Below are 456,859 nucleotides of genomic sequence, written 5' to 3' on the forward strand. Positions count from 1 at the left end.
GGATGGTGTGTTCGCGCTGGGGATTGTATTCCGCCGAACACAGGTACATCACCGTCGAATCATCTTGCAGCGCAAGGAAACCATGCGCCAACCCCTCGGAGATGTAGATGGTGCGCCGGTCCTTATCGTCCAGCAGGACCGAGTCCCATTCACCGAAAGTCGGCGAACCCAACCGGATATCGACGACGACATCGAATACCGCTCCCCGCACACAGGTGACGTACTTGGCCTGACTCGGCGGCAGCTGGGCGAAGTGCAGGCCACGCAGGACTCCGGCCGACGACACCGAACAGTTGGCCTGCCGCACGTCCAGGCCATGGCCGGCAAAGCCGCGAAAACCCTTGTCGGTCAACCATTCGAAGAACATCCCGCGCGCGTCGCCGTGGATGGTCGGGGTGATCTCCCAGGCCCCCGGGACGCCGAGTTCGCGTACCTTCATCTCACTGACCACGCTGGGCGTAGCGGGCCTCGGCGGCGTCCTTCAGGGGGCGCCACCATGATTCATGGTCCCGGTACCAGTCGATGGTGGCCCGCAAGCCGTCTTCGAAGTCGGTGTGCTTTGGCGCCCAACCCAATTCGTTGTTGAGCAGCGACGGGTCGATGGCGTACCGCAGATCGTGGCCGACGCGGTCGGTGACGTGGTCGAAGTCGTCGGGATCGCGGCCCATCATGCGCAGAATTGTGCGCAGCACGCTCAGATTGTCGCGCTCACCCTCGGAACTGATCAGGTAGGTCTGCCCGATTTTGCCTTTTTCCAGGATCACGCGCACCGCGCTGTTGTGGTCCTCGACGTGGATCCAGTCGCGGACGTTGGCGCCGGCGCCGTAGAGCTTGCACCGCCGGCCGGTCAGCACATTGGTGATCTGACGCGGGATGAACTTCTCGATGTGCTGGTACGGGCCGTAGTTGTTGGAGCAATTGGACAGCGTCGCCCGCACCCCGTAGGACCGCACCCACGCCCGCACCAGCATGTCGCTGCCGGCCTTGGTCGCCGAATAAGGGCTCGACGGGTTGTAGGGCGTTGCCTCGGTGAACCGCTGCGAATCGCCCAGTTCCAGGTCGCCGTAGACCTCGTCGGTGGAGATGTGGTGCAACCGAACCCCGTGGTGCCGAACGGCTTCCAGGATGGTGAACGTTCCCACCACGTTGGTGTGCAGGAACGGCTCCGGGTTGTCCAGAGCATTGTCCACGTGGGATTCGGCGGCGAAATGCACGACGGCGTCGGACTCGGCCACCAACTGCGTCATCAGTTCGGTGTCGCAGATGTCGCCCTCGACGAACCTGATCGAATCCTCGACGTCGGCCAGCGATTCCCGCCGTCCGGCGTAGGTGAGCGCGTCGATCACCGTCACCGAGTCTTCGGGGTGTTCGCGCACCGTGCTGTGCACGAAGTTCGCGCCGATGAAGCCCGCCCCTCCGGTGACCAGCAGTCGCATGGGCACAACCCTAACGGCTGAGGCCCAGTGGTCCTGCCAATTCGCCGAGCACCGGGACCAGCTTCTCGGGGCGTGACGCACCCAGCACCTGGATGGCAACGTGGTCGGCGCCCGCGTCCAGGTGCTCGGTGAGCCGGCGCGCGATGTCCTCGGCAGTGCCGTATGCGACCAGGGCATCGATCAGCCGGTCGCTGCCGGGCTTGCGGACGTCGTCCTCGGTGAACCCCAGCCGCAGCCAGTTGTTCTCGTAGTTGCTCAGGCCCAGGTAGAAGTCGACGAACTTACGGCCGACCGCGCGGGCCTCCTCGGCCTCCGTGGTCAGCACCACCTTGTGCTCGGGTGCCAGGAACACCGAGTTGCCGAGCAGGTGGCGGGCCTTGCCGGTGTGCGTCGGCGTGGTCAGGTACGGGTGAGCTCCCGCACTGCGCTCCGCGGCCAGTTTGAGCACCCGGGGACCCAGCGCGGCCAGCACCCGCCGGCTGGTCGGCACCAGGTCCTTGTCCAGATCGTCGAGATAGGACACCAGCGCGTCGTAGGGCTTCTGGTATTGCTCCGTGTGCTCCGGGTGACCCACCCCGACACCGAGCAGAAACCGCCCCGGGTGCGCGGCTTCGATGCGTTGATACGACGCCGCGACTTCGTCGGCCGGCGCCGACCAGATGTTCACGATCCCGGTGGCCAATTGCAGTGAATCGGTCTGCGCCAGCGCGGGTTCGACCCACGCGAGGTCGGCATCCGGCGATCCGCCGACCCACACCGCGCCGTAACCCAGCGATTCGATGTCGGCCGCCAGCCCCGGGTCCAGCGAGCGGCTGCCCAGCCATACGCCGTACCGGCCCAGGTCAGGTTTGAGGGAAACCGAGTCAGTCATCTGAGCTCCTATACCCGTTTACCGGTACCCGTTATAGCCCGAGCGCGGTGGCCAGTTCGGCCAGCACCGGTACCGGGTCTCGGGCCAGCACCTGGACCGGAACGTGGTCCGCGCCCGCGTCGAGGTGCTCGCGCAGCCGCGCCGCGACGGCGTCGGTGGTTCCGTACGCGACGACGGCGTCGACCAGGCGGTCACTGCCCGGTTTGGCGACGTCATCGTCGGTGAAGCCGAGCCGCTTCCAGTTGTTCAGATAGTTGGCGAGGTTGAGATAGATGCCGAGCGCCTTGCGGCCCACCGCCCGCGCCTGCTCCGGATCGGTGGTCAGCACGACCTTGTGCTCGGGCGCCAGAAAGGCCTGCGGGCCGATCAGCTCGCGCGCCCGGGCGGTGTGCTCGGGGGTGGTCAGATACGGGTGCGCGCCAGCGCTGCGCCGGGCGGACAACTTGAGAACCTGCGGGCCCAGCGCGGCCACCACCCGCCGGTTCTTGGGCACACCGAACTCGTCGAGCTGGTCCAGGTACTCCACCAACGCGTCGTAGGGCTTGCGGTACTCGGTGTGCGCCTCCGGATGACCGACGCCGATCCCCAGCAGGAAACGACCGGGGTAAGCCTTGTCGATCCGGTGGAACGACTCGGCGACCGGCGCTGCGGCTGCCGTCCAGATGTTGACGATCCCGGTGGCCACCTGCAACGTGTTGGTCGCTTCCAGAATCGGCTCCACCCAGTCCAGTTCGGCGGGCGGGGAGCCGCCCACCCAGACCGCGCCGTAGCCGAGGGCTTCGATCTCCCTGGCTTGCTGGGGCGTGACGCCGCGTCCGAACGAGCCGAACCGGCCAAGATCAGGTTTTCCTACAGCAGAATCGGTCATGGTTGCTCCAACCCCCGGGGTGACCTGGCCTATTCCGGGTGTCGGGGCTGCTACGGCGTTTTGCGTCGGGGGCAGCGAAGCGGGTATCGTTGCCCGACGGTGCGGCGTTCGTGCCGGCTCTTGGCGTGCCCAGTCCTGAATTCTGCGGAGTACTTCGCGGAATTTCCATCACCGGCTCACGTTTTGAAGTCAGGACGCCTGCTGCGCCGAACCAGGTGCACGGAAACGAAAAGTAGAGGATCGCCGAAAAGTAATGGCTAAGAAGGACGGCGCCATCGAGGTCGAGGGCCGCGTGGTCGAGCCGCTGCCCAATGCGATGTTTCGCATTGAGCTGGAGAACGGCCATAAAGTACTCGCCCACATCAGCGGCAAGATGCGGCAGCACTACATCCGCATCCTGCCGGAGGACCGGGTGGTAGTGGAGTTGTCTCCCTACGACCTGTCCCGCGGCCGCATTGTGTACCGGTACAAGTAGCAGCGCAAACACCCAGAGAAGAACAGGACCGAGACTGCCGTGAAGGTGAACCCGAGCGTCAAGCCGATCTGTGACAAGTGCAGGGTGATCCGTCGGCACGGACGGGTCATGGTGATCTGCCAGGATCCCCGGCACAAGCAGCGGCAGGGCTGATCAACAGCAGGGCCCGCCTGCCCTACACAACTGAATGCTGACCTCCCAGCACCACTGAGCGGATACGCCGCACAGGACACGCCCGGACGGAGGCCGGGCCCCGCGCACAAGCGGGAACGGACTGGGATAAGACCTCCGCCTAGAAAAAAGAGGAAACGCCACCTATGGCTCGACTAGTAGGCGTCGATCTGCCGCGTGACAAGCGGATGGAGATCGCGCTGACCTATATCTTCGGCATCGGCCGTACCCGCTCGAACGAGATTCTGGCGGCCACCGGCATCGACAAGGACTTGCGCACCAAGGACCTCACCGATGACCAGCTGACTCATCTGCGCGACTACATCGAAGCGAACCTGAAGGTCGAGGGCGACCTGCGCCGCGAGGTGCAGGCCGACATTCGTCGCAAGATCGAGATCGGCTGCTACCAGGGGCTGCGGCACCGCCGCGGCCTGCCGGTACGCGGCCAGCGGACCAAGACCAACGCGCGGACCCGTAAAGGCCCCAAGCGCACCATCGCAGGCAAGAAGAAGGCCAGGTAGTACAGATGCCACCAGCGAAAAAGGGGCAAGCAGGCTCCGCCAAGAAGGGCCAGAAGACCCGCCGCAGGGAAAAGAAGAACGTCCCGCACGGCGCCGCCCACATCAAGAGCACCTTCAACAACACGATCGTGACGATCACCGACCCCCAGGGCAATGTCATCGCCTGGGCGTCTTCGGGTCACGTCGGGTTCAAGGGATCGCGGAAGTCGACGCCGTTCGCCGCCCAGCTGGCCGCGGAGAACGCCGCGCGCAAGGCGCAGGAGCACGGCGTGCGCAAGGTCGACGTGTTCGTCAAGGGCCCGGGCTCCGGCCGGGAGACCGCGATCCGTTCGCTGCAGGCCGCGGGCTTGGAGGTGGGCGCCATCTCCGACGTCACCCCGCAGCCGCACAACGGTGTCCGCCCGCCCAAGCGTCGGCGCGTCTAGGTCTAGGAGGACATACCAATGGCTCGTTACACCGGACCCATCACCCGCAAGTCGCGTCGCCTGGGCACCGACCTCGTCGGCGGCGACCAGTCCTTCGAGAAGCGTCCCTACCCGCCCGGTCAGCACGGCCGCGCCCGGGTCAAGGAGAGCGAATACCGTCAGCAGCTGCAGGAGAAGCAGAAGGCGCGCTTCACCTACGGCGTGATGGAGAAGCAGTTCCGCCGCTACTACGAAGAGGCCGTGCGCCACACCGGCAAGACCGGTGAGGAGCTGCTGAGGATCCTGGAGAGTCGGCTCGACAACGTCGTCTACCGCGCCGGGCTGGCCCGGACCCGGCGGATGGCCCGTCAGCTGGTCACCCACGGTCACTTCACCGTCAACGGGGTCCGCGTCGACGTCCCCAGCTACCGGGTGTCGCAGTACGACATCATCGACGTGCGGGACCAGTCGCTGAACACCGTGCCGTTCCAGATCGCGCGGGAGACCGCGGGCGACCGCCCGATCCCGAGCTGGCTGCAGGTGGTGGGGGAGCGGCAGCGCATCCTGATCCACCAGCTGCCCGAGCGCGCCCAGATCGACGTCCCGCTCACCGAGCAGCTGATCGTCGAGTACTACTCGAAGTAAGACTTCCGGGCCGGCAACCGCCGGAGCGGAATACCTAACGGCATCAAATAGCGGGTGCCGAGAAGGAGAAGAAGAAATACCATGCTGATCTCTCAGCGCCCAACCCTGTCGGAGGAAATCCTCACCGACAACCGGTCCCAGTTCGTCATCGAACCGCTGGAGCCGGGATTCGGCTACACCCTTGGCAATTCGCTGCGTCGCACGCTGCTGTCGTCGATCCCCGGCGCGGCTGTCACCAGCATCCGCATCGACGGCGTCCTGCACGAATTCACCACCGTCCCCGGCGTCAAGGAAGACGTCACCGACATCATCCTGAACCTCAAGAGCCTGGTCGTGTCCTCCGAGGAGGACGAGCCGGTCACCATGTACCTGCGCAAGCAGGGCCCGGGTGAAGTCACCGCGGGCGACATCGTCCCCCCGGCCGGTGTCACGGTGCACAACCCCTCGATGCACATCGCGACGCTGAACGACAAGGGCAAGCTCGAGGTCGAGCTGGTGGTCGAGCGGGGCCGCGGCTACGTGCCGGCCGTGCAGAACCGGGCCTCGGGTGCCGAAATCGGCCGTATCCCAGTCGATTCCATCTACTCGCCGGTGCTCAAGGTGACTTACAAGGTGGACGCCACCCGTGTCGAGCAGCGCACCGACTTCGACAAGCTGATCCTGGACGTCGAGACCAAGAGTTCGATCACGCCGCGCGACGCGCTGGCGTCGGCCGGCAAGACGCTGGTCGAATTGTTCGGCCTGGCACGCGAACTCAACGTCGAGGCCGAGGGCATCGAGATCGGGCCGTCGCCGGCCGAGGCCGACCACATCGCCTCGTTCGCGCTGCCGATCGACGACCTGGACCTGACCGTGCGGTCCTACAACTGCCTCAAGCGCGAGGGCGTGCACACCGTCGGCGAACTGGTCTCGCGCACCGAGTCCGACCTGCTCGACATCCGCAACTTCGGTCAGAAGTCCATCGACGAGGTGAAGGTCAAGCTGCACCAGCTGGGTCTGTCGCTCAAGGACAGCCCGCCCAGCTTCGACCCGTCGGAGGTCGCCGGTTACGACGTCGCCACCGGCACCTGGTCCACCGAGGCCGCCTACGACGACCAGGACTACGCGGAAACCGAACAGCTCTAAGCCATTCCGTCCCGGTCCTACCTGATACGGGGACCGGCCCCACATAGGAGAAGTCGCAATGCCCAAGCCCACCAAGGGTCCTCGCCTCGGCGGGTCGTCGTCGCATCAGAAGGCGATTCTGGCCAACCTGGCCACGTCGTTGTTCGAGCACGGCCGGATCAAAACCACCGAGCCCAAGGCGCGGGCGCTGCGGCCCTACGCGGAGAAGCTGATCACCCACGCCAAGAAGGGCAGCTTGCACAATCGGCGTGAGGTTATGAAGAAGATCCGCGACAAGGACGTCGTGCACACCTTGTTCGCCGAGATCGGACCCTTCTTCTCCGATCGCGAGGGCGGCTACACCCGCATCATCAAGGTCGAGCCGCGCAAGGGTGACAACGCTCCGATGGCGGTGATCGAGCTGGTGCGGGAGAAGACCGTCACTTCGGAGGCCGACCGGGCGCGCCGGGTAGCCGCCCAGCAGGCCAAGACCCAGAAGGACGCACCGCCGGCAGCCACCGAAACGGCGGCCGCGGCGCCGCAGGCCGCGGTCGAGCCGGAGGCCGTCGAGGAATCGGCCGCCGCTGACGAGGCGGCCACGGAGGCCGCCCCCGAGACCGCTGCGGCAGCGCCGCAGGCGAGTGTCGAAGAGTCCGACGAGGTCGGAGAGTCCGAAGAGGCCGAAGGGGCCGCCGAGAATTAGCGAGTCCGTCCGTCTGCGGCTCGACATCGCCTACGACGGAACAGATTTCGCGGGCTGGGCGGCACAAGCCGAGCAACGCACGGTCGCCGGCGTCCTCGATGAGGCGCTGGCGACCGTGTTTCGCTGTCCGATCCAGGTTCGCGCGGCAGGACGCACCGACGCCGGCGTGCATGCCACCGGGCAGGTGGCCCACCTCGACGTGCCCGCCGATGCCGTGCCCAACGCCTACTCGCGAAACACGCGCCCGGAGGATCCGGAGTTTCTACCGCTGGTGCGCCGGCTCGCCAGATTCCTGCCCGCAGATGTTCGGGTGCTCCATATCGCCCGTGCGCCAGCGGGTTTCGACGCCCGATTCTCGGCGCTGCGCCGCCATTACGCCTACCGGCTGTCGACCGCGCCCTACGGGGTGGTGCCGCAGCTGGCGCGTTTCGTCACCGCCTGGCCGCGCGAGCTGGACCTCGACGCGATGACCGTCGCAGCACGAAACATGTTGGGACTGCACGACTTCGCAGCGTTCTGCCGTCATCGCGAAGGCGCCACCACCATCCGCGAGCTGCAAAGACTGGACTGGTCGCGAGATGGGGACCTGATCACCGCGCAGGTCAGTGCCGACGCGTTCTGCTGGTCGATGGTGCGCTCGCTGGTGGGCGCGCTGCTGGCCGTCGGTGAGCACCGGCGCACACCGCAATGGTGTGTTGAACTGCTCACCGCGACAACCAGATCCAGTGACTTCGCGGCTGCGCCGCCGCAAGGGCTGACGCTGGTCGCGGTGGACTACCCGCCGGACGACCAGCTCGCGGCCCGCAACCTGATCACCCGCGACATCCGGTCCCGAAGCTAAAGCTTGCCCGCAACAAACCCGGCGGCCTGATCCACCAGGCCGGAATCGATGTACGACGGCTGCAGGTGTGACGGCCAGTTCGTGCCCTTGCCGCAGATAGGGTCGCCCTGCGCGCACTGGTCGATCGTCTTGCCCGCGTAGGCCGGAGCAACTCCGTGGGTGCCGTTGCCGAACAACGCGACCGCCGCGACGTGCTGATCCACCCCCGGCGGGATGCGGCCCCAGGTGGCCAGGTCGGCCACCTCGGCGCCCAGGGAATACCCGCCGAGCACCTCGCGGGTGTTCGGGCAGCCTTTCGCCATCGATTGGACGTGCTGGCTCATATCGTTGGCGCCACTGTCGACGGAGATGTTGGCCGGATAGTTGACTCCATACACCCCGATGGGCAAGCTTGTCTTGCCCCGCAGCGAACTGACCAGAGCGTCGCCGACGGCACCGACCCCGGGTGGCTCCTCGCGGCCGCGGGCGAACACCACCTCGACACCCGGGCACGACGCGGCCACCGCGGGTGCCGCGGCGATCATCGGTGTGAACGACAGCAACGGGAAAATCGCAAAACCGGTCAAGCGAGCAAACGGATCGAGCCTCATGATCCGATGTTACGGATTGACGCGAAATCGGCCAGCAGAGTTAGCCGGCGGCCTTATACGACGGGGGCCTGCGGGATCGATCCCGGCGATCCCGGCGACCCCGGCGTCTGGGGCGTCTGGGGCGTCTGGGGCACCGATCCCGGGTACTGGGGGAACTGCGGAACCGCAGGCACCGACCCCGGCAGCTGGGGTGAGTAGCCGGGAATCTGCCCGGGCAGGTGCGGGGTAGCCCCAGCCGTCAGTCTCTGGGCGACGAAGGTGGCCCCCAGGGTGGTGTACGTCGGGACGTAGCCCTCGGTGTGCCCGCTCCACTCGTTGCCGGAGCCGGCGTGGCAGATCGGGTCCATCGGGTTGCAGTAGTCGACAGCCTTGGCGCCCAGCAGCGCGCTCTTGTTCGGCAACGATCCGCCGGCACGGTCGGCGACGTCACCGAAGGTCACCACCGCCACGACATTGTCGACGTACTGCGGCGGCAGCGAGCTACCCCAGCTGATGCCGCCGATCGGAACGCCGGCAACGATGTCCATCACCGACGCGCCCTGCGAGTATCCGCCCAACACGATCTTGGTGTTCGGGCACGACGACACCGTCGCCTTGACATGGGAAATCACGTCGTTTGCCCCGTCGCCGCCATGCAACTGCAGCTTGCTGGCGGCGTAGTTGACCCCATAAGTCCCGATGTTCAACCCGCTGGTCTGCGCGCGGAGCGAGTCGACGAAGGCGTCGCCCACCCGGCCCATACCCGTGGGCTCGTTGGTGCCGCGGGCGAAAACCACCTCGGCGTCCGGGCAGTCGGCGGCTGAGGCCACCGGCAGGGCAGCACCCGGGATGAGCGCGACAGCGCCCGCCACTGCGGCGGCCAGAGCTAGGGTGCCGGTGCCGGCCCGACCGGCCGTCCGGATGAATTGCAGAAGCACGTCGAGATTTTACCCGCGGCCGGGCCGGGCAAAACCTTTCGCAGCTGTGGATGAACGGTGAATCCGGGCTGGGCGCAGGCCCTACCGTTGCGGGTGATTCGGGCAAGTCTGGGGAGATTCAGTGCCGCGCCAAGCGTCCACCTGGCTGCATACCAGCGGCCACCGGTTCCTGCTGCGGCGCATCGAGAGCGCATTGCTGGGCGAGGATCCGGGGTCGATCAGCGAGCCCCCGCGCGCACCCGCGGCGGCGCTGGCACTCGGATGCGTCCTGGCGGTCGCTGCGCTGCTGGGATGCGCGTGCCTGGCGTTGCTGCGGCCACAGCCCGGGCTCGGCGACGTGCGACTGGTGATGGGCCGGCAATCCGGAGCCTTGTATGTGCGGCTCGCCGACACGTGGCATCCGGTGCTGAACCTGGCGTCGGCTCGGTTGATCCTGGCGGCCGCGGCCGACCCGGTACCGGTGCGCGAGTCCGAGCTCGAGCACACCAAACGTGGCGCGCTGCTGGGGATTCCGGGTGCACCGCAGTTCATCCCCGCGCCGTTGCCGGAGCGCGGGTCGACCTGGACGATCTGCGACAGTGACCCCGGACCGGAGACCACGGTGATCATCGGAACCGCGACCGATGCATCCGTGCGTCGTCTGGACCCCGGACACGCCGCCGTGGTCAGCACCGGCCCGGGCTCGCCGACTTTTCTGCTCTACCGGGGCCTGCGCGCGGCGGTAGATCTGGCCGATCCGGCCGTCCGGCAGGTGCTGGGACTGGCGGAGCCGGCACCGCAACGCGCTTCGCAGTCGTTGCTGAACGCGATCCCCGAGGCCCCACCCATCGCCGCGCCGCGCATCCCCGGCGCAGGTGCGCCGGCGGGACCCTGGCTGCCCGACCTGAAAATCGGCAGTGTGCTGCGAATCACACGTGCATCGGGTGACGAATATTACGTCGTGCTTGCCGACGGGGTGCAGCGCATCGGCCGCGTCGCCGCCGACCTGCTGCGCATCATCGACTCGCACCGCAGCACGCAGCCCGTCGCCGTGGCGCCCGACGTGATCCGGGGGGTTCCAGTGGTGCACACGCTGCCGGTCGCCGGCATTGCCGAACAGGCGCCCAGCGGCTACTCCACCGACGCCACAGTGTGTGCGGCATGGACGCCCGGACCGTCCGGTGCCGCGGACGTCGGGCTGCTGACCGGCGCCGGCCCGCCGGTCGGCCAGGCTTTCAAGCTGGCGCAGGCCGACGGCCGCGGCCCTGCCGTCGACGCCGTCCATCTCCCGCCGGGCCGAAGTGTCTACGTGGCGGCGCAGAGCCTCACCGGAACCGGCGCCCGGGTCGCGACCCGCTATCTCGTGACCGACACCGGGGTGCGGTTCGCGATCCACGACGACGACGCCGCTCGCGCCCTCGGGCTGCCGGCCACGACCGCCGCCGCGCCGTGGCCGATCCTTGCCGCGCTGCCGTGCGGGCCGGAATTGAGTCGGGAAAAGGCCTTAGTCGCCCACGACGCGATTGTCGCCGGAGCGCGCTGACCGCGTACCTCTCAGCGCGGTGGAGCAGACCGCCGCCAGCAACACCAGCAGGCAGATCCCGGCGCCACCGAACGCGGTGCCGCGTGAGCGGTCGACCGACGGGTCGCGACGGCCGGCGGGCGGCGCCGGCACCTCGACCGACGGCGGCTTCGACTCGTGGGAGGCCGGGCCGGCCGCCCCGGTGGTGTCCGTGCCGATAGCGGCGAGCGCGTCGACCGTGCCGTGGCCCACCACCGGATCCCAGCCGCCGGGCGGATGGTGAGCGGTCGACTCGATGCGCTGCATCACCTGACGCGCGGTGAGCGCCGGGAACCGGGCCCGAATCAGCGCGGCCAGCCCGCTGACAACCGGTGCGGCGTAGCTGGTTCCCGACAGGGGCGCCGATTCGTTGTCCGCGTTGACCGTCTCGTCGGTGACCGGGCTCAGCGAGGTGACCTCCTCGCCGGTCGCCGCGACGTCCACCCACGGCCCGGGCAGGGTGAACGCTGAAGGGGCGCCGCGGGAATCGACCGATCCGACCGTCAGCACGTAGTCGTCGTACCACGCCGGGCTCACCACCACCGAGACGGTCTCACGGGTGACACCGGGCGCCTGGGGCGGGCATTGGCCGGGCCCGCCGGTGTTGCCGGCCGCGGCCACCACGACGATGTTCTTGACGTCGACCGCGTACGCCAGGGCAGCCCCGAGGGCGCGGTCGTCGAGATTGTCGGTGACCGCGACGCACGCGACCGGCGAGATGTTGATGACGGTGGCGCCCAGATCGGCGGCGGTACGCACCGCCCTGGCCAGGGTTTGGACGTCCCCGACACCGGTACCCGAGCCGACCGGACCGAATTTGGCGCTCGATTGCCGGATGCTGATCAGCGTGACGTCGGGCGCCACGCCGCCGAACTTGTCGACGCCGGGAGCGGTGGTGGCAGCGATGATTCCGGCCACCAGCGTGCCGTGGGCGTCGCAGTCCTGGGTGCCGTCGCCGGTGGACACATAGTCGCCGCCGCCCACCAGGTTCTGCAGCCGCGGGTGCCGGCGGACGCCGGTGTCGACGACCGCCACCCGTTGCCCGGCGCCGCGGGTGAACTGCCAGATCCGCGGCAGATCGAGGTCGGCGAGTTGGCTGGGCGGCCCGGTCCTGGCCGGGTCGTCGATGGCTGCGGCGCACACCTCGCGCTGCACGGTGCGCTGCGGGGGCGCCGGGGAAGTTGCTGCGGGCAGCAGCTTTTCGTCGACCGGAGGCGGTGTCACCGCGGATGCCGGCGCGGCACAATTGGCAGCCGCAAACGCCATCGCCACGGAGATGCACGCCGCCCGGTACGGCCTCACGGCTGCAGGCTCAGGGCGCGGACCGCGCTGAACGCACCACACGTCCAGCACGCCAGCGGTACCGCGGCGGCCAGTGCGATACAGCCCAACACGTCGACGCCACGACGCGTGATGGGTGAGGGTGCGAATGTGGGAGCGAGGAAGCCCACATACAGTGCGGCCGCGGTCAGGGTCACCGTCAGTGCCACCAGCCATGGGCCGCACCGGGGCGCACCGGCCACGGCGAGGGCCAATGTTGTTGTGCTGGTGGCAATTGCGGCCACCAGGAAGACGAGCGATCTGCGCCGGTCGGTTCGCGCATGCAGCAGCAGCGCAGCGCCGGTGAGTGCGGCCAGCGGGATGGCGCGATGAGCGGTGCATGCGGCCGTCGTGGCGCCCAGCGCCGCGACCGCTGCGAAGCCGGCGCGCAGGCTGGTCAACCAATTCTCGGCCCGTCGCGTTCGGTCGGCCAGCTCTGCTGCGCTGCGGGCCGGGCCGGGCGACAGGCCGGCCAACATCATGGACATCCGCGGCGCCATCTCGATCAGTCCCAGGCAGGCGACGGCGGTCACCGACGCGGTCACGTCAAGCCGAGTCCCGGTGAGAACCGCCGCCAGTGCGGCCAGCGCCACGACGATGGCCGCACCCGCCAGGGCGGTCAAAGTGACTACACCGCAGCGCGCTAGGCGCAGCGCCAGCACAGCGGTGACTGCCGTGGCCATCGCCGCCAGCAACACGGCGGGAGCACCCGGGACGCCGGGCACCGCCAGCAGACCGGCTACGGCGGCGAACGTCGTGGCGAGAATCGCCAATGTCAGTTCTGCGATCGGATCATGAAACACATTGCGAAACAGAGCAATAGCGAACAGGGCGGCCAGAGCGGCGGTGGCTGCGGCAAGTACGGTGCCGTTGGACTCCGTCGCGACGGTGAACGCATTGCGGACCATGACCAGCGCGCCGGTAACGGTGAATGCGACGGCGGTTAGGGCGCCACCGACCCGGTTCACCGGCAGGCCAGTTGTGGTCTTGAGGCCGGCTGCCACCGCCTCGGCGTCGTCGTCGTGACGAGGTGCCGGCGGCGGAGTGCTCTGTTCGGCGAGGACCAGGACAGCGCCGTCGCGGATATCGTTCTGCGCCAGCGTCGTCGAACCCGGTAACGGAGCGCAGCCGACGCGGGAGAGCCGGTGGCGGCCCAGGGTGGGGCCGCCCAGGACGTCGAGGATCGACGGAATGAGCTCGGCGACGGGCATGGTGGCGGGCAGCGTCAGGTCAGTGCTGGTACCCCCGCAGTGAACGGTGACACGACATGGTGATGCGCTCATCGCTGACATGCTAACCAGGCTGCGGTGAAACGGCTTTCGGTCGTCCACAGGTGACTTGCGGCGGATCCGCGTGGTTGCCTAGCGTCGTCGAACTGTGCGTGCGGTCGTCGAAATCGCCCCGCCACCGGAGCTTCCGCGTTCGGAGCCCGCGGGCCTGTTGGCGTTGTTGTTGCCGATGGTCATGTCGGCCACCATGCTGGGCGTCACCGCCGCGGCGTTCTGGAGCGGTGCGCCGGTGGCGCGCAACCCTACCTTTCTCGCGTTTCCGACGATGATGTCGGTGTCGATGGTGGTGACGGCGCTGACCGGCCGCGGCCGTCGGCGGGGTACGGCGGTCAACGCCGACCGGCGACGATACTTCGATTACCTCAGCGCAGTGCGTCGTGAGGTCACTGAAATCGCTTCGGCGCAATATGATTCGGTGATTCGTTCGCACCCCGATCCCGACGAGTTGTGGACCCTGGCCGGCGGCGGTCGCATGTGGGAGCGGCGACCGGACGACCCGCTCTTCTGCGTGGTGCGTATCGGTGTCGGAACCGTTCCACTCGCCACCCCCGTGGTGGCTGCCCAGGGTCCGGCCGAGCAGCGGTGCGACCCGGTCAGCGTCGAGGCACTGCGCCGGTTTCTCGATGTCCATTCCTCGCTAGAAGCTCCCGTCGTGATCCGGTTGGATGCCACGGTGACGATCGACGGCGCGGCGCCGCGAGTGCGCGGGCTGCTGCGGGCGATCGTGTGCGAGCTGGCGGTGCTGCATTCGCCGGATCATCTGGCGATCGGCAGCGTGGTCAGCGAGTCGCGCGCACACCATTGGCAATGGCTGAAATGGCTGCCACACCGCCAGCATCCGAACGCAGGCACGGCCGCACCGCGCCGCACGGTGCTGATCGTCGACACCCCCGAGCCCGACGTGCCCGTGCCGGACGGCGGCACGGTGCTGCGGGTCGGCGCAGACGGCCCCGTGCTGCGCGTGCACCATCCCGGCGGGGTCGATGTGTTGACTGCCCCGGATCGGCTGGACGAGGCCGAGGCGGTGGCCTGCGCACGCCGGCTGGCGGCCCACTCCGGAACGTCGATACAGCCGGGTGACACTGCGTGGGTGAGCCTGGTCGGCATCGACGATATCGGCGGGTTCAACCCGAACTCGCTGTGGCACAACGGGATATCGCCGCTACGCGTCCCGATCGGCAGCACCGTCGACGGTCGGCCGGTGACACTCGACATCCGAGAGGCCGCCGAGCAGGGGATGGGACCGCACGGACTGTGTGTCGGCGCCACCGGCTCGGGCAAGTCGGAGCTGTTGCGCACCATCGCCCTGGGCATGATGGCGCGCAATTCGCCCGAAGTCCTCAACCTGCTACTGATCGACTTCAAAGGCGGCGCAACGTTCCTCGACTTCGCCGACTCGGCGCACGTGGCCGCCGTGGTCACCAACCTGGCCGACGAAGCGCCACTGGTCGCCCGGATGCGTGATGCCCTGGCCGGTGAGATGAACCGGCGGCAGCAACTACTGCGTAAGTCGGGTAGTGCCAGTGTTGCGGCCCACACCAAATCGCCTGCCGCCAAACCTCTTCCCGCCCTGTTCGTAATCGTCGACGAGTTCTCCGAGCTGCTCAGCCAGCATCCGGACTTCGCCGACACCTTCGTCGCGCTGGGACGACTGGGCCGCTCGCTGGGGATACACCTACTGCTGGCCAGTCAGCGGCTCGACGAAGGCCGGCTGCGGGGACTCGAGTCACACCTGTCCTACCGAATCTGTCTGAAAACGCTGTCGGCCAGCGAATCGCGAACCGTTCTGGGTACTCTCGACGCCTACGAGCTGCCGGCGGCGCCGGGCGCGGGCTATCTGCGGGTCGCCAACGGCGAGCCGATCCGCTTTCAGGCCGCATGCGTTTCGGGCCCACCACCACCTGAGCGGCCCGGCGTTGCCCAGCCGATCGAGGTACGGCGATTCACCGCGGCGTCCGACGAGGCGGTGACATGCGAGCGCCCGAGTACGTCCGTGTTGGGAATGATGTTGAGTCGGCTGTCGGGTCACGGGCCGCCGGCGCACCCGGTGTGGTTACCGCCGCTGCACGCGGCACCCTCCCTTGGTTCGCTGTTGAGGGGTTGCACGTCAAACCGATTGGCGGTTCCGATCGGTCTCGTCGACCTGCCATACGACCAGTCGCGGGTCCCGCTGATGGTCGAATTGTCCGGTGCCGCAGGCAACGTCGCCGTAGTCGGCGCACCGCAGTCGGGCAAGTCGACCGCACTGTGCACTCTCGTCACCGCCTTGGCAGCCACGCGGGACGCCGGACAGGCGCAGTTCTATTGCCTGGACTTCGGTGGCGGGATGCTTTCGTCGCTGCTCGACCTGCCGCACGTGGGTGCGGTCGCCGACCGCGGCCACCCAGAACTGGTCTGGCGGATGATCGCCGAACTGGAGTCGCAGCTGCACGCCCGCGCGGCCACCTTCCGGGATCACCCGACGGCGCGGCAATCCGTCGCCGATGTGTTCCTGGTCGTGGACGGTTGGGCGGCCCTGCGGCAGGAATTCGAGGAGATTGAGGAAACCGTCACGGCGATTGCGGGTCAAGGTCTTTCGTACGGTGTGCACGTAGTGCTGACGGCTTCGCGCTGGGCCGAACTGCGGCCCGCGTTGAAGGATCAGCTCGGCACCCGGATCGAGCTGCGACTGGGCGATCCGGCCGATTCCGAGTTCGACCGCAGCCAGGCCCGAAATGTGCCCGCCCACCGGCCGGGACGTGGACTGACCCACGACGGTGCGCACGTGATCGTCGCGCTGCCCGGGCTGGACGGGTTCGAGTTGCGCCGGGGTACCACGGTAGCGCCCCCGATACCGCTGCTGCCCAACATATTCGGCTACGACGCGATGGCTGCCGGGGATACGCGGGGGATCCTGCTCGGGCTCGAAGAGCGTTCATTACAACCTCTCGCGGTCGATTTCGAGCGAAACCGGCACCTGCTGATCCTGGGCGACAACGGCTGCGGAAAGACCTCCGCGCTGCGGACTCTGTGCCGGGAAATACTGCGTACCAACACCGCAGCGCAGGCGCAGCTGTTCTTGGTGGACTTCCGGCGTACGTTGCTCGGGGTGGTGGACACCGAACACCTCGGTAGCCATGCCATGTCGCCGGCGTCGCTGGGAACGATGTTGCCGGTCCTGGTCGACGCACTGCGCGCCCGGATGCCCGGAGCGGATGTCACGCAGGCACAGCTGCGGAGTCGATCGTGGTGGACCGGACCGGCAATCTACCTCGTGGTCGACGACTACGACCTGGCGGCCGGTGCCGCGTCGGGAAACCAGTTGAGCGAGCTACTCGAATACCTGCCGTATGCAACCGATCTCGGCCTGCATGTGATCGCCGCACGGCGCAGCGGCGGCGCGGCACGCGCCTTGTTCGAACCGCTGCTCGCGACGCTGCGCGACCTGGGCTGCATGACGCTGATGATGAGCGGTCGCCCCGATGACGGGCCGCTGCTCGGGCCGAAACCGCCGGTGCCGCTGCCGCCGGGCCGCGGCATCCTGACCACCCGTCCCGGCGTAGCGCAGCGGGTGCAGGTGGCCTGGAGCCCGCCCGGATGACCGCTCACCGTGCCGTCATCGCCGCCGGCCCTGCGGCGGTCCACCGATTATGTTGCGACGCAGACGAAATCAGCGCGGTCGCGGTGGCGGCGCTGCAGGCGATCGACGACCCGGTCGGGCTGCTGGACGAAGTGCCGGTGGCCGTCGACGCGCTGTGGTCGGCGGCGTTACGCTCCTTGGCCGAGGGGCACCTCGACGAGGTGGTCGTCGTGTATCCGTCGTGGTGGTCGGCGTCGCGAATCGGTGTGATCGACACGGCTGCAGGCACTTTGGGCGGCGTTGTATCGATTCGTCCCCGATCGTGGTTGTTCGCGACGGCGACGCGGGGCGAGACCGAACCCATGGTGACGGTGGAGATCGCCGAACGGCTGGTGGCGGTCACCGGCTCTGAAGTCGTCGCGGTGCCGCGCGCAGACGACCGGGTGGTCGAACAGGTGGCGGCCGCCGTCGCCACCGAGTCGGGACGGGTGCTGATCGATGCGCCAAGGCTGGTCGCCGGGGCGGCGCAGCTGGCAACCTCGATCGCAGCAGCGATCGGCCCCGGGACGGTCGTCCACCTCGACGACGTGCGGCTGGCCCGGCTGGTCGCGACAGCCGCCCACCCGTCGTCGCCCGCCCCGGTGGGCTCCGGACGGCGGCGCCGCACCGGGACCCGGCTGATCGGCGCCGCGCTCGTCGCAACCGGGCTGGCGCTGGCGGTCCCCACGGCGGTCGGTGAGGGACCGCGCCGGGTGCCGGTCGCCGCGCCGGTCCCGACCACGGTTCTGGTCGAGGGCAGGGTGGCGCTGACCGTTCCCGCCGGCTGGGTTGCCCGTCGAGTGCTCTCGGGATCGGGGTCGGCGCGAGTACAGCTCACCTCACCGACGGATCCCGAAGTGGCATTGCACGTCACCCAGTCACCGACACCCGGCGAAACGCTGAGCGGAACCGCCGAGCGGTTGCGGCGAGCAATCGACGGCGAGGCGGCCGGGGTGTTCGTCGACTTCGATGCCGCGGCCGTCAGCGCCGGCCGGCCCGCGGTGACCTATCGCGAAGTCCGAGCCGCCCACGACGTGCGCTGGACTGTCTTCGTCGACGGGTCGCTACGGATCAGCATCGGCTGCCAGAGCCCCACCGATGCCCCGGCCGCGGTGCGCGACGCCTGCGAGCAGGCCGTGCGGTCCGCGCACGCAGTCAGCTGAGAAATCCGCGATTTCGGATGGAACCATAGCGGCCCTGCGGCAGTCGAACTCAGTGAGCGAAAGGAGACACATGTGAGCTCACCAACGGGTACCGATTCGCTGAGTACCGACTTCGACCTGATGCGCTCGGTCGCAGCCACCACCGACGCCCGCAACGACGAGATCCGGTCGATGCTGCATGCCTTCATCGGCCGGGTGGGCAGCGTGCCCCCGTCGGTCTGGGGCGGAGCCGCCGCCGCGCGGTTCAAAGAAGTGGTGGATCGCTGGAAAGCCGAGTCGACGCGGCTGTACCACGTGCTGCACGAGATCGCCGAGACCATCCGCTATAACGAGACGGCGCTGCGCGAGGCCGGCCAGCAGCACGCGCACCGCATCGCCACGGCCGGCGGTGAGCTGTGATCTCGTACGATTTCGCCGCCATCGAGCACTCCGTTCGCCAGGACATCCACGCCACCTCGGCGCGTCTGAACACCGCCATCGAGGAGCTCAGGTCGCAGATTGCGCCGCTGCAGCAGCTGTGGACCCGCGAAGCGGCCGCCGCCTACCAGGCCGAACAGCTCAGATGGCAGCAGGCGGTTACCGCGCTCAACCAGATCCTGGTGGAGCTGGGCAATGCGGTCCGAGACGGCGCCGCCGAGGTGGCCGCCACGGACCGCCGGGCGGCCGGCAGCTGGGGGCGCTTTTGACCTGCGGGGATACCGATCGGTAAGCTGCTCGGTTGGCGTGCGGTGCCTACGGGCATGGGGCTCGGGTCAACGTCGGTCGCCGAGACCAACCCAATCGCACATGCCTTGACCGGCCCCCGGTTCACACCGGGATCCACCCTGAGAGAAGAAGGTAAGCGCTGTGCCCACATACGCGCCCAAGGCGGGTGACACCACCAGGTCGTGGTACGTCATCGACGCCACGGACGTCGTGCTTGGCCGCCTTGCCGTCGCAGCTGCCACCCTGCTGCGCGGCAAGCACAAGCCCACGTTCGCGCCCAACGTCGATGGCGGTGACTTCGTCATCGTCATCAACGCCGACAAGGTCGCCATCAGCGGCGACAAACTGCAGAGCAAGATGGCTTACAGCCACTCGGGGTATCCCGGCGGTCTGCGCAAGCGCAGCATCGGCGAGCTCATGCAAAAGCACCCCGACCGCGTGGTGGAGAAGGCGATCGTCGGCATGCTGCCCAAGAACAAGCTGAGTCGTCAGATCCAGAAGAAGCTGCGGGTCTATGCCGGCCCGGAGCATCCCCACACCGCTCAGCAGCCGGTTCCGTTCGAGATCAAGCAGGTGGCGCAATGACCGAGACCAGTGTGGAGGCCACCGAAGTGGTGGAAGCCGCGATCGAGGCCGCGCCCGTCGGCGAATCGTTCGTCTTCGAACGTCCCATCCAGACCGTGGGCCGCCGCAAGGAGGCCGTGGTGCGGGTTCGCCTGGTGCCCGGCACCGGCAAGTTCGACCTCAACGGCCGCAGCCTCGAGGACTACTTCCCGAACAAGGTGCACCAGCAGCTCATCAAGGCCCCGCTGGTCACCGTCGAGCGGGTGGACAACTACGACATCTACGCGCTGCTGCACGGCGGCGGGCCGTCCGGCCAGGCCGGTGCGCTGCGGCTGGGCATTGCCCGGGCGTTGATCGTGGCCAATCCGGAGGACCGGCCGGCGCTGAAGAAGGCCGGCTTCCTGACCCGTGACCCGCGCGCCACCGAGCGCAAGAAGTACGGACTCAAGAAGGCCCGCAAGGCACCTCAGTACAGCAAGCGCTGATCAGCCGTCACTGTTGAGCTGCGAGCGGGTCTCGCCCGGCGTGTCTGCCGACTGGCGTACTCGCTCGCAGCTCACAGTGGGTATGTGCAACACCGCCAACTGTGAGAGGTTTGACCTATGGGTCGACTATTCGGCACCGACGGCGTCCGTGGCGTCGCCAATCGCGAGCTGACCGCCGAACTGGCGCTCGCTCTGGGCGCCGCGGCGGCCCGGCACTTGGCGAGTTCCACCGGACCCGGCCGCCGCGTGGCCGTGATCGGGCGCGATCCGCGGGCCAGCGGCGAAATGCTGGAAGCCGCGGTCATCGCCGGGCTGACCAGCCAGGGCGTCGACGCGCTGCGGGTCGGTGTGCTCCCGACGCCCGCGGTCGCCTACCTGACCGGCGCATATGATGCCGATTTCGGTGTGATGATCTCCGCCTCGCACAACCCGATGCCCGACAACGGCATCAAGATCTTCGGCCCCGGCGGCCACAAACTCGACGACGATACCGAGGACCAGATCGAGAACCTGGTCGCGGGCGGGCCGGGCCTGCGCCCGGTCGGCGCGGGGATCGGCCGGGTCGTCGACGCGCAGGACGCGGCCGACCGCTACCTGCGCCACGTCGGCAAGGCAAGCACCAGCCGCCTCGACGGCCTGACCGTCGTCGTCGACTGCGCCCACGGCGCCGCGTCCACGGCGGCCCCCAGTGCCTACCGTGCGGCCGGGGCGCGTGTCATCGCGATCAACGCCGACCCCAACGGGCTCAACATCAACGACGGCTGCGGGTCCACGCACCTCGAATCGCTGCGCGCCGCGGTCACCGCGCACCGCGCCGACCTCGGCCTGGCGCACGACGGCGACGCCGACCGTTGTCTGGCCGTCGACGCCGACGGCGTACTCGTCGACGGCGACACCATCATGGTGGTCCTGGCGCTGGCCATGAAAGAAGCCGGCGAGCTGGCCTCCGACACATTGGTGGCGACGGTGATGAGCAACCTCGGGCTGCATCTGGCCATGCGCGCAGCAGGCGTGACGGTGCGCACCACCGGCGTCGGCGACCGCTACGTCCTGGAAGAACTGCGGGCCGGCGACTTCAGCCTGGGCGGTGAGCAGTCCGGCCACATCGTGATGCCGGCACTGGGCTCCACCGGCGACGGCATCGTCACCGGGCTGCGGTTGATGACCCGGATGGTGCAGACCGGCTCGTCGCTGGCAACCCTCGCCTCGGCGATGCGGACGTTGCCGCAGGTGCTGATCAACGTCGAGGTCGCGGACAAGGCCGCCGCTGCGGCCGCGCCCGCGGTTCAGTCGGCGGTGGCGCGGGCCGAGGCCGAGCTGGGTGACACCGGACGAATCCTGTTGCGGCCGTCCGGAACCGAGCCGCTGATCAGGGTGATGGTCGAAGCGGCCGACGAAGAGATCGCCCAGCGGCTGGCTGCGAGCGTGGCCGACGCGGTCAGCTCCGCCGGCTGAACAAATTTTTCTGAAATCGGTTGGAACCGCGCAGCCGTCCGTGCCGTCGAAACAGGTATGGGACATGAAAGTTCGTTCGGCGGCGCTGCGGTGGATGTGGCGGCGGTACGCGGTGTGGCCGACCGGATCGCCGAGGCCGCCGAGATGGTTGACCGCGCGGTGGCAAACCATCTGTCGCGGTTGACATTCGGTGCTTCGCGGGCGGGCCGGAACCATACGGTACGCGGCGACGCGCTGCGGGCCCGGCTGGACGGGCTGACAGCGGAGCTGTCGCAGTGGTCGCGGGCGGCGGCCGAGACGGCGGCAGCGCTGCGGGCAGGCGCTGACCGGTACACCGATGCCGACCTGTATGCCGCGGCGCGGATCGCCTGATCGTGGCCGAACGTTACGACGTCGCCGGACGGCTCGCTGAAGGGGTATCGGCGGTCGAGCACACCCAGAGCTATGTGCGCGCCAGTCAACTGGTCGGCTACGAGCACCCCGACCTGACCGCTCATCTCGGGCAGCTCCGCGATTGGTACGACAGCGAAGACGGGCTCGACCTGCGCGCCCTGGATGCCGACTGCGCGCAACTGCGGGCTGCGGGCACCGTCGCCATCGAGGCGTTGCGGCTGCAACGCGCCCAGTTGGCTGGGTTGGCGACGGCGTGGGCTGGGCCGGGGGCAGACGCCGCGGTCGCGTTCCTGCAGCGGCACTGCGACGTTGCCACGGTGCTGGTCGACGAAGTGCGTGCGGCTGCGCAGCGGTGCGAGTCGCTGCGCGACAACCTGTGGCGGTTGGTCGACGAGAAGGTGACGACCGTGACACGGATCGACGACAGCACGCTGGCGCAGCGACCGGTGTGGCTGGCCGCCGCGGCCGCGGTGACGGCCGGCGCCGGGAACCTCGAAGCGGCGCGGCAGGTGGTGGTCGAACAGGTAAAGCCGTACGTGGACAACGTCGTTCGTGGCGAATGGGTCGTGGCTATGCGGTCCGCGCGATCCGGTGTCGACGCGTGTTACGACATGGTCGTCGATCGAATGGCCGCCGCCGTGCCGGTTTATTTCGAGCTTCCGGGCGATCTGGGGCCGACGAGCTCCGCGCGGCGACCGGATGCGCCGCGTCCTGCGTCGGCGGCGCCCGCGATCTCCACGATGGGTCCTGTGCCCGCGACGGCTGCATCCGCGCCGGCTGCGGTGCCGCCGGCGCCGAATCCGGCTGTTGCGCAGCCGGATTCGGGCACCACCCCCGGCGGGGGCGGCGAGCCGAGCGGCCTCGGTGAGCTCGGCGGGATGGGCGGCCCCGCCGGCCTCGGTGAGCTCGGCGGGATGAGCGGCCCCGCCGGCCTCGGTGAGCTCGGCGGGATGAGCGGCCTGGGCGGGATCGGCGCGGTGGTCAGCGGCATCATCGAGGAGCTGGGCGGCCTGCTGAGTTCGGGCCTCGGCGAACTCGACGAGGCATCGGCGCCCATCGACCCGGCTGACAGCGCGGATACACCCGAAGAAGACGCTGAACTCCAGCACGAATCGGAGCCGCGGCACGAAGTTCAGGAACCGGCCGCGGTGCAGGCGCTCGCATCGCCGGGTGCTGCCGCCACAGCGGCTGAGCCGCAGGGGAGTTCGCCGCCGACGCCGGCTGGACAACCGACGGCCGCGCAGCCTGCCGCCACCCCGCCGCCGGCGAGCGCACCGCAGACGACCGAGCCCCCGCCACGCGGATCGACACCCTGCGAAATCGCCGCAGACGAACTCCCACAGGCCGGGCAGTAGCCGTGGCCGTCTCAGCCGGGCAGCAGTTGCAGCAGCTCCTCGACATAACGCACCGCCTCGCCGGATTCCTTCGTAAGAGGCCTGACCAGCAGCGTGGTGACTCCCGCGGCGGCGAAGACGGCCAGCCGCTCGGCGATGAAACCCCGCGGGCCCACCAGCGACATCCCACGGACCAATTCGTCGGGAACCGCTTCGACAGCCTCACGCTTGCGGCCGCTGAGGTAAAGCTCCTGGATCCGGTCCGCGACCTCGCCGAACCCGTAGCGGGTCGCCACATTATGGTAGAAATTGCGACCCTTGGCGCCCATCCCGCCGATATAGAGAGCCAATTGTGGCTTCGCCCAAGACAATCGGTCATCGACATCGTCGCCGATCGCCAGCGACGTACCGACCATCACGTCCAGCGGACCCAAGGCGGGATCGCGTTTTGCGGTGCCGGCCGCCAGCGCCTCACCCCACACCTGCGCGGCCTTCTCCGGGTAATAGAACACCGGCTGCCAGCCGTCGGCGATCTCCGCCGTGAGTTCGACGTTCTTAGGTCCGAGCGCCGCAATCGATATCGGAATACGTTCGCGCACTGGGTGATTGATAAGTTTCAGCGCCTTGCCCAGCCCGGTTCCACGATCGGCCGGCAGCGGGATCTGATAGTGCTTGCCGACATACTCCACCCGTTCCCGGCGCCACACCTGGCGGCAGATCTCCACGATCTCCCGGGTGCGGCCCAATGGAGAGTCGAACTCCACGCCGTGGAAGCCCTCCATCACCTGCGGTCCGGAGGTCCCTATCCCGAGCTGGAAGCGGCCGTCGGAGACGTAATCCAGGCCGGCGGCCGTCATCGCCAGCAGCGTGGGAGTGCGGATGAAGATCGGCAACACCCCGGACGCCAGTTCGACGGTGCTGGTCTTGGCCGCCAGGTAGCCCAACTGGCTGATGGCGTCGAAGGCATACGCTTCAGCCACCACGACGACGTCGATACCCGCCTTCTCCAGTTCGACCACGCGGTCGACGGCCTCGTGAAACCCGCCCGAGTAGTCCAGGGCAATCCCGATTCGCATCAACGACACTTACCACGCGGGGCGCAGCTCACTTCAGCAGCGCGACAATCTTCTCCTCCGGAGTTACCGGCGGCGCCTCGGGGTCCACCGGAGCGGTCTTAGGCAACGCCACGTCGGGGTCGGCGAAATCGCGGTAGGTCTTGTCGCGGCCCAGGGTGCTGAGCAGATACCCGGTCAGCAGCGCTCGAACCGCCCGCTGCGTCTTGCGGTCCGAGCCGGCCAGCCCGACCGCCTTGGCCAACCGTCGGCCCTCCACCAGGCCGCCGCCTTCCGCCTTCTTGACGATGCGCAACGTAGCCGCGTCCCACGCCTGCGACAACGCCAGGGCGTTGGAGTTCAATGTCTTGGGGTCGTCCGGCGCGGTCAGGATCAGACCCGGTACGCGCAACGTCGCGGCGGGCTGCTCGGCCGGGGGAGAGGTCACGGTCGGAAAGAGCGCCACCACGGCCGCCGGCTTGTGCGGCATACCGGCCGCGGCAAACACCGCGGCCGAGCCCCCGAAACCGTGACCGACCAGACCGAGCTTGGTGGGGTGCACGCTGATCTTTCCCGGCCCCAACCGCACCCCGGCGACGATGTCGAGGGCCACACCGAGGTCGAACGCGAAGTTCATCACCGACGGCGCCAAGCCGCGCTGGGTGTCCGGCGCGCCGACCACGATCCCCCACGACGCCAAGTGCTCCAGCAGCCCCGCGTATTGCGCGCTGCCGGTGAGCCAGTCGTGGCCGAACGCGATGGCAGGCAGGTTCAGCCCGGATGCCGGGGTGTACACCACCCCCGGGAGTCCGGCAAAGGCCAGGTCGCCGCGCAAAACGCGGTGCGGACCAGGGCGGCTGAGGGCGGCGAAGAGCTTGCGGGTGCGGGCCACCCGTCGACGTTAGCGGTGGGCCGACGGATGGGTCCAGTGGGTCCAGGTCGCGCCGTCCCAGTAGCGCTGCGTGGCCTGTCCGGTCGGGTCCGGGTGCCACCCGGGCGGGCAGCCGGCCGGCGCGACGTGGGCAATCTCACGACTGGACTGCGCCCGCACCCGCTTGATGGCGCTCAAGTTCGAGAACGGCGCAATCCAGTTGAACAGCAGAATCGACGCGGGGCTCCACCAGCCGGCGCACAGGTTCTGGGTCTGGGTGCGCCGGTACGCGGCCTCGCACTGTTCCAGCGTCCCCGTGACGGTGGTAGTGCGCTGTTGCCAGAAGATCAGCGCGCCGATGTGCTCGATCAGGCGCAGCTGAAACAGGCGCCCCGGATGCGGATATCCGCCCAGGTCGGTTCCGCGCGGGCGGTCGTGCGGGGACACCTGCACTACCCTGGTCAGAATGTGCGGAATCGTCGGCTACGTCGGGCAGCGGCCTGCCTGCGATGTCGTCATGAATGCGCTGCGCCGGATGGAATACCGCGGCTACGACTCGTCGGGCATCGCGCTGGTCGACGGAAAAGGCCGGCTCACCGTCCGCCGCCGGGCCGGTCAGCTGGCCAATCTGGAAGCCGCGATCACCGAGATGTCAGCCTCGGAGCTGGCCGGCACCGCCGGGTTGGGCCACACCCGCTGGGCCACCCACGGCCGCCCCACCGACCGCAACGCGCACCCGCATCGCGACGCCGCCGGACGCATCGCCGTCGTGCACAACGGCATCATCGAGAACTTCGCCGCCCTGCGCCAGGAGCTGGAGGCCACCGGTGTGGAGTTCGCCAGCGACACCGACACCGAGGTCGCGGTGCACCTGGTGGCACAGGCCTTCCATCAAGGCCCGACCGCCGGCGACTTCGTGGCCTCGGTGCTGTGCGTGCTGCGCCGGCTCGAAGGACACTTCACCCTGGTCTTCGCCAACGCCGACGATCCCGGCACCATCGTGGCCGCCCGCCGGTCGACCCCGCTGGTGGTGGGGATCGGCGACGGCGAAATGTTCGTCGGGTCCGACGTGGCCGCCTTCATCGAACACACCCGTCAGGCCGTCGAACTGGGCCAGGACCAGGCCGTGGTGATCACCGCCGACGGCTACCGGATCACCGACTTCCACGGCAACGACGACGCAGCCAACGCCCGCGAGTTCCATATCGATTGGGACCTGGCCGCCGCCGAGAAGGGCGGCTACGAGTACTTCATGCTCAAAGAGATCGCCGAGCAACCGACCGCGGTGGCCGACACGCTGCTCGGCCACTTCGTGGACAACCGGATCGTGCTCGACGAACAGCGATTGTCCGATCAGGAACTGCGCGAGATCGACAAGGTGTTCGTGGTCGCCTGCGGTACCGCCTACCACTCCGGGCTGCTCGCCAAGTACGCGATCGAGCACTGGACGCGGCTGCCCGTCGAAGTGGAGCTGGCCAGCGAATTCCGCTACCGCGATCCGGTTCTGGACCGCAGCACGCTGGTGGTGGCGATCTCCCAGTCCGGGGAGACCGCCGACACGCTGGAAGCGGTGCGCCACGCCAAGGAGCAGAAGGCCAAGGTGCTCGCGGTCTGCAACACCAATGGCTCGCAGATCCCGCGGGAATGCGATGCGGTGCTCTACACCCGCGCCGGCCCCGAGATCGGCGTCGCGTCGACCAAGACGTTCCTGGCGCAGGTCGCGGCCAACTACCTGGTCGGCCTGGCGCTGGCGCAGGCACGCGGCACCAAGTACCCCGACGAGGTGGAGCGGGAGTACCGCGAGCTGGAAGCGATGCCGGACCTGGTGGCCCGGGTGATCGCAGCGACCGACCCGGTGGCCGAACTGGCCTACCGCTTCGCCAAGTCCTCGACGGTGCTGTTCCTGGGCCGCCACGTCGGCTACCCGGTGGCGTTGGAAGGCGCACTCAAGCTCAAGGAACTGGCCTACATGCACGCCGAGGGGTTCGCGGCCGGTGAGCTCAAGCACGGACCCATCGCGCTGATCGAAGACGACCTGCCCGTCATCGTCGTGATGCCCTCACCAAAGGGCTCGGCCACGTTGCATGCCAAGTTGCTGTCCAACATCCGCGAGATCCAGGCGCGCGGCGCGGTGACCATCGTGATCGCCGAGGAGGGCGACGACACGGTCCGCCCGTACGCCGATCACTTGATCGAAATACCTTCGGTGTCAACGCTTTTGCAGCCGCTGCTGTCGACGATCCCGCTGCAGGTGTTTGCCGCGTCGGTGGCTCAGGCCCGCGGCTACGATGTCGACAAGCCGCGAAATCTGGCAAAGTCCGTCACCGTCGAATAGGCGCGAACAGCCGTCGGGGAGGCACATGAGGCGGGGCATCATCGGTGTTGCGATCTTTGTCGCGGCATACGTAGGTCTGATCACGTTGTACGCCGTCACCGGCATGGGCCCGCCGCACCCGGTCAGCCAAGCGGGACCGGCCGCCGACGGCACCACGGTGACCGTGGACGTCGAAGGGATCCAGCCGTATAAGAGCGTGCTGGTGGCCAACCTGACCGTCGCGCCGGGGCCGGCGCTGCTGGATCCGCAGACCGGCGCCCTCAAGGACGACCTCACTGTCTCGGTCACCTCCGCGACGACGCCGACCACCCGCTCCTGGCCGAAGGGCACCCAGCCGGGCGTCTTCCCGGTATCGCTGAACATCAACGGTGACGTGTCGGACTGGCCGCTGGACAGCTATCGTTCCGGGCCCGTCTCGGTGGACCTGTTCCGCGGCGCCGGACGGCCGCCTGAACGCCAGTCGGTGACATTCGTCGACCGGTTGCCGGGCTGGAAGGTCGAAGTGTCCGACGGCGAGGCGCAGGCGCCCTACCGGGTGCAGGTGGAGCGCTCGCCGAGCACGATAGCGCTCGCCGTCGTCCTGCTCGCGGTGTTGCTCACCCTCGCTGCGGTGGCGCTGTACGTCTCCGTTCAGACGGTGCGCGGCCTGCGTAAATTCCAGCCGCCGATGACGACCTGGTTCGCGGCCATGCTGTTCGCGGTGATGCCGCTGCGCAACGCGCTACCCGACTCCCCGCCGTTCGGGGCCTGGATCGACGTCACGATCGTGGTGTGGGTGATCGTGGCGCTGGTGACCGCGATGACGCTCTATGTCTCCTGTTGGTGGCGGCATCTGGCCCCCGGCTACGACGAGCCGGCGAAATCCGTCGTGGAGCGGCCGCCGGCGGAACGCGAATAAGCTGAACCCGTGGTGAACAAAGCTGCGTCGGCACGGCTGCGCGTCCTGGTGATGGCCGTCTGGCGCTATGTCACCAGCGCCCCGCTGACCTACGGCTGGCTACTTGTGTTGGCGGTCACCACGATCGTGCAGCACGTGCTCACCCACCGCCAACTGCACTCGGTGCTCCTGCACCGGTTCACCAACATCCACGCCCTGGCCACTGATCCGCTGCAGGTGCTGTTCTCCAGCCTGTTCTGGATCGACGGCAAGAGCCTGGAACCCTATCTGCTGCTGTTCACCCTGTTCCTCGCCCCGGCCGAACGCTGGTTGGGCCAGTTGCGTTGGCTCACAGTGGGATTGAGCGCACATATCCTGGCCACCTACATCAGCGAAGGACTGCTCTACATCGCGATCGAACTGCACAACGCCTCCGAGCGGTCGGTGCGCGCACACGACATCGGGGTCAGCTACTTCCTGGTCGGGGTGATGGGGGTGCTGACTTATCACATCGCGCGGCCCTGGCGGTGGGGCTATCTCGCGGTGCTGCTGCTCATCTTCGGCTTCCCGGTGCTCATCATGGACCGCATCGAGCTCAGTTTCACCGCGATCGGCCACTTCGCGTCGCTGCTGATCGGCCTGGCCTTCTACCCGATGACCAAGGAGCGCAAGCGCGCGCAGCTGAGCCCGGACAAAATCAGGGACAGGTATCGGCGTCTGCGCGCCACGGCGTCCAAGTGACCCGTCCACCGCGCCTACCGTTCCGAAGCCGCGGCGCGGCTGTGCGGGTCGGCCGCGACACGTAATGTTGGGGAGCGCGGGGCAGGGAACGACGGGAGCGAACGGCTGATGCGGCATTACTACTCGGCAGACGCGATCCGCGAGGCCGAAGCGCCGCTGCTGGCCAGCCTTCCCGACGGCGCCCTGATGCGCCGAGCCGCTTTCGGTCTGGCCACCGAGATCCTGCGCGAGCTGACCGCCCGCACGGGCGGGGTCGCCGGCCGGCGGGTCTGTGCGGTCGTCGGTTCGGGTGACAACGGCGGGGACGCGCTGTGGGCGGCGACCTTCGTGCGCCGCCGCGGGGCGGCCGCCGACGCCGTGTTGCTCAACCCGGACCACACCCATCGCAACGGGCTGGCGGCGTTCCGCAAAGCCGGCGGCCGGGTCGTCGAAAAGGTCGATGCGGCAACCGATCTCGTCATCGACGGGGTGGTGGGCATCTCCGGGTCCGGTCCGCTGCGGCCGGCGGCGGCCGAGGTGTTCGAGCAGGCTGCCGGAATACCGGTGCTGGCCGTCGACATCCCCAGCGGCATCGACGTCGCGACCGGCGCGATCACCGGACCCGCTGTGCACGCCGCGGCAACGGTCACCTTCGGCGGACTCAAGCCCGTGCATGCGCTGGCCGACTGCGGCCGCGTCGCACTCATCGACATCGGTCTGGACCTGCCACCCACCGACCTGCTGGGATTCGAGGCCGCCGATGTCCTGGCGCGCTGGCCGGTGCCGGGCACTCGCGACGACAAGTACACCCAGGGCGTCACCGGCGTGCTGGCGGGCTCCTCGACCTATCCGGGGGCTGCGGTGCTGTGCACGGGCGCGGCAGTGGCCACCCACTCGGGCATGGTCCGCTACGCCGGCACCGCCAAAGACCAGGTGCTGGCGCACTGGCCGGAGGTGATCGCATCGCCCACCCCGGCGGCCGCCGGTCGAGTGCAGGCCTGGGTGGTGGGGCCGGGTCTGGGCACCGACGACAACGCTGCCGCCGCGTTGTGGTTCGCCCTCGAAAGCGACCTGCCGGTGCTGGTGGACGCCGACGGTCTCACCATGCTGGCCGCCCATCCCGATCTGCTCGAAAACCGCAGCGCGCCGACCGTCCTGACGCCGCATGCCGGCGAGTTCGCCCGGCTCGCGGGGGCGCCGCCGGGCGACGACCGGGTCACCGCGGTGCGCAGACTCGCGGACGCGTTCGGGGCCACCGTGCTGCTCAAGGGCAACGTCACCGTCATCGCCGACCCGGGCGGTTCAGCGTATCTGAACCCGGCCGGCCAGTCCTGGGCGGCGACCGCCGGCTCGGGGGACGTGCTGTCCGGCATGATCGGTGCGCTGCTGGCCTCGGGTCTGCCGCCCGCCGAGGCCGCCGCGGCCGCCGCGTTCGTGCACGCCCGGGCGGCCGGGCTGGCGGCGGCCAACCCCGGACCCGGCGAGGCGCCCACGTCGGCGTCGCGCATCCTGCATCACATCCGGGCCGCAGTGGCCTCCCTCTAGCCCCGAAAGGACCCACCGTGTCCCACAGCCATCCGACAGCGGACACCCATTCCCTGGCGCCCGCCTACACCAGCCGGTTGTTCACTGCGCCGGTGCCGGCGCTGCGGCTGCCCGAGGAGTCGATGGACCCCGAAGCGGCCTACCGGTTCATCCACGACGAGTTGATGCTGGACGGTAGCTCGCGGTTGAACCTGGCCACCTTCGTCACCACCTGGATGGACCCCGAGGCCGGCAAGCTGATGGCCGAGACCTTCGACAAGAACATGATCGACAAGGACGAATACCCGGCGACCGCGGCGATCGAGCAGCGCTGCGTGTGCATGGTGGCCGACCTGTTCCACGCCGAGAACCTCAGCGACTCCGACCCCGCCAGTGCCTGCGGCGTGTCGACGATCGGCTCCAGTGAGGCGGTGATGCTGGGCGGCCTGGCCATGAAATGGCGGTGGCGTCAGCGGGTCGGCAAAGACTGGCGGGGCCGCACGCCCAACCTGGTGATGGGCTCCAACGTGCAGGTGGTGTGGGAGAAGTTCTGCCGCTACTTCGATGTCGAGCCGATCTACCTGCCGATGGAGGAAGGGCGTTATGTCATCACCCCCGAGCAGGTGGTCGACGCCGTCAACGAGGACACCATCGGGGTGGTGGCGATCCTGGGCACCACCTACACCGGCGAACTCGAACCCGTCGCGGAGATCTGCGCGGCGCTGGACAGCCTCGCAGCAAGCGGCGGGGTGGACATTCCGGTGCACGTGGACGCCGCCAGCGGGGGATTCGTGGTGCCGTTCCTGCACCCCGAGCTCAAATGGGACTTCCGGCTGCCGCGGGTGGTGTCGATCAACGTCAGCGGCCACAAGTACGGCCTGACCTATCCCGGTATCGGTTTCGTGGTGTGGCGCAGCTCCGAATACCTGCCCGAGGATCTGATCTTCCGGGTCAACTATCTCGGCGGCGACATGCCGACCTTCACGCTGAACTTCTCCCGGCCCGGCAACCAGGTGGTCGGTCAGTATTACAACTTCCTGCGGCTGGGCCGCGAGGGCTATACCCAGGTGATGCAGTCGCTGTCGGCGACGGCGCGCTGGCTCGGCGAGCAGCTGCGCACCGGCGAGCACTGCGAGCTCATCTCCGACGGCTCGGCGATCCCGGTGGTCAGCTTCCGGCTGGCCAAGGACCGCGGCTACACCGAGTTCGACGTCTCCCACGAGCTGCGCGGCTACGGATGGCAGGTGCCCGCCTACACCATGCCGGAGAACGCCACGAACGTCTCCGTGTTGCGCATCGTGGTGCGCGAGGGCCTGTCCGCCGACCTGGCCCGCGCACTGCACGACGACGCGCGCAAGGCGCTGGCGTCGCTGGACAAGCTCAAGCCGGGCGGGCACTACGACGCGGAGCACTTCGCGCACTGAGCGATCCGGCGCACCGGGGTCTGGGACAATGGCTGGCGTGTCTGTTACCCCGGGCGTCCTGGCCGAAGCCGTCATCGACCTGGGCGCCATCGAACACAACGTACGGCTGCTGTGTGAGCACGCCGGCAGCGCGCAGGTCATGGCCGTGGTCAAGGCCGACGGCTACGGCCACGGCGCCACCCAGGTCGCCTACGCGGCGCTGGCCGCCGGCGCCACCGAGTTCGGGGTGGCCACCGTCGACGAGGCGCTCGCGCTGAGGGCCGACAACATCGTCGACCCGATCTTGGCCTGGCTGCATCCGCCCGGCTTCGACTTCGCACCGGCGTTGCACGGCGATGTCGAGATCGCGGTCTCTTCCGCGCGTCAACTCGACGAACTGCTCGACGCGGTGCACCGGACCGGCATCAGGGCGACCGTGACGGTCAAGGTCGACACCGGGCTGAACCGCAACGGTGTGTCCGCGGCGGAATACCCGGCGCTGCTGACCGCCCTGCAGAAGGCTGCTGCCGAGCACGCGGTCCGGCTGCGCGGCCTGATGTCACACATGGTGTTCGCCGACGCCCCCGACGAAGCCATCAACGACCTGCAGGCCCGACGGTTCCGCGACATGCTGGCCTACGCCCGCGACCAGGGCGTGCAGTTCGAGGTGGCGCACCTGTCGAACTCCTCGGCCACCATGGTCCGTCCGGATCTGGCGTTCGACCTGGTGCGTCCGGGTATCGCGGTGTACGGGCTGAGCCCGGTGCCCGACCGGGGCGACATGGGCCTGGTGCCGGCGATGACGCTGAAATGCCCGGTGGCACTGGTGAAGTCGGTCAAAGCGGGGGACGGCGTGTCGTACGGGCACACCTGGACCGCCGAACGCGACACCAGCGTGGCACTGCTACCCATCGGCTACGCCGACGGCGTGATCCGGGCATTGGGCAATCGGCTCGAGGTGTCGATCAACGGCCGGCGCCGGCCCGGGGTGGGCCGGATCTGCATGGACCAGTTCGTCGTCGACCTCGGTCCCGGGCGGCCCGACGTGGCCGAGGGCGACGAGGCGATCCTGTTCGGGCCCGGCACGCACGGCGAGCCCACCGCGCAGGATTGGGCCGACCTGGTCGGCACCATCCACTACGAGGTCGTCACCGGCATCCGCGGTCGCATCGCCAGGACCTACCGCGAGGCGCGAGGTTGAGTGCTGAGGAAACCCAGAAGCGGCAGAAGGCTTGGCTGGCGGGTGGCGCCGGGCTGACGGCCGTCGCCACTCTGGTCGGAGCCTCGGCGCGGCGGTCGATGGCCGATCGCGCCCGCGGCGCCGAAGACCCCTACGCCGGCGAGGACTTCGACCGGCTGGACTGCGACCGCAGCCTGGTGGTGACCACCGCCGACGGGGTACCGCTGGCGGTGCGCGAGTCCGGGCCCGAAGATGCGCCGCTGACGCTGGTGTTCGCGCACGGGTTCTGTCTTCGCATGGGCGCGTTCCACTTTCAGCGAATGCGGCTGGGCGAGCAATGGGGTCCCCGGGTGCGGATGGTGTTCTACGACCAACGCGGCCACGGCCAATCCGGTGAAGCCGCACCGGAGACCTACAACTTGACCCAACTCGGCCAGGATCTGGAAGCCGTGCTGCGGGCGAGGGTGCCACGCGGGCCGATCGTGCTGGTCGGGCATTCCATGGGCGGCATGACGGTGCTCTCGCACGCCCGGCAGTTTCCCGACCAGTACGGCCGCCGGATCGTGGGTGTGGCGCTGATCTCCACCGCCGCCGAGGGAGTGACCCGCTCGCCGTTGGGCGAGGTGCTGACCAATCCGGCGATGAAGGCGGTGCGTTTCGCCGCGCGGTCGGCCCCCCGGCTGTTGCATCGCGGGCGCAGGGCATCTCGGGCGCTGATCGGCCCGATCCTGCGGGCCGCGTCCTACAGCGACCTGGAGGTCAGTCGCACCCTGGACGCGTTCTCCCAGCGCATGATGAACAGCACTCCGATCGCGACGATGGTCGGTTTCCTGCGGGCCCTCGAGGTACACGACGAGACGGCCGGGCTGTGGACGTTGCTGAAGGTGCCGGTTCTGGTGGCCTGCGGTGACCATGATCTGCTCACCCCGGATGAATATTCGCGCAAGATCGCGGCCTCGTTGCCGCGCTCGGAACTGGTGATCGTCGAGGGTGCAAGTCATCTGGCCTTACTGGACAAGCCCGACGCCATCAACGACGGGCTGGCCCGGCTGGTCGAGCGGGCGTTGCCGGGCAAGCTGACGCTGCGGTACCGGCGGTTGCGGGAACGGATGCGACGACGTGGCTGAATTATCAAGTGGCACAGCCACCTTGGAGCGTCCCGAGGACACCGTCGCGCTGGGAGTCCGGCTGGGCCGGGAGCTGCGCGCCGGGGACGTGGTGGTGCTGTCCGGCCCACTCGGCGCGGGAAAGACCGTGTTGGCCAAGGGAATTGCCGAGGCGATGGAGGTCGAGGGCCCGATCACGTCGCCGACCTACGTGCTGGCCCGGGTGCACCCGGCGCGTGCGGCCGGCCGGCCGGCGATGATCCACGTCGACGTCTACCGGCTGTTGGACGTGGGGGGAGTCGACCTGATGGGCGAGATCGACTCCTTGGACCTGGACACCGATCTGCAGGACGCGGTTGTGGTGGTCGAGTGGGGTGAGGGACTGGTGGAACGCCTCGCCGAGCGGCACCTGGACATCCGGCTGGAACGGGTCAGCCACTCCGACGTGCGGATCGCCACCTGGCAGTGGACCGGCCCCTGAGCGGGCCTGCTGGTCAGATGCCGAGTTCCTGCTCGAGTTGCGGCCAATAGCGGGACCCGTCCGGGCTCAGGAACATCCAGTCGTGGATTTCGCTGTTGACCAGAGCGAAGTTGACCGCAGCGCCTTGGGTCACCGCCTCGTGCTGCAGGACGAGCGCGTCCGGTGAAACCTCGTCCAGCGAGCCCGAGTACACGTAGGTCGGTGGCAGGCCCTTGAGCGACCCGTACAGCGGACTCACCTCGTAGTTGTTCTCGGGCAGGGTGCCCGCCCACACTTTGCCGATGTTCTGCGCCGCGCTGCCGAGCGGAGGGAGATACGGATCATTGACGTACGCGATGTTCGGGTTGGCGTTCGACAGGTCCAGCCAGGGCGACAGCAGCACCATCGACGCCGGAACGGGTTGGTTGTTGGCAACGAGGTACTCCACCGACGCGAGTGCCAGGGTGCCGCCCGCGGAATCCCCCAGCGCACTGACTTTCGCAGCCCCGTGCGCGGCGATTTCCGACGAGATCAGCCCGGCCATCGCCGGCACCACTACTCCGGCGGTGCCACCCTGCTGCATCAGCGGGTAAATCGGCACTTCGATCGCCGCGCCGGTCTGGTAGGCCATCAGCGAGTAGTCGATCCAGTGAAAGATCGTGGGCGGCAGGATGAATGCGCCGCCGTGAATGGCGACCACGTAGTCTCCGTCGGGATGCGCGGGCGCGATCTGCACGACGCTGATCCCGTCGTAGGTGGTCTGCTGGACTGTCTCACCCAGCAGCAGCGACAGGATCTTCGGCGGACTGTTGCCCAGGATCAGCGACAGGCCCGGGGCGTTGCTGGCGAGCACCGCCAGCAGCGGCGATTGCGGGTTGCCCCATTGGTCGTAGACGCCGGTGCCGGTCAGCAGAGCTTTGACCGGATACAACGCGGCGGTTTCGATCCTCGATGCCAGCGACGGCGTGCCGGTGAACGCCGGGTTGAGCGAGGCCGGGACGGGTGTGACCGGTGGCGATCCGAAGATGTCGGTGGCCAGCGTATCCGCTAACGCCGTCAAATTGACGGCCTCGGCGCCGGCGTAAGAGCCCGCACTGGCCCGCAACGTCTGCACGAACAGGTCGTGAAACGCGGCCGCCTGCGCGCTGAGCGTCTGAAAGCCTTGACCGTGCGCGGAGAACACCGCCGCGATCGCCGCCGATACCTCGTCCTCGGCGGCGGCGAGCACCGAGCTGATCGAGGCGGCGACCGCCGCCCTGACCTCGCCGAGCCACGAGCCGAGATCCGCCAGATCCGTTGCCGCCGTTGCCACTAACTCCGGTGCCGCGATGACGTACGACATGGGCTGATCGGTCCCTATGTCATCCCGTTGTTCCCGGAGATGCCGAGCAGCAGGCCGCCGGTGCCGCCCGCGCCGGGTGTGCCGGGGTTGCCGCCGGGAGCGGTGCCCAGACCGGCGTTGCCGCCGTTGCCGCCGGCCCCCAACAGCACATCGTTGCCGCCGTTGCCGCCGTTGCCCCCGTTCGACAGGCCGTTGCCGCCGGCACCTCCGGCCCCGCCGGTGCCCAGGAACAGAACGCCGGACTGGCCGCCCGTCCCGCCGTTCCCTTGATACTCGCCGTTGCCACCATCGCCGCCGGACCCGCCGGGCCCCGACAGCACGCCGGCATTGCCGCTCGGCCCGCCGGCCCCCGCCGCCCCCGCTGGCCCCGCCGGCGCCGCCCGCGCCGCCGCCGTTGGCGATCAGGACCGCACTGCCACCGGCCCCGCCGTGGCCGCCAGTGGTCGCGCCGAACCCGCCGGCCCGCCGGCCCCGCCGGCACCTTGCAGCAGGCCCGCATTGCCGCCGGCTCCGCCGGCTCCGCCGTAACCCGTCGCGGCGACGCTGAGCGCGCCGTCCCCCCCGGCGCCGCCATTACCGGAGAGCAGACCAGCATTGCCGCCGGCGCCACCGGCACCCCCGCTGATTCCGCCGAATCCGCCGGCCCCGCCGTGCCCGCCGCCGGCGCCGATCAGGCCTCCGGTGCCGCCGGCGCCGCCCATACCCCCCGTCCCGCCGGCAAGAGCAACGCCGCCGCCCCCGCCGGCGCCGCCGGCACCCAACAACCCGCCGGTTCCCCCGGGCCCGCCGGCGCCGGCGATCCCGCCGGCACTCTCAGTGAATCCACCTGCGCCGCCGGCCCCGCCGTTGCCGGACAGCAACCCGCCGGCCCCCCCGGCCCCGCCGGCCGCGCCGTTGCCGGGAAATGCGCTACCACCGGCCCCGCCCGCACCGCCGGCGCCCAGCAGTCCAGCTGCCCCGCCGGCGCCGCCCGCCTGGTTCGACACACCGGAGCCGCCGGCACCGCCGTCGCCCATCAGCCATCCGCCCGCCGCGCCCTCGAGTCCGGTGCCCGGGAGTGCGTTGCTGCCGTTACCGATCAACGGACGCCCGGTGAGGGCGTCGACGGGGACATTCACGATGTCGAACACCGGCTGCAGCGGTGACGCGGTGCCGTTGTGGCCGGTGTCCCCGATGCCGGCGCCGAACCCGCCGTTGCCTCCGTTGCCGGCGGTGCCGATCAAAGCGGCAGCGCCGCCGCTGCCGCCGGTAGCACCGGTTGCAAACCGGCTCTCACCTCCGGCGCCGCCGGCGCCGCCGTCGCCTAGCAAGAGTCCCGCGTGGCCACCGGCCCCGCCGGCCCCGCCGGCCTCGACGCCTAATCCGCCTGCTCCGCCGGCGCCGCCATAGCCGAACAGGACGGCGTTGCCGCCGATCCCGCCGGACCCGCCGCCTGCGGGGCCGTTGCTGTCCGAGCTGCCGCCGGCCCCGCCCGCTCCGCCGCTGCCGAACAGGCCGGCGTTGCCGCCGGCTCCGCCGCTGCCGCCGCTAGCTGTCGTGCTCGCACCGAATCCACCCGCACCGCCGGCCCCGCCGGTGCCCGCGAGCAGGCCCGCATTGCCACCAGCTCCGCCGGCGCCTCCCGCTGTCTCGCCGAATCCGCCGGTGCCGCCGTCCCCGCCCGGTCCGATCAACAGCCCGGCATTGCCCCCCGCCCCGCCGGCACCCCCGATACCGCCACCGCCGAATCCGCCGGCTCCGCCGTTTCCGCCGCCCGCACCGAACAACCCGCTGAGCAATCCGCCGGTCCCGCCTGTCCCACCAGCCCCGCCGTTGCCCTGTAACGAGTACCCGCCGGCACCGCCGGCCCCGCCGGCGCTGAACAGCAGGCCTCCGTTGCCGCCGTGTCCGCCGACTCCGCCGGTGCCCATCCCGGAGCTGCCGCCGGCCCCACCGGCCCCGCCGTAACCCAACAATGGGTCGCCGGAATTGCCGCCGGCCCCGCCCGCCCCGCCGTTGCCAGTCAACGAACTGCCGCCGGTGCCACCGGCGCCGCCGTAGCCGAGCAACCCGGACGCGCCGCCGTTGCCGCCGGCCTGGCCCGTGCCTGGCGCGCCGGAGCCGCCGGCGCCGCCGTTGCCCAGCAGCCAGCCGCCCGGGGCGCCATTTTGTCCCGTCCCCGGGGCCCCGTTGGCGCCGTTTCCGATCAGCGGGCGTCCGGTGAGTGCCAAGAAAGGCGCATTGATCAGTCCCAACAAGTCTGCTTCGACGCTCTGCGCCGGAGCCGCCGCCAACGCCGTCAAATTGGTTGCCTCGGCGCTGGCGTAGGAACTTGCGCTTGCTTGCAACGTCTGCACGAACAGGTCGTGAAATGTGGTTGCCTGTGCGCTGAGCGCCTGAAAGCCCTGACCGTGCGCGGAGAACAGCGCCGCGATCGCCGCCGACACCTCGTCCTCGGCGGCCGCCAGTACCGAGGTGGTCGAACCCGCCGCCGCCGCTCTGGCCTCGCTCAGCACGGAACTGATAGCCGCCAGATCGGTTGCCGCTGTTGAGACCAACTCGGGAGTCGCTATGAGATATGACATGGCGATCCACCCCTCATCCATCAGGCTCGGATGCCTGGTCGCGCTGAAGACCATGCGTGAGTGCGTAATTCAGCCTCACATTGATTGAAGCGGCGGTCAGCAGTAGAGGTATACGTAAAATGGGGGCGAGCAGCGCAACTGGATACTTAACGTGGTCGGGGCAGCAGGGCGGCCAGTTCGTCGCGGCTGGTGGTTCCGGTCTTCGACATCGCCCGGTAGATGTGGCTCTCGACGGTCCGTACCGAAAGACCCAGGCGCCCGGCAATTTCCCGGCTGGACAATCCCTTACCGATCAGCATCACGATCTGGCATTCGCGCTCGGTCAACGCCAGCGGTTCGACGGCCTGTCGAAGCGCCGCGGTGTTGGCGCCGCATCGCTGGGCCAGTGCCGCGGCGCGTGTCGAGCAACTCAGCACCGATCCTCGAAGGCCTTGCCGGCGGTAGGCCACGACGGCATGAGCGGCCGCGTCGAGAGCCGCGACCAGATCACCGAGCAGCTCGAATTCTTCAGACGCCGAAGCTAATTGGGCCGCATCGCCGGCGCACAGAGCTTCGGCGAACTGCGCGGCGACGCCGACCCGGGGCCCCTCGACGATTTGCTCCAGTTCCCGCAGCCGAGCAGCGCCGGAATGGTCACCCAACTGGGTGGCGGTTTGCCGGCACAGCACTTCGGCGGCGAATTGCCCTTGGGCGCAGGCTCTTTGGGCCGCGTCCAAGGCTATGCCAATTGCCGTGCCGATTGCGCCCTCGCCCGCGGCCAGGCAGGCTCGGGCCAGGCTGTGTTCGTAGTCCAGCGACCGAAAGGCACGGTGCACCTTGTCGAGTGCGGCAAGTACGGCGGCGGCCTCATCGGTACGCCCGCGCAGCGCCAGTGCGGTCGCGTGTGGGATGTGGTAGCGATACCCCCAGCCCGAAGCGTGGGTGCCGGACATTCCCTCCGCCGCCCGTTCCAGGAAATCACTTGCGGAACAAAGATCGCCTGCGGCCAGCGCGGCCCGGCCCGCCACGGCCGCGCCCAGCAGTTGAGCCACTCCCGGCAGGTCTGCCGCCTGCCGCTGCACACGTTCGGCCAGCGCGGTGGCATCGCCGACCCGCCCCGCCAACACCAGCGCGCTGAGGTGCGAATCGGCGATGTTGAATCGCATCTGCGGAGCGTCGAAAGAGCGTGTCGCAGTGCGGTATCCCGCTTCCGCGGTGTCCACCGCCGTGGCGACGCGTCCGGCGTCCGCGGCGATAGTCGACAGAGCCCACGCAATTTCCGCGCCGACGACGGCGGGCAGGTCGTCGAGCACAAGCTTCTTCGAGGCCCGCAACGCCGTCCGGGGGTGGTCGGTGGCGAACCAGTAAACCGTGCGGAAGGCGTCGATGTAGCTGTGGGATCGCGGTGGTGTGGTGCGCGAGGCATCGTCGATGATTTTCTTGGCGCGGGCGGGATCGCATAGCGCCCACAGCGCGTTGCTCGCGCGAAGGAACGCCAATCTCGCGCGGTCACCGTCGCTCAGCTGGCCGACGTCGATCTCAGTGAGCACCGCGTCTGCCTCCTCGCCTCGGCCGAGCCACGAAAGAGCATGCGCGCGAACAAAATTCGTTTCGGGCCCGGCTCCGAGGTGCAGGGCCGCCGTCGCGAGCCGATCGGCCAGGGGCAGATCTGCCAGCCAAACGGCGCCGTGGGCCGCCTTGACGAGCAGGTTCTCGTCGGGAGGGAGGTCGGAGTCCAGAGTCAGCGTCGCGCGCCGCACGACGACCTGGATGTCGTCACGCTGGTCGGATTCGGCGAGCGCGGCGGCGACCAGCCCGCGCAGCCGGCGCAACAGGGTGGGTGGCGCGCTGCTGCGGCGGACCTCCCCATAGAGCGGATGGGCCACCCGGACCTGCACACCGGCAGCGCCCGGCTCGAGCGTGATCAGACCGCGGGTGTCGGCTTCCTCGACCGCAGCCGGGTCGGTGAAGCTGCGCAGCGCCGCCAACTCGACAGGTTCGCCGACGGCAAGCGCGTCGATCACGTCGCCGACCGCGCCAGGAAGGTCTCCGATGCGGGATCCGATCAGCTCCACCAGGCCGGGCGGCAGCACCGGGTCGCCGACCCACTGCCAGTGGCCGTGTTGATCCACCAGCCGGCCGTCAGCGACCTCCTGCTCGACGATGTTCTGCAGATACAGGACGTTGCCGCGGGTGAGCCGCCACAGCCGCCCCGCGGCATCCGGGTCCACCGATCCGCCTAATGTCGCGGCCAGCAGTGTGGTCGTGGCACGCTGCGACAGCGGCTGCAGGTCAAGCCGCTCGAAGTGGCCGCCCTGCCAAATCTCCTGCACCGCTGCGGGAATGGGTTCGCCGTCGCGAACGGTGAGCAACGCTTTGGCCGTGCCGCGCTGGACGATCTGGTGCACCACGAAGATCGACAGATCATCGAGCAGATGGACGTCGTCGACGCACAGCACCACCGTTGCGGTATCGCTGGCCGCGGTGGTCAGCGAGTCGATCACCCCGCGGATCAATTGCATGGTGTCGGTGACACCGGACGGGGCCCACGTGGTGAAAGCGCCCAGCGGAATCGCCCGAGCCGAAGAGGTGCCGACCGTCCATCGGCCTTGGCATCCACGCGCTTCGGCAACGGCCAAGGCGTCGCGGGCAAGCCGGCTCTTACCCACACCCGCCGCCGCGTGCACGACGATCCCGGACGCATCCGGACCCGAGAGGGCGGCCTGGATGGCTGCCATCTCCTCCGAGCGGCCAACCAACGGCCACCGCAATCGCACCTGAAAAGCCTACGTCCGATCAGCGGAGGCGCCGACGCTCATCTGGCGTCGGCCAACGGTGACACGATAGAGCCGTGAACGACAGCAGTCTGCCGCGGGACATGACGCAAGCCGCCGTGACGTGCGCGTCGTGCGGATCAGACCTGCCGCCGCGCTCGAAGTACTGCAACAGGTGTGGGGTGGCGGTCGCGATCGCCTCGCCCCCGGCCGAGTACAAGCAGGTGACCGTGCTGTTCGCCGACGTCGTGCGCTGGATGGATATCGCGGGCGTCGTCGGACCGGAGCGGCTACGCGAAATCATGGCCGAACTCGCCGACCGTTGTGCGGCGGTGGTGCAGCGATACGGCAGCACTGTGGCCCAGTGGACCGGCGACGGGATCATGGCGGTGTTCGGGGCGCCGGTGGCTTTGGAAGACCACGCCATTCGAGCCTGTCGGGCCGCCCTGGACATCCAGCGGGAGGTCGAGCGGCTCGCCGTCAGCGTGCACGAGCGGGACGGAGTGAAATTGCAGCTGCGGGTGGGTGTGAACTCCGGTGAGGTGGTCGCCGGTGGGATCGGCGCAGGGCGGTTCGGCTATGCCGCCGTCGGTGAGCAGGTAGGTGTTGCGCAGCGGATGGAGTCGGTGGCCCCGCCGGGTGCGGTGATGCTGAGCGCGTCGACGGCGCGACTGGTGGCGGGCACGGCCTGGGTGGGCGAACTCGAACACGTTCGGATCAAGCGCGCCAGGCAGCCGGTGCCCGCCCACCAGCTGCTGGGCATCCGTGACGAGCCACTGGCCGCGCGGCGTACTGAGTCGAAACTGGTCGGCCGGCGCTCGGAGATGGCGCAGTTCGCGGCATTGTTGGACCGGGCCATCCACGGGACGGGCGCGGTCGTCGGCATAGTGGGGTCAGCGGGCATCGGCAAGAGCCGCCTGACGCGCGAGGTGAGCGCGGCGGCAGCGACCCGCGGGGTCGAGGTGTTCACCACCTGCTGCGACGCGCACGCGAGCGACATCCCGTTCTGGGTCGTGGCGCGGTTGCTGCGCACCGCCACCGGCATCAACGGCCTCGACGATGCGGCCGCCCGGACCCGAGTCCGGGCACTGGTACCCGACGCGGCCGCCGCGGATGTGCTGCTGTTGGAGGACTTGCTGGGCATCGCCGACCCGGAGGTGGGGCTGGCCAAGGTCGATCCGGATGCTCGGCGACGGCGGTTGACCGCGCTGGTCAATGCCGCGTCGCTGACCCGGCATACCCCCGCCGTCTTCGTCGTCGAAGACGTGCACTGGATCGACGGGGTCAGCGAGTCCCTGCTCGCCGACTTTTTCGCGGTGATTCCCCAGACGCACTTGCTGGTGCTGGTCACCTACCGCCCCGAATATCGCGGCGTATTGAGCCGGCTCCCCGAGGCGCAGCACATCGCTCTGGCACCGCTGGGCGAGCCGGAGACCGCGGCACTGGTCAGGGATCAGCTGGGGCCGAGCCCGTCGGTCGACGAGATGGCCACCATGATTGCCGAGCGGGCCGCCGGCAACCCGTTTTTCGTCGAGGAGATGGTGCGCGATCTGGCCGAACGTGGTGTGCTGACCGGCACCCGCGGACGGTACGTCTGCCAGGTGGAGCACGCCGATGCGGGTGTGCCCGCGACCCTGCAGGCCACCATCGCCGCCCGCATCGACCGGCTGGGCCCAGCCGCCAAGCAGACGCTGAACGCCGCCGCGGTGATCGGCATGCGGTTCGATGCAGAGCAGTTGGCGTTGCTACCCGGCGAGACCGAGCTGGCGGAGTTGGTCGCAGCCGAGCTCGTCGACCAGGTGCGTTTCGCCCCGACCGTCGAATACGCCTTCCACCACCCGCTGATTCGGGCCGTGGCCTACCAGACGCAGCTGAAGTCCGACCGCGCCGAACTGCACCGCAGGCTGGCAACCGCGATCGCAGAACGCCACCCCGATTCGCTGGACGAGAACGCGGCGCTGATCGCCGGGCACTTCGAGGCCGCCGATGACCTGCCCGCCGCTTTCGGCTGGCTGATGCGCGCCGGAGCGTGGGCGCAATCCCGCGATATCCGGGCGGCTCGCACCAGCTGGTTGCGCGCGCGAGCGGTCGCCGACCGGTTGCCCGACGATGCCCCGGGCCGGGCGTCGATGCGCATCGCCCCGCGGACTCTGCTGTGCCTGAACACCGCTCGCGTCGCCGGCAGCGTCGCCGACACCGGCTTCGACGAACTGCGCGACCTCTGCCGCGCCGCCGGCGACACCACCTCGGAGGCGATCGGGATGGCCGGCTTGATGACGACCCTGATCTTCCACAACTGTTACCGGGAAGCGGCGCGGCTTGCGTCCGATTGCAGCCGGCTACTGGAGTCGATCGTCGATCCGCCGCTGGCGATCCTGACCTTCGCGAGCAATCCGATGTGGCAGGCCGGTCGGCCCGCCGAAGGTCTGCGCATGGCGCAGCGTGTCATCGACCTGGCCGGCGGCGACGCCACCAAGGGCGCTCTGGGCCCCATCGGGTCGCCGTTGGCGATGGCCATCCTGGTGCGTGGCTGCTGCCGATATTGCCTTGGCCTCGCGGGCTGGCGGGATGACCTCGACCAGGCGGTCGCGGTGGCCCGCGACGTCGAACCGGCGTTGCTGATCATCCCGGTGGTGTTCAAGTACCGCTTCGCCGTGCACGCGGGGGTGTTACTCCCCGACGCGGCGGCTGACCGGGACACCGCCGAAGCGATGAAGTGGGCCGAGCATTCCGGCGACGACTTCGTGGTGGATGGCGCCCGGGTGAGCCGGGGGCTTTTCCTGATCAATCAGGGGGGTTCGCAACGTGCGGCGGGGTTCGCGCTGCTTGCCCAGTTTCGGGAAGCCAACGTGCGGCATGGGTACGCGACGAAGGTGGTGCGAACCGTCGACACCGAGATTGCCAAGGAGAAAGCCCGAAACGGCGACGTCGAGGGCGCCATCGAGCTGGCACGCGCAGTCGTGGACTACACGTTCGACGCGGGCGACGCGCTGTCCCTCGGGGAGGCTGTCCGGGTCCTGGTGGAAGCGCTGCTGCAGCGCGGCACCAGCGCCGACGTCCAGGAGGCACAAGCCACGATCGAGCGGCTGGCGGCCGAGCCGACCGATCCGGGATTCGTTTTGTTCGAGGTCCCGCTGTTGCGCCTGCGGGCGCTGCTGGCGGCCGCGCACGGCGACGCCGAGGCGTACCGAGGCTTCCGGGATCGTTATCGTGACACGGCGAAAACGCTTGGCTTCGAAGGGCACATCGCGCTGGCCGAGATGATGCCATGACGATTCTGGCTCTGGACACCTCCACTCCCGCCGTCACTGCCGGGCTGGTGCGGATCGAGCACGCCGGCTTCCACGTCCTGGCCGAGCGGGTGACCGTCGACCCCCGCGCGCACGCCGAGCGGCTGACGCCGAATGTGGTTGCGGCACTTGCCGATACGGGACTGGCCATGAGCGACTTGGACGCCGTTGTAGTGGGTTGCGGTCCCGGCCCGTTCACCGGGCTGCGCGTTGGCATGGCCACCGCCGCCGCCTACGGGCACGCCCTGGGCGTCCCCGTGCACGGGGTGTGCAGCCTGGACGCCATCGGCGTGCTCACCACCGGCGAGACGCTGGTGGTCACCGACGCCCGCCGCCGCGAGGTTTACTGGGCGCGCTACCGCGACGGCGTCCGGACTAACGGGCCCGCGGTGGGTGCCGCGGCCGACGTCGACCCAGGGCCGTCGGTGGCAGTGGCCGGTTCCCCGGAGCACGCCGCACTGTTCGGACTGCCGGTCATCGAGCCGGTCTACCCGACACCGGCCGGGCTGGTGCGCGCGGTGGATGACTGGTCGGCGGAGCCGGCTCGGCTGGTACCGCTGTACCTGCGCCGTCCGGATGCCAAACCCCCGGCGGCGCGAGCATGACGGACGTCGTGCTGGGACCGTTGACCCGTGCGGACGCACGTCGCTGCGCCGAGCTGGAGGCGCTGCTGTTCGAGGGCGACGACCCCTGGCCGGCTGTGGCGTTCGAGCGGGAGCTGGCCAGCAAGACCAACCACTACGTCGCCGCGCGCAGCGGCGAGACGCTGGTCGGCTACGCCGGCATCACCCGGCTGGGCCGCGTGCCGCCCTTCGAGTACGAGGTGCACACCATCGGGGTGGACCCGGCGTTTCAGGGGCAGGGAATCGGCCGCAGGCTGCTTGACGAGCTGCTCGCCTTCGCCGAGGGCGGCGTGGTCTATCTGGAGGTCCGCACTGACAACGAGCCCGCGATCGGGTTGTATCGCAGTGTGGGGTTCGAACAGGTCGGGCTGCGCAAGCGGTACTACCGGGTCAGCGGCGCCGACGCCTACACCATGCGCAGGGAGGCTCTCTAGATGACGACGATCCTGGCCATCGAATCCTCCTGTGACGAAACAGGAGTCGGCATCGCGCGGCTGGGTCCCGACGGCACCGTGGAGTTGCTGGCCGACGAGGTCGCCTCCAGCGTCGACGAGCATGTGCGGTTCGGCGGGGTAGTGCCCGAGATCGCCTCCCGGGCGCATCTGGAGGCTCTCGGACCGGCGATGCGCCGCGCGCTCGAGACAGCCGGCTTGGCCAAGCCCGATATCGTCGCGGCGACGATAGGGCCCGGGCTGGCCGGCGCGCTGTTGGTGGGAGTTGCTGCGGCCAAGGCCTACTCGGCGGCCTGGGGGGTGCCGTTCTACGCCGTCAACCACCTGGGCGGGCACCTGGCCGCCGACGTCTACGAGCAGGGGCCGCTGCCCGAGTGCGTCGCGCTGCTGGTGTCCGGCGGGCACACCCACCTGCTGCACGTGCGGTCCCTGGGCGAGCCGATCGTCGAACTGGGCAGCACGGTCGACGACGCGGCCGGCGAGGCCTACGACAAGGTGGCGCGGCTGCTGGGCCTGGGCTATCCGGGGGGTCGGGTGCTCGACGAACTGGCCCGGACGGGTGACCGGGACGCCGTCGTATTTCCGCGCGGCATGACCGGACCGCGTGATGACCCCTATGCGTTCAGCTTCTCGGGCCTCAAGACGGCGGTCGCGCGATATGTCGAGTCCAATCCCGACTTTGTGGCCGCCGACGTAGCAGCCGGGTTCCAGGAGGCCGTCGCCGACGTGCTGACCCGCAAAGCGGTGCGTGCGGCGGGCGAGCTCGAAGTGTCGACGCTGCTGATCGCCGGGGGAGTGGCCGCCAACTCACGAGTTCGGGAACTGGCCACCGAGCGCTGCGCCGACGCCGGTTTGACGCTGCGGATCCCGCGGCCCCGGCTCTGTACCGACAACGGGGCGATGATCGCGGCGTTCGCGGCGCATCTGGTGGCTGCGGGGGCGCCGCCGTCGCCGCTGGATGCGCCCAGCGACCCGGGAATGCCCGTCTTGCTGGGCCAGATTCTGTGAGCGCTCAGATGCGGGGCGTCCGCGCGACCGTGCCGTAACCGGTTTGCTGGGTGACGATCAGCAGGTTGTCGCCGGTCGACCAGGCTCGGGTGAACGTGGTCATCGGGATCACCTCGTTGCGGCCGTTCGGAGTGCCGCTGTCGTTGAGGTGGACGACGTTTTTGGCGGTGTCCACCCCGGTGACGACGACGGCGTGGTCGGCTGCGGTGCGTTGCCCCTGACCGGCGGGATAGTTCCAAATGGTTTCGGCGTTGAGCGCCGCGATGACCTTGTGTCCGCCGGCCAGGTCGGCCTCGATGCCCTGCATCGTGTTGCCGGTCGTCAGCTGGGACTGGATGCCGTAGTGCTGCAGCAGCAGCACCATGTCCTGCGGTGACGTGCCGTCGAAGGAGTAGACACCGCCGCGGTGGGATTGGCTGGGAGTGAAGATGCCGCGCAATTCGATGCCGAGCTGACTTGGCTCGCGGCCGGTGAGCTGGCCGACCACGTCGGCCACAGCCATCAGGCCACAGTCTTGCTGGTGCTGGTAGCGCCAGTAGGCGGCGGCTGTTTGCGGGTCGCCGTACATCTGGCCGTTCGGATCGGCGTGGGCCGTCCCTGCGGCTCCGATGAATGCCACCAGGAGGGCCGCAGCGACAGCTGTGCCGAACTCGATACGCTTCGCGCGAAGGATTCCAGCGTGCACCTTCTTGATTATCCATCGTCGGCTGTGTGCACGATGTGAAGTTGAGTGCGCATCGAGTCGCCCTTCGCGCGCAGCTGGCGGGTGCTTTCGCCAACGGCGAACGACACCACCCGAAAGAAGCACCGGCCCGCCCTTGAGTGCTAGCACTCTCATGTATAGAGTGCTAGGTGGCAATCGGACAGCCCCTGTGCCGGCACCCGCGACGACGGCGCAAGGACAACGGACGAAGGCCGAATCACCTGGTAATTCGGACGGTTCGGGCACTCCCCGGACCGGCCGCCAACTCCGGTCGGGGCGCACGCCTCGGACCCGATTCAACTAGTGGAGGGCTCCAATCGTGGCGAAGGTGAACATCAAGCCACTCGAGGACAAGATTCTCGTACAGGCCAACGAGGCCGAGACCACGACCGCGTCCGGTCTGGTCATTCCTGACACCGCCAAGGAGAAGCCCCAGGAGGGCACCGTCGTCGCAGTCGGTCCCGGGCGTTGGGACGAGGACGGCGAGAAGCGGATTCCGCTCGACGTCTCCGAGGGTGACACCGTCATCTACAGCAAGTACGGCGGCACCGAAATCAAGTACGGCGGCGAGGAATACCTGATCCTGTCGGCACGCGACGTGCTGGCTGTCGTCAACAAGTAAGACACCGTGTCCGCCCCGGGGATCCCCGTGCTCAGGCACGGGCGGTTTCCGGGGCGGCATGCGTTGGGACGCAAGGCTGAAGACCAATGTGCCCGGAAGGACCCTGAATGAGCAAACTTATCGAGTTCGACGCGACCGCGCGTCGTGCCATGGAGGCGGGCGTGAACAAGCTCGCCGACGCGGTCAAGGTGACGCTGGGACCCGGCGGCCGGCACGTGGTGCTGGCCAAGGCGTTCGGCGGGCCGCAGGTGACCAACGACGGCGTCACCGTCGCCAGGGAGATCGACCTGGAAGACCCGTTCGAAAACCTGGGCGCCCAGCTGGTGAAGTCGGTGGCCACCAAGACCAACGACGTCGCCGGCGACGGCACCACCACCGCGACGGTGCTGGCCCAGGCGCTGGTCAAGGGCGGCCTGCGGCTGGTTGCCGCCGGCGCCAACCCGATCGCCCTGGGCTCGGGCATCAGCAAGGCCGCCGACGCGGTGTCCGAGGCGCTGCTGGCCGCGGCCACCCCGGTGTCGGGCAAGGACGCGATCGCTCAGGTGGCGACCGTGTCCTCGCGCGACGAGCAGATCGGCGAACTGGTCGGTGAGGCGATGACCAAGGTCGGCGCCGACGGTGTGGTCAGTGTCGAGGAATCGTCCACGCTGAACACCGAGCTGGAATTCACCGAGGGCGTCGGCTTCGACAAGGGCTTCCTGTCGGCGTACTTCGTCACCGACTTCGACGCCCAGGAGGCCGTGCTGGAAGACCCGCTGATCCTGTTGCACCAGGACAAGATCAGCTCGTTGCCCGACCTGCTGCCGCTGCTGGAGAAGGTGGCCGAGGCGGGTAAGCCGCTGTTGATCGTCGCCGAGGACGTCGAGGGTGAGGCGCTGGCCACGCTGGTGGTCAACTCCATCCGCAAGACGCTGAAGGCCGTGGCGGTCAAGGCGCCGTTCTTCGGCGACCGCCGCAAGGCGTTCCTGCAGGACCTGGCGATCGTGACCGGCGCCGAGGTGATCAACCCCGACACCGGGCTGGTGCTGCGTGAGGCGGGCCTCGACGTGCTGGGCACCGCCCGGCGGGTGGTGGTCAGCAAGGACGACACCATCATCGTCGACGGCGGCGGGTCCAAGGACGCGGTCGCCAACCGGGTCAAGCAACTGCGGGCCGAGATCGAGGCCAGCGACTCCGAGTGGGACCGGGAGAAGCTCAGCGAGCGGTTGGCCAAGCTGGCCGGCGGTGTGGCGGTCGTGAAGGTGGGGGCCGCCACCGAGACCGCGCTCAAGGAGCGCAAGGAAAGCGTCGAGGACGCGGTGGCGGCGGCCAAGGCCGCGGTCGAGGAAGGCATCGTCTCCGGCGGTGGCTCCGCGCTGATCCAGGCCCGGCACGTGCTGAAGTCGCTGCGCGAGGGGCTCAGCGGCGACGAGCAGTTGGGTGTCGACGTGTTCTCCGACGCGCTGGCCGCGCCGCTGTACTGGATTGCCACCAACGCCGGGCTCGACGGCGCGGTCGCGGTCAACAAGGTCAGCGAGCTGCCCACCGGGCACGGCCTCAACGCGGCCAGCCGCACCTACGGTGACCTGGCCGCCGACGGGATCGTCGACCCGGTCAAGGTGACCCGCTCGGCGGTGCTCAACGCCTCCTCGGTGGCGCGGATGGTGCTGACCACGGAAACGGCGGTCGTCGACAAGCCGGCCGAGGCCGCGGATGACCACGGCCATGGTCACCACCACCACTGAGTAAGCGCTCGCGAAAACACCCCCGGTCTCAGGGCCGGGGGTGTTTCGCGTATCGGGCACCTACAACATGACAAAAGCTTGTCGCTGAAGCTCTCAGCCAAGGCCGACGTCGGACGTGTGGCGGTCACGGTGACGCCGTAGCCACCGGCGCCGCCGGCACCGCGGCAGGGTCGAGGCCTGCAGCCACCTCCAATTCCCGGACGAGCGGCAACACCTTCTCGCCAAATGCCTCAAGTTCTTCCTGGAAGTGCAGGAATCCGGTCAGGATCAGGTCGACGCCCAGTTTGCGGTAGGCGACGATGCGTTCAGCGACTTGCTCGGCGGTGCCGATCAGCTGGGTACGGAAGCCATCGTTGTACTGCACCAGGTCCTCGAAACTCGAATCGGCCCACATGCCGCGGTGGTCGGCGGTGGCTGCGCCGGCTTGGCGCACCGCGTTCGCGAATCCCGCTACGGCGGTCACATCGGCTTTGGCGACGATCTCTCGTAGAACTTCGCGCGCTTCGGCCTCGGTGTCGCGCACGATGACGAACCCGTTGAGGCCGAATCGGGGAGCTTCGGAACGTCCTGCCAACGCCGCGATCTCGCGCAACTCCCCGATCTGCTCGGCCACGCCGTCAAAGTCCTTCCCATTGGAGAAATACCAATCGGCATAGCGCCCGCCGTTGCCACGGGCCGCGGTGGAGTTGCCGCCCTGAAAGATCTCCGGATGCAGTCGGCCGGGCAGCGAGACGGGCTTGGGCTGCATGCTGAAGTCGCGCAGCCGATAGAAATCGCCGGCCAGGTTGGCCCGATCCTGCGTCCACAGTGCCTTCAGAGCCTGTATGAATTCGGCGCTACGACGGTAGCGCTCGTCGTGTTCGAGCCACGGCTCACCCAGCCCGGTGAACTCGTGTTTGAACCAGCCGCTGACGATGTTGACGGCGACCCGACCACCCGAGAGGTGGTCGGCGGTGGCCGCCCACTTGGCCAGCACCCCGGGCTGCCACAGCCCCGGGTGTACCGCGGCGATCACCTTCAGTCGCCGGGTGGCCAGCAGCAGCGCCAAACTGAAACTGGTTGACTCGTGCTGGTATTCGGCACCATAGCTGGCGGTGTAGCGGACCTGGGTGAGGGCGTAGTCGAAGCCGGTGTTCTCAGCCAGCCGGGCCAGCTCGACGTTGTAGTCGTAACTCCAGTCGGTGCGTTGCTCGATGGTCGACGTCACCAGGCCGCCGCTGACGTTGGGCACCCAGTAGGCGAAGCGCAGCGGCGTGGTGGTCGGGTCGGTCGGCATGGGGGACCTCAGCGGTAGAGCGAGAACTCGGGCCGGCGGCGATTGACGACCCAGTCGCCCACCTCGCGCGCCTTATAGGCCACCGGGTCGTGCAGGGTGTGGGTGCGCAGGTTGCGCCAGTGCCGGTCGAACCCGTAACGACTGGACGTGGCGCGCGCACCCTGGATTTCGAACAACCTACTGACCGTTTCCAGCGACACCGTCGTGGTGAAATATTTGGCCTCGTAGACCGCCACCGCCGCCTCGGCCCGCTGGTCCTCGGTCAGCGCGGGGCCCACCGCCAACGCCGTCTGCAGCGCATCACCGGCCCGGTCGGTGAGCAGCGCCGCGGCGTGCACCTGGCTGGTCAGCTCGCCGACCGTACGCAGGATGTAGGGGTCGTCAGTGGCTTTGTCGACACCGGAAGATTCCCAGGGCGAGGCGTATCGGTGGGTCCAGTCCAGCGCCTCGGACAGCGCGCCCTCGGCGGTGCCGATATAGAAGTTGGCGAATGCCAACTGCCAATGCGGCGTGACCAGGGTCTGGTACGGGCTGGGCGTCGCGCCGACAAACGGTTCCTCGCCGAGGACTTCGTCGTGTTCAATGCGCGCATTATCGATGCGCACGCCGCCCGAGTCGGTCAGGCGCTGCCCGATGTTGTCCCAATCGTTGAGGAATGTGAAGCCCTGGCGGCCGCCTCGGACGTCCAGCGACAGGAATACCAGTTCGCCGTCCAATGCCGCGGTCACCGACAGCTGGTCTCCGGTGCTGGCGCCGCTGGCGAACGTCCGGTGCCCGTTGAGCCGGAACCCGTCACCGTCGCGAGTGAGCACGAGATCGGATCCGCCGCGCGGGTTTTGGATACCACCCCAGAACAGCTTCTCGGCCGCATTGCGGCGCGACAACGCGTCGGCCTGGACGGGCGTGCCGAACAGCCCGGCGATCCGAGTCTGCGCGTAGTGGTAGCCGATCAGGTGGGCGATCGAGGTGTCGCCGCGGGCGATGCGGCGGGTGACCTGGGCCGCTTGGGCGTAGGTGAAGCCGGATCCGCCGTACTCGATCGGTTCCTGCACCTGCAGCAGATCGTTGCTGCGCAGCAGTTCGATCTCGGCTCGCGGGGTGCCGTTGGCCCTGTCCCGCTCGGCGGCGGTCTCCCGTAGTTGGTCGGCCACACGATCAGCCACGGTAAGCACACCAGCGACGGTGGCCCCGTCAGCGGTATCGGTTGTTGCGGTGGCGGCGATAACGGACATCTGGCTCACTCCCGAGGTAGTCAAAACTTGTCTGTCATCGAGACGGGAAAACGGTAGCGCGGACCATCCCCGTCAGGCCTAACCGCGATAACCCACCCGTCAACTCCCGCACCCGATCTGACCACGCGATTTACCGCGTGCCGCAATTACTTACAATCTGATCGCAACTTGCCATGCCGGCATCTCGATCAGCTCGCCGGGTGACATAGCGGCGAGTTTCCCGTCGGCCATGGCGACTGAATGTCTCGCCAATCAACAAGGCGCCCAACAAATCTCCTTGCTCGTCGACATCGTCGGCGACCGCGGGCTCGGCGAATACCTCGCGGGCTGCCGCGAGGATCGCCGCATGCCCAACGGCCCGCGTCTTGATCCGGCGTGACCAAAGACCCTGCCCGTTGGTTACCTTGTCCCGCTGACGATCGGTCCACGCCACGCCGAGGATGGTGATCAGGTCACGAGTCGAGGAGCCGACATGATCGATTACCAATTGGACAAAGCCAATTCGATACTGCACGTTTCGCCCGAATCATCGCTCGACAAAAGCGATTTCGCCGAACTCGCTAAGGTCGTGGACCCCGAGATCGAGGCGGGCGGCGCATTGGCCGGCCTCATCATCGAGGCGAAGCACTTTCCGGGCTGGGACAGCTTCGGGGCACTGGTGAACCACATCCGATTCGTGCGCGACCATCACCGGCACGTCAAGAAGATCGCCATCGTCACCGACTCGCACATGGGCGATCTCGCTCAGCATCTGGGCTCGCACTTCGTCGCGGCGCAGATCCGCCACTTCGCCGGTGGTGAGTCCGAGCAGGCCACAAACTGGATCACCGGCGGCGAGTAATCCGCAACCGCGGGGCTAGTCTCGATTGCCGATGAGGAAGCCGGCGGAGGCGAGTTTCAGCCCGGTGCGCAGTTCGTCGAGGCTGATGGGATCGTCGGACTCGATATAGCGCAGGGTCGTCGCCACCGCCATGTTGAAGAACAACCACGCCAATGCGCTCGGACTCAGTTCGCTGCGGTACTGGCTGCGGTAGTGGTTCATGTGCAGGGTGGACATCGCCAGCAACGTGGCGTTGAGGCCCGAGATGTTGTCGAAGGTCCGGACGTGATCGGGCCGCTCGGCCAGGTAGCGAATCAACCGGCGGTTGGCGATCGTGACGTCGATGAGGATGTCGATCGATGCTTCCATCGCCGGTTCCGGCTGGTCGAGGGTGATCGCCCGGAGCCGGGCCTCGATGCCGGGCGCCTGATCGGCGGCGAGTTGCTCGATCGCGGCATCGATCATCTGTTCCTTGTTCGCGAAGTACTGATAGATCGACCCCTTGCTGATGTCTGCCTTCTCGGCGATCAGATTGGTGGTGAGCTGCTCGGGCGGGTACTCGTGCAGCAACGACACCGTGGCCAACACAATTTTTGCGACCATCTCGCGGGAACGGGCCTGCTGTGGTGCCTTGCGGCGGCCTGAACTGGGCTTTGTTGCGCTCACTGGGTACTCCTGACGCGACTTGAATGCGACCTGACGGTCATATTAGCGTCGGGTCATCAGTTCGACGGGAGGGAACCGATGACCGCCACCAACCTCGAAGTCCACCGGCAGGCCGAGGATTCCGGGGGAATCGAACTCGTGCCGCCGGATTCGCTGACCGCCGAACACACCGGACACTGGACATTCCTCATCCTCGAGGGCGCAGCATTCATGATGCAGGCGATGCACCCGGTGATCGCCGAGATCACCGGCCGCTACTCCGCGGCGTTCCACGGTGACCCGGGTGGACGTGCGATACGTTCCGTCGACTCGGTGCTGCGCTGGACCTACGGTGGAACCGAGGCCGCTGCCGAGGGTGACCGGGTCCGTGCGATGCACCAGCCGATCAAAATGAAAAGCGCCGAGACCGGAAAACAGATCAGCGCGCTGAACCCCGAGGCGTACCAATGGGTGATCGCCACCGGCTACATCGTCAACGCGCAGGCCGGCCGGTTGCTGATCGGCCGGGAATTCACCGAGGTCGAGAAGCAGGAGCTGCTGCGTGACAATCGCCGGCTGGCCCGGCTGCTGCACGTGCCGATGCGCGGATACCCCGAGTCGCAGCAGGAGATGGCCGACTACTTCGAAGCGATGCTGGACAAGCTGCAAGGCACGCCGCAGGCGCTGCAGTTGATGCACGACATGCAGACCCGCAAGGTCGAGCTGCCGCCGTCCTTCCCGAAACAGCTGGCCCCGCTGGCCCGGGCCGCGGTGCGGCCCTCGATCCGGCTCAACTACCTGTCCGTCGTCGGGCTCCTGGATCCGCGTCTTCGCGAAAAGCTCGGCGTCACCTGGAGCGCCAAGGAGGAACGCCAGCTGGTGCGGGCCTACACGGTGATCCGCACCGCCTACCGGGTGCTGCCAGACCGGCTGACCTACTTTCCGCTGGCATACCACGCACGCAAGCATCACCAGTGCCTGCAGAAGATGAAGCAGCGCCAGCAGAAATCGTTCGCCTACAACCTTCCGCCGCATTCCGGCTAGGCAGCGATCTGACCTGCGCCGTCCAGCGCGACGGCGTCTCGGCTACCGATTTCGATGAATTTTCCCGGCTGCCGGTGTCATAACGAGGACGTCGTCTTCGTAGATATCATGACGGGCAGCCATCCGGCGCGCCCGCGTAGCGCAGGGAGCAAGAGATGCCGCAGTACTTTCTGGCCGTCAACCACGACACCGCGGAGGCCGCCGCGATGGCCGAGATGACGCCCGAGCAGACGCAGCCGATTTTCGACGCCGTCGACGCGTTCAACGAGAAGCTGCAGACGGCCGGCGCCTGGGTGTTCGCCGGTGGTTTGATGCCTCGCGAGGTGACCACCGTGGTCGATAACACCGGCGACACACCCGTGATCACCGACGGCCCGTACACCGAATCCAAGGAATATCTCGGCGGGTTCTGGATCATTGAAGCCGCCGACCTCGATGCCGCGCTGGACTGGGCGAAACAAGGGTCCAAAGCCTGTCAGGGCCGCGTCGAGGTGCGGCCGTTCGGGGACGCCCCTTAGGGCAGGCAGGTTGGGCAAACACGTGGACGCGATCGAGCGGGTTTATCGCGACCAGTACGGACGGGTGATCGCCTCGTTGGTCCGTCGATTCGGCGACGTCGACGTCGCCGAGGAGGCGGCCAGCGAGGCGCTGCTGGTTGCTCTGCAACGGTGGCCGCGGGACGGGGTACCGCCGAACCCGGCCGGGTGGCTTATCACAGTCGCGGCCAACAAGGCGATCGACCTGATCCGCCGCGAATCACAGCGAACGTCAAAACATCTGGCAGCCAACATGATTCGCGATGAACCGGCGCACGAAGCCACGGGCGGCATAGCCGACGATCGGCTGCGGCTGATCTTCACCTGCTGTCACCCGGCGCTGGCGATCGAGGCACGGGTGGCGCTGACGCTGCGCCTGCTCGGCGGCCTTTCGGTCGCCGAGATTGCCGCGGCATTCCTGGTGTCGGAGACAACGATGGCGCAGCGGATCCACCGTGCCAAGAAAAAGATTGCCGCCGCGCGTATTCCGTACCGGGTACCCGCCGCCGAAGACCTGCCGGATCGGGTCGCCGGGGTGCTGGCGGTGATCTATCTGGTTTTCAACGAGGGATATCTGGCGACCTCCGGCGTGGCGGTGCGCGACGACCTCGCCACCGAGGCCATCCGGCTGGGCCGAATGCTGTGCGGGTTGCTGCCCGACTGTCCGGAGGCGACGGGCTTGCTCGCTCTGATGTTGCTCACGCAGGCTCGGCGGTCGAGCCGGATCGCCGACGGTGAGTTGGTGCCGCTGCCCGAACAGCATCGAGGTGCGTGGGATCGGGCACTTGTGTCCGAAGGGCACGCCCTGGTCCGCAACTGCCTGGCGATCAACCGTCCCGGTCGCTACCAATTGCTCGCCGCGGTCAACGCGGTACACACCGACGCGCCGAGCGCAGCTGACACCGACTGGTCCCAGATCGCCGCGCTGTACCGACAGCTGCTGGTGATCGACCCAGGACCGGTCGCTGAGCTCAACTACGCGGTCGCGATTGCCGAACTTGACGGGCCCGAGGTCGCCTTAGCGCGGGTCGAGAAGTTGCCGCGGGCAAACATGAAGCGCTATCACGCATTTCACGTCACCCGCGCCGAGCTGCTGCGGCGCCTCGGGCGGTCCAGCGAAGCGCGCGCCGCCTACGACGCAGCGTTGATGCTCGTCGACAACCCGGCCGAGAAGGCCTACCTCGTGCGCCGGCGCGCCCAGTTGGTGTGACTGCGGTAGAGCAACTTTGTAGTACATGATCGGCGTGGGCGAAGTGTCGGTGACTGGTGCAGTGGCTCGACGATCGCATTGAAATGCCTTGGATAACATCGGTTTTGGCGGAGATTGAGCTGCCCCGCGCGCTCCGCGTGGTGGCTCCCGACGGCCTTCCGGCGGTTCCCGCCGTGCTCGCCAGGGTGGACCGGTTCGACCTCGACCCCGTGATTCGTTCCACCGCTGCGTCCTACCCCGAGGCAAGCCTGTGCACGCTGGACGCGGTGCATCTGGCTACCGCTCAAGTCGCGTCGAGTGCCGCGCCGTTGGCCGCGCTCGTCACCTCCGACACTCGGCTCGGTCAGGCCGCCGCAGCTTTGGGAATCACGGTCGCCGCGCCCGGGGCGCGGCACCAGCCGCCCGTGCTTTAATCGGGCCGTGGTGCTCGTCGGCTCGTCGAAGCGATTCGCCGTCGTTGCCGCGGCAGGGGCGGCCACGCTGGCGGCCCGGCGATACGCGGCCGCGCGCCACAGCCTGGCCGAAGTGGCGCCCGAGCTCCGAAATCCGTTGCTGCCGTTCGTTCCTGGAATCGGGCATGCCTGGTCGCTGCCGTTGTTTCGCCGCGCTTCGCGAATACCCAGCCCCGCGGGACCGGGCGTGACGGTGACCGAACGCCGCGCCGGTGAGCCCTCCGTTCGGGTGCTGATCGTCACGCCCACCCATATCGCTGCGCCACGGCCCGCCGTGCTGTACATACACGGTGGCGGCTATGTCATGGGCTCGCCGGAGATGGAGGTCGGTTTCGCCGCGCGACTGGCCCGGGAACTCGGCGTGGTCACCGTCTCACCCGACTACCGGCTGGCGCCCGAACACCCATTTCCGGCCGGACTCGACGACTGCATGACCGTGTTGCGGTGGCTGCGTACCAACGCCGCCGAGTTGGGCATCGACCCGCAGCGATTGGCCGTGATGGGCGCCAGCGCGGGCGGTGGCCTGGCCGCCGCCGTCGCGCAGCGCAGCCACGACGAGGGAATCCCGCTGCGGGCGCAGGTGCTGGTGTACCCGATGCTCGACGACCGCAGCACGCTGCGCACCGATCACGCCGGGCGGGGCCGGTTCATGTGGACCCCGGAAGCGAATCGGTTCGGCTGGAGCTGCTATCTGGGCCGCCAACCGCGAATGTCGGACGCGCCGGAGTACGCGGCACCCGCGCGCCGGCAGGATCTGAGCGGGCTGCCGCCGGCTTGGGTCGGGGTGGGAGAACTCGACCTGTTCTACACCGAGGACGTCGACTACGCGCAGCGGCTGCAATCCAGCGGCGTCACCAGCACGCTTGTCACGATTCCCGGGATGTACCACGGGGCCGAACTATTTGCTCCGAAATCGGAGATGCTGAGGGCTTTTCACGCGAGCGCCCAGGCCCACCTGCGCACCCACCTGCTCTGATCGCATCCGACCAGCAAACAAACGCAGGCCCGGAGGCGAAACGCACCCCGGGCCTGCGTCGTCTAACGGCAATCAGGCCGAGCGGCGGATACCGCGGCCGCGACCGATGGCGCCCTTGAGCAGCAACTCGCGCTCGGACTCCGACAGGCCGCCCCACACTCCGTAGGGCTCACCGACATCGAGCGCATGCGTGCGGCACTCGTCGATTACCGGGCAGCGCCGGCACATCTCCTTGGCGCGTTGCTCCCGAAGCATGCGGGCTCGGCCGCGCTCTCCGTCGGGATGGAAGAACATCGATGAGTCGACGCCTCGGCACAACCCCTGCAACTGCCAGTTCCAGATGTCGGCGTTGGGCCCAGGTAGCTGTTCCGGCTGTGGCATTGCTGATTCCCTCTCTGCACGCCCCACCGAAGGGGCCGACCCGAAACAAACGCGAGTTGTGCAACTGAATTGGCAGTGGCGTCACCGATGACTACACCGAACAAGGTAGACGCTAGGGGCGCTAACGAATTTCCGTCAATAGGCGCTTGATGTGATTAAAAACAGACTGGTTCTGGGAGAATTAACTCTGCGTTCATCTATCTCGCTTTCGGTGAAGGGTAGGTGTGCTAATCGAGCTGGAAAGAGACCCTATCGTGGCAGCTCACAGGGATATTGTCGCAGGGTTGTGATTGGCACGTCGGCCATGGCGATTAATATTCTGGTAACACAGAAAGCACAAACTTTTTACGGGTGGGACCGCAGCTATCACGGTGAGTGAAACTCGTTCCAGTTCCGGGCCGGGGCAGGCCCGGGGACCGGGTCATGGTGCCGGACGAGCGGATGGGTTGGCGGCGCCGCCGCGGTGGCAGTTGCGTCAGTGGATCGGGCCGGGGTGAGCTATCGCGGTGACTGAACCCCTCGCGGCCATCGACGCGACGCTGACCCGGGCCGCCTTCGGCGCCGCGCCCGCCACCTGGCCGCTGCCCACCGCCGCGACCGCCGATCAGTTGTGGCTGCGCGCCGTCGCCGCCGGCGGGCAGGGCCGGTACGCCAGCGCCTATGCCGACCTGGCGCTGCTGCGCCGCCAAGCCACATCCGGTCGGCTGGCCTCGCTCGCACACAGCACACACGGATCGTTCCTGCGACAGCTGGGCTGGCACACCTTGGCGCGCGGCTGGGACGGCCGCGCGCTGGCGCTGGCCGGGAGCGACCCCGAGGCCCGCGCCGACGCGTTGATCGGGCTGGCGGCCGACGCGTTGGGCGTCGGCCGCTTCGCCGCCGCCCAGGTGTTGCTGGGCCGCGCGGACGAGGCACTGCATCAGGCCGAGCTGTCGGCCCTGGCCGCAGACCGCCTGGCCGTGCGCCGCGGCTGGGTCGCAGCGGAGCTGGCGATGGCTTGCGGCGACGGGCGAACCGCCGTGCAGCGCGCCGAGGGCGCGGTCGGGCGGGCGGCAACCATGACCGGCGGATCGGCGCGACACCGGATCAAGAGCGCCGTCGTACTCGCGGCCGCGCTGTGCGCAGCCGGGGATGTCGAGCGGGCGCGTGACGTCGCGCAACAGGCCCTGCAGGCGGCCGAACCGCTGGGATTGACACCTCTGCGCTGGGCGCTGGCTTGCTTGCTGATGGATACCGGAAGCGTCACGGTTGGAGCACAGGGGCTGCCCGAACTGCTCGAAATTAGGGATATTTGCGCAGGTGAGGTGCAACGCGCCGGTGGCGCCTGGCGTACCGCGTGAAGTTCTGTCCTGCCGTTACTACCGACCAGCGAGTTAGCCCGGGATGAGTCCCGTTCGTGACTTTGGAGAAACCACCGTCGATGACAATGCAGGGAGAACGTCTCGACGCTGTGGTCGGCCAGGCCGCCGCAGGGGACCGGAATGCACTTCGGGAGGTGCTGGAGACCATCCGTCCGATCGTCGTCCGGTACTGCCGAGCGCGCGTCGGCACCGTCGAACGGAGTGGATTGTCAGCAGATGACGTGGCACAGGAGGTGTGTTTGGCCACCATAACGGCGCTGCCGCGCTACCGGGACCGAGGACGCCCGTTCCTGGCCTTCCTGTACGGCATCGCAGCCCACAAAGTCGCCGACGCGCACCGCGCCGCCGGCCGGGACCTGGCCTATCCCACCGAGGCCGTTCCCGAGCGCCGGTCCTACGACGCCGGCCCGGAACAGATGGCCATCGAGGCCGACTCGGTCACCCGGATGAACGAACTGCTCGAGACGCTCCCGGCCAAGCAACGCGAGATCCTGATCCTGCGCGTGGTAGTCGGTCTGAGTGCCGAGGAGACCGCCGCAGCCGTCGGAAGTACCACCGGAGCTGTCCGGGTGGCTCAACACCGCGCCCTTCAACGGTTGAAGGACGAAATCGTCGCGGCAGGTGACTATGCGTAACCACAGATCCGATTTCACCCGCGGCGACCAGCCCGCGCTCGACGAGGTCGCCCAGACCGACCTACTGCTGGACGCGCTGGCCGCCCGCACCGAAACCCGACTCGGCGCCGCCGAAGGATTGCCGGCCTTCGAAGACCAGGCGCTGGCCGAGCTGCTCGGCGACTGGCGCGACGACCTGAGATGGCCACCGGCCAGCGCGCTGGTGTCCCAGGACGAGGCCGAAGACGCGCTCCGCCACGGGATGGCGCACCGCCCGCGCGGTGGTCGCGGGCTGGCCGCGGTCGGCTCGGTGGCGGCAACCCTGCTGGCACTCAGCGGCTTCGGTGCCGTGGTGGCCGACGCGAAGCCCGGCGATCTGCTCTACGGCCTGCACGCGATGATGTTCAACGAGCCCAGAGTCAACGACGACCAGATCATGCTGTCCGCCAAGGCGGACCTGGCCAAGGTCGAGCAGATGATCGCCCAGGGTCAGTGGGATCAGGCGCAGAATCAGCTGGCCGAGGTCTCCACCACCTTGCAGGGTGTCAACGACCGCGGCCGCAAGCAGGGACTGCTGGCGGAGGTGAACCAGCTGAACACCAAGCTGGAAAAGCGCGACGCGAATGCCACCGCGCCGGCGAACTCGTGGACACCGCCGCTGGACCCGGGCACCACCGCGTCTTCGCCGCCGGCGACGACCACGCACAGCCCGGCACCGACCACAACGACCACCAAGCCCAAGCCGACGACCACTACGCCTGCTTCGCCTCCGCCCACGTCATCGAAGGGAAAGCCCAAGCCCAGCCCGTCGGCGACGCCCAACACGCCGGCAGCCGGGCCGAGCGCGCCGGCGTCGTCGACACCGCCGGGTGCGCTGTGGGATCGAACAACGGGGCCGGTGGCGCCGAGAACTCCGTTCCCGAACAGGCCCTGACTAACCGGACTTCAGATCAGAGGTGGCGGCGGAAGCCGTCGGCGTCCGAGGTCGCCTCGTTGAGCGACGCGTCGGCGTAGCCGCGGCAGTAATCCCAGGTGACGTAGGCGTCCGGCTCGGGATCGTAGGCCGGCTCGTGCGGACGGACCGTTCCGTCGATCAGTAGTTGAAGCAGGTTGGCGCGCAGCATGTCCCAGTCGTGGTAGTGGTCTTGCTGACATTCGTCGCAACACACCACGAGGCCGCGAATTCCCTTGTGCGCCAACAACGCTTCATACACGGCCAAGTCGGCCAGATCGGCCTCGACGGCCATCCGCTCCTGCTGGTCCAGCGGCTGACCAGGCTCTACGGCCTCCAGCGCCGCCGACGGGTCCAACGGGTCGTCCGCGAAAGGGTCGGGTGGCAAACCCGGTGGAAGGTGGTCACGCACCCCCACAGCCTACGCAGCCGGGTAGTGATAACGCCAGAAATTATCGAGGCACGCCGTGACTGCGCGGGTTCGGACCGCCGCCACGCCGAAGTCGTGACTGCGGCAGCCCCGGGAGCCGATAGGATGGGCTTTCCACCCAGCAGGCATATTGGAGGGCCTCGCCGATGTCCCGTGGCATGTCCGGCCTCGAAGACAGCTCCGACCTGGTCGGCAGCCCCTATGTGCGGGTAGGCGGCCTGGCCGAGAATCCGGTGCCGACCGGCGGTGACGACCCGCACAAGATCGCGATGCTCGGCCTGACCTTCGACGATGTGCTGCTGCTGCCCGCGGCGTCGGATGTGGTGCCCGCCACGGCCGACACCTCAAGTCAGCTAACCCGGAAGATCCGGCTCAAGGTGCCGTTGGTGAGCTCGGCGATGGACACCGTCACCGAGTCGCGGATGGCCATCGCGATGGCCCGCTCCGGCGGCATGGGTGTGCTGCACCGCAACCTGCCGGTCGCCGAGCAGGCCGGCCAGGTCGAGATGGTGAAGCGGTCCGAAGCCGGCATGGTCACCGACCCGGTCACCTGCCGTCCGGACAACACGTTGGCCCAGGTCGACGCGCTGTGCGCGCGGTTCCGGATCTCCGGCCTGCCCGTCGTCGACGACGACGGCGCACTGGTGGGCATCATTACCAACCGCGACATGCGCTTCGAGGTCGACCAGAACAAGCACGTCGCCGAAGTGATGACCAAGTCGCCGCTGATCACCGCTCAGGAGGGGGTCAGCGCCTCGGCGGCGCTGGGCCTGTTGCGCCGCAACAAGATCGAGAAGCTGCCCATCGTGGACGGCCGCGGCAAGCTGACCGGGCTGATCACCGTCAAGGACTTCGTCAAGACCGAACAACACCCGCTGGCCACCAAGGACAGCGACGGGCGGCTGCTGGTCGGGGCCGCCGTGGGCGTTGGCGGCGACGCCTGGGTACGCGCCATGATGCTGGTCGACGCCGGTGTCGACGTGCTGGTGGTCGACACCGCGCACGCGCACAACCGCCTGGTCCTGGACATGGTGAACAAGCTCAAGCTCGAGGTCGGCGACCGGGTCGAGGTGGTCGGCGGCAACGTGGCCACCCGCGCGGCGGCCGCAGCTCTGGTCGACGCCGGCGCCGACGCGGTGAAGGTGGGTGTCGGTCCGGGCTCGATCTGCACCACCCGGGTGGTGGCCGGTGTCGGCGCCCCTCAGATCACCGCGATCCTGGAAGCCGTCGCGGTGTGTGCTCCGGCGGGTGTGCCGGTGATCGCCGACGGCGGGCTGCAGTATTCCGGCGACATCGCCAAGGCGTTGGCCGCGGGAGCCTCGACCGCCATGCTGGGCTCGCTGTTGGCGGGAACCGCCGAGGCGCCCGGCGAGCTGATCTTCGTCAACGGCAAGCAGTACAAAAGCTACCGCGGCATGGGATCGCTGGGTGCCATGCAGGGTAGAGGCGGCGGCAAGTCCTATTCCAAGGACCGGTACTTCGCCGACGACGCGCTGTCCGAGGACAAGCTGGTTCCCGAGGGTATCGAGGGGCGGGTGCCGTTCCGTGGCCCGCTGGGCTCGGTGATTCACCAGCTCACCGGCGGCCTGCGCGCGGCGATGGGCTACACCGGCTCGGCCACCATCGAGGTGCTGCAGCAGGCGCAGTTCGTCCGGATCACGGCCGCGGGCCTGAAGGAAAGTCATCCGCACGACGTCGCCATGACCGTCGAAGCGCCCAACTACTACGCCCGGTGAACAGCGAACTGGCCATGGTCGAGATCGGCATGGGCCGCAACGCCCGTCGTACCTACGAACTCAGCGAAATCAACATCGTGCCGTCGCGGCGCACCCGCTCGTCGCAGGACGTGTCGACCGCCTGGCAGCTCGACGCCTACCGCTTCGAGATCCCGGTGCTGGCCCACCCGACCGATGCCCTGGTGTCCCCGGAGTTCGCCATCGAGCTGGGCCGGCTCGGCGGCCTGGCCGTGCTCAACGGCGAAGGCCTGATCGGGCGGCACTCCGACGTACCGGCCAAGATCACGCAACTGCTCGAAGCCGCCAGCAAGGAGCCCGAACCGTCGGCGGCGATCCGGCTGCTGCAGGAACTGCACGCCGCCCCGCTGAACCCCGACCTGCTCGGCGCCGCGGTGGCCCGCATTCGCGAGGCCGGTGTCACCACCGCGGTGCGGGTCAGCCCGCAGAACGCCCAGGCCCTGACGCCGGTGCTGGTGCAGGCCGGTATCGATCTGCTGATGATCCAGGGCACCATCGTCTCGGCCGAACGGGTGGCCCGGGACGGCGAACCGCTGAACCTGAAGAGCTTCATCTCCGAACTCGACGTCCCCGTCGTGGCCGGCGGTGTCCAGGATCACCGCACCGCGCTGCACCTGATGCGCACCGGCGCGGCCGGGGTCATCGTCGGCTACGGCGCCACCCGGGGCGTGACCACCACCGACGAGGTGCTGGGCATCAGCGTGCCGATGGCCACCGCGATCGCCGACGCCGCCGCGGCCCGCCGCGAATACCTCGACGAGACCGGGGGGCGCTACGTGCATGTGCTGGCCGACGGCGACATCCACACCTCCGGCGAGCTGGCCAAGGCGATCGCCTGCGGGGCTGATGCGGTGGTGCTGGGTACGCCGCTGGCCGAGGCCGCCGAAGCCCTGGGCGAGGGCTGGTTCTGGCCGTCGGCCGCCGCGCATCCGTCGCTGCCGCGCGGCGCGCTGCTGCAGATCGCCGTCGGCGAACGCTCCCCGCTGGAGCGGGTCCTCAACGGCCCATCCGACGACCCGTTCGGCACCCTGAACCTGGTCGGGGGCCTGCGCCGGGCGATGGCCAAGGCCGGCTACTGCGACCTCAAGGAGTTCCAGAAGGTCGGCCTGACGGTCGGTAGCTGAGGTTGTCACGCCGCGACGAGCGCGACGTCGTAGGCGGACAGTTGCTCATCGGCGGTCACGACGGTCAGGTTGAGTAGCTGCGCCTGGGCGACGATGAGGCGGTCGAACGGATCCCGGTGATGGTCTGGAAGCGCGGCGGTGCGCAGCGTGTGAGCGTGTTCGACCGGTAGCGCAGATGTTCCGGAACGACGCATTCGATCCGGTACGTACGTGGCTGGGGTTTCGGGCAACAGGAGTTTGCCGAGGCGGTATTTGATCGCGATCTCCCAGGCGCTGGCGGCGGAGAGGAAAACGTCGTTGCGGGCGTCCGCAACGAGGCCACGTGCTTCATCGCGTAGCCGCCCGGGATCAGACTGCATCCACAGCCAGACGTGAGTGTCTACCAGCAAACGCTTCACTGATGGAAGCTTTGCAGCACATCGTCTGGCAACGGAGCGTCGAAATCATCAGGCACGGTGTATATGCCGTGGTCAATGCCCAAGCGCCGGATCTCGCGCGGGCGAAATGGCACCAGCTTTGCCACGGGTTCGCCACTGCGCGCAATCTCGATCTCCTGCCCGCTATCGACCAGTCGCAACAGCTCCGACATGCGTGTCTTCGCCTCGTGGACGCCGACCCGTAGCACAGTGGACTTAGTCATGAACTTAGTCTATCTTCGCCGCGAAGCACCCGCCGGTTACAGGGCGCGTGTAAAGAGGGGCATACTGCGGGAATGCAGCCGGATTACGACGTTCTGATCATCGGTTCGGGTTTCGGGGGCAGCGTCAGCGCGCTGCGCCTCACCGAAAAGGGCTACCGGGTGGGCGTGCTGGAGGCCGGGCGCCGCTACGCCGACGAAGATTTCGCCAAGACCTCGTGGAACCTGTGCAAGTTCCTCTGGGCGCCCAAACTGGGCTGCTACGGAATCCAGCGCATCCACCCGCTGAAGAACGTGATGATCCTGGCCGGCGCCGGGGTGGGTGGCGGATCGCTGAACTACGCCAACACCCTCTACATCCCGCCGGAACCGTTCTTCAACGACCAGCAGTGGAAGCACATCACCGACTGGCGCGACGAGCTGATGCCGCACTACCAGCAGGCGCAACGGATGCTGGGCGTCGTGCAGAACCCCACCTTCACCGACGCCGACCGCATCTTCAAGGAGGTCGCCGACGAGATGGGTTGCGGCGACACCTGGGTGCCCACGCCGGTGGGGGTGTTCTTCGGCCCCGACGGAACCAAGGCCCCCGGGGTGACGGTGCCCGACCCGTACTTCGGTGGTGCCGGGCCGGACCGCACCGGCTGCCTGGAATGCGGTTGCTGCATGACCGGCTGCCGCCACGGCGCCAAGAACACCCTGCTGAAGAACTACCTGGGTTTGGCGGAATCGGCTGGCGCCGAAGTGATTCCGATGACGACGGTCAAAGGTTTCCAGCAGCGCTCCGACGGCTTGTGGGAGGTCAAGACGGTGCGGACCGGCAGCTGGCTGCGTCGCGACAAGCGCACCTACACCGCGGGGCACCTGATCCTGGCCGCCGGCACCTGGGGTACGCAGCATCTGTTGTTCCGGATGCGTGACGCCGGAAAGCTGCCCAAGCTGTCCGACCGGCTGGGCGTGCTGACCCGGACCAACTCCGAATCCATCGTCGGGGCGGCGACCCTGGAGGTCAATCCTGACCTGGACCTGACCCACGGGGTGGCCATCACCTCGTCGATCCACCCGACGCCCGACACCCACGTGGAGCCGGTCCGGTACGGCAAGGGCTCCAATGCGATGGGTCTGCTGCAGACGTTGATGACCGACGGCACGGGCCCCGAGGGGACTGATGTGCCGCGCTGGCGGCAGTTGCTGGACCAGGCCGGCGAGGACCCGCGCAAGATGCTGCGGCTGCTGTACCCCCGGCACTGGAGTGAGCGCACCGTGATCGCGCTGGTGATGCAGCATCTGGACAATTCGATCACCACGTTCACCAAACGCGGCAAGCTCGGCATCCGGTGGTACTCCAGCAAGCAGGGCCACGGTGAGCCGAACCCGACGTGGATCCCGGTCGGCAACGAGGTGACCCGCCGCATCGCGAAGAAGATCGACGGGGTGGCCGGCGGCACCTGGGGTGAGCTGTTCAACATTCCGCTCACCGCGCACTTCCTGGGCGGCGCGGCGATCGGCGACAGCCCCGCCACCGGGGTGATCGATCCCTACCACCGGGTCTATGGGTACCCGACGCTGTTCGTCGTGGACGGGTCGGCGATCTCGGCGAACCTGGGTGTCAACCCGTCGCTTTCCATTGCGGCACAAGCCGAGCGGGCCGCGTCGCTCTGGCCGAACAAGGGTCAGAACGACGAGCGGCCCTTCCAGGGTGACGACTACCGGCGGCTGGACCCGATCGCCCCAGAGCATCCGGTGGTGCCCGCGGATGCTCCGGCCGCGCTGCGGTGGCTGCCGATCGACCCGGTGAACTCGACCGCCGACGCCGGTTAGCTCCTCTAGACGGGCGGCGGACAGCTAAGCCGGAGTCCCTGTGTCACAGGGTGATTCGTGGGTGTCGTGTTGTGACTCTGGTAGGAGCGCCGGTATGTCAGGTACTGGCCCTCGGCGGACATATGGGCCATTAGCCGAGTAGCCAATTAAGATGAACAATTCGAAGATGTTGCCATTCAATGGGTTTAATGTTCTTGACGGTGTGCCGCTGCAAGTGGCTCGCAACTCTAAGTGTGCGGCGGGGCGTACTCGACTTCTAGGGAGTCGCGCCATTGGCGAAGTTCGGCGACGAAGTCGACGAGCTCGGGTTCCAGGGTCCAGCGGAATCCGAGTCCGAGACCGTAGGTGATGATCTTCCGGGTCTCCAGTTCGACGTCAAGATCGGCCCGGATGGACCCGTCTTTCTGGCCCCGCTGGAATGCGGTATTGGTGGCTGCACGGTAGCGGGCCAGCCAGGCGCGTAGCCAAGGGCTGAGCATTCGTACCGGCCCGATGGCCTCGAAGCACAGGGTGAAGAAGGCTGTCAGCAGTTCGGGCTTCTCGGCCGCTTGGGCGGCGAGATGGTCGAATTGGCCGAGTATCGTCGCGAGGCCGTGCGCAGCCGGGGCTGGTGCCACAAGGAACATGGGCTCGTATTCGGTCCGCACCAGCGACTCCAGCAGCGCCTCTTTGGTGCCGTATCGGGCCCGTACCATCGCGCGGCTGTAGCCGGCGCGCTCACCGATCTCGGCGGCGGTGGTTTTTTCGAACCCCTTCTCCGCGATCAGTGCAATGGCCGCTGCAAGCAGCCGCTGTGAGGACTCAACGGACCGTTCGGCCTGGGTGAGCCCGACAGAACCTTTGGCTGGCATGGCGAAATCATTCCAGGAAAAAACTTGTTTGCAAGCAACATACTTGTTAGCGTCCGTGTTGGACATCACATTGAAGGTCAGAGCGGAGCGTTCATGTCCCCCCTGAAAGTCATCCAATGGGCCACCGGATACACCGGGAAGTACTCGTTGGGCTTCATCCTCAACAACCCTCACCTGCAATTGGTGGGTGTGCGCTGCTACTCCGACGACAAGGTGGGCCAAGACGCCGGAGAGCTCATCGGGCGTGCACCAGCCGGGGTCACGTTGACCCACGACAGAGATGCACTGTTGGCGCTCGATGCCGACTGCGTGGTCTTCATGCCCCAAGACATGTTGTCCGATCCCAGCATTCCCGACAACCCCGCGGCGGGATGGGTCGCCGACCTCGAAGCGATCCTGGCCAGCGGCAAGAATGTCATAACGTCGGTGTGCACGGCTACCCACTGGCGCCACTTGGCCGACGGTGAAGCGTTTCGCGCACGGCTGGAAGCCGCCTGTGCTGCAGGCGGGGGAACAACGGTTCATTTCAGCGGGTTCGATCCGGGTTTCACCACCGATGCGCTGGCTTACACCCTGGCCAGCGTGGTCGGCGAGATCACCCAGATCAGGACCTGGGAGATCATCGACGTCTCGACCTACCCGGCGGTGGCCACGTTGCAGCAACTCGGCTTCGGGGCGCGGCCGCAGGACATCCCGCCGGAGGGCCTCGGTGCGATCACGGTCGGCTGGGGTGGGGCGCTGCATGTCTTGGCCGATGCGCTGGGCGTTGTCGTGGACGACACTCGCCTTGAAGCGGACTTCTATTTAGCCCCAAGCAGTTTCACCACGCCGGCCGGTCTGCCGATCGGGGAGGGCACCATCGGCGCGTTGAGCTGGAAGCTGACCGGACTGGTGGAGGGCGACCCCAAGTTCGTCATCAACCACATCACACGCGCGACCGCTGACATGGCGCCGGACTGGGAATCGATCGGCGCCGACGGTGGTTACCGCGTCGAGATCGACGGATTCCCGCCATTCCGCGGCGAGTTTCCGATGGGCCTGCCCGGTGGTACCGGTTCCAGTTTCTCGGACGCGATGGCCATGACTGCGGCGCGCTGCGTCAACTCCATCGAGCCAGTGGTCAACGCACCAGCCGGATACCTGACCTTCCTGGCGTTGCCCCCGCTGGGCGGTCGCTACGCCCTGACCAAATAGACGACCCACCGAATCGTTCTACACACGAAAGAGAAGACATGAGTGCTGGATTCGAACTCTTCGACCTGACCGGCCGCACCGCACTGGTTACCGGCGGCAGCACCGGCTTGGGCTATCACATGGCCCGTGGTCTGCTTAAGAGCGGCGCCACCGTGGTGATCGCAGCCCGCCGCGAGTCGTTGCTGAAGGAAGCTGCCGACAAGCTTGCCGAGGAAGCCCCGCAGGGCAACGTCGACATCGCGACGATCGACTTGCAGGACCGTTCCAGCATCAGCGATCTCGCTGCCGCGACCATCGACAAGTTCGGCGGCGTCGACATCTTCGTCGGCAACGCCGGCGCGGATCTGTTCGAGCCCGTCGACGCCATCACCGACGAGCGGATGGATCAGATCTTCCAGATCAACGTGATGGCCAACGTCGCACTCACCCGCGCGTTCCTCCCTCGTATGCGCCAACAGAAGTGGGGCCGCCTCATCTATAGCTCGTCGACGACCAGCGTGCGCGGCTCCGCGCAGGAAGGAATGAGCCTCTACACGGCCGCCAAGAGCGCGATGAACGCGTTCGCGCGCACCGCGGCCGCCGAGACCGGTCACGACAACATCACCGTCAACACCATCGTGCTCGGCATGTACTGGACCGACATGCTTCGCGAACACCTCAAACTCGTTGAAGGCGCTGCCGGGCGCGAGGCCGTTCAAGGCTTTGAACTGTCTTTTGCTGGCATGACCGCCGCCGGGCGCCTGGGCGACTGCATCGAAATCGAAGGCGCCGTGCAACTTCTGGCCAGCGACGCCGGCAGCTACATCACCGGCACCAACTTCGCCGTCGACGGTGGCATGTCGAGCATGCTGCGCCCCAACGCACCCAAAGCCGAGCGCCTGCTCTACAGCTGACCACCACCGAAAGGCACGTCGATGTTGTACGACCCCCACCAACTACTGGGCCTCATCGATCAAAACAAATGGTGGATCCTGGGCGGCTTCACGATCGCAATGATTTTTCAGTGGATCTGGCTCATCGAATGCGTTCGCGTCGCCAAGCGCGACAAGGTCTATTCGATGCCACTGTTTTGTACCTTCTTCTGGTTCGCTCACGACACCGGCTGTGTCGCGCGCTTTTACGACTGGTTTGTCGTCTACCACCACTGGTACCTGAAATGCTTCTGGTTCGGGCTGCTCACCGCGGCGATCTTGGAGCTCATCTTTTTCGCCCAGGTCGTAAAATACGGTAAGGACGAACTGATCCCCGGCATCAGTACGCCGGCATTTGTGTTGGGGCTGTTGGCTTTTCAGATCGCGGCGAGCGTCACCTGGGAGTATTTCAAATACGTCATGGACGACCCGATCTACCAGTTCACCACCACACCCACGGTCATCTCGTATTCGCTTTTCGGCGCCGCATTGATGTTCCGCCGACGTTCGACGATCGGGCAAAACGTCACGATGTGGTGGACCTTCACTGCGATGACGGTGTTCTGGTATGCGACTGCCTGGACGTTCTACGGTGACGCCGCCCGATCGTGGCAGTGCATCGCGGCCGGGATCGTCGCAGTCACCGGGGGTGTCATCATGACGGTGGTCATCGGCGGTAGAACACCGTGGTTCAAGCGCCTCCCGTTGAGAACAGAGGATCCGCTGCCCGCTGTTCCTACCCCCGTTTGAGCGAGTCTCGGTGGCCGGTCTCATTGGACACAGTCGCCGCAGTCCCCACGCCGGTCACCGGATATCGCAGAGGAGCCGTTGGCAACGCCCGCCACGGGACCATCCGGACGCGCTGTCGTCTTCGGATGCGGTATTACACACGGTCCGCGCACCCGGCCAGGTCGGATACGGGGCTCTATCAGGAGGATAAATTGACTGGCTACAAGGTCATACAATGGGCGACCGGCTTCACCGGGATGTTCGCACTGAAGTACATCTTGCTCAATCCGCAGCTGGATCTGGTCGGGTTGCGCTGTTACAGCCCGGCCAAGATCGGTAAGGACGCCGGGGAGATCTGCGGATTGCCGCCGGTAGGTGTCAGCGCCACCGATTCGGTGGACGACCTCCTGGCCCTTGACGCCGATTGTGTGATTTATACGCCGGGTTTTTACGACTTCCAGGATCCCCTGGTGCCGGGCACGAACACTCACGAGATGTTCCGCACGATCATTCAGCTGTTAGAGAACGGCAAGAACGTCGCGACGACCGTCTGCCCGTTCATCGGCACCGAACACTACTCCAGTGGTGATGAAGTCAAGGCTCAGATCGAAATAGCCTGCCACACAGGCGGTGTCACATTCTTTGCCACTGGATTCGAGCCAGGTTTCATGGGCGACGTCCTGCCGCTAACACTGGCTAGTACCTGCGGTGTGGTCACCAAACTCACCGCCACGGAGTGCTTGGACTACTCCGACTACTACGTGGCAGCCTACGAGACGTTGCAAGCGATGGGATTTGGCCGCCGACCCGAGGATCTCAGTGCCGAGGACGCCAACGCGATCCACCTGACATGGGGCAGCGTCCCCTACATGGCAGCGCGGGGCTTAGGAGTCACGCTCGACACCGTCACCGTCGAAACCGAGATCTTCTTGGCGCCCGAACGTTTCACAGTCGGCGATCGCGTCGTCGACGAAGGCACGATCGCGGCCATGATCTTCCGAGTCAACGGAGTAATCAATGGCGAACCCCGAATCGTACTTCAGCACGTGAACCGACTGCGCGAAGACATGGCTCCGGAATGGCCCAACGTGGAGCCCGCTGGCGGCTACCGCATCGAAATCGAGGGGACCAACCCCCTTCGTGGGGATTTCCAACTAGGGCTTCCCGGCAGCGAAGGCAGCAGCTTCGCCGATGCCATGGCCATGACAGCCGCACGCTGCGTCAACGCAGTCGAAGCTGTCGTCCAGGCTAGCCCAGGGTTCAAAACCTTCCTTGACCTCCCCACTCTCACAGGCAAATACACTTTGCACAGTTGACACCGGAGCGCGGACACCAAGGCTTCGATGGTGTGGAGACGTGAAGTTCTCCCGCGTTATGGCCGGGCAATTCGCCCACCGGTTACTCAGTGCGAATCAGCCGGCCAGTGCGAGCGGCGCGCCGTTGACCACCCGGCTGCGCTGCCCGTGGACGCCGACGGGCACGTCGCCCATCAAGGTGACCCGGTGCATCAGCCGGTACTGGTCGTCGTAGTCGGCGACCGCGCGGTGCTGGGTGGCGCGGTTGTCCCAGACAGCGACGTCGCCCGGTGCCCAGTTCCATCGAATAGTGTTCTCGGGCAGAGTAATTCGGCGCTGCAGTAGCTCGAACAGGGCGGCCGACTCGTGGCTGTCCAGGTCGACGAAGTTGCGGACGAAGTCGCCGGCCACCAGGGTGCGTTCGCCGGTCTCGGGGTGCACCCGCACCACGGGGTGCTCGGTCTGGAAGTCGGGCGCCTCGAACACCTGCCGGAACGCCTTCTCCGCATCGGTCTTCGGCGTGGTCTGCACGTAGTCGTACCGGTTGCTGTGCAGCGCCCACAGGTTGTCGGCCAGGCCGCGCAGTGGCTCGGGCAGATCGGTGTACGCGGTGGCGGTGTTGGCCCACAGCGTCGAGCCGCCGTAGCTGGGCAGGGTGACCGCGCGCAGGATCGAGGCCGCCGGGTAGTTGGCCGCGAAGGTGACGTCGGTGTGCCACCGGTTGGCCTTGCCGTACTCGGAGTTGATCGGGGTGATCACGGGCGCGTCCGCTGACAAGGCGGTGGCCGCCGGGTGTCCGATCGGGGTGCCCAGCAGCGCACTGAACGCCAGCTGTCGAGCGTCGTCGAGGTGGTGCTGATCCCGGAAGAAGATCACCTTGTGCGTGAGCAGCGCGGCGCGGATGGCTTCGACGGTTGCTCGGGGGAGCTCGCCGTCCAACCGCACGCCGCTGATCTCGGCGCCGATCCGGCTGCTGAGTTTCTGCACTGCGAGGGCGTTGGTCATGGGGGCGGTCTTTCTGCGTGAACGTCTGTAGTCGACTGACTACATCGCTCAGTGTAGTCAACCGACTACGCCACGGCAAGCAGGGCTCCGCTGAGCACCCGGCTGCGCTGCCCCGCAGGGTTGACCGGCACGTCGCCCGCCAGCGTCACGCGGTGCAACAGCCGCTGCTGGTTGTCGTAGTCGTCGATTGCGCGGTGCTGAGTCGCCCGGTTGTCCCAGATGGCCACGTCGCCGGGTGCCCAGTTCCAGCGGATGGTGTTCTCGGGCTGCGTGATTCGCCGCTGCAGCAATTCGAACAGCACGCTCGATTCGTACGGGTCCAGGCCGACGAAACTGCGGACGAAGCTGCCGGTCAGCAGGGCGCGCTCGCCGGTGTCCGGATGCACCCGCACGACGGGGTGTTCGGTACGAAAATCAGGCTGCTGGAAGCCCTGCACCATGGCCCGCTGGCCATCGGTCAGCGACTCCAAGTCGGCGTCGCTGATGGTGTAGTCGAACTTGTTGGTGTGCACCGCCCACAGGTTCTCGACCAGGTGTCGCAGCGGTGCCGGCAGGTCGGCGTAGGCCGCCGCGGTGTTGGCGAACAGCGTCGAGCCGCCGTAGCTGGGCAGCGAGATGGCGCGCAAGAGCGAGGCCGCCGGGTGATTGGCGGCGAAGGTCATGTCGGTGTGCCACTGGGTGGCCTTGCCCCACTCTGAGTTGATCGGGGTGATGATCGGCCCGTCCGCGCCGAAGGCTTTGGCGGCCGGATGGCCTACCGGCGTGCCCAGCAGGCCGGCGAACGCCAGCTGCGTGGCGTCGTCGAGGTGCTGCTGGTCGCGGAAGAAGATCACCTTATGGGTCACCAACGCCTGGTAGATCGCATCGACGGTGGCCGCGTCCAGCTCGCCGCCCAGTCGCACGCCATAGACCCGGGCACCGATCCGGCTGCCCAGTTTGGTGACCGTCACCGAGTGTGTCATCGCCGTAGTCCTCACGCAGAGCCTTTGTAGTCAATCGACTACTACCAGGCTACGGTAGGCGGGTGGCTACCGAATCGTCACGCGTCTCGCGCGACAGGATTCCGAAGGGGCGGGAGGAAGTGGCGGCCGCGGTGCTGACGGCGGCCGCCGACCTGTTCGCCGAGCGCGGCCCGGCCGCGACGTCCATCCGCGACATCGCCGCGCGGTCAAAGGTCAACCACGGCTTGGTTTTCCGGCACTTCGGCACCAAAGAGCAACTGGTCGGTGCCGTGCTCGACTACATAGCCGGCGACCTGGCCGCGTTGCTGCAGTCCGGAGCGGCGCCGGCAGTGGTCGATCGCGCCATAGACCGACAGATGCGGGTCTGGGCGCGGGCGCGGCTGGACGGCTATCCGACCGAAAAGCTGCAGACCTCGTTCCCCAATGTCGACCAGTGGCTCGAGCAGGTGCTGCCGCGCTACGGTGATGACACCGCAGCTCGACTGGCCATCGCGAATGCTCTTGCACTGCAACTGGGTTGGCGGTTGTTCGAACCGATGCTGCGCTCGGCGACCGGGCTGGAAGATCTCGGCGACGCCGAACTGCGATCGGCCGTCGTCGCCGCGGCCGCACGGCTGACGGAGCCGGACTGAAGCCGCTACGTCATCCGGGTCAGCGAGCGGCGGTGCAGCGGCTCGCGGCCGGGCGGTTGGGGTGGTGGCGGCAGCAGCGCCTCGCGTGGGCGGACCGGGAAGGTGGATTGTTCTTCGGTGCTGAGCGTGACTTTCTCGCCGGCGTGCTGGATGACCAACTCGCCGCCGGGCCCGTCGCGCAGGGTGTAGGTGACGTTTTCGTGGTCGGCATCGACCGTGATTCGAAAACCCTTCCAGCGCAACCGGAATCGCAGGCGGGAGATGCCGTCGGGCAGTTGCGGGTCCAGGGACAGGATGCCTTCGTCGTCGCGCAGGCCGCCGAATCCGTCGACCAGGGCCATCCAGGCCCCGGCCAGTGAGGCCATGTGCAGGCCGTCGCGGGTGTTTTGGTGCAGATCGCGCAGGTCGATCAGCGCCGCCTCGTAGGCGTAGTCGTGGGCCAGTTCGAGGTGTCCGACCTCGGCGCACATCACCGCCTGGGTGCAGGCCGACAGCGAGGAGTCGCGCACGGTGCGGCGTTCGTAATAGTCGACGTTGCGGGCTTTCTGCTCGGGGGTGAACTCGTGGCTCTGCCACTGCATGGCCAGCACCAGGTCGGCCTGCTTGATCACCTGCGCGGGGTACAGGCGCACGTAGGCCTCGTGCAGCAGCAGCGGATAGGTGGCGTTGTCCTCGAAGTCCCACTCGGCGAACTTGGTGAACCCTTCGCACTGCTGGTGGACGCCAATCTCCTCGTCGTAGGGGATGTTGACGGCGTCGGCGGCGTGTCGCCAGGTGGCCATCTCCTCGGTGCTCACCCCCAGCCCGGCCGCCTTGTCGGGATGGCGTTTGGCGGCGTCGGCGGCGATCCGCAGGTTCTGGGCGGCGACCAGGTTGGTGAAGACGTTGTCGCGCACGATCGCGGTGTATTCGTCGGGCCCGGTGACCCCGTCCAGATGCCAGACACCGTTGCGGTCGTGGTGTCCCAGCGAAATCCACAGCCGCGCGGTCTCGATCAGCACCGCCAGCCCGCACTCCTCTTCCAGCGAGTCGTCGCCGGTGACGGTGCGGTAGCGCTCGAAGGCCAACGCGATGTCGGCGTTGATGTGCCAGGCCGCGGTGCCGGCCGGCCAGTAGGCCGAACATTCCTGGCCGCGGATGGTCCGCCAGGGGAACGCCGCGCCGTCCAGGCCGAGTTCGGCGGCCCGCTCTTTGGCCAGGTCCAGCGTCGAGGCCCGCCAGCGCAGTGCGTCGGCGACCGCGTGCGGCACGGTGTAGGTGAGCACCGGCAGCACGAAAGCCTCGGTGTCCCAGAAGGCGTGGCCGTCGTAGCCGGTTCCGGTCAGGCCCTTGCTGGGGATGGCGCGGCGCTCGGCGCGGGCGCTGGCCTGCAACAGGTGGAAGAGCCCGAACCGGACGGCCTGTTGGCTTTCCGGGTCGCCCTCGACCTCCACGTCGGCGGCATCCCAGAACAGGTCGAGATAGGCGCGTTGCCCGTCGACGAGGCCCTGCCAGCCGCTGTAGCGGGCGCTGGTCAACGCCGCGGCGGCCTGATCGCGCAGCGCCGGCCGCGACCGCAGGCTCGACCAGCCGTAGGCGAGGTATTTGACGATGCGCAGTTCCTGGCCCGGCCGCAGCCCGCAGATCACGGTGGTGCGGGCCAGGTCGGCGCGCGCGTCGGTGCTGATCTCGAAGCGCCCCTCGACCTCGACCTCGTGATCCATCGCGGCGGCCATCATCAGCGCGCTGCTGCGGGTGCGGTGCATGAGAAGTGCTCTGCCCTCGGTGATTTCATGGTCGACGGCTTCCAGCGGGTTCTCCAGGATGGCCGAGACCCGCGGGTCGTCGGAGGTTTGCGGCTGGTCCTCGTTGGTGACCAGTTCGGATTGCACGGTGACCCGGGAGAAGTCGTCGATCGCCTCGACGATGTACTCGATGGCCGCCACACTGCGGTGCACCAGCGACACCAGCCGCGTCGAGGTCACCTTAACCTGCTTGCCGGTGGGCGAGCGCCACACCGCGCAGCGTCTGAGCGTACCGGCCCGCAGGTCCAGAATCCGTTCGTGGTCCAACAATTCCCCATAGCGCACGTCGAACGGCTCGTCGTCGACCATCAACCGGATGATCTTGCCGTTGGTGACGTCGACGACGGTCTGGCCGGCTTCGGGGTAGCCGTAACCGGCCTCGGCATAAGGCAGCGGCCGGATCTCGTAGAACGAGTTGAGATAGGTGCCCGGCAGACCGTAGGGCTCACCCTCGTCGAGGTTGCCGCGCAACCCGATGTGCCCGTTGGACAACGAGAAAATCGACTCCGACTGGGCCAACAGGTTCAAATTGAGCTGGGTCTCGCGGATCTGCCACGGCTCGACCGGAAACGATTCCTGGGAGATCATCAGTTCTCCTCACCGTCGAGCAATTCGGCCAGATCGCGGACCACCACGTCGGCGCCGTTGTCGCGCAGCTCCTGGGCCTGCCCCACCCGATCCACCCCCACCACGATCCCGAAATGCCCGGCCCGCCCGGCCTGCACGCCCGAGATCGCGTCCTCGAATACCGCCGCGGCAGCGGGTTCGACACCCAGCAGCTGCGCCCCCCGCAGATACGGGTCCGGCGCCGGCTTGCCGGCGATGTTCTCCTCGCGCAACGTCACCCCGTCCACCCGCTGCTGCACGAACCGGTCCAGACCGGTGATCTCCAGCACGTCGCGGGTGTTGGCGCTCGAGGACACCACCGCGATTGCCAGACCCGCCTGCGCGGCCGCCTCCAGATAGCGGCGCGACCCCTCGAAAACCTCGACGCCGTCCTCATGCAGCACCTTCTGGAACATGTCGTTCTTGCGGGTGCCCAGGCCATAGACCGTGTCGGCATCGGCCGGATCGTCGGGATCGCCGTCGGGCAACTCGATGCCCCGGCTGTCCAGAAAAGACCGCACGCCGTCCTCACGCTTCTTGCCGTCCACGTACTTGCGGTAGTCGCTGACCGGGTCGAACGGGACGAACTTGTCCCCGGTCCGCTCAGCCCGCTCGGACAGAAAGGCGTCGAACATCTGCTTCCAGGCCTTGGTATGCACCCCGGCGGTGTCGGTGAGCACCCCGTCCAGATCGAACAGACAGGCATGCACCTGCTCGGGCAGACCCAGCACGGGAACCTCACTTTCGCAGGAGTTTGCGCTACCAGTTCACATCCTGCGGTGGAATTCCGGTAGGTGTTGGCGGTCTCGGCTACCCCGGGTGCCTACCCAACGGCCCTCCAAATCATGCCTGCGGGTGCGGGCTCTGGCCAGACATTAAACTCGGTGCCCGTGGAATCAGCCTCGCCGCGGCCCGTGTTGGTGGTCGACTTCGGTGCACAATATGCCCAGTTGATCGCGCGCCGGATTCGTGAGGCGCGGGTGTTCTCCGAGGTGGTCCCGCATACCACCGCGATCGAGGAGATCCGGGCCCGCAACCCGCTGGCAGTGGTGCTTTCCGGCGGGCCGGCCAGTGTCTATGTCCAGGGCGCGCCGCAACTGGATCCGGCGCTGTTCGACCTGGGCCTGCCGGTGTTCGGCATCTGCTACGGGTTTCAGGCCATGGCGCAGGCGCTGGGCGGGACCGTCGCGCACACCGGCACCAGCGAGTTCGGTCGTACCGAGCTGAAAGTCCTTGGCGGCACACTACATTCAGACCTGCCACCGGTCCAGCCGGTGTGGATGAGCCACGGCGACGCGGTCACCGCCGCGCCGGCGGGATTCGAGGTGGTAGCCAGCAGTGCCGGCGCGGCGGTGGCCGCCTTCGAGTCCGTCGAGCGCCGGCTAGCCGGGGTGCAGTACCACCCGGAAGTGATGCACACCCCGCACGGCCAGCAGATACTCAGCCGGTTCCTGCACGAAATCGCCGGGATCGGCGCGGAATGGACGCCCGCCAACATCGCCAACGCGCTGGTGGAGCAGGTGCGGGCGCAGATCGGTGACGGCCATGCGATCTGCGGCCTGTCCGGCGGGGTGGACTCCGCGGTGGCCGCCGCGCTGGTGCAGCGCGCCATCGGAGACCGGCTGACGTGCGTATTCGTCGACCACGGCCTGCTGCGGGCAGGGGAGCGCGCGCAGGTGGAGCGCGATTTCGTCGCCGCCACCGGCGCCAACCTGGTCACCGTCGATGCCGCGCAGACGTTCCTGGACGCGCTGGCGGGTGTGCACAACCCCGAGGGAAAACGCAAGATCATCGGCCGGCAGTTCATCCGGGCGTTCGAGAGTGCGGTGCGAGATGTGTTGGGCGACAAGCCGGTTGATTACCTGGTGCAGGGCACGCTGTATCCGGACGTGGTGGAGTCCGGCGGTGGCAGCGGCACCGCGAACATCAAGAGCCACCACAACGTCGGTGGTCTGCCCGGCGACCTGAAGTTCATCCTCGTCGAGCCGTTGCGGCTGCTGTTCAAAGACGAGGTGCGCGCCGTCGGCCGGGAGCTGGGTCTGCCGGAGGAAATCGTTGCGCGGCAACCGTTTCCGGGCCCGGGGCTGGGCATCCGGATCGTCGGCGAGGTCACCGCGCAGCGGTTGGACACGCTGCGCCGCGCCGACTCGATCGTGCGGGAGGAGCTGACCGCGGCGGGACTGGACCAGCAGATCTGGCAGTGCCCGGTGGTGCTGCTGGGCGACGTCCGCTCGGTGGGCGTACAGGGCGACGGCCGCACCTACGGGCACCCGATCGTGCTGCGCCCGGTGTCCAGCGAGGACGCGATGACCGCCGACTGGACCCGGGTGCCCTACGAGGTGCTCGAGCGCATCTCGACCCGCATCACCAACGAGGTCCGTGAGGTCAATCGGGTGGTGCTCGACGTCACCAGCAAGCCACCCGGAACCATCGAGTGGGAGTAGATTTCCGCTGCTGAAGCGCCCTCGGGGCGGATCACGCTGGGTTAGGATGTCGCGATGATCGGTTCGCTTTCGGCTGCTGAGGTGCAGCGGCCCGAGTTCTGGGGCGAGCTGTGCCCGGGCATGTCGATCGAGGGTGGTGCCAGCCCCCGGCCGGCAGCGGTTGGCGAGGGCGGCGGACTGTTCGTCGACCTCAAGCGGGAAGGCTACGTTCAGGTCCCCGGCGCGCTGCCGGAGACCACTATCGCACCGATCCGCTACGCGGTGTCGACGCTGTTCCAGCGCGGGATTCCGCTGGCGTTCGCGTTCGTCTACGACGAGTTGTGGCTGGCGTTCCAGAGCCTTTCGGGGTTCCTGACGACCGTGCTCGGTGCGGGCTATCGGGCACTGCCCGACTTCTGGGTCTGGCACGTCAACCCCAGCGAGAACTCGGTGGGCTGGGGTCCGCACCGCGACCGGGTGATCCCGACGCTGGATTCCGACAACTCACCCCAGACGCTGACGGTGTGGCTGCCGTTCACCGACGCCACCCCGCTCAACGGGTGCATGTACGTGTTGCCCGCCCATCTCGACGACAGGTTCGAGCAGCGCCGGTGGGACGGCGAGGACAACACCACCGTGTACAACCCGCAGGATGTCCGGGCGCTGCCCGCGACCGCCGGCTCGATGCTGGCCTGGAATCAGGCGGTGCTGCACTGGGGTGGGCGCGGGAGCCAGCTCGGTACGGCGGCGCGGATCAGTGCCGCCTTCGAATTCCAGCGCGCCGACTGCCCGGCGTTCAACAACCCGCTGCTGGATCCCGCTCGGATGCCGACGTTCGACGAGCGGCTGGGGCTGATCGGCAAGCAGGTGCTGCAGTATCGCCACATGTACCCGCTGTCCGATGAGGTTGCGGCCGTTGCTGATTCACTCGTCCAGCGATTCATGCCGACCGCCCCGATCGAGATCGGCGCCGCCGCGGTCTGAGGAGTCCGCGGGTCGAGTCGCGCTAATCAGGACACCACATCGGCGGGAGGTTTGCCCTCCAGATATCTCAGGACGTTCGATGCCGCGGCAATGGCGATGCGTATCAAGGTTTCTCGCGTGACCCCGCCGACGTGGGGTGAGAGAACGACATTCGGTGCACGCAGCAGGCGTAGCGCGCTGGTCGGCGGCTCGGGGTCGAACACGTCGACACCGGCGCCGGCGATTCGGCCGGCCACCAGCGCGTCGGCGAGTGCATCCTGGTCGATGATCGCGCCCCGTGCCGTGTTGACGATGAACGCGGTGGGCTTGACGAGCGCCAATCTCTCGGCGTCGATCAGATGTCGGGTGGCATCGGTGAGCGGGGCGAGCACCACGATGTAGTCGCTGCTGCGCAGCAGGTCGTCGAGCTCCGCGCGGCGCGCGCCCAGTCGGTCGGCAGCTTCGGTCACGGCCGGGGACGGATCGGTGTAGACGATTTCCATATCGAACGCGGCCCCGCGCCGGGCGACTTGCTGCCCGATGTGGCCGAGTCCGATGATGCCCAGGACCTTGCCGTGCAGTTCGGTAATGGAGTGCTGCAACCTGGGTAACGCCCAGTCTGCCTGCGTGAGGGCGATGTGCCCGGGGACGAGTTGCTTGGCGAGGGCAAGCATCAGGGCGAAGGTCTGCTCGGCGACGTCCTGCAGTTCGGCGTCGCTGGACCCGATGTTGCATACCGTGATGTCGCGGGCGCGGGCGGCGGCAAGGTCGATGTAGTCGAAGCCGTGGCTGGCGCACTGGATGAGCTCCAGGTTGGCGGCAGCGGCGATCTGTTCGGCTGTCACACGTCCGAGGCCGGTCAAAATGACACTGGCCCGGTTCAGGGCAGCCATGTCCTCGTCGGTGGTCTCCACCACGGTGACCGGAAACCCGGTACCGACCAGACTCGCCAGTTGGGAACCCACGGCACGTCCGCCGGCTTCGGCCGGAATGACGGCGAGAATCTGCTTGGCGTCGGCGGGGGCGGTCATTCGGTGAATCCTATGCGGGGCGTGGGAACACCCGCCCTCTGCCGTTAGCCGTTCGGGACTCGCCGGGGCGGTAGTTGTCCACCCTCAAACGCACCAGGAACCACATCAGCATCGAGTGTATGAGCAGCCCCTTGGGTTGCTTGACGCTTGTCAGAGGGCGGGTGTTTACTCAACTCAATCGAACAAACTTTCGATTCCTTGACGCTGGGGAGGCTGGTCATGACTGCGGCTTTCGCGTCCGATCAACGCCAGGAAAATCGCTCTGAACAGCTGAAACAGCTGCGTCAGAAGATTGCTGCGTTGTCCGGCAAGGAAGTCGCGTATGCCGCTGAGCCGGCGCCGGCGGAGCGGTCGTTGGTGCCGCGGGGGGCGGTGGCGGTGTTGTCGGGCGCGCGGTCGCTGCTGCTGCGCATGGTGGCCACGGTGACGGCGGAGGGGGGCAATGCCGTCATCGTCGGTCAGCCCGATATCGGGTTGCTGGCCGCGGTGGAGATGGGGGCGGACCTGAGCCGGCTCGCGGTGATCCCAGATCCTGGCAGCGATCCGGTGGAGGTGGCCGCGGTGCTCATCGACGGCATGGATCTGGTGGTCCTCGGCCTGGGTGGGCGCCGGGTGACGCGGACCCGGGCGCGGGCGGTGGTGGCCCGTGCCCGCAGCAAGGGATGCACCGTGCTGGTCACCGACGGGGAGTGGGAAGGGGCCTCGACGCGGCTGGAGGCGCGGGTCTGCGGCTTCGAGATCACTCCGGCTCGCGGGGGTGCGCCCGCCCCGGGGTTCGGACGCATCAGCGGGGTGCGACTGCAGGTGTGCGCCAATGGGCGGACGGTCGGTCGATCGCGGACCGGGTGAGTCCGGTGGTTGCTTCTCGGGTGCTGGCGATCTGGTGCATGGACTGGCCCGCGGTCGCGGCCGCCGCAGCCGCGGGCCAGTCCGCGACGGCCCCGGTCGCGGTCACCTTGGCCAACCGGGTGATCGCCTGCTCGGCGACGGCCCGGGCCGCCGGGGTGCGGCGGGGGTTACGGCGTCGGGAGGCGGCGGCCCGGTGTCCGCAACTGCACATCGCCGCCGCCGACACCGACCGCGATGCCCGGTTCTTCGAGGGGGTGATCGCCGCGGTGGACGATCTGGTGCCCCGGGCCGAGGTGTTGCGGCCGGGGTTATTGGTGCTGCCGGTGCGCGGGGCGGCCCGGTTCTTCGGGTCCGAGCAGCAGGTGGCCGAGAAGTTGATCGACGCCGTGGCAGCGGCCGGTGCCGAGTGTCAGGTGGGGATCGCCGACGGGTTGTCCACCGCGGTCTTCGCGGCGCGGGCGGGCCGCGTCGTGGACCCGGGCGGCGACGCGCGGTTCTTGTCGGCGCTGTCCATCCGGCAGTTGGCCACCGAGCCGAGCCTATCCGGTCCGGGACGCGACGAGTTGGCAGATCTGTTGTGGCGAATGGGAATTCGCACTATCGGGCAGTTCGCCGCCCTGTCGCGAACCGATGTCGCCTCCCGGTTCGGGGCCGACGCGGTGACTGCGCACCGGTTTGCTCGTGGCGAGCCGGAACGTGGTCCTTCCGGTCGTGAGCCGGCCGCGGAACTCGACGCCGTGTTGGACTGCGACCCACCGATCGACCGGGTCGACGCCGCGGCGTTCGCCAGCCGCTCGCTGGCCGCGACGCTGCATCAGGCGTTGCTGGGCGCCGGAGTGGGTTGCACCCGGCTGGCCATCCACGCCGTCACCGCCACCGGCGAAGAGATGGAACGGGTGTGGCGGTGTGCCGAGCCGTTGACCGAGGAAGCCACCGCCGACCGGGTGCGCTGGCAGTTGGACGGCTGGCTGAGCCATCGGATCGCGCGCGGGCGACCCCTCGATGCGCCGGTCACGTCGTTACGGCTGCAGGCCGTCGAGGTGGTCTCCGCCGAGGCGCTGCAATTGCCGCTGTGGGGCGGGTTGGGCGAGGAGGACCGGCTCCGGGCCCGCCGGGCGCTGGTGCGGGTGCAGGGCCTGCTCGGTCCGGAGGCGGTGCAGGTGCCGGTGCTGTCCGGCGGCCGGGGGCCGGCCGAGCGCATCACCTTGACCCCGCTGGGGGACGAGCCGGTTCCCCAAGCCGATCCCCGTCAACCCTGGCCCGGCCAGCTGCCCGAGCCCTCGCCGTCGGTGCTGCTCGACGATCCGGTGGAACTGCTTGACGCCCAGCGGAATCCGATCCGGGTGACCGGCCGGGGAATGTTCTCCGGGGACCCGGTTCGGCTGGTCCTGCGCGGCCGGGACGAGCGGGTGCGCTGGTGGGCCGGACCGTGGCCGGTCGACGAGCGATGGTGGGACGACCGGCCCGGCCAAGGGGGCAGCCGCGTCGCCCGTGTCCAGGTGCTGCTGGAGAGCGAGCGCGCGCTGTTGCTGTGTTACCGGCAAAGGAGGTGGTACATGGAGGGAATCTACGAGTGACCTTCGGACGGCAGTGGTCAGGCCGGGTCCGCGAGGATCATCCTGATTCGTTGTGGTGCAGTGGAATTCACCGACGCACACCGACGCGGGGCAGATCGCTGTAACAGAAAAGTAATAATGAACGTCGGGTGAACGTTATCCAGCGGAACGTTTCCGGCGCTTGTCCAGGAAGGTCGACCAGGACACCACGTCGGGGTTCTCCTTGAGCAAGGCGCGACGCTGCCGCTCGGTCATGCCGCCCCAGATGCCGAACTCGACCTTGTTGTCGAGTGCATCGGCGCCGCACTGCCGCAGTACGGGGCAGTGCCGGCAGAAGTTGGCGGCCTTGCGTTGGGCGGCCCCGGTTACGAAGAGTTCGTCGGGATCTGTGTTCCTGCACAAGGCTTTCGAGACCCACGCGCGTTCCCCAGCGTCCTGGGCACTGCTAACTGCGACAAGGTTCAGCGGCCGGGCGGCCGGGCGTGATCCTGACACGAACGTTCCCCTCGATATCCTGGCCGCATTGCGACCGCCTCCCCGCGGTGCGAACCACCTGTGGCCGATGCTGCGCTGCCCTGTCGCGCCACACGTGACCGGAATCTCACCGTGGTTCAAAGGTAAAGGCCACATGCCAATTGCGCAACAGTTCAACACGACTTTCTGGGACGAATGTGCCATCTTTTCGGTATGAAATCGGGCCCGAGAGCTTGACTGTCGGTTTGTTGGAACTGGGGCCGGTCGCGGTGCGAAAACCGCAGGTTGACGCGTTTTTCCTGGCAGCTCAGTATTGGAAAGCATTGCGGCATAACGCCTTTACCGGAGGACCGGTCACCGCCACCAGGGTGGGATCGGGCAGAAATTGAGGCCCAGCGGCCACGGCGGCCACGGCGGCCACGGCGGCCAGGCGGCCATCGGTGCCACACTGCCCGCCACCAGCACCGCGCTTGCCAAACCCATGGTCAGACTTCGCGAGGATGCTTGCGACGAAGCCCGCGCTCAGCCCAGTCGATGCGCAAACGAGGCCACGCGGTCGACGAGCCGATCGAAGAACATCGCCGAATCGGCGGCGACGCCTATCTGCGCGTTGGGTTTTCGGCTACCCGACCAATCGGCCACCGCCACACCCCGAGTCGTTTCGACTTGCACCGTCGCAGCCCGCGTCGACACCAGCGTCGGATCCAGAGCAACGGCGGCGGCCAGCGGATCGTGCATGAATGCCAGGTAACCGTCGCCGCGGTCGCGATGCACCTCGAAATAGAACCGCAGCGCGTCGTCGATGAAGCCGATCAGCGGCCCGGACGTTCCCGAGCCGCGCAACCGGGCCAAGATCTGCGGGGTGATCGCCACCTGGCGGGTCAGGTTCAGGCCACACACCACCGCAGGCCGCTCGGCCCGCGCGAAAGCGCCGAACACCTCAGCCGCCGCCCGGGCATCCACCCGGATGTTCCATTCGGGCACCGGCGGGTCGCCGAACGCCCCGCCCATGATGACCAACCGGCGCAGCAGCGCCGGCAACTCCGGTTCGGCGCGCAGCGCCAGCGCCAGGTTGGTCAGGGGTGCGGTGGCCAGACCGATCAGCTCTCCCGGATAGGCGCGCGCCGCGCGCACCCACGCCGTCGCGGAATCGTAGTCGCTGAGCTGCCGGGTGCTCGGCGGCAGCGTGGCATACCCTAAGCCGTTGGGGCCGTGTGGGTTTCCGCGATCGGGCAGCTTCGCGGTCAACGGCCCGTCGGCGCCGCGCGCCACCGGAACCTCGGCGGCCCCGCACAATTCGAGCAACCCGAGGTTGTTCGCACACACCTGGTCGACCCCGACGTTGCCGGCGGTCGAGCCGATCCCCACCAGTTCGGCGCCCGGGCTGGCCAACAGGTAGATCAGGGCGACCGCGTCGTCGATGCCGGTGTCGACGTCGGCGAAGACGGGCTCCATTACGGCAACCCTACCGACCGTTACGCTGGCCTGATGCCCGATGATCTGAAGCCGCATTTCGAAGATGTCCAGGCGCACTACGACCTGTCCGACGACTTCTTCCGGCTCTTCCTCGACCCCACCCAGACCTACAGCTGCGCCTACTTCGAACGCGAGGACATGACGCTGGAACAGGCGCAGCTCGCCAAGATCGACCTCGCGTTGGGCAAGCTCGGACTCGAACCGGGTATGACGCTGCTCGACGTCGGCTGCGGCTGGGGCGCCACCATGATGCGGGCGGTGGAGCGCTACGACGTCAACGTCGTCGGACTGACGCTGAGCAAGAACCAGGCGCAGCACGTCGAGCAACTCTTCGCGCAATCCGGCAGCTCGCGCTCCAAACGCGTTCTGCTGCAAGGCTGGGAGCAGTTCGACCAACCGGTCGACCGCATCGTCAGCATCGGGGCATTCGAGCATTTCGGCCACGAGCGTTACGACGCGTTCTTCACCCTCGCGCACCGCCTGCTGCCGCGGGACGGAATCATGCTGCTGCACACCATCACCGGGTTGCACCCGATGGAGATGAAGGAACGCGGCATGCCGTTGTCCTTCGAGTTCGCCCGATTCGTCAAATTCATTGTCACCGAGATCTTTCCGGGCGGGCGACTGCCGTCGATACCGATGGTGCAGCAGCGTGCCGCCGCCAACGGTTTCACGGTGAGCCGGGTTCAGTCGCTGCAGCCGCACTACGCCAAGACTCTGGACATCTGGGCCGCCGCGCTACAAGAGCACCGGGATCAGGCCATCGCGCTGCAGTCCGAGGAAGTGTACGAGCGGTACATGAAGTACCTGACCGGCTGCGCGAAGATGTTCCGGATCGGCTACATCGACGTCAACCAATTCACCTGCGAGGCTTGACTCACCAGTGCACCCCGGGCACCAGCCGCACCGCCCGCCGGAGCGGGCGCGGTGCGGTGACCGTCCGCAGCGCGCGCACCGGCCGCTTCGGGCGGCGTCGCGGTGCCGGCGGGGACGCCGGGGTTGCTGGAACAGGTTGTGCGACAGGGGTTTGCACCTCGGTCGCCCCGCGGGCAGCTGCCGAGTCGGGGTAGCCCAGATAGAGCTGATGCAGGATCCGCCGCGAAATCCGGGGCACGAAGTAGTTACCCGCTTCGGCCAGGGTGCCCATCGGGGTGTCGATCCGTCGGGGCTTGTCCACCAACCCGCGCACCACCATCGCGGCCGCACGTTCGGGGCTGATCGCCGGCACCGGGTTGAGCCGCTTGGACGGCGCGATCATCGGGGTGCGCACCAGCGGCATATGGATGTTGGTGAACGTGATGTGGTCGGACAGCGTCTCGGTGGACACCACGTCGGCGAACGCATCCAGGGCCGCCTTGGTGGGCAGATACGAGCTGTACTTCGGGTTGCGTGCCTGCACGCCGGCGCTGGAGACGTTGACGACGTGGCCGAACCGGCGATCCCGCCAATGCGGGAGCAGCGCCAGCACCATCCGCACCGCGCCGAAGTAGTTGACCGCCATCACCCGTTCGTAATCGTGCAGGCGCTCGGTGGAGTTGACCACCGAACGGCGGATCGACCGGCCGGCGTTGTTCACCAGATAGTCGACGTGGCCGAAGCGGCCCAGGATGTCTTTGACGGTGTGCTCGACCGATGCGGAGTCGGTGACGTCGCAGGTGAAGGCGTATGCCTGGCCTCCGTCGGCGCGGATCTCGGCGACCAGCTGGTCGAGGGCCTCGGCGTTGCGGGCCAGCGCGAACACGGTTGCACCGCGGGCGGCGACCGCGATGGCCGACGCCCGGCCGATCCCACTGGACGCACCGGTGATGATGACGTGCCGCCCCACCAGGGCACCGCGCGGATCGTCGCGGCGGGCCCGGTCGGGATCGAGGTGCTCGGCCCAGTACCGCCACAACTTCGGCGCGTACGAGGCGAACTCGGGCACCGCAATCCCGGTGTCCTGCAATGCTTTTTGTGTCTCGTCGCTGACGAAGGTGGGTGCCAGGTCGACGACGTCGAGCACCTCGGCGGGAATCCCCAGCTGGGTGGCCGCCATGTTGCGCACCACCTTGGCGCGCCCGCTGGCCTTGAGCACCGAGGTGGCCATCGAGCGCGGCAGCGCGCCACGCAGCGCCGGCAGCCCGGCTTCGCGCGCGATCCCGCGGTAGATGCCGCGCAGGCCGATGGTCTTGGGTGCGGTCAGATGGAAGGTGCGCTGATCCAGGCCGTCGGTATGGATGAGCGCGACCATCGCGTCGGCCACGTAGTCGACCGGGACGACGTTGGTTCGCCCGGTGTCGGGCAGCAGCATCGGCGTGAACCGCGGCAACACCGCCAGCTTCGCCAGCAGCCCGAAGAAGTAGTACGGCCCGTCGATCTTGTCCATTTCGCCGGTGCGCGAGTCCCCGACCACCACGGCCGGGCGGTAGATGCGGTACCGCAGCCCCTGGGCGGCCCTGACCAGGGCCTCGGCCTCGAACTTCGTCCGGTGATACGGCGTCGGCAGGTGCTGGTCGACGTCGAAGTCGTCCTCGGTGTACTCGCCGCGGTAGTCGCCGGCCACCGCGATTGACGACACATGGTGCAAGGTGGCGTCGAGTCGCTGTGCCAGCGCGATGACGGCGCGGGTGCCGTCGACGTTCGCGGCCCGCTGCGCCGCCTCGGCGGCGGTGATGTCGTAGATCGCCGCACAGTGCACAACGTGGTCGACGTGACCCAGCTCGGCTACCCTCTGCTCGCTCAGATCCAGCGCGGGCAGCTCGCCGACCAGCGGCTTCACCCGGTCGTCCCAGTCCAGCGAAAGGCGCTCGAAGCGGCCCAGCGACGCGCGCCGCACCAGCACCCACACCTGTGCCTGGGGATCGGACTCCAACAGACGGGCAACCACTCGGCGACCAATAAACCCGGTACCGCCGGTAACGACATACCGCATGCCGCCCATCGTGGCGGCATCACACCGCCCGCGTCAACCCCCGTGTAATCAAGTAATCAAGGTCAGCTGAAGCTGCGCACGCCGTCCCACTCCACCATCGTCCACCCGGTGGTCGGGCTTCCGGTGACCACCACGCGTCCGACGTTGGGCAACGGATGGGTGCTCAGCAGACCGGTTTTGGGATTCTTGACGTTCATCAGCGTCCACACCATGATCGCGTTCCCCTGCGAGAACACCACGGGCTTGTGGTGGCCGCTGTCGTAGATCTTGCGGATCGCGGCGGAGAACTGCGAGTTGAAGTCGGAGCCGTTGATCGAGCCGGGGATGGCATTCTGCACGTCGCCGTCCACCACCCAGTGGGTGGGCGCCAGCATGTAGGTGCTGTTCGACATCGACTCCGGCTTGCCGTTGAACCAGCCGGCGTTGATCGACCGCAGGCCCTGCACCACCTCGGCCTGCCTGCCGATGCTGCCGGCCAGCGGGGCCGCGGTCTGCTGATCGGCGGCCATCGGCGAGGTGTAGACGCTGTCGAAGTCGTTGTGCCCTTGGTGGGCGAGCTGCTGGGCCTGGCCCTGTCCGTCGGGGGTGAGCCCGGGGCCGGGCTCGGCGGTGTCGATGATCCCGTCGGCGTTGGCCTGGGACTGCGCGTTGCGGATGAAGGTCAACGTGATGCTGCGTGCCTGCGGGCTGCCGCCACCGCAGGCGCCGACCAGGACGGCGGCGACCAGCACGGTCAAGACTTTGGGAGCCGTCCGGATCATGCTGCGCATCACCATGGCGATAGCCTGCCCTGCCGATGCCGTCGGTGGGAAGGGTTTGCGAGGCTTAGGTCACACAAATGACGTGATTTAGTGATTTCGGGACCCGTCCAGCAACCAAGGAGACCTGCATGGCGATCGACCCCAAGGCCGTCGGCGCGACCACCGAACCGCAGCTGTTCGAGTGGACCGACCGGGACACCCTGCTGTACGCGATCGGAGTCGGCGCCGGGCTCGACGAATTGGCTTTCACCACCGAGAACAGTCACGACATCCCGCAGCAGGTGTTGCCGACCTACGCGGTGATCTGCTGCCCCGCGTTCGCGGCGGCCGGCAAGGTCGGATCGTTCAACTGGGCCATGCTGCTGCACGGTTCGCAGACCGTCCGGCTACACGCGCCGCTGCCGCCGGCGGGGAAGCTGTCGGTGGCGACCGAGGTCGTCGACATCCAGGACAAAGGCGAAGGCAAGAACGCCGTGCTGATGCTGCGCGGTGTCGGTACCGACCCGGACACCGGGACGGTGGTGGCCGAGACACTGACCAACCTGGTGATCCGGGGCGAGGGCGGGTTCGGCGGCGAGAAGGGCGAACGGGCCGCCGCACCGGAATTCCCCGACCGCGAACCCGACACGCGGGTCGACCTGCCCACCCGCGAGGACCAGGCCCTGATCTACCGGCTGTCCGGGGACCGCAACCCCCTGCACAGCGACCCCTGGTTCGCCACCAACCTGGCCGGCTTCCCCCGGCCGATCCTGCACGGCCTGTGCACCTACGGCGTGGCGGGCCGCGCCCTGGTCGCCGAGTTGGGCAACGGCGTCGCCGCCAACATCACCTCGATCGCCGCCCGGTTCACCAAGCCGGTGTTCCCCGGCGAGACATTGTCCACCTCGATCTGGAAGACCGAGCCGGGCAAGGCCCTGTTTCGCACCGAAGCCTCGGGTGCCGAAGGTCTGGGCGCGCGCGTGGTGCTCGACGACGGTGAGGTGGAGTACAGCGATTAGCTCGACTCGGTCCGGTCCGCGGATCGGTAGTAGTGCACGTAGGCCGCGGCGGGCACCGCCACGAAGGTGAGCGCGAGCAGCACGATCGAGAAATAGTTCGCACCGCCCTGCGGCGTGAGCACCAGCGTGCGGTAGTCGAACGACACCGCCAGCGCGCCCGAGATGAGTACCGCCGCCACCGGTAAAACCTTGTCGGTGAACAGGTTTCGCCGGACATCGGCGTGATCGGCGGACGGGCTGCGCGCCAGTTCCATCAACGCGATCGGCACGATGATGAATTGGATGAACCGGGCGATCACGGCCAGCCCGATCAGGTTGTCGTTGTCGAAACGCAGCGCCAGCGGAAACGCCAGCGCCAGCGCCGCGGTAACGCCGAACGCCGCCATCGGAACCCCGAACCGGTTCTTGCGGGAAAGTCGCACCGGCAGCGTCCCGGTGTCCGACAATGCCGACCACAGCCGTGGCGCGCCGAACGAGGCGGCCACGTTGATGCCGAACATCGACACCAGGGCGCCCAGCACGACGATGGTGCGCAACGCGTCGTTTTCGATCGCAGCGGCCAGTTTCACGGTGTCGCGCGACCCGACGATCTTGTCCGAGCCCAGCAGCATCGCCACCGTCACCGCGAGCACGTAGACGGTCCCGACGGCGGCGATCGCCAGCGGGATGGCCCGGGGCAGGGTGCGTTCGGGCTGGTGCATCTCTTCGGCGGCGTTGGCGATCGACTCGAAACCGGTGAAGGCGTACAGCGCCGCCACCGTGGCCAGGACCAGGCCGCTCACCGTGCTCTGGCCCAGTTCGACGAAACCCAGCAGCGCGTACGGGGCGGGGCGATAGACATCCGGGGCGCTCGCGTCGGCGTAGTTGTTCACGTGCTGGGCCGCCACGATCCACAGGCCGCCCAGGATGAACACCGACAGCGCGAAAACCTTTCCCAGTGTGGATATTCCGTTGGCCCACCGGATGACCCGGTTGCCGAACAGGTTGATGGTCAACAACACCGCGACGAAGCCCAGGAAGGTCAGCGTCTTGACACTGAACAACTCTGTATCTTCAGACCAATGTCGCTGTGGAAAAACGACTTTCAACAGCGTCGAGACGAACAGCGACGCCAGCACACCCCACGCGATCGAGGCGATCACCGCGTGCGTGACGCCGACGTAGATGGCCAGGCGCTGCCCGAACGCGGCATTGGTGTAGGCGTAGGAGGCGCCGTTGGTCCGGACGTATCGGGCGGCCGTGGCGAAGACCATGGCCATGATGCCGGCGAACAACCCGGCCAGGACGTAGGCCAGCGGCGCCAGGGGACCGGCGAGCTTGATCACCGCGCCGGGAGTCAGGAAGATGCCCGCTCCGATGATCGCGTTGATCCCGAGCATGACGACGCTGCGGAAGCCGAGCTTGCGGATCGCGTGCCCTCCTTGACCGTTGCCGGCCCGGGGTCAGGGCTGGTCGACTCCGTTCGTACCACGCGTGTGGAACTGTGCCGCGAGATGCCCGCCGACGGCTGGCCCGCGCAGGCCATTCTTGGCGCGTGCGGCCCAGGCCTTGCGGGGAGTACAGCGCCGATACTCGGGTTGAGCGGCGAATCTGGAGGAGCCATGCACGTTACCGTCGACTACAACCTGTGCGAAGGCCACGGTCAGTGCCTGCTCGCGGCGCCCGACGTCTTCGACCTGCCCGACGGCTCCGACCAGGTGGTGATCCTCGACCCCGATCCACCCGAGAGTGAGTACGACGCTGTGGTGCGTGCCGCGGCCATGTGTCCGGCCCAGGCGTTGCGTATCGATCGGCCTGGCACCGGATAGTTCAGTGGTGCCTATCCGGCCGCTGGGTCGTCGAGGATGCCGCACTGCCCGGCCAGGGCGGCAGCGGCGATCCGGGTTCCGACGCCGAGTTTGTGCAGCAGCGAGGCCACCATCCGCTTGGCGGTGCGCTCCGAGACCACCATCCGGGTGGCGATGTCTGCCATTTCCATCCCACTCGACACCAGCGTCCACAGTTTGACCTCCGCCGGTGTCAGCGAATCCAATAGCGCCGCAGCGGGTTTGCGGGTGTGTGACAGCAACGAGTCCAGCAGCATCGGATCGAGCACCCGCAACCCCGACGCGATCGTCTGCAGGGGGCCGACCAGTGCCTCGGGGCGGAGCGTCTTCGACAGGAATCCGTCGGCACCGGCACGCAGTGCGTCCTCGGCCAACTGCGGGTCACCGGTGCCGGACAGGGCCAGAATCCTGGTCCGGGGATGGCGGGCCTTGATGTGGCGGATGGCCGCCACGCCGCCCAGTGGCGGCATCGACAGGTCGACGATCGCGATATCGGCGTGGCAGGACCCGACGAGATCGGACGCTTCCTCGACGAAGGTGGTGCGCCCGCCGATGACGAATTGCTCGCCCCAGTCCCGGGTCAACAGCAGCTGCAAACCTTCGGCGAACAGTTCGTGGTCGTCGACGATCACCACCACCAGCGGCTTGTGGTTCACCCGCCGGATCGTAGCTCCACCGAGCGGCGAGGTGAGCTATATCGGTGCCTGGCGACGCTGGCTAGGGTCGTGCCGGTGACCACCTTGCGACGAATGGGCGCGCTGCTGGTCCCCGCCGGGGACACCGACGGGTACGGGTTGGCCCGCGTGGTGGTGGCGGTGCGGGTGGCGGTGGTGGTGTCCATCGGCATCCTGGTCGCGGTCGGGCCGGACTGGATGCGCCGGTACGTAGTCGTACTGGCCGTGGCGCTGACCGTGGCACTGTGCTACGCCGCCGTGCTGATGGCCCACCCCCGCGCCGAGGTCCGTCGCACCCGCTTTGGCTGGCTGGTGTCGGCGCTGGACGCGGTACTCACCTTGGCGCTGATCTGGTTGACCGGCGGCGGGGCCAGCCCGGTCGCCCTGGTCCTGGTGCTGGTGGTGATCGCCTCCGCGGCGCGGCTGAGATTTCTTGAATGCCTTTGTCTTTCGGTGGTTTTGGGGATGGCTTACCTGGTCGTGGTGCTGCTGCCGGCGCCGACGGGACCGACGGCACTGTCCGGGCTCGTCCAAGGGATGTGGTGGGCGCTGTACGTGGTGTTCGTCGCGGTGCTCAGCGGCGGGCTGTCGGTATTGGCCGAACGCGAACACCGGTCGCGGGTGCGTGCCCTGGTGGAAGCCGAGGCCGAGCACGCCGCGGCGGAGGAAGAACGGGACCTGCGCGCCCGGCTGCTGCGCTCCTATGCGGCCCAGCGCGAAGGTCTGCAGGTGGTGCTGCACGAGTTCCGCACGCCGGTCGCTTCGCTGGACGCGCTGGCGGGTGCGCTGACCGACTCGACGCCGATGTCGCCGGCGGACCGTGACGCCGCGATTCGACTCGCCGGCCGGCATGCCCGACATCTGTCCGACATGCTCGACGCGTTGTCGGATGTGAACCTCAGCAGGCAGCCGGCGTTCTCGTCGGGCCGGGTGCGGCGGGTGGATCTACGTGATCTGGTCGCCGAAGCCGGTGACGCGGCCGGAGTCCGGCCGCCGCGACTGCAGGTCAGCACGATCGGCGAGATACCGCCCATCCAGGTGGACGCCCAGGGCCTGCGCCGGGTGTTGACGAACCTGCTGGAGAACGCGGCCCGGCACGGCCGCGAACGCCCCATCGACGTGGAGTGCGAATGTCGCGGCGGTCAGTTGCGGGTGTCGGTGCTCGACCGCGGACCCGGCGTGCCGCAAGAGGATCTGAAGGCCATGACCGATAAGTTCGTCAGCCTCTCGGACCGCCGCGGCACCGCCGGTCTGGGGTTGTGGATCGTTACCCAGATCGTGGAAGCCCTCGGCGGCACAGTGCAATTCGCCACCCGCGCCGAAGGCGGCCTGACGGCGTCCATCGCCATTCCGGTGAGCTGAGCCGCATCCAGGCGCCGACAACGTGGCCCGTGCGGGCCGTGGGTTGGCCCGCAGGGCTCCACTTTCGCGCGGCCCGGTGACCAAGACTGGCCACAGCCTGAAAGGACCCGCAATGACGACCGCCACCCCGACCTACCGAAACATCGACCTGAGCGACAAGGACTTCTGGGCGCGCCCGCACGAGGAGCGTGACGAAGCCTTCGCGGTGTTGCGCCGGGAGAACCCCGTGCCGTGGAGCCGGCCCGCCGACTCCGACCTGCTGCCGGCCGAACAGAACACCAAGGGTTTCTGGTCGCTGACAAAGCAGGAGGACATCCGCTTCGCCAGCCGTCATCCGGAGATCTTTTCCTCCGCCCAGGGCATCACCATGGAGGATTTCCCGCCGGAGATGATCCACATCGCGCAGTCCTTCATCGCGATGGATGCACCGCGGCACACCCAGCTGCGTGGCATCACCATGGATGCATTCAAACCGCGCAACCTGCGTCGGCTGCAGGGCTGGATCCAGGGTCACGCCCGCGACTTGATCTCCGAGATGTCCCACCTGGGCGAAGGCGATTTCGTGGAACTGGTGTCGGTCAAGCTGCCCGCCCGCATCTTCGCCAGCTTCTTCGGGCTGCCGCCCGGCGAGGTCCACGAGAAGACGATCAGCGCCGCGCAACGGCTGCTCGGCTGGACCGACCCCGAGGTGCGCGGCGACCGCACCGCTCTGGAATTGTTCGCCGGCGCGGTGCTGGACCTGCACGAGACCGCATCGGTGCTGATTCCCGAACGGCGGGCACACCCGGCCGACGACCTGGTCAGCTGGATGGTGCAGGCCGAATTCGACGGCGAGAAAATGAGCGACGACGAGCTCAAGGCTTTCTTCACCCTGCTCGCCGTGGCCGCCAACGACACCACCCGGCACGCCTCCGCCCAGGCGATCCACGCCTTCTCCAAGTTCCCCGAACAGCGCGACCTGCTGGTCGCCGACGTCGAGGGCCGGGTGGACCTGGCCGTCGAGGAAGTCCTGCGGTGGGCTTCGCCCCTGCTGCACATGCGGCGCACCGCCACCCGGGACATCACCCTGCGCGGCTCGGACATCAAAGCCGGCGACAAGGTGGTGCTCTGGTACATCTCGGGTAACCGTGACGAGGACGTCTTCCACAACCCGTTCGAATTCGACATCTTCCGCAACCCCAACCCGCACATCGCGTTCGGTGGCGGCGGCCCGCACTTCTGCCTGGGCGCGGCACTGGCGCGCACCATGCTGCGCTCACTGCTGACCGAGGTCTACACCCGCATCCCCGACATTTCCGCGCCCGAGCCGCATTTCCAGGTGGCCAACTTCATCAACGGCATCAACAGCCTGCCCGCCACCTGGACACCCGAGCAGCGCTGAGCTGGAAGGAAGATCGCATGAGAACCAAAGCCGCTGTCCTGTGGGGACTGCACCAGAAGTGGGAAGTCGAAGAGCTCGAACTCGACGGGCCCAAGGAACGCGAAGTGCTGGTCAAACTCGTGGCCAGCGGACTGTGCCACTCCGACGATCACCTGGTCACCGGGGACATGCCGATGAACCTGCCGGTGGTCGGCGGGCACGAGGGCGCCGGCGTCGTCGTCGAGGTGGGGCCGGGAGTCAGCGAGGTCGAGGCGGGTGACCACGTGGTGCTCAGCTTCATCCCGGCCTGCGGGCGCTGCCGCGCCTGCGCCAAGGGCATGGCCAACTTGTGTGAGTACGGGGCCGCCATCATGGCCGGCCCGCAACTCGACGGCACCTTCCGATTCCACGGCCGCGGGCATGACATCGGCCAAATGTGCGTGCTGGGAACGTTTTCCGAGTACACCGTGGTGCCGATCGCCTCGGTGGTCAAGGTGGACAAGGACATTCCGCTGGACAAGGCGGCCCTGGTCGGTTGTGGTGTCACGACCGGCTACGGAGCCGCGGTGCGCACCGGCGAGGTGCGCGACGGTGAGACGGTGGTGGTGATGGGAGTCGGTGGCCTGGGCATCAACGCGGTGCAGGGCGCGTCGATCGCCGGCGCGCGTTACGTGGTCGCGCTGGACCCGGTGGCGTTCAAGCGGGAGCAGTCGCTGCGGTTCGGTGCGACACATGTCACGGCCGACGTCGCCGAGGCGCAGGCGCTCGTCGCCGAGATGACCCGCGGTGAGATGGCCGATGTTTGTGTGGTCACCACCGACAGCGCCGAGGGCGCCTACGTCGCGCAGGCACTGAGCCTGGTCGGCAAACGGGGGCGGGTGGTGATGACCGCCATCCCGCACCCGACGGATACCGTCGTTGACATGTCGCTGTTCGACCTCACCCTGTACGAAAAGCAGGTTCGCGGTTGCCTATTCGGCTCCTCGAGTCCCCGCGTCGACATCTACCGGATGCTGGAGCTGTATCGAGCCGGCCGGCTCAAACTCGACGAGCTGATCACCCGTGAGTACCAGCTCGACGAGCTCAACCAGGGTTACGAGGATCTGCACAGCGGCCGCAACCTGCGGGGGTTGATCAGGTTCTAGAAACGCTGCCCGGTGTCGAGCTGGTTTCGAGTTGACCTGCCAGTCTGAGGATGAACTCGGCGACAGCGGCCGGGTTTTCCAAGGCGTATTCGGCGGCGGTGGCACGGTCGCCGTCATCGTTGTGGCGCACCATGATCGGCACGCCGTCAGCGCGGACCGCATCGAAGGCGTCCTCGTCGGTGATGTCGTCACCGAGGTAGATCGGCACCAACGGACCCTTTCCCGATCCCAGGTGCTCCATTACCCAGCGCAGGGTTTTTCCCTTGTCCCAATCCAGATCTGGGCGTAGCTCGATGACTTCGCGCCCCGTCGTCACCCGCAGCGCGTCGCGCCGGCCGGCGGTACGCACCGCCGCGGACACCTCACCGACCCGATCCCGCGCGGCGTTGCGGTAGTGCACCGCCACACCGAACCGTTTGTGCTCCACCACAACCCCCGGTATGGGGCCGAGTTGTTCGCGGAGTTCGGCGGCGGCCTGCTCCAGTACCGGTACGGCGGCCGCAGCTTCGTCGTTCTGGTGGTGGGTGCCGTCCGGCGCAGTGAGCTCGAAGCCGTGACTGCCGGCGTACCAGATGCCCGGCAGGCCAACGCGTTTGGACACGTCGGCAAGGTCGCGACCGCTGAGGATCGCCACCGGGCAGCGCGCCGCCAGCCGTTGCAGCGCGTCGGAAACCCCGGGGGCGGGCCTGGCCGCGTCGGGGTCGTTCACGATCTCCGACAGGGTGCCGTCGAAGTCGAAGAACACCGCCGGTGAACCGCTGACCCGGCCCAGTGTGCGCAGCGCATCGGGCAGCTCGGAGATGCGCTTGTCCCCGGTGCGGACGCCGATGTCGCCGGGATCGGTGACCGCCGCGTCCGCGCCGCCGGAGTCGCCGCCGACCCGGATCACCAACGCGAATCCGGCTGCGCGGGCGGCGTCGGCACCGGAGGCGTCTGCCGCGACGACGGCGCAGCGCCCCGCGCGCACACCCAACTGTTCGGCTATCTCGAGGGCGGGGTCATCGGAGGTGAACTGGGCGGTTTGGACGCGGATCTCGCGCAGCCGCTCCTCGATCGTCTCGGTGGGCTTTAGCGCCGCGTCGAACAGGACTGCGTCGATTCGTCGCGGATCGATGGTGACCGACATGGACCCACCCTCTCACGGTGGGCCAGCTTCGGGCTCAGGGGCGGCGCGCTCGCACCGGCTGCGCCGACGGCCGCCACCGGGCCGCGCCGTTGGACAGGGGCCGGGCGGGCCGCCTGCGCCGTCGTTCGAACAGTACGACCGAGTCCTGGGTGAGTGCCGCCAGATGGGCGATACCCGCTTCGATGCCCGTGGCGAGTTGCTCCAGCACGGCTGCGCCGTCGTAGTCGGCGGTCAGGCCGAACACCAACTCGTCGCCGTAGCCGAGCACCGCGACCCCGGTGCTGAGCTCGGGGGCGGTCGGCGGGATCGGCAGCAACTCTGCGACCTGCCTGCCCATCAGCGTCAGCGGTTGCCGCGGCCCCCGCCCATGGGTGGCCAGTGTCACCACATCGTTGCGTGACGTGCCGGTGAATGCCTGAATCACTTTATTGCACAAGGCAAGTGGAGAGTATTCGGCTGGCGCCGGGAGGCCTTGCGTGGTGGCATGGTGAACCGCCCGCAGTTGCATGACGGGGTCGTGAAGATGCACCGGCAGCTGCGACAGTGCGGATCCCACAGTGCGCAGTGAATCGGCTCGCGGCTGCTCGCCGCGGTCTGCGAGTACGGTTCGGAAGCCCTCGGTGACCGCTGCCAGCGCGACGTCGTCGAGACCGACCCCGAGCTTGCGGGCCACGCTTTCGGCGGTGGTGCGGGAGACCCGGACCGTGCGGTAATGCCGCAGCGTGTTCTGCGAGCCGACCGGCGAGGTCAACGTCGCCAGGGTGCCGACCGCGGCGGCGAGTCCGCTCGTCGCGTCGCTGACGGCCCGGGCCGCGGCCTTGGCGACGTTCAACGGAGCGCGCAGCAGGGTACTGGGCCAGCTTTCCCGGGCCAACGGTGAAACCTGTTTCAGGGCAACGGCATTGGTAAAAGCATCGTCGCCACTACCGTCGCAGAGCTGGGCGAGTAGACGGGCGGCCGGCGTCATGCCGTGGTGGGCTTTGATCAAGATCGCCCAGCGATTGCCCCGCAGTCCCTCGATGATCCAGCACTCCCACAACGGGCGGGCCGGGTCGAGGGGGCGCTCCAAGGCGTGGGCGATGGCGCGGAACAAGTCGGCGTCGTCGCCGGGTTGCGGCAGCGCCACCCGCTGCACATGCCGGGCCGGTTCGAATCCCGGCTCAAAGCGTTCGGCCAGCAAAGTCGCGATTCGGTCGTTGCCGGGAGCCGGCCCCGCGACGACGGCGGCGGCTCCCATCGCCATGCTCGCGTGCCGGTCTGGTCCGGGATTCCCCCAGGGTCCCGCGTCCGTCGTCGTCAGTTGCGCCATGCCCTGCCCCCAGCCCCTCGCCCCCGGCCCCGCCTGCTTTTTCAAGTTGTACCAGTATCGGTCTGGGGCGGCCGCATCGGTAGGCCTGGCAGGTTAACAGTGTGTTTTCTGGATAAAGATGCGTTTAACTGCGCAGATGGCTTACCGAGAGCTGTTGTTCGCAAATTGTTTCGGCAACGTTCAAAAGATGTTCCGGCCGCGGGTCCCCGGCAGCAGGCGGGAGCGGGCGGCCATTCGACAGTCGAACAAATGTTCGATAACATCGGGTCATGGGTTGGTATCACGGTCCGCCGAGTTGGGCGGAAATGGAGCGGGTTCTCGACAGCAAGCCGCGCCATGCCGGCGGGCCGGCACCTACCGGACCGCCCGATCCGTCCCTGGATGGGCCGCTGTCACACACACGCGGCTCATATAAAGCAAAACCGGACGGGCAACGGGTCCGCTCCGCCGTCGCATACGCCGAATTGCATGCGCATTCGGCGTACAGCTTCCTCGACGGGGCCAGTACGCCGGAGGAACTGGTCGAGGAGGCCGCCCGGCTGGATCTGCGTGCGCTGGCGCTGACCGATCACGACGGCCTGTACGGGGCGGTGCGGTTCGCCGAAGCCGCCATTGAACTGGATGTACGCACGGTGTTCGGTGCCGAACTCTCGTTGAGCTGCCAGGCCCGCACCGAACAGCCGGACCCGCCGGGCCCGCATCTGTTGGTGCTGGCTCGCGGCCCGGAAGGGTACCGACGGTTGTCCCGGCAGCTGGCTGCGGCGCATCTTGCCGGGGGTCAGAAGGGCACGCTGCGCTACGACCTCGACGCGCTGACCGAAGCTGCCGGCGGCCACTGGCACATTCTCACCGGATGCCGGAAAGGTGCTGTGCGCCAAGCGCTTTACGATGGCGGGCCCGACGCGGCGCGCCGTGCCCTGGCCAACCTGGTGGACCGGTTCGGCGCGCAACGGGTGAGTGTCGAACTGACCCACCACGGCCAGCCGCTCGACGACGAGCGCAACGCGATGCTGGCCGGGTTGGCCCCGCAGTTCGGGGTCGGTGTCGTGGCCACCACCGGTGCGCACTTCGCCCATCCGTCGCGCCGCCGGCTGGCCATGGCGATGGGTGCGATCAGGGCCCGCCAATCCCTGGATGCCGCCGCCGGATGGCTGGCCCCGCTGGGCGGGTCGCATCTGCGCTCCGGGCAGGAGATGGCCCGGCTGTTCGCGCAGCACCCCGAAGCGGTGACCGCGGCCGCCGAACTCGGTGAGCAGTGCGCGTTCGGCCTGGCGCTCATCGCGCCGCAGCTGCCGCCGTTCGACGTACCCGACGGGTATACCGAGGACAGCTGGCTGCGGGCGCTGACCATGAGAGGTGCCGCCGACCGCTACGGGCCTGTTGAGCGGGCACGCAAGGCGTACATCCAGATCGAGCACGAGTTGAAAGTCATTGCCCAACTGCAATTTCCGGGCTACTTCTTGGTGGTGCACGACATCACCCGGTTCTGTCGCGACAACGACATCCTGTGCCAGGGCAGGGGATCGGCCGCCAACTCCGCGGTCTGCTACGCCCTGGGTGTCACCGCCGTCGACCCGATCGCCAACGACTTGCTGTTCGAGCGATTTCTGTCGCCCGCCCGCGACGGGCCACCCGACATCGACATCGACATCGAGTCCGATCAGCGCGAGAAGGTGATCCAATACGTCTACGACAAGTACGGTCGCGACTACGCCGCCCAGGTCGCCAACGTCATCACCTACCGCGCCCGCAGCGCGGTGCGCGACATGGCCCGAGCCCTGGGTTTTTCGCAAGGGCAGCAGGATGCGTGGAGTAAGCAGATCAACCATTGGTCGGGGCAGCCTTCCGATATCGAAGGCATCCCCGAGCAGGTGGTGGATTTGGCGAATCAGATCCGGAATCTGCCGCGGCACATGGGCATTCATTCCGGGGGCATGGTTATCTGCGACCGTCCGATCGCCGACGTGTGCCCGGTGGAATGGGCCCGCATGGAGAACCGCAGTGTCCTGCAATGGGACAAAGACGACTGCGCCGCAATCGGTTTGGTGAAGTTCGACCTGCTGGGCCTGGGCATGCTGTCGGCGCTGCACTATGCGCGGGACCTGGTCGCCGAGCACAAGGGTATCGAGGTGGACTTCGCCCGGCTCGACCTGTCCGAACCCGCGGTGTACGAGATGCTGCAGCGGGCCGATTCGGTCGGGGTGTTCCAGGTGGAGTCGCGCGCGCAGATGGCCACCCTGCCGCGGCTGCGGCCCCGGGTCTTCTACGACCTGGTGGTGGAGGTGGCGCTGATCCGGCCCGGGCCCATCCAGGGCGGGTCGGTGCACCCCTACATCCGGCGGCGCAACGGACTGGATCCCGTCGCATACGACCATCCGTCGATGGAGTCGGCGCTGCAGAAGACGTTGGGGGTGCCGCTTTTCCAGGAACAACTGATGCAACTCGCGGTCGACTGCGCCGGCTTCTCCGCGGCCGAGGCCGACCAGCTGCGCCGTGCCATGGGGTCCAAGCGCTCGACCGAACGTATGCAACGACTGCGCGGCCGATTCTACGAAGGCATGCGCACTCTGCACGGCGCCCCTGACGAGGTGATCGACCGGATCTACGAGAAGCTGCATGCGTTCGCCAACTTCGGTTTCCCCGAGAGCCACGCGCTGTCGTTCGCATCGCTGGTGTTCTACTCGTCGTGGTTCAAGCTGCACCACCCCGCGGCGTTCTGCGCTGCCTTGTTGCGTGCCCAGCCGATGGGCTTCTATTCGCCGCAATCGCTGGTCGCCGACGCGCGCCGGCACGGCGTGCTGGTGCACGGCCCATGCGTGAACGCCAGCCTGGCTTCCGCGACGCTGGAGAACGCCGGGACCGAGGTGCGCCTCGGCCTGGGCGCGGTGCGCCATATCGGCGACGACCTGGCCGAGGAACTGGTCGAGGAGCGAAAAGTCAACGGCCCGTTCGTTTCTCTGCTGGACCTGACGACCCGCCTGCAGCTCTCCGTGCCGCAGACCGAGGCGTTGGCGACGGCCGGGGCGCTGGGCTGTTTTCAGATGTCGCGGCGGCAGGCGCTGTGGGCGGCCGGGGCGGCGGCCACCCAACGGCCGGACCGGCTACCGGGGGTGGGGTCGTCGTCGCACATCCCGGTGCTGCCGGGGATGAGCGAGCTGGAACTGGCCGCCGCCGACGTGTGGGCCACCGGGGTCTCCCCGGACAGCTATCCGACGCAGTTCCTGCGGGCAGACCTGGACGCGCTGGGGGTGATACCGGCGGCGGAGCTGGGGTCGGTGCCCGATGGGGACCGGGTGTTGGTCGCGGGGGCCGTGACGCACCGGCAACGGCCCGCCACCGCCCAGGGAGTGACGTTCGTCAACCTCGAAGACGAGACCGGCATGGTCAACGTGCTCTGCACGCCGGGAGTGTGGATGCGGCACCGCAAACTGGCGCAGACTTCGCCGGCGCTGCTGATTCGCGGTCAGGTCCAAAACGCCAGTGGTGCAATCACGGTCGTGGCCGAACGGTTGGGTCGCATCAGTCTTTCCGTCGGCTCGAAGTCCCGGGACTTCCGCTAGCGTGCGGTGTTGTACAGGGGGCGTTCGGCCCTACCCGGCATTCGGTGACGGTGCGAACGTGTAGTCAACGAGTTCCGCTCAAGCGTCAGCGTCGCCGGACGGGCGGTCAGGATTTGCCCAGGTAGGAGTCGCGGTGCCGGAACCCCCCGACAGATTCATCGACCTGCCGCTGGCGCAGGCGCTGGCCGAACTGAACAGCTCCCCATCAGGTCTGACAACCGCCGAAGCGCAGCAACGGCTGCAGCGGTTCGGTCCCAACGAGATCGCCGAGCGCCATCGCAACAAGGTGCTGGAGTTTCTCGGATATTTCTGGGCGCCGATCCCGTGGATGATCGAGGTGGCGTTGGTGTTGTCGCTGGCCGCCCAGCACTGGGTCGACGCGGCGATCATCGGCGTGTTGCTGGCGATGAACGGGCTGGTGGCCTACTTCGAGGAACACCAGGCGGCCAATGCCATCGCGGCGCTCAAGCAGCGGCTGGCTTCCTCGGCGCGGGTGTTGCGTGATGGTGCTTGGGTGACGGTGGCGGTACGCGAGTTGGTGCCCGGTGACGTGGTGCGGGTGCGGCTCGGTGACGTGGTGCCTGCCGACCTGCGAGTGCTCGACGACGTCAGGCTCGAGGTGGACCAGTCCGCGCTCACCGGCGAGTCACTGGCCGTGAGCCGCGGACAGGGCGACAGCCTGTATTCCGGATCGGTGCTGGCACGCGGCGAAGCCGACGCGCTGGTGTGTACCACGGGTGCCTCGTCGTTCATGGGCAAGACCACCGCGCTGGTGCAGAGCGCGGGGACCGTCAGCCACTTCCAGCGCGCGGTGTTGCGAATCGCCAACTATCTGATCGCGATCGCGGTGGTGTTGGTGACGCTGGTGGTGGTGGTCTCGCTGATTCGCGGGAACCCGGTGCTGGAGACCCTCGAGTTCGCGCTGGTGGTCACGATCGCTTCCATTCCGGTAGCGCTACCCGCGGTGTTGTCGGTGACGATGGCCATCGGCGCTCGGCAGCTGGCACGGCAGCAGGCCGTGGTGAGCCATCTGCCCGCAGTCGAGGAACTCGGCGGCATCGACATCCTGTGTTCGGACAAAACCGGCACGCTGACCCAGAACCGGTTGGCCGTCGCCGCCAGCTGGACCGCCCATGGTGTATCCGAGGTCGAGCTGCTCGAGGGCGCCGCACTGGCCTCGCGCGCCGAAGACAATGACCTGATCGACCTGGCCGTGATCGCGGCGGCGGGCCGGCGACGGCCGGTAACGGTGGATCAGTTCATTCCATTCGACCCGGTCAGCAAGCGGACCGAGGCGTCGGTGCAGCAGGACGGCGGTCCGGCATTTCGCGTCAGCAAGGGCGCACCGCAAGTCATCACAGCGCTGTGCGACGGCGATGGCGCCACCGACCGCGTCGGTGAAGTGGTCGAAGGCTTCGCGCGCCACGGGCACCGCTCCCTGGCCGTGGCGAAAACCGGCGAAGACGGTTCCTGGCGGCTGCTGGGGGTGCTGGCGCTGGCCGACCCGCCCCGCACGGACTCCGCGGACACCATCGCCGCTGCCAGAGAACTCGGCATCGACGTCAAGATGGTCACCGGCGACCAGGTCGCCATCGGACGCGAGATCGCCCGCCAGGTCGGTCTCGGCGACCAGATCATGGATGCCGAGGCCTTCGACACGACCGCCGACGACGAATTGGGCGCCCGAATGGAAGCGACCGACGGGTTCGCGCAGGTTTTCCCGGAGCACAAGTACCGCATCGTGAAGCTGCTGCAGTCTCGTGGGCACATCGTCGGGATGACCGGCGACGGGGTGAACGACGCGCCCGCGCTCAAGCAGGCCGACGCCGGTATCGCGGTGGACGGGGCCACCGACGCCGCCCGCGCGGCCGCCGACGTGGTCCTGCTGGCACCCGGGCTGTCGGTGATCGTGTCGGCGGTCGGGCTGGCCCGCGAGATCTTCGCGCGGCTGACCAGCTACGCCACCTACCGCATCACCGAGACCATCCGGGTGCTGCTGCTGATCACCCTGGCGGTGGTGTTGATGAATTTCTTCCCGGTCACCGCGGCAATGATCGTATTTCTGGCGGTGCTCAACGACGGTGCGATCCTGTCCATCGCCTACGACAACGTGCGCGGCTCATCCACGCCGGTCAAGTGGGACATGCGCGTGGTGCTGACCATCGCGACGGTGCTGGGCGCGATAGGCGTGGTGGCGACATTCGTGCTTTTCTTCCTGGCCACCACGGTCTTCGGGTGCAGCCACGACCTGATCCGGACCATGATCTATCTCAAGTTGTCGGTGGCCGGCCAACTCACCATCTTCCTCACCCGCACCCGCGGTCCGTTCTGGTCCCGACCCGCACCCTCGCGGTTGTTGCTGGGCGCCGTCGTCGCAGCGCAAACCATCGCCACCTTGATCGCCGTGTACGGGGTCGCGATGACTCCACTCGGGTGGCGCTGGGCCGGACTCGTGTGGGCCTATGCGGTGTCGTGGTTCTTCGTCAACGACCGGATCAAGCTCGCCGCCTACAGGTGGCTGGACCACCATCCCCGCCGCGCACAAGTGCGTTAGCGGTCAGGTCGTGGGGGTGGTCCAGAACTTGGTCGGGGTGATGCGCAGCCGGGTGCTGAAGTTGCCCATCATGTCGGTCAGGCCTTCGGCGTCGGAGTCCTCGCGGTACTTCGCCCAGTAGGGTCCGTCGTCACGGCAGTCGACGCCCTCGGCGTCGATGGCTGCCGTGCCGCCGATGACGACGACTCCGCCGCCGTTGCCGTCGGAGTCCAGGTTCAGGCTGACGTGCGGGCGCGCCTTGATGTGAGCCACCTTGGCGGCGCTGGGCATGCTGTACACGGTCAGGTCGGTGCCGTCGAAGTAGAACCAGACCAGTCGCGGCACCGGCTGACCGGATTTGGCGACGGTGGTCAGCCAGCCGCAGTGGTCGGAGCTGAGTCTGCTGGAAATCTCTTCGGGGAGTTCGACGCTCATGACCGCAACGGTAGCCTCCACAGCATGACTCTGAACCTGACCGTCGACGAAGTTCTCAGCACCACCCGCTCGGTGCGCAAGCGCTTGGATTTCGACAAGCCGGTGCCGCGCGAGGTGTTGATGGAATGTCTCGAACTTGCCCTGCAGGCGCCGACCGGATCCAATTCGCAAGGCTGGCAATGGGTTTTCGTCGAGGACGGGGAGAAGAAGAAAGCCATCGGCGACGTCTACCTGGCCAATGCGCGCGCCTATCTCAGCTCACCCGCGGCTAATTACCCCGAAGGTGACACCCGGGGTGAGCGAATGGGCAAGGTCCGCGACTCGGCCACCTACCTCGCCGAGCACATGCACGAGGCGCCGGTGCTGCTGATCCCGTGCATCGAAGGCCGGGAGGACAGGTCGCCGCTGGGCGGTGTCTCGTTCTGGGCGTCGCTGTTCCCGGCGGTGTGGAGCTTCTGTCTGGCGCTGCGCTCGCGGGGGCTGGGCTCGTGCTGGACGACGCTGCACCTGCTCGACGACGGCGAGCGCAAGGTGGCCGACATCGTGGGCATCCCCTACGACCAGTACAGCCAGGGCGGGCTGTTCCCGATCGCCTACACCAAAGGCACCGACTTCCGGCCGGCCAAGCGGTTACCGGCGGAGAGTCTGACGCATTGGAACAGTTGGTAACCGGACGCCGGTTTCAGAGCGCCCCCGAGTAGCCCTGTTGCCGCCAGGCTTCATACACGGCGACGGCCGCGGCGTTGGAGAGATTCAGGGAACGTCGCCCGGCCAGCATCGGGATCCGCACCTGTTGGGTGATGTGTGGGTCGGCCAGGGTCTGCGCATCCAGCCCGGTGGGCTCGGGCCCGAACATCAACACGTCGCCGGGCCGGTAGTCGACATCGGCGAAGGCTGATGTGGCCTGGGCGGTGAAGGCGAACACCCGCGCCGGCGACAGCGCCGCCCAGGCGCGCTCGAGCGACGCGTGCACCGTCACCGAAGCCAGGTCGTGGTAGTCCAGCCCGGCCCGGCGCAGTTTCGGCTCGGCGAGATCGAAGCCGAGTGGTTCGACGAGGTGCAGTTCGCAGCCGGTGGCGGCCGCAGTCCGGATGGCGTTGCCGGTGTTCGGCGCGATCCGGGGGGAGAAGAACAGCAGCCGGAACATCCGTCGATCATGGCAAAGTTCGGCGGCGCCGGTGGCACAGAAGTGGGTACACAACGCGATAGCTGGGCGTCAGGAACCAGGTTTCTAGTCGAAAGGCGGCATGGCATGGCTCCGCACGAAGGTGGCCGGTGGGACGTCGGAACCAAGGACGACGAGGTTTACCTCGGGCGTGTCTCGGAGGACGACGAGAAGTTGTTCGAGGATTTGCTGTCACCTGATGCGGCCCGTGATCTGGCCGGGTTGCTGACGAAGTACGCAGACAAGGCCGACGAGTACGAGCTGTCCGAGGCCGATCACGACGAAGAAGGCAAAGACGAAGACAAGAAAGACAAGAAAGACAAGAGCGAGAAGAAGGACAAGCACGACAAGCACGACAAGCACGACAAGCACGACAAGCACGACAAGAAAAACAAGAAGCACAAGAAAGACGACCAGGACGACGACGAGGACGACGAGGAAGACAAGGACGACGACAAGTCCGATTAGTCGACGGTGCCGGGCGACGGTAGCGCCGCCCGTCGCCTTTTAGAACTCTCCAAGGGCGTTGCCGGAATCTCTGTTCCAAGCAAGTGCGAATGCGAACAGGGGAGCAGAGATGAGCGTCGAGTCAGTCCAGGTGACCAACACCTACCCGCACGCCGACAGCCGCTACGAGAACGTCGAGGCCACCGTCCGCTTCGCCGTCGACCCCGAGTACCTGGCCAACGAATCCATCGCCGACCTGAAGCTCGCGCCGCGCGACGCCGACGGGCTGGTCCGCTTCGACGCCGACCTGCGCCTGACCCGCCCGGTCGGCGGCGGCAACGGCAAGCTGCTGTTCGTGGTGCCCAACCGCGGCGTTCCCACCAACGCCCCCTGGCTCAAAGGCGGCTTCCTGCTCGACCGCGGCTGGACAATCGCCTCGTGCGGCTGGCAGTGGGACGTGCAGCGCGGGCCGGCGATCCTGGGACTCACCGCCCCCCGAGCTGACGTCGAGCCCGGCTTCCTGCGCTTGGAGTGGCGGTCGGACGCCGCCCACGCCGAGCACCGGCTCAGCTTCTCCGCCCCCGAGATCGAGTCCATCCCCGGCGCCGACGTGCTGTTCAACTTCACCGACTACCCGACCGTCGACGTCGACGACCCGCAGGCAGTGCTGACCGTGCGCACCGCACCCGACGCCGAGCCCACCACCATCCCCCGCGACACCTGGCGCTTCACCGACCAGACCCACGTCGCCCTGGACGGTGGATTCCAGCCGTTCCACTGGTACGAGCTGGTCTACCGCACCGCCCTGGCACCGGTCGCCGGCTGCGGCCTGCTGGCTGTCCGCGACATTGTCAGCCACCTGCGGGCCGGGGGCATCGAGCACACCTTCGCCTACGGCGTCTCGCAGGCCGGCCGGTTGCTGCGCCAGTTCCTTTCCGACGGCCTCAATGTCGACGAGGCCGGGATGCAGGTTTTCGACGGCGTGTTCAGCGACTTCGCCGGCGCCGCCCGCGGCGAGTTCAACCACCGCTACGCGCAGCCGTCGGTCGCCGGCGTCAACGGCTTCGCGACCCGCGGCAAGTACGGCAACGCCGACCTGCTGGCCCGGCAGCGCGAGCTCGGCGGCGTGCCCAAGACGATCTTCACCAACAGCTCCACCGAGTACTGGCAGGGTGACGGCGCGCTGGTGCACGTCGACCCGCACACCGGCCAGGACCTGCCCGAGGACCCCGACGTGCGCACCTATCTGCTGGCCGGCACCGACCACTTCGGCAGCAGCAAGATCAAGGACGCGCTGCCCGCCGCCAACCCGGTGCACCACCTGGACGTCACCCCGGTCACCCGCGCCCTGCTGATCGCCCTGGAGAACTGGGTCGTCGACGGCGTCGAGCCCCCCGCCAGCCGGGTGCCGCGGACCGCCGACGGCACCGCCATCGCCCGCAAGGACGTGCTGTCCACCTTCGCCTACGCGAACACGCCGTCTCCCGCCTGGCTTCCGGTGTCGCGCCGGGTCGACCTCGGCCCCGAGGCGGACCGCGGCATCGGCACCTGGCCCGCCAAGCTGGGGGAGTCGCACGTCGACCTGGTCTCGGCGGTCGACGCGGACGGCAACGAGGTGGCGGGGATCCGCCTGCCTGCTGTCGCCGCACCGCTGGCCGCCTACACCGGCTGGAACGCCCGCCGCTACGTAGCCGAGTTGCCCGACGTGATGTACGAGCGCATCGGCAGCAAGCTGGACTTCGCGCCGGGCCGGCCCTCGGTCGCCGAGCGATACGCGACCCGTGAGCACTACACCGCCGCGGTCCGCGCCGCCGCCGAAGGGCTGGTCGCCGAGCGGTTCCTGCTGGCCGGTGAGGTCGAGTCGGTGGTCAAGAAGGCCGTCGCCGACTATCCGGCCGCCTAGACCCTGCGGCCATCGCACCGGGCCCGCAATTCCGGGCCCGGAAACCGCCGTGGATTCAGTTTCAGGGCCGGGGCACAAGCCCGCGCTGCGGGCGTGCCAGGCCCAGGTAAGGCCCAGGTACCGGCGACTTTATCTACTGCGTAACAATTGAGGAGAGCTCGGCTTTTCCCGCGAGGGGGCTGGCATACTCGTCGGATTGCCAGGCATTACGTTCGCGGCTATCTGCCGGCGAATAGAGCAGCAGGAAGTTCCATGAGCCTCTCGTTCCATGCGACGCCACCGGAAGAAGCGGCCCCGGCCGCGACGCCGTGACCATGTTCGCCCGCCCGGCCAACCCGGCCGCGGCGGTTCCGCCCGAGTTTGCACCCTCGCCCACTGCCGCCCCCGCGAAGGCGAAACGGCCGCCGTCCTGGTCGCTGGGCAACTGGCCGGTCCGATGGAAAGTCTTCGCCATCGCACTGGTTCCGCTGGTGTTGGCGACGGTGTTCGGGGCGCTTCGGATTCACGCAGAGCTGGCCAATTCCAGCGCGCTGCGCCTGGCCGCCGCGCGGGCCGGCGTGATCCCCGCGATCACCAAATACATGTCGGCACTGGATGTGGCGTTGCTGGCCAGCTCCACCGGCCACGACGTGGAGGGCGCGAAAGCGAACTTCGGCGCCCGTAAGTACGAGCTGCAGGCCCGGCTGGCGGACACCGACGTGATCGCCGACGTCCGGTCGGGGGGTAACACGCTGCTCAACGGCGGGCAGGCGCTGCTGGACAAGGCCCTGGACAACAGGCTCGGCTTGCGCGACCGGATCACCAGCTACGCCCCCCTGCTGCTGACCGCCGAAGACGCGATCGACGCCTCGGTGCGGGTGGACAGCGAACAGATCCGCTCCCAGGTGCAGGGCCTGAGCCGGGCCGTCGGCGCCCGCGGCCAGATGACGCTGCAGCAGATCCTGGTGAGCCGCGGCGCTGAGCTGCCCGAGCCGCAACTTCGCACGTCGATGATCACGCTGGCCGGCACCGAACCGTCGACGTTGTTCGGCATGAGCGAGGTGCTCGGGGTCGGCTCCCCCGACGCCAAGAACCTGCAGCAGCAGATGGTCACCCGGATGGCGATCATGTCCGATCCCGACAGTGTGCTCGTCGATAACGCCGACCTGCTGCGTTCCATCCGGACCACCAAGGACATCGCCGAGCAGATCATCGACAACACCACAACCCAGGTGACCAAGGCGGTGCAGGCCCAGGCCGACGACCGCCGTTCGGCCGCCGTCCGCGACACCGTGCTGGTGCTGGCGGCGATCGCGGTCGCGCTGCTGATCGTGTTGCTGATGGCGCGCGCGCTGGTCAAGCCGCTGCGGATGCTGCGCGACGGCGCGCTGAAAGTGGCCCACACCGACCTGGAAGGGGAGATCGACCGGGTGCGCGCCGGGGCCGAGCCGGTCCCCGAGCCGTTGGCCGTCTACACCACCGAGGAGATCGGGCAGGTCGCCCACGCCGTCGACGAACTGCACACGCAGGCGTTGCTGCTGGCCGGTGACGAAGCAAGGCTGCGCCTGCTGGTCAACGACATGTTCGAGACCATGTCGCGGCGCAGCCGTTCCCTGGTCGACCAGCAACTGGCCCTCATCGACCGGCTGGAACGCGACGAAGAGGACCCCGAGCGGCTGGACAACCTGTTCCGGCTCGACCACCTGGCCGCGCGGCTGCGCCGCACCAGCGCCAACCTGCTGGTGCTCGCCGACGCGCAGATCGGTCGCGACCAGCGCGATCCGGTGCCGCTGGCCACGGTGATCAACGCCGCGGTCTCCGAGGTCGAGGACTACCGCCGGGTGGAAACCGGTGCGATACCCGACTGCACGGTGCTCGGCAGCGCCGCCGGCGGCGTCATCCACCTGCTCGCCGAACTGATCGACAACGCGCTGCGCTACTCGCCGCCGAACACCAAGGTCAAGGTGTCGGCCGTGCGGGGCAGCGAGGGCGGAGTGCTGTTGCGCATCGCCGACTCGGGCCTGGGCATGACCGACTCCGACCGGCGGATGGCCAACATGCGGTTGCAGCCCGGCGGCACCCCCGACCCGACACCGGAGAATGCGCGGCACATGGGCCTGTTCGTGGTGGGCCGGCTGGCGTCCAGGTACGGCCTGCGGGTGGGGCTGCGCGGGCCGTCGACCGGCGAATCGGGCACCGGCACCACCGCCGAGGTGTACCTGCCGCTGGCGACCCTGGTCGAAGGGCAGCAGCAGCGCGCACCGGCACCGCCTCCGCAGCGGCAGTTCTTCAAGGTCACTCCGCCCGCCGCCCCGGAGGGCTCCGCCGGACTGGCGGCCGCGCCAGGACAGACCGGCGGGCTGTCCGTCACGTCGCTGCCGCGCCGCAGTCCCGGTTCCAGCGGCATCACCGCCGAGCCGGGCGGGCCTGCCCCGGCCGCGCAGCAGCGGGAGCCGGAGCAGTCCAAGCAGAAGCGCCCGCTACCGACACCGTGGTGGGAGAAGGGATCCCAGTCGCAGCCGCCGCCGGCGCCGCCGCAGCAGCCGGCCAAGACCGCGTCGGACACGTCGGCCTTCTTCGCGCGGCGCCCGTCACCGAAGGCACCCAAGCCGGCCGCGAAGCCGGTGCCGGCCGCCAAGCCCGCCGAACCGCCGGACCTCAAGCCGTCGGGTCCCGACGACGACGACGTCATCTACCAGCGGATGCTGTCGGAAATCATGGGCGACCCGCACGACTTGGTGCAAAGCCCGGACCTGGACTGGAAAACGGTGTGGGACCGCGGCTGGACGGCCGCCGCCGAAGCCGAGGAACGGCCCGTCGAGGCACACACCGAACACGGCCTGCCGATGCGCACCCCCGGAGCGCGGCTGGTGCCGGGCGCGGCGGAGGCAGCCGAGAAACCGGCCAACGGCGGATTCCATCCCGATCCCGACGCCGTCCGTGCCTCCATCGGGAGCCATTTCAGCGGTGTGCGCTCCGGGCGGTCGCAGGCCCGGCACAGCAGCGAGCAGGGGGCCGAGCAGCAGTGACCGTCCAATCCTCCTACAGCCCGCTGGACTGGCTGGTGTCGAAATTCGTGCGCGAGGTCCCCGGTGTGGCGCACGCGCTGCTGGTGTCGGTCGACGGGTTGCCGGTCGCGGCCAGCGAGCACCTGCCGCGCGAGCGGGCCGACCAGCTGGCCGCGGTGGCCTCCGGGCTGGCCAGCCTGGCCACCGGCGCCGCGCAACTGTTCGAGGGCGGGCAGGTGCTGCAGTCGGTGGTCGAGATGCAGAACGGCTTCCTGCTGCTGATGCGCGTGGGTGACGGCTCGCACCTGGCCACGCTGGCGATGCCGTCGTGCGACATCGGCCAGATCGGCTACGAGATGGCCATCCTGGTAGAACAGGTGGGCAATGTGGTGCAGTCGTCCCGCCGCGCCGAACCCGAGCCGCGATGGACCGACGCGACGCACCGCTGACGCCGCCGAACCTGGTGCGCCCGTACACTTTGACGGCCGGGCGCACCGGCACCGACGTCGACCTGCCGTTGGAGGCGCCGGTGCAGGCGCTGCGGGCCGGGCCGTGGCCGGCCAGCGACATGCGGGGCAGGATCACCGAGCTGTGTACGAGCAGCCCGTCGGTTGCCGAGATTGCGGCCCGGCTGGATTTACCGGTCGGTGTTGCGCGCGTCCTGATCGGTGATCTGGTCACGGCCGGTTACCTTCGGGTGCACAGGACCTTGACCGACCGTTCGACCCGCGACGAGCGGTACGAACTCATAGGAAGGACCCTGCGTGGTCTCAGGGCACTCTGAGGTGCGCCCCGACGGGCACGACACCGCGTCGACGAAAATCGTCATCGCGGGCGGCTTCGGTGCGGGCAAGACGACCTTTGTGGGTGCGGTGTCGGAGATCATGCCGCTGCGCACCGAGGCGATGGTCACCGACGCCTCGGCCGGTCTCGACATGATCGAGGCGACCCCCGACAAGCGGACCACCACCGTCGCGATGGATTTCGGCCGCCTCACCCTGGCCGACGACCTGGTGCTCTACCTGTTCGGCACGCCGGGCCAGCGCCGGTTCTGGTTCATGTGGGACGACCTGGTGCGCGGCGCGATCGGGGCGATCGTGCTGGTCGATCTGCGGCGCCTGCAGGACAGCTTCGCCGCCGTGGACTTCTTCGAACACCGCCGGTTGCCGTTCCTGGTTGCCGTGAACCAATTCGACGGCGCGCCAAGGTATCCGGTCGAAGAGGTGCGCAAGGCGCTGACCCTGCCCGACTACATTCCGGTGATCAGCGTCGATGCCCGCGACCGGCGCTCGGCCACCGACGCGCTGATCGCGGTGAGCGAGTACGCGCTGGCCAGCCTGAGCAACTGAGTTGCCGGAATGGACTGACCGGGAATTCACCGGCGAGGATTTCCGCGACTGCGATCTGAATCGGCTGCAGACCGAACGCGTGGTGTTCACCGAGTGCGATTTCAGCGGCGTCGACCTGGCCGAATCGCAACACCGCGGGTCGGCCTTCCGCAACTGCACTTTCACCCGAACCACGTTGTGGCACAGCACATTTGCCGGTTGCAGCATGTTGGGCTCGGTGTTCTCGCAGTGCCGGCTGCGGCCCGTGACGTTCGACGAGGTCGATTTCACGCTGGCCGTGCTCGGCGGCAACGACCTGCGCGGGGTGGATCTGAGCGGGTGCCGGTTGCGCGAGACCAGCCTGGTGCAGACCGACCTGCGCAAGGCCGTGCTGCGGGGCGCGGATCTGCGCGGCGCGCGGACGATCGGCACCCGGCTGGACGAGGCCGACCTGCGCGGCGCTGCCGTCGACCCGTCGCTGTGGACGACGGCGTCGCTGACCGGCGCGCGCGTGGACGTGCCGCAGGCGATGGCATTCGCGCTGGCCCACGGGTTGCGATTGGACGGGAGTTCAGACGAGGTCCGCCCTGGATCGCGGTAGGGGCCGCGCGAGTGACATTCGCGGTTCGATTGGGTACGTGATTGAGTAATCACCGTCACGCGGCAGATCGCGACTACACAGGAATGTTGGCCGCACAACAATTCAAGGCTAGCGCAGGTAATTCATCGGGGAGCAATAAATGAGTTCGGTCCGAATACTACTGGTAATCAGCATAACCGCATTAATCACATCACTTATTCTGGGGTTCTCGTCAATTTCGCTCGCGCCGTCGAGGGGGGTTAGTTGCGGGTCCGCATTCGGCGGGGGCACTGGCACGCTGAACACTGATGTGGAGGTGAGTTGTGCTCCAATTCTGGCCGAGCGGGACAGTTGGGCTACCACCCTGTTTTTTCTCGGTATCGGAATGGCGATTAGTGCTGTTCTCGTTGCCGCGGGCCCCCGACTGATGGCAATCCGCACGCCATCCCTACCGGCGCCTAAGCCGACTCAACCGCCCGGCTATCCGCAAGCCTGGCCGCCCGGACCGCCGACATCGCAGCCGCCACCTTTTCCTCCCGGCGGCGGATATCGCACCTCCTAGGTAAATCACATCTAATTACATCGCTTTTATCGCGAATTCGCTTTGGGCCAGCGCGTGCCATGTATGAACGCCCATTATTGGTGTGCATATCACCGCTTCAGCCCGATCCGCCACCCACGAGTCCCCGGAATAGACCGGCACTCCGAACTAGCGCCGTTTGAGCCGGATCCTCCACCACACGATGAAGCTGTAGATGATGCACAGCACTGCCAGCATGCCCATGTCGAACAGCCACGCGCTCGCGGTGTGGTTCCAGTGCTGATCCTTGGGATCGGTCGGCCCCGGCGTGAGCCGGTGCGTGTCGATCGTCGACGACGCCGCCGCGTAACCCCACCGCGCCGGGGTGGCCCAGGACAACTGGTCCAGGCCGGTGCGGTTGGTCACCCAGATCATGCCGCCGGAGAACACCAGCTGCGACATGATCGCGGTCACCAGCAGGGGCATGATCTGATCCTGCGACTTGGCGATCGCCGAGAGCGCCATGCCGAGAATCGCCGAGGTCACACAGGTCGCCGCGACCGTGACGAACAGCTCGAAGCGCACGTCGCCCAGCAGCACAGCATCCGAGAGCGGCTTGCCCCAGCCGACCACCGCGATGGTGGTGGCGATGGCGGCCTGCATGGTCGCGAACGCGCAGAACACCACGATCTTGGCGGCCAGATACGCCCCGGTGGACAGGCCGACGGCCTGCTCGCGTTTGAAGATGGGACGCTCGCCGACCAAGTCGCGGATGGTCAGCGCGGTCCCCATGAACACCGCGCCGACGTTGAGCATCACCAAAATCTGTCCGGGCTGGTTCGGTGCGCTGCTGAGCGGATCGGCCATCCCGAACCCGGTCTTGCCGCGCACCGTCAGGGTCAGCACACCGATGAGGAAGGGCAACAGCGCCAGGAACACCGTGTAGCCGCGGTCGGAGATGACCAGCCGGACCTGGCGCCTGGCGATGGTGGAGAACTGTCGGAACCCGCTGTTGTGCACCGGTTCGCCCAGGTCGGCCGCCGGACTGGCTTCCGACGGGCGTTCGGGCTGCCGGTGGCCTTCCCGGAAGCGACGGTTGGCCTCGTCGGGATCGGCGCCCACCTTGGTGAAGATGTCGGCCCAGTTGGTGGTGCCCATCGCCGCGCCGATCTGGTCGGGCGGCCCCAGGAACGCGGTCTTGCCGCCGGGGGCGAGCAGCAGGATCTGGTCACAGACGTCGAGGTAGGACACCGAGTGGGTGACCACCAGCACCACGCGGCCGGCGTCGGCGAGCTGGCGCAGCATCATCATCACCTGCCGGTCCAGGGCCGGGTCCAGACCGGAGGTCGGCTCGTCGAGGATCAGCAGCGACGGGCCGGTGAGCAGCTCCAGGGCCACCGACGCACGCTTGCGCTGACCGCCGGAGAGCTTGTCCACCCGGGTGTCGGCGTGCTTGGTCAGCTCGAGTTCCTCGAGGACTTGGGCCACCACCTGCGCGCGGTCCGCCTTGCTGGTGTCGGGCGGCAGCCGCAGTTCGGCGGCGTAGCCCAGCGCCTGGTTCACGGTCAGCTGGCGGTGCACGACGTCGTCCTGGGGCACCATGCCGACCCGGCTGCGCAACGAGGCGTACTCGGCGTGGATGTCGTGGCCCTCGAAGGTCACGTTGCCGGTGCTGGGGCTGGTGTATCCGGCGATCAGCCGCGACAGCGTGGACTTGCCGGCACCGGATCCGCCGATGATCGCGGTCAGGGTGCCCGGGCGCGCGGTCAGCGAGATGTGGTCGAGCAGCTGCTTTCCACCCTCGACGGTGAACGTGACCGAGTTGACCTCCAGCCCGCCGGTGCGGGTGGCCGCCGCGGTGCGCCGCACCAGCGTGCCGCCGGTGAACACCAGGTCGACGTTGCCGATGGTGACCAGGTCACCTTCGGAAAGGATCGCCGAGCCCACCCGGACACCGTTGACGAAGGTGCCGTTGACGCTGTTGTTGTCGCGGATCTCCGCACCCAGCGGCGTCAGCTGCAGCGAGGCGTGGTGTCGCGAGGCCAGCACGTCCTGGATGACGATGTCGTTGTCGGTGGACCGCCCGAGCGTGACCGAGCCGACCGGGATCTCCTGCGACCCGGTCCGGGTCAGCAGCGCCTGGAACATCTTGGTGGCGATGTTGCCGCCTTCGGGTGGCTTGGCGCCGACCGGCGGCCCGGGCCGCGGCGGTGCCGGCCGCGCGGGCGGGGGTGGCGGCTGCGGATAGTTCGGCGGCGGCGGTCCACTCACCGGGTAGCCGGGTGGCGCCCAGCCCGGCGTGGCGCTGCTCGGGTACATGGGTTGCCCCGGTGGCGCGGCAGGTGGGCCGGAAATCGGTCGAGACGGGGGTGGGCCGGCGTAGTTGGCCTGCCGCCCGCTCGGCGGTGGTCCCTGCGGTCCGGACGGTCCCAGCGGTCCGGACGGGCCGGGCGGTCCGGGGGGTGCCGGCGCCGGCCAAGCGCCCGACGGCCCCGCCCCGACCGACAGCCGCATCGCCTCGGTCTGCGGCGGGCGCCCCGCTCTGCCCTGATGGCGGCCCACCTCGAAGGTCAGTAGCGGCCCGTCGGGATTGCCGATGTTGACGCTCTGGCCGTCGCGGATGTCGACGACCGGCACCCGGCGACCGTTGGCGTAGGTGCCGTTGAGGGAATTGTTGTCGATGGCCAGCCAGCGGCCCTGCTCGAAGCGCAGCAGTAGATGAGCGCGCGAAATCAGCGGATGAGTGATGCGCATGTCGGCGCGCAGGTCGCGCCCCACCACCACATCATGGCCCGGAGCGAACGTGCGCTCCGACCCGTCGTAGCGAACGGTCAGCGCAGGCGGCGCGGGCGGAGACATCGCAGACAACTGTAGCCGTTGGCCCTGGGTTCACCGCTTGTCAGGCGCGCCGGTCACCACGCAGTGCGTGCGACTGTAAATGGTGGGCATGCACTGGTTACAGTGCGTGCACGCCGACCGCACCTGCGCACCGTCGGCTTTGATCCGGTTGATCAGGTCCGGCTCGGCCAGCAGCGCGCGGGCCATCGCGACGAACTCGAATCCCTCGGCCATCGCCAGATCCATCGTCTCGCGATTGGTGATGCCGCCCAGCAGGATCAGCGGCAGCTTGAGTTCGGCGCGGAACAGCTTGGCTTCGCGCAGCAGATAGGCCTCGCGATAAGGGTATTCGCGCAGGAACTTCTTGCCGGTCATGCGCATGCCCCAGCGCAGCGGCGGCTTAAAGGCGCCGGCGAACTGCTTGATCGGCGCGTCGCCGCGGAACAGGTACATCGGATTGACCAGCGAGCTGCCGGCGGTGAGTTCGATGGCGTCCAGGCCGCCGTCCTCCTCCAGCCATTTGGCGGTGATCAGCGATTCCTCGGTGGTGATGCCGGCGCGCACCCCGTCGGCCATGTTCAGCTTGGCCGTGACCGCGATCTGGCGCGGGCCCTGGTCGACGGCGCGGCGCACCGCCATCACCAGCCCGCGGGCCACCTTGGCCCGGTTGGCCAGCGACCCGCCGAACTCGTCGTCGCGCCGGTTGATCAGCGGCGAGAGGAACGAACTGGCCAGATAGTTGTGGCCCAGGTGGATCTCGACCGCGTCGAAGCCGGCCTCCACCGCGAATCGGGCGGCCTGCGCATGGTCGGCCAGCACGTCGTCGATGTCGTCGCGGTCGGCCTTGCGGGCGAACCGCATGCCGATCGGGTTGAACAACCGCACCGGTGCCAGCGCGGTGGCTTTGTTGGAGCGGGCGTCGGCCACCGGTCCCGCGTGACCGATCTGGGCGCTCACCGCCACGCCCTCGGCGTGGATGGCGTCGGTGAGCCGGCGCAGTCCGGGCACCGCCTCCGGGCGCATCCACAACCCGTCGCCGCCGGTGCGGCCGCCGGGGGAGACCGCGCAGTAGGCGACGGTGGTCATGCCGACTCCGCCGGCCGCCGGCTGGCGGTGGTACTCGATCAGGTCGTCGGACACCAGTGCGTTGGGCGTGCGGTGCTCGAATGTCGCGGCCTTGATGACGCGGTTGCGCAGGGTCAGCGGGCCGAGTTTGGCCGGGCTGAAAACATCTGGCGGGCCTGGGCTGAGACTTGCCATATCGGGAGCCTACTTCGCCGTCATGCCAGACTGTCTGGCGTGGGAGCAATCACGCTGGACGGCAAGGCCACCCGGGACGAGATCTTCGTCGACCTGACCAAACGTGTGGCGGCGCTGACCGAATCGGGCCGTACCCCCGGGTTGGGCACCATCCTGGTCGGCGACGACCCCGGCTCGCAGGCGTACGTCCGCGGCAAGCACGCCGACTGCGCCAAGGTGGGCATCACTTCGATCCGCCGCGACCTGCCCGCCGACATCGACACCGCCACCCTCAACGCCGCCATCGACGAGCTCAACGCCAACCCCGAGTGCACCGGCTACATCGTGCAGTTGCCGCTGCCCAAGCAGCTCGACGAGAACGCGGCGCTGCAGCGCGTCGACCCGGACAAGGACGCCGACGGGCTGCACCCCACCAACCTGGGCCGGCTGGTGCTCAACGATCCGGCTCCGCTGCCGTGCACGCCGCGCGGCATCGTGCACCTGCTGCGCCGCTACGACGTGCCGATCGCCGGCGCGCACGTGGTGGTCATCGGCCGCGGCGTCACCGTAGGCCGGCCGCTGGGTCTGCTGCTCACCCGGCGCTCGGAGAATGCCACAGTTACGTTGTGCCACACCGGGACTCGTGATCTGCCCGCGCTGACCAGACAGGCCGACATCATCGTGGCCGCGGTTGGGGTGCCGCACCTGCTGACCGCGGACATGGTGCGCCCCGGCGCGGCCGTCGTCGACGTCGGCGTCAGCCGGGTGGACGGCAAGCTCACCGGCGACGTGCACCCCGACGTCTGGCAGGTCGCCGGTCACGTGTCACCCAACCCCGGCGGCGTGGGTCCGCTGACCCGCGCCTTCCTGCTCACCAACGTCGTCGAGCGAGCCGAGCAGCGATGACCACCGGGGCCATCCTGGGGCGCGCGGTCCGTGCCCAATGGCCGATCCTGCTCGTCGGGCTGATCTTCCTGGTGGCGTTCGTGCTGGCCGGGGCCAACTTCTGGCGTCGCGGCGCGCTGCTGATCGGCATCGGGGTAGGGGTAGCCGCGGTGCTGCGGCTCGCCCTGCCCGACGAGCGGGCCGGTCTGTTGGTGGTGCGCAGCCGGGGAACCGACTTTTTGACCACGTTGTCGGTCGGGGCGGCGATGGTCTACGTCGCGTGGACCATCGACCCCCTCGGCACCGGGTAACTCGGCGCTAGTGCGGAAGTCCCGGGATGGACTGCATACCCGGGATGGACTGCATTCCCGGGATCTGTTGCAGGGCCCCCGGCATCTGGCCGCTGGCGACGTCGGCCATCACCGACGGGCAGTACATCTGGATCGCGATGGTGGCGAACATACTGGCCATCTGCGGCGACATGCCGTTGCTGCCGCGAATCTGCGAAGCGGCGGCGGCGAGGTTGCCGCCCGGCTTGGCGAGCATGGGGCACACCGACTGGCCCAGTGCCACCGCGCTGCCCGGGTCGCCGTAATTGATGCCGGCGTTGGACAGCGCACTGGTGAACGCGTCGTCGATCGGGCTCGCCTCGGCGGGGGCACTGGTGAAAGCCGCAACCGCCGCGAGCACCCCCGCGCCTCCCGCGAGCAGCCGGATGGTCAACGGTTGATGGCGCCATCGGTTCATGTGAGCTCCCTCTTCAGGTTTTTGGAGAGCACCAAGGTCCGGTGGCACTCAAACGACGCTACGAACCTTTCTCCGCCGCGGTCTCATTCAGGACACGATGGCGTAAAGGTTTGGCCCGCCTTGCGTTTTGTCGGGTGTCGGTCGTGCCGCCATCGAGTACCGGGGTCGCGGCCCAACGACACGATCGCATCACGCTGCCTGGCGACACGTTGCACGACAACTTGTTTGGCGGCCGGGGCGGTTAACAATGCGACCCATGATCTCTCGTCAGGCCTTCCTGCGCGGTGCCGCCGGAGCGCTGGCCACCTCGGCGCTGTTCGGGACGACGAAGGTACGGGCTGAGCCGGCCGGCGGCTGGAGCACGCTGGCGTCCTCGATCAGCGGCAAGGTGCTGCTGCCGTCCGACGCGAACTTCGCCACCGGTAAGCAGGTGTTCAACTCGCTGTATAACGGGTCCAGTCCGGCCGCGGTGGTAGTGGTGACCTCGCCGGCAGACGTCCAGAAGGCGGTCGCGTTCGCCGTGGCCAACAAGCTCAAGATCGCGCCGCGCGGCGGCGGGCATTCCTACGTCGGCGCGTCGAGCGCCAACGGCACCCTGGTGCTCGATCTGCGCGGCCTGACCGGTGGGGTGAACGTCGATCCCGTCGCGGGCACCGTCACGGTTCCGGCCGGCACGAATCTGTATGCGGTACAACAGGCTTTGGCCGGCGCGGGCCGCGCCATCCCCACCGGCAGTTGCCCGACGGTGGGCGCGGTCGGGCTGACGCTGGGCGGCGGGATGGGGCCGACTCCCGCCACGCCGGTCTGGCTTGTGACGTGCTGCGGTCGGCGACGGTGGTGCTGCCCAGCGGAGAACTCGTCACCGCTTCCGAACAGGACCATCCCGATCTGTTCTGGGCGTTGCGCGGCGGCGGGGGCGGCAACTTCGGGGTCACGACGTCGTTGACGTTCAACACCTTTCCCACCGCCGACTCCGACGTGGTGCGCGTCGATTTCGCACCCACGGCAGGCGCGCAGGTGCTCACCGGTTGGCAGTCCTGGCTCGCCGGAGCCGACCGCAACACTTGGGGCCTGGTCGACCTGTCCGTCAACGGATCCCAGGGCGCCTGCCATGTGCTGGCCACCTGCCCGGCCGGCTCTGGCGCCGCGGTGGCCGACGCGATCAAGTCCGCGGTCGGTGTGGCGCCGACGGCGACCGAGCACAAGACCCTGAGCCGCATGGAGCTGGTGACCTATCTGGCGGGCGGCAGCTCCACGAGTTCCCCGCGCGCGTTCGTAGCCGGGTCCGATGTCATCGGCACCATGAATTCGGCTGCGGCACAAGCGATTGTCGGGGCCATCGGCAAGTGGCCGCCGGAGGGCGGGCGCGCCTCGGTGATCGTCGACACGCTCAGCGGCGCGGTCGGTGACGTCGATTCGGCCGGCACTGCGTTCCCGTGGCGCCAGTCCGCGGCCGTCGCGCAGTGGTACGTGGAGACCGGCAGCGGGTCCACCTCCACGGCGAGCACCTGGGTGGCCACCGCGCATCAAACGGTCAAGCAGTACTCGGTGGGCGGCTACGTCAACTACCTGGAGGCCAACACTTCGGCGTCGCGGTACTTCGGGTCGAACCTGGCGCGGCTGACCTCGGTGCGCCAGCAGTTGGACCCTGGTCGGGTGATGTTCTCCGGGCTCGATTTCTGAATTTCCGCGCAGAATGCACTGTCGACACGGTTGGGCGCCAACGAGAGGGAACCCGTGACGATGACCGACATCAGCCCATTGCACCGCGCGCTTGTCGCCCGAATCCGGGACAACGATGCGACGGCGCCGCGCCGTCTGCGCCGCGCCGCATTCGACAACGCGGACCTCGACGAACCCGTGCGCACCCTGGTCGAGAAGGTGGCGCTCCGCTCCCACCAGGTGACCGACGAGGACGTCGCGGCGGTGCGCGCCAGCGGACTAACTGAGGACCAGATTTTCGAGATCGTGGTCTGCGCCGCCGTCGGGCAGGCAAGCCGCCAGTACGACAACGCGCTCGCCGCCCTTGCCGAGGCGGCGGGGCTATGAGGCTCGGGATCCTGGACCGCGGCCACCGGTTGCCGACGAAGGCGCTGTTCACCGTGATCGGGCTGGTCTCCGGTCACCCGGTGGTCGACGCGGTCAAGTTGGCCTTCTACCGCCGCGAGTTCTTCGGGGCCGGAGCGCTGACCCACGAGGCTATGCGCGGCCCTTCGGAGTGGTCGGTCGGTGAGCGCGAACTGATGGCGGCCTACGTCTCCCAGGTCAACACGTGCCCGTTCTGCGTCGCCGCGCACTCGGCCACCTCGGGCCAGTGGTATGCCGACCCGGCGAAGGTTGCCGCAACCCTTACCGATGTGGCGGCCGCGCCCATCGGGGAACAGCTGCGAGCGACGCTGCTGCTGCTCGGCAAACTCGCCGGCGAGCATCGTATCGACCCTGACGATATCCGGGCCGTACTGGCCAAAGGTGTTTCCGCGCAACAGATCCGCGATGCCCTGGCGGTCGCGTTGGCCTTCGACATCACCAACCGGCTGGCCAACGCGTTCGACTTCGCCGTCGCCGGTTCCGACGCGATGAGTGCCGGCGCAAAGCACCTGCTGAAACGCGGCTATCGGTGACGCTCAGGCCGGCGGACGGGAAGAGGCTGCGGAGTTGAGATCCGATAGCGGTGCACGTCGGTCCGGCACGGACAGATGCTGAGCTCCTCAGGTCATAAGCAGCAGGGCAGAAGTCAGCAGCATGACGGCGGCGGTGAGGCCGTGGATTCCCAGTGCGATCGACTTACGGCCACCGTTGCCTAGCACAATGATCGCGTCGGCGATCGGAATGATCGTGGCGGCCAGCACTACGCAGCCGAGCAGTTGGGTTGCGCCGGCGGCCATCAGGATCAATACGACTACCCCGGATGCGATGTCGCGGACACCCTTGACGCTCAGGTAGGCCCTGGCCGATCGCCGGCCGAGATCTGGTTGCACACCGTAGCCGGCGGCGGCGGCCCCCGGCGCGACGATGAATCGTGCACCGATGAAGATGATGCCGCCGGCAATCAGTCCGGCGAGGGCATAGGCCACGGTAACGGTCATGTGCTCAGCACCACGCACAGTGCAGCGACGGCCAGACCCTGCAGCACTGCGCGGGCGCCGATGATTCGATCCCACTTCGCTTGCAACACACGCCCGTTCGGCAGTGCTTGCCCGGCGTCGGCCGCCTCGGTCAATTGACGGTTGATGGGTGCGCTCACCCGGGCGTAGAGCAGGAGCCAGATCGACAGTATGAGCACGGCGGCGCCCGCCGCGATCGCCTGCGTCCAATGTCTGGTTGCCGCCGCCAGCGCCGCACTCGCCATGGCGGCGACAAAGCCCAGCACCCCGGGCACCGGCATGCGCCGGTCGCCGTAACGGTGCACGCTTCCCATCACCGCGACCAAGGCTTTGTCGTCGACCGAGGACAAAGCCGGTCGCATCACGACCGCACAGAAGACGTCGGTGCCGTAGACCACCGCAGTGCCCAGTAGCGCGACCAGCGCGGCGATTCGGCCGAGTTCGATGGCCATCCGTGACTCCTTTCGGTCCCTTTCGCTAGCAACGCTAACCCTGGCGGTGGATTGACGCAATAGCGGCGCTAGTAATGCTAGCGATGCTAAAGTCAACTATGGTCAATTCAGATCGGCGCGAACGCGAGCGGGCCGCCCGCCGACAGCTGATCATCGGCACCGCCCGCAAGTTGGCCGAAACCGAGGGCTGGGATGCCGTCACCACACGGCGGTTGTCCACCGAGATCGAGTACAGCCAACCCGTGCTGTACAAGCACTTTGCCGGCATGGAGCGAATCGCTGAGGCGGTTGCGCTCGACGGCTTCGCCGAACTCGCCGCGGTGTGTGCCGCCGCAGGCTCAGGCGGTGGTAGCGGCAGCGAAGCTTTGACGCGAATTGCCCGCGCCTATCTGGATTTCGCCCGCGACAACCCGGCCGTGTACGACGCCATGTTCACCCGCGCCACCACTCTGCGTTTCGCCGCGGACGACACGCCACCTCAGCTGGAGGCGGCTTTCGCCGGGCTCCGTCAAGCGGTGAGCGCGGCGGCCAACCATAGCGACGCCGACACTGCGGCCGAAGTATTCTGGGCGGCGCTGCACGGACTCGTCACCCTCAACCGGACCGGACGGCTACGCGCGGGATTCGACTCGGAACGTCTTGCACTGCTCGTCGAACAGTTCACCGGTGGCTGACGGGATCAGGACAACGTCGCCCGTACGCAGACCGTCACGTACGGCAGCGCCAATCCGGCGGAGTTCGCCAGCGCCGGGTGGGTGGCCAGCAGTTCGCGGACCCGGTCCAGCGTCTTGGCGCGCACCTCGGTCGGTGAGGTGATGCAGTAGGTGCGTGACGCTACCAGATCGATAAGCGCTTGCGGCGTAAGGTAATTCGTCCACTCCACCTGATGGCGCTCCAGGTCGGTGAACGGCTCGGGCAGGGTCACCAGGTTGTTCACCGGGTCGGCGTCCCGCCCGATGATGTCGCCCAGCTCGCGTACCCAGCCCAGCCGCTCGTCGCGGGTGTTCCACACCAGGCCCAGCCGCCCGCCGGGCCGTAACACCCGCGCCACCTCCGGCACCGCACGGGTCGGGTCGACCCAGTGCCACGCTTGGGCGACCAGCACCGCATCGACGCTGTTGTCCTGCAACGGAATCTCTTCCGCGGTACCCAGCAGGGCCACCGTCTTGGGCAGCGAAGACCTGAGCACCTCGAGCATCTCCGGCACCGGGTCCACGGCCACCACGTCCAGGCCGCGTTCGACCAGGCGGGTGGTCAGCTTGCCCGTCCCCGCACCCAGGTCGAGCACCTTGCGCGCCCCGGCCGGCAGCAACCAGTCGATCGCCTCGGGCGGGTAGGTCGGGCGGCCCCGCTCGTAGGCGGCGGCCGCCGAACCGAACGACAGCGAGCGATCATGCCGGGAGCGGGTCACCGCGGACACTCGCCGTCAGCCAAAGCCAGTGTCTCGCGGATCAATTCACCAACGGCTTCGGTCTCGACCAGGAACCCGTCGTGCCCGCAGACCGAACTGACCACCCGCACGTCGTCGCAACCGGGCAGCAGTTCGGCTAGCTCGTCCTGCAGCCGCAGCGGATAGAGCCGGTCGGAGGTGATGCCGCCGACCACCACCGGAACCGGGCAGCTGGTCAATGCCGCGTGTACCCCGCCGCGTCCGCGCCCGACGTCGTGGCTGTTGAGCGATTCGGTCAGGATCACATAGCTGCCGGCGTCGAACCGGGACACCAGCTTCTCGCCCTGATGCTCCAGATAACTCTGCACGGCGTACCGACCGCCGGCGGCCGGGTCTTCATCGGCCTGAGCTTTGTTGGCGAAGCGGGTGTCCAGTTCGAGTTCGCCCCGGTAGGTCAGATGGGCGATCCGGCGGGCGAGCTTCAGGCCGTCGTCGGGCCCGCGGCCGGATTCGTGGTAGTCGCCGCCCTGCCAGTTCGGGTCGGCCTTGATGGCCGCGATCTGGGTGGTCTGCGTGCCGAGCTGGTCGCCGGTCGCGCGGGCACCGACCGCCAGCAGCAGCCCGGCCCGCACCCGGTCGGGGTGACCGACGATCCATTCCAACGCCCGGGCTCCGCCCATGGACCCGCCAACGACGGCGGCCACTTCGGTTATTCCCAGAGCCTCCAGCGCGGCGATGTCAGCTTCCACCTGGTCGCGAATGGTGATCAGCGGAAACCTTGAGCCGTAAGGCTTTCCGTCGCGGGCCAGCGAACTCGGGCCGGTCGAACCGCGGCAGCCGCCCAGCACATTGGTGGACACCGCGCACCAGCGGTCGGTGTCGATGGGCGCGCCCGGTCCGACCACGCCGTCCCACCACCCGGGGGTGGGATGCCCGGCCCCGGCCGGGCCGGTGACGTGCGAATCACCGGTCAGTGCATGCAGCACCATCACCACGTTGTCGCGCGTGGGGGACAACTCGCCCCAGCGCTGCACGGCGATGTGGACGTCGTCGATGACCGCGCCGCTCTCCAGCTGCAGCGAGCCGATGTCGACGACACCGATCTCGCCTTCGGCGGGCAACGTCTGGGTGGGTACGTCGGAGATCGTCATGTCATTTCTCTCGCGCGTCCTCAGAATGCCGCCACGGTCTGCGGGTCGCTGCCGTTGGCCGCGTATACCCCGGCTGCGGCGAAACCAAGCTCCAGGTCGGCCAGGATGTCGTCGATGCCTTCGATGCCCACGGCTAACCGCACCAGGCCGGGGGTGACGCCGGTGGCCAACTGCTCGGCGGGGCTGAGCTGGGCGTGGGTGGTGGACGCCGGGTGGATCACCAGCGAGCGCACGTCACCGATGTTGGCGACGTGACTGTGCAACCGCAGCGCGTCGACGAACGCTTTGCCGGCCTCGACACCGCCGGCCAGCTCGAAGGCCAGTACCGCACCAGTTCCCTTGGGCGCCAACTTCTTTGCCCGCTCGTGCCAGGGCGAACCGGGCAGTCCGGCATAGTTGACCGACAGCACGTCGTCGCGGGCAGCCAGGAACTCCGCGACCCGCTGCGCATTGGCGACGTGCCGCTCCATCCGCAGGCTCAGCGTCTCCAGGCCCTGAGCCACCAGGAACGCGTTGAACGGTGAGGCCGCCGAACCGAGGTCACGCAGCAACTGCACCCGGGCCTTGAGCGCGAACGCCGGCGGCCCCAGTTCGGCGTAGACCACGCCGTGGTAGCTGGGGTCGGGCGCGGTGAAGCCGGGGAAGCGGCCCTGGGTCCAGTCGAAGGCGCCGCCGTCGACGATCACACCGGCGATCGCGGAGCCGTGCCCGCCCAGATACTTGGTCGCCGAGTGGACCACCACGTCGGCGCCGTGGGCCAGCGGCTGGATCAGGTAGGGAGTGGCGATGGTGTTGTCGACGATCAACGGCACCCCGTTGCGGTGCGCCACCTCGGCTACCCCGGGGATGTCCAGGATGTCGATCTGCGGGTTGGAGATGGTCTCGCCGAAGAACGCCTTGGTGTTGGGTCGCACGGCCTGCTGCCAGGAGTCCAGATTGTCCGGGTCGTCGACGAAGCTGACCTCGATGCCGAGCTTGGCCAGCGAGTAGTGGAACAGGTTGTAGGTGCCGCCGTAGAGCCGGGGACTGGACACGATGTGATCACCGGCGCCGGCCAGGTTCAGGATGGCAAACGTCTCGGCGGCCTGCCCGGAGGACAGGAACAGCGCGGCCACCCCGCCCTCGAGGGCGGCGATGCGCTGCTCGACGACGTCGGTGGTCGGGTTGCCGATGCGGGTGTAGATGTTGCCCGGCTCGGCCAGCCCGAACAGGGCGGCGGCGTGCGCGACACTGTTGAAGGTGTAGGACGTGGTCTGGTAGATCGGCAGCGCGCGGGCGTTGGTGGTCGGGTCCGGGTGCTGGCCGGCGTGGATCTGCTTGGTTTCGAACGACCAGTTCGCCGTCGGGTCGGCGGCTGCGGTGCTGTCGTTGGTCACGAGAATCTTCCCCTGTCTGGCTCAGGGGCCCGTTCATGGCGGACCCGCGCTTGCCGGATAGCCGGTTGGGCTACTCAACCTGGTCATCACCCGGGGCACCCCACCGCGGTTGGAGGGTTGCCGGCCAGCAAGCCGGGGCTTGACGCTGGCGCTCATGACCGAAAAGAAGCGTATCGCATGGCGGCGCCGCGCTGCCAATTGCGCAGCAACCGCGGGGTGTGTGTCCAGCTGCCCTGGTCAGGCAGTGGCTGGCGGCTCGACCTGTCGCGCCGACGACACGCACTCGTCGATGAATTGGGTGATCACCTCGGTGACCCGGCCCGGCGCCTCGAACATCGGCACATGCCCGACGTTTTCCAGCACGGTGAAGAGGTGGTCGTCGGGCAGGTGTTCGCGGAAGTGCTTGCTGAACCTGGGGGAGGGGACGATGCGGTCCTTGGTGCAGATCACCAGGTGCGCCGGGACGGCGTTCTCGGCGAGTTCCTCCAGGCCCGGCATCAGCAGCGCCTTGAGCAGCAGCTGGAAGTAGGCGGGGCAGTGCGCGACGTCGTCGATGATGGTGCTCAGTTCGCGTTCGCTGACCCCGTCAGGGGAGGCGCTGATCGCGTAGGTGGCCAGCGGCCGGCTGAACGGGACGCGCAGCACCCGCGGGCCGAGCAGCCAGGCGAACACCAGTAGCGGGATGCCCAGGATGAACTTGGCAATCACCTCGAACTTGGCCGGGCTCCATCGTGTCCACCCGCCGGCCGGGGCGATTCCGGTGACGCTGCGGGCGCGGCCGCGTCGTTCCAGCTCGAACGCGACCCAGCCGCCCAGCGAGTTGCCGACGATGTGCGCGGTGTCCCAGCCCAGTTCGTCCATCTGACGTTCGACGTGATCGGCCAGCACCTGCGAGGACAGGAACCAGGTGCCGGCGCGGGGGCCGCCGTTGTGGCTGGCCATGGTGGGCGCGAACACCTCGTAACGGCCGGTGTCGGCCAGTTGCTGGGCGACCACTTCCCATACCGTCTGAGACATCAGGAACGGGTGCAGCAGCAGGACGGGTTCGGCCGAACCATCGGTGGGGCCCAGGTGAATCGGGGTACGAATAGCTGAAGCTTGGCGTCCCATAAATCGACAGTAAATGCGGTACCGCCGGTACCGCAACCTGGGTTGGGCCCGCCGAGCGTCGCGCCGTGTGGCGCCGGGCGCTGCGCTGGCGTGACGCTCGAGGTCGGCTGATGCGCTGGCGTGACGCTCGCCGAGAAGGGCTGGGCTGGGCGCGTGTGGCGCCGGGCGCTGCGCTGGCGTGACGCTCGAGGTCGGCTGATGCGCTGGCGTGACGCTCGCCGACAAGGGCTGGGTGACGCTCGCCGAGAAGGGCTGGGCAGGGCTGGGCAGGGCTGGGCAGGGCTGGGCTGGGCTCGTGAAAAGATCGACGGCATCATGAGCACCTCGACCGGATCCCGCCGGATTTTCTCGGGCGTCCAGCCCACCTCCGACTCCCTGCACCTGGGCAACGCGCTGGGCGCCGTCGCCCAGTGGGTGGCGCTGCAAGACGACCACGACGCCTTCTTCTGCGTGGTCGACCTGCACGCGATCACCATCCCGCAGGACCCTGAGGCGCTGCGGCGCCGGACGCTGATCACCGCGGCGCAGTACCTCGCGCTGGGCATCGACCCGGCCCGCGCGACGATCTTCGTGCAGAGCCACGTGCCCGCCCACAGTCAGCTGGCCTGGGTGCTGGGCTGCTTCACCGGCTTCGGTCAGGCGTCGCGGATGACGCAGTTCAAGGACAAGTCGACCAAGCAGGGCGCCGATTCGACCACCGTCGGCCTGTTCACCTACCCGGTGCTGCAGGCCGCCGACGTGCTCGCCTACGACTCCGATCTGGTGCCGGTGGGTGAGGACCAGCGCCAGCACCTGGAGCTGGCCCGCGACGTCGCGCAACGGTTCAACAGCCGCTTCCCGAACACCTTCGTGGTTCCCGACGTCCTGGTCCCCAAGGTCACTGCCAAGATCTACGACCTGCAGGACCCCACGTCGAAGATGAGCAAGTCCGCCTCCACCGACGCCGGACTGATCAGCCTGCTCGACGATCCGGCCAAGTCCGCCAAGAAGATTCGCTCCGCCGTCACCGACAGCGAACGCGAGATCCGCCACGACCCCGCGGCCAAAGCGGGGGTGTCGAACCTGCTCAGCATCCAGTCGGCGGTCACCGGCGTGGACATCGACACCCTCGTCGACGGCTACGCCGGGCGCGGTTACGGCGATTTGAAAAAGGACACCGCCGACGCCGTCGTGGCATACGTCAGCCCGATCAAGGCGCGCGTCGAGGAACTCACGGCCGATCTGGCCGAGCTGGAGGTGACCCTGGCCGCCGGCGCACAGCGGGCGAACGAGGTCGCCAGCAAAACCGTGCAGCGGGTCTACGATCGGTTAGGGTTCCTTCCGCAACGGGAATAGGTGATCCATGAACGAGGAGGCCGCGGAGGCCGAGCCGGGGATCCTCGATCGGCTGCGGAGCCGGCACGCGTGGCTCGACCACGTCATGCGCGCCTATCAACGCTTCAGTGAGCAAAATGGCGGGTTCTTCGCCGGCGGCCTGACCTACTACACGATCTTCGCGTTGTTCCCGTTGCTGATGGTCGGCTTCGCCTCGGTCGGGTACCTGCTGTCGCGCCGGCCGGGATGGCTCAAGACGATCGACGACAAGATCACCGCGTCGGTGTCCGGCCCGATGGCCAAAGAGTTGGTGGAACTGATGAATTCGGCGATCGACGCGCGGACTTCGGTGGGCATCATCGGTTTGGCCACCGCGACCTGGGCCGGCCTGGGCTGGATTTCGCATCTGCGGGCCGCGATCAGCGCGATGTGGGCGCAAACCCCGAACGGCGACGGCTACGTGCGCACCAAGCTATCCGACCTGCTGGCGATGCTCGGCACGTTCGCGGTGACCGTGCTGAGTCTGGCGCTCAGTGCGCTCGGCCACACCGGGCCGATGCGCGCGGTGCTGAGATGGCTTCACATACCTGAGTTTTCGATCTTCGACCCGATGTTCCGGGTCGCTTCCATACTGGTTTCGCTGCTGGTGACCTGGCTGCTGTTCACCTGGATGATCGCCCGGCTGCCGCGGGAGAAGGTCCGGTTGGTGACCTCGATGCGGGCCGGCCTGCTGGCGGCGGTGGCCTTCGAGTTGTTCAAGCAGGTGGCGTCGATCTACCTGCGTGTCGTGCTGCGCAGCCCCGCCGGTGCGACGTTCGGGCCGGTTTTGGGGCTGATGGTGTTCGCCAACGTGACCGCCTATCTGGTGCTGTTCGCGACGGCGTGGGCGGCCACCACGCATCCCGAAGACCCGCGCGACACGCAGATCGAGCCCCCGCCGCCCGCGGTCATCAGCCCGCGCGTGCTGGTCGACGAGGGTCTCAGCGCCCGTCAGACCGCCGCCGCGCTGGCTGCGGGCGCCGTTGGCGCGCTGACTCTTTCGAGGTTCCTGCGAAAAAAGCGCTAGTGCGGCCCCGCCAATTCGGCGCGCATCCGCGAGGCGAAGGCGGTGACGGCTTTGAGCGGTCGCATCATGACGGTGATCTCATCGATGAGCCCCGCCTCGCCGGTGTGGACGAAATCGCAGCCCCAGAGTTCCAGCCCATCTACCGTGGCGGTGAACCGGAAAGCGTGATCGGTTGTCCCGCACACAGATTCGGTTCCGGGTAGCTCCTTGACGAAATGAAAGTCGTCGAGGATCTTCGCTACCGTCCCGACGATGAGCGCGATGGCGTCGCGGCCCCGGTACGGCCGGTGCGTGATCGGGCTGTGCACCACGGCGTCTTCGGCGAAAATCTCGCCGATGGTGTCGAATCGGCCGGCTTCGACGGCTGCGCGGAAGGGGTGGGTGCTCACAGCGCCAGCCCCCGTCCCACTGCGACGAACACCGCGGCCGCGAAGATCAGCGCGGTCAGCGCGACGTTGCGCGGCTCGCGCAGATACGCGTGCGAGCCGACGGCACCGATCATCACCACGGCGAAGCCGGCAGCGGCCAGCGGGGTGAGGTATCTGTCGACACCGACCAGCCACGGCAGCAGAATTCCGACGGCGCCCAACAATTCGCAGAACGCGGTGACGCGAACCACCGGCAGCGGAAAGGGGGCCACTCCCGTTTGGCCCATGGCGATCAGTCGCTCTTTGGGCTGACTGATCTTCGCCACCCCCGATACCGCGAAGATTGCGGCAAGAGTCGCCTGCAATGTCCACAGCAGTGCATTCATTTCGACCTCCGATGTAGATAGGCGTGCACAGATCAGACGGCGCAGCCGCACCGGATGTGACAGTCGGAGTTCAGCCGACGAGTTTGAGGCCGACGATGGAGCCGATCACCCCTGCGATGAGCAGCATCTTCACCGGCGAGGCCGGTTCGGCGCCGGTCAGCATCGCGTAGCCGACCGTGAGCACGGCGCCGATGCCGACCCACACCGCGTAGCTGGTCCCGGTGGGCAGGCTGCGCATCGCGATCGCCAGCCCGGACATCGACGCCACCAGCGCGACGAAGAAAACGGCGGTGGGGGCGAGTCGCGAGAAGCCGTCGGACTTCGCCAGCGCGGTGGCCCAGACGGCCTCCAGGGTCCCCGACACGATCAATACCAGCCAGGCCATCACGCACCTCCACAGCGCCGTCTTTTCGCTGGCCGGGTACGGTGCGCCTCGTCCGGTGTCAGATGTTGACCCGCTCGATGCTAGCAAACGGCCGACGTACCGGGTAGCCACCGGCCGTCGGTCATCACCGCGCGTATCGAAAAATCATGTTCCAGCACAACAAGATTGGCGATATTCCCGGTCCGGATGGCGCCGACCTCGTCGAGTCGCAGGGCGCGGGCCGGCGTCGACGAGGTGGTCTGCACCGCCGCGGCCAACCCCGAGCTGTCCGCCACCGCCCGGAACAGCCGGTCCATGGTCGCGGTGCTGCCGGCGATCGTCTCGGTGCCCCGCACCCGGGCCACCCCGCCCGCGACGACGACGGGCAGCGACCCCAGCCGGAACTCGCCGTCGCCGCATCCGGCCGCGACCGTCGCGTCGGTGATCACCGCGACGCGCTCGGGTCCCACCGTGTCGATCACCGCCGCGACCATATCGGGATGCAGGTGCACGCCGTCGGCGATGAGCTCGACGGACACCCTCGGGTCGGCCAATAAGGCCAGCACGGGGCCGGGGTCTCGATGGTCCAGCGGCGGCATCGCGTTGAACAGGTGGGTCGCGACGGTGGCGCCACCCGCGACGGCGTGCTGGGTCTGTTTGTACGTCGCATCCGTATGTCCCACGGCGACAACGATGTTCGCGTCGACAAATCGTCGGATCGCTTGCTCGCTGCCGGGCAGTTCGGGGGCCAGCGTGACCATCCGGATGGTGCCGTCGGCGGCGGCGAGCAGGGCATCGATCTCAGCCGGGTCCGGCAACCGGAGCTGAGTGCGGTCGTGGGCGCCGCAGCGCGCCACGTTGAGCCACGGCCCCTCCAGGTGGATGCCGGCGATGATGCCTCGGCGCGTCGCCTCGGCGAGGACGCGCACGGCCGAAAGCAGGTCCGCGGGTGCGAAGGTGACCAAGCTGGCCACACTGGTCGTGGTCCCGTGCCGGCGGTGAAACTCCACGGCCTGCTCGGCCGTGTCAGGAAACGAGAAACCGCCGCCGCCATGCACATGCATGTCGACAAAGCCGGGTACCACAACGGAATTCGGCAGGTCCACATCGGCTGGTCCCGGCGGCAGCCCGGCGCCGCAGCCGACGATTCGCGCCCCGCCGATCTGTACCCAACCCGGTCGGCAGAGCTCGCCGTCGACGACGACGGTGCCGGCCCGGATGACCGTCATGGCCAGTGCCCGCCGTTCTCCCAGAAGTACCTGATCTCCTCGAGTTGACGGCCTTTGGTCTCGGGCGCGAAGCGGCGCACCACCACGAAGGCGACGATTGCGAATACCCCGAAAGCCGCGAAAACCGTTGCCCCGCCGAGCAATTCCAGCGCCGTCAAAAAGAAAGCGGCGATCAGCGCGTTGGCGATCAGATTCGACGTCAACATCACGCTGGACCCCATCGAGCGCAGCTGGGACGGGAAGCTCTCGCCGGCGAAAACCCAGACCAGCGAACCGAATCCGAAGTTGAACCCGATGGTGAACAGCAGCACGCCGCCGAACCCGAGTGCCAGTGCGACGCCACCCTGGCTGCCACCCTTGGGGTAGAAGGCGATCAGCACGGCGTCGGCGGCGATCATCATCGCGATACCCGACAGCAGGATGGGAATTCGGCCCAGCCGGTCGACCAGGGACAGCGACACCCCGACCGCCGCCAACGCGGCGACCTGCACCATCGCCGGCAGCCCCAGCTTGCCGAAGTTGCCCTCGAATCCCATGTCGGCGAACAGTTGTGGGCTGTAGTAGACGATCGCGTTGATGCCGGTGATCTGCACCAGGAAGCCGAGCGTGACAACGAACAAGGTGGCGCGCAGGTAGGGTCGCCGCAGCATCTCGCCGATGCTGCCGCGACCCTCGTGGACGGCGGCGGTGATCTCGGCCAGATCCGTCTCGACGGCGTCGGGAGATTCGACTCGCGCCAGCACGTGGCGGGCCTGCTCGACGCGGCCCTTGAGCACGTACCACCGCGCGGTGTCCGGCATCCGCAGCAGCAGCGGGATCAGCAGTCCGGCGGGCACCGCGGCCAAACCCAGCATCCAGCGCCAACTCTGGATCGTCTCGGCCAGCGCGTAGCCCACCACGTAGCCCAGGATGATGCCGGTCAGCGTGGCGAACTGGTAGGCGGTCAACAACCGGCCGCGCACCGCCGACGGCGCAGATTCGGCCACGTACACCGGCACCACCACCAGCGACACCCCGATGGTCACCCCCAGCAGGAGCCGCGCCACCAACAGCATCGGCAGCGACACGGCCGTGGCACCCAGCAGCGCGAACGCCGCATAGCCGACCAGGATCGCGACCATCGACTTCTGGCGCCCGATCGCGTCGGCGAGCAGCCCACCGGCCAGGGCGCCGACGATCTGACCGATCACCACCATGGTGGTCACCAGGCCCTTTTGCGGGATGGTGAGGCCGAAGTCGTTGGGCAGGAACAGCAGTGCCCCGGCGATGCTGGACAGGTCGTAGCCGTAGATGACCCCGACGCTGGCCGCGGTCAGTCCGACCAGGATCGCCCGCCGCTGAGCGCTCAGATTTTCACCTTTGCTCTGAGGATCCTGATCACCTCGTCGGGGTTGTCGGGGGTGATGCAGGCCCGCACCCAGCGGCCCGTTTGCAGGATCAACACGGTGGACTTGCGGCCCCGGTGGACGTCGAGGGGAAACCAGTAGCGCGGGTCGGCGGCGCCCCAGATGCGGCCCTTGCCCGAAGCCCAGCCCATCTTCTTGGACTTGATGCTGGTGATGTCGCCGTAATCTATTCGCTTGGCGTTGGCGAACGGAAAGTAGTAGCGGCGGATGGTGATTCCGTCCTCGTCGAGCGTGAGGCCAGAGTCCTCGTAGAGGGCGGTCATTGCGCAGAGTCTAGTGCTGGGTCCGGCGGTTCATGGAGCGTGCCGCCAGGATCAATCCGAACACGACGACCGCACCGACGACGGCGACACCGACCCGGATCGGCAGCGCGTCGGCCGGCGACATCAGACCCGCGGCAGAGGTGTTGTCGGGGGCGCGGCTGGCCGGGTTGTTGCCGGCGGTGGCCAGTGACGGGTCGGGTTCCACCAGCGACCCCACCTGGGTGCCCTGGGGGGTGCTGAACCCGTAGTCCAGCAGATGCGCGGCCTGCTCCCACGGCGCGATGGGCTGCCGGGTGCCGTGCAGCAGCACTGCCATCAGGCGCCGGCCGTTGTGGTTGGCCGCGCCGACGAACGTCTGGCCGGCGTCGTCGGTGTAGCCGGTCTTGCCGCCCATCGCACCCGGATAGTGGTAGAGCAGCTGGTTGTCGTTCTCCAACTCGTAGCCGGGGTGGTCGCCGTGGCCGGGGAAGTTGAAGGTGCGGGTGGCGACGATGTCGGCGAAGACGGGGTTGTGCCAGGCGTAGCGGTAGAACAGGCCGATGTCGTAGGCAGAGGTGCTCATGCCCGGGCCGTCCAGCCCGGACGGGGTCGCGACCCGGGTGTCGTGGCCGCCCAGCTTGGCGGCCAGCACATTGAGCTTGTCCAGCGCGGCCTGCATGCCGCCGAGCTGCATGGCCAGGGCGTGCGCGGCGTCGTTGCCCGAGTGCATCAGCAGCCCGTGCAGCAGCTGGTTGATGGTGTAGGTGCCGCCGTTGTCGACGCCGACCTTGGTGCCTTCGGCGGCGGCGTCGTCGTCGGTGCCCGGGACGGCCTTGTTCTGGTTGAACGCGTTGATGGACGCCATCGCCACCAGCACTTTGATGATGCTGGCGGGGCGGTGCCGGGCGTGCGGGTCCTTGGCGGCGATGACGGCGCCGCTGTCGATGTCGGCGACCAGCCACGCCTCGGCGGAGACGTCGCCGGGGACCGGGGGAGTGCCCGGGGCCGCGATGATGCCGCAGCCGCCCAGGGCGGTGCCGCCGACCGGTGTGGAGGGCACTGCCAGCGGCAGCGGCGGGTCACCCGCGGTGGGCACTTCGGAGGAGTCGACCGCGGGCGGAGTGTTGATCTTGTACGGGCAGTTGGGCGCCCCGGGGTTCGCCTCGGCGCTGGGTTCGGCGTAGGCCAGCGCGCCCGATCCCGCGACGAGGAACATCGCCGCGGCCAGGCTCGAAACGGCACGAAGTGAGGTCCGTAGGAGGCGCATCGCTGAGCAGACTAGGCGATTTGCAAGACGAATGCAGGTTGCCGCGCTGTGACTGATGGGGCGGAAGTTATCCATAGGGGCGCTAGGATTGGCGGCTCCGGCCAACGGGCCTGCAGAGTCACTGCGTCACGGTGGCGGTCGGAGAGCGTTGACCCGCGTCGGCGGCGACATGTAACTGTGGCGCATCGGCGGGCCGGGCGCACCAGCAGATCGCGCGCGTCCGTCCTGGATGACCACTAGCAAGGGACTTATGCCCCTACTGCTTGACCCGCCGTATCTGCTGCCTTTGACGGGAACAAAGGGCACGTCGGCACGGACTGAGCCCGAGCGTTTCCGGTGTCGTCGCCGCTAGGGGAGTGAAGGCGTTGTCTCGTATCTTTCTGAGCCATGCCAGCGCCGATTCACGCGAAGCCGCGGCGCTGAAGCGATGGCTGGTGGAACAGGATCCGTCACTGGCGAACGAGATCTTCCTTGACACCGACCCGACTACCGGGATCCGCAGCGGAGCGCGCTGGAAGGAGGAACTGCGCCGGGCTAACGCACGCTGTGAAGCGGTGATTTGCCTGCTGTCGAGACATTGGGAGGAGTCCTACGAGTGCAAGGTTGAATACCGCACCGCGGAGACTCTCAACAAACTGATCTATTGCGCTCGCCTGGAGCCCACCGGCGGCGAAATAACCTCCGAATGGCAGCGCTGCGATCTATTCGGCGACGGCCCGACGACGAGCATCGTCATGGGTGCGGGGCCGCCGGTGACCTTTGCCAGCGCTGGACTGTACCGATTGCGTGACGCGATTCGCGGAGCGGGGATCGGCGCTGAGTCGTATGTCTGGCCACCACCTTCGGACCCCGATCGTGCGCCATACCGAGGTTGGGAGCCGTTTGAATCCATCGATGCCGGTGTCTTTTTCGGGCGTGACGCCCAGATCGTGCGAGGCATGGATGCGATGCGCGGAATGCGGCTTTCCGGCCTGGCATCGATTTTCGTGGTGCTGGGTCCGTCGGGCAGCGGAAAGTCGTCGTTCTTGCGTGCCGGATTGTTGCCGCGGCTGGCTCGTGAAGATCGCCGATTTGCCGTGCTCGGCGTGGTGCGCCCCGAGCGCAGCGCGTTGACCGGCAAGTCGGGCCTGGCCGCCGCGATCCACAGTGCTCGCGCCGAATTCGGCCTCGCCCAGCCGGCGCTGGGGGACATCAAGGATGTGTGCGTTCACGGCGGCCGGCAACTGGTGGACCTGGTGGCCGAAGTGCAGCAGGCGGCCATGGCTCGGCTTTCCGGCCATTCCGGCGCCGAGGACGCGCCGGCGCCCCCGACGCTGGTGTTGCCGCTCGATCAGGCGGAGGAATTGTTTTCGGCCGACGCGGGAAGCGAAGGCGCGCAGTTTATTACGCTGCTGCGCTGGTTGATCGAGGACCTGAACCGCACTGAGATCCGGCTCGTGGTGGTAGCCACGATCCGGACCGACAGCTACGAGGTCATGCAAACCCACCCGGGGTTGGCCGGGATTGAGACCGTCGTCTTCGATGAGCTGCGGCCCATGCCGGCCACCCAGTTCAAGGAAGTGATCGTGGGCCCCGCCGCCCGGGCCACCCAGGCCGGCTATCCGCTGACCATTTCGCCGGCGCTCGTCGATCGCCTGCTTGCCGACGCCGGCGAGGGTGCCGAGCCCCTGCCTTTGTTGGCGCTTACGTTGTGCCGGCTGTACGCCGACTACGGCAGTACCGGAGAGCTGACGCTGACTCAGTATGAAGCGATGGGCGGGATGGGGCGGGTCGTCCAAACCGAGATCGACGACATCCTGGCCGCCGAACCGCAGTCGCGTCAGCGTCAGCTGGGGGCCTTGCGCGCGGCATTCATTCCTTGGTTGGCGACCATCGATCCGGACACTGACCAGCCAATACGTCGGGTCGCTCGCTACGCCGACCTACCCCAGGAGAGCCGCCCGCTGATCGAGCAGTTCGTCGCCAAACGGCTGATGATCGAGGACATCCGTGGTGGAGAGACCGTTGTCGAGGTCGCGTTGGAAAGCTTGCTGCGGCAATGGAATGAGCTTGCGGGCTGGCTGGACTCTCAGCGCTCGGACCTCAAAGCCGCCGACGCGCTCGAGCGCGCGGCAGCCGCTTGGGAGCAACACGATTGCAGCCATGACTGGCTGCTCACCGGTACGCGCCTCGCCGACGCGCAAGCACTGGCCGAACACCCCGGCTTCCGGGAGCGGCTAGCGACCACCGATCGTTTTCTGGCGGCGTCCCATTTCGCAGAGGACCAACGCCTCCAAGCCGAAGAACGGCACCGCCAGGCCGAACTGTCTGCCGCCCAGCAACTGGCCGCTGCGGCCCAGGAACGCGCCCATCATGCGCAGCAAGAGCAAGCCACGGCCGAGGCCCACGCCGACCAACTGCGCAGACGTTCTCGTGTGCTGCGTGCCGTGCTCGCGGTCACCGCGGTGATTGCCGTAATTGCGGCGGTTTTGGGGATTACGGCTGCGATCAACGGACATGCGGCAACGAAACGGTTCTACGAGGCCACCAGCGTAAGGCTCAACGCGGAGGCCCGGGGCATGCTGGCCGGCACGCTTGCCGGCGGCGACGTACGCGCCTTCAACGAATTGCTCGCTGCCAGAACGTTCTACAATCCCGACGACGGCGCGCTCTACGATGCCGTCGTCCAGCGGCAAACGACGGTCAAGATCATCGAGACACCCACCCGGATCGCGAGTTTGGCGTTCAGCCCGGATGGCGCGAGCATCGCCTCGGCCGGCGGCGACAGCGGTGACGTAAGCATCTGGCAGGTGGATACCGGCACGCGCCGCACCCTTGGCACCGGTGACAAACGCCTTTCGGCCGTGGCATTCAGCCCGACCGGGGATCGCATCGCTGCCGGCACCGCCGAGATGGGGAACGTCGTGTTCTGGAACGCGCACACCGGTGCGCTGACGGAGAAACTAAGGGGCAATGAAGGCGGTGTCTCCAGCATCGCCTACAGCCGGGACGGCCGCGGCCTCGTCTCCGGTGGATACGACTACACGCTCCGATTCTGGGACGCCGAGAACGAACAACCTAGCGGCCCACCCGTACAAGTTCGGCCGCTGCGCACGGACGCGACCATCGGTATCCAGGCCGTGGCGTTCAGTCCAGACGGGCGGCGGATCGCCGCGGGTTGCGGTGACGACTCCGTTCGGATCATCGATGTCGCCACAGGCCGAGAGGTCGTTCCCCCGCTGATCCTCGTGCCGGAGGCCGGCCACGCGGGGGGAGTGACAAGCGTCGCATTCAGTCCCGACGGGCATCAACTGGTGGCGGGCAGCGGTGCCGGGGGTGATTTCCAGATCTGGAACGCCGACACGGGCGAATCCATCGGCGGGCCGATACAAGGTGACCATCTGGGGTTGGGCAGCGTGGCATTCAGTCGCGGCGGGCACCGCGTCGTGACCGCCGGCGCCGATGGGACGGTGCGGCTCTGGGATACCGCCAGCATGCAGAGAATAGGCGGAGAGCTGGTCGGCCATCAGGAAGCGGTCAACGTTGTGGCGTTCAGCCCCGACGGCCGTCATATCGTCAGCGGCGGCGACGATCGCACGATCAGGTTGTGGGACGCCGACCTGCAGCGGCCGCTGATCGCGCAGAAGGCGGGATTCAACAGCGTCGTGTCCAGCGCCGACCGGCGCCGTTTCGCCACCACCGACTTCGACGGCATCGCACGCGTGTGGGATGCGACGTCGGGACAACCGGTCAGCCCACCGATTCCGACCGAGCAAAAGGGTGACATCGGGCTCGCCTTCAGCCCCAACGGGCATCGCATCATCACGGGCGCAGGCGATGACCAAACCATTCGCCTGTGGGACGCCGACACCGGGCGCCCGATCGGGGCACCGCTGCACTGCGGTCTGGTCAACGGCATCGAATTCAGCCCCGACGGTTCGATCGTCGCCACAAGCGGAGACGAAGGGACGATACGGTTGTGGGCCGCCGACGACAGCGGCCTGCGTTTGGTCAAGGATCCGCTTGTGCAACAAGATGTCCGGCTATTCGCAGTGGCCTTCAGCCCAGACGGTAGTCGCATCGCCGTATCCAAGTGGCCCGGCGACGTGCTGTTGTTCGATTCGCGCACCGGTGATCCGGTCGGTCAGGCGCTTACCGGCCATCCGACGCCCGCTGTTCAGCTGCTATTCAGTCCCGATGGCAGGCGTCTCGCCGCGGCCGGGGTGAACAACACAATCACGCTGTGGGACATCGGCCGTGGCACGCCGGCCGCACGAACACTCAACGGCCATCGAGACATGGTGACCAGCGTGGCCTTCAGCGCCGACGGTCACCGGTTGGTCTCCGGCGACGGCGACGGAAGCCTCAGGCTGTGGGACGCCGACAGTGGCACGGCGATCGGTGAGGGAATCCGGGCCGCCCACGCCGACACTGTCATCGGGGTGGCGTTCAGCGCCGACGGGCGGCGCTTCTTCTCCGGCAGCCACGACGGCACCGTGTTGTCGTGGCCGGCGGTGGCGGCCCCAGCCGATCTGTGCAACAAGCTCACTACCAATCTCAACCCGCAACAGTGGCGCGAATGGGTCGCACCCGGCATACCGTACAGAGCCTCCTGCCCCGGACTTCGCCCGGCGAATTAGATCGAGCTCGATCGAACATTGCCCGAGCTCCGACATCAGCCGCCGGAGCGGGCATGGCGCAAACGGTGTCCATCGGTGGAGCCGCGCTCGGGCGTGCGGACGATCTGCATGCCGACCGAGGCCAGGAGACGGGGAATCTCGCGTACGAACACGCGGTCGTATTCGGCGATATCCGGCGGTAGGTCGGCGAACGGTACCAGGTACGGCGTCTTCTTGTGCGCTGCGTCCTTGTCTCCCGGCGTCCAGCCCGAGTCGATGCGCTCCTGAACCCACCGGTCATGCTCCATCACTGCCAGCGTTTCCTCTTCTTCGGCGCTGAACACGAAATCGGATGCGAACCAATCCCGCAGTGGCGCAATGTCGTAGCCGATAGCGCGCAGCTTGACGGCGATGTGGCGCGCGTATGCGCGACTGGATTCTTTACGAGATTCGTCGAGTTCGGACCACGATGGTGCTGCCATCCCCGCCGCTGTCTGCTGGGCACACCAGCGACGGTGGATTGCTTGCGCGATGGTCTCGAAGGAACCGCCCTGGATCAGGTCGACCGTGCATGCTCTGACGAGAGTCGGAAACACGTGAATGCCCGGCCCGCCGGTGCTTTGCACGTTGTCGAGGAGCCGCGACATTCCGTGCGCGCGCGCCAGGGCGACCACGATGGGCACGCCGGGATCAAGCTCCTGGCGCAACTTGAGCGCCATTTCGAGGGCTTCCTCGTCGCGATAGGCGGTCACGTACGCCCGCGTCAGCGGAGGCGCCGCGGCATCGGCGTGTAGTGCACGCAGCCCGCGGATATCACGCACCGTCGTGGACAGGCAGATGAACCGGCACACCGGCTCGAGGGCCGGGTGCTGGCTCACAAGCGAAGCGATCCGCCGCTCGGCCTGCGAATCGACGATGGTGACGACGAGCGGCACGGAGTCGTCCGGACGGTGCTCGTGCCAATGGCGCGCCGCGTGATACACCACCCATGCACCCAAGACGTCGAAATCGGCGACGAGCATGTGCGGCTGCACGCATCCGGCATCCACGGGGAACTCACTGAGCATCAGCCGCGCGCTGATCTCGTCGGTATTGAAGAAATCCAGTGCTGAGCCCGATTCGGCGTCCATCGCCTCGAGGCGCAGGAGCGCACAGAGCTCCGGGTCTCCCACTCGAGCCAGGCACGTCAACCGTCCTTTCGAACGGCCAGCGGTCAATTGACCGGCGACTGCGACGATTTCGGCGTTGACGGCATCACTGGACGTGACGGCGACAACTCTGCTGGCTCGTTGGACGCCCGCTGACCGCAGTGTTCTTGGCAGTCGAGCATCGCTGACGATGACTGGCACACCCCAGTTGCGGCACAGGTCGACATTCGGGTTGGCCGCATCGGCTTCGATCACCACCGCCGAGGCGCCGATGTCGTGCAGATGACGGAGAAAGACGGCGCCGACGTAACCGAGGCCGCACACCACGATATGACGGCGCATCAGCGGGATTCGCATCTGCTGCGCCCGGTCACGAAACAACACCGCCAACGCGGCTAGGCCGACGTATCCGCCGACAAGCGGGGCGAGAAAACGCGCAAGATCCAGTGTGACGGGCAGTTCGGTCTCGTTCGGCGAATTCAAAAAGAAATTCCGCAGGCTCCAGTAGGCAGCGTCGCTGAGGCTGGCCGGTATGTGCTTCTGGTCATGCCAGAACTGGCCGTAGCCTATGCAGCCGAGTACGAATACGACCACGACGGCCAGCGCAGTCAGATGCCAGCGGTAGTTGGTCGACATCTGCGCGACCGGCCGCCCTAGCTTTCGAATCGGGCCGGTCCGCCGATTGTCGCCCAAGTGTCCGCTCCGTGCTGCCGATCAGGGTGGCCTCCGCCATTCGATCAACCCGGCTGCCCATGGTAGTAGAGGCGAAAGACCCAACGCGTGACGACGTTTGCCTACCACGGGACCGACGACAAAGCTGTCATAGACAGGCGCAACGAAGAGGAACACGAAGCCGGATCCGATTCCCGAGAGGACTCGAGCTCTTGAACGGAGCCGTCGATAGAGATGCGCCAGGCGCCGCGCCGCTCTTGATGGGCATTGCCGGTATCAGCCTGGGGTGCACCGTCTTTGGTGCGATCGTGCTCGGCACGGCAGCGGTGATCGCCGGATTGGCCGGGTGGCGCCGGGCCAAGCGGGGTGAAGCGCCCACCGGAGCCAAAGTTATCGGCGGCATTGTGGCGGGCTTGCTGGCCATAGCCTGCGGGATTCTGTCCATCGTCCTAGCGATGGTGTATGGGGTTGCGGGGCTGGTGTTTTTGTGGGCGGCGCTGGCATGGTCGGGTGGGGCTCTCGTAGGCGTCGGAATCGTCACGGGATTCGCCATGGGCCGACGAGCCAGAAATGACCAAGCCCGGCACCGGCGCGCCGCGATGGGCGGTTCGGTGCTGGGCTTTCTGGTCGCGTCGTGCGGTCTCGTGCTTGTCGCTGTGTGGATCAGCACGTTGCCGTGGTGGGGTGCGCACCGGTATTTCAACTGCCTGGCCGACGCGGGCACCGACCGCACGAAGATCGACCGGTGCCGGAGCGACTTCAGCTTGGAGATCAACGGTAAGAACCCGGAGTACTACCGCTGATGCGTGCCGACGGTCAGCCGCTGACCTGATAGTTGGGCCCGGGCGACACCGTGATGCGGAGTATCGGGGCGGATGGCAGATTCTCCGCGTAGCCCGTCGCGAACTCGAGGACGAGGTCGAACCAGTGATCGGTCGTCCTCGTGGCAAACGCGATGGGGATGATGCGGTCCGGCGGGAAACCCGCGACCATATTGGGTGCTCCGTAGACGAAGTGCAAGTCTCGGGCCCTGGTATTCCAGGTCAGGCGTGCAGGCAATGCTCCCCGATAGGCCCGGAAGGTGTTATTGCCCGGCCTGCGCCATCCCACGGCAACCTCGTCGTTATAGAGCGTCACGCTCACCACGTTGCCGCCGCCGTCGCAGGACATCGAAAAGCCCTTACTCTCCACATAGACGTCCGTGGAGCGGTTTATACCCAGCAATCGGCTGTATTGCTGCAGCGCGGGGTCGGTGAAGACGTTTCTGCCGATCGCCCATTGCCAGATCTCGGTGCGTGGCGCTTCGGCCGTCGCCGTGCCCGCCGGGAGAATCACGACGGCCGCCGCCAGCGCCATGATGAGCGCGATCACTACCTGGGCCAGTCGCGCTACGGTGCCCTTAACAGCTGTTGTGGACCGGATCGTCGTTGGCCGGCCTGCCTGTTGGGACCTCATTTTCGACCTCACTGCTTTAGGGCCTCGCGGCCCGGATTTCGTTGCACTACGTCTTAATTCAATGAGCCGGGCGCCTGACGGGGTAGGGGACATGGCCCGCGCGCGGAAAGGACTTTCGTCCCTGCTCATTACTTTTGGTCATCGGTAACCTCTGCATCGAGGCCAGCCGACCATCGAGAGGGGACGCGATGGACTGCCCGAATTGTTCCTCGCCTCATCCGGACGCAGCTCGCTTTTGCGCTCGTTGTGGTACGCCTTTGCCCGCCGGTTTGGACCGGGCGAGGCATTTCGCCGCGATGCCTGACGAGCCGGTGCGTGCGTTGGCGCTGATGAGCACACTCATGCCGCACTTGTCGGCCGGACGCCAGCACTCCTATCGCAACGCCGTCATGTTGGGGTTGCTCGCGGCATTGATCGCGGCAGCGTTCGGGGTGCTGTCCATCGCGCTGGTGTTGGCGGCGGTGGCGTTGCCGGCGGTCGTGTTGACCTACATCCATGACCACAATGTGTGGCGCGACCAGCCGTTCACGTTGGTCGGATTGGGCTTTTTGCTGTCGCTGGCATTGGGGGTGGGTGCGGGCCTGGTGCAGCAGTACTTCGCCGAGAGGGCGCTGCTGACCGCCCCCAGCCGCCAGTTGCCGTCGGTGGCCCTCATTGTCGAGCTGGGCGTGCTGGTGCCGCTGGTGGCCTTCCTGGCGGTGCTGGTTGCGCCGATGTTGGTGACGGCTGGTCGCGCGTTCTGTCACCCTATCGATGCGCTTGTCACGAGTTCGCTCAGCGGCGCGGCGCTCTCACTGGGTATGAGTATTGCGATCCAGCACGACGCGTTCACCCGTATCGAGGCGACCGCGACCGATCCAGCGCACACGGCGTTCATCGCGTTGACACTGGGGTTCTTGCAGCCCATCATTTTCGCCACTGCTGCGGCCGTGACGGTGGTCCGCGTCCGCTCTGCGGGCGGCGCCCCTTTGATCGGTGCGGTGCAGGGCCTCAGTTTGGTGCTGGTCTACGAGCTCGCTACGACTCTGCTCGCACCGTATGGCGCTCGGGGCATTGTGTGCACGACCGTGGTGGCATTGGTCCTGGCCGCGGCCGGGGTGGTCGCGTCGCGCGACGCGCTACACCGCGGTCTGCTGCTTGAAGCCCAGGCTGCGCTCGACGGGCCTGGATCGCTTGTGCATCCGGCCGACTCGGGGCAGGTGTGTGCGCACTGTGGGGCTGCGATGGTTTCCGGCGCCGCGTTCTGTCAGGCGTGTGGCAGTGCCAGCGCAGCCTTGGCCCGCTACGGCGCGCTGATATCGACGTCTGCCACCTCCGACCGACCGCCCAATCCGACGCACACGAGCGAGTAGCACTGATGTCATCGACTTTGCCCCCGGCTGACTCGACGCCGTTGCCGCTGAACTACCCGGGCACTACCGAGCGCATCGGGCACCGCTGGTCTGCGGGCCTAGTTGCGCTGATCCTCGTGGTGGTGGTGATCGTTGCGGCCGCGGTCACCGCCGCGATCGTGTGGACCGGCAAGCCCGGCGATACCGAGCCACTGTCACCGCAAGACCAAGGCCAGGCGGCTGCCGTTTCCTCCGGTCAGCCAAGGGCAGCACAGTCGCGGTTTGACGCATCCCGACGCGGCCCTGGGGAGCTGATCCTATTGTCAGGTGCTCCGGCCGTCGATTTGGGTGACGGAATTTCGCTCACGCCCGCACCGAATTGGACCGTGGTGCGTCATGAGAACAACTCGGTGGTCTTGGTCAACGGTGCGCATAACGCGGGTGTGGGGGCGACCGTCGGAAAAGTGAATTCGACGGACATAGCGCAGGTGCTCGCCGACGACATTCGACAGTATGTGCAGGGTACCGGCCTGACCAACCTCAAGCTGAGCAATTCGAGCCTCTCTCAGCAGCTAAACGGCGGTGGGCACTTTCAACAGTGGCTCAGCTATGGCTGGATCGCCGATTTCGCCACACAGCAAGGCACCAAGCGGGTGTGGGGAGTATTCATCGAGTTGTTGAACCCAAGCGACGGGGAGGCGGCGTTCAGCGATCTATTCGCGTTCAGCAAGGCCGCGGCGAGCGCTGCCTACCCCGACCAGGTCGCCATGGTCTTCTCGATGAACTGACCGACGGCTCGTCCCGCGACGCGAGGCGCCGTCGACCCCCCATTTGACAGTGTCGAATTGAGATGCGACACTGTCAAACAATGAAGCTGCTCACTCTGCCCGAATTCGCCGCTGCCGCCGCCAACGCGGTGCAGGCGTCCGGTGCGGTGCCGGAGAACCGCCAGGCCAAGGCGGTCCCGGCCGAGCGGATGGTGCGTTATTACACCGCGCGGGGCCTGCTGCCCCGGCCGGGAAACCGGGGTCGCGCGCTGACCTACGGGCGGACCCACTTGGTGAGATTGGTCGCGATCAAGCGGTTGCAGGGTCAGGGCCTCTCCTTGGACGAAATCGCGGCGCGACTGGCGGGCATGTCGGCGCAGGAGGTGGAGGCGTTGGCCGCCATACCGGCCAGCGCGATGCCGGCCGGCCTGGGTGACCCCGAGATCGCACCGGAGCCCGCCCGCGCCGCCGCCGCGTTCTGGCGCACGGTCCCGGAAGCCGTCGCGCCCACAAAGCCCGCCGAACCGTCCGTCACCAAGCTTCAGGCCGTCCGCCTTTCCGACACTGTCACCTTGCTGGTCGAGGGCCCGCTGCCATCGGCGGACGATCTGCGCCGCGCCGCCGCGCCGCTGCTGAACCTGCTCGCCAACCCAGGAAAGGACTCTCAATGAGTGCTCAGTTGTTGCCCCTGTTGTCCATCGACCCGCAACCGGTTCGGACGGGCAGACCGTCGTGCGGTGAGCTGAGCGCGGCGGACGGGCGTCCCCTGCCGCTCAAAGCGCTGCGCGTCCAGACCGCGATCGTGGGCATGACCGCCACCTCCACTGTCCGGCAGCGGTTCGTCAATGACGGCGACACCACCATCGAGGCCACCTACGTCTTCCCGCTGCCGGCCCGCGCCGGGGTGACCGATTTCGTCGCCGATCTGGCCGGACGGCGGGTGGTCGGCCTGCTCAAAGAACGCGGCCAGGCCCGCGCCGACTACGAGCAGGCCATCGTCGCGGGGCAGCGCGCCGCGATCGTGGAGGAAGACCGCTCCGACGTCTTCTCGGTGCGGGTCGGCAACATCGGGCCGGGCGAGGAGGCCGCCGTCGAAATGCGGCTGACGGGTCCGCTGTCGTTCGAGGACGGCGAGGCCACCTTCCGCTACCCGCTGGTGGTCGCGCCGCGCTACACGACCGGCCGTGCGCTGCCCGGCGACCAGACCGGAGCCGGTGACGCGGCCGACACCGATGCCGTGCCCGACGCCTCTCGGGTGACCCCGCCGCGGCTGCTGGACTCCGAAGACCGCCCGGACCTGGACATCGCGCTGAGCGTCGACGGCGCCGGGCTGACGGTGTCAGATCTGCGTGCCAGCCTGCCCACCGTCGTGACCGAGGGGGACGGGCCGACCGTGTTGCGGGTCGAGCCGGGGGCGCGGGCCGACCGGGACTTCGTGTTGCGGTTCCGGGTCGACCGCAGCGCGCTGTCGTCGTCGGCGCTGCTGGTTCCCGACCCCGACGGTGCGGAGGGCACCTGGTCGGTGACCGTGCTGCCGCCCGCCCAAACATCCAGTGCGCCAAGGGATGTAGTGGTGGTGCTGGACCGTTCCGGCTCGATGCACGGCTGGAAGATGATCGCCGCGCGACGGGCCGCGGGCCGGATCGTGGACATGCTCGACGCGGGAGACCGGTTCTGCGTGATGGCCTTCGACGACCGGATCGACACCCCGGCGCAGCTGAGCCTGGTCGAGGCCGACGACCGGAACCGGTTCGCGGCCGCCTCGTGGCTGGGTTCGCTGGAAAGCCGCGGCGGGACCGAGATGGCCGAGCCGCTGCAGCGGGCGGTGCAGTTGCTGGGTGGCTCCGGCGGCGACCGGCAGGCCAGCGTGGTGCTGGTAACCGACGGCCAGATCACCGGCGAGGACCAGCTGTTGCGCACCCTCGCGCCGGCGGTCGGGCGCACCCGCATCTACTGCGTGGGCATCGACCGCGCCGTCAACGCCGGCTTCCTGGACCGGCTCGCGCAACTGGGCACCGGGCGATCGGAGCTGGTCGAATCGGAGGAACGCCTGGACGAGGCGATGGCGCGGCTGGCCCGCACCATCGGGCGGCCGGCGCTGACCGGGCTGCGGGTCAGCGCCGAAGGCATCCAGCTCGTCGACGACACCGTCACGCCGAGCCGCGCGCCCGACGCGTTCGCCGGGGTGCCGTGCGTGATCTCCGGACGCTACCGGGCGCCCGCCGGGCACGGCGCCGCGACGTTCCGGGTCGACGCCGACGGTGCTCCGGTCGCCACGCTGGAAGCGCGCGTCGCGCCGGAAGCCGTTGCGGTGCAGACTATCTGGGCTCGCTCGGTGGTGCGCGACCTGGAGGACGACTACGCCGCCTACCGCGCCGATGACGAATTGGCCGCGCGGATCGTCGCGCACTCCATCCGGTTCGGGGTGCTGTCCCGCTTCACTGCGTTCGTGGCCATCGATCCCGAACACACCGACGCCGGGCCGTTGACCGAGGTGATCCAGCCCGTCGAAGAGCCGTCGGGCTGGGCGGCGAACGTGGGGTTCGCGCCGGCCGGGCGCGCCTACGCAATGGACGCCGCCCTGATGGCCGCGCCCCCGATGGACGCTGCCCCGATGGCCGCACCCGCGATGTGCTCCGCGCCCCCGCCTTCGCCGCTGCGGCCGCTGGACAAGCTGCTCAAGCGGGTGGAGAAGGCAACCCAGGTGCGGCGCTCGGGGCTCGACGTGGTGCTGGCCGAACTCGAGCAGCATCGCGACGCGACGATCGATCCCGACTTGCGCGCGGCGCTGGTGCAGCTGTGCAACGCGCTGGCGCGATTCCTGAAGGGTCAGACGCAGGCGCAGTCGCGAGAGGTGCTGGTGGCCCTCGACGCCGTCAGGCGGCTGCTCGGCACCGGGGACCGCGGGCGACGCGGCTCGAAATTACGGTTCTGGGAATAGATCTGCCAGATCCACCTGCGCGAGGGCGGGGAAACTGATCGTGCCCATCCACAGCCGCCCGCCCGCCTCCACCAGGCCGGTGACGCTGCCGAAGTCCGGGTGCTCGGTGCGCAGACCGGCGACGGGGGCCCCACTGTCGGGATCGAAGGCGACCGCCCAGATCTCCGGCTTGATCCGCGGCTGCAGCCGTTCGGGCAGCCGCCACACCAGCTTGCGGATGATCGGGGCCCGCGGGAACAGCGATTCCAGCGCGGGGTTGGCCTCGGCGACCAACGCGGCCCAGATCCGGCCGTCGGCACCGGTGGACAGATTGTCCGGCATGCCGGGCAGGTGCACCGCCAACGGTGTCACCGATCCGGCGTGCGGCCCGGTCAGCCAGTACTTCGACAACCGGCGCGCCTGAGTCTCGGCGAACACCAACGCCGACCCGTCGGCCGTCGGCGTCACCCCGTTGGCGAAGTACAGCCCGTCGAGCAGTGTGGTGACGGCACCGTCCGCACCGAGCCGGTACAGCCCGCCGGTGCCGCGTGCCTCCACGATCGGCGCGGTGTATTCCTCGAAATGATAGTCGGCGGTTGATTCGGTGAAATAGATTGTGCCATCCGATGTTTCGGTGACATTGGAGCAGAATTTGAGCCGCCTGCCGTCCACCGATTCGACGAGAACGTCCAGCCCGCCGCTCGCCGGGTCGAGGGCGAGCAAGCCACGATGACTGTCGCAGATCAGGATTCGGCCATCCCGGGCGACCTGCAGGCCAAGGGGCCGTCCGCCGGTGTCCGCCACGATTTCTGGCTTGCCCTCGGACAGGCGCACGATGCGCCCGTCCTCCAGGCCGGTCCACATTCGGCCGGCGGCGTCGGCGACGACGTCCTCGGGTCCATTGCCGGGAAGCGGGACCACCGTGATGGGCGGTGCCGGCATGTCCGGCAACGGGTCGACCGGCGGTGGCTGCCACCGGACCGGGTTGATGCGCGGCTTGGCCACGGGCTAAATCCGCTCTGGTGTCTTGGGGTCGCGGCCTCTGCGCCGTGGCGTTGCCACGGCTAGAACCGCTCCTGTACCAGCACGCTGCGCACGATCGATTCGATGGTGTCGAACTCGGCCTGACCGCTGATCAGCGGCGGGGCCAACTGGATCACCGAGTCGCCGCGCTCGTCGGTGCGGCAGTACAGACCAGCCTCGAACAGCGCCGCGGACACCCGCCCGAGCAGCGCCGACCGTTCGTCGTCGGTGAACTTTTGCTTGGTGGCCTGGTCCTTGACCAGTTCGATGCCGAAGAAGAAGCCCTCGCCGCGGACGTCGCCCACGATGGGCAGGTCGTAGAGCTTCTCCAGGGTGGCGCGCAACGCCGGGGACTGCTGCCTGACGTGATCGTTGAGACCCTCGCGCTCGAAGATGTCCAGGTTGGCCAGCGCGACGGCGGTCGACACCGGATGTCCGCCGAAGGTGTAGCCGTGCGCGAACATGGTGGAGCTGTCGCGGAACGGCTCGAACAGCCGCTCGCTGGCGATCATCGCGCCCAGTGGTGAGTAGCCCGACGTCAGGCCCTTGGCGCAGGTGATCATGTCCGGCACGTAGCCGAAGTCGTCGCAGGCGAACATCGACCCGATCCGGCCGAACGCGCAGATCACCTCGTCGGAGACCAGCAGCACGTCGTAGGCGTCGCAGATCTCGCGCACCCGCTCGAAGTAGCCCGGCGGTGGCGGGATGGAACCGCCGGCGTTCTGCACCGGCTCCAGGAACACCGCCGCGACGGTGTCGGGGCCCTCGAACTCGATGGCTTCGGCGATGCGGTCGGCGGCCCAGCGCCCGAACGCCTTCTCGTCGCGGTCAAACGGTTCGGGGGCGCGGTAGAAGTTGGTGTTGGGCACCCGGAACCCGCCGGGGGTGACCGGCTCGAACGGTGCCTTGTATTTGGGCAGGCCGGTGATCGCCAAGGCGCCCTGGGTGGTGCCGTGGTAGGCGACGGATCGCGAGATCACCTTGTGCTTACCGGGTTTGCCGGTGAGCTTGAAGAACTGCTTGGCGACCTTCCACGCGGTCTCGACGGCCTCGGTGCCGCCGGTGGTGAAGAACACCCGGTTCAGGTCACCGGGCGCGTAGCCGGCAATGCGTGCGGACAGCTCGATCGCCGTGGGGGTGGCGTATCCCCAGAGCGGGAAGAACGCCAGCGTCTCGGCCTGCCGCGCCGCGACCTGCGCAAGTTCGGTGCGGCCGTGGCCGACCTGGACGGTGAACAGGCCCGACAGGCCGTCCAGGTAGGCCTTCCCGCGGTCGTCGTAGATGGTGACGCCTTCGCCGCGGGCGATGACCGGCGGTGCGAACCCCGGGCCTTGTTGGCTGAAGTGCAGCCAGAGGTTGTCGGTCATCGTTCGCGAGCGTAGCCCCGGGTCCGCTGAGTTCGGCACCCGGCAGTGCGGGCCGGTGCGCCCAAGCGTTCCTGCCTCGCGCTCTTGCGCCGTGAGCGTCCTCATATGTGCGGTCGCGGGCGTGTTTTTGCGACATTTCGGGGACGCTCGCGCCGGCAGAGCGAGCCTGGAGCGCCCGCAGCGAGCCGAGGGCGCCCAGGCACCTTTCCTGGGAATGACCTGTGGGTCCCCCCGCTCCAGTTGCTAATGACAATCATTGTCAATAACCTCATAGCGAATTCATACGATCGCAATTGTGGGGGGGTTGGCGCGATGACGGCCCCGATTTGGATGGCGTCACCACCGGAGCTGCACTCAGCGTTGCTGAGCAGCGGGCCGGGGCCGGCGTCGTTGCTGGCGGCGGCCGACGCGTGGAGCCTGATCAGCGCCGAATACACCGCGGTGGCCAACGAACTGATCGCGGTGTTGGCCGACGTGCAGGGCGCGGCCTGGGAGGGCCCGAGCGTCGCGGCATACGTGGCCGCGCATGCGCCCTTCCTGGCGTGGTTGGAGCAGGCGGGCGCGAACAGCGCCGCCGCCGCGGCCGGACTGACCACCGCCGCTGCCGGCTACACCGCCGCGTTGGCGGCCATGCCGACGCTGCCCGAACTGGCCGCCAACCACGTGATCCACGGGGCGCTGGTGGCCACCAACTTCTTCGGCATCAATACCATTCCCATCGCGCTCAACGAGGCCGACTACGCGCGGATGTGGGTCCAAGCCGCCACCACCATGAGCGTCTACCAAGGCGTGTCCGACGCGGCGGTGGCATCGGCGCCGCAGACCCCGGCCGCCCCGCAGATCGTCAAGACCGATTCCGCCGAGTCCTCGAACCCACTGCAGGGCATCGAGCAGTTCTGGCAGAACCTGCTGCAGGAATACCAGACGTTCATGAGCAACCCGCAGCTCAACCCGTTCACCCAATTCGAGAACCTGGTGAACAATCCGCAGCTGGACGCATTCTTGGAGCAGTTCGGCATCGGCAACGACACCGTTGCGCACGACCCGACCGTGGTCAACGGGCTGGACAACGTGATCGCCAACATCCTGCAGCGCTTCGGCTACACCTGGAACCCCGCGGAAGGCACGCTCAACGGGCTGGAATACGACGACTACACCGACCCCACCGTGGCTGCCTTCTGGGTGGCTCGGTCGCTGGAGGTCAGTGAGGACTTCCAGCAGTTCTTCGTCTATCTGCAGACCAACCCGGTGCTGGCCGTGCAATACCTGGTGAGCCTGGAACTGTTCGACTGGCCCACCCACCTCGCCGAAGTCTTCACGTTGACCAGCCAGCCCGCCGCGCTGGCCGCGGCAGTGCCCGTCGCGGCCGCCCCGCTGGCATCTGTGGGCGGACTGGCCGGCCTGGCCGGGCTCGCGGCGCTGCCCGCACCCGCAGTGGCGCCGGTGCCGGCACCGGCGGTGGTTCCCGACCTGACCCCGGTCGTCGGGGTGAGCTCGACGTTCACCGCGCCGGCCGCCGGGGTGGCCGGGGCCCCACCACCGTCGCCCACGCCGCCAGGACCGCCGGCACCCGCCGCGCCGGCACCACCGCCTGCGCCCGCAGCGCCCGGCCCGATCGGCTTCACGCCGCCCTACGTGGTCGGTGGTCCCCGGATCGGCTCCGGCTCGGCGATGAGCTCGAGCGCCAGCGCCCGAGCGCAACGCAAAGCGCCGGAACCGGATTCGGCTGCCGCCGGTGCCACGGCGGCCGCCCGCGAGGCGGCGCGGGCCCGGCGGCGGCAAAGGTCGAAGCTGCGCGGCGAGGCCAACGAATACATGGACATGAACGTCGACGTGACGCCGGACTGGACGCCGCCGCCCGAACCGACCGCGGCTTCCGGTCGCGGGGCCGGGCCGCTCGGGTTCAGCGGGACCGTCGGCGCCCCGACCGCCGACCCGGCGGGCCTGGCCACACTGTCCGACGACTTCGGGGACGGGCCGACGATTCCGATGCTGCCCGGCACCTGGGAACCGGAGGACCCCTAGGTCGCGCGTTAGGGTCGAAATATGGCGGCGACCCAACAGATCTCGGAATTCGAGGCGTTGCGGCCACACCTGATGGCGGTCGCCTACCGGCTGACGGGGACGGTGGCCGACGCCGAAGACATCGTCCAGGACGCTTGGCTGAGGTGGAACACGCAGGACGGCCCGATCCACGACCTGCGCGCGTGGCTGACGACGGTGGTGAGCCGGCTGGGCCTGGACCGGTTGCGCTCGGCGGCACACCGGCGCGAGGCGTACACCGGTAACTGGCTGCCCGAACCGGTGGTCACCGGATTCTCGGACTCTGCTGGCGACCCGTTGTCGGCGGTGGTGGCCAACGAGGACGCCCGATTCGCGGCGATGGTGGTGCTGGAACGGCTCAGTCCCGACCAGCGGGTGGCGTTCGTGCTGCACGACGGGTTTGCGGTGCCGTTCGCCGACGTGGCCGACATCCTGGGCGTCAGCGTGGCGTCCGCCCGGCAGCTGGCGTCGCGGGCCCGCAAGGCCGTCGCCGCATCGCCGCCGCCGGAGCCCGACCCCGGCCACGCCGAGGTGGTCGGCCGGCTGATGGCCGCGATGGCCGCCGGCGACATCGACACCGTGGTCTCGCTGCTGCACCCCGACGTCACCTTCACCGGCGACTCGAATGGCAAGGCGCCCACGGCAATTCAGGTCATCCGCGGTGCCGACAAGGTGGTCCGCTTCATGCTTGGCCTGGCCCAGCGCTACGGACCGGCCTTCTACACGGCCAGCCAGTTGGCGTTGGTCAACGGCGAATTAGGTTCCTACACAACCGGATTCACCGGTGCCGACGGCGGCCGGGACATGGCCCCGCGGATCACCGCGATGACGGTGCGCGACGGAAAGGTGGTCGCCCTGTGGGATATCGCCAACCCGGACAAGTTCACCGGCTCGCCGCTGCGGTTCACGTCGGCAGGATGATTGCGGTGGTCGGCCCGAGGTAGATGGTTTGGCCGCCCGGAGCGACATAGCCTCCGGTGGGGGGACCGTAGACGCCGTAAACCGGGTTGGTCGGGCTGTAACCGTGCCAGATGTCGTTGATCCAGCCCGTCGACAGGGTGTACACCGCCGAAGTGGCCCCGGGTGGGGAGAAGCCGGTGACCAACTGCAGCACCAGGTCGATGACCGGGCCGTTGCCGAGCATGGAGTCGACGTGCGAGCCGCCCACGATCTCGGCTCCGACAAACTGCCCCGAGTACAGACTGGTCAGCTGATTGGTGGTGGCACCGGAGGCATTCCAGGCCTGCGGCGGCGCGGCCACCACGTAGACGGGCACGTGAGCGGCCTGCAGGTTGGCGATCGCCGCCCCGAATGCCGCGGAGTTGCTGGCCACCCCGTCGAAGGTCACCACGCCCTCAAGGTGGCTGGGCGCTGCGCCCAGATCGGCGAGGTAGTTGCCGGCGGCGATGGTGGCCAGACCGCCACCGGCGGAGTGCCCGGACAGGATGAAGTCCTGCGGCAGCGTGCCCAGCAGCCCGGCCTGGTGTGCGCTGACGTTCAACGCCGTCTGCGGTCCCAGGAACAACGACGCCACGCCCTGCTGCATTTCCGGGCTGTTGAGCCAGATGCCGAACGGCAACTGAATAAACGGGATGGTCGGCGTCACCACGACGCTGTTGGTCTGCTGAGCCAGCTCCAAGGCCAGCGGTTGGTACAGCCAGCCGACGGCACCGAAACCGTGTTGCAAATAGACGGTGCCGTTGGCGGTCACCGCACCGTTGGCCTGCGTCGGGAAGTACCAGAAGGCGGGCGCCGGGTAGCTGATCGGGCCGAGCGGGAGGCCCAGCAGCGATGCCTCCCCGAGCGGAATCTGCAGGAAGGAGAATCCGATCCTGACCCCGTCCACCGTGGTGGGGACGTTCAGCACACCGCCCAGGCCGACCGCGTTGGTGGCCCAGTTGAACAGCGCGCCCGCCGTGGCGACATAGCGGTTCAGCAGCGGCGCCACATTCGCGGCCTCGGCGGCCGCGTACGCGGCCCCGGCCTCGCCCAGCGCCCGCTCGAACTGGCTCTGGAACTGTGTCGTCTGCGCGGTCAGCGCCTGCAGTTCTTGGCCGTAGCTGCCGAAGAAGCGTGCGATCGCATCCGAGACCTCATCGGCGGCAGCCGAGACGATCCCCGTCGTGGACGGCGCGGCTGCCGCTGCTGCCTCGTTGATCGCCGTCCTGATCTCGGTCAGTTCGGCCGCCGCCGCCGCGATAGCCTCAGGTGCTGCGATCACATACGACGACATCGGCGGCTCCCATCTCGGTACGCCGATGGTAGACGGGGCAGCACCCGCTTGGTTGCGGATAGGGCGGCTTTATCAGGTCACCGCGCTGAAACGGGCACGGTGAGGCCGAGGCGCAGTGCCTGCGCAGCTTCCGCGGCGGCTTCGGCGAATCGGCCGCCGAGCCCGACGAAATTCAGGTAGCCGTGCGGCAGGTCGGCCTGCCGGGACAGGGTCACCGGAACCGCTGCGGCACGGAGCTTTTCGGCGTATTCCTCGCCCTCGTCGCGCAATGGGTCGAAGCCGGCGGTGGCGACGTATGCCGGCGGCAGCCCGGTGACGTCGCCGTGCAGCGGGGACAGCCGCGGATCGCGCAGGTCGGTGCCCGGCGGCAGGTAGTGGGCCAGCGTCCACTGCAGGTTCTCCTCGGTGAAGGTGAAGCCGTGGGCGAACAGGTCGCGCGACGGGCGGCGGCTGCTGAGGTCCGTCGGCGGATACACCAGCAGCTGAAACGCCGGTACCGCACCGCCGTTGCGCACCGCCTGCTGCGCTGTCACCGCGGCCAGGTTGCCGCCCGCGCTGTCGCCGCCGACGGCGATGCGCTGGGGATCGGCGCCGAGCTGCTCGGCGTGACCGGCGGCGTATTCGAACGCGCACAGCGCATCCTGCGCCGCGGTGGGGAAGCGGTGCTCGGGCGCGCGCCGGTACTCGACCGACAGCACCAGCATTCCGGCGCGGTCGGCCAGGAAGCGGGCGACCGGGTCGTGGCTGGCCCGCGAACCGACCGTGAATCCGCCGCCGTGGAAGTACACCAGCAGCCCGGACGGATCGGGCAGGCCGGCGGGGGTGTACAGGCTGGCGGGTATGTCGGCGTCCCCGGCCGGAATGTTCACCTCCCGGACCGTCACCGGCACCCTCGAGCGGTACCCGACGAGCTGCGGCAGCTCCTCGTAGACCGCGCGGGCTGTTGCCACCGAGTCGGCGAAGACGTCCGAACCGGACAAGTTCTTCAGCCGGAGGGCCAACTGCGCGTCGAGCGCCTGCTGTTGGCCGTCGATGCGCACGGGCGGACCGGCCAGCAAGCGGCGTGCCGGCCGGGGTAGAGCGAACAGGGCGTGCACGATCGCGGATTTCGCGCGGACCGCTGGCGGTGTGGCAGGCATGGCAGACATCTCCTCAGTCGGTGATCGGTGATGCCTTCCAGCGTCATTCGGTCGCGGCGTGCGCGCTTGGACGGATCCGTCAGATCGCGGCCCGGATCGCCTGCGCGAAGTCGCGGGGAGCCGCCCCGGTCATCTCCCGGCACACCCGGGTGGCGTGCGATCCGTCGGCGAACCCGGCCCGGTGGGCGGCGTCGGTGACCGATACGCCGTCGGCCAACTGGGTCACTGCGGTGACGAGCCGCTGCCAGCGGATCGCCGCGGACAGCGACACACCGGCCTGTTGTCGGCACAACCGGCCGAGGTAGTCGGGCGACAACGCGACCGCACCCGCGACCGAGGCGACGTCGACGTGGTCGGGCACCCGATTCGCGACGACTTCGATCGCCTGCCGGAGTTGCGGATGCACCGACGGCATCCGCCCGTCCGGTTCCGCGCGGCGGCACAACTCCGCGACCAGGAAGTCCGTCGCTGCCCGCGGATCGGCGTGCGTCGCCAAACCGATTGTCGCCGTGGCGAGTTCGACCCCGTCCGGGACCAGCCAGATGCCGCGCGGCCGGCCGAGGGTGCGGCTCAACTCGTTCAACTCAGCGCCCTGCGGGGTCTGCAGTCCGAAGTACACCGTCACCGCCCCGGACCCTGCCTCCGAGCGCACCGCGTGCCGCGCGCCGCTGCCGACCACGGCCAACCGGCACCGGTGTGACGCGACGCCGTCCGTTGTGATGGTCAGCGGCCCGGTGCGGCCGAGGGTGACCTGAACCGCGGGGTGGTGGTGCACGGCGAGATCGGAGAACTCGCCGGAAACCATGAGCCGTCCGGTGCCCAGGTCCCTCACCTGCACTCCGACACCCTAACTCCGGGGTCAGCCCCAGGGCACCCGGCAGGAGTCTCCGGAGCTGAAGCCCTGCTCGGTGATGCCCAGCGCCGAGTACATCCGGGCGCGCATGTTCTCGATGCCGATCTGGTAGGTCAGCTCGATCACACCGGCCTCGCCGAACCGGGCGCGCAGATCGTCGACCTGTTCGTCGGTCACCGAGTGCGGGTCGGTGGTCATGGCGTCGGCGTACGCGATGGCGGCGCGCTCGTCTGCGCTGAACAGGGACGACGTCGCGTAGTCGTCGATGTCTCGGAGTCGATCCACGTCCAGGCCGTCCAGGCGTTGCAACATCGATCCGAAATCCACACACCACGAGCAGCCGATGGTGCGTGCGGTCCAGAACACCGCCAGCTCCCGGACGCTGGGGGGCAGTGTGCGCGACGCGCTCTGCAACAGGGTCTCGTGCACGGCGTTGGCGACCAGCAGCCGCGGGTGGTGCGCGGCCACCGTGAACGGTTCGGGGACCTCGCCGAAGCGTCGTTTGGCGATCCGGTACATGGTGCGCGCCAGCAGTCCGGCACGCTTGGGGGGCAGGGCCTCGATACGGGGTTTCTCAGTCATGACCATCAGACGAGACGGGCCGCCGGTTCGTGACAGCCGGGTAGACATTCAGGACCCCAAGAATTCGCCAAGAATCCTTACAGGAGCGCCCCGGACTCTGGATGGGTGGCACAGCCGACGTCGTCTTACTGGACTTACACCGCGATTCCGATGGTCAACGACCTCGAGGAGCAAGCGCACGAGGAGGTGCTGGTCGCCGACGCGCGGCTCGACCAGCCCGGCATCTGCGCCGCGGTGGAGGCGGTCTTCGAGGCCAACCCCACCCTGGGCGCGGTGTTCGAACCGAGCCACGACCACTGGCTGTCCAGGCCGGGCGGCGCCTGGAGCTGGGCAGTCGAGCCGCCGGGCACCACGGTGACCGAGGTGATCGCGCGCCAGCGCGCCGGCTACGACAAGCGCACCGGCCGGCTGTTCGCGGTGTCATTGCTGCCCGGCGCTCGCGACCGGTTGGTGCTGACCGCCAGCCGCCTGTGCGTGGACGACATCGTGTGGCGTGCCGTGGTCGACGGGTTGATGACGGCCTACCGCGGCGGAGCCCTGGCTCCCGACGCCACGTACCGGGCTAGAAATCGAGGCGGATGCTCATGGGCGTGGTGGCGGGCAGGTCGCCGCCGCCGATCACCTGTCGCGCCAGCGGTGTCAGCGCACTGAACAACACCTGCAGTTCGTCGTCGTCCAAACCGTCGAACACGTGCAAAGCCAAAGTGTCGGTGAGGTTTTCGATCTGGTCCTTGAAGCGGCGGCCGTCGGCTGTCAGGGTGCCGTCGTCGCCGAGCAGGCCGCGGGCCGCCAGGCTGCGCCGGCACGCTTCCCACTCTTGGTCGTCGTAGTGGCGGGCGCGTTTCATGTACTCCGCCGGTATCGGGCCGGCCGCGGTGTGCAGCACATTCGATTCGCGCCCCGAGATGCCCGCGGCCGCCAGCGCCGCGATGTGTCCGTCGCCGCGGTGCTCCCGCAACAGCGTCGCCGCGTGCCACAATGCTGCGACCGGCCCGGTGGGCACCGGCAGTGCCATGTTCGCCGCGAACAGCGGCCGGGCGCCCAATGGGGTGTGCCGCGCCGCGCGGATCGCCAATTGTGCGGCAGTGCGGACATTTTCGTTGTCGTCGGCCAGCCCGCAGCGGCGCAATGCCGCCACCGCGGAGTCCTGCCGGGCGCGCAGCACGACCTCCGGCGCGGCGAGCTCCCACGCCGCGGGCAGCGCCCTGGCGACCCGCGCGTGGGCGAAGTTGTAAAACACCGCGGTCACCACCTCCGGCGCTACCTGCCCCAGCGGAGCCGAGCGGGCGGCGAAGTAGCCGGAGAAGAAGCCGCGGAAGCCCAGGCCGTCCAGCGCTTCGCGCGCCTCGGGCGCGAAGTACGTCACGGCGTGGATGGGCTCGAATCTGTCGTAGAACTGCCGGGCGAGTTCGGGTGTGCGTTGCATGCTTGCAGCTAAGCACTTTCGAGGTTCACGCCGCTGCGGGTTGACCGCATCGAGGGACCGCCGCCTCGACATTGCGTGCACCATGGGTCGTCGAGCTGACGCCGCTAGGCGCACAGTCGGTTTCGGCTTTACGATAACTACTGAATAGGGTCACAAGATATACGGTGAGGACCATTGATATCTGTAGCCGCGCCATGCCGAGCAGGGATGGACGTGCGAGATGTTTGATTTCGAAACCACCGACCTACGATGTGCCGAAGCGTTTCTCAGCCGTGCCTACACGCGCGTTCGTCTCGAATGTCCCGGCAAACCGGCACCCACTCGTGCGCAGCGCCGTTGGTTGGGCGCCTTGAGTTTCAGCGACCTCGACATTCACACCGAGCTGCATTACGAGCTCGATCCGCTGAACAAGGTCTGTATAACTCGCGCGCATGCCGGTTTTATCGAGACACACACCACCGGCGACGCGACTACGTTCTTGACAGCCAAGGACTCAATCTGTATTTCCAGCGGGGAATTGCCGTCCTCGGGACGTATGTATGCCACCTTTGACGTGACCATGTTCGACACAGCCGAGTTGAGCAAGGTGGCCGCGACCGACCCCGTCAGTTCCGACGCCACCGTGCGGCTGACGGGACGACAGCTGGTATCTCGCGCCGCGGGACGACGACTGAGTTCGCTGATCGATTATCTGCGAGGTGTGCTTATCGATGCCGAGGCCCGCGAATCAGAATTGGTCGCCGCCACCGCGATCTCGCATCTGGCCGCCACTGTGCTTGCCGCGTTCCCCAACAACGCTGTCGCCGAACCGAATTGCGCAGATCGCATCGACGCAGCCAAATCAACCCGGCTACGTCGCGCGATGGCCTTTGTCGAGGAGAATGCTCAGCTCGATATCACGGTCAATGACATTGCGGCTGCCCTCTATGTCTCTCCGCGGTCTGTGCAATATATGTTTCGGCGGCACATGGACTGCACTCCGATGGACTACCTGCGCCGTGTGCGACTGCACCGTGCCCACCAGGATTTGCAGGACAGCGACCCCACGACTTCGTCCGTCGGGCAGATCGCTCACCGCTGGGGCTTTGCTCACGTGGGCAGGTTCGCTTCTCATTACCGAGCGCAATACGGCCAGGAGCCGCATCGCACGCTGCGCGGTTAGGCAGACTCGCGGGTCACGGCGAACCGTCTTGCCCGCTCAGGCCGTGGACGCCGAGCAGTGTGCCCGCCGTTCCGCCAGTGCCGCCGGAGCCACCGTTATAACCCAACAGGCCGTCTCCGCCGTTGCCGCCGTTGCCGCCGTTGCCGATCAGCTTGGCGTTGCCGCCCGGCCCGCCGTCGCCGCCGGAGGGGAGATTCAACCCGCCGCCGCCGCCGTTGCCGCCGTTGCCGATCAGGCCGGCATCGCCGCCGGCACCACCGTGGGCAGCCCCGCCGCCTGACCCGCCCGTGCCGCCGTCGCCGATCAACCACCCTCCGTTGCCGCCATTGCCGCCGTTACCACCGAGCCCCGGGCCGTATACGGCGCCGGCGCCTCCGGCCCCGCCGGTGCCCATCAGCCAGCCGCCGTTGCCGCCGTTGCCGCCGTTGTTAAGCGCGAACGAGCCGCCGGACCCGCCGGCCCCACCGGTGCCGAACATGCCGCCGTTGCCGCCTGCCCCACCGATACTGACGGCGGAGCCGAAGGGACTATCGCCGGCGCCGCCCCCGGCGCCGCCGGTCGCGCCGGAGAGCAGCCCGGCGTTGCCACCGGCGCCGCCATCGCCCCCGCCGCCGGTGCCACCACCGGCGTACGTGAACGCGCCGCCCGCGCCACCTGCGCCGCCATCGCCGGCAAGCAATCCGCCGGTGCCCCCATGTCCGCCGGCCCCACCGGAGCCGCTGCCATCAACCAAATTGTCTGCACCGTTGCCGCCGGCGCCGCCGGCGCCGAAAAGCCCACCGTTACCACCGTTACCGCCGGCACCCGCGGCGAAACCGCCCGGGTTGGTACCGCCGTTGCCGCCGTGACCACCGGGGCCGAAGATCCCGCCGGCGCCGCCGACCCCGCCGGCTCCGCCACCGAAGCCGCCGGGGTCGGGCGCACCGTTGCCGCCGGCACCACCGGCGCCGAACACGCCGCCGGCGCCGCCAGTTCCGCCAGTTCCGCCGCCGGTGCCGCCGTAGGGATTTATCGCGCCGTTGCCGCCGGTTCCGCCGTTGCCGAACAGGCCGCCCGCGCCGCCGGTTCCGCCGTTGCCGGTCACGGTGAAGCCGGCCCCGCCGTCGCCGCCGGTGCCGCCGGTTCCCCAGATGAGCCCGCCGGCCCCGCCGGTTCCGCCGTTGCCGCCGGTTCCGCCCGCCCCGCCCGCCCCACCCGCCCCACCCGCGCCGAAAAGCCCTGCGGCGCCGCCGGCTCCGCCATTTTGGCCCGCGCCACCGGAGCCGCCGTTGCCGCCGTTGCCGAGCAGGATCCCACCGGCTTGCCCGGCTTGCCCGGTGCCGGGGGTACCGTTGGCGCCGTTGCCGATCAACGGCCGGTATAGCAATGCCTCGGTGGGGGCGTTGATCACGTTGAGCAAGCCTTGCACCGGATCGGCCGCGAAACTCTGCAGCGCTACCACCCCGGTCGCTTCGGCCGTGGCGTAGGACGCCGAGGCGGCCTGCAGCGCCGCGACGAACTGATCGTTGAAGGCCGCCACCTGCGAGCTGAGGGTCTGAAATTGCTGCCCATGGCCGGAGAAGAACGATGCGATCAACGCCGACACCTCGTCTTCGGCTGCGGCCAACACCCCTGTCGTGGGGTTGGCGGCCGCGGCACTGGCCGAACCGAGCGCATTGCCGATCGCGGCTACATCGCTGGTCGCGGTGTCCAACGCGGCCGCCGCCACTGTCACAAAAGCCATCTGTGCTTCCCGCCATCCCGACTATTGAGTGCGCAGCGCTAACCGCAGCTTCGCTACCGGCAACTAATCAGGCCGATTCCCAACACGATTGGCGACGACTCGCTTCGTTCGCTATCCGAACTATTGCTTTCGCTGGGCGGCTCAAACGAGGTCGCCGCGCCCGGCTAACGGGAGAACATCGTCGCGCGCTTGACCTCTTGGATCGCCTTGGTCACCTCGATGCCGCGCGGACAGGCGTCGGTGCAGTTGAACGTGGTGCGGCAGCGCCACACCCCGTCGACCTCGTTGAGAATGTCGAGGCGTTCGGCGGCCGCCTCATCGCGGCTGTCGAAGATGAAGCGGTGCGCGTTGACGATCGCCGCCGGGCCGAAGTAGCTGCCCTGGTTCCAGAACACCGGGCAGCTGGTGGTGCAGCACGCGCACAGGATGCACTTGGTGGTGTCGTCGTAGCGGGCACGATCGGTCGGGCTCTGAATCCGTTCGCGCGTCGGCGGGTTGCCGCTGGTGATCAGGTACGGCTTGATGGCCCGGTATGCGTCGAAGAACGGTTCCATGTCGACCACCAGGTCCTTCTCCACCGGCAGCCCGCGGATCGGTTCGACCGTGACGGTGAGTTTCTTGCCCGGCTTGTGGGGCAGCAGGTCGCGCATCAGCACCTTGCAGGCCAGCCGGTTTACCCCGTTGATCCGCATCGCGTCGGAGCCGCACACGCCGTGGGCGCAGGAGCGGCGGAAGGTCAGCGTCCCGTCCAGGTAGCCCTTCACGTAGAGCAGCAGGTTCAGCAGCCGGTCGCTCGGCAGGCACGGCACCCGGAAGCTCTGCCAGCCGCCGGTGGCCGCGAACTTGTCCGGGTCGTCGGGGTTGAAGCGGGCGATCTTCAGGGTCACCATCACCGCGCCGTCGGGAACCGGGGGCAGCGGCGGCTCGAGTGTCTGAACCTCGGTTTCGGCGGTGGTTTCCGAACTCATCAGTACTTCCGCTCTTTGGGCTCGTAGCGAGTCTGCACGACGGGTTTGAAGTCCAGCCGGATGTCACTGAGCAAATCGGTGCCCTCCTTGTCGACCCCAATTTCCTTATAGGCCATCGTGTGGCGCATGAAGTTGACGTCGTCGCGGTTGGGGTAGTCCTCGCGGGCGTGACCGCCGCGGGACTCCTTACGATTGAGCGCACCCACCACGGTGACCTCGGCCAGCTCCAGCAGGAAGCCCAGCTCGATGGCCTCCAGCAGATCGCTGTTGAAACGTTTCCCCTTGTCGTGCACGGTGATTCGGGAGTAGCGCTGTTTGAGGGCGTGGATGTCGGTGAGCGCCTGCTTGAGGGTCTCCTCGGTGCGGAACACCGCGGCGTTGTTGTCCATCGTCTGCTGCAGCGCGGTGCGGATGTCGGCGACGCGTTCGTTGCCGTGCTCGGAGAGGATGTCGGCGACCCAGCGCTGCACCATCGCCGCCGGCTCCGGTGGCATGTCGGAGAAGTCGTTGCCGCGCGCATAGGCGGCCGCGGCCAGGCCGGCGCGGCGGCCGAAGACGTTGATGTCCAGCAGCGAGTTGGTGCCCAACCGGTTGGCGCCGTGCACCGACACGCACGCGCACTCACCGGCCGCGAACAGGCCGGGCACGGTATTGGTGTTGTCCCGCAACACTTGTCCGGTGACCGTGGTCGGGATGCCGCCCATCACGTAGTGACAAGTCGGGTACACCGGGACCAGCTCGTGCACCGGATCCACGCCCAGGTAGGTGCGGGCGAACTCGGTGATGTCGGGCAGCTTGGCCTCCAGCACGTCCTCGCCGAGGTGCCGCACGTCGATGTAGACGTAGTCCTTGTTGGGGCCCGCGCCGCGGCCCTCCAATACCTCGAGAACCATCGAGCGCGCGACGATGTCGCGGGGTGCCAGGTCCACGATGGTCGGCGCGTAGCGCTCCATGAACCGTTCCCCGTCGGCGTTGAGCAACCGGCCGCCCTCGCCGCGCACCGCCTCGGAGATCAGGATGCCCAGGCCGGCCAACCCGGTCGGGTGGAACTGATGAAACTCCATGTCCTCCAACGGAAGTCCCTTACGAAACACGATGCCGATGCCGTCGCCGGTCAACGTGTGCGCGTTGGAGGTGGTCTTGTACATGCGGCCGGAGCCGCCGGTGGCCAGCACGATCGCCTTGGCGTGGAAGACGTGGATCACCCCGGTGGCCAACTCGTAGGCCACCACCCCGGTGGCTACCGGGCCGGTCGGGGTCTCGGTCAGCACCAGGTCCAGGGCATAGAACTCGTTGAAGAACTGCACGTCGTGCTTGACGCAGTTCTGGTAGAGCGTCTGCAGGATCATGTGGCCGGTGCGGTCGGCGGCGTAGCAGGCCCGGCGCACCGGGGCCTTGCCGTGATCGCGGGTGTGCCCGCCGAAGCGGCGCTGGTCGATGCGGCCCTCGGGGGTGCGGTTGAACGGCATCCCCATCTTCTCCAGATCGAGCACGGCGTCGATGGCCTCTTTGCACATGATCTCCACCGCGTCCTGGTCGGCGAGGTAGTCGCCGCCCTTGACGGTGTCGAAGGTGTGCCATTCCCAGTTGTCGTCCTCGACGTTGGCCAGCGCGGCGCACATGCCGCCCTGGGCCGCGCCGGTGTGGCTGCGCGTCGGGTACAGCTTGGTCAACACCGCGGTGCGGACGCGGGGACCCGCCTCGACCGCGGCGCGCATGCCGGCGCCGCCGGCGCCGACGATCACCACGTCGTATCGGTGTTGTTCGATCACGGATTCGCGCCTCTCACGAGATGTTCGGGTTGAAGGTCATCAACACGTACGTCCCGAGCATCAAGGTGAACACCATCGACGCCGTCAGCAGCGTGTTGAGCCAGAACCGGGTGATGTTCTTGCGGCTGTAGTCATCGATGATGTTGCGGATTCCGTTGCCGCCGTGCAGTTGTGCCAGCCACAGCAGCAACAGGTCCCAGACTTGCCAGAACGGTGAGGCCCAGCGTTGCGCGACGAAGTTGAAGTCGAGGCGGAAGACGCCGCCGTCCCACATCAGCATGATGAACAGGTGTCCGATCGCCAGGAACACCAGCACGATGCCGGAGAACCGCATGAACAGCCAGGCGAACTTCTCGAAGTTCGGGATGCCGGCGCGGCGGCGCGGGGAGCGGGGGTTGTCCAGGCTGGCCGGCCGGTCGTAGCTGCGTTGCCGGACCGGAGCTATCTGACCGGGGCCGAGCTGAAGGTCCGGAGCGCTCATCGCAGCTGCTCCGAAACGTGGATGCCGATCACCACTCCGGCCATCACCAGGGGTATCAGGAACGCCACCGCGACCACCCACAGCATCGTCCGCTGATGGCGCGGGCCTTCGGACCAGAAGTCGATCAGGATGATGCGGATCCCGTTGAGCGCGTGGAACAGCACGGCGGCCACCAGGCCGTACTCCATAAGGCTGACGATCGGAGTCTTGTACGTCGCCAGGACTTGGTTGTAGGCCTGCGGGCTGACCCGTAGCACCGCCGCATCCAGCACGTGGACGAACAGGAAGAAGAAGATCGTGGCCCCGCTGATGCGGTGCAGCAGCCACGCCCACATGCCGGGGTCGCCCCGGTACAGGGTGCGCGGCGGCCGCCGTTTGCGCGGGGATCCGGGGGTGACCGGTTCCGCGGCCTCGGTTTGCGTACTCACCTGGGTTCTCCCCCTTCTGCCGGGCACCCGAGCTTAGCTCGGCCGACGTTGCCGGCGGTAGGAAAGCGATGCGATGCAGCTGACGTGTTGCGGCGGAGGTTAGGGTGATTCCGGTTGATTCGGCGCGTGCGCGATCGGGGTGACAAGTTGGCAGAGCTTGATTGGAATGTGCTGCGGGACAATGCAATCAAAGCTTCTGCGCGGGCCTATGCGCCGTATTCCGGGTTTCGGGTAGGGGCTGCCGCGCTGGTGGACGACGGCCGCGTCGTGGCCGGATGCAATGTGGAGAATGTCTCATATGGCCTTGGTCTCTGCGCCGAATGCGCGGTGGTGTGTGCCCTGCACGCAGGCGGTGGCGGTCGGTTGCTGGCGCTGGCTTGTGTCGACGGCGACGGTGCGCCGCTGATGCCGTGCGGGCGCTGCCGCCAGGTGCTGTTCGAACACGGCGGACCCGAGATGCTGGTCGACCACGCCGACGGCCCGCGGCGACTGGGCGACCTGCTGCCCGAAGCGTTCCAACCCGACCTGCGCCGGAACTTGTCGTGAGCGGCAACGCGCTGGCAGCCGTTCTCGTCGTAACCGTCCTCGGTCTGGCCGGATGCGGCTCACCTTCGGCGACGGCACCGACCGCGTCGCCGGCGTGGTCGGAGGAGTCCGTCACATTCCAGGTGGGTGCGATGACGGTGTACGGCACCTTCCGTCACCCCGCCGGGCAGCAACCGGCGGCGCCGGCGGCGCTGCTGATCGCCGGCAGCGGGCCGACCGACCGGGACGGCAACTCCGCGGTCATACCCGGCCAGATCGACACGTTGCGAAACCTGGCTCGGGCACTCTCCGACAACGGCGTGGCCAGCCTGCGCTACGACAAACTCGGCACCGGCCAGACCGGCGTCGGCCCGTACGCGGCGGACCCCGGCAAACTCGACATGGCGGTGTTCCAGGATGAGGTGGCCGCCGCCCTGAGCTTTCTGGCCGGCCGGTCCGGCGTCGACAAGAACCGGCTCATGGTGATCGGCCACAGCGAAGGCGCCCTGTACGCCCTGTTGGCAGCGGCCGCGCCGGGCACGGTCACCCCGGTGCGGGCCGTGGGGCTGCTGGAGCCGCAGAGTCGTCGCGTCCTGGACCACGTACTCGAGCAACTGCATGCCCAGGCGGACGCGGCCGTCACGGCCGGAAAGCTGACCGCCCCCCAAGCCGCCGAGTACACCGCGGCTTTCGACAAGGCCATCCGGGATTTCCGGGCCACCGGTCAGGTCCCGCCGGACGAACCGGCGGCGCTGAAGCCGATCATCAACGCCGCCAACGCGCGGGTACTGCAGCAGGAAGATGCCGTCGATCCCGCCCAGGCCGCCGCCAAGCTGCCCCGCGGGATGCCGGTGCTGGTCAGTTGCAGCGACGCAGACACCCAAGTGACCTGCGACGACGTCGACCGCCTGGTCGCCGGCCTGACCAGCGCCGGCACCAAAACCGACTTCGTGCACCTGACCGGGGTGAACCACGTCCTCAAGGAGGACGCCAGCAGATCACCGGAAAACTACATCCGACCGCTGCCGTTCTCCGCCCAGCTCACCGCCGCGCTGGCGTCCTTCGTCAAAGGCAACCTGTGACCGGCCCGGCTCTCGACGCTTTCGACGCGCCCACGGTGATCCGGACCAAGCGGGACGGCGGCCGGCTGTCCGACGCGGCGATCGACTGGGTGATCGCCGCCTACACCGACGGCCGGGTGGCCCCCGAGCAGATGTCGGCGTTGCTGATGGCGATCCTGCTGCGCGGCATGGACCGCGGCGAGATCGCCCGCTGGACGGCGGCGATGCTGGCGTCGGGGCCCCGGATGGACTTCACCGACCTGGGTCTGCCGACGGTGGACAAGCATTCCACCGGCGGGGTCGGCGACAAGATCACCCTGCCGCTGGTGCCAGTCGTGATGGCATGTGGGGGTGTGGTGCCCCAGGCCTCCGGGCGCGGGCTGGGCCACACCGGCGGCACCCTGGACAAACTGGAATCGATCCCCGGATTCACTGCCGAGCTGTCCAACACGCGCGTACGTGAGCAGCTCCGGGACATCGGGGCCGCCATCTTCGCCGCCGGCGAACTCGCCCCCGCCGACGCCAAGCTCTACGCGCTGCGTGACGTCACCGGCACGGTCGAATCGCTGCCGCTGATCGCCAGTTCGATCATGAGCAAGAAGCTGGCCGAAGGGGCGGGCGCGCTGGTGCTGGACGTGAAGGTGGGGTCGGGGGCCTTCCTGAAAACCGAAGACCAGGCCCGTTCGCTGGCCCACACCATGGTCGACCTGGGCACCGCGCACGGGGTGCCCACCCGCGCCCTGCTCACCGACATGGACTGCCCACTGGGGCGGGCCGTCGGCAACTCGCTGGAGGTGGCGGAGTCGCTGGAGGTGCTGGCCGGCGGCGGGCCGCCGGACGTGGTGGAACTGACGGTGCGGCTGGCCGCCGAGATGCTCGAGCTGGCCGGGCTCGCCGGCCGTGATCCCCGGCAGACGTTGCGGGACGGCACCGCGATGGACCGGTTCCGGCGGCTGGTCGCCGTCCAGGGCGGCGATTTGGCGAAACCTTTGCCAATTGGTGAGTGTTCGGAAACCGTGACGGCCACTTCAAGCGGCACAATGAGCGACATCGACGCGATGGCAGTGGGGCTGACGGCGTGGCGGCTCGGTGCGGGCAGATCCCGACCGGGTGCGCGGGTGCAGCACGGCGCCGGCGTGCGGATCCATCGCCGACCCGGCGAGCCGGTGGCCGCCGGTGAGACGCTGTTCACGCTCTACACCGACACCCCGGAACGCTTCGGCCCGGCACTGGCCGAGCTGGACGGTGCCTACCGGCTGGCCCCGGCCGACCAGCCGCCCGCGCCCCGGCCGCTGATCATCGATCGGATCACGCCATGACTCTGAGCCTGGAACAGATCAAGCAAGCGCCCAAGGCGTTGCTGCACGACCACCTCGACGGCGGGCTGCGCCCGGCCACGGTGCTCGAAATCGCCGCGGAAGTCGGCTACGACGAGCTGCCGGCCACCGACGTCGAGGCGCTGGCGACCTGGTTTCGCACCCGGTCGCACAGCGGGTCGCTGGAGCGCTATCTCGAACCGTTCTCGCACACCGTGGCCGTGATGCAGACGCCCGACGCGCTGTTCCGGGTGGCACACGAGTGTGTGGAGGACCTGGCCGCCGATTCGGTGGTGTACGCCGAAGTCCGGTTCGCCCCCGAGCTGCACATCAACCGCGGGCTGTCGTTCGACGAGGTGGTGGACGCGGTGCTCGCGGGGTTCGCCGCCGGTGAAAAGGCTTGTGCGGCAGACGGTCACGCGATCAAAGTGCGCTGCCTGGTGACTGCGATGCGACATGCCGCCATGTCGCGCGAGATCGCCGAACTGGCGATCCGGTTCCGGGACAAAGGCGTGGTCGGGTTCGACATCGCCGGCGCCGAGGCCGGCTACCCGCCGACCCGGCATCTCGACGCGTTCGAATACATGCGAGAGAACAACGCGCGCTTCACCATTCACGCCGGCGAGGCGTTCGGGTTGCCGTCCATCCACGAGGCGATCGCGTTCTGCGGCGCCGACCGGCTGGGTCACGGGGTGCGCATCGTCGACGATATCGAGGTCGCCGACGATGGGCGGGTCAAACTTGGCCGGCTGGCATCGCTGTTGCGGGACAAGCGAATTCCGTTCGAAATGTGCCCGAGCTCCAACGTGCAGACTGGCGCGGTGTCCAGCATCGCCGAGCACCCGTTCGATCTGTTGGCGCGCACGCGCTTCCGGGTCACCGTCAACACCGACAACCGGCTGATGAGCGACACCACGATGAGCATGGAGATGTACCGGCTGGTCGAGGCGTTCGGCTACGGGTGGAGCGACCTGGAGCGGTTCACCATCAACGCGATGAAGTCGGCGTTCATCGCGTTCGACGAGCGGCTGGCCATCATCGACGAGGTGATCAAGCCGCGGTACGCGGTGTTGATCGGGTAGCGCGTCTGCGCGTGTCGCCGCGATTGCTGGAGGCCTCCACAACGGAATTGGCGGCTATCGCGTCGGCGCTCGACGCGGCACATCTGGATGCAGCTATCCCCAGCTGCGCGATAGCACCCGCGGGGCCGTCCATCGCCGACGTGCTCGGTGGCCCGCTCACTGGCCCCTTCGGCAGCGTCTTTCGGGATCTTGTTCGACGCGTTTTTCCTGCTCTGGCTTGGCGGTACTTTTATTCTGGCTCCCGTGGCTTTGTCTGCATTGGCCTGCGTCACGGGCGGAGGTCCTGCTACTAGCGTGGACCCATGCAGCTGCCGGAGTGTGTTCGGGACGACGACGCCGGACTCTTCCAACTGCCCGACGGCCGCACGCTGGCTTACCAAGAATGGGGTGACCCCGGCGGCTATCCGGCCTTCTACTTCCACGGCACCCCGAGCTGCCGGTTGGAGGGTGTGTTCGCCGACGGGGCGGCGCGACGGCACGGGTTCCGGCTGATTGCGGTCGACCGGCCCGGGTTCGGACGCTCTACGTTTCAGCCGCGGCGCCGGTTCCTGGACTGGCCTGCCGATGTGTGTGCACTGGCCGACGCGCTGGGACTGACGGAGTTCGGCGCGGTCGGGCACTCGGGGGCCGGCCCGCATCTGTTCGCCTGCGGCGCACTTATCGCGGGGTTGCGGCTGAAATTCATTGGCGCACTCGGACCGTGGGGTCCATTGGTGACGCCGCAGATTATGCGTGGCCTCAGCGCCACCGACCGGCTCTACGAGCGGCTGGCGCGGCTCGGGTCGTGGCCGTTCCACGCGGCCTACGTTCCGCTGGGCTGGGGTGCCCGATTTGCGCCCGGGTGCTTCAGCCGCGCTGTGACGACGTCGTTGCCCGAAACCGACCCGCACCATGTAGGTGGCGAGGTTTTCCTGCGGCACTTCCGCGCCATCCAGCTCGAGGCGTTCCGGCAGGGCGGTCGCGGCGGTGCGCACGAAACATTCCTCGAATACCGCCCGTGGGGATTCGGGGTCGAGCAGGTCGCGGTGCCCACTCATATCTTTCAGGGCGACCGTGACACGTTCATCCCGCGCGTCATCGGCGAATACCTGGCGCGCAGCATTCCCGGCGTTGACTTCCAATGGGGAATTGGCAAGGGGCACTTTGCCATTGAAGCCTGGGACGACATCCTGGCGGCATGTAAGGGGATCCAGGCCGATAACATTTAAAGTTGGACGCAAGTCGGGAATCTAACCTCTGGCGAGTTGTCTACCTGCCGTCTTCGGCAGATCTAGAGCAGAGTGATCGCGACTGGTATACCGAGTTGATCAGTGGCACTGGCCAAGCGGCTGTCGACGGTGATCACGGCGGCGGAGCGTTCGGCGGCGACAGCGACGTACAGGGCGTCGTAGATCGAGATGTTGTGCCGCCAGGCCCAGGCGGTGCGCAGGAGCAGTGCATCAGGAAGCACGTATTCGATGGCGAGTGCGGTGATGGCGTCGGCGGCGGCCTCGGCGTCCTCGGGTTGCAATTGTTTGCGCAATACGGCTTTGTGCAGAGTGCGTAGTACCTCGCCCGGCATGTGGGCGGGCGCGAGCCAGCCGTCGTCGTCGTTCAAAGCTGTGCGTGCCGTGTCGCCTTGGGGAGCGCCGCTCGTGAGCGCCAACACCAGCACGCCTGCGTCCACCACGATCACAGGATCAAATTCACCCGTCGCGGTCGGCGCGGATGACGGTCGCCACTTCTTCGGCGGTCATCGTGAGGCTGCGATGACCAGCCAACGCCTCCAAGAGCTGCCGGTTGCGTTGAGCTTGGTACTCCCGCTCCAACAGTGATCGCAGATACGTTTGGGTGGATTGGCCGCGCGCTTCGGCACGGGCCGCCAGCGCGTCGCGAACTTCTTCGGGGACGTCTTTGATCTGAATCGCTACGGCCATGGCCCAACCTAACACATGTGCATGTCATGCGCATGCAGTGGCCTTCTCACCGGACCTTCTCCCCAGGCGATTGGCCGCGTCGGCCGCTGGCATGGCTGAGAATGGGCGGCGTGGGCCCAGCTGTGGACGTGCGGATACGGTAGCGCCCCCGCGGTGCGAGCTACTCCCGGCGCAGGCGGCTCTCGACGAACGCCTCCAGCTTCTCCCACGCCCGCACCGCGGCGGAATACGGACCGTTGGGCTTGCTGACGGAGTCGGGTTCCAGCACGTAGGCGATCAGCTTGCCCAGCGGCTTATTGGTTTCCAGTGCCTTGTCGACGGTGCTTTCCTCGGAGTAGTCGCCGATGTCGCGGAGTAGTTCGACGGCCAGGTCGAGCTGATCACGGTCCACCGCCTCGGGGCCGTCGGCGAAGTCGTCGGCCAGCCCGCTGAGCACATAGACGTTCTCGTCGGTGATGTCGACCTTCAGCGAGCCGTCGGTAGCGGCGGTGCGGATGTCGTCATAGGTGCTCAAATCCGACAGGTCGTGGTCGTGCTCGTCGGCGAGGTAACGGGCCAGCGCCCGCTCGGAGCTGAACACGCTGATCCGGCCGTTGCGGCCCAAGAAGATCGGACGATCATCGAAATAGCAGCGCAGCGTATAGAAGGTGCCCGAACTGGTCATGATCCGGATCGGATCGATGCCCACCTGCGCCCAGAAGTCCTCGTCGCTGCCCAACACCACCGTGTCGCCCTCGGCGCGGCCCTCGTCTTCCTCGTCTTCCTCGTCGTCCGAGTCGTCCGTGTCGTCCGTGTCTTCCGAGGCGTCCGTGTCGTCGGCTTCGTCGGCCTGTTCGTCCTCCTCGGCAGCCTCGCCCGCCGTCTCGTCGGCCGCCTCCTCCTCGGGTTCCTCGGGTTCCTCGATCTCCTCCTCGAGTTCCTCGGCGGCCTTCGCCGACAGCTCCTCGTCGACCTCGGGGGTGCTGACGACGTCGTCGAGGGCCTTGAGCACGTCGTCCCAGCTGCGCGCGATCACCTCGGCGATCGCCTCCCAGCGCTTGCGGCCCGCCTTGCCGGTGAAGTTGTCGATCCCGCCGGACACCGTGCCCAGCGTCGGGTTGCCGTTGAAGAATTTCGAGATCGCCGGCAGCTCACACACCGAGCCGATCGACGAGACGATCGCCAGCGCCCCGGCCAACGCCGCCACCGACTCCTCGGTCGGCTTGTCGGCAACCAACTCCTCGACGGCAACCAAGTCGAACCGCTTGTCCTCGGCCGGCTCGAACTTGCGGGCGTGCGCCTCGGTGATGCCCCGCCACGCCGGGTGATCGGTCAGGTCGTTGTCGTCGTTGCTGCGTACGAACGCAACCAGGTCCGCAACGTTCTCGAACGCATACAGGTCTTCGTCCTTGCCCAGGAACGCCTCCCACTCGTCCCCGGAGTCGCGCCAGCGCGGCGCCCACAGCGTGTAGAGGTCGCCCTCGGACAGGCTCAGGCGGATGGGCACGAGGTCAGCAGCCATGCGGCACAGAATAGCGACCCGCCCCGTCCGCGCTTATCCGCCCCAAATAGTTGCGATGGGCGGCGCGTTGGCCGCCAAACCGGTTTTGGGCAGCCCGTACATCTCCTCCAGCGTGGCCAGCACGTTGTAGTGGCTGATGGTCTCGTTGTAGCTGCCGGGCTGGATATGCGCGCCGTAGAACACCGTCGGGATCTGGTTGCGCTGGCCGCCGTCGTCCTCGTCCCACGTCAGGATCAGCAAACTGTTGTTGGCCTTGGCCCAGTTGGCGTACGCCGACATCCGGCTGTTCAGCCAGGCGTCGCCCTGGGCGATCGAGCCGTCGTGCATGTTGTTGTCGTTGTTCGGGATGACGAACGACACGGTCGGCAGCGACGCATAATTCGCCGGCTGCGGGAACGCCGAGAACGGCACCGACACCCCCGGCGGCACGTTGCTGAAGTTGACCCACGGCACATGCTTGCGCGCATATTTGCCCGCGCTGCATACCGTCGAACCGACCGCCGGCAGGTCCTCCGAGTAGCCGCCGAAGGTGTGGCCGGCGGTCAGCAGTTCGGAGGCCAGGTTCGGTTGGGCGCCGACCTCGACCGGGCAGCTGTCCTTCTTCAATCCGAACGTGCTGCCGGCGAACAGCGCCAGATAGTTGGGCTCACTCGGATGGGTCTCGGCGAATGATTGCGCCATCATCGCTCCGCCGGCGGCCAGCGCGTTGATGAACGGCGCCGCCTGATTGCCGATGATGTTGGCCTGCGAGCGGTTCTCCTCGATCACGATGACCACGTGGGCGTAGGTGGGCAAAGCGGCCGCCGCCAAGGCCGGCCGGGGGGTGGGCAACAGGACCGCGCCCACCGCGGCGATGGCACAAAATGCCCTGCTCAGAGGCCATTTCAGTCGCCGCATGCCGGGAGTATATGGCTCGGCCGGAGCGGCCGACGGGAAGCGATCACGCGTGTCAGCAGGCCTGAACCGGATTGTTATATAAGGTCACTGTCCGTGGAGGTGCATGTCGTTGACCACCCGCTGGCGGCGGTCCGGCTGACCGTATTGCGCGACGAACGCACCGACAACGCCACCTTCCGTGCCGCGCTGCGCGAGCTGACGCTGATGCTGGTCTACGAGGCCACCCGGGACGCGCCCACCGAGCCGATGTCGATCCGGACGCCCCTGGCCGAGACGACGGGTGCGCGGCTGGCCGAGCTGCCGCTGTTGGTTCCGGTGCTGCGCGCCGGGCTGGGCATGGTCGACGCGGCGCTGGCGGCATTGCCCGGGGCTGCGGTCGGTTTCGTCGGGGTGGCCCGCAACGAACAGACCCACCGGCCCAACCCGTATCTGGCGTCGCTGCCCGAGGACTTGTCCACGCAGCCGGTGCTGATCCTGGACCCGATGCTGGCGACCGGGGGATCGATGACGCACACCGTGCGCCTGCTGCAGGAGCGCGGCGCCACGCGCATCACCGCGGTGTGCGTGGTGTCGGCACCGGAAGGCATCGCGGCGTTGGGGGAGGCGGCGCCCGGCGCACGATTGTTCACCGCGGTCGTCGACGACGGGCTCAACGAGATCGCCTACATCGTGCCCGGACTCGGTGACGCCGGCGACCGCCAGTTCGGGCCGCGCTGACCCGTCACCACTGCTGGACCTCGCTTTTCAGCTGGTCGCGCAGCTGCCGGGCGCGCCGCCGGGCGGTATCCAGGTCCTCGGACGGTTGGCAGCGAATCTCCAAGTAGCACTTGAGTTTCGGTTCGGTACCCGACGGCCGCACCACGACCCGGACCCAGGTGTGCTGATCGCCGCCGGTGTAGATCAGGGCGTCGTCGGTGTCGGTGACGGTGGCATCGAAGCCGGCCAGCCGGGCCGGCGGCGCCTGCCGCAGCCGGCGCATCACCGCCGCGGCCTCCTCGGTGTCGGTGACTCGCCGCGACACCGCGGCGACCTCGTGCATGCCGAAACGACGGGCCAGGTCGTCGAGCGCGTCGCTCATGGTGCGGCCCCGCTGGCGTAGCGACGCCGCCAGGTCGCAGCACAACACCGCCGCGCTGATGCCGTCCTTGTCGCGCACCGAGGCCGGGTCGACGCAGTGCCCGATCGCCTCCTCGTAGGCGTAGACCAGGCTGCCCGGGTGCTGGGCGTCGGCGCGGGCCAGCCACTTGAACCCGGTCGGGGTCTCGACGTGCGTCGCGCCGTGCTGGCCGGCGATCGCGGCGAGCATGCGGGAGGACACCACGGTGCTGGCGACCGTGCGCTTGCCCGATGACGGCTGCGACAGGATGTAATCGCCCAGCAGCCAACCGGTTTCGTCGCCGGACAACATCCGCCAGCCAGTGCGGTCGGGGATGCCGACGGCGCACCGGTCGGCGTCGGGGTCCAGCGCGATCGCGATGTCGGCGCCGACGTCGGCCGCCAAACTGAGCAGCGCGTCGGTGGCCCCCGGTTCCTCCGGGTTCGGGAAGTCGACAGTCGGGAAGTCGGGGTCCGGCGCGAATTGCGTTGGGACCGTGCGCACGTCGCCGAATCCGGCCCGGCGCAGCGTCTGCACCGCCACCGTGCCACCAACCCCGTGCATCGGCGTCAACGCCACCCTTAGCGCGCCGGTGCCGCGGCGCACTGCGGCCGCGCGCTGGATGTAACGCTGCACCAGGTCTGTGTCGGCGGGTTGGACTGGGCTGCGCGGGATTTCGTCGGCCGCAGGAGCGGATTTCATCGCGGCCTCGATCTGTCGGTCGGTGGGGGAGACGATCTGCAGGCCGCCGTCCAGATACACCTTGTAACCGTTGTCGGTCGCCGGATTGTGCGACGCCGTGATCTGAATCCCGGCGGCCGCCCCGGTGGCGCGCACCGCGAAGGCGACCACCGGCGTCGGCACCGGATCGGGGAACATGGACACCGAAAACCCATGGGCAGCAAGCACTTCTGCTGCCGCGACGGCAAACGCCGCCGAACCGTGCCGGGCATCGCGGCCCACGATCACCGTCTTGGATCCTTCGGCGCCCGCACCGACCACCTGCGCCAGCGCCCAGGTGGCCCGCAACACCACCGCGATGTTCATCGCATCCGGGCCGCCACGCACCGGACCGCGCAGCCCCGCGGTACCAAAGGTCAGCGGCCGGGCGAACCGGGCGGCAAGCTCGTCGGGACCCAGCGCGGCCAACTCCGCGGCCGTTGCGGGGTCGGGGTCGTGGGCGATCCAGTCTTCGGGCGTCACTGGAACCGGGCGATCACGTCAGCCAGCAGCGAGCCCATCGCGGCGGCCGACGCGGCGCCGGCGGCCAGCACCTCGGCGTGGCTCAGCGGCTGCCCGGTGATACCGGCGGCCAGGTTCGTCACCAGCGACACCGCCAGCACCTCCGCACCGGCCGCGCGGGCGGCGATGGTCTCGTGCACCGTCGACATGCCGACCAGGTCGGCGCCCAGCGTCCGCAGCATCCGGATCTCGGCCGGCGTCTCGTAATGCGGCCCCGGCAGCGCGGCGTACACGCCCTCGACCAGCTCCGGGTCGATCTCGCGGGCCAGCGCACGCAGCCGCGGCGCGTACGCGTCGGTCAGATCGACGAACTGCGCGCCGACCAGCGGCGAGCGCGCGGTCAGGTTCAAGTGGTCGCTGATCAGCACCGGCTGACCCACCCGCAAGTCCGCCCGCAGCCCGCCGGCGGCGTTGGTCAGCACCACGATCCGCGCCCCCGCCGCGCACGCCGCCCGGACCGGGTGCACCACATGCTGCAAGTCGTGCCCCTCGTAGGCGTGGATACGGCCGGCCAGCACCAGGACGCGGTGCGCGCCGATCGGCACCGACAGCAGCTCACCGGAGTGCCCGGCCGCAGCGGGCGGCGCGAACCCGGGGACGTCGGCCTGCGCCAACACGGCGGTCGGGGACCCCAGCGCGACCACGGCAGGTGCCCATCCCGACCCCAGCACCACGGCGACGTCGTGCCTACCGGTGCTGGTGCGTTCGGCGATCACGCGGGCCGCGCGCGCCGCCATCGCGTCGGGGTCGGGCGCCACGCTGGTCACATCGCGCGAGCCTAGCTCGTCGCGCCCCCGAAACCGGGGGTGTGTGATGATCGGCCCTGTGAGACTTCGCAAATCGCCTCGTCCCGCGGTGTCCGCCGCGGTTTCAGCTGTTGTTTTCGCCGCCCTGGCCGCTTTCGTGGTCGTTCCGCTGCCCAGAGCGTCCGCCGACGATTGCCCCGCCGTCGAGCTCGTCTTCGCCCGCGGAACTGCCGAGCCCCCCGGGCTGGGACGAGTCGGCGACGCGCTGGTGGCTGCGCTGGGGCCCGCCCTGGGCTCCCGCAGCCTGGGCGTCTACCCGGTGAACTACGCGGCCAGCTACAACTTTCTGACCACCGGCGACGCGGCCAACGACGCCAGCGACCACATCGCCTGGATGGCCGAGCAATGCCCCAACACCCATATCGCGCTCGGCGGCTTCTCCCAAGGCGCCGCCGCCATATCGATGATGGCCGGCGTGCCCCCGCTGGGCGAGCGGATCGGCAACTTCGGCTCGGCGCCACCCCTGGACCCCGCGCTGGTCGGCCGCGTCACCGCCGTCGCGGTGTTCGGCAATCCCGGCAACCGGTTCGGCACCCCGCTGTCCACGGCCGGAGCGTTCGCCGGCCGCGCCATCGACCTGTGCAGCGAGGGTGATCCGGTCTGCGTCGTCGGTGGGCGCGACCGCGAGGCGCATCACGCCTACGAGGATCCGCCGTGGCCCGTACAGGCCGCGCAATTCATCGCCGCACGGGTGTAACCGGCCGCCCGACCGGCGGTGAGATACTGCGAAGATGCCCGTAGCACCCGACCGCGTCGAAGATCTGGTGCGGCAGCGCGGCAGTGACCTGATCGAGCTGTCCCACGCCATCCACGCCGAGCCAGAACTGGCGTTCGCCGAGCACCGCAGCTGCGCCAAGGCCAAAGAGCTGGTCGCCCAGCGCGGTTTCGCGATCGGCCCGGTCGCGGGGCTGGACACGGCGTTTCGCGCCGACTTCGGTAGCGGCCCGCTGGTCGTCGGGGTGTGCGCGGAGTACGACGCGCTGCCCGAGATCGGCCACGCCTGCGGGCACAACATCATCGCGTCCGCCGGGGTGGGGGCCGCGCTGGCGCTGGCCGAAGTCGCCGACGACCTCGGCCTGACGGTGGCCCTGCTGGGCACCCCCGCCGAAGAGTCCGGCGGCGGCAAGGCGCTGATGCTGCAGGCCGGGGCGTTCGACGACGTCGCGGTGTCGGTGATGGTGCACCCGGGTCCCACCGACATCGCCGGTACGCGGTCGCTGGCCCTGTCCGAGTGCACCGTCCACTATCGAGGCAAGGAATCGCACGCAGCCGTCGCACCGCATCTCGGGATCAACGCCGCCGACGCGGTGACCGTTGCGCAGGTGGCGATCGGGGTGCTGCGCCAGCAGCTGGCGCCCGGGCAGCTGTTGCACGGCATCGTCACCGACGGTGGCCAGGCGGTCAATGTGATACCCGGGCAGGCGGCGCTGCAGTACGCGATGCGGGCGACCGAATCCGATTCGCTGCGCCAGCTGGAGGGTCGGGCGTACGCCTGCTTCGCGGCCGGGGCGCTGGCCGCCGGATGCGAATACGAGATCGAACCGGCCGGACCCGGATATGCGGAGCTGAAGCCTGACCAGTGGATGGTCGACGTTTTCCGCGAGGAAATGCGCCGGCTGGGCCGCGAGCCGGTGCCCGCCGCCGTGGAAGTGGGGCTGCCAATGGGCAGCACCGACATGGGCAACGTGACGCACGTGATGCCGGGCATACATCCGGTGATCGGCGTCGACGCCGGCGGGGCCACGGTGCACCAGCGTGCTTTCGCGGCCGCTGCCGTCGGACCCAGCGCCGACCAGGCGGTGGTGGACGGCGCGATCATGCTGGCGCGTACGGTTGTCGCGCTGGCGTCGGACCCCGGCCAACGGGATCGGGTACTGGCTGCGCTGGAGCGTCGAAGGGCCGCCGGATGAGCCTCGTCGACAGCGCCGAATCCTGGCTGGCCGCCCACTTCGACGACCTGGTCGCCTGGCGCCGGCACATCCACCGCTACCCGGAGCTGGGCCGCCAGGAGTTCGCCACCACGCAGTTCGTCGCCGAGCGGTTGGCCGACGCCGGGCTCAACCCCAAAGTGCTGCCCGGGGGAACCGGCCTGACCTGTGACTTCGGGCCCGAGCACCAGCCGCGGATCGCGCTGCGCGCCGATATGGACGCCCTGCCGATGAGCGAGCGCACCGGTGCCCCGTACGCCTCGACGATGCCCAACATCGCGCACGCCTGCGGGCACGACGCGCACACCGCGATATTGCTGGGCACCGCGCTGGCGCTGGCGTCGGTGCCTGAACTGCCGGTCGGGGTGCGGCTAATCTTCCAGGCCGCCGAGGAGCTGATGCCCGGCGGCGCGATCGACGCCATCGCCGCCGGCGCGCTGACCGGGGTGTCGCGCATCTTCGCGCTGCACTGCGATCCGCGGCTGGAGGTCGGCAAGGTGGCGGTGCGGCTGGGCCCCATCACCTCGGCTGCCGACCAGGTCGAGATCACTTTGCATTCCCCTGGCGGGCACACCTCGCGCCCGCACCTGACCGCCGACCTGGTCTACGGGCTGGGCACGCTCATCACCGGGCTGCCCGGGGTGCTGTCACGCCGCATCGACCCGCGCAACAGCACCGTGCTGGTGTGGGGTGCGGTCAATGCCGGTAATGCGCCCAACGCGATTCCCCAGTCCGGCGTGCTGGCCGGCACCGTGCGCACCGCGAGCCGCCAGACCTGGGTCGACCTGGAGGGAATCATCCGGGAAAGCGTCACCGGCCTGCTGTCGCCGCTGGCCATCGAACACACGCTGCAGTATCGCCGCGGCGTTCCGCCGGTGGTCAACGAGGACGTCTCCACCCGCATTCTCTCCCACGCGATCGAGGCCGTCGGCCCCGACGTGCTGGCCGACACCCGGCAGTCCGGCGGCGGCGAGGACTTCTCCTGGTACCTCGAAGAAATTCCCGGCGCGATGGCCCGACTTGGGGTCTGGTCGGGGGTGGGCCCGCAACTGGACCTGCACCAGCCGACGTTCGATCTCGACGAGCGGGCGCTGGCCATCGGTGTGCGGGTGATGGTGAACATCATCGAGCAGTCGGCCGCGTTCTAGCGTCGGTCCTTGATCTCTTCTCCCGAGCGCCCCCCATATGTACGGCAAAATCCGCTTTTGAACGGCATTTTGGGGCCGCTCAGCGGGTGAATTGTGGGCGCGTTGCGTGTTTTCGAAGATGGGCCGCGTGCACGCCGAACTGTGTCAGCTGCTCAACCTGCAGGGTGGCGTGATCACCGCCGCCCAGGCTTTCGAATTCCTGAGCCGCCGCAACTTGGAGACCTGCATACAACGCGGCGAGCTGCGCAGGATCTGGCACGGCGTATACGGCAGCGGCCGAGACACTGTCGTACTGCGACTACGTGGCCTCGACCTATTGGCCGGCACGACGGTCGCCAGTTGCCTGCACACCGCGGCGGCCATTTACGGATTCGACACCGAACACGACACCAACCTGCACGTGCTCAATCCCGATAACGGCCGCCTGCACTCGACGCAGGGGTTGGTGGTGCATCGGCGGGAGGGTGCGCCGCTGTCGTCGGTGCGCGGCCGGCCGGCCACGACGCCCGCTTGGACAGCGATCGAGGTGGCGCGCGGCCTGCGGCGGCCGCGGGCGCTGGCCACGCTGGATGCGGCCCTGGGCAGCGGTTCCTGCGGCCGCGACGAGCTAGCCGAGGCTGTCGGGCTGCAGGCCGGGCGTCGAGGCATCTGCGCGTCGCGGGAGCTGCTCGCGCTGGCCTCGCCGCTGGCCGAGTCGCCGATGGAGAGTGAGGCCCGGCTGGTCATGATCGACGGCGGACTGCCGCAACCAACGCTGCAGTACAAGATCGTCGACCTGACCGGACGCCTATGGCGAGTCGACTTCGCCTGGCCCGAGTGTCGCGTTGTCGCTGAGTACGACGGCGTCGACGCGCACAGCAGTCGTGAGGCGTTCAAATACGATCGCCTCCGCATGTCGGCTCTGCAGGATGTGGGCTGGGTGGTAGTGGCGATGGTCGCCGAGGACGTCAGAGTCGAACCCTGGCATCTGGTGAGCAGACTCCGGACGCGGTTGGAGCAGGGTCGAGCCGCGGGGCCGTCGCGAGCGTCCTGAAAATGTCGTCAAAACGGCCGTTTCACCGTACATATGGGGACGCTCGGCAAAGGAGAAGAAAAGGGGGCGACCAGGCGCCGGAATAGGATCAGGCGCTGGGGCCCGGACCGATATTGCGGGCCGGACGGGTGCGCAGGTCGTGCACGTAATCGGCGGGGGCGCCGGCAATTTCGGCGGCATCGGCCATCACCCCGAGGTAGCGCGCCGACGGCAGACCGCCCTCCCAGGCGTCCAGCACATACAGCCACGCCAGCACCGGGTCGATGTCGGTGTCCGACGACTCCCGCTCCACCCGGCAGCGGATCTTCTTGTGCACGCCGAACTCGGAGCCCTCCCAGCGGTCCAGATTCATCTCGTCGGCCGGGGTCATGTCGTAGAGCACTACGAACACCCGCGAATCCGGGTCTTCGACGACGGTGGCCAGCGCGCCTTCCCAGCCGATGTCCTCGCCGCCGAAGGTCAACCGCCAACCCGGCAACCAGCCAGTTCCGGCCATCGGGGAGTGCGGCGCACGCTGGAGCATCTGCTCGGGATGCATGTTCGAGCCGTACGCGGCGTAGAGCGGCACGGGGAAAGCTTAAACGCCTCGCGCCCGGGCGGCGTCAGCCGTCACGTCAAGCGGGTTTGGAGTCCTCGGTTCGCGCTGCGAACCGCATCGTCGCCAAGCGGGGTCTGATGGCCTGGCTCCTCCTCGGTTCGCGCTGCGAACCGCATCGTCGCCAAGCTAGGTTTGAGCCCGTGGTGACGCGCATCGTGATCCTGGGCGGAGGTCCGGCCGGCTACGAGGCAGCCCTGGTGGCCGCCAACGCACACCCCGACTCGGCGGAAGTCACTGTGATCGACTCCGAAGGCATCGGCGGTGCCGCAGTCCTGGACGACTGCGTCCCCTCCAAGACGTTCATCGCGTCCACCTGGCTGCGCACCGAGCTGCGCCGGGCGCCAAGGCTGGGCTTCGAGATCGACATCGACGACGCCAAGATCTCGCTGCCGCAGATCCACGCCAGGGTCCGCAAACTGGCCGCCGAGCAGTCGGCCGACATCGCCGCCCAGCTGCGCAAAGTGGGGGTTCGGCTGATCGCGGCCCGCGGCGAGCTCATCGATCCGGCCCCCGGCCTGGCCCGCCACCGCATCAAAGCCACCGCCGCGGACGGCACCATCACCGAGCACGACGCCGACGTGGTGCTGATCGCCACCGGTGCCAGCCCGCGGGTGCTGGCGTCGGCCCAGCCGGACGGCGAGCGCATCCTGACCTGGCGGCAGCTGTACGACCTCGAGGAGCTGCCCGAGCACCTGATCGTGGTGGGTTCCGGCGTCACCGGCGCCGAATTCGTGCACGCCTACACCGAACTGGGGGTGCCGGTCACGGTGGCGGCCAGCCGCGACCGGGTGCTGCCCTACGAGGACGCCGACGCCGCCGCGGTGCTCGAAGAGTCGTTCGCCGAACGCGGCGTCCAGTTGTTCAAGAACGCGCGCGCCGAGTCGGTCACCCGCACCGACACCGGGGTCCTGGTCACCATGACCGACGGCCGCACGGTCGAAGGCAGCCACGCCCTGATGACCATCGGTTCGGTGCCCAACACCAGCGGCCTGGGCCTGGAGCGGGTCGGCATCGAACTCGGGCCCGGCGACTACCTCAAGGTGGACCGGGTGTCGCGAACCTCCGTACCGGGCATCTACGCCGCCGGCGACTGCACCGGCCTGCTGCTGCTGGCCTCGGTCGCGGCGATGCAGGGCCGCATCGCGATGTACCACGCGCTCGGCGAGGGCGTCAGCCCGATCCGGCTGCGTACGGTCGCGGCGACGGTGTTCACCCGACCCGAGATCGCCGCCGTGGGCGTGCCGCAATCGGCGATCGACGACGGCCAGTTCAGCGCCCGCACCATCATGTTGCCGCTGCACACCAACGCCCGCGCCAAGATGTCGGGACTGCGGCAGGGTTTCGTCAAGATCTTCTGCCGCAAATCCACCGGCGTGGTGATCGGCGGCGTGGTGGTGGCCCCGATCGCCTCCGAGCTCATTTTGCCCATCGCGGTGGCCGTCACCAACCGCATCACCGTCAACGAGCTGGCCCAGACACTGGCCGTTTACCCGTCGTTGTCCGGATCGATCACCGAGGCCGCCCGCCGCCTGATGGCGCACGACGATCTGGACTGAACGATCTGGACTGAACCCCGCCGGAATCCGGAACGCCAACTAGCCTTACTGGGAGATATCTACCGACGAGTAACCGACAGGAGTCCTTTGTCGTGAGCAATCCGAGCAACGCAGCGGAGAGCGAGCAGACCTGGTCCGACGGGGTGCTGGGGCCGCAGCAGCGTGCGCTGGCCTGGGAGCGCCTCGGCTCCGAGCAGTTCGACGTGGTGGTGATCGGCGGCGGCGTGGTGGGCTCCGGTTGCGCGCTGGACGCGGCCACCCGGGGACTGAAGGTGGCCCTGGTCGAGGCGCGGGATCTGGCGGCGGGCACCTCCAGCCGCTCGTCGAAGATGTTCCACGGCGGACTGCGCTACCTCGAACAGCTGGAATTCGGGCTGGTGCGCGAGGCGCTCTACGAGCGCGAGCTGTCGCTGACCAAGCTGGCGCCGCACCTGGTCAAGCCGCTGCCGTTCCTGTTCCCGCTGACCAACCGGTGGTGGGAACGGCCCTACATGGCCGCCGGCATCTTCCTGTACGACACCCTCGGCGGCGCGAAATCGGTGCCCGCGCAAAAGCACATGACCCGGGCCGGAGCTCTGCGCCTGAGTCCGGGCCTCAAGCGCAGCTCGCTGATCGGCGGTATCCGCTACTACGACACCGTCGTCGACGACGCCCGGCACACCATGACGGTGGCGCGTACCGCCGCCCACTACGGCGCCGTGGTGCGCAGCTCCACCCAGGTGGTCGCGCTGCTGCGGGAGGGCGACCGGGTCACCGGGGTGCGGGTGCGCGACTCCGAGGACGGCTCGGTCACCGAGGTCCGCGGGCATGTGGTGGTCAACGCCACCGGCGTATGGACCGACGAGATCCAGGCGCTGTCCAAGCAGCGCGGCCGATTCCAGGTGCGTGCGTCCAAGGGCGTGCACGTGGTGGTGCCACGCGACCGCATCGTCAGCGACGTCGCGATCATCCTGCGCACCGAGAAGTCGGTGATGTTCGTCATCCCGTGGGGCAGCCACTGGATCATCGGCACCACCGACACCGACTGGAACCTGGACCTGGCCCACCCGGCGGCCACCAAGGCCGACATCGACTACATCCTGGGCACGGTCAACGAGGTGCTGGCCACCCCGCTGACCCACGCCGACATCGACGGCGTGTACGCCGGGCTGCGCCCGCTGCTGGCCGGGGAGAGCGACGAAACCTCCAAGCTGTCCCGCGAGCACGCCGTGGCGGTGCCCGCGGCCGGCCTGGTCGCCATCGCCGGCGGCAAGTACACCACCTACCGGGTGATGGCCGCCGACGCGATCGACGCCGCGGTGCAGTTCGTGCCGGCCCGGGTGGCGCCGTCGATCACCGAGAAGGTCAGCCTGCTGGGCGCCGACGGCTACTTCGCGCTGATCAACCAGGTCGAGCACGTCGGCGAGCGGGTCGGCCTGCATCCCTACCGGGTGCGCCACCTGCTGGACCGCTACGGATCCCTGATGGACGACGTGCTGGCCCTGGCCGCCGACCGGCCCGAGCTGCTCGGGCCGATCACCGAGGCCCCCGGATACCTGAAGGTGGAAGCCGTCTACGCCGTCGTCGCCGAGGGCGCCCTGCACCTGGAGGACATCCTGGCCCGGCGCATGCGGATTTCCATCGAGTACTCGCACCGCGGCGTCGACTGTGCCCGCGAGGTAGCCGAACTGGTCGCGCCGGCGCTGGGGTGGAGCGCCGCGGACGTCGACCGCGAAGTCGACAACTACCGAGCCCGGGTGGACGCCGAGATCCTGTCCCAAGCCCAGCCCGACGACGTCTCCGCCGACGAGTTGCGCGCCAGCGCACCCGAGGCCCGCGCCGAGATCCTGGAACCGGTGCCGCTCAATTGAGGCCCGCCCCGCTTCCGGTCCGAGACGGCCTGGGGCCGGCACGGGTCCGGTTGTACGGCGGGCCGGTGCTGGCCGAGCTGACCGAACGGTTCGGCGAACCCGCCCGCGCCAAAGTGCTGGCCGGCGAAGTCGTCGACGCCGACGGCGTGGTGGTCGACGAGGCGCGGGTGCTGCCCGCCGGTGCGCACGTGTATCTCTACCGGGACCTGCCCGACGAGGTGGCGGTTCCGTTCGAGATTCCGGTGCTGTACCGCGACGACGATATCGTTGTGGTGGACAAGCCGCACTTCCTGGCCACCATGCCGCGCGGGCGCCACGTCGCCCAGACCGCGCTGGTACGGCTGCGCCGCGAGCTCGGGCTGCCCGAACTCAGCCCGGCCCACCGGCTGGACCGGCTCACCGCCGGGGTGCTGCTGTTCACCGCCCGGCGGGAGGTACGGGGCACATTCCAGACGCTGTTCGCCCGCGGCGAGGTAAGCAAGACCTACCTGGCGCGCGCGGCCGTCGACCCGGCGCTGCGGCTACCCCGGGTGGTACGCAGCCGGATCGTCAAACACCGGGGCCGGCTGCAGGCGGTCAGCGAGCCGGGTGAGCCCAACGCCGAGACGCTGATCGAACTCATTGCGCGGAAGGACGGCCTCTACCGGCTGACACCGCGCACCGGGCGCACCCATCAGCTGCGCGTGCAGATGGCCGCGCTGGGGTTGCCGATCACCGGGGACCCGTTGTACCCCGACATCATCGACGTCGCACCGGACGACTTCAGCGCGCCGCTGCAGCTGCTGGCGCAGCGCATCGAGTTCGACGACCCGCGCACCAGTGCCCGCCACGAATTCGTCAGCCGGCGCACTTTGGTCACCTCGCACTGAGGACCGAGGTCACTAGCACCGCCGGCCACCGACGGGGCAGCATGATCGCGTGACTGTGAAGCTGCGAGCTGTGGCCGCCATGGCCGGGGGCGCTCTGGCCGGGTTGACCGGCTGGGACCTGGTGCAACGCCGGCACACCATCCTGCGCAACTACCCGGTGGTGGGCCACCTGCGCTTCCTGCTGGAAGCGGTGGGGCCCGAGCTGCGCCAGTACATCGTCACCGACAACGACGCGGAGCGGCCGTTCAGCCGTGACCAGCGACGCTGGGTGTACACGTCGGCGAAGGCGGGCAACCGGTACTTCGGCTTCGGCACCGACAACGACCTCGAACGCGTGCACAACTACCCGATCATCAAGCACGCCGCGTTCCCGGTGCCGGCGCCGGCCGGCGAACCCAATCATCCCGACCCGTCGGTCCCACTGCCGGCGGCGAAGGTGCTCGGCGGCGCCCGCGGCCGTGCCCGGGCGTTCCGGCCGTCGTCGCTGATCAACATCTCGGCCATGAGCTTCGGGTCGCTCAGCGGCGCGGCCGTCACCGCACTGAACCGGGGCGCTGCCCTGGCCGGTGCCCTGCACACGACCGGCGAGGGCGGTGTCTCGCCGTATCACCTCAACGGCGGCGACCTGGTCTGGCAGATCGGCACCGGCTACTTCGGCTGCCGCAACGAGGACGGCACCTTCAGCCTGCCCAAGCTGGTCGACCGGGTCGCGGCCACGCCGTCCATCCGGGCTATCGAGATCAAGCTCAGCCAAGGCGCCAAACCCGGTCTGGGCGGCATGCTGCCCGGCGCCAAGGTGACCCCCGAGATCGCTGCCATCCGCGGCATCCCGGTCGGCGTGGACTGCAAGAGCCCCGCCGGGCACTCCGCGTTCGGCGATGTCGACGGACTGCTCGAGCTGGTGGAGACGATCGCCGCCGAGACGGGCCTGCCGGTGGGTATCAAGTCCGCAGTCGGGGAGGGCGAATTCTGGGTCGACCTGGCCGCCCGCATGGCCCGCACCGGCCGCGGCGTCGACTTCGTGACGGTCGACGGCGGCGAAGGCGGGACCGGCGCCGCGCCGCTGGTGTTCAGCGACCACGTCGCGCTGCCCTTCAAATGGGCGTTCCCGCGCGTCTACCGCGCCTTCGCCGAGGAGGGCCTGCAGCACGACGTGATGTTCATCGGCTCGGGCAAGTTGGGCATCCCGGAGAACGCGCTGCTGGGGGTGGCGATGGGCTGCGACATGATCAACGTCGCCCGGACCGCCATGTTCTCCGTGGGCTGCATCCAGGCGCAGCGCTGCCACACCGGCCGCTGCCCCTCCGGCGTGGCCACCCAGTCGCCCTGGCTGCAGCACGGCCTGGACCCGGCATCGAAATCGGTGCGTTGCGCCAACTACCTGGCCACCCTGCGTTTCGAGCTGGTGGGCCTGGCCCGGGCCTGCGGCTACGTGCATCCGGCCCTGGTGCCGCTGGCCGCGATCGAGTTACTCGACGTCGACCTCAGGTCTGTGCGGGCCGACGAGCTGTGCGACTATCCGCCGGACTGGGGTGTGCCCGGACCCGCCGACGTCGACGCCATCACTGCGCTGATGGCGACCCGCTGCGGCTGACCGGGCCTATGCGCTCAACCGGGACTGCCGCATCCGGTTGCGGACGATGTGCTCGACCAACACCGGCACGAACGTCTGGATCGGCGCGTCGGCGAACTGCTGCGCCGCCTGCTCGCACCATCGCGCGATCTCGGCGGTGCGCTGCTGGTCCTCGCGCCCCTCGTGTTTGGCCAACGTGGCCGCCACGTCGGCCACCGACCGCGCGACCTGGGTCTGCCCGGCCGGCTCGGCCTCGGCCGGGACGCGTGCCGCCTCCAGCGCCTGGCGGGCCTCCTCCGGGCCGGTCTCCGGCCGGATCACGTGCAGGGACAGGTGGTGGCCGTCCTCGCCGACCAGCATCACACTGGCGGGTTCGTCGCTGCTGAAGCCCAGCAATTCGATGGTGTGCCCGGCGACCTGGGTACGCGGCGGGACTTCCTCCCAGCCGTGCAGGTGATAGCCCACCATCACCACCCGCCCCAGCCGGTCGGACACCGAGTTCACCAACGCCGGCAGCTCGTCGACCAGGCGCCGCGAACGCGGCCACCAGGCCCCGTCCACATGCTCTGACGCGGAGCGATACGGCTTGAGCTGCACACGCTTGTCGCGTTCCATCGTCGACCACCTGCCTGTTGAAGCCGGAGAGTTCCGGCGCGATCCGTCCATTGAGACCGAGCCGTGTGATCCGCGAGTTGCCGATGGTTGAACAACGGGTTTTGCCCGCGCGAACGGGCGGCGCAACTGGCATTGTGGTGCACGGCGGGGCGCTGCGCGCGAAACCTAGCGAGGACCACAGCGAGGAGAAGCCGGAGATGTCATCGGCGCCGGAAACGGTCGTTCCGCACTTTCCGGTGGGGACCGCGCAGCAGGTTGCCGCCGCCCCCGCCGAGGAGGTGCTACGCCGGCTGGATAGTTCGACGGCCGGCCTGTCCGCCGCCGAGGCGTCGGCCCGGCTGGATCGTTACGGGCCGAATGCCGTTGCGACGCACCGGGTCAGCGCGGCGGCGGTATTGGGTCGTCAACTGCGCAACGCGGTGCTCATCCTGCTGGCCGGGACCGCTGTCGTCTCGTACTTCCTGGGCGACGGCGTGCAGGCGGTCATCATCGGCGTGATCTTGGTGGCCAGTGTGGGGCTGGGGTTTTTCAACGAGTTCCGGGCCGAGCTGGCCGCCGCCGAGCTGCACGCCGGGATGCAGCACCAGGCGGTGGTGCGCCGGGACGGACGGTACGTCAAGATCAGCGTCGTCGACCTGGTGCCCGGTGACGTGGTCCGATTATCGCTGGGTGAGGCCGTGCCCGCCGATCTGCGGCTGATCGACGTCAACGGCTTGGAATGCAACGAGAGCATCCTGACCGGCGAGTCCGCCGCGGCGGAGAAGACCGCAAACCCGGTATCCACCGGCGCCGAACTGGCCGAGGCGTCCGACCTGGCCTTCATGGGCACCATCGTCAGCGCCGGTGAGGGCGTCGGGGTGGTGTTCGCCACCGGTCGGGACGCCGAATTCGGGCGCATCGCAGCGGGTTTGGACGAGCGGGTGCCCGAAACAGGTTTCCAGCTCGGACTGCGCCGGTTCTCCTACCTGCTGCTGCAGGTCGCGATCGCGCTGATGCTGATCATCCTGATCAGCAATCTGTTGCTGGGCAAGCCGATCATCGACTCGGTGTTGTTCTCGCTGGCCATCGCGGTGGGCATCACCCCGCAGCTGCTGCCGGCGGTGGTCAGCGCCGCCTTAGCGACCGGGTCCCGACAGCTGGCCAAGGCCAAGGTGCTGGTCAAGCGGCTGGTATGCATCGAAGACCTGGGCGACATGGACATTCTGATCACCGACAAGACCGGCACCCTGACCGAAGGCCGACTGCGGCTGGTCGGCACCGTCGACCCCGCCGGCAACCCCAGCGACGCGGTGTGCCGGCTGGGGTTGCTGGCCACCGACGTGGACCCGCAAGCCGGCGGCGTGAGCGCCAACGCGCTCGACGAAGCGCTGTGGGAAGGCCCGCTGGCGGGCCGGCTGGTGGGGACCGACGTGCGGCGGGTGGCATTGCTGCCGTTCGACCATGAACGCCGGGCCACCTCGGTGCTGATCGACGACGACGGCGAACGCGTGCTGGTGGTCAAGGGCGCGCCCGAACAGTTGCTGCCGCTGTGCCGGGCGACACCGGCAGCGGCCGACGAGACGCTGGCGGCGTTGTTCGCCGCTGGGCGCCGTGTGGTGGCGGTGGCTGCCAGGCCCGCGGCCGGGCTCGCCACGATCACCCGTGACGACGAACGCGATCTGCGGTTGGCCGGGTTCCTGGTTTTCGCCGACGAACCCAAACCCGCTGCACGGCAATCACTTTCACAGCTCGCCGAGCTCGGCATCGAGCTCAAGATCGCCACCGGCGACAACCCGCGGGTCGCCGAAAAAGTTTGTGCCGACATCGGTTTGGAGTCCAAGGGTACGGTCACCGGTGCGCAGCTGCAGTCGTTCGACGACGACGAGTTCGCCGACGCCGCGGTGAATCACACTATCTTCGCCCGGATCTCACCCGAGCAGAAGGCGCGGCTGATCGCCTCCCTGCGTGGGCACGGCAGGTCGGTCGGATTTCTCGGCGACGGGGTGAACGACGCGCTGGCCCTGCATTCGGCCGACGTGGGCATCTCCGTCGACAGCGCCACCGACGTCGCCAAGGACGCCGCCGACGTGGTGCTGCTGGAGAAAGACCTGGGGGTGCTGGCCACCGGGGTGGCGCAGGGCCGGCGGATCTTCGCCAACACCATCAAGTACGTGCTGATGGGCACGTCGAGCAACTTCGGCAACATGTTCAGCGCCGCAGCCGCCTCGGCGCTGCTGTCGTTCCTGCCGATGCTGCCCAGTCAGATCCTGCTGAACAACCTGCTGTACGACAGCTCGCAGCTGGCGATCCCGACCGACCGCGTCGACGAGGAGCAACTCCGGGCGCCGTCGCACTGGGACGTCGCATTCATCCGGCGCTTCATGTTGACCTTCGGGCCGATCAGTTCGCTGTTCGACTTCCTCACCTTCGGGCTGATGCTCGGTGTGTTGCACGCCGGCCCGGTCGAGTTCCGCACCGGGTGGTTCGTGGAATCGCTTGCCACACAAACGTTGATCATCTTCGTCATCCGCACCCGCAAGGTGCCGTTCCTACGCAGCCGACCCAGTGCGGCGCTGGTAATCGCCACCCTGTCCGTGGTCACCGTCGGCGTCGTGCTGACCATCTCGTGGCCGGCCCGCACGCTGGGGTTCACGCCGTTGCCGTGGCAGTTCTTCGGGGTGCTGGGTGGTTTCGTGATCGTCTACCTGGTCCTGGTGGAGCTGGCCAAGATCATGTTCTACGCCGAACCGGTGCGCTTGGGCGGAAAGCCGATTCGCACCCGGGGCCGCGCACATCGCATCCGGCGCCGCGCCGCGCGCTTCCACCATGTGGGCGGCAGGGCCGGCTAGGAGTACGGCAGATCCTGCGGGTTCGCCGGACCCCCGAAGTCCTGCAATTCGGCCAGGCCCAGCGCGATCCCGTCGTTCACTTGCTGCGAGAAGGCTTCCGCGCCGGGTGCGGGCGTTTCGGCTTCGGCGGAACAGCTACAGCTCAGAACGCTGTACACGCTCGGATCGGCACCCGCCGCAATCCCCGTCGTCGCCACAGCGCAGAGCGCGATCGCGATGCCCGACAACACTCTCGTGACCACTTTTGCTCCCCGTGATGCTGGTGCCGAAAGTGTAAGGGCTGGCCGCCGTGATCGCGCGGTGTGACAACTGCGAATTGGCTGTCAAGGCGACGCGTGATGCCGCGGACAATATGCGCTGATGCTCAGTCCGACGAAGTAGCCGGCGTGATATCCGTCCAAATTGCTGCTTCCAGCTACCTCGTTGGCGACGTCGGCCTTGGCTCTGCCGTTGTCGAGTTCGTCGCAGACCTGGTGTGCGGCCAAGATCGCGGCTTGCGGGGTCGCGAAGTTAATCCCGTGCGACTGCAACGCATTCAGGAACTGCCCGTCGATGCCGTCGGCGTGCGCGGTCGGGGCCGCGGCCACCGCCATCGGGACGACCAACGCGGCCACCAGCGCGGTGCCTGGCAACCACGTGCGCCGCGCGCTGCGCGTGCGCATCCGATTGATGGTCATCGCTTCAGCCTCCTCGCGGCACGGTTACGACGTAACGAAATGCTTACATCGCGATCATTGCACGTAACGCTCGGATGAGCGAACGGGTTCGATCGCAGCCCCACCGTCGCGCAACACAATTGCGTGACGTGTCGGCCCCGTGAACCGCCGGCTAATTGCGGCTGAATTTGTGAATGCGGATGTGCTCAGCGGGTTCGCGGGGCAGCTGCTCAATCGCGGAACTTGTTAGCATGCCGAAGGACGGCCGGGAAATGGACGTTCGTGGTGTGGGTCGAGGAAATGAATTGGATCACTTTCGATTTGGTGCCGCGCTGACCGTTGCGGTCGTCCTGACCGCGACGGCATGTGACGGCACTCACGACGCCGCGAAGTCGGGCACCGCCACCACCGCGACATCGGCCCACGCGGGCTGCGGCGGCAAGCCGTCGCTGAGGGCGAGTGGCTCCACCGCCCAGGAGAACGCGATAACCCGGTTCATCCGGGCCTACGAACACGACTGCCCCGGCCAGACGCTGAACTACACCGCCAACGGCTCCGGCGCCGGAATCAGCGAATTCCTGGGCGGGCAAACCGATTTCGCCGGTTCGGACTCGCCATTGAGCAAGGACGAGTACGGCGCGGCGCAGCAGCGCTGCGGCTCGCCGGTGTGGAACCTGCCGACGGTGTTCGGCCCCATCGCCATCGCCTACCATGTCGACGGCCTGGCGGCGCTGAACCTTGACGCACCGGCGGCGGCCAAGATCTTCACCGGCGCCATCAACACCTGGAACGACCCGGCGATCGGCGCACTGAACCCGGGTGTGGCGCTACCCGCCACGCCGATCCGGGTGGTGTTCCGCAGCGACGACTCCGGCACCTCGGACAACTTCCAGCGCTACCTGGACACCGCCGCCGGTGATGCCTGGGGCAAGGGCGCCGGCAAGCAGTTCCGCGGTGGCGTGGGGGAAGGCGCCCGCGGCAGCGACGGGGTCGCCGCGGCCGTGCAGGGTGCCGAGGGCTCGATCACCTACGTGGAATGGTCGTTCGCCCAGGCCCAGCACCTGAGCACCGCCAAAGTCGTGACCTCGGCGGGGCCGGAGCCGGTGGGGATCACCCCCGACGCGGTGGGCAGGACGATTTCGGCTGCCTGGTTCATCAGGGACGGCAACGACCTGGCGCTGGACACCATCTCCTTCTACCGGCCGAATCAGCCGGCCTCGTATCCGGTCGTGTTGGCGACCTACGAAATCGTCTGTTCGAAATACCCCGATGCGCAGGTCGGGGCGGCGGTCAAGGCGTTTCTGCGCAGCGCCCTCGGCGCCGGGCAGGAGGGCCTGGCCGAACACGGTTACATCCCGGTTCCCGACGAATTCAAAACCAGGCTGTCCGCTGCGTTGAACGCGATCACTTGAGCAGGTCATTGCGTCGAACCGGCGACCTTTGACGCGCAATGTTCTAGGCTTTTTTCCGGGGTGTTTAACCGAATGTTCCAAGAGTTTTCCCACGGTGGTCATTGTGAGGTGCTATGGAGTTCATTACGTTGCCGCCGGAGGTCAGTTCGGCGCTGATCCACTCGGGACCCGGCGCCGCCTCGCTGACCGAAGCGGCGTACGCCTGGCAGCAGCTCGGCGTCGAACTGGACGAGACCGCCAGCGCTTACACTCCGGCGCTGGCCGCGCTGACCGGAGTCTGGAACGGGCCGGCTGCGGCCACCATGGTCGACGCGGCTGCACCGTATCTGACCTGGATACGTACCACCGCGCAGCAGTGCCGCCAGCTGGGCTTGGCGGCACAGACCGTCGTCTCGGAGTTCAACTCCACACTGTCGTCGGTGGTGCACCCGTCGGTGGTCGCCGCCAATCGGCAGCAACTGGCACAGCTGCTGGCCACCAACGGGCTCGGTAAGAACTTGACCGCCATCGCCGAGACCGAAGCGCAGTACGAGCGGATGTGGGTCAACAACGCGGCCGCGATGTACCGGTACCAGGCGTCGACGGCGCAGGCCCTGTTGGTCGACACGTTCACCACCCCGCCGATGATCACCGACGCGCAAGGGGAGAGCGCGCAGGCCGCGGCCGTACAGACGGCGTCGGCCACCTCAGCAGGCACCGCCGTCCAGTCCATCCAATCCGCGGTGCAGTCCGCCCAATCCGCGGTGGCCGGCGCGGCCGCCGCGCTGCCCGCCGACGCGGTGGCTCCGCCGGTGTCTCCGATCGATGCGCTGGCGCAGGCGTTCGGCGTGGTCTTCGACCCCAATCAAGGCTGGTTCGGGCTGGCCAACACCTACGCCAACCAGTTCGTCTCGTCGGGATTCCCGATCAACCTGCTGTCCTACCTGGCGCAGAACACCTCGGCCCAGGCGCTGCAATCGGTGGCCCCCGACATCGCCCAGGGGCTGTCGGAAGGCGAATCGGCGCTGGGTGACGCGGCCGCCGGGCTCACCAATGCGGCCGGTGCCCTCGGTGCCATGGAACCGGCCGCGGCGATGGGCGTCGCGGTGCCGATGGGCACCCTGTCCGCCCCGCCCGCGGCCACCGCCGTGCTGACCAGTGCGCACCTGCCGGTGCAGCTCGCCTCGGCGGCGTCACCGCTCTCGGCGGCTTCACCGCTCCCGGCGGCCGACGCCGGCGGCGGATTCCCGATGCTGCCGCCGCTGATGCCGCCACCGGTCAGCGCCGGCAGCGGGTGGAAGAAGCGCAAAGAGCCCAAGTACGAGGACCTCGCGATGGGTCTGGAGCTGAAGGGGACGTTCATGACTCGCCCGCCGTCGGCGGGCTGAGGACCGGGTCAGCGCTATCGGTATTTTTAACGGCATGCCCTGGGCGCGCCTGCTCTCGCTGGCGGTACTCCTGATCAGCCTGACCGCGTGCAGCGAACGGCAGGTTCAGGCTGCCCGTGCCCGGGACCAGGCGGGGATGATGCAGTACGGCGGGCTGAACCGGACTTATCTGGTGCATGTGCCGCCCGGGCCCCCCGTCGGCCTGGTGCTGAACCTGCACGGCGGCGGCGGCACCGGTGCCGGGCAGCGGGGTCTGACCGACTTCGACTCCGTCGCCGACGTGAACGGCCTGCTGGTGGTCTACCCGGACGGCTACGACAAGAGCTGGGCCGACGGGCGGGGGGCCGCCCCGGCCGACCGGCGCCGGCTCGACGACGTCGGCTTCCTGGTCGCGCTGGTCAACAAGCTGCGCAACGACTTCAATGTCCCCGAAGGCCACGTCTTCGCCACCGGCATGTCCAACGGCGGCTTCATGTCCAACCGGCTGGCCTGCGACCACGCCGAGGTGTTCGCCGCGATCGCGCCGATCGCCGGCACCCTGGGCGTGGGGGTGTCGTGCAATCCGTCGCGGCCGGTGTCGGTGCTGGACGCGCACGGCACCTCCGATGCGGTGGTGCCCTACAACGGCGGCGACGTCCGGGGGCGGGGCGGGGTGAGCCACGCCATCTCGGCCAACAGCCTGATGGACCGGTGGCGGACCATCAATCAGTGCCCGGGCAGCCCTACCGTGTGGGAACTGCCCAACGTCGGCGACGGAACCATCGTGCGCCGGTTCGACTCCCAGGACTGCGCCGACAACACCGAGGTGGTCCACTACCAGATCGAGAAGGGTGGGCACACCTGGCCGGGCGGCAAGCAGTATCTGCCGAGATCGGTGATCGGGGCCACCACCCGCGCGTTCGACGGCTCACAGGTGGTCGCCCAGTTCTTCATGACCCACGGCCGCGACTGACACCGCTCAGCGCTGACAGTTCGGACACCAGTACCGCACCCGTTCGGCGCTGCCCGGCGGTGGGTCCTGGGCGCAGATGGGCGTGCCGCAGCGTCGGCAGCCCTGCCCGGCCCGCCCGTACACCCACATCAGCCGACCACCCCGGGTGTCGCCGGTGGTGCAGCGATTCCAGCGAAAGCGGTTGGCCCACAACATGTCCCGGGCCCGCGATACCAGCCGCAGCGGATCGGCGACGGCGCTGACCGGTGCGGTCGGCAGCCGCCCGCTGACGAAACACAGTTCGTTGGCGAAGACGTTGCCGATCCCGGCCATGACCCGCTGGTCCAACAGCGCCTCGGCGAGGGGACGGTCCGGGTCGGCGACCAGGTTGGCCGCGGCCAGCTGCGGATCCCAGTCCTCGCCGAGCAGGTCGGGCCCGAGATGGGCGACGGCGGCGTCCTCGCTGTCACGCTCCAGGATCTCCAGCACACCCAGATCGACTCCGACGGCCCGAACGTCGTCCGTTTCCAGGATGATTCGTGCTCGGTGGTCTATCCGCGGCTTCGGCCGGCTGCCGACCCGCCAGCTGCCGTCCATCTTCAGGTGTGAGTGGATGCTGGCCCACCCGGCCCTGATGAAGAGGTGCTTGCCGCGACTGAGCACTTCGTCCACCACAGCTCCGGTGAGGTCGATGGTGGCGAACCGCGGTACCCGGATGTCGCAGCGCGTCAGCGTCCGACCCACCAGTTGGCGGCGCAGCGTGTCCGCGGTGTGAAAGACCGTGTCACCTTCGGGCATGGTCGCCTACCGCAGCCGCAGACCGCGTGGCGTGCGGGCGAAGCCCGCTTCGACCAAGGCCGACGCCGCGACCGTCCCGGGTCCGTCGGGCGCCAGCACGGACACCCCGTCGACCCGTTCGACCAGCAGCGACGCCACCCGGCGGGTCGCGACCAGATCCGCCAGGGCCCCCGCGGCCGCCTGCGCCGCGCCGGCATCCGCGCCGAACGTGAGCAGCGACCGCCCGCCCCTTTCCAGGAACCAGCACAACTCGCCGTCGACCAACACCACCAGCGCCCCGGCCTTGCGGCCCGGTCGGGCGCCCTCGCCGGCGGCGCCCGGCCAGGGCAGCGCCGCGCCGAACGGGTTGGCCGGATCGGTCGCGGCCAGCACCACCGCGTGATACTCGGGCCGCTGCGGGTCGACCCCGTCGAGATAGCCGCGCAACCGGTCAACCGTCGAAGCGACCGCGAACTGGGCGCCGCCCAATGACTCGACGAAGTAGCCGCGCTGGCAGCGGCCGGCATCCTCGAACCCGCTGAGCACCTTGTACAGCGTGGCGAAACCGCCCGTCACCCCTTCGGCGGCCACCGCGCCCTTGGTCAGCACGCCGTGGCGGTTCAACAGCAACTCGGCCTGAAAGTGTGCGCGCAGGGTCGAGTCCGGCTCGGGAGGCGACAGCGCCGACCAGCGGCCGGCCACGGTGGGATCGGCGCTGCGGGCCTGCGCGTGCGCGACGCTGTAGCGGCTCAGCCGCGGTGGCCGCTGGCTACGGTGCGCGGGTGCCGATCGCTTGCGGGGACTGCCGCCCAGCAGGGCCCGCACCGGCGCGAAGGTGTCGCCGGTGACCCGGCCGGCCCAGATGAGCTCCCACAGCGCGGCCTTGAGGTCGGCCTCGGGCTGCCCGCCTTGCGCGAGCTGGCGGAAGAAGTACGCGCCGCCGCCGGCCAGGGTGTCCAGGATCGCGTGATGCGCCTCGGTCAATTCGATGTCGGCCGGCGCGGTGAGGGTCATGGCGGCCGAGTCGGCCATGTGCAGCGCGATCCAGCCGTCGGTGCCCGAGATCGACCCGGCGCCCGACCACGTGACCTCGCCACTGGCCAGCAACTCGTCGAGCAGCGCGGGCGCGTAGTCACGCACCCGCGGGGACAGCACCAGCGGCTCCAGCGCCGACGCCGGTATGCGCACCCCGGCCAGCTGCTCGACGACGGTGGCCAGTCCGTCCAGACCGGCATGCCTCGACGACTTGTCGCCCACGTGATGCCAGGCCGGCAGGAACCGGCCGTAGGCGGCGGTGCTGACCGGTTCGACCTGCGCACGCAGCGCGGCCAGCGAGCGCCGTCGCAGAATGCGCAGTACGTCGGCGTCGCACCACTGCTCGGCGCCGGGGCCACCATTGCTCTCCACGAACTCCCCGCGCACCAGCCGTCCGTCGCTGGCCAGCCGGCCCAGGACATCGGCGGTCACCCGCAGCCCGAGCCCGAACCGGGCCGCGGCCTGGGCCGTGTCGAACGGTGTGTGGGTGCGCGCGTAGCGCCCCAGCAGCTCGCCCAGCGGGTCGGTCACCGACTCGGTGAAAGCCGCGGGCAGCCCCACCGGGACCGCGGCGCCCACCCCGTCGCGCAACCGGCCGATGTCCTCGACCGCCACCCACCAGCTGCGCCCGGCGAACGACACCGTCAGCGCCCGCCGGGCGGCGCGCAGGCCTTCCAGCCAGCCGCCCACCTCGTCGGCGGCGGCCCGGGCCGCCACTTCTTCCTCGGTCAGCGGACCGAGCAGCCGCAGCAGGTCCGCGACGCCCTCGGCGTCGCGGGCGGCGCGGTCCTGCGACAGATGCTGCAACTGGCGACCGGTGCCGGCGATGACCTCCGGGTCGAGCAGCTCGCGCAGTTCGACCCGGCCCAACAGCTGGGCCAGTAGCGTGCTGTCCAGCGAAAGGGCCGCGGCGCGCCGCTCAGCCAGCGGCACATCGCCCTCGTACATGAATGCGCCCACGTACCCGAACAGCAACGACGCCGCGAACGGCGACGGTTTGGCGGTTTCGACCTCGAGCACCCGAACCTCGCGCGCGGCGATGCGCGCCATCAGGCCGGTCAGCGTGGGCACGTCGTAGACGTCCTGCAGGCATTCCCGGACCGTCTCCAGCACGATCGGGAAATCGGGGTACTTGCGCGCCACTTCCAGCAGTTGCGCGGCCCGCTGCCGTTGCTGCCACAGCGGGGACCGCTTGCCGGGATGGCGGCGCGGCAGCAGTAGGGCGCGCGCCGCCGCCTCCCGAAACCGGGAGGCGAACAGCGCCGACTCGCCGACCTCGGCGGTGACGATCGGGTCTATCTCGTCGGCGTCGAACACGAACAGCTCGGCGCCGGGCGGGGTGTCCTCGCCGGTGGACATCCCGGAGAAGCCGGTGTCGGGCAGGCGCACCACGATGCCGTCGTCGGAGGGGGTCGGTTTCTCGTCCAGGCCGTAACGTTCACGCAGCCGCCGGCCGACCGCCAGCGCGAGCGGACCGTGCACCTGCAGCCCGTAGGGCGAGTGCAGCACCACCCGCCAATCGCCGAGCTCGTCGCGGAAGCGCTCGATCAGCAGCGTGGTGTCGGTGGGCACCACCGTGGTGGCCGCGCACTGCTCGTCCAGTAGCCGCCACAGGTTGTCGATCGCATAGTCGTTGAAACCCCATGTTGCACAACGCTTTCCGAACGCATCCCGGGTCATCCCGGCCAGCTCCCCGGTCAGCGCGCCCAGCGCGGCGCCCAGCTCGGCGGGCCGGCCGACATCGTCGCCGCGCCAGAACGGCAACCGGGCCGGCTGGCCCGGCGCCGGGACCACCAGCACCCGGTCGTGGGTGATCTCCACGATGCGCCAGCTGGTTGCGCCCAGCGCGATCACGTCGCCGGGGCGCGACTCGTAGACCATCTCCTCGTCCAGCTCGCCCACCCGCGACGGCTTCTCGGAGTCGGTTGCCAGATAAACGGTGAACAGCCCACGGTCGGGGATGGCGCCGCCGGAGGTGACGGCCAGCCGCTGGGCGCCGGGCCGTGCGGTGAGCGTGCCGTGATCGCGGTCGTAGACCAGCCGCGGCCGCAGCTCGGCGAATTCGGTAGACGGGTACTTGCCGGACAGCAGATCCAGGGTGGCCTCGAACACGCCGCGGGGCAGCGTCGCGAATGGGGCGCTGCGCCGCACGGTGTCGAACCAGCGGTCGGCGTCGAGAGGCTCCAGGGCCGCTGCCGCGACCGTGTGCTGGGCCAGGATGTCCAGCGGATTGGCGGGCACCCGCATGGTCTCGATCTGGCCGGTGAGCATCCGCTGCACGCTGACCGCGCAGCCCAGCAGATCGGTGCGGTGCTTGGGGAACAGCACGCCGCGGGAGGTCTCACCGACCTGGTGGCCGGCCCGCCCGATGCGCTGCAATCCGCTGGCCACCGACGGCGGTGCTTCGACCTGGATGACCAGATCCACCGCGCCCATGTCGATGCCGAGCTCCAGACTGGAGGTGGCCACCACCGCCTTGAGCTGTCCGCTCTTGAGGTCCTCTTCGACGATGGCGCGTTGCTCCTTGCTGACCGAGCCGTGGTGGGCGCGGGCCAGCAGGGTGGGCGCGCCGAAACTCTGTCCGCTGCCCATCACGTGCGCCGGCGCGCCGCCGGGCACCTGGGTGTTGGTACCCCCGGGAACGTCGACGCCGCAGCGTTCGGCATGGATCTCGTTGAGTCGCGCGGTCAGCCGCTCCGCCAGCCGCCGCGAGTTGGCGAACACGATCGTCGAGTTGTGCGACTCGATCAGGTCGACCAGCCGCGCCTCGACATCGGGCCAGATGGAGTTGTCGGCCAGATTGGCCATATCGGGCACCGGCACCTGCACGGACAGCTCGACCGTCTTGGCCGAGGGCGGGGCCACGATGGTGGTTCTGGCCTGACCGGACAGGAACCGGGCCAGCTCCTCGGGCGGCCGCACGGTTGCCGACAAGCCGATGCGCTGGGCGGCCCGATCGGACAACTCGTCGAGGCGTTCCAGCGACAGCGCCAGGTGGGCGCCGCGTTTGGTGGCGGCGATGGCGTGGATCTCATCGACGATGACCGTCTGCACCCCGGCCAAAGTGTCCCGCGCGGCCGACGTCAGCATCAGAAAGAGCGACTCGGGAGTGGTGATCAGCACGTCGGGCGGCCGGCTGATCAGCTGACGGCGCGCCGCGGGCGGGGTGTCGCCGGAGCGGACGCCCACGCTGATCTCGGGGGCGGGCAGGCCGCGCGCCTGCGCTAAGCGGGTCAGGCCCGCCAGCGGGGTGCGCAGGTTGCGTTCCACGTCCACCGCCAGCGCCTTGAGCGGAGAGACGTAGAGCACCCGGGTGCCCGGCGCCCGCTCGGGGGCACGCGCCAGACTGTCCAGCGCCCACAGGAATGCAGCCAGCGTCTTGCCCGAGCCGGTCGGCGCGACGACCAGGGTGTTGTCGCCGTCGGCGATGGCCGTCCACGCTGCGGCCTGCGCTTCGGTGGGCGCGGCGAAAGTAGTGGTGAACCAGTCGCGGGTGACCGCGCTGAACCTGGCCAGCGCGGCAGGCGACGAAGCTTCGGATTCGGCCGGCGCGGTGCTCACCCAACCATCGTGCCTGCGGGCACCGACAACTCGTCCGGCTCGCCTCAGGCCTGCGGCTTGAACCGCGCGGTTGCCATCGCCTCGGCCAGCTTCTCGGGGATCGCCGGGACCCGGACGATCGCGTCAAGCAGCGTGTGCGCGCAGGCGTCGGCCAGCCGGTCGGCCTCCAGAGTCTGGTCCATGATCCGCTGCCGGCAGATCTCGAACGTGAACGCCAGCCAGCCGTGGATGATGACGCGCAGGTCGCGCTCGACCTCCGGTTCCAGCACTTGGGTACCGGGCATGTCGCTGACGATCTCGCCGATCCGGGTCATGACGTGTTCCATCTGCCGGTTCTTGGCCTCGTCATCGATTCCCAGCAGGACCGGGTCGGACCGGCCCAAACCGACGTAAGCCGCCCACGCCGCCTCGGGGTTCTGTTCGTGGTAGGCCATGTAGGCCAGCACACCGGTGCGGATCTCCTCGAACATCGTCATGCCCGGTGCCGGGCTGATGTTGGTGGCCGCGTACAGCCGATCCGCCTCGTCCTTGACCACCGCGGCGAAGAACGCCCGCTTGTCCGGGAAGTAGTGGTACATCAGGGCACGCGAAACCCCGGCGCGTTCCGCGATCTCGTCGATCCGCACCTCGTCGTAGGGTCGCTTGCCGAATACTTCCGCCCCCAGAGCGAGCAGTTCAGCGCGTCGATCCTCGGGGGATAACCGCCTTCTGGCTGTCGCCATAAGTTCAGATAGTACTCACGCGAGGTATGCGCTCCGCTAGAGCCGATCCTTTTGCGACCGCTTCGCGGCAGGGGGCCGGATACCCGGTTTGCGGCCCGTGCGCCCAGCCCCGAGCGGCGGCGGTTTGCCGAAAGTTGGCGCTGGGTATTGAAGGAAAACGGCGTCCAGCGGGCGCGAGCGCGATCCGCCGTGCGGGCGTCCAGCACGAGAAAAGCCAGATAGAGGTGCTCCGATGCATACGGCAGACGAGAAATTGCGCGGTGACCGCCTGGGTCAGGACGACAACGAGGTGCACGCCGCCATAAAGTTTGCGGCGCTGGCCACGGCGGCCGGGGTGAGCTTCGTGGTCATTGCTGCGCTGTGGGTTTCCACCTGCGGCGGGGGCAGCGTCGACACCGTCGCCTGCGGCCCGCCGGAACGGACGATGCTGGCGTTCGGAGGTCCGCTGATCCTGATGCTCGCCGGAGTGTGGGCGTTCTTCCGCACCTACCGCGTCTGGCGCGCGCAGGGCGTCTGGTGGGGCTGGCACGGCGCCGGCTGGTTCCTGCTGACGCTGATGCTGGTGACGCTGGCCATGAGCGTTGCGCCGATCGCCGGCCCGGTGATGGCGCTGTAACTGGTCCGCCGGTCCGCCGAGTCGCTGAGCGCTGGTACACCGAACACCCGCCGTGAGCCGCCGCCTGCCGGCCGAGCCGGGGCGAAGGCCCGGTCGGGCGGGGTTGTTTTTATAGTTTTGCCAGCGCCTGCGACGGGGTATCAGGAGAGGACCATGATGAGTACCGGCAAAAATGCGTTGGCGTGGTTACCCCATCATGGGGAGCGAGATCACGACGAACACGACAACCGACACCACCCTGGCCAGCTGCGAGACGTGCCTCCCGGATCGACACCGAAACGCGAAACGAGAGTCGGATACGTCCACCCCGCCGACGACTGGTTGAATACCCGGTGGCGATCATGACCAACCGGCTCGACCCGTTGGTCCACGGCGGGCCGCAACCCGGCGCCTCAGCCGGAGACCAGACCCAGGGTAGTGTCAGTCGAATATTGCCGGGAGGCCAAATGAGCGATGCGGATCTACGCGCTGACGGGCGTCAACGCGGTTACCGCGCCGTCGAATTGACCGTGGCTGCGCGCCTGGAGAACCTGGCGATGCTACGAACCCTGGTCGGCGCCATCGGCACCTTCGAGGACCTGGATTTCGACGCCGTCGCCGACCTGCGGCTGGCGGTCGACGAAGTGTGCACCCGGTTGATCCGCTCGGCGACCGCCGGCGCCTCGCTGACGCTGGTGGTGGATCCGCGAGACGAGGAACTGGTGGTCGAGGCGTCCGCGGCGTGCGACACCCACGACGTGGTGGCGCCGGGCAGCTTCAGTTGGCATGTACTGACCTCGCTGGCCGACGACGTCCAGACGTTCCACGACGGCCGCAAGCCGGATGCAACGGGCAGTGTCTTCGGCATCTCGTTGACCGCGCGGCGGGCGGCCCCCGGTAAGTGACGGCCAGTTGACAGAGCAACCTGCCGGCGGTTCCACTTCGCGACCTAACGAATACGCCGATGTTCCGGACATGTTCCGCGAGCTCGCCAGCTTCGCTGCCGGCTCGGCGGAGTTTCAGCGGCGGCAGGACAAGATCGTGGAGCGCTGTCTGCCGCTGGCCGACCACATCGCACGGCGCTTCGAGGGCCGCGGCGAACCACGCGACGACCTGATCCAGGTCGCCCGGGTGGGGTTGGTCAACGCCGTGGTGCGCTTCGACGTCGAAACCGGTTCGGACTTCGTCTCTTTCGCGGTACCCACCATCATGGGTGAGGTCCGGCGGCACTTCCGCGACAACAGCTGGTCGGTCAAGGTGCCGCGCCGGCTCAAGGAACTGCACCTGCGGCTGGGCACCGCTACCGCCGAGTTGTCGCAACGGCTCGGTCGGGCGCCCACCGCAACCGAGCTCGCCGCCGAACTGGGCATGGACCGCGCCGAAGTGGTGGAGGGTCTGGTCGCCGGCAGCTCCTACAACACCCTGTCGATCGACAGCGGCGGCGGCAACGAGGACGACGACGCCCGCGCGATCGCGGACACCTTGGGCGACGTCGACTCCGGTCTGGACCGCATCGAGAACCGCGAGGCCCTGCGGCCGCTGCTGGAGGCGTTGCCGGAGCGCGAACGAATGGTGTTGGTACTGCGGTTCTTCGAGTCCATGACGCAGACTCAGATCGCCGAGCGGGTCGGCATCTCACAGATGCACGTGTCGCGTCTGCTGGCGAAATCCCTAGCGCGGCTGCGGGACCAGCTGGAGTAGTCGCGCCGGTTCGGGTCCCCGCGGCGCGGTCCACTCTTTGATGGGCAGCGTGCCGTCCGGATCGCAGATCCGCAGTAGCCGCGAAACCGCCCGGCTGGGCACCATCGCCCACGTGGTGTCGTTTGCCGAGCACTCCACGTTGATCCGGTGCAACGCCGAAAACGCTGCTGTGCCAAGGAAATCCAGGTCGGTGAGGTCGACCACCAGCCACCGGCAGTGCCGGGCGCAGCGCGCGACGTACTGGGCGAACTGATCGGAGTTGGCGGCATCGAGTTCACCGCGAGCGGTGACGACGCCGCTGGACGCCTCCCATCGCGCGGTGAATTCGGCGTTGGGGCATTTCAGCCACATCTGGGTTACGGACATGGTGGCTCCGTCCAGTCGACGATGATGTGCGGCGCAGGATCCCCGCGAATCGTGCTGCACCAGCAAGTCGTTCCGAACGGCTGTGAACTCAACCAGTCCCGACCCTACCCGCGACGGGCAGGGCCGACAACGCAATGGCGAACCGCGTCGCCTACTTGATCTCGGCGAGCACTGTGCCCTGGGTGATGGCCGCGCCCGGTTCGACCGCCAGACCGGTGATCACCCCGTCCTTGTGCGCGGTGACCGGATTCTCCATCTTCATCGCCTCCAGCACCACCACCAGGTCACCGACGGAAACCTCCTGGCCTTCCTCGACGGCAACCTTGACCACGGTGCCCTGCATGGGTGCGGTCACGGCGTCACCGGAGGCCGCGGCGCCGCCGTGGCCGCCGCGCTTACGGGGCTTGGGCTTGCGTCGCACTACGCCGACGGCGTCCGGGGCGCCGCTGGCCAGCGCCAGGTCACCCGGTAGCGACACCTCGACCCGGCGGCCGTCGACCTCGACGACCACCTTCTGCCGCGGCCGGGACTCCTCCTCGTCGAGCGGCTCACCACCGGTGAACGGCTCGATGGTGTTGTCCCACTCGGTCTCAATCCAGCGGGTGTGCACGCTGAAGCCGTTCTCGTCGCCGATGAACGCCGGGTCGGACACCACCGCCCGGTGGAACGGAATCACGGTGGCCAGACCCTCGACGTGGAACTCGTCCAGGGCACGCCGGGAGCGAGCCAGCGCCTCTTCGCGGCTGGCGCCGTAGACGATCAGCTTGGCCAGCATGGAGTCGAACTGTCCGCCGATCACCGAACCCGCGTGCACGCCGGAGTCCAGCCGGACACCGGGTCCGCTCGGGGTGTCATACCGGGTCACCGGGCCGGGGGCGGGCAGGAAGCCACGGCCGGCGTCCTCGCCGTTGATCCGGAACTCGATGGCGTGCCCGCGGGGCGTCGGATCCTCGGTGATGTCCAGCTTCTCGCCGTTGGCGATCTTGAACTGCTGGCGCACCAGGTCGATGCCGGCGGTCTCCTCGGTGACCGGGTGCTCCACCTGCAGGCGGGTGTTGACCTCCAGGAACGAGATCAGGCCGTCCTGGCCGACCAGGTATTCGACGGTGCCGGCGCCGTAGTAGTGCGCCTCCTTGCAGATGCGCTTGGCCGACTCGTGGATCTCCTTGCGCTGCGCGTCGGTGAGGAAAGGTGCCGGCGCTTCCTCTACCAGCTTCTGGAAGCGCCGCTGCAGCGAGCAGTCCCGGGTGCCGGCGACGACGACGTTGCCGTGCTGGTCGGCGATCACCTGCGCCTCGACGTGGCGGGGCTTGTCCAGGTAGCGCTCGACGAAGCACTCGCCGCGGCCGAACGCGGCGACCGCCTCACGGGTGGCCGACTCGAACAGCTCGGGGATCTCCTCGATGCTGCGTGCCACCTTCATGCCGCGACCGCCGCCGCCGAAGGCGGCCTTGATCGCGATCGGCACGCCGTACTCCTTGGCGAAGGCCACCACCTCGTCGGCGTCCTTGACCGGATCGGGGGTGCCGGGCACCAGCGGGGCCTGCGCGCGGGCGGCGATGTGACGCGCGGTGACCTTGTCGCCGAGGTCGCGGATCGACTGCGGGCTGGGCCCGATCCAGATCAGGCCGGCGTCGATCACGGCCTGGGCGAAGTCGGCGTTCTCGGACAGGAAGCCGTACCCGGGGTGGATCGCGTTGGCGCCCGACTTCGCCGCGGCGTCCAGGAGCTTGCCGAAGTCCAGGTAGGACTCGGCCGAGGTCTGCCCGCCGAGGGCGAACGCCTCGTCAGCCAGGCTGACGTGCGGGGCGTCGGCGTCGGGTTCGGCGTACACCGCCACGCTGGCCAGACCCTCGTCCTTGGCGGCCCGGATCACCCGGACTGCGATCTCGCCGCGGTTTGCGACCAGAACCTTGGCGATTCGCGAGCTGGCGTGACTGGGCACTGCGCCTCCTGTTTTAGCGTTTTCTTCGTCTCTAAGAGAATTTCTTACAAGTCCTGTGCTGGGAAGTTTATGCGGCGCGCCGAAGGCGGTGAAACCCGGTCTACCGTCAGGCGGATTCGCGCAGTCGCCGCTTGATCCTGGCCAGCATCGCCGACATGCCGCGCAGCCGCAGCGGGCTGATCAGTTCGGCCAGACCGAGGTCGGTGTAGAAGTCCTCCGGCACCGCCAGGATGTCGGCCGCGGGCTGTTCGTCCAGACCGGTCGCCAGGATCGAGGCGAACCCGCGGGTGGTCGGCGCCTCGGCCGGGGCGCTGAAATACAACCGCACCCGGTCGGCGTCACTGGCGTCGACGTGCAGGAACAGCGGCGACTGACACTCGGGAACCGGTTCCATCGCCGACTCGACCAGATCGGCGGGCAGCGGCGGCAGTTCGTTCGCGAACTCCAGCAGTAGCTGCAGCTTCTCCTGGCCCTGGACTTCGGCGAAGTCGGACACCACTTCGGCCAGCGCCGGGGGCATGCTCATCAGCTGGGCGCTGTCCCGGGGTCTGCACCGGCCACGATCGGCACCCGCACGGTGTTGCCCCACTCGGTCCAGGAACCGTCGTAGTTGCGCACCCCCGGCTTGCCCAGCAGGTGGGTCAGCACGAACCAGGTGTGGCTGGACCGTTCGCCGATGCGGCAGTACACGATGGTCTTGTCCTCGGGTTGTACGAACCCGTACAGCTCCTCGAGTTCGGCACGGCTGCGGAACCGGCCGCTCTCGTCGGCCGCCTTGCCCCACGGGATGGACCGCGCGGTGGGGATGTGGCCGGCGCGCAGCGCCCCCTCTTCGGGGTAGTCGGGCATGTGGGTGCGCTTGCCGGTGTACTCGTCGGGGGAGCGCACGTCGATCAGCGGCTGGCTGCCCAGGGCGGCGAGTACGTCGTCCTTGAAAGCGCGGATGGGCGCGTCGTTGCGCTGCACGACGGGATAGCCGGCCGAGGTCTTGCTGGGCACCTCCAAGGTGGTGTCGCGGCGTTCGGACAGCCACAGGTCGCGTCCGCCGTTGAGGAGCCGCACATCGGGATGGCCGAACAGGGTGAACACCCACAGCGCGTAGGCCGCCCACCAGTTGCTCTTGTCGCCGTAGATCACCACGGTGTCGTCGCGGGCGATGCCCTTGCTGTCCATCAGGGCGGCGAACTGCTCGCCGTTGATGTAGTCGCGTACCCGCGGGTCGTTGAGGTCGGTGTGCCAGTCGATCTTGACGGCACCGGGGATATGACCGACGTCGTAGAGCAGCACGTCCTCGTCGGACTCGACGATCGCCAGGCCGGGCGAGCCGATGTGGGCGGACAGCCAGTCGGCGGTGACGAGCCGTTCGGGGTGGGCGTAAGCCTGCAGGGTGGGGCTGGGATCTGGGGGAAGTGGCACGCCGTCGAGCCTACTCAGAGCGGCGCCGGGGTTTTCAGCGACTTATGGCCCAGGCCTGGCTAGTTCGGTGCCGGTGGTGGTTGCGGTTGGGGTTGGAACGGCTGGTGTCAGCGAGGCTGCCCCGCCCACAGGTCGGCGACCGTCACTTCGCAACGGGCCAGCAGGGTGCGCAGCAGCGGCAGGCTCAGTCCGATCACGGTCGACGGGTCGCCGTCCACGCCGTCGACGAACCAGCCGCCGAGGCCGTCCAGAGTGAATCCCCCTGCTACGCCCAAAGATTCGCCGCTGGCCAGGTACGCTTCCAGGTCGGCTTCTGCAGGGGATCCGAAATGCACTGTGGTGGTTGATGTTTCGGCTTCGGCCTGCACGACTGCGCCGTTGCGCAGCCGGACCAGGCAATGCCCGGTGTGCAATTCGCCGGATCGCCCGGCCATCGTCTGCCACTGCCGGCGGGCGTCGTCGATCGACTCCGGCTTGCCGCACAGCCGGCCGTCCAGGTAAAGCATCGAATCACAGCCGACGACAACGCAATTCGCGGTGACGGCGGGATCGTCGAGCACGGCGCACACCTGCTCGGCCTTGGCACGGGCCAGTTCGCGCACCACCTCGTCGGGGGCAACCGCCGGACCGAGCCCGGCGAGCAACGCGTCCTCGTCGACCCCGGAGACCACCACCACCGGTTCGACACCGGCCTGGCGCAGCACTTTGAGCCGGCCCGAGGAGGCCGACCCGAGCACCAGCCGCGTCATCGACGCATGTGCTTCATTTCCTGCAGGGTGATGCGCTGCCAGCTGAAGACCGGGTACCGCAACTTGTCCACCGGCAGGCCCCAGCGGGTGGGTTCGGGCTGCGGTGGCGGAGCGCCGCCGCCGATGCTGCCCAGCACCGCCACGAGCGCCGCCAGCTCCTGATCCGTCGGGTGCCCCTTGGTGATCTGGATGTGCGGTTCGTGCGGGTGCGGCTCGTCGGTCACGGCGCTCACCTCGCTCACAGCGCTCACCTCGCTCACAGCGGAATGTTCCCGTGCTTCTTCGGCGGCAACTGCGCGATCTTGCGTTCCAGCAGCCGCAGCGCCGTCCCGATGTACCCGCGAGTGTGCGACGGCGGGATCACCGCGTCGACGTAGCCGCGCTCGGCCGCGATGTATGGATTCACCAGCGTGTCCTCGTACTCCTGCTGCAACTGCAGGCGCAGCGCGTCGACATCCTCGCCGGCCTGGGCGGCCTCCTTGAGCTTGCCGCGGTAGACGAAACCGACCGCGCCGGAGGCGCCCATCACCGCGATCTGCGCCGTCGGCCAGGCCAGGTTGACGTCGCAGCCCATGTCCTTGGAGCCCATCACGCAGTAGGCGCCGCCGTAGGCCTTGCGGGTGATGACGGTGATCTTGGGGACGGTCGCTTCGCCGTAGGCGTAGAGCAGCTTGGCGCCGCGCCGGATGATGCCGTTGTACTCCTGGCCGGTGCCGGGCAGGAAGCCGGGCACGTCGACCAGCATCACGATGGGGATGTTGAAGCAGTCGCAGGTCCGCACGAAGCGGGCGGCCTTCTCCGAGGCGTTGATGTCCAGGCAGCCGGCGAACTGGGTGGGCTGATTGGCCACGATGCCCACCGGGCGGCCGTCCACCCGGCCGAACCCGACGATGATGTTCTGCGCGTAGCCGGCCTGGACCTCGAGGAACTCGTCGTCGTCGAGGATGCGGACGATCACCTCGTGCATGTCGTAGGGCTGGTTCGGCGAATCCGGGATCAGCGTGTCCAGCTCCAGGTCCTCGTCGGTGAGGTTCTCCTCGATGGGCCCGACGGGCAGCGGCGCCGGCTCGCGCGGCGCGTCGGTGGCGTTGTTGGGCGGCAGGTAGCTCAGCAGGTCGCGCACGTAGTCGAAGGCGTCCTGCTCGCCGGAGGCGACGTAATGCAGGGTGCCCGACTTGGCCATGTGGGTGTGGGCGCCGCCGAGTTCCTCCATGGTGACGTCTTCGCCGGTGACGGTCTTGATGACGTCGGGGCCGGTGATGAACATCTGGCTGGTCTGGTCGACCATGATGACGAAGTCGGTTAGAGCGGGGGAGTAGACGTGCCCGCCCGCGGCGGCGCCCATGATCAGCGAGATCTGCGGGATCACGCCGGAGGCCAGGATGTTGTTGCGGAAGATCCGGCTGTACAGGCCGAGCGAGACCACCCCCTCCTGGATGCGCGCGCCGGCGCCGTCGTTGATGCCGATCAGCGGGCGGCCGGTCTTGATGGCCAGCTCCTGGACCTTGACGATCTTCTCGCCGTAGACCTCGCCCAGGCTGCCGCCGAACACGGTGGCGTCCTGGCTGAAGATGCACACGTCGCGGCCGTCGATAGTGCCGTAGCCGGTGACCACACCGTCACCCACCGGGCGGATGGCGTCCAGACCGAAATTCTTGCTGCGGTGCTTGGCCAGCGCGTCGAGCTCGACGAACGAGTCCTCGTCCAGCAACGCGGTAATGCGTTCGCGTGCGGTGAGTTTGCCCTTGGCGTGCACCTTGTCGACGGCGGCTTCACCGACCGGGTGCAGCGACTCTTCGCGGCGCTTGTGCAGTTCGGCCAGCTTGCCGGCAGTGGTGTGGATGTCGATGACGTGCTCGGCCGCGGGCTCAGCCGTATGGGAAGAGTGGTCGGTAACGCTTGTCATGGGAGTTGATGTTATCGGCAGGGCCGGCCGATCCGTTGTAGGCCCTTAGTAACTCCTTAATCGGCGCTCTGATACCCGGTCAGCGGGACGCGGCCCGGCGCGCCGGACGGGCGTCGTCAATGCTGGTCGATGCGGGGCATACCGGCAGAGCAGGAGGAGCAGCGGTGGTCGACTGGGCGCAGGAGTGCGACGTACTGGTAGCGGGTTCCGGCGGCGGAGGCGTGACCGGCGCCTACACCGCCGCCCGCGAGGGCCTCGAGGTGCTGCTGATCGAGTCCACCGACAAGTTCGGCGGCACCACCGCCTACTCCGGCGGCGGCGGGGTGTGGTTCCCGTGCAACCCGGTGCTGCAGCGGGCCGGCGGCTGGGACGGTGTCGAGGACACCATCGACGACGCGCTGACCTACTACCACGCGGTGGTCGGCGACCGCACCCCGTTCGAACTGCAGGAGACGTTCGTGCGCGGCGGCGCGCCGCTGATCGAATACCTGGAACAGGACCCCGACATCAAGTTCGTGCCGCTGCCGTGGCCCGACTACTACGGCAAGGCGCCCAAGGCGCGGCTGGACGGCCGGCGCCACATCGCGGCCAAGCCGCTGAAAGTGGCCGCCGCGCCGGAACTGCGCGACGCCATCCGCGGGCCGCTGGACACCGAACGACTCGGCGCCCCGACCCCCGCCGACTACTACGTCGGGGGCCGCGCGCTGATCGCCCGGTTCCTCAAAGCCATCGGCCAGTACCCCAACGCGTCGCTGCGGCGCGACACCGCGCTGGTCGAGCTCGTCGTCGTCGACGGCTCGGTGCAAGGTGCCGTCGTCGAGCACCACGGCGAACGCACCGCCATCCGCACCCGGCGCGGCGTCCTGCTGGCCGCCGGCGGGTTCGAGAACAACGACGAACTGCGCCGCCGCTACGGGGTGCCCGGCGTCGCCCGCGACACCATGGGCGGCCCGGGCAGTCTGGGCCAGGCATTGCAGGCCGGCATCGCCGCCGGCGCCGACACCGACCTGCTCGACCAGGCCTGGTGGTCGCCCGGCATGACGCACCCCGACGGGCGCTGCGCGTTCGCGCTCTGGTTCACCGGCGGGATCTTCGTCAACCAGGACGGCAACCGGTTCGTCAACGAGTCCCGGGCCTACGACCGGGCCGGCCGCGAGATCATCGCCCGGCTGCAGGACGGCTCGGTCACGCTGCCGTACTGGATGATCTACGACGACCGGGAAGGCGAGGTGCCCCCGGTCAAGGCCGCCAACGTGCCCATCGTCGAGACGCAGAAGTACGTCGACGCCGGGCTGTGGCACACCGCCGACACGCTGCCGGAGCTGGCCGCCGAGATCGGGGTGCCCGCCGATGCGCTGGTAGCCACCGTTGCGCGCTTCAACGAATTCGCCGCCACCGGCGTCGACGAGGACTTCGGCCGCGGTGACGAAGCGTTCGACCGCGCCTTCTCCGGCGGCGCGTCCCCGCTGGTTCCCATCGACAAACCGCCGTATCACGCTGCCGCATTCGGCATCTCGGATCTTGGCACCAAGGGCGGGTTGCGCACCGATGCCGCCGCGCGGGTGCTCGACACGGCCGGTCGGCCCATCCCCGGCCTCTATGCCGCCGGCAACACCATGGCCGCGCCCAGCGGCCTGGCCTACCCGGGCGGCGGCAACCCGATCGGCACCAGCATGCTGTTCAGCCACCTGGCGGTGCGGGACATGCTCAGCCGGGAGCCCGGCGCCTCTTAAGCTGAGCCGATGACAGACCGCGACCAGCCCACGCCGCTCGACGAAGCCGCGCTGCGCGTCGAGGTGCTCGGCGAGCCGTCCTACTGGCGCCGACTCGACGTCGTCGCGCAAACCGGATCCACCAACGCCGACCTGTTGGCTCGCGCCGGCGCGGGCGAGGACATCGACGGCCACGTGCTGATCGCCGAGCACCAGACGGCCGGGCGGGGGCGCCACGGTCGCACCTGGTCGACCCCCGGCGGCGCGCAGCTCACCCTGTCGGTCGGGGTGCGGGTGGACGACGTCGCGACCGCCGGCTGGGGCTGGCTGTCGCTGGCCACCGGCCTGGCGGTGGTCGACGCGGTGGCCGGCGAAACACCCGTCGAACCGTGCCTGAAATGGCCCAACGACGTACTCGCCGGGGCCTCGAACTCGATGCGGAAGCTGGCCGGGATCCTGGCCGAGGTGTCCCAGCCGTTCGCGGTGATCGGCATCGGGCTCAACGTCACCGAGGCGCCCGGGGATCTCGACGGGCCGGGGGCCACGTCGCTGCGGGACGAGGGCGTCGACGCACCCGACCGGAACCTGCTGGTGCGCCGGCTGCTGCGGGAACTGGGCGAGCGGATCAAGGCCTGGCGCGGCGCGACGGACGGGTGGGCCGCGCTGGCCAACGACTACCGGGCCCGCAGCCTGACCCTGGGTTCGCGGGTGCGGGCCGAACTACCGGGCGGCCGCGAAGTCGTCGGCGTCGCCCGTGACGTCGACGCCCAGGGCCGGTTGTGCCTTCAGACCTGGGACAACGACGCCGACAAGTCGGGCCAGACCGTCGTGGTGTCCGCCGGCGATGTCGTGCATTTGCGTTGAAGCCAGAGATAGGGTCGCGGATATGAGCTACCCGGACAACGCCCTGGCCGCCGGCGAGAAAGTGGTGCTGCACCGGCACCCGCATTGGAAGCGGCTGATCCTGCCGGTGCTGAGCCTGCTCCTGTTGACCGGGCTGGCCGCGCTGGGCAGCGGGGTGGTCGACGGCAGCCAGTGGCAGCCGCTCACCAAGAAGATCCTGTTCGGCGTCATCTGGGGCGTCTGGCTGGTCGTCGTCGGCTGGCTGACGGCGTGGCCGTTCCTCACCTGGCTGACCACCCATTTCGTGGTGACCAACCGGCGGATCATGTATCGGCACGGAGTGTTGACCCGAAGCGGCATCGACATCCCGATCGCGCGGATCAACAGCGTGCAGTTCCGGGACAAAGTCTTCGAGCGGATCTTCCGCAGCGGCACGCTGATCGTCGAGTCGGCGTCCCAGGACCCGCTGGAATTTCACGACATCCCGCGGCTACGCGAGGTGCACGCGCTGCTCTATCACGAAGTCTTCGACACGCTGGGCTCCGAAGAGTCACCCAGCTGAGCCTGCCCCTTGCGCTTGTTGCGCCAGGCGCGCAACAACGTCACGTTCCCGCCCTCGATCTCGTCCTCGAAGACCTCGGCGATCCCGCCAGCGGTCAGCGCCGACTCCAGCGCCCGGTCCGGGTCGCGCGCGAACGCGTCCGGGAACACCCAACGCCGGAACGCCCAGAACCGGAACGCCATCTGCAACAGGTTGCCGATGATGTACGCCGACACGAAGTCCGCGAGGTTCTCCACCGTCAGCGACACATTGGGCACCCGAAGTTGCAGCACATAGCTGGAGAACCACAGCGGCGCCATGCTCAACAGCACCCCCACACCGCTGAAGGCGAAGAACAGCAGCGCCTCGTGGTGCCGCTCGCGGCCGCCGCGGTTCCGGAAGCTCCATTCCCGGTTCAAGATGTAGGACGCGATGACCGCGACGATCCCGGCGATCACCTTGGCGGTGACCGGCTTGGATTCGAGAATGGTGAGCTTGAGCGTGTAGAAAATTGCTGAGTCGATGATGAATGTGGTGCCGCCGACGATGGCGAATTTGATCAACTCATGGTGGCGCATCGCAAAGGGCTGAATTACCCCGGGAAGGCGCGCAATCGTGGCATCGGCAAAGGACACAGCACGCCAGTCTACGGACGATCTCGAAACCGACGCAAAATGATACATAACGATTTGGTACGGCCTCCGCTAAACACGCCGGTCAACAGCCATGACAACATGATGGCCGTGCCGAGTCCCCGTACCCCGCTGGTGGCGATGGTCGGTGGCGGGCAGCTCGCCCGCATGACGCATCAGGCCGCCATCGCCCTCGGCCAGACCCTGCGGGTTCTGGCAAACTCCGTCGACGAGCCGGCGGCCCAGGTGAGCCCCGACGTGGTGGTCGGCTCCCACACCGATCTCGAGGATCTGCGCCGGGCGGCGGCCGGGGCCGCCGTGCTGACGTTCGACCACGAGCACGTGCCCACCGAGCTGCTGGACAAGCTGGTCGCCGAGGGCGTCAACGTGGCTCCGCCGCCACAGGCCCTGGTGCACGCCCAGGACAAGCTGGTGATGCGGCAGAAGCTGGCCGCGCTGGGCGCGCCGGTACCGCGCTGGCTGGCCATCGAGACCATCGAGGGTCTCGCCGAGCTGGACGCGTTCGCGGCGCGGACCGGTGGCACGCCGGTGGTCAAAGCCGCCCGCGGCGGCTACGACGGCCGCGGCGTGACAATTGCGGACGATCTCGCCGACGCCCGGGAGATCGCCGGCGAATACCTCGCCCGTGGGGTACCCGTGCTGGTCGAGGAGCGGGTGCAGCTGCGTCGGGAGCTGTCCGCGCTGGTGGCGCGATCGCCGTTCGGCCAGGGGGCGGCCTGGCCGGTGGTGGAAACCGTGCAGCGGGACGGGATCTGCGTGCAGGTGATCGCGCCGGCGCCGGAGCTGGCGCCGGACTCCGCCGCCGACGCCCAGCGGCTGGCGCTGCGGCTGGCCGGGGAGCTGGGTGTGGTCGGGGTGCTCGCCGTCGAGCTGTTCGAGACGGCCGACGGCACGCTGCTGGTCAACGAGCTCGCCATGCGGCCGCACAACTCCGGGCACTGGACCATGGACGGATCCCGCACCAGCCAATTCGAACAGCATCTGCGGGCGGTGCTGGACTATCCGCTCGGCGACACCGACGCGATCGTGCCGGTGACGGTGATGGCCAACGTGCTGGGTGCGGCGCAGCCGCCGCGGATGAGCGTGGACGAACGGCTGCACCACCTGTTCGCCCGGATGCCCGACGTCAGGGTTCATCTCTACGGCAAGGCCGAACGGCCCGGCCGCAAGGTCGGCCATGTCAACCTGCTGAGCACCGGGGCCGAAGGCCTGACCGAGCTGCGCAGGCGCGCCGAGCTGGCGGCACACTGGTTGTCCCACGCGCAGTGGACGGACGGATGGGATCCGCATGGGTGATGCAGCGCAGCCCCGCGTCGCAGTGATCATGGGCAGCGACAGCGACTGGTCGGTGATGGTCGACGCGGCCGCGGCGCTGGCCGAGTTCGGCATCCCGCACGAGGTTCGGGTGGTCTCGGCGCACCGCACCCCGGGGGCGATGTTCGACTATGCCCGCGACGCCGCCGGCCGCGGCATCGAGGTGATCATCGCGGGCGCCGGGGGAGCGGCGCACCTGCCCGGCATGGTGGCCTCGGCCACACCGCTGCCGGTGATCGGCGTGCCGGTGCCGCTGGGGCGGCTGGACGGCCTGGATTCGCTGTTGTCGATCGTGCAGATGCCGGCCGGTGTGCCGGTGGCCACGGTGTCCATCGGCGGCGCCCGCAACGCGGGACTGTTGGCCGTCCGGATGCTCGGATCGTCGGATCCGCAACTACGCGCGCGCATCGTCGAGTTCCAGGACGAGCTGGCGCGCAGCGTGCAAGCCAAGGATGCGGCGTTGCAGCAGCGAGCGAGTAAATTGGGCCCCGACTAGCAAGGAGGCCGACAGATGGCTGGATGGGCCGGAAACCCGTCATTCGATTTGTTCCAACTTCCCGAGGAACACCAGGAGTTGCGTGCCGCGATCCGGGCGCTGGCGGAGAAGGAGATCGCCCCGCATGCCGCCGACGTCGACGAGAACTCCCGGTTCCCCGAGGAAGCACTGCAGGCTCTCAACAATTCGGGTTTCAACGCCGTCCACGTGCCCGAGGAGTTCGGCGGCCAGGGTGCGGACTCGGTGGCGGCCTGCATCGTCATCGAGGAGGTCGCCCGGGTCGACGCGTCGGCCTCGCTGATCCCGGCGGTCAACAAACTGGGCACCATGGGCCTGATCCTGCGCGGCTCCGACGAGCTGAAGAAGCAGGTGCTGCCGTCCATCGCCGACGGCACCGCGATGGCCTCTTACGCGCTGAGCGAACGGGAGGCCGGCAGCGACGCCGGATCGATGCGGACCCGGGCCAAGGCCGACGGCGACGACTGGATTCTCAACGGCACCAAGTGCTGGATCACCAACGGCGGCAAGTCCAGTTGGTACACCGTGATGGCGGTGACCGACCCCGACAAGGGCGCCAACGGCATCTCGGCGTTCATGGTGCACAAGGACGACGAGGGCTTCTCCGTCGGCCCCAAGGAACGCAAGCTCGGCATCAAGGGCTCGCCCACCACCGAGTTGTACTTCGAGAACTGTCGGGTGCCCGGTGACCGGATCATCGGCGACCCGGGTACCGGGTTCAAGACCGCCCTGGCCACCCTCGACCACACCCGCCCGACCATCGGCGCGCAGGCCGTCGGCATCGCCCAGGGCGCGCTGGACGCCGCCATCGCCTACACCAAGGACCGCAAGCAGTTCGGGCAGTCGATCAGCGATTTCCAGGCGGTGCAGTTCATGATCGCCGACATGGCGATGAAGGTGGAGTCCGCCCGGCTGATGGTCTACAGCGCCGCGGCCCGCGCCGAGCGCGGGGAGGGCAACCTGGGGTTCATCTCCGCGGCGTCGAAGTGTCTGGCCTCCGACGTGGCGATGGAGGTCACCACCGACGCGGTGCAGTTGTTCGGCGGCGCCGGGTACACCGTCGACTTCCCGGTGGAGCGGATGATGCGGGACGCCAAGATCACCCAGATTTACGAGGGCACCAACCAGATTCAGCGTGTCGTGATGTCGCGGGCATTGCTACGCTGAGCCGGCCTGTAAACAGTGCATGCGCAGTTTCGCGAACAATGGGAAACTCCCAGCGCAACCGCCTATTATCCAGCAGACGAGCAGTCCACGCGATTGAGCAGCCAGTCGGGGTGGCAGGACGCTGCGGAGGGCCCGCTTCGGCGCGTCGGCCGCACGCCTGCACGCCATCGTCCGACCAAACGTATTCCCACTGCCCAGGGGGCGATGAGGTGACGAACGTAGGTTTGCGCGCACGTGACTGCGTGACGAGCACTTGATGGCGCAAGGGTCGATCGCACCGGCCGCGACGTGGCAGGCGTTGTCGCTGCTGCTGGTCGAGGACGACCGCGCCGACGCGGTGCTGGTCGAGGAGCTGATCGCCGATGCGGTCGCCGACATCGAGGTGGTGTGGGCACAGTCGATGGCGCACGCCGAACGCGAGCTGGCCTCCGCCCGCCCCGACTGCGTGCTGCTGGATCTGAACCTGCCGGACGCCAACGGGATCGACGCGTTGGACCGCATCCTGCGCAGCGACGCCACCGTCCCGATCGTCGTGCTCACCGGGCTCAACGACGAGTACTTCGGGGCTTCTGCCGTCGCGGCCGGCGCGCAGGACTACCTGGTCAAGGGGCGGGTGGAGCCGGAGATGTTGCGGCGGGCCCTGCTGTACGCGATCGAGCGCAAGCGGGCCGAGCTGATCGCCGCGGACCTGCATGCCAGCCAGCTGCGGGCCCGGGAGAACGCGCTGCTCGAACGCGGCCTGCTGCCCTCGCCGCTGTTGCTGGACAACCCGGGCGTCGACATCGTCGCCCGGTACCGGCCCAGCCGCGAGAACGCCTTGCTGTGCGGCGATTTCTACGACGTGGTGCAGACTTCCGACCGGGTCACCCACGTCCTGATCGGCGACGTCGCCGGACACGGCCCCGACGAGGCGGCGTTGGGTGCCGCACTGCGGATCGCCTGGCGCACACTGACTTTCGCCGGAGTGCACGGTGTCGAGCAGATGCGCCAGCTGGAGCGGGTGCTGCATGCCGAGCGGGCCGAGAACGGCGTGTTCGCCACCGTGCTGAGCCTGGCGATACCGCCCGACGATGGCCCGATCACCGCCGTCCGGGCCGGCCACCCCGGGATGCTGCTGCACGGGCCGGGATCGGTGGAGTGGATCGAACCCCCCTACGGTCCCGCGCTGGGACTACGCAGTTCCGGCTGGCCCCAGCACCAGCTGGAGCTGCCGCCCGGGCACGGGTTGCTGTTGCTCACCGACGGGCTGTTCGAGGGGTATTCCGGTCATGACGGGCGCCGGCTGGGCGAAGCCGGCTTGCTGGCCCTGGCGCGGGGGCACGCGGCGCTGCCCGGCGCACAGTTCGTCGACGCCGTGATCGACGGCGCCGAGGAACTCGCCCGCGGGATGGGCGGGCTCAGCGACGACATCGCCGTGGTACGCGTGGAGCGCACCTCGTGAGAACCGACGCCTCGGGAACGCTGCCCAGAAAGCAACTCACCGCGCGCGGCTGGCAGGCCCTGGTGTTGTCGATCATGGGCGTGTTGGTGCTCGCGGGCGCGGTGCTGGGCGGGTTGTTGCTGGAGCACGCCGACGAAGTGTCGCGCGAGTTGCGCGACGACGTGCAGCCGGCCCGGGTGGCCGCGGCTCAGCTGCAGGCGGCGGTGCGCGACCAGGAAACCGGCACCCGCGGCTATCTGCTCACCGCCGATCCGCAGTTCCTCAAGCCGTATTACGACGGGCAGCGCGCCGAACGCGCCGCGGCCGACTTTATTCGGAGCCGACTGGGTCGGCATCCGGATCTGATCGCGGATCTGGATGCGATCGAGGCTGCCGCCACGGAATGGCGAAACAGCTACGCCGAACCGGTCATCGCCGCCTTGCGGGCCAACAACGCGGCCTTCACCAAGAACGCCGACCTGACCGACCATGGCAAAACGCTGTTCGACGGCCTGCGCGGGCTTTTCGACACGCAGACCGCGCACCTGACCGAGGCGCGCAACCAGGCCACCGCCAGCCTGCAGCGGGTCAACGACTGGCGGGACCGGGTGCTGGCCTCGATGGTGGTGACGTTCTTCGTGACGGCCGCGGCGCTGGGGCTGCTGATCAACCGCGCGGTGTCGAAGCCGCTGGCGTCGCTGGCGGCGTCCTGCCGCCAGGTCACCGAAGGCCACTTCGGCGACGCCATCAAGCTGCCCCGCCGGCCGGCGGACATCCGCGGCATCGCCTACGACGTGGAAGGGATGCGGCAGCGGATCGTGCAGGCGCTGGAGGCGTCGCGGGCCGCGCAGGCGCAACTCGACGAGCAGGCGGCCGATCTGCGGCGTTCGAACGCCGAACTCGAGCAGTTCGCCTACGTCGCGTCGCACGACCTGCAGGAGCCGCTGCGCAAAGTGGCGTCCTTCTGCACGTTGCTCGAGCGCCGGTACCGGGACAAGCTCGACGACCGCGGCGTGGAGTACATCGACTTCGCGGTCGACGGCGCCAAGCGGATGCAGGTGCTGATTAACGACCTGCTCAGCTTCTCCCGGGTGGGTCGGCTCAACGCCAAGTACACCGCGGTCGAACTCGACACGGCGCTGGACTCGGCGGTGGCCAATCTGGCGGTGGCCATCGAGGAGTCGGGAGCCGAGATCGTCCGGCCGGCCCGGCCGCTGCCGCGGGTCAACGGTGACCCGACATTGCTGGTTGTGTTGTGGCAGAACCTGATCGGCAATGCGGTGAAGTTTCACCGCGAGGGCGTTCCGCCCCGGATCACGATCGAATTCCGGCGCGGCACCGGCAGTCGGGAGAACCTCTGGGTTTTCAGCGTCTCGGACAACGGCATCGGAATCGCCGAGGAGTTCGTCGACAAGGTGTTCATCATCTTCCAGCGGCTGCACGGTCGCGACGCCTATGGTGGAACAGGTCTCGGTCTTGCGATGTGCAAGAAGATCGTCGAGCACCACGGGGGCACCGTGTGGATCGACACCTCGTATACCGATGGGACACGGTTCGAGTTCACTTTGCCTGTCGCCGAGCTCAACGCTGAACCCATCGGGGGGCGCAGTGAGGTAGTCCAATACGGCTTGGTCTCTTCAGAAGGAGCAAACGAATGACATCACCCGGTCGCGCGATCGACATCCTGTTGGTCGAAGACGACCCCGGCGACGAGCTGATCACCCGGGAAGCGTTCGAGCACAACAAGCTCAAGAACAGGCTGCATGTCGCGCATGACGGCGAGGAGGGGCTGAACTACCTCTACAAGCGCGGCAACTACGAGCACGCTCCGCGGCCCGACCTGATCCTGCTCGACCTGAACCTGCCGAAGTACGACGGGCGGCATCTGCTGCAGAAAATCAAATCGGACCCCGACCTGTGCCGCATCCCGGTCGTCGTGCTGACCACCTCCTCGGCCGAGGAGGACATCCTCAAGAGCTACAAGCTGCACGCCAACGCGTACGTCACCAAGCCGGTGGACCTGGATCAGTTCATGAACGCGGTCCGCCAGATCGACGAGTTCTTCCTGCAGGTGGTGCGGCTGCCGCCCAGCTGACGGGCGGCCGGATTCAGTGCGCGGGAGCCGGTTCCCGCGCGGTCTGGGTGGCGGGCACGATCCCGTGCCGATCCACCACGTGCACGTGCACGGTGGCGAAGTCGAAGAAGATGCCCACCACTTGCACGGCACCTGACTCCACCGCGGCAGCCAGGATCGGGTGGCGGCTGAGCCGGTCGACCTGCACCGCCACGTTGACGATCGCCAGCTGGTCGACTTCGCTGAAGCGGAAACCGTTCGACGTGCAGCTCAGCCGGGCGTCGTGGTTGTCCCGGTAGGCTGCCAGGCTTTCCCGGGCATGTTCGAGCCACTGCGAGATCGGGGCGGCGGTGTCGTGGAGCGTTCCGTCGAGCAGCGCCTGCATCGCGCGGCATGACGAATGTCCGCACACCACAACCGAACTCACGCCGAGTTGGTTGACCGCGAAGTCCAGCGCGGCGTCCACGGAGCGCTCGGCGGAGTCCACCGGCACCAGGTTGCCGACGTTGCGCACGATGTAGAGGTCGCCGGGCCGGCTCGCGGTGATGGTGTCCGGCAGGATCCGGGAGTCGGCACAGGTCAAGAACACCGTGTCGGGGTTGGGGGAGTCGATGAGCTCAGGGACGTGATGGTGCAGATTGCCGATGCGGTGATAGTGCTGGACGCCGTCCAGAATCGAGGCGTCGGGCCCGTCGCCGTTGTTGTCGCGGCGCGACGGCCAGGGCGCCTCGCGCAGCGAGCGGGAGACGAAGTGGCGTCGCGGTGGGCTCTGGTGGGCGCTCACCAGGTTGGCCGGCGACGTCTCGACGATGGTCACCGATCCGCCGGTTGCCTCATGGGCGGTCTTCCAGTCGGAGATGGCCTCGGAGATCGAGTGGTCGATGTAGTCGGCGTTCAGGTTCAGCGTCACATCGCACCCGGGCGGCAGGGTGGAGAGCACGTTGGTCAGCCGCGGCAGCAGCAGGAAACTGAGCGTGCCGTCGATGTCGACCCGCCAGTGCTTGGACTCCTCGCCCACCGGTTTGGCCTCGATGGGCGCTTGGACGACCCGGACCAGCAGGAACCCGATGGCCACCGCCAGCCCGATGGCCACACCCTCGAGCAGGTTGAGAAAGACCACGCAGACGATGGTGATGACGTAGATCGCGAAGTTGCCGGTGCGCACGGCCACCTGGATGTGGGCCAGCTTGATCAGCTGGATACCGATGACGATGAGCAGACCGGCCAGCGCGGCCTTGGGGATCAGCTCCACCAGGCCGGTCAGCAGCGAGGCGAACAGCAGGATCCACACCCCGTGCAGCACGGCCGAAGTCCGGGTGCGCGCGCCCGCGGCGACGTTGGTGGAACTTCGCACGATGACGCCGGTCACCGGCAGGCCGCCCAGCAGGCCGGACACCACGTTGGCGCTGCCCTGCCCGATCATCTCCCGGTTGAAGTTGGTGCGCGGTCCGCTGTGCATCTTGTCGATGCCGACCGCCGAGAGCAGGGATTCGACGCTGGCGATCAGCGCCACCGTGACCACGCCGAGCGCGACCGCGCCGATCTCGGACAGCCACGGGTGGCCGCTCGGGGACACCGGCGGCAGCTGCGGCAGCCCGATGGCGTCGAAGAAGTTGCCCGACAGGTTGATCCGGTCCACCTGCAGGTCCACCAGCAGCGACAGCGCCGTGGCCACCACGATCGCCACCAGTGCGCCCGGGATGAAGCGGATCCTGGGGGGCAGCTTCGACCACAGCACCAGGATGGCGATGACCGTGCCGCCGACGATCACCTCGTGCAGTTCGTGATTCAGGATGCCGTTCGGCAGCGCCTTGATGTTTTCCCAGGCCGAGCTGCGTGAGGCGCCACCCATCAGCACGTGGATCTGCTGCAGCACGATGGTCACGCCGATGCCGGCCAGCATGGCGTGCACCACCACCGGCGCGACGGCCAGCGCCGCACGCGCTACCCGGACCAGGCCCAGCAGGATCTGCACCGCACCGGCGCAAATGGTGATCACGCACGTCATCTGCCAGCCGAACTGGTCGATCAAATCGGCCACCACCACGGTGAGGCCGGCGGCCGGGCCGCTGACCTGAAGCACCGAACCGCCGACGGAGCCGGCGACGATGCCGCCGGCGACCGCGGCGATCAACCCGGCCATCAGCGGGGCGCCGGAGGCGATGGCGATACCCAGCGACAGCGGCAGCGCGACCAGGAAGACCACCAGCGAGGCCGGCAGGTCGTAGCGCAGGTTCGGCAGGATCTTGCGGGGCGCTTCCGCGGTGGCAGTGCTGCTCATGCGACTCCTCGTTGCCGGGGGCTTCCGGCTGACGACCTTTCAGGACCGGCGTGAACGCCGTCTGTCGACCGGTAGTCCACCAGGCGTCGGGTACGGGCAACACATATTTGCAACCAGCAAACATATGAGCCCGATTACCGGCGCATTCACCAATATCCCTGCGGCCGCCAACGATCCCGGGAGCCGAACAGCGATTCATCGGCAATTCAAAGAAAAACGATGAATCGCCTGCGCGAATTTAGGAAAGCTCGGTGAGATACCGGTCGTTGTGTTGGCCGGGCGCCGGCGGCGGGTCGGTGACGGTGGCGTCGAAGCTGGTGTAGCGGGCCGGCGTACGGATCACGGTGACCGTCCCGATCGCCGGATCGTCGGCACTCACTTGCAGCGCGAGGTCGTTCTCGGCGAACAACGGGGTGTCCACCACCTGCTTCCACGTGTAAGCCAGGCACGCCATCAGGCCGCCCTCCTGCAGCAGTTCCACCCATTCGGCGGCCGTCTTGGCCGCCAGCGCCGATTCGAGTTCTTCGGTCAACTCGGCGTAGTTGATCGCCCGGGAACGCTGGTCGGCGAACCGCGGGTCGTCGATCAGGTCGGGCCGGCCGATGATCTGGCACAGCTTCGTCCAGTGCTTGGGCACATAGGCGCTGATCACGAGGTAACCGTCGGAGGCGCGGAACGCGTCCGAGGGTTGGGTGGCGAAGCCGACGCCCTTGCGCTTCTTGACCGGCTCGCCGGCGGGTTGGCCGGCGGGCTGCTGGGCCGGTTCGGGTTTAGCCGGCAGCTTGTTCAGGTGGATGGTCAGCTGATTGGCCTGCAGGCCGACCGCGACGTCGTACATCGCGACCCGCACCAGGTCACCGACACCGTGCCGCTCGCGGTTGAGCAACGCGGCCAGCACAGCCTGGGCCAGCACGTGGCCACTGGCGTTGTCGACCACCTGGAAGGGAATGATCTGCGGTTTGCCGCTCGGGGTGGGCATGCCGCTGCTCATGCCGGCCTCGGCCGCGACCATCAGGTCGACCCCCGGCCGCGAACCGTGCGGGCCGTTGCCGCCGTACGCGCTGAGCCGGGCGTAAATCAGCTTGGGGTTGCGGGCCCGTAGCTCCTCGGGGCCCAAGCCGAGCCGCTCCATGACACCGGGCCGGAACCCTTCCAGCACCACGTCGGCGGTGTCGGCGAGCTCGAGGATCTGCCGCTTGGCGACCTCGTCCGTGAGGTCGACCGTCACCGACTTCTTACCGCGGTTGTTCGGCAGGAAGTAGGTGGCCAGCGGGGGGCGGCCGGGCAGCACCGAGGTGAGCCGCCGCGCCTGCTCCCCGCCCGGCGCCTCGATCTTGATGACTTCGGCACCCAGGTCGGCCAGCACCTGTCCGGCCAGCGGCCCGGCGACGTTCTGGGTGAAGTCCAGTACCCGGAAGCCGTCCAGCGGTTTCGGTTGGTTGTCCGTCATCGGCCGCGATTCTCCTTGTCTGGCTCGCCGTCGGGGTCGAGGCGCGCCTTACATGCTTAGACAGATTAACGACGCGATCCTTGTCACCAAACCGTGTCCGCGGTCGCCACCCGGGTTACCAGCTTCCGCACGGCTACGCATCTAGCATCGTGGGATGCAACCGGCGACCACTCCCGGTCTCATCGAAGTCGACGCCTGCTGCGACGGAACCGTCGCCCGGCACGGGCCGCCGACGCGAGATGCCGCCTGGCGGCGACACGCGCGAGTGGCGCACCGGCTGGCCTGGGTGAGCCTGGCCGTGATGCTGTGCGAGGGCGTGCTGGGCCTGTGGCAGGGCATCGCGGTGGGGTCGGTGGCGTTGACGGGGTGGGCGCTGGGCAGCGTGCCCGAAGGCTTGGCCAGCGCGATGGTGATCTGGCGGTTCAGCGGTTCGCGCACGCACTGCGACAAGGCGGAGCGGCGCGCGCAGATCGGTGTCGCGCTGTCGTTCTGGCTGACCGCCCCCTACATCGCGGCCGAGTCGGTCCGCCACCTCGTCGAGGGTCAGCACGCCGAGACCTCGCTGATCGGCATCGCGCTGACGGCGCTGGCCCTGGTGCTGATGCCGACGCTGGGCCGGATCAAGCCAATCTGGGCGCGCGACTGGGCTCCGGGGCCACCAAGGGTGAAGGCACGCAGAACTACCTGTGTGCCGCCCAGGCGGCTGGAGTGCTGGTGGGCCTCGCCGTCACTGCGACGTGGTCGGGGACCTGGTGGGTCGATCCGGCTGTCGGACTCGTGATCGCCGCTGTCGCGATCTGGCAGGGCTTCCGGGCCTGGCGGGGCCTGGACTGCGGCTGCTGAGCGTCGAGCGGTTGCCGTGCCTGCGCGGGTGACCAAAGGCACCCGTCCACGGTGTCGTTACGCCTGCCGTGCCGCGCGGATCGGTGGCAGCATCGACGTGTGGTGAGCGCAGAGCAGACGTTGGCGGGGCTGGCCAGGCGGCTGGGTTTGGAAGGCGAGTCCCTGCTGTTGTATCTCCGGTCGGGCGGACTGCGGCCGATCCTGCCGGCCCGGATCGGGTCGGTGCTGCGCGCCCTGCAACGCTATGGGCTGCTGGGCGCGGCGACGGCGATCGCCGCGGGCCGCGACCCCGACGGTCTGGCGCTGATCGACGAGCGCGGTCCGCTCAGCTTCGGCGAGTTGGATCGCCGCACCAACGCGCTGGCCAACCAGTGGCGCTGCCGCGGGCTCGGCCCCGGCGCCAGCGTGGCCATCCTGGCCGCCAACCACCGGGGCTTCCTCGAGGCGGTTTATGGGGCCGCCAAGTGCGGCGCGGGCGTCGTGCTGCTCAACACCGGCTTCGGCAGCGCCCAGCTCGCCGACATGGTGGCCCGCGAGAAAATCGATCTGTTGGTGCACGACGACGAGTACCGGGCCGTCGTCGCCGATGTCCGGCCGAGGCTGGGCCGAGTCGTGGCGTGGAGCGACACCCCGGCCGACGACACCATCGACGGGCTGATCGACCGCGGCATCGAACGCGGCGCGGATGCGCCACCGCCCCGCTCGGGTGGCCGGCCCAAGATCATCATCTCCACCAGCGGAACCACCGGCACCCCGAAAGGCGCCATGCGTTCCGAGCCGCTGTCGCTGATCCCCGTCGGAAGTCTGCTCGGCAAGGTTCCGTTCCGCGGCCGCGGCGTCACCGAATGCTGTGTGCCGCTGTTCCATTCGCTGGGCTTCAGCCACGCCATGTACGCGATGGTGCTCGGCTCGACGCTGGTGTTGCACCGCCATTTCGACCCGCAGCAGGCCCTGAACAGCGCGGCCGAGCAGCGGGCCGACGCCATGATCGTGGTACCGATCATGCTGCGGCGCATCCTGGACCTAGGCCCGCAGGCGCTGGCCGCGGCCGACCTGTCCGCGTTGCGGATCGTGTTCATCGGCGGCTCTCAGCTCGGGGCCGCGCTGGCCACCCGCGCCCTGGAAGCGCTGGGGCCGGTGGTCTACAACATGTACGGCTCCACCGAGGTCGCCTACGCCACCATCGCCACGCCGGCAGACCTGGCCGTCGCGCCGGGATGCGTCGGCAAGGTGGTGCCGGGATCGGTGGTCAAGGTCTTCGCCGACGAGCTGCACGAAGCGCCCGTCGGGACGCCGGGACGGATTTGCGTCGGCAACATCCTGGCTTTCGAGGGCTACACCGGCGGCGGCACCAAGGAGTCGATCCAGGGCCTGATGGCCACCGGCGACGTCGGCCATTTCGACGCGGCCGGCAGGTTGCACGTGGACGGGCGCGACGACGAGATGATCGTCTCGGGCGGGGAGAACGTCTACCCCGGTGAGGTGGAAGAGGCGCTGGCGAACCACCCCGGCATCCTCGAGGTCGCGGTGGTGGGCGTCGACGACGAGGAGTTCGGCCAACGGCTGCGCGCCTACATCGTGCCGCGGCCGGGCGTCTCGCTGACCGAACAGGATGTCAAAGATTACGTGCGAAACCAGTTGGCGCGCTTCAAGATTCCCCGCGACGTCCGCTTCGTCGACGCGCTGCCCCGCAATGCGGGCGGCAAGGTGCTCAAGCGATTGCTGAAAGACCAGCGCGTGACTTAGTCCAGCCGGTAGCGGATCAGCCGGGAGCTGTTGGCCACCACCGCGACCGACGACGCGTTGTGCAGAATCGCGGCGAGCACCGGTGACAGCGCACCGCCCGCCCCGATCAGCAGGCCGGCCGCATTGACCGCGATCGACATGCCGTAGTTCTGCTGGATGACGCCCACCGCGCGGGCGCCCAGGTCCCGCACGTCGAGCAGGCGGTGCAGGTTGTCGTTGGCCAGCGCGACGTCGGCGGTCTCGACAGCGACGTCGGTGCCGGCCAGGCCCATCGCGATGCCGATGTCGGCGGCGGCCAGCGCGGGGGCGTCGTTCACGCCGTCGCCGACCATGCCGACCACAAAGCCCTCCTGCTGCAGGCCGCGCACCACCTCCAGCTTGTCCTCGGGCATCACTTCGGCGCGCCATTCGTCGATGCCCAGCTCTGCGGCAACCACTTCGGCAATGTCGGGGTGGTCGCCGGTGAGCATCACGATGCGGCGAACTCCGTTGCAGCGCAACCTGTTCAGCACCTCGGCGGCCTCGGGCCGCACCTCGTCGCGCAGGCTGATCAGGCCCACCAGCTTGCCGTCCACCGCGAGCAGCAGCGGGGTTTCGGCCTGGGCGCGCAGCTTGGCGACCCACTCCGAGGCTTTCTTGGACACCCGGACCTTCTCGGCGCGCAGCAGTCCCGGGCTGCCCAGCAGCAGGGTGCGCCCGTCGGCCCAGGTCCGCATGCCCAGCCCCACCAGCACCTCGCACTCCTCGTGCGGCGGGATGCTGATGTGGCGTTCCTCGGTGGAGCGGATGACGGCCTCGGCCAGCGGGTGCCGGGAGTGGATCTCCGAGCTGGCCGCGTACGCCAGCACCTGCTCGGGCTCCCAGTCTTTCTGCAGCGAAACAATATTGGTGACCACCGGGCGCCCGACGGTCAGCGTGCCGGTCTTGTCGAAGACCATCGCGTCCACCCGGCCGGCCTGCTCGAGGTGCGAGCCGCCCTTGATCAGGATGCCGCGCCGGGCGCCGTTGCCGATGGCGGCGCTGATCGCCGTCGGGGTGGACAGCCCGACCGCGCACGGGCACGCGATCAGCAGCATGGTCATGGCCCGACGGACGTCGCCGGTGACCAGCAGGGTGACGGCCGAGACGACGAACGAAGTGGGCACGAAGCGGCGGGAGAAGTTCTCGCCGACGGTCTGAATCGGGGCCCGATCATGTTGGGCCTCTTCGACTCTGGTGATGATGCGGCCGATGGTGGTCTGGTTGCCGACGGCCTGTGCGCGCACCACCAGCCGGCCGCGCACCACCACCGAGCCGGCGTGCACGAGCGCCCCGGCGGTGACGCTGACCGGCAGGTTCTCGCCGGTGATCGCGGATTGGTTGACGATGGCCTCGCCCTCGACCACCTCGCCGTCGACCGGGATGGCGACGTGGTCGTGGATCACCACCTCGTCACCGATCTGCACGGTGTCGATCGCCACCTGTACTTCGGTACCGTCTTCGAGCCGGATCCAGGCGGTGTCCTGGCTGCCGCGCAGCAGTTCGGAGATCGCGCGCCGGGTGCGGCGCAGGGTCAGGTCCTGCAGGTACTCGCCGATGTTGAGCAGCCACAGCACGGTCAGCGCGACGACGTTCTCGCGCAGGATCAGGCTGGCGACCGTGGCGGCCGAGACCAGCGCGTCGGTGCCGAGCTTGCCCGAGCCCACCGAGCGCAGGGCGCCGCGCAGGAACGGGTAGCCGGTGAAGACGGTGACGCCGGTGGCCACCAGCCGTCCACCCGCGCCCAGCAGCGGTGGCCGCGCGAACACGTAGCGGCGCACGCCGAGCAGCGCCAGCGCCGCACCGCCGATGACCATGCGCAGCACGTCGGTGTTGCGGATCTCGCTCGAGTGCGGTTCGCGAGTCGGGATCAGTTCGGCCGCAACGGTTTTAGCGCTGCGCACCGCATCGAGCACGGCCACGCGGTCGCAGCGCCTGGGGGAGTACCAGACGACGACCGAACCGGTGCGGGGGTAGGCATGGGCCACTCGCACCCCGTCGACCTGGGTGACGGCCTCTTCCACCGCGACGGCCCGCCGCGAGTCGCAGCGCACCCAGTCGACCTTGACCCGCATCCGGCCCGCCGCATCGGAGACGACCTCCAGCGGTTCGGCGATCGCGAGAGTCATCCGCTCAGTGGTCGTGGTCGTGGACGTCCCCGACGGCAGGCGTGGGCGTCTCTTCGCCGATGCGTTCGCGGGCTTCGGCCATCACGTCGGCGATCTTGAGGCGGGCCGATTCGGCGGCCACCTCCGCCTTGCGGGTGCCGCGCAGCCCAAGTTCGGCGCCCTTGACGGCCGTCTCGTGCAGGGGTGCTTTCTTGGCGGCTTTCTTCAGCACCTCGTACGCGGTGACCCCGGCCAACCCGGTGATCACCGTCGAAGCCGCCTTTGCCAAGAGCGCCTGCACCGCCATCGTTACGCCTTTCTCTGGGATCTCCCGACGCTAACATCCAAATATCGCGATATCAACATGTGTTTAGGGACCTGTCAGCAGCGTGCGGGTGACCTTCTCGGTTTCGATGCGGCGCGCCATCGCCGCCGAATCCGGATTGGCCACCAAAACCAGCGACCCGCCCACCGACAGCACCGCCAGCAATTGGTCCACCAGCTGCTCGGGCCGCTCCCACGACGCGGTGGACAGCACTCGGTCTGTCGCCGAGATGCCCTGCATCGCCGCCGATTGCGCGCAAGCCGCCAGCACCTGGGCGGCCGACTGCCCGGCCAGCGCCGGCCCGGGCTGGGGTTCGGGCACGATCTGGTCGCCGTGCACCCGCACCGCGGTGGCGTAGTCGGTGACGCCGATCGGCAGGTCTGGGACGGGCTTGCCGAACGGGTCCAGCGACAACACCGCCACCTCACCGCCGGTGACCGAGTCATCGGCCTCGTCCAGCCGGTCGGCCGTGCAGAACGCGACGTCGGCGGGACCGTCGAAAACCGCCTCGGCGCCGATCCACCACACCCCGAACAGCACCGCCGCGGTCTGCCAGTGCGCCGGCAACAGCACCGCCACCCGGCTGCCCGGCCCGGCGCCCAGTTCGTCGCGCAGCAGGTTGGCCGTCTTGGCGGCCCAGTTCGCCAGCGTCACCGCGGACAGTTCGATGCGCTCGCCGGTGGAATCGTTGTAGTAGGTGATACGCGGGCCGACCGGGTCGGCGCGCAGCATCGGATCCAGGATTGCCGCGCTCAGTGTCAGTTGCCCCACGAAGTGGTCAGTTTATGCACTCGGGGTTGTCCGAGCCCGCGGTGAGGATGGGCGACGGGGCGGGGGCGGTCGAATTGGCGGCCCCCACGGTGGAGGCGCGCACCTGCGTAGCCGTGCCGCCGCCGTCGAGCCCCGATCCCGGGCCGGTGTAGTCGTTGGCCAGCACCACCCGCACCGATCCGGCCGGTATCGACGAGTCGGCGACGACGGGCAGGCCGCCGAGTTGCTTGGCCACTTCCTGGGCGCCCAGGTCGTCGGCCTTGGGCGCGCGCACCTGGCTGTTCTTGACGTGGCTGCCGTCGTTGTTGCCGACCGTGCCGGCGGTGAACCCCTTGGCGGTCAACACGTCGGACACCGCCGAGGCGAGTCCGTTGATGTCGGTGTCGTTGACCACGTTGGCGGTGGTCTTGCCGGGCGCGTAGGCCAGCTCCTCGGTGTGTCCCTGGTCCTGCTCGTGCAGCAGACCCAGAACCCACTCCTGCACCTGGTGCGGATCCACCCGCACCACGCTCTGCATGCCGTCGTCACTCCAGCCGGCGCCGTCGAGCACCGGGATGGTGGCGAACGCGACCTTGCCGCCGGCCAGGCTCTGCAACTGGCGGACGAAGTCCATGATGTCCCAGCCCGACGAGATCACCACCGAGCGCTGTACGGCCTGTTCCAGGCGCTTGAGCGTGGCCGGGCTGGACAGCGTCTTGCCCGAGATCACCCGGTGGGCCAGCGAGGCCATCACCACTTGCTGTCGCACCACCCGGTCCAGGTCGCCGCGCGGCAGTTCGTGCCGTTGCCGCACGAAGCTGAGCGCTTGCGGGCCGTTGAGCTTCTGCCGGCCGGCCGGGAAGTCGGCACCTGAAAGCGGTTCGAACACAGCATCTTTGAGGCACACGTCGACGCCGCCGAGGGCGTCGGCGATCAGTGCGAAGCCCAGCAGGCCGATCTCGGCGTAATGGTCGACGGTGACGCCGGTGAGGTCGGCCACCGTCTTGATCAATGCCGTGCGCCCGGCTTCGGTGCCGGCCGCGGCGGCCTCGGCGGCCGAGGCGCCGGCTTTGACCAGGCTGGTCCGCTTGGCTTCGCGGGTCTGCCCATAGACGCCGTTGATCTTGGTCTTGCCCAGGCCGGGCGCCTGCACGTAGGAGTCGCGGGGGATCGAGATCGCGGTTGCCGACTTCCCGTTGTTGGGGATGCGGACCAGGATGATGGTGTCGGTGTTGGTGGCCTCTTCGTCGCCGGCGCGCAAGGTGGCCAGTTCCTCGGGGGTCAGCGCGTTGCCGTGTGCGTCGGTCCGGCTGTCCAGGCCCACCAGCAGGATGTCGATCGCGCCGTCGTCGGCGCCGCCTCCCAGCGAGGGCGACGACATGTGGAAGATGCCGTCTTCGAAAGATCTGACGTTGCTCCAGGCCACGCCGGTGCCGATCACCACGGTCACCGCCAGGGCGGTGCAAATCACACGCATCACACGAGCCACACTTTGCGCAGGCATCACTGTAGGTTACTTGCGCAACATCCGGTTTCCGGGTAGCCCGCATCGGCGTGCCAGACTCGAACCATGGCAGGCAGGCTTGTGATCACCGGTGCGGGCGGGCAGTTGGGCAGCCTGTTGGCCGCGCAAGCCACCCGATCCGGCCGCGACGTGCTGGCCGCCGCCTCGTCGCAATGGGACGTCACCGACCCGGCGGCGGCCGCGCGGAATATCCAGGCCGGCGACACCGTGATCAACTGCGCGGCCTACACCGACGTCGACGGCGCCGAGACCGACGAGGCCCGCGCGTATGCCGTCAACGCCGCCGGCCCGGAGCACCTGGCGCGCGCCTGCGCACGGGTCGGAGCCGAGCTCATCCACGTCTCCACCGACTACGTGTTCGACGGCGACTTCGGGGATGCACCGCCGCGCCCCTACGAGCCCGGCGACCGAACCGCGCCGCAGGGCGTCTACGCACGCAGCAAGCTGGCCGGCGAGCAGGCGGTTCATGCCGCGCTGCCGGATGCCGTCGTGGTGCGCACCGCCTGGGTGTACACCGGCGGCGTCGAGCGCGGCGACTTCGTGGCGGTGATGCAGCGACTGGCCGCCGGCGCCGGTCCGATCCGGGTGGTCGACGACCAGACCGGCTCGCCCACCTATGCCGCCGACCTGGCCGCGGCGCTGCTGGAGCTGGCCGACAGCTTGCCAACGAAAGATGTCCGCGGACGCATCTTCCACGCCGCCAACGAGGGTGCGGTGTCCCGCTTCGAGCAGGCCCGTGCGGTGTTCGAGGAAAGCGGCGCCGACCCGCACCGGGTCAACCCGTGCGGCACCGACGAATTCCCGCGCCCGGCGGCGCGGCCCGGCTATTCGGCGCTGTCGAACCGGGAATGGATCGCGGCGGGGTTGACACCGTTACGGCCCTGGCGCAGTGCACTTACCGACGCACTCGCCGCGGCCGGCGCCGATCGACCGTTACCCTCTACGCGTGACTGACGTTCTGCCGGTGGTGGCGGTGACCTATTCGCCGGGTCCGCACCTGGAGCGGTTCCTGGCGTCGTTGTCGCTCGCCACCGAACGTCCCGTCAGCGTGCTGCTGGCCGACAACGGCTCCACCGACGGCACCCCGCAGGCCGCCGTGATGCGCTATCCGAACGTGCGGTTGATGCCCACCGGCTCCAACCTCGGCTACGGGACGGCGGTCAACCGCACCGTCGCCAAGCTGGCGCAGCGCGACGAAAACTGGGTCGAGGACTGGGTGATCGTGGCCAACCCGGACGTGCAATGGGGCCCGGGCAGCATCGACGCCCTGCTGGAGGCCGCCACCCGGTGGCCGCAAGCGGGCGCGCTGGGGCCGCTGATCCGGGATCCGGACGGGTCGGTGTACCCGTCGGCCCGTCACCTGCCGAGCCTGATCCGCGGCGGCATGCATGCGCTGCTGGGGCCGGTCTGGCCGCGCAACCGTTGGACCAAGGCCTACCGGCAGGAGCACCTGGAGCCCAGCGAGCGTCCGGTGGGCTGGTTGTCGGGCTCCTGCCTGCTGGTCCGCCGGGCCGCGTTCGAGCAGGTGGGTGGTTTCGACGAGCGCTACTTCATGTACATGGAGGACGTCGACCTCGGCGACCGGCTGGGCAAGGCCGGCTGGCAGTCCGTCTACGTGCCGTCGGCGGAGGTGCTGCACCACAAGGGCCACTCGACCGGCCGCGACCCGGCCAGTCACCTGGCCGCGCACCACCGCAGTACCTATATCTTTCTGGCCGACCGCCATTCCGGCTGGTGGCGGGCCCCGTTGCGGTGGACGTTGCGCGCTTCGCTGGCGCTGCGCTCGCGGGTGATGGTGCGCAGCGCGCTGCGCAGGTCCCGTAAGTCGCTGCGGCAGGAGTTGAAGATGGCAGAAGGGCGGCGCTGAGGTGGCAACCCACGAAGTCGACGCGGTGGTCCTGGTCGGCGGCAAAGGAACCCGGCTGCGTCCGCTGACGCTGTCCGCGCCCAAGCCGATGTTGCCGACGGCGGGGCTGCCGTTCTTGACCCATCTGCTGTCGCGGATCGCCGCCGCGGGCATCGAGCACGTGGTGCTGGGCACGTCGTACCGGGCGGAGGTGTTCGAGGCCGAGTTCGGCGACGGGTCCAAGCTCGGCCTGCAGATCGAATATGTGACCGAGGAGAAGCCGCTGGGCACCGGCGGCGGCATCGCCAACGTGGCGGGCAAGCTGCGCCACGACACCGTGATGGTGTTCAACGGCGACGTGCTCTCCGGGGCGGACCTGGGCCAGCTGCTCGATTTCCATCGCGACCGCCAGGCCGACGTCACGCTGCACCTGGTGCGGGTGAGTGACCCGCGGGCGTTCGGCTGCGTGCCCACCGACAGCGAGGGCCGGGTCACCGCGTTTCTGGAGAAGACGCAGGATCCGCCGACCGACCAGATCAACGCCGGCTGCTACGTCTTCGCCCGCGACATCATCGACCGGATCCCGCGCGGGCGTGAGGTCTCCGTCGAGCGGGAGGTGTTCCCGGCGCTGCTGTCGGACCCGACGGTGAAGGTCTGCGGGTACGTCGACGCGACGTATTGGCGCGACATGGGCACACCCGAGGACTTCGTGCGCGGATCGGCGGATCTGGTCCGGGGGATCGCGCCGTCACCGGCGCTGCACGGTCACCGGGGTGAGCAATTGGTGCACGACGGCGCCGCGGTGGCGCCGGGTGCGCTGCTGATCGGTGGCACCGTCGTCGGCCGCGGCGCCGAGATCGGGCCCGGGGTGCGGCTGGACGGGGCGGTGATCTTCGACGGCGTCAAGGTCGAGGCGGGCAGCGTGATCGAACGCTCGATCATCGGCTTCGGCGCCCGGATCGGTCCGCGGGCGCTGATCCGCGACGGCGTGATCGGCGACGGCGCCGACATCGGCGCCCGCTGCGAACTGCTGCGCGGCGCCCGGGTGTGGCCGGGGGTCTCGATTCCCGACGGCGGCATCCGCTACTCCTCGGATGTCTGAACCGCCCGCCGCACCAGGTGCTCCAGCGCGTGGTCGGTGCCCTCGGGTAGCGCCCCGGCCGGCCACCAGCGCAGGTCGTCGGACTCGTCGCTGATCGCGATCTGTGCGCCGGCCGGGGCGTGCGCGACGAACTGCAGATCCAGATGCCGGGTCGGTACGCCCAGCGAGCAGGTCAGCGCATGGACGTGCACGGCAACCAGTCCCGGGTTCAGCCGCAGGTCGGGGATGCCGGATTCCTCGACGGCCTCGCGCAGCGCGGCGGCCAGGATGTCGGCGTCCTCGTCCTCGCAGTGCCCGCCCAGCTGGACCCAGCGGCGCAGTCGCGGGTGCAGGGTGAGCAGCACCCGCTCGCCCCGGTGGTCGAGCACCAGGGTCGAGGCGGTGATGTGGCCCGGTTCGCAGGCCCGGCGGCAGGCGTCGTCGCGGGCCAGCACGAAGCCCAGCACCGCCTGGCGCAACGCGTCCTGGCCGGCATCCGGCGCCTGCCATTCGGACAGCAGCGCGATCACCGATTCCCGCAGCGTCATCGGCCCCTCCGTCCGATGCGACGGTCGCGCAGGGCGATCCACGCTGCGCGGCAGTCCGCCACCACCGCCGGCGACAGGCCCAACCCCTCGATCAGCACCCGGCGGTCCACCAGGTCCAGCGCCTTCTCGATCTCGTTGGCCCGCAACAGCAGATCGACGTCGTCGGCCAGGCCGGAACCGGCATACCCGGGTGGCGGGACGGGCAGCCGTTCGGCCTCGCCGGGTTCGAGTTCCAGGATGCCGCCGCCGTAACTGCGGCCCATGGTCTCGGCGAAGGCGAACGTCGCACTGTTGTGGAACGCCGCGGCCAGCGCCGTGGGGTCCACGCCCGGGACGACCCGCACCCGGTGCACGGTGTCGGTGCTGGTCGCCGCGGCCGCGTTGACGGTCAGCCGGGGCGCCTGATGAATCTGGCGCAACAGGAACAGATCGGGGTTCCACAGCGACGGGGTGGTCCACCACGGCTTGCGCAGCGAGCACTTGTAGCCCAGGTGGACGCCGGCGGCCTCGCCGGCCTCGATGTGCGCGACCAGCGCGGTGTCGGCGGGTTGCGCCGGGGCGTTCAGCAGCCAGGTCCGCTGCCCGTTGGCGACATCGCCACTGCGACAGTCGATGTCGTAGTGCAGACCGGACAGCTGCGCGCTGCGCGAGACCAGCGGGACACAGTGGTGGGTCAGCCCGAGTTCGCGGGCCTGGGCGTCGGTGAAGGTGAAGAAGCTGTTGCGGCCCGTCACGATGCCCACGTCCACTTCGGCGACCCGGCCCAGCCGGGTCAAGGCCGGGCTGCACGCGAGGTCGCGCAGCGTCCGGATCGCCGCCGGGTCCAGGAAGTACTTGGTCCACTTCTCGGTGTCGTGCAGCAGCGCGGGAGCCGCCGGTACGCCCAGATCGGCGGCGGCCAGTGCGTCCGAGTCGGACAGCTCGACGGTGCGGATGTGCGCCGGCCCGGCGCCGACGACCCCGCAGAACAGCACCACCTCCTGCAGCGCGCCGGCGAAAACGAGCCGGCGGAAGCTGACCAGGGTGATCTCCCGATACCGGCGCACCAGGAAGTCGCGTAGCTGCGCGGCGTAGCCGACCTGCAGCAGCTCGGCGGGCAGCACCAACCCCACCCGGCCGCCGTCGCGGACCAGGGCGGTGGCGGCCACCACGAACGGCACCCACGCGTTGGTCAGCTTGGTGGGCCGCAGCCCCTGACGACACATGAATTGCAAGGCGGCCGCCCGTTGATCGGTGGGCCAGTTGCCGAACCGGATGTAGGGCGGGTTGCCGGCGACGCCGTCCCAGCCGGCACCCGGCATCGTTGCGGACCAGGCGAACAGGTCGGCGTCGTCGACGGGTGCGAACTGCCGTGCCTTGGCCGCCTCCTCGGCGACGAGTTCCACGCCGTGGGCCTGCTCGGTGAGCGCGGCGAGCTCGCGCAGGATCCGGCCGTCGCCGCAGGAGGGCTCCAGCACCCGGGGCCCCGCCTGCACCACCCATCCGGCCAGGAATCGGGCGATCGGCTCCGGGGTGTAGTAGCCGCCGCGCACCTTGTCGGGCGAGGCCGGGGTCTTCCCGGCGAACGTCCTCATCTGCGGATCAGCAGGTCCGCTGCGTCGACCGGCTCCCGCAGCCCGGCCGGCTCGGCGGGGTAGCCGATCGCCACGGCGCCCAGCGGTTCCCAGTCGGCGGGCAGTCCCAACTCGTCGCGGACCAGGTCGGCGGCGAAGATCGTCGACCCGATCCAGCAACTGCCCACCCCGCGCACCGCCAGCGCGACCAGCAGGGCCTGTACGGCAGCACCCACCGCGACGGTGAACATGGTGTGCTCGGCGGCGGTGCGCGCCGCGTCCGGGTAGTGGTGCGCGCCGTCGGGGACCAGGAAGGGTATGACGACTTCGGTTGCGTCGTAAAGGATTCGGCCGCGGGCGACGCGGCGCTCGACAGCATCGGCGGGTCGGCCGTCGGCACGCAGGTCGCGGCGCCACTGGTCTTTCATCCGGTCCAGCAGCCGGGTGCGGGTCTGCTCGGACTGCACCCAGACGAACCGCACCGGCCGGGTGTGGTGCGGGGCCGGCGCGGTGAGTGCTTCGGCGACGGCGGCCTCGACGAGCTCGGGCGGTACCGGCTGGGTGCTGAACCGCCGCACGGATCGTCGGGTCAACTGGGCTTGGCGCCGGCCCAGGTCCAGTGCCTCGGCGGTGCCGAGCCAGAACAGGTCCTCGGTGCCGGGGCGTACCAGATCCCGGGCCGTGGAGCCGTCGTCGGTCGGCTCGAGTCCGCGCACCACGGCGACCGGCATCGCGGTCAGCTTGCCCTTGACCAGGTCGGCCGCGGCGGCGACTTCGTCGGCGATGGCGATCTCGGTGACCACCAGGTCGTTGCCGTGCCGGTCCACCGCGCCGGAATAGTTGTGCAGCACAGCCAGACCCGCGCTGCCGACGGCGGCGTCGATCTGACCGTTGCGCCAGGCCCGGCCCATGGTGTCGGTGATGACCACGGCAACCTCGACGCCGAGCCGCTCCCGCAGGGCCGACCGCAGGGTCGCGGCGCTGCCGTCCGGGTCCACCGGCAGTAACGCCAATTCCTTACGCCCGACGTTGGATCCGTCCACCCCGGCCGCGGCCTGCACCAGACCGAGCCGGTTCTCGGTGATCAAGGTGCGCTCCTTGCGGGCCAGGACGCGTACCGCCTCGTCGTCGACCAGCTTGCGGCGCAACGCGTCTCGGCGCTCCGGATCCGACGGTGCCGGCACCAGCCGGCCTTCGCACTTGGACACCACCTTGCTGGTGACCACCACCACGTCGCCGTCACGCAGCCAGGGTGCGGCGGCGGACACGGCAGCAGCCAGGTCGTCGCCCGGCCGGAACTCGGGAAGCCCGGCGACGGGCAGGATTTCGATCGCGGCAGCGGTTCCGTGTTCGCCCGTCGGCGGCAGGGCCGGGTGCCCGTTCACCCGGTCACGCCCGCAATCTCGAGGCCGGCGCGCACCATCTCGGCCGTCGCGGCCGGATCGGTCATCAGCAGCGGGACGGAACGTGTCGTCACGCCGTCGATCTCGGCGTGGTCGCCGTCGTGGACCAGCCAGTAGTCCAGGATCCCGGTGCCGCTGCGGGCGCCGTAGTGCTGGCCGACGGCTTGGGCGGTGGACTGGACCCCGATCACCGTCAGGCAGGCATCGGCCATGCCGCGCAACGGCTTTCCGCCGATGATGGGGGAGTAGCCGACGACGGGGGCCGGGGCCGCTCGCAGCGCGGCCCGGATGCCGGGCACGGCCAGGATGGCGCCGACGCTGACCACCGGATTGGACGGCGCCAGCATGACGACGTCGGCGTCGGCGATTGCGGCCAGAGCTTCGGTTGTGGCGCTTGCTTTTTCGGCCCCGACGAAAGCGAAGCTGTGGGTGGGCACCTGGGCGCGGTACCGTACCCACCACTCCTGGAAGTGGATCGCCCGCCGCGTCGCGGAGGCTGGGTCGCAGTCCGGGTCGGTGATCACCACGTGCGTCTCGCAACGGTCGTCGCTGGCGGGCAGCAACCGTGCGCCGGGTTGCCAGCGGTCGCACAGTGCCGCGGTGATCTGGGTGAGCGGGTAGCCGGCGTTGAGCATCTGGGTGCGCACCAGGTGCGTGGCCAGATCGCGGTCGCCGAGGCCGAACCAGTCGGGCTGCACGCCGTAGCGCGCGAGTTCCTCCTTGGCATGCCAGGTTTCGTCACGGTGACCCCAGCCGCGCTCCGGGTCGACGCCGCCGCCCAGGGTGTACATGCAGGTGTCCAGGTCCGGGCAGATGCGCACCCCGTGGATCCAGGCATCGTCGCCGACGTTGACCACGGCACTCAATTCGTGGCCGGTGTCCCTGGATTGAGCAAACCCTCCGAGTCCGAGCAGATGCTGCACCCCGAGTAGGAATCGGGCGCCCCCGACGCCGCCGACCAGAACGGTGACCTTCACACCGCAGGACAGTACCCGGGTGCGTGTGGCATGGTGGTTTCGGTAACCGCTGTGGCGCAAGGGACTTGTGATGAATCTGTGGCCGACACGCCGCGGCCCGACCGCAACAGAATCGCCGAAATTCGATCACGAGATGGTATGGAAATGCGCCGAAGTGCTTGACCAAGATCGCCGACCCGTGTCTAATCACATCAGTGTCATTTCCCGGTTGGCCGGCCGGTTCCGGTGTCGCAGACCGAGATTCGATCACTTGTTCGAATTGGGTATCTGTACATCAAAACAGTGGGAAACCATTTCATTCTCAATCAGTGAGGAGGCGGAGGCATGTCCTATGAGTACCTTCGGGGCGTAATGGGAAGCGCACCGCACGCCGTTCCGGGTTCGGCTGTGACGTCTTTGCCGATGCCGACGGCACCTGTCCGCCCTCATCTGAGTGTGGTTCCAGACGCGCCGGCCGCGTTCGAGCCGGAGCCGCTGGAGGAAGTGCCCGCCGATCAGTGGCAGGACAAGGCGCTGTGCGCGCAGACCGACCCGGAGGCCTTCTTCCCGGAGAAGGGCGGCTCCACCCGCGAGGCCAAGAAGATCTGCCTCGGCTGCGAGGTCAGGCACGAGTGCCTCGAGTATGCGCTGGCTCACGACGAGCGCTTCGGTATCTGGGGCGGTCTGTCGGAACGCGAACGCCGGCGCCTCAAGCGCGGAGTTATCTAGCCCGCCAACACAAGTCAGTCGTCGATCGTCGGGTCGATGACCGAGGGTTCCACGTCCAGATAGATGGCCACCTGGGCCACCAGTATCTCGTGCAGCAAGTCGCCGAGTTCGACGGTGTCTTTCGCCCGTCGCTCAATTGGCTTGCGAAACAGCACAATTCGTGCCCGCGTCGCGTTGCCGCGGACGTCCACTCCGGCCGGTATCAGCCGGGCCAGCGCGATCGGGCCGTCGGCGATCACCTCCGGTGGCCACTGCACGCTGTCGGGGTCTTTGGCCGCGATGCGCGGGATCTCGTCGACGGCGACGTCGAGCTCGGACACCCGGTCGCGCCAGCGCCGCTCGATGGGTTCGTAGGACTCGAGCACCGCCATGTCGAACCGCTCGGCGCGGCTGCGCCACCCGGGGACCGTCGGCGGCAGCAGCGGGCCGCGCGGATCGCGACCCCGGCGCCGGGACCGGTGCCGGGATGACCCGGCCGCCCCGACCCAGGGTCGGCCGCTCCGGCCGCTGGGGCCGGAACCGCGGGAATCGCTCACGCGCCGATGGTAACGGTTGCACATCGTGCCCCGACGCGTTGCGCGTGTCCGGCGCTGCGGCGGCGGCGGCGCGCGATAGCCTTTCGATCGTGAACGTACCCCGTCGCTGCTGCCGGCCCGGGTGTCCGCACTATGCAGTGGCAACGCTGACGTTCGTCTACTCGGACTCCACAGCGGTGGTCGGCCCACTCGCTACCGCGCGGGAACCCCATTCCTGGGACCTGTGCGTCGGTCATGCCGGCCGGATCACCGCCCCCCGCGGGTGGGAACTCGTCCGCCACGCCGGGCCGCTCAATGCCGAGCCCGTCAACCCCGACGAAGACGATCTGGTCGCCTTGGCCGACGCGGTCCGGGAGGGCGGCGCCGCTCGGGGCGGTGCCGTGGTGAACGGCTTCGGAGTACCGGGCGCTGACCTATACGACGGGTACGACGACGTCCCGCACACCGGTGGCGGCGCCGACCTGCACACCGCGGGAGCCCACGCCACCGCCCCCAGCGGTGGGCTGCTCGCGCCGCCCGAACACCGGTCCGGGCGCCGCCGCGGACATTTGCGCGTATTGCCCGACCCTTGCGACTAAGTACCTGCCGTGACGGTCGGGGGCGGCCGATAGGCTGACGGCCAAGAGAGTTCACGTCGTCAGGAGCACCCCGCATGTCTTGGCCCGCCGCGGCTGTCCACCGTGTCATCAAGGCATATGACGTGCGTGGGCTGGTCGGAGACGAGATCACCGAACCGTTCGTCGCCGACGTCGGCGCCGCGTTCGCCCGGCTGATGCGCGCCGAAGGCGCCGGGCAGGTGGTGATCGGGCACGACATGCGCGACAGTTCGCCCGCGTTGGCCGCCGCGTTCGCCCGCGGCGTCGTCGGCGAAGGTCTGGACGTGGTGCGCGTCGGTCTGGCGTCCACCGATCAGCTGTACTTCGCTTCCGGACAGCTGGACTGCCCGGGCGCGATGTTCACCGCCAGCCACAACCCGGCGTCCTACAACGGCATCAAGCTGTGCCGCGCCGGCGCCAAACCGGTCGGCAAGGACACCGGCTTGACGACCATCAGCGAAGATTTGATCGCCGGGATCCCAACTGCCTACCGCGGCTCGCCCGGCTCGATCACCGACAAGGACGTGCTGGCCGATTACGGGGCGTTTCTGCGCTCCCTGGTCAATACCGCCGGCCTGCGCCCGCTACGGGTGGCGGTGGACGCCGGCAACGGGATGGCCGGCCACACCACTCCGGCGGTGCTCGGCGCAATCGAGTCGATCACGTTGTTGCCCTTGTACTTTGAGCTCGACGGCACGTTCCCCAACCACGAGGCCAACCCACTGGACCCGGCGAACCTGGTGGACCTGCAGAACTACGTGCGTGAGACGGGCGCCGATATCGGGCTGGCATTCGACGGCGACGCCGACCGCTGCTTCGTCGTCGACGAACGCGGCCGGCCGGTCTCCCCGTCCACGGTCACCAGCCTGGTGGCCGCCCGGGAACTGAGCCGCGAGATCGGCGCCACCGTGATCCACAACGTGATCACCTCGCGGGCGGTGCCCGAGCTGGTGACCGAGCGCGGCGGCACGCCGCTGCGCTCGCGGGTCGGGCACTCCTATATCAAGGCGCTGATGGCCGAAACCGGGGCCATCTTCGGCGGCGAGCATTCGGCGCACTACTACTTCCGCGACTTCTGGGGCGCCGACTCCGGGATGCTGGCCGCGCTCTACGTGCTCGCGGCCCTCGGCGAGCAGCACCGGCCGCTGTCGGAGCTGACCGCGGACTACCAGCGTTACGAATCCTCCGGGGAGATCAACTTCACCGTGGCCGACGCGCCGGCCGCCGTGGACGCGGTACTGAAGACATTCGCCGGCCGGATCCACTCGATCGATCACCTCGACGGCGTCACCGTCGACCTCGGCGACGGCACCTGGTTCAACTTGCGCAGCTCTAACACCGAGCCGTTGTTGCGGCTCAACGTCGAGGGGCGCAGCATCGAAGACGTGGACGCGGTGGTCGCCGAGGTCAGTGCGCAAATCGAGGCACAGGCGGGCCGGGACGGGGCCGCACCGTGAGTGCCGTCGGCTCCATCGATCTCGAGGACTCCGACGGTCTGCTGGCCGCCGACCGCGGCGGCCTGTTGCGGGCCGCCTCGATGGCCGGCGCTCAGGTGCGCACCGTGGCCGCGGCGCTGGACGAGGGCGACCTGGACCTGCTGCGCGACCCGACCAACAAGCCGCGCACGGTGATCTGGGTGGCCGGGCGCGGCACCGCCGAGACGGCCGGTGCCCTGCTGGCCGCGACGCAGGCCGGGGCGGCCGCCGAGCCGATCGTGTTGGCCACCGAGGCGCCGCCGTGGGTCGGCCCGCTCGACGTGCTGGTCGTGGCCGGCGACGATCCGGGGGATCCCGCGCTGGTCGGTGCTGCCGCCACCGGAGTGCGGCGCGGCGCGCGGGTGGTGGTCGTGGCGCCGTATGAGGGCCCACTGCGCGACTCCACCGCCGGCCGGGTCGCGGTGCTGGCCCCGCGACTGTGGGCCGCCGACGGGTTCGGGTTGTGCCGATACCTGGCGGCGGGGCTGGCGGTGCTGCAGATCGTGGATTCGCGGTTGCGCGTCGACCTGGCGGCGCTGGCCGACGAACTCGACGCGGAGGCGCTGCGCAACAGCGCCACCCGCGAACTGTTCACCAATCCGGCCAAGACGCTGGCCGCGCGCATGGCCGATCACCAGGTGGTGCTGGCCGGAGACAGTGCGGCGACGCTGGCGCTGGCCCGGCACGGCAGTTCGGTGTTGCTGCGCAACGCGCACCGGGCGGTCGCCGCCGCCGGGTTAGCGGACGCGCTGGCGGCGCTGCGCGACCCGAACAGCGGATTGCGCACCCACGCCGACACCCTCTTCCACGATGAGCAGATCGACGGGCCGCTACCGCAGCGGCTGCGGGTCCTGGCGCTGACGCTCGCCGACGAGCGCACCGTGGTCAATGCCCGGATCGCCGGGCTCGACGAGGTCTACCCGGTCGGTGCCGAGGATGTGTCGGATGCGCCCGCCACGCTCACCGAGTCCGCCCGCGCCGAGCAGCAGCTGGCAGTATTGGCGGTTCGGCTGGAGATGGCCGCGGTTTACCTGAGACTGGCACGGGGATAGATAGACGGTGGAATTGCTACGCGGAGCCTTGCGCACCTACGCCTGGGGATCTCGCACCGCGCTCGCCGAGTTCACCGGGCGGCCGGTGCCTGCCGCGCATCCCGAGGCCGAACTGTGGTTCGGCGCGCACCCCGGCGACCCGGCCTGGCTGGAAACGCCCGGCGGCGATACGTCGTTGCTGTCGGTGCTCGCCGACGACCCGGAGGGTCAGCTGGGCTCGACCTGTCGGGCCCGATTCGGTGACGTGCTGCCGTTTTTGGTGAAGGTGCTGGCCGCCGACGAGCCGCTGTCGCTGCAAGCACATCCCAGTGCCGCGCAGGCACTCGAGGGTTACCGGCGTGAGGAGCGGCTGGGTATCCCGGTGAACTCGCCGGTGCGCAACTACCGCGACAAAAGCCACAAGCCCGAGCTGCTGGTGGCGCTGCAGCCGTTTGAAGCGCTGGCCGGGTTCCGGCAGGCGTCGCGCACCGCCGAGCTGCTCCGCGCGCTGGCCGTTTCCGATCTGGACCCGTTCATCGACCTGCTGGGCGCCGGCTCGGACGCGCAGTCCGACGCCGACGGGCTGCGGGCGTTGTTCACCACCTGGATCACCGCACCACAGCCCGATCTCGACGTGCTGGTGCCCGCCGTACTGGACGGCGCCATCCAGTACCTCAGTTCCGGCGCCACCGAATTCGCCGGGGAGGCCAAGACGGTGCTGGAGCTGGGGGAGCGTTATCCCGGCGACGCCGGGGTGCTGGCGGCGTTGCTGCTCAACCGCGTCATCTTGGCCCCGGGTGAGGCGATCTTTCTGCCGGCCGGCAACCTACACACCTACCTGCACGGGTTCGCGCTGGAGGTGATGGCCAACTCCGACAACGTGTTGCGGGGCGGGTTGACCCCCAAGCACGTCGACGTGCCGGAGTTGCTGCGGGTGCTGGACTTCACCCCCACTGCGGAGTCGCAGCTGCGGGCGCCGGTGCACCGCGACGGGCTGGCGCTGGTCTATGACACTCCGACCGACGAGTTCGCGGTCGCGCTGCTGATCCTCGACGGCGATCAGCTGGGCCACGAGGTGGACGCGCCGTCACGCCATGACGGCCCGCAGATCCTGTTGTGCGCCGAGGGCGAGTTGACGGTGCACGGCAAGTCCGGGTCGCTGCATCTGGACCGGGGCGCGGCGGTCTGGGTGGGCGCCGACGACGGCCCGATCCGGTTGTCGGCGCGGCGGCCGGCCAAGCTGTTCCGGGCTACCGTCGGCTTGTGACGGCGGATCGGCGTCGCTGACTATCGTCGCGTTTCTCGCCCAGCCACAGCCGCATGTTGTGCGCGATGGTGCGACCGAGGATCGACGGTGACGGCACCATGTACAGGCTGTCGAGCAGCGAGAACCGGCGCAGAAACCACTCGCCGAGAACGGGATTGGTTTCCGCGGCGCCCAGGAACTGGTCGAACAGCCCGCCGGCGGCCCGCCACCAGCTCGGCTCGGGCGAGGCGGCGGCGTGGTGGAAGGTGACGTCGCCGATCGCGTTCATCGTCCACACCGGGAAGGTGGTCTTGGCGGTGAGCCGACTGAACTCGCCGGCCAGCTCGCCGTCGTCGTCGACCGACTGCAGTGCCCGGCGCAGGTGACCGGCCTGCAGCGACGTCATCGTCATGCCCTGACCGAAGGTGGGGTTGAAGCTGGCCACCGCGTCCCCGAACGGCACGATCCCGGCCGGGAAGCGTTCCAGCTTGTGGTAGCGGCGCCAGCGGCTGACCGGGAAGGCGTGGTAGGCCGGTTCGCCGACGGGTTCGGACTGCGCCAGCGCGGCGTTGAAATGATCCGGCAGCAGCTCTTTGGCCAGCGCGAGCATTTCGGGGTAGGTGCGCGGGGGTTTGGTGTTCGCCACCCCGAAGGTGGTCAGCACCCAGGTGTAGTTCTCGTAGTGCAGCATGCCCAGGCCCAGCGATTTGTCGTGCGAGGCGCCGGCGACCACCACCTTTTCCGCGATCAGGCCTTCGGGCATGCGGAACTGGTGGGTCGCGTAGTTGATGCCGATGTCGACGGTGGCTTCCGGGGCGCGCTGGTAGCCCCACTGGGTCAGCCACACCGGTAGCCGGGTGCCGCGCCCGGCGGCGTCGACCACGAGGTCGGCGGCGACGAACTCCGGCGAATCCTGGCCGGGCTGCGGGTCCAGCAGCACCCCCGTCACCCGCTGCAACGCGGGCTCGAACCGTGGCTCGGCGACCGGTCGTCGCTCGATCGCGACGTTGTCGATCTGCTGGACCCGGCGCCGGATCTGCCATTCCAGGTGCGGCCGGCTGGGCACGTAGGCGGTGAATTCGTCGCGCAGCGTGTGTCCGGTGCCCAGGACGTGGCCGGCCGCACCGAGATGGATGCAGTCCGGCCGGTTCTCCAGGATCGGCACCCCGGCGGCGACCATGTCGGCCAACAGGCCCGGGAACAGGCTCTCGAACTCGTTGGCGCCGCGCGCCATCAGCATGTGCAGATGCCGGTCCTGAGGCACGGTGGCACGGTTGGCCGGCTCACTGGGCAGCTCGTCGCGCTCATAGACGGTCACCTGGGTATAGAAGTCCGACAGCACCCGGGCGGCACACAACCCGGCGATGCTGGCGCCGATCACCACGGCGTGATTTCTGTTCGCTGCGCTCCCCACCATCGACGCAGAGTACCCAGTACTGTCCCGTCACAAAGGTGAGGTGAAAGGGGCGGCCGATGGCCCGACTCAAGGATTCGTTGCGCACGAAGACGGTCGAGCAGTCGATCGCCGACACCGACGAGCCCGGCACCCGCCTCCGCAAGGACCTCACCTGGCGGGATCTGGTGGTGTTCGGTGTGTCGGTGGTGATCGGGGCCGGGATCTTCACGGTCACCGCGTCCACCGCCGGAGACATCACCGGGCCGGCGATCTGGATCTCGTTCCTGATCGCGGCGGGCACCTGCGCGCTGGCGGCGCTGTGCTACGCCGAGTTCGCTTCGACGCTGCCGGTGGCGGGCAGTGCCTACACCTTCTCCTACGCGACCTTCGGCGAGTTCCTGGCGTGGGTGATCGGGTGGAACCTGGTGCTGGAACTCGCGATCGGTGCGGCCGTGGTCGCCAAAGGCTGGTCCAGCTACCTGGGCACGGTATTCGGGTTCTCCGGCGGGACCGCCGAGTTCGGCTCGGTGCGTTTCGACTGGGGCGCGCTGGTGATCGTGGCGCTGGTGGCGATCCTGTTGGCGCTGGGCACCAAGCTGTCGTCGCGGTTCTCCGCGGTGGTCACCACCATCAAGGTGGCGGTGGTGCTGCTGGTGGTCGTGGTCGGCGCTTTCTATGTCAAGGCCGAGAATTACCGGCCGTTCATTCCCGCACCCGAGGCCGAGCACGGCGGTAACGGCCTGGACCAGTCGGTGTTGTCGATGCTCACCGGCGCCGGCAGCAGCCATTACGGCTGGTACGGGGTGCTGGCGGGGGCGTCGATCGTGTTTTTCGCGTTCATCGGGTTCGACATTGTGGCGACCATGGCCGAGGAGACCAAGCATCCGCAGCGCGACGTGCCGCGCGGCATCCTGGCGTCGTTGGGGGTGGTCACCGTCCTCTACGTGGCGGTCTCGGTGGTGCTGTCCGGGATGGTGTCATATACCCAGCTGAAGACGGTGGGCCGCAACTCGGCGAACCTGGCCACTGCTTTTCGGGCCAACGGCATCCACTGGGCCAGCGGCATCATCTCGGTCGGCGCGCTGGCCGGTCTGACCACCGTGGTGATGGTGCTGATGCTGGGCCAGTGCCGCGTCCTGTTTGCGATGGCCCGCGACGGGTTGCTGCCGCGGGGCCTGGCCAAGACCGGCGCCCGGGGCACTCCGGTACGCATCACCGTGCTGGTGGCGGTCGTGATAGCCGCGACGGCGTCGGCGTTCCCGATCGACAAGCTCGAGGAGATGGTCAACGTCGGTACGTTGTTCGCCTTCGTGCTGGTGTCGGCCGGTGTCATCGTGCTGCGCCGGACCCGTCCCGACCTGGAGCGCGGGTTCAAGGCGCCGTGGGTGCCGCTGCTGCCGATCGCCTCGGTGTGCGCCTGCCTGTGGCTGATGCTCAACCTCACCGCGCTGACCTGGGTCCGGTTCGGCGTCTGGTTGGTGCTCGGCGCGGCCATATATTTCGGCTACGGGCGCCGGCATTCGGTGCAGGGACGGCGGCCGGTGGCGCAGGTCGAGTAGACACAACTCACAGATTTGAATATCTGGTTTACAAAACGTGGCTATGTGTCTAGACAGGAGACGCAACCTATCGTATTGTCCAATCTCAAGGTGGTGTGACTCACAAGGAGGTTTGGCATATGACGACGGATACGACGGAAACCATCGAGACCACGATCGAATGGCGCGACAAGAAGCGTTACCTGTGGCTGATGGGCCTGATCGCCCCCACCGCGCTGTTCGTGATGCTGCCGCTGGTCTGGGCGTTCAACCGGCTCGGCTGGCAGACCACGGCCCAGGTGCCGCTGTGGATCGGCCCGATCCTGCTCTACATCCTGTTGCCGGCGCTGGACCGGTTCTTCGGCCCGGACGGCCAGAACCCGCCCGACGAGGTGATGGAGCGGCTGGAGAACGACAAGTACTACCGCTACTGCACCTACATCTACATTCCGTTCCAGTACGCCAGCGTGGTGCTGGGCGCCTACCTGTTCACCGCCTCCAACCTCAGCTGGCTGGGCTTCGAGGGTGGATTGGGCTGGTTCGGCAAGATCGGCGTGGCCCTTTCGGTCGGCGTGCTCGGTGGCGTCGGCATCAACACCGCGCACGAGATGGGGCACAAGAAGGACTCGCTAGAGCGCTGGCTGTCCAAGATCACGCTGGCGCAGACGGCCTACGGCCACTTCTACATCGAGCACAACCGGGGCCACCACGTCCGCGTCTCCACTCCGGAGGACCCGGCGTCGTCCCGGTTCGGCGAGACCTTCTGGGAATTCCTGCCGCGCAGTGTCATCGGCAGCGCCCGCTCGTCGGTTCACCTCGAGGCGCAGCGGATCCGCCGGCTCGGCAAGAGCCCCTGGGACCCGCGCACCTACCTGGGCAACGACGTGCTCAACGCCTGGATGATGACGGTGGTGCTGTTCGGCGCGCTGATCGCGGCCTTCGGTGTCGGCGTGGTCCCGTTCCTGGCCATCCAGGCCGTCTTCGGCTTCAGCCTGCTCGAAGCCGTCAACTACCTCGAGCACTACGGCCTGCTGCGGCAGCGCAACGCTAACGGCCGCTACGAACGCTGCGCCCCGGTGCACAGCTGGAACTCCGACCACATCGTGACCAACCTGTTCCTGTACCACCTGCAGCGGCACAGCGATCACCACGCCAATCCCACCCGGCGCTACCAGACGCTGCGCAGCATGGCGGGTTCGCCGAACCTGCCCAGCGGTTACGCCTCGATGATCTCGCTGACCTACTTCCCGCCGCTGTGGCGCAAGGTGATGGACCACCGGGTGCTCGCGCACTACGACGGCGACATCACCAAGGTCAACGTGCAGCCGAGGTTGCGCCGGAAGCTGTACGCGAAGTACGGCGCCACCGAAACGGCCCGAGCATGACGGCCGCGTACCGGTGCCCCGTCTGCGAGTACGTCTACGACGAGGCCAAAGGCGATGCCCGAGAAGGATTTCCGGCCGGAACCGGCTGGGACCAGATCCCCGAAGACTGGTGTTGTCCGGACTGCGCCGTCCGCGAGAAGCCCGATTTCGAACTCGTCCAGAAGGTTAGAACTCCGATGAATGACTACAAGCTCTACCAGTGCGTCCAGTGCGGGTTCGAGTACGACGAGGAGCTGGGCTGGCCGGAGGACGGCATCGCGCCCGGCACCCGCTGGGCGGACATCCCGGAGGACTGGAGCTGCCCGGACTGCGGTGCGGCCAAGGCGGACTTCGTGATGGTGGAGGTGGCCCGGTCATGATCGGCACCAACTTCGTGCCGAAAACGGCTACTGTCGCGCCTGTGAAGCGAATTCCTTACGCGGAGGCGTCCCGGGCCCTGCTACGTGATTCGGTTCTCGACGCGATGCGGGACCTGCTGCTGACTCGCGACTGGTCGGCGATCACGCTCTCGGACGTGGCCAGGGCCGCCGGCATCAGCCGGCAGACCATCTACAACGAGTTCGGCTCCCGCCAGGGCCTGGCTCAGGGCTACGCGCTGCGCCTGGCCGACCGGCTGGTCGACACCGTCAGGACGGCGCTGGACGCCAACATCGGCAACATCTACGAGTCGTTCCTGCAGGGTTTTCGGGCCTTCTTCGCCGAGTCGGCCGCCGACCCGCTGGTGCAGTCGCTGCTGTCCGGGGTGGCCAAGCCCGACCTGCTGCAGCTGATCACCACCGACAGCGCGCCCATCATCAACCGCGCCTCGGCGCGGTTGGCGACGGCCTTCACCCAGACCTGGCTGGCGACCAGCGACGACGACGCCAACGTCCTGTCGCGGGCGATCGTCCGGTTGTGCTTGAGCTACGTGCCCATGCCGCCGGAATCCGACCACGACGTCGCCGCGGACCTGGCCCGGCTGATGGCGCCGTTCGCGGAGCGGCACGGGGTGGTGAACGTCCCCTAGCGTCCGGCGCGTCCGAACCGGGCGGCTACAGTGGCTGAGGAGCAATCCGAGGCGCTGCTAGCCGCCCGGCTCCGTTTTGACCACAGACGCCTCAAGAACCCGAAGAACCCCGAGAAGGATGTATTACGACCATGGCCCCCGGAAATTCGCTGACTCCCGACGTGCTCAACGGCATCGACTTCAAGGTCGCTGACCTCTCGCTGGCGGAGTTCGGGCGCAAGGAACTCGACCTGGCCGAGTACGAGATGCCCGGTCTGATGTCGCTGCGCCGCGAGTACGCCGAGGTGCAGCCGCTGAAGGGGGCCCGGATCTCGGGTTCGCTGCACATGACCGTGCAGACCGCGGTGCTGATCGAAACCCTGACCAGCCTCGGTGCCGAGGTCCGATGGGCGTCGTGCAACATCTTCTCCACTCAGGACCACGCGGCGGCGGCGGTCGTCGTCGGCAAGCACGGCACCCCCGAGGAGCCCAAGGGTGTGCCGGTGTTCGCCTGGAAGGGCGAGACGCTCGAGGAATACTGGTGGTGCGCCGAGCAGATGCTCACCTGGGAGGGTGAGCCGGCGAACATGATCCTGGACGACGGCGGCGACGCCACCATGATGGTGTTGCGCGGCATGCAGTACGAGAAGGCCGGGGTGGTGCCCCCCGCCGAGGAGGACGACTCCGCGGAGTGGAAGGTCTTCCTCAGCGTGCTGCGCAACCGCTTCGAGACCGATAAGACCAAGTGGACCAGGATCGCCGAGTCGGTCAAGGGTGTCACCGAGGAGACCACCACAGGTGTGCTGCGGCTGTATCAGTTCGCCGCCGCCGGCGACCTGGCCTTCCCGGCGATCAACGTCAACGACTCGGTCACCAAGTCCAAGTTCGACAACAAGTACGGCACCCGGCACTCGCTGCTCGACGGCATCAACCGCGGCACCGACGCGCTGATCGGCGGCAAGAACGTGCTGATCTGTGGCTTCGGCGACGTCGGCAAGGGCTGTGCGGAGGCCGCCAAGGGCCAGGGTGCGCGCGTCTCGGTGACCGAGATCGACCCCATCAATGCCTTGCAGGCGCTGATGGAGGGCTACGACGTGGTGACCGTCGAGGACGCGATCGCCAACGCCGACATCGTGATCACCTCCACCGGCAACAAGGACATCATCTCCCTCGAGCACATGAAGGCGATGAAGGATCACGCCATCCTGGGCAACATCGGCCACTTCGACAATGAGATCGACATGGCGGCGCTGGAGCGCTCCGGTGCGACCAAGCTGAACATCAAGCCGCAGGTCGACCTGTGGACCTTCGGTGACACCGGCCGCTCGATCATCGTGCTGTCCGAGGGCCGGCTGCTGAACCTGGGCAATGCCACCGGGCACCCGTCGTTCGTGATGAGCAACAGCTTCGCCAACCAGACGATCGCGCAGATCGAGCTGTGGACCAAGAACGACGAGTACGACAACGAGGTGTACCGGCTGCCCAAGCACCTCGACGAGAAGGTGGCCCGCATCCACGTCGAGGCGCTGGGTGGCAAGCTGACCAAGCTGACCAAGGAGCAGGCCGAGTACCTGGGCGTCGACGTCGAGGGCCCGTACAAGCCGGACCACTACCGCTACTGAGTCCCGCCGGACCCCGCCTTCCCGCCGAGCGTCACGCCAGCGTGGCACGCAGCGCCGAGCGTCACGCCAGCGTGACGGCTGCCGGGTACGCCGGGTACGCCGGGGTCGCCGGGTTCGCCGGGGTCGCCGGGTTCGCCGGACGCCGGCCATGCTGATCGCGATCGAGGGTGTCGACGGCTCCGGCAAGCGGACGTTGACCGACGGGCTGAAGGCCTCGATCGAGGCGGACGGCAGGTCGGTGGCCACGCTGGCTTTTCCGCGCTACGGGCAGTCGATCACCGCGGACCTGGCCGCCGAGGCGTTGCACGGCCAACATGGCGACCTCGCCGACTCGGTGTATGCGATGGCGACGCTGTTCGCGCTGGACCGGGCCGGGGCGGCGCCGGATCTCGAGCGGCTGCGCCACCAGCACGACGTGCTGATCCTGGATCGTTATGTTGCCTCCAACGCCGCCTACAGCGCGGCGCGGCTGCGTCAGGACGCGTCGGGCGCGGCGGTGAGTTGGGTGCGCCGCCTGGAATACGAGCGGCTGGGGCTGCCCGTCCCGGACTGGCAGATCCTGCTCGCGGTGCCGTCCGAACTCGCCGGGCAGCGGGCCCGCAGCCGGGCGGACAGCGATCCGGGCCGGGCGCGGGACAGCTACGAACGCGACGACGGACTGCAGCGCCGCACCGGCGCGGTGTACGAAGAGCTGGCCGCCGGGCAGTGGTGCGGACGGTGGCTCGTGGTCGGCGCGGACGTCGATCCGGGCGCGCTGGCCGTCACGCTGAGGGCTGAATAGCACAATTTCGGTGCGTTTTGCGGTGATCAATCAAGAAACACGCGCGTGGTGTCCGGGGTTTGTCCGGAACTGGTGACACCATGGAGGCCATGAGGCAAAGGATTCTGGTTGTCGACGACGACGCTTCGCTCGCCGAGATGCTCACCATCGTGTTGCGTGGGGAGGGTTTCGACACCGCCGTCATCGGCGACGGTACCCAGGCCCTGACCGCGGTCCGCGAGCTGCGGCCCGACCTGGTGCTGCTGGACTTGATGCTGCCCGGCATGAACGGCATCGACGTCTGCCGGGTGTTGCGCGCCGATTCGGGTGTCCCGATCGTCATGCTGACCGCCAAGACCGACACCGTCGACGTGGTGCTGGGCCTGGAGTCGGGTGCCGACGACTACATCATGAAGCCGTTCAAGCCCAAGGAGCTGGTGGCGCGGGTGCGGGCGCGGCTGCGCCGCAACGACGACGAGCCCGCCGAGATGCTGTCCATCGCCGACGTCGACATCGACGTGCCGGCGCACAAGGTCACCCGCAACGGCGAGCAGATCTCGCTGACGCCGCTCGAGTTCGACCTGCTGGTCGCGTTGGCGCGCAAACCCCGCCAGGTGTTTACTCGTGATGTGCTGCTCGAACAGGTGTGGGGATACCGGCACCCGGCGGACACCCGCCTGGTGAACGTGCACGTCCAGCGCCTGCGCGCCAAGGTCGAGAAAGACCCGGAGAACCCGACCGTGGTTCTCACCGTTCGAGGAGTGGGTTACAAGGCCGGACCTCCGTGATCCGATGCTGAGGAGTGGCGGCATTGATATGGCGCTCTCCACGACGTAGTCGAGGCCGCTGGGGTCGATCCGGCCCTTTGCCGCGCGGGTTGAGCGCGCTGAGCCGTGCGGTCGCGGTCATTTGGCGCAGGTCGCTGCAGTTGCGGGTGGTCGCGCTGACCCTGGGGCTGTCACTGGCGGTGATCCTGGCGTTGGGTTTCGTGCTGACCAGTCAGGTCACCAACCGGGTGCTCGACATCAAGGTCAAGGCCGCAATCGACCAGATCGAGCGGGCCCGCAACACCGTCAGCGGGATAGTCAACGGCGAGGAGACCCGCTCGCTGGACAGCAGCCTGCAGTTGGCCCGCAACACGCTGACGTCGAAGACCGATCCCGCCTCCGGTGCCGGCCTGGCCGGTGCGTTCGACGCGGTACTGATGGTGCCCGGCGACGGACCGCGGGCGGCCTCCACCGCCGGGCCGGTGGACCAGGTGCCCAGTGCGCTGCGCGGGTTCGTCAAGGCGGGGCAGGCGGCTTACCAGTACGCCACCGTGCACACCGAGGGCTTCTCCGGGCCGGCACTGATCGTCGGCTCGCCGACGTCGTCGCGGGTGGCCAACCTGGAGCTGTACCTGATCTTCCCGCTGGCCAACGAGCAGGCCACCATCACCCTGGTGCGCAGCACGATGGCCACCGGCGGGCTGGTGCTGCTGTTGCTGCTGGCCGGGATCGCGCTGCTGGTCTCGCGGCAGGTGGTGAACCCGGTGCGGTCGGCGTCGCGGATCGCCGAGCGGTTCGCCGAAGGCCACCTGTCCGAGCGGATGCCGGTGCGCGGTGAGGACGACATGGCGCGGCTGGCGGTGTCGTTCAACGACATGGCCGAGAGCTTGTCGCGGCAGATCACCCAGCTCGAGGAGTTCGGTAACCTGCAGCGCCGCTTCACCTCCGACGTCAGCCACGAGTTGCGCACGCCGCTGACCACGGTGCGGATGGCCGCGGACCTGATCTACGACCACAGCGCCGACCTGGACCCGGCGCTGCGCCGCTCCACCGAGTTGATGGTCAACGAGCTGGACCGGTTCGAGAGCCTGCTCAACGACCTGCTGGAGATCTCCCGCCACGACGCCGGGGTGGCCGAACTGTCGGTGGAGGCGGTCGATCTGCGCACCACCGTCAACAGCGCGCTGGGCAATGTCGGTCACCTCGCCGAGGAGGCCGGCATCGAGTTGCTGGTGGATATGCCGACCGAGGAGGTGATCGCCGAGGTCGATGCGCGCCGGGTGGAGCGCATCCTGCGCAACCTGATCGCCAACGCGATCGACCACGCCGAGCACAAGCCGGTGCGGATCCGGATGGCCGCCGACGAGGACACGGTCGCGGTCACCGTGCGCGACTACGGTGTCGGGTTGCGGCCGGGTGAGGAGAAGCTGGTGTTCAGCCGGTTCTGGCGGTCGGACCCGTCGCGGGTGCGGCGTTCCGGCGGTACCGGCCTGGGGCTGGCGATCAGCATCGAGGACGCGCGGCTGCACCAGGGCCGGCTGGAGGCCTGGGGCGAACCGGGCGAGGGCGCGTGCTTCCGGCTGACCCTTCCGCTGGTGCGCGGGCACAAGGTGACCACCAGTCCGCTGCCGATGAAACCCATCCCGCCGTCCGCCGCCCAGTCCGGTCCGCAGCCGTTGACCCCGACCGGCCCGCAGCCCCTCACCCGGCACCGCGAGCACGCCGACCGGAGCGGATGATGTTGCTGCGCAAGCTTTTTGTTCTGCTGCTGGCGGCCGGCCTGCTGGCCGGCTGCGCGAGCGTGCCGAGCTCGTCGGCCCCACAGGCGATCGGCACCGTGGACCGGCCGGCGCCGTCGAACCTGCCCAAGCCGACCCCCGGCATGGATCCCGACGTGCTGCTGCGGGAATTCCTCAAGGCCACCGCCGACCCGGCCAACCGGCATCTGGCGGCGCGGCAGTTCCTCACCCAGTCGGCCTCCAACGGCTGGGACGACGCCGGTAGCGCCCTGCTCATCGACCATGTGGTGTTCGTGGAAACCCGTGGCTCCGAGCGTGTTTCGGCCACTATGCGGGCCGACATCCTGGGTTCGCTGTCCGACGTGGGCGTCTTCGAGACGGCGGAGGGGCAATTGCCCGATCCGGGCCCGATCGAGTTGGTCAAGACCTCCGGCGGCTGGCGCATCGACAAACTGCCCAACGGGGTCTTTCTGGACTGGCAGCAGTTCCAGGCCACCTACAAACGCAACACGCTCTATTTCGCCGACCCGACCGGCAAGACCGTGGCGCCCGATCCGCGCTACGTCGCGGTGTCCGACCACGACCAGCTGGCCACCGAGTTGGTGTCCAAGTTGTTGGCCGGGCCCCGCCCGGAGATGGCGCACACGGTGCGCAACCTGCTGGCCCCGCCGCTGCGGCTGCGCGGCCCGGTGACCCGCGCCGACGGCGGCAAGAGCGGCGTCGGCAAGGGGTACGGCGGCGCCCGCGTCGACCTGGAAAAGCTGGCCACTACCGACCCGCACAGCCGGCAATTGCTTGCCGCGCAGATCATTTGGACGCTGGCGCGCGCCGATATCCGCGGACCGTATGTGATCAACGCCGACGGCGCCCCGCTCGAAGACCGCTTCGCCGAGGGCTGGACCACCTCCGATGTCGCGGCCACCGACCCCGGGGTGGCCGACGGTGCCGGCGCGGGCCTGCACGCCTTGGTCAACGGGTCGCTGGTGGGGCTGGACGGTCAGCAGATCACCACGGTGCCCGGTGCGTTCGGGCGGATGGGGGACCAGACCGGGGCCGCGCTGTCCCGCAACGGCCGGCAGGTGGCCTCAGTGGTGACGTTGCGTCGCGGCGCCCCGGACATGGCGGCGTCGTTGTGGATCGGGGATGTGGGCGGCGAGGCGGTACAGTCCGCCGACGGGCACAACTTGTCGCGGCCGAGTTGGTCGCTGGACGACGCGGTCTGGGTGGTGGTCGACGCCAACAACGTGCTGCGGGCGATCCCGGAGCCGGCATCGGGTCAGCCGGCGCGCATCCCGGTGGATTCGACCGCCGTCTCGAGTCGTTTCCCCGGCCCGATCACCGACCTGCAGCTGTCCCGGGACGGGACGCGGGCGGCGATGGTGATTGGGGGACAGGTGATCCTGGCCGGCGTCGAACAGACGCAGGCCGGGCAGTTCGCGCTGACCTACCCGCGGCGGCTGGGCTTCGGGCTGGGCACCTCGGTGGTGTCGTTGTACTGGCGCACCGGTGACGACGTGGTGGTGACCCGCAACGACGCCACGCATCCGGTCTCCTATGTGAACCTCGACGGGGTCAATTCCGACGCGCCGTCGCGTGGCCTGCAGATTCCGTTGTTCGCGATCGCGGCGAACCCGTCCACGGTGTACGTCGCCGGTCCGCAAGGGGTGCTGATGTATTCGGCGGCGGCCGCCGAGAATCAGCAGGGCTGGTCGGAGGTGGCCGGGCTGATGATCGGCGGCGCGGCACCGGTATTGCCCGGCTGAGCGCGGCGGTTACCCTCGCACAGAGGAGGCGCTTGCCGATGTCGCCGAAGGTTCCGTTTCTGCGCTGGGATGACCCGCTGCGTGCGCTGGACGCGCTGGCCTCGCTGTGGTTCTCGTCGGTGAGCGCGGGGGCCGCCCAGGCGGCGTCGGTGCCGTACCGGACGTTGTTCGCCACATTGCAGCAGTTGCTCGTCGGCAAGGAAGTCACGGTGCGCATCGGTGAGCACGATGTGACGCTGACCGTCACCGAGTTGGAGTCCGCGTTGGACCCGCAGGGCCTGCCGGTCGGTCAGCTGGGCGAGGTTCGGGTGGCCGCGCGCGATATCCGGTGGGACGAGCACCATTTGCAGAGCGCCGTCGCCGTGCTGCGCAATGTGCACATCCGTCCCGGGGTGCCGCCGCTGGTGGTGGCGGCGCCGACGGAGTTGTCCACCGAGTTGGCCAAGGACATCTTCGACGACGTGTTGCGGCAGGCGGCGCCCCAGTTGGACAGCGAGATGGGCGACGACGGTACGGCGCGACTGCGCTGGGCGCGCCGGCCGAGTTGGGGTGGTCTGGAGATCGATGCCGACGTGACCGGGTCGACGTTGTGGTTGCGTCCGCGGGCGCTGGTGGCGGGGCAGCGTAGGTGGCGGCTGCCGCAGCGCACGCCGGCCTATCAGGTGCCGTTGCCGGAGTTGCCGCACGGGCTGATGATCACCGGCGTCGAGCTCACCCCGGGCGCGGTGCAGGTGTCCGGCCTGCTGCCGGAGTGGCGGATGGAGTTGTCGCTGCCGGCCCTGGAGAACCTGATCACCCGGCTCAGCCAGGGTGTGCGCGATTTCAGTTGGCCTTCGCTGTGGTGGGGTTCCGACTAACTCGCGCTCGAATTACATTGATGTAAATTACGGTTATGTAATTCGATGCCGGAATTTGCTGGTGCGCAATCACGGCCGGCAATTCGCCAGCTCGTCGCCGGGCGCCCGGAGAGGCGCTTTCCACCCGAAATCGGCTGGGACATCACCCTTTGGGAGAGCAACCGTAACGGCACGGCAGGTGTGGCGTATCGGTTCGATATCCGACAGGTCACCGCTCTAGGCGGGAATTCGGCGCGCGTATACGGTTCCCGGTTGTCAGTTAATTGCGGGGGCAATGAATCGGGATGGACGGGGTCGCGTTGCTGATAAGGGATCGATTCTGCGTTGCGCTCTTTGCCGGCGCGGGCGTCTTCGGAGCTGTGCTGGCATTGAGCCCGAGTGCGGCGGCCGCGCCCCGGCCCACCGGCGGCGGGGGGTCGTGCCTCGAGCAGTTCGCGGCTCCGCTGGTGCCGTTGGCTGCACCCGTGGTCTTGCCCGGGCCGGTGCCGGTTGCTCCGGTGGTGCCGGTTGCACCGGTCGCTCCGGTGGTGCCGGTCGCCCCCGTGGTGCCGGTCGCCCCGGTGGTGCCGGTCGCGCCTGTCGTGCCGGTTGCGGGTGCGGGCGCGGGTGCCCTGCCGGCGGATGTCGTGCCTGCCGCACCGCTGATCCAGGCCGCCGGTACCGGCAAGGGCGCACCGACCGCTCCGCCGCCCTCGCTGGCTGCCACCGCCGCCCCGGTGGTGCTGCCCGGGCCGCCGCCGCCGGAACCGACCGCGCCCATCCCGGCGGTGCTGGCCGGGTCGCGGACGGCGGTGCCGGTGTGCGCGGGCGGCGGGGTCAACTAGGCGCTAGGTGATTCCGCGCCGCCGGCGTAGGACGGCGACGTCCGCGGCGATCAGGTCGTCGATACGGTCGGCGAGTTTGCGTTCGGTGGCGGGTACCGCGTGGCTGAAGTCCGGTACGTAGACGTAGTCGCCGTCGTCGCTGATCTGCACCCAGGCGACGAGGCTCTTGGCCCAGTCCATGCCCCAGGAGCGGGCGGGTTCCCAATGTGACTGGATGGTGCCCACGGCTGCTACTCCTGCGTCCGGGACAGTGACGGTCGCGCTCCGGGACGTGACGGGTTCCAGGACTGAGAACGTGTAGTCGTCGTCCGCGGTGTCGGCATCGGCGGTGGTGGAATCGGCGAAGTAGTCGACGTACTTGGGAATGGTGATTTGCGAGTGTCGACCGGGGCCGATCAGCGGCACCGAGTTGGCAATGGCGGCCCCCAGGTCGTAGGGCGCGAGCTCATACACGTCCACCACATCCAGGTCGGGGCGCTGCACCGCGCAGAATCCCAACTGGTCGGCGCGCAACGCCGATATGCGAGTGTCGGGAATGTCTCCGGCCTCGGTGGCACGGTAGAGCACCCGGCACTCGACCCAGATGTCGGCGCGAGTGTAGGCCTGTATCCACCGGTGGAAGCCACGCAGGTCGCCGTCGGCGGGCCGGTCCGAAAACCGGTGTGGCTCTGGTGGATTGGATACTTGCAGGCCCGGGCGTCCGGTCTCCGCGAACGGGTAGGGCAGTCCGTCGAGGCCTAGGACATCGCATATCCGGGCCAGATCGGAGATGTCGATGCCGCCGATGTGTTCGCGGCTTACCGCTGGCATCTCTTCATCTTCCCGCCACGTCGATCAAGTTGCGCGTTCGCGCAGAGCATGTTCGACCCGATCCATCTGCTGACTCGGATCGGTGTGGGCGCCTTCTTTCCAGGCCGTCAACGCGTTGAGCAGATTGACTGGTTCGACGGTGACCTGCGCTGCCTGCGGGCCGAGCCGGACGGTCTTGGTCGCGGCAGTGGCGCCCGCAGTGCGATAGGTAATCTCCACCTGGAAGCCGAAAGTCCTTGGTACTCGCCGGGGCTGGATCGTCTGGACATGGTCACGCCGGATCTCGGCCAGCCCGTGCGCATCCTTTCCGATGACGGCTGCCCGCACCCGCAGCGTCGTCGGGTTGATGTACAGGACGCATCGCCGCCACATTAGTAGGACGAAGAACATCGTCAAGGCCGCCCCGGCGAAGATGACCACGCCGCCAATCACGAATGGCGGGTTGTGGTCCGCGAATCCAGCGCCCAAGGATGCGGCCCCGAATGCTGGCAGCAGCAGGCCTGCGATATAGGTGACGCCCTCGTACAGGGGAGAATAGCGGCACACGATTTCGTCGCCCGACCGTGCGATCCGCGGCCGAAGTGGACGTCCCCGGCCACTGACGACGATGACAACGGCGACGCAGAAAACGGGTAGCCACTGATACCAGGGGGATCCGGCAAGGACTGCCGATAGTGCGAGCACGCCGACCCCCGCGCCGATGACGTAACGCAGAGCGCCGCCTAAGCGACGGTTGGCAGGGGCTTCGCTCACGTCCCCCTTCCCCGCCACGAAACTGCGCTCGCCGCTGGCCAAGGATACTCGTGGCGCACGGAACCGAATCTCTGTCCTTCATTGGGTCCACGTGGTTGACCGGTCGCGCAGGATTTGTTCGATGCGATCCATCAAAGCAACTCGCGCGTCCGGAACGGTGGTGACGGCCGCGGTTCGCGATGTCACCGGTTGCAAGACGGAGAAGTCCTCGTCGTAGTCGGCGGTGGGATTGATGCCGGTGGGTGTGGCGAATTAACCGACATACTTGGGCACGGATATTCGCAAATGGCCGCCAGGCCCGATCAGCGGCACCGAGTCGGCGACGGCCGACCCCAATTCGTACGGCGAGAGCTCATAGACGTTGACCACGTCCTCGTGCGGGCGCTGCACCGCGCAGAACCCCAACTGGTCGGCGCGCAACGCCGATATGCGAGTGTCGGGAATGTCTCCGGCCTCGGTGGCACGGTAGAGCACCCGGCACTCGACCCAGATGTCGGCGCGAGCGTAGGCCTGGGCCCACCGGCGGATGGCGCGCAGATCGTCATCGCCGATTCGATGCGAAAACATCTGCGGCTCTTGCGGATTGGCCGTATGGCGGCCGGGGCGCCCAGTTTCCGCGAACGGGTAGGGCAATCCGTCGAGACCCTCGGCATCGCAAATCTGAGCCAGATCGATCAGGTCGACGGCGCCGATGTGTTCGCGGTTCGCCCCTGCCATTTCACCCGTCGACCCGTGCGCGCCCGGTGGGCGCACCGCGCAGGGTTCGCTCGATCCGATCCATGAATTCCGCAGAATCGGCACCTTCGCCGCGGCTCCAGATCGTCAGGCCGTCGAGCAGATTCTCCGGTTCAACGCTGACCTGCGGGCCGATATCGATGGTCTTGGTAGTTTCGCCGACGCCGGCAATCCGGTAGGCAACCTCGACCTGGATGCCGTACCCATTTGTCACGCCTTTGGGCTCGATGGACTGGATATGTTCGCGGGGGATTTCGATCATGACACGCGCATCCGCACCCACACCGATGACAAAAGCGCGAACCCGCAATGTCGTTGGGGTAATGCAAAGAAAGCTTCGTTGCCACATCATTACCGCGCCGAACATCAGCAACATGGCCAGGGCTAGCAGAACAACGCCGCCCACTGTGAACGCGATATTGTGAGACGCGCGCCCCTCGGCAATGCCTCCGATCCCAAATCCCGGTAGCAGAACGCACCCGAAATATGCGTATCCCTCGTACACCGGAATGTACCTGCACACGATTTTCTCGCCGATTCGTTTGATCCCGGCCCGAATGATCAATCGACGGGGCCCGATCAAGAACAGGGCAGCTGTACAGGATAGGAGCAGACATTCGTACCAGGGGAATCCGGTCAGCGCACCCCACAACGTCAGCAGTAACAGCATTGCGCCGAAGAGGTAGAAGAACACTATCCCCCAGCGGCGTTTCCGCCCGATGCCCGACATTCGTGCCTCCTCAGGCATGGTCATCACTGCCCGCCGGAGGAGTGCGTTTGCACAATCACACCGGCGGGCGCGGCACCCGGGCGGACGGTCATCCAGAAAGCGTCGTGGTTTACCGCCGAGGTCAGTAGCGCCGTCACAGTCAATTGCGCGATCATTGTTTCCGGTCCGTATTTGATGATTCGGGATCGGGAGACACTTTCGATCGCGCCGAACTCATGAGCAGGGATCTGCAGGGCAAGCAGCCCATGAATGCCGATGCCGTCGTCGGCTGAAGCGACGTCGCGATGCTGTTCTTCACACCCCGGTACCGATTGCATCTGCTCGTCGGCGAGCATTGCGAACACCTCCTCCTCATCGAGGTCCGCGGCTGCAATGTGGGTGGTCAACACGGCGTTGGCGCAGAACGATCCGCCGGCTTTCTCGTCGGCGTGACACCACAACCGCAGACCGGGAGCGGAGCGCTCGGGTTCCCACCCCGCCGGCATACCTATTTCCACCACGAACCCGGGGAATTGGCCGACACCGGTCAAGGCGATACCGGAACGTTTCACATACTCGTCGAATTTCATTGTCGCCGCGTTCTAATCGAACAGGGAATGCCAGGCGTGGCCGATCAATTTCGATCCTCCCGTTGCAGCCAAGCCACCGACTACGGCTCCCGCCACCAGCCCGGCTGCGGTTCCTACGCCCGGGACCGGAATCAAGGTTCCGACCGCCGCACCCGTGGCCATATCCGCCAGCACCGCCGCGCCGATGCCGATGGCGGCGCCCCCCGCCTCGCGGGTTATCGCCTCCGGAATCGAGTTGTGATCCTCGCCGTTGACGTCGCCGATCGCGGCGGGTACCGCGAATGCTGCGGCAAGCAGCCCGTTGGCACGAGTGAAACCCCTGATCTCGAAATCACCGATCTTGGGGTTCTCGAACCACTTCAACATGCCGGGATCCGCCTTGCCCGGACCCGAGCCCGGGGAGGAGAGGAACGCCCGGCTCGCGGCATCGTTGGCAGCGGTTTTCACGGCCGTGGCAGACGTGAGCGCCCAGTCCGACCCCGAAAACGACCACGACGGCGCTTTGGATCGTTCCTCGCCACCCGGTTGCGACTTCAGCACCTGCTGGATGCTGCTGGGCAGTTGCGCGAACCCGCCGGTCATCATGTCCGCCCCCTCCTTGGCGCCGACGGTCAGCGGAGTCTTCGGGAAGCGGAGATTTCCGTTGTTCATCAGCTGCCACGAATTCGGGATCATCCGGCTTTGATCGCCGAGCTTCTTCTCGGTGGCGTTCAGCGCATCCTTGGACATGCCGTGCTCTTGGGCCTGTAACTGGCTCAACACCGACGCCTGCGCCGGGGTCAGCGGCACCTTCCCGGCCAGCTGATCCGGGGTGATCGAATCCAGAATGGCGTTGACCCGGGTAGCCGCGGATTGGTTGCCGGACAGCGCCGCCCGGACGTCGGCCTCGGCCTGATCCGGGGACTCGGCGATGTGGCCGCCGCTGAAATTGGCCGCCAGCCCCTGCTTGTCTTTATTGATCTGGTCGGCCACGGCCTGATCGGCGTCCCACCACTTTTGGGCCAGCGCCTTGATGTCACGCTCGTAGTTGTCGCGGTCCTGCGTTCGGACCGGATCGGGGGTGTCGCCGCTGTGCTGCCTGGTGTCGGTGACCGACAGATCGTCGTTGACGTGAAAGCCGTTGTTCTCCGCCTCGGTGATCTTGTTGCGGACCGCGTTGAGGTTGGGGATGACGGTGAAGTTGATGCCGTTGGCCGCGGTGTCGGACATGGCGTCGATCGCCTGGCACATGTGGTCGATCGCCGTGTAGTCGTTGCCGGCCATCGCGACCGCCGCGTCGCGGGTCGCGCCCGACCACGGCTGCCCACCCGGCAGGGTTACGGTCTGCCGGTAGGTGTCGGCCCGGCTGAGCAAGTCCTTGGCGTAGTTCTTCCAGGAGTTGACGATGCCCAGCACGGTCTGCGGATTGGCGTGGTCGATTTGCGTGCGGGTTACCAACGCGCCCTCCTCGCCATCGCGACGCCGCTGCCCGCCGCGGCGGTCACCGGCTCGGCGGAAGTAAGGAGCCGGCGGCGGTGATCGCCGTTGTCAACGTTTGATCGGACTCGGCGAACTTCGTCCTCGCCATGTCGATGAGGTCCCCGACTTCGGTGAACCGGTCCGCGATTATCCCCTGCACCGCAGGAATGGTTTGGCTGCTCACCGCTCGAGCCGCCACCAGCGACGGCGAATCAGCGCCCGGATCCGCGGTCGCGCTCATCTGCGGGGCCTGGGCAAGCGACCTCAGCGAGCTGCCCAATGCAGCCAACGCGGGCCGCGCCCGACCCAGCGCCTCGAGTTCCAATTCCAACGTCGTCGCCATTTGCCGCTCCCCTCGGTAGCTGACGCCGCATGTCAGGATACCGGTGGTTCGCCCAATTAATCCGCGTCGGTCGTCGGCGCCCCTTGTGCTGTCCGAACGGTTCTAGCTGGGCGGCCGGTTGGGGTTGAGCGTCGAGGGCTGGATGTCCACCTCTTTGTCGCTGCGGTCGACCGCGACTCCGGCCTGCACGATCACCGGGTCTCCGACGTGCACGGTGTCGAAGTACCACTCGGCGTCGGCGGGGCTCAGGCTGATGCAGCCGTGGCTGACGTTCTCCAGGCCCATAGATTGGACGGCCCAGGGCGCCGCGTGTACGAACAGCCCGTGGTCGGTGATGCGTACCGCATAGTCGACCGGTAGCCGGTAGCCGTCGGGGTCGTTGACCGGAATGCCGACCGAACTCGAGTCCATGATCACCGAGCGGTCTTTGGACAGCACGGTGTAGTTGCCGACCGGGGTGGGGAACTCCGGCCTGCCCATCGAGGCGGGCAGGATCCCCGACTCGCCCCAGTGCGGCCGGTGATGCGGCGCCGGCAGGGCGGGGGGCGGGGGACCGGCGGCGACGTCGTCGATGCTGACGGTAAAGGTGTGGTTGGCGACGTCGGCGACGCCGACGACCTTAGGGCCGGTCTTGAAGTCGGTGCGCAGGCCGCCCACCGACAGCGCCACCGTGCTGTGCGCGGGCCAGTAGCGGTCGGGCACCCATCGCACGACGTTGACGTCGAGCCACTCGAACCTGCCGGTCATCGCGGGCTCCGACGTGACCCGCAGGGTCCGTTCCACCGCTGTCCGATCGGCGACGGGACCGCGCAACGTCACCACCACCGGGTGCGCGACGCCCACCACCGCGCCGCGCGCGGGCAGCACCGAGGCGATCTCCGGGTAGGGCTGGTTCACCGCCATCAGCGTCAGATCGGCGCGCCCGGCGAACACCGTGGTGGCGATAGCGACCACCACGAGCAGAGACCTTATTGTCGCCCTCATCGCGCTTTCTCAACACCTCGGCTAGAAGATTTGCTCTGTCGCTGGTGATCGTAGGGTCGCCGCGACGCGTGAAAGTGAAAGCGCGCGTACGCATGTCGGTCAGGGTTTGGTCACAAGTGGGTCTCCGTCGCTGTGATGTCCGGCTGCGGGCAAGCGTCGATGTCACCGCCGCCGCCCACACTGTGGTCATGCCCGGTCTGCTCGATCTCGTGTTGCCGCTGCAGTGCGGCGGTTGTGGTGAGCCCGCGGTGCGCTGGTGCGACGCGTGCGCGCGGGAGTTGTCGGTGTCGCCCGGCGAACCGCTGGTGGTGAGCCCGCGGGTGGACCCCGGCGTTGCGGTGTTTGCGCTGGGCCGCTACCGCGGTGCCCGGCGGCAGGCGATCCTGGCGCTCAAGGAGCGTGGCCGCGGCGATCTGGTGGCGCCGCTGGCGTACGCGCTTGCGACCGCGGTGCACCGGCTGTTGTGTTGGGGCATGGTCGACCTCCCGTTGGCCCTGGTGCCGGCGCCGACGCGGCGCTCAGCGGCCCGGCGGCGCGGCGGCGATCCGGTCGCCCGGATCGCCAGGACGGCGGTGGCCGGCAATCCGGACATCGATGTCGCCGCGGTGCTGCGGATGCGTGCGCTGGTGCGGGACTCGGTGGGGTTGGACACCTCGGCTCGGGAACGCAATGTCGCCGGCCGGGTGCTGGTGCGCGGTCGCCCGCCGGTAAGCGAAGTGCTGGTCGTCGACGACGTCGTCACCACGGGCGCCACCGCCGCCGAATCGGTGCGGGTGCTGCAGGCGGCCGGGGTGAGGGTGGCCGCCGTGCTGGCCATCGCGGCGGCGTGAGACGTAGCCAACAATGAAGAACTCGGAAAGAGTCCGCGAATTGGGTGGCACGCGGAGGCGAACACGGGCTAACGTCGACACCAGATTCTCGACTTACGTTCGCGACATTGCCGAGTTGAGCAGGACCCGCGGTAGGAGGTGAGTATTCGACTTCTTGCTCCGGCGGGCAGCCTGCGGAGAACCCGTTCCTACCCCGTCGGCGCGTATTCAAATGCCGTACACGCAGGGTGCGTGTGAAATGACGAGAGAAACGAGTTGTCAAGAATGTCAAGGCTTTCCGTGGATTCCGAGCAGGTTCTTGAGCCGGCAGGAATTGAGAACGACGCCAGGACCGAAGCCCAGCCCGAGCCGATGGCCAACGCCGAGATCGTGTTCAAGGGCCGCAACGTCGAGATCCCCGACCATTTCCGCACCTACGTTTCACAGAAGCTCGCCCGCTGTGAGCGGTTCGACCGGACCATCTACCTGTTCGACGTCGAACTCGACCACGAGCGCAACCGGCGCCAGCGCAAGGCATGCCAACGCGTGGAGATCACCGCTCGCGGCCGCGGGCCGGTAGTACGCGGGGAGGCCTGCGCCGACAGCTTCTACGCCGCCCTGGAATCCGCCGTCGCCAAGCTGGAGAACCGCCTGCGCCGGGGCAAGGATCGCCGCAAGGTGCACTACGGCGACAAGACGCCCGTCTCGCTGGCCGAGGCCACCGCGGTGCTCCCGCCGTCGGAGAAGGCGTTCGACTCCGAGCCTGCCGAACCGCACGCGCACGACGGCGCCGAGGTGGAGAACAACGACCACGCGCCGGGACGGGTGGTGCGCACCAAGGAACACCCGGCCAAGCCGATGTCCGTCGACGACGCGCTCTACGAGATGGAACTCGTCGGCCACGACTTCTTCCTGTTCCTGGACAAGGAGACCGACCAGGCCTCGGTGGTGTATCGCCGGCACGCCTACGACTACGGGCTGATCAGGCTGGCGTGATGCGCTCGGCCTGACGATCGGCGGCGCGCAGCAGCCCGTCACCTACGATGGGGGTCGCTCGTAAAGAAGAAGACTCCTATCTACAGGGGAACATCCCGAAGGGGACAACACTGTGCTGTCCAGATTGCTGCGCCTCGGTGAAGGTCGCATGGTCAAGCGCCTCAAGAAGGTCGCTGACTATGTCAACACGTTGTCCGACGACGTCGAGAAGCTCACCGACGCCGAGCTGAGGGCCAAGACCGACGAGTTCAAGAAGCGTCTGGAAGAGGGCGAAGAGGAACTCGAGGACCTGCTGCCCGAGGCGTTCGCGGTGGCCCGCGAGGCGGCCTGGCGGGTGCTCGACCAGCGCCCGTTCGACGTCCAGGTGATGGGCGCGGCCGCGTTGCACCTGGGCAACGTCGCCGAGATGAAGACCGGTGAGGGCAAGACCCTGACCTGTGTGTTGCCGGCCTACCTCAACGCGCTGGCCGGCAAGGGCGTGCACGTCGTCACCGTCAACGACTACCTCGCCAAACGCGACAGCGAGTGGATGGGCCGGGTGCACCGTTTCCTGGGCCTGGAAGTCGGCGTGATCCTGGCGCAGATGACACCCGAAGAGCGGCGGGTCGCCTACAACGCCGACATCACCTACGGCACCAACAACGAGTTCGGCTTCGACTACCTGCGCGACAACATGGCCCACTCGCTGGACGACCTGGTGCAGCGCGGGCACAACTTCGCCATCGTCGACGAGGTCGACTCCATCCTGATCGACGAGGCCCGTACCCCGCTGATCATCTCCGGCCCGGCCGACGGCGCGTCCAACTGGTACACCGAGTTCGCCCGCATCGCGCCGCTGATGGAAAAGGACGTCCACTACGAGGTCGACCTGCGCAAACGCACCGTGGGTGTGCACGAGAAGGGCGTGGAGTTCGTCGAGGACCAGCTGGGCATCGACAACCTCTACGAGGCCGCCAATTCCCCGCTGGTCAGCTACCTGAACAACGCGCTGAAGGCCAAGGAGCTGTTCAACCGGGACAAGGACTACATCGTCCGCGACGGCGAGGTGCTCATCGTCGACGAGTTCACCGGCCGTGTGCTGATCGGCCGCCGCTACAACGAGGGCATGCACCAGGCCATCGAGGCCAAGGAGCACGTCGAGATCAAGGCCGAGAACCAGACGCTGGCCACCATTACGCTGCAGAACTACTTCCGCCTCTACGACAAGCTGGCCGGCATGACCGGTACCGCCCAGACCGAGGCGGCCGAGCTGCACGAGATCTACAAACTAGGCGTGGTTCCGATCCCGACCAACAAGCCGATGATCCGCACCGACCAGTCCGACCTGATCTACAAGACCGAAGAGGCCAAGTACATCGCGGTGGTCGACGACGTCGCCGAGCGCTACGAGAAGGGCCAGCCGGTCCTGATCGGCACCACCAGCGTGGAGCGCTCGGAGTACCTGTCGCGCCAGTTCCAGAAGCGGCGCATCCCGCACAACGTGCTCAACGCGAAATACCACGAGCAGGAGGCCGGCATCATCGCCGAGGCGGGCCGGCGTGGCGGCATCACGGTGGCCACCAACATGGCGGGCCGCGGCACCGACATCGTGCTGGGCGGCAACGTCGACTTCCTGACCGACAAGAGGTTGCGTGAGCGCGGCCTCGACCCCGTCGAGACGCCCGAGGAGTACGAGGCGGCCTGGCACGAAGAGCTGCCCAAGGTCAAAGAGGAGGCCGCCAAGGAGGCCAAGGAGGTTGTCGAGGCCGGCGGCCTCTACGTGCTGGGCACCGAACGTCACGAGTCGCGGCGCATCGACAACCAGTTGCGCGGCCGTTCCGGCCGTCAGGGTGACCCGGGGGAGTCGCGGTTCTACCTGTCGCTGGGCGACGAGCTGATGCGCCGGTTCAACGGGGCCGCGTTGGAGAGTCTGCTGACCCGGCTGAATCTGCCCGACGACGTGCCCATCGAAGCCAAGATGGTCACTCGGGCCATCAAGAGCGCGCAGACCCAGGTCGAGCAGCAGAACTTCGAGATGCGCAAGAACGTGCTCAAGTACGACGAGGTGATGAACCAGCAGCGCAAGGTGATCTACGCCGAGCGCCGCCGCATCCTGGAGGGCGAGAACCTCAAGGACCAGGCCACCGACATGATCCGTGACGTGATCACCGCCTACGTCAACGGCGCGACGGCGGAGGGCTACGCCGAGGACTGGGACCTCGATGCGCTGTGGACCGCGCTCAAGACGCTCTACCCGGTCGGCATCGACCACGAGACGCTGACCCACCCCGACGAAGAGTCCGAGCGCGACGACCTGACCCGCGAGGAGCTGCTCGAGGCGTTGCTCGAGGACGCCGAAAGAGCTTATGCCGCAAGGGAAGCCGAGCTGGAAGAGATCGCCGGCGAGGGTGCGATGCGCCAGCTCGAGCGTAACGTGCTGCTCAACGTCATCGACCGCAAGTGGCGCGAGCACCTCTACGAGATGGACTATCTCAAGGAGGGCATCGGGCTGCGCGCCATGGCTCAGCGCGACCCGCTGGTGGAGTACCAGCGCGAGGGTTACGACATGTTCATGGCCATGCTCGACGGAATGAAGGAGGAGTCGGTCGGCTTCCTGTTCAACGTCAGCGTGGAGGCCGTCCCGGCGCCGCAGGTCGAGGTGGCTCCGGTGGAAACCCCGGAGGGCCTGGCCGAGCTGGGTGGCGACACCGCCGAGCCCGAGCCCACGCCACCAGCCAAGGAACCGGTCAGCACCTTGCGCGCCAAGGGCATCGACGACAGCGAGGCGCCCGCCCTCACCTATTCCGGCCCGTCCGAGGACGGTTCGGCGCAGGTGCAGCGTAACGGCGGCGGCGCCAAGGCGCCGGCCGGGGCCGCGGCCGGCGGCAGCCGTCGGGAACGGCGGGCGGCAGCACGGCAGCAGGGTCGCGGCGCCAAGCCACCGAAGTCGGTGAAGAAGCGCTGATTTGAGGCAGCCGCCTCATGCGCGACACCACCTGAGGTAGGCAGCATTCCGGTATGACTCCTACCGGTATCACCCCCCTCGACGCCGCCACGGCGGTGCTGCAGAACCCGACGTTGCCCGCCGGAGATGACGAGCGTTTCGTCGGGTTCGGTGTGCTGGGCCTGCCGTTCGCCAGCGGTCATTACCTTGCGCTGCGGTACTTTCCGGCGACCAGTTTCGCGCCCCCGTACCGCTCGGTCTGGCACCGCGACCCCGACGGCGGCTGGACGTTCTACGCGACGACCCCGGGTCCGCAGAGTTGCGCCCGCTACTTCAGTTCGGTCACCCGGCACGACGCGGTGCAGTGTGGCATCGAGGTCGCCTGGGTGACTTCCTGGTCGCTGGCCGTCCGGATCGAGGAACTGCTGGAGTGGGAAATCGACTTGAGCGCAACACTATCCACGCGGGCACTGAGCACAGTCGGCACCAGGTTGCCGGCCGGCGCCTGGGCCAGCCGGGCGGTGCTGGGGCTGATCGGCCGACTCGCGCGGCCGGCACTGCGTGCCGGTCAGCTGCGGCTGGCCGGAACCGCGCCCAACGGGCAGCGGTTCACCCTGGCCCCGCGGCAGCTGTGGGTGGTTTCCCGGTCCCAGGCCAGCTGGCGGGGCGTGCACCTCGGCCCGGTCGGACCGCTGCCGCGCCAGCCGCGGCTGGCCGGGTTCCGGCCCCCGCAGCGGGGGGTGTTCGTGGTCGGTTCGGGACATTTCGAGAACTTCGACGCCGATCGCCATCATGCCGTACCGCGCACTGTCGCTATCCGTTGACCGGCCCGGGCACAATATGCCCATGACGTCGGTGCCCCACCACCTCCCGACGCGGGCCGAATTGCTGGCGGCACTGTCGGTGGCCATCGACCTGGGTTTGGGGCAGCCCGCCGAACACATGCTGCGCGCCGCCCTGATCGCCACCCGACTTGCCGAGCGGCTGGGCCTGAGTGCCGAACAGCGTGACTGCACGTACTACACCACGCTGATCATGTGGATCGGCTGTCACGCCGACTCCCACGAATACGCGCGCTGGTTCGGCGACGACATCGCCGTGCGGCACGACTCGTACCTCGTCGACTGGTCCGGGCTGCCGTATTGGCGGTTCCTGCTCGGAAACGTCGGCCGCGGGCAGCCGCTGCTGCAGCGATTGACGGTCATGGCAACGCTTTTCGCCGACGCGCGGGGCCGGTTGTCGGAGTTGATCCATTCGCACTGCATGTCGGCTGCGCTGCTGGCCGACCGAATCGGCTTGGGCCCCAACGTGCAAGCCGCGCTCGGGTTCGCTTTCGAGCGCTACGACGGCGGCGGTCTGCCCACCGGCGCCCGCGGCGAGCAGATCCCGATCCAGGTGCGGGTCGCCCAGATCGCAGAGATGGCCGAGGTGCATCACCGCACCTTCGGGGTGGACGGGGCGGTGGCGATGGTGCTCGCCCGCCGCGGCGGCCAGTTCGATCCGGCGGTGGCCGATGTGTTGGTGCGCGACGCCCGCGTGATACTGGCCGGTCCGGCGATCGGGGATGTCTGGGAGGCCGCGCTTGCGGCCGCCCCCGATCATCACCAGCGCGTGGACGAGCAGACCCTGGACACGTTGCTGGCGGCACTGGGCGACTTCGTCGATCTGAAATGTCCTTTCACCCTTGGTCATTCACGCGCGGTGGCGCGGCTGGCCGGTGCGGCGGCGCAGGTTGCCGGGCTCGACGACGACGCCGTGACGCTGACCCGCCGCGCGGGGCACGTCCATGACCTGGGCCGCATCGGGGTGTCCAACCAGATCTGGTCGCGGCCGGGCTCGTTGGGCGCCGGCGAGTTCGAGCGGGTGCGGCTGCACCCGTACTTCACGGTGCGGATCCTCGACCGGGTTCCCGGTCTGCGCCGGCTCGCGGAGGTGGCCGGCAACCACCACGAATGCGTGGACGGATCGGGCTACCCGCGCGGTCTTCAAGGGGCCGCCCTCGGGCTGCCGGACCGCATCCTTGCCGCGGCCGTCAGCTACCAATCCGGTTGTGAGCCAAGGCCATACCGGGACGCGCTGGCCGCTGATGGCGCCGCCCGGCGACTCCGTGACCGGGTTCGGGCGGGCGAACTGGATGCCGCGGCGGTCGACGCTGTGCTGCACGCGGCCGGTCATCGCGCAGCCGGGCCGAACCCGAGAGCTAACGCCCGTCCCGGCGGGCTGACGCCGCGCGAGGTCGAGGTGCTGTGTCTGGTGGCCCGCGGGGCGTCGAACAAGGAGATCGCGGCGGCGCTGGTGATCAGCGAGAAGACCGCCCGCAATCACGTGGAGCGCACGTACGCCAAGATCGGGGTGTCGAACCGGATCGGCGCCAGCATGTACGCGCTGCGGCATGGCCTGGTGAGTGCGTAGTACGGCCGGATTTGAGGCATCCGCCCCATGTTCTGCGGTCTTTCCGGGTCGCACAATTGGCTGATGAAACGCTATCTGACAATCATTTACGGCATCGGGAGCTACCTGGTGTTCGTGGTCGCTTTCCTCTATGCCGTCGGCTTCGTCGGCGCAATCCTGGTGCCCCGCAACGTCGATCACGGTATCGAAGCTCCGCTGTGGCAGGCTTTCGCGGTCAACCTGGCGCTGCTGGGTGTATTCGGCGTGCAGCACAGCGTGATGGCCCGGCCGGCCTTCAAACGCTGGTGGACCCGGTTCGTGCCGCCCCAGATCGAGCGCAGCACCTATGTGTTGCTGTCCAGCGCGGCGCTGATCCTGCTGTACTGGCAGTGGCGCACGATGCCGGCGCTGATCTGGGACATTCGGGTGCCCGCCGGCCGCGTGGTGGTGTGGGCGCTGTTCTGGCTGGGCTGGGCCATGGTGTTCGCGTCGACGTTCATGATCAACCACTTCGACCTGTTCGGATTACGCCAGGTGTATCTGGCCTGGCGCGGGAAACCTAATCCGGAGTTGGGCTTTCGCACACACCTGTTGTACCGGCTGGTTCGCCACCCGATCATGCTCGGCTTCCTGATCGCGTTCTGGGCGGCACCGACGATGACCGAGGGGCGACTGCTGTTCGCGCTGGGCACCACCGGCTACATCCTGGTGGCGCTGCGGTTCGAAGAGCGTGACCTGACGGCGTCGCTGGGTGGGCAGTACCGCGAGTACCGGCGTCGGGTGCCGATGCTGATCCCGCTGCCGCGGCGCCGACCGGTCGTCAAAATGGTTGGCCAGCAATAATTCTCGATGCTTCGCCCTGCACATCAGCCGATGTGCAGGGCGACCAGCAGCCATTGGCCGGGCAACCGTTGCGCCCGGGCGGCGATCGCATGGATCCGGTCACCGCGGCTGTAGGTGCCGAACACCTCGGCGGCGCTATGCCCGGCGCCGTCGGCGGGCTGCAGTCGCATTCTGCGCAGCACCGCGGCTCCCGGCTGGTCGGCCAGCTTCCGGCTCACCGCGAGCACGGAGTCCACCAGTTCCGGGGCCAGCACCGAACGCAGTTGTATGGCCGGGCGCCGGCGGTCGATGACTTCCAGGACGCGGCGCAGCGCTGCGTCGGCGAACACGGCCGCCTCCCGCATCTGCGGGGACAGTGGTGCCGCGGCCTGCGCCGCGCCGCCCAGCGCCGGTGTGTGCGGCAGCGACGGCCGCGGCGGCACCTGCGGGGCCACCCGGCACCGCGGCGGGTTGCCGGTTGGCGGTTCGTAATCGATCACCGGCGTGACGGCGAAGGTGGGCACGGGCTCTCTCCGGTTCATGAACGGCGATAACGGGCAGCCTGCGCAAGAGTGACAGACAATGGTTGCTCCGCGGTATTCAGCTCGGACGCCATCCACAGCCACTGCCATGCGCACCCGAACCGTCGGTGCGCCCCGGCTGCGGTTACCGTGGGCGGCAGCCGGAGCCCCGACGAAAGAGGACAGACTTGACACCAAGGACTTGCCCGCAATGGTGACCCGGTTGTCCCCTGCGGACGCGTCCTTTTTTCGGCTGGAGAACACCGCCACCCCGATGTATGTCGGGTCGCTGGCGATCCTGCGTAAGCCGCGATCCGGGCTGAGCTACGAGACGCTGCTGGCCACCGTCGAGAAGCGGTTGCCGCAGATACCGCGCTACCGGCAGAAGGTGCGCGAGGTCAACTTCGGGGTCGCCCGGCCGGTCTGGCTCGACGACAGCGATTTCGACATCACCTATCACGTCCGGCGGTCGGCGCTGCCGTCGCCGGGCAGCGACGAGCAACTGCATGAGCTGATCGCCCGGCTGGCCGCCCGGCCGCTGGACAAGTCGCGGCCGCTGTGGGAGATGTATCTGGTCGAGGGCTTGGCGAAGAACCGCATCGCCCTCTACACCAAGTCGCACCAGGCGTTGATCAACGGCATGAGCGCGCTGGAGATCAACCACGTGATCGCCGACCGGACGCGCCGCCCGCCGCCGCTGCCCGAGGACATCTGGGTTCCCGAGCGCGATCCCGGCAGCACCCGGCTGGTGCTGGGCGCTCTCGGCGACTGGATCGTGGGTCCGGGGGCGCAGCTGCAGGCCGTCGGGTCCGCGGTCGCCGGGATGTTGACCAGCTCGACGCAGATCGTCGAGGCGGGCCGCCGGTTTTTCGACGTGGCGCGCACGGTGGCACGCGGTACGGCCCCCAGCAGCCCGCTCAACGCGACGGTGTCGCGCAACAGAAGGTTCACGGTCGCCCGCGGTGCGCTTGACGACTACCGGGCGGTGCGGGCGCGGTACGACTGCGACATCAACGACGTGGTGCTGGCGGTGGTGACCGGCGCGCTGAGCAACTGGCTGATGTCTCGCGGCGAAGCCGTCTCGTCGACGGCGACGGTGCGCGCGATGGCCCCGCTGTCGGTCTACTCCGACGACCAGCTCGACCCGTCCGGCCCGGGCCAGGCGATGAGCGAGGTGACCCCGTTCCTGGTGGATCTGCCGGTGGGGGAGCGCAACGCGGTGGTCCGGCTGTCCCAGATCGCCCACGCCACGGAGTCGAACCCCTCGGCATCCAGCCTGGTGGACGCTAGGACCATCGTCACGCTGTCCGGGTTCGCGCCACCGACGTTGCACGCGATGGGAATAAGGGTGGCGACCACCTTCCCGGCGCGGTTGTTCAACCTGCTGATCACCAACGCCCCCGGGGCGCAGTCACAGATGTACGTCGCCGGCACCAAACTGTTGGAGACCTACGCGGTTCCGCCGTTGCTGCACAACCAGGCGCTGGCGATCAGCGTCACGTCCTACAACGGGGTGCTGTATTTCGGCATCAACGCCGACCGCGACGCAATGAGTGACGTGGACGTGTTGCCCGGTTTGCTGCAGCAGTCGCTGGAGGAGTTACTGGAAGCTTCGCGCTAGTTCGGTGTCAAATGGGCTGCCTAGGGCTAGCATCCGTTGATGTGAGCAACCCGAACAACGACGGTGCGTCGACGAAACCCAAGAAGAAGAAGTCCTCAGCCGGGGTGCGCAAGCTTCCCGTCGACGTCTATGAAGCCGAATTGTTCAGGCTGCAAACGGAATTCGTCAAGCTGCAGGAGTGGGTCCGGCATACCGGCGCGCGCCTGGTGATCATCTTCGAGGGCCGCGACGCCGCCGGCAAGGGTGGTGCGATCAAGCGGATCACCGAATACCTCAGCCCACGCATCGCCCACGTCGCCGCGCTGCCCGTGCCCACCGACCGCGAACGCGGGCAGTGGTACTACCAGCGTTACATCGCCAACCTGCCCACCAAGGGCGAGATCGTGCTGTTCGACCGGTCCTGGTACAACCGCGCCGGCATCGAAAAGGTGATGGGATTCTGCACGCCGCACGAGCACGCGCTGTTCCTGCGGCAGACCCCCATTTTCGAGCAGATGCTGATCGACGACGGGATCCTGCTGCGTAAATACTGGTTCTCCGTTTCCGACGCGGAGCAGCTGCGCCGGTTCAAGGCTCGGCTCAATGATCCTGTGCGGCAATGGAAATTGAGCCCGATGGATCTGGAGTCGGTGTACCGCTGGGAAGATTATTCGCGCGCCAAGGACGAGATGATGGTGCACACCGACACTCCGGTGAGCCCCTGGTACGTCGTGGAGTCCGATGTCAAGAAGAACGCACGGTTGAACATGATGGCGCACCTGCTGTCGACCGTCGACTACACCGAGGTCGAGATTCCGAAGGTCAAGTTGCCCGACCGCCCGGTGGTGACGGGCAACTACCAGCGGCCGTCGCGGGTGCTGCAGAAGTATGTTCCCGATCATGTCGCCACCCTGACGACATGACCCAGATCTACATCCCGGCGACCCTGGCCATGCTGCAGCAGCTCGTCGCCGACGGCTCGCTGCGCCCGGTCAATGGCACCGCGTTCGCGGTCACCCCGACCTTGCGCGAGTCTTACGCCGAGGGCGACGACGACGAACTGGCCGAGGTCGCGCTGCGCGAGGCCGCGCTGGCGTCGCTGCGCCTGCTGGCGGACGACTCGGCCGGTGGGCTGCCGCCGCGCCGCGCGGTGCTGGCGGCCGAGGTCGACGAACTGACCTACCGTCCCGATCTCGACGACGCGGTTGTCCGGATCGCCGGTCCGGTCGCCCTGGACCAGGTGATCGCGGCCTATGTGGACAATTCGGTGGCGGAGCCGGCGGTGCTGGCGGCGATCGAGGCCATCGACGCGGCCGATCTGGGCGACGAGGACGCCGAGCTGATCGTCGGGGACGCCCAGGATCACGATCTCGCCTGGTACGCCAGCCAGGAGCTGCCGTTTCTGCTCGAGCTGCTCTGAATTCCGCTTATTTACGGAATTGGCCGACTGGCTACGCCACCGTAGGTTACGGTACCGTAGGTTGGTCGGCAGCCGAAGGGCCGAGGGCAGGAGTTTCCGTGAGCAAGAAGCACGTGGCGCTCAAAGCCAGGGTGGTCGAGACCCAGCGTCCGAGCGTCGTGGGAGCCGACAAGCACCCCGGGTGGCACGCACTGCGGACCATCGCCGCGCGGATCACCACGCCGCTGTTGCCCGACGACTATCTGCGCCTGGCCAACCCGTTGTGGTCGGCGCGGGAGTTGCGGGGACGCATCGTGGAGGTCCGCCGGGAGACCGAAGACTCCGCGACCCTGGTGATCAAGCCGGGCTGGGGCTTCAGTTTCGACTATCAACCGGGGCAGTACGTCGGGATCGGGGTGCTGGTCGACGGCAGGTGGCGCTGGCGGTCGTACTCGCTGACATCGAGCCCGTCCGGACGCCGGGCCGCAAGGGCCGGTTCGGCTCGCACCATCACCATCACCGTCAAGGCGATGCCGGAGGGGTTTCTGTCCACACACCTGGTGGCCGGGGTGGAACCGGGCACCATCGTGCGACTGGCCGCGCCGCAGGGCAATTTCGTGCTGCCGGACCCGGCGCCGCCGGCCATCCTGTTCCTGACCGCGGGGTCGGGGATCACACCGGTGATGTCGATGTTGCGAACGTTGGCCCGCCGCAACCAGATTGGCGACATCACGCATGTGCATTCGGCGCCCACCGAGTCCGATGTGCTGTTCGGTGCCGAACTGGCAGAACTGGCCGAACGCCATCCCGGCTACCGGTTGTCGGTGCGGCAGACCCGCACCCAGGGCCGGCTCGATCTGGCCCGGCTGGACCAGGAGGTGCCGGATTGGCGCTCGCGCCAGACCTGGGCGTGCGGACCGGAGGGCATGCTGACCGCGGCCGAGAAGATGTGGGCGGCGGCGGGGATCGGCGAGCGGCTGCATCTGGAGCGGTTCGCGGTCGCCAAGGCCGCGCCGGCGGGGTCCGGCGGGACGGTGACCTTCGCCCGCAGTGGCAGGAGTGTGGCCGCCGACGCCGCCACCTCGGTGCTGGATGCCGGAGAGCAGGTGGGCGTGCAGATGCCCTTCGGCTGTCGAATGGGTATATGTCAGTCATGCGTGGTCGAACTGGTCGAGGGCCATGTCCGCGACCTGCGGACCGGTCATGAGCACGATCCAGGGTCCCGGGTGCAGACCTGCATCTCGGCGGCATCTGGTGATTGTGTGATCGACATCTAGAGTTACCGACAGGTAACCTACGGAATCGTAGCTTTCGCTAGCGTAGGTCTGGGTAAGCTGCGGGACGAGACGACAGGGAGGAAGACGTGGCGATCACCGACGTCGACGTATTCGCGCACCTGACGGATGCCGACATCGACAGCCTGGCGTTCGAATTGGACGCGATCCGCCGGGACATCGAAGACTCACGGGGCGAACGCGACGCCCGCTACATCCACCGAACCATCGCCGCTCAGCGCGCACTCGAACTGGCCGGCCGGGTCACGCTGGCGGCCAGTTCACGGCGTTCGGCTTGGTGGGCGGGCACCGTAACGCTCGGCGTGGCCAAGATCATCGAGAACATGGAGATCGGCCACAACGTCATGCACGGCCAGTGGGACTGGATGAACGATCCCGAGATTCACTCCTCGACGTGGGAGTGGGACATGAGCGGGTCGTCCAAGCACTGGCGCTACACGCACAACTTCGTGCACCACAAGTACACCAACATCCTGGGCATCGACGACGACGTGGGCTACGGCCTGTTGCGCGTCACCCGGGACCAGCGCTGGAAGCGCTTCAACATCTTCAACCTGGTGTGGAACACCCTGCTCGCCCTGCTCTTCGAATGGGGTGTCGGGATGCAGCACGTGGAGATCGGCAAGATCGTCAAGAAGCGGATGGACCATGCCGAGGCCCGCGAGCGCATCGACGAGTTCCTGGGCAAGGCCGGCCGCCAGGTGGTCAAGGACTACGTCGCGTTCCCGGCGCTCACCTCGTTGTCGCCCGGCGCCACCTACAAGTCGACGCTGAAGGCCAACGCGACGGCCAACGTGATCCGCAACGTCTGGGCCAACGCCGTGATCTTCTGCGGCCACTTTCCCGACGGCGCCGAGAAATTCACCAAGACGGACATGATCGGCGAGACCAAGGGACAGTGGTACCTGCGGCAAATGCTGGGCAGCGCCAACTTCGAGGGCGGTTGGCTGTTGCGGTTCATGAGCGGCAACCTGTGCCACCAGATCGAGCACCATCTGTATCCGGATCTGCCGAGCAATCGGTTGCACGAGATCTCGGTGCGGGTGCGCCAGATCTGCGACAAGTACGACTTGCCTTACACCACAGGGCCTTTCCTGGTGCAGTACGGCAAGACGTGGCGAACGCTGGCCAAGTTGTCGTTGCCCGACAAGTACTTACGCGACAACGCCGACGATGCGCCGGAGACGCGCAGCGAACGGATGTTCGTCGATCTCGAGCCAGGTTTCGCGGGTCCCGATCCCACGACGGGCCGCCGTCGCGGGCTGAAGACGGCGATCGCTACGGTGCGCGGCTGGCGGCGTAACAAGAAGGCCCGTGCCGCCGCCGCTTCCGACGACCTGGCGGCCTGACTCTCGCTGGGGCGGCCCCATTCGTGAATCCTGGGCGAATTCCGGGTCGGTTTTTCGCCCTGATTTCACGTCAGGCGGCGTCCCGGCGGGGCAGACGCTCTGCCGACTGGGGCTACCCTCGACAAGGTAGTGAGGGAAGGGGCGCCATGCTCGCAGCGTTCGGATTCGAAAATCTCGGTGTGGTGGTCGGGGACATGTTCTTCGTCGACCCGAACCCCAACGCCGGTCAGGAAACCCCGGAAAGGGGAGTCCGGCTGGAACTTCGCATGGTCGACCGGGACGAACCCCAGGGATCGATCTATGCGGGCGTTCCGATCACGTTCACCCGCCCGGTGTGGCGGGTGGACCTGTTCGGCTCCACCGAGAGCCCACCCGGGACGCTGGACCGGGCGCATCACCACCCCCGGTTCAACGGCTGGGAGCCCGGACGGCGCCACTTCGTCCCCGAACTGTCCGCTGACCCCGTCGGTTGGCTGACCGGGCAACTGGCCGACCCGCCGGCCGTGCTGGACCGGGCCGGCGTCGACCCCGGCGAATACACCCAAGCCGACGTCGCGGGGCTTTCCGCGGCGGCCCCGGAAATCGTCGCCGCGGTACGGCGGATGCTCGACGGCGTGCGCGACGGGGATCTGGCTCCGTCACCCCCAGAGCCGGTTGCCGCGGCCCGCACCGGCTGGCTCTGAGTACGTGGGTCCCGTCATCGTCGAGTGCGCCGTCAACGGCGTCACGTCGAAGGCAACCAATCCCCATGTGCCGGTGACACCTTCGGAGATCACCGCGGACGCCCTGGCCTGCCTTCAGGCGGGTGCGGCGATCATCCACAACCACATCGACCTGCACGGTGTCAGCGTCGAGCAGGCCGCGCAGCGATACCTCGAGGCGTGGCGGCCCGTCCTCGCCGCTCGACCGGACGCGTTGCTCTATCCGACGGTTCACTTCGGCGAGGGTTTCTCGATCTCGTACGAACACCTGCTCCCGCTCGCCGCAGCCGGATTGCGGGTCGGGCTCACCGACCCCGGGTCGGTTAATCTCGGCGGCACCGATGCCGACGGTATCCCGGCGGGAGATTTGGTCTACACCAACTCATTTCACACCATCAGCCGGGCATTCGAGATCTGCCGCGAAGCCGAACTGGGTCCTAGCCTGGCCATCTACGAACCCGGCTTCCTGCGGGCCACGCTCGCGTGGTGGCGAGCGGGCCGGTTGCCCCAAGGGGCGATGGTCAAGCTCTACTTCTCCACCGAACACGGCTATCTGGGAGCGCCGTTCGGGCTGCCACCCACGGAACGCGCCCTGGAGGCCTATCTGGAACTGCTCGACGGATGCGAGCTACCGTGGGCCGTTTCTGTGGTCGGCGGTGACCTGTGCGCCGACCCCATCGCCAGGCTGGCGTTGGAGCGCGGCGGACATCTGCACCTGGGACTCGAGTTCTATCGCGGCGATCGCACCCCGACCAATGTCGAGTTGGTGACAGCGGCGGTTCGGCTGTGCAACGAGCTCGGCCGCGATGTTGCAACGCCCGACCAGGCCGCCGAGATTCTCCGACTCCCTAGGTGACCTTGGCGGCCAGTGCCGCCAGCTTGGCATCGAGTTGGCCGGCGGCGCTGAGCAATTCGGGGTTTGGCTCAATCACCATCAGCGACGACGGCTGGACGTAGGTCAAGGTACTGCCGCTTCCGTCGTCGGTGATCAGCACCTCGACCGGGGCGAATAACCCGGCCGTCACATCGTGACGCAGCATCGTGACGGCGATCAGCGGGTTGCCCAGGATGACGCGCAACGCCCTGCGTCCGATGCCGGCGTTCGGCAGCCAGGTGCCATGGTCGATCAGCGCGAACAACATGAATCCGCTTGGGCCGACGTACGGTTCGACGGTGGCACGGTAAGCGTCCCAGTCGTCGCACGGTTGGGTGACGTCCGTGATCGGCACCGGTTGCCGACCGATGTCGGCCAGCAGCGCGGCCACCAACTCGTCGTAGCTCTTGGTGCTGTCGTAACGCACCCGCACGCCCTGGAACGGCGTCTGCGTCACGAGAGTCGCTCGATGATCGTGGCGTTGGCCATCCCGCCCCCTTCGCACATCGTCTGCAGGCCGTACCGGCCGCCGCGCTGCTGCAGGGCGTTGACCATCGTGGTCATGAGGCGCGCCCCGCTGGCCCCCAGGGGGTGGCCGATCGCGATGGCCCCGCCGTTGACGTTGGTCTTGCGCAGATCCGCTCCGGTGTCGTGTGCCCATGCCAGCACGACCGGCGCGAAGGCTTCGTTGACTTCGAACAGGTCGATGTCGGCCAGCGTCAATCCGGCGCGCTGCAAGACCTTTTCGGTCGCAGGGATGACTCCGGTCAGCATGTAGAGCGGATCGGAGCCCACCACCGTCGCGGTGTGGATCCGGGCCAGCGGCGTGAGGCCGAGGCGGCGGGCGACCTCGCTGCTGGTGATCATCACCGCCGCGCTGCCGTCGGACAGCGGTGAGGAGTTGCCCGGGGTGATCTGCCAGCTGATCTGCGGGAAACGCGCCGCGGTCGCCTCGCTGTAGAACGCGGGCTTGAGGCCGGCCAGCGTGTCGACCGTGGTGCCGGGACGGACGATCTCGTCGGTCGACAGTCCGGCGATCGGGATCAGCTCGTTGTCGAAGCGTCCGTCTTTGGTTGCGGTGGCTGCCTTTTCGTGACTTGCTGCGGAGAACTCGTCGAGCTGCGCGCGGGAGAAGCCCCACTTGGCGGTGATCAGCTCGGCGCTGATGCCCTGCGGCACCAGGCCGTCCGGGTAGCGGCCCGTCATGTCCGCGCCGAACGGGTTGCTGCCCGGCAGCACCGAACTGCCCATCGGCACCCGGCTCATCGATTCCACGCCTGCGGCGATCACGATGTCGTAGGCGCCCGCGACGACGCCCTGGGCGGCGAAGCTGATGCTCTGCTGGCTGCTGCCGCACTGCCGGTCGACCGTGGTGCCCGGCACCGACTCGGGAAAACCGGCTCCCAGCAGGGCATTACGGGCTATATTGACGGCCTGGTCGCCGACCTGGGTGACGGCGCCGGCGATGACGTCGTCGACCTGTGCCGGGTCGACACCGGTGCGGGCCACCAGTTCCCGCAGGCTGTGTGCGAGCAGGTCGGCCGGCAGGACCCCGTGCAGCGCACCGTTGGGCTTGCCTTTGCCGACTGGCGTGCGGACAGCTGCCACGATGACGGCGTCTGGGGACATGGCTCCTCCTTGAGTCGTTGAGCTGAGTTTTGTTCTCTATACTCAGCTATAACACCTGGATATACTAAACGCAACCTAGGTTGGGAGGTGATGTGCGTGACAATGCTGCAGGGCAGGCTCGCCGATCGCGACGCGTGGTCGGCCGTCGGGGAGTGCGCGATCGAGAAGACGATGGCCGTGGTCGGCACCAAGTCGGCCATGCTGATCATGCGTGAGGCCTACTACGGCACTACTCGATTCGACGACTTCGCCCGACGGGTGGGCATCACCAAGGCGGCGACGGCGGCGCGGCTGGCCGAACTGGTCGAACTGGGACTGCTGACCCGACGGCCCTACCGGGTGCCCGGGCAGCGCAGCCGCGACGAATACGTGCTGACCGAGGCCGGCGTCGAGTTCATGCCGGTGGTGTGGTCGCTGTTTCAGTGGGGGCAACGCCATCTGCCCGGCAAGCACCGGCAACTGCGGCTCACCCACTTGGGCTGCGGGGCGGATGCTCAAGTCGAAATGCGTTGCACCGAAGGTCATTTGGTTCCGCCGGACGAACTCGGAATGCAGCTGGCCCGCTGAACCCCTTGCTGTGCGCCACAGTCCCCATATGTACGGGTTTCCAGGCCGTTCACCGTACATTTGGGGCCGCTCGTCGCGGCGGCCTCAGTCCTCCCGCAGGGTGCCCAGCAATCGGCGGGCCGCGGCCACACGGTGCGCCGCCGGCCCCGACAGCGAGTCCAGCGCGCACTCGGGATCGGCGGGCGGGCCCATGTGCCCGCAGCCGCGCGGGCAGTTCTCGATCGCCTCGGCCAAGTCGGAGAAGGCCATCAGCACGTCGTCGGGCGAGATATGCGCCAGCCCGAACGAGCGGATGCCCGGCGTATCGACCACCCAGCCGCCGTTCGCCAGTGGTAACGCGACCGACTGGGTCGACGTGTGCCGTCCGCGGCCGATGTCGGTCACCTCGCCGACCGCCCGATCCGCCTCGGGCACAAGCCGGTTGACCAACGTCGACTTGCCCACCCCGGAGTGCCCGAGCAGCACGGTGATCTGGTCGTGCAGTAGGTCGGCCACCGCGAGCAGTGGGTCGTCGACTCCTGCTTCGACCACCGTCAGGTCCAGGTCCACGAAGTGCGCGGCGAACGGTTCCGGCGGCGCCAGGTCGGTCTTGGTCAGGCACAGGATCGGCGTCAGTCCCCCGGCGTAGGCCGCGATCAGTGCACGGTCGACCAGCCCGGTCCGGGGCGGGGGATCGGCCAGCGCGACCACGATCAACAGTTGATCGGCGTTGGCGACCACCACCCGTTCGGTGGGATCGTCGTCATCGGCGGTGCGCCGCAACACCGTTCGGCGCGGGCCGCGCCGAACGATGCGGGCCAGGGTGTCGGTGCGCCCGGAGAGGTCGCCAACGATGTCGACGTCATCGCCGACCACGATCGGGGTGCGGCCGAGCTCACGTGCCCGCATCGCCGTGACCCGGCGCTCCGGGCGGCCACCCAGCACGCATCCCCAGCGGCCACGATCGACGCTGACCACCATGGCCGCCTCGGCGTCGGCGTGCTGGGGACGAGTCTTGGTGCGGGGCCGCGATCCTTTGCCGGAGCGGACCTTGACGTCGGACTCGTCGTAGTCGCCAGGTCTCAAGTGCGCGATACCATTTCGGCCCAGAGTTGCGGAAATTCGGGCAGTGTCTTGGTGGTGGCGGCGATGTCGCCGACCTCGACGCCGGACACTCGCAGCCCCACTATCGCGCCCGCCATCGCCATCCGGTGATCGGCGTAGGCCCGCCACAGACCGCCGTGCAGCGGGGTGGCGGTGATCACCAGGCCGTCGTCGATCTCCCGGCAGTCGCCGCCGAGTCGGTTGATCTCGGTGCTCAGCGCGGCCAGGCGGTCGGTCTCGTGACCGCGCAGGTGGGCGATGCCGGTCAGCCGGGACACCGATCCGGGCCGGGCCAGGGCGGCCAGGGCCGCGACCGTCGGGGTGAGTTCGCCGACCGCACTCAGGTCGACCTCGAAACCCCGGTACCCACCCGCGGGTCCCTGCACCTGCAGTGTCGAATCATCTTGAGTGACAACGGCATTGAGTTTTTGCAACACGTCGATGAGGTGCCCGGCGGGTTGCACGCTGTGGGTCGGCCAGCCGGTGATGCGCACGGTGCCGCCGGTGACCACCGCGCCGGCCAGGAACGCCACCGCATTGGTGAGATCGGGCTCGACCTCCCAGCGCCGCGCATGAACGGCGCCGGGATGCACGTGCCACCGGTTGGGCACGGTGTCATCGACGTCGACGCCGGCCTGGCGCAGCATCTCGACCGTCATCGCGATGTGCGGCGCCGACGGCAGTGACGCGCCGGTGTGCTGCACGGTCAGGCCCTGGGTGAACGAGGCGCCGCACAGCAATAGTCCCGACACGAACTGCGACGACGACGACGCGTCGATGCTCACCGTGCCGCCGGCCACCGTGCCGCGGCCGTGTACCTGGAAGGGCAGGCCGGTGCCGTCGACGGGGACACCGAGGCCGCGTAGCGCGTCGAGCAGCGGGGCGATGGGCCGGGCGCGGGCCTGCTCGTCGCCGTCGAAGGTGACCGGGACGGCGCTGAGGGCGGCCAGCGGTGGGACGAAGCGCAGCACCGTGCCGGCCAGGCCGCAGTCGACGCGGGCGTCGGGGCCGGGCTGGATGCGGCCGCTGACGGTCAATTCGGTGCCGGGGCCTGAGATGGTGAGGCCGAGCGACTGCAGCGCTCCGATCATCAGGTCGGTGTCGCGGCTACGCAGCGCCCCGGTGATCGTCGAGGTGCCCTGGCCTTGTGCGGCCGCCAGCGCCGCGAGTATCAGCGCGCGGTTGGTCTGGGACTTCGAGCCCGGGACGGTCACGGTCGCGTGCACCGGTGCCGCTGCCGACGGGGCCTGCCATGCGTTCACTGGTCCATCATTGCTTGTCGGGTGGCTCTGCGAACATGGAGCTATGTGTGGACGTTTCGCGGTCACCACCGATCCGGCGCTGCTGGCCGAGAAGATCAAGGCAATAGACGAGGCCACCGGTGCTTCCGAGCGGGCCTCCGAGCCCAACTACAACGTGGCTCCCACCACCCCGATCGCGACCGTGGTGACCCGGCACACCGAACCCGACGACGAGGCTACCCGCCGGATACGCCTGATGCGGTGGGGCCTGCTGCCGCCCTGGGTCAAGGCGGGCCCGGACGGCGCGCCGGACACCAAGGGGCCGCTGCTGATCAACGCGCGCGCCGACAAGGTCGCCACGTCCCCGGCGTTTCGGGGTTCAGCCAAGAGCAAGCGCTGTCTGGTGCCGATGGACGGCTGGTATGAGTGGCGGCCGAACCCGGAGACGGGCAAATCCCCGAAGACACCGTTCTTCATGCACCGCGGCGACGGCGAGCCGTTGTTCATGGCCGGGTTGTGGTCGGTTTGGAAGTCGGCCAAAGAGGCCGATCCTCTGTTGAGTTGCACGATCATCACCACCGACGCGGTGGGGGAGTTGGCGCAGATCCACGACCGGATGCCGCTGGTCCTGCCCGAGGATGAGTGGGATGCCTGGCTCAACCCGGACGCGCCGCTGGATCCTGAGTTGCTGGCCCGCCCGCCCGACGTGCGTGGCATCGAGATTCGTCAGGTGTCGACGCTGGTCAACAACATCCGCAACAACGGGCCCGAGCTGCTGGAACCAGCCGAGCCCGAACCGGGCCAGATGACGCTGCTGTAGCTAAGGCAGGGGTCGGCTAGCCTGCGACACCGCGGTGGCGACGGCCTCGAGGAGCCGGCTCAGCTGCTCGGCGTCATAGATCGAGCGATCGCCGCCGGCCAGGCGGGTGAACACCCCGGCGATGAAAGTGGTGACCGCCGCGGTCTGCGCGGCCAGCAGCTCGGGGTCGTCGGTGCCCGGTTGCAGGTGCGCGATGGCCTGCTGAGTCATGGCGTTCATGCGGGCCACGAACTCTCCCGACGTCGCCGCGAGATCGGGGTCACGTGCGGCGGCCAGCAGTAGCTCGTGGCGTGCCCGATTGAGCATCAGCCCCCGCCCGTCGGCCTGCAGCAAGGTCAGCGACGCCAGGTGTGCGAACGGAGACTCCGGGTCCAGCGGTTCGTCGATCACCGATCGCAGGTTGGCGACGTCGATCTCGGCGACCCGCTTGCCCACCCCGCGCAGCAGTGCCTCGCGGGTCCGGTAGTAGTACGACGTGGTGCCGTCGGGCACGCCGGCGCACCGATCGACCTGACCATGGGTGAGTCCGCGCGATCCCTGCTCGGCGAGCACTTGGATTGCGGCATCACATAATTCGCGCCGACGTTCGTCGCCGTCGCGTTTGCGTGGGCTTCTGGTGGTCATCAGCGCAGCACGGTTCCGCCGTCGATATTGATCACCTGGCCGTTGATCCACTCGCCTTCCTGGGACAGCAGGAAGGCGACGAGGGACGCGATGTCGTCGGGGTCGCCAACCCGGTTGCCGCGGATGCGTTTGAGCGCGCCGGCTTCCAGCTGCGGCCATTGCGGGACCGACCGGATGGCGTCGGTCGCGGTGAACCCCGGTGCGACGGCGTTGCACCGGATGCCGTCCTTGCCCCACCTGGCCGCGACGTGTCGGGTCAGCGCGCCGATCCCCGCCTTGGCGGTGGCGTAGGCCGGCCGCGCCGGCTCGCCCTGGAACGCCGCCGCAGACGACATGTTGACGATCGCCCCGCCGCCGCGGTCCAGCAGCTGCGGAATGGCGCACTTCATGGCGGCCACATATCCACGCAGGTTCACCGCCATCACCCGGTCCCAGACGTCGAACCCGATGTCCACGACGTCGGTGTCGTAGCGCAGCGCGCCCATGTCCGCCCCGACATTGAACAGCAGGTCGATACCACCGAAAGTGGTTGTGGCGGTGTCCATCAGGGTGGCAACCGAGTTCGTATCCGCCAGGTCGAACCCGGCATGCGTCGCGGTGCCGCCGACCGTCACGATGCGATGGGCCGTGTGTTCTGCGGCTTCGGCGGCGATGTCGCCCACCACCACCCGGCAGCCTTCGTCACCCAGTCGGAGGGCGGTCGCCGCGCCGATGCCGGTGGCACCGCCGACTACGACCGCAACCTTTCCGGTCAGGCCGCGAAGTCCCATGCCCTTGACTTTACCTCTAGAACTGTAGAGGATCGCAACCCATGGCTGGGATTCATCGCGAGCGTCCCGGTGCCGGCGACCTGGCAGCGGCCACCGGCGCTCCGGCGGTGTCGTTGGGCGACGGCATCTGGATGTCGCCCGGTGTCTCGAATTCCTACGCGGTCGCCACCGACGACGGGCGAGTGATCGTCAACACCGGGTTGGTGTTCGAAGGACCGTTGCACCGCAAGGCCTTTCACGATGTTCCCGGTCCGACCCGCGCCGTCGTCGTGACCCAGGGGCACGCCGACCACTGGGGCGGGGTGAACTCGCTGCGCGACGACGGCACCGAACTGATCATGCACCGCAACTACCGGTACTGGCGTGACGACAACCAGCGGCTGATGGGCTACCGGGTGCCCAAGACGTCGTTCGCCTTCCGGAAATTCTCCGACGCGATGCTGGAGCACTTCAAGACCATCGATCCCGCCACCGTCGACTTCTCGTTTCCTGAGCCCACCACCACATTCGATCGGCACCACGAGCTGACGGTCGGCGGTCGGGTCTTCGAACTGAGCTGGACACCGGGTGGGGAGACCACCGACGCGCTGGTGGTATGGCTGCCGCAAGATCGAATCCTGTTCACCGGCAATCTGTTCGGCCCGCTGTTCGGTCATGTGCCGAACCTGATGACGATCCGCGGCGACCGCTACCGCGACCCGATCCTCTACATCGAAGCGTTGAACCGCGTGCTCGAGTATCGCCCGGCAACACTGATCACCGGCCACTTCGGGCCCATCGAGGGCGCCGCGCGCATCGCCGAAGAGGTCACCGCGATGCGCGATGGGATGCAAGCCGTGCACGACCGCACCATCGAGCTGATGAACTCCGGCGCCGACCTGTATACCGCGATGCGCGAAGTGCGGATTCCCGAGCACCTCGACATCGGCGAGGGTTACGGAAAGACGTCGAGGAACGTGCGCGCCATCTGGGAGATGTACACCGGATGGTTCCGGCACCGATCCACCACCGAGCTCTACGGAGTGGCCCCGGATTCCATTGCCGCTGAGGTGGTTAGCGCGGCCGGGGCGGACACGCTCGTCGCAGCGGCCCGCAACCAGGTATCCGCGGGCCGTCCGGTGCAGGCGTTGCAGCTCACCGACCTGGTGCTGGCTGCCGAGCCCAGCCATCCGGAAGCACGTGCGGTGGCCGTCGACGCGCACCAAGCGCTGCTGGCCGGCACCGAGAACTTCTGGGAAAGGGCTTGGCTGACCAAGAACATCGACGAATTGAGGGCCACCGAATGAACTCCGTCAGCTTCGACTTCACCGGCGCCCAGGTGCTGGTCACCGGCGGCACCAGCGGCATCGGTAACGGCATCGCCGCCGCCTTCGCCGACGCCGGCGCGACGGTGACCATCACCGGAACGCGCTCCACTGCAGCAGATTACGACGACGACCTGACTGCTTTCAGTTACCGGCAGTGCCGGATCCAGGAGCCCGACTCCGTCGACGGGCTGGTCGACTCGCTCGGTGAACTGGACATCCTGGTCAACAACGCCGGCGGACCCTTACCCGGCGGGCGACGAATACGACCCCGACGGTTACATCGCCTCGGTCGCCCAGAACATGTTCGGGCCGATGCGACTGACCATGCGCTGCTACGAAAAGTTGAAGTCCAGCAAGGCATCCGGCGGCGCCAGCGTGGTCAACATCGTGTCGATGTCGGCGTTTCGCTCCGCGGTCTTCGTGCCCGGCTACGCCTCCTCGAAGATGGGCCTGGTCGCACTGACGATGAACCTCTCCCGCCGCTGGGCCCACGACGGCATCCGGGTCAACGCCGTCGCACCCGGCCTCATCGACACCCGCATGACGCATCCCGCGATGAGCATCCCGCAGGTCATGGACGTCGAGATCGGTTTCCACACCCCGCTGGGCCGGCCCGGGACACCCCAGGACTGCGCGGGTGCGGCGCTGTTCCTGTGTACCGACGCCGCCGCGTACATCACCGGGTCGACGATCGCCGTCGACGGCGGATACCTGACGGTCTGAACCATGGGCGACTACGACAACGTCACCACCCCCGACGACGTCCTCAAGCTGGCCTCGGAGCGCACCGGCCTGTCCGACACCGAATCCGATTCCTGGCGTGCCGGATTGGCGGTCATGCTGGACGACCTCAACACCTCGACGGCGTTCACGCCATTCGGCCGCGACCGCATCATCAACGACGCCATCGGCGCGCTGGGCCGTCGGCTGCAGATACACGACTACATCCAAGCCCACCCCGAGATCCTCGACGCGCCCATCGAGCGGCCACTGATCGTGCTCGGCATGCCCCGCACCGGCACCACCGTCATCAGTTACCTGCTCGACCAGGACCCGGCGCGCCGCTCGCTGCTGCACTGGCAGTGCGTACACCCGATCCCGCCGGCCGACACCCACACCCTGCGCACCGACCCGCGCTGCCTGGCGCTGCTGGACGAGCAGGCCAAAACGCTGGAGTTGGTCAAGACGGCGAAAATCCCGCTACCGCACTGGGAAGACGCCGACGGTCCCACCGAGGACATGTTCATCCACAACCAGGACTTCAAGGGCCTGTCCTGGGACTCGTTCCTGTCGACGCGGCGCTACGCCGAGTGGCTGTTCGACGAAGCCGACATGAGCACCACCTACGAGTACCAGAAGCGTTACTTGCAGGTGCTGCAGTCCACCGCGCCGGGCACCTGGAGCCTCAAGATGCCGTCGCATTCGGTGCACATCGACGCGCTGCTCAAGGTCTTCCCCGACGCGCGGCTGGTGTGGGCGCACCGCGACCCGTACCAGGCCACTGGGTCGCTGGCCAATCTGTGGAAGCTGCCGAAAGGCATGACGCACCGGCCGGAGGCCGTCGACCTACCAGCGATGGGACGAGATGCCTTGTGGCAGATGCGCTATCACGTCGAGCGTCCGCTGCGGGCCCGCGACCGCATCGTCGACGACCGCTTCTTCCATATGTACTACCACGAGATGATGCGCGACCCGATGGACGTGATGCGCCGCCTCTACGACTGGGCGGGCGATCCGCTCACCACGGAAACCGAAGAGCGCATGCGCAATTGGCTCGCCGCACACCCCCAGGACCATTACGGCGTCAACAGTTACAGCCTGGACCAGTACGACCTCACCGTCGAACAACTCAAGCCGGTGTTCGCCGAGTACCTCGACACCTTCGCCATCGAACTGGAGAGCACAACGTGACCGCACTTTCCCCCGCGGACTGCTATCACACCGGTCTGGTGGTGCCCGATCTGCAGGCCGCGATCGAAAGTGCCACCGCCGCAGCGGGTTACACGTGGACCAAACCCGTCGAGGCCACCCTGGCCGTCGCGGCCGTGGACATCGAGTACGAGGTGCCGTTCAAGTTCGTCTACTCCATCGAGGCCCCGCATCTGGAGCTGATCCAGGCGGTGCCCGACACCATCTGGGCGGCGCAACCCGGCGGTGCCGCCCACCACCTCGGCTACTGGGCCGACGACCTGCCGGGTGTCGCGGACAAGCTGAGCGCGGCCGGCTACCGCCTCGAGGCCCGGCCCGCCGGCGACCAGCTGTCGATGTTCGCCTATTTCATCGCGCCGTCCGGTGTGCGCATCGAAATCGTGGACCGCGCACTATTTCCCGACTTTCCGGGCTTCCTCGAATCGATGAAGGCCGGTTAGGGGCGCGTGATGAAAGCCGCCATGGTGACCGGGCCGGGGCAGACCGAAGTCGTCGACACCGATCGGCCGCAGGCCGGCCCCGATGATGTGCTGCTCAGGATGCGCGCCTGTGGCATCTGCGGATCGGATGCGTTCTACATCACCATCGGGGGCGTTCCGCCGCGCCAGGGCTGCATGCCGCTGGGCCACGAACCGGCGGGCGAGGTAGTCGAGGTCGGCTCGGCGGTGTCCGGCATCGCCGTGGGCGATCATGTCGTCGTCAACCCGATGGCCGCCCCCGGCGGCATCATCGGCAACGGCGGCCCTGCCGGTGCCCTCTCGGACTACCTCGTGATCGAAAACGCAGTCCGTGGAACCAGTTTGGAGGTGATCCCGAAACACATCCCGTGGCAGGTCGCCGCGCTCAACGAGCCGATGGCCGTCGCGCGGCACGGCGTCAACCAATGCCGGCCCAAACCGACGGACAAGGTGGTGGTGTTCGGCGCCGGACCGGTGGGGCTGGGAGCGACGCTGGCGTTCAAATCCGTTGGCGTGCAACACATCGTGGTTGTCGACCTGGTTCCCGGGCGGCTGGACAAGGCGTTGCGGATCGGCGCCGATGCCGTAGTCAACTCCGCCGAGCAGGACGTCGTGCAACGCCTCGTCGAACTGCACGGCCCCGGCGAGTCGATGTTCCCCGGCAAATCCGGCACGAATATCTACCTCGACTGCGCCGGTGCGGCCGCCGTCGTCAACACCGCCTTGGCGGCGGCCCAGAAGGGGGCCACGCTGGGCATCGTCGGCGTGCACAAAGAGGCGGTGCCGGTCGAGTTCGTCAACGTGATGAGCAACGAAATCACCATCGTCGGCAGCATGGGGTATCCGACCGAGATCTTCGAGGTGACAAAGGATCTCGTCGCAAACTGGGAGAAGTACGCGCTGATCGTCAGCCACACCGTCCCGTTCGCGAACCTCGGCGAGGCGCTGGATTTGGCCAGTACGCCCGGCGCCGCCGACAAGGTCGTCGTCACCTTCTGAGGTCGGTCCCCGGAGCGGTGGTTCGGGAGTCGGCCGAGGCCCCTGGCGTTACCGGCGTTGACCAATGCCGCCATGCCCGGCGTGGCCGCACCGGCCATGTCAGCCGCTAGCGGAGTTCACGGACCGGTGTATCCGGGCGGGTTGACCCCGTCGACCCAGAAGTCGACGCCGAGTTGCGATCCGGGCACGCAGTCGTAGACCGAAAGGTCCTTGACCCCGGAGTCCACCAGCACGTCTTCGCACAGCAGCATGTTGCCGGTGTACTCCCGCGACGGCTTGTTCAGGATGACGTAGGCCGCGTCCGAGTAGACCTCCGGCTTGCGCGACCGCGCCATCGCCTCGTCGCCGCCGAGCAGGTTCTGCACCGCGGCGGTGGCCACCATGGTGCGCGGCCACAGGGTGTTGGAGGCAATGCCCTCGGCGCGCATCTCCTCGGCAATCCCCAACGCGCACAACGTCATACCGAACTTCGCCATCATGTACGCGGTCGGCTTGAGCCACTGTTTGCCCAGCAGCACCGGCGGCGAGAGCGTCAGCACGTGCGGGTTCTCGCGACCCTTCATGTGGGCAAGACACGCCCGCGACACCGCGTAGGTGCCGCGCACCTGGATGCCGTTCATCAGGTCGAACCGCTTCATCGGCACCTCGGTGATGGAGCCCAGGTTGATCGCCGACGCATTGTTGACGCAGATGTCGATGCCGCCGAACTGCTCGACCGCTTTGGCCACCGCGGCTTCGACCGAATCCGGGTCACGCACATCGCCGACGATCGGCAGGGCTTTCCCGCCTGCTTCCTCGAGTTCCTTGGCGGCGGTGTACACGGTGCCCGGCAACTTCGGGTGCGGCTCAGCGGTCTTGGCGATCAGCGCGATGTTGGCGCCGTCCTGCGCGGCGCGCTTGGCGATCGCCAAGCCGATGCCGCGGCTGGCACCGGAAATGAACATGGTCTTATCTTTGAGCGACATGGCGTCACCCTAACTCCCGGTCCGAGCTGCGATTTCGTGGGTGCGCCGTTCCCGTAACGCGCGCAGGTATACGGCGGCCCAGGTGCGAAAAGGGCGCCAGGCCTCCGACACCTCGGCCAGGGTGCGCCCGGGCCCGTACTTCGCGATGATCTCGGCGTCCAGGCGGCGCTCGTGCCTCGGCAGCCCGTCCGGCACATTGGCGCCCCGCAGCACCACGAGTTCGGCAGCGAACGGCCCAAGTCCTTTGATCTGCTGCACGGCCGCTATCGCCGCGTCGGGATCCACCGACCGCAGCGCCGCGCAATCCAGCTGCCCGTCGAGGGCGGCCTCGGCGACCGCGCGCAGGTACTCGCCCTTGCGGCCGGGCAGGGCGAGGTCCAGCGCCACCAGCCGTCCGGGACTCGGAAACGCGCCGCGGTCGCCGTGGCGCGCCACGATGTCGGCGCGCAGCCGGGCCGCCTGCACGATCCGCAGCCGCTGGGACAGCACCGCCCAGGCGGCCGCCTCGTACGGCGAGTGAAACCCGCACGGACGTAAGCCGGGAAGTTCGTGCTGCGCCGCGGCGATCACCGCATCGCGCCTGGCCACGTCGACCCAACCGCGGGCGTCGACGTCCAGCGCCAAAAACCGCGCGGTCTGTTCGGCCGCCGCTGCCAGATCACCGTCGCCGGCCACCGCGATCGACGCGGACGACCCGCGCTGGGAGACGGTGACCTCGGCGCGCGACCAGTCGGCTTCCACCAGGAACGTCGTGGACAAATCGGCGGACTTGGGTTGCTCGGCCAGGGCGGCCGGCGTGAAGCCTTCCCAGAATTCGCGACTGATGGCCAGTGACCACGGACCGCGTATCTGCCGGGTGACGGTGTGGGTTCGCGTCGGCACGTGACAAGTGTTCCAGGGGGCACCGACACAGCGCGGAAATAGCTGGCCGACAAATCCCGTTGATCGGGTGGTCGAGCCGACCGGGCGGGCAGCTGTCGGTCGCGGCCTTTAGATTGGGAGGAGGGAGCCAGGTGTCAACTGCGACGAGCCTATTGTGCGACGAGCGGTTGGATCGCTTCCTTGCGAGTCCGGTGGCGCTCTTCGCGCTGGCCGGTGACACCGCAACCGAAGGGACCGTGGTACTCGAGATGGCCGACACCGATGGCGAGACCGGGCCCGAGGTTCCCGCGACCGGGCCGCCCAAACCGGCGGAGACCGACGCCGAACTGACGGCGCGATTCGAGCGCGATGCGATTCCGCTGCTCGACCAGCTCTACGGAGGCGCGCTGCGCATGACGCGCAATCCCGCGGACGCCGAGGACCTGCTGCAGGAAACGATGGTCAAGGCCTACGCCGGGTTCCGGTCGTTCCGGGAGGGCACCAACCTCAAGGCGTGGCTGTACCGCATCCTGACCAACACCTACATCAACAGCTACCGCAAGAAGCAGCGGCAGCCCTCGGAGTACCCGACCGACGAGATCACCGACTGGCAGTTGGCCGCCAACGCCGAGCATTCCTCAACCGGGCTGCGGTCGGCCGAGGTCGAGGCGCTCGAAGCGCTGCCGGACACCGAGATCAAAGCGGCCTTGCAGGCGCTGCCGGAAGAATTCCGGATGGCGGTCTACTACGCCGACGTCGAAGGTTTCCCCTATAAAGAGATTGCCGAGATCATGGGCACGCCGATCGGTACGGTGATGTCTCGGCTGCATCGCGGCCGGCGTCAGCTGCGCGAACTGCTGGCCGACGTCGCCAGGGACCGCGGTTTCACCCGTGGCCAGCACGAGGAGGTGTCGTCATGAGCGAGTCCTGCGGCACGTCCGGCGCCCACGACCACGACGACTTCGGCTGCGCCGAGGTGCTTGCCGAGGTGTGGACGCTGCTCGACGGCGAGTGCACTCCGGAGAAGAAGGAGAGCCTGCGCAGGCACCTCGAAGCGTGCCCGGGATGCTTTCAGCACTACGGGCTCGAGGAACGGATCAAGGCCCTGGTTGCCACCAAATGCAGCGGTGAGAAGGCCCCGGAGGGTCTGCGGGAGCGGTTGCGGCTGGAATTCCGCCGCACCACCATCATCCGCGAGGAGATTCAGCCTTAGCAGCGCCCGTCAGGCGTTGGGCCGCTTGCCGTGGTTGGCCTTGCTGTACTTGCGGTCACGCTTCTTGCGGCCACGCTTGGCCATGATCCAACCTCGTTTCGTCAGGGTGTTTGTCGCTGCGGGCGGGGTGAAAAGCCGCGCAATTGCCTCCCATTGTCTCATGCGGATCGCGCCACGCTGTCCACCGCCCGCACCCCGCGGTCGCCAACGGTCTTATGGTTCGATATACATTGCCCGACAGGGCAGACAGCATGGGCAGTGGCCGAGACGAGTGGGGTGATGGATGTCCGAGGAGGTTCGCGCCGAGATCGTGGCCAGCGTGCTCGAAGTCGTTGTCAGCGAAGGCGACCAGATCGCCCAGGGCGACACCGTGGTGCTGCTCGAGTCGATGAAGATGGAGATCCCGGTCCTGGCCGAAGTCACCGGCACCGTCAGCAAGGTGAGCGTGTCGGTCGGCGACGTCATCCAGGCCGGCGACCTGATCGCCGTTATCAGCTGAGCAATCCCCGGGTTTCATGTCCACTCTCGGTGACCTGCTCGCCGATCACACGGTGCTGCCGGGCAACGCCGTCGACCATCTGCACGCCGTAGTCGGGGAGTGGCAGCTACTGGCCGACTTGTCCTTTGCCGACTATCTGATGTGGGTGCGCCGCGACGACGGCGTACTGGTGTGTGTGGCGCAGTGCCGCCCCAATACCGCTCCGACGGTGCTGCAGACCGACGCAGTGGGCAGCGTCGTCGCCGCCGACCGCCTACCCCTGGTCGCCGAGGCTTTCTCGTCGGGCGGGGTGCAGCAGGGAGACCCGGCCGAACAGGGCGGATGGCAACTTCCCGGACCAGTTCCCGGCCCCAACGTGATCGCCTCGCCGGTGCGCTACGGGGAACAGGTGGTGGCGGTGCTGACCCAGCATCAAACCGAGACCGCGGCCCAGCGGATGTCCGGCCACCTCGAGACCGCCTATCGGGACTGTGCCACCGACCTGTTGCACATGATCGCCGAGGGCACCTTTCCCGATGTCGGCGACGTGGCCATGTCGCGGTCCACGCCGCGCGCCGGCGACGGCTTCATCCGCCTCGACGTCGACGGCATCGTCGCCTACGCCAGCCCCAACGCGTTGTCCGCCTACCACCGGATGGGCCTGAACAGCGAGTTGGAAGGCCACAACCTGATCAAGGTCACCCGGCCGCTGATCTCGGACCCGTTCGAGGCCCAGGAGGTGGCCGAACACATTCTCAACCTGCTGGCTGGCGGCTCCAGCATGCGCATGGAGGTCGACGCGGGCGGCGCCACGGTGCTGTTGCGGACACTGCCGCTGGTGGTGCACGGGGAGAACGCGGGGGCGGCGATCCTGATCCGCGACGTCACCGAGGTGAAACGGCGCGACCGTGCGCTGATCTCCAAGGACGCCACCATCCGCGAAATTCACCATCGGGTCAAGAACAACTTGCAGACGGTGGCGGCGCTGCTGCGTCTGCAGGCCCGCCGGACGGTCAACGCGGAAGGGCGCGAGGCGTTGATCGAGTCGGTGCGCCGGGTGTCCTCGATTGCATTGGTGCACGACGCGCTGTCGATGTCGGTGGACGAGCAGGTCAACCTCGACGAGGTCATCGACCGGATTCTGCCGATCATGAACGATGTCGCCTCGGTGGACCGACCAATCCGGATCAACAGGGTCGGTGACCTGGGTGTGTTGGACTCCGACCGGGCGACGGCGCTGATCATGGTGATCACCGAACTGGTGCAGAACGCGATCGAGCACGCCTTCGATCCCGATGCCGCCGAAGGTTCGGTGACCATCCGGGCCGAACGGTCAGCGCGCTGGCTGGACGTGGTGGTGCACGACGACGGGCGCGGCCTGCCAGAGGGGTTCAGCCTGGAGAAATCGGACAGCCTGGGCTTGCAGATCGTGCGGACGCTCGTCTCAGCCGAGCTGGACGGGTCGCTGGGCATGCGGGAGGGCGCCGACCGCGGCACCGACGTGGTGCTGCGGGTGCCGATCGGCCGACGCGGCCGGTTGCTGCTATGAGCGTGGTTACGCAGCAATGCGGCCCCGGTCGCAACCGGGGCCGCATTGCAGTGAATCTAGGGTCAGACTCCGCTGCGAGCCTTCGTCCGGGCGTTGCGACGCTTGAGTGCACGCCGCTCGTCTTCACTCATTCCGCCCCAGACGCCCGAGTCCTGGCCGGTGTTCAGAGCCCAGCCGAGACACTCCGTCGTCACCGGACACCGATTGCAGACCAGTTTCGCGTCAGCGATCTGCGCGAGTGCCGGCCCGCTGTTCCCAACCGGGAAGAACAGTTCCGGATCTTCGTCGCGACACACCGCCCTATGGCGCCAATCCATTAGTAGCTACTCCTCACTATGTGCGCAGCACTGCGCACGGGCATTTCTTCTTGGCTGTTAAACCCGGCACAAGAAAGGGGTTCCGTACCTTTGCATATCTGACGCATGCAACCTTTTGATCGTTTCACAGGCTCAACAGATGTCAATAGTGTTACGCGGGCTCGTGGGCTATCTCACTTCAGCGATCTCTTACCCTTGCCCTTAACCAGTTGTACTACACTACTCGGCCTTTTGCGCCCCACAGTTTCGTCGCGGGCGAGTCACAGCTTGATTCGTGCAGCTCAGAAGCCTGTTTTCACTCCGAGCCGGGCCGCGGGGCAACCACCGCAAGACCGCTCGGGACCACTCGGAACGTCATCGAGTCGCGCAGGCCGAGGTATTCGCCGTCGTACTGGCAGGCCGCCGGCGCGGCCATCTTGGTTATCCGCGCGTAACTCACGTCGTCGTCTCGGATCAGCTGTTTGGCTTCCAGCTTGGGCCGCTTCGCCAGCAGTTGGCGCAGCAACCGCAACGTGGGGATCAGTTTCATACTGGTGAGCGCGAAGATGCCCAGCCCTGACTCGAAGCTGCAGCCCGGGTTGGTGACCATGGGCCGGTCGTCGCTGTAGGTCCAGGGATTGGTGTTGGAGACCCACACGAAGTGCACGCCCGATACGGGTTCGCGGTCGGGCAGCTCCAGGATCAGGTTGGGGTCCCGGCGGCTGAACCGCACCGACACCGGCACCGCCACCCGCCAGTAGCGCAGCGGCGTGATCTTGTGGCCCTTCTTGCGTTCCTTCTCCACCGCCTCGACCACTTCGGCGTCGACTCCCATGCCGGCATTGACCAGGGCGTACACCTCGCCGCAGTCGATCAGTGAGATGCGCCGCCACTGCCGGCTCCGCTCGTATTCGTCGAGCAGGTTGATCAGCTGGTTGCTGGCCGCGGCCGGGTCGCGGTGGATGCCCAGGGCTCTGGCCAGCACGTTCGCCGAGCCGCCGGGAATGATTCCCAACGCCGGGACGGGGCCCGGCGGGGTCGAGCCGGGCCGGCCGAGCATGCCGTTGACCACCGCACTCACCGTGCCGTCACCGCCGTGCACGACGACCAGGTCGTAGCCTTCGGCAACCGCGGTGCGGCCGAGTTCGTCCGCGTGACCGGCGTGCTCGGTGTTAGCGACGGTGAGCTGTACGCGGCTTTCCAGCGCGTGCGTCACCAGCTCGCGAGCGGCCGGTGTGATGCTGGTGGCGATCGGGTTGGCGATCAACATGGCACGCATGAGCCAAACGTTAGGCGCGGCGCCCCTTCCCGCTCCACGCGGGCCGGGGTTGGTCCGCGCGACTACGCTGGCGCCGTGGCCTTTCCAGCTCCGAGTGCGGTTCGACGCGCCGGATTCGTCGTCGCGGCGCAGGGAATCGCGGCGTTAGTCATCGCTGCGACCCTGGTGGTCCGTGGTCTGGCGGGCGCCGACCAGCACGTCGTCAACGGGTTGGGCACCGCGGCCTGGTTCGCGGTGTGCGGCGGTGCGGTGCTGGCTAGCGGATTCGCGCTGGCGACGGGTCGTCGCTGGGGTCGCGGGCTGGCCGTGTTCACTCAGCTGTTGCTGCTGCCGGTGGCGTGGTATCTGGCGGTCGGTTCGCACCGGCCGCTGTTCGGTATCCCGGTGGGGTTGTTGGCGCTGGCGGTGCTGGGCCTGCTGTTCAGCGCTTCCGCGGTGCGGTGGGCCGCGGGTGACGATCAGCGCGGTTCGGCCAGTGCGGCCAGTTCGGGGCCGGACACCCGGTAGGTCGTCCACTCGGTCTGTGGCCGCCCACCGACGCCGTCGTACAAGGCGATCGCGTCGGTGTTCCAGTTCAGCACCGCCCACGACAGCCGCGTGTAGCCGTTCGCCAGGCATTCGCCGGCCAGCGCCGTCAGCAAACCGCGGGCCAGGCCACGGCGGCGGAAGTCCGGCCGCACATAGAGATCTTCCAGGTAGATGCCGGGCACACCGTCCCAGGTGGAGAAGTTCCGGAACCACAGCGCCATGGCGGCGACGTGGCCGCCGACCTCGCTGACATGCCCCCGCAATGTTGGGTCTTTCCCGAAAAGCGCTGCGGCTATTTGTTTTTCGGTGACGCTACACTGCTGGGCGGCGTCCTCGAACTCGGCCAGCTGGTGAATCATGGCGGTGATGTCGGCGACGTCGTCGGGTCTGGCGCGGCGGACGTTCGGTGTCACTGCTCGACCCCCAGTGCGTTCAGAATGGTCGCGAATTTCGTTGTGGTTTCGTCGACTTCGCCATCGGGATCGGATTCGGCAACGATCCCGCCACCGGCGTGAGCCAGCGCCGAAAGGCGGTCGGCCGACAGCTGCGCGCAACGGATCGACACCACCCAGTCGCCGTCGCCGGCCGCATCGCACCAGCCCACCGTGCCGGCGTAGAAGCCCCGGTCGCCCTCCAGTGTTGCGATCAGTTCGGCGGCCGCGCCGGCCGGAACCCCGCCGACCGCCGGCGTGGGGTGCAGTGCCAGCGCCAAATCCAGTGCAGTAGTGGATTTTTCACGAAGCCGCCCGATCACCGGGGTGCACAGATGCCAGACCGCCGCGGTGCGACTCAGCTGCGGCTCGTCGGCCGTCGTCAGCTCGTCGCACAACGGTTCCAGTGCCGCGCGCATGGTGTCGATCACCAACCGGTGCTCATGGCGGTCCTTGGCCGATGCCGCCAGCGCGGCCGCATTCGCGGCGTCGGCGTCCGGGTCGGGGGATCGTGGCGCGGAACCGGCGAAGGGGCGGCACACCACCCGCTCCCCGGAGCGCGCCACCAGCAGTTCGGGGCTGGCGCCCACCAGAGCCGCCCCGGCGTAGGCCGCGCCCGCGGCGGTCAGATCGACCAGATAGCCGTATGCGGTGGGATCGGCGGCCATCAGCCGGCTCAGCACGACGCGGCCGTCCAGCGGTGCGTCGGCGCGCAGCCGCAAGGCCCGAGCCAGCACCACCTTATGCAAGGGGTTTTCCGGCGCTGCCAGCTGATCGCGGGCCCGGCTGATCCGGGACCGGTGCTCGGCAAGCGGCGGGATGGCTGCCTGCACGCGCACCGCCGGCAGCGGGCCGGTGGGCCAGTCCGGCAGCGAATCGAGGCGCCGCAGCGTTTCCGGCACTAGCAATGCGGCCGGCTGCGATGCGTCGAATGCCAACGCGCCCAGCACTATTGGTGCCTCCCCGGAGCGCAGCGCGGCTTGCGCCGCCGCGATATCGCGGTAGTGCTCGCGGGCCCGCTCGGCGACCAAGGTCCCCCGTGGACCGCTCAGCGCAAACGCCGGTTCGGTCTTCACGCGGTAGCTGCCGGTCGCGGATGGCAGCTCAGACCGAGCTGGCTGAGCTGCCGGATGCCGTGTTCGAACCCGCAGATCGCGATTGTCGCGGTGGGCATGCCGAAGCGGTAACCCTCGGTCACCGGAAGCTGCACCCATCGGGTGATGACGGCGCGGGAGAAGTGGCCGTGGCTGACCAGCAGCACATCTCGCGATTCCATGTTCTCCAACGCCAGGGCGATGGCGCGGTCGGCTCGTTCACTGACCTGCGCGGTGGTTTCACCGCCGGGACAACCATGTGTCCACACCAGCCAATCCGGGTCGGATTCGCGAATCTGCGGCGTGGTCAGGCCTTCGTATTCGCCGTAATCCCACTCCGCGAGCAGCGGCGTCACCTGATCGACGATCAGCCCGGCCAGATCCGCGGTGACCAGGGTGCGGCGTCGCGGGCTGCAGATCACTATGGGGTCGTCCAGGCCGAGCTCGCCGAGAACGACACCGGCGAACTCGGCCTGCTCCCGGCCGGCGGCTGTCAGCTCGATGTCGGTGCGGCCGGTGTGCCGACCGGTTTTCGACCATTCGGTCTCGCCGTGTCGCAGCAGCAGTAGCCGGTGACTGTCGACCCCCATGGCAGCGATTGTGCCCGAGACACGCCGGACCCGGCCGGGTGCGCCACCCGACCGGCGCCGACGGGTACGTGCCAGGATGGGCAGCGTAACGGCGTCGGCGACGCTGCAGAGCGAAGTGACGAGGAGGAGCGACGCTGGTGAGTGAGTTGCGCGTGCTGGCGGTGGCCAACCAGAAAGGCGGTGTGGCCAAGACGACGACGGTCGCCTCGCTCGGCGCGGCGATGGTGGACAAGGGAAAACGGGTGCTGCTCGTCGACCTGGATCCGCAAGGGTGCCTGACTTTCTCGCTTGGCCAAGACCCCGACAAACTGCCCGTTTCCGTTCATGAAGTGCTGCTCGGCGAGGTGGAACCGTCCGCCGCGCTGGTCACCACGGCGGAGGGGATGACGCTGCTGCCGGCCAACATCGATCTGGCCGGGGCCGAAGCGATGCTGCTGATGCGGGCCGGGCGGGAGTACGCGCTTAAACGGGCGCTCGCCAAGATCGCCGACGATTTCGACGTCGTGATCATCGACTGCCCCCCGTCGCTGGGCGTGCTCACCCTCAATGGGCTCACCGCCGCCGACGAGGTCATGGTGCCCCTGCAATGCGAAACGCTGGCGCATCGCGGCGTGGGCCAGTTCCTGCGCACCGTCGCCGATGTCCAGCAGATCACCAACCCGGACCTGCGGCTGCTGGGCGCGCTGCCCACGCTGTACGACCCGCGCACCACCCACACCCGCGACGTGCTGCTCGACGTCGCCGACCGTTACGAGCTGCCGGTGCTGGCGCCGCCGATTCCGCGGACGGTGCGCTTCGCCGAGGCCAGCGCGTCGGGCTCGTCAGTGCTGGCGGGACGCAAGAACAAGGGCGCGGTGGCCTACCGCGAGCTGGCGGAGGCCCTGCTCAAGCACTGGAAGACCGGCAAGCCACTGCCCACGTTCACCGTCGAGTACTGAGCCCCGGCTTCAGCCCAGCGCCACCAGGGTGTCGCCGCGCTGCTCGATCACCCGGGAACCCAGTACCACCGGTACGACGGGTGCAGCGCTGGGTTGCCGCTCCACCGGGATGTAGCGGCTGGCTTCGCCGCTGACCGGGTCGTACACGCCGATGGCACCGGTGACCGGCACCAGCAGCTGGCCGGCCATCATGACGCCCGGCCCCAACGGAGCGGCGGTTTCACCTGCGGCGATGGTGTAGCGCACAGTCAGGCTGCCGGCCTCGAGCACCAGCAACGAATCCCCGGTCCACCAGGTGACCAGGCCGCCGGTGGTCGACGCCACCGCGGATGCCGACGGCGGCGCGTCCAGCAGTGTGCTGGCCACCGTGGTGCCGGTCTCGTCCAGCACGTCGACGCGGGGCTGCGGGGCAGGCAGGTACACCGCGGTGCGGTTCTGCGAAACCACCAGGACCCGGGCACCGGTGCCCGGACGCAACCCGGGTTCCTGCACCACCTGCTGCTGGGGTTCGTCGTCCTCCTTGCCGGGACGCAACAGCAGCAGGCGCATATCGGCCTGGTTCGTGCACGACTCCAGCACCGCCGCCTGCGACGAGCTGGCCGTCGCGGATTCCAGCGTGCAACCCGAGTGCAGGCCGCGCGCCGACGGCTTCACCCGGGCGTCGGTTTCGCCGTAGGCCATCATCCGGACCATGTCCGAACGCCACATCTCCAGCCTGGTGGCCCCCGCCGACAGCACGGTGGTGCCGTCGGAGGACAAACGCACCCGCGGGTCGGCGTAGCTGCTGCGGGCCGGGCCGCGGCGCCCGGTCGAGCCGTCGATGGTGCTGACCTGGCCACAGCCCCGGTCGTCCCGGTAGACGGCGACGGCGTAGTGGTACACCGAGGTCACTCCGCACAAGTCGGTGTCGCGGGAGTAACTCCACAGGGTCTGGCCGGTGCCGGCGTCGCGGCCTTCCACCAGTCGTCCGCCCGCGGTGACGACGGTCCCGCCCACCACCACCGGAACCCGGGTGGCCGGGCTGGGGGCCGACCAGAGTTGGTGCAGTGCGGCCGGCACCTCCCGGGCCGTGGCCGGAGTCGCGACGGGAGCGGCCGCGGGCCGGCTGATGGTGGCCCGGGCGTCGCTGGTCCACCAGATCAGCCCAGCCGCGACGGCGACCACGATGGCGATCGCCGCGGCGGCCACGATGTCGGCCTTGGTGCGGCGCTCGGGTCGGACCATCGAGGGGCCTCAGCGGGGCCGCGTCAGTTGGTCGCCGGAGAGGCGTCAGCGGGCTTGCGCCGACGCCGGCGCCGCCGCGCCGAGGTGGCCGCCGCGCCCGAGCCGGCAGGAGCCGACGCAGGCGTGCCCGACTCGGAAGCGGCGTCACCGGTGCCGGCCGGGTTGGCGGGATGGCCGGTCACCGGCTTGCCGCCGCGGGTGCGCTGGCGCCGGTTGGCACGACGCGCCGGCCGGGTGGCCGAGTCGTCGCTGCTGGTTTCCCGACTGGTTTCCCGACGCTTGGCCGGGGCTTTGTGCGGTGCGCCGACGGCGCCGCCGGTGTCGGTCGGGATTGACAGCTCGGTGTACAGGTGCGGCGAATTGGAGTACGTCTCGGCCGGGTGGGGCGAACCCAGTCCCAGCGCTTTGTCGATCATCGTCCAGCGTTCGAGTTCGTCCCAGTCCACCAAAGTGACCGCGACACCGGTACGGCCGGCGCGGCCGGTGCGCCCGATGCGGTGGACGTACATCTTCTCGTCCTCGGGGCACTGGTAGTTGATGACGTGGGTGACGTCGTCGATGTCGATGCCGCGGGCCGCCACGTCGGTGGCGACCAGGACGTTGATGTCACCGGAGCGGAACGCCTTGAGCGCCTTCTCACGCGCGATCTGGCCGAGGTCGCCGTGGACGGCGCCGACGGCGAACCCGCGCTCGTTCAACTCGTCGGCAACTTTCTGGGCGGTGCGCTTGGTGCGGGTGAAGATCATCGTCGCGCCGCGCCCCTCGGCCTGCAGGATCCGGCTGACCAGTTCCACTTTGTCCAGAGCGTGCGCCCGGTAGACGAACTGCTCGGTGGTGTCGTGCACCGCCAGCGAGTGCGGCGCCTCGGCCCGGATGTGGGTGGGCTGGGTCATGAACGTACGGGCCAGCGTGATGATCGGGTCCGGCATGGTCGCGGAGAACAGCATCGACTGCCGGTCGGCGGGGATCTGCCGCAGGATGCGTTCGATGTCGGGCAGAAAGCCCAGGTCGAGCATTTCGTCAGCCTCGTCGAGCACCAGGACCGACAGCCCACCCAGCTGCAGGTGCCCCTGCTGGCATAGGTCGAGCAACCGTCCCGGCGTGCCGATCACGACGTCGGCGCCCTTTTGCAGGGCCTCGATCTGCGCCTCGTAGGGGCGGCCGCCGTAGATGGAGATCACCGAGAGCGGACGCTCGCCGCCGTCGTCCTTGGGGGCCTTCAAGTATTTGGCCGCGGTCGCCAGGTCGCCGGTGACCTGCAGGCACAATTCGCGGGTCGGTACCACGACCAGCGCCCGCGGGGCTCCGGTCAGCGGTCGTGTCGCGGTCTCGGAGGTGACGCGCTGCAGCAGCGGCACGCCGAACCCGAAGGTCTTGCCCATGCCGGTGCGGGCCTGGCCTATCACGTCCTCGCCGGCCAGCGCCAGCGGCAGCGTCAGTTCCTGAATGGCGAACGGGGTCTCGATGCCCTTTTCGGCCAGGGCGCGGACGATCTCGTCGCGGACGCCGAGGTCGGCGAATCCTGGCTCGGGGGTCAGTTCAGTGTTGGGTTTGAGTGCAGTCATACCTGGTTGGAGAGCCTTTCGGGGACAGTAGTCGAAGTTGAATCGGTACTTCTCTGTGTGCGGTTCACGCGCGCACGAGTTCCGAATCCGACTATGTCGCCGGGCCCGCATTGTCTGGTCTTGACAGCGGGCGGCTCCGTGCACGCACATTTCCTCGGCGGTGGCAGCACAGCTTCAGCCACTACCAATTCGCCATCATACCTGGTCGCCCGGCGGGACACGGTGCGCTCTGCGACGGCCTACTAGAGTGTTGCCCATGCCACCGCCCCCATCCGCCGACGAGTTGGCGGATTCGCCCAGGCCGCGGCTGTCAGCCGATCACCCCGGTGTCAACGAGTTGCTCGCCGTGCTCGCATATGGCGAGGTGGCGGCCTTTTACCGCCTGACCGACGAGGCGCGGATGGCGCCCAACCTGCAGGGCCGGATCTCGATGGCCAGCATCGCCGCCGCCGAGATGGGGCATTACGAGCTGCTGCGCGACGCACTGGAAAGCCGGGGTGTCGACGTCGTCCCGGCGATGTCGAAGTATGTGTCGGCGCTGGAGAACTACCACCGGCTGACCACTCCGAGTACCTGGCTGGAAGCGCTGGTGAAGACCTACGTCGGCGACGCCCTGGCCGCTGACCTCTATCTGGAGATCGCCGGCGGGCTGCCCGACGAGGTCGCCGACGTGGTCCGTGCGGCGCTGTCCGAGACCGGGCACTCGCAGTTCGTCGTCGACGAGGTACGGCCCGTGGTCACCTCCAGCGGCAAGCAGCGCAGCCGCCTGTCGTTGTGGGCTCGCCGGTTGCTCGGGGAGGCGATCACGCAGGCCCAGTTCCTGCTGGCCGACCACGACGAGCTGGTCGACCTGGTGGTGTCGGGTAGCGGCGGCCTGGGCCAGCTCGGAACGTTCTTCGAACGGCTGCAGCAGACCCACGACCAGCGGATGCGGGAGCTGGGCCTGAGCTCTTAGCGGGTGCAGGTGGCGATCGAGGAGTTGTTGGTCGAGGCCTTGACCAGCTGACCTTGGGCGTTGACGATCGAGCAGTTCAGCTGGCCGTAGATGCTGGTGGCTATCACCGACTCGGTCTGCACGCCCGGGTTGAGCACCACGACTTTCGTCCACGGCAGTGCCACGTTGAACTCCGTCACCGGAAAGCCCCGCGCGTCGGTGTAGGCGATGTTCACCAGGTCGAAGAGCTGCTTGGTGCCGGTCACCGTGTAGACAACCGTGCGCGGGCTCAGGGCGGCGCCCGGGGGAGTGGCGGTGGGGACGGGCGCTGCGGTGGGTATCCGGGTGGGCGCGTTGCTCGGCGGCGTCAACGTGGTGACCGTTTCCGGGGGCAGCGGTGTGCGCGCGGTGCTCGGTGGAGTGCTGGGCGCGGCCGGGCTGCGGGGTGTGGTTGAAATCACGCTGCGCGGGGTCGGTGCGCCGACGGTGGCCTTGGTGGTCGCGCTGTCGCCGCTGTTGATGATGACGGCGGTCGCGACCGCTCCGACGGCGACGACGGCGCCGAAGAAGAGAGCGATGGGGCGCCAGCGACGATTGGCCGGCCAGGCCCACTCTTCGTCGTCGTAGTCGTCACCGTCGTAGTCGTCGTAGTCGTCGCGTGCCCAGCTGTCGGTGTCGGCGGTGTCGTCCGCGTAGTCGTCCGGGTAATCGGCGGCTGGGCGGCCTTTAGCCTCCGAGAAGTCCTCGAGGTCTCGGACGATGTCGTAGAGGGTGTTACGTATGGTGCCGATGGGGCCGATGTTACTTAGTTCGCCGGGTCCGGATCGGGCGTCGGGCCAGGTGTTGGCTCAGGTTAGACCGAATCGTGATGCGTTCGTTTCGCTAAGCGCGAAGCCCCGGCTGGGGGCGGGCCGGCGTGTTGACTGCGGGCGTCCATTAGCCTGCTGCTGACGAGCCTGCGATCGCAATAGCAATGGAAGGGGCCCTGTGGAGGTCAAGATCGGTATCACGCAAAGTGCGCGCGAGCTGGTGTTCTCCAGTGCGCAGACGCCCGCCGAGGTCGAAGAGTTGGTGGGCGCGGCATTGCGCGAAGACTCGGGACTGTTGAGCCTGACCGACGAGCGCGGCCGCCGTTACCTGGTCAACGCGGACAAGATCGCCTACGTCGAGATCGGTGTCGCCGACGCGCGCCGGGTCGGCTTCGGCGTCGGGGCGGACTTGGCGGCCAAAGCCAAGAGCTAGGAGCGGGTGAGCGGCACGTGCGACAGTCCGCCCCAGGCGAACTGCACGGTGCCGTCGACCGCATCCGACTTCGAGATCGGCTTGTCGGAGTCCAGCCAGTAGCGGGCGCTGTCCACGCTCATGCCGACCAGCCCCACCGCGATCATCCGGGCGCGATGCGGATCCAGGCCGGAGTCCTCGGCGATCAACGCGAACACCGCGTCGATGCAGGATTCGGTGGCCACCCGCACCTGCGCGGCCACCTCCGGCTCGGTGACATAGTCGTTCTCGAAGATCAGCCGATAACCCTGGCTGTCGTGCTCGATGAAGTCGAAGAACGCCTGCACGGCCGAGTGCAGTCGCCGCCTGTTGTCGGTCGTGCGGCCCAGGGCCTGCTGAACGCCGGAGACCAGGTTCTCCACATGCCGGTTCAGCACCGCCAGATACAGTTCCAGCTTGCTCGAAAAGTGTTGGTAAAGAACAGGTTTGCTCACACCCGCGCGGTCGGCGATCTCGTCCATCCCGGCCGCGTGGTAGCCGCGGTCGACGAACACGTCACTGGCGACCACCAGCAACTGGCCGCGTCGCTCGTCGCGCGGCAGCCGGTTGCCGCGACGGTTCGAGGGCGCAGCGGCATCGCCCGGCCGAACTCCTTCGGCCGACCGGACAGCGCGTCGCGGCGCTGCCTTGGCGAGATCGCTCATGGGTCCTCAATCCGATCGGGCGGGTGCGCCCATTTTGCCATCCCCGAGGCTGCACCGTATTTCGCAAGCAGATTACAACCTGCGCTGGTGTGCCGATCGCAAGCTGGGCCATCCGGATTTTCGGGCGCGCCAGGGCGGGCTGCCCGGTGCCGCTGTGCCATCCTGGGGAAATGACGTCCCCGCGGCCTGCCCGCAGCACAGAGCATGCGCCTGTGTTGCGTGACGACTGGCGCGAGCCGCTGCGGGCCCAGCGCGACCCACTCGGCCAGAGCGCCGGGCGGGTCCGGGCCGACCGCGAACGTCCGCGGCAGTGGCGCAAGCAGTCGTGGCTCGGGCGGTTCGTGACGACCTACGGCTGGCGGGCTTATGCGTTGCCGTTCCTGACGGTGATCACGCTGGTGGTGGCCTATCAGACGGTCACCGGCACCAGCACCGCCAAACCGGCGGCGCAGTCGGTCCGCAAAGATCCCCCCACCATCGGTGCGGTCGGCACGTCCATTCTCGACACCCCGCCGCGGGGCCTGGCCGCCTTCGACGCCAATCTGCCGACCGGCACGTTGCCCGAGGGCGGCCCGTTCACCCAGGCGGGCGACAAGACCTGGCGGGTGATCCCTGGCACCACGCCGCAGATCGGTCAGGGCACTGCCAAGGTGTTCCGGTACACGGTGGAGGTGGAGAACGGCCTGGACCCCACCATGTACGGCGGTGACGACGCATTCGCGCAGATGGTCGACCAGACACTGGACAACCCGAAAAGCTGGACGCACAACCCGCAATTCGCGTTCATCCGCATCGACGGCGCCGGTGGCGGCAAGCCCGACTTCCGCGTCTCGCTGGTGTCGCCGATGACGGTCCGGGTCGGATGTGGCTACGAGTTCCCGCTGGAGACGTCGTGCTACAACCCCTCGTTCGGGCCGGACCGGGAATCGCGCGTATTCATCAACGAGGCGCGCTGGGTGCGCGGAGCGGTCCCGTTCGAGGGCGACGTGGGCTCGTACCGGCAGTACGTGGTCAACCACGAAGTCGGCCACGCCATCGGGTACGTGCGCCACGAACCGTGTGAACAGCAGGGTGGCCTGGCACCGGTGATGATGCAGCAGACGTTCTCCACCGCCAACAACGACGGCGCCAAATTCGACCCCGATCAGGTCAAACCCGACGGCAAGACGTGCCGGTTCAACCCGTGGCCGTTCCCCATCGCCTGAATTCACCGCTCGTCAAGTGCTGCGCCTAACCTCGGTGGAGTGATGCCGTCGTTGCCGCCGCTGGTCGAACCCGCCGCCGCGCTCAGTCGCGACGAGGTGGCCCGCTACAGCCGTCATCTCATCATTCCCGAGTTGGGCACCGACGGGCAGAAGCGGCTGAAGAACGCCCGCGTGCTGGTGATCGGCGCCGGCGGACTCGGATCACCGACGCTGCTGTACCTGGCCGCCGCCGGCGTCGGCACCCTCGGCATCGTCGAATTCGACGTCGTCGACGAATCCAACCTGCAACGCCAGATCATCCACGGCAGCGCCGACGTCGGGCACTCCAAGGCCCGGTCGGCGCGCGACTCGATCGCAGCGATCAACCCGTTCGTGCGGGTGCGCCTGCACGAGGTCCGGCTGGAGCCCGCCAACGCAGTCGACCTGTTCGCGCAGTACGACCTGATCGTCGACGGCACCGACAACTTCGCCACCCGCTATCTGGTCAACGACGCCGCCGTACTGGCCGGCAAGCCCTACGTGTGGGGCTCGATCTACCGATTCGAGGGTCAGGCCTCGGTGTTTTGGGAAGCCGCGCCCGACGGCTTGGGTTTGAACTACCGCGACCTGTACCCCCAGCCGCCCCCGCCGGGCCTGGTGCCGTCCTGCGCGGAAGGGGGAGTGCTGGGCATCGTCTGCGCCTCGATCGCGTCGGTGATGGGTACCGAGGCGATCAAGCTGATCACCGGTATCGGCGAGACGCTGCTGGGTCGCCTGATGATCTACGACGCGCTGCAGATGAGCTACCGCACGATCCGGATCCGCAAGGATCCCTCGACACCGAAGATCACCGAACTCGTTGACTACGAACAGTTTTGCGGCGTGCTATCCGATGATGCCGGGGATGCTGCCGCTGGTTCCACCATCACCCCGGCCGAGCTGCGCACCATGCTGGACTCGGGCCGCAAGGTGGCCCTGATCGATGTGCGCGAACAGGTGGAGTGGGACATCGTGCATATCGACGGGGCGCAGCTGGTGCCGAAGTCGCTGATCATGTCCGGTGAGGGTCTGGCCAAGCTGCCGCAGGACCGGGTCGCGGTGCTGTACTGCAAGAGCGGGGTGCGTTCGGCGGAGGCGCTGGCCGCGGTCAAGCGGGCCGGTTTCGCCGACGCGCTGCACCTGCAGGGTGGCATCGAGGCCTGGGCCAACCAGGTGCAGCCCGACATGGTCAGGTACTGAAAACTTCGGCTCCTGCGCGCGTCCGTAAGGACGCGCATCGTCGCCCGCTGGGCGCGATTGTCGGGCTCCTGCGCGCGTCCGTGAAGACGCGCATCGTCGCCCGCTGGGCGCGATTGTCGGGCTCCTGCGCGCGTCCGTGAAGACGCGCATCGTCGCCCGACTAGGCTAACCGCTGTGACTGTCGAGCCGCCGCCCGAGCACGTGCTGACGGCGTTCGGCTTGCACGGCGTGCAGCCCGCACCGTTGGGCGATGCCTGGGAAGGCGGCTGGCGGTGCGGCGAAGTCGTGCTGTCGATGGTGGCCGACAACGCACGCGCCACCTGGTCCGCGCGCGTCCGCGAAACGTTGTTCGTCGACGGTGTTCGCCTGGCCCGGCCGGTCCGCTCCACAGACGGCCGCTACGTGGTTTCCGGCTGGCGAGCCGACACCTTCGTCGCCGGCACCCCCGAGGCCCGTCACGACGAGGTGGTCTCGGCCGCGGTGCGCTTGCACGAGGCGACCGGCAAGCTGGAGCGGCCCCGGTTCCTGACTCAGGGACCCACCGCGCCGTGGGCCGACGTCGACGTGTTCATCGCCGCCGACCGCGCCGCCTGGGAAGAGCGGCCGCTGCAATCGGTTCCGCCCGGCGCGCGCACCGCGCCGCCGTCCGCCGACGCCGAACGTTCCGTCGAGTTGATCAACCAGCTCGCCACGCTGCGCAAGCCGACCCGCAGCCCCAATCAGCTGGTGCACGGAGATCTTTACGGCACAGTGCTTTTCGCCGGAACCGCCCCGCCAGGCATCACCGACATCACGCCGTACTGGCGGCCCGCTTCCTGGGCGGCCGGCGTGGTCGTCGTCGACGCGTTGTCGTGGGGTGAAGCCGACGACGGCCTCATCGAACGCTGGAACGCGTTGCCGGAGTGGCCGCAGATGTTGTTGCGCGCGTTGATGTTCCGGCTCGCGGTGCACGCCCTGCACCCCAGGTCCACCGCCGAGGCGTTCCCCGGCTTGGCGCGCACCGCGGCGATGGTCCGGATGATCGTCTAGGTTCCGAACTCGTGGCGGACCTCGCTGAGCGCGATCCGGCCGTCGACCGACAACACCCCCTCGGCCCTCAACAGCTCCAGCTGTCGGCTGCTCAGATGCCGGGCAGGCCGTCCGGAGGCGGTGATCACCCGGTGCCAGGGCAGGTCCGCCGAATCGGTACGCATGATCCAGCCGACAATCCGGGGACTGGAAAGTGCTGCGGCAGATGCGATGTCACCGTAGGTCGACACGCGGCCCGGCGGGATCGAGGCGACCAGCGAACGCACCCGTTCGACCTGCTCGTCGGTCACCCGGGCCACGGTCAGCCGACCAGCCGTTTGCGCACCAGCGCGGCGACGTCGTCGGGCTTGGCGTGCGGCACCATGTGATCGCACTCGTAGTCCAGGAGTTCGAAATCGGGTCCCAAGCGATCACGCAGTCCCGTGATGAGCTCGTCGCTGACATAGGGCGGCGACGTCCACTTGGCCCGCACCAACGTCGTCGGCACCCCGGCGGGCGGAAGTACCATGGCACGGGCCAACTCGCTCCAGTACGACATCATCGCGGGCAGGCTGATCCGCCAGCCGTACCGCCCGTTGGGCAGTTGCACCAGATGCTCGTCCAGGTCGGCGTCGAGCACCGCCGGGTCCACGTCCGCCCACGAGCCCGCCGCTTTCTCCTGATGGGCCTGCGCACGGTCGGGATAGTCGGGCTAGCCGAACATCGCCTCGGCGATCTGCGCCATCCATCGGCCGTCCAATCCGATCGCCGGATCGAGCAACACCAGTCCGGACACCAACTCGGGGCGGGCCGCGGCCAGATGCAACGCCAGCGCGCCGCCGAAGGAGTGCCCGACGACCAGAACGGGTGCTGACGCCTCGGCGTCCAGCAGCGCGGCCAGCGCCGCGACGTTGGCGTCGATGCTCCACGGTGCGGCCCAGGAAGAACGCCCGTGCCCGATGAGATCCGGTGCGGCGACGGTGATTTCGGGCACGTAGTCGGTGAAGTGCTGCCAGCGTTTGCCGTGTCCGGTCAGCCCGTGCAACGCGAGCAGCTGGATCGGCCCGGGCGGCCCGAACCGGTGCAGATGAAGGGCGGTCACGCGTCGATGATGCCAGGCTCGAACCCTCGCCTGCGCTGTGGTGGCGGACTAACATGATCCACCATCGGGGGCGATGCGACACGACGGGAGTGTCAAAAATGGGCAGGATCAGCCGCGGTTGGGCGCTAACGGGGCAGAGTTGGAGAGTCTTGAAGGGCGACCTCTCGCTGATGATCTTCCCGATCCTGTCGACCGTCTTCGGCATCCTCGCCATCGTCGCGATCTGGGTGCCGGCGGCGTTCGCGCGGGGATTGTTCGAGGGCACGCAGGTGTCGAAGAATGATCCCGTCCTCATCGCCGCGGGTCTGACCTCGGCGTACGTGTCGACGTTCATAGCCATCTTCTTCAATGTGGCGTTGGCCGCCTGCGCGGTGCGTTCGATGCGTGGTGAGGACACCAAAGTCCGCGAGGGAATCAGCGCCGCAATGCGCCGGCTGGGTCCGATCATCGGCTGGACGTTGGTGACCACCACCGTCGGGCTCATCCTGCGCGCGCTGGAGAAGCGCTTCGGGTTCTTGACCGACATCGCGGTTTGGCTGGCCGGGGCAGCCTGGGCCATCGCCACGTTCTTCGTGATCCCGGTGGTCGCGCTCGAAGGCACCGGGCCGATCCAGTCGCTGAAGCGCTCGTCGAGCGTGGTGAAGGCGCGGTGGGGCGAAGGTGCGACCGGTGCGGCCACGATAGGCGTGGCGACATTCCTGATCAGCGTTGCGATCGCGCTCGTCGGTGGCGTCGCCGGATTCGCGCTTCTTGCGGTCCCCGTGGTTCCTGCCGCCGTCGCCGTCCTGGTTCTCACGGTCGTCGGGATCGTCGCGGTGTCATTCGTCTCGAGCGCGTTGGGGCAGATCTTCCGCGTCGCTGTCTATCAGTACGCGGTCAGCGGCACCGCCCCGAGCGCATTCGACGGGCAGTTGCTGCAGGCGGCGTTCAGTGTGCACGGGGTCCCGCAGAACCGCTGGCAAGACCCTACGACCGGACGGTCACTCTAGCGAAGTTTCAGCTGGCCTGGCGCGGGCCGGGTCGATCTTTGGCGGTGGCTTTCACCTGGTCGGGGCGGGTTGTCGGACCGTCGTGGTTGCATGCCGGGTATGTCGTTCGCATGGTGTGCCGAGGCGCGCGAGGTTCTGCAACCCGGGCGGCGCGGGGTGGTGCGGGTGCTTGGCGGTCCGGGTACCGGCAAGAGCAGCCTGCTGGTAGCGGCCGCGGTAACGCAGATCGCGGCCGGGGTGGATCCGGAATCTGTTCTGCTGCTTACCGGTTCGGGCCGGATCGGAACACCGGAGCGCAGCGCTTTGACCAGGGCTCTGCTGGGCCCGGGGAGCGTGGCGGCTGTGCGCGAGCCGCTGGTGCGCACGGTGCACAGCTACGCCTACGCCGTGCTGCGGCGGGCCGCTGAACGCGCGGAAGATCCGCCGCCGCGCCTGCTCACCGGCGCCGAGCAGGACGCCATCATCCGGGAACTGCTGGCCGGCGACCTCGAAGACGGAACCGGGTGGCCCGATCATATGCTGCCCGCCCTGACCACCGCCGGGTTCGCCAACGAACTGCGAAACCTGTTGGCGCGCTGTGCCGAACGCGGTGTCGATCCGCTGGGTCTGGAGCAGCTGGGCCGTCGGTGCGGTCGCCCGGAGTGGGTCGCCGCGGGCCGGTTCGCGCGACAGTACGAGCAGGTGATGCTGCTGCGCGCCGCGGTCGGCACGGCGGCGCCCCAGGCAACGGCACCGGCCCTGGCCGCCGCCGAACTCGTCGGGGCCGCGCTGGAGGCATTCGCAATCGATCCGGAACTGTTGGCCGCCGAACGCGCCCGGGTCCGGGTGCTGCTGGTCGACGACGCCCAGCAGCTCGATCCGCAAGCGGCGCAACTGGTCCGGGCGCTCTCGGCCGGTACCGACACCACGTTGATCGCCGGTGACCCGAACCAGGCGGTGTTCGGGTTCCGGGGCGGCGAGCCGGCCGGACTGCTCGGTCAGGACGGCCCGTCGGTGACCCTGACGGTCTCGCATCGCTGCGCCCCGGCGGTGGCGCGCGCCGTCAGCGACATCGCCGGCCGGCTGCCGGGCAGCAGTGCGGGCAGGCGAATCGATGGCAGCGGCGACGAGACGGGTTCGGTGGCGGCGCGACTGGCTGCCTCGGCGCACGCGGAGGCGGCGCTGATCGCCGACACGCTGCGACGCGCGCACCTCGTCGACGGCATTCCGTGGTCACAGATGGCGGTGATCGTCAGGTCGGTCCCGCGGGCCGGCGCTCGGTTACCGCGAGCGCTGGCCGCCGCGGGAATTCCGGTGGCGGACCCGGCGAGCGGCGGGTCGCTGTCCGACGAGCCGGCCGCGGATGCGCTGCTCACCGTTGCGGCCGCGACGGCTGACGGGCTCGACGAGGATCGGGCTCTGGCGCTGCTCACCGGCCCCATCGGTCGCGTCGACCCGGTGTCGCTTCGGCAGCTGCGCAGGACGCTGCACCGCGCCCGGGCCGAGTTGGTCCCGACGCTGCTCGGCGACGAGCCGGTGTCCGGGCCGCAGTCCGGCGCGCTGCGGCGGGTGCGGGCGGTGTTGGCCGCAGCCGGCGGGTGCCACCGGGACGGCCAGGACCCGCGCTACACGCTGTGGGCGGCGTGGCATCGGTCCGGGCTGCAGCGCCGCTGGTTGACCGCTATCGAACGCGGCGGTCCAGCCGGGGCCCAGGCGGCGCGGAACCTGGAGGTCGTGACCGCGTTGTTCGACGTCGCCGACGACTACGTGTCACGCACGTCCGGTGCGTCGTTGCGCGGACTCGTCGACCATGTCGCGGCCCTGCGGCTGCCCCGGTCCAACCGCGACCCGGTCACCGAAGCCGAGCAGGTCGAGGTGCTGAGTGCGCACGCGGCGCTGGGCCGCGAATGGGATCTGGTGGTGATCGCCGGACTACAGGACGGGTTGTGGCCCAACACGATTCCGCGCGGCGGCATCCTGGCCACCCAGCGGCTGCTCGACGAAGTCGACGGGATCGCCGAGCAGGTATCGGTGCGCGCACCGCTGTTGGCCGAGGAGCGACGGCTGCTGGTCGCCGCCATGGGTCGGGCGCGGCGCCGACTGCTGGTGACCGCAGTCGACGGCGACGCCGGCGGCCAGGACGCCGCGCTGCCGTCGCCGTTCTTCTACGAGATCGCCGGTGAGGCTGAACCTGTTGCAACGCGGCCTGTTTCGTCGCCACGGGTGTTGTCGAACGCGGCGGTGGTGGGTCGGCTGCGGGCGGTGGTGTGCGCGGCCGAGGGCACCGTCGACGACGCAGTGCGAACCTGTGCGGCAACACAATTGGCGCGACTCGCGCAAGCCGGCGTGCCGGGTGCGGATCCGGCGGAATGGCAGGGTCTGCTCCCGGTCAGTACCGACGCACCGCTGTGCGGTGCCGACGACGTCGTCACGTTGACGCCGTCGACGCTGCAGACCTTGTCCGATTGCCCGCTGCGCTGGCTGGCCGAACGCCACGGCGGCAGCGACCCGCGTGAGTTGCGCTCGACGGTCGGCTCCGTGCTGCACGCACTGATCGCCGAACCCGGCCGCACCGAATCGCAGTTGCTGGCCGAACTGGACCGGGTGTGGACGCACCTGCCGTTCGACGCCGAATGGCACTCGGCCAACGAACTCGCCCGGCACCGCGCCATGATCGAGGCCTTCGTGGAGTGGCGGGCACAGACCCGCGGCGAGCTGACCGAGGTCGGCGTCGAAGTCGAAGTCGACGGGGTGCTCGACACACCGCGCAGCAATGGGGGACGGATCCGGCTGCGCGGCCGCATCGACCGCCTCGAGCGCGACGCCGCCGGCCGACTCGTGATCGTCGACGTCAAGACCGGCAAGACGCCGGTCAGCAAGGACGACGCCCAACAACACGCCCAGCTGGCCATGTATCAGCTGGCCGTCGCCGAAGGCCTGCTGCCCGACGGTGACGAGCCCGGCGGCGCCCGCCTGGTCTACCCCGGCAAGACCGCTGCCGCCGGGGCCACCCAGCGTGAGCAGGATCCGCTGACCGCGCAGGCCCGCGAGCACTGGCGCACTCTGGTGCGCCAGGCCGCCGACGCGACGGCCGGGCCGCAGTTCGTCGCCCGGCGCAACGACGGCTGCTCGCACTGCCCGATCCGGCCGTCCTGTCCGGCCCATGCCGAAGGACCAATGCAATGAGCCCGCGGTACACCCCGGCCGAATTGGCCGACGCGCTGGGCATTTTCCCGCCCACCGAGGAACAGGCCGCGGTGATTGCGGCGCCGCCGGGCCCGTTGGTGGTGATCGCGGGCGCCGGCGCCGGCAAGACCGAGACCATGGCGGCTCGGGTGGTGTGGCTGATCGCCAATCGCTACGCCACACCCGACCAGGTCCTCGGGTTGACCTTCACCCGTAAGGCGGCCGGGCAGCTGCTGCGGCGCGTACGGACCCGGCTGTCCCGATTGGCCGCGCTGTCCGTCGAGGGCGTCGACGCCGCGGGCAGCCCGACGGTCAGCACCTACCACGCGTTCGCCGGGTCCCTGCTGCGTGAATACGGTCTGCTGCTGCCCGTGGAACCCGACACCAGGCTGCTCACCGAGACCGAGCTGTGGCAGCTGGCGTACGACGTCGTCACCGAATACCGCGGCGAACTGCGGACTACCAAGACCCCGGCCGCCGTCACCTCCACCGTGCTACGGCTGTGGGGACAGCTCGCCGAACACCTCGTCGACACCGGACAGCTCCGGGACACCCACGTCGAGCTGGAACGACTCGTGCACACCCTGCCGCCCGGGCCGCGGCAGCGGGATAGCGGCCCCAACCAGGCGCTGCTGCGGATGCTGACCACTCAGACCGAGCGCGCCGAGCTGGTACCGCTGCTGGACGCGCTGCAGGAACGCCTGCAGGCCGGCAAAGTGATGGACTTCGGTATGCAGATGGCCGCGGCGGCGCGGCTGGCAGCGGAATTCCCGCAGGTTGGCTGCGAGCTGCGGGCCCGCTACCGGGTGGTGCTGCTCGACGAATACCAGGACACCGGGCATTCGCAGCGGGTCGCGCTGTCCGCGCTGTTCGGTGGCGGCGCCGACGACGGTCTGGCGCTGACCGCGGTCGGCGATCCGATCCAGTCCATTTATGGCTGGCGCGGCGCATCGGCGACCAACCTGCCGCGGTTTACCACCGACTTTCCGCTTTCGGACGGCTCCCCGGCGCCCACCCTGGAGTTGCGTACCAGCTGGCGCAACCCGCCCACCACACTGCACCTGGCCAACGCCATTTCGGCCGAGGCCCGGCAGCGCTCGGTCGCAGTCCGGCCGCTGCGTGCCCGACCCGACGCCCCGCCCGGGGTGGTGCGGTGCGCGCTGCTGCCCGACGTCCAGGCCGAACGTGACTGGATTGCCGACCATCTCGAGCAGCGGTATCGGCGGGCCCACGACGACGGCGTCGCCCCGCCCACCGCGGCGGTGGTGGTGCGCCGCAACGCCGACGCCGCACCGATTGCCGATGTGCTGCGGGCGCGCGGAATCCCGGTCGAAGTCGTCGGGTTGGCCGGGCTGCTGTCCGTCCCCGAAGTCGCAGAGCTGGTGGCCATGCTGCGGTTGGTCGCCGACCCCACGGCCGGGTCGGCGGCCATGCGGGTGCTCTCCGGTCCACGCGTGCGGCTCGGGGGCGCCGACATCGCCGCGCTCTGGCGAAGAGCACGCGAATTAGCTGGGGAAGCAACGGAACCCACGTCGGCCGAGTCCATAGCCAGGCAGGCCGGATCAGAGGCCGACGCCGCCTGCCTGGCCGATGCCATCTGCGACCCGGGCCCCGCGACCGCCTACTCCGGCACCGGCTATCGGCGCATCAGTGCCCTCGCCGCCGAGCTGACCGCACTGCGCGGTCACCTCGGCTACCCGCTGCCCGATCTGGTCGCCGAGGTGCGCCGGGTGTTGGGCCTGGATTGCGAGGTCCGCGCCACCGCCGCCGCCGAGTGGTCGGGTACCGAACACCTGGACGCCTTCGCCGACGAGGTGACCGGCTACGCCGAGCGTGCGGGCGCATCCGGCGGGTCCACGAAACCGTCGGTGGCCGGCCTGCTGGCCTACCTGGACGTGGCCGCCGAAGTGGAGCACGGGTTGGCCCCCGCACAGCCTGTCGTCGCGAAGGACCGCGTGCAGATCCTCACCGTGCACGCCGCGAAGGGGTTGGAATGGCAGGTGGTGGCGGTGGCGCACCTGTCGGGCGGGATATTCCCCTCAACGGCCTCGCGCAGTAGCTGGCTCACCGACCCTGGCGAGTTGCCGCCACTGCTGCGGGGCGACCGGGCCCACGTCGGCGAACTGGGCATCCCGGTGCTGGACGCCTCCGCGGTGACCAATCGAAAACAGTTGTCGGACAAGATCTCCGAGCATCGGGCTCAGCTGGATCAGCGGCGTGTCGACGAGGAACGCAGGCTGCTGTATGTCGGCGTCACCCGGGCGGAAGACACCCTGCTGGTCTCCGGTCATCACTGGGGGATCACCGGCGTCAAGCCGCGCGGTCCCTCGGAGTTCCTGTGTGAAATCAAAGAGATCATCGAGCGTTGCGAACAAGCCGGCGAAAGCTGTGGCATCCTCGAGCACTGGGCGCCGGCGCCGGCCGATGGCGATCCAAACCCGTTGCAGGAGAACGTGGTCGAGGCCGTGTGGCCCGCCGAGCCGCTGGGTGCGCGGCGCTGTGACGTCGAGCGTGGGGCTCAGCTGGTGTCCCGCGCGATGACCGCCGGGACCGAGGCCGAAACCACCGCGGCCCCCTGTGCCGACCCGGAAGGCTGGATCGCCGACGTCGACGCGCTGCTGGCTGAACGCGCCCGCGCGGCCGCCCCGTCCCGGCGCACGCTGCCGAGCCAGTTGTCGGTCAGCGGCCTGGTCGAATTGGCCCGCGACCCCGACAACGCCATACCGCGGCTGATTCACCGGCTGCCCACCCGTCCCGATCCACAGGCGTTGCTGGGCAATGCTTTTCACGCCTGGGTCCAGCAGTTCTACGGCGCGGAGCTGCTGTTCGACCTGGGCGATCTGCCCGGCTCCGCCGATTCCGAGGTAGTCGACCCGGCCGAATTGACGGCATTACAGGAGGCGTTCGCCGACTCGCCGTGGGCGGCGCGCACCCCGATCGCGGTCGAGGTCCCGTTCGAGATGCCGATAAACGACAAGATCGTGCGCGGGCGCATCGACGCGGTGTTCGCCGACGACGACGGCGGCACCACAGTCGTCGACTGGAAGACCGGTGAACCGCCGCGCGGGCCGCACGCCATGCGGCAGGCGGCCATCCAGCTGGCCGTGTACCGGCTGGCCTGGGCGGCGCTGCACGGCTGCCCGGAATCGGAGGTGCGCACCGCCTTTCACTATGTGCGCAGTGGGACCACCGTCGTCCCGGACGAGCTACCCGATGCCGACGAGCTGGCTGTCCTGCTGGCCGACGCCAACCGCGCTGCGGGAGGCTGATCGTGGTTACATGATTGACGTGCGAGGGACGATCGTCGGGATCAAGACGGCTTGCCGTGGCGAAAGGTAGCTGGCGGCGGCTGCGGCGTCTCGACGAGAGGTTGACCGTCCAGCCGAGTTACGCGCTGGTCGGCGTGCTGCGTATCCCGCAGGGGCAGGCCAGCCCGGCCCGCATCGTCTCCCGCCGGGTGCTCATCGCGCTGGCGGCACTTTTCCTCGGAGCCATCACCGTCTACCTCGACCGTGACGGGTATCGCGACTCGCAGGGCGATCGGCTGTCGTTCCTGGACTGCCTCTACTACTCGGCGGTGACGCTGTCGACGACCGGGTACGGCGACATCACACCGATCTCGGAGTTCGCTCGCGCGGCCAACGTCCTGATCATCACGCCGCTGCGCATCGCGTTCCTGATCTTGCTGGTCGGAACGACGCTCGAAGTGGTGACCGAAACGTCCCGGCAGGCACTGAAAATCCAGCGTTGGAGGAGCAAGGTGCGCAACCACACCATCGTCATCGGGTACGGGACCAAGGGCAAGACGGCGGTCGCCGCGATGCTGGGGGACGAGACTCCGCCGGGTGAGATCGTGGTGGTCGACACCGACCGCGCCGTGCTGGACCGTGCCGCGTCGGCGGGTCTGGTCACCGTTCACGGTGACGCCACCAAGTCCGACGTGCTGCGGTTGGCCGGTGCACAGCATGCGGCGTCGATAGTGGTGGCCACCAACCGTGACGACACCGCGGTGCTGGTGACGCTGACCGCACGCGAGCTGTCGCCCAAGGCCAAGATCGTGGCGTCCATCCGGGAGGCCGAGAACCAGCACCTGCTGCAGCAGTCCGGGGCCGACTCGGTGGTGGTGTCCTCCGAGACCGCCGGCCGGTTGCTCGGGCTGGCCACCACCACCCCGAGCGTGGTGGCGATGATCGAGGACCTGCTCACCCCAGACGAAGGGCTGGCCATCGCCGAACGTGAGGTGGAGCAGTCCGAGGTGGGCGGTTCCCCTCGGCACCTGCGCGACATCGTGCTCGGAGTGGTTCGGGACGGACAGCTGTTGCGTATCGACTCCCCCGAGGTGGACGCGATCGAGGCCGCCGACCGGCTGCTCTACATCCGCAACGCCGGGCATTGAGGCCCACAGTGGACTTCCAATTGCGCAGCATCCCGCTGCTGTCGCGCGTCGGCGCCGACCGCGCCGACCAACTGCGTACCGACATCGACGCGGCCACGGCCGGTTGGGCGCAGGCGGCCCTGCTGCGCGTCGACGCCCGCAACCAGGTGCTGGCCGCTGACGGGCGGGTGGTGCTCGGCGCGGCCGCCGAACTGGGCGACGAACCGCCACCCGAAGCGGTCTTCCTGGGCAGACTCGACGACGGCCGCCATGTGTGGGCGATCCGCGCCGCGCTGGTGCCGCCGCCGGACGCCCCCGAAACCGGCGAAGTCGAAGTGCTCGACCTGCGCAGGCTCGGCCGCATCATCGACGACACCAGCAGCCAGTTGGTGTCCTCCGCGCTGGCGCTGCTGAACTGGCACGACAGCGCCCGGTTCAGCCCGGTCGACGGGACGCCCACGAAACCGGCGCGGGCCGGGTGGTCCCGGATCAACCCGCTCACCGGGCACGAGGAGTTCCCGCGCGTCGACCCCGCGGTGATCTGCCTGGTGCACGACGGCGGCGACCGGGCGGTGCTGGCCCGGCAGGCGGTGTGGCCGCAGCGGATGTTCTCGCTGCTCGCCGGTTTCGTGGAAGCCGGCGAGTCGTTCGAAGTCTGTGTGGCTCGCGAGATCCGCGAGGAAATCGGGTTGACGGTGCGCGACGTGCGCTACCTGGGCAGCCAGCCGTGGCCGTTCCCACGCTCGCTGATGGTCGGGTTTCATGCGCTGGGGGATCCGGACGAGCCCTTCGCGTTCAACGACGGCGAGATCGCCGAGGCGGCCTGGTTCACCCGCGACGAAATACGCGCCGCCCTCGAGGCCGGCGACTGGTCCACCGCCTCGGATTCCAAACTGCTTCTGCCCGGGTCGATTTCGATCGCCCGGGTGATCATCGAGTCCTGGGCCGCGCGCGACTGAACCCGGCCCGCTGCTTACTTGATCCGATCGGTGATCTGATCCAGGATCGTCGAGGCGATCCGGTCCGCCGGTTCGATCCCCAGCACACCGACGGACATCAGCACCGCATTCTTCACGTGATACTGATGGCTCCAGCCGCTGTCGGTGATCCGCAGCGAGGTGGAGTCCGGCTTGTCCACCCGGAACGTGTATTTCGGATCGTGCAGCGCCACGCAGGCGTTCAGCGAGGTTTCCAGCTGATCGAGCGCGCTGCGTGCGGCGGCGGCATCGGAATAGATCGCCACCGCCTGATTGACCGAATCGATCAGTGCGATCCCGCCCGGCAACGTGTCGTCGGTCACGCCGCTGTAGCCCGCGCTGCGAAATTCGGTCCAGCCGGGGGCAAAGGTCATGTCGCTGGTCCCGGCAGCGCGGCAGGGACCGGGAGCGTTGAGGTCACCGACCGGTGGATGGCGAAGGTCCGCGTGCGCGTGCGGGGTGAGTTCCTCGTAGTTGGCGATCCGCCGCACCTCCTCGACGCTGACGATCAGCGCGTCGACCCGGCTGACCGGGGCAGGTGCGGCGGCGGTGTCGTGGTGCGAACATCCGCAGAGCCCGGCCAGCGCGCACCAGACGACGAAGACCGTCCGCCGGGTCAGCGCCGATGCCATGGAACTCATCGTAAGGGCGCCTAGACCGCGCACTCACACCAATTGCGGTGCCGTGTCGGCAGATCGGCTCAGCCGCCGACCTGCGCCAACTTCGCCTTGACCTCGCCGGCACTGGGATTGGTCAACGTCGATCCGTCGGCGAACTTCACCGTCGGGACGACATGGTTGCCGCCGTTGACCGACCCGACGAACTCTGCCGCCGCGGGATCGCGCTCGATGTCGATCTCGTGGTAGGGAATTCCCTGCGCTTTCAGCGCTGTCTTCAACCGAAAGCAGTAGCCACACCAGGTGGTCGAGTAAAGGGTGAGCGCGGCATTGGTCATGACTGGTAAACGTAACCGCCGCACCGCCCATTCCGGGCGCGGCCCCGCCGAAAGCCCCGACACGCCGGGTTTGTCGGCCGGCACTGACAAGATGGACGCCATGCCGGTGATGGCCGACTCCTTGATCGCGGACCTGGACGACGAGCAGCGCGAGGCCGTGCAGGCTGCGCGCGGCCCGGTCTGCGTGCTGGCGGGCGCGGGCACCGGCAAGACCCGCACCATCACCCACCGCATCGCGCAGCTGGTGGCCAACGGCCACGTCGCGGCCGGGCAGGTGCTGGCCGTGACGTTCACCCAGCGCGCCGCGGGGGAGATGCGCTCGCGGCTGCGCTCGCTGGACGCCGCCGCGCGGATCGGTGCCGGAGTGGGTTCGGTGCAGGCGCTGACCTTCCATGCCGCCGCGCACCGTCAGCTGCGCTACTTCTGGCCGCGGGTGGTCGGTAACACCCGATGGGAACTGCTCGACACCAAGTTCGCCATCGTCGCCCGGGCGGCCAGCCGGTCGCGGCTCAACGTCAGCACCGACGACGTCCGCGACCTGGCCGGGGAGATCGAATGGGCGAAGGCGTCGCTGATCACCCCGGAGGACTATGCGGGTGCGGTGGCCGAGGCGGGCCGCGACACACCGCTGGACGCCGAGAAGACAGCCGCCGTGTATGCCGCGTATGAGGCATTGAAGGTGCGCGACGAGGACGTCACGCTGCTTGATTTCGACGATCTGCTGCTGCACACCGCGGCAGCGATCGAGAACGACGCCGCGGTCGCCGGCGAGTTCCGGGACCGCTACCGCTGTTTCGTCGTCGACGAGTACCAGGACGTCACCCCGCTGCAGCAGCGGGTGTTGTCGGCCTGGCTGGGCGACCGCGACGACCTGACCGTGGTCGGTGACGCCAACCAGACCATCTATTCGTTCACCGGCGCCTCGCCCCGCTTCCTGCTGGACTTCTCACGGCGTTTCCCGGATGCCACCGTGGTGCGGCTAGAGCGCGACTATCGGTCGACGCCGCAGGTCGTGACGCTGGCGAACCAGGTGATCGCGGCGGCGCGGGGCCGGGTGGCGGGCAGCAGACTGCAGCTGATCGGTCAGCGCCCGCCCGGTCCGGTGCCCACCTTCCGGGAGCATCCCGACGAGGCCACCGAGGCTGCGGCGGTCGCCGCGTCGATTGCGCGGCTCATCGAATCCGGCACTGCGGCATCGGAAATCGCGATCCTGTACCGCGTCAACGCCCAGTCGGAGGTCTACGAGGAGGCGCTGACCGAAGCCGGTATCGCCTACCAGGTGCGCGGCGGTGAGGGGTTCTTCAACCGGCAGGAGATCAAGCAGGCGCTGCTGGCGCTGCACCGTGCTGCGGAGCGCGGCTCCGAACCGGAACCGGTCCGCGACGTCGTGCGCGCCGTCCTGGAACCGCTGGGCCTGACCGCGACCGAGCCGACCGGCACCCGGGCACGGGAGCGGTGGGAGGCGCTGACCGCCTTGGCCCAGTTGGTCGACGACGAGCTCGCCCAGCGTCCGGATCTGCAGCTGCCCGGCCTGGTCGCCGAGTTACGCACCCGCGCCGACGCCCGCCACCCGCCGGTGGTGCAGGGTGTCACCCTGGCCTCGTTGCATGCGGCCAAGGGCCTGGAATGGGACGCGGTGTTCCTCGTGGGTCTGGCCGACGGCACCCTGCCCATCTCGCACGCGCTCGCGCATGGCCCCGACAGCGAGCCCGTCGAGGAAGAGCGCCGGCTGCTCTACGTCGGAATCACCAGGGCGCGTGTGCATTTGGCGCTCAGCTGGGCATTGGCGCGGGCTCAGGGCGGTCGGCAGAGCCGCAAGCCGTCGCGGTTCCTCAACGGCATCGCGCCCCAGACACGCGCCGATCCGACGCCGGCCAAGTCGCGGCGCAGCCGCACTCCGTTGCGCTGCCGGATCTGCAATGAGGAGCTGAGCACGCCGGCCGCGATCATGCTGCGCCGGTGCACGACGTGCGCGGGCGACGTCGACGAGGATCTGCTGCTCAAGCTCAAGGCGTGGCGGCTGGAGATGGCCAAGGAACAGAAGGTGCCGCCCTACATCGTATTCAGCGACAACACGCTGGTCGCGATCGCCGAGATGCTGCCCGGCGACGAGGCGGCGCTGATCGCCATCCCGGGCATCGGCGCCGCCAAGCTCGCGCAGTACGGACCCGACGTGCTGGAGTTGATCCGCGGGTCCCGCTGAACGATCAAACGCCCAGGTCAGAAAATCGGTTGGCAGCGTGGGCCGCGACGCATTACCCTCGATTGCTGGTTCACCGAGACGTTCAGCGAGACATGAGAGGAGGGTGGCCACGATGATCGACAACCTCGTATCCGGCGCGGGCGCGGCTACCCGCATGCCCATTTGGGGCACCGCCCATGCCGCCGCGCCGGCGGCCGCGGCCAAGCGCCGTGTCGCCGCCGCGACTGAAGCGTCCGTGGATCGGGGCTATCGCACAACGAGCTGAGCAGCCCAGTTTCGCCGAATGGCCACGGACTCGAAGTCACCAGGATCCGTGGCCATAGTTTTTGGGAAGACAACTTCCCGACCTGGTCCGGATCGCCGCAAACAGCCTCACCGACCAGGAAAAGGTGCACAAGCCATGTCGATTACGCCAGTCCCTAGACAGACGCGGCCGGTCCTGCCCTGCCACGCCAATGATCCCGACCTGTGGTTCGCCGAAACCCCGGCCGACCTGGAACGCGCCAAGACGCTGTGCACCGACTGCCCGGTCCGGCGGCAGTGTCTGACCGCGGCGCTCGATCGGGCCGAACCGTGGGGGGTGTGGGGCGGCGAGATCTTCGAGCGCGGCTCGATCGTCAGCCGCAAGCGTCCCCGCGGCCGTCCGCGCAAGGAGGCCGCCTGAAAGCAGGCTCAGATTGCGGCGGTGTCCGGCTCGGCGAAGCCGGGAATCAGCTCCTCCGAAAGGGCCTTGATGGGAACGGTCGCATCCAGCTGGCACAGGATCGCCGCCACCGACGCGATCACCCGCATCGGGATGGCCAGCTTCGGCGGCAGGTCCATCTGGCGAGCGGTCTTGATCTGCGCCACCGAACGGTCGAACTGGCTGACCGTCATCCGCTGCAACCACTTGCGCGTGTAGTGGAACTCCTCGACCTGGATGGGTTCGACGTACTGGCGCAGCATCTCGTCGATCTCGCGGACCGACACCTGCTGGCCCTGCTGGATGAACCCGACCTTCTCCATGGTCGGCAACAGCAGGTCGTAGTTCTTGTCCCGGGCCAGCCGGATCGTCATTCCGAGTTCGATCGGATAACCCCCGGGTAGCGGCGCCACCGCGCCGAAGTCGATGACGCCTAGGCGGCCGTCGGGCAGCAGCATGAAATTGCCCGGGTGGGCGTCACCGTGCAGCATCTCCAAGCGGCGCGGTCCGTCGAAGGTGAACTCGAGCAGCAGCGTGCCGATCCGGTCGCGTTCTTCCTGAGTGCCATGCCGGATGATCTCGGCCATGTGCTTGCCGTCGATCCACTCCTGGATCACCACCTTCGGCGCGCTGGCCACCACGTGCGGGACCGCGAACCGCGGGTGGCCCTCGTATGCCTTGGCGAACGCCCGCTGGTTGTTGGCCTCCAGCCGGTAGTCCAACTCCATCTCGGTGCGCTCGAACAGCTCGTCCACCACGCCCTGCACGTCGGCGCCCGGCGCCAGCTGCTTGAACACGCTCACCATGCGCTGCATGGTCTTCAGGTCGGCGCGCAGCGCTTCGTCGGCGCCCGGGTACTGAATCTTGACGGCGACTTCGCGGCCGTCCGACCACACTGCCTTGTGCACCTGGCCGATGCTGGCCGAGGCCACCGGGGTGTCGTTGAACTCGCTGAACCGGTCGCGCCACTTGGTGCCCAGTTGGGCGTCGAGCACCCGGTGCACCTTGGCGGCGGGCAGCGGCGGGGCGTCCTTCTGCAGCTTGGTCAACGCCTCGCGGTAGGGCTCGCCGAACTGCTCGGGAATCGCGGCTTCCATCACCGACAGCGCCTGGCCCACTTTCATCGCGCCGCCCTTGAGCTCACCCAGGACGGTGAACAGCTGGTTGGCCGCTTTCTCCATCAACTCGGCGTTGACTTCGTCCTTCGACTTGCCGGTCAGCCGCTTGCCGAAGCCAAGAGCCGCCCGGCCGGCCATGCCGACGGGCAAGCTGGCGAGCTTTGCATTGCGGGCCGCGCGACCCCGCTTGATTTCTGACACGTAACCATCATCCATGACGGCCAGCGCAAAGGTTGCATTGATTCCCGCATCGTCTGCATTGGTTCATCCGCGGTTGCCTCGCGATATGTAGTCTCTTCGGGTCGCAATCGTGCGACGGATCCAAGCCACGCCCGCCGAAGGGGACCGCGACCACCATGGCAGCACGCCAGACTCAGCACGACGCCGCCGACGCCTTGTTCCGGGCGATCATCGAAACCCTGGACAAGCACCGCAACGAGCGCACCCTCACCGAGGACGTGCTGGACACCCTCGGCCGTGCCTACGCGTCGATCTCGACCAGCGTGCCCGAACAGGGCCGGCTGGGCTGAGCCTGCGGCGCGGTCAGCACGCGCACAGGGGATGCCGTGTCCACTGCCGTGCCACGATCGCGCTGGCGTTCAGGTCGAATTCCAGCGTGGCATTGAGCGACGACGGGGCAGCGGCCTGCCGGCCGCGGACCGCGGCGATCACCTGATTGACCTGGCTGAGTGCCAGCGCCGCCGTCGCCAGCAGGGTGGCGCGGTCGGCCACGCCAACGGTGTCGCGCAACTGTGCGGCGATGGCCGGCCACGCTGCGTCGCGGTCGCGGCGGTGTAGGTCGCCGCAGCTCAGGCAGCTGGTCACGCCGGGAATGACGAGTGGCCCCACCAGCCCGGTGCCGTCGCGCACCCGGACCGGCAGGTGCGGGACGCCGGAACTGTGCAGGTCGCGCACGATGCGCGGGTCGGCGACCAGGTAGTCGGCCAGCACCACCAGATCCACGGTGGCGGTGGACACCGCCGCGTGCGGTTGACTGCTGTGGCCGGTCCGCACTCCCGAACTGCGCAGTGCCGAGACCAGCAGATCCGACAGCGGCCCTCGCCCGTGCACGCGGATCGAGGCCGTGCGACCCGTGCTGGTGGCGGGTTCGCGCCTCGCCACGCCGTGGTTGACGAGTTGCTGCAGCAACTCGGTCAGGTCCTCGCCGTTGGCCTGCCGATGCAAGTCGATCAGCGGCACCGGTGAGCGCATGGACCGCAGCACCGCGGCCAAACCACCAGGGGTCAGCCCGCTCGGCGGCCGGACCAGCACTGCCCGGCGGGGATCCCAGCCGACCTGCACCGCCCCGTCGGGCCGCAGCAGCACCGGCATCGCGGGGTCCAGGCAATACAAAGCGGGCCGCGCCATGACGTGTCACGGTGCCACGATCGGTGCGCTGGCGTCCTCAGTTATCCACAGCGCCGGGATCGTCGTTGCCGCGGTTCTCGCGGCCCAGTTCGGCTTCCAGGTCGGACAGCGCGGCGTCGATCCCGCTGGTGTCGCCGCCGACCACCCCGTCGATGAACGCCGAAGGGTCATCGAGGTCCTCGGCGCTGGGCAGCAGGTCTGGGTGTTGCCAGACGGCGTCTCGCGCGTCCATCCCGACGGCCTGCTCCAGCCGCGTCCACAGGGCCGCGGCCTCGCGCAGCTTGCGGGGCCGCAGTTCCAGGCCGACGAGGGTGGCGAAGGTTTGTTCGGCGGGACCGCCGCTGGCCCGACGCCGGCGCAGCGTCTCGCTGAGCGCCGCCTCGCCGGGTAGCCGCTCGCCCAATGCCGCGGTGACCACGGTCTGCACCCAGCCTTCGATCAGCGCGAGCAGGGTCTCCAGCCGCTCCAGCGCCTGAGTCTGGGCCGGGGTGGCCTTGGGTTCGAACACACCCTGGCTGAGCAGTTGTTCCATGGCGGCGGGGTCGGCCAGCGAGGCCGGGTTGAAATCGCGGGCCAGCTCCTCGATGCCGGACATGTCGATCTGCATGCCCGCCGCGTATGCCTCGACGGCCCCCAGCAGCTGGCTGGGCAGCCAGGGAACGTGGCTGAACAACCGGTGGTGGGCGGCCTCGCGGGCGGCCAGAAACGTCATGATCTCGCTACGGGGCTGTTCGAGCCCGGACGCGAAGGCCTCTACGGCGTCCGGCAGGATCGCGGCCACGCCTTTGGGGCCCAGCGGCAGTCCGATGTCGGTCGAGGTCAGTACCTCCTTGGACAGCCGGCCCAGGGCCTGGCCCAGCTGCGACCCGAACGCGATGCCACCCATCTGCGACATCATCTGCATCAGCGGCCCGGCCATGCCCTTGGCTTCCTCGGGCAGCGCGGAGACCCACACCGACGAGATCTGCTGGGCCATCGGATCGCACAGCCGTTTCCAGGTGCCGATGGTGTTGTCCACCCAGTCGGTAGGACTCCAGCCGATCGCCCGGGTGGTGCCGGCCGGTAGTGCGGTGGCGCCGTTCAGCCAGGTCTCGGCCAGATGCACCGCGTCGGAGATCGCCGAGTTGGTGCCGGCCGGGATGGGTGCGACGAAGCCGATCGAGCTGGACGCGACCTGACGGGCCAGGTCGTAGTTGACCGGGCCGGCGCCCGCGCCCGATGCCCCCGACGCCATGGCGCTGCCGACACCGCCGAACATCTCACCCAGGCGGGTGAACAACTGGCCGAGGTTGGCCATGTCGAACTCGCCGCCGAATCCGAAAGGGTTGGCGCCGGACTCGGGATCGTTCTCGCGCCGCTTGTCGCGATCGGGGTCGTCTCCCGAGGAGAAGCCGAAGGGCAGGTCAGCCATAACGTCAACGGTACTCATCGCGGAACGGGAAAGCGCGAGGTGTGGTCACGCTCGTAGCTGAACGGGGTGTGACCCGCGCCGGTTAGTGTGTTCGGCGTGAACAGGCGGATTCTGACCTTGGTGGTCGCGCTCGTCCCGATCGTGGTGTTCGGCGTTCTGCTGGCCGTGGCCAAGGTGCCGTTTGTGTCCTTGGGTCCGGGCCCCACCTTCGACACCCTCGGAGAGGTCGACGGCAGCCAGGTGGTCCACATCGAGGGCACCCAGACGCATCCGACGACGGGTCACCTGAACATGACGACGGTGTCCCAGCGCGACGACCTGACCTTGGGTGAGGCTCTGGGACTGTGGATTTCGGGTCAGGAGCAGCTGGTGCCGCGCGATCTGATCTACCCGCCGGGCAAGTCGCGCGACGAGGTCGACAAGGCCAACGACGCCGACTTCAAGAATTCCGAGGACAGCGCCGAGTACGCCGCGCTGGGCTACCTGAAGTTCCCCGAGGCGGTGACGGTCGCGACGGTCAGCGAGGGCGGCCCGTCGTCGGGGAAGCTCAAGCCGGGCGACGCGATCGACGCGGTCAACCGGACGCCGGTGGCCAACGTCGAGCAGTTCACCGGGATGTTGAAGAACACCAAACCCGGTCAGGTCGTGACCATCGACTACCGCCGCAAGAACGAGCCGCCGGGCGTCGCGGAGATCACGCTGGGCACCAATAAGGATCGTGACTACGGGTTCCTGGGTGTCGCGGTGCTGGACGCGCCGTGGGCGCCGTTCACCGTGCAGTTCAACCTGGCCAACATCGGCGGCCCGTCGGCCGGACTCATGTTCAGCCTTGCCGTCGTCGACAAACTCACCACCGGCGACCTGGCCGGTTCCACCTTCGTCGCGGGCACCGGCACCATCAGCGTCGACGGCAAAGTGGGCCCCATCGGCGGCATCACCCACAAGATGGCCGCGGCCCGCGCCGCTGGGGCGACCGTGTTCCTGGTGCCGGCCAAGAACTGCTACGAAGCGGTCTCCGACATCCCGTCCGGGCTCAAGCTGGTCAAGGTGGAGACGCTCAGTTCGGCGGTGGACGCGCTGCACGCGATGACGTCGGGGGCGGCCACCCCGAGTTGCTGACTCCGACCGCGGGTGGCGTGATGCGTACAGTTGTGACCGTCGGGGAAACAGAGCAGGGAGCGTAGCCAGTGGGAATGCGGCCCGCCGCAAGGATGCCGAAGCTGACTCGGCGTAGCCGGATTCTGATCCTGATCGCACTGGGTGTGATCGTGCTGTTGCTGGCCGGCCCGCGGCTGATCGATGCCTACGTCGACTGGTTGTGGTTCGGCGAACTCGGCTACCGCTCGGTGTTCACCACCGTGCTGGTCACCCGCATCGTCGTTTTCCTGGTGACCGGTCTGCTGGTGGGCGGCATCGTGTTTGCCGGGCTGGCGATTGCCTACCGAACCCGCCCGGTGTTCGTCCCGAGCAACGAAAACGACCCGGTGGCGCGGTACCGGGCCCTGGTCATGAGCCGGCTGCGGTTGGTGGGCATCGGGATTCCCGCTTCCGTCGGGTTGCTGGCCGGTGTCGTAGCGCAGAGCTACTGGGCGCGGGTCCAGCTGTTCCTGCACGGTGGCGACTTCGGGATCACCGACCCGCAGTTCGGCAAGGACCTCGGGTTCTACGCGTTCGAGTTGCCGTTCTACCGGCTGGTGCTCAGCTATCTGTTCGTCGCGGTGTTCCTGGCGTTCCTGGCGAACCTGGTGTCGCACTACCTGTTCGGCGGCATCCGGCTGTCCGGGCGGGCCGGGGCGCTGAGCCGCTCGGCGCGGATCCAGCTGATCACCCTGGTTGGCGTGCTGGTGTTACTCAAGGCCGTCGCGTACTGGCTGGACCGCTACGAGCTGCTGTCGCACACCCGCGGCGGCAAGCCGTTCACCGGGGCCGGCTACACCGACATCAACGCCGTGCTGCCGGCCAAGCTGATCCTGATGGCGATCGCGCTGATCTGCGCTGCCGCGGTGTTCTCCGCGATCACGCTGCGCGACTTGCGGATTCCGGCCATCGGGCTGGTGTTGCTGCTGCTGTCGTCGATGATCGTGGGTGCGGGCTGGCCGATGATCGTCGAGCAGATCAGCGTCAAACCCAATGCGGCGCAGAAGGAGAGCGAATACATCAGCCGCAGTATCGCGGCGACCCGGCAGGCCTACGGGCTGACGCCGGACGTGGTGACCTACCGCAACTACACCGCCGGCGACAGCCAGGCGACCGCACAGCAGGTCGCCGCCGACCGCGCCACCACCTCCAACATCCGGTTGCTGGACCCGACCATCGTCAGTCCGGCGTTCACTCAGTTCCAGCAGGGCAAGAACTTCTACTACTTCCCCGAGCAGTTATCCATCGACCGGTATCTGGACCGCACCGGCGCGCTGCGCGACTACGTGGTGGCCGCCCGCGAACTCAACCCGGAACGGCTGATCGACAACCAGCGCGACTGGATCAACCGGCACACCGTCTACACCCACGGCAACGGGTTCATAGCCTCGCCTGCCAACACCGTGCGCGGCATCGCCAACGACCCGAACCAGAACGGCGGCTACCCGCAGTTCCTGGCCAACGTGGTCGGCGCCAACGGCAGCATCGTGTCCGACGGTCCGGCGCAGCTGGATCAGCCGCGGATCTACTTCGGGCCGGTGATCGCCAACGCCAGCGCAGACTACGCGATCGTCGGCAAGACCGGCGCCGACCGCGAGTACGACTACGAGACCAGCACCGAGACCAAGAACTACACCTACACCGGCAGCGGCGGCGTCTCGGTCGGTAGCTGGATCGCGCGCAGCGTGTTCGCCGCGAAGTTCGCCGAGCGAAACTTCTTGTTCTCCAATGTGATCGGCTCCAACAGCAAGATCCTGTTCAACCGTGACCCGGCGCAGCGGGTGGAGGCGGTGGCGCCGTGGTTGACCACCGACAGCTCGGTGTACCCGGCCATCGTGAACAAGCGGCTGGTGTGGATCATCGACGGCTACACCACGCTGGACAATTACCCGTACTCCGAGCTGACGTCTTTGTCGTCGGCGACGGCGGACTCCACCGAGGTGGCCTTCAACCGACTGGCGCCCGACAAGAAGGTCTCCTACATCCGCAACTCGGTGAAGGCCACCGTCGACGCCTACGACGGCACCGTGACGCTCTACCAGCAGGACGAGAACGACCCGGTGCTCAAGGCCTGGATGCGGGTGTTCCCCGGCACCGTCAAACCCAAGAGCGACATCACACCGGAGTTGGCCGACCACCTGCGCTACCCGGAGGACCTGTTCAAGGTGCAGCGGATGCTGCTGGCGAAGTACCACGTCAACGACCCGGTGACGTTCTTCTCCACGTCGGACTTCTGGGATGTGCCGCTGGACCCCAACCCCACCGCCAGCAGTTACCAGCCGCCGTACTACATCGTCGCGAAAAACATTGCCAAGAACGACAATTCGGCTTCCTATCAGCTGACCAGTGCGATGAACAGGTTCAAGCGCGATTACCTGGCCGCTTATATCAGCGCCAGCTCGGACCGCGACACCTACGGCAAGATCACGGTGTTGACCATCCCCGGTCAGGTCAACGGGCCCAAACTGGCCAACAATGCGATCACCACCGATCCGGCGGTGTCCCAGGATCTCGGTGTGATCGGCCGGGACAATCAGAACCGGATCAAGTGGGGCAATCTGCTCACCCTGCCGGTGGGCCAGGGCGGCTTGCTGTATGTCGAGCCGGTCTACGCCTCGCCGGGGGCCAGTGACGCGGCGTCGTCGTATCCGCGGCTGATCCGGGTGGCGATGATGTACAACGACAAGATCGGTTACGGGCCGACGGTCGGCGATGCGCTGACGGGACTGTTCGGTCCGGGTGCGGGTGCGACCGCGACCGGTATCCAGCCGACCGAGGCCGGTGCGCCGGTCAGCCCGCCGGCCAATACGCCGCCCGGACCGGCTGCCGGGCCGGGGCCGCCACCGCCGACGGCTGCGGTGCCTCCGCCACCGGACGCCTCCGCGGCCTTGTCCCCAGCGAAAGCCGCTGCGCTGCAAGAGATTCAGGCCGCGATCGGCGCTGCCAGGGATGCGCAGAAGAAGGGCGACTTCGCGGGGTACGGGTCGGCGCTGCAGCGTCTTGACGAGGCCATCACGAAGTTCAACAACACCAAATAGCCGCTGGACCTGGCGGTCTCTCGTGAGCGTCCTCATATGTACGGTCTCAGCCCGGATTTGGCGTCATTTTGGGGCCGCTCGTCGCGGTGCCAACTCGCCCCGTCGCCATACACTCGGCGCGACATGCAACAGCTGATCCAAGGAAGGCGACCATGCCAGATCCCGCGGTCCTCGTCGAACGTGACGGCCACGTACTGACGCTCACCCTCAACCGGCCCGAGAAGCGCAACGCGTTCAACCCGGAGATGCTGTGCCGCCTCGCCGACGCGTGGGATCTGCTGGACAGCGATCCCGAACTGCGCGTGGCGATCATGACGGGGGCCGGTGGCCACTTCTCCGCGGGAGCAGACCTCGACCGCTTGGTCGGAGCGCTGATATCCGGGCAGCCGGCCGAGAACGAGTACGAAGAGCGTGTCCGCCAAGACTTTTCGGTGATCTACAAAGGGCTCCTGAAGAACCACTACGTCAAGAAGCCGATCGTGGCTGCCGTCGAGGGTTACTGCTACGCCGGCGGCATGGAGATTCTGCAGGCCTTCGATATCCGCGTGGCCGCCGAGGACGCGCAACTGGCCGTGAGCGAGGTGCAGCGCGGCCTGTTTCCGATGAGCGCGTCGACCGTGCGGCTGCCGCGCCAGATTCCGTATACGGTCGCCATGGACATGCTGATAGTCGGAGACCCGATCTCCGGGCGACGTGCTTACGAGGTCGGCCTGGTAGGGCATGTGACACCGCGCGGGGGAGCGCTGCAGCGGGCCCGCGAGCTGGCCGACCGGCTGGCCGCCAACGGCCCGCTGGCCGTGCGCAACATCAAAGCCTCGGTGGTGGAGAACCTGGCCAAGCCCGAAGTGGAGGCGTTCACCCGGGAGCTGGAACTCGGCATGGAGGTGATGGGCTCTCGGGACGCCAAGGAGGGGCCGCGGGCGTTCCTGGAGAAGCGTCCGCCGAACTTCACCGGCGCCTAGCGTTCCCATCGGCTCGGACCGGCCGCGATGATCGGTCTTACTGGCCCTTGACGCTCATCACCTGCCGCAGCGAAGTCACCACCTCGACCAGCGGCTCGGCGTCGGCCATGACTTGGTCAATGTCCTTGTACGCCTGCGGAATTTCATCGATCCACTCCTTTCCGTGGCGGTACTCGATCCCCGTCATGGCGTCGGCCAGGTCCTGCTCGGTGAACAATTTCTTGGCCTTCGTCCGGCTGAACCGCCGACCTGCCCCGTGCGGGGCCGACCACAGCCCATCGGCGTTTCCCTTGCCGCACACGATGTATGAGCGGGTGCCCATCGAGCCGGGGATGATGCCCAGCTTGCCTTCGCTGGCGTCGATCGCGCCCTTGCGGGTGAGCCAGACGGCTTCGCCGTCGATAGTCGCTCTCGCGGTGTAGTTGTGGTGGGTGTTGATGCGCTCGGTTTCCACCAGCTGCGGTTGGACCGCCATCCATGAGGCAAAGGCGTCGATGAATCGATCCATCATCTCGGCGCGGTTGAGGTAGGCGAAACGTTGTGCCCACTCCAAATCCTGGATGTAGCGGTCGAATTCGGCCGTACCCTCCCGCAGGTAGGCGAGGTCGCGGTGCGGCAACGTGATCGACGGATCGGCTGAGCAGTTGTCCAGGGCGATCTTGATGTGACGCTGCGCAATCTTGTTGCCGACCCCGCGTGAGCCGCTGTGTAGAAAGAGCCAGACGGTGTCGTCGGCGTCCAGGCACAGTTCGATGAAGTGGTTGCCGCCGCCCAGAGATCCCAACTGCTGCATCCACTTTGGGCTGTGCGACAGGTCCACGTCGAGAGTCTTCTGCAACTCGAGCAGTTCCCGGTGCTTGGCGGCGGTGAACGGGAAACGTTGCAGGCTCGTGTTGTAATTGCCCGGCGACAACGGTATCGCGTCCTCTACCGACTGACGCAACTTCGCAAGTTGGGGGCGGTAGTCGCCGTCGAACCTTTGCACCAGGTCTGTTTCGGTGCAGCGGGTCTTGGCGGCGACCATGCCGCAGCCGATATCGACCCCGACCGCCGCGGGGATGACCGCGCCCTTGCTGGGGATGACGGTGCCGACAGCCGAGCCCTTGCCGAGGTGCGCGTCGGGCATCAATGCGACGTGCGGGTGCACGAACGGCATCGATGCGGTGACTTGGGCCTGCTGCACAGTGTCGGGGGCGATCTCGGAGGCGAAGTTGAGCAGCTTGTGCCCGAGGCGTTCGGGCATGACGGTCTCCTGGTTGGGGGTTCTGATGTGCTGGCCTGATGGGCGCTGTTCCTGCCTGACGGCCGGTCGAAGGTTATCCGTCCGCCTGAGTTGGCCGCAACGGATTTACCGGCTGCTTGGCCCGGTGAGCACGCGATTTGGAGACGCCTGCCCGTGTTGGGTAACCTTTCGTTTACCAACGCGGGGTGGAGCAGCTCGGTAGCTCGCTGGGCTCATAACCCAGAGGTCGCAGGTTCGAATCCTGTCCCCGCTACCAGCGGAAATGGCCCTCAGGCGCAAGCCTGGGGGCCATTTTCTATGGCATTGGGAACACTTTTGGGAATATTCGCAAAGCTAACAAGTTTCGAGAACAGGTTGGGAATGCTTCGGTGCAGCGCAACGACGCCTGCCAGGCGGTGGTGTTTTGGCGTGGCCGGGTTCTCATCCGTCGTCAACAATCAGGGCGAACTTTTTCGTACCGCGAGCGGGCGAGATGGTCGTCTTTCGTCGCGGGTCGAAATGACATACTGCGCTGATGCCAAGGAAGCCGCGATGGTGGTATGTCCTCCAAGACTCGAAGAACGAGGTGAGGCTCGCGGTTGATCTGTACAACAGGTCAGGTATGGAACGGCAGCTCGAAGCATTCATCGTTCACATGTCGATGGGTTGGCTCAAGCTGCTGCAGGCGCACTTCGAGAGGAGTGGCTTGGACATTTTCATCCGCGATGAGCGAGGTTGGCGGATCAGGCACCCTGATGGCGGATACAAGCACCGGGGGCTGCACGATCTAGCCAGGGAGCAATTCGCCGAAATTGATCCCCGAAAAGCTAATCTGAGATTCTTCACTGGACTTCGCAACATCATTGAGCACCGCTATGAGCGAGACATCGCTGGGGTCTGCTGCACGATCAGGTGACAGTTTCGGTCACGCGGCCTGACTGGCCGGTGTGGTCATGATTGCTTCGAATTCGATCGGGGTCAACCGCCCGAGGCCGGACTGGCGGCGGCGCCGGTGGTAGGTGCGCTCGATCCAGGTGACGATCGCGATGCGGAGTTGTTCTCGGGTGTCCCAGCGGCGGCGGTCGAGCACGTTCTTCTGCAGCAGGCTAAAGAAGCTCTCGATGGCGGCGTTGTCGCCGGCGGCTCCGACACGGCCCATAGAGCCGACCATCTCGTGTTGATTCAAGGCGTGTACGAATTTCCTTGACCGGAACTGAGATCCGCGATCCGAGTGCAGAATGCACCCCGCGACATCTCCGCGTCGGGCTACCGCGCTGTGTAGTGCCCGGATGGCCAGTTGTGACTTCATTCGGGAGTCGATGCTGTAGCCGACGATCCGGTTGGAGAACACGTCCTTAATCGCACAGAGGTAGAGCTTGCCCTCACCGGTGCGGTGCTCAGTGATGTCACTGAGCCACAACTGATTTGGCCCTTCAGCGGTGAAGTCACGCTCGACAAGATCGTCGTGCACCGGCGGCCCGACTTTGCCGTTCTTGCCGCGTTTCTTACCAAACACGCTCCACAGTCGATTCTGCGAGCAGATCCGCCATGCGGTGCGCTCGGCCATCGGCTCGCCGGCATCGCGCGCCTCCTCCACGAGGTAGCGGTAGCCGAACTCCGGATCGTCTGCGTGCGCGTCGAACAGCGCATTGGCGCGGTAGGCCTCGATGAGTTCGGCCTCGGTGATGGGGTCGGCCAGCCAGCGGTAATACGGTTGGCGGGAGAGCTTGAGTACCCGGCACGTCACCGCGACGGGGATCCCGTCGGCGGCGAGCTCTTTCACGAGCGGGTAGACCCTTTTCCCGGCAGATTGGCCTGCGATAAATACGCTGCGGCCCGGCGCAGCACCTCGTTCTCTTGCTCTAGCAGTTTGATCCGCCGTCGGGCTTCGCGCAGCTCACCGGACTCGCTGGCGCTCTTGCCGGGCTTGGTGCCTTCGTCGATGTCGGCCTGACGGAGCCATTTCTGCAGCGTCATCGGGTGCACTCCGAAATCGGTGGCGATCTGCTCGATCGTTACACCGTCATCGCGGTTGCGAGCGACCCGGACGACGTCGTCGCGGAACTCGCGGGGGTAGGGCCTTGCCATGGGGACATCCTTCCAGCCCGCCCATGCTGGGCAAGCCAACTCAGATGTCACCTATTCGTGCAGCAGACCCCTGCGTTGGTCGCCGGCAAGACTCAGGCGTATCTCCTCAATTACGAGGGAACGGTCATCGAGCTGTTCGGGGACGATGAAGGCCTCGCGGATGAGCTGCGGTTCCCTCTGTTTTTGTCGTCGATCACCGGGGACGCTGTCGACTCCCTCAAGAAGGTGCGTGCCCGCATTCCCAAGGGAGTGCTCGAGTGGGTTCAGGACTTCGACACTTCCGTTGAACCAGACATTGCGGCCGACCAGCGGTTCGAGTTCAAGGTGTACCTGATTCCGCATAAGGGTGCGAAAACCGACGCAGACGCTGCGATGACGTTCGTTCATGAAGATGAACTCACCGACGACCAGAAGGGCGTGATGGACCAAGTGAGGACCATCATTCGTGACCGCACAGTGCCGATCGGCGGTGTCGATGAATTCCTGCCAGGGGCAGTCGTTCAGCAGGTCAACGCGCAGATCGACCGCGACTTTACGATGCACATGCACACCCAAGCCTGGAAGTACTTCAACGTCCGCCCAGCAACCGGGGCAGCGGACAAATTCAAGACCAAGACTCAGTTCTGTTACTGGAACAAACTAGTGGGCAAGTACGTGTACACCCCAGCTTGGGTCGCCTACCTCGCAAGGAAGCTTTCTGACGACGAGATTTATGAGACAGTCGCGGCGGTAAACTTGGGCGACTGACCAAACCATCTCAAGCGCCCGGCTGGCCGCCTCGTAGCTCAGCGCTGGCTATCGCCATGCTTGGTTGGCACCCAAGAATCAATCGTGTTGTCTGCCAACGAGACTGTGCGCGCCACGGGCAGCCTGCAGGAGCGCTTCGCGGATGCCATGGTGCACGGTCAGCCGCTGGAGCGAGTGGTGAGGGTGGCCATACGGTGCTCGACGGTATCCATCTTATTCTGCAGCGCGTCGCTGAGGTCGACGCCCAGCACTTGGGAGAGCACCGCGACGCACATCACGACGTCGGCGAGTTCGCCTGCCAGCGTCTCTGTGTTGAACGCCTTCGCTTTGTCGGTGCGCTGCATGCGTAGGTGTCCGAGGATCTCGGCGTGCAGTTCGCCGACCTCCTCGCTGAGTTTGACCGCCTGGGAGAGCAGGAAGCCCTCGCTGTGTCGGCTGACGCCGGTGATCTGGGCGATGACGCCGATCTGCCGGTGGGCCCAACGGGTGAGGTGGCGGACGCTCAGCGCGGTGCGCTGGCGTCGTCGTTCGGCGAGTTCGGGCACGTCGAGGCCGAGCAATTGTGGTTGTTCTGGTGCAACCATGCCTGCCTTCCGCGCCGGATCGGCTCACCGTACGGCACCGCGCTTGTTAGTCGCATTGTGCAGAACTGAGCGGATTCTGTGGATAACAGGGATTCACGGGGTGGCGGCCTGTTGATCACTGGCGAAGCGCACGTGGTCAGAGCTCTGCGACAACGCCCGGGGCCTGGGGACTACCGTCTAGCAAAGAACAATGTTGTAATTTGATCAAAGCTGCAGTGTTTGGCTCGTCTCGGTGATGAGATCGGCGATCATAACGGCGACCTGCGGTGCGGCGGTCGCCTCTGTGTCCACGGTGTGCATGTTCCAACCTTGGCTTGTCAGGTCGGCAGCTACCTGCGCGTAGGCGCGGTGTTCGGCGTCGGATTGTGCGCGATGTTCCTCGAAACGGCCGTGGGAGCCGCGGCCGACGATGCGCGACCACGCGGTATCGGCGCTGGCCTCGAGAACCACGGCCAGGTCGGGGCGAGGAGCAGGCGAGTTGAGGGCCGTGATGTAGGAGGCGGGTACGCCATCGAGTGATTGCAGCACCAGCGAAGACGCTACATAGCGGTCGCAGATGACGATCGTGCCGGCCTCCAGGGCGGGCGAGATCACCCTGGCGACATGGTCTAGGCGGTCGGCGGCCACCAAGCATGCCAGCGCAGGACCGTTGATCGATCCGAATTGCTCACGCACAAATCGGCCGGTGGCCGAATCCGACGGTTCGTGGGTGTAGAGCGCGGGCAGCGCCCGGGTGTGCAGCTCCTCGACGACCAGTTGGGCAGTGGTGGTCTTACCGGCTCCGCCGAGGCCATCGATTGTGACAAACAGTCCGGGTGTCATCGGTCGGCGGCTGCAGGTTGCGCAGCTTTGTGCTGGGCACGGCGGTGCTGCTCGGCGACCACCGCCGACAGTGCGGCGCGGATGTCGGCGCGTGGTGCGGCGGCGAGGTCGCGGCCGATAGCGAAGTTGAATTCGTCACGGTCATACATCGACTCGTTGATGCCGCCTTCGGTGAGGTCCACCGGGCGGTAGTCAAGCAGCTCGTCTTCGGAGTAGGCACCGGTCGCCACCAGCCGCGCCCAGTCCGGCGTGCCAGGGTAGGGGCGGTATTCGAACGCAGAGGCGCGAAAGTCGGCATCGTGGTGGTCGCTGAGTGCCCAGAGCTGCTCGATGAGCGTGCGTGTTGCGGAAATCTCGGCGGAGGTTTCGGTAGGAAACCCGAAGATGAAATACCCCTTAACGGAAATGTGGTGGGCCAGAAGACGGGTGACGACGCGTCGGGTCATATCGGGATCGATGCGTTTGTCGATTAGGTTCAGCACCCGGGGGCTGGCCGATTCGATTCCGACGGCCACTTCGCGCAATCCCTGCCGGTGCAGTGCTTCGATCTCTTCGTCAGTGAGCCGGTCGACGACGTTGATGCGGCCGGTGGCATCCCAGGTGGCCCAGTCGCCGACGCCCTGCTCGGTGAATCCGGACACCATCTCGGCGATGACGCGCCTTGCCCCGAGAAACAGGTCGTCTACGAAGCGGAACGCGGTGACACCGGAGTCACGCAGCTGTTGCATTTCGGCGATGATGTTGTGCGGTGAGCGCACCCGGATGGTGACGTCGGGATTGGCGGAGACGGCCGCGCCGCAAAAGGAGCAGTTGTAGGGACAGCCGCGGGCGCCGACCATGCTGGCGCGCAACCGCTGGCCGGTGTCCACTGGATCGTTGGCCAGCAGTGTGCGGTCGACGAACGGCAGTGCGTCGAGGTCGGGTGCCAGCCAGCGTGCACGGTCAGGGCCGCGAGCGTTGCCGGTCGCGATGTCGCCGCGGTCGTCTTGCCACATGACCGCGGGCAGGCGCTGCCGGGCGGTCAGATCACCGAGCAGTTCCGTAACCCGTAGTTCGCCCTCGCCGATCACCAGTGCCCGGCAGTTGCCCATCCGAGGATCGCGCAATACTCGGTGGGGGAGGGCGCGCGCGTGATGCCCGCCCACTAGCAGGTGGCTGTGCGGGTTGATCAGCTCGGCCAGCTTCGCGCTCATCTCGTACGTGGGAGCCAGAAGGTTCAAGCCGACCCACCGTGGGCTGTGGCTGTTGATCAGTTGCGCGGCAGCCTGCAGCGGCAAACCGTGCGCTTCAGCGTCCAGGACGCCGGCGGCGAAGCCTTGCGCGCGTGCATAGGTGGCGATGTAGGCCATCCCCAGCACGGGCAGGGTGAAGTCGTTGGTTCGTGGCCGCTGCTCGTAATCGCGCAGTGGCGCGTTGACAAAGATGACGTCAGCGGGCTGCCCCGGTGCGAGTCCGAGCACCGGGTGCGGCTCGCCGCCCATGTAGTGCTCCAAACGCCAGCGTTGACACCGTCCAGGCGGACAGGTCTGCTTGAGCCATATTCTTCCATGCCTGGGCAAACGCTGCGTCGGTCGCTGGCCACGAGGTGTCGGCGTCCATGGCTGCCGCCCATGTGCGCACCGCGAGGTCGCCGTAGGGGTAGAGCGCAAAGTCGTTGGAGTAGTCGGCAACGGTGGCCCGTGCTGTCCACTCGCCGACGCGTCGCACCGCGGTCAGCGCCTCGACCAGATCTGAATGAGGAAGTGTCGCCCAGTGTTGACCGTGGGCCAGGTAGGCCTGCGCAGCAGCACGCAGAACGTCGCGTTTGAAGTTCAAGCCGAGTTCGGTCAGATCGGTGTCAGTCAGGGCTAGCACGGTGTGGGCGTCGGGAAACGCGGCGGTCGCGCCGTGTTTGGTGTCGAAGTGGGGTCCGAATGCGGCGCACATCGCGGTGTAGAGCCGCCGGGCGTGGGCGGCGCGAATGACCTGACGGATGATTGACGTAGCCAATGCATCCCACAGGTCAGTGTTGCGCCATCGCGCCACCACCTTCATTGCGCGGAGCCGGTGTCCCATTGTTGTTGCACCACCCAATTGGGTGCAGTCGAACAGCGTCCATTCGGGCGGCGTGCCCGCCCCTTGCAGCGCCTCGTAACACACCCGGGTCTGCCCATTCTGGGCTGGTTCGCAGGTGATCAGCCATACGCTATCGGCATCGCGGATGCAGCGTATGCGAATATCGCCATGTGTTTGCCATGAGGGATGGTCTGTCATAACATTGTCCGCTGTGACGGTCCGCGTCGGCTGCGCCTTGCGTGTTGAATTAGCTTGAACCACAACAGAATAATACCTTGATTTGGTGAACAGAGTCAATGCCGAGCAGATGTTTCTGGAGTGAATTCGCCGTTTGCCAGGTGGGTTTCGGCGGCATTTGGAGTGCACGTGATGTCTAATGCTTCGGAGCTACGCTGGCGTACGAAAGCGTCTGTCGGACAGCACTTGTCGGCGCCAATACGCCGGCTCTCTGTGCGCGCGGCCCGACGGATGCGACTGCGCACGCTCAGACGACGGATGTCTCATCGAATGATGAACCGACGGAACGAAACACGCAGTACCTGGCTGCTGACGCACGCGCGATACGCCCGAAGTTTGGCTCGATAATCGTCGGGCGGCCCAGGGCTAGATAGTCTGTCCCCGACAAGCTCGCGCGCCGTCTGCTTTGATTCTCGCGGTCCCGAGCGGAGACCTATCGTGGACCGCGCTTAGCTCAGAAAAATACAAGTCTCTGGGATGAAGTCCCCATGCCAAAGTACGGGACGCCGTTCATCGCGGCAGGTCACGGCCGAGTTGAATGACAGGGGAATCGAGAACTTACAGTTCGGGCCCTCGTCTCCAAGTCGAATGCCGGTACACCGAAAAGAGGGCGAGTTCGTCAAGTGGTTAGCTCCACGATCCTCTCGCCAAACTCTGCGACGACCCTTAGACTCCCGCCGAGCGCAGCCACGTACGACTGCAGCGTGCCCAACTCGGTATGGGACAGGTCGCCGCCCTCCAGCCTGGACACCCAGGCCTGCGACACACCCATGAGCGCGGCGACGTCGGCCTGACGGGCGTGATGAGCCTTGCGGATGTCGGCGAGGCGCTGCGCCTGGACGGCGTCGTACATCTCTTTGCGTGCGGCATCCGCGCGTGCGGGGTCAACGTGCCCCGACGCAACCGCCTCAGCGCGGATTTCACGCCAGTGTCGTGCCATCGTCGTCACTTCCTGCCAGCCAGTTCTCGTAGCGCTGCTCAGCTTTCGGAATGTTCTTGTCGTACCAGCTCTTCCAGTTGCCCGCCTTGTCGCCGCCGAGCAACAGGATTGCCTGCCGCTCTGGGTCGAAGATGAACAGAATCCGGATGCTGGTGCCGACCGGCCGCAGCTCCTTCATGCTGTGAAACTTCGATGCCTTGACTCTGTCCACCGTTGGACGACCCAAGCTTGGTCCTTCGAGCTTAAGCAGGTCGATGGCGCCGGTAACGGCGGCCGTCGTGTAGCTATCGAGCGTGAAGTACCAGGCTTCGACCTCCTCAAGGAGGATTATCTCCCAGTACTCCGACACTAATATAACCTCAGAGTTATATGCAACATTCCCAAGCGAAGTGGGCTCACGCCGGGCCGTCCCCGGCATCCCAAGCGTCGCCGAGCAAGAACTCTGCTGCTTGCTCTGCTGCCTCTTGGTCGTCGTTGCCCAGCACATGCGCGTAGGTCTCCAGGAAGAACCCGACGTTGGCGTGGCCGATGCGCTCGCTGATTACCTTCGGGCTGATCCCCGCTCGCAGCGCGCCAGTGGCGTAAGAGTGGCGCAGATCGTGAAACGTGATGCGCGACAGGCCTGCTGCGGCCGCCAGGCGGTCGAAGCGTTGACGAATAGTGTCGGGGTGTGGTGGCCGGCCGTCCTGATAGGTGAAGAGGTAGTCGCCCGAATGGTAGGCGTCGCCGAAGAATTCGCGCTCGCTGTCTTGCAGTTCGCGCCAACGGCGAAGCGCCGCCACGGTGGTGCGGTCGATGGAAATGGTTTGATCGGCGTTGCGGGTCTTGCCGCCGGCCTTATCGACTGCCCGGCCGCCGACTACCACGCGATTGTCGTGGACGGTGACGACGCCGGCATCCAGGTCGACGTCCGGCCACTTCAAGCCACACACCTGGCCGCGACGAATGTCGGTCGTGAGTTCCAGCAGGAACAGCGTGGCGAAGCGGTCGTCGCGGATCGACTTCAGGAATGTGCGGATCTCCTCAGCGCTCCACACTGTCCGGCGAGTGCGGGGTCGACGCGGTGGTTTCACGTTGCTCGCCGGGTTGTCGGTGAGGTACTTCCAGGCCACCGCGTCAACGAGGGCACGATGCAGGAAGGCGTGAACGTTGCGGACGGTCTTGGGTGCCAATCCCGGCGAAACCGGTTTGGGCACAATGCCTACCCGGTAGCATCGTACTGCGGTGCGGGCCGCATGGATCGTTGTGCCGCAGGCCTCCGACAGTTGCCGTGGTGTGGGTGGGGAACCGCAGGCATTGCGCTCGGACCAATAGGCGTACATCACAGTGTCGTTGTCTCGCTTGACGCGACCTTCGGTGAGCAGTTTGGCGTATAGCTTCAGGAGTAGCGGCTCGTCAAGGCTCTGCAGGCGCTCGGCACCGATGTGGGGGGATAACGTATGTGCGGGCATAATCGCTCCAGCTGCGCCAGGTCGTGGCGTCGAGCGCAGGTTTGACGGCTGCGAGCCATTCGGTGAGGAACTGCGCGACCGTGCGGGTCGAGGGTTTGACAACTCGGCCGCGGTCAGCGTCGCGCATGGCGTCTCGGCACGCTTTCCACGCTTCGCGCTCGGTGTCGAAGCCCCCCTTGGTGATCCACGGATATCTGCCCGTGGCGGGGTCCCGCTCGGACAAGCGGAACTTGTAGTACCACGCTGAACCCCGCTGGTGGACAGTGCCTTTCACGATGCCACCAGTTTGCGCAAGTCGGCCGTGACGACGTAAATTCGGCCACCAAGTCGACGGACGGGCAACTCGTCAGAGGCCACGAGTCGATAGGCTGCGGCTCGGCTGATTCCCAACAGCTGCGCTGCGTGGGGGACCGCAAGCAGCAGCGGCAGATCGTTGAACACGTTGCTTTCCAAGATAATTCACCACCTTTCCACATTTTTGCCAGAAGTTTGCACGGACGTAGGGCCCCTGTGGATTTGAGGGCTGCATTGTGGACAAAACCGCGCAGCTTCTGTTCCGTCGGCCGCAGTGACCGTGATGGTGCGAAAATGCGCGTCCTCGCACTCACCGCACCACGGCACCGTCGTCACGGGTGGGTCTGCGCCGTGCCAGGCCTCGGTGAGGCGCCGTCCGATGACGCGGATGGGCTCACGTGCGCCCTGGGGATGTCGAATCAGATGCTCGGTGAGGTCTTCGACTGGCCAGCCGCGCGCCAGGGCGGACTCGATGGCCGGCAAGAGCGTATTGGCGGCGCGACTGCTCAGCTTCCACGAATCGATCACGGTCGCCAAGACCAGTGCCGCACTGCCGCTTGGTTCGGATGGTGATTCGGTTAATGGTTTCAAGGGGTCCCGGTTTGGGACCCCCGTGGGGTCTCGCGATGACACCGTCCCAGTCTCGTTATGGGACGGCCCCCGTGTCAGTACGGGACTGGGGGGTCCCGAATTGGGACCGGGGGGTCCCGGATCGGTACTGCGTGAATGATGCGGTGCTCGAGGGTGATTGAGGTAGTAGCGCGTGGAGCGACGCGCCCCGGAGTCGTGGAATTGCGGGCGCCGCGTCATGAACTCGCGCGCCTCTAGATAGCTGAGCGCCCGCAAGACGGTGCTTCTGCCGGCGCCGGATTCAGCCATGAGCGTGCGGATCGAGGGATAACATGAGAAGTTCTCGTCTGCCTTGTTTGCCAGCAGGACAAGGATGAATTTCGCGACCGGATGTGCGATGTCTGAGTCTTTCGCCCAGGCGAGCGCTTCCCAGCTCATTCCGAAGCGCCGACGGGGTACCGCTCACAGATAGCCGTTCCGGCGGGCTGCGCCGAGCGGCGATCCGTGTCGCGTCGTTTCATGCTTAAACGGTAAGTCCGCCCACCGACGCTGCGCGACGGTCGGTCGAAACTTTCTCGGTCAATTTCGCTGCAGCACACCCGATTCCCGTTGCCTCCTGGAACGCAATGAAACGTCGTGAAACGCTCGGTTCGGCAACGGCAATGCGCTAACCACGGCACGACCGGCGTGGCTCGACGGTCAGTAGGGATCACCCGACGCGGGTTATGGAATTTGGGTCATAGAGCCGGCGCTAGCCGTCGATGAGTCGCGCTCGTTCGAGCGAGGAGAGCAAACGCTGGGCCGCTCGCAGTGTCGCAGCGTGCATCGTGGTGTTCAGTCCTCCTGAGTCCGCTTCGGCCGCCAACGCTTCGAGCACTGCGCGGCACGCCCGAGGTGAATTCAGCACGATCTGAACCGCCTCGGCGCGGCTCGACTTGATTTGGGTTGTCTCGACGCGGACACGTTCCCCGATGCGCTCGACGGGCTTCTCGACCACCTCGACCCGCACCGCTACCGCGCCGTTGGCTGCTGCGCGCCGTTCCTCGTATGCCGCTCGCCGGCACTGCTGGGAACACCAGGTCGGTGGGCGTCCAGGCTTGGGTGGCCAGGCGCTCGTTGGCATCGCTGCGGCGCATCGCGGGCACTGTTTTAGTCGCACGATGGTAATGGTAAGTGCACCTCAAAAATTAGATACGGACGAAATTGCGTTATCGTTTCGTGACCTGTGTGCAAGAGGTGTGATGGTCTTTGGGGGCAAGAATGCGACTTACTTAGTAAACCTAGGGAGGCTGAGCGACAGTTCAGAAGGAAGCGCAATAGGTCGTGGGAAAGGGCGACGCGCCGAACAAGTAGGCGTGATGGTCGTTACTCCGGGATGTTGGTGGACACCTTGCGATGATCGCTACCGCGGGGGCTGGCTTGTCGGGTGCTGAGCCGGAGAACGACGAGAATGGGGGTGGAGTGCCGCGGTACAGGTTTGAGTGGGCCAACTTCTCACCAGCGTTACTCAAGGTCCTCTGCCGCGACCTCCTCGGGGATCTGCAAAGCAACCCCGCGGATGCGCTCGTCCGCAACTACGGGGCACGACCCCGGGAGGACTTCGTTCGGGCCGCGTGGCCGATCTTGCGTGAATCTTGGCTCCGCGTGTCCAAAGAGTCCCGCGACTGGGTGGTGGAAACGCTGAGGCAGATCCGGCACGAACCTGAGCCGCTAACGCGCCGCGACGACCAGATGGACTACCTTCGCAACCTGAGGAACTCAGCGAACTTGCGACGCATCGTCCTGCAGGAACTCGTTGCGGCCGGAGAAATGGAACGTCCAGCAAGACATGAACCCCGACAGACCGAAAGGCCGTCAAGGACGCGATCAGTATCACGGCAGTCCAGCGCCGAAAACAGCACACCACGCCGCGGGAAGATGCCACAGAGCAGCCGAAAGGGATCGCCAGTGACGACCACGGTAGGGGCCACACCGACGGAAGGTGACCTCCTGACACCGGGCAAGGTGGTCCGGCTGCGTGAACGGCTTTGGCGTGTCGACTACTGCGACGGCACCACCTTCGGTGTGACAGCACTCGACGGCCGCGACACCCGGCCTTCCAGGTTTCACACCGCACTCGAAACTGTGGAGGCCGGCGACCTCCCGTTTCCCCAACCCGGCGCGCTGGCCGACGACCGCCAGCAACGGTTGCTCCTGGACGCCTACAAGTTCTCCCTGCTTCACGGCACCGCCCCCATCCTCGGCCTGCAGCGCTCGCGAGCTATCCCCACCGACTACCAACTCGTGCCGCTGCTGATGGCTCTCAACAGCGACCCGGTGCGTCTGCTCATCGCCGATGACGTCGGAACCGGAAAAACCGTGGAGGCGGGACTTATCCTGTCCGAACTGCTGGCCCGTGGCCGCGCCCGCCGAGTCTTGATCGCGGTCCCTGCCAACCTGCGTGATCAGTGGCATGACGCGCTGGACCGGATGTTCCACATCGACGCCACTATCGTGGCCGGGCATCTGCTGCCGGCCCTGGAACGCCGACTGCTGCCGGGCCAGAGCGTGTGGGCCGCCCACGACATCGTGATCGCGAGCATCGACTACCTCAAGACCCGTACCGAAGAGGTCCTGTCCTACGGCTGGGACTGCCTGATCATCGACGAAGCGCACATCGCAGCCAAGCCACACACCCAGGCCGGACGATCGACCCCGGACATGGAGCGCTTCCTCTTCGCGTCCAGTGCCGCGGCCCGATGCCGGCACCTGCTGCTGGTCACCGCCACCCCCCACAACGGGTACACAGATTCGTTCCATTCGCTGTTCCAGATGCTCGATCCCACCCTGGTCACCGATTTCGCCGGGCTGGATCGCAGACGCGCACGCGACCATCACGTCGTGCAACGACGCCGCGCTGACATCGAAGACTGGTATCGACTTCGCGGTGCCAAATCGCCCTTTCCGGCGCGCCGCGCTGATGAGCAACTCGTCAGCCTCACCCGCAAGCGAGAGATGCAAGCCCTGCTGGCCGCACTCAACGAGTACGCCGGCGACCTGTACACCGGCGGCACCCGCACCGTCGACCGCTGGCTAGCCGCGCATCTGCAGAAACGGCTGCTGTCCAGCCCGGCGGCGCTGCGCTCAAGCATCGACAAGCGGATCGCGGCCGTGACCCGCGGTACGAGCTTGGAAACCAACGCCACCGCGCTCGAACGTGCCGCCGAAACCACAACCGATGCGATGTTCGATGAAGACGACGAACAAGACGCTGCGCACGTGACCGCGACCAGCGGACTGGACGCGGCGACCGAACTGCGCCGCCTGGGCGAGATCCGCGACCTCGCCAAGCAGGTCACCGCAGCCAAAGACCCGAAACTGCAGGCCCTGCTCACACTGCTGCCCGAACGGATGGCCCAGCATCCCAATGCACCCCGAGTGCTGGTATTCACCAAATACAAGGACACTCTCGACTATCTGGTCGCTCACCTGGAAAAGGCGGTGGGCAAGCCGAAAGCCGGCCTGCCGGCGGACACCGAGGTTCACGCGATCCACGGCGGGATGAACCTCGCCCAACGCAACGAGGTTTTCACGAGGTTCGAAAAAGCCAGCCCGGCCGTTCTGATCGCCACCGACTGCATCAGTGAAGGCGTGAACCTCCAACGAGCCTGCGCCGAGCTCGTACATTACGAGCTGCCGTGGAACCCCAACCGGATCGAGCAACGCAACGGACGCATCGATCGGTTCCTGCAGCGCGAACCGTTCGTCGGAATCCGCACACTGGTGCTCGACGATCCCTTGGATGCCAGCCTGCTCTATCTGATCGTCCGCAAGGCCGAACAGATGCGCGCCGACTACGGATTCGTGCCGCCGTTTCTGGCCAACACCGACATCCTGTTGCACCTGTCAGACCCACAGGCAGCCTTCCGCGGCCGGGTGACCGCCCGGTCCAGCGCCTCGCAGCTGTCCTTGGCCGACCTGTTCGCCCAGGACGCCGAAGAGGATATGAGCAGCCTCGACAGTGAGCTTGCCGAACTGACCGCTCAAAGCGTCGACGAAACCGACACGCTGGAACGGGTGCGCGACGAATCCTTCTACGGACAGACCGGGATCGCACTGCAAGCCATCGAGGAAGCCCTGTCCACGTCGCGTGATCTTGCCGGCACCCCAGAACAGGTGCGGGAGTTCACGTTACGCAGCCTGCGCGATCGCCACGCCACCGTCAGCGAGGACGCCGCGATATTCACCGCCACCAGCGCTCCCGCGAACCTCACGGACCTGATCCCATCCGGTTACCGGTTCACCTTCGACCAAACCATCGGCATCGACGACCCCGACATCGACGTGATCGACCTCGCCCACCCCCTGCTTCGACGCCTCATCGACATGACGCTTGAGGAAGCCCGCATGCCTGAGTGCCGCGGCCGCGTCGCCGCCCGCATCATCGACACCACCACCGGCCGCGCAGTACTCCTGCACGCCCTGATCCGCTACGTCGCCCACGCCGAACCACCGGTCCTGCTCGAAGAATTAGTTCCAATCGGCTACCAACTGAGCACCGGCGACACCCTGGACCCCGCGCCGTTGCTGGCCGCCGCAGCTGGCGCAGGCAGCAAGCACCGCGACGACGTCCTCGAAGACACCGCGCACGTCCTCGACGACCCCCAGCTGCGCGACCGATTACACGCAGTCGCGGCGCAACGCGCAACGACCCTAGCCCAACGGCACAGCAGCCTGGTCGCCACGTGGGCCAACGGACTGACCCGAGTCGAGTCCACCTCGACCGACCTCGTAGCAATGACCCTGCTCTACCCGCAGGTGAAGCCATGACCGACGTTAGCCTTGTCCACACCAGCGGCGGCCTCATCGGCGACGTCATCACCGACAGTCTGCGTTCCTCCGATGTGGACGGTGATGCGAAATTCCTCACTGTCGCAGCCACATTCACTGACCTCGACGGTGTCGTCCCCACCAAGACGCAACTCCTCAGCGACCAGGAAGCCGCCTTCCGTACCGGCGTGGCACTGTGGTCGACCTACGGCGACGAACTAAAAAGCGGCATGGACATCTCCCGGATCCGGGAACGCCTTGTCATCAAACTGCTTGACCTACTGGGTTTCTCGCCGATTTATCAACGCGCGAACCTTACCGCCGGAGGCCAAAGATGGGACATCAGCCACCTGGGATGGCAGAGTGAGCATGCTCCTCCGATCCACACAGTAGCCGCCGCGGATCTCGACCAACGCGGTGAACGCAAGCGCAGCCCACATGAAGAGTTGCAGGGCTATCTCAATGCCGCTGACGCGCGTTGGGGAATCTTAACCAACGGCCGAGTGCTCCGCCTGTTGCGCGATTACCACCACACCCGCACCCGCGGCTATGTCGAGTTTGATGTTGTTGCGATCTTCGAGGCCGCCAGCTGGCCGGACTTCTTGGCATTGTGGAGGCTGTGCCACGTTTCACGCTTCCGGGCCGGCGCCGACACCGCCGTCGCGGATTCGCCCGACACCACCACTGCCGCGTCTGAGGACGACGACGCTGAGGACGGTGATACCGCCGTCGTTGACGACACGACCTCTATAACGTTGCTGGAATCGCTTCACAGCAGAGCGGTTTCCGCCGGCGTCGCCGCCGGGCGACGCTTGCAACCACAGGTCCGATCGGCGATCGGCAGCCTGGCCAACGGGGTCATCGACGCCAACCCGGAGCTGCGTGGCCAGTTGGAATCCGATCCGGACCTCGGCCGGGAGCTCTACCGCGAGTTGCTCACCGTCTTGTACCGAATCCTGTTCCTGCTCTTCGCCGAACAACGCGGAATGCTCAAGGGCGCCGACGCGCTCTACCGCGAGAGCTACAGCCTGACCCGACTGCGCGCCATTGCCGTCGACGGCCACGCCGAACCCAGGCGCATGGATCTTTGGGAAGGCCTCAAGACCACCTTCCGGTTGTTCGGCAACGAAGCCGATGCCGCCGTTCTCGGTGTCTACCCGTACAACGGGTTCTTGTTCGATGCCGCCCGTACACCGATGATGACGAACGCGCGGTTAGCCAACTGGAACTTGACCGCCGCCATCGAAGCGTTGACCACCGTGCAAACCGGCAAGATGAGCCTGCACATTGACTACCGCAATCTCGGCGTCGAGGAACTCGGTGCCGTTTATGAGTCGCTACTGGACTACACCCTGACCATCGCTGCCACGGCCGAATCCGTGGACGGCCGCGTGGTACGCGCAGGGGAGGCCTATCTGGCCCCGTTGAGCATCGAACGCGCCGATCTGGCCTCCTACTACACGCCCATCGAGCTGACCGATCTGCTGCTGACCCGCACACTGGACCCGCTGATCGAACAAACCCTCGCCGCCGCCGGTGACGATTCCGCTGCCCGGGCCGCCGCGATCCTCGGTCTGAAAGTTCTGGATCCAGCGTGCGGCTCGGCGGCAATTCTGACTGGCGCGCTTGAACGCCTGGCCTATGCGGTCGCTCGCGCACGCAGCGACCCGCATGAGCCAAAGGATGTCGACCTCGCCCATGCGCGGCGAGATGTGCTGCAGCGGTGCATCTTCGGAGCAGAAAAGGACCCGTTCGCGGCCGAACTCGCCAAGGTGGCACTTTGGATTCACTGCGTGGTGCCAGACCAACCGCTGACGTTCTTGGACCATCACATCGTCTGCGGCGACAGTCTGGTGGGATGGCCGCTACTCAATGTGCCCAAACAGATTCCCGACGCCGCATACAAGGTGCAGTCGGCTAAGGGTGCAGACCGGTCTGTGCTCAACAAAGCGGCCCAACGCAACGAGGCATTTAACAGCGCAGGCGGTGATCTGTTCCAACAGTGCCCCGTCGATTTCACCCTCACCCTCCCTGCAGAACTGGAAGAAGGAGAACACAGTCCCGAACAAGTGCGCCGCAAAGCGGCCGCATACCGCGCCTGGATCGCTAGTCCCGACTACGCCCGATGGAAACAGACCGCCGACCTGTGGACCGCAGCGTTCTTCTGGACCGCCGACACTGGCCACGGAGTCGCTCCGCCCACCAGCGTCGAATACGCCGCGGCGCTAGACGGTAACCCCGACCCGCAGTTAGCGGCAACCGCAGCCGATCTGCTCGCCGACATCAATCCGCTGCACTGGCCGCTTGCCTTCCCAGAGGCCCACGCCGCGGGTGGGTTCGATCTGGTCCTCGGCAATCCTCCCTGGGAGCAGTTCGAAAGTGGAGAGCAAGCGTTCTTCAAACAGCACAAGCCAGCGATTGCGGCGATGACCAGCGAAACCCGCAAACAAGCGATAGCCGCACTTCAATCGGACGATCCCGGCATGTTTGCGCGGTGGGATCGGTATCGATCTCTGCAGGGCCGGATGGCGCACTACGCCAAGTCCTGCGGCCGCTTCACCCGGACCTCTGGCAAGGTCAACACATACGTGCTCTTCACCGAACTTGCCGCCAACTCCAGCGCTCACGTCGGACTCATCGTGAAGTCGGGCATCGCAATTGACGCCTCCCAATCACTGGTGTGGAAGCGACTTCTCGATGACCACCGTGTCCGCGAAACTTTGGACATGGTCAACCAAGACCGATCTGGAAAGCGTGTATTCCCGGCGGTTGCCGCCGTCGAACGGTTCTGCATCCTGCATCTCGGCCCGCGTGTGGTGGCGCCCGTCCAAGCATCCATGCTCAACTTCGGGGTGGCGGAGGCAGCTACCAACCCGCCGCGCATTTGGACCCGGGATGAGATGCGGGTCGCCTCACCGCGCACGCAGAACTTGTTGTCAACAGGTGATAAGCGCGAACTCGAACTGGCGCTTGCTTTGCAGGGTCGCTTTAAGCCTCTAGATTTCGCTGATACTGATGGCGCAAATCCTTGGGGGCTGAGGTATGCGGCACTGTTCAATTCATCGACCGCCAAGGTGTCCGGTGCTCTACTGCGAGGCCCTGTTCTGGAAGAGCAAGGTTTTAGGCTCGGTCGGGACAAGCGCTACAGCCATGGAGACGGCAGAATTGCCGTTCCCGTGTATGAGGGCCAGATGGCCAACCGGTGGGACCACCGCGCTCGTACCTACGAAGGATTCAAGGGAAAGGACCGCTACGGCCGAAAGCCCCACATTCCGTGGGTTTCCAATGAGCAACACTCCGACCCAGATTTTGAGATTGAACCCCGATACTGGATGCACACAAAGGTAGCGGAGGAGCGCATCAACGAGGTTGCCACCGAAGGCGAAGCGGCAATGGCGCTGCGTGAAATCGGTCGCCCCTGGACTGATCGTCGCATTCTTCGTGTAGCAATTGTAGAAAGGTTGCCAGCAACAGACACCTTGCCAATTCTCTTTGTGCCAACCGAAACGGTCACTGCTGCCGCGGCATTGTTCAATTCCATGACATTGGATTTCCTAGTCCGATTGCACATGCCTGGGGGGCACGTGACAACACCCGTCTTGACGCAATGTGTGGCACCAGTGCCCTCGGAAATCCCCCAGCGCGCAGCCGATCTCGCAGCGCAACTAAGTCTGACCTCGACTCGACTCGCCGCAGCTGTCGGACAGCCTTTGCGTCCATGGGATCCCGAACGGCGGGACACCTTGGACGCTCAGTGTGATGCGCTGATCGCGCAAGCCTACGGGCTATCGACGGCGGATTACGAGATTGTGCTGGACCATTTCAAACTACTCGAGAAGATCGAGACCCGATCGCACCGGGGCGAGTACTACAGCAAGCGACTGCGCCTGGAAGCGTTCGAAGAAATCGAAGGGAACCCCTAAATGCACCCACTTGCAATGATTTCGGGGCTCCGAGACACGTACACCCGCTACGTTGATTCGTTTCAGTTCTACAAGAACCCGGCCATCCGGGACTGGGTTCAACAAAAGCGACGCGAAGGGCGTCTGCTGTACCGGGAACCGTTTCTGACGCTAGCCAAGCCGTTTGCCTCCGGCGCCTCGCTGGTGACGCTCGTCGACGAGGGTGTGCTCGATCCTGTTGTGCTGTCGGTCTTTTCACGTACTCCCGGCGACGCCAGCAGCGGTCCGATCTCACCGTTTGTCCACCAAGAGCAAGCCATCAGGCAAGTGATGGCCGGCGATAACACCGCCGTGACGACCGGAACCGGGTCGGGCAAATCTTTCACCTTCTACATCCCGATCGTATCGACCGCCCTGACTCTCATGAAATCCGGTGGAAATAAGGGATTTCGGTCTCCCATCGCCGTGATCATCTACCCGATGAACGCCCTGGCCAACAGTCATTACGAGGACATCGCCGCCCGGTTGTCCGGCAGCGGCCTCACCGTGTGCAACTACACTGGAACGTTGAAGTCTACCCATGAGGGTGCGATGAAGGACTTCAAGGAGCTCACCGGCCGAGACCAACCGTTCGACAGTGAAGTGATTGACCGGGACACCCTGCACAGCAGCGGCTGTGACATCTTGTTGACCAACTTCAAGATGCTCGAGTATGCGCTGGTGCGCCGTAAGGACGCCGCCCTGTTCGAAACCCTGGCCAAAGGCGGCCGACTGCAGTTCCTTGTGCTCGACGAGATGCACACCTACTCCGGACACCAGGGTGCCGATATGGCGCTGCTGGTGCGCCGATTCAAAGGACGTACCGCAACCGCCGGAAGCTTGCGCTGCGTCGGCACCTCGGCCACCGTCGACTCGGGCGATCCCGCCGAAGCCCGCCAACTGATCGCGGCGTTCGCCACCAAGCTCTTCGGGGAGGAGTTCGACCCCGACTGCGTAGTCGGAGAAACCTACGGCCCGAAAGAGACCGCCGATCCCACTGGCTCAGACCTCTACCTTTCGGCTGACCCCGTCGACCTTGCGACCGTGGTGGCCGCGACCGCCGCGGAATCCGACGCGGCGGTGGCGGAAATCCTGGGCGAGGCGATGCTCGACCAACCGGCCACTCCCGATGTCGTGCGGCATGCGCTGCCCGTCGCGTGGTTGGAGCACACACTGTGGTCAGGGGCGGTGTCGATGACCGAGCTCGAGAACCGATACCTCCTCGACGTCCGCCCCGGCGCCACGCGGGACCAGGCCGCCGCCGAGATTCACGCTGCTGTCATGCTCGGCGCCGCGGTGAAGACACCCGGCCCAAAGGGAACCGACGTCGGACTACTCACCCCCAAAGCCCACGCTTTCTTCTCCCAGGGACTGCCAGTCACCCGTTGCCTGGTCTCCGAAGAGCCACCGCACCTGTCCGAACAAGGGGAATCGACCTGCAGCACGTGCGCACAGGGCGGACTGGAGGATGTGCCGGCGTTTCCGGTCGTGTTCTGCCAGTCCTGCGGCCAGGATTTCTATGTCGCCGAAGATCTGACCACCCGTCTGGGTTCGCGGGACTTCCTGGCCGCCGCCGAAGACGGTGTCGCCGTCTACGTCATGACCGACGAATGGGACCGCGACGTCGCCCCGGTCCTGGACAGCGATGTGTACAAGAATGGCACACCTAAGAAAGGCCGCGCCGGGGCGGTCCCCGTGCCGATGACGGTCTGCGGACAATGCGGGGACATGGCATCGAACTGCGGGCATCAGCACAGACGCGATGTCGTCAGCGTCTCAGCCCCGCTGTTGCTGTGCCCGTCGTGCGGTGTCCGGTACGACGGAAACCACTCGGAATACAACAAATTCTTCCAAGTAGGGACCGTGGGCCGGGCGACGGCCACAGACGTGATTGTTGAAGGGATGCTCAACGGACAGGACTCCGGGCTGGCCACGGCCAAACCCCAGGTCATGGCATTCACTGACAATCAACAGGATTCGTCGTTCCAGGCCGCGCATCTGCGGGCGATGTCGCGGCGTTTCCACGTGCGTCGCGCCTTTATCACCGGTCTGCATGCACGCCGTGCCCTGAGCCGTGAGGAGGCGCTCGACACCGCCGACCTCGCCGATGCGGCATTCGAACAAATGGAGGCCACCAAGACGCTGCCCAAATTCGCCCGGGCAGGCCAGGATAAGGGTGGCTTCGATCCCGGCGACAGCTCCAGCAAGACCAAAGGCCGGTATCTGCGCTACCTGAAAACCGGGGTACTCCTGGAAACGAGCGGCGGTCCACGCAAGACCCAGCCCAACCTGGAGGACACCGGCCTGATCGTCGTCGACTACCGGGCGTTCACCCCCGGCAAGGTCGCCGCCGCGGTCGCCGGAGACGATGGGCTGCGCAAGATGATCCGGGCCTACGCTGCAACCGATCCCGGGTTCACCGAAGATCTGCTGCGGGTGATCCTCGATCTCATGCGCCGCCAGCACGCGATCGTCAGCGCTAACGACGACGGTCCGGCGGCGGCATTCACCGACCACGACCGATTTGCCAGCGATGTCCTTGAGCAGCTGGCTGATCCAGCGTTCTTCCACGCCGGCCCAGAACTTCCCTTGCGCCGTACCCTCTACGACGAAAAGAGGGAGTCCAAGGGCCGCACTAGCTATCGGCGGCTGGCCGGCAAGATACTCCCCGATGGCACCGACTCGCCTCAAACCACCGCGCTGACCCGCTGGGTCAAGAAGGAAGTCGGCCTGGACCCAGATGCCCACGGAACCCAAGCCGCCAAGCAGATCATTCGGGAAGCAGCGCACTGCCTGGTGAAGTACGGCTACCTGATTGACGAGAAAGGCGGGTGGGTCGTCAACGAAGAAAATGTGCTGTATTGGTTTGCCGCAGAGCCCCAAGGGTTTCGGTGCATGCGGTGCGCAGCGCGCTGGCTGCTCACCAAGGAACGATCCTGTCCTCGCTGCGTCAAAGCCGCCGTCAAACCTGACCGCGAGGACCGCGACGACTACTTCCACGCCTCCTACACCGCACCCCTAGACGAACACGTCAAAGTCGAAGCCGCCGAACACACCGGCAGCCTCGACGGTGACGAGCGAAAGCTCATCGAGAGCCGCTTCCGTGCCCAGGGCGATCCGCTCAACGTGTTGGTCTGCACCCCCACCATGGAACTGGGCGTAGACATCGGCACTCTCTCGGCCGTCTACATGCGAAACGTTCCACCGTCACCGGCCAACTACGCCCAACGGCAGGGCCGCGCCGGTCGCGCCGCGCAACCCTCCACCGTCGTGACTTTCTGCTCAGCGCAAGGGCGGGCGGCATCCCACGACCAGTACTTCTTCAAACGTCCCGAACGGATCATCGCCGGCAAGATCACCACACCACGGTTCCTGCTGGACAACAAGGCACTGCTGGCAGCACACACCCACGCCATCGTCCTCGGTGAGTACGTGAACATTCACGGCGACCTGCCCTCCGAACTGGGCACCTGGACCCGCCTCGACGACGGGCTGGGTGGGCTGGCCGCTGACTTCCAGACGGAGCTGAATTCCTTCATCGCCACCCACCGCAGCACCTTGACCACCGCTGTGACAACCACTTTCGCCGATGTCATCAACTCAGCAGTGACCGTCAAGGCTGTGGACGTCGCAGAGATCGTCGACAGCTTCGTCCAGGACTTGGATTCGGCCATGGCGGCGCTCGTCGACTACGCCGCAGAACTCAAAGTCGAGCTCGACGAACTCAATGCCAAGGGAGACAAGGGAAAACTGGATCGCAGCGGTGATCGCCGCCGGTCCTCCGTTGAAGCGATCCGTGGCCATATCTACAACGGCCGCGGCGACTACCATCCGCTGTCCTGGCTGGCTCAACGGGGCTTCTTGCCCAGCTACGCTTTCCCCCGAGCTGCGGCACTGCTGCGGTTCAGCGACCGTGAACGCGCACGGGTCAGATCGCGGTCGATCGCGCTTCGCGAATTTGCGCCCGGCAACTCGATTTACCACTTGGGCAAGCGTTATCAAGTCACTCGCGCGTCGTCGGGACGCAACGCTGAGGACATCACGTCCAAACTCGCGCTGTGCGAATGCGGGTACTACTTGGGGGGTGACGCCGTCGACACGACGAGCAAGTGCCCGTCCTGCGATCGGCCGCTCGACACCCAGACGGTTTTCCGCAACGCCATGCCCGTCATGGATCAGTACGCCATTCAACGCGACACTGTCGGCGCTGACCTCGAAGAACGCCTGCGCCAAGGCTATAGGGTCGAAGCCGCCTACCGATTGCCGAACATTTCCACCCGAAATGGCTCTCTCACAACGGCTTCGGGAACGGCAATCGGTTTGACCACCGCGCACCTCGGGTACATCGTGCAGGCCAATACCGGCCTCGTCCGCTCCGACAGCAATTTCAGCCTATGCGCACGATGCCGACAGTGGAACCCCGATGCCGATCACTACAGCCAAGGCGGCGACTGCCTTCCGCAGAGCGAAAACCTGATCGAGAACATCGTGCTCTTCAACGATGGCCGGCACGACATGATGGTCCTCGACGTCGCGGCGCCTGACGATAGCGACGCCGACATGTACGCCTACACCTTGATGTATGCGCTGCAGGCCGCCATGGGAACGCATTTCGGCGTCAACGAAGATGAGCTCGCCGGTCAGGTCTATCCCGGTCGCGGAGGCCCGCAGGAGCGTCGCATCCTGATCTACGAAATGGATGAAGGCGGCATTGGTGTGCTTGACCGTATGACCGACCAAGCAGCGTGGGAGGCCGTTGCCGCAAGGGCTCTAGATATCCTCCACGTCGACCCGCAGGGCAACGACCAGTCCGACGCTTGCCAAGCCTCGTGCTACGAGTGTCTGCGCAGTTTCTACAACCAATGGCATCACGATACCCTGGACCGGACGTTGGTCGTCGACTTCTTCGTCGACCTTCTCGCCGGGTTGGCCATTGCGATCGACCATGCGCCCGAGTCGTGGGACGCGGTCGTTACATCGTTCGACTCCGCCACCGAGGAAGCCATGGTGGCGGCACTGCGTGCTGCGGGGCTGCCCGCACCGACTAGTGCCCATCAGGGACTTCCGCCGGAGAAACCCGTCGCTTCTGCCGATCTCTACTATGTGGGCGAGGGGATGCACATAGCGGTGTTCCTCGACGGCGGGGTCCACGACAAGGCATTTCAGCAGAAGATCGACGTCGCTCGCCGCGAGAAGCTCAAGGACTGCGGTTACTCCGTCGTAGTGATTCGCCACGACGATCTGGACGCGGGAGTCACAGCCCTCAGATCACGACTCGACGCCTAAAGTAACGAGGGCCACGGTTGAATGGACGTGACTGCGCTTCCGAGCCATGGGGTCCTCGACCGCGCAGACGGGCGCGCGTGGTCGGCCGTGCTCGAGCCAATACTGCGGGACACCCATGGCGTCGAAAAGTCAAAGCTCCGACTCCACTTGATCGACAGCCTTATCTCGCAACTGGTCGACGAGCTGAAGCGGCATCGGCTTCCGGAATTCGTCATCTACACCGCTCCAGACCGTCGCGACGTCACACGTCTAGCGTTTCTCTCCGCCCTCGTGGCGCATCGCGCTGAACGGTTGGTTCAGGTGGCTATGACAGTTTGATTCAGGACCGGTGTGACGGCCTGATTCAGGACCACCTTCTTTCAGACCGGTGTGTTGTGACGGTTTGATTCAGGACCACCCTCGACGGTTGGCGTGTCGATTATTGGCTCGCTGTCGGAGGGTTCCGGATGGGAAGTCGTGTGGAGCTGTTCGCCCAGATACGTAGGGACGCCCGGTCGAGGGTTTGGGTATTCGGGCGCTTGCTCGTAAGTACAAGGTTGGCCGGGATACGGTCCGGCACGCGTTGGCGAATCCGGAGCCGCCGAGGCGGAAGACACCGGTGCGGGAGTCGCCGAAACTGGGCCCGCTCAAACCTGCGATTGATGCGATGCTGCGGACCGATCTGGATGCGCCCCGCAAGCAACGCCACACTGCGACAAGGATTTGCAATCGTCTGGCCGATGAACACGGCGTTGAGGATGTGTCGTATTCGTCGGTGCGTGACTATGTCCGGGTCCGTCGTGCGGAGATCATCGCCGAGTCCGGTAAGCAGGCGCAGGAAGCGTTCGTGCCGCAGGAACACCCGCCCGGCGCTGAAGCTGAGGTTGATTTCGGCGAGGTTCACGTCATCCTCGCTGGTGTCAGAACCCGCTGCTACATGTTCGTTTTCCGAATGTCGATGTCCGGCAAGGCAGTCCATCGGGTGTATGCGACTCAGTCGCAGGAGGCGTTCCTCGAAGGCCACATCGAAGCATTCGACGTGATCGGCGGCATCCCGGTGCGCCATATCCGCTACGACAACTTGAAGTCTGCGGTCACCTCGGTGGTGTTCGGCCGCGGTCGGGGCAGGGTCGAGAACGACCGGTGGGTGCTGTTCAGATCGTTCTACGGGTTCGACCCGTTCTACTGCCAGCCGGGAGTGAAAGGCGCCCACGAGAAAGGCGGAGTCGAGGGCGAGATCGGACGTTTCCGCCGCACCTGGCTCACGCCCATGCCGGAAGTGGACTCGCTGTCAGAGCTCAACGACTACATCCGCCGCTGCGAAGCACGTGAGGATCATCGGCGGGTCACCGGCCGGCTGCACGCCGTGGGCCAGGACTTCCAGACCGAACGAGAACATCTCGCCGCTCTGCCTGCCGAGCGGTTCGACCCGGGGCTGGTGCTGCATCCACGGGTGGACCGGTCGGCGCTGATCACGGCGCGGTCGGCGAAGTACTCGGTTCCCGCCCGGTTGATCGGACGCAAAGTCAGGGTGTCGCTGCGGGCCTCGGAGTTGGTCGTCTTCGACGGCCGCACTATCGCCGCACGCCATGAACGCGTCACGACCCGCAACGGGCAATCGATCAACCTCGACCACTATCTGGAAGGTGTTGCACTGCAAACCCGGCGCGTTGCCCGGCTCCACCGCGCTTGCTCAGGCCCGCGCCGCCGGCACTTTCACCGCAGCGCACGAGGCGTTCTGGCAGCAGGCCCGCCGCGTCGACGGCGATGCTGGCGGGACTCGCTCGCTAATCGACGTGCTGCTGCTGCACCGCAGCATGCGCGCTACCGATGTGATCGCCGGGATCCACGCCGCCCTGTCGGTCGGTGCCGTTTCAGCGGATGTGGTCGCGGTCGAAGCACGCCTGCATGCCGCCGGTGGTGGTCTCGAATCAGACCGTCACGCCGGTAACCATGCCAATACCGTCGATTACCGGGTCGTCAGTCTGACCCAGCGCCGCCTGGCTGATCCAGCGACCGTGATCGCCGGCCTGCCACCGACACCCGGCCGCTGCCTGACGTCGCGGCCTACGACGAGCTGCTCCAACGCAGACCCCCAACACCGCCACCCGGTGACGGAATGGAAGGAACGACTGGATCATGAGCACGGCCACGAAAGTCACCAACACCCTGCGCCGCCAACGCGGGATGACCCCACAAGCGGCCCAAGCCGCCGTCGATTCCGCATGCCGACGCCTGCGGTTGCCGACCGTGCGTGCGGTGATCGACGAAGCAGTGAAAGTCGCCGAGCGTGAACAGCTCACCTACCACGGCTTCCTCGCCGAACTGCTCCTGGCCGAATGCGATGACCGGGACCGCCGATCCACCTTGCGGCGAGTCGCAGCGGCCGGGTTTCCACGTCAGAAATGGTTCGGCGACTTCGATTTCGACGCCAACCCAAACATCAACGCCGCCACCGTACATACCGTCGCCCAAGGCGATTGGATACGCCGAGGCGACCCGCTCTGCCTGATCGGCGACTCGGGCACCGGCAAGTCCCACCTGCTCATTGGTGTGGGCACCGCCGCCGCCGAGCAAGGCTTCCGCGTCCGCTACACACTGGCGACCAAACTGGTCAACGAACTCGTCGAGGCCGCCGATGAAAAGCAACTCGCCCGCACGATCGCCCGCTACGGCCGCGTCGATCTTTTATGTATCGACGAACTCGGCTACATGGAACTCGACCGCCGGGGCGCGGAGTTGCTGTTCCAAGTACTCACTGAACGCGAGGAAAAGGCGTCAGTAGCCATCGCATCCAACGAGAGTTTCTCCGGCTGGACCAAAACCTTCACCGACCCCCGACTCTGCGCCGCGATCGTCGACCGACTCACCTTCCACGGCACCATCATCGAAACCGGCACCACCTCATACCGGCTCAGCCATACCCGCGGTAGCAGCTCGCGATCACAGCCTACGAAGACGCCTGAGCCACCACCTCCTCGCCGAGGTGGTCCCGAATCAAGCCGTCACAGTGGTCCTGAGTCAGGTTGACATAGAGAGTTCAGGCCGCGGAACTCGCCGCCTCGGCACTGGCTGCCTTGGTGCAGGGAAGCCTTCAACCAAGCGCAGTTTCGGCCCGGGCGTTGTTCGAGCTGGGGGTGGTGTGTTGGGACACCCACAACAAGATGCTCGATTCGTGGCGTGCGGTGCACGGGAGCCGAAGTCGCATTCGGGCCGAGTCGAGTTCCGGCGAGGCGACGGTGTATCGCCTGCTTTGGGAAACACGGATGGGATCGAGGTTCTACGGCCCCGAACACGGGTGGCCGCTCGCCAAGAGTATCTTGACCCGCCTCGACCGCTTGGCTAAAGAAGTACCGGATGCGCGAGAGACTTACGACATGTTGTGTGACACAACGCATCCCAATCTAGAGGCGCAAGCACTCCTATGGCGGACTGACTACATAACAATTGGTAAGGACAGGGCGATCCGGTTCGCCCCCGGCAGATCCAACTCCCTCGTCAAGCTGTATATTGTCGAGTCAATCCGTCTCAGTCTCATGCTCATTATGCCTTTTACGCGGGATCTCTGGTGGATCGCAGCCGACATCACCAATGCGTGCGACATAACTGCAAGCAGTAAGACTGAACCACTGGGCCTGCCAACACGAACGGGTCGAAACGACCCCTGCTCATGTGATTCCGGCGAGACCACTCGGGCCTGTATGCACCCCGAACCGGCTCCAGTGCGCTGATCTATAACGCTCGCGGTGCTTTCTTGAGGGCGATAGCAGCGGACGCTCACCGTCGGCCGAGGTTCGCGCTAAGCTCGAACCACTCCGGAGGCGGGCGCAGCTGTCCGCCGCTGTATCCCTCGGCGAGGTGCTGCCGGATCTACGCAGCGAGTTCGGGGAGTTCTCCGCTGACGCTGGACTCGGTCTCATCCCAGGCGACACGGCCCTCGGCATCGATACCGCCCGTGGCGACGATGCGGCCGCGGGCTCTGTCCTTGGCCTGACCCCGATTGGTTGATCCATGGCTTATGAGAGTCTTGCGGCCCACGTTGTGGGCAGGAAGGCTCGACAAGATCATGGCGACGAGGAAGCGGCATAGTCCAGAGCAGATTGTGCGGAAGTTGATGGCGGCCGATCGGCTGCTGGCCGAGGGCAAGGACACCGCGGCGGTCTGCCGCGAGCTCGGGGTGTCCGAGGCCACTTACCACCGCTGGCGCAACCAGTTCGGCGGCCTGAAGGCCGAGGACGCCAAGAAGCTCAAGGACCTCGAACGCGAGAACGCCACCCTCAAGCGGTTGTTGGCCAACGCCGAGCTGGAGAAGGACGCGCTGCGGGAGATCGCGAAGGGAAACTTCTAGGCCCGGAACGCCGACGGGCGGCCGTTCGTCATCTCCAGCGTGTGCTGGGGTCAGCGAGCGGTTCGCCTGTCGCGTCACCGGGCAACACCGCGCCACCCAACGCCACGAGCCGACCGCGGCGACACCAGAAGACCCCGACGCTGCCCTGGCGGGACTGGCTACGCGCCTACGCCCGATAAACACCCGCGGCGTGGCTTCCGGCCCGCCTACCACGATGCCCGAGGTGAAGGCTGGCAGGTGAATCACAAGAAGATCCAACGCCTTTGGCGTGAGGAAGGACTGCGGGTGCCGCAGCGGCGCAAGCGCAAACGGCACGGCATCTCCACCGCCCCGCTGGCCGTGACCGCTGATGGGCCCGACCGGGTCTGGGCGGTGGACTTCCAGTTCGACGTCACCACCGACGGTCGGCCCATCAAGATCGTGTCGATCATCGACGAGCACACCCGCGAATGCCTCGGCGGGATGGTCGAGCGCAGCATCACCGGCGAGCACCTGATCGACGAACTGGACCGCGTGGCCTCTCAGCGCGGCACCTATCCGACGGTCCTGCGATGCGACAACGGACCCGAATTGGCTTGTGTCGCAATGGCTGACTGGGCCTCAGGCCAAGTTGGATTGCACTTCATTCCACCCGGCGAACCTCTCTTAACCGGCTAATCGGGATAATCGATTTCGCGCGACACGCCGTTTTCCTGCGGTTCTAGACCGTGGTGGTGCGAGATGAGATATGTACATCTCATGACGAAGGAACTCTCTGCGGCTGTGGACGACGATGGCGTCTGGCAGTTGCGCGGGACGGCCGCGGAGAAGTTCGGGTTGGTGAATGAATTCCTGGGGTTTCTGGCTGACCGTAATTTCTCCCCTCGGACCTGCCGTGCTTACGCCTATGACCTGTTGGCGTTCGCGCGGTGGCTGAGTGGCGAGCAGTTGGTTCTGGCGGAGGTGAATGTTGATGTGCTGCTGCGGTTCTTGACGGCATGTCGGGAGGCGACGTTGCCGGGTCGGCCGGGTGGCAACGTGTATTCGATCCGTGATGGCCGTAATCAGGGGTATGCGCCGGCGACGATCAATCGGCGGTTGGCGGCGATTTCGAGCTTGTTTGCGTTTCGGGAGATGCGTGACCCGGATGCGCGTAACCCGGTCGGTAGCGGTCGGGCGGCCCGATTGCGTTCGCGCAGTGAGCGTTCCGGGCTATTGGCGCACACGGCGAAACCGAAGTCTCGGTCAGGCTGCGGGTCCGTGAGCCGCGCCGGTTGCCACGCGGATTGTCGCGGGAGGAATCTGCGGCGCTGCTGGGCAGCTTCCGTAGCTGGCGTGACCGCGCGATCGGCGGGTTGATGCTGTTGTCGGGTCTGCGTTCGGCGGAAGTACTTTCGCTGCGGGTCAGCGATATCGACATTGCGCGGCGCTGGGTTCGGGTGCTCGGTAAGGGCGGCAAGGAACGCTCGGTGCCGATTGATACCGACGTGGCTGGTGCGATCCAAACCTATCTGCTGGCTGAACGCCCCGAAACTGACGCTGATGCACTGTTCGTTGTCGCCAAAGGCGCCCATCGCGGACAGCCGCTGACCCCTGCGGGGCTGCGCACGGTGTTCCGGTATCACCGCGAGCGCTCCGGTGTCGCTGCAGGGCATCCACACGCGTTACGGCATTCGTTTGGCACCGCACTGGCCGAGGCTGGGGTCGACCTGTCGGTGATCCAAGCGCTGATGGGCCACGACCACGTCGATTCCGCTGCCGCCTACATCCATTTGGCCCCAACGTTTCTGCGTGAGGAGTTCGATGCCGCCCGTGCTCGCCTACGCACCCGCACCTGAGGTCGACCTGCTCGCCGCCTACGACGAACACTGCGCTCGGCTCGGTTTGACCAGTGTGAACCTTGGCTCGGCCGCGCGAACGTTCCTGCGGCGCTGGCCTGATCCGCAGCGGTGGGCCGGTGAGCCGCTCGAAGTGCGGTTGACCGTTTCTCATCCCACCCGCTCGTTCGTCACGTTTCTGATGTTGGCCCGCTATCTGCGGCCCGGCTATGACTACCTGATCCACCGCAAACTGGCCGTGTTCTGGCGGCATCTGCCACCGGGGCCGTTCAGCGGAGGACCTGGCCGAGTTCTTGGGCGCCGCGCAAGAACTCGGCTTCACCGAACGCACCCGCAGCGCGGCCGCATCACAGGTGATCGGCAGGCTACTCATCCAGACCGGCCGACGGTTGGATACGTTGACCGACAACAATTTCGACGACTTGCTGGCCGCAAGCGCAGCCCGCCACGGCCTAGGGAAAGCCAGTCGTCACTACAGCAGCGCCACCCACACCGCCCGGCAGGTCATGTTTCACCTCGGTGTGTTCACCGAACAGCCGGTCAACGCGACCAGCCTGCTACGGCAGAGCTTTGCGCAACGGATGCGGGATGCCACCCCGGCGCTGCGCGGCTCGTTTGTGGCCTACCTCGATCGGTTGACCGCCACCCACAGCCGCAGCACGGTCACCGGCACCGCAACCCGGCTCAACCACTTCGCCGCGCATCTGGCCTCGGTCGACCCGACGCTAACGAGCTTGACCGACCTGGACCGCCGCCGCCACATTGAGACCTACCTGACCGCGACTGCCGAGGCGACCAACACCCGCACCGGTGCACCGATCCAGGCATCTGAGCGCCGCGGCCGGATCCTGGCAGTGCACTGCCTGCTCAACAACATCGCCGAATGGGGCTGGCCCGAAGCACCGCAGCGGCGCCTGGTGTTTCGCTCCGATATCCCCAAGCTGCCCCGACCGTTGCCGCGCTACCTGACCCCGATCTGGACCGGCGCCTGACTCAAGCGCTGCAGGCCTGGCCCGAGCGGCTGCCCGCTGATGCGTTGCTGCTGCAACGAGCGACCGGTTTGCGCATCGGTGAGCTCGTCGACCTGGAACTGGACAGCGTGCACGAGATCCCCGGCCAAGGCGCCTGGCTGAAGGTTCCGCTGGGCAAGCTGAACACCGAACGCATGGTGCCGCTAGACGAGGAAACCGTCGCGCTGATCGACCGCATCGTCGCCCACCGCTCACCCGGACGGCCGTTGCCCCACCCGCGCACGGCTCGACCCACCGACTACCTGCTCACCCACCACGGTCGGCGCCTGACCGCCGATCACCTTCGCGACGTCCTGACCCGCGTTACTGCCGACGCCGGCCTGCCGCACATCACCCCACACCAGCTGCGCCACACCTACGCCACCGCACTGGTCAACGCTGGCGTATCCCTGCAGAGCCTGATGGCCTTGCTCGGCCATCTCTCGGCGGAGATGAGCCTGCGCTACGGACGGCTGTTCGACTCGACCGTGCGCACCGAATACGAGCGAGCCTTGGCCGCCGCGAAAGCCCACCTGGGCACCCTGCCCACCGAGCCACCCCACGGGCGCACCCAATTGCCGATCTTCGACGGCGACTGGAGACAGGCGCCCGCGGTCAAGGCCCGCCTGGCAGGTGGCTTCTGCATCCGCGCCCAAGTCCAAGGCCCGTGCGCCTACGCCAATATTTGCGAACACTGCCCCAACTTCCGCACCGATACCGGCTACCTGCCCGTCCTGGCCGCTCAGCGCGCCGACACCGAAACCCTGGCCCGTGACGCCGAAGCCCGCGGCTGGACCGGTGAAGCCGAACGCCACCGCCGACTCATCGAACGCCTCGACGCCCACATCAGTCAGACACAGACCGGATGACACCCCAACAGCGCCGACAACACGTCGAAGACGCTTGCGCGGCAATCATTCTCGAAGGACAACAAGTGACCTTCGATGACGTCGCGGCACGCACCGGACTCGGCCGAGCCACTCTCTACCGCAACTCCGAGCTACGCAGAATCATCGAAGAACACCGCACCCGCGGCAAGGAAGCCCACACCCTGTCCGGACTCACCACCGAGATCGCCCACCTACGCATCGCGCTGGACACCATCGCCACCACCGTGCGCCGCCACGAAGAAGAACTCCGCCGCCTACGAAAACCAAAAGCCGACTAACACACCGCCCAACAGCTGAAACCGCGCCAAGATTAGCCGGATAACCTTGGCGCAACGGCTACGTCGAATCCTTCAACTCCCGCCTGCGCGACGAATGCCTCAACATCAACAGCTTCTGGTCCCTGACCCAGGCCCGCGTCGTCATCAGCGACTGGAAACACGACTACAACCATCACCGCCGGCACTCATCGCTGGGCTACCAACCCCCGGCCCGCTACGCTGCCACCTGTACCCACCGATGAACGACTCTCGTTCGCCGTGGACCAGTTCTCGGGGTCCGGCCAGGCCCGCGTCGTCATCAGCGACTGGAAACACGACTACAACCATCACCGCCGGCACTCATCGCTGGGCTACCAACCCCCGGCCCGCTACGCTGCCACCTGTACCCACCGATGAACGACTCTCGTTCGCCGTGGACCAGTTCTCGGGGTCCGGCCACCGGCATGGCAACAGCCGGCCGACTCATCGATCGTCGTCATTCCGATATGAGTGGCACTGGCCAAAGCGGCGCGCGCATCTCTTCCAAAGTGGAGTGCCCCGGCATGTTGCCCTCGGCAATGAGTTTCATTCGCTCGTCGAGTTGCGGAGAGTTGTTGCCGTCTCGCAGTACTTCCAGCATCGCGGAGGTCGCGACCCCGACGTCAAACATGTCGCGTTGCCACGACCAGCTGCGGTTGCCGCTGTACTGAAACCAGCTCCCACCCAGACCCTTGATCTCGTACGGTCGGCCGTTCGGCGCATTGAACGTCGTCAACTGCCTCCAAAACCCAAACGCTTGACCAGATCGATCGTCGAAGATCACCGCCTGATACGGGTAGATCCATCCTTGAAATCCCAGCATTTCCAACCCGAGCACGCCGGCTCGAATCTCTTCGCGGCCCACGTTCATGTATTGGTCCTCGGCGGAATAGGTGTAGCCATAGGTCGCGTCGGGCTCATAAAAGTCGGCCATGATGCCCCAGTCCCCTAAGCGCTGAGCCTCACGGTTGATCTCAAGCCAGTCTTGCCAGAAGGCGTCGAAATCTTCGCGGTCAAATGCCATGTCGGCTCCCTCTTACTCCCATTTCGAGATTGACGGACGGGATCCGCCGCAACGGCGATGCTGCGGCTGTGAGACGTTTCATAGGATAGTTTCATAATCGGTCCCCGTCAGTCAAACAACTCGTCTTCTGTCTGTACCGTGAGACTCGAAGAAGCAGGTCCGTGGTGGATGGAAGGACCGACATGCCAGACGATGTACGCGCGCGGTTGATCGCCGCCACAGCCGAACTGATCGGGCAGCGTGGACCCCTGGGTGTGCGCGTCGACGAGATCGCCGAGCCTGCGCGATGCTCACGGGCCACGCTCTACCGTTACGCCGCCGACAAGGACGAATTGGTACGCGAAGTGATCGTCGCCAGAACCACCGCTATGGCGGGAATCGTAGCCCACCAGATCGAAGGCATCTCCGATGCGACCGAGCGTATCGCACAGGGCATGCTGCTATTCGCCGACGCGCTGCGATCTGAAAGTTGTTCAAGGCATTGCAAAATGACGGTGACGACTCATACCCACTTGCGCGGATCGGCGGCGGGCTTGAGGCCATGGGCGCAGCGATCTCTCCGCTGATTCAAACACTGCTGGACGAGTACATTGATTCCCGGCACCTGCGTGACGACGTCAACCTGCACGACGCGGTCGAGTGGTTGATGGGCATCCTTCTGGGCCTGTTGGCGCCCGCGTTCGCAGCGCATTCCCGCGAGCACCGCCTCGGGATGCTCAAACGCTACGCGGTCTTTCCGTTGATCAAACCGCAGTACGAGTAGCTCCCCGGTCGCGGAGCGCGGCGCCCGTCCTTGATTGACCTCCGACACCGCGACGATGCTCTATGAGACTAAATTTCAAATCGTCGCATCGCGGCGTGTCGCTGCTAATCGTCTTTGCTCAGGAGGTCGAGATGAGCACGATCAGGATCCCCAAATCCACCGCTTGCGACCGCGTGATGCAGGCCTTACGGGCGTCGTGTCGTACTCCTCGGCATGATCGGTGACCAACCGCACCGCACGGGCCTTGAACTCCTCGTCGTATTTCTTCGGCATGATCCGAGCAACCTTCCCTCGAAAGAAGGCGTGCATCAGACCCGGGTTGGTTCACTTTCGGGCCATGCGCATTAAAGGGCATTAAAGGGGTTGTGCAAGACGGCCAGGCGGCCGGAGTTTGGGCCGTGTAAAAGGGGAGCGGTTCAGTGGGGCGAGCCTACGCAGCACAACCTCAGCAACGCCGCGGGGTGCTGTCGAACCTGTCGGACGCAACCGACATAATCGTGCAAATTGACGCGGGTGACGACGGCAGTCGGTTGGTTTCCCGTGGTGAAGATGACTTCGCGAAGGAGTGTGCTGTGACTGGTGAGCAGGAAAGCGACAACGAGCGGTTGGTGCGCCGCGCGGTCAACCTATTCACCTTTCTGAGCCGCACTCAGCAGCTTCTGGTAAAGCCGATTCGCACCGTCGACGGATTCGAGCAGGTGCTGTGGTTCGACGACCTCCCCGAGCACGAGGCGATCCGGTCCGCGCATCGAGTTGCTGAACTTGACGTCGATTCGCCGCTGCTGACCATCGACCGGGTGGCCAAGCTGGACCCGCCGTCGGTGCCCGAGGCCCTGACGGCATGGGTTGAGGGGCCCGTCGCCGACACCGATAAGGAACCTGTGCTTCGTGAAGCGATCTACGGCTTGGAACCGGTCCCGGCCGAGCTCGGCGATGATGAAGTGGACCTCCAACGCCGCCGTATCGAGTTGGCCGAGCACTCCGAGATCACCGAGGCATTCGAGGAGTGGTTAGCCGATTGGCGGCTGTGGGCTGAGCGGGAGCGCCGCGACGTCGCGGTCCGGAACATTTACAAAGAGCTTTTCGCAGTTCATCTAAAGTCCACCGACCACAGCGATGAGTTCGAGCTTGTGGTCGGGGTGGGCTGCTTGACCTGGCGGCCCGATAACCACCCACAGGTGTTGCGTCACGTCGCGACCGCACCGATTGCGATCGGATTCGATGAGAATTCGGGGCGCCTTACCGTAACGCAAGTGCCAGCTCCCGACGCAGTGTCTATCGAAGTGGATATGCTGGACCCAGCGCTGATCTCCAGTCCATCCAAGCTCGACGAAATCAAAGAGACGGCCGCCGAGTACGACGGGCACCTGCTCGATCAACCCGCGATTGGCGAGATCTGTCGGCGCCTCATCCACCGCCTCGATGCCGACGCGGAGTATGACGCGGACGCCACAACCGCGCCGACAGGGGCCAGCCCACGCGGTGCGTTTGCCCCAGCAATGATCTTGCGGCGCCGCACCAACCGCGGACTGGTGCAGATCTACGAAGCGATCGTGGCTCAGATTCGTAAGGCCGGCGAGGTTCCGGCGGGTGTCCTGCCGTTGATAGATCCGGATCGTCAGCCCGAAGCTCCGACGGCTGGGGAGACGCCCGGAGCAGTGGTCACTGTCGACGGGGAGGACTTCCTGCCGCTGCCGGTCAATGACAAGCAACGTGCGATTATCGAGCGGGTCGACAGCCGGGCGCAGACGGTGGTGCAAGGTCCGCCCGGTACCGGAAAGACGCACACCGCAGCAGCTTTGGTTTCGCACCTGCTTGCCCAAGGCAAGCGAGTGCTGATCACCGCGCACACTGACCGGGCGCTGCGGGAGGTCCGGGCCAAACTGCCTCGCGAGATTCAGTCCCTGGCCGTCGCCGTCATCGGCCAGTCACGTTCGGACATGGCCGACCTGCGCACTGCGGTGGACAACATTTCCCGGCGCGCCGACGATTTCGACATCGACGGTTCGCGCCACACCATCGCCGGACACCTCGCCCGCATCGACGATCTGCGTCGCCAGCGCGCCGCGATCCGCAACCGCCTGCTGGTCCTCCGGCACCAGGAGGTGCAGCTGCGCACCGATGGTCCGGCCGAAGGCACGCTGGCGGCTATAGCTTTCGACCATCTGCGGCACAAGTCCGACTACGAGTGGATCCGGCAGTTCGACATCGACAGGGACGGGTCGGGAATTACTGTCTCGACCGAGGAGATCCGGTTGTGGCACAACCTAATAAGCAGCGAGGATCTGGCCACCAACGAGGACGAGGCGACGCGGCTGCTGCCTGAGCCCGCGTCGCTGGTGACCCCGCAGGAATTCGCCGTACTGGTTGCTTCGGAGCAGCAGGCTACGGAACGCAAGGACGGCTATAGTGCGCTGCTTGCCCATGATTCGTTCGAGTTCGTTCGTTCCTTAAGCACCGAACTGCGTTACGAGCTGCGTGACCGAGTCTCGCAGCTGGCTGAGCGGACCATCAACCTAGAACACCGCCAAGAAGTCTGGATGAAGGATGCGTTGTGTGATGTGCGCAGCGGTCGTCAGCAAGTATGGCTAGCGCGTTCGGCCCAGATCAAGTCGTTGGCCGAGACTGCAGGTCGGCTCGCGATGCGAATCGGGCCGACAACCCGGGTGGTGGTCGGCGCCGGCGACCTGGGTGTGCATCAGCAGATCGCCAAATCATTGCTAGCGCATGTGGATTCCGGTGGTGCGATTAGGGTTCGGCCAGACGGTGCGCCGAAGATCGGGGCGTTTACTTCCAAAACGGTCAAGCTCGCCGAACCGTTCTTCGCGGCGGTGAAGATCAATGATCTGCCTGCCGTTGACAAGCAACAATTGACAACCTTCATCGATTGGGTGGACGCCATTCGCACCATCGCAGCGATGGATCAAGCGTGGCCGACGACCGTCGAGATCCCCGACGAGGACACCCTCGAGGAGAAACTGCAGTGGCATCTGACCGAAATCGAGCAGTTGGACAAGGTACTGGCCCTGGGCGCTCAGCTCGAGGTGGAACGGCAGTGGTTCCAGGCCAACAATTTGCCCGTCCCGGATTGGAACAATCTCGAGGAAATTCGGCGTTACGCCGACCTGGTCGAGGCAGCCGCTGCGGCCGACGGCGCATTGGCTGCCAGCTCGCCTATTGAAACGTTGGCTGGCTACCTGCTGGGACAGTCGCAGCAGCACAACCCGCCGGCGGTCTCCATGCAATTGTTGAACGCAGTCTCAGACCGCAGCGTCAACGGCTACAGCGCTGCCTACGAGAGATTGACTCACCTGCGTCGGGTCGCGGAGTTGGTCAGCGAGCGGGATCGAATTCGCGCCGAGCTGGACCGGTCTGCGCCCCTGCTGGCCGCGGCGATCGCCGCCGAACCGGCGGCCGCCCAATGGGTCGATTGGCTGCCCAGGTATGCAGAGGCCTGGCAATGGGAAATGACCGGGCGCTGGATCCTGGCCCAGGACAGCGAAGACATCAACGCGCTGAAGGCCAGCCTAAATGCAGTCGAGGACCAGATCCGCAGTGAGGTCGAGCATTTGGCGGCTGAGCGGGCCTGGGGATATGCCGTCGCTCCGGACCGTATCACCGGCAGTGCACGGGCCAACCTCACCCAATACGCTCAGCTGGTGTCCCGACTGGGCAAGGGCACGGGTAAGTATGCGGCCAAGCAGCGGGCAGCGATCGCCGAGGCGATGGACCGCTGCAGACCCTCAGTGCCGGTGTGGATCATGCCTTTGTACCGGATCGCCGAGCAGGTTCGTGTCGAACCGAACCTCTACGACGTAGTGATCGTCGACGAGGCCTCACAGGCCGGTCTGGAGGCATCATTCCTGCAATACCTGGCGCCCAAAATCGTGGTGATCGGTGACGATAAGCAGGTGTCACCCTCCGCGGTGGGCGTGGACCAGCAGGAGCTACGGAACCTTGCCGCGCTGTATCTCAGCGACGACCCGTACAAGGAATCCTGGCTTGACCCCAAGCGCAGCTATTTTGACGAGGCCAACATGCGCTTCGGCGGGCGGATCACCCTGACCGAGCATCGGCGTTGCGTACCAGAAATCATAGGCTTTTCCAACCGGATCGCCTACGAGCCGGAGGGAATTCGTCTCGTTCCTGTGCGCCAGTTTGGCGCCGAACGGCTCGATCCAATAAAGGTGGTCTATCTGGAGAATGCTTACGAGTCAGCGAATAAAACCAATCTGGCCGAGGCCGAGGCGATCGTCGAGCAGATCTGCAAATGCCTGGCCGAGCCGCATTACGACAGCGCGACGTTCGGAGTGATCTCGCTCTTGGGTAAGGAGCAGGCCAAGCTGATCGAGAGCAAGCTGCTCGACGCGGTGTCGCCGGAAGAATGGGCGGTCCGGGAACTGCGCTGCGGTGACGCATCGGATTTCCAAGGCTCCGAGCGTGATGTGATGTTCTTGTCGATGGTCAAGGCCCCGGAAGCGGACAAGCGCATGGGCGTGCTGACCCAGGCCCAATATGTGCAACGTTTCAACGTGGCCGCGTCACGGGCGAAAGACCAAATGTGGGTTTATCATTCGATGCCGCGGGAGGCGCTGCTCAACACCGAGGACATGCGGTTCCAACTGCTCGACTACTGCTACGGGGTGGTCAACCGGGTGCATGGCGCGGGCAACGGAGCGGTGGCTACCGTGGTCGCCGAGGATATGGTGGTACCACCGTTCGACTCCCTGTTTGAACAGCGAGTGTTTAATCGGCTCATCGAGCGGGGTTACACCGTCATGCCGCAGGTCGAGGCGATGGGATACCGCATCGACATGGTGGTTACCGGGGCCCGAGGGCGGCTGGCGATCGAATGCGACGGCGACTTTTGGCACGGCCCAGAGCAATATCAGGCTGACCTGGCTCGCCAGCGCGACCTTGAGCGGTGTGGGTGGAAGTTCTTCCGGATCCGCGAATCGGTGTTCTATGCCGATATGCGCGGAACTTTGCAGAAGCTGTGGGACACGCTCGACGACCTCGACATCCGCACCGCCCACTGGATTGATCCGAGTTTTGATGACGGCGACAGCTGCGCTGAGGAAGTCGACGAATCTGTCGACGAGGGACGCGCTATCGTCGAAGCTGAAGCAGGACATGGTGTTTCGATGTGGCGTGACGAGGAGGAATCAGGTGCAGGTGCGGGCATGCCGTCGGAAAACGGTCATCGCGCGATACATAGATGCTTGCCCACTACGGATCTCTTGACGGAGGCGCACAGCCGGCCTCGTGTTGACGGCGCCGGCGATCACCCATCTGGTGCGAACGGTACCCAGTCGATACCCGAGTCGGTCGACGAAACAGTCCGAGAACCGGAGGAAGAGCAACTCGGTTTGCTTGGCAGGCAACTCGTCGAAGGTCCGCTGACGAACCGGCTTCGGCCATATATTGCGTTTACACAGCCTCTGCCTCCGATTCAGGGAACACCGTTGCCAGAGTTGATTGCCAATGTTGTTCGGATCGTTGAAGTCGAGGGCCCTGTCTTGGGTCATCGCGTACACGATGCATATCGGGTTGCCTACGGCGGGCACCGAGTAGGTCGGGAACTCGCCAGAAGCCTGAACCAAGCGATGGAACTCGCTGTGCGTCGAGGGCAGCTGGTCGCGGCCAATCCGCTTAACGAACCTGGCATCAAGCCAAAGACTTTCAGGTTGCCGACTCAGTCTCCGGTCGTGTTGCGGGAACTCGGACCACGTTCGCTCAGCTTGGTGCCTCCCGCCGAGCTCGCTGCCCACCTTACCGAGTTCACGGGTATCGAAGGTCTTTCAGAAGATGAGCTATTTCGCGCCGTTCTTGACGTGCTCGGATTGCAGCGGCTTACGGAGAACGCGCGAGCAGTGTTGAGTGCGGCGATGGCCCTTGTGCCCACCGCTGCTTTGGGTGGAAGCGAGGGCTGGGAGTAGGGCCAGAGTTGGTATGTACTAGTTTGTTCCGGTCCACCTGATGGCCGGACGGGCACTTCGACACAGGAGTTCACCGATCGAGTGCCTGATTTTTCCTGCGTGAGGTTACTGACCGGCTGAAGTTGCGGTCCGCTCGGCCGTCTCGAAAGTTGGGAAGCGTTGGGACTCAATCAGGTCTGCTGCACGAATGGTGACATCTGAGTTGGCTTGCCCCGGGTGGGCAGGCTGGAAGGATGTCGTTGTGCCCAGGCCCTACCCCGTGAGTTTTCGCGACGACGTCGTGCGCGTGGCCCGCAACCGCGACGATGGTGTGACCGTCGAGCAGATCGGGACCGTTTTCGGGGTGCACCCGATGACGCTGCACAAGTGGATGCGCCAGGCCGATATCGACGAAGGGGCCAAGCCCGGCAAGAGCACCGTTGAGTCGACGGAGTTGGACGAACTGCGACGCCGTAATCGGCTGTTGGAGCAGGAGAAGGAAGTCTTACGGCGAGCGGCGGCCTATCTGTCGCAGGCCAATTTGCCGGGAAAGGCTCTACCCGCTCGTGAAGGAGCTCGCCGCCGACGGGATCCCCGTCGCGGTGACGTGGCGGGTACTCAAGCTCGCCCGCCAGCCCTATTACCGCTGGCTGGCCAAGCCGATCACTGACGCCGGACTCGTCGAGGCTTACCGCGCCAACGCCCTGTTCGACGCCCACCACGAGGACCCGGAGTTCGGCTTCCGCTACCTCGTCGAGGAAGCCCGTGACGCCGACGAACCCATGGCCGAGAGGACCGGCTGGCGGGTCTGCTCGCAGAATCGCCTGTGGAGCGTCTTCGGCAGAAAGCGCGGCAAGACCGGGCCGCCGGTCCACGATGATCTCGTCGAGCGGGATTTCACCGCTGATGCGCCAAATCAGTTGTGGCTGGCTGGTATCACTGAGCACCGTACCGGCGAGGGCAAGCTCTACCTCTGCGCCATCAAGGACGCATTCTCCAACCGCATCGTCGGCTACTCGATCGACTCCCGGATGGCGTCCCGTCTGGCCACCCAGGCTCTGCGCAGTGCTGTGGTACGCCGTGGTGACGCTGGCGGCTGCATCCTGCGCTCCGATCGTGGGTCTCAGCTCAGGTCAAGGAAATTCGTTTCTCGCCCTACATCGAAATGGCATGGTCGGATCGATGGGCCGCGTCGGCGCAGCCGGCGACAACGTGGCCATGGAGAGCTTCTTTAGCCTGTTGCAGAAAAACGTGCTGAACCGCCGCCGCTGGGACACCAGAGAGGAACTACGCATCGCGATCGTCACCCGGATCGAACGCACCTACCATCGGCGCCGACGCCAGTCCGGTCTCGGCCGGCCGTCGCACCAGTCCGTCTAGTCCGATCAGACATCAGTAGCCGAAAGCCGCGAAATGGCAGAGCCGCCCTCGCGGCGGCGCACCCTCGCCAAAACGTCGGCGTCGGCCCTGAACTGTAGGTGCGATATCTGCCCCGCCTCGATGGCGAAGTCGAACGCGACCTTGACCTCGCCGCGGTGGATCCAGGCAGCGCCGGGCCGGTCCTCGACAAACACGGGAAAGGCAGCCTTGGCGGCGCCGTTGAAGAAGCCGGCCACCTCGTCGCGACCTTCCAAACGCGGCGGGGTGCCCAACGCGATCGCGGCCGCGTCCGCCGAGACCACCACGTCAGGAGCCAGCAGCTCCAGCAACCGCGCGAAGTCGCCCTCCCGGGCCGCGGTCATGAACGCGTCCACAATCTCCCAGTCGCCCAGCGCATCCTCGGGCGCGGCCGGACGCACCTTGGCGCGAGCACGCGAAGCCAGCTTGCGGGCCGCGACCGGCGTCGTGTCGAGCATCGCAGCGATCGCCTCGAACTCGACGCCGAAGCTGTCGTGCAAAACAAACGCCACCCGCTCGGCAGGCGTCAGACGGTCCAGCACCACCTGCAGCGCGACGCCGACCGTGTCGGCCAGCACCACACCGTCGGCCGGGTCGGGCGCGACGGCCTCGAGCTCAATCGACTCCGTCGGCACCGGCGTTCGGGCGCGCAGCCGATCGAGGCATAGCCGCGACGTCACCGTGGTGAGCCAGCCCGCGAGATTCTCGATCGGCTCGTCGGTGGCGTGCAGCCGCAGCCACGCCTGCTGCACCACGTCCTGTGCCCCGTCGGGGTCGCCCAGGATCCGGGCGGCGATGCGCTGCAGGCGAGGGCGCTCGGCTTCGAAGCCGTCGCGTAGCTGATCGTCGCTCACCATGGCGGTCACACTTTCGTCGTCGGACGCGTCATCATCCTGACGCACCCGGACGGCCCGGTGTGACCAGAGCGGGAGGACGCTTATGAAAACGATGACGTGCCAGGATCTCGGTGGCCCCTGTGACCTCGCGCACCGCGGTGAAAGCGCCGACGAGATCATCAAGGCGCAGGACCGACACCTCAAGGAACTCGTCAAGGCCGGCGACGATGCGCACGTGCCCGCCCGCGAGGACATGAAGAGCCGCTGGCGCCACCCGATGAAGTCGATGAATTGGTACAACGACGTCAAGAAGAGGTTCGCCGAGCTGCCGGTGAGGTGACGGTCCGGGCCCCGGACCTTCGACATAGCGGGGTAAGTTTCCACGCGTGAGCGAAGACAGAGTTCGAGTGCAGATCAGCACCACCGGCGTGGCAACCGTGACGATGGTGCGCGCCGACAAACACAATGCGCTCGATCACGCTATGTTCGCGGGCCTGGTCGATGCGGCGGCGCAGTTGGCGGGTGATGCGTCGGTGCGCGCGGTGGTGTTGCACGGCGAGGGCAAGAGCTTTTGCTCCGGCCTGGACATCGCCAGCTTCATGTCCGGCCGGGGTGGCACCAGCGTCCTGCTGGAGCGCGAGAGCGGCCGGGCGGCCAACTTCGCGCAGCGCGTCGCCTACGACTGGTCCTTGGTGCCCGCGCCGGTCATCGCCGCGATCCACGGCAACTGCTTCGGGGGCGGGCTGCAGATCGCGCTGGGCGCCGACATCAGGATCGCCGCGCCGGGCGCCAAGCTGTCGATCATGGAGATCAAGTGGGGCCTGGTTCCCGACATGGGCATTACGCAGACTCTCCCGCGGCTGCTGCCTCTCGACGTCGCCAAGGAGTTGACGTTCACCGGCCGGATCGTTTCGGGGAGTGAGGCTTTGGCGCTCGGGTTGGTCACGCGAAACAGTGACGATCCGCTGGCTTCGGCGTTGGCGCTGGCCGAGGAGATCGCGCAGAAGTCACCGGACGCCGTCCGTGCTGCCAAGCGGCTCTACGAACAAACGTGGCTCAGTAACGACGCCGCCCGGGCGCTGGCCCTCGAATCCGAGCTGCAGGCGGGGCTGATCGGTTCGCCCAATCAACTCGCCGCGGTGGCGGCCGGAATGTCCGGGGAGAAGCCCGTTTTCGTCGACCCTGCGTAACGGTGACCGAAGGCAACTCGCACTGCACATGCCGATTCCCACCCCTGTTCACAGCCGCAACGACGGCGTCGGTGCAACGCGGTAGTGTCCGCCCAATGCCGGACAGTCGAAAGCGTCGCAAGGCCAAACAGGCGAGGCGAGATGCGCGCCGGATGCGCTCGGCGCGTCGCGCACACGAACTCGAAGAGGAGTTCCCGCTCGTCGACGCGGTGCGCGAAGCCCTCGCCGAAGAGCATCCGCTGGAACTGCTGCACACGGTCAGCCTCATCATCCAGGCAACGGAGCCAAGGCACTGGGCGCTCAGCGACCCGGACGAGCCAGAGGCCGTCAATCTCGGCGAACTCATCGACAGCTTTATCGCGACCAAGCTTCCCGAAACCACGGTGCTGTTGGCGGTGCTGTCCGAATTGCTCGACAACGAGGTGCTGCGGACACGCTGTGAACGAGAGGTTGCCGCGCGGGATGACGACCTGCCGCAGTGGATCACCGATCTGGGTCGAACGCACGTCGAGCGGGTGGTGCGGATGACACACGTGCTCGGGGAGGGGGACGAACTGATGCTCGGCGTGAAGTTGTCCTCCGGACAGGAGATGACCTGCGCGGCCTTCATCGACCACACCGTCGTGTCAGAGGTCAAAGACGCCTTTTTCGTTCCCGCGCCACTGCAGGAGGTTCTCGACGTCGCGACGCGCAGCCGTACGGATCCCGACACCACCTTCGTCGAAATGAGCCTCGCCGATGCCCGTGCCTGGTTGCATCGGGGTGTCGAGGTCGACGGTCTGCTGTCGATGTTGAGCGAGTCCGACACGTGGCCGGCGAGTCGTCCGCTGCTGCAATGGCTGACCCGGGGCTTGCCGGAGGGAGGCAGCGGCTACCAACCGCCGTTCTTCTCTGAGGACCAGATTGAGGAATTGTTGGACAGGTTCTTTGCCACAGTGCCGGGCTTGCGATTCGACGACTCCGGCCATCGGGATTTGTTGCGCACGTGCATCGATGAAGGCACCGGTGATCCATTGCGGTGGAGCGCGGGCCGGCTGCGGGACCTACCCGACGTTTTTCTGCCGCTCGACGAATACTCCGATGAGCGGTCCATTCAAGACCTGCTGGACCTACCGGATGTGATGCGCGCGTATGTTCCGTTCGCTCACGCCGAGAGCGGGATCCGCGACGAATTGACCGCAGAGGCACAGGCCGCCATCGATGAATTCGAGTCCGAGTTTCGAGAGATGGTTCTGGAGGACGCCCGATATCTGGACGACGACGACGACGACGATGACGACGGGGACCCGAGTTAGAGGGCCCGGTGACGCAGGTGGGCAACGCCCGGCGCTTCGAGCATCCGGACCCAGCGCGAGTCGGTGGATCACACCATCGCGATCGGCGAGATCTTCATCCCGATCTCCAGCGCACCATAGAGTTCGCGAGCGACGTCCTGATCGAAGATGACGTGGCCCGCGCCCATCTCCGCGTCCCGGCGCGCCCGTTGCAACGGATTGGCCAGGAAGTTGGCCGACGCTCCGGACGCCGCCATGAGATTGTTGATGACGCAAAGTGATTCGTTCACTACGTGCGCTGCCGTAGCTCGTGCGCGGGCCCGCAGTTTTCGTTGCACGATGCCGCCGTCGGCGACGATCGACTCGATGGTGCCGGCGATGTCGGTCACCAGTCCCTGCAGTGCCTGCAGCCGGATCCGGGCATCGGCCAGTCGGATCTGGGTGGCCGGCTGTTCCTTCTGCTTGACACCGCTGTAGGCCAACACCCGGGTCTCGAGACGCTCGGCGAACGCGTTCACCACCAGCTGCGCACTGCCGAGAATGGGCATCGCCGCGGTCAACGCGAGCGCGGGCACCACCGGCCAGCGGTACAGCGCGGCATCGTGCAGCGCCGCACCTGCTGAGGTGCCGTTGTAAATGTCCGATAGCGGGACGATGCGGTGCTCGGGCACGAACACGTCGGTGATGGTGACGTCGTTGGATCCGGTTGCGCGCATGCCCAGGGTGTGCCAGACGTCGTCGACGCTGACCTGGTCGGCCGGGACGAGCACCAGGCCGGGGAACATGTCGTCGCCGGAGCCGCACAACGCGCAGACCATCACCCAGTCGGCATGCATGATCCCGGTGGCCCAGGACCATTTTCCGCTCAATTTGATTCCACCGCTTACCTTCTCGCCGAAACCGGTCGGCGCCAGCGGTGCGGGTGCCAGCACCGGGCCGGAGGCGAAGACCTCCACTTGGGCCTGTTCGTCGAACAACGACAGCAGCCAGTTGTGCAGTACGAAGAAGCCGATAGTCCATGCGCTCGACGCGCAGCCCAGCGCCATCCGCTGCACCGGTTCGAGCACCTCGGGGAAGCTCGCCTGCCGGCCGCCGAAACGTTTCGGGGCGAGCAGGCCGAGCAGCTCGCCGGCGCGGACTTCCGCGACGGTGTCGTCCGGCAGTCGCCGCAGTCGCTCTGCTTCGTCGGCCCGTCGGGCCAGGCGTGCGACGAAGTCGTCGGGTACCAAGCTCGCAGCGGATTCCACAGGCAGTATCATACCGGGAACTCTATACCAAAAAGTATGGCGACAAAATCGGCCGGTCGCAAGCTAATTCAAGGCCGCAGCATGAAGTCGACCAGTTCGGCGCGCTCCGCGGCTGGCATATACGCCCGCTTGGATGCCAGATGCAGCGCGCCGACGCCCATCGCAAAGATCCAGTCGGCCCGTTGTCGCGCGGTCTTCTCGTCGAAGCCAGCGTCGAGAAAAGCCTGGCGCACCGCGCGCTGGACCCGACGGTCGGCAGCCAGGACGCTGGACGCGGCGGTGGCGTCCGAGCGTGCCCATTCCCGCATCGCGCGCTCCAGGGTCCAGTACCGCGGACTGAGCAGCACCGACATCATCTTGATCAACCGATCTCGCGGCGCCAGTTCAGCCAAGTCGCCCATCAGCTGGTGGTCCTCGTCGCGCCACTGCGCCCAATTGGCCACCAGCGCAGCCTTATACGCGGCCATGTCGGCGAAGTGCCAGTAGAAACTGCCGCGTGTGACGCCGAGGCGGGCAGTGATCACGTCGAGCTTGAGGGCTTTGAACCCTTCCTCGGCGAGGACTTCGTACCCGATCTGCAGCCAGGCATCTTTGGTGCTTTCACCGGAGCCGCGCCGCTGGGCTTTGGTCATCCAGTTACCTTAGAGGCGTCGTTCGGCCGCGGGCGTCGCCCGCATCCGTCGGTGCCATTACTTACGCTGTCCAGGTGGACTACGCGAGGATCGACGGACTGCGGGAGCGGCATCCTGCTTGGCGGCTGCTGCGCGCCGGCAACTCCACGCTGATCCTCGCTTTCTTGGGACAGTTCTTCGTCGAAGGCAACCGAGGCGCGTGCCCGGTAAGCGAAGTCGCGGCCGCGTTGGACGACCATCTCTACGCGCTGAACGCTGAGATTCCGGCCGAGCGTGGCGAGCAGCGGTTCCCGAAGAACGCTCGTTCCTATTTAGAGGACTGGGCGGCCACCGAAACTGCTTATCTGCGGCGCTTCTATCCCCCCGGCGACGACGAAGTGCACTATGAGGTCACGCCCGCTTTCGAGAAGGCCTACGCCTGGGTCATGTCCCTGAAGGGCCGTTCCTTTGTGGGGACGGAATCCAGGTTGCACACCGTGGTGGACTTGCTTCGGCAGATCGTGCACGGAACCGAAGTCGAACCCGACGTGCGGCTGGCTGAGCTGCGTCGGCGGCGCGACGAAATCGACGCCGAGATCGCGGCCGTCGAATCTGGCACCTTCACCGTGCTGGACGGGACTGCAGTGCGCGATCGCTACCAACAGCTCGCTGCCACCGCCCGGGAGCTGCTGTCGGACTTTCGCGAGGTCGAGGAGAACTTCCGGCTGCTGGACCGCGCCGCGCGCGAGAAGATCGCGGCCTGGGACGGTTCCAAGGGCGAACTGCTCGCCGACCTGGTCGGCAGCCGTTCCCAGATCACCGGTTCGGACCAGGGACGAAGTTTTCAGGCGTTCTACGAATTCCTGCTCTCCGAAGCGCGCCAGGCTGAGCTCGCCGCCCTGATCGGCAAGGTTTCAACCCTCGACATCGTCGACGCTGACCAGCGGATTAGCGGCATCCACCAGGACTGGTCTGAAGCTGCTGATCGGGCACAGCGCACGGTCCGACAGATATCCGAACAACTTCGCCGTTTCCTTGACGACCAGGTCTGGATGGAGAACCGTCGTGTGCTCGACTTGGTCCGGGCGGTCGAGAGCACCGCGCTCGAGGTCCGCGACGACCCGCCAACCTGGGGACTCGAAGTTGATCAGCCGGGCATCGACATCACCCTGCCGTTCGAACGCCCGCTTTACCAACCTCCTGCGGAAGTAGCCGTCGAAAGCCACCTTCCGCCGGAAGCTGAGGAAGTCGACGCGGACCTGCTCTTCACGCAGACCTTTGTCGACCAAGCGCGGCTTGCCGAAGTCATCCGCACTGTTCTGCCGGAGAATTCCTCGGCGCTGTTGTCCGACGTCGTCGCGATGTACCCGATCGAACAGGGCGCCGCAGAGATCGTCGGTTACCTCGCGCTCAACGACGACGACGTCATGGTCGACATGGACGACAGCGATGAAACTCTCTTGGAATACGTCGATCCGGACGATCCGCAGACAACCAAGCGGGCCAGGCTGCCGAAAGTGACGGTACGGCGACGATGAGCAACGAGCACGCCGTCGCCAGCGCCATCATCCGGTTGATGCAAGGCGTCGTCTACCGCGAATCGGACGAGGACACCTGGCTGACACTGGGACGTCTGGGTGCCGGTGTGCGAGACCATTTCGCCACCATCGGCGTCGACGTGATCGTCGACGACGTGGAAGGCTATGCCTACCTCCGGTCCCGGTCTGACGAGGAGGGCGACGAGGCGCTGCCTCGTTTGGTGCGCAGGCGCGCCCTGACTTACAACGTCAGCCTGCTGTTGGTCCTGCTGCGCAAACGGCTCGTCGAGTTCGAGACGGCGGGCAGTGACGGAAAGTTGGTCCTCACCTCCGACCAGATCGTCGAGATGTTGCGTCTGTTCCAGGCCGAGTCCAGCAACGATGCCCGGGTCGTGGACCAGGCGGAGACGACCATCAAGAAGGCGACCGAACTCGGATTCCTACGACCGTTACGCGGTCAGCGCGACCAGTGGGAGGTGCGGCGGATCCTCAAAGCCTACGTCGATGCCCAGACCCTGTCGGACTTCGCGGGTAAGTTACGGCAGTACGCGGGTTCGGTAGCCGATGAATGAAACAGCCTCCGCTGCAGCAGGTCTCGGTGATTCCGGGAGAGCAGGTTTCCGGCTCGAGTACGCCGAACTCCTGAACTGGGGCACCTTCGACAACCAGGTCTGGCGGTTTACGCCCAGGGCGGAGACCGCACTGCTCACCGGTGACATCGGCTCCGGCAAGTCGACGATCGTCGACGCGCTCACCACGTTACTGGTGCCGTCTCATAAGGCGGCATACAACAAGGCCGCCGGCGCTGAGGCCAAGGAACGCACCCTGCGCTCCTATGTCGAAGGCCACTACAAATCCGAACGGAATGAGACCACCGGAAAATCGCGCGCCAAGGGCCTTCGGGAGAACCGCCGGACCTATTCGGTACTTCTCGGTGTCTTCACCAACCACGGCTACGACGAAACCGTCACCCTTGCGCAGGTCTTCCAGCAGCGCGAAAGTGCCGGACAGCCGTACCGTTTCTTCGTCACCGCCACCAAGCAACTCACGATTGCGGCGGACTTTGCCGAGTTCGGCTCCGATCTTCGGGATCTGCGCAGGCGACTGCGCGGTGCCGGGGCAGAGATCTTCGACGAATTCCCAAAGTACGCAACATCGTTGCGCCGTCTGCTTGGAATTCGATCCGAACAGGCACTGGAACTGTTCCACCAGACCGTTTCGATGAAATCCGTCGGCAACCTCAACGATTTCGTGCGCGACCACATGCTGGAACCCAGCGACGCGACCGAACGCGTGCGGGACATCATCGCCCACTTCGAGGACTTGACCAAGGCGCACGACGCCGTGCGGCGTGCGCGGGAACAACTCGAGGCGTTCGAGCCTATTGTGGCGACCGCCGCCAAATACGATGCCGCACTTGGCGAACGCGATGCAATGGAGAGCGAACGATCCGCGGTCCGCGTGTTCATCGCCGAGTTGCGCTCCGGACTGCTGGCGGACGAGATCGCTCGGCTAGAGGCCGACTGCGCGGACCGGGCAGAACAACTAGCCGCAGCCGAAGCAGGCGAGCTGCGGCTCAAGCATGAACGCGAGTCTCTCATCGAAGAACGCGCCAAGGCAGGGGGAGATCGCATCGGCGAGCTGCAGCGGCTCGCCCACGAGGCCTGGGCCCAAGCCGAAACACGCCGTCATACCAGGACATTGTTCGACGATGCCGTGCGCGGCGCCGGGCTCGAGCCGGTCGCCGACCGGGCCGCGCATGAGGCATTGTCCGCCTTGGTCACCGCCGAACGCCCGCGACGGGCGGACGAGAAACGAGCCCTGGACGCGGCCACCGCCGAGGCGATCGGGATCTCAAAGGACTACCAACGTAAGTGCGACGCGATCGCCGACGAGCTCGCCAGCCTGGAGCAGCGCACCAGCAACCTGCCGCCAGAGCAGGTCGAACTGCGCGCCGACTTGTGTGCAGCCCTGGGTCTGGGGCCGGAGGATATTCCTTATGCCGGGGAACTTCTCGACATATTCGACGAGCATGCCGAATGGCGGGGGGCGGCGGAACGAGTGCTGCGTGGATTTGCGCTCTCGCTGCTAGTTCCCCAACCGCACTACGACGCCGTCACCCGATGGGTCAACGACCGAAGACTCACCTTCCGCGGCCGCGGAGCCAAGTTGGTGTACGAACGGGTTCCACCGCACCAGGTCCGTCTCCAGCCGTCCCGACATGACGGACTTCTGCTCGCCGACTGCGTCGAAGCCAAGGACGGACCATTCCGCGAATACCTCCTGAACGAGCTCGTAAAGCGGGCCGATTTCCGTTGCGCAACAACGCTCGAAGAATTTCGCAACCAGCGCCGTGCCGTAACTCGCCAGGGGCAGGTGCGATCCGGCGATCGGCATGAGAAGGACGATCGCTACCGCGTCGATGATCCCCGCCGCTGGGTCCTCGGCTGGGCCAACGAACGAAAGATCGCCGCGCTGCGCAACGAGCTCGACGAACTGGTGGTCCAGCGGGTGGCGGCGGATGCCGAGGTCGATACTCTCACCGCCCAGCGGGAAGCGCTGCAGGAGAGACTGGACGCCCTGTTGCGAATCGAAGGGTTCCGTTCGTGGACCGACCTTGACTTTGGCGAGGCCGAAGCGCGCGCGAATGACCATGACGCCGAACGCATCCGGTTGCAGGCCGGCTCGTCGCGACTGCAGGAGATCACACGCGCGCTGGATCGAAATGAGGAATTGGCCTGTGCCCTCGGGGAGTCGATCAAGAAACTCACCGGTGATCTGGCCACCACCGCCGCAGCGGCGGATCGGGCGAAGAAGGACAAGCAACGTGTTGACGACTTCGTGGCGGCGCAGCCGGAACCCGAGTTGGCAACGGCCCGCGTGTCCTATCCTGCACTGAATCAACGCATTGGCAGGTCCCGTCCGACGCGGGCTGCGGATTGTGGTGAGGCGGAGACCACGCTGTCCAGTGCCCTGCATACTCGCATCGAGAAGCTGACGCGGGAACTAAACGGTCATGCGTTGAATCTGGGTCAGTACATGGCCGAGGTGCTGCGCCGGTGGCCCGAGCTGCGCGCTGACATGGACGCGAATATCGAAGCCCGGCGTGAGTTTCTAACATTCCGCGATCGCATAGCGACCGATGATCTTCCGCGCTTCGAAAGCGAATTCAAAGAACAGCTCAATAAGAACGCCATCCAGGAGTTGGCCGGGTTCAACAATTGGCTGGGCAGACAGGCATCAGCGATCGATCAGCGCGTCGACCGCATCAACGAGGCGCTCGGCGCGGTGCCCTACAACCCGGGTCGCTACATCCGGCTAGAGAAGGAACCCACCACCAATCAAGATGTCGCGCAGTTCCGTTCCGATCTGCGTAACCTCACCGACGACAGCCTCGCCGTGGACGGTGATCAGTACTCCGAGCAGCGGTTCCTCGACGTCAAGCGCGTCATCGAACGCTTCCGCGGTCGCGACGGCTATTCCGAATCGGACAAGTCCTGGACACGACGGGTCACCGATGTGCGCAACTGGTTCGTCTTCTCTGCCTCCGAGCGCGATGCCGAAACCGGTGCGGAATGGGAACACTATAGCGATTCGGACGGCAAGTCCGGTGGTCAGAAAGAAAAGCTCGCGTACACGATCCTGGCGGCGTCGCTGGCTTACCAGTTCGGGCTGGAATGGGGTGTCGCGCGATCGCGCGACTTCCGCTTCGCGGTCATCGACGAGGCATTCGGGCGTGGCTCGGACGTCTCGACGCGCTACGCTCTGGAACTCTTCGCTACGCTGGGACTGCAACTGCTCATCGTGACGCCTTTGCAGAAGGTCCACGTCATCGAGCCATACGTCAAAGCGATTGGTTTCGTTGACAATCCAACCGGAACGTTCTCTCGGCTGCAGACGATGACAATCGAAGAGTACCGGTCCCGGCGCGACGGGCGGCGACCGTGAAGCCCGCCTGGACCACATCGGCGGGCATCGCGGTCCGAGTCAGGCGTCGGTGGGACGATGGGTCCCTGCTACGTGGTTATGCCAACGGCGATCCTTTCGAGCCGATCGAAGTGCCGCTGCGCGGACCGAAGCCGTCGCAGGTCGGCGACGACTTAGCCGCTGCGCGACAGTGGGTGGCCGACCTCCAAGCAAGCGCTCGGGACGGCGAACGATTTACCCTGCAGTGGCAAGCTATTGGCGGCAGGCGAATTGGCCGCAACCAATTGCCTTCCCGTGCAATGATATCCACATTCGAGCAAGCCGTGGCGCTGTTGGGGGTGACGGCGCTGGTCCGCAAATTCGACGAGCTGCTGGTTCTGGCAGATCAACATCGGCGGGTTCGACAGTGGATCGTCGACCATCCGCATCGTGCACTCGAACTGGGGCCGGAGATGCCGCGGCTGATCGCCGCGTACGTGTGGCTCGACATTAATCGCCAATCGCAAAAATATTTGCGGGAGATCAGTGCGCCCGGGGTGGACACCAAGTTCGCCGAACGGCACCGGCCGGTTTTGGCGGCCATGCTGGGCGTCTCCTCGACGGCGGCGGGCTTTGTCGCCGGCCTCGGCTTGAGGTCGAAGCCAGGCTTAGTAAGGCTACGGCCCTCGCCTTCTTTGGGTCTGCCCGGGCCGACTCTTTCTGAACTGGGCTTGCGTCCTGAAGAGTTGGCTCGACTGGATGTCGTGCCACGGCAGGCGGTGATCGTCGAGAACGAGATCAGCTATCTGTCCTTCGACGTCCCCGAAGACGGTGTTGTGATCTGGGGAAGGGGCTTCGACGTCGACAGCGTGGGCCGTTCGCCGTGGCTCGCTGGCGCCGATGTCCTCTACTGGGGCGACATCGACACGCACGGATTCGCGATTCTTGATCGGCTGAGGGCATGGTTGCCGCACGTCCGGTCGGTGCTGATGGACCGAGAGACACTGCTCGCCCATCGCGATCGTTGGGTGGCTGAGGACCGCCCGGCCCGGTCGCTTCTGACCCGGCTCACGCCGCCGGAGCAGGAGCTCTACTGCGACCTTGTTACCGATGGGCTTGGCGAACGGGTGCGCTTGGAACAGGAGCGAATTGACTGGCAGTGGGTGGTGCAGCGGGCGTCGGCAGCCGAACCGAGCCGAGAGCAGTCGCTGACGTGAGTTGGAAGAGATACAAAGGCACCGCCCGCGCGGATGCGGCCCTGCACGGCAGCGCGCTGCTGGCCGAACTGGAAGCTTATGTCCGCGTGCAAAACCCACACTTGACCGACGTCCGGCTGGACGAGGCGAGTGCTAACGAGGGCGCACCGGTCGAGCAGGGCCGGCGCATGTACGACGTCACTTATCTGGCCGATGACGGCGAGGGGAGCTGAGCGTCCCAGCCGAGTCGGGTGGTTCGACAAACACGTCGGCTGAGCGGTCTGGTTTCGCGGGAGTGAAAGAGGTGGAATGGGTAGCACCACTCGGGCAGCGCTGACGGACGGGCTTTGATGTGAAACGACTCACCGGCTTGGACGCCTTGACGTTGTACAGCGAGACCCCGGAAATCCACATGCACACGCTGAAAATCGGCGTACTGGACATCTCGGGTTTCAGCCAGGAGTTCAGCTTCGAGCTGTTCCGGCAGATCGCCTACCCGCGCCTGATGGCGTTGGAACCGCTGCGCTATCAACTGGTCGACATCCCGATGAAGCTGCACCACCCGATGTGGCGGACCAACGACGACATCGACCTCGACTACCATCTGCGTCACACCCGGGTGGCCGCGCCCGGCGGACGACGCGAACTCGACCAGCTGATCGGTCACATCGCCAGTACCCCGCTGGATCGCTCCCGGCCGCTGTGGGAGATGTACGTCGCCGAGGGCCTGGCCGACGGTCGCATCGCCATCATCCACAAGGTCCACCACGTATTGGCCGACGGAGTGGCGTCGGCCAACCAGATGGCACTGGCGATGGCGCTCGAGCACCCGGACCCGAGGCGCCGCGCCAAAGCGCCCGACCTGCCGGGCACCCGCGCCGAGCTGCTCCGGGCCGCCGCACGCGACCACGTCGGCCTGATCCGCAAGCTGCCCCGCCTGCTCACCGAGACGACCACCGGTGTCCGGCGGGTCCGCCGCCGCGCCAAGGAACGCGGCGCGCACCCCGAGCTTGCGCGCAACTTCGCACCGCCCCCATGCTTCATCAATCACCGGGTGACCCCGGGTCGTCTGTTCGCCACCGCGCCGCTGCCGCTGGCGGACGTCAAGCAGACGGCCAAGCACCTCGGGGTCACGCTCAACGATGTGGTGCTGGCCATGGTCGCCGGCGCGCTGCGTCGACTGCTGCTGCGATACGACGGTGAAGCCGGCGAGCCCTTGATCGCCGGCGTACCGGTAAGTTACAACACCTCCCCAGATCGGTTGGCGGGCAACGAGTTCTCCTATATGACGCCGTCGCTGCCGGTACACATCGACGACCCGATCGAGCGGGTGAAGCTGACTTCGCTGGCCACCAAGATCGCCAAAGAGAACCATCAGTTGCTGGGCCCTACGGTGCTGCCGGCGTGGATGTCGTATTTGCCGCCGGCGTTGGCGCCGCGCTTGTTCCGCGCCCAGGCCAGGCGAGTCGAATCAGCCAGCGTGATGAATCTGACCGTCTCCAACGTGCCCGGTCCGCGGGTTCGGGGCGACGTCGAGGGCGCCACGGTCAACGAGATCTACTCCGTCGGGCCGATCGTCGCGGGCAGCGGCATGAACGTCACGGTGTGGAGTTACGTCGATCAACTGGCCATCTCGGTGCTCACCGACGATGTGACGCTGACCGACCCGCACGAGGCCACCGAGGCGATGATCGATGCGTTCATCGAAATACGCAGTGCTGCAGGGCTTTCCAGTGAATTGACACCGGTGGGCGCCGTCCTTCCGCTGGTAACCGGGATCAAAGGAGGATTTTCATGACTGCTGACGGGATGCTCGAAGCGGCCCGCGCCGCCGGAGCGCCGATCGAGAAGGCCGTCGCGGTATTCATGCTGCATCCGGAGACGTTCGGCGAAAGTGTCGCGGCCGGTTACCAGAACCCGCTGGCAGGGTACGTCGCCGGCCGCGGCGGTGTGCTGGGTGATGCCAGCGGAACGACGGTCGCGGCGGTGTTCGCGGTCTTCGAGCCCGATTCGCTGGCCGCGCTGTGGGACCAGGGTGTCGCGGTACGCGGCGCAGCTGGTGCGGCGCAACAATATTGGGAGCAGACCGCTGGTTTCGCCCGCAGGCACCTGGCCGGAGTCGACGGCCTGGACCGTGTTGCCGAACTGGGCGAGAAGCTCATCGCGGTGACACCGACCGCGGGTCTGCCCCTGTTTGCGGGATGGCGCACGATGCCGCTGGCCGAGGATGCTCCCGCGCGGGCGCTGCAGGTGATGTTCATCCTGCGCGAGCTGCGGGCCGGTGTGCATTTCAACGCCCTCACCATTTCCGGCGTCAGCCCGGTGGAAGCGCACATGCTCAACAAGGGGGCCGAGTACACCAGGATGTTCGGCTGGCCCGAGCCGTTCGCCGACGGTACCGACAAGAAGGACCGCTACGAGCAGGTCGAGCAGACGACCAATCGCCGGATGGCGGAGATCTTCGCGGCGGCCCTCAGCCGTGACGAGGCCGACGAACTTGCCCGACTCGGCGCCGCCGCGCTGTCGTCGTTGCAGGCCAACCTGCCGTAACGGTGTTTAGCTTGCGGCATGGCGCACCAGGCAAGGTCTCGCTGGCGGACGCGGGTGGTGGTCCGGCTGATCGTCGCGGCGGGTATTGGTGTCGCTGCCGCGACGCTCGTGCCTCTGCTGGCCGGGCTGAGGTACGCGCCCAGCGTCGGCTGGATCGCCGCGGCGTCGACGTACCTGGTCTGGACGTGGATCGTCGTGCTGCCGATGGATGCCGACCGGACCCGCGAGCACGTCGAACCTGAGGACCCGCCCCGCGGTTGGCTGACCGACGCGGTGATCCTGACGGCGAGCGTGGCGAGCCTGGCCGGCGTGGAACATCTCCTGGTCGCCGGGTCGAAGTCCGGCCCGGAGAAGGATGTGGCCGCGGCGGTAGGCGTGGTCAGCATCGTCGCCGCGTGGTGCGTCGTGCACACCGTGTTCAGCGTCCGCTACGCCGACGTCTACTACTCCGATGCTGCCGACGGAATCACGTCCATCAACTTCAACGGGTCCGACGCCCCGCGGTTCCTGGACTTCTTCTACCTGGGCTTCACCATCGGCATGACCTATCAGGTTTCCGACACCACCCTGCAGACCGGCCAGTTGCGCCGCATCGCACTCGCGCAGGCGTTGTTGTCCTACCTCTTCGGTGCGGTGATATTGGCGGTGACGATCAATCTTGTTGTAGCACTCAGTAATTCATGAGTCCATACAGGAACCTCGGTGGTCCGGTCGGTGAGCGACGGCAGGCTTGCCCCCCATGCCGTCAGACGATCTCGAACGCGGCATGATGTTTCCGTCCGCCCGGTGACGGGAAAGCGAACGTGTGCGCGAGGAGCCGACCATTTCGACGTCCGATGCGGTGACCGGTTCGATCCGCAGCCTCATCCCCGCCCGCATCGACCGGCTGCCCTGGTCGCCGTTCCACACCCGGATGGTGGTGGCACTCGGCGTCGCCTGGGTCCTGGACGGCCTGGAGATCACCGTGGCCAGCGCGGTCGCCGACACCCTCACCGCCCCCGAGACGCTGCACCTGTCCTCGGCGGCGGTCGGGTTCGCCGCGACCATCTATCTGATCGGCGAGGTGACCGGCGCGCTCTTCTTCGGCCGGCTGTCCGACAAGCTGGGCCGGCGCAATCTGTTCATGGTCACCCTGGCCGTGTACCTGGCGGGCAGCGCGCTGACCGCATTCACCATGGGCAACAGCGCCGGCTGGATCGCCTTCCTGTATGCCACCCGGTTCATTGCCGGCACTGGCATCGGGGGTGAGTACGCGGCCATCAACTCCGCGATCGACGAGCTGATCCCGGCCCGCTACCGCGGCCGCGTCGACATCGCCGTCAACGGCACCTACTGGGCGGGGGCGATCCTCGGCACGCTCGGCACGTTCGTCTTCCTCAAAGTGATCGACCTGAGCCTGGGCTGGCGGCTGGCCTTCCTGCTGGGACCGGTGCTGGCCCTGGTGATCCTGCTGGTGCGCCGCAATCTGCCGGAGAGTCCGCGCTGGCAGGTGATGAACGGCCGCATCGAAGAGGCCGAGAAATCCATCGCCTACATCGAGGAGGAAGTCCGGGCCACCGGAGCCCGCCTGCCGGAGGTCGACGAAACCAGGGCCATCGAACTCAAGCCAGCCGAGAAGATCGGCTACCTGGCGCTGACGCGGGTGTTGTTCCGGGACTACCCCGGCCGCTCGGTGCTCGGCGCCTCCCTGATGATCAGCCAGTCGTTCCTGTACAACGCGATCTTCTTCACCTACACGCTGGTGCTGGGCAAGTTCTATCATGTCTCCCGGGATTCGGCGCCGCTCTTTCTCGTTGCTTTCGCCGTCGGAAACCTGTTGGGGCCGTTGACACTTGGGCGTTACTTCGACACTATCGGCCGCCGCAAGATGATCGCCGGCACCTACCTGACGTCCGGCCTGCTGCTGGCGGTGAGCGCCGGGCTGTTCGAGGCGGGGGTCCTCAACGCGATCACTCAGACCATCGCCTGGTGCGTCATCTTCTTCATCGCCTCGGCCGGTGCGAGCGCCGCCTACCTGACGGTCAGTGAGATCTTCCCGCTGGAGGTCCGGGCCAAGGCGATCGCGGTGTTCTTCGCGATCGCCCAGAGTTTCGGCGCCCTGGGTCCGGTCATCTACGGCGCGCTCATCGGCGACGGCAATAATCCCACCATGCTGTTCCTGGGTTACCTGCTGGGTGCGGTGGTGATGATGGCCGGCGGACTGATCGCCTGGTTCCTCGCCGTCGACGCCGAAGGCAGATCCCTCGAGGACATCGCCACCCCGCTGGCAGCCAGCACCGATTGAGGTTTTTTCATGATGCGACCGCGTTGCGTGCCCGTGTTCGTTTGCTACAGATAATCTCTGAGGTTGAGGGAACGCTGGTGGGACCAACCAGAGCTCGAAAGGTGGGTCAGTGGTCTTCCGAGCAGACCAGGAGATCGGGCTAGATCTCGCTGCCGTCGATTGGTCGTCGACCCCGCTGGGGCCCGTCGACACGTGGCCGCAGAGCCTGCGTACGGCCGTGGACATCCTGCTGTCGTCTCGGTTTTCGATGTGGATGGGGTGGGGGCCCGAGCTCACTTTCTTCTGCAACGCCGCCTATCGCCACGACACCCTGGGACGCAAATATCCGTGGGCGCTGGGCCGGCCGGCCAGCGAGGTGTGGGCCGAGATCTGGCCTGACATCGCACCGCGCGTCGACCGCGTCCTCGGTGCGGAGGCAGAGTCGACCTGGGACGAGGCGTTGCTGCTCTTCCTGGAGCGGTCCGGCTACACCGAGGAGACCTATCACACGTTCTCCTACAGCCCGCTGCGCGATGACGACCAGCGCGTGGTCGGTTTGCTGTGCGTCGTCAGCGAGGACACCGGGCGGGTAATCTCCCAGCGCCGCATCGCGACGTTGCGGGAACTGGGCTCGGATCCCAGCGTCGTGCGCACCGAGCGGCAGATGCTCGACTTCGCCGCCCAGCAGCTCGGGCGCAACCCGTATGACCTCCCGTTCACCCTGACCTACCTGTTCGACGACGACGGGCCGGCCCACCTGGTCGGTACCAGCGGTATCGCCGCCGGGCATCCGGCGGCACCGGAAACCCTGCCCGGCGACGGCCCGTCGGTGTGGCCAATCGAGAAGGCGGCGCGCGGCGAGGCCGAACTCGTCGAGCTGGACGGCGTCGCGCAGCAGCTGCCCTGTGGCGCCTGGCGCAAGCCGCCTAGGCAGGCGCTGGTGGTGCCGCTGCTGCAGCACGGTGGACCGCCGGTCGGTTTCCTGGTGGCCGCGCTGAACCGGCACCGGGAATTCGACGACGGCTACCGCGGCTTCGTCGAACTGGTTGCCGGTTACCTCGCGGCTGGAGTGATCAGCGCCCGCAGCTATGAGGCGCAGCAGCAGCGTGCCGAGGCATTGGCCGAACTTGACGGCGCCAAGACCGCCTTCTTCTCCAACATCAGTCACGAGTTCCGTACGCCGCTCACCCTGATCCTGGGGCCGGTCGACGAGTTGCGCCGTCAGGAGACCGGCCTCGACAGCCATGCGCGGCAAGAACTCGAACTGGTGCACCGCAACGCCCTGCGGCTGGCCAAGCTGGTCAACACATTGCTGGATTTCTCCCGCATCGAGGCGGGACGTATGCGGGCCCGCTTCGAGCCCGTCGATCTCGCGAGGTTCACCGCCGAGCTGGCCAGCGTGTTCCGGTCAGCGATCGACCAGGCCGGCCTGACGTACGTGGTGGACTGTCCGCCACTCGACGAACCGGTGTATCTGGACCGCGAGATGTGGGAGAAGGTGGTGCTCAACCTGCTCTCCAACGCGCTGAAGTTCACCTTCGAGGGGTCCATCACGGTCCGGGTGGCCCGCGACGACGGTCAAGCGGTCGTCACCGTCTCCGACACCGGAATCGGCGTTCCCGCCGCCGAGATGCCCCGGCTCTTCGAGCGTTTCCATCGCATCGAGTCGGCCCGCGCACGCTCCACCGAGGGCAGCGGGATCGGGCTTGCCCTGGTCAAGGAACTGGTCGGGTTGCACGGCGGGACCATCAGCGCCGACAGCCGCGAAGGCGCCGGCACCACGTTCACCGTGCGGCTCCCGTTCGGTGCCGCCCATCTGCGTGCCGACGAACTGGCCGCCACGGCGCAGGAGCCACCGGCCACCGGTGCGATCGCCGAGCCGTTCGTCCAGGAAGCCCTGCGCTGGCTGCCGGGCACGACGACGCCCGTCGCCGCCGCGGCCGCCCCGGCCGAGTCCACCGGGGTCCAGGCCCGTGTGCTGGTGGCCGATGACAACGCGGACATGCGCGAATACCTGACCAGTCTGCTGGGAGCCTCCGGGTACGAGGTCAGTGGCTACAGCGACGGCCTGGCCGCGCTGGAGGCGATCCGTGCACAACCGCCCGAGCTGGTGATCAGTGACGTCATGATGCCGGGGTTGGACGGCCTGCAGCTGCTCTCGATGCTGCGGCAGGATCCGCGCACCGCCGCCCTCCCCGTTATTCTGCTGTCCGCGCGGGCCGGCCAGGAGGCCGCCGTGGAGGGGCTACTCGCCGGTGCCGACGACTACCTGGTCAAGCCTTTCGCGGCCGCCGACCTGCTGGCCCGGGTGCGCACCAACGTCGAGTTGACGCGGTTGCGCAACTATCACTCGCGCTGGCGCGCCGCGTTGGTGGACTCGCTGCAGGAAGGGTTCTTCATCTGCGACGAGCACGGTGCGATCATCGAGGTGAACACCGCGTTCACCGAGATCCTCGGTTACGGCCCCGAAGGAATACCGTACGAGCCCGTCCACCCCTGGTGGCCCGACCCGGACACCGACGCCGAGGCCTATCGGCAGTGCGAATCGGCGTTTACCCGACTGCTGAACGACAGCCAAGGTGGCTACGTCGTCCCGGTCACCCACCGAGACGGCCACCGAGTGTGGCTCACGGTCAACTTCAACCATGCCAACGACCCCGACTCCGGGCGTCGCGTCATGGTCGGCACCTTCCGCGATATCACGGCCGAGCACTACGCCGTACAGAGCCAACTTGCGCTCGCGGAGCTCAACGCCCAACTGGCGCAAGCGGATACGCTCGAGGACGGGCTGCGGAGCACCGCTGAGGTGTTGCGCGGAGTGTGGCAGGCGCGGCGCGTTCTAGCCGTGACGTTCATCGACGACTCGCCCACCGAGCACGCCCCGGCTCTGGTCTGCGCCGGCGAGGCGTGCACCTGGGGAGAGCTCGCACCGCGGCACCGCCAGCTGATCGAGACACTCCGCGGAGCCGATCTGCTGAGCACCTACACCGCAGACGCCGGGGTGGCCGGCGTCTCGTTGCAGCATCCCCACGGCCTCCTGGTCATCTGGATCGAGCTCTCCGAGCATCGCCGCTTCACCCGGGAGGACGAGACGCTGCTCACGGCGCTGGCCGGGCGTCTCGGTCAGGGGCTGCACCGCATCAACCAATTGGACCTGCAACGCGAGACCGCGCTGGCGTTGCAGCACGCGATGCTGGGACCGGCGGACCTGCCCGGCGGCATCGCCGTGCGCTACCTCCCGGCCAGCCGACCACTACAGGTCGGCGGCGACTGGTACGACGTGGTCGATCTCGGGGACGGCCGGGTGGCCCTGATCGTCGGCGACTGCGTGGGCCACGGTTTGGCGGCCGCCACGGTGATGGGTCAGTTGCGCAGCGCATGCCGCGCGCTGCTGCTCGAGCAGTCCGGCCCGAGTGCGGCGCTGGCCGGCCTGGATCGGTTCGCCGCGCGCCTACCCGGCGCGCGCTGCACCACGGCGTTCTGCGCGGTGCTCACCTCCGAGACCGGGGAACTGGTGTACGCCAATGCGGGTCACCCGCCGCCGATCATCGTCTACGCCGACGGCACCAAGGTGATGCTGGACGGCGAGCACGGGTTGCCGCTGGCGCTGCGGCCGGACTGGGAGCGGCCCGAATCGCGCATCACGATGCCGCCGCGCGCAACTCTGTTGCTCTACACAGACGGTCTGGTCGAGCGTCGGGGCAGCTCCCTGGACGACGGTATGTCCCGCGCCGCCGATCTGGTGCAGGAAGGCCGGTCGCAGTCCCTCGACGAGGTGGCCGACTACCTGATGTCCCGCTTGGAGCCCGCGGGCGGTTATCCCGACGACGTGGCAGTGCTGTTGTATCGCCAACCAGCGCCGCTGGCAATGGAATTCACCGCCGACGCCGAGAACCTCGCGGGAAGCCGGGCCGCCTTGCGCAGCTGGCTCACTCAGGTCGGAGTCGAGCCGGCTCAGATCCAGGACGTGCTGACCGCAACCGGTGAGGCTGTCGCCAACGCGATCGAGCACGGCCACCGTGACAAACCGCACGGCACCGTCTGCCTGCATGCCAGCGCAATGGTGGACCGCCTGCAGGTGACGGTCACTGACAGCGGTGAGTGGAAGACGCCCACCAAGGTTCCCGGCATGAGTCGCGGCCGTGGCATCGCTTTGATGCGAGTCCTGATGGAGGACTTCAGCATCAACTCCACTGAAGCCGGCACCACGGTGCACATGTACGCGAGGATCCCGTAATGGCCACACCGCTGCACCTCAACACCGACCGCGGCGCTGACGGGACACCGCGGGTGATCGCCACCGGCGAGATAGACCTGAGCAATATCGCGACATTCACCCGGGCATTGGCGGACGCGGGCGGGGGGACGCGCCGGCCGATCACCGTCGATCTCAGTGCGGTCAGATATCTCGACAGTGCCGGCATCAACGCGCTTTTCGATCATGCCGACGCGGTGGACCATCTGCGGGTCATCGTTCACCCCCTGCTGGTTCGGGTTCTCACGGTCAGCGGATTCAGCAAGATCGCGACAGTCGAGTCCGCGCCGGCCTCGACCGACGGCGCCTCCGGCTTAGACTCACCCTGACTTTTTGCGCCGCGCGCCCGCGGATCCTGCGCTGGAAGGCGCGGGCGCTGCTGCCGAGCCAATGACATTGTTGGGGCCGGATAGGTCAATGGTGTGAACTCAGTTCGGTGACCGCGCCGGCGGGGGTGGCCGCGACCAGTGCTTTATGCCCTCGTGCGGGGCGGGGCCGACGATCGGCACGAGCCGTTGCCGGTGGCCATGCCGCGCCCGGGGGGCTGCTGTGCCACGGGGCGAGCGGAAGAGGCTGCCGCACCTTGTCGCGCTCGGCGACGCTGCCGACACGCCGCGGGCTTTGCTACGTTTCCGCCATGTATGCGGCAGCCGACGGCGTGGAGTGCGATCCCGCCATGCGTTGTTGTCGCTGAAGTTCTGACCCCGATTCTGTTGATTACAAGCACCATTGCGCGGTGTGCGCACCCCGTTACCCAAATCCTGGAAGGCATCGATGTCTGCTGGCACCGACCGCGTGTCCCGTTGGGGACGAGTCGTCGGCATGACGGTTGTCGCCGCCGTGGTCGCGGCGTGCGGCGGCGGTGCCAGCGACGCCGTGGGCGGCGACTCGGTCACCGAGGTGAACACCAGCATCACCCTGGTGGCGTACTCGGTGCCCGAACCCGGTTGGAGTGCGGTGATTTCGGCGTTCAACGCTTCCGAGGAGGGCAAAGGCATTCAGGTGATCACCTCCTACGGCGCCTCCGGTGACCAGTCCCGCGGCGTTGTCGCGGGTAAGCCGGCCGACATCGTGAACTTCTCGGTGCAACCCGACATAACGCGATTGGTGAAGGCGGGCAAGGTTTCTGCGGACTGGGACACCGAAGCCAGCAAGGGCATACCCTTCGGTTCGGTAGTGACGTTGGTGGTGCGCAAGGGTAACCCGAAGAACATCCGCGACTGGGACGACCTGCTGCGCCCGGGGGTGGAGATCATCACCCCCAGCCCGATGAGCTCGGGGTCGGCGAAGTGGAATCTGCTTGCCCCCTACGCGGTCAAGAGCGGTGGCGGGCGCAACGTCGCGGCAGGCGTCGACTTCGTCGACCGGTTGGTCCGCGAGCACGTCAAGTTGCGTCCGGGATCCGGCCGGATCGCCACCGACGTGTTCGTCGAAGGCAGCGGCGATGTCCTGATCAGCTACGAGAACGAGGCCATCGCCACTGAGCGGCAAGGCTATCCGGTCGAGCACATCAACCCGCCCCAGACGTTCAAGATCGAGAACCCGGTCGCCGTGGTGAGCAGCAGCACACATCTGCAGGCTGCGACGGCGTTCAAGAACTTCCAGTACAGCGCGGTGGCGCAACGGTTGTGGGCACGCGCCGGGTTTCGGCCCGTCGATCCCGCCGTCGCCTCGGACTTCCGCGACCAGTTTCCGGTGCCGGTGAAACTGTGGACCATCGCTGATCTCGGCGGCTGGGGAACGGTCGATCCCGAGCTGTTCGATCGGCACACCGGAAAGATCACCACGCTCTATCTGGAGGCCACCGGATGACAGCCGCAGTGTTGACCCCGGAACGTCAGCTACCAGCGCCGCCACCGGTCGCCGCCGCAGACCCCAAGGGCGACAAAGCCGTTCGGGTCGGTGTGGTGACGCTGTGGCTGTCCATCATCGTGCTGTTACCACTGGCCGCGATTGCCTGGCAGGCATGTGGTGGTGGCTGGCAACACTTCTGGTTGGCGGTCACCTCGCACGCCGCGCTGGAATCCTTCAAGGTCACGTTGATCATCTCCGTGGTCGTGACCGTGCTCGACGTGGTGTTCGGGGTGTTGGCAGCGTGGATGTTGGTGCGGGACGACTTCGCCGGGAAGGGGTTGTTGGACGCGATCATCGACCTGCCTTTCGCATTGCCGACCATCGTCACGAGTCTGGTGATGCTGGCCTTATACGGCCCCAGCAGCCCGGTGGGCCTGCATCTGCAGCACACTCCACCGGGGGTTGCGATGGCGTTGGCGTTCGTGACGATGCCTTTCGTGGTGCGTGCCGTTCAGCCGGTGCTGCGCGAAATCGATCGCGAGGTAGAGGAGGCCGCGGCCTCGCTGGGTGCAAGTGGCCGAAAGGTTTTCGCCTCGATCGTGCTGCCCGCGCTGCTGCCCGCGGTGTTGTCCGGTGCGGGGCTGGCGTTTTCGCGGTGCATCGGTGAATTCGGTTCGGTGGTGACGATCGGCGGCGCCGTGCCGGGCAAGACCGAGGTTTCCTCGCAGTGGATCCGGGCGCTGATCGAGAACGACGACCGTACCGCTGCTGCCGCGATATCGATTGTGCTGCTTTCTATCTCGTTCAGCGCATTGTTGATTCTGCGGCTTGCGGGCGGGTGGTTCACCAGGCGGCACGAGGATCTCGGGTGACCTCGTCGAGCGTGGTGCGCCACCTGGTGCGCTGGGTGGCGTCGGGCTACATCGTGGTGATGCTCGTGGTGCCGGTGTCGCTGATCCTGTACCGGACGTTCCGGCCGGGACTCCATCAATTCTTCGCCTGGATCAGCACACCCGCGGCGATCTCCGCACTGCAGCTGTCCCTGCTGGTGCTGGCCATCGTAGTGCCGTGCAATGTGGTGTTCGGTGTTCCCACGGCGATACTGCTGGCGCGCAACAAGTTTCGTGGCAAAGGTGTCTTGCAGTCGGTCATCGACCTGCCGTTCGCGGTTTCGCCGATCATCGTGGGTGTGGCGTTGATCTCGGCGTGGGGATCGGCGGGTGCGCTCGGATTCATCGAGCGCGACACCGGCGTCAAGATCATCTTCGGCGTTCCCGGCATCGTGCTGGCCAGCATCTTCGTCACCCTGCCGTTCATCGTGCGGGAGGTGCAGCTGGTGCTGAGCGAGGTGGGCACCGAACAGGAGCAGGCGGCGGTGACCCTGGGTTCGAATGCGTGGCAGACCTTCTGGCGGATCACGCTGCCCTCGATCCGGTGGGGCCTGACCTATGGCGTGGTGCTGACCGTGGCGCGGGTGCTGGGCGAGTTCGGTGGTGTGGTGATGGTGTCGTCGAACCTGCCGGGCAGCACGCAGACCCTCACGCTGCTGGTCAACGACCGCTACAACCGCGGGCATGTCTACGGCGCCTACGCGCTGTCGTCGCTGATGATGGCCGTCGCGATCGCGTTCCTCATCGTCAAGGTGATCCTGCACGTGCGCCGGGCGCGGTCAAACCGCCAGGCCTGAGTTGAGTATGGTTCGGTGATGAACGATTCGCCGAACCTGCACATCGTCGTCGTGGGCGGCGGTCTGGCGGGCCTTGCTGCCACGGTGTGGCTGGCCGAACTCGGTTACGCGGTCACCTTATTGGAGAGCAACGGCTCGCTGGGCGGGCGCACCATCGGCCTGACCTCCGGGCACGGTGATGCCATCGAGAACGGTCAGCACGTGTTCGCCGGCTCATACGACTGCGTGTTCCGTTACCTCGATTCCGTTGGTACCCGGCATCTTTTGCGGTTCCCCGACGAATTCGGGGTGCGCTATCCGGGCGGGCACGTCGAGACGTTCGGTTTGCGGGCCCGTAACGCGCGCCGCATGCTGCTGGGCCGGGTCCGCGGTCTGGGTCTGCCGGCGTTGCTGAAGGCCGGCCCGGCGTGGGCGCGGCTGGTCCGCGACGTCATCCGGTTCGACGACGCCCTGGACGACATCACCGTCGACGAGTGGTTCGACCGACTGGGCTTTCCCGCCGAGGTGCGCCGGATCATGCTCAATTCGATGGTGATCGGCCTGCTCAACGAGCTCCCGCACCTTGCCTCCGCGCACGCCTTCGCGGCCCTGCTGCGTACCGGTGCCGACCGGGTGCGCAGTGGGGGGTCAGCGGCGGCGCGGATCGGCTATCCGACCGTCGACCTGGAGACGCTGTACCTGCAGGGCGCCCGGCGGGTGATGGACGAACGCGGGGTGGACGTGCGATTGCGCACCCGCGCGGTGTCGGTGGAGGTGGCCGACGGCCGCGCCAGCGGCGTCCGGTTGGCGGACGGTTCGACGGTGCAGGCCGACGCGGTGGTGCTGGCGGTGCCGTCGTGGAATCTACGGTCGCTGCTCGACGAGGTGCCGGGCTCCGAAGAGATCCGACTGGCGGCCAAGCAACTCGAGCCCATCCCGATCATGAACGCCTACGTGTTACTGGATCGCCCGCTGGGCACCGTCGCGCCATGGGAATCGTTGTTGGACAGCGACATTGGTTGGGTGTTCGACCGCGACCGGATGCACGGGCCGCGCGCCGACGGCAACCACCTGTACGCGCTCACCACCTGCGCCGCCTACGACCTGATGCCGCTGAAGAACCGGGAGGTGGGCGAGCGGCTGGTCGCCGCGCTGCGCGCCAGCTACCCGGCCGCCCGGGACGCCCGGGTGCTCGACGTGACCGTGGTGCCCTGGCCAAAGGCCACTTTCTCGTCCCGGGTCGGCATGTCGACGATCCGCCCCGGCAACCGCACGGCGCTGCCGAATCTCGCGCTGGCCGGCGACTGGACCCACAACGACTGGCCCACCACCATGGAGGGGGCCGCGCAGAGCGCGGCCCGCGCGGTCGATCTGGTTCATGCGGCGCTCGGCCCGGCCACGGCCGGGGTCTAAGGTTTGCGACATGCCGAAGCTGCGGGGACGACGCGTCGCCATCACCGGGGGTGCGCAGGGCATCGGCCGCGCGATCGGCGAGGCGCTGATCGCCGCGGGCGCCACGGTGGCCCTCGGTGACGTCCAAGAAGCCGCCGTGCAGCAGACGGCCGCCGAACTTGGCACGGCGGCAACGGGTTACCGCCTCGACGTAACGGACCCGGCCGGTTTCGAGACGTTCCTGGACCGCTCGGCCGAGGATCTCGGCGGGCTCGACGTGCTGGTCAACAACGCCGGCATCATGCCGATCGGGCCGTTTCTGCAGGAGAGCCCGAACGTCACCCGTCGCACCCTGGAGATCGACGTCCTGGGGGTGATGACCGGAACGCGGTTGGCCGGCGCCCGGTTCGCCCGGAGTGGGTCGGGCCACATCGTGAACATCGCCTCGGTGATGGGCACCCTGGCATCGCCCAACGCGGCCACCTACTGTGCCGCCAAGTACGCGGTGGTCGGTTTCAGCGAGGCGCTGCGCCAGGAGTGGCGGGGCAGCGGGGTCAAGATCTCGGCGATCTGCCCGGGCTTCGTGCGCACCGAGCTGATCGCGGGCATGGCCGCGCCGGGGCCGCTGGAACGGTTTCTGGTGGTCGATCCTGAGGCCGTTGCCGCCGCGGTGGTCACCGAACTGAACCGGGGTGCCTCGCGCACGGTGTTCGTTCCCAAGTTGGTGGGCCTGGTTGCCCGCGGGACCGCCGTCCTGCCGGACCCGCTCGTCGACGCCGCGTTCCGGTTGTCGGGTGGCAACAAGGTCACCTCAGAGCTGGACCGCGAGAAACGAGCGTCGTACCAGGCGCGTGTCGAAGGCCGAGAGATCCAGGAGTAGGTATGTCGCGTATCGAGTTGACCGGGTTGCGCGGGGTGCCGGAGACCGCGCTGTCCGAGGCCTTGGTCGCCACCTTGCCCGCCAACGCAGCGCCCGCACCGTGGGAGTGCCGCTGCTCGGCGTTGCTGTGGCTGGGGCGGGGTGGTCGGGCCGCAGCCGCGGCGCTGCCGCCCGCACTGGCCGGTAGCTCGGCGCTGGCCACGATCGGCGGATTCGTCCGTTACACCGACACGCCGGTCGGTGCCTACGACGAGGTGCTCGGCATGGTCGGCTCCCGCACCGGGCTGCGGCCGTGGGGAAATGTGGCCTTCATGTCGGTGGATTCGGAGTCCAGCCTGGTCGGGGGCCGCACGAATTGGGCGATGCCCAAGACGCTGGCTCGGTTCGACGGCGAGTTGGCCAACGGTCAGGTCATCACCGGCAGCAGCGCCGACCAGCTGTCCTGGACGGTCAGCGCCACTCCGCGGGTGGTGGGCCCGGCCATCCCGCTCAAGACCAGGGCCAGCGCCCGCCAGCAGTTCGCCGACGGGCGCGTCGGTGACTCGTTGTTGACGTTCGCCGGTCGGGTGCGCCCGGCATTGGTGACCGTCGGCGTCTCCTCGGCGGGGCCACTGCCGACCTGGCTGCGCCCCGGCCTGCATCTCGGGGCGCTGATCGACCAGGCGGTCTTCACCTTGGGCGAGCCGCGGTTCAGCTAGTCGCGACCGCGGACTAGTCCAGTTCGCCGTACTCGTCGAACCAGTGCGCCAGTTTGCCGCGCCGGCTGACGGCCCGCAGCCTGGCTTCGGCTGCCGCCCGCGTCTTGCTCGTGGTGACGATCAGCAGTTCGTCGCCGGCCGCGATCCGCGTGTCGGGCTCCGGGACGAAGGTGTGGCCATTGCGGATGATCAGCGTGATGACCGCCGGGTCCGGCAGGCGCAGCTCCAAGATGGTGACGTTGTGCAGGCGCGACGGCCGCTGCACGGTCATGGTCAGCAGTTCCGCGTCGAGCATGTCCAGCGGGGCGGCCTCGACCTGGATCTCGCGGGTTGCCTCGCGCGATATCAGTCCCAGGATCCGGGCGATCGGGCGCAGGCTGGGGCCCTGGATCAGGGTGAAGACCACCACCAGTACGAAAACGATGTTGAGCAGCCGGTGACTGCCCTCCACACCGGCGACGATCGGGAAGGTGGCCAGCACGATCGGGACCGCGCCACGCAGTCCCGCCCAAGACAGGAAGACCTGGTCGCGCCAGGGGATGCGGAACCAGATCAGTGAGACCACCACCGACAGCGGCCGGGCAACCAGCAGCAGGACCAGGCCGATGACGATCGCCGGAAAGACGTCCGGCGCCAATTCGTGCGGGTTCACCAGCAGGCCGAGCAGCACGAACAACCCGATCTGCGCCAGCCAGCCGACGCCTTCGGCGAACGATCGGGTCGCCGACCGGTGTGGCAGGCCGGAGTTGGCCAGTACCACCGCGGCTAGATAGGCGGCGATGAAGCCGCTGGCGTGGGCGTCGCCGGCGGCAGCGAACGCCATCAAGCCGAGCCCGAAGGTGGCGATCGGGTACAGGCCGGAGGCCGGCAGCGCGATGCGCCGCAGGCCCAGCGCTCCCAGATAGCCCACCACCAGACCGATCGCCGAACCGCCGAGCAGTTCGTAGACCAAGCCGGTGACGGCACCTTCCGGTTCGAACACGAACGGCACCACGCTGAACATGAGCACGAGGATCACGCCGGGGGCGTCGTTGAACCCCGACTCGGCTTCCAGCAGTCCGGCCAGGCGCCGCGGCAGCGGCAACACCCGTAACACCGAGAACACCGCCGCGGCGTCGGTGGACGACACGATGGCGCCGAGCAGCAGCGCGAGTTGCCATTGGATGCCGAGCAGCAGGTGCGCGCCCACCGCCGTCACCAGCGTGCTGATCAGCACGCCGAGGGTGGCCAGCGCGCCGGCGGGCGCCAGCACTTTACGGATGTCGCCGAACCGGGTCGTCAGACCGCCCTCGACGAGAATCACCGCCAGCGCCGCGGTCCCGACGTTGCGGGCCAACAGCGCGTCGTCGAATTTCAGCCCCAGCCCGTCCTCGCCGATCACCACCCCGACCATCAGGTAGAGCAGCAGGCTGGGGAAGCCCACCACGGTGGCCACCCGGGTACCGACAATGCTGGCCAGCAGCACGAGGCCACCGATCGACACGATCAGGTACAGCTGTTCCAGGGTCATTCTTTCCCGTTCGACATGAGCAGCGGTTACCGCGGTTTGCCAGGTGAGGGTGCCGATTTCGGCGTCTTGTCAGTAAATCAGCCCGGACCGAGTGGTCGCTCGGCGCACAGCGGGCACAGCCGAGCTGCTGCCGATACGCAAAGATGATCACGTGACGACACGCAAGTTGCGAATCGGGATTGCCGGAGCCGGCAATGTCGGGCGTTCCGTCGCGCAGGAATTGCTGGACAACGGGCACAAGGTGTTGCTGATCGAGCGGGAGCGCCGCAATTTCGTGCCGCACAAGGTCCCGGACGCGGACTGGCTCAACGCGGACGCCTGCGAGATGACCGCGTTGCAGGAGGCCGGCGTGCAGACCTGCGATGTGGTGATCGCCGCCACCGGTGACGACAAGGCCAACCTGGTGGTGGGCCTGCTCGCCAAGTCCGAGTTCGGCGTGCCGCGGGTGGTGGCGCGGATCAACGACGTCCGCAACGAGTGGCTGTTCGGGCAAGCCTGGGGCATCGACGTCTCGGTCTCCGCGCCCGGCGCCATGGTCGCCGGCATCGAGGGTGCCATCGACGTCGGTCACCTGGTGCGGCTGATGGGCATGCGGGAGGGCCGGACGGCGCTGACGAAGCTGACGCTGCCCGCCGACAACCCGACTGTCGGGCAGCGGGTCGACGAGCTGGACTTGCCGCACAACACCGCGCTGGTCACCGTGGTGCGCGGCGACGAGGTGATCGCTCCCCGGGGCGAGGATGTGCTGGAGGCGGGCGACGAGTTGCTGTTCATCGCCGACAACGCACGCGAGCGCGCGCTGTGGGCCGCCGTCAACCGGATCAAGCCGGCGCCGCGGATGCCGATGCGCCACGACGCATGGTGAGGTGCCTGGGTGTCGGTCCCGCTTGGATCACCACCGCACGTCCAGGGGAAGATCCGACCCGCATCGAGGCGGAGACCGTTCGCCGATTGCTCGACGACGTCGGTCTGGCCTCGATGATCGACGTGCACACCCATTTCATGCCGAAACGCGTGCTCGACAAGGTGTGGGCCTACTTCGACGGCGTCGGCCCGCTGACCGGGCGGCCGTGGCCCGTCGCCTACCGGCACGACGAGCAGGCGCGGGTGGCGGCGCTGCGGGACTTCGGGGTGGTGGCCTTCACCTCGCTGCTCTACCCGCACAAACCGGACATGGCCGAATGGCTCAACTCCTGGTCTGCCCAATTCGCCGCTGCCACACCGGATTGTCTGCACACCGCCACGTTCTACCCCGAACCCGGCGCGGCCGACTACGTGTCACGTGCCATCGCCGACGGGGCCCGGGTGTTCAAGGCCCACGTGCAGGTCGGCAACTATTCGCCGAAAGATCCGCTGCTGGAACCGGTTTGGGCGGTCCTGGAGCGAGCCGGCGTCCCGACGGTGATCCACGCCGGATCCGGCCCGACACCGGGCACCTTCACCGGCCCGCAACCGGTCGCCGATGTCCTGGACCGCCACCCGGACCTGAAGCTGATCATCGCGCACCTGGGCATGCCCGAATACCGCGAGTTCATCGACCTCGCCCAGCAGCACGCCGGGGTGTATCTGGACACCACGATGGTGTTCACCGACTTCACCGAAGAGTTGCACCCCTTCCCCCGCGCGGAGCTGCCCCGGCTGCTCGAAGTGGCCGACAAGGTGCTCTTCGGCAGCGACTTTCCCAACATCCCCTACCCGTACCATCACGCCGTCGAATCGGTCGTCGCGCTCGGGCTGGGTGACCAGTGGAGCCGAAAGGTATTGTTTCACAATGCTTTTGAATTGTTCAACTGAGTCTGCGCAGCAACTCGGCCGCCGCATGCCGGCCGCTGAGTAAGGCGCCGTGCACGGTGGCCGGGTTGTCCACGCCGACGGCCTCGCCGGCCAGGTAGAGCCGGTCGCTGATCGGTTCCTGCAGTCGCCGACGATCGTCGAGACCGGAGCCGGGAGCGTGATAGGAATACGAGCCCAGTGCGTAAGGGTCGTTGGACCAGCCAGAGGAACGGACCTCGGTGACGTCGGTGTCGAACAGCGCCCGGGCAATCGGCATCGCCCCGGACAGCAACTCGCCCGCCGGCGCCGACTCCACCTGCCGGCCACGCCGACCGGCGTTGAACGCCAACACAATCGGGCCGGCGGCGGCGGACAGCGTGAACCACTGCGCCCACCTGCCGGGCTCGGAACCCAGGTACTGGAAGAATGCGTTTTCGGCGTCCCAGGTGCGTTGCCGGAAACGGAAGTAGCTCTTGGACAGCACGCCGAATCCCAGCGCGTCCACCGCGTGCGCGTGGCCGTCGGGTAGGGGTGGGTCGAAGATGATCTTGCCGGATTTGAGCACGCCGAGCGGAACGGTGAGGATCGCGGCCGGGCCTTCGAACGTCTGCCCGCCGGCCCGCACCATCACCGAGTTGCCTTTGCGCACAACAGCATCCACCGCCGTGTTCAGGCTGATCGGCAGGCCGTCGGCCAGCAGTCGCGGCAGCGCGTCGTAACCGCTGGTGATCACCGCCTGCGGTCCGCCGGTGTAGGTGCCCAGGTCGAACGTCGTCGCGGACAGCTGGTCTGCGTCGGCGGCGTACTCGTCTTCGATCTCGGTGGTGACGTAGTAGGCGAGTGCGGCGCGGTCCCGATCGGAGAGCCCGACGGCCTCGGCGTCGATCGCGGCGCTCAGCGTGCCCCCGTCGGTGTCGTCGCGCGCATCGGACACCAGCGTGCGCCAGGTCTTCGCGTCGTAGGTCATCGGCTGCAGGCGGGGATCGATGGCCAGTTTCACCGGCCGGTTGTAGTCGGTGGGCACGACCTGCGCCTGCACTTTCCGCGTCAATTCCAGTAGCGGATTGTCGGTTGTGCCGTGGATCCACGAGGCGCCCATTTCCAGCGGCGTTCCCCAGTCGCGGCTGGTGTACACCCGGCCGCCGATCCGGTTGCGGGCCTCGATCACCCGCACCGGCCGGCCCGCGTCCGCCAGGCTGCGGGCCGCCGCCAGACCGGCCATGCCGGCGCCGACGATCAAGATCGACCCGGTGTCCGGTGGTGCGGTGCTCGTGTTCTCGCTCTGCGGCCGCGGCCTTGCGCACCCTGCCAGCAGGGCGGATGCCGTCAGGAAACCCCGACGCGACAGGGACACGGGTGTCAGGGTCTCACATGCCGTTACCGGATCGTGTTCTGAGAACGTGACAGAGCGCACATTACGTTCAGGTAAAATCGTGCGCATCTGGAGGGCGGCAACGGTGCCGCGTCCAAGTGGGGAGCGGCAATGAATGCTCGACAGGCCACCCGTGCTTTACCGGCGGGCCGCGCCCTGACGGTCCGCGCGGCGGACGGTACGCCCCTGCACGCCGAGGTATTCGGACCGGCAGACGGCTACCCCATCGTTTTGACCCACGGCTTCGTGTGCGCCATCCGCGCCTGGGCCTACCAGATCGAAGAGTTGTCCACCGACTTCCGGGTCATCGCGTTCGACCACCGTGGCCACGGTCGCAGTGGACTCCCGCGCCGCGGTGGCTACAGCCTCAATCACCTTGCCTCCGACCTCGATTGCGTGCTGGAGGCGACGCTCGCGCCGCACGAGCGCGCGGTGATCGCCGGGCACTCGATGGGCGGGATGACCATCCAGGCGTGGTCGCAGCGCTACGGGCACAAGGTCGCTCGCCGCGCCGATGCCGTGGCGCTGATCAACACGGCCAGTGGCGATCTGCTGCGCAAAATCCGGTTCCTCTCGGTGCCACGCGGCCTGTCACCGGCCCGGGTCATGGCCGGGCGGACGCTGATCAGCGCGGTCGGCGGAGTCCCGCTGCCCAACGCCGTGCGGATCCCGGCCCGCTACCTGGTGGCGCTGATGGCGACCGGCGCCGAGGCGCATCCCGACGTGGTCAAACTGGTCTACGAGATGTTCGCGCAGACGTCACCGGCTGGGCGCGGGGGCTGCGCCCGGATGCTGGTGGGCGAGGTGGGGTCGCGGCACCTGAGCCTGGCGGGCCTGACGGTGCCGACCCTGGTCATCGGCAGCGAACGCGACCGCCTGACGCCGATCGGCCAGTCCCGCAAGATCGCCCGTACCGCACCCAACGTCGTCGATCTGGTCGAGCTGCCCGGCGGGCACTGCTCGATGCTGGAACAGCCGGCCGCGGTGAACGCTCAGTTGCGCGCCCTCGCTGAATCCGCGCTGGCGCGCCACGAGCTGCGGCGGATCAGCTCATAGCACGGCGGCGACCTCGGCGGCGGCGCGCCGGCCGGATCTGACGGCGCCGTCGAAGTACCCGGTCCACTCGTCGGCGGTCTCGGTGCCGGCCCAGTGAATGGGCCCGACCGCCGTGCGCAGCAGCCGACCGTATTTCGTCCACGACCCCGGCGGTACCGCGGCGGTCGGACCGCCCGGCGCGAATTCCTCTGTACCCCAACGGAAGTCGGTATAGTCCAACGGCTTGAGCGCTGCTTCGCCGTACACCGAGGCGAAGCAGCGCAGCGCGTCGCGGCGCCGTTGGTCACTCGGCAGCGAGTCGAAAGCGCGGGCATCGACGAAACCCAGCAGAATCCCCGGCCCGTCGTCGTGCGGGCTGACGTCGAAGGTGATGAACACCGGTCCCCGGTCCAACAGCGCCTGTCCCGACAGACCGTCGGCGCGCCAGAACGGCGTCTCGTAGGCCGCATACGCCTTGCTCAGCCGGCCCTGCGGCCACTGCCGGGCCAGCTCGGCGTATTCGGGTGGCAGCGGGGGATCGAACTCGATATCGGCCCGGTGGGCGGGCGGGATCGCGACGATGACGAATCCCGCCTCGGCTTCACCCCGATCGGTGCTCACCGTCACGCCCGATCCGTGCCGTCGGATGCGGTGGACCGGGGCGTCCAGCACCACGCGGTCGCCGAGCTCGGCCGCCGCCCGATCGGCGATCTGCTGGGTACCGCCCGGGATCAGGTCCTGTTGCGCGCCGTTTTCGACGTCGAGCAGCCGGTCCAGGCCGCCGGCGGCGCGCACGTAGCGGGCGGCGTGCAGCATTGACACCTCGTCGGGCTCGCACCCCCAGGTGACCCGGGACATGATCGCCATCAGATCCAGGGAGGACTTGGTGGCCCGCGCCATGGCAAGCCACTGAGCCAGTGAGATGTCGTCCAGCTGCCTGGCCCGCTTGGCGTCCCACGGCGCCGAAATCGGAATGCTGCGGGCGAGCCGTTCGAACTGCCATTGCAGCCGGCCGATGTCGAGCAGGCCCACCAGCGACAGCCGAGGAATGGTGCCGCTGTAGGCGCGAGCGGCGCCGCGCCAGAAGATCACGTTCTTGCCGTCGTGATAGGTGGGGGTGGTGGGTACGCCCAATTCAGCGGCCAGCGCCAGCACGGCGTCCTGGGTGGGGCCCACGAACGACCCGCCCAGGTCGACGGGTAGTCCCGCGACATTGCCGGTGAACGAGCGGCCCCCGACCCGGTCGCGGCCCTCGAAGACCAGGACGTCGTGACCCTGCTGGGTCAGCTCACGGGCGGCGGTCAGACCGGCGAAGCCCGCGCCCACCACGACAACGTCGACGTCCCACGAGGCGTTTGTCACGCCCTACAGTGAACCGCATCCGGACCGGATTTACGGCGCAACCGTCAACCAGTCGGCGAAGCCGGACGGGTCGTGGCGGCCCAGCGCGCCGTGCTCATAAAGTCCCCAGCCTTGCACCGGTTTCCCGTCGCCGTCCCGGCACACCGCGCGCCCGACGTGGTCGATGACGCCGAATCCGGACCGGGCGACGATGGCGGCGTCGGTCATGTCGTAGGTGAGCCGTTCGACGAACTTCTCGCCCTTCCACACCCCGTGCAGCCAGTCCGAGTCGCCGCCGTAGCCGCCGCCGACGTGGATCGGCACCGGCAGTTTGGACTCGACGTCCAAGTGCACCGGCGTGCCGTCCGGAGTCGTCGCGTCGATCGTCGCCCCGGTCGGAATCCGGGTGCCGGAGCGGTAGTGGATCTTGACCCGCGGCCAACCCAGCTGCTCGACTCGGCCGTCCCGCCACACCCGGGTGCAGTCGTTGAGCGAGCGGAACCCGTTGGGCTCCTCCTGGATGATCAGCACGATTGCGAACTCGTCGAACGCCATCGGTACGTACAGCCACCACATGCCCTCGAACGGGGGGTCGGCGGGACGGCCGGCGGGCTCGGGCTCCCCGATCGGGCGGATGCCCCAGGATCGGTCCCGGCTGCCGATCCACACGGCGGGGTCGACGGCGATGTCCTGCCCGTCGATCGCGAGGTGCCCGCTCCAGCTGCCCAGCTGGGCGAACCGCTGTGCGTGGAGGGTCATCCGGTTTCCCGCGCGCAGGATGTGCGGTTGCTCCTGGACGACGTCGAACAGTCCTTGCCAGGTGAGATCGGCTGCAATGCCCTCGGTTTCGTCGAGCACGATGCGCAACTTGCGCAGCGGTTCGATGACCTCGACCCGGTAGCTGTTCACATGCTGGTTGAGCCGGTCCTGGTCGATGGCGTCGGACAGGTGCACGGCGGTCTGCGTGTCACCGCGCCGGACGAGCAGAAACGCGTCCTTGACTCCGAGATTGGGGTAGTAGCCGATGCCGGAGATCACGAAGATGTCGCCGGTGCGGTCATGGGCGTTGAAATAGGAGCGGTCGTAGAAGTTGCGGTCGGAGGAGCCGGGCCAGGCGATCGGCTGCGGCACCTGGTGGACCGGATACTCGTCGAGTGGTCCGAGCATTAACTTTCCTCTCCGATAAGGCGTTTCATCAGTCCGGCATGGTAGAAGAGCGACTCGACGTCCTCGGGTTTCTCGGCCTCGCCGAAATGGACGCGCCGGGCTCCGGTGCGCATGAAGACGCAGGCCCACATGATCCCGGAATACACATAGAACCAGTGCAGGTCGTCGAGTTGCACGCCGGTGAGTTGCCGATAGGTGTCGCGCACGTCTTCCTCGCGCATCACCTGGGGTAGCCCGGGTAGTCCGGCGAGGCCGGCGAGTTCCTCGAAAACCTTGTGCGCGAAGATCATCCAGGCGACGTCGAGTTCGCGCGGGCCCAGCGACACCATCTCCCAGTCCAGCACCGCCACCGGTTCGAAGTTCCGGTACAGCACGTTGCCCACCCGGGCGTCCCCCCACAGCAGCACCGGCTCGCGTGCGTCGGCCGCGTCGGGCCAATTGGCTTGCAGCCATTCGAAACTGCGCTCCACCAAGGGTGATCGGCCGATGTCGGGGACGGCGAAGTCGTACCAGGATTTCACCCAGCTGAAGTGCTTGCGCAGGGCGGTGTCGCCGGTCAGTTTGGCGGTGAGGAAACCAAATGTCTTGTCGGCGTGCGGGATCGAGTGCAGCGTCGCCAGCACTTTCACCGACGCGTCCTGCAGCCTGCGCTGTTGTTCGACCGGGGCGTCGGCGAACCAGTTGCCGCCGAACGTGTAGGGCATCACGTCGGGCGGTACTTCGCCGTCGATGTAGTCCATCAAGAAGAACGGCGCACCCAGCACGTCACCGGTGTTCTCGATCCAGCGCACCCGCGGCACTGGAACGTCGGTGAGTTCGCCGACTTGGCGGATCACCTCGAATTGGTGGTCGAGTCGGTAGGTCGGGAAGACCGGGACGTCCTGGGCGGTGGGGGCCACCCTGGCCACGAGCTTCTGCGCGGTGCCGGCGAAGCGCGCCGTCAGGATGATGGTCTCCGACGACATGCCGGTCGAGTCCACGCCGCTTTCTACGGTAATCTCGGGCCTCTCGGGCAGCACGGTCGATAACCACTGCGACATCAACTCCGGAACGGTGGTGGTATCGCGGCTCGAGCGTTGCATACGGCCGACATCTTCGACCGCCGGTTCATTGGCCACGGGTATTCCTTCGCGAGATAATTACGATACGGTAGGTAGCGTTATGAAAGCAGACCTGCCATCCCTTGACAAGGCCCCCGGCGCCGGGCGGCCCCGAGATCCCCGCATCGACTCGGCCATCTTGGCAGCAACCGCCGAACTGCTTGTGCAGATCGGCTATTCGAACCTCAGTCTGGCCGCCGTCGCCGAACGGGCCGGGACCACCAAGTCGGCGCTGTACCGACGGTGGTCGAGCAAGGCGGAGTTGGTTCACGAAGCCGCCTTCCCGGTGGCGCCGACCGCGCTGACCACGCCGGCCGGTGATTTCGCCGCCGACATTCGATTGATGTTCGAAGCCACGCGGGACATCTTCACCACCCCGGTGGTGCGTGCCGCGCTGCCCGGCCTCATGGCGGACATGACCGCCGACCCGGAACTGAACGCCAGGGTGATGGCACGCTTTGAAGGTCTTTTCGAAGCGGTCCGGGTGCGACTGCGCGAAGCCATCGAGCGCGGGGAAGCCCATCCCGATGTCGATCCCGGCCGGCTCATCGAATTGATAGGTGGCTCCACCATGCTGCGGATGCTGTTGTATCCGGAATTGGACGACACCTGGGTGGAGCAGACCACCGCGATCGTGGTGCACGGGGTCAACCGATGACCGCGATCGTCACCGGCGCCAGCCGCGGCCTCGGGCGGGCGATCGCGCTGGCGCTGGCCGCCGACGGCGAGGCGGTGGCCGTCGTCGGGCGTACCGAAGCAGTCTGGGACGACCGGCTGCCCGGAACCATCGGCGAAACCGTCGCCGAGATCGAGTCCGCGGGAGGCCGGGCGATCGCGGTGCGGGCGGACCTGACCGACCGTGAGGATATCGGCCGACTTGTCGCGGAGGCGCGGAATGCGTTGGGGCCCATCTCGATTCTGGTGAACAATGCCGCCTTCACCGCGCCGGGGCGTCCGGGGGCCACGCCGCGACCGAAGGCGCCGAAGTCGACCGAAAGCAAACCCGGCTGGCCCGGTTTCGTCAGCACCCCGCTCGCGGCCTACCGCCGGCACTTCGAGATCTCGATCTTCGCCGCCTACGAGCTGATGCAACTGGTCGCCCCCGACATGATCACCGCGGGCGGCGGCTCGATCGTCAACATCACCTCGATCGCCTCGCGGATGCCGGGCAATGGGCCCTACCCCGACCGCAGTGCCGGGGTGCTGCCCGGCTACGGCGGATCCAAGGCCGCACTGGAGCACCTCACGCAGTGCGCCGCATTCGACCTCGCCGACCACAACATCGCGGTGAATGCGCTGGCGCCGTCCAAGCCGATCATGACGCCCGGCCTGTCCTACTATGCCCACGGCTTCGACGAGGAAAGCTCCGCCGAGGAATTCGCCCAAGCCGCTGTGCAATTGGCGCGCGTCGACCCCAGCGTGGTGACCGGGCGCACCATCGGTCACCATCAGGTGCTCGACGGCAGCTTCACCCCGTTCGCGGTGTGACCGCGCATTAGGCGGCATGGCGGTCGGTCAGCGTGATGCTGATGGCTGTTTCGATTTCGCTGATATCGAATTTCGGATAGATCGGTGGCGCGGACGATTGGTACCGCGCACCGGTCGGCGTCGCGTATTCGGCGGTGTGGGTGCCGTTTTCGTCATGGGTGATGACGGCCCAGCCGGGTGACTCTTTGAGGTAATTGCAGTGTTCGCACAGTCCCAGGCCGTTGGTGGCGGTGGTGGGTCCGCCGCGCTTGCAGGGTTGGGCGTGGTCGCGGTGGCGGATGGGGGCGTCGCAGTAGGGGGTGCGGCAGGTTTGGTCGCGCAGGCCGATGAAGTCGGCCAGGCCGCGCGGGAAGGTGCGGGACCGCGATTCCAGGGCGACCAGGGCGCCGGTGGCAGGACTGGCATAGAGCCGGCGCAGCGTCGCCTTGGACTTCCGGTCGGCCACCGCGCTGGTCACCATGTTGCGGGCCACTGCGGCGGGGATGGGTCCGTAGCCCTCGAGGACGGCCGGCGCGGTGTCGTCGCCGAGCAGCGCCTGATCGGAGATCACCAGGTTGACCGTCACCGGTGCCGTTGCGCTGGCGGGGGTGCCGGTGACGCGCTCAACCAAAGTGTCGGCCATCACCTGCCCACGTGAGCGGCCGTCGAAGGTGGTGTCGGCGGCGCGGCGCAGCGCCGCGTAGACGCCCACACCCTGGGCTACCGGCAGTAGTGCGCTGATCCAGGTCATCATGTCCGGGGCCGGCCGGGTGGTGACCGTGCGCTCCTCGACCGCTTTAGCAGCGCGATCGACGACCGCGTGCGGGTCCAGACGGTAAGCAATCGTCTTTGCGGCGGCGGTGATGCGCCGATCACCCATGCCGGCCAACGCCGCCGCGTCAGCGCACAGCTCGGCGTCGAGCCTGCGTCGATCTTCGAGGTCCAGGCAAGCTGATTCGCGCACGATCAACGTCGCGCGCCATTCCGAGAGCGCCCCGGATTCCAGGGCGGCCAGGGTGTGGGGCATTTCGTGGACCAGGGCTTTGGCGAACCCGAGGTGGCGACCGCCGCGGTTCGGGGAGTCGTGGCGGGCCAGGGCGACCTCGCTGGCCACCCCGCGGCCCCGCTTGCCCGCGGGCACCCCGGCGGCCGCCTCGGTAGCGCGCCGCGCGGCATCCAGGGCCGCCGCCGCGCGGGCCTGCCCGGCCGCCGCGGCGCATTTGATCTGCTCGAGCTCGGTGATCCGCGCGATCAACTCGGCCTCACCGGCTTCCGCCGGCAACCCCGCTAAGTCAAGCGATTCGCACATATGTTCGACTATACACGATTGCGCGACAAAGTGCTGTGACAACGCCCCACCCCGGGGCTAGCCTTCGGCTATGGGGCGAGTCGACAAGCCCACCGCGCGTGTCATCGCGGTGATCGCCCTGCTGATTCTGGTGGCCGCGGCCCTGCGCGGCTACCTGCCGGCCCACCACGGATCGCGCTTGAGAGAATCGGGCGGCAGCCCGGCCGCGCTGATGATCCTCGCCGCGGCCCTCGCTGCCACTCTGGCTCTGTTGGCGTTCTCGATCATTGTCCGACTGCGAGATCCGCGCGCGGTGGCGTCCAGCGCCGGTGCGCTGCCGGAAATGCTGGGCGGCGGCGCCGGTCGGCCGAGTTGGCGCGTGATCGTGATTGCGGTCGGGGTGGTAGTGGCCTGGCTGGTGATCGCGCTGCTGCTGTCCCGATCATTCACCCCGCCCGATATCGCGCTCGACGCACCGCAACCCGACACCAATGCCACCCCGCCCGGAGCGGGCAACGCGCAGCCGCCTCGCCCGCCGGCCCCACGCCAGAACACCGGCGACATCCTCGGCGTCCTGCTCGTCACAGCTCCGCTGTTGCTAATGATGTTCGTCGGCGGGATCTTTGCCGCCCGACGCCGTACACCCGTCGCGACAACGCCACCAGCCCCCGACCGCGACATCCCACAGTCGCCCGAAGCCGCCGCCGAATCGCTTGCGCGTGCAGCCGAAGTCGGGTTGGCCGAGATGGCCGATCTCAGCCGCGACCCTCGCGCTGCCATCATCGCGTGTTACGCGGCGATGGAACGTGAGCTGGCCAACGTGCCCGGCGCGGCCCCACAGGACTTCGACACTCCCACCGAAGTGCTGGCCCGTGCCGTCAAACACCAAGCACTGCAAGCTGATAACGCCATCCAGTTGGTGAGCCTGTTCGAGGAGGCGCGGTTCAGTCCGCACGTCATGGGTGAGGAGCACCGCGAAACGGCGGTACATGTGCTCGAGCTGGTTCTTGCCGAAATAGCGCCGCGATCGGCCATGCGATGAGGAAGCTTGTTGCGCTTGGCGTTTTGCTCGTGGTCGGTATCGAGCTGCTGGCGCTGTTGATGCAGAACCGCACTCTGGTGCTCGCCGCGTCCGGTGTAGGTGTGGCTCTGGTGTTGCTCAACATTCGCAAACTGCTGGGGAGCCCCAACGATCCTCCGGACGACGAGAGTGCCGACGATTCGGGCGACGCTCTGCGTCGCTGGGTAGCCAGCACCGAGACCACGATCCACTGGTCGGAGTCCACTCGCGCGGACTGGGACCGGCACCTGCGGCCAATGTTGGCCCGTCGTTTCGAATTGGCGACCGGCCAACGGCGGGCCAAGGACCCGGCTGCTTATGCCGCAACCGGTGAGATGCTCTTCGGGCCGCAGTTGTGGGTATGGGTGAATCCCAACGACATCGGGCATCCGGGTAACCGCCAGCACCCCGGGCCGGGCCGGGCGGCACTCGAGGAGATTCTGCGAAGGTTGGAGCAGGTATGAATGCGGAGCAGGCATGAGTACGCCGGCCACCATGCCGGCGGGCCAGACCACTGCCAATTGCGAAGCGGTACTGTACGAGATCGAACGCCTCGTGGTGGGCAAACGTTCGGCGTTGACGCTGATCCTGACGGCGGTGCTGGCGCGGGGTCACGTGCTGATCGAAGATCTCCCCGGGCTCGGTAAGACGCTGATAGCAAGGTCTTTCGCCTCGGCATTGGGCCTGGAATTCACCCGGGTGCAGTTCACCCCAGACCTGTTGCCGGCCGATCTGCTGGGCTCGACCATCTACGACATGCAATCCGGCCGGTTCGAGTTCCGTCGTGGACCGATCTTCACCAATCTGCTGCTGGCCGACGAGATCAACCGCACGCCTCCCAAGACGCAGGCCGCGCTGCTCGAGGCGATGGCCGAGGGGCAGGTGAGTATCGACGGCCAAACTCACCGTTTGCCAACCCCTTTCATCGTGTTGGCCACTGACAACCCGATCGAGTACGAGGGCACCTATCCGTTGCCCGAGGCGCAGCTGGACCGATTCGCCATCCGCCTGGAACTGCGCTATCTGTCCGAACAGGACGAGACCGCGATGCTGCGCCGGCGGCTGGATCGCGGCTCGGCCGAACCGACGGTCAACCAGGTGGTCGATGCGCACGACCTGCTGGCCATGCGCGAATCGGTCGAGCACGTCACTGTTCACCAGGACGTGCTGCATTACGTGGTGTCGTTGGCCACCGCCACCCGGCACCATCCGCAGGTGGCCGTCGGGGCCAGCCCGCGAGCCGAACTCGACCTGGTGCAACTCGCCCGCGCCCGCGCCCTGTTGCTGGGCCGCGACTATGTGATTCCCGAGGATGTGAAGGCACTCGCGATCGCCGCGGTCGCACACCGCATCACGTTGCGACCAGAGATGTGGGTGCGCAAAATCCAGGGTGCCGATGTACTTGGAGAACTGTTGCGACGCTTGCCGGTTCCCCGTGCCCATGGCAGGCCGGCGCCCGGGTGAGCGAAGCGGAGGTGCAGTTCCGCTGGCGCGCGGCACGATTGACGCTGGCGATCGCAACCTGCGCCGGAGTTGCGCTGGCCGCCGCGGTGATGGCCGGCCGCTGGCAGCTGATCGCATTCGCCGCCCCGTTGCTCGGGGTGTTGTGTTCGCTCGGTTGGCAACGGCCCGCCCCGGCGGTTCGCGTGCATGCCGAACCGGACCTGCAGCGCTGCTTCGAAGACGAGATATCGACGTTAAGAGTATGGGCGACAATCGATTCCGACGATGCCATGATCGAACTCACCGTCTCTGCGCCCGCTCCGATGCAACTCGAAGTGCAAGGCGGCGACGCGAAAGCGGTGACCGCGGTCGCCGATCGCTGGGGACGTTATCCCATCAGGGTCCGGGTCGACGTTCTCGCCCGCGGTGGGCTGCTGCAGGGTACCGGGACGGTCGACGCCGCTCACCTCATCGTCTTTCCCTTGACGCCACCGCAGTCCACTTCCATACCGCAGATCGACTTGCTCGACCGGTTGGGCGCCCACCTCACCCGCTACGTCGGTCCGGGCGTGGAATACGCCGACATTCGTCCCTACATTCCGGGTGACCAACTGCGCGCGGTGAACTGGCCGGTGAGCGCACGCCGCGGCCGGCTGCACGTGACCCAGCGACTCACCGATCGCGCCGCCGACGTCGTGGTGCTGATCGACAGGTATCAGCAGCCGGAGGGTCCGGCGACAGCGGCCACCGAACGCGTGGTGCGCGGCGCGGCGCAGGTGGTGCAGACCGCGCTGCGGCACGGCGACCGGGCCGGGATCGTCGCTCTGGGTGGCAATCGCCCGCGCTGGCTGGGCGCCGACATCGGGCAGCGCCAGTTCTACCGGGTGCTCGACACGGTGCTGGAAGCCGGCGAGCAGGTCGACAACGCCACCGGCACGCTGGCGCCGCGCGCCGCCGTCCCGGCCGGTGCGATCGTCATTGCGTTCTCCACGTTGCTCGACACCGAATTCGCCTTGGCACTAATCGATTTGCGTAGGCGCGGTCACGTGGTGGTCGCCGTCGACGTCCTCGACACCGCTCCGTTCCAAGGTGAGCACGACCCGTTGCTGCTGCGGATGTGGACGCTGCAACGGTCCGCGATGTACCGGGATATGGCGACCGTCGGGGTCGACGTGCTGTCCTGGCCTGCCGACCGAGCGCTGGAACAGTCGATGGGAACGTTGCCCGATCGTCGCCGTGGTGGGCAGCTGCGTGGACGGCGCTGAGATGCCGGCCCTCGCACGCAACGCACTGTCGACCGCGCCCGGACTGGCGATGGTCGGGTTGGCTGCGTTCGAGTCGCACGGGGCCGCCCTGGTGGTCGCGGCAGCGGCAGGGCTGATGGTGGGGCTGGGAACGGTGTACCGCTTCGCTGCGACTGGTGCGGTGCTGCTGACGGTGCTGGTGATTGTGCTCTTTGACGTCTCGCACATCCTGGTCGCGCTGTCCGGACTTTGCGCGGCGGCGTACCTGGTGAGTCGACACGCAACGGCTTCCTGGCCGACGACCGTTGCCGCTGTGGGGTTTACGTTCGTCGGCCTGGTGGCGACGTCGTTTCCGCTGCAGGTGCCGTGGTTGCCGTTGGTGGCTCCACTGGCGGTCTTGGCGATCTACGTGGTGGCGACGCGGCCCTTTCTGAGTTGATCTGACTCAATTCGCACGCGGTTTCGCTGATTCCCCGGAAATGGCGAATCGCCGGCCCTAATATCTTGAGCGACAGGGTCTTGCCGTTACTGGGGGGCTGTGGTTCTCGGGGAAGGGGATGGCCCGGTGAGTTTCTTCGGACTGCCGCCGGAGATCAATTCGTTGCGGATGTTCGCCGGTGCGGGGTCCGCGCCGCTACTGCAGGCGGCCGCGGCCTGGAATGGTTTGGCCGAAGAATTGTCGACGGCAGCGCAGACGTTCGCGTCGGTGACCACCGGGCTCACCGGGCAGGCCTGGCAGGGTGCTGCCGCGACGGAGATGTCAGCCGCGGCGGCGCCCTACGCCGGCTGGCTTTCGGCTGCTGCGACGCGGGCGTTGGACGCCGCGGCGTCGGCGCAGGCTGTGGTCAGCGCGTTCGAGGCGGCCCAGGCGGCGGTCATCCATCCGGTGGCCGTCGCGGCGAACCGGAATGCGTTCGTGCAGTTGGTGGTTTCCAACCTGTTCGGGCAGAACGCACCGGCGATCGCGGCCGCGGAGAGTATCTACGAGCAGTTCTGGGCCGCGGATGTGGCCGCGCTGGTGGGCTATCACGGCGGGGCGTCGGCGGCCGTCGCGGCGTTGCAGTCGTGGGGTTCGGCGCTGCAGAAGTTGCCGGTGCTGGGTCAGGTAGCTGCCGCGGCGGCGTCGAATGCTGCGGCCGTCATTCCCGACGTCAACACGGGGCTGGGCAATATCGGCTCATGGAACTTCGGTGGCGGCAATATCGGGGATTTCAACATCGGCAACGGCAACGCCGGCAACGTCAATTTCGGTAGCGGGAACACCGGCGCCACCAACTTCGGCTTCGGAAATTACGGGAACAGCAACTTCGGCTTCGGCAACTATGGTTCGATCAACTTCGGGCTGGGGAACCTGGGCAACCTGAACCTAGGCCTGGGCAACGACGGCAGCGGCAATGTCGGTTTAGGCAACATCGGCAACGGCAACTTCGGGTTCGGCAACACCTCCCACCCGGTCAATTTCGCAAGTGGCACGAATTTCGGCAGCGGCAACGCCGGCGCCTACAACCTGGGTAGCGGGAATCTCGGCTCCAACAACGTCGGTTTCGGCAACAAAGGGAACTTCAACTTCGGATTCGGTAACACCGGCAACAACAACATCGGCTTCGGACTCACCGGCGACAATCAGTTCGGCATCGGCGCGCTGAATTCAGGAATCGGCAACTTCGGTTTCGGCAACTCGGGAAACAACAACATCGGGTTCTTCAACTCCGGTGACGGCAACGTCGGTTTCTTCAACTCCGGCAATGGCAACTTCGGGTTCGCCAACGGCGGAGACACCAACACCGGGTTCTGGAACGGGGGCGTCACTAATACCGGCTTCGGCGACTCCGGCACACGGAATTTCGGCGTCGGCAACGCGGGTAATGCCAACGTGGGTTCGGGCAACGCCGGCACCTTCAACATGGGCTCGGGTAACGCGGGCCAGGACAACACCGGATTTTTCAACTCTGGTGACATCAACACGGGCTTCTCGAACGCGGGTTCGGTCAATACCGGCTTCGGCAACGCCGATGACACCAATACGGGCCTGCTCAACTCGGGCGACCTGAACACCGGCATCGGCAGTTCCACGACGCCCACCGGCGTCACCTCCTCCGGGGTCGGGAACACCGGCACCGGAAGCTCCGGCTTCTACAACTCGGCAAACGACTCGTCCGGCTACCACAACTCCGACACGAATCTCGGGTTGGGCCAGATTTCGGGCCTCAACAACACCAACACCTATGCCGTTGGCTTCAATAACTCGGGCTTTACCAGCGTGGGGATCGGCAATACCGGCACCAACAGCGTCGGCTTCTGGAATTCCGGCTTTGCGTCCTCGGGCATCTCGAACTCCGGCGACTTCAGCTCAGGCGTCGGCAACTCGGGCGCTTACAGCGCCGGTTTCTTCAACCAGGGCGATCACCAGGCGGGCATCTTCGGTCCCGCCGCCAGGCCGGCGTTCCTGCTCGATCTCGGACCGCTGGCACCGATCGTCTCCGCGGTGTCTGCGCCGACGCCGGTGACCGTGCCCGACATCAACACCGGGTGGGGCAATCTCGGCTCCTGGAATCTGGGAGGGGGAAACCTCGGCGACTTGAACTTCGGCAGCGGCAACGCCGGGAACGCGAACATCGGCAGTGGCAATATCGGCAACCTGAACATCGGCAGCGGCAACCAGGGCTTCTTCAACCTGGGCAGCGGCAACGACGGACATACCAATATCGGCAGCGGAAACGTCGGCACCCTGAACCTGGGTAGTGGCAACTTGGGCGACGGCAACTTCGGGTTGGGTAACAACGGCGGCGGAAACCTGGGCAACGGCAACCGCGGTTACTACAACTTCGGCAGCGGCAACCTCGGCTCATTCAACCTCGGCAGCGGCAACCTCGGCTCCAACAACGTCGGGTTCGGGAACAAGGGCATCGCGAATTTCGGATTCGGCAACTCCGGTAACAACAACGTCGGCTTCGGACTGACCGGCGACAACCAGTTCGGGATCGGTGCGCTGAACACCGGATCCGGCAACTTCGGGTTCGGCAACTCCGGCAACAACAACATCGGGTTCTTCAACTCCGGCAACGGCAATGTCGGGTTCTTCAACTCCGGCAACGGCAGCTTCGGCTTCGGTAACGCCGGCAGCACGAACACCGGTTTCTGGAACGCCGGCTCGCTGAACACCGGCATCGGTAACGCCGACTACGGTAACTTCGGGGTCGGCAATTCGGGCACATTCAACATGGGCATCGGCAACGCCGGGCAAGGGAATGTGGGATTCGGCAATACCGGTTCGTCGAACACCGGAAACTTCAACGCAGGAAACGTCAATACCGGTGACTTCAACTCCGGCTACTTCAACACCGGGTACGCGAACGCGGGTTTCAGCAACACCGGCCTGCTGAACTCCGGAGGCCTGAACACCGGTATCGGTAGCTCCACCACCCCGGTAGGGGTGACGTGGTCGGGCTTCGGCAACAACGGATTTGGCAGCTCGGGTTTCTTCAACACCGGTGATCACGCCTCCGGCTTCCAGAACATCATCACCGGTGCGGGCCTGTACACGTCCGGGTTCCACAACGTGGGGCCGTCGAACGTCGGTGTCAACAACGCCGGAAACTTCAATGTCGGCTGGTTCAACACCGGTTTCAGCTCCGTCGGCATCGAGAACTCCGGAACTGTCAGTACCGGAATCGGAAATGCGGGCAACCAGAGCAGCGGCTTGTCGAACTGGGGCAATGGCAGTGCGGGCGCGTACAACCGCAGCGACAACGTGGCGGGCATCTCCCGCTGACGCGGCGGGTGCCACCGCACACCGGCGACACGCCGGCCGCGATGACTAAGTAGGTGCGCCGACAACGTTTTCCATGACCGTCGCGCGTAAACCTGTGGATCTGCTGAGCGCCAGAAAAAGCCTGTCAATCGACCTACCCGAGAATCGGCATTCCATTAGAGTTCGGTGTGCAGGTCGTGTGGCTCGGGAGCTGCTCACGGGAGGCGGCGTCATCCGGCTTGGAGGGAGCACAGCCATGAGCTTTTTCGGATTGCCGCCGGAAATCAATTCACTGCAGATGTTCACCGGTGCGGGTTCCGAGCCGATGCTCGCGGCCGCGACCGCCTGGTCGGGTTTGGCCGACGAATTGGCAACGGCTGCAGAGTCGTTCGCGGGTGTCACGTCGGGGTTGACCGGTCAGGCTTGGCAGGGACCCGCAGCGGCGGCCATGACGGCCGCGGCCGCACCCTACACAAGCTGGCTGAGTTCGGCCGCCGCCCACGCCGCCGGTGCGGCAGCATCGGCCAACGCGGTGGTGAGTGCGTTCGAGTCCGCCCAAGCCGCCACCATCCATCCTCTCGCGGTGGCGGCCAACCGAAATGCGTTCGTGCAGTTGGTTGTATCGAATCTGTTCGGGCAGAATGCGCCCGCGATCGCGGCCGCCGAGAGCATCTACGAAGAGTTCTGGGCCGCCGATGTGGCGGCGCTGGTCGGCTACCACGGTGAGGCATCGGCGGCCGCTTCCGCCTTGGTGCCTTGGTTCAATGCCCTCGAGAGCCTGCCGAATCAGCTCGCCGGCGCGGCCACGGCCGCCATCCCCGCCAGCAACACCGGAATCGGCAACATCGGCTCATGGAACCTGGGCATCGGCAACATCGGCAACCTGAACCTCGGAAACGGCAACACCGGTGACGTGAACCTCGGTGCCGGCAACACCGGCAGCTACAACTTCGGCAGCGGCAACCTCGGCAACCTCAACCTGGGTCTGGGCAACTACGGCACCCAGAACTTCGGTCTAGGCAACTTCGGCAGCAGCAACATCGGTTTCGGCAACGGAAGCAGCTATTACAGCATCGACGTCAAGGCCATCGGGAACGTCGGCTTCGGCAATCTGGGCAACTACAACTTCGGCATCGGGAACGCCGGCAACTCCAACTTCGGCCTGGGTAACCTCGGCAACAGCAATCTCGGGTTCGGCAACCTGGGCAACAACAACTTCGGCTTCGGAAACCTCGGCAGCAACGACATCGGGATCGGCCTCAACGGCAGCAATCAGATCGGCATCGGCGGGCTGAACTCGCTCACCAGCGGATGGAACCTCGGGTTCGGCAACAACGGCACCGGTAACTTCGGCTTCGGCAACGCCGGCAACTACAACGTCGGTTTCGGCAACACCGGCAACAACGACTTCGGCATCGGGCTGACCGGCAACAACCAGTTCGGGTTCGGCGGGCTGAACTCGGGCAGCGGCAATGTCGGCTTCGGAAACTCGGGCAGCAACAACGTCGGCTTCTTCAACACCGGTAGCGGAAACGTCGGAATCTTCAACTCCGGCAACGGAAGCTGGGGCATCTTCAACTCGGGCAGCATCGACACCGGCATCGGTAACACCGGCATGCTGGACACCGGACTGTGGAATGCGGGTACCACCAACTCCGGGTCGTTCAACGCCGGCTCAATCAACATGGGCTTGGGCAACGCTGGCGCCAACAACATGGGGCTGATGAACCCGGGCACCTACAATCTCGGCATCCTCAACGCCGGCACGCTGAACGTCGGTTTGGTGAACGCCGGTATCGGCGATATGGGCAGCTTCAACTCGGGCGTGGACAACTGGGGCTTCGCCAACGCCGGCGGATTCAACCTGGGCGCCTTCAACTCCGGTGGTCCCGAGGTGCGGGACGCCAGCGGATACTCGCTGGGCTATGGCAACGTCGGATTCGCCAACACCGGCGCGACGAACACCGGCTTCGGCAACTCGGGCAACACCAACACCGGCTTCTGGAACTCCGGCAACCTGGTCACGGGCCTGGGCAACGCGTTCAACGTCACCCCGGCGGGGGCGACGAGCTCGGGCTTCGGCAACACCGGCACCGGCGATTCCGGCTTCCTCAACTCCGGCAACGGCAACGCCGGCTATGGGAACGCGGCCAACTACAGCATGGGCTTCATGAACTCCCAAGGCCAATCACAGGTGGGCTTTTACAACTCGGGCGCGGGCAGCAATGTGGGAGCCTGGAACTCGGGTAACGGTGGCAACGTCGGCTTCAACAACTCCGGCGCCGGCGACAACATCGGCTTCTTCAACTCGAACACCGACTCCGGCAATCCCGACGTCGGCTTCACCAATTCGGGTAACGGCAGCGCCGGGATCTCCAACTCCGGGACCGCCAACGCGGGTGTGCACAACACCGGGACGGGCAGCTCGGGGATCAGGAATTCGGGTACCAACAGCAGCGGTGGTTTCAACCAGGGCGACGGACAGTCAGGGTTCTTCCGCTAACCGGGCCCGCCGGGTCAGTGCAGTAAGGTGGCCGCCTGGGCGGCCAGGTCGAGCACCGGCTGCGGGAAGATGCCCAACGCCACAGTCACCAAGGCGCACACCGCAATTGCGGCCTTGCTCAGCACGCCGGGCTCGACCACGTGCGGCGTGGTATCGGTCGGTTCGGTGAAGAACATCGACACGATCACCCGCACATAGAAGTAGGCGGCGATCGCGCTGGAGATCACACCGATGATCACCAGCGGCACCGCCCCGCCCTGGGCCGCGGCCCGGAACACGGCGAACTTGCTGATGAACCCGCTCGTCAGCGGGATCCCCGCAAACGCCAGCAAGAACATCGAAAGCATCACGCCCACAATGGGAGAGCGCTGACCCAGCCCGGCCCAGTGCGACAGTTCGGCGTCCTCGACGCCGTCGGAACCGCGGATCAGTCCGACAATCGCGAACGCGCCCACCGTGCTGAAGCTGTAGGCCACCAGATAGAACAACGTTCCGGACAGGCCCTCGGCGCTGTCGGCGATCACACCGGTGAGGATGAAACCGACGTGGGCCACCGACGAATACGCCAGCATGCGTTTGACGTCGACCTGATTCACCGCGGTGATGGTGCCGACGAGCATGGTCAGGATCGAGATAGCCCACAGCACCGGGCGCCAGTCGTGATGCAGGGGAGGCAGCGCCACGTAGACCACCCGCAGCAGTGCGCCGAAGGCCGCGACCTTGGTGGCCGCCGCCATGAACCCGGTGATCGGGGTGGGCGCACCCTGATACACGTCGGGAATCCAGGAGTGGAACGGCACCGCGCCGACCTTGAACAGCAGGCCCACCGACAGCAGCGCGACGCCGACCAACGCCATCGACTCATCGCTCTGCGCGGCAAGCGAATCGCGGATACCGGTCAGGGTCAGCGTGCCGGTTGCCCCATACAGCAACGCGACCCCGTAGAGGAAGAACGCCGACGAGAAGGCGCCCAGCAGAAAATACTTCAGCGCCGATTCCTGCGACATCAGCCGGCGGTGCCGGGCCAGTCCGCACATCAGGTACAGCGGCAGCGAAAGAACTTCCAGCGCAACGAACATGGTCAGCAGATCGTTGGAGGCGGGGAACACCATCATGCCGCCGACCGACAGCAGCAGCAGCGGGAAGAGTTCGGTCTGGGCGGCCCCGGCGCGCTGCGCCTCTTGCTCGGCGTCACTGCCGGGCACCGAAGACGCTTGCGGGGTAAAGGAATCCAATCCCGCGAACACCTTGGCGGACTTCTTGACCGCGACCTTGCTGCGCTCGGCCACGAAAATGGTCGCCAGCACCGCAACCAACAGAATGGTGCCCTGCAGGAACAGCGCCGCCCGATCGACGGCCATCGCGCCCATCACGGTGCGCCGGCCCTCGGCCGGAACCGATCGGGCCACCACGACCACCGCCACGAACGCGGCGACCAACCCGGTGAGGGTCAGGAACACCTGAGCGCCGTAGCGGAGTCGCCGCGGCAGGAAGGCTTCGGCTACCACCCCGACGACTGCGACACCGAAGACGATGAACAGCGGGGACAGCAGGAAGTACTCGATGCTGGGGGAGGGCAGGATCATCGGTGCGGTCCTTCGGCTGTCCGGGGTACCTGCATAGGAACGGTGGGTGCGGGATCGTGTTGGCCGATGGTCTGCATGGTGTGGTCGACCGCCGGGTTGATGACGTCCAAGATCGGCTTGGGGTACACACCGAGCACCAGCAGCAGCGCGATAAGCGGTGCGACGACCACCATTTCGCGGCCGGCCAGGTCGCGGATCTTCTCGTTGCCGGTCGCCACCGGGCCGGTCATCACGCGCTGGTAGAGCCAGAGCATGTAGATCGCGGCCAGCACCAGCGCGGTGACCCCGAACGCGGCGGCCACCCAGTAGCGGTTGAAAGTCCCCAGCAGCACCAGGAATTCGCTGACGAACGGCGCCAGCCCGGGCAGCGAGAGGGTGGCCATGCAGGAGACCAGGAAGGTGCCCGCCAAGATCGGGGCCACCTTCTGCACGCCCCCGTAGTCGGAGATCGACCGACTGCCGCGCCGGGACACCAGGAAACCGGCGATCAGGAACACCGCCGCCGTCGAGAGGCCGTGGTTGAGCATGTACAGCGTCGAGCCGCTCTGGCCCTGCGTGGTCATCACGAAGATACCGGCGATGATGAACCCGAAGTGCGAGATCGAGGTGTAGGCGATCAGGCGCATCATGTCGGTCTGGCCGATCGCCACGATCGCGCCGTAGATCACCCCGATGATGGCCAGCGCCACGATCACCGGCCGGAAATACGTTGAGGCATCAGGGAACAGCTGCAGGCAGTAGCGCAGCATGCCGAACGTGCCGACCTTGTCCATCACAGCGGTGATCAGCACCGCGGTCGCCGGCGTGGATTCGACCGCGGCGTCGGGCAGCCAGCGGTGCAGTGGCCACAGCGGCGCTTTGACCGCGAACGCGAACATGAAGCCCAGGAAGATGGCCTTGAACACCGCGGGATCCACGTCGCTGTAGCGGCCCCACTGCACGCCGGTGACGATCTCGCGGAAATCGAAGGTGCCGCCCCCGTGCTGCGCGGTCACCACGTACAGCCCGATCACCGCCGCCAGCATGATCAACCCGCCGAACAGGTTGTACAGCAAGAACTTCACCGCTGCCTTCGAACGTCCGGCACCGTGACCGAAGCCGCCGATCAAGAAGTACATCGGGATCAGCATCGCCTCGAAGAACACGTAGAACAGCAGCACGTCGAGGGCGACCACCGAGATCAGCACCATCGACTCGATAGCCAGCGTCAGTGCGACGTAGGCGTGTACCCCGCGCGGGCTGGTCTGGCCACCGTCATTCCAGCCGGCGATAAGCAGCAGCGGGATCAGCACCGTGGTGAGCACCACCAGGACGAGCGCGATACCGTCCACGCCCAACGTGTATCCGGTGCCGAAAGCCGGTATCCACTGGTGTGATTCGACGAATTGGTAGTTGCTGCCGCCCGGTTTGAAACCGATACCGACGACCAGCGACACCGCCAGGGTCAGCACGCTGACCACCACGCCAGTCCATTTGGCGAGCTGGCGCTGGCCCGGCGGCAGCAGGATGACCAGCACCGACCCGGCCAGCGGCAGCAGCCACAGCACGGTCAGCCAGGGAACATCAGTCATGAGCGCCGCTCCTCCTCATCGCTTCGCTCTGCATCGTCGCGACGAGTCATGAGCGCCGCTCCTCCTCATCGCTTCGCTCTGCATCGTCGCGACGCGGGCGCTCACCACAGGTTCACCGCCAACAATGCGCCGGCCACCACGGCGGCACCCAGCAGCATCGACAGCGCATAGTTGCGGGCGAAGCCGGTCTGAAAGCCGCGCAGGCGATTCGACGTTCGGCCCACCAGCGCGGCCAGTCCGTTGACCGATCCGTCCACACCGGCGTCGTCGGCGACGACCAGCGCGTGTGTCAGTTGCGCACCGGGGCGCATGAAGACCTCCTCGTTGAAGGCGTCGCCGTAGGCGTCGGCGCGGGCGGCCGTCGTGAGCACCGAGACGCGGGCCGGGGCGACCCGCGGGATTTCCGCCTTGCCGCCGTACATCCGGTAGGCCACCACAACTCCGACCAGGACGACCGCCAGCGCCGCGGCACTGACCGCCGCGGCCGGAATGCCGTGCGCGGCTTCCTCGTGCACACCGACGACGGGTTCCAGCCAGTGCTTCAGCGAGTCGCCGTAGGTGAACAGGAAACCGGAAAACACCGAGCCGAACGCCAGCAGGATCATCGGCATCGTCATCAGCGCCGGCGACTCGTGCGGGTGGGTCCCCGGCGTCCAGCGCTTCTTGCCGAAGAAGGTCATCAGCATCACCCGGGTCATGTAGAACGCGGTGATGCCCGCACCCAGCAGCGCGGCCCCGCCGAGCACGTAGCCGCGGGTGCCACCCGCGCCCAGGGCCGCCTCGATGATCGCGTCCTTGGAGAAGAAGCCGGCGAACGGCCACACCCCGATGATCGCCAGATACCCCAGACCGAAGGTGGCGAAGGTGATCGGCAGAGCCTTGCGCAGCGCGCCGTAGCGGCGCATGTCCTGCTCCTCGTGCATGGCATGGATGATCGACCCGGAGCCCAGGAACAGCCCGGCCTTGAAGAAGCCGTGGGTGAGCAGGTGCATGATCGCGAAGGGGTAGCCGGCCGGGCCCAGGCCCGCGGCCAGCACCATGTAGCCGATCTGGCTCATCGTGGAGGCGGCCAGGGCCCGCTTGATGTCGTCCTTGGCGCAGCCGATGAACGCTCCCAGCATCAGGGTCACCGCGCCGACGATGACGACGGCCAGCTGCGCGCCGGGCGCCAGGTTGAACACCGGGTTGGACCGCACGATCAGGTAGACACCGGCGGTCACCATGGTGGCGGCGTGGATCAGCGCGGACACCGGGGTGGGGCCCTCCATGGCGTCGCCCAACCAGGCCTGCAGCGGCACCTGGGCGGATTTGGCGCACGCACCCATCAGCAGCAGCAGACCCATCGCGTTCAGCACGCCCTGACTGGCGGCGGGCGCCCCGGCGAACACGCCGCTGTAGGACACCGTGCCGAAGGTGCCGAACATCAGGAACATCGCCAATGCCAACCCGGCGTCGCCGACCCGGTTCATCACGAACGCCTTCTTGGCCGCCGTGGCCGCCGACGGCTTGTGGTACCAGAAGCCGATCAGCAGGTAGGAAGCCAGGCCCACGCCTTCCCAGCCGACGTAGAGCAGCACGTAGTTGTCCGCGACCACCAGCAGCAGCATCGAGGCCAGGAACAGATTGAGGTAGCCGAAGAAGCGGCGGCGGTCCGGGTCCTCGGCCATGTAGGCGATCGAATAGATGTGGATCAGCGAGCCCACTCCGGAGATCAGCAGCACGAAACACATTGACAGCTGGTCGATCTGCAGGCCGAAGTCGACGTGCAGGCCACCGACGGGAATCCAGGAGTACACCGTCTGGGCGATGGTCCGGTCGCCTTCGCCACGACCGAGCATCTCGGCTAGCAGCGTGGCTCCCACGCCGAACGCGGACAGCGCGGCCAGTGTGCCCAGCCAGTGGCCGAAGGCGTCGGTGCGCCGACCGCCGAACAGCAGGATCGCGGCACCTGCCAGGGGCAGTGCCACCAGCAGCCAGGTGTAGTGAATCATCTTGGCGTTTCTAGCCTTTGAGTAGATTCGCGTCGTCGACCGACGCCGATTTGCGGGCACGGAAAATCGTCATGATGATGGCCAGGCCGATCACGACCTCGCAGGCCGCGACAACCATGGTGAAGAACGCGATCATCTGTCCGTCGAGCTTGCCGTGCATGCGGGCGAAGGTGACGAACGCCAGGTTGACGGCGTTGAGCATCAGCTCCACACACATGAACATGACGATCGCGTTGCGCCGCAACAGCACGCCGGCGGCGCCAATGGTGAACAGCAGGGCCGAGAGGTAGAGGTAGTTGGCCGGGTTCATGACGCACCGCCTTTGGGGCCGCCGGACACGGCTTCGGGGGAGGGGGTGGCAAGGCCGTCGGCCCCGCGGGTGCGCAGGATCTTGGAAACCGACAACTCCGAGTAGGAGCCGTCGGGCAGCAGCGCGGCCACATCGACGGCGTTGTGCCGGGCGTAGACACCGGGGTTCGGCAGCGGCGTCGGGTGGCCTCCCGGACGGAAGCGTTCCTCGGCGAGCTCGCGCTGGGTCTTGCGGCGCTCGAAACGCTCCCGGTGCGCCAGGATCATCGCCCCGACCGCCGCGGTGATCAACAGCGCGCTGGTCAATTCGAAGGCCCACAGGTAGCGCGAGAAGATCAGCGCCGCAAGGCCTTCGACGTTTCCGTTGGCGTTCGCGGCAGCCAGCCCGGAGAAGCCGCCGGTGGCCACGTTGCCGATCCCGGCGATCAGCAGCACACCGAACCCGATGCCGGTCACCACACCGGCGACCCGCTGGCCGTGCAGCGTCTCTTTGAGCGACTCGGCGGAGTCGACGCCGATGAGCATCAGCACGAACAGGAACAGCATCATCACCGCGCCGGTGTAGACGACGACTTGGACGACGCCGAGGAACAGCGCGTCCTGGGCCATGTAGAACACCGCCAGGATGAGCATCGTCATCGCCAGGAACATCGCGGAGTAGACCGCGTTGACGGCCAGCACCACCCCGAGTGCGCCGATCAATGCCGCGGTGCCCAGCACCCAGAACATCACCGCTTCACCGGTGGAGGTGCGGACCAGCGTGTCGGCCGCGACGTTGGCGGCCAGGGTGGCGATCATTTGGCGTCCTGGCTTTGACGCAGACCGTGGGCGGTCACGTTGCCCAGGTAGTAGTCCTTGTCGGTGGCGCCCTCGGCCCGCGGGTGCGGCGGCGCGAGCATGTCCTGCAGCAGCGGCGCCAGCAGCCGGTCCTTCTCGTAGATCAGGTCGGCGCGGTTGTCGTCGGCCAGTTCGTAGTCGTTGGTCATGGTCAGCGCCCGGGTGGGGCAGGCCTCGATGCACAGGCCGCAGCCGATGCAGCGTAGGTAGTTGATCTGATAGACGCGCCCGTAGCGTTCGCCCGGGGAGTACCGGGCTTCCTCGGTGTTGTCCGCGCCCTCGACGTAGATCGCGTCGGCCGGACACGACCAGGCGCACAACTCGCAGCCGATGCACTTCTCCAGGCCGTCGGGGTACCGGTTGAGCTGATGGCGTCCGTGGTAGCGCGGCGCCACCGGGCCCGGCTTCTCCGGATATTCCTCGGTGACGGTCTTTTTGAACATCGAGCTGAATGTCACGCCGAATCCGGCCAGGGCGTCCAACGGACGCCGGAGTGGGTTAGCCACGTGCCTTCTCCTTGCTCGCGCCGATCGGCTGTTCGAGTTTCTTCAGCGGCAGCGGCGGCACCGGGAACGCCGGTTCGGTGCTGCCGCGCTCCTCGAGCTGCTGGCGGCGCTGGCGGGCGCGCGCCCTGGGGCTCGGTGCGCTGAACGGTTTGCGCAGCGTCGCCAACAGCAGCGCGCCGACGACGAGGCTGCTGATCACCAGGACCACCGTCCAATGCTGGTAGCCCTGGTTGCGCAGGGTGCGGACGACGGCGGCGATCATGATCCACACCAGCGAGACCGGGATCAGCAACTTCCAGCCCAGCGACATGAACTGGTCGTAGCGGAACCGGGGCAGGCTGGCGCGCAGCCAGAAGTAGATGAACAGGAAGGTCCACATCTTGGCGGTGAACCAGAGCACCGGCCACCAGCCGGAGTTGGCGCCGTCCCACATGTTCAGCGGCCACGGGGCATGCCAGCCGCCGAAGAACATGACGGTGGCCAGGGACGACACGGTCATCATGTTGACGTACTCGGCGAGCATGAAGATCGCGAACTTCAGCGACGAGTACTCGGTGTGGAAGCCGGCGACCAGCTCGCCTTCGGCCTCGGGCAGGTCGAAGGGTGCCCGGTTGGTTTCGCCGACCATCGAGATCAGGTAGATGATGAACGACGGGAGCAGCAGGAAGACGTACCAGACCCGGTCCTGGCTGGCCACGATCTGCGACGTCGACATGGAGCCGGCGTAGAGGAACACCGCGGCGAACGACAGCCCCATCGCCACCTCGTAGGAGATGACCTGGGCGGTCGATCGCACCCCGCCCAGCAGCGGGTAGGTGGAGCCGGACGCCCAGCCGCCCAGTACGATGCCGTACACGCCGATCGCCGAGAGCCCCAGGATGAACAGCACCGCGACCGGAAGGTCGGTGAGCTGCAACGGTGTCCAGTGGCCGAAGACCGACACCTCGGGGCCGAACGGGATGAACGCGAACGCGGTGAACGCCGGGATCGCCGAGATGGCCGGTGCGGCGAAGTAGACGAACCAGTCGACGCCGCCGGGAGTGATGCTTTCCTTGAGCGCCAGCTTGATTCCGTCGGCCAGGCTCTGCAGGGTGCCCCACGGGCCGACCCGGTTGGGGCCGGGCCGCAACTGCATCCAGCCCAGGATCTTCCGCTCGAGCAGGATCGCCACCAGCACGTTAAGCATCAGGAACACGAAGATGGCCAGGGTCTTGCCGACCACCAGCCACCACGGATCGTGCCCGAAAGCGGTCAAGCCGTTCATGATTTCGCCCCGATCTTCACCACGCTGCCTGCGGTCACGCCCAGTTGCCGGTGTACCGCCGAGCCGGGCGAGTTCAACGGCAACCACACCACCCGGTCGGGCATGTCGGTGATGTTGAGCGGCAATGTGATCGAGCCGCGCGGGGTGCTGACCGTGACGGGTTCACCGTCGGCGGCGCCGATCTCGGCCGCGGTGTCCGGCGACAGCCGCACCTCGGGTTGGCGCGCGGTTCCGGCCAGATGCGGTTCGCCGTCCTGGCCGCGGCCGGCGTCGAGCAGCAACCGCCAGCCGGTCAGCACCGCTTCGCCGGCGCCGGGCTGGGCGGGCGCTGCGGCCTGGACCGACGGCCCGGCCGGGCGTTCACCGTCCCAGGTACCCAGCGCCGCCAGTTCTTCGCGGGCCGACTCCACCGAGGCGCAGCCGAGGTAGATGCCCATCTCGTCGGCCAGCGTGTCGAGCACCCGGTGATCGGATTGGCCGGCCTGCACGGTGGTGCCACGGAACACCGGTTCGAAGCCGCGGTAGCGGCCTTCCCAGTTGACGAACGCGCCCGGCTTCTGCGTGGTCGGCGCCACCGGGAACACCACGTCGGCGCGTTCGGTGACCTCGCTGTGCCGCAACTCCAAGCTGACCACGAACGGCGCCGCATCGAGTGCGCCCAGCACCGCCTCGGGATCGGCGAAGTCGCCGGGCTCGATGCCGCCCACCAGCAGCGCACCCAGGGTGCCGTCGGCGGCGGCGGCCAGGATGCCGTCGGCGTCCCGCCCTGGCGCGGTAGGCAATTCGTCCACGTGCCACGCGGCGAGGACCTGTGCCCGGGCGGCGTCGTCGGCGACGGGGCGACCGCCCGGCAACAGGCCGGGCAGCGCGCCGGCTTCCAGCGCGCCCCGCTCACCGGCGCGCCGGGGCACCCAGGCCAGCCGGGCGCCGGTGGCCTCGGCCAGTCGGGCCGCGGCCGTCAGGCCGCCGGGAACAGTGGCCAGACGCTCCCCGACCATGATGACCGCGCCGGGTTTGCGCAGCAGCTCTCCCACCTCGCCGTCGGTCAAGCCGTCCAGCGTGGCGGGCTCGGCGCCGGGCGCGGTGCGCAGCAGCCGGCCGGACATCTTGGCCAGGGCGCGGGTGGCGAACGGCGCCACCCCGTAGACCGGAACACCGTTCTTGCGGGCGGCCTTTCGCAACCGCAGGAACACCGACGGCGACTCTTCCTCGGGCTCGAACCCGACCAGCAGCACCACCGGGGCGGTCTCCAGGTCGGAGAAGCTGACGGTGACCGGCCGCCCGGCGACGTGCGCCGCCAGGAAGTCGGCCTCCTCGGCCGAGAAGGGTCGGGCGCGGAAGTCGATGTCGTTGGTGCCCAACACAATTCGCGCGAACTTTGCGTAGGCGTAGGCGTCTTCCCAGGTGACCCGGCCGCCGACCAGAACCCCGGTGTTGCCGCGGGCCGCGTCGAGTCCCTGCACCGCGGCCACGATCGCGTGCGACCACGACGCGGGCTGCAGCGTCCCGTCGGCGTCGCGGATCAGCGGCGTGGTGAGGACGTCGGGTTGGGTCGCGTAGGTGAACGCCCAGCGGCCCTTGTCGCAGATCCATTCCTCGTTGACTTCGGGGTCGTCGCCGGCCAACCGGCGCATCACCTTGCCGCGTCGATGGTCGGTGCGCTCGGCGCAGCCACCCGCGCAGTGCTCGCACACGCTCGGGCTGGACACCAGGTCGAAGGGACGGGCCCGGAACCGGTAGGACATCCCGGTCAACGCGCCCACCGGGCAGATTTGCACGGTGTTGCCGGAGAAGTAGGAGTCGAACGGCTCGTTGGCGTAGATGCCGACCTGCTGCAGCGCGCCGCGCTCCTGCATGTCGATGAACGGGTCACCGGCGATCTGGTCGGAGAACCGGGTGCAGCGGGCGCACAGGATGCACCGCTCCCGGTCCAGCAGCACCTGCGAGGATATGTTGATCGGCTTGGCGAAGGTGCGCTTGGTGTCGGTGAAGCGAGATTCCGCGCGGCCGTTGGACATCGCCTGGTTCTGCAACGGGCATTCACCGCCCTTGTCGCACATCGGACAGTCCAGCGGGTGATTGATCAGCAGCAGTTCCATCACGCCGTGCTGGGCCTTATCGGCGGCCGGCGAGGTGAGCTGGGTGTGCACCTGCATGTCGTCGGTGCACACCGTGGTGCACGACGCCATCGGCTTGCGCTGGCCCTCCACCTCCACCAGGCACTGCCGGCACGCGCCGACCGGGTCGAGCAGCGGGTGGTCGCAGAACCGGGGAATCTGAATCCCCATCAGCTCAGCCGCGCGGATCACCAAAGTGCCTTTGGGAACACTGATTTCGACGCCGTCGATGGTCAGCGACACCATGTCCGGCGGGGTCGCCTCGCCGGTCTTGTCGGTCGCATCAGAAGTCGTGGTCATCGGCAGGTCACGCCTTTCCGTCCGGCGAGAGCATGGAGTCTCGGGGGTCGAACGGGCATCCGCCTCTTTCGACATGGGCGAGGTATTCGTCGCGGAAAAACTTGATCGAGGACATCACCGGGCTGGCGGCGCCATCGCCCAACGCGCAGAACGACTTTCCGAGTATCGCGTCGGAGATGTCCAACAGCTTGTCGAGGTCTTCGCGGGTGCCCTGGCCGTTTTCCAGTCGTGCGTAGATCTTGTCCAGCCAGAAGGTGCCTTCGCGGCACGGTGTGCACTTGCCGCAGGACTCGTGCTTGTAGAACTCGGTCCAGCGCCGCACCGCCCGCACCACGCAGGTGGTCTCGTCGAAGATCTCCAAAGCTTTGGTGCCCAGCATCGAGCCGACCCCGCCGACTCCTTCGTAATCCAGTGGGACGTCGAGATGTTCGTCGGTCAGCAGCGGCGTGGACGACCCGCCCGGGGTCCAGAACTTGAGCCGGTGCCCGGCCCGCACGCCGCCGGCGTAATCGAGCAACTCGCGCAGCGTGATTCCCAGCGGCGCCTCGTACTGGCCGGGCCGGGTGACGTGCCCGGACAGCGAATACAGCGTGAAGCCCGGTGACTTTTCGGTGCCCATGGAGCGGAACCAGTCGACGCCGTTGCGGATGATCGACGGGACGCTGGCGATGGTCTCCACGTTGTTGATCACCGTCGGGCAGCCGTAGAGGCCGGCGACGGCGGGGAAGGGTGGCCGCAGCCGGGGCTGGCCGCGGCGGCCTTCCAGCGAGTCCAGCAGCGCGGTCTCCTCGCCGCAGATGTAGGCGCCGGCGCCGGCGTGCACCACCAGCTCCAGGTCGAAACCGGAGCCGCCGATGTCGCGGCCCAGATAACCGGCGGCGTAGGCCTCGGCCACCGCGTTCTGCAGCCGGCGCAACACCGGTACCACCTCGCCGCGCACGTAGATGAACGCGTGGCTGGCCCGGATCGCGTAGGAGGCGATTATCACGCCTTCCACCAGCACGTGCGGCGTGGCCAGCATCAGCGGAATGTCTTTGCACGTACCGGGTTCGGACTCGTCGGCGTTGACCACCAGGTAGTGCGGCTTGGCGGCGGCGCCGGAGTCGCCCTGCGGGATGAACGACCACTTGGTGCCGGTGGAGAATCCCGCACCGCCGCGACCGCGCAGTCCGGAGTCCTTGACCGTCGTGATCACGTCGTCGGGGTCCATTGCCAGGGCCTTCTTCATGGCCTGGTAGCCGTCATGACGTTCGTAGGTCGCCAGCGACCACGACTCGGGGTCGTCCCAGTACCGGCTGATGACCGGCGTCAAAGGTGTTGTCATGCTTTGCCTTCCGGCGCGCTGCCCGGAACGGGGGGTGCCTGCATATCGTTGTCCTGTGCCACCCGCAGGCCGGCCAGGGTGGCCGCGCCGGCCCCACCCTGGCCTTCGTCGGGGCGTTCGTCGCGCAGACCGGCCAGGATGCGCGAGGTCTCGCGGAACTTGCACAGCGGCGCCCCGCGGGTGGGGGGCACCGGCTCACCGGACCGCAGCGAGTCGACGAGCCGGCGCGCCGACTCGGTGGTCTGATTGTCGTAGAACTCCCAGTTGACCATCACCACCGGCGCGAAATCGCAGGCGGCGTTGCATTCGATGTGCTGCAGCGTGACCGATCCGTCGGGGGTGGTCTCGTCGTTGCCGATGCCGAGGTATTCCTTGAGGTCGTCGAAGATTGCGTCGCCGCCCATCACCGCGCACAGCGTATTGGTGCAGACACCCACGAAGTAGTCACCGGTGGGACCGCGCCGATACATGGTGTAGAAGCTGGCCACCGCCGATACCTCGGCGCCGGTCAGGTCTAGTTGCTGCGCGCAGAACTCCATTCCGGCCGGGGTGATGTAGGAGTCCTCGCCCTGCACCAGGTGCAGCAGCGGCAGCAACGCCGACCGCTTGTTCGGGTACTTGGCGATGATCTCCTTGGCCTCGAGTTCCAGTCGCGCCTGCACCTCCGGCGCATACGACTCCGGGGCGCCCTCCACCACGAACTGGTTGGGTTCCGACGGGGGAGGCCCGAGCCGGATGAAGACCCGCTCGCCGCTGTTCGACGCGGACGGCGCGCTCACCGGTCCACCCCGCCCATCACGGGGTCGATGCTGGCGACCGCGGTGATCAGGTCGGCCACCATCCCGCCTTCACACATCGCCGCCACCGACTGCAGATTGGTGAAGGAAGGGTCGCGATAGTGCACCCGGTAGGGCCGGGTGCCCCCGTCGCTGACCATGTGCACGCCGAGTTCGCCGCGCGGGGATTCCACCGCCGTGTAGACCTGTCCGGCCGGAACGCGGATGCCCTCGGTCACCAGCTTGAAGTGGTGGATCAGCGCTTCCATCGAGCTGCCCATGATCTTGGCGATGTGCTCAGGGGAGTTACCCATTCCGTCGGGGCCCACGTAAAGGTCTGCGGGCCAAGCGATCTTGCGGTCCTCGACCATCGTCGGGCCGGGCCGCAGCTTGTCCAGGCACTGTTCGACGATCTTGATCGACTCCCACATCTCCTTGACGCGAATGATGTAGCGCGCGTACGCATCACAGGTGTCTTCGGTGATCACGTCGAACTCGTAGTCCTGGTAGCCGCAGTACGGCTCGTTCTTGCGCAGGTCGTAGGGCAGACCGGTGGCGCGCAGGATCGGGCCGGTGATGCCCAGGGCCATACAACCGGTCAGATCGAGGTATCCGACGTCTTCGGTACGGGCCTTCCAGATCGCGTTCTCGTTGAGCAGGTCGCCCATCTCGCGCAGGATTTTGCGGAGTTGTACGAGGGCTTCGGCGACGTCGTCGGCCCCGCCGGGCGGCAGGTCCTGCGCCAGGCCGCCGGGCCGGATGTAGGCGCTGTTCATCCGCAGGCCGGTGATCTTCTCGAACAGGGTCAGGATCACTTCGCGGCCCCGGAAGCCGACGAACATCGGCGTCATCGCGCCCAGCTCCATCCCGCCGGTCGCCAGCGCGACCAGGTGCGAGGAGATCCGGTTGAGCTCCATCATCATCACCCGGATGACGTTGACCCGCTCCGGGATCTGCTCGGTGATGCCGAGCAGCTTCTCCACGCCCAGGCAGTACGCGGTTTCGTTGAAAAACGGTGAGAGGTAATCCATTCGGGTGACGAAGGTGACGCCCTGCGTCCAGTACCGGTATTCGAGGTTCTTCTCGATTCCGGTGTGCAGGTAGCCGATTCCGCAGCGGGCCTCGGTGACCGTCTCGCCCTCGATTTCGAGGATCAGCCGCAGCACCCCGTGGGTGGACGGGTGCTGCGGGCCCATGTTGACGACGATGCGTTCGCCGGGGTCGGCGTTGCGTGCGGCGTCGACGACCTTGTCCCAGTCCTGACCGCCGGCGACGACGAGAGTTTCGGTGGTGCTCATCAGTTGTAACCCCTCCGCTCGTCGGGCGGAGGAATCTGCGCGCCCTTGTATTCGACCGGGATACCGCCCAACGGGTAGTCCTTGCGTTGCGGATGCCCGTGCCAGTCGTCGGGCATCTCGATCCGGGTCAGCGACGGGTGCCCGTCGAAGATGATGCCGAAGAAGTCGTACGTCTCGCGCTCGTGCCAGTCGTTGGTCGGGTAGACGGCGAACAGCGAAGGAATGTGCGGATCACTGTCCGGCGCCGACACTTCCAGTCGCAGCCGGCGGTTGTGCGTGATCGACTTCAGCGGGTAGACGGCGTGCAGTTCGCGGCCGGTCTCGTGCGGGTAGTGCACGCCGTTGACGCCCATGCACAGTTCGAAGCGCAGCTCCGGTTCGTCGCGCAGGCGCTGGGCGACCTCTACCAGCCGATCCCGGTGCACGTGCAGGGTGAGCTCGTCGCGGTCGACCACCACCTTCTCGATCGCCTCGTCGAACTCGACGCCGTCGCGCGACAGCGCCTCGCTCAGTCGATCGGCGATGTCGTCGAAGTAGCTGCCGTAGGGCCGTGGGCTGCCGCCGGGCAGTGTCACTTTGCGAACCAGCCGGCCGTAACCGGAGGTGTCGCCGGTGCCGGACACGCCGAACATGCCGCGGCGGACGTCGATCACCTCGCCGCCCACCGGCACCTGGACGCCCGGGGTGACCGCCGCGCCCTGCGGATCCTTGTCCGGTGAGCTCATCGCAGCAGCCCGCGCATCTCGATGGTGGGCCGGGCCGCCATCGCCGCCTCTTCGGCTTCGGCGATGGCGCGCTCGCGGTTGACCCCCAGCGGCATTTCCTGAATCTTGTCGTGCAGCTTGAGTATTGCGTGCAGCAGCATCTCGGGCCGCGGCGGGCAGCCGGGCAGGTAGATGTCCACCGGGACGATGTGGTCGACGCCCTGCACGATCGCGTAGTTGTTGAACATTCCGCCCGACGAGGCGCACACGCCCATGGCCAGCACCCACTTCGGCTCGGCCATCTGGTCGTAGATCTGGCGCAGCACCGGCGCCATCTTCTGGCTCACCCGGCCCGCGACGATCATCAGGTCGGCTTGTCGCGGCGTCGCCGAGAACCGCTCCATTCCGAACCGGGCGATGTCGAACCTCGGGCCGGCGGTCGCCATCATCTCGATCGCACAACAGGCCAGCCCGAACGTCGCCGGCCACAGCGAGTTCTTGCGGACGTAGCCCGCCACCTTCTCCACCGTGGACAGCAGGATCCCACCGGGAAGCTGTTCTTCGATTCCCACGTCCTACCTCAATCCCACGTCAGGCCGCCGCGGCGCCACACATAGGCGTAGGCCACGAAAACCGTCAACATGAAAACCAGCATTTCGACGAGCGCGAAAACTCCCAGCGAATCGAAGCTGACCGCCCACGGATAGAGGAACACGATCTCGATGTCGAACACGATGAACAACATCGCGGTCAGGTAGTACTTGATCGGGAAACGCTGACCGCTGGCCGCGTGCGGACCGCTGACCGGGCTGTCCGTCGGCTCGATCCCGCATTCGTAGGCCGCCAGCTTCGACCTGTTGAAACGGGTCGGCCCGGTGATGCTGGCCAGGAAGACCGAGCCGATGGCAAACGCCGCGGCAACTGCCGCGAGCACCAGGATGGGTATGTAGGCGTTCAACTCGCTCCACGATCCGTCCGTACGGGCCGCCAGCGCGGGCGGGCAAGCGGGTGATTGGGCTGTAGTGACGGACCGGGCTTGTGGGCCGTCACAGTGACCTTCAACATAGTCGCGCGACCGCCCGAGCACATGCCCGGGGTCAAGCTCATAGACACCGCGGGGTCGCCCGGGTTCGGTGGCGGTTCGCGGCGGCGCCGCACGGCCCGGCGGGCAACCGCCAAGCCGCTGTCCAGACGGCCGGTTTTTGATACCCAGCCAGGCAAAATATCGCTGATTCCGGCGACCGCCAGACGCGTGGAGCGGTTGTTGTTACCCTTACAAGCAGACTGTAGCGGGGGCGATTTGCGAGGTCGCGAGCGCCGTCGGCCGATCTGGGAGGACGCGAACTGTGAGTTTTTTCACGCAGCCGCCGGAGATCATCTCCCCGAAGATGTTCATGGGCGCCGGCAGTGGGCCGATGTTGCAGGCCGCCGCGGCGTGGGACGGTCTGGCCGCAGAGTTGAGTACCGCCGCCGAGTCGTTCGGTTCGGTGATCTCCAACCTGGCCGGACAGGCATGGCAGGGACCGGCAGCCGCGGCCATGGCAGCCGCCGCCGCTCCCTACGCGGGCTGGCTGGCCGCGGCGGCGTCGCAGTCAATGGGTGCGGCGGGACAGGCGCGATCGGTGGTCAGCGCCTTCGAGGCAGCCCGCGCGGCCGTTGTCCATCCGAGTGCGGTGGACGCCAACCGCAATGCGTTCGTGAACTTGGTGATGACGAACCTGTTCGGCCAGAACGCGCCGTTGATCGCGCTGGCCGAGAGCATTTACGAGGAGATGTGGGCCGCCGACGTCACCGCCATGGCCGGGTATTACGCCGACGCCGCGGCGGCGGCCGCGCAGGTGGTGCCGTGGCAGACCGTGCTGCAGAGCTTCCCGGCGCTGACCAGCGGCCTGGCCGGGGGATTGGCCGGCCTGGCCAACTCCGGCGCGGGTAACGGCGCGGGTGCGGCTGCTGGCGCCGCGACCGGGGCGGGACCGATGAGCGCCGGCGGTGCCGGCGGTGCGGCCGGCGGCGGGGGAAGCGCCGACGGCGGTGCGGCCACCACCGCCGGTGGGGCGGGGAGCACCGACGCGGGTCTGGCCCCGGCCAGCTACACCAGCGGCGATCCCGGCGCCTACACCGCCGGCAACGCGGTAGCCCCCGCAGACGCCGGCGCCGTGAGTGCCACCACCGCCAACACCGGCGTCGCGAGCTCGGGTGTCGGGGGCTTCAGCATGATGCCGCTGGCGATGGGTGGCGTGGCGATGGCCGGGCTGCTCGGCGACAGCCCGTCGATGCCGACCCAGTCCAAGGAACCCGCGAAGTCCGCCGAACCCACTAAGGCCGAAGAGTCCTCCGAAAAGTCCGAGGAAGCCGTCGCGACGGAAGAAACCGCGGCTTCGGAGACGCCGGAAATCCCGGCGATGAGCGTGCTGCCCAGCGCGGCGTCCGACATCGCCGCCGCGGCGGCTCCGGGAGTCGGGGCCGCGGCGGCCTCCGCAGCCGCGGGCGCCTCCGGCATCCCGGTGTCACCGCTGCGGGCGGCCGGCGCCAAGCGGGCCGGTAAGGAATCAGAAGACTCGGCAGCCGAGGAATCGGTGCTGCGACTGCGCCCGGAGATCGAGCCGGGAGAGTTCCACCAGGCGCAGGCCGAAGCTCCCGAAGCCGAGGAAAAGATCCAACTCCGGGGCTGACCGCCTGGTCAGAGGGCGGGTGCGCGCAACAGGCTCAGTACCGCGCGGCCCAGCACGATCGGGTCCAGCGGATGCGGCACCGCCGCTTCGGCCCGAGACCAGCTGGCCAGCCACGCGTCGTCGGGACGGCCGGTGAGTACCAGGATCGGCGGACAGTTCGACAGCTCGTCCTTGAGTTGCTTGGCGATTCCCATGCCACCCGTGGGCGTAGCCTCCCCGTCCAGGATGGCCAGGTCGATGCCGCCTTCGTCCATTGTGCGGATCACCATCGGGCCGGTGGCGACTTCCACATAGCTCAACTCCGGCAGATCCGGATGCAGCCGTTTACCCAGCGCCTGCATCACTGCTTGGCGGGTCTGCGCGTTGCTGCTGTAGACGAGGATCTTCAGGGGGCTGCTCGAGTCGGGCACGTGCAGATGGTAATTCACGCGCCGCTGGACGACCGCACGAAGACGGCTTCGGCCGACACGGTGACCGTCTCGGCCATCACACCGAATTTGTTCCAGTCCAGGTCGAAGCGGGTTCGGTCGATGTCGCCGCGGCCGGTGATACGCACCGATCCGTCGTCGTGCTCGGTGACGGTCGCCGGCAGCGTCACCGGTTCGGTGACGCCCTTGATGGTGAACTCGGACTTCACTTCGGCGGCCTTTCCGGGCCCCGGGCTCAGGTCGGTGACAACGACCGCGATCGTCGGGAAGCGTTCGGCGTCGAAGAAGTCGGCGGACAGTAGGTGTTTGTCGCGGAGTCCGATGCCGGTGTGCAGCGACGCGACCTGGATGTCGATGCGGCCGTTGACCGCGCCGGTGCCGGTGAGTTCGCCGGCGCCGCTGAACTCGGTGAACTTGCCCTTGACCGGCACCAGCCCCCACATGTTCTTGATCTTGAAGCCGATGGTGGACTTCTCGGGCAGCAACGCCCAGGTGCCGACGGTGTCGGGGTCGGCGAGCAGTGTTTCCAGCGTCGTCATCTTGGATCCCGGTCCAGTAGCGGGGCGAGCTCTTCGGGGTCGAAGTACTCGTCGATTCGGTTGATAAGACCATCTGTGTCCAACTTGATCACGATGCAAACCCGCATCGCGATCGCCTGACCGGTGAGCCCGGTGGCGCGCAGGATGTGCTGCTGGACGAATCCGTTGTCGAAGACCTCCCGGTCCAGGATCTGGTAGGCGCGCTGCGTGGTGGCTGAGATGAACCAATTGATCACCCGTAGCGCCCGCGGCTTGTCGTCGACCAGCTCGGGGCGGCGGCCGGTGCGCCACACGGTGACGTCGTCGCTCCACATGTTCGCGACCGCGGCCTTGTCGCCCTCTTCGATCGCGCTGAACAGCCGGTCGGCCGTTTCCAGGACCGTCATGGTTGCTCCTTGTCGTATCCGGGGTGGGCGGCGGCCAGTCGGTGGCGTACCAGTGTGCGCAGGCAGGCGGTGACGTCCGCGTCGCGGCCGTCCAGTTCGCCGGCGCGGATGGCGGCGGCCAGCGCCGCCTCATCGGGGTATCCAAGGCGGTCCAGCGCTACCCGCACGTCCGAATCGTCCGGCTCACGCAGTTCTCTCTCGACCATGCGTAGCGCGTTGGCGGCCACCCGGGCGTGAAAGTTGACCTGGCCGGTGGTCGCCTCCCGTACGTCGGTCTCCAGGAATTCGGCGACGGCGGCGACGAGTTCGGCCGCGGTGGGCCGGCCGTGCAGGTTCACGATGGGACCTCCGCGAGCAGGTCGAGCAGGTCCCATTCGTTCTCGCATACCCGGCGTCCGATGGTGGCCAGCTCCACCGAGCGGGTCTGCCCGCTCAGGTGGCGCTCGGCCTGATACCGGCAGATGATTCCCCAGCGCAGCGTCGCCAGCACCAGCCACCAGTGAAACGCCGCCCGGTCGACCGTCGTCGCGCCGGCCTCCTCGTAGCTGCGCAGGAAAGTCTCGATGCTGCCCAGCCCGCCGGCGCCGCGGCCGGCGGGAGCGCCGAAGCGCCAGGCGCGCACGCAGAACCAGGCCAGGTCCTCGTAGGCCTCACCGAGGTGTACCAGTTCCCAGTCCAGTACCGCGGCCAGGTCGGATCCGTCGACGATCAGGTTGCCCATCCGGAAGTCGCCGTGCACCAACACCGTCGGGGTGGGCGGCGGCCGGTGGGCGTCCAACCAGCGAAACGCCCACTCGAAAGTGGCGGTGGTGTCGCCCATGTCGTCGAGCTGCCGTCGGGAATGCTCGATCGGATCTTCGCGGGTCAAACCGGGGATCGCGGGGTCGGCGCGGTGGATCGCCGCGATGGCCTGGGCGCACTGGCGCAGCAGCCGCTGCGGATCTTCGAGCGCTCGCTGGATGCGCCGGACGATCGTCTCGCCCTTGATCTCCTCGCAGATCAGGTACGGATTGCCAAGGGCGGCAACCGAATCGTCGGCGACCAGGACGTGCGGGACGGGCGCCCCCGCGGCTGCCGCGGCGGCCTGGACCCGGGCCTCCAGTTCCATGCCGGCGTGGATGTCGTCGGGCGGGCCGGTGCGCAGGATCAGCGCGCGCCGGTCGGTGTCGGTGACGGCATCGAAGGCCCAGGTGGTGCGGCTGGCCCCGCCGGTCAGCACCCGCAGGTTGTCGATTCTCACCTGGCGGCCCGTGACCTCGGTGAGCAAGGTGCTCAGGCTGTCGGCCAGCGTCACTTTTTGCCGAACTTGAACAGCCGCTGGGCAACCCGGCGAATCTGGATCTCTTCGGCGCCCTCGGTGATGCGGTAGCGGCGGTGGTGGCGGTAGATGTGTTCGAGTTGCTCGTGTCGGCTGTAGCCGATGCCGCCGAGCACCTGCATGGCCCGGTCGGCTGCGTCGCACACCAGTCGATTGGCACGGTAGTTTGCCATGGATACCTTGTCGGAGACCTCCATGTGGTGATTCTGGTCCAATTGTGTTGCGGCGTAATAGACCAGCAATCGCACCATCTGCGCCTCGGTCTGCAACTCGACCAGCGGCCACTGCACCGCCTGGTTCACCGCCAGCGGTTTACCGAACACGATGCGTTCGCCGGCGTAGGACACGGCACGGTCGATGCAGTACTGGGCTGCCCCCAGGCTGCTGGCCGCTTGGCGAATCCTGTTCTCGTGCAGGAAGGTCTGGCCAACCTCCAGACCGCGGTCCACCTCGCCGAGCACCGCGTCGCCGGGCACCCGGACGTCGTTCAGCTCGACTTCGGCGTGGTCGGTCGGCATGTTGAACGTCCACCAATAAAACGGGATGGTGAAGCCCGGGGTGTCACAGGGCACCAGGAACGCCGTGATGCCCCGGGCCTGGCCCGGCTCACCGGAGGTGCGGGCGAACACCAGGTCGTGGGTGGCGCGATGCACGCCGGTGTTGAAACGCTTGGCGCCGTTGATAACCCAACTGTCGCCGTCACGCACCGCGGTGGTCTCCAGCCAGGTGGCATCCGATCCGTGGTCGGGTTCGGTCAGGCCGAACGCCATCGATCGTTGGCCGGTGATCAGCGCCTCGGTCCATTCCTTTTTCTGGGCGTCGGTGCCGAACCGGTCCATCATGATGACCTGCGGGAAGTTGCCGACGATCGAGGACTCGTCCTGCAGGTCGTTGTGCAGCCCGAGTCCCTTGTGCGCCAGGTGTTCCCGGATGACCGCCATATCGATGTTGCTGCCGTCGCGGCCGCCGAACTGCGACGGCAGGCCGTAACGCAGCCAGCCCGCCTTGTCGGCGCGCCGGCGCATTTCACCGAGCAGGTCCTCCCACTCGCGGCGCGGGATACCACCGTTGTCCCAGTCGGTGCGGGCATTCTCCCGACGGTGGTCGAAGTACTGGATGTTCTCGCGTTCCAGCGGCTTGATCTCGGTCTCGATGAACTCGTCCATCTCGGCCAGCAGGCCCGGAAGATGTTCGGGCAGAGTGAAATCCACGTTGATTACTCCTTAGTTTCCGTACAGCGTCTTCTGCCAGATTCGGGACAGCAGGGCGATCGCGTCCTCGTCGGTGATGGTCACGCCCAGGCCTTTCTGGGGATCGGGCTTGCCGACGAATACGGTGGTGAAGTTCTCGAACAGCAGCGCGATGGCCGCGGCGGTGTGCTCCGGGTTGAGTTCGGTTGCGTGGCCCTGTTCTTGGGCGCGGCGGACCGAGGCGGCCACGATGTCCATACCAAAACGCCGGAATTCGTTCTGCACGTGCGCGAATCGTGGCTGGGTGGTGGCCAGCTGCGCGACGGCGATCATGATGCCGATGTTCTGCTTGAACATGCTCCAGTATCCGGTGACCACCGAGGTGAAGAACGCGTCGTCGGCCGGTGACTCGGGTAGGGGTACCGCCCACCCGGACGGTTCGACCACCTCGTGCAGAAACGATTCGGCCAGGCCGGCCAGCAGGTCTTCCTTATCGGTGAAATAACGGTAGAACACCGCCGGCGACTTGCCCGCGGCCGAGGTGATGTCGGCCAACGTGGTACCGTGAAAACCGCGTTCGGCGAACAGCTTTCGAGCGGCCAGCTCGATGGCTTGGCGGGTCTGCCGCCCTTTGGCGCTCAGCAGTTCTGCGGGCATCAGCTGCGGATCCGGTCTCCCGCGCGTAGCAGAGCGCTCGGTAGGTCGTGACCGACGGCTTCTTTCGCGACCCGCGCCGCGGCGATGGCGGCCTGCAGGTCGACGTCGACCGTGTAGCCGCTGTCGGTCAGCAGGTACACCAGATCCTCGGTGGCGATGTTGCCGGTGGCGCCGGGCGCGAACGGGCAACCGCCCAGCCCGCCGACCGACGCGTCCAGCCGGGTCACGCCGGCGGTGACCGCCGCGTAGGCGCTGGCCAGCCCGGAGCCGCGGGTGTTGTGGAAGTGTCCGCCCAACGGCAGGTCCCCGATGATCGGAAGTAGTTGCGAGATGAGCGAACTCACCCGGCCAGGGGTCGCGGTGCCGATGGTGTCGGCGATCGAGAACCGGTCCACGCCCTGGTCGCGGGCGGCGGTAGCGATGTCCAGTACCCGCTGCGGGGGAGTGGGGCCTTCGAACGGCGAGTCCCACGCGGTGGCGACGATGACCTCGACACTGACGTCGTTGCCGTGTGCGATGGCGACGATCTCACTGATCTGATCGGTTGCCTCGGTGCTGGTGCGGCCGACGTTCCTCATGCTGAACGTGTCGTCGGCGGCCACCACGTACTCGATCGACCTGAAGCCGGCGGCGATTGCGCGTTTCGCGCCGTTCGGGCTGGCAACCAGTGCGGAGAATTCGATGCCGGGGAAGTTGTACAGCTCGGCGGCCAGTTCGGCCGCGTCGGCCATCGACGGCACCTTGGTGGGGGAGACGAAGGCGGTGGCCTCGACTTCGCGCACCCCGGTTTTCGCCACCGCGGCGAGCAGTTCCAGCTTGGCCGACAACGGGATCGGCTGCTCGATCTGCAGTCCGTCGCGCAGCGCTACTTCGCGAATGTCGATGTGGGTCACAGCACCTCCCCGTTCTGCAGGGTCTCGAGCTCCGCATCGGTCTTGCCGAGCAGCCCGGTGTAGACGTCGGCGTTGTGCTGGCCGGGCCGGGCCGGGCCGGCGGTGCGCACCCGGCCGGGGGACTCGGAGAGCACCGGAACGATCCCGGGCCCCAGCACGTCGCGTCCGATCCGCTCGTCGTGGTGCGGCACCAGCATGCCGCGGGCCTGCAGCTGCGGGTCGTTGACCACCTCGGCGACGGTGTTGATCGGTCCCGCGATCACGCCTGCGGCAGAGAGGGTTTCGATGATGTCATCGGGTTGGCGCTGCGCGGCCCAGGCTCCGATGATGGCGTCCAGCTCGTCCTGGTTGCGGCCGCGGGCGGTGTGGGTGGCGAATCGCTCGTCGGTGGCGAGCTCCGGGCGGTCCATCGCCTTGCACAGCCGAGCGAACACGGTGTCCTGATTGGCTGCGATCACCACCCAGGATCCGTCGGCGCTGCGGTAGATGTTGGACGGCGCAATGCCCTCCAGCCGGGTGCCCGACGGGCCACGCACCACGCCGCCGACGTCGTAATCCGGAATGGTGGATTCCTGCACAGCCAAACAGGATTCGGTGAGCGCGACGTCGACCACCTGGCCTTTGCCGGTGACACTGCGCCGGTACAGCGCGGCCAGCGCGCCCTGCGCGCCGAACATACCTGCCAGGGTGTCGCCGAGCGACAGCGCCAGGCGCGGCGGCGGGCCGCCGGGAAAGCCGTTGAGGTGCCGCAGTCCGCTGGCCGCCTCGGCCACCGAGGCGTAGCCGGCCTTGTGCGCGTCGGGCCCGGTCTGCCCGTACCCGGACACCCGGACCAGGATGATGCCCGGATTGCGTTCGGACAACACCTCGTAGCCCAGGTTCCACTTTTCCAGCGTGCCCGGACGGAAGTTCTCCACCACGATGTCGGATTTCTCGACGAGTTCGAGGAACAGTTGGCGGCCTTGCGGTTTGCGTAGGTCGAGGGTGACGGCGCGTTTGTTGCGGGCGTGCACGGTCCAGAAGACATGGTGCCCGTCGACCTCGGCCTGGCCCCAGGTGCGCAGCGGGTCCGGGGCACCCGGCGGTTCGATCTTGATGACGTCGGCGCCCATGTCGCCCAGCAGGCGGCCGACCATGGGACCGGCGATCAGGGTGCCCAGTTCGAGCACTCTGATGCCGTCCAGGGCTCCGGTCATTCAGGCCCCGCGAAGTCGTGGCGTTGGAGCCAGTCGGTCACGATGTCGACGGCCTCGCGCAGCTTGTCGCGCTGGTCGGGGCCGGCGTAATAGTGGGTGGCGCCGTGGATTTCGTGCATCTCCTTATCCGGGTGCCCGATCGCCTCGAAGAGCCGCCGGGTGTGGCTGGGTGTGCATGCATCGTCGCCCAGGTTACCGATGACCAGGGCGGGGATCGCAAGGTCCTTGCCGCACGCCACGCCGTCGCCGCGGGCTTCGTCGTAACTCCACTGGGAGAGCCAGCCGCGCAGCGTGGAGTAGCGGGCCAGCCCGACCGGGCTCATGTTCACCACCTGCGGGTCGCCCAGGTAGCAGGTTCCCGGTTTGCGCTCGTTGGGATCGACCGTCGGGTCCAGCCAGCGTGGGTCGGCCATGGTGCCGTGCACGACGAAACAGAACTCGTCGTCGGGGCGCCCAGCGGCCTTCAGCTCGTCCAGCTTCTGGTGCACCCAGGCCGTGATGCGCCGGTTGCGGTCGATCTGGGCCTGCCGGTAACGCGCCAGGAACTCCTCGGTGTAAGGCGGCTGGTTGGGGTTGTCTGGGTTGTAGAGGTCGAGCTCGGGATCGCGTTTGGTGGGGTCGGATTCGTCGAGGATGGACGCGTCCAGCCATTCGGTCAGGGTGCCGTGCCGGGCGATGTGTGCGGCCAGCAGCATGATGCCGTCGGCGGCCGGCAGCTCCAGCTGGGTCAGGTCAGGGCCGTCGCCGGACGGGCTGGAGGTGATGGTCGCGTGCTGTGCCTGCTGTTGGTAGAACACCGACAGCGAGCCGCCGCCGCTCCAACCGGCCAGCACCACCTTCCGATAGCCGAGGCGGTTCTTGGCGTCCTTGATGCATTCGCCGAGGTCCTCGACCACCTTCTCCATCAGCAGCGCGGAGTCGGTGCCGCGAAACCGGCTGTTGCAGTAGATGACGTGGTGGCCGGCGCGGGCCAGCGCGTTGATCATCGGCAGGTAGGCGCCGCCGCCGATCGGGTGCATGAACACCAGCACGGTGTCGCTGGGCCGGTCCTTGGGCTTGAGCAGAAAGCTCTCCAGCACGGTGATCTCGGCGAGGCCGCCGTAGACGTCGCGGACGCCCGAATTGTTGGCGAAGGCAACGAGATAGGGGATGCGGTCGTAGTCGTGCTTAACGGGGGCGTGTTTCATCGACGCCACTCCTCCTCATCACTTCGTTCTGCATCGTCGATGGCGGGGTTCACTGACGCCACTCCTCCTCATCACTTCGTTCTGCATCGTCGATGGCGTGGTTCATGTTCAGTGTTGTCCTAGGTCGTTGGCCAGTATCTCGGGGGAGGGCGTGAGTCGTCGGCGGGTGTCGATGGCGATCACCTGCCAGTCGACCCGGGTGTAATCGTCGAACTTGCGTCGGGCTCGTTCCCGGGCCTTCTCCGGCGCGCCGTGATGAACCCCTTGCGGCGCATGGGAAATGAGGCCGGGAGGCATCGGGATGCCGTAGAGCGAGCCGCCGTGGAAGAACGCGATCTCGTCGTAGTCGACGTTGCGGTGATACCACGGTGTGCGTTCGGTACCGGGCACGGTTTCGGCGGGCTTGGGCAGGAAGTTCATCACGTAGACGCCGGTCGCCTGCATGAACAGGTGCACGGTCGGGGGCAGGTGCACGCTGTCGGAGGTGACGACGTTGTAGTCGTCGATGTTGAACGTGAACGCGAAATTGTCGCCGCGCCAGCCTTCGACGTCGAGCGGATTGTGTTGGTAATAAAGCGTTGTCGGTCCACCTTCATGGATCAGGCGGACCTCGTACTGGTCGCGGCCGTCGTCGTCGATGGGGGCGGGGTCGGGGATGACGGCCTGCGACGGGTCGAACGGGAAGTGCCGGCCCAGCGTGCCGGGTGGGGGCGCCCGGAACTCGTCGGTGGCCTCGATCATCAGCAAAGTTGTTTCGCTATCTGGGATTTGGCGCCAGGTACAGGCCTTCGGGATGTACACCCAGTCGCCCGGCCGGTAGCGCAGCGGCCCGAACTCGGTCTCCAACAGCCCGGAGCCGTTGTGTACGAAGCACAACAGGTCGCCGTCGACGTGCCGGGCGTAGAACGGCATCTCCTCATGGCGGCGGCTGAGCAGCACCCGGCAGTCGGCGTTACTGAACATCAGCAGCGGACCGCCGTTGGGATCGGTGGCATCGCTCGGCTTGAGCTGGTCGGCCAGGACGTCGGTCGGGCGCAGTGGGCCGACCGCATGGTAGGCGGTGGGGTCGTTGCGGCGGTACATGTTGGCGGTGCGCCCGGTGAAACCGCCGCGGCCCAGTTCGTCGTCTTTGAGGCCGTCGAGATCGGCGTGGACGCGCCGCGGTGTCTTGCCTTTGCGCAGGTGGATGAAGGATTCCATGGAGGCTCCGTTTAGTGGTCGACCAAAACTGAAAGTGACATTACTTTTTGTTTTGGGCTGAGGCAAGAGTGCGATCGCCCATCGCGGGGGAGCCGGTCGCGCCCCAATCAGCCTCGCGTTGACGCGGCCAGGCCGGGTCAGCGCACCCGCAGTACGACTTTCCCCTTGGCGGTGCGGTTCTCCAGCGACGCCACCGCGGCCGCGGCCTCCTCCAACGGAAAGACCTCCGGCTCCGGCGGTGCCAGCTTGCCCGAGGCGAACAACTGCTCGAGGGCGGCCCACTGTGCCTCGAGCGTGCCCGGGTGCCGGCCGGCCCACGCGCCCCAGCCCACGCCGACCACGTCAATGTTGTTGAGCAGCAACCGGTTTACCTTCACCGTCGGGATATCGCCGCCGGTGAATCCGATGACCAGCAGCCGCCCGGCCGGGGCCAGCGAGCGCAGCGAATCGGTGAACCGGTCACCGCCCACAGGATCGACCACGATGTCGACGCCCTGGCCGTTGGTCAGCTCTTTGACCGCGTCCTTGAACCCGTCGGCCAGCACCACGTCGGTCGCCCCTGCCGCGGAAGCGATCTCACCCTTCTCCTCGGAACTGACCACCGCGATCACCCGGGATGCCCCCAGCGCCGGCGCCAGCCGCAGCGCTGAGGTGCCGATCCCGCCGGCGGCGCCGTGCACCAGCACCGTCTCGCCCTGGGCCAGCCGGCCGCGGACGGCCAGCGCGAAGTACACCGTCAGGTCGTTGAACAGCACGCCCGCGCCGGACTCGAAGCTGACATTGTCCGGCAGTTTGAACACCCGGTCGGGGGCCAGCACCGCGACCTCGGCCATCGCTCCGGTCAGCATGGTCAAGCCCAGAACCCGGTCGCCGGGCTTGACGTGTGCACCGTCGGGCGCCGAGCGCACCACCCCGGCGAGTTCGGCGCCGAGCACGAACGGCGGGTCCGGCCGGTACTGGTAGAGGCCGCGGGTCAGCAGCGCGTCGGGGAAGGCCACCCCGGCCGCGTGGACGTCGACCACCACACCGTCGCCGGTGGGTTCGTCGACGTCTGTCACCTCGATGGCGTCCGGACCGTCCAGTCGTGTCACCCGTGCTGCGCGCATGCCGATCACCCTACTTCCGGCTCAGGACCCGCCCGCAACCCTGGTCGCGGCTGTGATCAGCCGGGGTCGCCGTTGTCGCCCGCCTTACCGGGGCTGCCGAATGCGCCGTTGCTACCGCTGACGCCGTTGGGCAAGCCACCTGCGCCGAAACTGCCACCAATGCCCGATCCGCCCGGCCCTCCGCCGGCGCCGGCGCTACCGCCGATGACGCTGCCGTGGCCACCGTCACCACCGTCGCCGCCGTCCCCACCCGTGCCGCCGGTACCGCCGGTACCTCCGGTGCCACCGTTATTTCCGGAGGAGCCGGCGACGCCGGCATCACCACCGATGCCTCCGGATCCCCCGGACTGACCTACGGCGCCCGTGCCGCCATTGCCGCCGACCCCGACCGTGGCGGTACCGCCCGCGCCGCCGCCCCCGCCGGTGCCTCCATGGCCACCTGCGCCGCCGGTACCGCCCGCGCCGCCGTCGTGACCAAGACCCCCGGCCTGCCCTCGGCCGCCGGCGCCGGCGGTACCGCTGGCACCGGCCGCGCCGCCGTCTCCGCCGTCTCCGCCGATGCCGTTTGCGGTGGTGCCGCCGGCCCCGCCGCTGCCGCCGCCACCACCCGCGCCGGCCGCGCCGCCGGTGCCGCCGTTGCCGCCGTCGCCACCCGCAGCTTTGCCGCCATCGCCCCGCGACCGCCAGTGCCGCCCTGACCGGCCATCCCGCCGGCGCCGCCGGTGCCCCCGTTGCCGTTCGCTGCCTGGCCCCCGAGCCCGCCGTTGCCGCCCGCGCCGCCGGTCCCACCCGCGCCGCCGGCCCCGCCGTCCATGCCGGGGGTGGACCCGCTAGCGCCGGCCAAGCCGTTGCCGCCATTACCGCCGCGGGCTCCGCTGCCGCCGGCGCCGCCATCGCCGCCGTTGCCGGAAATCAAGCCACCCGCGCCTCCGGCACCGCCGGCACCGCCAGCCCCACCGGATTGACCGGCGCGGTCGACGGTATTGCCTCCGTCGATACCAACCAGACCGTTGCCACCCGTTCCACCTTTACCGCCATTGCCGATGGATCCGCCGTTGCCGCCGGCCCCGCCAGCGCCACCGTTGGCGCCGGCGGCGCCCGACGCGGACCCAGCGCCACCGTTGCCGCCGTTGCCGACCGGACCGACGGGCAGGTTGCCGCTGCCACCGTTATCGCCTGCCTGAGCGCCCAGGCCGCCGGCGGCGCCGCCAGCGCCACCGCCCCCGCCATTGCCCGGATTACCGCCGTTGCCGCCCGCACCGCCGTTGATGTGCAGGGAGTCACCCGCCGCGCCGTTGCCGCCGTCGCCGGGCACCCCGCCGTTACCGCCGGTGCCACCGTGACCTCCGTTGCCGGCGGCTCCTGCCGCACCGAGCGCACCGCCCCCTCCGCCGGCTCCGCCCGCGCCGCCAGCGCCGCCAAGGCCGCCGTCACCGCCTGACCCACCGGAGTGGCCCGCCCCGGCATTCACGCCCACCGCGCCTGGCGCGCCGGTGATGCCGGCTCCGCCGGTGCCGCCGAGTCCACCGGAGCCGCCTACTCCGCCGGCGCCACCATCGCCGATAAGCGTCCCACCGCGACCTCCGACGCCGCCGACGCCGCCGCTGCCGCCGTTCCCGCCTGTCCCGCCAGAATCGCCCGCGAGCAATCCGTCGGCCCCCACACCCCGTGGCCCCCACGCCCCCTGTTCCACCGGCCCCGCCGTTCCCGAGCAAGTACGCCTGACCCCCGGTGCCGCCGACGCCGCCGGCACCGCCGGCGATGGTCGCGGCGCCGCCGACGCCGCCGACGCCGCCGTTACCCATCAGCAAGCCGCCGGTACCGCCCGCACCACCCGCGCCGCCGGCGAAGCCGACGCCGCCGGTGCCGCCGTTTCCGATCAATCCGGCGCTGCCGCCGCTACCACCGGTCGCTCCGACACCGCTGGTAGGC

General features: G+C 67.6%; 410 protein-coding genes, 1 tRNA gene, 13 pseudogenes and 2 riboswitches (2 of these 426 only partly in view). Of the genes and pseudogenes, 235 read left to right on the forward strand and 189 right to left on the reverse strand.

Translation table 11 applies throughout. The features are described from left to right. The 4 genes in view from rfbC to MKCMC460_RS06655 are tightly spaced (at most 31 nt apart) and all read right to left on the reverse strand, a layout consistent with a single transcriptional unit that may run on beyond the window. Positions 1 to 439 carry the 5' portion of a dTDP-4-dehydrorhamnose 3,5-epimerase gene (gene rfbC / locus MKCMC460_RS06640; protein WP_236981213.1) on the reverse strand. 173 nt of this gene lie to the left of the window's left edge, so 439 of the gene's 612 nt are visible here — the first part of the coding sequence; it begins with the start codon at positions 437 to 439; its stop codon lies beyond the left edge, outside the window. Between the two features lies 1 nt (position 440). Further along, positions 441 to 1,436 carry a dTDP-glucose 4,6-dehydratase gene (rfbB, locus tag MKCMC460_RS06645; protein ID WP_236981214.1) on the reverse strand — a complete coding sequence of 332 codons (996 nt, stop codon included), beginning with the start codon at positions 1,434 to 1,436 and terminating at the stop codon, positions 441 to 443. 10 nt (positions 1,437 to 1,446) lie between these two features. Continuing rightward, complete coding sequence (locus MKCMC460_RS06650) at positions 1,447 to 2,307, reverse strand: LLM class F420-dependent oxidoreductase (protein ID WP_236981215.1); 861 nt, start codon at positions 2,305 to 2,307, stop codon at positions 1,447 to 1,449. 31 nt (positions 2,308 to 2,338) lie between these two features. Continuing rightward, on the reverse strand, positions 2,339 to 3,175 hold the full coding sequence (locus MKCMC460_RS06655; protein WP_236981216.1) for an LLM class F420-dependent oxidoreductase: 837 nt from the start codon (positions 3,173 to 3,175) through the stop codon (positions 2,339 to 2,341). 253 nt (positions 3,176 to 3,428) lie between these two features. On the opposite strand from MKCMC460_RS06655, the gene infA reads away from it, so the two are divergent. From infA to truA, 8 genes are all read left to right on the forward strand, one after another. Next, positions 3,429 to 3,650, forward strand: a complete 222-nt coding sequence (gene infA, locus MKCMC460_RS06660) for a translation initiation factor IF-1 (RefSeq protein ID WP_003418601.1) — start codon at positions 3,429 to 3,431, stop codon at positions 3,648 to 3,650. Between the two features lie 39 nt (positions 3,651 to 3,689). After that, positions 3,690 to 3,803 carry a 50S ribosomal protein L36 gene (gene rpmJ / locus MKCMC460_RS06665; RefSeq protein WP_003886927.1) on the forward strand — a complete coding sequence of 38 codons (114 nt, stop codon included), beginning with the start codon at positions 3,690 to 3,692 and terminating at the stop codon, positions 3,801 to 3,803. Between the two features lie 164 nt (positions 3,804 to 3,967). After that, on the forward strand, positions 3,968 to 4,342 hold the full coding sequence (rpsM, locus tag MKCMC460_RS06670; RefSeq protein ID WP_036352829.1) for a 30S ribosomal protein S13: 375 nt from the start codon (positions 3,968 to 3,970) through the stop codon (positions 4,340 to 4,342). A 5-nt stretch (positions 4,343 to 4,347) separates the two neighbouring features. Beyond that, positions 4,348 to 4,767 carry a 30S ribosomal protein S11 gene (gene rpsK / locus MKCMC460_RS06675; RefSeq protein ID WP_065143524.1) on the forward strand — a complete coding sequence of 140 codons (420 nt, stop codon included), beginning with the start codon at positions 4,348 to 4,350 and terminating at the stop codon, positions 4,765 to 4,767. 18 nt (positions 4,768 to 4,785) lie between these two features. Then, positions 4,786 to 5,391 (forward strand): 30S ribosomal protein S4, encoded by a 606-nt coding sequence (gene rpsD, locus MKCMC460_RS06680; protein WP_238305420.1) that lies wholly within the window; start codon positions 4,786 to 4,788, stop codon positions 5,389 to 5,391. Positions 5,392 to 5,472: 81 nt separating this feature from the next. Further along, complete coding sequence (locus MKCMC460_RS06685; RefSeq protein WP_236981217.1) at positions 5,473 to 6,516, forward strand: DNA-directed RNA polymerase subunit alpha; 1,044 nt, start codon at positions 5,473 to 5,475, stop codon at positions 6,514 to 6,516. Positions 6,517 to 6,574: 58 nt separating this feature from the next. Continuing rightward, entirely contained in the window at positions 6,575 to 7,198 is a 624-nt protein-coding gene (gene rplQ / locus MKCMC460_RS06690) for a 50S ribosomal protein L17 (RefSeq protein ID WP_238305422.1), read from the forward strand. After that, the gene (gene truA / locus MKCMC460_RS06695) at positions 7,194 to 8,039 is read left to right on the forward strand and encodes a tRNA pseudouridine(38-40) synthase TruA (protein WP_236983832.1); all 846 of its coding nucleotides are present in this window, start codon (positions 7,194 to 7,196) and stop codon (positions 8,037 to 8,039) included. The genes rplQ and truA overlap by 5 nt, the downstream gene beginning before the upstream one ends. Here truA and MKCMC460_RS06700 read toward each other — a convergent pair. Further along, on the reverse strand, positions 8,036 to 8,563 hold the full coding sequence (locus MKCMC460_RS06700; protein WP_238305964.1) for a cutinase family protein: 528 nt from the start codon (positions 8,561 to 8,563) through the stop codon (positions 8,036 to 8,038). The genes truA and MKCMC460_RS06700 overlap by 4 nt on opposite strands. A 119-nt stretch (positions 8,564 to 8,682) precedes the next feature. Continuing rightward, positions 8,683 to 9,531, reverse strand: coding sequence for a cutinase family protein (locus MKCMC460_RS06705; RefSeq protein WP_370653145.1), 849 nt, complete (start codon positions 9,529 to 9,531; stop codon positions 8,683 to 8,685). Positions 9,532 to 9,667: 136 nt separating this feature from the next. On the opposite strand from MKCMC460_RS06705, the gene eccB reads away from it, so the two are divergent. Then, entirely contained in the window at positions 9,668 to 11,068 is a 1,401-nt protein-coding gene (eccB, locus tag MKCMC460_RS06710) for a type VII secretion protein EccB (RefSeq protein WP_238305424.1), read from the forward strand. Here eccB and mycP read toward each other — a convergent pair. Further along, on the reverse strand, positions 11,030 to 12,352 hold the full coding sequence (gene mycP / locus MKCMC460_RS06715; RefSeq protein WP_238305966.1) for a type VII secretion-associated serine protease mycosin: 1,323 nt from the start codon (positions 12,350 to 12,352) through the stop codon (positions 11,030 to 11,032). The two genes, eccB and mycP, sit on opposite strands and share 39 nt — an antisense overlap. A gap of 32 nt (positions 12,353 to 12,384) precedes the next feature. Continuing rightward, positions 12,385 to 13,689, reverse strand: coding sequence for a type VII secretion integral membrane protein EccD (gene eccD / locus MKCMC460_RS06720; protein ID WP_236981218.1), 1,305 nt, complete (start codon positions 13,687 to 13,689; stop codon positions 12,385 to 12,387). A gap of 94 nt (positions 13,690 to 13,783) precedes the next feature. Between eccD and eccCb the strand changes: the two genes are divergently transcribed. From eccCb to MKCMC460_RS06765, 9 genes are all read left to right on the forward strand, one after another. After that, on the forward strand, positions 13,784 to 17,275 hold the full coding sequence (gene eccCb / locus MKCMC460_RS06725) for a type VII secretion protein EccCb (protein ID WP_238305426.1): 3,492 nt from the start codon (positions 13,784 to 13,786) through the stop codon (positions 17,273 to 17,275). Then, positions 17,272 to 18,456 carry a type VII secretion-associated protein gene (locus MKCMC460_RS06730; RefSeq protein ID WP_238305428.1) on the forward strand — a complete coding sequence of 395 codons (1,185 nt, stop codon included), beginning with the start codon at positions 17,272 to 17,274 and terminating at the stop codon, positions 18,454 to 18,456. Before eccCb ends, MKCMC460_RS06730 begins: the two co-directional genes overlap by 4 nt. A gap of 72 nt (positions 18,457 to 18,528) precedes the next feature. Continuing rightward, a complete protein-coding gene (locus tag MKCMC460_RS06735) occupies positions 18,529 to 18,855 on the forward strand; it encodes a WXG100 family type VII secretion target (protein WP_236981219.1) in 327 nt (108 codons plus the stop codon). After that, the gene (locus MKCMC460_RS06740) at positions 18,852 to 19,142 is read left to right on the forward strand and encodes a WXG100 family type VII secretion target (protein WP_238305429.1); all 291 of its coding nucleotides are present in this window, start codon (positions 18,852 to 18,854) and stop codon (positions 19,140 to 19,142) included. The genes MKCMC460_RS06735 and MKCMC460_RS06740 overlap by 4 nt, the downstream gene beginning before the upstream one ends. Positions 19,143 to 19,302: 160 nt before the next feature. Further along, positions 19,303 to 19,746 (forward strand): 50S ribosomal protein L13, encoded by a 444-nt coding sequence (gene rplM / locus MKCMC460_RS06745; protein ID WP_236981221.1) that lies wholly within the window; start codon positions 19,303 to 19,305, stop codon positions 19,744 to 19,746. Then, positions 19,743 to 20,210, forward strand: coding sequence for a 30S ribosomal protein S9 (gene rpsI, locus MKCMC460_RS06750; protein ID WP_236981222.1), 468 nt, complete (start codon positions 19,743 to 19,745; stop codon positions 20,208 to 20,210). Before rplM ends, rpsI begins: the two co-directional genes overlap by 4 nt. A gap of 117 nt (positions 20,211 to 20,327) precedes the next feature. Then, positions 20,328 to 21,665 carry a phosphoglucosamine mutase gene (glmM, locus tag MKCMC460_RS06755; RefSeq protein ID WP_236981223.1) on the forward strand — a complete coding sequence of 446 codons (1,338 nt, stop codon included), beginning with the start codon at positions 20,328 to 20,330 and terminating at the stop codon, positions 21,663 to 21,665. A gap of 57 nt (positions 21,666 to 21,722) precedes the next feature. Beyond that, entirely contained in the window at positions 21,723 to 22,037 is a 315-nt protein-coding gene (locus tag MKCMC460_RS06760) for a hypothetical protein (protein ID WP_236981224.1), read from the forward strand. Positions 22,038 to 22,039: 2 nt separating this feature from the next. Next, entirely contained in the window at positions 22,040 to 23,413 is a 1,374-nt protein-coding gene (locus tag MKCMC460_RS06765; protein WP_236981225.1) for a hypothetical protein, read from the forward strand. A gap of 11 nt (positions 23,414 to 23,424) precedes the next feature. On the opposite strand, the gene MKCMC460_RS06770 is transcribed toward MKCMC460_RS06765, so the two are convergent. From MKCMC460_RS06770 to MKCMC460_RS06780, 3 genes are read right to left on the reverse strand one after another with little or no spacing between them, the layout of a single operon-like run. Then, positions 23,425 to 24,468, reverse strand: coding sequence for an LLM class F420-dependent oxidoreductase (locus tag MKCMC460_RS06770; protein WP_236981226.1), 1,044 nt, complete (start codon positions 24,466 to 24,468; stop codon positions 23,425 to 23,427). A gap of 28 nt (positions 24,469 to 24,496) precedes the next feature. Beyond that, positions 24,497 to 25,336, reverse strand: a complete 840-nt coding sequence (locus MKCMC460_RS06775; protein WP_236981227.1) for a dienelactone hydrolase family protein — start codon at positions 25,334 to 25,336, stop codon at positions 24,497 to 24,499. A gap of 9 nt (positions 25,337 to 25,345) precedes the next feature. After that, entirely contained in the window at positions 25,346 to 25,762 is a 417-nt protein-coding gene (locus MKCMC460_RS06780) for a DUF2510 domain-containing protein (protein ID WP_370653081.1), read from the reverse strand. A 19-nt stretch (positions 25,763 to 25,781) separates the two neighbouring features. On the opposite strand from MKCMC460_RS06780, the gene glmS reads away from it, so the two are divergent. From glmS to tsaE, 8 genes are all read left to right on the forward strand, one after another. After that, the gene (gene glmS / locus MKCMC460_RS06785; RefSeq protein ID WP_236981228.1) at positions 25,782 to 27,650 is read left to right on the forward strand and encodes a glutamine--fructose-6-phosphate transaminase (isomerizing); all 1,869 of its coding nucleotides are present in this window, start codon (positions 25,782 to 25,784) and stop codon (positions 27,648 to 27,650) included. Between the two features lie 25 nt (positions 27,651 to 27,675). Next, entirely contained in the window at positions 27,676 to 28,548 is an 873-nt protein-coding gene (locus MKCMC460_RS06790) for a DUF4436 domain-containing protein (protein ID WP_236981229.1), read from the forward strand. Positions 28,549 to 28,599: 51 nt separating this feature from the next. Next, positions 28,600 to 29,268: a rhomboid-like protein gene (locus MKCMC460_RS06795; protein ID WP_370653146.1), complete on the forward strand. Its 669-nt coding sequence runs from the start codon at positions 28,600 to 28,602 to the stop codon at positions 29,266 to 29,268. Between the two features lie 108 nt (positions 29,269 to 29,376). Beyond that, positions 29,377 to 30,792 (forward strand): NAD(P)H-hydrate dehydratase, encoded by a 1,416-nt coding sequence (locus MKCMC460_RS06800; RefSeq protein ID WP_238305430.1) that lies wholly within the window; start codon positions 29,377 to 29,379, stop codon positions 30,790 to 30,792. Between the two features lie 17 nt (positions 30,793 to 30,809). Continuing rightward, complete coding sequence (locus MKCMC460_RS06805; protein WP_238305431.1) at positions 30,810 to 32,195, forward strand: glutamate decarboxylase; 1,386 nt, start codon at positions 30,810 to 30,812, stop codon at positions 32,193 to 32,195. A 28-nt stretch (positions 32,196 to 32,223) separates the two neighbouring features. Continuing rightward, on the forward strand, positions 32,224 to 33,375 hold the full coding sequence (alr, locus tag MKCMC460_RS06810) for an alanine racemase (RefSeq protein ID WP_370653082.1): 1,152 nt from the start codon (positions 32,224 to 32,226) through the stop codon (positions 33,373 to 33,375). A gap of 53 nt (positions 33,376 to 33,428) precedes the next feature. Beyond that, positions 33,429 to 34,481, forward strand: coding sequence for an alpha/beta fold hydrolase (locus MKCMC460_RS06815; protein ID WP_370653147.1), 1,053 nt, complete (start codon positions 33,429 to 33,431; stop codon positions 34,479 to 34,481). Beyond that, positions 34,474 to 34,941 (forward strand): tRNA (adenosine(37)-N6)-threonylcarbamoyltransferase complex ATPase subunit type 1 TsaE, encoded by a 468-nt coding sequence (gene tsaE / locus MKCMC460_RS06820; RefSeq protein WP_236981231.1) that lies wholly within the window; start codon positions 34,474 to 34,476, stop codon positions 34,939 to 34,941. The genes MKCMC460_RS06815 and tsaE overlap by 8 nt, the downstream gene beginning before the upstream one ends. 13 nt (positions 34,942 to 34,954) lie before the next feature. Here the strand turns inward: tsaE and MKCMC460_RS06825 are convergent, their stop codons facing one another. The 4 genes from MKCMC460_RS06825 to MKCMC460_RS06835 all read right to left on the reverse strand — a co-directional run bounded on the left by MKCMC460_RS06825 (position 34,955) and on the right by MKCMC460_RS06835 (position 41,582). Next, complete coding sequence (locus MKCMC460_RS06825; protein ID WP_238305434.1) at positions 34,955 to 36,262, reverse strand: PE domain-containing protein; 1,308 nt, start codon at positions 36,260 to 36,262, stop codon at positions 34,955 to 34,957. A gap of 14 nt (positions 36,263 to 36,276) precedes the next feature. After that, positions 36,277 to 36,582: a hypothetical protein gene (locus tag MKCMC460_RS31695; protein ID WP_370653083.1), complete on the reverse strand. Its 306-nt coding sequence runs from the start codon at positions 36,580 to 36,582 to the stop codon at positions 36,277 to 36,279. An 81-nt stretch (positions 36,583 to 36,663) separates the two neighbouring features. Then, complete coding sequence (locus tag MKCMC460_RS06830) at positions 36,664 to 38,826, reverse strand: PE family protein (protein ID WP_370653084.1); 2,163 nt, start codon at positions 38,824 to 38,826, stop codon at positions 36,664 to 36,666. A gap of 146 nt (positions 38,827 to 38,972) precedes the next feature. Next, positions 38,973 to 41,582 (reverse strand): LuxR C-terminal-related transcriptional regulator, encoded by a 2,610-nt coding sequence (locus tag MKCMC460_RS06835; protein ID WP_370653085.1) that lies wholly within the window; start codon positions 41,580 to 41,582, stop codon positions 38,973 to 38,975. A 74-nt stretch (positions 41,583 to 41,656) separates the two neighbouring features. Between MKCMC460_RS06835 and MKCMC460_RS06840 the strand changes: the two genes are divergently transcribed. Genes MKCMC460_RS06840 through tsaD form a run of 4 tightly spaced genes read left to right on the forward strand, consistent with a single transcriptional unit; the run spans position 41,657 to position 46,952 of the window. Then, entirely contained in the window at positions 41,657 to 44,851 is a 3,195-nt protein-coding gene (locus MKCMC460_RS06840; protein WP_309297876.1) for an adenylate/guanylate cyclase domain-containing protein, read from the forward strand. Then, entirely contained in the window at positions 44,848 to 45,474 is a 627-nt protein-coding gene (gene tsaB, locus MKCMC460_RS06845) for a tRNA (adenosine(37)-N6)-threonylcarbamoyltransferase complex dimerization subunit type 1 TsaB (RefSeq protein WP_236981233.1), read from the forward strand. The genes MKCMC460_RS06840 and tsaB overlap by 4 nt, the downstream gene beginning before the upstream one ends. Beyond that, entirely contained in the window at positions 45,471 to 45,926 is a 456-nt protein-coding gene (gene rimI, locus MKCMC460_RS06850; RefSeq protein ID WP_236981234.1) for a ribosomal protein S18-alanine N-acetyltransferase, read from the forward strand. Before tsaB ends, rimI begins: the two co-directional genes overlap by 4 nt. Next, positions 45,927 to 46,952, forward strand: a complete 1,026-nt coding sequence (gene tsaD, locus MKCMC460_RS06855) for a tRNA (adenosine(37)-N6)-threonylcarbamoyltransferase complex transferase subunit TsaD (RefSeq protein WP_236981235.1) — start codon at positions 45,927 to 45,929, stop codon at positions 46,950 to 46,952. Positions 46,953 to 46,956: 4 nt separating this feature from the next. Here tsaD and MKCMC460_RS06860 read toward each other — a convergent pair whose 3' ends face one another. Continuing rightward, the gene (locus tag MKCMC460_RS06860) at positions 46,957 to 47,637 is read right to left on the reverse strand and encodes a C39 family peptidase (protein WP_238305436.1); all 681 of its coding nucleotides are present in this window, start codon (positions 47,635 to 47,637) and stop codon (positions 46,957 to 46,959) included. A 337-nt stretch (positions 47,638 to 47,974) separates the two neighbouring features. On the opposite strand from MKCMC460_RS06860, the gene groES reads away from it, so the two are divergent. Next, positions 47,975 to 48,277 carry a co-chaperone GroES gene (gene groES, locus MKCMC460_RS06865; RefSeq protein ID WP_036352908.1) on the forward strand — a complete coding sequence of 101 codons (303 nt, stop codon included), beginning with the start codon at positions 47,975 to 47,977 and terminating at the stop codon, positions 48,275 to 48,277. Positions 48,278 to 48,384: 107 nt separating this feature from the next. Next, positions 48,385 to 50,001 carry a chaperonin GroEL gene (gene groL / locus MKCMC460_RS06870; RefSeq protein WP_236981237.1) on the forward strand — a complete coding sequence of 539 codons (1,617 nt, stop codon included), beginning with the start codon at positions 48,385 to 48,387 and terminating at the stop codon, positions 49,999 to 50,001. A gap of 124 nt (positions 50,002 to 50,125) precedes the next feature. Here groL and sfnG read toward each other — a convergent pair whose 3' ends face one another. From sfnG to MKCMC460_RS06885, 3 genes are all read right to left on the reverse strand, one after another. Continuing rightward, entirely contained in the window at positions 50,126 to 51,277 is a 1,152-nt protein-coding gene (gene sfnG, locus MKCMC460_RS06875) for a dimethylsulfone monooxygenase SfnG (RefSeq protein ID WP_236981238.1), read from the reverse strand. Positions 51,278 to 51,285: 8 nt separating this feature from the next. After that, on the reverse strand, positions 51,286 to 52,440 hold the full coding sequence (locus MKCMC460_RS06880) for an acyl-CoA dehydrogenase family protein (RefSeq protein WP_236981239.1): 1,155 nt from the start codon (positions 52,438 to 52,440) through the stop codon (positions 51,286 to 51,288). Positions 52,441 to 52,639: 199 nt separating this feature from the next. After that, entirely contained in the window at positions 52,640 to 52,942 is a 303-nt protein-coding gene (locus MKCMC460_RS06885) for a hypothetical protein (protein ID WP_236981240.1), read from the reverse strand. A gap of 39 nt (positions 52,943 to 52,981) precedes the next feature. Here MKCMC460_RS06885 and MKCMC460_RS06890 point away from each other — a divergent pair, with 39 nt between their 5' ends. Further along, positions 52,982 to 53,350 carry an STAS/SEC14 domain-containing protein gene (locus tag MKCMC460_RS06890; protein ID WP_236981241.1) on the forward strand — a complete coding sequence of 123 codons (369 nt, stop codon included), beginning with the start codon at positions 52,982 to 52,984 and terminating at the stop codon, positions 53,348 to 53,350. Positions 53,351 to 53,365: 15 nt separating this feature from the next. Here the strand turns inward: MKCMC460_RS06890 and MKCMC460_RS06895 are convergent, their stop codons facing one another. Continuing rightward, a complete protein-coding gene (locus MKCMC460_RS06895; RefSeq protein ID WP_236983845.1) occupies positions 53,366 to 53,932 on the reverse strand; it encodes a TetR/AcrR family transcriptional regulator in 567 nt (188 codons plus the stop codon). Between the two features lie 141 nt (positions 53,933 to 54,073). Here MKCMC460_RS06895 and MKCMC460_RS06900 point away from each other — a divergent pair, with 141 nt between their 5' ends. The 5 genes and pseudogenes from MKCMC460_RS06900 (at position 54,074) to MKCMC460_RS06920 (ending at position 58,192) form a co-directional block, all read left to right on the forward strand. Next, complete coding sequence (locus tag MKCMC460_RS06900) at positions 54,074 to 55,018, forward strand: oxygenase MpaB family protein (RefSeq protein WP_236981242.1); 945 nt, start codon at positions 54,074 to 54,076, stop codon at positions 55,016 to 55,018. A gap of 155 nt (positions 55,019 to 55,173) precedes the next feature. Continuing rightward, entirely contained in the window at positions 55,174 to 55,536 is a 363-nt protein-coding gene (locus MKCMC460_RS06905) for a YciI family protein (protein ID WP_236981243.1), read from the forward strand. Positions 55,537 to 55,546: 10 nt separating this feature from the next. Next, positions 55,547 to 56,764: an RNA polymerase sigma factor gene (locus MKCMC460_RS06910; RefSeq protein ID WP_236981244.1), complete on the forward strand. Its 1,218-nt coding sequence runs from the start codon at positions 55,547 to 55,549 to the stop codon at positions 56,762 to 56,764. A 53-nt stretch (positions 56,765 to 56,817) separates the two neighbouring features. Beyond that, positions 56,818 to 57,177 (forward strand): annotated as a pseudogene (locus tag MKCMC460_RS06915) (VapC toxin family PIN domain ribonuclease); the annotation flags it as partial. A gap of 7 nt (positions 57,178 to 57,184) precedes the next feature. Then, positions 57,185 to 58,192: an alpha/beta hydrolase gene (locus MKCMC460_RS06920; protein WP_236981246.1), complete on the forward strand. Its 1,008-nt coding sequence runs from the start codon at positions 57,185 to 57,187 to the stop codon at positions 58,190 to 58,192. A gap of 72 nt (positions 58,193 to 58,264) precedes the next feature. On the opposite strand, the gene MKCMC460_RS06925 is transcribed toward MKCMC460_RS06920, so the two are convergent. Continuing rightward, a complete protein-coding gene (locus MKCMC460_RS06925; RefSeq protein WP_180917012.1) occupies positions 58,265 to 58,573 on the reverse strand; it encodes a WhiB family transcriptional regulator in 309 nt (102 codons plus the stop codon). 506 nt (positions 58,574 to 59,079) lie between these two features. On the opposite strand from MKCMC460_RS06925, the gene MKCMC460_RS06930 reads away from it, so the two are divergent. The 3 genes from MKCMC460_RS06930 (at position 59,080) to MKCMC460_RS06940 (ending at position 61,482) form a co-directional block, all read left to right on the forward strand. Beyond that, positions 59,080 to 59,913 carry a hypothetical protein gene (locus MKCMC460_RS06930; RefSeq protein WP_238305439.1) on the forward strand — a complete coding sequence of 278 codons (834 nt, stop codon included), beginning with the start codon at positions 59,080 to 59,082 and terminating at the stop codon, positions 59,911 to 59,913. An 80-nt stretch (positions 59,914 to 59,993) separates the two neighbouring features. Then, complete coding sequence (gene sigD, locus MKCMC460_RS06935; protein WP_236981248.1) at positions 59,994 to 60,569, forward strand: ECF RNA polymerase sigma factor SigD; 576 nt, start codon at positions 59,994 to 59,996, stop codon at positions 60,567 to 60,569. Next, on the forward strand, positions 60,562 to 61,482 hold the full coding sequence (locus MKCMC460_RS06940) for an anti-sigma-D factor RsdA (RefSeq protein WP_236981249.1): 921 nt from the start codon (positions 60,562 to 60,564) through the stop codon (positions 61,480 to 61,482). Before sigD ends, MKCMC460_RS06940 begins: the two co-directional genes overlap by 8 nt. Before the next feature lie 16 nt (positions 61,483 to 61,498). Here the strand turns inward: MKCMC460_RS06940 and MKCMC460_RS06945 are convergent, their stop codons facing one another. Next, positions 61,499 to 61,912 (reverse strand): DUF5319 domain-containing protein, encoded by a 414-nt coding sequence (locus MKCMC460_RS06945; protein ID WP_236981250.1) that lies wholly within the window; start codon positions 61,910 to 61,912, stop codon positions 61,499 to 61,501. A 164-nt stretch (positions 61,913 to 62,076) separates the two neighbouring features. Between MKCMC460_RS06945 and guaB the strand changes: the two genes are divergently transcribed. After that, positions 62,077 to 63,666 carry an IMP dehydrogenase gene (gene guaB, locus MKCMC460_RS06950; RefSeq protein ID WP_238305441.1) on the forward strand — a complete coding sequence of 530 codons (1,590 nt, stop codon included), beginning with the start codon at positions 62,077 to 62,079 and terminating at the stop codon, positions 63,664 to 63,666. 14 nt (positions 63,667 to 63,680) lie between these two features. After that, complete coding sequence (locus MKCMC460_RS06955; RefSeq protein ID WP_236983847.1) at positions 63,681 to 64,808, forward strand: GuaB3 family IMP dehydrogenase-related protein; 1,128 nt, start codon at positions 63,681 to 63,683, stop codon at positions 64,806 to 64,808. A 5-nt stretch (positions 64,809 to 64,813) separates the two neighbouring features. Here the strand turns inward: MKCMC460_RS06955 and MKCMC460_RS06960 are convergent, their stop codons facing one another. Then, the gene (locus MKCMC460_RS06960; protein ID WP_236981251.1) at positions 64,814 to 65,206 is read right to left on the reverse strand and encodes a type II toxin-antitoxin system VapC family toxin; all 393 of its coding nucleotides are present in this window, start codon (positions 65,204 to 65,206) and stop codon (positions 64,814 to 64,816) included. After that, on the reverse strand, positions 65,203 to 65,448 hold the full coding sequence (locus tag MKCMC460_RS06965) for a type II toxin-antitoxin system Phd/YefM family antitoxin (protein WP_236981252.1): 246 nt from the start codon (positions 65,446 to 65,448) through the stop codon (positions 65,203 to 65,205). The genes MKCMC460_RS06960 and MKCMC460_RS06965 overlap by 4 nt, the downstream gene beginning before the upstream one ends. Before the next feature lie 72 nt (positions 65,449 to 65,520). On the opposite strand from MKCMC460_RS06965, the gene MKCMC460_RS06970 reads away from it, so the two are divergent. Next, positions 65,521 to 67,266 carry a GMC oxidoreductase gene (locus tag MKCMC460_RS06970; RefSeq protein WP_236981253.1) on the forward strand — a complete coding sequence of 582 codons (1,746 nt, stop codon included), beginning with the start codon at positions 65,521 to 65,523 and terminating at the stop codon, positions 67,264 to 67,266. A 227-nt stretch (positions 67,267 to 67,493) separates the two neighbouring features. Here MKCMC460_RS06970 and MKCMC460_RS06975 read toward each other — a convergent pair whose 3' ends face one another. Next, on the reverse strand, positions 67,494 to 68,183 hold the full coding sequence (locus MKCMC460_RS06975; protein ID WP_236981254.1) for a TetR/AcrR family transcriptional regulator: 690 nt from the start codon (positions 68,181 to 68,183) through the stop codon (positions 67,494 to 67,496). Between the two features lie 27 nt (positions 68,184 to 68,210). Here MKCMC460_RS06975 and MKCMC460_RS06980 point away from each other — a divergent pair, with 27 nt between their 5' ends. The 4 genes from MKCMC460_RS06980 (at position 68,211) to MKCMC460_RS06995 (ending at position 72,267) form a co-directional block, all read left to right on the forward strand. Further along, on the forward strand, positions 68,211 to 69,311 hold the full coding sequence (locus MKCMC460_RS06980; RefSeq protein ID WP_236981255.1) for a hypothetical protein: 1,101 nt from the start codon (positions 68,211 to 68,213) through the stop codon (positions 69,309 to 69,311). Positions 69,312 to 69,349: 38 nt separating this feature from the next. Then, entirely contained in the window at positions 69,350 to 70,204 is an 855-nt protein-coding gene (locus MKCMC460_RS06985; protein ID WP_238305443.1) for an SDR family NAD(P)-dependent oxidoreductase, read from the forward strand. A gap of 21 nt (positions 70,205 to 70,225) precedes the next feature. Beyond that, entirely contained in the window at positions 70,226 to 70,972 is a 747-nt protein-coding gene (locus MKCMC460_RS06990; RefSeq protein ID WP_238305445.1) for a hypothetical protein, read from the forward strand. A 191-nt stretch (positions 70,973 to 71,163) separates the two neighbouring features. After that, on the forward strand, positions 71,164 to 72,267 hold the full coding sequence (locus MKCMC460_RS06995; RefSeq protein WP_236981257.1) for a hypothetical protein: 1,104 nt from the start codon (positions 71,164 to 71,166) through the stop codon (positions 72,265 to 72,267). A gap of 96 nt (positions 72,268 to 72,363) precedes the next feature. Here MKCMC460_RS06995 and MKCMC460_RS07000 read toward each other — a convergent pair whose 3' ends face one another. After that, positions 72,364 to 73,251, reverse strand: a complete 888-nt coding sequence (locus MKCMC460_RS07000) for a TauD/TfdA family dioxygenase (protein ID WP_236981258.1) — start codon at positions 73,249 to 73,251, stop codon at positions 72,364 to 72,366. 65 nt (positions 73,252 to 73,316) lie between these two features. Beyond that, positions 73,317 to 74,213: a TauD/TfdA family dioxygenase gene (locus tag MKCMC460_RS07005; protein WP_236981259.1), complete on the reverse strand. Its 897-nt coding sequence runs from the start codon at positions 74,211 to 74,213 to the stop codon at positions 73,317 to 73,319. Between the two features lie 62 nt (positions 74,214 to 74,275). Here MKCMC460_RS07005 and MKCMC460_RS07010 point away from each other — a divergent pair, with 62 nt between their 5' ends. Beyond that, on the forward strand, positions 74,276 to 74,845 hold the full coding sequence (locus MKCMC460_RS07010) for a TetR/AcrR family transcriptional regulator (RefSeq protein ID WP_236981260.1): 570 nt from the start codon (positions 74,276 to 74,278) through the stop codon (positions 74,843 to 74,845). A 5-nt stretch (positions 74,846 to 74,850) separates the two neighbouring features. Here MKCMC460_RS07010 and MKCMC460_RS07015 read toward each other — a convergent pair whose 3' ends face one another. Both MKCMC460_RS07015 and MKCMC460_RS07020 read right to left on the reverse strand, forming a co-directional pair. Next, positions 74,851 to 77,217, reverse strand: a complete 2,367-nt coding sequence (locus MKCMC460_RS07015) for a glycoside hydrolase family 65 protein (protein WP_236981261.1) — start codon at positions 77,215 to 77,217, stop codon at positions 74,851 to 74,853. After that, positions 77,217 to 77,966 (reverse strand): beta-phosphoglucomutase family hydrolase, encoded by a 750-nt coding sequence (locus MKCMC460_RS07020; RefSeq protein WP_236981262.1) that lies wholly within the window; start codon positions 77,964 to 77,966, stop codon positions 77,217 to 77,219. The genes MKCMC460_RS07015 and MKCMC460_RS07020 overlap by 1 nt, the downstream gene beginning before the upstream one ends. A 114-nt stretch (positions 77,967 to 78,080) precedes the next feature. Here MKCMC460_RS07020 and guaA point away from each other — a divergent pair, with 114 nt between their 5' ends. Both guaA and MKCMC460_RS07030 read left to right on the forward strand, forming a co-directional pair. After that, positions 78,081 to 79,679, forward strand: coding sequence for a glutamine-hydrolyzing GMP synthase (guaA, locus tag MKCMC460_RS07025; RefSeq protein ID WP_370653086.1), 1,599 nt, complete (start codon positions 78,081 to 78,083; stop codon positions 79,677 to 79,679). Positions 79,680 to 79,733: 54 nt separating this feature from the next. Continuing rightward, entirely contained in the window at positions 79,734 to 80,642 is a 909-nt protein-coding gene (locus tag MKCMC460_RS07030) for a phytanoyl-CoA dioxygenase family protein (protein ID WP_236981263.1), read from the forward strand. A 26-nt stretch (positions 80,643 to 80,668) separates the two neighbouring features. On the opposite strand, the gene MKCMC460_RS07035 is transcribed toward MKCMC460_RS07030, so the two are convergent. Next, entirely contained in the window at positions 80,669 to 81,652 is a 984-nt protein-coding gene (locus MKCMC460_RS07035) for a 2-hydroxyacid dehydrogenase (protein ID WP_236981264.1), read from the reverse strand. Between the two features lie 219 nt (positions 81,653 to 81,871). On the opposite strand from MKCMC460_RS07035, the gene MKCMC460_RS07040 reads away from it, so the two are divergent. Together MKCMC460_RS07040 and MKCMC460_RS07045 are read left to right on the forward strand one after the other, a co-directional pair. Continuing rightward, positions 81,872 to 82,501 (forward strand): hypothetical protein, encoded by a 630-nt coding sequence (locus MKCMC460_RS07040; RefSeq protein ID WP_238305448.1) that lies wholly within the window; start codon positions 81,872 to 81,874, stop codon positions 82,499 to 82,501. A 38-nt stretch (positions 82,502 to 82,539) separates the two neighbouring features. Then, positions 82,540 to 84,078 (forward strand): DNA polymerase Y family protein, encoded by a 1,539-nt coding sequence (locus MKCMC460_RS07045; RefSeq protein ID WP_238305970.1) that lies wholly within the window; start codon positions 82,540 to 82,542, stop codon positions 84,076 to 84,078. A gap of 135 nt (positions 84,079 to 84,213) precedes the next feature. Here the strand turns inward: MKCMC460_RS07045 and MKCMC460_RS07050 are convergent, their stop codons facing one another. The 3 genes from MKCMC460_RS07050 to MKCMC460_RS07055 all read right to left on the reverse strand — a co-directional run bounded on the left by MKCMC460_RS07050 (position 84,214) and on the right by MKCMC460_RS07055 (position 85,986). After that, complete coding sequence (locus MKCMC460_RS07050; RefSeq protein WP_236981265.1) at positions 84,214 to 84,552, reverse strand: WhiB family transcriptional regulator; 339 nt, start codon at positions 84,550 to 84,552, stop codon at positions 84,214 to 84,216. A gap of 333 nt (positions 84,553 to 84,885) precedes the next feature. Beyond that, on the reverse strand, positions 84,886 to 85,014 hold the full coding sequence (locus MKCMC460_RS31370) for a hypothetical protein (protein WP_255731142.1): 129 nt from the start codon (positions 85,012 to 85,014) through the stop codon (positions 84,886 to 84,888). Positions 85,015 to 85,053: 39 nt separating this feature from the next. Further along, the gene (locus MKCMC460_RS07055; RefSeq protein ID WP_236981266.1) at positions 85,054 to 85,986 is read right to left on the reverse strand and encodes a nucleoside hydrolase; all 933 of its coding nucleotides are present in this window, start codon (positions 85,984 to 85,986) and stop codon (positions 85,054 to 85,056) included. Positions 85,987 to 86,019: 33 nt separating this feature from the next. Here MKCMC460_RS07055 and cmaA1 point away from each other — a divergent pair, with 33 nt between their 5' ends. Continuing rightward, on the forward strand, positions 86,020 to 86,883 hold the full coding sequence (gene cmaA1 / locus MKCMC460_RS07060) for a cyclopropane mycolic acid synthase CmaA1 (protein WP_236981267.1): 864 nt from the start codon (positions 86,020 to 86,022) through the stop codon (positions 86,881 to 86,883). Position 86,884: 1 nt separating this feature from the next. Here cmaA1 and MKCMC460_RS07065 read toward each other — a convergent pair whose 3' ends face one another. Both MKCMC460_RS07065 and MKCMC460_RS07070 read right to left on the reverse strand, forming a co-directional pair. Next, positions 86,885 to 88,918 carry an SDR family oxidoreductase gene (locus MKCMC460_RS07065; protein ID WP_238305450.1) on the reverse strand — a complete coding sequence of 678 codons (2,034 nt, stop codon included), beginning with the start codon at positions 88,916 to 88,918 and terminating at the stop codon, positions 86,885 to 86,887. A gap of 62 nt (positions 88,919 to 88,980) precedes the next feature. After that, entirely contained in the window at positions 88,981 to 89,694 is a 714-nt protein-coding gene (locus MKCMC460_RS07070) for a histidine phosphatase family protein (protein WP_236981268.1), read from the reverse strand. A gap of 113 nt (positions 89,695 to 89,807) precedes the next feature. On the opposite strand from MKCMC460_RS07070, the gene MKCMC460_RS07075 reads away from it, so the two are divergent. Beyond that, positions 89,808 to 90,677: a MaoC family dehydratase gene (locus MKCMC460_RS07075; protein ID WP_236981269.1), complete on the forward strand. Its 870-nt coding sequence runs from the start codon at positions 89,808 to 89,810 to the stop codon at positions 90,675 to 90,677. Here MKCMC460_RS07075 and MKCMC460_RS07080 read toward each other — a convergent pair. Then, the gene (locus MKCMC460_RS07080) at positions 90,674 to 92,086 is read right to left on the reverse strand and encodes an APC family permease (RefSeq protein ID WP_255731252.1); all 1,413 of its coding nucleotides are present in this window, start codon (positions 92,084 to 92,086) and stop codon (positions 90,674 to 90,676) included. The genes MKCMC460_RS07075 and MKCMC460_RS07080 overlap by 4 nt on opposite strands. Before the next feature lie 192 nt (positions 92,087 to 92,278). Between MKCMC460_RS07080 and MKCMC460_RS07085 the strand changes: the two genes are divergently transcribed. Continuing rightward, positions 92,279 to 92,485 carry a ferredoxin gene (locus MKCMC460_RS07085; protein ID WP_236981271.1) on the forward strand — a complete coding sequence of 69 codons (207 nt, stop codon included), beginning with the start codon at positions 92,279 to 92,281 and terminating at the stop codon, positions 92,483 to 92,485. 11 nt (positions 92,486 to 92,496) lie between these two features. Here MKCMC460_RS07085 and MKCMC460_RS07090 read toward each other — a convergent pair whose 3' ends face one another. Then, a complete protein-coding gene (locus MKCMC460_RS07090) occupies positions 92,497 to 93,159 on the reverse strand; it encodes a response regulator transcription factor (RefSeq protein ID WP_236981272.1) in 663 nt (220 codons plus the stop codon). Between the two features lie 75 nt (positions 93,160 to 93,234). Between MKCMC460_RS07090 and MKCMC460_RS07095 the strand changes: the two genes are divergently transcribed. The 3 genes from MKCMC460_RS07095 to MKCMC460_RS07105 all read left to right on the forward strand — a co-directional run bounded on the left by MKCMC460_RS07095 (position 93,235) and on the right by MKCMC460_RS07105 (position 97,044). Then, complete coding sequence (locus MKCMC460_RS07095; RefSeq protein ID WP_236981273.1) at positions 93,235 to 94,539, forward strand: HAMP domain-containing sensor histidine kinase; 1,305 nt, start codon at positions 93,235 to 93,237, stop codon at positions 94,537 to 94,539. Positions 94,540 to 94,651: 112 nt separating this feature from the next. After that, positions 94,652 to 95,920: a cytochrome P450 gene (locus tag MKCMC460_RS07100; protein WP_236981274.1), complete on the forward strand. Its 1,269-nt coding sequence runs from the start codon at positions 94,652 to 94,654 to the stop codon at positions 95,918 to 95,920. A 17-nt stretch (positions 95,921 to 95,937) separates the two neighbouring features. Beyond that, on the forward strand, positions 95,938 to 97,044 hold the full coding sequence (locus MKCMC460_RS07105; protein WP_236981275.1) for an NDMA-dependent alcohol dehydrogenase: 1,107 nt from the start codon (positions 95,938 to 95,940) through the stop codon (positions 97,042 to 97,044). On the opposite strand, the gene otsB is transcribed toward MKCMC460_RS07105, so the two are convergent. Together otsB and MKCMC460_RS07115 are read right to left on the reverse strand one after the other, a co-directional pair. Further along, positions 97,034 to 98,170, reverse strand: coding sequence for a trehalose-phosphatase (gene otsB, locus MKCMC460_RS07110; RefSeq protein ID WP_236981276.1), 1,137 nt, complete (start codon positions 98,168 to 98,170; stop codon positions 97,034 to 97,036). The two genes, MKCMC460_RS07105 and otsB, sit on opposite strands and share 11 nt — an antisense overlap. A gap of 34 nt (positions 98,171 to 98,204) precedes the next feature. After that, positions 98,205 to 99,479 carry a wax ester/triacylglycerol synthase domain-containing protein gene (locus tag MKCMC460_RS07115; RefSeq protein ID WP_238305452.1) on the reverse strand — a complete coding sequence of 425 codons (1,275 nt, stop codon included), beginning with the start codon at positions 99,477 to 99,479 and terminating at the stop codon, positions 98,205 to 98,207. Between the two features lie 269 nt (positions 99,480 to 99,748). On the opposite strand from MKCMC460_RS07115, the gene MKCMC460_RS07120 reads away from it, so the two are divergent. Both MKCMC460_RS07120 and MKCMC460_RS07125 read left to right on the forward strand, forming a co-directional pair. Further along, entirely contained in the window at positions 99,749 to 103,039 is a 3,291-nt protein-coding gene (locus MKCMC460_RS07120; protein ID WP_238305454.1) for an error-prone DNA polymerase, read from the forward strand. A gap of 133 nt (positions 103,040 to 103,172) precedes the next feature. Then, positions 103,173 to 105,593 (forward strand): plasma-membrane proton-efflux P-type ATPase, encoded by a 2,421-nt coding sequence (locus MKCMC460_RS07125; RefSeq protein WP_236981277.1) that lies wholly within the window; start codon positions 103,173 to 103,175, stop codon positions 105,591 to 105,593. Between the two features lie 3 nt (positions 105,594 to 105,596). Here MKCMC460_RS07125 and MKCMC460_RS07130 read toward each other — a convergent pair whose 3' ends face one another. Next, positions 105,597 to 106,007, reverse strand: a complete 411-nt coding sequence (locus tag MKCMC460_RS07130; RefSeq protein WP_236981278.1) for a TIGR03667 family PPOX class F420-dependent oxidoreductase — start codon at positions 106,005 to 106,007, stop codon at positions 105,597 to 105,599. 24 nt (positions 106,008 to 106,031) lie between these two features. Between MKCMC460_RS07130 and MKCMC460_RS07135 the strand changes: the two genes are divergently transcribed. Then, positions 106,032 to 106,676, forward strand: a complete 645-nt coding sequence (locus tag MKCMC460_RS07135) for a nitroreductase family protein (protein WP_236981279.1) — start codon at positions 106,032 to 106,034, stop codon at positions 106,674 to 106,676. Positions 106,677 to 106,689: 13 nt separating this feature from the next. On the opposite strand, the gene MKCMC460_RS07140 is transcribed toward MKCMC460_RS07135, so the two are convergent. Further along, the gene (locus MKCMC460_RS07140) at positions 106,690 to 107,154 is read right to left on the reverse strand and encodes a tRNA (cytidine(34)-2'-O)-methyltransferase (protein ID WP_236981280.1); all 465 of its coding nucleotides are present in this window, start codon (positions 107,152 to 107,154) and stop codon (positions 106,690 to 106,692) included. 105 nt (positions 107,155 to 107,259) lie between these two features. Between MKCMC460_RS07140 and MKCMC460_RS07145 the strand changes: the two genes are divergently transcribed. From MKCMC460_RS07145 to MKCMC460_RS07175, 7 genes are all read left to right on the forward strand, one after another. Then, positions 107,260 to 107,640, forward strand: a complete 381-nt coding sequence (locus MKCMC460_RS07145) for a hypothetical protein (RefSeq protein WP_236981281.1) — start codon at positions 107,260 to 107,262, stop codon at positions 107,638 to 107,640. 109 nt (positions 107,641 to 107,749) lie between these two features. Further along, complete coding sequence (locus tag MKCMC460_RS07150; protein ID WP_236981282.1) at positions 107,750 to 109,522, forward strand: alpha/beta hydrolase domain-containing protein; 1,773 nt, start codon at positions 107,750 to 107,752, stop codon at positions 109,520 to 109,522. A gap of 308 nt (positions 109,523 to 109,830) precedes the next feature. Beyond that, positions 109,831 to 112,530, forward strand: a complete 2,700-nt coding sequence (locus MKCMC460_RS07155) for an ATP-binding protein (RefSeq protein WP_370653087.1) — start codon at positions 109,831 to 109,833, stop codon at positions 112,528 to 112,530. Next, the gene (locus MKCMC460_RS07160) at positions 112,527 to 112,958 is read left to right on the forward strand and encodes a roadblock/LC7 domain-containing protein (protein WP_236981284.1); all 432 of its coding nucleotides are present in this window, start codon (positions 112,527 to 112,529) and stop codon (positions 112,956 to 112,958) included. Before MKCMC460_RS07155 ends, MKCMC460_RS07160 begins: the two co-directional genes overlap by 4 nt. Then, positions 112,934 to 113,293, forward strand: coding sequence for a DUF742 domain-containing protein (locus tag MKCMC460_RS07165; RefSeq protein ID WP_236981285.1), 360 nt, complete (start codon positions 112,934 to 112,936; stop codon positions 113,291 to 113,293). The genes MKCMC460_RS07160 and MKCMC460_RS07165 overlap by 25 nt, the downstream gene beginning before the upstream one ends. 1 nt (position 113,294) lies before the next feature. Further along, positions 113,295 to 113,858, forward strand: a complete 564-nt coding sequence (locus tag MKCMC460_RS07170; RefSeq protein WP_370653148.1) for an ATP/GTP-binding protein — start codon at positions 113,295 to 113,297, stop codon at positions 113,856 to 113,858. Between the two features lies 1 nt (position 113,859). Continuing rightward, positions 113,860 to 114,438 carry a pentapeptide repeat-containing protein gene (locus MKCMC460_RS07175; protein WP_236981287.1) on the forward strand — a complete coding sequence of 193 codons (579 nt, stop codon included), beginning with the start codon at positions 113,860 to 113,862 and terminating at the stop codon, positions 114,436 to 114,438. 688 nt (positions 114,439 to 115,126) lie between these two features. Here the strand turns inward: MKCMC460_RS07175 and MKCMC460_RS07180 are convergent. Together MKCMC460_RS07180 and MKCMC460_RS07185 are read right to left on the reverse strand one after the other, a co-directional pair. Beyond that, positions 115,127 to 117,796 carry an FHA domain-containing protein gene (locus tag MKCMC460_RS07180; RefSeq protein ID WP_236981288.1) on the reverse strand — a complete coding sequence of 890 codons (2,670 nt, stop codon included), beginning with the start codon at positions 117,794 to 117,796 and terminating at the stop codon, positions 115,127 to 115,129. A 30-nt stretch (positions 117,797 to 117,826) separates the two neighbouring features. Beyond that, the gene (locus tag MKCMC460_RS07185) at positions 117,827 to 119,035 is read right to left on the reverse strand and encodes an NADH:flavin oxidoreductase (protein ID WP_236981289.1); all 1,209 of its coding nucleotides are present in this window, start codon (positions 119,033 to 119,035) and stop codon (positions 117,827 to 117,829) included. A gap of 39 nt (positions 119,036 to 119,074) precedes the next feature. Here MKCMC460_RS07185 and MKCMC460_RS07190 point away from each other — a divergent pair, with 39 nt between their 5' ends. Next, positions 119,075 to 119,920 carry a bifunctional methylenetetrahydrofolate dehydrogenase/methenyltetrahydrofolate cyclohydrolase gene (locus tag MKCMC460_RS07190; RefSeq protein ID WP_236981290.1) on the forward strand — a complete coding sequence of 282 codons (846 nt, stop codon included), beginning with the start codon at positions 119,075 to 119,077 and terminating at the stop codon, positions 119,918 to 119,920. Next, positions 119,917 to 120,210, forward strand: a complete 294-nt coding sequence (locus MKCMC460_RS07195; RefSeq protein WP_236981291.1) for a DUF3017 domain-containing protein — start codon at positions 119,917 to 119,919, stop codon at positions 120,208 to 120,210. Before MKCMC460_RS07190 ends, MKCMC460_RS07195 begins: the two co-directional genes overlap by 4 nt. A gap of 7 nt (positions 120,211 to 120,217) precedes the next feature. Here the strand turns inward: MKCMC460_RS07195 and MKCMC460_RS07200 are convergent, their stop codons facing one another. Beyond that, the gene (locus tag MKCMC460_RS07200; RefSeq protein ID WP_236981292.1) at positions 120,218 to 120,646 is read right to left on the reverse strand and encodes a DUF732 domain-containing protein; all 429 of its coding nucleotides are present in this window, start codon (positions 120,644 to 120,646) and stop codon (positions 120,218 to 120,220) included. Between the two features lie 247 nt (positions 120,647 to 120,893). On the opposite strand from MKCMC460_RS07200, the pseudogene MKCMC460_RS07205 reads away from it, so the two are divergent. The 3 genes and pseudogenes from MKCMC460_RS07205 (at position 120,894) to MKCMC460_RS07215 (ending at position 123,267) form a co-directional block, all read left to right on the forward strand. After that, positions 120,894 to 122,329 (forward strand): annotated as a pseudogene (locus MKCMC460_RS07205) (FAD-dependent oxidoreductase). A gap of 60 nt (positions 122,330 to 122,389) precedes the next feature. Beyond that, positions 122,390 to 122,695 carry a hypothetical protein gene (locus MKCMC460_RS07210; RefSeq protein ID WP_236981294.1) on the forward strand — a complete coding sequence of 102 codons (306 nt, stop codon included), beginning with the start codon at positions 122,390 to 122,392 and terminating at the stop codon, positions 122,693 to 122,695. Then, the gene (locus tag MKCMC460_RS07215; RefSeq protein WP_236981295.1) at positions 122,692 to 123,267 is read left to right on the forward strand and encodes a carboxymuconolactone decarboxylase family protein; all 576 of its coding nucleotides are present in this window, start codon (positions 122,692 to 122,694) and stop codon (positions 123,265 to 123,267) included. The genes MKCMC460_RS07210 and MKCMC460_RS07215 overlap by 4 nt, the downstream gene beginning before the upstream one ends. An 87-nt stretch (positions 123,268 to 123,354) precedes the next feature. Here MKCMC460_RS07215 and MKCMC460_RS07220 read toward each other — a convergent pair whose 3' ends face one another. Both MKCMC460_RS07220 and MKCMC460_RS07225 read right to left on the reverse strand, forming a co-directional pair. After that, positions 123,355 to 123,732 (reverse strand): DUF4267 domain-containing protein, encoded by a 378-nt coding sequence (locus MKCMC460_RS07220; protein ID WP_236981296.1) that lies wholly within the window; start codon positions 123,730 to 123,732, stop codon positions 123,355 to 123,357. Beyond that, positions 123,729 to 124,202, reverse strand: a complete 474-nt coding sequence (locus tag MKCMC460_RS07225; protein WP_236981298.1) for a DUF1772 domain-containing protein — start codon at positions 124,200 to 124,202, stop codon at positions 123,729 to 123,731. Before MKCMC460_RS07225 ends, MKCMC460_RS07220 begins: the two co-directional genes overlap by 4 nt. Positions 124,203 to 124,300: 98 nt before the next feature. Here MKCMC460_RS07225 and MKCMC460_RS07230 point away from each other — a divergent pair, with 98 nt between their 5' ends. Next, positions 124,301 to 124,876, forward strand: a complete 576-nt coding sequence (locus tag MKCMC460_RS07230; protein WP_236983849.1) for a TetR/AcrR family transcriptional regulator — start codon at positions 124,301 to 124,303, stop codon at positions 124,874 to 124,876. Positions 124,877 to 124,881: 5 nt separating this feature from the next. On the opposite strand, the gene MKCMC460_RS07235 is transcribed toward MKCMC460_RS07230, so the two are convergent. The 4 genes from MKCMC460_RS07235 to MKCMC460_RS07250 all read right to left on the reverse strand — a co-directional run bounded on the left by MKCMC460_RS07235 (position 124,882) and on the right by MKCMC460_RS07250 (position 129,157). Beyond that, positions 124,882 to 125,613, reverse strand: a complete 732-nt coding sequence (locus tag MKCMC460_RS07235) for a class I SAM-dependent methyltransferase (protein ID WP_236983851.1) — start codon at positions 125,611 to 125,613, stop codon at positions 124,882 to 124,884. Continuing rightward, positions 125,610 to 126,743, reverse strand: a complete 1,134-nt coding sequence (locus MKCMC460_RS07240) for a homoserine O-acetyltransferase (RefSeq protein WP_236981299.1) — start codon at positions 126,741 to 126,743, stop codon at positions 125,610 to 125,612. Before MKCMC460_RS07240 ends, MKCMC460_RS07235 begins: the two co-directional genes overlap by 4 nt. Positions 126,744 to 126,763: 20 nt before the next feature. After that, a complete protein-coding gene (locus MKCMC460_RS07245) occupies positions 126,764 to 128,119 on the reverse strand; it encodes a bifunctional o-acetylhomoserine/o-acetylserine sulfhydrylase (RefSeq protein WP_238305455.1) in 1,356 nt (451 codons plus the stop codon). A 41-nt stretch (positions 128,120 to 128,160) separates the two neighbouring features. Beyond that, positions 128,161 to 128,279, reverse strand: a riboswitch (SAM riboswitch). A 77-nt stretch (positions 128,280 to 128,356) separates the two neighbouring features. After that, on the reverse strand, positions 128,357 to 129,157 hold the full coding sequence (locus MKCMC460_RS07250; RefSeq protein WP_236983852.1) for an alpha/beta fold hydrolase: 801 nt from the start codon (positions 129,155 to 129,157) through the stop codon (positions 128,357 to 128,359). A gap of 387 nt (positions 129,158 to 129,544) precedes the next feature. On the opposite strand from MKCMC460_RS07250, the gene trpS reads away from it, so the two are divergent. Next, positions 129,545 to 130,564 (forward strand): tryptophan--tRNA ligase, encoded by a 1,020-nt coding sequence (trpS, locus tag MKCMC460_RS07255; RefSeq protein ID WP_236981301.1) that lies wholly within the window; start codon positions 129,545 to 129,547, stop codon positions 130,562 to 130,564. A 7-nt stretch (positions 130,565 to 130,571) separates the two neighbouring features. Further along, complete coding sequence (gene yhjD, locus MKCMC460_RS07260) at positions 130,572 to 131,609, forward strand: inner membrane protein YhjD (protein WP_289624957.1); 1,038 nt, start codon at positions 130,572 to 130,574, stop codon at positions 131,607 to 131,609. Here the strand turns inward: yhjD and MKCMC460_RS07265 are convergent. From MKCMC460_RS07265 to MKCMC460_RS07295, 7 genes are all read right to left on the reverse strand, one after another. Then, positions 131,606 to 131,998 (reverse strand): nuclear transport factor 2 family protein, encoded by a 393-nt coding sequence (locus MKCMC460_RS07265; RefSeq protein WP_236981303.1) that lies wholly within the window; start codon positions 131,996 to 131,998, stop codon positions 131,606 to 131,608. The two genes, yhjD and MKCMC460_RS07265, sit on opposite strands and share 4 nt — an antisense overlap. Next, complete coding sequence (locus MKCMC460_RS07270; RefSeq protein ID WP_236981304.1) at positions 131,995 to 132,363, reverse strand: DoxX family protein; 369 nt, start codon at positions 132,361 to 132,363, stop codon at positions 131,995 to 131,997. The genes MKCMC460_RS07265 and MKCMC460_RS07270 overlap by 4 nt, the downstream gene beginning before the upstream one ends. 70 nt (positions 132,364 to 132,433) lie before the next feature. Then, the gene (locus MKCMC460_RS07275; RefSeq protein ID WP_236981305.1) at positions 132,434 to 132,748 is read right to left on the reverse strand and encodes a multidrug efflux SMR transporter; all 315 of its coding nucleotides are present in this window, start codon (positions 132,746 to 132,748) and stop codon (positions 132,434 to 132,436) included. Positions 132,749 to 132,759: 11 nt separating this feature from the next. Further along, a riboswitch (guanidine-III (ykkC-III) riboswitch) is annotated at positions 132,760 to 132,823 on the reverse strand. Positions 132,824 to 132,828: 5 nt separating this feature from the next. Then, a complete protein-coding gene (gene nagA, locus MKCMC460_RS07280) occupies positions 132,829 to 133,956 on the reverse strand; it encodes an N-acetylglucosamine-6-phosphate deacetylase (protein ID WP_238305457.1) in 1,128 nt (375 codons plus the stop codon). Then, positions 133,953 to 135,305 (reverse strand): sugar porter family MFS transporter, encoded by a 1,353-nt coding sequence (locus tag MKCMC460_RS07285; RefSeq protein ID WP_238305972.1) that lies wholly within the window; start codon positions 135,303 to 135,305, stop codon positions 133,953 to 133,955. The genes nagA and MKCMC460_RS07285 overlap by 4 nt, the downstream gene beginning before the upstream one ends. Beyond that, positions 135,302 to 135,625 carry a hypothetical protein gene (locus tag MKCMC460_RS07290; RefSeq protein WP_236981307.1) on the reverse strand — a complete coding sequence of 108 codons (324 nt, stop codon included), beginning with the start codon at positions 135,623 to 135,625 and terminating at the stop codon, positions 135,302 to 135,304. The genes MKCMC460_RS07285 and MKCMC460_RS07290 overlap by 4 nt, the downstream gene beginning before the upstream one ends. 10 nt (positions 135,626 to 135,635) lie before the next feature. Further along, positions 135,636 to 136,871 (reverse strand): D-alanyl-D-alanine carboxypeptidase family protein, encoded by a 1,236-nt coding sequence (locus MKCMC460_RS07295; protein WP_236981308.1) that lies wholly within the window; start codon positions 136,869 to 136,871, stop codon positions 135,636 to 135,638. 434 nt (positions 136,872 to 137,305) lie between these two features. Between MKCMC460_RS07295 and MKCMC460_RS07310 the strand changes: the two genes are divergently transcribed. Beyond that, complete coding sequence (locus MKCMC460_RS07310; protein ID WP_370653149.1) at positions 137,306 to 141,490, forward strand: hypothetical protein; 4,185 nt, start codon at positions 137,306 to 137,308, stop codon at positions 141,488 to 141,490. A 35-nt stretch (positions 141,491 to 141,525) separates the two neighbouring features. Here the strand turns inward: MKCMC460_RS07310 and MKCMC460_RS07315 are convergent, their stop codons facing one another. Next, complete coding sequence (locus tag MKCMC460_RS07315) at positions 141,526 to 143,310, reverse strand: NAD-binding protein (RefSeq protein WP_238305459.1); 1,785 nt, start codon at positions 143,308 to 143,310, stop codon at positions 141,526 to 141,528. Positions 143,311 to 143,501: 191 nt separating this feature from the next. On the opposite strand from MKCMC460_RS07315, the gene MKCMC460_RS07320 reads away from it, so the two are divergent. Beyond that, a complete protein-coding gene (locus MKCMC460_RS07320; protein ID WP_238305460.1) occupies positions 143,502 to 144,092 on the forward strand; it encodes a hypothetical protein in 591 nt (196 codons plus the stop codon). A gap of 13 nt (positions 144,093 to 144,105) precedes the next feature. Here the strand turns inward: MKCMC460_RS07320 and MKCMC460_RS07325 are convergent, their stop codons facing one another. After that, the gene (locus MKCMC460_RS07325; protein WP_236981313.1) at positions 144,106 to 144,660 is read right to left on the reverse strand and encodes a hypothetical protein; all 555 of its coding nucleotides are present in this window, start codon (positions 144,658 to 144,660) and stop codon (positions 144,106 to 144,108) included. 272 nt (positions 144,661 to 144,932) lie between these two features. On the opposite strand from MKCMC460_RS07325, the gene MKCMC460_RS07330 reads away from it, so the two are divergent. The 4 genes from MKCMC460_RS07330 (at position 144,933) to MKCMC460_RS07345 (ending at position 149,783) form a co-directional block, all read left to right on the forward strand. Continuing rightward, the gene (locus tag MKCMC460_RS07330; protein ID WP_236981314.1) at positions 144,933 to 146,096 is read left to right on the forward strand and encodes a zinc ribbon domain-containing protein; all 1,164 of its coding nucleotides are present in this window, start codon (positions 144,933 to 144,935) and stop codon (positions 146,094 to 146,096) included. A 5-nt stretch (positions 146,097 to 146,101) separates the two neighbouring features. Continuing rightward, positions 146,102 to 146,863, forward strand: coding sequence for a hypothetical protein (locus MKCMC460_RS07335; protein WP_238305462.1), 762 nt, complete (start codon positions 146,102 to 146,104; stop codon positions 146,861 to 146,863). Positions 146,864 to 146,943: 80 nt separating this feature from the next. Beyond that, positions 146,944 to 147,513 carry a MerR family transcriptional regulator gene (locus MKCMC460_RS07340; protein ID WP_236981316.1) on the forward strand — a complete coding sequence of 190 codons (570 nt, stop codon included), beginning with the start codon at positions 146,944 to 146,946 and terminating at the stop codon, positions 147,511 to 147,513. Further along, a complete protein-coding gene (locus MKCMC460_RS07345; RefSeq protein WP_238305464.1) occupies positions 147,510 to 149,783 on the forward strand; it encodes a VIT domain-containing protein in 2,274 nt (757 codons plus the stop codon). The genes MKCMC460_RS07340 and MKCMC460_RS07345 overlap by 4 nt, the downstream gene beginning before the upstream one ends. Here MKCMC460_RS07345 and MKCMC460_RS07350 read toward each other — a convergent pair. Further along, a complete protein-coding gene (locus MKCMC460_RS07350; RefSeq protein WP_238305974.1) occupies positions 149,766 to 150,704 on the reverse strand; it encodes an SMP-30/gluconolactonase/LRE family protein in 939 nt (312 codons plus the stop codon). The genes MKCMC460_RS07345 and MKCMC460_RS07350 overlap by 18 nt on opposite strands. Before the next feature lie 122 nt (positions 150,705 to 150,826). After that, positions 150,827 to 152,152: an aspartate aminotransferase family protein gene (locus MKCMC460_RS07355; RefSeq protein ID WP_238305465.1), complete on the reverse strand. Its 1,326-nt coding sequence runs from the start codon at positions 152,150 to 152,152 to the stop codon at positions 150,827 to 150,829. A gap of 312 nt (positions 152,153 to 152,464) precedes the next feature. Here MKCMC460_RS07355 and MKCMC460_RS07360 point away from each other — a divergent pair, with 312 nt between their 5' ends. Both MKCMC460_RS07360 and MKCMC460_RS07365 read left to right on the forward strand, forming a co-directional pair. Then, positions 152,465 to 154,177, forward strand: coding sequence for a PPE family protein (locus MKCMC460_RS07360; protein ID WP_238305467.1), 1,713 nt, complete (start codon positions 152,465 to 152,467; stop codon positions 154,175 to 154,177). Positions 154,178 to 154,198: 21 nt separating this feature from the next. Continuing rightward, positions 154,199 to 155,116 (forward strand): sigma-70 family RNA polymerase sigma factor, encoded by a 918-nt coding sequence (locus tag MKCMC460_RS07365; RefSeq protein WP_236981320.1) that lies wholly within the window; start codon positions 154,199 to 154,201, stop codon positions 155,114 to 155,116. Here MKCMC460_RS07365 and MKCMC460_RS07370 read toward each other — a convergent pair. The 4 genes and pseudogenes from MKCMC460_RS07370 to MKCMC460_RS07385 all read right to left on the reverse strand — a co-directional run. After that, positions 155,100 to 156,428 carry a PE domain-containing protein gene (locus MKCMC460_RS07370; RefSeq protein ID WP_236981321.1) on the reverse strand — a complete coding sequence of 443 codons (1,329 nt, stop codon included), beginning with the start codon at positions 156,426 to 156,428 and terminating at the stop codon, positions 155,100 to 155,102. The genes MKCMC460_RS07365 and MKCMC460_RS07370 overlap by 17 nt on opposite strands. A gap of 77 nt (positions 156,429 to 156,505) precedes the next feature. Beyond that, positions 156,506 to 157,567: an alpha/beta hydrolase gene (locus MKCMC460_RS07375; protein ID WP_236981322.1), complete on the reverse strand. Its 1,062-nt coding sequence runs from the start codon at positions 157,565 to 157,567 to the stop codon at positions 156,506 to 156,508. A 79-nt stretch (positions 157,568 to 157,646) separates the two neighbouring features. After that, positions 157,647 to 158,405, reverse strand: coding sequence for a helix-turn-helix transcriptional regulator (locus tag MKCMC460_RS07380; protein ID WP_236981323.1), 759 nt, complete (start codon positions 158,403 to 158,405; stop codon positions 157,647 to 157,649). Positions 158,406 to 158,426: 21 nt separating this feature from the next. After that, positions 158,427 to 159,035, reverse strand: a pseudogene (locus MKCMC460_RS07385) (carboxymuconolactone decarboxylase family protein); the annotation flags it as partial. A 72-nt stretch (positions 159,036 to 159,107) separates the two neighbouring features. On the opposite strand from MKCMC460_RS07385, the gene MKCMC460_RS07390 reads away from it, so the two are divergent. Continuing rightward, positions 159,108 to 159,653, forward strand: coding sequence for a hypothetical protein (locus MKCMC460_RS07390; RefSeq protein ID WP_236981324.1), 546 nt, complete (start codon positions 159,108 to 159,110; stop codon positions 159,651 to 159,653). Here MKCMC460_RS07390 and MKCMC460_RS07395 read toward each other — a convergent pair. Further along, a complete protein-coding gene (locus MKCMC460_RS07395) occupies positions 159,565 to 160,428 on the reverse strand; it encodes a hypothetical protein (RefSeq protein ID WP_238305468.1) in 864 nt (287 codons plus the stop codon). The genes MKCMC460_RS07390 and MKCMC460_RS07395 overlap by 89 nt on opposite strands. A 220-nt stretch (positions 160,429 to 160,648) precedes the next feature. On the opposite strand from MKCMC460_RS07395, the gene MKCMC460_RS07400 reads away from it, so the two are divergent. Then, entirely contained in the window at positions 160,649 to 161,590 is a 942-nt protein-coding gene (locus tag MKCMC460_RS07400; protein ID WP_238305470.1) for a helix-turn-helix transcriptional regulator, read from the forward strand. Positions 161,591 to 161,603: 13 nt separating this feature from the next. Here MKCMC460_RS07400 and MKCMC460_RS07405 read toward each other — a convergent pair whose 3' ends face one another. The 5 genes from MKCMC460_RS07405 to sdhC all read right to left on the reverse strand — a co-directional run bounded on the left by MKCMC460_RS07405 (position 161,604) and on the right by sdhC (position 166,962). Further along, positions 161,604 to 163,313 carry a PE family protein gene (locus tag MKCMC460_RS07405; RefSeq protein ID WP_238305472.1) on the reverse strand — a complete coding sequence of 570 codons (1,710 nt, stop codon included), beginning with the start codon at positions 163,311 to 163,313 and terminating at the stop codon, positions 161,604 to 161,606. Positions 163,314 to 163,477: 164 nt separating this feature from the next. Beyond that, positions 163,478 to 164,281 carry a succinate dehydrogenase iron-sulfur subunit gene (locus MKCMC460_RS07410; protein WP_236981328.1) on the reverse strand — a complete coding sequence of 268 codons (804 nt, stop codon included), beginning with the start codon at positions 164,279 to 164,281 and terminating at the stop codon, positions 163,478 to 163,480. Continuing rightward, positions 164,281 to 166,053 (reverse strand): succinate dehydrogenase flavoprotein subunit, encoded by a 1,773-nt coding sequence (gene sdhA, locus MKCMC460_RS07415; protein WP_238305474.1) that lies wholly within the window; start codon positions 166,051 to 166,053, stop codon positions 164,281 to 164,283. The genes MKCMC460_RS07410 and sdhA overlap by 1 nt, the downstream gene beginning before the upstream one ends. A gap of 13 nt (positions 166,054 to 166,066) precedes the next feature. Then, complete coding sequence (locus MKCMC460_RS07420; protein WP_236981330.1) at positions 166,067 to 166,534, reverse strand: succinate dehydrogenase hydrophobic membrane anchor subunit; 468 nt, start codon at positions 166,532 to 166,534, stop codon at positions 166,067 to 166,069. Continuing rightward, complete coding sequence (gene sdhC, locus MKCMC460_RS07425) at positions 166,531 to 166,962, reverse strand: succinate dehydrogenase, cytochrome b556 subunit (protein WP_255731143.1); 432 nt, start codon at positions 166,960 to 166,962, stop codon at positions 166,531 to 166,533. The genes MKCMC460_RS07420 and sdhC overlap by 4 nt, the downstream gene beginning before the upstream one ends. Positions 166,963 to 167,109: 147 nt before the next feature. Between sdhC and MKCMC460_RS07430 the strand changes: the two genes are divergently transcribed. The 5 genes from MKCMC460_RS07430 (at position 167,110) to MKCMC460_RS07450 (ending at position 172,154) form a co-directional block, all read left to right on the forward strand. Further along, positions 167,110 to 167,508 carry a cytidine deaminase gene (locus MKCMC460_RS07430; RefSeq protein WP_236981331.1) on the forward strand — a complete coding sequence of 133 codons (399 nt, stop codon included), beginning with the start codon at positions 167,110 to 167,112 and terminating at the stop codon, positions 167,506 to 167,508. Then, a complete protein-coding gene (locus MKCMC460_RS07435) occupies positions 167,505 to 168,569 on the forward strand; it encodes a S9 family peptidase (RefSeq protein WP_238305476.1) in 1,065 nt (354 codons plus the stop codon). The genes MKCMC460_RS07430 and MKCMC460_RS07435 overlap by 4 nt, the downstream gene beginning before the upstream one ends. Further along, complete coding sequence (locus MKCMC460_RS07440; protein WP_238305478.1) at positions 168,566 to 169,867, forward strand: thymidine phosphorylase; 1,302 nt, start codon at positions 168,566 to 168,568, stop codon at positions 169,865 to 169,867. The genes MKCMC460_RS07435 and MKCMC460_RS07440 overlap by 4 nt, the downstream gene beginning before the upstream one ends. Further along, positions 169,864 to 170,946, forward strand: coding sequence for an adenosine deaminase (locus MKCMC460_RS07445; protein ID WP_238305479.1), 1,083 nt, complete (start codon positions 169,864 to 169,866; stop codon positions 170,944 to 170,946). Before MKCMC460_RS07440 ends, MKCMC460_RS07445 begins: the two co-directional genes overlap by 4 nt. Positions 170,947 to 171,248: 302 nt before the next feature. Continuing rightward, complete coding sequence (locus MKCMC460_RS07450; protein ID WP_236981333.1) at positions 171,249 to 172,154, forward strand: alpha/beta fold hydrolase; 906 nt, start codon at positions 171,249 to 171,251, stop codon at positions 172,152 to 172,154. Between the two features lie 62 nt (positions 172,155 to 172,216). On the opposite strand, the gene MKCMC460_RS07455 is transcribed toward MKCMC460_RS07450, so the two are convergent. From MKCMC460_RS07455 to MKCMC460_RS07470, 4 genes are all read right to left on the reverse strand, one after another. After that, positions 172,217 to 172,615 (reverse strand): type II toxin-antitoxin system VapC family toxin, encoded by a 399-nt coding sequence (locus MKCMC460_RS07455; RefSeq protein WP_236981334.1) that lies wholly within the window; start codon positions 172,613 to 172,615, stop codon positions 172,217 to 172,219. Positions 172,616 to 172,631: 16 nt separating this feature from the next. Further along, positions 172,632 to 172,862 carry a hypothetical protein gene (locus MKCMC460_RS07460; RefSeq protein ID WP_236981335.1) on the reverse strand — a complete coding sequence of 77 codons (231 nt, stop codon included), beginning with the start codon at positions 172,860 to 172,862 and terminating at the stop codon, positions 172,632 to 172,634. A 160-nt stretch (positions 172,863 to 173,022) separates the two neighbouring features. After that, positions 173,023 to 174,363, reverse strand: coding sequence for a primosomal protein (locus MKCMC460_RS07465; RefSeq protein ID WP_236981336.1), 1,341 nt, complete (start codon positions 174,361 to 174,363; stop codon positions 173,023 to 173,025). Between the two features lie 33 nt (positions 174,364 to 174,396). Next, positions 174,397 to 175,260, reverse strand: coding sequence for an alkaline phosphatase family protein (locus tag MKCMC460_RS07470; RefSeq protein ID WP_236981337.1), 864 nt, complete (start codon positions 175,258 to 175,260; stop codon positions 174,397 to 174,399). A gap of 93 nt (positions 175,261 to 175,353) precedes the next feature. Here MKCMC460_RS07470 and upp point away from each other — a divergent pair, with 93 nt between their 5' ends. Further along, positions 175,354 to 175,977: a uracil phosphoribosyltransferase gene (gene upp / locus MKCMC460_RS07475; protein ID WP_236981338.1), complete on the forward strand. Its 624-nt coding sequence runs from the start codon at positions 175,354 to 175,356 to the stop codon at positions 175,975 to 175,977. A gap of 4 nt (positions 175,978 to 175,981) precedes the next feature. Here the strand turns inward: upp and MKCMC460_RS07480 are convergent, their stop codons facing one another. Further along, a complete protein-coding gene (locus MKCMC460_RS07480) occupies positions 175,982 to 177,559 on the reverse strand; it encodes a phospho-sugar mutase (protein WP_236981339.1) in 1,578 nt (525 codons plus the stop codon). Next, positions 177,556 to 178,335 (reverse strand): purine-nucleoside phosphorylase, encoded by a 780-nt coding sequence (locus tag MKCMC460_RS07485; protein ID WP_236983856.1) that lies wholly within the window; start codon positions 178,333 to 178,335, stop codon positions 177,556 to 177,558. The genes MKCMC460_RS07480 and MKCMC460_RS07485 overlap by 4 nt, the downstream gene beginning before the upstream one ends. Positions 178,336 to 178,411: 76 nt before the next feature. Between MKCMC460_RS07485 and MKCMC460_RS07490 the strand changes: the two genes are divergently transcribed. The 4 genes from MKCMC460_RS07490 (at position 178,412) to MKCMC460_RS07505 (ending at position 182,513) form a co-directional block, all read left to right on the forward strand. Continuing rightward, on the forward strand, positions 178,412 to 179,101 hold the full coding sequence (locus tag MKCMC460_RS07490) for a cutinase family protein (protein ID WP_236981340.1): 690 nt from the start codon (positions 178,412 to 178,414) through the stop codon (positions 179,099 to 179,101). Positions 179,102 to 179,135: 34 nt separating this feature from the next. Continuing rightward, the gene (locus MKCMC460_RS07495; protein ID WP_236981341.1) at positions 179,136 to 180,314 is read left to right on the forward strand and encodes an amidohydrolase; all 1,179 of its coding nucleotides are present in this window, start codon (positions 179,136 to 179,138) and stop codon (positions 180,312 to 180,314) included. After that, complete coding sequence (locus MKCMC460_RS07500; RefSeq protein WP_236981342.1) at positions 180,311 to 181,480, forward strand: M20 family metallopeptidase; 1,170 nt, start codon at positions 180,311 to 180,313, stop codon at positions 181,478 to 181,480. Before MKCMC460_RS07495 ends, MKCMC460_RS07500 begins: the two co-directional genes overlap by 4 nt. A 127-nt stretch (positions 181,481 to 181,607) precedes the next feature. Next, positions 181,608 to 182,513 (forward strand): DUF559 domain-containing protein, encoded by a 906-nt coding sequence (locus MKCMC460_RS07505; RefSeq protein WP_238305481.1) that lies wholly within the window; start codon positions 181,608 to 181,610, stop codon positions 182,511 to 182,513. Positions 182,514 to 182,601: 88 nt separating this feature from the next. Here the strand turns inward: MKCMC460_RS07505 and MKCMC460_RS07510 are convergent, their stop codons facing one another. Next, positions 182,602 to 183,081: a gamma-glutamylcyclotransferase gene (locus tag MKCMC460_RS07510; protein WP_238305483.1), complete on the reverse strand. Its 480-nt coding sequence runs from the start codon at positions 183,079 to 183,081 to the stop codon at positions 182,602 to 182,604. A 170-nt stretch (positions 183,082 to 183,251) separates the two neighbouring features. Here MKCMC460_RS07510 and MKCMC460_RS07515 point away from each other — a divergent pair, with 170 nt between their 5' ends. The 4 genes from MKCMC460_RS07515 (at position 183,252) to MKCMC460_RS07530 (ending at position 188,980) form a co-directional block, all read left to right on the forward strand. Continuing rightward, a complete protein-coding gene (locus MKCMC460_RS07515; protein ID WP_370653088.1) occupies positions 183,252 to 184,667 on the forward strand; it encodes an NAD(P)H-quinone dehydrogenase in 1,416 nt (471 codons plus the stop codon). 92 nt (positions 184,668 to 184,759) lie between these two features. After that, positions 184,760 to 186,517 carry a glycerol-3-phosphate dehydrogenase/oxidase gene (locus MKCMC460_RS07520; RefSeq protein ID WP_236983858.1) on the forward strand — a complete coding sequence of 586 codons (1,758 nt, stop codon included), beginning with the start codon at positions 184,760 to 184,762 and terminating at the stop codon, positions 186,515 to 186,517. Next, entirely contained in the window at positions 186,514 to 187,386 is an 873-nt protein-coding gene (locus MKCMC460_RS07525; protein WP_236981344.1) for a pseudouridine synthase, read from the forward strand. The genes MKCMC460_RS07520 and MKCMC460_RS07525 overlap by 4 nt, the downstream gene beginning before the upstream one ends. Before the next feature lie 55 nt (positions 187,387 to 187,441). Next, positions 187,442 to 188,980, forward strand: coding sequence for an FMN-binding glutamate synthase family protein (locus tag MKCMC460_RS07530; protein ID WP_236983860.1), 1,539 nt, complete (start codon positions 187,442 to 187,444; stop codon positions 188,978 to 188,980). A 6-nt stretch (positions 188,981 to 188,986) separates the two neighbouring features. Here the strand turns inward: MKCMC460_RS07530 and MKCMC460_RS07535 are convergent, their stop codons facing one another. Beyond that, on the reverse strand, positions 188,987 to 189,574 hold the full coding sequence (locus MKCMC460_RS07535) for a DUF5994 family protein (protein WP_236981345.1): 588 nt from the start codon (positions 189,572 to 189,574) through the stop codon (positions 188,987 to 188,989). Between the two features lie 197 nt (positions 189,575 to 189,771). On the opposite strand from MKCMC460_RS07535, the gene mgtA reads away from it, so the two are divergent. Next, positions 189,772 to 192,402 (forward strand): magnesium-translocating P-type ATPase, encoded by a 2,631-nt coding sequence (gene mgtA, locus MKCMC460_RS07540; protein ID WP_238305486.1) that lies wholly within the window; start codon positions 189,772 to 189,774, stop codon positions 192,400 to 192,402. Here mgtA and MKCMC460_RS07545 read toward each other — a convergent pair. Together MKCMC460_RS07545 and MKCMC460_RS07550 are read right to left on the reverse strand one after the other, a co-directional pair. Further along, entirely contained in the window at positions 192,399 to 192,644 is a 246-nt protein-coding gene (locus tag MKCMC460_RS07545; RefSeq protein ID WP_238305488.1) for a hypothetical protein, read from the reverse strand. The two genes, mgtA and MKCMC460_RS07545, sit on opposite strands and share 4 nt — an antisense overlap. A gap of 81 nt (positions 192,645 to 192,725) precedes the next feature. Continuing rightward, positions 192,726 to 193,079 carry a DUF732 domain-containing protein gene (locus MKCMC460_RS07550; protein ID WP_236981348.1) on the reverse strand — a complete coding sequence of 118 codons (354 nt, stop codon included), beginning with the start codon at positions 193,077 to 193,079 and terminating at the stop codon, positions 192,726 to 192,728. A gap of 251 nt (positions 193,080 to 193,330) precedes the next feature. On the opposite strand from MKCMC460_RS07550, the gene pstS reads away from it, so the two are divergent. From pstS to MKCMC460_RS07565, 3 genes are all read left to right on the forward strand, one after another. Next, positions 193,331 to 194,470 (forward strand): phosphate ABC transporter substrate-binding protein PstS, encoded by a 1,140-nt coding sequence (gene pstS, locus MKCMC460_RS07555; RefSeq protein ID WP_370653089.1) that lies wholly within the window; start codon positions 193,331 to 193,333, stop codon positions 194,468 to 194,470. Between the two features lie 113 nt (positions 194,471 to 194,583). Further along, the gene (locus MKCMC460_RS07560) at positions 194,584 to 195,837 is read left to right on the forward strand and encodes a PPE family protein (protein WP_236981349.1); all 1,254 of its coding nucleotides are present in this window, start codon (positions 194,584 to 194,586) and stop codon (positions 195,835 to 195,837) included. Positions 195,838 to 195,871: 34 nt separating this feature from the next. Further along, complete coding sequence (locus MKCMC460_RS07565; protein WP_236981350.1) at positions 195,872 to 196,789, forward strand: PHB depolymerase family esterase; 918 nt, start codon at positions 195,872 to 195,874, stop codon at positions 196,787 to 196,789. A gap of 6 nt (positions 196,790 to 196,795) precedes the next feature. Here the strand turns inward: MKCMC460_RS07565 and nei2 are convergent, their stop codons facing one another. Genes nei2 through MKCMC460_RS07580 form a run of 3 tightly spaced genes read right to left on the reverse strand, consistent with a single transcriptional unit; the run spans position 196,796 to position 202,863 of the window. Continuing rightward, positions 196,796 to 197,566, reverse strand: a complete 771-nt coding sequence (gene nei2 / locus MKCMC460_RS07570) for an endonuclease VIII Nei2 (RefSeq protein ID WP_236981351.1) — start codon at positions 197,564 to 197,566, stop codon at positions 196,796 to 196,798. Between the two features lie 6 nt (positions 197,567 to 197,572). Continuing rightward, positions 197,573 to 202,141, reverse strand: a complete 4,569-nt coding sequence (locus MKCMC460_RS07575; RefSeq protein WP_238305492.1) for an ATP-dependent helicase — start codon at positions 202,139 to 202,141, stop codon at positions 197,573 to 197,575. Positions 202,142 to 202,185: 44 nt separating this feature from the next. Further along, positions 202,186 to 202,863 (reverse strand): TetR/AcrR family transcriptional regulator, encoded by a 678-nt coding sequence (locus tag MKCMC460_RS07580; protein WP_236981353.1) that lies wholly within the window; start codon positions 202,861 to 202,863, stop codon positions 202,186 to 202,188. Positions 202,864 to 203,095: 232 nt separating this feature from the next. On the opposite strand from MKCMC460_RS07580, the gene MKCMC460_RS07585 reads away from it, so the two are divergent. From MKCMC460_RS07585 to MKCMC460_RS07595, 3 genes are all read left to right on the forward strand, one after another. Then, entirely contained in the window at positions 203,096 to 203,479 is a 384-nt protein-coding gene (locus MKCMC460_RS07585) for a hypothetical protein (protein WP_236981354.1), read from the forward strand. Positions 203,480 to 203,925: 446 nt separating this feature from the next. Continuing rightward, positions 203,926 to 204,363: an anti-sigma factor gene (locus MKCMC460_RS07590; protein ID WP_236981355.1), complete on the forward strand. Its 438-nt coding sequence runs from the start codon at positions 203,926 to 203,928 to the stop codon at positions 204,361 to 204,363. Between the two features lie 7 nt (positions 204,364 to 204,370). Then, positions 204,371 to 205,159, forward strand: coding sequence for an RNA polymerase sigma factor SigF (locus tag MKCMC460_RS07595; protein WP_236981356.1), 789 nt, complete (start codon positions 204,371 to 204,373; stop codon positions 205,157 to 205,159). Here MKCMC460_RS07595 and MKCMC460_RS07600 read toward each other — a convergent pair. The 7 genes from MKCMC460_RS07600 to MKCMC460_RS07630 form a co-directional block, all read right to left on the reverse strand. Beyond that, positions 205,130 to 205,525: an STAS domain-containing protein gene (locus MKCMC460_RS07600; RefSeq protein WP_236981357.1), complete on the reverse strand. Its 396-nt coding sequence runs from the start codon at positions 205,523 to 205,525 to the stop codon at positions 205,130 to 205,132. The two genes, MKCMC460_RS07595 and MKCMC460_RS07600, sit on opposite strands and share 30 nt — an antisense overlap. A 151-nt stretch (positions 205,526 to 205,676) precedes the next feature. After that, complete coding sequence (locus MKCMC460_RS07605; protein WP_236981358.1) at positions 205,677 to 207,470, reverse strand: acetyl/propionyl/methylcrotonyl-CoA carboxylase subunit alpha; 1,794 nt, start codon at positions 207,468 to 207,470, stop codon at positions 205,677 to 205,679. Positions 207,471 to 207,576: 106 nt separating this feature from the next. After that, positions 207,577 to 207,996 carry a SufE family protein gene (locus MKCMC460_RS07610; RefSeq protein WP_236981359.1) on the reverse strand — a complete coding sequence of 140 codons (420 nt, stop codon included), beginning with the start codon at positions 207,994 to 207,996 and terminating at the stop codon, positions 207,577 to 207,579. Continuing rightward, positions 207,996 to 208,886: a sulfurtransferase gene (locus MKCMC460_RS07615; protein ID WP_238305493.1), complete on the reverse strand. Its 891-nt coding sequence runs from the start codon at positions 208,884 to 208,886 to the stop codon at positions 207,996 to 207,998. The genes MKCMC460_RS07610 and MKCMC460_RS07615 overlap by 1 nt, the downstream gene beginning before the upstream one ends. A gap of 107 nt (positions 208,887 to 208,993) precedes the next feature. Then, positions 208,994 to 209,635, reverse strand: a complete 642-nt coding sequence (locus MKCMC460_RS07620; protein ID WP_236981360.1) for a nucleoside triphosphate pyrophosphatase — start codon at positions 209,633 to 209,635, stop codon at positions 208,994 to 208,996. Beyond that, on the reverse strand, positions 209,632 to 209,895 hold the full coding sequence (locus MKCMC460_RS07625) for an acyl-CoA carboxylase subunit epsilon (RefSeq protein WP_370653090.1): 264 nt from the start codon (positions 209,893 to 209,895) through the stop codon (positions 209,632 to 209,634). Before MKCMC460_RS07625 ends, MKCMC460_RS07620 begins: the two co-directional genes overlap by 4 nt. Continuing rightward, positions 209,892 to 211,541, reverse strand: a complete 1,650-nt coding sequence (locus MKCMC460_RS07630; RefSeq protein ID WP_238305494.1) for an acyl-CoA carboxylase subunit beta — start codon at positions 211,539 to 211,541, stop codon at positions 209,892 to 209,894. The genes MKCMC460_RS07625 and MKCMC460_RS07630 overlap by 4 nt, the downstream gene beginning before the upstream one ends. A 119-nt stretch (positions 211,542 to 211,660) precedes the next feature. Between MKCMC460_RS07630 and MKCMC460_RS07635 the strand changes: the two genes are divergently transcribed. Genes MKCMC460_RS07635 through MKCMC460_RS07645 form a run of 3 tightly spaced genes read left to right on the forward strand, consistent with a single transcriptional unit; the run spans position 211,661 to position 214,658 of the window. Next, a complete protein-coding gene (locus tag MKCMC460_RS07635) occupies positions 211,661 to 213,274 on the forward strand; it encodes an FAD-binding protein (protein ID WP_236981361.1) in 1,614 nt (537 codons plus the stop codon). 9 nt (positions 213,275 to 213,283) lie between these two features. Next, the gene (locus tag MKCMC460_RS07640) at positions 213,284 to 214,117 is read left to right on the forward strand and encodes a biotin--[acetyl-CoA-carboxylase] ligase (RefSeq protein WP_236981362.1); all 834 of its coding nucleotides are present in this window, start codon (positions 213,284 to 213,286) and stop codon (positions 214,115 to 214,117) included. 22 nt (positions 214,118 to 214,139) lie between these two features. Next, the gene (locus MKCMC460_RS07645; RefSeq protein WP_236981363.1) at positions 214,140 to 214,658 is read left to right on the forward strand and encodes a PH domain-containing protein; all 519 of its coding nucleotides are present in this window, start codon (positions 214,140 to 214,142) and stop codon (positions 214,656 to 214,658) included. On the opposite strand, the gene MKCMC460_RS07650 is transcribed toward MKCMC460_RS07645, so the two are convergent. Continuing rightward, positions 214,613 to 215,272, reverse strand: coding sequence for a GtrA family protein (locus tag MKCMC460_RS07650; RefSeq protein WP_236981364.1), 660 nt, complete (start codon positions 215,270 to 215,272; stop codon positions 214,613 to 214,615). The genes MKCMC460_RS07645 and MKCMC460_RS07650 overlap by 46 nt on opposite strands. 99 nt (positions 215,273 to 215,371) lie before the next feature. Between MKCMC460_RS07650 and MKCMC460_RS07655 the strand changes: the two genes are divergently transcribed. The 6 genes from MKCMC460_RS07655 to MKCMC460_RS07680 all read left to right on the forward strand — a co-directional run bounded on the left by MKCMC460_RS07655 (position 215,372) and on the right by MKCMC460_RS07680 (position 221,800). Beyond that, entirely contained in the window at positions 215,372 to 216,586 is a 1,215-nt protein-coding gene (locus tag MKCMC460_RS07655; protein WP_236981365.1) for a 5-(carboxyamino)imidazole ribonucleotide synthase, read from the forward strand. Further along, a complete protein-coding gene (gene purE / locus MKCMC460_RS07660; RefSeq protein WP_236981366.1) occupies positions 216,579 to 217,100 on the forward strand; it encodes a 5-(carboxyamino)imidazole ribonucleotide mutase in 522 nt (173 codons plus the stop codon). The genes MKCMC460_RS07655 and purE overlap by 8 nt, the downstream gene beginning before the upstream one ends. Before the next feature lie 15 nt (positions 217,101 to 217,115). Beyond that, on the forward strand, positions 217,116 to 218,285 hold the full coding sequence (locus MKCMC460_RS07665; RefSeq protein WP_236981367.1) for an acyl-CoA dehydrogenase: 1,170 nt from the start codon (positions 217,116 to 217,118) through the stop codon (positions 218,283 to 218,285). A 256-nt stretch (positions 218,286 to 218,541) separates the two neighbouring features. Further along, on the forward strand, positions 218,542 to 219,726 hold the full coding sequence (locus MKCMC460_RS07670; protein WP_236981368.1) for a PP2C family protein-serine/threonine phosphatase: 1,185 nt from the start codon (positions 218,542 to 218,544) through the stop codon (positions 219,724 to 219,726). A 74-nt stretch (positions 219,727 to 219,800) separates the two neighbouring features. Beyond that, entirely contained in the window at positions 219,801 to 221,363 is a 1,563-nt protein-coding gene (locus tag MKCMC460_RS07675; RefSeq protein WP_236983864.1) for a CHASE3 domain-containing protein, read from the forward strand. Beyond that, positions 221,360 to 221,800 (forward strand): response regulator, encoded by a 441-nt coding sequence (locus MKCMC460_RS07680; RefSeq protein WP_236981369.1) that lies wholly within the window; start codon positions 221,360 to 221,362, stop codon positions 221,798 to 221,800. Before MKCMC460_RS07675 ends, MKCMC460_RS07680 begins: the two co-directional genes overlap by 4 nt. Before the next feature lie 13 nt (positions 221,801 to 221,813). Here MKCMC460_RS07680 and MKCMC460_RS07685 read toward each other — a convergent pair whose 3' ends face one another. Together MKCMC460_RS07685 and MKCMC460_RS07690 are read right to left on the reverse strand one after the other, a co-directional pair. Next, positions 221,814 to 224,060 carry a bifunctional SulP family inorganic anion transporter/carbonic anhydrase gene (locus MKCMC460_RS07685; RefSeq protein ID WP_236981370.1) on the reverse strand — a complete coding sequence of 749 codons (2,247 nt, stop codon included), beginning with the start codon at positions 224,058 to 224,060 and terminating at the stop codon, positions 221,814 to 221,816. Between the two features lie 238 nt (positions 224,061 to 224,298). Next, complete coding sequence (locus MKCMC460_RS07690; protein ID WP_236981371.1) at positions 224,299 to 225,510, reverse strand: CoA transferase; 1,212 nt, start codon at positions 225,508 to 225,510, stop codon at positions 224,299 to 224,301. Between the two features lie 154 nt (positions 225,511 to 225,664). Between MKCMC460_RS07690 and MKCMC460_RS07695 the strand changes: the two are divergent. Beyond that, positions 225,665 to 226,353, forward strand: a pseudogene (locus MKCMC460_RS07695) (cation transporter). 102 nt (positions 226,354 to 226,455) lie between these two features. Continuing rightward, positions 226,456 to 228,099 carry an AMP-binding protein gene (locus tag MKCMC460_RS07700; protein WP_236981373.1) on the forward strand — a complete coding sequence of 548 codons (1,644 nt, stop codon included), beginning with the start codon at positions 226,456 to 226,458 and terminating at the stop codon, positions 228,097 to 228,099. Here the strand turns inward: MKCMC460_RS07700 and ctpC are convergent. The 4 genes from ctpC to MKCMC460_RS07720 form a co-directional block, all read right to left on the reverse strand. Next, a complete protein-coding gene (gene ctpC / locus MKCMC460_RS07705; RefSeq protein WP_236981374.1) occupies positions 228,096 to 230,246 on the reverse strand; it encodes a manganese-exporting P-type ATPase CtpC in 2,151 nt (716 codons plus the stop codon). The genes MKCMC460_RS07700 and ctpC overlap by 4 nt on opposite strands. A gap of 4 nt (positions 230,247 to 230,250) precedes the next feature. Further along, positions 230,251 to 230,532, reverse strand: coding sequence for a DUF1490 family protein (locus tag MKCMC460_RS07710; RefSeq protein ID WP_236981375.1), 282 nt, complete (start codon positions 230,530 to 230,532; stop codon positions 230,251 to 230,253). A gap of 63 nt (positions 230,533 to 230,595) precedes the next feature. Beyond that, complete coding sequence (locus MKCMC460_RS07715; protein WP_236983866.1) at positions 230,596 to 231,282, reverse strand: TIGR03089 family protein; 687 nt, start codon at positions 231,280 to 231,282, stop codon at positions 230,596 to 230,598. A gap of 46 nt (positions 231,283 to 231,328) precedes the next feature. Then, entirely contained in the window at positions 231,329 to 232,807 is a 1,479-nt protein-coding gene (locus MKCMC460_RS07720; protein WP_238305496.1) for an LCP family protein, read from the reverse strand. Between the two features lie 63 nt (positions 232,808 to 232,870). Between MKCMC460_RS07720 and rfbD the strand changes: the two genes are divergently transcribed. Genes rfbD through MKCMC460_RS07735 form a run of 3 tightly spaced genes read left to right on the forward strand, consistent with a single transcriptional unit; the run spans position 232,871 to position 235,773 of the window. Then, positions 232,871 to 233,779, forward strand: coding sequence for a dTDP-4-dehydrorhamnose reductase (rfbD, locus tag MKCMC460_RS07725; protein ID WP_236981376.1), 909 nt, complete (start codon positions 232,871 to 232,873; stop codon positions 233,777 to 233,779). Positions 233,780 to 233,789: 10 nt separating this feature from the next. After that, positions 233,790 to 234,692: a glycosyltransferase family 2 protein gene (locus MKCMC460_RS07730; RefSeq protein ID WP_236983868.1), complete on the forward strand. Its 903-nt coding sequence runs from the start codon at positions 233,790 to 233,792 to the stop codon at positions 234,690 to 234,692. A 1-nt stretch (position 234,693) separates the two neighbouring features. Beyond that, complete coding sequence (locus MKCMC460_RS07735; protein WP_236981377.1) at positions 234,694 to 235,773, forward strand: sugar phosphate nucleotidyltransferase; 1,080 nt, start codon at positions 234,694 to 234,696, stop codon at positions 235,771 to 235,773. Here MKCMC460_RS07735 and MKCMC460_RS07740 read toward each other — a convergent pair. The 4 genes from MKCMC460_RS07740 to cofD are packed head-to-tail and all read right to left on the reverse strand — an operon-like array spanning position 235,755 to position 240,233. Then, positions 235,755 to 236,300: an NUDIX hydrolase gene (locus MKCMC460_RS07740; protein ID WP_236981378.1), complete on the reverse strand. Its 546-nt coding sequence runs from the start codon at positions 236,298 to 236,300 to the stop codon at positions 235,755 to 235,757. The two genes, MKCMC460_RS07735 and MKCMC460_RS07740, sit on opposite strands and share 19 nt — an antisense overlap. After that, a complete protein-coding gene (locus MKCMC460_RS07745) occupies positions 236,297 to 237,874 on the reverse strand; it encodes a class I SAM-dependent methyltransferase (protein WP_238305498.1) in 1,578 nt (525 codons plus the stop codon). The genes MKCMC460_RS07740 and MKCMC460_RS07745 overlap by 4 nt, the downstream gene beginning before the upstream one ends. Further along, positions 237,871 to 239,220: a coenzyme F420-0:L-glutamate ligase gene (locus tag MKCMC460_RS07750; protein ID WP_236983870.1), complete on the reverse strand. Its 1,350-nt coding sequence runs from the start codon at positions 239,218 to 239,220 to the stop codon at positions 237,871 to 237,873. The genes MKCMC460_RS07745 and MKCMC460_RS07750 overlap by 4 nt, the downstream gene beginning before the upstream one ends. A gap of 14 nt (positions 239,221 to 239,234) precedes the next feature. Then, positions 239,235 to 240,233: a 2-phospho-L-lactate transferase gene (cofD, locus tag MKCMC460_RS07755; protein ID WP_238305499.1), complete on the reverse strand. Its 999-nt coding sequence runs from the start codon at positions 240,231 to 240,233 to the stop codon at positions 239,235 to 239,237. A gap of 351 nt (positions 240,234 to 240,584) precedes the next feature. Here cofD and MKCMC460_RS07760 point away from each other — a divergent pair, with 351 nt between their 5' ends. Continuing rightward, entirely contained in the window at positions 240,585 to 240,941 is a 357-nt protein-coding gene (locus MKCMC460_RS07760) for a WhiB family transcriptional regulator (RefSeq protein ID WP_370653150.1), read from the forward strand. Between the two features lie 14 nt (positions 240,942 to 240,955). Here the strand turns inward: MKCMC460_RS07760 and MKCMC460_RS07765 are convergent, their stop codons facing one another. Then, positions 240,956 to 241,363 carry a metallopeptidase family protein gene (locus tag MKCMC460_RS07765; RefSeq protein WP_236983872.1) on the reverse strand — a complete coding sequence of 136 codons (408 nt, stop codon included), beginning with the start codon at positions 241,361 to 241,363 and terminating at the stop codon, positions 240,956 to 240,958. A gap of 203 nt (positions 241,364 to 241,566) precedes the next feature. On the opposite strand from MKCMC460_RS07765, the gene MKCMC460_RS07770 reads away from it, so the two are divergent. From MKCMC460_RS07770 to manA, 4 genes are all read left to right on the forward strand, one after another. Further along, positions 241,567 to 242,055 carry a DUF3499 domain-containing protein gene (locus MKCMC460_RS07770; protein ID WP_236981380.1) on the forward strand — a complete coding sequence of 163 codons (489 nt, stop codon included), beginning with the start codon at positions 241,567 to 241,569 and terminating at the stop codon, positions 242,053 to 242,055. A gap of 74 nt (positions 242,056 to 242,129) precedes the next feature. Further along, positions 242,130 to 243,530, forward strand: a complete 1,401-nt coding sequence (locus MKCMC460_RS07775) for a phosphomannomutase/phosphoglucomutase (protein ID WP_236981381.1) — start codon at positions 242,130 to 242,132, stop codon at positions 243,528 to 243,530. Next, positions 243,527 to 244,600 (forward strand): TobH protein, encoded by a 1,074-nt coding sequence (locus tag MKCMC460_RS07780; protein ID WP_236981382.1) that lies wholly within the window; start codon positions 243,527 to 243,529, stop codon positions 244,598 to 244,600. Before MKCMC460_RS07775 ends, MKCMC460_RS07780 begins: the two co-directional genes overlap by 4 nt. A 7-nt stretch (positions 244,601 to 244,607) precedes the next feature. Next, positions 244,608 to 245,846 (forward strand): mannose-6-phosphate isomerase, class I, encoded by a 1,239-nt coding sequence (gene manA / locus MKCMC460_RS07785; protein WP_236981383.1) that lies wholly within the window; start codon positions 244,608 to 244,610, stop codon positions 245,844 to 245,846. Here manA and MKCMC460_RS07790 read toward each other — a convergent pair. Next, on the reverse strand, positions 245,830 to 247,209 hold the full coding sequence (locus MKCMC460_RS07790) for an NAD(P)/FAD-dependent oxidoreductase (RefSeq protein ID WP_236983873.1): 1,380 nt from the start codon (positions 247,207 to 247,209) through the stop codon (positions 245,830 to 245,832). The two genes, manA and MKCMC460_RS07790, sit on opposite strands and share 17 nt — an antisense overlap. Positions 247,210 to 247,298: 89 nt before the next feature. Here MKCMC460_RS07790 and MKCMC460_RS07795 point away from each other — a divergent pair, with 89 nt between their 5' ends. The 12 genes and pseudogenes from MKCMC460_RS07795 (at position 247,299) to MKCMC460_RS07850 (ending at position 259,461) form a co-directional block, all read left to right on the forward strand. Continuing rightward, positions 247,299 to 248,780: an amino acid permease gene (locus MKCMC460_RS07795; protein ID WP_236981384.1), complete on the forward strand. Its 1,482-nt coding sequence runs from the start codon at positions 247,299 to 247,301 to the stop codon at positions 248,778 to 248,780. Between the two features lie 119 nt (positions 248,781 to 248,899). Next, positions 248,900 to 250,144, forward strand: a complete 1,245-nt coding sequence (locus MKCMC460_RS07800) for an alkane 1-monooxygenase (RefSeq protein ID WP_236981385.1) — start codon at positions 248,900 to 248,902, stop codon at positions 250,142 to 250,144. Beyond that, positions 250,141 to 250,302: pseudogene (locus tag MKCMC460_RS07805) on the forward strand (rubredoxin); the annotation flags it as partial. The gene MKCMC460_RS07800 and the pseudogene MKCMC460_RS07805, both read left to right, overlap by 4 nt. 18 nt (positions 250,303 to 250,320) lie before the next feature. After that, entirely contained in the window at positions 250,321 to 250,503 is a 183-nt protein-coding gene (locus MKCMC460_RS07810; RefSeq protein ID WP_236983874.1) for a rubredoxin, read from the forward strand. Further along, positions 250,500 to 251,150 (forward strand): TetR/AcrR family transcriptional regulator, encoded by a 651-nt coding sequence (locus tag MKCMC460_RS07815; RefSeq protein WP_236981386.1) that lies wholly within the window; start codon positions 250,500 to 250,502, stop codon positions 251,148 to 251,150. The genes MKCMC460_RS07810 and MKCMC460_RS07815 overlap by 4 nt, the downstream gene beginning before the upstream one ends. Before the next feature lie 131 nt (positions 251,151 to 251,281). Further along, a complete protein-coding gene (ahcY, locus tag MKCMC460_RS07820; RefSeq protein WP_238305501.1) occupies positions 251,282 to 252,751 on the forward strand; it encodes an adenosylhomocysteinase in 1,470 nt (489 codons plus the stop codon). 148 nt (positions 252,752 to 252,899) lie between these two features. After that, the gene (locus tag MKCMC460_RS07825) at positions 252,900 to 253,532 is read left to right on the forward strand and encodes a dTMP kinase (RefSeq protein WP_236981387.1); all 633 of its coding nucleotides are present in this window, start codon (positions 252,900 to 252,902) and stop codon (positions 253,530 to 253,532) included. 80 nt (positions 253,533 to 253,612) lie between these two features. After that, positions 253,613 to 254,299, forward strand: coding sequence for a two-component system response regulator MtrA (gene mtrA / locus MKCMC460_RS07830; RefSeq protein WP_065160645.1), 687 nt, complete (start codon positions 253,613 to 253,615; stop codon positions 254,297 to 254,299). A gap of 23 nt (positions 254,300 to 254,322) precedes the next feature. After that, complete coding sequence (gene mtrB, locus MKCMC460_RS07835) at positions 254,323 to 256,017, forward strand: MtrAB system histidine kinase MtrB (protein ID WP_238305976.1); 1,695 nt, start codon at positions 254,323 to 254,325, stop codon at positions 256,015 to 256,017. Further along, positions 256,017 to 257,780 carry an MtrAB system accessory lipoprotein LpqB gene (lpqB, locus tag MKCMC460_RS07840; RefSeq protein ID WP_236981388.1) on the forward strand — a complete coding sequence of 588 codons (1,764 nt, stop codon included), beginning with the start codon at positions 256,017 to 256,019 and terminating at the stop codon, positions 257,778 to 257,780. The genes mtrB and lpqB overlap by 1 nt, the downstream gene beginning before the upstream one ends. Before the next feature lie 38 nt (positions 257,781 to 257,818). Further along, positions 257,819 to 258,637 (forward strand): LmeA family phospholipid-binding protein, encoded by an 819-nt coding sequence (locus MKCMC460_RS07845; RefSeq protein WP_236981389.1) that lies wholly within the window; start codon positions 257,819 to 257,821, stop codon positions 258,635 to 258,637. 284 nt (positions 258,638 to 258,921) lie between these two features. Next, a complete protein-coding gene (locus MKCMC460_RS07850) occupies positions 258,922 to 259,461 on the forward strand; it encodes a hypothetical protein (protein ID WP_236981390.1) in 540 nt (179 codons plus the stop codon). A gap of 3 nt (positions 259,462 to 259,464) precedes the next feature. Here MKCMC460_RS07850 and MKCMC460_RS07855 read toward each other — a convergent pair whose 3' ends face one another. From MKCMC460_RS07855 to MKCMC460_RS07890, 8 genes and pseudogenes are all read right to left on the reverse strand, one after another. After that, positions 259,465 to 260,271: an ESX secretion-associated protein EspG gene (locus tag MKCMC460_RS07855; RefSeq protein WP_236981391.1), complete on the reverse strand. Its 807-nt coding sequence runs from the start codon at positions 260,269 to 260,271 to the stop codon at positions 259,465 to 259,467. Between the two features lie 24 nt (positions 260,272 to 260,295). Further along, complete coding sequence (locus tag MKCMC460_RS07860; protein ID WP_238305502.1) at positions 260,296 to 261,066, reverse strand: hypothetical protein; 771 nt, start codon at positions 261,064 to 261,066, stop codon at positions 260,296 to 260,298. 210 nt (positions 261,067 to 261,276) lie between these two features. Continuing rightward, complete coding sequence (locus MKCMC460_RS07865; protein ID WP_236981393.1) at positions 261,277 to 261,741, reverse strand: ESX secretion-associated protein EspG; 465 nt, start codon at positions 261,739 to 261,741, stop codon at positions 261,277 to 261,279. 1 nt (position 261,742) lies between these two features. Next, a complete protein-coding gene (locus tag MKCMC460_RS07870; protein WP_236981394.1) occupies positions 261,743 to 262,489 on the reverse strand; it encodes a hypothetical protein in 747 nt (248 codons plus the stop codon). A gap of 23 nt (positions 262,490 to 262,512) precedes the next feature. After that, on the reverse strand, positions 262,513 to 263,058 hold the full coding sequence (locus MKCMC460_RS07875) for a hypothetical protein (protein WP_236981395.1): 546 nt from the start codon (positions 263,056 to 263,058) through the stop codon (positions 262,513 to 262,515). A 528-nt stretch (positions 263,059 to 263,586) separates the two neighbouring features. After that, positions 263,587 to 263,973 (reverse strand): annotated as a pseudogene (locus MKCMC460_RS07880) (hypothetical protein); the annotation flags it as partial. Positions 263,974 to 264,538: 565 nt separating this feature from the next. Then, positions 264,539 to 264,859, reverse strand: coding sequence for a hypothetical protein (locus tag MKCMC460_RS07885; protein ID WP_236981396.1), 321 nt, complete (start codon positions 264,857 to 264,859; stop codon positions 264,539 to 264,541). A 102-nt stretch (positions 264,860 to 264,961) separates the two neighbouring features. Continuing rightward, complete coding sequence (locus MKCMC460_RS07890) at positions 264,962 to 265,843, reverse strand: L,D-transpeptidase family protein (protein WP_236981397.1); 882 nt, start codon at positions 265,841 to 265,843, stop codon at positions 264,962 to 264,964. A gap of 197 nt (positions 265,844 to 266,040) precedes the next feature. On the opposite strand from MKCMC460_RS07890, the gene MKCMC460_RS07895 reads away from it, so the two are divergent. The 6 genes from MKCMC460_RS07895 (at position 266,041) to mddA (ending at position 273,805) form a co-directional block, all read left to right on the forward strand. Then, positions 266,041 to 266,673, forward strand: a complete 633-nt coding sequence (locus tag MKCMC460_RS07895; protein ID WP_236983875.1) for a ComF family protein — start codon at positions 266,041 to 266,043, stop codon at positions 266,671 to 266,673. A gap of 351 nt (positions 266,674 to 267,024) precedes the next feature. Further along, positions 267,025 to 267,648 (forward strand): ribosome hibernation-promoting factor, HPF/YfiA family, encoded by a 624-nt coding sequence (hpf, locus tag MKCMC460_RS07900; protein WP_236983876.1) that lies wholly within the window; start codon positions 267,025 to 267,027, stop codon positions 267,646 to 267,648. 112 nt (positions 267,649 to 267,760) lie between these two features. After that, positions 267,761 to 270,592, forward strand: coding sequence for a preprotein translocase subunit SecA (secA, locus tag MKCMC460_RS07905; RefSeq protein ID WP_236981398.1), 2,832 nt, complete (start codon positions 267,761 to 267,763; stop codon positions 270,590 to 270,592). 53 nt (positions 270,593 to 270,645) lie between these two features. Further along, entirely contained in the window at positions 270,646 to 271,395 is a 750-nt protein-coding gene (locus MKCMC460_RS07910) for a hypothetical protein (RefSeq protein ID WP_236981399.1), read from the forward strand. A 22-nt stretch (positions 271,396 to 271,417) separates the two neighbouring features. After that, on the forward strand, positions 271,418 to 272,983 hold the full coding sequence (locus tag MKCMC460_RS07915) for an HD domain-containing phosphohydrolase (RefSeq protein WP_236981400.1): 1,566 nt from the start codon (positions 271,418 to 271,420) through the stop codon (positions 272,981 to 272,983). 63 nt (positions 272,984 to 273,046) lie between these two features. Then, entirely contained in the window at positions 273,047 to 273,805 is a 759-nt protein-coding gene (gene mddA / locus MKCMC460_RS07920; RefSeq protein ID WP_236981401.1) for a methanethiol S-methyltransferase, read from the forward strand. 23 nt (positions 273,806 to 273,828) lie between these two features. Here mddA and MKCMC460_RS07925 read toward each other — a convergent pair whose 3' ends face one another. Continuing rightward, the gene (locus tag MKCMC460_RS07925; RefSeq protein WP_264892194.1) at positions 273,829 to 274,326 is read right to left on the reverse strand and encodes an Rv3235 family protein; all 498 of its coding nucleotides are present in this window, start codon (positions 274,324 to 274,326) and stop codon (positions 273,829 to 273,831) included. 190 nt (positions 274,327 to 274,516) lie between these two features. Here MKCMC460_RS07925 and MKCMC460_RS07930 point away from each other — a divergent pair, with 190 nt between their 5' ends. From MKCMC460_RS07930 to MKCMC460_RS07960, 7 genes are all read left to right on the forward strand, one after another. After that, complete coding sequence (locus MKCMC460_RS07930; protein WP_236983877.1) at positions 274,517 to 275,926, forward strand: wax ester/triacylglycerol synthase family O-acyltransferase; 1,410 nt, start codon at positions 274,517 to 274,519, stop codon at positions 275,924 to 275,926. 41 nt (positions 275,927 to 275,967) lie between these two features. Continuing rightward, positions 275,968 to 276,828 carry a polyphosphate kinase 2 gene (ppk2, locus tag MKCMC460_RS07935; protein WP_236981403.1) on the forward strand — a complete coding sequence of 287 codons (861 nt, stop codon included), beginning with the start codon at positions 275,968 to 275,970 and terminating at the stop codon, positions 276,826 to 276,828. Further along, entirely contained in the window at positions 276,825 to 277,325 is a 501-nt protein-coding gene (locus MKCMC460_RS07940; RefSeq protein ID WP_236981404.1) for a hypothetical protein, read from the forward strand. Before ppk2 ends, MKCMC460_RS07940 begins: the two co-directional genes overlap by 4 nt. Before the next feature lie 98 nt (positions 277,326 to 277,423). Then, positions 277,424 to 278,581, forward strand: coding sequence for a ferredoxin reductase (locus MKCMC460_RS07945; protein ID WP_236981405.1), 1,158 nt, complete (start codon positions 277,424 to 277,426; stop codon positions 278,579 to 278,581). An 86-nt stretch (positions 278,582 to 278,667) separates the two neighbouring features. Then, positions 278,668 to 279,948 (forward strand): fatty acid desaturase, encoded by a 1,281-nt coding sequence (locus tag MKCMC460_RS07950; RefSeq protein WP_236981406.1) that lies wholly within the window; start codon positions 278,668 to 278,670, stop codon positions 279,946 to 279,948. Positions 279,949 to 280,094: 146 nt separating this feature from the next. Then, positions 280,095 to 280,631 carry a hypothetical protein gene (locus MKCMC460_RS07955; RefSeq protein WP_236981407.1) on the forward strand — a complete coding sequence of 179 codons (537 nt, stop codon included), beginning with the start codon at positions 280,095 to 280,097 and terminating at the stop codon, positions 280,629 to 280,631. Between the two features lie 4 nt (positions 280,632 to 280,635). After that, on the forward strand, positions 280,636 to 281,505 hold the full coding sequence (locus MKCMC460_RS07960) for a 3-keto-5-aminohexanoate cleavage protein (protein WP_236981408.1): 870 nt from the start codon (positions 280,636 to 280,638) through the stop codon (positions 281,503 to 281,505). Here MKCMC460_RS07960 and MKCMC460_RS07965 read toward each other — a convergent pair. Then, a complete protein-coding gene (locus MKCMC460_RS07965) occupies positions 281,498 to 281,980 on the reverse strand; it encodes a DUF302 domain-containing protein (RefSeq protein ID WP_236981409.1) in 483 nt (160 codons plus the stop codon). The genes MKCMC460_RS07960 and MKCMC460_RS07965 overlap by 8 nt on opposite strands. Continuing rightward, entirely contained in the window at positions 281,977 to 283,152 is a 1,176-nt protein-coding gene (locus MKCMC460_RS07970) for a thiolase family protein (protein WP_238305503.1), read from the reverse strand. Before MKCMC460_RS07970 ends, MKCMC460_RS07965 begins: the two co-directional genes overlap by 4 nt. Positions 283,153 to 283,248: 96 nt before the next feature. Between MKCMC460_RS07970 and MKCMC460_RS07975 the strand changes: the two genes are divergently transcribed. Beyond that, positions 283,249 to 283,719 (forward strand): helix-turn-helix domain-containing protein, encoded by a 471-nt coding sequence (locus tag MKCMC460_RS07975; protein ID WP_236981410.1) that lies wholly within the window; start codon positions 283,249 to 283,251, stop codon positions 283,717 to 283,719. Between the two features lie 84 nt (positions 283,720 to 283,803). Here MKCMC460_RS07975 and rsgA read toward each other — a convergent pair whose 3' ends face one another. Continuing rightward, positions 283,804 to 284,784 (reverse strand): ribosome small subunit-dependent GTPase A, encoded by a 981-nt coding sequence (gene rsgA, locus MKCMC460_RS07980; RefSeq protein ID WP_236981411.1) that lies wholly within the window; start codon positions 284,782 to 284,784, stop codon positions 283,804 to 283,806. Further along, entirely contained in the window at positions 284,781 to 286,064 is a 1,284-nt protein-coding gene (gene aroA / locus MKCMC460_RS07985) for a 3-phosphoshikimate 1-carboxyvinyltransferase (protein ID WP_236981412.1), read from the reverse strand. Before aroA ends, rsgA begins: the two co-directional genes overlap by 4 nt. Before the next feature lie 43 nt (positions 286,065 to 286,107). Between aroA and MKCMC460_RS07990 the strand changes: the two genes are divergently transcribed. Then, positions 286,108 to 286,863 carry an SOS response-associated peptidase gene (locus MKCMC460_RS07990; protein ID WP_236981413.1) on the forward strand — a complete coding sequence of 252 codons (756 nt, stop codon included), beginning with the start codon at positions 286,108 to 286,110 and terminating at the stop codon, positions 286,861 to 286,863. Here the strand turns inward: MKCMC460_RS07990 and MKCMC460_RS07995 are convergent, their stop codons facing one another. Both MKCMC460_RS07995 and MKCMC460_RS08000 read right to left on the reverse strand, forming a co-directional pair. Next, positions 286,864 to 287,487: a TetR/AcrR family transcriptional regulator gene (locus tag MKCMC460_RS07995; RefSeq protein ID WP_236981414.1), complete on the reverse strand. Its 624-nt coding sequence runs from the start codon at positions 287,485 to 287,487 to the stop codon at positions 286,864 to 286,866. It abuts the gene before it with no gap. Continuing rightward, positions 287,487 to 288,257 carry an SDR family NAD(P)-dependent oxidoreductase gene (locus tag MKCMC460_RS08000; RefSeq protein ID WP_236981415.1) on the reverse strand — a complete coding sequence of 257 codons (771 nt, stop codon included), beginning with the start codon at positions 288,255 to 288,257 and terminating at the stop codon, positions 287,487 to 287,489. The genes MKCMC460_RS07995 and MKCMC460_RS08000 overlap by 1 nt, the downstream gene beginning before the upstream one ends. Before the next feature lie 41 nt (positions 288,258 to 288,298). Here MKCMC460_RS08000 and MKCMC460_RS08005 point away from each other — a divergent pair, with 41 nt between their 5' ends. The 5 genes and pseudogenes from MKCMC460_RS08005 (at position 288,299) to MKCMC460_RS08025 (ending at position 292,950) form a co-directional block, all read left to right on the forward strand. Further along, entirely contained in the window at positions 288,299 to 289,543 is a 1,245-nt protein-coding gene (locus MKCMC460_RS08005; protein ID WP_236981416.1) for an alkyl sulfatase dimerization domain-containing protein, read from the forward strand. Beyond that, positions 289,540 to 290,287, forward strand: a pseudogene (locus tag MKCMC460_RS08010) (SDR family NAD(P)-dependent oxidoreductase). The gene MKCMC460_RS08005 and the pseudogene MKCMC460_RS08010 overlap by 4 nt, the downstream one beginning before the upstream one ends. A 3-nt stretch (positions 290,288 to 290,290) precedes the next feature. Further along, positions 290,291 to 291,475, forward strand: coding sequence for a sulfotransferase (locus MKCMC460_RS08015; protein ID WP_236981417.1), 1,185 nt, complete (start codon positions 290,291 to 290,293; stop codon positions 291,473 to 291,475). Then, complete coding sequence (locus tag MKCMC460_RS08020) at positions 291,472 to 291,933, forward strand: VOC family protein (protein WP_236981418.1); 462 nt, start codon at positions 291,472 to 291,474, stop codon at positions 291,931 to 291,933. The genes MKCMC460_RS08015 and MKCMC460_RS08020 overlap by 4 nt, the downstream gene beginning before the upstream one ends. Before the next feature lie 9 nt (positions 291,934 to 291,942). Next, a complete protein-coding gene (locus MKCMC460_RS08025) occupies positions 291,943 to 292,950 on the forward strand; it encodes a zinc-binding dehydrogenase (protein WP_236981419.1) in 1,008 nt (335 codons plus the stop codon). 116 nt (positions 292,951 to 293,066) lie between these two features. Here the strand turns inward: MKCMC460_RS08025 and MKCMC460_RS08030 are convergent, their stop codons facing one another. Together MKCMC460_RS08030 and MKCMC460_RS08035 are read right to left on the reverse strand one after the other, a co-directional pair. After that, positions 293,067 to 293,915, reverse strand: coding sequence for an NAD(P)-dependent oxidoreductase (locus tag MKCMC460_RS08030; protein ID WP_236981420.1), 849 nt, complete (start codon positions 293,913 to 293,915; stop codon positions 293,067 to 293,069). Positions 293,916 to 293,924: 9 nt separating this feature from the next. Further along, positions 293,925 to 294,797 (reverse strand): DNA-3-methyladenine glycosylase, encoded by an 873-nt coding sequence (locus tag MKCMC460_RS08035; protein ID WP_236981421.1) that lies wholly within the window; start codon positions 294,795 to 294,797, stop codon positions 293,925 to 293,927. Between the two features lie 248 nt (positions 294,798 to 295,045). On the opposite strand from MKCMC460_RS08035, the gene MKCMC460_RS08040 reads away from it, so the two are divergent. Then, on the forward strand, positions 295,046 to 295,696 hold the full coding sequence (locus MKCMC460_RS08040; RefSeq protein ID WP_238305978.1) for a sigma-70 family RNA polymerase sigma factor: 651 nt from the start codon (positions 295,046 to 295,048) through the stop codon (positions 295,694 to 295,696). Then, the gene (gene rsrA / locus MKCMC460_RS08045; RefSeq protein ID WP_236981422.1) at positions 295,693 to 295,989 is read left to right on the forward strand and encodes a mycothiol system anti-sigma-R factor; all 297 of its coding nucleotides are present in this window, start codon (positions 295,693 to 295,695) and stop codon (positions 295,987 to 295,989) included. Before MKCMC460_RS08040 ends, rsrA begins: the two co-directional genes overlap by 4 nt. 9 nt (positions 295,990 to 295,998) lie before the next feature. Here rsrA and MKCMC460_RS31700 read toward each other — a convergent pair whose 3' ends face one another. Continuing rightward, positions 295,999 to 296,073, reverse strand: a complete 75-nt coding sequence (locus MKCMC460_RS31700; protein WP_089025046.1) for a 50S ribosomal protein bL37 — start codon at positions 296,071 to 296,073, stop codon at positions 295,999 to 296,001. Between the two features lie 199 nt (positions 296,074 to 296,272). Here MKCMC460_RS31700 and MKCMC460_RS08055 point away from each other — a divergent pair, with 199 nt between their 5' ends. Together MKCMC460_RS08055 and MKCMC460_RS08060 are read left to right on the forward strand one after the other, a co-directional pair. Further along, positions 296,273 to 296,488: a biotin/lipoyl-binding carrier protein gene (locus MKCMC460_RS08055; protein ID WP_236981423.1), complete on the forward strand. Its 216-nt coding sequence runs from the start codon at positions 296,273 to 296,275 to the stop codon at positions 296,486 to 296,488. 16 nt (positions 296,489 to 296,504) lie between these two features. Then, positions 296,505 to 298,016, forward strand: a complete 1,512-nt coding sequence (locus MKCMC460_RS08060) for a sensor histidine kinase (protein WP_236981424.1) — start codon at positions 296,505 to 296,507, stop codon at positions 298,014 to 298,016. Between the two features lie 62 nt (positions 298,017 to 298,078). Here the strand turns inward: MKCMC460_RS08060 and whiB1 are convergent, their stop codons facing one another. Together whiB1 and MKCMC460_RS08070 are read right to left on the reverse strand one after the other, a co-directional pair. Continuing rightward, complete coding sequence (gene whiB1, locus MKCMC460_RS08065) at positions 298,079 to 298,333, reverse strand: transcriptional regulator WhiB1 (RefSeq protein ID WP_036353357.1); 255 nt, start codon at positions 298,331 to 298,333, stop codon at positions 298,079 to 298,081. A gap of 295 nt (positions 298,334 to 298,628) precedes the next feature. Beyond that, positions 298,629 to 299,591 (reverse strand): diacylglycerol kinase family protein, encoded by a 963-nt coding sequence (locus MKCMC460_RS08070; RefSeq protein WP_236981425.1) that lies wholly within the window; start codon positions 299,589 to 299,591, stop codon positions 298,629 to 298,631. Positions 299,592 to 299,666: 75 nt separating this feature from the next. Between MKCMC460_RS08070 and MKCMC460_RS08075 the strand changes: the two genes are divergently transcribed. Beyond that, on the forward strand, positions 299,667 to 300,098 hold the full coding sequence (locus tag MKCMC460_RS08075; RefSeq protein WP_238305504.1) for a hypothetical protein: 432 nt from the start codon (positions 299,667 to 299,669) through the stop codon (positions 300,096 to 300,098). Here the strand turns inward: MKCMC460_RS08075 and MKCMC460_RS08080 are convergent. The 3 genes from MKCMC460_RS08080 to MKCMC460_RS08090 are packed head-to-tail and all read right to left on the reverse strand — an operon-like array spanning position 300,050 to position 302,234. After that, positions 300,050 to 300,532, reverse strand: a complete 483-nt coding sequence (locus tag MKCMC460_RS08080) for a GNAT family N-acetyltransferase (RefSeq protein WP_238305505.1) — start codon at positions 300,530 to 300,532, stop codon at positions 300,050 to 300,052. The genes MKCMC460_RS08075 and MKCMC460_RS08080 overlap by 49 nt on opposite strands. Then, entirely contained in the window at positions 300,529 to 301,626 is a 1,098-nt protein-coding gene (locus tag MKCMC460_RS08085) for an isochorismate synthase MenF (RefSeq protein WP_238305507.1), read from the reverse strand. The genes MKCMC460_RS08080 and MKCMC460_RS08085 overlap by 4 nt, the downstream gene beginning before the upstream one ends. After that, on the reverse strand, positions 301,623 to 302,234 hold the full coding sequence (locus tag MKCMC460_RS08090; protein WP_236981429.1) for an acid phosphatase: 612 nt from the start codon (positions 302,232 to 302,234) through the stop codon (positions 301,623 to 301,625). The genes MKCMC460_RS08085 and MKCMC460_RS08090 overlap by 4 nt, the downstream gene beginning before the upstream one ends. Positions 302,235 to 302,371: 137 nt before the next feature. Here MKCMC460_RS08090 and MKCMC460_RS08095 point away from each other — a divergent pair, with 137 nt between their 5' ends. Beyond that, entirely contained in the window at positions 302,372 to 303,172 is an 801-nt protein-coding gene (locus MKCMC460_RS08095) for a ParA family protein (protein WP_236981430.1), read from the forward strand. Positions 303,173 to 303,181: 9 nt separating this feature from the next. On the opposite strand, the gene MKCMC460_RS08100 is transcribed toward MKCMC460_RS08095, so the two are convergent. Together MKCMC460_RS08100 and MKCMC460_RS08105 are read right to left on the reverse strand one after the other, a co-directional pair. Continuing rightward, a complete protein-coding gene (locus MKCMC460_RS08100) occupies positions 303,182 to 304,396 on the reverse strand; it encodes a hypothetical protein (protein WP_236981431.1) in 1,215 nt (404 codons plus the stop codon). Positions 304,397 to 304,419: 23 nt separating this feature from the next. After that, positions 304,420 to 305,961 carry a DEAD/DEAH box helicase gene (locus MKCMC460_RS08105; RefSeq protein WP_236981432.1) on the reverse strand — a complete coding sequence of 514 codons (1,542 nt, stop codon included), beginning with the start codon at positions 305,959 to 305,961 and terminating at the stop codon, positions 304,420 to 304,422. Positions 305,962 to 306,217: 256 nt separating this feature from the next. Here MKCMC460_RS08105 and MKCMC460_RS08110 point away from each other — a divergent pair, with 256 nt between their 5' ends. Then, positions 306,218 to 306,916 (forward strand): ferritin-like fold-containing protein, encoded by a 699-nt coding sequence (locus tag MKCMC460_RS08110; protein ID WP_236981433.1) that lies wholly within the window; start codon positions 306,218 to 306,220, stop codon positions 306,914 to 306,916. Here MKCMC460_RS08110 and MKCMC460_RS08115 read toward each other — a convergent pair. Next, positions 306,913 to 307,656: an MmpS family transport accessory protein gene (locus MKCMC460_RS08115; RefSeq protein ID WP_238305979.1), complete on the reverse strand. Its 744-nt coding sequence runs from the start codon at positions 307,654 to 307,656 to the stop codon at positions 306,913 to 306,915. The two genes, MKCMC460_RS08110 and MKCMC460_RS08115, sit on opposite strands and share 4 nt — an antisense overlap. A gap of 226 nt (positions 307,657 to 307,882) precedes the next feature. Here MKCMC460_RS08115 and MKCMC460_RS08120 point away from each other — a divergent pair, with 226 nt between their 5' ends. Continuing rightward, positions 307,883 to 308,137, forward strand: coding sequence for a DUF3107 domain-containing protein (locus tag MKCMC460_RS08120; protein ID WP_236981436.1), 255 nt, complete (start codon positions 307,883 to 307,885; stop codon positions 308,135 to 308,137). Here the strand turns inward: MKCMC460_RS08120 and MKCMC460_RS08125 are convergent. Beyond that, a complete protein-coding gene (locus MKCMC460_RS08125; RefSeq protein ID WP_236981437.1) occupies positions 308,134 to 308,820 on the reverse strand; it encodes a TetR/AcrR family transcriptional regulator in 687 nt (228 codons plus the stop codon). The two genes, MKCMC460_RS08120 and MKCMC460_RS08125, sit on opposite strands and share 4 nt — an antisense overlap. A 170-nt stretch (positions 308,821 to 308,990) precedes the next feature. Between MKCMC460_RS08125 and MKCMC460_RS08130 the strand changes: the two genes are divergently transcribed. From MKCMC460_RS08130 to MKCMC460_RS08140, 3 genes are all read left to right on the forward strand, one after another. After that, complete coding sequence (locus tag MKCMC460_RS08130; protein WP_236981438.1) at positions 308,991 to 310,025, forward strand: DUF3152 domain-containing protein; 1,035 nt, start codon at positions 308,991 to 308,993, stop codon at positions 310,023 to 310,025. Between the two features lie 39 nt (positions 310,026 to 310,064). Beyond that, positions 310,065 to 311,243 carry an adenylyltransferase/sulfurtransferase MoeZ gene (gene moeZ / locus MKCMC460_RS08135; protein WP_236981439.1) on the forward strand — a complete coding sequence of 393 codons (1,179 nt, stop codon included), beginning with the start codon at positions 310,065 to 310,067 and terminating at the stop codon, positions 311,241 to 311,243. Positions 311,244 to 311,417: 174 nt separating this feature from the next. Further along, positions 311,418 to 312,272 (forward strand): TIGR02569 family protein, encoded by an 855-nt coding sequence (locus tag MKCMC460_RS08140; RefSeq protein WP_236981440.1) that lies wholly within the window; start codon positions 311,418 to 311,420, stop codon positions 312,270 to 312,272. Here MKCMC460_RS08140 and MKCMC460_RS08145 read toward each other — a convergent pair. Beyond that, positions 312,269 to 312,571, reverse strand: a complete 303-nt coding sequence (locus tag MKCMC460_RS08145) for an MGMT family protein (RefSeq protein WP_236981441.1) — start codon at positions 312,569 to 312,571, stop codon at positions 312,269 to 312,271. The two genes, MKCMC460_RS08140 and MKCMC460_RS08145, sit on opposite strands and share 4 nt — an antisense overlap. Before the next feature lie 2 nt (positions 312,572 to 312,573). Beyond that, positions 312,574 to 313,353, reverse strand: a pseudogene (locus MKCMC460_RS08150) (alpha/beta fold hydrolase). 149 nt (positions 313,354 to 313,502) lie between these two features. Here MKCMC460_RS08150 and MKCMC460_RS08155 point away from each other — a divergent pair. The 5 genes from MKCMC460_RS08155 to nudC all read left to right on the forward strand — a co-directional run bounded on the left by MKCMC460_RS08155 (position 313,503) and on the right by nudC (position 322,841). After that, on the forward strand, positions 313,503 to 314,342 hold the full coding sequence (locus MKCMC460_RS08155; protein ID WP_236981442.1) for a DUF6159 family protein: 840 nt from the start codon (positions 313,503 to 313,505) through the stop codon (positions 314,340 to 314,342). A gap of 99 nt (positions 314,343 to 314,441) precedes the next feature. Further along, a complete protein-coding gene (locus MKCMC460_RS08160) occupies positions 314,442 to 317,507 on the forward strand; it encodes an ATP-dependent DNA helicase (protein ID WP_238305509.1) in 3,066 nt (1,021 codons plus the stop codon). Next, positions 317,504 to 320,776 carry an ATP-dependent DNA helicase gene (locus MKCMC460_RS08165; RefSeq protein WP_238305510.1) on the forward strand — a complete coding sequence of 1,091 codons (3,273 nt, stop codon included), beginning with the start codon at positions 317,504 to 317,506 and terminating at the stop codon, positions 320,774 to 320,776. Before MKCMC460_RS08160 ends, MKCMC460_RS08165 begins: the two co-directional genes overlap by 4 nt. Positions 320,777 to 320,832: 56 nt before the next feature. Continuing rightward, complete coding sequence (locus MKCMC460_RS08170) at positions 320,833 to 321,903, forward strand: TrkA family potassium uptake protein (protein ID WP_238305512.1); 1,071 nt, start codon at positions 320,833 to 320,835, stop codon at positions 321,901 to 321,903. Beyond that, a complete protein-coding gene (gene nudC, locus MKCMC460_RS08175) occupies positions 321,900 to 322,841 on the forward strand; it encodes an NAD(+) diphosphatase (RefSeq protein ID WP_236981443.1) in 942 nt (313 codons plus the stop codon). Before MKCMC460_RS08170 ends, nudC begins: the two co-directional genes overlap by 4 nt. Positions 322,842 to 322,855: 14 nt before the next feature. Here the strand turns inward: nudC and MKCMC460_RS08180 are convergent, their stop codons facing one another. Both MKCMC460_RS08180 and mrx1 read right to left on the reverse strand, forming a co-directional pair. After that, a complete protein-coding gene (locus tag MKCMC460_RS08180) occupies positions 322,856 to 323,491 on the reverse strand; it encodes a sensor domain-containing protein (RefSeq protein ID WP_236981444.1) in 636 nt (211 codons plus the stop codon). Between the two features lie 68 nt (positions 323,492 to 323,559). Beyond that, a complete protein-coding gene (gene mrx1, locus MKCMC460_RS08185; RefSeq protein ID WP_236981445.1) occupies positions 323,560 to 323,814 on the reverse strand; it encodes a mycoredoxin Mrx1 in 255 nt (84 codons plus the stop codon). Between the two features lie 100 nt (positions 323,815 to 323,914). Between mrx1 and MKCMC460_RS08190 the strand changes: the two genes are divergently transcribed. The 3 genes from MKCMC460_RS08190 to MKCMC460_RS08200 all read left to right on the forward strand — a co-directional run bounded on the left by MKCMC460_RS08190 (position 323,915) and on the right by MKCMC460_RS08200 (position 326,681). Beyond that, on the forward strand, positions 323,915 to 326,017 hold the full coding sequence (locus tag MKCMC460_RS08190; protein ID WP_236983878.1) for an ATP-dependent DNA helicase UvrD2: 2,103 nt from the start codon (positions 323,915 to 323,917) through the stop codon (positions 326,015 to 326,017). 112 nt (positions 326,018 to 326,129) lie between these two features. Next, positions 326,130 to 326,282, forward strand: coding sequence for a hypothetical protein (locus MKCMC460_RS08195; RefSeq protein WP_236981446.1), 153 nt, complete (start codon positions 326,130 to 326,132; stop codon positions 326,280 to 326,282). Positions 326,283 to 326,417: 135 nt separating this feature from the next. After that, positions 326,418 to 326,681 carry a WhiB family transcriptional regulator gene (locus MKCMC460_RS08200; protein WP_236981447.1) on the forward strand — a complete coding sequence of 88 codons (264 nt, stop codon included), beginning with the start codon at positions 326,418 to 326,420 and terminating at the stop codon, positions 326,679 to 326,681. Between the two features lie 8 nt (positions 326,682 to 326,689). Here the strand turns inward: MKCMC460_RS08200 and MKCMC460_RS08205 are convergent, their stop codons facing one another. Then, a complete protein-coding gene (locus MKCMC460_RS08205) occupies positions 326,690 to 328,033 on the reverse strand; it encodes an AarF/ABC1/UbiB kinase family protein (RefSeq protein ID WP_236981448.1) in 1,344 nt (447 codons plus the stop codon). Between the two features lie 140 nt (positions 328,034 to 328,173). Here MKCMC460_RS08205 and MKCMC460_RS08210 point away from each other — a divergent pair, with 140 nt between their 5' ends. Then, a complete protein-coding gene (locus MKCMC460_RS08210; RefSeq protein ID WP_236981449.1) occupies positions 328,174 to 328,347 on the forward strand; it encodes a hypothetical protein in 174 nt (57 codons plus the stop codon). Between the two features lie 13 nt (positions 328,348 to 328,360). On the opposite strand, the gene MKCMC460_RS08215 is transcribed toward MKCMC460_RS08210, so the two are convergent. Both MKCMC460_RS08215 and MKCMC460_RS08220 read right to left on the reverse strand, forming a co-directional pair. Beyond that, positions 328,361 to 329,185: a cyclodehydratase gene (locus MKCMC460_RS08215; protein WP_236981450.1), complete on the reverse strand. Its 825-nt coding sequence runs from the start codon at positions 329,183 to 329,185 to the stop codon at positions 328,361 to 328,363. Between the two features lie 37 nt (positions 329,186 to 329,222). Beyond that, positions 329,223 to 330,614, reverse strand: coding sequence for a zinc-dependent metalloprotease (locus MKCMC460_RS08220; protein ID WP_236981451.1), 1,392 nt, complete (start codon positions 330,612 to 330,614; stop codon positions 329,223 to 329,225). 78 nt (positions 330,615 to 330,692) lie between these two features. Between MKCMC460_RS08220 and MKCMC460_RS08225 the strand changes: the two genes are divergently transcribed. The 3 genes from MKCMC460_RS08225 to MKCMC460_RS08235 all read left to right on the forward strand — a co-directional run bounded on the left by MKCMC460_RS08225 (position 330,693) and on the right by MKCMC460_RS08235 (position 335,733). Then, a complete protein-coding gene (locus tag MKCMC460_RS08225) occupies positions 330,693 to 331,715 on the forward strand; it encodes a PDZ domain-containing protein (RefSeq protein WP_236981452.1) in 1,023 nt (340 codons plus the stop codon). Between the two features lie 68 nt (positions 331,716 to 331,783). Then, the gene (locus tag MKCMC460_RS08230; protein WP_236981453.1) at positions 331,784 to 334,771 is read left to right on the forward strand and encodes a UPF0182 family protein; all 2,988 of its coding nucleotides are present in this window, start codon (positions 331,784 to 331,786) and stop codon (positions 334,769 to 334,771) included. 152 nt (positions 334,772 to 334,923) lie between these two features. Continuing rightward, on the forward strand, positions 334,924 to 335,733 hold the full coding sequence (locus MKCMC460_RS08235; RefSeq protein WP_236981454.1) for a crotonase/enoyl-CoA hydratase family protein: 810 nt from the start codon (positions 334,924 to 334,926) through the stop codon (positions 335,731 to 335,733). 37 nt (positions 335,734 to 335,770) lie between these two features. Here the strand turns inward: MKCMC460_RS08235 and MKCMC460_RS08240 are convergent, their stop codons facing one another. Next, a complete protein-coding gene (locus MKCMC460_RS08240; protein WP_236981455.1) occupies positions 335,771 to 336,976 on the reverse strand; it encodes an RtcB family protein in 1,206 nt (401 codons plus the stop codon). Between the two features lie 179 nt (positions 336,977 to 337,155). On the opposite strand from MKCMC460_RS08240, the gene MKCMC460_RS08245 reads away from it, so the two are divergent. Together MKCMC460_RS08245 and MKCMC460_RS08250 are read left to right on the forward strand one after the other, a co-directional pair. After that, positions 337,156 to 337,232 (forward strand) — tRNA-Met (locus tag MKCMC460_RS08245). A 258-nt stretch (positions 337,233 to 337,490) separates the two neighbouring features. Further along, complete coding sequence (locus MKCMC460_RS08250; protein WP_370653091.1) at positions 337,491 to 337,871, forward strand: DUF3644 domain-containing protein; 381 nt, start codon at positions 337,491 to 337,493, stop codon at positions 337,869 to 337,871. A gap of 9 nt (positions 337,872 to 337,880) precedes the next feature. Here MKCMC460_RS08250 and MKCMC460_RS08255 read toward each other — a convergent pair. Further along, a protein-coding gene (locus tag MKCMC460_RS08255) for an IS3 family transposase (RefSeq protein WP_142283724.1) occupies positions 337,881 to 339,043 on the reverse strand; the annotation gives its coding sequence in 2 pieces (ribosomal slippage) (positions 337,881 to 338,756 and positions 338,759 to 339,043; 1,161 coding nt in all). 57 nt (positions 339,044 to 339,100) lie between these two features. Here MKCMC460_RS08255 and MKCMC460_RS08260 point away from each other — a divergent pair. Beyond that, positions 339,101 to 339,790 carry a hypothetical protein gene (locus MKCMC460_RS08260; RefSeq protein ID WP_238305516.1) on the forward strand — a complete coding sequence of 230 codons (690 nt, stop codon included), beginning with the start codon at positions 339,101 to 339,103 and terminating at the stop codon, positions 339,788 to 339,790. A 158-nt stretch (positions 339,791 to 339,948) separates the two neighbouring features. On the opposite strand, the gene MKCMC460_RS08265 is transcribed toward MKCMC460_RS08260, so the two are convergent. The 11 genes from MKCMC460_RS08265 to MKCMC460_RS08315 form a co-directional block, all read right to left on the reverse strand. Continuing rightward, positions 339,949 to 340,374, reverse strand: coding sequence for a MazG nucleotide pyrophosphohydrolase domain-containing protein (locus tag MKCMC460_RS08265; RefSeq protein ID WP_236981457.1), 426 nt, complete (start codon positions 340,372 to 340,374; stop codon positions 339,949 to 339,951). 204 nt (positions 340,375 to 340,578) lie between these two features. Then, entirely contained in the window at positions 340,579 to 341,196 is a 618-nt protein-coding gene (gene tmk / locus MKCMC460_RS08270; protein WP_236981458.1) for a dTMP kinase, read from the reverse strand. Beyond that, positions 341,193 to 342,677 (reverse strand): B12-binding domain-containing radical SAM protein, encoded by a 1,485-nt coding sequence (locus MKCMC460_RS08275; RefSeq protein ID WP_236981459.1) that lies wholly within the window; start codon positions 342,675 to 342,677, stop codon positions 341,193 to 341,195. Before MKCMC460_RS08275 ends, tmk begins: the two co-directional genes overlap by 4 nt. Beyond that, a complete protein-coding gene (locus MKCMC460_RS08280) occupies positions 342,625 to 343,548 on the reverse strand; it encodes a hypothetical protein (RefSeq protein WP_238305517.1) in 924 nt (307 codons plus the stop codon). Before MKCMC460_RS08280 ends, MKCMC460_RS08275 begins: the two co-directional genes overlap by 53 nt. A 559-nt stretch (positions 343,549 to 344,107) precedes the next feature. Then, on the reverse strand, positions 344,108 to 344,428 hold the full coding sequence (locus tag MKCMC460_RS08285; protein ID WP_238305518.1) for a helix-turn-helix domain-containing protein: 321 nt from the start codon (positions 344,426 to 344,428) through the stop codon (positions 344,108 to 344,110). After that, entirely contained in the window at positions 344,409 to 344,759 is a 351-nt protein-coding gene (locus tag MKCMC460_RS08290) for a type II toxin-antitoxin system RelE/ParE family toxin (RefSeq protein ID WP_236983879.1), read from the reverse strand. Before MKCMC460_RS08290 ends, MKCMC460_RS08285 begins: the two co-directional genes overlap by 20 nt. Before the next feature lie 64 nt (positions 344,760 to 344,823). After that, positions 344,824 to 345,879, reverse strand: coding sequence for a site-specific integrase (locus tag MKCMC460_RS08295; protein WP_238305519.1), 1,056 nt, complete (start codon positions 345,877 to 345,879; stop codon positions 344,824 to 344,826). Continuing rightward, on the reverse strand, positions 345,824 to 346,153 hold the full coding sequence (locus MKCMC460_RS08300; protein WP_238305520.1) for an Arm DNA-binding domain-containing protein: 330 nt from the start codon (positions 346,151 to 346,153) through the stop codon (positions 345,824 to 345,826). Before MKCMC460_RS08300 ends, MKCMC460_RS08295 begins: the two co-directional genes overlap by 56 nt. Continuing rightward, the gene (locus MKCMC460_RS08305; RefSeq protein WP_238305522.1) at positions 346,150 to 346,332 is read right to left on the reverse strand and encodes a helix-turn-helix domain-containing protein; all 183 of its coding nucleotides are present in this window, start codon (positions 346,330 to 346,332) and stop codon (positions 346,150 to 346,152) included. Before MKCMC460_RS08305 ends, MKCMC460_RS08300 begins: the two co-directional genes overlap by 4 nt. A 6-nt stretch (positions 346,333 to 346,338) precedes the next feature. Then, entirely contained in the window at positions 346,339 to 347,181 is an 843-nt protein-coding gene (locus MKCMC460_RS08310; protein WP_238305524.1) for a helix-turn-helix domain-containing protein, read from the reverse strand. Between the two features lie 313 nt (positions 347,182 to 347,494). Beyond that, complete coding sequence (locus tag MKCMC460_RS08315; protein WP_236981463.1) at positions 347,495 to 347,866, reverse strand: hypothetical protein; 372 nt, start codon at positions 347,864 to 347,866, stop codon at positions 347,495 to 347,497. Positions 347,867 to 348,690: 824 nt separating this feature from the next. Here MKCMC460_RS08315 and MKCMC460_RS08320 point away from each other — a divergent pair. The 13 genes and pseudogenes from MKCMC460_RS08320 (at position 348,691) to MKCMC460_RS31380 (ending at position 369,497) form a co-directional block, all read left to right on the forward strand. Then, a complete protein-coding gene (locus tag MKCMC460_RS08320; protein WP_238305527.1) occupies positions 348,691 to 351,552 on the forward strand; it encodes a helicase-related protein in 2,862 nt (953 codons plus the stop codon). Then, entirely contained in the window at positions 351,549 to 355,475 is a 3,927-nt protein-coding gene (locus tag MKCMC460_RS08325; RefSeq protein WP_238305529.1) for a hypothetical protein, read from the forward strand. Before MKCMC460_RS08320 ends, MKCMC460_RS08325 begins: the two co-directional genes overlap by 4 nt. A gap of 15 nt (positions 355,476 to 355,490) precedes the next feature. Beyond that, on the forward strand, positions 355,491 to 360,779 hold the full coding sequence (locus MKCMC460_RS08330; protein WP_236981468.1) for a DEAD/DEAH box helicase: 5,289 nt from the start codon (positions 355,491 to 355,493) through the stop codon (positions 360,777 to 360,779). A gap of 446 nt (positions 360,780 to 361,225) precedes the next feature. Continuing rightward, positions 361,226 to 362,901 (forward strand): annotated as a pseudogene (istA, locus tag MKCMC460_RS08335) (IS21 family transposase). After that, complete coding sequence (istB, locus tag MKCMC460_RS08340) at positions 362,898 to 363,788, forward strand: IS21-like element helper ATPase IstB (protein WP_238305531.1); 891 nt, start codon at positions 362,898 to 362,900, stop codon at positions 363,786 to 363,788. The pseudogene istA and the gene istB overlap by 4 nt, the downstream one beginning before the upstream one ends. A 1,036-nt stretch (positions 363,789 to 364,824) precedes the next feature. Further along, positions 364,825 to 365,760 (forward strand): annotated as a pseudogene (locus tag MKCMC460_RS08345) (IS3 family transposase); the annotation flags it as partial. Between the two features lie 84 nt (positions 365,761 to 365,844). Then, positions 365,845 to 366,444, forward strand: a complete 600-nt coding sequence (locus MKCMC460_RS08350) for a site-specific integrase (protein WP_238305533.1) — start codon at positions 365,845 to 365,847, stop codon at positions 366,442 to 366,444. Further along, entirely contained in the window at positions 366,360 to 366,923 is a 564-nt protein-coding gene (locus MKCMC460_RS08355; RefSeq protein ID WP_238305535.1) for a tyrosine-type recombinase/integrase, read from the forward strand. The genes MKCMC460_RS08350 and MKCMC460_RS08355 overlap by 85 nt, the downstream gene beginning before the upstream one ends. 293 nt (positions 366,924 to 367,216) lie before the next feature. Beyond that, positions 367,217 to 367,915 carry a hypothetical protein gene (locus MKCMC460_RS08360; protein WP_238305537.1) on the forward strand — a complete coding sequence of 233 codons (699 nt, stop codon included), beginning with the start codon at positions 367,217 to 367,219 and terminating at the stop codon, positions 367,913 to 367,915. Continuing rightward, positions 367,807 to 368,802 carry a tyrosine-type recombinase/integrase gene (locus tag MKCMC460_RS08365; protein ID WP_238305539.1) on the forward strand — a complete coding sequence of 332 codons (996 nt, stop codon included), beginning with the start codon at positions 367,807 to 367,809 and terminating at the stop codon, positions 368,800 to 368,802. The genes MKCMC460_RS08360 and MKCMC460_RS08365 overlap by 109 nt, the downstream gene beginning before the upstream one ends. After that, on the forward strand, positions 368,799 to 369,101 hold the full coding sequence (locus MKCMC460_RS08370) for a DUF6262 family protein (protein ID WP_255735245.1): 303 nt from the start codon (positions 368,799 to 368,801) through the stop codon (positions 369,099 to 369,101). The genes MKCMC460_RS08365 and MKCMC460_RS08370 overlap by 4 nt, the downstream gene beginning before the upstream one ends. Before the next feature lie 44 nt (positions 369,102 to 369,145). Continuing rightward, a pseudogene (locus MKCMC460_RS08375) lies at positions 369,146 to 369,343 on the forward strand (transposase); the annotation flags it as partial. Between the two features lie 16 nt (positions 369,344 to 369,359). Next, complete coding sequence (locus tag MKCMC460_RS31380; protein WP_370653092.1) at positions 369,360 to 369,497, forward strand: integrase core domain-containing protein; 138 nt, start codon at positions 369,360 to 369,362, stop codon at positions 369,495 to 369,497. Between the two features lie 79 nt (positions 369,498 to 369,576). Here the strand turns inward: MKCMC460_RS31380 and MKCMC460_RS08385 are convergent, their stop codons facing one another. After that, positions 369,577 to 370,143, reverse strand: coding sequence for a nuclear transport factor 2 family protein (locus MKCMC460_RS08385; RefSeq protein ID WP_236981474.1), 567 nt, complete (start codon positions 370,141 to 370,143; stop codon positions 369,577 to 369,579). A gap of 164 nt (positions 370,144 to 370,307) precedes the next feature. Here MKCMC460_RS08385 and MKCMC460_RS08390 point away from each other — a divergent pair, with 164 nt between their 5' ends. Continuing rightward, positions 370,308 to 370,709 (forward strand): TetR/AcrR family transcriptional regulator, encoded by a 402-nt coding sequence (locus tag MKCMC460_RS08390; RefSeq protein ID WP_238305541.1) that lies wholly within the window; start codon positions 370,308 to 370,310, stop codon positions 370,707 to 370,709. Beyond that, positions 370,685 to 370,906, forward strand: a complete 222-nt coding sequence (locus MKCMC460_RS08395) for a hypothetical protein (protein WP_236981476.1) — start codon at positions 370,685 to 370,687, stop codon at positions 370,904 to 370,906. The genes MKCMC460_RS08390 and MKCMC460_RS08395 overlap by 25 nt, the downstream gene beginning before the upstream one ends. 141 nt (positions 370,907 to 371,047) lie before the next feature. Here the strand turns inward: MKCMC460_RS08395 and MKCMC460_RS31385 are convergent, their stop codons facing one another. Further along, positions 371,048 to 371,179: a hypothetical protein gene (locus MKCMC460_RS31385; RefSeq protein WP_255731144.1), complete on the reverse strand. Its 132-nt coding sequence runs from the start codon at positions 371,177 to 371,179 to the stop codon at positions 371,048 to 371,050. A 188-nt stretch (positions 371,180 to 371,367) separates the two neighbouring features. On the opposite strand from MKCMC460_RS31385, the gene MKCMC460_RS08400 reads away from it, so the two are divergent. Beyond that, positions 371,368 to 376,845, forward strand: coding sequence for an AAA domain-containing protein (locus MKCMC460_RS08400; protein ID WP_236981477.1), 5,478 nt, complete (start codon positions 371,368 to 371,370; stop codon positions 376,843 to 376,845). Positions 376,846 to 377,086: 241 nt separating this feature from the next. After that, a pseudogene (locus tag MKCMC460_RS08405) lies at positions 377,087 to 378,204 on the forward strand (IS3 family transposase). 5 nt (positions 378,205 to 378,209) lie between these two features. Here MKCMC460_RS08405 and MKCMC460_RS08410 read toward each other — a convergent pair. Further along, a complete protein-coding gene (locus tag MKCMC460_RS08410; RefSeq protein ID WP_236983882.1) occupies positions 378,210 to 379,079 on the reverse strand; it encodes a sigma-70 family RNA polymerase sigma factor in 870 nt (289 codons plus the stop codon). Between the two features lie 82 nt (positions 379,080 to 379,161). On the opposite strand from MKCMC460_RS08410, the gene MKCMC460_RS08415 reads away from it, so the two are divergent. The 3 genes from MKCMC460_RS08415 to MKCMC460_RS08425 all read left to right on the forward strand — a co-directional run bounded on the left by MKCMC460_RS08415 (position 379,162) and on the right by MKCMC460_RS08425 (position 381,543). After that, positions 379,162 to 379,398 carry a DUF1059 domain-containing protein gene (locus MKCMC460_RS08415; protein ID WP_238305543.1) on the forward strand — a complete coding sequence of 79 codons (237 nt, stop codon included), beginning with the start codon at positions 379,162 to 379,164 and terminating at the stop codon, positions 379,396 to 379,398. A gap of 46 nt (positions 379,399 to 379,444) precedes the next feature. Beyond that, a complete protein-coding gene (locus MKCMC460_RS08420) occupies positions 379,445 to 380,248 on the forward strand; it encodes a crotonase/enoyl-CoA hydratase family protein (protein WP_236981479.1) in 804 nt (267 codons plus the stop codon). A gap of 95 nt (positions 380,249 to 380,343) precedes the next feature. After that, on the forward strand, positions 380,344 to 381,543 hold the full coding sequence (locus MKCMC460_RS08425) for a hypothetical protein (RefSeq protein WP_236981480.1): 1,200 nt from the start codon (positions 380,344 to 380,346) through the stop codon (positions 381,541 to 381,543). A gap of 68 nt (positions 381,544 to 381,611) precedes the next feature. On the opposite strand, the gene MKCMC460_RS08430 is transcribed toward MKCMC460_RS08425, so the two are convergent. Both MKCMC460_RS08430 and MKCMC460_RS08435 read right to left on the reverse strand, forming a co-directional pair. Beyond that, a complete protein-coding gene (locus MKCMC460_RS08430) occupies positions 381,612 to 382,781 on the reverse strand; it encodes an acyl-CoA dehydrogenase (RefSeq protein ID WP_238305547.1) in 1,170 nt (389 codons plus the stop codon). A 56-nt stretch (positions 382,782 to 382,837) separates the two neighbouring features. After that, positions 382,838 to 383,401, reverse strand: coding sequence for a TetR/AcrR family transcriptional regulator (locus MKCMC460_RS08435; RefSeq protein ID WP_236981482.1), 564 nt, complete (start codon positions 383,399 to 383,401; stop codon positions 382,838 to 382,840). A 74-nt stretch (positions 383,402 to 383,475) separates the two neighbouring features. Here MKCMC460_RS08435 and MKCMC460_RS08440 point away from each other — a divergent pair, with 74 nt between their 5' ends. The 17 genes from MKCMC460_RS08440 to MKCMC460_RS08520 all read left to right on the forward strand — a co-directional run bounded on the left by MKCMC460_RS08440 (position 383,476) and on the right by MKCMC460_RS08520 (position 405,518). Next, positions 383,476 to 384,918, forward strand: coding sequence for a DUF3375 domain-containing protein (locus MKCMC460_RS08440; protein WP_236981483.1), 1,443 nt, complete (start codon positions 383,476 to 383,478; stop codon positions 384,916 to 384,918). Continuing rightward, a complete protein-coding gene (locus MKCMC460_RS08445; RefSeq protein ID WP_236981484.1) occupies positions 384,915 to 385,490 on the forward strand; it encodes a DUF4194 domain-containing protein in 576 nt (191 codons plus the stop codon). Before MKCMC460_RS08440 ends, MKCMC460_RS08445 begins: the two co-directional genes overlap by 4 nt. Then, on the forward strand, positions 385,483 to 388,866 hold the full coding sequence (locus tag MKCMC460_RS08450) for an ATP-binding protein (protein WP_238305550.1): 3,384 nt from the start codon (positions 385,483 to 385,485) through the stop codon (positions 388,864 to 388,866). Before MKCMC460_RS08445 ends, MKCMC460_RS08450 begins: the two co-directional genes overlap by 8 nt. Beyond that, positions 388,863 to 390,041 carry a Wadjet anti-phage system protein JetD domain-containing protein gene (locus tag MKCMC460_RS08455; protein ID WP_236981485.1) on the forward strand — a complete coding sequence of 393 codons (1,179 nt, stop codon included), beginning with the start codon at positions 388,863 to 388,865 and terminating at the stop codon, positions 390,039 to 390,041. The genes MKCMC460_RS08450 and MKCMC460_RS08455 overlap by 4 nt, the downstream gene beginning before the upstream one ends. Continuing rightward, a complete protein-coding gene (locus MKCMC460_RS08460; protein ID WP_236981486.1) occupies positions 390,038 to 390,253 on the forward strand; it encodes a hypothetical protein in 216 nt (71 codons plus the stop codon). Before MKCMC460_RS08455 ends, MKCMC460_RS08460 begins: the two co-directional genes overlap by 4 nt. Before the next feature lie 119 nt (positions 390,254 to 390,372). Next, positions 390,373 to 391,818, forward strand: a complete 1,446-nt coding sequence (locus MKCMC460_RS08465) for a wax ester/triacylglycerol synthase family O-acyltransferase (RefSeq protein ID WP_236981487.1) — start codon at positions 390,373 to 390,375, stop codon at positions 391,816 to 391,818. Continuing rightward, a complete protein-coding gene (locus MKCMC460_RS08470) occupies positions 391,815 to 392,570 on the forward strand; it encodes an evbL (protein WP_236981488.1) in 756 nt (251 codons plus the stop codon). The genes MKCMC460_RS08465 and MKCMC460_RS08470 overlap by 4 nt, the downstream gene beginning before the upstream one ends. Before the next feature lie 18 nt (positions 392,571 to 392,588). Then, on the forward strand, positions 392,589 to 393,254 hold the full coding sequence (locus tag MKCMC460_RS08475) for a DUF1345 domain-containing protein (protein ID WP_236981489.1): 666 nt from the start codon (positions 392,589 to 392,591) through the stop codon (positions 393,252 to 393,254). A 229-nt stretch (positions 393,255 to 393,483) separates the two neighbouring features. Further along, complete coding sequence (locus tag MKCMC460_RS08480) at positions 393,484 to 394,854, forward strand: MFS transporter (RefSeq protein WP_236983883.1); 1,371 nt, start codon at positions 393,484 to 393,486, stop codon at positions 394,852 to 394,854. A gap of 109 nt (positions 394,855 to 394,963) precedes the next feature. Beyond that, on the forward strand, positions 394,964 to 399,070 hold the full coding sequence (locus tag MKCMC460_RS08485; RefSeq protein WP_238305553.1) for a SpoIIE family protein phosphatase: 4,107 nt from the start codon (positions 394,964 to 394,966) through the stop codon (positions 399,068 to 399,070). Next, positions 399,070 to 399,417 (forward strand): STAS domain-containing protein, encoded by a 348-nt coding sequence (locus tag MKCMC460_RS08490; RefSeq protein ID WP_236981490.1) that lies wholly within the window; start codon positions 399,070 to 399,072, stop codon positions 399,415 to 399,417. The genes MKCMC460_RS08485 and MKCMC460_RS08490 overlap by 1 nt, the downstream gene beginning before the upstream one ends. Before the next feature lie 445 nt (positions 399,418 to 399,862). After that, positions 399,863 to 400,900, forward strand: coding sequence for a sulfate ABC transporter substrate-binding protein (locus tag MKCMC460_RS08495; protein ID WP_238305554.1), 1,038 nt, complete (start codon positions 399,863 to 399,865; stop codon positions 400,898 to 400,900). Next, positions 400,897 to 401,754 (forward strand): sulfate ABC transporter permease subunit CysT, encoded by an 858-nt coding sequence (cysT, locus tag MKCMC460_RS08500; RefSeq protein WP_236981491.1) that lies wholly within the window; start codon positions 400,897 to 400,899, stop codon positions 401,752 to 401,754. The genes MKCMC460_RS08495 and cysT overlap by 4 nt, the downstream gene beginning before the upstream one ends. Beyond that, positions 401,751 to 402,569, forward strand: a complete 819-nt coding sequence (gene cysW / locus MKCMC460_RS08505) for a sulfate ABC transporter permease subunit CysW (RefSeq protein WP_236981492.1) — start codon at positions 401,751 to 401,753, stop codon at positions 402,567 to 402,569. Before cysT ends, cysW begins: the two co-directional genes overlap by 4 nt. Positions 402,570 to 402,587: 18 nt before the next feature. Beyond that, positions 402,588 to 403,961 carry a hydroxysqualene dehydroxylase HpnE gene (hpnE, locus tag MKCMC460_RS08510; RefSeq protein ID WP_236981493.1) on the forward strand — a complete coding sequence of 458 codons (1,374 nt, stop codon included), beginning with the start codon at positions 402,588 to 402,590 and terminating at the stop codon, positions 403,959 to 403,961. A 10-nt stretch (positions 403,962 to 403,971) separates the two neighbouring features. Then, positions 403,972 to 404,820 (forward strand): SDR family oxidoreductase, encoded by an 849-nt coding sequence (locus MKCMC460_RS08515; RefSeq protein ID WP_236981494.1) that lies wholly within the window; start codon positions 403,972 to 403,974, stop codon positions 404,818 to 404,820. Between the two features lie 2 nt (positions 404,821 to 404,822). After that, positions 404,823 to 405,518 (forward strand): acetoacetate decarboxylase family protein, encoded by a 696-nt coding sequence (locus tag MKCMC460_RS08520; RefSeq protein WP_236981495.1) that lies wholly within the window; start codon positions 404,823 to 404,825, stop codon positions 405,516 to 405,518. A 13-nt stretch (positions 405,519 to 405,531) separates the two neighbouring features. Here MKCMC460_RS08520 and MKCMC460_RS08525 read toward each other — a convergent pair whose 3' ends face one another. Next, complete coding sequence (locus tag MKCMC460_RS08525) at positions 405,532 to 407,028, reverse strand: potassium/proton antiporter (RefSeq protein ID WP_236981496.1); 1,497 nt, start codon at positions 407,026 to 407,028, stop codon at positions 405,532 to 405,534. A 166-nt stretch (positions 407,029 to 407,194) separates the two neighbouring features. Here MKCMC460_RS08525 and MKCMC460_RS08530 point away from each other — a divergent pair, with 166 nt between their 5' ends. Together MKCMC460_RS08530 and MKCMC460_RS08535 are read left to right on the forward strand one after the other, a co-directional pair. Next, complete coding sequence (locus MKCMC460_RS08530) at positions 407,195 to 407,893, forward strand: TrkA family potassium uptake protein (protein ID WP_236983884.1); 699 nt, start codon at positions 407,195 to 407,197, stop codon at positions 407,891 to 407,893. 113 nt (positions 407,894 to 408,006) lie between these two features. After that, complete coding sequence (locus tag MKCMC460_RS08535; protein ID WP_236983885.1) at positions 408,007 to 408,822, forward strand: amidohydrolase family protein; 816 nt, start codon at positions 408,007 to 408,009, stop codon at positions 408,820 to 408,822. Here MKCMC460_RS08535 and MKCMC460_RS08540 read toward each other — a convergent pair. Further along, on the reverse strand, positions 408,815 to 410,149 hold the full coding sequence (locus MKCMC460_RS08540; RefSeq protein ID WP_370653151.1) for a flavin monoamine oxidase family protein: 1,335 nt from the start codon (positions 410,147 to 410,149) through the stop codon (positions 408,815 to 408,817). The two genes, MKCMC460_RS08535 and MKCMC460_RS08540, sit on opposite strands and share 8 nt — an antisense overlap. 135 nt (positions 410,150 to 410,284) lie before the next feature. Here MKCMC460_RS08540 and MKCMC460_RS08545 point away from each other — a divergent pair, with 135 nt between their 5' ends. Beyond that, on the forward strand, positions 410,285 to 411,229 hold the full coding sequence (locus tag MKCMC460_RS08545; RefSeq protein WP_236981497.1) for an alpha/beta fold hydrolase: 945 nt from the start codon (positions 410,285 to 410,287) through the stop codon (positions 411,227 to 411,229). Here the strand turns inward: MKCMC460_RS08545 and MKCMC460_RS08550 are convergent. Genes MKCMC460_RS08550 through MKCMC460_RS08560 form a run of 3 tightly spaced genes read right to left on the reverse strand, consistent with a single transcriptional unit; the run spans position 411,224 to position 414,834 of the window. Next, positions 411,224 to 412,570 (reverse strand): flavin monoamine oxidase family protein, encoded by a 1,347-nt coding sequence (locus MKCMC460_RS08550; protein ID WP_236981498.1) that lies wholly within the window; start codon positions 412,568 to 412,570, stop codon positions 411,224 to 411,226. The genes MKCMC460_RS08545 and MKCMC460_RS08550 overlap by 6 nt on opposite strands. A 30-nt stretch (positions 412,571 to 412,600) precedes the next feature. Then, positions 412,601 to 413,716: a hypothetical protein gene (locus tag MKCMC460_RS08555; RefSeq protein ID WP_236981499.1), complete on the reverse strand. Its 1,116-nt coding sequence runs from the start codon at positions 413,714 to 413,716 to the stop codon at positions 412,601 to 412,603. After that, positions 413,716 to 414,834, reverse strand: a complete 1,119-nt coding sequence (locus MKCMC460_RS08560) for a phosphotransferase family protein (RefSeq protein WP_238305556.1) — start codon at positions 414,832 to 414,834, stop codon at positions 413,716 to 413,718. The genes MKCMC460_RS08555 and MKCMC460_RS08560 overlap by 1 nt, the downstream gene beginning before the upstream one ends. A gap of 43 nt (positions 414,835 to 414,877) precedes the next feature. Between MKCMC460_RS08560 and MKCMC460_RS08565 the strand changes: the two genes are divergently transcribed. Both MKCMC460_RS08565 and MKCMC460_RS08570 read left to right on the forward strand, forming a co-directional pair. Next, positions 414,878 to 415,474 (forward strand): TetR/AcrR family transcriptional regulator, encoded by a 597-nt coding sequence (locus tag MKCMC460_RS08565; RefSeq protein ID WP_236981501.1) that lies wholly within the window; start codon positions 414,878 to 414,880, stop codon positions 415,472 to 415,474. Continuing rightward, entirely contained in the window at positions 415,471 to 416,304 is an 834-nt protein-coding gene (locus tag MKCMC460_RS08570; RefSeq protein WP_236981502.1) for an SDR family NAD(P)-dependent oxidoreductase, read from the forward strand. Before MKCMC460_RS08565 ends, MKCMC460_RS08570 begins: the two co-directional genes overlap by 4 nt. 7 nt (positions 416,305 to 416,311) lie before the next feature. On the opposite strand, the gene MKCMC460_RS08575 is transcribed toward MKCMC460_RS08570, so the two are convergent. Then, the gene (locus MKCMC460_RS08575) at positions 416,312 to 417,592 is read right to left on the reverse strand and encodes an HNH endonuclease signature motif containing protein (RefSeq protein ID WP_236981503.1); all 1,281 of its coding nucleotides are present in this window, start codon (positions 417,590 to 417,592) and stop codon (positions 416,312 to 416,314) included. 70 nt (positions 417,593 to 417,662) lie between these two features. On the opposite strand from MKCMC460_RS08575, the gene MKCMC460_RS08580 reads away from it, so the two are divergent. The 7 genes from MKCMC460_RS08580 to MKCMC460_RS08610 all read left to right on the forward strand — a co-directional run bounded on the left by MKCMC460_RS08580 (position 417,663) and on the right by MKCMC460_RS08610 (position 427,572). Beyond that, positions 417,663 to 418,613, forward strand: coding sequence for a DUF4129 domain-containing protein (locus MKCMC460_RS08580; RefSeq protein WP_236981504.1), 951 nt, complete (start codon positions 417,663 to 417,665; stop codon positions 418,611 to 418,613). After that, positions 418,610 to 419,095 (forward strand): hypothetical protein, encoded by a 486-nt coding sequence (locus tag MKCMC460_RS08585; RefSeq protein ID WP_236981505.1) that lies wholly within the window; start codon positions 418,610 to 418,612, stop codon positions 419,093 to 419,095. The genes MKCMC460_RS08580 and MKCMC460_RS08585 overlap by 4 nt, the downstream gene beginning before the upstream one ends. A gap of 31 nt (positions 419,096 to 419,126) precedes the next feature. Continuing rightward, a complete protein-coding gene (locus MKCMC460_RS08590; protein ID WP_238305981.1) occupies positions 419,127 to 420,095 on the forward strand; it encodes a MoxR family ATPase in 969 nt (322 codons plus the stop codon). Further along, positions 420,092 to 421,339, forward strand: a complete 1,248-nt coding sequence (locus tag MKCMC460_RS08595; RefSeq protein WP_236981506.1) for a DUF58 domain-containing protein — start codon at positions 420,092 to 420,094, stop codon at positions 421,337 to 421,339. The genes MKCMC460_RS08590 and MKCMC460_RS08595 overlap by 4 nt, the downstream gene beginning before the upstream one ends. A gap of 1 nt (position 421,340) precedes the next feature. Further along, entirely contained in the window at positions 421,341 to 421,757 is a 417-nt protein-coding gene (locus MKCMC460_RS08600; protein WP_236981507.1) for a hypothetical protein, read from the forward strand. A gap of 126 nt (positions 421,758 to 421,883) precedes the next feature. Next, positions 421,884 to 425,090, forward strand: a complete 3,207-nt coding sequence (locus MKCMC460_RS08605) for a PPE family protein (RefSeq protein ID WP_236981508.1) — start codon at positions 421,884 to 421,886, stop codon at positions 425,088 to 425,090. 235 nt (positions 425,091 to 425,325) lie between these two features. Beyond that, the gene (locus MKCMC460_RS08610) at positions 425,326 to 427,572 is read left to right on the forward strand and encodes a PPE family protein (protein WP_236981509.1); all 2,247 of its coding nucleotides are present in this window, start codon (positions 425,326 to 425,328) and stop codon (positions 427,570 to 427,572) included. A gap of 14 nt (positions 427,573 to 427,586) precedes the next feature. Here MKCMC460_RS08610 and nuoN read toward each other — a convergent pair whose 3' ends face one another. The 14 genes from nuoN to MKCMC460_RS08680 form a co-directional block, all read right to left on the reverse strand. Continuing rightward, on the reverse strand, positions 427,587 to 429,158 hold the full coding sequence (nuoN, locus tag MKCMC460_RS08615) for an NADH-quinone oxidoreductase subunit NuoN (protein WP_236981510.1): 1,572 nt from the start codon (positions 429,156 to 429,158) through the stop codon (positions 427,587 to 427,589). Then, complete coding sequence (locus tag MKCMC460_RS08620) at positions 429,155 to 430,729, reverse strand: NADH-quinone oxidoreductase subunit M (protein ID WP_238305558.1); 1,575 nt, start codon at positions 430,727 to 430,729, stop codon at positions 429,155 to 429,157. The genes nuoN and MKCMC460_RS08620 overlap by 4 nt, the downstream gene beginning before the upstream one ends. A gap of 101 nt (positions 430,730 to 430,830) precedes the next feature. Further along, complete coding sequence (gene nuoL / locus MKCMC460_RS08625; protein WP_236981511.1) at positions 430,831 to 432,720, reverse strand: NADH-quinone oxidoreductase subunit L; 1,890 nt, start codon at positions 432,718 to 432,720, stop codon at positions 430,831 to 430,833. A 10-nt stretch (positions 432,721 to 432,730) separates the two neighbouring features. After that, positions 432,731 to 433,030, reverse strand: coding sequence for an NADH-quinone oxidoreductase subunit NuoK (nuoK, locus tag MKCMC460_RS08630; protein WP_205876874.1), 300 nt, complete (start codon positions 433,028 to 433,030; stop codon positions 432,731 to 432,733). After that, complete coding sequence (locus MKCMC460_RS08635; protein WP_370653093.1) at positions 433,027 to 433,827, reverse strand: NADH-quinone oxidoreductase subunit J; 801 nt, start codon at positions 433,825 to 433,827, stop codon at positions 433,027 to 433,029. The genes nuoK and MKCMC460_RS08635 overlap by 4 nt, the downstream gene beginning before the upstream one ends. After that, positions 433,824 to 434,372, reverse strand: a complete 549-nt coding sequence (nuoI, locus tag MKCMC460_RS08640) for an NADH-quinone oxidoreductase subunit NuoI (RefSeq protein WP_255731146.1) — start codon at positions 434,370 to 434,372, stop codon at positions 433,824 to 433,826. Before nuoI ends, MKCMC460_RS08635 begins: the two co-directional genes overlap by 4 nt. Next, positions 434,365 to 435,627, reverse strand: coding sequence for an NADH-quinone oxidoreductase subunit NuoH (gene nuoH, locus MKCMC460_RS08645; protein WP_236983892.1), 1,263 nt, complete (start codon positions 435,625 to 435,627; stop codon positions 434,365 to 434,367). Before nuoH ends, nuoI begins: the two co-directional genes overlap by 8 nt. 5 nt (positions 435,628 to 435,632) lie before the next feature. Then, on the reverse strand, positions 435,633 to 438,053 hold the full coding sequence (locus MKCMC460_RS08650; protein WP_236981512.1) for an NADH-quinone oxidoreductase subunit G: 2,421 nt from the start codon (positions 438,051 to 438,053) through the stop codon (positions 435,633 to 435,635). 7 nt (positions 438,054 to 438,060) lie between these two features. Beyond that, complete coding sequence (gene nuoF, locus MKCMC460_RS08655; RefSeq protein WP_236981513.1) at positions 438,061 to 439,377, reverse strand: NADH-quinone oxidoreductase subunit NuoF; 1,317 nt, start codon at positions 439,375 to 439,377, stop codon at positions 438,061 to 438,063. After that, complete coding sequence (nuoE, locus tag MKCMC460_RS08660; RefSeq protein WP_236981514.1) at positions 439,374 to 440,156, reverse strand: NADH-quinone oxidoreductase subunit NuoE; 783 nt, start codon at positions 440,154 to 440,156, stop codon at positions 439,374 to 439,376. Before nuoE ends, nuoF begins: the two co-directional genes overlap by 4 nt. After that, positions 440,153 to 441,451: an NADH dehydrogenase (quinone) subunit D gene (gene nuoD, locus MKCMC460_RS08665; protein WP_236981515.1), complete on the reverse strand. Its 1,299-nt coding sequence runs from the start codon at positions 441,449 to 441,451 to the stop codon at positions 440,153 to 440,155. Before nuoD ends, nuoE begins: the two co-directional genes overlap by 4 nt. Next, positions 441,451 to 442,176: an NADH-quinone oxidoreductase subunit C gene (locus MKCMC460_RS08670; RefSeq protein WP_236981516.1), complete on the reverse strand. Its 726-nt coding sequence runs from the start codon at positions 442,174 to 442,176 to the stop codon at positions 441,451 to 441,453. The genes nuoD and MKCMC460_RS08670 overlap by 1 nt, the downstream gene beginning before the upstream one ends. Beyond that, a complete protein-coding gene (locus MKCMC460_RS08675; protein ID WP_236981517.1) occupies positions 442,173 to 442,727 on the reverse strand; it encodes an NADH-quinone oxidoreductase subunit B family protein in 555 nt (184 codons plus the stop codon). The genes MKCMC460_RS08670 and MKCMC460_RS08675 overlap by 4 nt, the downstream gene beginning before the upstream one ends. Before the next feature lie 8 nt (positions 442,728 to 442,735). Further along, positions 442,736 to 443,113 (reverse strand): NADH-quinone oxidoreductase subunit A, encoded by a 378-nt coding sequence (locus tag MKCMC460_RS08680; protein ID WP_236981518.1) that lies wholly within the window; start codon positions 443,111 to 443,113, stop codon positions 442,736 to 442,738. Positions 443,114 to 443,501: 388 nt separating this feature from the next. Here MKCMC460_RS08680 and MKCMC460_RS08685 point away from each other — a divergent pair, with 388 nt between their 5' ends. After that, the gene (locus MKCMC460_RS08685; RefSeq protein ID WP_238305559.1) at positions 443,502 to 444,827 is read left to right on the forward strand and encodes a PPE family protein; all 1,326 of its coding nucleotides are present in this window, start codon (positions 443,502 to 443,504) and stop codon (positions 444,825 to 444,827) included. A gap of 8 nt (positions 444,828 to 444,835) precedes the next feature. On the opposite strand, the gene MKCMC460_RS08690 is transcribed toward MKCMC460_RS08685, so the two are convergent. The 13 genes and pseudogenes from MKCMC460_RS08690 to MKCMC460_RS31705 form a co-directional block, all read right to left on the reverse strand. Further along, positions 444,836 to 445,237, reverse strand: coding sequence for a hypothetical protein (locus MKCMC460_RS08690; RefSeq protein WP_236981519.1), 402 nt, complete (start codon positions 445,235 to 445,237; stop codon positions 444,836 to 444,838). A 14-nt stretch (positions 445,238 to 445,251) separates the two neighbouring features. Next, complete coding sequence (locus MKCMC460_RS08695) at positions 445,252 to 445,794, reverse strand: YceI family protein (protein WP_236981520.1); 543 nt, start codon at positions 445,792 to 445,794, stop codon at positions 445,252 to 445,254. After that, on the reverse strand, positions 445,791 to 446,180 hold the full coding sequence (locus tag MKCMC460_RS08700; protein ID WP_236981521.1) for a nuclear transport factor 2 family protein: 390 nt from the start codon (positions 446,178 to 446,180) through the stop codon (positions 445,791 to 445,793). The genes MKCMC460_RS08695 and MKCMC460_RS08700 overlap by 4 nt, the downstream gene beginning before the upstream one ends. Beyond that, entirely contained in the window at positions 446,177 to 446,521 is a 345-nt protein-coding gene (locus MKCMC460_RS08705) for a DUF6285 domain-containing protein (RefSeq protein ID WP_236983894.1), read from the reverse strand. Before MKCMC460_RS08705 ends, MKCMC460_RS08700 begins: the two co-directional genes overlap by 4 nt. Further along, positions 446,515 to 447,456 carry a phosphotransferase family protein gene (locus tag MKCMC460_RS08710; RefSeq protein ID WP_370653152.1) on the reverse strand — a complete coding sequence of 314 codons (942 nt, stop codon included), beginning with the start codon at positions 447,454 to 447,456 and terminating at the stop codon, positions 446,515 to 446,517. Before MKCMC460_RS08710 ends, MKCMC460_RS08705 begins: the two co-directional genes overlap by 7 nt. 14 nt (positions 447,457 to 447,470) lie before the next feature. Continuing rightward, positions 447,471 to 448,709, reverse strand: coding sequence for an acyl-CoA dehydrogenase family protein (locus MKCMC460_RS08715; protein WP_236981523.1), 1,239 nt, complete (start codon positions 448,707 to 448,709; stop codon positions 447,471 to 447,473). 12 nt (positions 448,710 to 448,721) lie between these two features. Then, the gene (locus tag MKCMC460_RS08720; RefSeq protein ID WP_236981524.1) at positions 448,722 to 449,345 is read right to left on the reverse strand and encodes a TetR/AcrR family transcriptional regulator; all 624 of its coding nucleotides are present in this window, start codon (positions 449,343 to 449,345) and stop codon (positions 448,722 to 448,724) included. Continuing rightward, complete coding sequence (locus MKCMC460_RS08725) at positions 449,345 to 450,229, reverse strand: hydroxymethylglutaryl-CoA lyase (RefSeq protein WP_236983896.1); 885 nt, start codon at positions 450,227 to 450,229, stop codon at positions 449,345 to 449,347. The genes MKCMC460_RS08720 and MKCMC460_RS08725 overlap by 1 nt, the downstream gene beginning before the upstream one ends. Before the next feature lie 5 nt (positions 450,230 to 450,234). After that, positions 450,235 to 451,434: a CaiB/BaiF CoA-transferase family protein gene (locus MKCMC460_RS08730; RefSeq protein WP_236981525.1), complete on the reverse strand. Its 1,200-nt coding sequence runs from the start codon at positions 451,432 to 451,434 to the stop codon at positions 450,235 to 450,237. Then, positions 451,431 to 452,621 (reverse strand): alpha/beta fold hydrolase, encoded by a 1,191-nt coding sequence (locus MKCMC460_RS08735; protein ID WP_236981526.1) that lies wholly within the window; start codon positions 452,619 to 452,621, stop codon positions 451,431 to 451,433. The genes MKCMC460_RS08730 and MKCMC460_RS08735 overlap by 4 nt, the downstream gene beginning before the upstream one ends. A 108-nt stretch (positions 452,622 to 452,729) precedes the next feature. Beyond that, entirely contained in the window at positions 452,730 to 453,821 is a 1,092-nt protein-coding gene (locus MKCMC460_RS08740) for a homogentisate 1,2-dioxygenase (RefSeq protein WP_236981527.1), read from the reverse strand. Between the two features lie 137 nt (positions 453,822 to 453,958). Further along, on the reverse strand, positions 453,959 to 454,927 hold the full coding sequence (locus MKCMC460_RS08745; RefSeq protein WP_236981528.1) for an NADPH:quinone oxidoreductase family protein: 969 nt from the start codon (positions 454,925 to 454,927) through the stop codon (positions 453,959 to 453,961). A gap of 56 nt (positions 454,928 to 454,983) precedes the next feature. Beyond that, positions 454,984 to 456,859, reverse strand: a pseudogene (locus tag MKCMC460_RS31705) (PE family protein); it runs 581 nt beyond the window's last position.

Source organism: Mycobacterium sp. 20KCMC460 (assembly GCF_022179425.1).
GTDB lineage: Bacteria > Actinomycetota > Actinomycetes > Mycobacteriales > Mycobacteriaceae > Mycobacterium > Mycobacterium kiyosense.

Excerpts from the sequence above, each read along its gene's own strand:
- tmk (WP_236981458.1), bottom strand. The coding sequence starts at position 341,196 with ATGACACCCGGACTGTTTGTCACAATCGATGGCCTCGGCGGAGCCGGT.
- MKCMC460_RS07115 (WP_238305452.1), bottom strand. The coding sequence starts at position 99,479 with ATGGCGCAACTGACGACGACGGACGCGGGACCCTGGGGGAATCCCGGA.
- MKCMC460_RS07150 (WP_236981282.1), top strand. The coding sequence starts at position 107,750 with ATGAGCGTCGAGTCAGTCCAGGTGACCAACACCTACCCGCACGCCGAC.
- MKCMC460_RS07585 (WP_236981354.1), top strand. The coding sequence starts at position 203,096 with ATGCATACGGCAGACGAGAAATTGCGCGGTGACCGCCTGGGTCAGGAC.
- MKCMC460_RS07395 (WP_238305468.1), bottom strand. The coding sequence starts at position 160,428 with ATGCAACGCACACCCGAACTCGCCCGGCAGTTCTACGACAGATTCGAG.
- MKCMC460_RS07035 (WP_236981264.1), bottom strand. The coding sequence starts at position 81,652 with ATGACCGCCCCCGCCGACGCCAAGCAGATTCTCGCCGTCATTCCGGCC.
- istB (WP_238305531.1), top strand. The coding sequence starts at position 362,898 with ATGAGCACGGCCACGAAAGTCACCAACACCCTGCGCCGCCAACGCGGG.
- MKCMC460_RS06760 (WP_236981224.1), top strand. The coding sequence starts at position 21,723 with ATGGGACATGAAAGTTCGTTCGGCGGCGCTGCGGTGGATGTGGCGGCG.
- MKCMC460_RS07740 (WP_236981378.1), bottom strand. The coding sequence starts at position 236,300 with ATGACGCTGCGGGAATCGGTGATCGCGCTGCTGTCCGAATGGCAGGCG.
- MKCMC460_RS07970 (WP_238305503.1), bottom strand. The coding sequence starts at position 283,152 with ATGTCCCCAGACGCCGTCATCGTGGCAGCTGTCCGCACGCCAGTCGGC.
- otsB (WP_236981276.1), bottom strand. The coding sequence starts at position 98,170 with ATGTCGGTCACCATCGATCCGCGACGAATCGACGCAGTCCTGTTCGAC.
- nuoK (WP_205876874.1), bottom strand. The coding sequence starts at position 433,030 with ATGAACCCGGCCAACTACCTCTACCTCTCGGCCCTGCTGTTCACCATT.
- MKCMC460_RS08030 (WP_236981420.1), bottom strand. The coding sequence starts at position 293,915 with ATGTCGCTCAAAGATAAGACCATGTTCATTTCCGGTGCCAGCCGCGGC.
- MKCMC460_RS08055 (WP_236981423.1), top strand. The coding sequence starts at position 296,273 with ATGTCCGAGGAGGTTCGCGCCGAGATCGTGGCCAGCGTGCTCGAAGTC.
- MKCMC460_RS07635 (WP_236981361.1), top strand. The coding sequence starts at position 211,661 with ATGCTGGTCGATGCGGGGCATACCGGCAGAGCAGGAGGAGCAGCGGTG.
- MKCMC460_RS07145 (WP_236981281.1), top strand. The coding sequence starts at position 107,260 with ATGGCTCCGCACGAAGGTGGCCGGTGGGACGTCGGAACCAAGGACGAC.
- MKCMC460_RS07645 (WP_236981363.1), top strand. The coding sequence starts at position 214,140 with ATGAGCTACCCGGACAACGCCCTGGCCGCCGGCGAGAAAGTGGTGCTG.
- hpnE (WP_236981493.1), top strand. The coding sequence starts at position 402,588 with ATGAACGATTCGCCGAACCTGCACATCGTCGTCGTGGGCGGCGGTCTG.
- MKCMC460_RS07675 (WP_236983864.1), top strand. The coding sequence starts at position 219,801 with ATGGGCGTGTTGGTGCTCGCGGGCGCGGTGCTGGGCGGGTTGTTGCTG.
- sfnG (WP_236981238.1), bottom strand. The coding sequence starts at position 51,277 with ATGCCGACCGACCCGACCACCACGCCGCTGCGCTTCGCCTACTGGGTG.
- MKCMC460_RS08410 (WP_236983882.1), bottom strand. The coding sequence starts at position 379,079 with ATGGTGAGCGACGATCAGCTACGCGACGGCTTCGAAGCCGAGCGCCCT.
- alr (WP_370653082.1), top strand. The coding sequence starts at position 32,224 with ATGGCTGGCGTGTCTGTTACCCCGGGCGTCCTGGCCGAAGCCGTCATC.
- MKCMC460_RS06900 (WP_236981242.1), top strand. The coding sequence starts at position 54,074 with ATGACCGCCACCAACCTCGAAGTCCACCGGCAGGCCGAGGATTCCGGG.
- MKCMC460_RS08535 (WP_236983885.1), top strand. The coding sequence starts at position 408,007 with ATGATCGACGTGCACACCCATTTCATGCCGAAACGCGTGCTCGACAAG.
- MKCMC460_RS06700 (WP_238305964.1), bottom strand. The coding sequence starts at position 8,563 with ATGATCGCCGCGGCACCCGCGGTGGCCGCGTCGTGCCCGGGTGTCGAG.
- MKCMC460_RS08315 (WP_236981463.1), bottom strand. The coding sequence starts at position 347,866 with ATGCCAACGAGCGCCTGGCCACCCAAGCCTGGACGCCCACCGACCTGG.
- tsaB (WP_236981233.1), top strand. The coding sequence starts at position 44,848 with ATGACGATTCTGGCTCTGGACACCTCCACTCCCGCCGTCACTGCCGGG.
- MKCMC460_RS06955 (WP_236983847.1), top strand. The coding sequence starts at position 63,681 with ATGGTCGAGATCGGCATGGGCCGCAACGCCCGTCGTACCTACGAACTC.
- MKCMC460_RS08470 (WP_236981488.1), top strand. The coding sequence starts at position 391,815 with ATGACTGCTGACGGGATGCTCGAAGCGGCCCGCGCCGCCGGAGCGCCG.
- MKCMC460_RS07460 (WP_236981335.1), bottom strand. The coding sequence starts at position 172,862 with ATGGCCGTAGCGATTCAGATCAAAGACGTCCCCGAAGAAGTTCGCGAC.
- nuoN (WP_236981510.1), bottom strand. The coding sequence starts at position 429,158 with ATGATCCTGCCCTCCCCCAGCATCGAGTACTTCCTGCTGTCCCCGCTG.
- MKCMC460_RS07240 (WP_236981299.1), bottom strand. The coding sequence starts at position 126,743 with ATGACGATCTCCGACGTACCCACCCAGACGTTGCCCGCCGAAGGCGAG.
- MKCMC460_RS08250 (WP_370653091.1), top strand. The coding sequence starts at position 337,491 with ATGCCAAGGAAGCCGCGATGGTGGTATGTCCTCCAAGACTCGAAGAAC.
- MKCMC460_RS07685 (WP_236981370.1), bottom strand. The coding sequence starts at position 224,060 with ATGAGCAGCACTGCCACCGCGGAAGCGCCCCGCAAGATCCTGCCGAAC.
- MKCMC460_RS08330 (WP_236981468.1), top strand. The coding sequence starts at position 355,491 with ATGATTTCGGGGCTCCGAGACACGTACACCCGCTACGTTGATTCGTTT.
- MKCMC460_RS07055 (WP_236981266.1), bottom strand. The coding sequence starts at position 85,986 with ATGGAGCCCGTCTTCGCCGACGTCGACACCGGCATCGACGACGCGGTC.
- nuoF (WP_236981513.1), bottom strand. The coding sequence starts at position 439,377 with ATGACAACACCTTTGACGCCGGTCATCAGCCGGTACTGGGACGACCCC.
- ctpC (WP_236981374.1), bottom strand. The coding sequence starts at position 230,246 with ATGACTCTCGCGATCGCCGAACCGCTGGAGGTCGTCTCCGATGCGGCG.
- MKCMC460_RS08265 (WP_236981457.1), bottom strand. The coding sequence starts at position 340,374 with ATGGTTGCACCAGAACAACCACAATTGCTCGGCCTCGACGTGCCCGAA.
- MKCMC460_RS31370 (WP_255731142.1), bottom strand. The coding sequence starts at position 85,014 with ATGGGTTTGGCAAGCGCGGTGCTGGTGGCGGGCAGTGTGGCACCGATG.
- MKCMC460_RS08090 (WP_236981429.1), bottom strand. The coding sequence starts at position 302,234 with ATGGGGGTCGACAGTCACCGGCTACTGCTGCTGCGACACGGCGAGACC.
- MKCMC460_RS07270 (WP_236981304.1), bottom strand. The coding sequence starts at position 132,363 with ATGAATGCACTGCTGTGGACATTGCAGGCGACTCTTGCCGCAATCTTC.
- MKCMC460_RS08200 (WP_236981447.1), top strand. The coding sequence starts at position 326,418 with ATGTCGATTACGCCAGTCCCTAGACAGACGCGGCCGGTCCTGCCCTGC.
- MKCMC460_RS08515 (WP_236981494.1), top strand. The coding sequence starts at position 403,972 with ATGCCGAAGCTGCGGGGACGACGCGTCGCCATCACCGGGGGTGCGCAG.
- MKCMC460_RS08295 (WP_238305519.1), bottom strand. The coding sequence starts at position 345,879 with ATGCCCGCACATACGTTATCCCCCCACATCGGTGCCGAGCGCCTGCAG.
- MKCMC460_RS06890 (WP_236981241.1), top strand. The coding sequence starts at position 52,982 with ATGATCGATTACCAATTGGACAAAGCCAATTCGATACTGCACGTTTCG.
- MKCMC460_RS07030 (WP_236981263.1), top strand. The coding sequence starts at position 79,734 with ATGATCGGTTCGCTTTCGGCTGCTGAGGTGCAGCGGCCCGAGTTCTGG.
- MKCMC460_RS07870 (WP_236981394.1), bottom strand. The coding sequence starts at position 262,489 with ATGTCGGGCATCGGGCGGAAACGCCGCTGGGGGATAGTGTTCTTCTAC.
- MKCMC460_RS07130 (WP_236981278.1), bottom strand. The coding sequence starts at position 106,007 with ATGAGCGTCGAACTCCCCGAAGAGATTTCCAGCAGACTCAGCTCCGAC.
- MKCMC460_RS07680 (WP_236981369.1), top strand. The coding sequence starts at position 221,360 with ATGACATCACCCGGTCGCGCGATCGACATCCTGTTGGTCGAAGACGAC.
- MKCMC460_RS08180 (WP_236981444.1), bottom strand. The coding sequence starts at position 323,491 with ATGGCATCGGCGCTGACCCGGCGGACGGTCTTCGTCGTCTGGTGCGCG.
- MKCMC460_RS08585 (WP_236981505.1), top strand. The coding sequence starts at position 418,610 with ATGAGGAAGCTTGTTGCGCTTGGCGTTTTGCTCGTGGTCGGTATCGAG.
- MKCMC460_RS07500 (WP_236981342.1), top strand. The coding sequence starts at position 180,311 with ATGAGCCTCGTCGACAGCGCCGAATCCTGGCTGGCCGCCCACTTCGAC.
- trpS (WP_236981301.1), top strand. The coding sequence starts at position 129,545 with ATGAGCACCTCGACCGGATCCCGCCGGATTTTCTCGGGCGTCCAGCCC.
- MKCMC460_RS07535 (WP_236981345.1), bottom strand. The coding sequence starts at position 189,574 with ATGGAACGCGACAAGCGTGTGCAGCTCAAGCCGTATCGCTCCGCGTCA.
- MKCMC460_RS08610 (WP_236981509.1), top strand. The coding sequence starts at position 425,326 with ATGAGCTTTTTCGGATTGCCGCCGGAAATCAATTCACTGCAGATGTTC.
- MKCMC460_RS07915 (WP_236981400.1), top strand. The coding sequence starts at position 271,418 with ATGACGTCGGTGCCCCACCACCTCCCGACGCGGGCCGAATTGCTGGCG.
- MKCMC460_RS08525 (WP_236981496.1), bottom strand. The coding sequence starts at position 407,028 with ATGACCCTGGAACAGCTGTACCTGATCGTGTCGATCGGTGGCCTCGTG.
- MKCMC460_RS08310 (WP_238305524.1), bottom strand. The coding sequence starts at position 347,181 with ATGAGCTGGGAAGCGCTCGCCTGGGCGAAAGACTCAGACATCGCACAT.
- MKCMC460_RS08015 (WP_236981417.1), top strand. The coding sequence starts at position 290,291 with ATGGGCGACTACGACAACGTCACCACCCCCGACGACGTCCTCAAGCTG.
- MKCMC460_RS07825 (WP_236981387.1), top strand. The coding sequence starts at position 252,900 with ATGCTGATCGCGATCGAGGGTGTCGACGGCTCCGGCAAGCGGACGTTG.
- MKCMC460_RS08325 (WP_238305529.1), top strand. The coding sequence starts at position 351,549 with ATGACCGACGTTAGCCTTGTCCACACCAGCGGCGGCCTCATCGGCGAC.
- nuoD (WP_236981515.1), bottom strand. The coding sequence starts at position 441,451 with ATGAGCACCACCGAAACTCTCGTCGTCGCCGGCGGTCAGGACTGGGAC.
- MKCMC460_RS07955 (WP_236981407.1), top strand. The coding sequence starts at position 280,095 with ATGCTCGCAGCGTTCGGATTCGAAAATCTCGGTGTGGTGGTCGGGGAC.
- MKCMC460_RS08060 (WP_236981424.1), top strand. The coding sequence starts at position 296,505 with ATGTCCACTCTCGGTGACCTGCTCGCCGATCACACGGTGCTGCCGGGC.
- MKCMC460_RS07885 (WP_236981396.1), bottom strand. The coding sequence starts at position 264,859 with ATGGCGACGACGTTGGAATTGGAACTCGAGGCGCTGGGTCGGGCGCGG.
- MKCMC460_RS06970 (WP_236981253.1), top strand. The coding sequence starts at position 65,521 with ATGCAGCCGGATTACGACGTTCTGATCATCGGTTCGGGTTTCGGGGGC.
- MKCMC460_RS06990 (WP_238305445.1), top strand. The coding sequence starts at position 70,226 with ATGTTGTACGACCCCCACCAACTACTGGGCCTCATCGATCAAAACAAA.
- MKCMC460_RS07370 (WP_236981321.1), bottom strand. The coding sequence starts at position 156,428 with ATGTCGTCGTATGTGATCGCAGCACCTGAGGCTATCGCGGCGGCGGCG.
- glmS (WP_236981228.1), top strand. The coding sequence starts at position 25,782 with ATGTGCGGAATCGTCGGCTACGTCGGGCAGCGGCCTGCCTGCGATGTC.
- nagA (WP_238305457.1), bottom strand. The coding sequence starts at position 133,956 with ATGACGGTCATCCGGGCCGGCACCGTCGTCGTCGACGGCGAGCTCTGC.
- rsrA (WP_236981422.1), top strand. The coding sequence starts at position 295,693 with ATGAGCGAGTCCTGCGGCACGTCCGGCGCCCACGACCACGACGACTTC.
- MKCMC460_RS08545 (WP_236981497.1), top strand. The coding sequence starts at position 410,285 with ATGAATGCTCGACAGGCCACCCGTGCTTTACCGGCGGGCCGCGCCCTG.
- MKCMC460_RS07360 (WP_238305467.1), top strand. The coding sequence starts at position 152,465 with ATGACGGCCCCGATTTGGATGGCGTCACCACCGGAGCTGCACTCAGCG.
- MKCMC460_RS07490 (WP_236981340.1), top strand. The coding sequence starts at position 178,412 with ATGATCGGCCCTGTGAGACTTCGCAAATCGCCTCGTCCCGCGGTGTCC.
- MKCMC460_RS07640 (WP_236981362.1), top strand. The coding sequence starts at position 213,284 with ATGACAGACCGCGACCAGCCCACGCCGCTCGACGAAGCCGCGCTGCGC.
- MKCMC460_RS08415 (WP_238305543.1), top strand. The coding sequence starts at position 379,162 with ATGAAAACGATGACGTGCCAGGATCTCGGTGGCCCCTGTGACCTCGCG.
- MKCMC460_RS07930 (WP_236983877.1), top strand. The coding sequence starts at position 274,517 with ATGGTGACCCGGTTGTCCCCTGCGGACGCGTCCTTTTTTCGGCTGGAG.
- MKCMC460_RS06925 (WP_180917012.1), bottom strand. The coding sequence starts at position 58,573 with ATGCCACAGCCGGAACAGCTACCTGGGCCCAACGCCGACATCTGGAAC.
- MKCMC460_RS07775 (WP_236981381.1), top strand. The coding sequence starts at position 242,130 with ATGTCTTGGCCCGCCGCGGCTGTCCACCGTGTCATCAAGGCATATGAC.
- MKCMC460_RS08435 (WP_236981482.1), bottom strand. The coding sequence starts at position 383,401 with ATGACCAAAGCCCAGCGGCGCGGCTCCGGTGAAAGCACCAAAGATGCC.
- MKCMC460_RS07400 (WP_238305470.1), top strand. The coding sequence starts at position 160,649 with ATGTTTGATTTCGAAACCACCGACCTACGATGTGCCGAAGCGTTTCTC.
- MKCMC460_RS08040 (WP_238305978.1), top strand. The coding sequence starts at position 295,046 with ATGGCCGACACCGATGGCGAGACCGGGCCCGAGGTTCCCGCGACCGGG.
- MKCMC460_RS06905 (WP_236981243.1), top strand. The coding sequence starts at position 55,174 with ATGCCGCAGTACTTTCTGGCCGTCAACCACGACACCGCGGAGGCCGCC.
- MKCMC460_RS07355 (WP_238305465.1), bottom strand. The coding sequence starts at position 152,152 with ATGACCGACAACCTCTGGCTGCACTTCAGCCAACAAGGCCCGGGGTTC.
- rpsM (WP_036352829.1), top strand. The coding sequence starts at position 3,968 with ATGGCTCGACTAGTAGGCGTCGATCTGCCGCGTGACAAGCGGATGGAG.
- MKCMC460_RS07120 (WP_238305454.1), top strand. The coding sequence starts at position 99,749 with ATGGGTTGGTATCACGGTCCGCCGAGTTGGGCGGAAATGGAGCGGGTT.
- MKCMC460_RS07015 (WP_236981261.1), bottom strand. The coding sequence starts at position 77,217 with ATGATCTCCCAGGAATCGTTTCCGGTCGAGCCGTGGCAGATCCGCGAG.
- MKCMC460_RS07445 (WP_238305479.1), top strand. The coding sequence starts at position 169,864 with ATGACTCTGAGCCTGGAACAGATCAAGCAAGCGCCCAAGGCGTTGCTG.
- ahcY (WP_238305501.1), top strand. The coding sequence starts at position 251,282 with ATGGCCCCCGGAAATTCGCTGACTCCCGACGTGCTCAACGGCATCGAC.
- MKCMC460_RS07990 (WP_236981413.1), top strand. The coding sequence starts at position 286,108 with ATGTGTGGACGTTTCGCGGTCACCACCGATCCGGCGCTGCTGGCCGAG.
- MKCMC460_RS07890 (WP_236981397.1), bottom strand. The coding sequence starts at position 265,843 with ATGAGGGCGACAATAAGGTCTCTGCTCGTGGTGGTCGCTATCGCCACC.
- MKCMC460_RS08495 (WP_238305554.1), top strand. The coding sequence starts at position 399,863 with ATGTCTGCTGGCACCGACCGCGTGTCCCGTTGGGGACGAGTCGTCGGC.
- MKCMC460_RS07215 (WP_236981295.1), top strand. The coding sequence starts at position 122,692 with ATGAGGCTCGGGATCCTGGACCGCGGCCACCGGTTGCCGACGAAGGCG.
- yhjD (WP_289624957.1), top strand. The coding sequence starts at position 130,572 with ATGAACGAGGAGGCCGCGGAGGCCGAGCCGGGGATCCTCGATCGGCTG.
- MKCMC460_RS07200 (WP_236981292.1), bottom strand. The coding sequence starts at position 120,646 with ATGAACCGATGGCGCCATCAACCGTTGACCATCCGGCTGCTCGCGGGA.
- MKCMC460_RS07195 (WP_236981291.1), top strand. The coding sequence starts at position 119,917 with ATGACCACCGGGGCCATCCTGGGGCGCGCGGTCCGTGCCCAATGGCCG.
- MKCMC460_RS08635 (WP_370653093.1), bottom strand. The coding sequence starts at position 433,827 with ATGATCGCCACCCTGGCCGCCAACGTCGCGGCCGACACGCTGGTCCGC.
- MKCMC460_RS08720 (WP_236981524.1), bottom strand. The coding sequence starts at position 449,345 with ATGCCCGCAGAACTGCTGAGCGCCAAAGGGCGGCAGACCCGCCAAGCC.
- MKCMC460_RS07405 (WP_238305472.1), bottom strand. The coding sequence starts at position 163,313 with ATGGCTTTTGTGACAGTGGCGGCGGCCGCGTTGGACACCGCGACCAGC.
- MKCMC460_RS08070 (WP_236981425.1), bottom strand. The coding sequence starts at position 299,591 with ATGCGTGCCATGTTGATCGCCAACCCGATCGCCACCAGCATCACACCG.
- mddA (WP_236981401.1), top strand. The coding sequence starts at position 273,047 with ATGAAACGCTATCTGACAATCATTTACGGCATCGGGAGCTACCTGGTG.
- MKCMC460_RS06985 (WP_238305443.1), top strand. The coding sequence starts at position 69,350 with ATGAGTGCTGGATTCGAACTCTTCGACCTGACCGGCCGCACCGCACTG.
- MKCMC460_RS07075 (WP_236981269.1), top strand. The coding sequence starts at position 89,808 with ATGGCGATCGACCCCAAGGCCGTCGGCGCGACCACCGAACCGCAGCTG.
- MKCMC460_RS08555 (WP_236981499.1), bottom strand. The coding sequence starts at position 413,716 with ATGCTCGGACCACTCGACGAGTATCCGGTCCACCAGGTGCCGCAGCCG.
- MKCMC460_RS07340 (WP_236981316.1), top strand. The coding sequence starts at position 146,944 with ATGAAGCTGCTCACTCTGCCCGAATTCGCCGCTGCCGCCGCCAACGCG.
- MKCMC460_RS07690 (WP_236981371.1), bottom strand. The coding sequence starts at position 225,510 with ATGACGGACAACCAACCGAAACCGCTGGACGGCTTCCGGGTACTGGAC.
- MKCMC460_RS06795 (WP_370653146.1), top strand. The coding sequence starts at position 28,600 with ATGGCCGTCTGGCGCTATGTCACCAGCGCCCCGCTGACCTACGGCTGG.
- MKCMC460_RS07295 (WP_236981308.1), bottom strand. The coding sequence starts at position 136,871 with ATGCGCCTCCTACGGACCTCACTTCGTGCCGTTTCGAGCCTGGCCGCG.
- nuoL (WP_236981511.1), bottom strand. The coding sequence starts at position 432,720 with ATGATTCACTACACCTGGCTGCTGGTGGCACTGCCCCTGGCAGGTGCC.
- MKCMC460_RS08100 (WP_236981431.1), bottom strand. The coding sequence starts at position 304,396 with ATGGTCCGACCCGAGCGCCGCACCAAGGCCGACATCGTGGCCGCCGCG.
- MKCMC460_RS08005 (WP_236981416.1), top strand. The coding sequence starts at position 288,299 with ATGGCTGGGATTCATCGCGAGCGTCCCGGTGCCGGCGACCTGGCAGCG.
- MKCMC460_RS06650 (WP_236981215.1), bottom strand. The coding sequence starts at position 2,307 with ATGACTGACTCGGTTTCCCTCAAACCTGACCTGGGCCGGTACGGCGTA.
- MKCMC460_RS08430 (WP_238305547.1), bottom strand. The coding sequence starts at position 382,781 with ATGATACTGCCTGTGGAATCCGCTGCGAGCTTGGTACCCGACGACTTC.
- MKCMC460_RS08450 (WP_238305550.1), top strand. The coding sequence starts at position 385,483 with ATGAATGAAACAGCCTCCGCTGCAGCAGGTCTCGGTGATTCCGGGAGA.
- MKCMC460_RS08275 (WP_236981459.1), bottom strand. The coding sequence starts at position 342,677 with ATGGGCGGCGAGCCGCACCCGGTGCTCGGACTCGCACCGGGGCAGCCC.
- MKCMC460_RS07165 (WP_236981285.1), top strand. The coding sequence starts at position 112,934 with ATGGACCGACGCGACGCACCGCTGACGCCGCCGAACCTGGTGCGCCCG.
- MKCMC460_RS08110 (WP_236981433.1), top strand. The coding sequence starts at position 306,218 with ATGCCACCGCCCCCATCCGCCGACGAGTTGGCGGATTCGCCCAGGCCG.
- MKCMC460_RS08590 (WP_238305981.1), top strand. The coding sequence starts at position 419,127 with ATGCCGGCGGGCCAGACCACTGCCAATTGCGAAGCGGTACTGTACGAG.
- MKCMC460_RS08425 (WP_236981480.1), top strand. The coding sequence starts at position 380,344 with ATGCCGGACAGTCGAAAGCGTCGCAAGGCCAAACAGGCGAGGCGAGAT.
- MKCMC460_RS07045 (WP_238305970.1), top strand. The coding sequence starts at position 82,540 with ATGGACTGGCCCGCGGTCGCGGCCGCCGCAGCCGCGGGCCAGTCCGCG.
- MKCMC460_RS07495 (WP_236981341.1), top strand. The coding sequence starts at position 179,136 with ATGCCCGTAGCACCCGACCGCGTCGAAGATCTGGTGCGGCAGCGCGGC.
- MKCMC460_RS06965 (WP_236981252.1), bottom strand. The coding sequence starts at position 65,448 with ATGACTAAGTCCACTGTGCTACGGGTCGGCGTCCACGAGGCGAAGACA.
- MKCMC460_RS07810 (WP_236983874.1), top strand. The coding sequence starts at position 250,321 with ATGAATGACTACAAGCTCTACCAGTGCGTCCAGTGCGGGTTCGAGTAC.
- MKCMC460_RS07345 (WP_238305464.1), top strand. The coding sequence starts at position 147,510 with ATGAGTGCTCAGTTGTTGCCCCTGTTGTCCATCGACCCGCAACCGGTT.
- MKCMC460_RS07565 (WP_236981350.1), top strand. The coding sequence starts at position 195,872 with ATGCCCTGGGCGCGCCTGCTCTCGCTGGCGGTACTCCTGATCAGCCTG.
- MKCMC460_RS08235 (WP_236981454.1), top strand. The coding sequence starts at position 334,924 with ATGCCAGATCCCGCGGTCCTCGTCGAACGTGACGGCCACGTACTGACG.
- MKCMC460_RS08195 (WP_236981446.1), top strand. The coding sequence starts at position 326,130 with ATGATCGACAACCTCGTATCCGGCGCGGGCGCGGCTACCCGCATGCCC.
- MKCMC460_RS07875 (WP_236981395.1), bottom strand. The coding sequence starts at position 263,058 with ATGAAATTCGACGAGTATGTGAAACGTTCCGGTATCGCCTTGACCGGT.
- MKCMC460_RS08215 (WP_236981450.1), bottom strand. The coding sequence starts at position 329,185 with ATGGCGCGGCCCGCTTTGTATTGCCTGGACCCCGCGATGCCGGTGCTG.
- MKCMC460_RS08220 (WP_236981451.1), bottom strand. The coding sequence starts at position 330,614 with ATGAGTACCGTTGACGTTATGGCTGACCTGCCCTTCGGCTTCTCCTCG.
- mgtA (WP_238305486.1), top strand. The coding sequence starts at position 189,772 with ATGTCATCGGCGCCGGAAACGGTCGTTCCGCACTTTCCGGTGGGGACC.
- MKCMC460_RS07795 (WP_236981384.1), top strand. The coding sequence starts at position 247,299 with ATGGCCCGACTCAAGGATTCGTTGCGCACGAAGACGGTCGAGCAGTCG.
- MKCMC460_RS07420 (WP_236981330.1), bottom strand. The coding sequence starts at position 166,534 with ATGAGCGCTCCGGACCTTCAGCTCGGCCCCGGTCAGATAGCTCCGGTC.
- MKCMC460_RS07290 (WP_236981307.1), bottom strand. The coding sequence starts at position 135,625 with ATGACCGCCCTCTACGAGGACTCTGGCCTCACGCTCGACGAGGACGGA.
- MKCMC460_RS07855 (WP_236981391.1), bottom strand. The coding sequence starts at position 260,271 with ATGCCAGCGGTAAGCCGCGAACACATCGGCGGCATCGACATCTCCGAT.
- MKCMC460_RS07600 (WP_236981357.1), bottom strand. The coding sequence starts at position 205,525 with ATGTCCGTAACCCAGATGTGGCTGAAATGCCCCAACGCCGAATTCACC.
- MKCMC460_RS07105 (WP_236981275.1), top strand. The coding sequence starts at position 95,938 with ATGAGAACCAAAGCCGCTGTCCTGTGGGGACTGCACCAGAAGTGGGAA.
- MKCMC460_RS07210 (WP_236981294.1), top strand. The coding sequence starts at position 122,390 with ATGACCGACATCAGCCCATTGCACCGCGCGCTTGTCGCCCGAATCCGG.
- MKCMC460_RS07335 (WP_238305462.1), top strand. The coding sequence starts at position 146,102 with ATGTCATCGACTTTGCCCCCGGCTGACTCGACGCCGTTGCCGCTGAAC.
- MKCMC460_RS31385 (WP_255731144.1), bottom strand. The coding sequence starts at position 371,179 with ATGCCGAAGAAATACGACGAGGAGTTCAAGGCCCGTGCGGTGCGGTTG.
- MKCMC460_RS06790 (WP_236981229.1), top strand. The coding sequence starts at position 27,676 with ATGAGGCGGGGCATCATCGGTGTTGCGATCTTTGTCGCGGCATACGTA.
- MKCMC460_RS08580 (WP_236981504.1), top strand. The coding sequence starts at position 417,663 with ATGGGGCGAGTCGACAAGCCCACCGCGCGTGTCATCGCGGTGATCGCC.
- sigD (WP_236981248.1), top strand. The coding sequence starts at position 59,994 with ATGACAATGCAGGGAGAACGTCTCGACGCTGTGGTCGGCCAGGCCGCC.
- MKCMC460_RS08445 (WP_236981484.1), top strand. The coding sequence starts at position 384,915 with ATGAGCAACGAGCACGCCGTCGCCAGCGCCATCATCCGGTTGATGCAA.
- MKCMC460_RS07940 (WP_236981404.1), top strand. The coding sequence starts at position 276,825 with ATGACCCAGATCTACATCCCGGCGACCCTGGCCATGCTGCAGCAGCTC.
- MKCMC460_RS07465 (WP_236981336.1), bottom strand. The coding sequence starts at position 174,363 with ATGGCTGCTGACCTCGTGCCCATCCGCCTGAGCCTGTCCGAGGGCGAC.
- MKCMC460_RS07610 (WP_236981359.1), bottom strand. The coding sequence starts at position 207,996 with ATGAGCATGCCCCCGGCGCTGGCCGAAGTGGTGTCCGACTTCGCCGAA.
- guaB (WP_238305441.1), top strand. The coding sequence starts at position 62,077 with ATGTCCCGTGGCATGTCCGGCCTCGAAGACAGCTCCGACCTGGTCGGC.
- MKCMC460_RS07995 (WP_236981414.1), bottom strand. The coding sequence starts at position 287,487 with ATGACCACCAGAAGCCCACGCAAACGCGACGGCGACGAACGTCGGCGC.
- MKCMC460_RS08000 (WP_236981415.1), bottom strand. The coding sequence starts at position 288,257 with ATGGGACTTCGCGGCCTGACCGGAAAGGTTGCGGTCGTAGTCGGCGGT.
- MKCMC460_RS08700 (WP_236981521.1), bottom strand. The coding sequence starts at position 446,180 with ATGACGGTCCTGGAAACGGCCGACCGGCTGTTCAGCGCGATCGAAGAG.
- MKCMC460_RS06770 (WP_236981226.1), bottom strand. The coding sequence starts at position 24,468 with ATGCGAATCGGGATTGCCCTGGACTACTCGGGCGGGTTTCACGAGGCC.
- MKCMC460_RS07760 (WP_370653150.1), top strand. The coding sequence starts at position 240,585 with ATGGGAAGCGCACCGCACGCCGTTCCGGGTTCGGCTGTGACGTCTTTG.
- MKCMC460_RS08670 (WP_236981516.1), bottom strand. The coding sequence starts at position 442,176 with ATGAGCTCACCGGACAAGGATCCGCAGGGCGCGGCGGTCACCCCGGGC.
- cmaA1 (WP_236981267.1), top strand. The coding sequence starts at position 86,020 with ATGCCCGATGATCTGAAGCCGCATTTCGAAGATGTCCAGGCGCACTAC.
- pstS (WP_370653089.1), top strand. The coding sequence starts at position 193,331 with ATGGACGTTCGTGGTGTGGGTCGAGGAAATGAATTGGATCACTTTCGA.
- MKCMC460_RS07220 (WP_236981296.1), bottom strand. The coding sequence starts at position 123,732 with ATGACCGTTACCGTGGCCTATGCCCTCGCCGGACTGATTGCCGGCGGC.
- MKCMC460_RS06940 (WP_236981249.1), top strand. The coding sequence starts at position 60,562 with ATGCGTAACCACAGATCCGATTTCACCCGCGGCGACCAGCCCGCGCTC.
- MKCMC460_RS07275 (WP_236981305.1), bottom strand. The coding sequence starts at position 132,748 with ATGGCCTGGCTGGTATTGATCGTGTCGGGGACCCTGGAGGCCGTCTGG.
- cysT (WP_236981491.1), top strand. The coding sequence starts at position 400,897 with ATGACAGCCGCAGTGTTGACCCCGGAACGTCAGCTACCAGCGCCGCCA.
- MKCMC460_RS07040 (WP_238305448.1), top strand. The coding sequence starts at position 81,872 with ATGACTGCGGCTTTCGCGTCCGATCAACGCCAGGAAAATCGCTCTGAA.
- MKCMC460_RS08520 (WP_236981495.1), top strand. The coding sequence starts at position 404,823 with ATGTCGCGTATCGAGTTGACCGGGTTGCGCGGGGTGCCGGAGACCGCG.
- MKCMC460_RS07410 (WP_236981328.1), bottom strand. The coding sequence starts at position 164,281 with ATGAGTTCGGAAACCACCGCCGAAACCGAGGTTCAGACACTCGAGCCG.
- MKCMC460_RS07815 (WP_236981386.1), top strand. The coding sequence starts at position 250,500 with ATGATCGGCACCAACTTCGTGCCGAAAACGGCTACTGTCGCGCCTGTG.
- MKCMC460_RS08385 (WP_236981474.1), bottom strand. The coding sequence starts at position 370,143 with ATGGCATTTGACCGCGAAGATTTCGACGCCTTCTGGCAAGACTGGCTT.
- MKCMC460_RS06975 (WP_236981254.1), bottom strand. The coding sequence starts at position 68,183 with ATGTCCAACACGGACGCTAACAAGTATGTTGCTTGCAAACAAGTTTTT.
- mtrA (WP_065160645.1), top strand. The coding sequence starts at position 253,613 with ATGGAGGCCATGAGGCAAAGGATTCTGGTTGTCGACGACGACGCTTCG.
- rpsI (WP_236981222.1), top strand. The coding sequence starts at position 19,743 with ATGACCGAGACCAGTGTGGAGGCCACCGAAGTGGTGGAAGCCGCGATC.
- MKCMC460_RS07100 (WP_236981274.1), top strand. The coding sequence starts at position 94,652 with ATGACGACCGCCACCCCGACCTACCGAAACATCGACCTGAGCGACAAG.
- MKCMC460_RS06800 (WP_238305430.1), top strand. The coding sequence starts at position 29,377 with ATGCGGCATTACTACTCGGCAGACGCGATCCGCGAGGCCGAAGCGCCG.
- MKCMC460_RS08480 (WP_236983883.1), top strand. The coding sequence starts at position 393,484 with ATGGTGGTGGCACTCGGCGTCGCCTGGGTCCTGGACGGCCTGGAGATC.
- MKCMC460_RS08735 (WP_236981526.1), bottom strand. The coding sequence starts at position 452,621 with ATGAAACACGCCCCCGTTAAGCACGACTACGACCGCATCCCCTATCTC.
- rpsD (WP_238305420.1), top strand. The coding sequence starts at position 4,786 with ATGGCTCGTTACACCGGACCCATCACCCGCAAGTCGCGTCGCCTGGGC.
- MKCMC460_RS08565 (WP_236981501.1), top strand. The coding sequence starts at position 414,878 with ATGAAAGCAGACCTGCCATCCCTTGACAAGGCCCCCGGCGCCGGGCGG.
- MKCMC460_RS08285 (WP_238305518.1), bottom strand. The coding sequence starts at position 344,428 with ATGGCACGACACTGGCGTGAAATCCGCGCTGAGGCGGTTGCGTCGGGG.
- MKCMC460_RS07185 (WP_236981289.1), bottom strand. The coding sequence starts at position 119,035 with ATGGCAAGTCTCAGCCCAGGCCCGCCAGATGTTTTCAGCCCGGCCAAA.
- MKCMC460_RS07620 (WP_236981360.1), bottom strand. The coding sequence starts at position 209,635 with ATGACGCGGCTGGTGCTCGGGTCGGCCTCCTCGGGCCGGCTCAAAGTG.
- MKCMC460_RS08210 (WP_236981449.1), top strand. The coding sequence starts at position 328,174 with ATGGCAGCACGCCAGACTCAGCACGACGCCGCCGACGCCTTGTTCCGG.
- rfbD (WP_236981376.1), top strand. The coding sequence starts at position 232,871 with ATGGCAGGCAGGCTTGTGATCACCGGTGCGGGCGGGCAGTTGGGCAGC.
- MKCMC460_RS08490 (WP_236981490.1), top strand. The coding sequence starts at position 399,070 with ATGGCCACACCGCTGCACCTCAACACCGACCGCGGCGCTGACGGGACA.
- MKCMC460_RS08600 (WP_236981507.1), top strand. The coding sequence starts at position 421,341 with ATGCCGGCCCTCGCACGCAACGCACTGTCGACCGCGCCCGGACTGGCG.
- MKCMC460_RS07865 (WP_236981393.1), bottom strand. The coding sequence starts at position 261,741 with ATGGCAGGGGCGAACCGCGAACACATCGGCGCCGTCGACCTGATCGAT.
- rfbB (WP_236981214.1), bottom strand. The coding sequence starts at position 1,436 with ATGCGACTGCTGGTCACCGGAGGGGCGGGCTTCATCGGCGCGAACTTC.
- MKCMC460_RS07580 (WP_236981353.1), bottom strand. The coding sequence starts at position 202,863 with ATGGCGACAGCCAGAAGGCGGTTATCCCCCGAGGATCGACGCGCTGAA.
- MKCMC460_RS07365 (WP_236981320.1), top strand. The coding sequence starts at position 154,199 with ATGGCGGCGACCCAACAGATCTCGGAATTCGAGGCGTTGCGGCCACAC.
- MKCMC460_RS07005 (WP_236981259.1), bottom strand. The coding sequence starts at position 74,213 with ATGACACACTCGGTGACGGTCACCAAACTGGGCAGCCGGATCGGTGCC.
- MKCMC460_RS07070 (WP_236981268.1), bottom strand. The coding sequence starts at position 89,694 with ATGGTGATGCGCAGCATGATCCGGACGGCTCCCAAAGTCTTGACCGTG.
- groL (WP_236981237.1), top strand. The coding sequence starts at position 48,385 with ATGAGCAAACTTATCGAGTTCGACGCGACCGCGCGTCGTGCCATGGAG.
- MKCMC460_RS07135 (WP_236981279.1), top strand. The coding sequence starts at position 106,032 with ATGACTCTGAACCTGACCGTCGACGAAGTTCTCAGCACCACCCGCTCG.
- mycP (WP_238305966.1), bottom strand. The coding sequence starts at position 12,352 with ATGGCGTTTGCGGCTGCCAATTGTGCCGCGCCGGCATCCGCGGTGACA.
- MKCMC460_RS08165 (WP_238305510.1), top strand. The coding sequence starts at position 317,504 with ATGAGCCCGCGGTACACCCCGGCCGAATTGGCCGACGCGCTGGGCATT.
- MKCMC460_RS07665 (WP_236981367.1), top strand. The coding sequence starts at position 217,116 with ATGGCTGGATGGGCCGGAAACCCGTCATTCGATTTGTTCCAACTTCCC.
- MKCMC460_RS08695 (WP_236981520.1), bottom strand. The coding sequence starts at position 445,794 with ATGACGACGCTGGAAACACTGCTCGCCGACCCCGACACCGTCGGCACC.
- MKCMC460_RS07560 (WP_236981349.1), top strand. The coding sequence starts at position 194,584 with ATGGAGTTCATTACGTTGCCGCCGGAGGTCAGTTCGGCGCTGATCCAC.
- MKCMC460_RS07590 (WP_236981355.1), top strand. The coding sequence starts at position 203,926 with ATGAGCGATGCGGATCTACGCGCTGACGGGCGTCAACGCGGTTACCGC.
- purE (WP_236981366.1), top strand. The coding sequence starts at position 216,579 with ATGGGTGATGCAGCGCAGCCCCGCGTCGCAGTGATCATGGGCAGCGAC.
- MKCMC460_RS07850 (WP_236981390.1), top strand. The coding sequence starts at position 258,922 with ATGGACGGGGTCGCGTTGCTGATAAGGGATCGATTCTGCGTTGCGCTC.
- MKCMC460_RS06730 (WP_238305428.1), top strand. The coding sequence starts at position 17,272 with ATGACCGCTCACCGTGCCGTCATCGCCGCCGGCCCTGCGGCGGTCCAC.
- MKCMC460_RS08395 (WP_236981476.1), top strand. The coding sequence starts at position 370,685 with ATGGGCGCAGCGATCTCTCCGCTGATTCAAACACTGCTGGACGAGTAC.
- MKCMC460_RS07180 (WP_236981288.1), bottom strand. The coding sequence starts at position 117,796 with ATGTCTCCGCCCGCGCCGCCTGCGCTGACCGTTCGCTACGACGGGTCG.
- MKCMC460_RS07085 (WP_236981271.1), top strand. The coding sequence starts at position 92,279 with ATGCACGTTACCGTCGACTACAACCTGTGCGAAGGCCACGGTCAGTGC.
- MKCMC460_RS06685 (WP_236981217.1), top strand. The coding sequence starts at position 5,473 with ATGCTGATCTCTCAGCGCCCAACCCTGTCGGAGGAAATCCTCACCGAC.
- MKCMC460_RS07800 (WP_236981385.1), top strand. The coding sequence starts at position 248,900 with ATGACGACGGATACGACGGAAACCATCGAGACCACGATCGAATGGCGC.
- MKCMC460_RS08160 (WP_238305509.1), top strand. The coding sequence starts at position 314,442 with ATGTCGTTCGCATGGTGTGCCGAGGCGCGCGAGGTTCTGCAACCCGGG.
- MKCMC460_RS06980 (WP_236981255.1), top strand. The coding sequence starts at position 68,211 with ATGTCCCCCCTGAAAGTCATCCAATGGGCCACCGGATACACCGGGAAG.
- glmM (WP_236981223.1), top strand. The coding sequence starts at position 20,328 with ATGGGTCGACTATTCGGCACCGACGGCGTCCGTGGCGTCGCCAATCGC.
- MKCMC460_RS07065 (WP_238305450.1), bottom strand. The coding sequence starts at position 88,918 with ATGCGGTATGTCGTTACCGGCGGTACCGGGTTTATTGGTCGCCGAGTG.
- MKCMC460_RS07630 (WP_238305494.1), bottom strand. The coding sequence starts at position 211,541 with ATGACAAGCGTTACCGACCACTCTTCCCATACGGCTGAGCCCGCGGCC.
- MKCMC460_RS08475 (WP_236981489.1), top strand. The coding sequence starts at position 392,589 with ATGGCGCACCAGGCAAGGTCTCGCTGGCGGACGCGGGTGGTGGTCCGG.
- MKCMC460_RS07910 (WP_236981399.1), top strand. The coding sequence starts at position 270,646 with ATGACTCCTACCGGTATCACCCCCCTCGACGCCGCCACGGCGGTGCTG.
- MKCMC460_RS07670 (WP_236981368.1), top strand. The coding sequence starts at position 218,542 with ATGGCGCAAGGGTCGATCGCACCGGCCGCGACGTGGCAGGCGTTGTCG.
- infA (WP_003418601.1), top strand. The coding sequence starts at position 3,429 with ATGGCTAAGAAGGACGGCGCCATCGAGGTCGAGGGCCGCGTGGTCGAG.
- lpqB (WP_236981388.1), top strand. The coding sequence starts at position 256,017 with ATGTTGCTGCGCAAGCTTTTTGTTCTGCTGCTGGCGGCCGGCCTGCTG.
- MKCMC460_RS07485 (WP_236983856.1), bottom strand. The coding sequence starts at position 178,335 with ATGGCGGCGCGCGCGGCCCGCGTGATCGCCGAACGCACCAGCACCGGT.
- MKCMC460_RS06830 (WP_370653084.1), bottom strand. The coding sequence starts at position 38,826 with ATGTCATATCTCATAGCGACTCCCGAGTTGGTCTCAACAGCGGCAACC.
- MKCMC460_RS07845 (WP_236981389.1), top strand. The coding sequence starts at position 257,819 with ATGTCGCCGAAGGTTCCGTTTCTGCGCTGGGATGACCCGCTGCGTGCG.
- whiB1 (WP_036353357.1), bottom strand. The coding sequence starts at position 298,333 with ATGGATTGGCGCCATAGGGCGGTGTGTCGCGACGAAGATCCGGAACTG.
- MKCMC460_RS06825 (WP_238305434.1), bottom strand. The coding sequence starts at position 36,262 with ATGTCGTACGTCATCGCGGCACCGGAGTTAGTGGCAACGGCGGCAACG.
- MKCMC460_RS06655 (WP_236981216.1), bottom strand. The coding sequence starts at position 3,175 with ATGACCGATTCTGCTGTAGGAAAACCTGATCTTGGCCGGTTCGGCTCG.
- MKCMC460_RS07550 (WP_236981348.1), bottom strand. The coding sequence starts at position 193,079 with ATGACCATCAATCGGATGCGCACGCGCAGCGCGCGGCGCACGTGGTTG.
- MKCMC460_RS08575 (WP_236981503.1), bottom strand. The coding sequence starts at position 417,592 with ATGTGCGAATCGCTTGACTTAGCGGGGTTGCCGGCGGAAGCCGGTGAG.
- MKCMC460_RS07715 (WP_236983866.1), bottom strand. The coding sequence starts at position 231,282 with ATGCTGCGCGCCGACCCGGTCGGCCCGCGTATCACCTACTACAACGAT.
- eccD (WP_236981218.1), bottom strand. The coding sequence starts at position 13,689 with ATGAGCGCATCACCATGTCGTGTCACCGTTCACTGCGGGGGTACCAGC.
- MKCMC460_RS08570 (WP_236981502.1), top strand. The coding sequence starts at position 415,471 with ATGACCGCGATCGTCACCGGCGCCAGCCGCGGCCTCGGGCGGGCGATC.
- MKCMC460_RS07745 (WP_238305498.1), bottom strand. The coding sequence starts at position 237,874 with ATGAGGACGTTCGCCGGGAAGACCCCGGCCTCGCCCGACAAGGTGCGC.
- MKCMC460_RS07450 (WP_236981333.1), top strand. The coding sequence starts at position 171,249 with ATGCAGCTGCCGGAGTGTGTTCGGGACGACGACGCCGGACTCTTCCAA.
- MKCMC460_RS08745 (WP_236981528.1), bottom strand. The coding sequence starts at position 454,927 with ATGCGCGCAGCACGGGTGACACGACTGGACGGTCCGGACGCCATCGAG.
- MKCMC460_RS07230 (WP_236983849.1), top strand. The coding sequence starts at position 124,301 with ATGGTCAATTCAGATCGGCGCGAACGCGAGCGGGCCGCCCGCCGACAG.
- MKCMC460_RS07375 (WP_236981322.1), bottom strand. The coding sequence starts at position 157,567 with ATGCCTGCCACACCGCCAGCGGTCCGCGCGAAATCCGCGATCGTGCAC.
- MKCMC460_RS08350 (WP_238305533.1), top strand. The coding sequence starts at position 365,845 with ATGACGAAGGAACTCTCTGCGGCTGTGGACGACGATGGCGTCTGGCAG.
- MKCMC460_RS08025 (WP_236981419.1), top strand. The coding sequence starts at position 291,943 with ATGAAAGCCGCCATGGTGACCGGGCCGGGGCAGACCGAAGTCGTCGAC.
- rplQ (WP_238305422.1), top strand. The coding sequence starts at position 6,575 with ATGCCCAAGCCCACCAAGGGTCCTCGCCTCGGCGGGTCGTCGTCGCAT.
- MKCMC460_RS07470 (WP_236981337.1), bottom strand. The coding sequence starts at position 175,260 with ATGCGGCGACTGAAATGGCCTCTGAGCAGGGCATTTTGTGCCATCGCC.
- rpsK (WP_065143524.1), top strand. The coding sequence starts at position 4,348 with ATGCCACCAGCGAAAAAGGGGCAAGCAGGCTCCGCCAAGAAGGGCCAG.
- MKCMC460_RS08190 (WP_236983878.1), top strand. The coding sequence starts at position 323,915 with ATGCCGGTGATGGCCGACTCCTTGATCGCGGACCTGGACGACGAGCAG.
- MKCMC460_RS08620 (WP_238305558.1), bottom strand. The coding sequence starts at position 430,729 with ATGACTGATGTTCCCTGGCTGACCGTGCTGTGGCTGCTGCCGCTGGCC.
- MKCMC460_RS08740 (WP_236981527.1), bottom strand. The coding sequence starts at position 453,821 with ATGGAATCCTTCATCCACCTGCGCAAAGGCAAGACACCGCGGCGCGTC.
- guaA (WP_370653086.1), top strand. The coding sequence starts at position 78,081 with ATGCCTGCGGGTGCGGGCTCTGGCCAGACATTAAACTCGGTGCCCGTG.
- MKCMC460_RS08130 (WP_236981438.1), top strand. The coding sequence starts at position 308,991 with ATGACGTCCCCGCGGCCTGCCCGCAGCACAGAGCATGCGCCTGTGTTG.
- MKCMC460_RS08205 (WP_236981448.1), bottom strand. The coding sequence starts at position 328,033 with ATGGATGATGGTTACGTGTCAGAAATCAAGCGGGGTCGCGCGGCCCGC.
- hpf (WP_236983876.1), top strand. The coding sequence starts at position 267,025 with ATGGCCAACGCCGAGATCGTGTTCAAGGGCCGCAACGTCGAGATCCCC.
- MKCMC460_RS08730 (WP_236981525.1), bottom strand. The coding sequence starts at position 451,434 with ATGACCGGAGCCCTGGACGGCATCAGAGTGCTCGAACTGGGCACCCTG.
- mrx1 (WP_236981445.1), bottom strand. The coding sequence starts at position 323,814 with ATGACCAATGCCGCGCTCACCCTTTACTCGACCACCTGGTGTGGCTAC.
- MKCMC460_RS08365 (WP_238305539.1), top strand. The coding sequence starts at position 367,807 with ATGGGGCTGGCCCGAAGCACCGCAGCGGCGCCTGGTGTTTCGCTCCGA.
- MKCMC460_RS07330 (WP_236981314.1), top strand. The coding sequence starts at position 144,933 with ATGGACTGCCCGAATTGTTCCTCGCCTCATCCGGACGCAGCTCGCTTT.
- MKCMC460_RS07140 (WP_236981280.1), bottom strand. The coding sequence starts at position 107,154 with ATGTTCCGGCTGCTGTTCTTCTCCCCCCGGATCGCGCCGAACACCGGC.
- MKCMC460_RS08240 (WP_236981455.1), bottom strand. The coding sequence starts at position 336,976 with ATGCCCGAACGCCTCGGGCACAAGCTGCTCAACTTCGCCTCCGAGATC.
- MKCMC460_RS08370 (WP_255735245.1), top strand. The coding sequence starts at position 368,799 with ATGACACCCCAACAGCGCCGACAACACGTCGAAGACGCTTGCGCGGCA.
- nei2 (WP_236981351.1), bottom strand. The coding sequence starts at position 197,566 with ATGCCCGAAGGTGACACGGTCTTTCACACCGCGGACACGCTGCGCCGC.
- MKCMC460_RS08650 (WP_236981512.1), bottom strand. The coding sequence starts at position 438,053 with ATGACCACGACTTCTGATGCGACCGACAAGACCGGCGAGGCGACCCCG.
- MKCMC460_RS07655 (WP_236981365.1), top strand. The coding sequence starts at position 215,372 with ATGATGGCCGTGCCGAGTCCCCGTACCCCGCTGGTGGCGATGGTCGGT.
- tsaD (WP_236981235.1), top strand. The coding sequence starts at position 45,927 with ATGACGACGATCCTGGCCATCGAATCCTCCTGTGACGAAACAGGAGTC.
- rimI (WP_236981234.1), top strand. The coding sequence starts at position 45,471 with ATGACGGACGTCGTGCTGGGACCGTTGACCCGTGCGGACGCACGTCGC.
- MKCMC460_RS07710 (WP_236981375.1), bottom strand. The coding sequence starts at position 230,532 with ATGGCGGTGCAGGCGCTCTTGGCAAAGGCGGCTTCGACGGTGATCACC.
- MKCMC460_RS07350 (WP_238305974.1), bottom strand. The coding sequence starts at position 150,704 with ATGCCGGCACCGCCCATCACGGTGGTCCCGCTTCCCGGCAATGGACCC.
- MKCMC460_RS08125 (WP_236981437.1), bottom strand. The coding sequence starts at position 308,820 with ATGAGCGATCTCGCCAAGGCAGCGCCGCGACGCGCTGTCCGGTCGGCC.
- MKCMC460_RS07000 (WP_236981258.1), bottom strand. The coding sequence starts at position 73,251 with ATGACCAACGCCCTCGCAGTGCAGAAACTCAGCAGCCGGATCGGCGCC.
- MKCMC460_RS07225 (WP_236981298.1), bottom strand. The coding sequence starts at position 124,202 with ATGGCCATCGAACTCGGCCGAATCGCCGCGCTGGTCGCGCTACTGGGC.
- MKCMC460_RS06895 (WP_236983845.1), bottom strand. The coding sequence starts at position 53,932 with ATGGTCGCAAAAATTGTGTTGGCCACGGTGTCGTTGCTGCACGAGTAC.
- MKCMC460_RS07925 (WP_264892194.1), bottom strand. The coding sequence starts at position 274,326 with ATGAACCGGAGAGAGCCCGTGCCCACCTTCGCCGTCACGCCGGTGATC.
- MKCMC460_RS08105 (WP_236981432.1), bottom strand. The coding sequence starts at position 305,961 with ATGACTGCACTCAAACCCAACACTGAACTGACCCCCGAGCCAGGATTC.